This is a genomic window from Paraburkholderia xenovorans LB400 (genome assembly GCF_000013645.1).
Classification (GTDB): Bacteria; Pseudomonadota; Gammaproteobacteria; order Burkholderiales; family Burkholderiaceae; genus Paraburkholderia; species Paraburkholderia xenovorans.
Map to the genome: position 1 here is coordinate 4,469,044 of NC_007951.1, position 426,793 is coordinate 4,895,836.

Below are 426,793 nucleotides of genomic sequence, written 5' to 3' on the forward strand. Positions count from 1 at the left end.
AGTGCGGCGACGAATTCCTTGTAGTGCTTCACACGCGTGAGCGGAGCTTCGTACGCCTCGTGGCGGCGTTCGAACTCGAGAAAACCGGTTGCCTTGCCCATGTGGTTCTCTTCTCTATCTAATCAGGTGGGGTGATCTACACCCACCGCGTGCGACCGATCAACGGCGCCACGCGGCGGGTACGGCTTGGTTGTGACGTCTTTGGCTTAGGGCCGGTCAAGCGGCGAGCACTTCCTTGTTCGCCTTCTTCGCGGCCATTTCGCCCAGCGCGCGCTTGTATTCGGTCGGGAACACCTTCACGAACTGACGGCGCGACGCGTCCCAGTTTTCGAGCAGCGCTTTTGCACGCGGCGAGCCCGTGAACTGGAAGTGACGCTCGATGAGTCCCTTGAGCAGCGCTTCGTCGGTCGTGCCGGTGTGCCACAGGCCCTTGTCGACCGTGCGTTCCTGTTCGGCCTGTTGCAGGACCGGATCGAGCGCGACCATCGACTTGTTGCACTTGCCCGCGAACGTGTTGTCCGGATCGAACACGTAGGCGACGCCACCCGACATGCCGGCCGCGAAGTTACGGCCCGTTTCGCCGAGCACGACCACCGTGCCGCCCGTCATGTATTCGCAGCCGTGGTCGCCCGTGCCTTCGACAACCGCCGTCGCGCCCGAGTTACGCACGCAGAAACGCTCGCCCGCCACGCCGCGGAAGAACGCTTCGCCTTCGATCGCGCCATACATCACCGTATTGCCGCAGATGATGTTCTCTTCCGACTTGCCGCGGAAATCGTTGGTCGGACGGATGATGATGCGGCCGCCCGACAGGCCCTTGCCGACGTAGTCGTTACCGTCGCCGACCAGATCCAGCGTGACGCCCTTCGCGAGGAACGCGCCGAAGCTCTGACCCGCGGTGCCCTTCAGCTGGATGTGAATTGTGTCGTCGGGCAGGCCGTCGTGGCCGTACTTCTTCGCGATCGTGCCGGACAGCATGGCGCCGACCGTACGGTTCACGTTACGCACCGGCTGGATGAACGAGACGTGCTCGCCCTTCTCGATCGCGGCCTTCGCCTTCTCGATCAGCGTGTGGTCGAGTGCCTTGTCCAGACCGTGGTCCTGCACGTCGACATGCTTGCGCGCCACTTCAGCCGACACTTGCGGCAGATAGAACACGCGCGAGAAGTCGAGACCCTTCGCCTTCCAGTGCTCGATGCCCTTCTTCGTGTCGAGCAGTTCGGCGTGGCCGATCAGGTCCTCGAACTTGCGGATGCCCAGTTGCGCCATGATTTCGCGGGCTTCTTCCGCAACGAAGAAGAAGAAGTTCACGACGTGTTCCGGCTGGCCCTGGAACTTCGCGCGCAGCACCGGATCTTGCGTCGCGACGCCGACCGGGCAGGTGTTCAGGTGGCACTTGCGCATCATGATGCAGCCTTCGACCACGAGCGGCGCCGTCGCGAAACCGAACTCGTCCGCGCCGAGCAGCGCGCCGATCACGACGTCGCGGCCGGTCTTCATCTGACCGTCGGCCTGCACGCGGATACGGCCGCGCAACTGGTTCAGCACCAGCGTTTGCTGCGTTTCGGCCAGACCCAGTTCCCACGGCGTGCCGGCATGCTTCACCGACGACAGCGGCGACGCGCCCGTGCCGCCATCATGGCCGGCGATCACGACGTGATCGGCCTTGGCCTTCGCAACACCCGCGGCAACCGTACCGACGCCCGATTCCGACACCAGCTTCACCGAGACGCTGGCTGCCGAGTTGGCGTTCTTCAGGTCGTGAATCAGCTGCGCCAGATCTTCGATCGAGTAGATGTCATGGTGCGGCGGCGGCGAAATCAGCCCGACGCCCGGCACCGAGTAACGCAGCTTGCCGATGTATTCCGACACCTTGTGGCCCGGCAACTGACCGCCTTCGCCCGGTTTCGCGCCTTGCGCCATCTTGATCTGGATCTGATCAGCGGAGGCGAGGTATTCCGCCGTCACGCCGAAACGGCCCGACGCCACCTGCTTGATCTTCGAGCGCAGCGAATCGCCATCCTTCAGCGGAATGTCGACGATCACTTCGTCGCCGATCACGGACTTCATCGTGTCGCCGTTCCTGATCGGAATGCCGCGCAATTCGTTGCGGTAACGGTTCACGTCCTCGCCGCCTTCGCCCGTGTTCGACTTGCCGCCGATCCGGTTCATGGCGATAGCCAGCGTGGCGTGCGCTTCCGTGCTGATCGAGCCGAGCGACATCGCGCCGGTGGCGAAACGCTTGACGATTTCCTTCGCCGGTTCGACTTCGTCGAGCGGGATGGCCCTGGTCGGATCGAACTTGAATTCGAACAGGCCGCGGAACGTCATGTGACGCCTGGTCTGATCGTTGATCAGATGCGCGTATTCCTTGTACGTCTGGTACGAGTTGCTGCGTGCCGAGTGCTGCAGCTTGGCGATCGCATCCGGCGTCCACATGTGTTCTTCGCCGCGCACGCGGTACGCGTATTCACCGCCGGCGTCGAGCATGTTGGCGAGGACCGGGTTGTCGCCGAACGCGTCGCGATGCAGACGGATCGCTTCTTCCGCCACGTCGAACAGGCCGATGCCGCCCACCTTCGACGATGTGCCCTTGAAGTACTTCTGCACCAGATCTTCAGCAAGGCCAACGGCTTCGAAAATCTGCGCGCCCGTGTACGACATGTAGGTCGAAATGCCCATCTTGGACATGACCTTCTGCAGACCCTTGCCGACCGCCTTGGTGAAGTTGTAGACCGCCTTCTCCGGCGACAGGTCACCCTTCAGGCCCGCTGCGAGCTGACCGAGCGTTTCCATTGCGAGGTATGGGTGCACGGCTTCCGCGCCGTAGCCCGCGAGCAGCGCGAAGTGGTGCGTTTCACGCGCCGAGCCGGTTTCGACGACCAGACCCGTGCTCGTGCGCAGACCTTGCTGCACGAGGTGCGTGTGGATCGCGGCAGTGGCCAGCAGCGCCGGAATTGCGACGTTGTCGCGGTCGGTCTTGCGGTCCGACACGATCAGCATGTTGTAGCCGGACTTCACCGCATCCACGGCTTCCGCGCACAGCGAGGCAAGGCGCGCTTCGATGCCTTCCTTGCCCCATGCCACCGGATAGCAGATGTTCAGTTCATACGAACTGAACTTGCCGCCCGTGTACTGATCGATCGCGCGGATCTTTGCGATGTCCTTGAAGTCGAGCACCGGCTGCGACACTTCGAGGCGCATCGGCGGGTTGATGTTGTTCGTGTCGAGCAGGTTCGGTTTCGGACCGACGAACGACACCAGCGACATCACCATGTTTTCACGGATCGGGTCGATCGGCGGGTTCGTCACTTGCGCGAACAGCTGCTTGAAGTAGTGATACAGCGTCTTGTTCTTGTTGGACATGACCGCCAGCGGCGAGTCGTTGCCCATCGAGCCGACCGCTTCTTCGCCGGCTTGCGCCATTGGTGCCATCAGGAACTTGAGGTCTTCCTGCGTGTAGCCGAACGCCTGCTGGCGATCGAGCAAAGCAGCGGCTTCGCGGCGTTCCGTGGCCACGTCTTCGGCCTTCGCCTCGATTTCGTCGAGCTTGATACGCACGGCGTCGATCCAACTCTTGTACGGCTTGGCGTTCGCGAGGTTGTCCTTCAGTTCCTTGTCGTCGATGATGCGGCCGTGCTCCATGTCGATCAGGAACATCTTGCCCGGCTGCAGACGCCACTTCTTGACGATCTTCGACTCGGGGATAGGCAGCGTGCCGGCTTCCGACGCCATGATGACGAGGTCGTCGTCCGTGACGATGTAGCGCGCCGGACGCAGGCCGTTACGGTCGAGCGTGGCGCCGATCTGACGGCCGTCGGTAAAGGCGATTGCAGCGGGGCCGTCCCACGGCTCCATCATCGCGGCGTGGTACTCGTAGAACGCGCGGCGGTTGTCGTCCATCAGCGTGTGCTGCTCCCAGGCTTCCGGGATCATCATCATCATGGCGTGGACGAGCGGGTAGCCGGCCATTACCAGCAGTTCGAGACAGTTGTCGAACGACGCTGTATCGGATTGGCCCGGATAGATGAGCGGCCAGAGCTTCGGCAGATCGTCGCCGAGCACGTGCGACGCGATGGCGCCGGTACGGGCGTTCAGCCAGTTGACGTTGCCCTTCACCGTGTTGATTTCGCCGTTGTGGGCGATCATGCGGTACGGGTGAGCCAGCTCCCATGCCGGAAACGTGTTGGTCGAGAAGCGTTGATGCACCAGCGCCAGTGCCGACACCGTGCGCTCGTCCTGCAGGTCGCGGTAATACACGCCAACCTGGCCGGCGAGCAGCAGCCCCTTGTAGACAACCGTGCGCGCCGAGCACGACGGCACGAAGTATTCCTTGCCGTGTTTGAGCTTGAGCGCCTGGATGCGGTGGCTCGCGGTCTTGCGGATCACGTACAGCTTCCGCTCGAGCGCGTCCGTCACCATGATGTCCTTGCCGCGGCCGATGAAGATCTGGCGGATCAGCGGCTCGCTCGCCTTGACGGTGGGCGAAATCGGCATGGTGTGGTCGACCGGCACGTCGCGCCAGCCGAGCACCACCTGGCCTTCGGCCTTCACCGTGCGCTCCAGCTCCTGTTCACAGGCGAGACGCGACGCGTGCTCCTTCGGCAGGAAGACCATGCCGACGCCGTATTCGCCGTGCGGCGGCAGTACCACGCCCTGCTTCGCCATTTCCTCACGGTAGAAGCCGTCCGGAATCTGGATCAGGATGCCCGCGCCGTCGCCCATCAGCGGATCGGCGCCGACGGCGCCCCGGTGGTCGAGGTTCTCGAGAATCTTCAGACCCTGCTCGATGATCTCGTGGCTTTTCTTGCCCTTGATGTGAGCGACAAAGCCGACGCCGCAGGCGTCGTGCTCGTTTTGCGGGTCGTACAGACCTTGCGCGGCGGGAACCGGGTGGATCGGTTGCTGGTGGTCGTTCATGGGGACACCGTCTGTGAGGGGCCGGACAGGCCGTTAAACCATTTTTCTATTGCCGCAGTGCGATTCGTAACCGCGTTCGCAACACGACGGCGCGCTCAACGCTCGATGCTACCCGTGTCAAAAAGCGCCGGAATTCGGAATATACGCGACGAATCAATGGAATAGCAAATAAAACGTGATGATTGAACCCCAATTATCATGTTGGTGCATCGCAGCCAGTTTTTATTGGTGCCACATCAATATCGTGCAAAAGAAAACGGCATGCGAAGATGCCGTTCCGATGCAGCCCTTTGATGCGAAACGCTTTATTGCTGCTGCGGCGTCTCGCGCACCTTGCGCGGCCGCCCGCGCGGCAGCGGCGATACCCGCCGGTTGGCGGCCCGCGCCGCCCATTCGCGGTACGTGTCGCTGCCCAGAACCCAGCCCTTCAGCGTGGCCTGCTGAAGCTGGCTGGCTTCGCGTTCGTCGAGCGGTTGCTCGCACAGTTCACGGTACGCGCGCTGCCGTTCGAACGGCGTATTGCCGAGCGACCAGTACAGCGGGTGATCGGTGATCAGGCTGTCGAGCGTCAGCCCGATGTGATGGCGATAGCTCGACCAGCGGTAATCCTCCGGCGCGCTCACGAGCCCGGCACGCACCGGACACATCTCGACAACGCGGCTCGCCAGCAGGAAGTAGCGCTCGCCTTCGATCACCGTGGCGCGATAGCGGCCTTCCCACAAGGTGCCGCGGCGCGCGTAGCGCCGGTTGAAGTGCGCCACATAGCGGCGCCCCACCGCCTGCATCGCCTTCGGCAGACTCGACTCCTCGGTCGGCGTGACGAGCAGTTGCACCGCGCCCGGCATCAACGCATAGGCGTGGATCGATAAGTGATGGTCGCGTGAAGCCGCTTTTAGACAATCGATGAAGAGCTCGTAGTCCTGATCGTCGACGAATGCGGGTTGCTGATCAAGGCCGCGGAGGATGACGTGCTGCGGCTGGTCAGGGACATAGAGACGTGCAAGCCGTGCCATGCTGGAGTATCCAATAGTCGCGTTGGTACATACCCGAAGGTCCGAAGAACCGCATCCGCGCAAGGTTCGGCGCGGCGCGGCAGAGCCAGAAACCGCGCGGAGCTTAGGGAGAAAGCTCTAACCGCCGCGTATGGTTTGTTTCAAACGTTCTCGTCATAATGAGCGGGCCTTTTCTGGAGGAGCACATATGAAATTAAAACAGGCCGTAACGGGGATCGCGGCGCTAGCCTGCATGACAACGGCAGCTCACGCGCAATCGGCCGGAAGCTTTTACGTCACGACAGGCTGGTTCCATCTCGCACCTCAATCGAACAGTGAACCGTTGAAGGTGACAAGCATTGGCGGCAGCCCGACCAACATCACAGAAGCCAACACAGGCGCATCACTCAGTTCAGCCGACACCATTGGCATCACCGCCGGCTACTTCGTTACTGACCACATCGCGGCCGAACTCGTGGTCGGCTACCCGCCTTCATTCGACCTGGAGGGCTCGGGCAGCCTCGCCCAATTCGGCAAGCTGGGCCAGGCGAAACAGTGGAGCCCGACTCTGCTGTTCAAGTACTACTTCAACGCACCGACCGCTGCTTTCCGTCCGTATCTCGGCGTTGGCGTGAGCCGTATCTGGTTCACCGACGAAAAGATCACCAACAGCGCATTCGAGGCAAACGTTCTGCATGGTCCGACCAGCGTCACTACGGATAGTTCGTGGGAGCCGGTGTTTAATGCCGGCTTCACTTACGCCTTCAACCAGCACTGGTTCGCGGGCTTTTCGGTGTCGTACCTGCCGCTCAGCACGACCGCCAAGCTGAGCACTGCTGCGAACACACCGGTCGGCACGCTGAACGTGCAATCACAAACGAAGATCAAGCTGAACCCGATCGTTACGTACGTCAACATCGGTTACCGTTTCTAACCCTTCGGAAAATTAGGGGTCGTTAGGTAGGGTAGTCGAATTTTCGTGGCTTGGACAACGCCGTCATATATCCCATGACGGCGTTTTCACTTTTATGTGCGCCTGGCAAGGCCGCGGCTGGCGCGTCTGGAAGAAACGCGGAGCACAAGCGTAGGCATTTGTAAATTTGACCCGCAAATGCATCGGCTGGTGCAATATCTGCTGACGAATGCGCGGCCGCGCCACGGCGCGTGGGGGCTGCGGAGTTTGGCACCAAAGTTGCGTCCGCAGGGTGTTTCCCGCGTCGCGGCGTGAGCCTGCGTCTTCGCAACAATGCATGACAACGCGGGACCCTTTCACCTCATCGACGGAGCGACCATGACTGCACTTCCGAATACGCGAGACGCCCTCGGCGAATCGTGGACCAGCACCAGCCGCCGTGCGCGGCGTATCGCTCGCCACAGCCGCCATGCGGCCGAAGATATCGCAGGCGAACTGCGCACGCTAATGTCGGAACTCGAATCCACATTGGCGGACGGCACCCAGGCTGACGCGGTGGCGCTGCGCAGCAAACTTCGCAAGCAACTCGAAGTGGCGCGCGCCCGCTTGAACGACACGCGCGAAGCCGTGCGCGAACGCGCCGAAGTCGCGATCTCCGACGCCGACGACTACGTCCACGAAAATCCGTGGCAGACAATCGCGATCGTCGGCGGCGTGGCATTGATTGCCGGCGCGCTGTTCGCCTCGCGGCTGCGTTAAAGCACGAGGCGGAGGGCGACAGGCAGGGCCGCCTCAGCAGGGCGGCTCGCACGTCGGTTCAGCGGCATACCGCCGCAGACGGATGCCGGGTCGAGATTGTGCGGGGTCGGAGGGGTCGGAGGCGCCGGCGCGCGCAGCCTCGGGCCGTGCTGCTCAGTTGTCGTCGATCACGAACAACCGCTGGTATTCCTTCACCGCATACCGATCCGTCATTCCCGCGATGTAGTGGGCAATGAGGCGCGGCTGCTGCAATGCGTCGGTTGACTGATAGCCCGGCGGCAATAACCGCGGGTCGTCCGTGAACGCGTCGAACAGGCCGGCGACGACGCGGCGCGCCTTGTTGGCCATGCGCATCACGCGGTAATGGCGATACAGGTTCTTGAACAGAAAGCGCTTGAGCGCGGCCGCCTGCGCGGCGATCGTTTCGCTGTGCGCGACGAGCGCGGGCGCCGCGCGCACGGCGTCGAGCGACGTCGGCGTGTGCCGGTCGAGATTCAGCTTGGTCGTATCGATCAGATCGACGATCAGCGTATTGATGATGCGGCGCACCGTCTCGTGAATGAGCCTGCGCCCTTCGATCTGCGGAAAGTCGCTGCGCGCCGCCTCGTAGTGCACCTGCCATAACTCCACTTCCGCGAGTTGCTCCACCGTGAGCAGGCCCGAGCGCAAGCCGTCGTCGACATCGTGGTTGTTGTAGGCGATCTCGTCGGCAACGTTCGCGATCTGCGCCTCGATGGACGGCTGCCGCCCTTCCAGAAAGCGCTCGCCCAGCGCGCCGAGTCGCCGGGCGTTCTCGCGTGAGCAATGCTTGAGAATCCCTTCGCGCGTTTCGAAGCAGAGGTTCAGGCCGTTGAACGCGCCGTAGTGTTCTTCCAGATCGTCGACTACCGCCAGGCTCTGCAGATTGTGCTCGAAACCGCCATGCTCGCGCATGCATTCGTTGAGCGCGTCCTGACCCGCGTGGCCGAAAGGTGTGTGGCCCAGATCATGGGCGAGCGAAATGGCCTCGACGAGATCCTCGTTCACACGCAGATTGCGCGCGACCGAACGCGCGATCTGCGCGACTTCCAGGCTGTGAGTCAGACGCGTGCGAAACAGGTCGCCTTCGTGATTCACGAACACCTGCGTTTTATATTCGAGCCGGCGGAATGCCGTCGAATGAACGATACGGTCGCGGTCCCGCTGGAATTCGGTGCGCGCGCTGGGAGCGGCTTCCGGAAAGCGGCGGCCGCGTGACTGCGCGGAATGCGCGGCGTACGGCGCGAGGTGAGCTTCGAGTGCTTCCTGCGTCGGCACGCCGGTTTTGGCCGCGCCTGCCGCCGGGTCATGCTTTACAACGTCGCTGCGCCTGTCAGTCACCGGGTTCTCCGAAACATGGGCGGCGCCTCGTGACGCGGGGTGCGTGATGCGTTGCTGGATGCCTCGCCAGATTCAGACGGCAGCGGCCAGCGTGGCGTGCACCTCGGCATCGGGCGCCTGGGTGATCAGCGTCTCACCGAAACGCTTCAGCAGAATGAATTTGATCGCGCCGGCTTCCGCCTTCTTGTCGACCCGCATGAGTTCGACATAGCGCGAGTCGCCGAGCGCGGGCGCCCGGGTCGGCAAATGGGCGGCGACGATCACGTCGACCAGACGCTTGCGCGCGGCTTCGTCGAGATAACCCATGCGCACGGACAGATCCGCCGCCATCACCATGCCGCAGCCGACCGCCTCGCCATGCAGCCACTCGCCGTAGCCGAGACCGGCTTCGATCGCATGGCCGAAGGTGTGGCCGAAATTGAGGATGGCGCGAAGTCCGCCTTCACGCTCGTCCTGCGCAACCACCGACGCCTTGATCTCGCACGACCGCTTGACCGCCTCGGCGAGTGCGGCGGGCTCGCAGCGATTCAATGCCTCGATATTGGCTTCGATCCAGTTGAAGAAACCCGCGTCGGCAATGGCGCCGGTCTTGATCACTTCGGCGACGCCCGCCGCCAGTTCACGCGCCGGCAGCGTATGCAGCGCGCCGATATCGGCAATCACGGCCTGCGGCTGGTAGAACGCACCGATCATGTTCTTGCCGAGCGGGTGATTGATGCCCGTCTTGCCGCCCACCGATGAATCCACCTGCGACAGCAACGTGGTCGGCACCTGGATGAAGGGCACGCCACGCATATAGCAGGCCGCCGCAAAACCCGTCATGTCGCCGATCACGCCGCCGCCCAGGGCGATCAGCGTGGTCTTGCGATCGGCCCGCGCACCGAGCAGCGCGTCGAAAATCAGGTTCAGGGTTTCGAGGTTCTTGTACGCCTCGCCATCCGGCAACACGACCGTGGACACCTGCTTGCCGAGCGGCGCCAGCACGGCGCGCAGCTTGTCGCCGTACAGCGGGTCGACAGTGGTATTGGTAACGATGGTGACCGAACTGCCGGCGATATGCGGCGCGAACAACGCGGTCTGGCCGATCAGATCGGCACCGATATGGATGGGGTAGGCGCGTTCGCCCAGTTCGACATTGACGGTAATCATACGGTCCATTATGACGCAGGAAGTTTGGCGACGCCGGCCATCTCGAGCTGCATCAGAACCATGTTGACGAGTCCGTTGACCGAAGGCCGGCCAGTTTCGATCACGAAATGCGCGCACTCCCGATATAACGGGTCGCGCACTTCGTAGAGGGCTTCGAGACGCGCTTTGGGGTCTTCGGTCTGCAAAAGCGGGCGATTCTTGTCGCGGCGGGTGCGCAGCCACAGGTCGTGCGGATTGGCGCGCAAATAAATCACGACTCCGCGATTTCGCAGCGCCTCGCGGTTTTCCGGCCGCAGCACCGCGCCGCCGCCGGTCGCGAGCACGATATTTTCGCGCGCGGTGAGCTCGGAAATCACGTTCGCCTCGCGCTCGCGAAAGCCCGCTTCACCCTCCAGCTCGAAGATCACAGGGATGCGCGCGCCCGTGCGTGCCTCGATTTCATGGTCGGAATCGAAGAAGGGACGATCGAGACGGCGCGCAATGGCCCGGCCCACGGTGGTTTTTCCTGCCCCCATGAGCCCTACAAAAAATACATTGGCGTGTGCGTCCCGCGCTTGCAACGGTGTCCTCTGGCTAATCCGGTATGGTTCGTGCCGCAGCTTACTGGCAAAGCGGCTGCCTTGTCGAGCCTGCGCGCCGCCCGTGAGCGCCGCCAGCCCTGTCGCTTCGCGCCCGGCGCCCCAATGGGAATCGCCGGGTGGGCGCGCTGTAAAGCGGAAAACTTAGGGCCGCCCTGCGTTTTTCCCGGCAGAGGCAGGAGCGTGCCCTAATTTGTCTGAACGACGCGCGGCGTGATGAACACGGCCAGCTCGCTGCGCCGGTCGCGATGAGCCCGATGGCGGAAAAGCGCGCCCAAAACCGGTATTTTGCCCAGGAGCGGCACCTGCGTCACATCGTCCCGGTCGTCGGTCGCGTAAATGCCGCCGATCGACACCGTACCACCATCCTCGACTTCGACGCGCGTTTGCACGTGTTTGGTGTTGATCGCAGGCCCAGCGTCGGTCTGTTCGCCGACGCTGTCTTTGGCGACGTCGAGGTCCAGCACCACACGGCCGTCCGGCATGATTTGCGGCTCGACCTCCAGTTTGAGCGTGGCGCGCCGAAACTGCACGCCCGATACGCCCTGCCCCACTTTCGCCTGATACGGCAGTTCGGTGCCCTGCTCGACCACCGCCTTCATCCGGTCCGCCGTGACCACGCGCGGGCTCGAAACGATTTCGCCGCGCCCCTGTGCTTCGAGCGCGCTCAGCTCGATGTTCAGCAAGCGCGTCGCGCCGGCGGCGAATAACGTCAGACCGGCGGTCGCCGCATCGAAACCGGCGATCGGGCGGGCCGACAGATCGTAGGCGGCGTCGGTCAAACCTTTCGCGCTGCCGTCGGCGTTGCTGGTCGCCATCGAGAGCTTCACGCCGAGATTGCGCGAAAAACCGTGTTCGCCCTCGACGATACGCGCTTCGATCAATACCTGGCGCGTCGGCCGGTCAACCGAGGTGAGCAGCGCCGCAATCTGCGCGAGGCGCGCTTCCAGATCGGTCACGAACAGCAGATTGGTGCGCGGATCGGCGGTCGCGGCACCACGTTTGGACAGGACGCGCTGGGCGCCCGAACCGGTCAGCAGGCGCCTGACGTCCTCCGCATGCGCGTAGTGCAGTTCGAACGTGCGGCTGGCGAGCGGCTCGAGATCGGCGGCCCGGGCGTGCGCTTCGAAGCGCTGCCGCTCGCGCGCAGCCAGATCCGCAATCGGCGCGACCCAGATCACGTTGCCGTGCCGCTCCATCGCGAGGCCGTTGACGTCGAGCAGGGTGTCGAAGGCGGTGCGCCACGGCACCTTGTCGAGCCGTAGCGAGACTGCACCGCGCACTCTCTCGCTCGCAACGATGTTCAGCCCCGTGAACCTGGCAAACGCATTGAGCACGGCGCCGAGTTCGGCACGCTGAAAATTCAGCGAGAGCGGTTTGTCGTCGGGGGCGAGGCCGGCATCGGCGGCACTGAGCGGCGCGCCGCTCAGACGCGCGAGCGGCGGCAGCGGCACCGGCGGACCTTCGAGCGCGCTGCTGCCGGCGGCATTGTCGCGCGCCGCTGCGGCAGATTGCCTGCGTAGCGGCGCGGAGCCGTCAGCGGCGGTGGCGGCGTTGACGTCGGTGGCAGGCCCGTCCGCGGCGGCATCGGCGGCCGTCGCACTGGCAGGCGATGCGTCTGGATCGTCTGCGGAATCCTGACGAAACGGATTGGGCACGTCGGCGGTAACTTCGCGTGGCAGCGATGGCGCGCTGTACGGAGGATCGGCTGGCATAACCGCACCGTCGAGCGGCATCCCGGCAGGCAACGGCGGCAACGGTGGAGTCGACGCGCTCGCACCCCCGACAGCCAGCGCCGCGCTGACACACAGAGCGAGACATATTTTCAGTCCGGGCGATACACCTGCGCCGACGCCCAACAATCCAACCGGAAATGGCTTCGCGAGTCTCATCACGAAGTCTCCGTCAGCGCCAGCATGCGCGTCGCGCTGCCCTTCGCGAGCGTAATGCCGAACGCGTCCAGCCTCGTGACACGTTCCACGCCGATCTGCTGTCCGGGCTCCACGGCCGTGACGCCATCAGGCGTATCGAGCAACGCCAGCCCACGCGTGCGATCACGCAGCAATCCCACCAGCCGCAGTTGCGAAACATCGGGCGAGTCACCTGCTGCCTGCACCTGAGGCTGCGAAAACGGATCGAAGAAAACGACGTTTTCTTCGTCATCCGAATCGAGGCTGTCTTCGGCGAAGGCCTCCGCGGAAGCTGCCGATGGCGCCGGCCGCAGCGCATTGAATACGCGCAGCGTGGCGCTGACCGACAGTGCGGCGGCATCCCGCTTGACGGTCACATCCACAGGCACCATCAGCACCGGCAGGTCCGACAACCCGCGCAGAAACGCCATCAAGTGGACGAAATCCGTGCGCGCCGTGAGTTGCAGCGAACGCATGCTGTCAGCGCCCGCGCCGCCAGCAACGCCGGGTTCCACCGCCAGCAACTCGACGCTATTCTGCGCGGCCAGTTCGGAGACGAGACGCAGGTCTTCGGCAATGCTCCACGGTCCAGATGAACGTGCGATCGGAGCGGCACCCTGCCTCCCGTCGAGCTCGCGGCGCAGCACGGGCAATTGCGCAAGCGCGCGCCTTGCGTTCGCGAGACGCAGGCTGGTGGCCTCCAACGCCATGCGGCTCGCTTCGACGCCACCCAGGTCGGCGACAACCCAGCCATGTGCGCCAAGGCCGAACACCAATGCGGCGATCAGCAGCGCCACCACCCACCGCCGACGCCGGCTCCATGCATGGAGCGGCAAACGCACGTGTTTCACCCAATAAGAAAGCGACAGTTGCTCGCTTGCCGCACCGCCAGATTCGACAAACGTCGTACTCATTTCGTACCTCCTGATTGTTCGGACTTCACGGGACGCGGTGCCGCGGACGCGGCCGCGCGAGCCGCTTTCTGCACGGGCTCGTTCCATCGCAGATGCGCGCCGAATTCGATCGGACCAGTCATGCTTGCCTGCGCGGCCGCAGCCGCAGCGCCGCGTGAAGACGCGCTATGCAGGTCACTCATCTCCGCCCCTTTCACGCCATGAATCGCACTGAGGCGTTTGAGCCACTCGGCCGAAGCGATATGGCCGCGCGAGCTCGCCAGCAATTCGGTCTCGTCTTCACGGTGACGCAGCTGCCGCAACACCACGCCGTCGCCCGGTTCGAAACTGAGCGCATCGAGCAGATCGCGTAAATGCGCAAGCGGTTCGGACAAGCTCTTTGCGCGCGCCGCGTTCTGGCGTTGTTCGTCTCGCGCCCGCAGCAATGCCGCGTGCTCCGCGAGCGGCGCAGACAATTGCTTGAGCGATTGTTCGATCGACGCGCGCCGCGCATCGAGCAGCGCCCTTTCGACTGCCTGCCAGCCGGCCAATGCGAGCACCGCGATGCCACCGGCGCACACCGCTGCAATCCATTCGAGCATGCGCCGCCGACGCGCGAGCCGCGCGTTGCGTTGCCGGTAAGGCAGCAGATTGAAACCGCCGAGCCAGGACCGCGCGAAACGCGTGCCGCCGCCGCGTATTGGCGTCCTCGTGTTCGAGGCCTCCGCGTGCAACAGACCGCCCGTCATTCGAGCACCCCGCGCAACGCAAGCCCGAATGCCACCGCACCGGACGGCTCGTGCAACAGCGGATCGGTCAACGCCCGTTCGAGACCACCGAGCGCCGCGCATTCGAACGGCAGCACCGTGCAGCCCAACACGTCCGCGATATCCGCAATGGTGAAACCCACGCCGTCGAGCAGATCGACCTCGCCGCTCAACAACGCACAATCGAGCTCCGGGCCGTGCGCCAGGTCGCGCAATGCGTCGGCGAGATCGGTGTGTTCGGGCGCCGGGTAGCGCATTTCTCTGGCTATGCCGTCGTCGACGATCCGCCAGCCATATACGCCGTCCATGCCGATCCACAACGCGACATAGGGCTCGTGCGGATCGAGCTCGTAGCTCGCCGTGTAGCGCATGGCGCGTAACGCCGCGTGCGGCTCACCGTCGATGGCGGTAAGCGAGATGCCGGCAATCGCCGCGCATTCGATTCGCGCTTCGAGATGTTGCCGCGCGGTGGCGGCAATGGTTACGGAGCGGACTGGCGAAGGCGCTTCGTCGACATACCAGTCCACGGCGAGCGCATGCCTTTCCAGCCCGGCAATGCGCTCGACTTCGCTCATCACCGCCGGCTCCAGTTCAGCCAGCTGATGCCCGCCGTCCTGCGCGCAACCGCTCTGCGCGGCAAGCCGCGCGAGCGGCACCGTAGCGGTCAGGGTGGCCGACGCGGGCAGCGCCATCGCGCAGCGCAGGGCGCGTGTGGCGCACGCGTGCGGCAGTCCGGCAAACGCGTCGCGCAACGCACGCGCCACCGCATGCCGGTCGGCGATCTCGGCGCCGGCCATTGCACCCGCGACAAGCGGCACGGTGCTCACGTATTCGATATGCAGCGCGGCAGGCGGACGCGCCCGCTGACTGAGCACGATCAGACGCACGGCCTGCGGACCGACGTCGATCCCTGCAGCGAAACGCTGCGCACCGGGTTGCACTGCCTGAAGCCAGGATCTTTTCAACGCCATGACGCCCTCCCTCTAACTCACGCGACGAACCATTCGAACGCGAGTGATGAGGAAGAATTGTGCGCAGCCGCGCCGCCGCGCGACACTCAGCCAAACGGCTAACGTTGAGCAACGCACGTCCTGTGCGCCATCAAAGCGACTACAGTGAAGTCATTCCCGCGCGGCGCGCAGACTTGTGAAGAAGTGTCAGTAAGCATGCCGAAAGCTGAAAAGCCAGGCGGCTATAATCGCGGGACTGTTTTTTGGTGCCTATATGCAATCCACGTCTCCTACGTCCCCGCCGCCCGCGCCGCAGAAGCGCAAACGCCCGTTGTGGCTGAAGCTCATCATCGGCTTCGTGGGTCTCATCGTCGCAGGCATTCTGTGCGTGCTGCTGGTGCTCGGTTATGCGCTCGTCGTCGCCACGCCCAATCTGCCGTCGCTCGATGCATTGACCGATTACCGGCCCAAGGTGCCGCTGCGCATCTATACGGCCGACCACGTGCTGATCGGCGAGTTCGGCGAGGAACGGCGCGACATCGTCCACATTCAGGACGTGCCCGATAGTCTGAAGAAGGCCATCCTCGCCATTGAAGACGCGCGCTTCTACGACCACGGCGGCGTCGACCTCACCGGCATTGCGCGCGCGGGTATCGTCGCGCTGACCAATGGCCACGCCACGCAGGGCGCGAGCACGATCACCATGCAGGTGGCGCGCAACTTCTTCCTCTCCAGCGAGAAGACTTACACGCGCAAGATCTACGAGATGCTGCTCGCCTACAAGATCGAATCGAAGCTGTCGAAAGATCAGATTCTCGAGGTGTACATGAATCAGATCTATCTCGGTCAACGCGCGTACGGATTCGCAAGCGCGGCGCGCGTTTACTTCGGCAAAGACCTGAAGGATCTGACGCTGGCCGAGTCCGCCATGCTGGCCGGACTGCCCAAGGCGCCGTCCGCCTATAACCCGGTGGTCAACCCGAAGCGCGCAAAGGTGCGCCAGGAGTACATCCTGCAGCGCATGTACGAGTTGCACTACATCACCCAGGAACAATACGACGAAGCGAGCAAGCAGCCGCTGGTGGTCAAGGGCGCGGGCAAGGAGTTCAGCGTGCACGCGGAATACGTCGCGGAAATGGTGCGTCAGATGATGTACGCGCAATATCGCGAGGAAGCCTATACGCGCGGCCTGAACGTGGTGACCACGATCGATTCGGCCGACCAGGACGTCGCTTACCGGGCGCTGCGCAAAGGTCTGACGGACTACGAACGGCGCCACGGTTATCGCGGTCCGGAGGCGTTCATCGATTTGCCGTCCGACGCCGACGACCGCGAACAGGCCATCGACGACGCGCTGCTCGAACACCCGGACAACGGCGAAATCATTGCCGCCGTGGTCACCGCGGCGAGTCCGAAGCAGGTGCAGGCCGCTTTCATCGACGGCAATGTCGCGACGATCCAGGGCGACGGCTTGCGCTTCGCGCAGTTCGCGCTCGGTCCGCGCGCTCAGCCGAATCAACGTGTGCGGCCCGGCGCGATCATCCGGCTCGTCAAGAACGACGACGGCGACTGGTCGATCACGCAATTGCCGCAAGTGGAAGGCGCGTTCGTTTCGGTGATTCCGCAAGATGGCGCGATCCGTGCGCTGGTCGGCGGTTTCGACTTCAACAAGAACAAGTTCAATCACGTGACTCAGGCGTGGCGTCAGCCGGGTTCGAGCTTCAAGCCGTTCATCTATTCGGCGTCGCTCGAAAAGGGACTCGGGCCGGCAACCGTCATCAACGACGCGCCGCTCTTTTTCAGCGCGGCTGAAACCGGCGGCCAGGCGTGGGAGCCGAAGAACTATGGCGGCGGCTTCGACGGCCCGATGACCATGCGCACGGCGTTGCAGCGCTCAAAAAACCTGGTGTCGATTCGCATCCTGAACCAGATCGGCACGAAGTACGCGCAGCAGTACATCACGCGCTTCGGCTTCGACGCGGATCGTCACCCGGCTTATCTGCCAATGGCGCTGGGCGCCGGTCTCGTCACACCGTTGCAGATGGCGGGCGCGTACTCGGTGTTCGCCAACGGCGGCTATCGGATCAACCCGTATCTGATCGCCGAAGTTACCGACCAGCGCGGCATCGTGGTTGCGCACGCGCAGCCGCTGGTGGCGGCGCAAAGCGCGCCGCACGCAATCGAACCGCGTAATGCGTACGTGATGAACAGCCTGCTGCAAAGCGTGGCGCAACGCGGCACGGGCGCCAAGACCAATGTCCTCAAGCGCACCGATCTCGCCGGCAAGACGGGCACGACCAATGATTCGCGCGACGCGTGGTTCGCCGGTTATCAGCACACGCTCACGGCCATCGCGTGGATCGGCTACGACAATCCGCGCAGCCTCGGCGACAAGGAAACCGGCGGCGGTCTGTCATTGCCCGTGTGGGTCGAATACATGGGGCGCGCGCTCAAGGGTGTGCCGGAGTACAAGATGCCGATGCCCGACGGCCTGACCGAACTCGGCTCGGAGTTGTACTTCGACGACTTCACGCCGGGGCACGGTTTCGTCGCCACGGTCGGCATCAGTCAGGCGGCGCTGGATGCCGAGGCGAGCGGCGCGTCGGCGGCCGCGCCCGAGCAGGTCGGCGAACAGGAGAAGCAGGACATCATGAACCTGTTCCGCGGCCACTGACGCCACCGCTCGAAGTCCCTTCAGAAAGCAGAATGGCCGCGCTGAATGCGCGGCCATTCTGCCTGTGCAGTCGGGATGATCGGGATCGCGGGAGCCGCGTTTGCGGCGCTCCTCCAGACTGCGCGTTTTACGCTTCGAAGTGAACCGGCTCGCCGGCTTGCTGCGTCGCGTACTCCGACAGCGCGGCGAAAAACTCCGTGCCGCTGCGCGTGTCACGCCACTCGCCATCGACGAAACGGAAGTGGAAACCGCCCGCTTTCGCGGCAATCCAGATCTCGCTCATGGGCGGCTGGAGGTTGACGATAATCTTCGAGCGATTCTCGAATTCGAGGGTCAGGACGTTGCCGCTGCGCTCGAGTTCGATGTCGGCATCCGTGTCGTCCAGCGCGCGTTCGATGGCGGCTAGCGCGGCTTCCGCGCGGGTCAGGTATTCACTATCGGACATGCTAAACTCCATCGATTATTTATTCAGGGACAGTCATGCGAGTCGTATCTCGGATGCGCGCGGCGGCGCCCGGCCGCGCGATTGTAGCGGTTTTGGCCATTCTCGCAGGTTGTGCACTTGCCGGCTGCGGACAACGCGGTTCGCTCTATTTGCCCACCGTGCCGCCGCTACCGGCCAAGCCGACCGATCGCACGCAAACCCCGCCGGACGTCGCGCCATCCGCCCCGGCAACCTCCACCGACATGGGCACCGTTCCGGATACCTCGGGCACGCCGCTTTCGTTGGCGCCGGAAAACGAACTCGCCACGCCGCCTGCATCCGCTACGTCGGCTCCGCTGCCGGCTTCCGCTGCCACACCCGTTCAATAAGACTTTCGCATGACTCGATCCGCATTTGACTACGTCGACGGCGTGCTGCATGCCGAAGGCGTATCCGCCGTTTCCCTCGCCGAGCAGTTCGGCACGCCGCTGTACGTGTATTCGCGCGCCGCGCTCACCGCGGCGTGGAACGCTTACGCCGGCGCTTGTGCCGGCCGCCGCGCAAGCGTGCACGTCGCCGTCAAGGCCAATAGCAACCTCGCGGTGCTGAATGTGTTCGCGCGCCTCGGCGCCGGCTTCGACATCGTGTCCGGCGGCGAACTGGCACGCGTGCTGGCCGCTGGCGGCAAAGCGGAAAACACGGTGTTTTCCGGCGTCGGCAAGAACGCGAACGAAATGCGCGAGGCGCTCGCCGCCGGCGTGAAATGCTTCAACGTCGAATCGATTCCCGAGCTCGACCGCCTGAATGCGGTCGCGGCGGAAATGGGCAAGAAGGCGCCCGTCTCGCTGCGCGTGAATCCCGACGTCGACGCAAAGACGCATCCGTATATCTCCACCGGCCTCAAGTCGAACAAGTTCGGCGTCGCATTCGAAGACGCGCGCGCCACGTATCAGGCGGCCGCGGGCATGGCGAATCTCGAAGTGGTGGGTATCGACTGCCATATCGGCTCGCAGATCACCGAAGCCGCCCCGTATCTGGACGCGGTCGACAAGGTGCTGGAACTGGTCGAACAGATCGAGCAGGACGGCCTGAAGATTCGCCACATCGACGTAGGCGGCGGCCTCGGCATCACGTACGACGACGAAACGCCGCCGGAGATCGGCGAGTTCGTGCGCACCGTGCTCGATCGCATCGAAGCGCGCGGTCACGGCCATCGTGAAGTGTATTTCGAGCCGGGCCGCTCGCTGGTCGGCAATGCAGGCGTGCTGCTTACGCGCGTCGAATTTCTGAAGCCGGGCGCGGAAAAGAATTTCGCCATCGTCGACGCGGCCATGAACGATCTCGCGCGCCCCGCCATGTATGAGGCGTATCACGCAATCGATCCCGTCGTGAAGCGCGACGTGCCGGCCCACGTGTACGACGTGGTCGGTCCGGTTTGCGAGAGCGGCGACTGGCTCGGCCGCGAACGCCTGCTGGCGGTGGAACCGGGCGATCTGCTGGCAATCCGCTCGGCCGGCGCGTACGGCTTCGTGATGAGCTCCAACTACAACACCCGTCCGCGTGCGGCCGAGGTGATGGTTGATGGTACACAAGTGCATGTGGCACGCGCCCGCGAAGAGGTCAGGCAACTGTTTGTGGGCGAAACGATTTTGCCAGCGTAACCTGCAATAGTGACGCGAACGTAAAAAAGGCGATGCCACTGCGGCATCGCCTTTTTCTGTTTACGCGAGATGTTTCGACGCCGGTCAATGCGCCTTCGACATCCGGTCACGCAACCACACGACCAATCGCCAGCCAAGCAACGCCACCATGATCGCGCCGTAAATCTTCGGCAAGATCAGATCATGCTTGCCCGCCTTCATCCACCAGAAGTGCAGGATCGCGAGCGCGCCGATCGCATAGATGGACCGATGCAGCATCTGCCAGCGGCGCCCGAGCTTGCGCACCATCGCACGCGGCGACGTCGCGGCCAATGCGATCAGCAACACGAACGCCGCGAAGCCCACCGTGATGAACGGCCGCTTGCCGATGTCCTTGACGATCTCGGCGACGTCGAACCACTTGTCGAACCACAGGTACGTGGTGAAATGCAGCGTAGCGTAAAAGAACGCATAGAGACCGAGCATGCGGCGAAAGCGCACGAACGCGGCGACGCCGGTGAGCCGGCGCAACGGTGTCACCGCCAGCGTGATGCAGAGAAAGACGAGTGTCCACAGACCTGTCGAGCGCGTAATGAACTCGATGGGATTCGCGCCGAGCCGGTCGGTCAAGCCAAATAGCACGATGCGCGCGAGCGGATACCACGCCGCGATAAACACCGCGATCTTGACCGGCACGATCCAGCGCGCGCCGGCTGCGGGCCGCCTCGCCGCCGCCGATGACGCGGGCGGCTGCGCGCGCGACGCTGGGCGCGCGGCCTGAGCAGGCGGCTGAACAGCGGGCTGAACGGGCTGAGCAGCAGGTTGCGTATCGGAAGCCATGATCGCGCCGCCTAGAAATTCTTCTTCAGGTCCATGCCCTGATAAAGCGACGCGACCTGGTCGCCGTAGCCGTTGAACATCAACGTCTTGCGCTTGGGTGTGAAGAAACCGTCCTCGCCGATACGCCGCTCGGTCGCCTGACTCCAGCGCGGATGGTCGACATTCGGATTCACGTTCGAATAAAACCCATATTCGTTAGACGCGTACGTGTTCCAGCTGGTCGGCGGCTGCTTGTCGAGGAAGCGGATCTTCACCAGCGACTTCGCGCTCTTGAAACCATACTTCCACGGCACCACCACGCGCACCGGCGCGCCGTTCTGATTGGGCAGCACCTGACCATAGAGGCCCATTGTCAGCAAGGTCAGCGGATTCATCGCTTCGTCCATGCGCAGACCTTCGGAATACGGCCAGTCGAGTACGGGCGTCGAGAGTCCGGGCATTTGCGACGGATCGGCCAGCGTGATGAATTGCACGTATCTGGCGTTGCCTGTCGGCTGAACGCGCTTGATCAGCTCCGAGAGCGGCACGCCGATCCACGGAATCACCATCGACCAGCCTTCCACGCAGCGCATCCTGTACACGCGCTCCTCGAGCGGCGCGAGCTTGAGCAATTCGTCGATGTCGTAGACTTTCGGATTCCTGATCTCGCCCTCGACGCTCACCTTCCACGGATGCGGCCGCAGCGTCCCGGCGTTGCGCGCAGGATCGGCCTTGTCGGTGCCGAATTCGTAGTAGTTGTTATACGTCGTGATGTCCTTGTACGGCGTGATCTTGTCGAGCGCAACGAATCGGGTATTGGTCTTCGCCGCCAGCTTCTGCGCCTTCGGGTCCGGCGACGCGTAAGCCGCCAGCGCCTCGCCGTTCACACCGACCAGACTGCCGAGCGCCACCGCGCCGGCCGCCTGCAACACGCGCCGCCGGTTCTGAAAAACACGCTGCGGCGTGATTTCGCTGCGCGCAATGTCGTCGCCGCTGAGTTGAATTCTGTCGCTACGCTTGATCCACATAGTGGTACTCCTTGCCGGCCCATCGGTCCATACAGCTTGAAAGGCCATATTGATGATCGCTCGCCCAGGCGTTTGTCACAGTCATCCATAGGTACTGTGAGAGCGAACACTCTGGATGCAGCAATATTCCATCGGCCACAAAAAAACCGCCGGTGCGAAGCACACGGCGGTTTTGCATCGGTTCAGAGCGGCAGATCTTTCTTACAGCTTGCCGTAGCTATGCAGGCCCGACAGGAACATGTTGACGCCGAGGAACGCGAAGGTCGTGACCAGCAGCCCGGTCAACGCCCACCACGCCGCCACCGCGCCGCGCAGCCCCTTCATCAGACGCATATGCAGCCAGGCCGCATAGTTCAGCCAGACGATCAGCGCCCACGTTTCCTTCGGGTCCCAGCTCCAGTAGCCGCCCCAGGCTTCAGCGGCCCACAGCGCGCCGAGAATCGTCGCGATCGTGAAGAACGCAAAACCGACGGCGATGGATTTGTACATCACGTCGTCGAGCACTTCGAGCGCCGGCAGGCGGTCGGCCAGCACGCCACGCTCTTTGGCCAGATACGCGACGCCCACCATAGCCGACAGCGCGAAGCTGCCATAACCGATGAAGTTGGCCGGCACGTGAATCTTCATCCACCAGCTTTGCAGCGCCGGAACGAGCGGCTGGATCTGCTGCGCGTCGCGCGCCACCGAGTACCACATCAGGAAGCCGACCGCGGCGCTGATGACCAGCAGCACGAACGCGCCGAGCGCGCGAGTGTTGTAGTGCTGCTCGTAGTACAGATAGAACAGCGCGGTGATCAGGCTGAACAGCACGAACACTTCGTACAGGTTCGAGATGGGAATATGGCCGACGTCCGCGCCGATCAGGTACGACTCGTACCAGCGCACCATCAGGCCGACAAAGCCCATCAGCACCGCCGCCCACGTCATCTTCGAGCCGATCGCCGCGCCGGTCGGCGAGCGCGACAGCAGGCCGATCCAGTAGAACACGGTGGCGAACACGAAGAGCGCGCTCATCCACAGGATCGCGGACTGGCTCGACAGGAAATACTTCAGGAAGAATGCGTTATCCGCGCGGCTGAGGTCGCCGTGGTAGATCTGGATGGCCAGCAGCGACAGCGCCGTGATCCCCACCATCAGCGGACGCACCGGTTTCCAGCGCCAGCCGAGCACCATGAACACCGGCACCGCGCACACCAGCACCAGCTTGTCGTAGTAGTTCATGAACGGGTGATAGCGCGACAGCGCAAACCCGGCGCCCGCGACCATCGCGACGGCAAACAGCCAGTCGACAACGCCGAGCCGTTTCAGGAACGGCCGCTCGTCGTACTGCGCGACGTTGGGCACTTCACCGGCGGGCGCTTTCCTGGGCCGCGAGGGTGAAGAAGAGGATGAGGAAACCTGAGTCAAGTCCATGATCTTACCGGGTCGAATCGTGTGAGCTTGCGGACGGCGCGCCGGCGTTGCCGGATTTGGCGGAGGCGCTGGCGGCGTCGGATGCTTCAGCCAGTTTGGCGCCCAGCGCGGCGCCCACGGCGTCGCGTGTCTGGACGAACTCTTTCTCGAAGTCGAGCGTTTTACGCGCGCTCGACATCGCCATCACGACATTTGTGCCGTGGTCGGTATCTTTAAGCCAGAACCAGAGGCGCCGTTCGCGGACGTAGAACATCGAAAAGATGCCTAACACGAGGAGCAGGCTGCCAAGATACACGACTTTTTTGCCCGGCGCGCGCGTCAGCTGAAATACCGAGGCTTGCACCTGCTTGAAGGAGTCGAGTTGCAGGTAGACCGGCGATCCATACAGAAAGCTGTCGGATATCGCATTGATCGAGCTCTGGATGAAGCGGCTGGCGTCCGCATTGGGCGTTGCCTCGGGCTCGCCGAGCTGCTGGCGGGACAGTTGGTATAGATCCCACGTGGAGCCTTCGAGCATGCGCAGCAGCAGGCCGGCGGCCTTTTCCTGTTCGCCCTTCGGCACCGAATGGTCGATAAAACCGGCGATGGCCTGGAAGCCGCCGACCGCCTGGCCGTTCGGCATCTTGATCCCGTTATCCGCGCCCGCAAAAAGGGTCAGCACGCGCAGCGCGCTTTCTTCGAGATGCTGTTGCAGTTCGGCATTCGCGCCGGGCACCGAGCGCAGCGCGAAACGGTGAGCGGCCGAGGCGCGCATGGCCGGATCCTCGAGCGTGGCGCGCAGATTCATCCACTCCTTGACCGTGCCGCCGCTGTCGGCCGGAATGCGCAGGTAGCGGAACGGATCGTCCGGATTCATGCGCATGCCGGCGAGGAACATCTTTTCGCCGGACACGTCGACCGGCAGCATGTAATTGTTGTATTCGCGCGCCTGGCCGTCCTTGTCGCGCACCTTGTATTGCACCGACGGGCCGACGTTGTGCAGATCGAGCGGCTTCGAGGTTTTCGCGCCGGAGCCGAGGCGCTCGTCGAACGCTTCTTTCAGCGTGCGGTGCGCCGCGACGCCGCGGGCGTCGGTCTGGCCGCTGCCGTTCTGGATGTTTTCGACGTTGATCGCGCGGAAATCGGTGAATTCCACCGTCTGGCCATCGGCAAGCGGCGTGGCCGAGCTCAACGGCGCATTGCCGCCGATCGTGCCGCCGAACGGCGCGGTCTTCGCGCTGGCGCCGCTCATCGGGTAGGCCGTCATCTGCATTTGCGAGCCGCCGTCCTGGAAGCTCGATTGATAGATCGACACGCCGTCGTAAGTGAACGGCTTGTTCACTTCGACGCGAGCCGGCACGCGCGCGCCGGTCTTGTGATCCACCACGACGATGTCGCTCGCGAACAGCTTCGGCATGCCCGTCGAGTAGTAATCGACGATGAACTTGTTCAGCTCGATCGAAAACGGCAGGTCCTGGATCAGCGAGCCGTCCGGCTGGTTCAGGATCGCCGTGGAAACGTGCTGCCCTTCCGGCACCCACGCGTAGCCGCGGAACGTCGGGTTCGATTGCGACAGACGATGTTCCGGCGGAATGTCATTGATCACCGTGTTGGCGCGGATCGGCGACTTGTCGAACAGCCACATTTGCAGCTTGATCGGCAGATTGCTGTCGAGCAGACCGCCGAGGCAGATCACCACGATCGCCAGGTGAGCCGAAATGTAGCCGAACCTGGTCAGCGCGCCGCGTTTGGCGGCGATCAAGGTCGCGCCGTCGGACTCACGTGTGACGAACTTGTAGCCGAGCCTGGCCGAGAGTCTGGCGAGCACGGCCGAGGTCTGCGCGCGCGTGCCCTGCACCGCGAACTCGCCTTTGTGATGGAACGCGCGCAGGCTGCCTTCGCGGACCTTGTCTTTCCAGCTCTTCGCGTCGGCGACCATTTTCGGCGCATTACGGATCACGCAGAGCGACACCGACACCATCAGGAAGCCGAGGATCAGCATGAACCACCACGAGCTGTACACCGTGTACAGGCTGAGCGAGCGGAAGATGTCCGCCCAGAACGGGCCAAACTGATTGACGTAGTTGGGGTACGGATCGTCCTGCGTAAGGACGGTGCCGATGATGCTGGCGATCGACAGAATCACGAGCAACGAAATGGCAAAACGCATCGAACTCAAGACTTCGATGACGCTGCGCGTAATGCGATTGCCCGACTTCGACTGCAAACCCGACGTGGTGACGCTCATTCATGCTCCGACTGAACAGCAAAAAAGGGTGAAGGGCTGTCGCAGGCACGACGCCCCCACCCTTTTCTTGTTTTGTACCGGCCTCGCCGGACCGGTTGCACTTGCGTGCGGACTCGCAAGAAAGCCGGGCCGCCCAGATTTTCTCCCCCTCGGGGAGCCCAGCGCGAAGCGCCAGGTTCGGGGGCCCTCTATCCTAATGCAAGCCCGCGATGTAATCGGCTACAGCCTTGATCTCACTGTCCGACAGACGCGTGGCAATTGCATGCATCGCCTCGTTATTGTTACGTGCGCCGGGACCTTGCGTGAACGCGGTCAACTGCGCCACCGTATATTCCGCCCACTGCCCCGACAGGCGCGGGTACTGCGACGGGATCCCCTGACCGGTCGGCCCGTGGCAGCTTGCGCAGGCCGGCACGCCCTTGTCGGCAATGCCGCCGCGATAAATCTTCTGGCCAAGCGGAACGGTGTCTTTGTTGTGCGCGTAACCGGGCTTCGGGGTCTGCGCGGCGAAATAAGCGGCGACATTGACCATATCCTGATCGGACAGCGCCGCAGCCATGCCCGCCATGATCGCATTGTTGCGCGCCGGCTGCCTGGCGCCCGGCTCGGTCTTGAAATCCTTGAGCTGCTTGACGAGATACTCAGGGTGTTGGCCGGCCAGTTTCGGATACGCACCGCCGGCGCTGTTGCCGTCTGCGCCGTGACACGATGCGCACACCTGCACCGCGATTGCCTGCCCCCGATTGACGTCCGGCTTTACCGGATCTGCTGCTCGTGCCTGAATTGCCAAACCTGAAAGACCTGCCGCTACATGAAGCACCATCAGAGTCTTGCTCAGTCGATTCATTCGCACACCCTGTCTCGTCTTGTGGGATTTTTAGAGAGCCCCTAAACCTGCCGACTTGCGCCAGGCCCGGCGTTTCTTGAAGGTTTTGCAAAATACGACGGCGACCGAGTGACCGCCGGGAGCCGCCAAGGCACGCGGGCTGGCCCCCTCAGGTTTTCAGTAAACCATCGTATTGTACAATAACTCGCTAATCGCTAAGACGCCAGTCGGGCTTGACCCGTCCCCACTCCGGGTTCCCCGGCGTCTCGAATCCTGGCCTGATCATGTCCTTCCTGCTTCACCAATCCCGCTTTTTCACGACCGTCAATCACTTGCAAGATCTGCCGGCCACTTCGCAACCCGAGATCTGCTTTGCGGGACGCTCGAACGCGGGCAAGTCGACGGCTATCAATATTCTGTGCAATCAGAAGCGGCTGGCCTTCGCCAGCAAGACGCCAGGACGCACGCAGCACATCAATTACTTTTCGGTGGGCAACGCGGACGAGCCGACCGCGCATCTGGTCGATCTGCCGGGCTACGGTTACGCGGAAGTGCCCGGCGCGGCCAAGGCGCATTGGGAAGCGCTGCTGTCCGCCTATCTGCAGTCACGCTCGCAATTGCGCGGCATGATCCTGATGATGGACTCGCGCCGCCCGCTGACGGATCTGGATCGCCGCATGATCGAGTGGTTCGTGCCGACCGGCAAGCCGATCCACACGCTACTCACGAAGTGCGACAAATTGACGCGCCAGGAAAGCGTGAATGCGTTGCGCGCGACGCAGAAGGGTCTGGCTGAATATCGCGCCGCCGGCTATCGCGGGGAATTGACCGCTCAACTGTTCTCGGCGCTCAAGCGCATCGGGATCGACGAAGCGCACGCGCTGATCGAAAGCTGGCTGATCCCCGAGGCGAAGGGCGAAACCGACACGCCTCAGTAAGCGAGGCAGGCGCCGTCACGTAGCAAAAACGCCATTTTCGGCCGCCCATAAAAAAACCCGCCGCTTTAACGGCGGGTCAAACAGCCTAATCGAAAAAACGACAGGCACCCGCTCAGGGAGGAGAAGCGGGGAGGTCAGCGCAAGGCGCCTTGCTCGATCGGTATGATATACCATTGTCTCGAAAAGTTTCCGGCAGCGGAGGCAGGCGCTACTTGTCCACTCCACACATCCACGTTTCTTCGGTTCGTCTATGAGCTTCTATCCGCACTACCGTCCGCGCCGCATGCGCCGCGACGACTTCTCGCGCCGCCTGATGCGGGAAAACATCCTCACCACCAACGATCTGATTTATCCCGTCTTTATCGTCGAAGGCACCAACGTGCGACAAGCCGTTCCGTCGATGCCGGGTGTCGAACGTGTGTCGGTGGATCTGCTGATGGGCGTGGCCGAGCAGTGCGTCGAACTGGGCGTGCCCGTGCTGTCGCTGTTCCCGGCCATCGAGCCTTCACTGAAAACGCCCGACGGCCGCGAAGCGACCAACCCGGCCGGCCTGATTCCGCGCGCGGTTCGCGAACTGAAAAAGAACTTCCCCGAGTTGGGCGTGCTCACCGATGTCGCGCTGGACCCGTACACGAGCCACGGCCAGGACGGCGTGCTCGACGAAGCCGGTTACGTCATCAACGACGAGACAGTCGAGATCCTGGTCGAACAGGCTCGTGCTCAGGCTGAAGCGGGCGTCGATATCGTCGCGCCTTCGGACATGATGGACGGCCGCATCGGCGCAATCCGCGAGATGCTCGAGAGCGAGGATCATGTGCACACCCGCATCATGGCTTATGCCGCCAAATTCGCGTCGGCGTTTTACGGCCCGTTCCGCGACGCCGTAGGCTCCGCCACGAACCTCGGCAAGAGCAACAAGATGACCTACCAGATGGACCCGGCCAATTCGAATGAAGCGCTGCGCGAAGTGCAGGCGGACATCAACGAAGGCGCGGACATGGTGATGGTCAAGCCGGGCATGCCGTATCTGGATATCGTGCGCCGCGTGAAGGATGAGTTTCAGTTCCCGACGTACGTGTACCAGGTGAGCGGCGAGTACGCCATGTTGAAGGCGGCCGCACAGAACGGCTGGCTCGATCACGATAAAGCGATGATGGAGTCGCTGCTGGCGTTCAAGCGGGCCGGCGCGGACGGTGTGCTGACCTATTTCGCATTGGATGCCGCGCGGATTTTGCGCTCGCAGAAGTAACCCGGCGCGCCGCCTTTCGAGGCGGCTCAGGCGTTGGAATGGACGGAGGCCGACTTGTTTGTCGTGCCTCCGTTTTTTATTTGGCACTCGCGCCGGCGCGTGCCGCGAAATGTTGTTTGTTCAGTTGCGGTCAGGCGTCGTTTGACCGCGGGTGGCGCTCGACATTCATCAGCTTCGGACACTAGGCGCGGACGATAGAGGACACTCGTCCTCAGTTAGGCCCCGGTCCCACGCGCCCGATCCAGGCTGCGCAAGAATTTATCCGCCGACTCATATCCCACCACACGCAGCACTTCCTTGCCACCCTGATCGAAGAATATGATCCCCGGCGGCCCGAACAGGCTGAAGCGTTTAAGCAGCGTTTGATCGTCGGCGTTGTTTGCGGTGACGTCGGCGCGCAACAGATTCATCTGCTTCAATTTCGCCTGCACGCGCGGGTCGCTGAAGGTGAACTTCTCCATCTCTTTGCAACTGACGCACCAGTCGGCGTAAAAATCGAGCATAGCGGGCTGTGCAGCCGTTTTGACGGCCTCGTCGAGTTCAGTCGATGAGCGCACCGGGACAAACGTCAGAGCGCTCTGCGACGCGCCGTCAGGCTTATTCGACGCGTTCGCCACACCTGCCACACCCGCCTCCCCGCCGCGCGCCGCCAGAACGGCGAGCGGGCGCAGAGGATCGGATGAGCCCGCAGCCAGCCCGACCAACAGGACTGCGGCCCAGACCGCGAGCGCGGCGCCGATGCCGCGGCCCAGCCGGCGCCAAACGGAAGCCTGCGCGACGGGCGCCGAGAACAAGCCGAGCGAGGCTGCGGCGATCAGCAACCAGAGGGCGCTCAGAAGCATGGTCGCAGTTGCGCCGAGCACCGGCCAGACGATCCACAGCGCCGCCGCGAGCAGCACCACACCGAAGAACACCTTGACACCGTCCATCCACGCGCCGGCGCGCGGCAACAGCGTGCCCGCGCCAAGACCGAGAATGAGCAGCGGCACGCCCAAGCCCAGTCCCATTGAAAATAGCGCTGCGCCGCCGAGCACGGCGTCGCCCGTATGCGCAATGAACGCCAGCACCGCGAACAGCGGCGCGGTCATGCAGGCGCCGACCACCAGCGCGGACAGCGCGCCCATTAGGGCAACGGCCGCAAACTTGCCGCCGGAGCGCCCCGCCGACGCGCGCGAAACGCCGTCCTGCCAGCGCTGCGGAAGCGCGATGTCGAGGCCGGCAATCAGGGTCAGCGCGAAAACCGTCAGCAGCACGCCAAAGGCACCGAGCACCCACGGATTTTGCAACCACGCGCCGAGACTTTGTCCGATCAGCGCAGCGGCAATGCCAAGCGCCGTGTACACGAGCGCCATGCCGATCACATAGGCGGCTGACAACGCGAATCCGCGGGCACGCGTCACTCTCGCGCCCTCCCCGATGATGATTGCCGAGAGAATAGGAATCATCGGATACGAACATGGAAGCAGACTGAGCACGGCGCCGGCGACGAAATAAAGTCCGACGATCGCAAAGAAGCCCCCGCCTTGCAGCAGCGACTGCGCGTAGTCTGCGCTGGTGGCGCGCTCATACCATGAGCTGCCCGCGACAGCCGATTGTTCCGATTGTTGCGCAACACCGGCGCCGGCGGCTTCTGGACTGCCGGCTGCCTGCAGAGCCGCGCCGCTTACGTGGTACACGCGCTCCATCGGCGGATAGCAGATGCCGGCATCCGCACAGCCTTGCGATGTCACCGCAAGATCGAAGGGTCCGGCCGCCTGCTTAACGGGAATGCGGATCGTCAACTCGTTCCGATACGTCTCGACGTTCTTGTTGAAGGTCTGATCAAACTTGACGTGGCCGGCCGGTAGTTGCGGCTCGCCGATCGTCGTCGTGCCGTTGCGCGTCGCGAAGGCGAAGCGCTCCCGGTACATGTAGTAGCCATCCGCAATCTTGTAGGTCACGTCGACTTCGCCGGGTTTCTCCGTCGCGCTGAATTTGAAAGCGACCGCGGGATCAAGGAAGTCGTCCGCAGCGCGAGCCGAGGTGCCGAACTGGGCGAAGATAAGGCAACCGAACAGGAAGAACAGAGCACGCAGCGCCCTGCGCGCACGCCGGTCGATACCGTTAAACATGGAGGGGACGTTGGGTTTCAGCAGTGATCCACTGGCCGTACGCGGCAGATGCCGTCGCTTGCCAGGAGAGGATCTCCGGCGTGTCGTAAGGATGGTGCGCCTGAATGTACTGCTCGAGCTCGAGCGCGCGTGCCGCGCTGGTCTTGAACAGCAACTGGATTTCCTGCGCCGTTTCGATTGTGCCTTGCCAGTGATAGCTGGACTGCACGGCACCCAGCTGGGTGACACAGGCGCATAGCTGCGTGGCCAGGGCATCCGTAGCGAGCTTCTGAGCCACGGCCACATCCGGCACCGTCGTCAGAATCAAGGTCACATTCAAACTCACAGATGGCTCCGGCAAGGCACGATTCAGTTGCCGATATCGTATCACCTAGCCTTGCCCTACCGCAGACAGCTCCACGGCAACTGTGCGGCATATGGCCGCCACGGCGGCGCCGCCGTGATGCGTTCTGGCGCTACAAACAAAAAAGCTTACTCAGCTTCTTGCACTTCGACTTCTTCAACTTCCGGACGGTCGAGCAGTTCAACCAGTGCCATCGGAGCGTTGTCGCCGACGCGGAAGCCGAACTTCAGGACGCGCAGGTAGCCGCCCGGACGGGTAGCGTAACGCGGGCCCAGAACTTCGAACAGCTTCGTGACCGAGTCACGATCGCGCAGGCGGTTGAACGCCAGACGACGATTTGCCAGCGACGGCTTCTTGCCGAGCGTGATCAGCGGCTCGACAACTTTACGGAGTTCTTTTGCTTTCGGCAGCGTGGTCTTGATGACTTCGTGCTCGATCAGCGAGTTGGACATATTACGGAGCATTGCCAGACGGTGGCTGCTCGTGCGGTTCAGTTTCCGCAAACCATGACGGTGACGCATGTTAATTCCTTCGATTCAAAGTTTTGGTCCAGCTCTTCTATCGCGCTCAATTCACCCGAAGGTGTGAGTGCACGGGCCGGTAGTGAAAAAAGACAAGACGCGGATTTTAAAGGAAAATCCGCGTCTTTGCCAGTGCAGCGGCGGGTTCTGTCCCGGGACTGCTTGTCGATTACTTGTCCAACCCAGCCGGCGGCCAGTTCTCGAGTTTCATGCCGAGCGTCAAACCACGCGACGCCAGTACTTCCTTGATTTCGTTCAGTGACTTGCGGCCCAGATTCGGCGTCTTGAGCAGCTCGTTTTCCGTGCGCTGGATCAGGTCGCCGATGTAGTAAATGTTCTCGGCCTTCAGGCAGTTCGCGGAACGAACCGTCAGTTCGAGATCATCAACCGGACGCAGCAGGATCGGATCGATCTGCGGCGCACGCGACGGCGCTTCAGCCGTTGCTTCGGTGCCTTCCAGAGCAGCGAAGACCGACAGTTGATCGACCAGAATGCGCGCCGACTGACGGATCGCTTCTTCCGGCGAAATCACACCGTTGGTTTCGATGTTCATCACGAGCTTGTCGAGGTCGGTACGCTGTTCGACGCGAGCGCTTTCAACGGCGTAGCTCACGCGGCGAACCGGCGAGAACGACGCATCCAGCACGATACGGCCGATGATCTTGGCCGACTCTTCGCCATAACGACGCACATTGCCCGGCACATAGCCGCGGCCCTTCTCCACCTTGATCTGCACGTCGAGCTTGCCGCCCTTCGACAGATGCGCGATCACGTGATCCGGGTTGATCACTTCGCAATCGTGTGCGAGTTCGATGTCGCCAGCGGTGACAACGCCTTCGCCTTCCTTGCGCAGCGTAACCGTCACTTCGTCACGGTTATGCAGCTTGAACACCACGCCCTTCAGGTTCAACAACAGGTTGACCACATCCTCTTGCACACCGTCGAGCGTCGAATACTCATGCACGACGCCTGCGATCGTCACTTCGGTCGGCGCGTAGCCGATCATCGACGACAGCAGTACGCGCCGGAGCGCGTTACCCAAGGTGTGGCCGTAACCGCGTTCAAACGGTTCCATGACCACTTTCGCGTGGCTCTCACCAAGCGATTCAACTGCGATGATCTTGGGCTTCAACAAACTGGTTTGCATAGGTTTTCCTTTTCAATACCCTCGGCTCGTTACACCGATAAGGCTGACCGGTAACAACCTGAAAATAAACAGCCGAGACGCCTCCTTGCTTAGCGCAATCGAGGTGCCCCGGCCGTTAATCCGATTACCGCGAATACAATTCGACGATCAGGCTTTCGTTGATATCGCCAGCGATGTCGCTGCGTTCCGGCTTCTGCTTGAACGTACCTTCGAACTTCTTCGAATCGACAGCAACCCAGCTCGGCAGACCACCTTGCTCAGCCAGCGACAGCGCTTCGAGAATACGCGCTTGCTTCTTCTTCTGTTCGCGGACTGCGACGACGTCACCGGCCTTCACTTGCATCGACGGGATGTTCGACACGACGCCGTTCACCATGATCGCCTTGTGGCTCACCAGCTGACGTGCCTCAGCGCGCGTCGAACCGAAACCCATGCGATACACGACGTTATCCAGACGCGATTCGAGCAATTGCAGCAGGTTTTCACCCGTGTTGCCCTTCAGGCGGTCGGCTTCAGCGAAGTAACGACGGAATTGGCGCTCGAGAACACCGTAGATACGCTTCACTTTTTGCTTTTCGCGCAACTGCGTGCCGTAGTCGGACGTGCGTGCACCCGAGGTGCGGCCATGCTGGCCAGGCTTGCTGTCAAGCTTGCACTTGTCAGCCAGCGAACGACGGGCGCTCTTCAGGAAGAGGTCAGTGCCTTCACGGCGGGACAGCTTGGCCTTAGGGCCGATATAACGTGCCACGTTGGTTCCTTCAATGATTAATCACGCGAATGCGTCCACTCGCGCTAGTCCGAACCCTTTGGGTCGAACGGTGGGCTTAGTCAATTCAATAGCGCAAGCAGCCTGCCGCCGCGCAAGGCGGCAACAGGCGCTAGCAAAACAAGCGTCTTAGATACGACGACGCTTCGGCGGACGGCAGCCGTTGTGCGGAACCGGAGTCACGTCGGAGATCGCGGTGATCTTGATACCAAGACCATGCAACGCGCGCACCGCCGACTCACGGCCTGGACCGGGGCCCTTGATCCGCACTTCGAGGTTCTTCACGCCGTATTCCATCGCCACGCGGCCTGCCGATTCGGCTGCCACCTGAGCTGCAAACGGGGTCGATTTACGCGAACCCTTGAAGCCCTGACCACCCGACGTTGCCCAAGCAAGTGCATTGCCTTGACGATCAGTGATCGTGATGATGGTGTTATTGAACGACGCGTGAACGTGAACCACGCCCTCGGCGACGTTCTTCTTGACCTTCTTGCGAACGCGTTGCGCCGCGGAGTTGTTCGAAGCCTTAGCCATTACGTTTTCCTGTAACTGTCAGTTCCGCTTACTTCTTCAGCGATTGCGCTGCACGACGCGGACCCTTGCGCGTACGGGCATTCGTACGCGTACGTTGGCCGCGCAGGGGCAAGCCCTTACGATGCCGAACGCCACGGTAGCAGCCGAGATCCATCAGGCGCTTGATGTTCATCGTCGTTTCACGGCGCAGATCGCCTTCAACGATGAACTTGCCGACTTCTTCACGCAGCTTTTCGAGGTCTGCGTCGTTCAGGTCTTTGACCTTCTTCGAAAATGCCACACCAGCAGCGACGCAAATGTCGCGCGAGCGCGTGCGGCCGATACCGTAAATAGCCGTCAGGCCGATTTCGGTATGCTGGTGATTCGGGATGTTAACCCCTGCGATACGAGCCATTGTTTTTCCTCAAACAAAAAGCGCAAGCAAAAGCGCGGCGTTCAGCCTTGACGCTGTTTGTGGCGCGGATCAGAGCTGCAAATCACGCGCACAACGCCTTTGCGCTTGATGATCTTGCAATTGCGGCAAATGCGTTTAACCGATGCCATCACTTTCATGATATTACCCTTTTTTCAAATCACTTCGCCCGGAACACGATCCGCGCACGCGACAGATCGTAAGGCGTCAATTCAACCGTCACCTTGTCGCCCGGCAAGATCCGGATGTAATGCATCCGCATCTTCCCAGATATGTGTCCCAATACGACATGGCCGTTTTCCAGCTTCACCCTGAAGGTAGCATTAGGCAGGTTTTCGATGACTTCACCCTGCATCTGGATAACATCGTCTTTGGCCATAAGTCCTTTCAACGCATCGGGACGCCGCCGCCTTTGAAATTAGCTTTCTTCAGCAGCGATTCATACTGTTGCGACATAACGTACGACTGCACCTGTGCCATGAAATCCATTGTGACGACGACAATGATCAGCAGCGACGTTCCACCAAAATAAAACGGTACGTTCCAGCGCAGCACCAGAAACTCGGGCAGCAGACAAACAAACACGATGTAGATCGCACCGGCCAGCGTCAAACGCGTCAGGATGCGGTCGATGTATCGCGCCGTTTGATCGCCCGGGCGAATACCTGGGACGAAAGCGCCACTCTTTTTCAGGTTGTCGGCCGTCTCTCTGCTGTTGAACACCAGCGCGGTGTAGAAGAAGCAGAAGAAAACGATCGCCAACGCGTACAGCAACACGTACACGGGTTGACCGGGCTTAAGGGCTTCGGCTACGTTGTGCAACGTGTCTGCGAACCAACCGGTACGCGATCCCGAACTAAACCAGTTCAGGATGGTTGCCGGGAAGAGAATGATCGACGACGCAAAGATCGGCGGAATCACGCCCGACATGTTCAACTTCAACGGCAGATGCGAAGACTGTCCACCGTAAATCTTGTTACCGACTTGCCGCTTCGCGTAGTTCACAAGAATCTTGCGCTGGCCGCGTTCGATGAACACCACCAGATACGTCACAGCAGCAATCAGTGCGACGACGATAATCGCGGATATCGGGCTCATCGAGCCGGTTTGCACCAGCGAAACAAGTCCGCCAATCGCATTCGGGAAACCCGCTGCAATCCCGCCGAAAATAATGATCGAAATACCGTTACCAAGCCCACGCTCCGTGATCTGCTCACCCAGCCACATCAGGAACATCGTGCCGGTCACCAGCGTCACGACCGTCGTCAACCGAAAAACCATCCCCGGATCAATCACCAGGCCCGGCTGATTTTCCAACGCGACGGCAATGCCGAACGCCTGGAACGTCGCCAACAGGACCGTAAAGATACGCGTGTACTGCGTGATCTTGCGCTGCCCCGCCTGCCCTTCTTTTTTAAGCGCTTCGAGCTGCGGCGAGACAATTGCCAGCAACTGCATGATGATCGACGCCGAAATATACGGCATGATCCCCAGCGCGAAAATCGTGAACCGCGAAAGTGCGCCACCCGAAAACATGTTGAACATGCCAAGGATGCCGCCCGACTGGCTTTGGAACAACTTTGCCAGCTGGTCCGGGTCGATACCCGGCACCGGAATATGCGCGCCGATGCGATAGACGATCAACGCCAGCAGCAGGAACACTGCACGCCGACGCAGATCGCCGAACTTCGCCGCGCTGCGACCGGGTTTTGCGAGACTCGGGCTGTTAGCCAAGTACCTTCTCCGATGCAAATGCTAGTGACGGCAAATAACTTGCGCGTTACTCGGCAAAAGAGCCGCCAGCTGCTTCAATAGCAGCGCGCGCACCCTTCGTCGCACCCAGACCCTTCACAACGACCTTGCGCTTCAGCTCGCCCGTCGCGATGATCTTGGCGCTCTTGATCAGCTCGCCGACCAGGCCGGCTTGCTTCAGAGCCAGCAGATCGATTTCGTCGACCGGCAGCTTTTCCAGATCCGAGAGACGCACTTCACCAACGAATTCCTTCGTCAGCGACGTAAAGCCGCGCTTCGGCAGGCGACGTTGCAGCGGCATTTGACCGCCTTCGAAGCCGACCTTGTGAAAGCCGCCCGAACGCGACTTCTGACCCTTGTGACCACGGCCAGCGGTCTTGCCGAGGCCGGAGCCGATGCCGCGACCAACGCGACGCTTTGCGTGCTTCGCGCCTTCAGCCGGCTTCAGGTTATTCAATTCCATTATCAACTCCTTGAGTCCTGGTCAGCCGCTTAGCTGATGACCTTAACGAGGTACGAAACCTTGTTGATCATGCCGCGCACGGCCGGCGTGTCCTGCAACTCGCTAACCGAGTTGAGTCGGCGCAGACCCAAGCCACGCACCGTCGCACGGTGCGTTTCACGGGTGCCGATCAGGCTCTTGACGAGCTGGACCTTGACAGTTTTATCAGACATGGTGTCCACCTTAGCCCAGAATATCTTCGACGGACTTGCCGCGCTTCGCCGCGATGTCACCCGGCGTGGACTGCTTGCGCAGACCATCGAGCGTTGCACGAACGAGGTTGTACGGGTTCGTCGAACCGTGGCTCTTAGCAACCACGTTTTGCACGCCCATCACGTCGAACACTGCGCGCATCGGGCCGCCAGCGATCACGCCCGTACCATCCTTCGCCGGAGCGAGGAGGACTGCAGATGCGCCATGCTTACCATGCACTTCGTGTTGCAACGTGCCGTTCTTCAGCGGCACCTTGAACATGTTGCGGCGAGCTTGTTCCATTGCCTTCTGAACAGCAACCGGAACTTCCTTCGCTTTGCCCTTGCCCATGCCGATGCGGCCATCACCGTCGCCAACCACGGTCAGTGCGGCAAAACCGAGAATCCGGCCGCCCTTCACAACCTTGGTAACGCGGTTGACCGAAATCATCTTTTCGCGCAGGCCGTCGTCGCGTTCGTCAGCCTGAACTTTCGCTTGCATCTTTGCCATGACGAATTCTTCCCTTAGAACTTGAGTCCGGCTTCGCGCGCCGCATCAGCCAGCGCTTTCACGCGGCCGTGGTAACGGAAACCGGAACGGTCGAAGGCGACGGATTCGATGCCGGCAGCCTTAGCCTTTTCTGCGATGCGCTTACCAATCAGCGTAGCAGCAGCGACATTGCCGCCCTTGCCCGTCTGATCAGCCAGTTGCGCACGCACTTCGGCCTCGAGCGTCGACGCGCTGGCGAGCACCTTGGTGCCGCACGGCGAGAACACTTGCGCATAGATGTGCGTGTTCGTGCGATGCACGGCGAGACGCGCGACCTGCAGCTCAGCGATCTTGATACGCGTCTGACGAGCGCGGCGCAGGCGAGATTGAGTCTTATCCATGATTGCGCACCCTTACTTCTTCTTCGTTTCTTTGAGGATCACAACCTCATTGGCGTAACGCACACCCTTGCCCTTGTAGGGCTCCGGCGGGCGATAGCCGCGCACTTCTGCAGCGACCTGGCCAACTTGTTGCTTGTTGATCCCCTTGATCACGATTTCGGTTTGCGTCGGGGTTTCAGCCTTGATGCCTTCCGGCATCTGGTGCACCACGGGGTGCGAGAAACCCAGCGACAGGTTCAGCTTGTCGCCTTGCGCTTGTGCGCGGTAACCAACGCCAACCAGCGTCAGCTTGCGCTCGAAACCCTTCGTCACGCCGTTCACCATGTTCGCAACCAGTGCGCGCATCGTGCCCGACATCGCATTCGCTTCGCGGCTTTCGTCAACCGGCTCGAACTTCAGCGTGCCGTTGTCGTTCACCACCTTCACGAGGCTGTTGGCAGCCTGCGAAATCGTACCCAGCGGGCCCTTGACGGTAATGCGTTCGTCGCTCAGGGCCACTTCTGCGCCTTGCAGCGCGACAGGGCTTTTACCTACTCGAGACATGTTTCTCTCCTTTCGGCCTTAAGCGACGTAGCAGATGACTTCGCCGCCAACGCCCGTTGCACGCGCCTTGCGGTCCGTCATCACGCCCTTCGGCGTCGACACGATTGCCACGCCGAGGCCATTCATGACCACGGGGATGTCGTTACGGCCGCGGTACACACGCAGACCAGGCTTCGAGACGCGTTCAATGCGTTCGATAACCGGACGGCCAGCGTAGTACTTCAACACGATGTTCAATTCAGACTTCGCACCTTCGGACTTCACTGCGAAATCATCGATATAACCTTCGTCCTTCAGGACCTGCGCAATCGCAACCTTGACTTTCGACGAGGGCATAGTCACCGAGACTTTCTCAACCATCTGCGCATTGCGGATGCGAGTCAGCATATCGGCGATAGGATCACTCATGCTCATTTACGTTTCTCCTATTACCAGCTCGCCTTGGTCAGGCCAGGGATCTCGCCGCGGAACGCGATTTCGCGAATCTTGTTACGCGCCAGCCCGAATTTACGGAACGTGCCACGCGGGCGACCGGTAATTGCACAACGGTTGCGCTTACGGGTCGGATTAGAGTTACGCGGCAGTTGTTGCAATTCCAGACGTGCTGCGTAATGCTCTTCGTCCGACTTGCTCATATCGCCGATAATCGCTTTCAGCTCTGCACGCTTGGGAGCGTACTTAGCGGCCAGGCGAGCACGCTTCTTTTCACGTTCGATCAGTGCCAGTTTAGCCACGGTAACCTCAGTTTCTGAACGGGAACTTGAAGCTGGCGAGCAGAGCCTTTGCTTCGTCGTCGGTCTTCGCAGTCGTCGTGATGCTGATGTTCAGCCCACGCAGCGCGTCGATCTTGTCGTAGTCGATTTCGGGGAAAATGATCTGCTCTTTCACACCGATGTTGTAGTTGCCGCGACCGTCGAACGCACGACCCGACACGCCACGGAAGTCACGCACCCGGGGGAGCGCGACCGTCACGAAACGGTCCAGAAATTCGTACATTGCCTGACCACGCAACGTGACCATTGCACCGATCGGATAGCCTTGACGGATCTTGAAGCCAGCGATTGCCTTGCGTGCCTTCGTGATCACCGGCTTCTGGCCTGCGATCTTCGTCAGGTCGCCAACGGCGTTTTCGATGATCTTCTTGTCAGCGACCGCTTCGCCAAGACCCATATTAAGGGTGATCTTGGTGATGCGCGGCACTTCCATCACGGACTTGTAACCGAACTTCTCGATGAGGCCGGGTACAACCTTTTCTTTGTAAAACTCTTGCAAACGAGCCATTTTTTTACTCCGCAGCGTCAGGCGCTCAGCTCGGCACCGGTCGTTTTAAGGAAACGGATTTTCTTGTCTCCCTCGACCTTGATGCCTACACGCGACGCCTTGCCATTCGCGTCGACCAATGCGACGTTCGAAATTTGCAGCGGCATCGTCTTGGCTTCCACACCGCCCGTCGTACCCTTCATCGGATTCGGCTTGACGTGCTTCTTGACGAGGTTGATACCCTCGACAATCACTTTGCCTTCGCCAACGGACAGCACGACGCCGCGCTTGCCTTTATCTTTGCCGGTGATGACGATAACTTCGTCACCTTTGCGAATCTTGTTCATCGCGACTCCTTACAGCACTTCAGGTGCCAACGAAACGATCTTCATGAATCGTTCGCTGCGCAACTCGCGCGTGACAGGCCCGAAAATACGGGTGCCAATAGGTTCGAGCTTGGCATTCAACAACACAGCGGCGTTGCCATCGAACTTGATCAGCGAGCCGTCCTGACGGCGCACGCCCTTGGCGGTACGAACCACCACGGCGTTATAAATTTCGCCTTTCTTCACGCGCCCGCGCGGCGTTGCTTCTTTGACGGTCACCTTGATGATGTCGCCAATGCTGGCATAACGACGCTTCGAGCCGCCGAGCACCTTGATGCACATGACTTCACGTGCACCCGTGTTGTCGGCCACTTCAAGCCGAGTTTCGGTCTGGATCATGGTTTATCTTTCCCAACTTAATCCGGTCACACCACCATGGCGCACCCGGTCAGTCTTGGTCCCGTCAGCCAATCGGCTGCTTGGGTTAGAACAGCAGCGACGGCAAACGAAACCCGCCATCGCAATGCGGTGAATCCTTCGGAACAGGCTGGCGCCCGAACCGCTTCCCCCACCAACTTCGCCCGCGACGGGGCTCCCATAAAAGAGGGAAGACCGAGATTATAACAAATAATCTCGGTCTTGCAAGCGAAACTTACTGCGATTTCAATTACTTCTACAACTTTGCGGCGTCAGATGACGCGAGCAGCCTCGACCAGGCGAGCCACAACCCAAGCTTTCGTCTTCGAAATCGGACGCGTTTCCTGGATTTCAACGAGGTCGCCCTCGTTGTACGTGTTCGCATCGTCATGCGCGTGGTACTTCTTCGAACGCACAACGTATTTGCCGTAGATCGGGTGCTTCACGCGGTGCTCAACCAGCACGGTGACCGTCTTGTCCATCTTGTTGCTGACGACCTTGCCGACCAGCGTCCGCTTAAGCGAGGTTTTTACGCTATCGTTCATTTCTGGTTCGCCTTCTCAGTCAGGACGGTCCGCACACGTGCGATGTCGCGACGAACCTTCTTCAGCTGGCTCGTGTTCGTGAGCTGCTGGGTCGCGAGTTGCATGCGCAGGCCGAATTGCGCCTTCAACAGGTCCGACAGCTCCTTGTTGAGCGCGGCCTGATCTTTCTGGTGAAGTTCGGAAGCCTTCATCATTTGCTCCTTAGGCGCCGAGCTGACGCACGATAAACGTCGTCTTGAGCGGCAGCTTAGCTGCAGCCAGACGGAACGCTTCGCGTGCCAGCTCTTCGGTTACGCCGTCCATTTCGTACAGCATCTTGCCCGGTTGAATCTCTGCGACGTAGTACTCAGGGTTACCCTTACCGTTACCCATCCGTACTTCAGCCGGCTTGTGCGAGATCGGCTTGTCCGGGAAGATGCGGATCCAGATGCGGCCACCACGCTTGATGTGACGCGTCATTGCACGACGTGCCGCTTCAATCTGGCGCGCGGTCAAGCGACCACGACCGATAGCCTTCAGGCCGAACTCACCGAACGACACCGCGTTGCCGCGGGTAGCGATACCGGTGTTACGACCCTTCTGCTCTTTGCGATACTTTCTGCGTTTCGGTTGCAGCATCGTTATTCTCCAGTCTTCCCGCCGTCGCCGGCACCGCCAGCACGACGAGGAGCGCCACGGCGAGCACCTGCCGGGCCACCACCTTCACCATCGCGACGCGGACGACGATCGCCACCCGGACGTGCGTTGCGGCGCGGACGCTTTTCTTCGGCGACTTCTTCAACCACCGGTGCGTCGTTGCGGCCGAGCGTGTCGCCCTTGTAGACCCACACCTTCACGCCGATGATGCCGTACGTCGTCTTTGCTTCCGACGTTGCGTAGTCGATATCAGCACGCAGCGTATGAAGCGGCACGCGACCTTCGCGATACCATTCCGTACGGGCGATTTCGATACCGTTCAGGCGGCCAGCGCTCATGATCTTGATGCCCTGAGCACCCAGACGCATTGCGTTTTGCATCGCACGTTTCATTGCGCGGCGGAACATGATCCGGCGCTCGAGCTGCTGCGTGATCGAATCCGCGATCAGTTGCGCGTCGGTTTCCGGCTTGCGGATTTCTTCGATGTTGACGTGGACCGGAACGCCCATGCGGCGTTGCAGTTCCGACTTCAGCAGCTCGATATCTTCGCCCTTCTTACCGATGACCACACCCGGACGCGAACTATAAATCGTGATGCGCGCGTTTTTCGCCGGACGCTCGATAACGACACGACCAACCGAAGCGTTCTTCAGCTTCTTCTTCAGGTATTCACGAACACCGATGTCTTCCTGCAACATCGCCGCGAAATTGTTGTTGTTCGCGTACCAACGCGACGCCCAATTGCGGCTGACGGCCAAACGGAAGCCAGTCGGATGAATTTTCTGTCCCATCGTATGACCCCTTAATTCCCGACCGTCACAGTGATGTGACAGGATTGCTTCTCGATGCGGTTACCGCGGCCTTTAGCGCGCGCGGTAAAACGCTTGAGCGACGCAGCCTTGTCGATGTAGATGCTCGTGATCTTGAGCTCATCGATATCGGCGCCTTCGTTATGCTCCGCATTCGCGATCGCCGACAGCACGACCTTTTTCACGATTCCCGCAGCCTTCTTCGGCGAGAACGTCAGAACGTTCAGCGCCTTGTCGACCGGCAAACCGCGGATCTGGTCAGCCACAAGGCGCGTTTTCTGCGCCGAGATGCGGGCACCGCGATGAATTGCTTTCACTTCCATCATGAGCCCCTTATTTCTTAGCCTTCTTGTCGGCTGCATGACCCTTGAACGTACGGGTCAATGCGAACTCGCCAAGCTTGTGGCCGACCATGTTTTCCGAGATGTACACCGGAACGTGTTGACGGCCGTTATGAACGGCGATCGTCAGACCGATGAAATCCGGGAGGATCGTCGAACGGCGCGACCAGGTTTTGATCGGCTTCTTATCCCGCGAAGCTGCTGCCGCCTCAACTTTCTTCAGCAAATGGGCGTCGCAGAACGGACCTTTTTTTACAGAACGTGCCATTGCCTACTCCTTAACGCTTGTGACGGCGCTGGACGATCATGCTCGTCGTGCGCTTGTTGCTGCGGGTGCGATAACCCTTAGTAGGCGTGCCCCACGGGCTCACCGGATCACGACCTGCAGCCGTCTTGCCTTCACCACCACCGTGCGGGTGATCGACCGGGTTCATTGCAACGCCACGCACCGTCGGGCGGATACCGCGCCAGCGGTTTGCGCCAGCCTTACCGATTTGACGGAGGCTGTGCTCTTCGTTGCCAACTTCACCGATTGTCGCGCGGCACTCAACGTGGACGCGGCGGATTTCACCCGAGCGCAGGCGGACCTGTGCGTAGATACCTTCACGAGCCAGCAGCATCGCCGACGTACCAGCCGAACGCGCCATTTGCGCGCCCTTGCCCGGCAGCATTTCGATGCAGTGGATCGTCGTACCGACCGGGATGTTGCGGATCGGCAGCGTGTTGCCAGCGCGGATCGGCGCTTCCGAACCCGACATCAGTTGCTGGCCGACGGTGACACCCTTCGGAGCAATGATGTAGCGACGTTCGCCGTCTGCGTACAGAACCAGCGCAATGTTCGCGCTACGGTTCGGGTCGTACTCGAGACGTTCGACCTTCGCTGCGATACCGTCCTTATTGCGACGGAAATCGACGACACGATAGTGATGCTTGTGACCACCACCCTTATGACGGGTCGTGATGTGGCCGTTGTTGTTACGGCCGGCGGTCGTGGATTGCGAGTCGAGCAGCGGTGCGAACGGCTTGCCCTTATGCAGATCCTTGTTGACCACCTTGACCATCGCACGGCGACCCGGCGAAGTCGGCTTAACTTTAACGATTGCCATGATTACTTGGCCTCCGCTTCAAAGTTGATTTCCTGGCCGGGCTTCAGGCAGACGTACGCCTTTTTCACGTCCTTGCGCTTGCCCATGAAGCGGCCAAAGCGCTTGGCTTTGCCCTTCGAGACCAGCACGTTGACGGAATTGACTTCCACCTTGAACAGCAGCTCGACTGCAGCTTTCACTTCCTGCTTCGTGGCATCGGGCGCGACTTCGAACACGACTTGCTCGTTCTTGTCGGCCACCAGCGTCGCCTTTTCGGAGATCACCGGCGCGAGCAGGACCTGCATCAAACGATGATCGTTCTTGCGAATCTCGCTCATGACAGCAACTCCTCGATCTGGGCGACCGCAGCCTTCGTGATCAGGATCTTCTTGAAGTAGATCAGCGACAGCGGGTCGGCGTAACGCGGCTCGACAACTGCCACATGGGCGAGGTTGCGCGACGCGAGGTACAGGTTTTCGTCAACCGTGTCGGTAATCACCAGCACGGAGTCGAGACCCATCGCCTTGAATTTTTCGGCCAGCAGCTTCGTCTTCGGCGCTTCGAGCGTCAGCTCGTCGACCACCGAGATGCGGCCTTCGCGGGCCAGCTGCGAGAAGATCGAACAGAGACCTGCGCGATGCATCTTCTTGTTGACCTTGTGCGAAAAGTTTTCTTCCGGCGAATTCGGGAAGATCCGGCCACCGCCGCGCCACAACGGGCTCGACGACATACCGGCACGGGCGCGGCCCGTACCCTTCTGGCGCCACGGCTTCTTGGTCGTGTGCTTGACTTGCTCACGGTCCTTCTGCGCGCGGTTGCCGCTACGGGCATTCGCTTGATACGCCACCACAACCTGGTGAATCAGGGCTTCGTTGTAATCGCGACCGAACACGACGTCCGACGCGCTAACGCCTGCACCTTCCTGACCATTGGCATTCAGGAGCTTAAGTTCCATTATTTCGCTCCTTTCACGGCACGCGTCTTCACGGCCGGCGTAACGAATACCTTGCCACCCTTCGCACCCGGAACGGCGCCCTTGACCAGCAACAGCTTGCGGTCAGCGTCGATACGAGCGATTTCGAGGTTTTGCACCGTTACCGTGTCGTCACCCATGTGACCGGTCATGCGCTTACCCGGGAAAACACGACCCGGATCCTGCGCCATACCGATCGAACCCGGCACGTTGTGCGAGCGCGAGTTACCGTGCGATGCACGGCCGGATGCGAAGTTGTAACGCTTGATGGTACCGGCGTAGCCCTTACCGATCGACACGCCTTGCACGTCGACCTTCTGGCCTACTTCGAACAGGTCGGGACCGACCACGGTGCCGTTCGACAACTCGGCAGCCTTGGCAGCATCAATCTGGAATTCTTTGAGGATTTCACCGGCTTGAACACCGGCTTTGGCGAGATGACCGGCCAACGGCTTCGTCACACGCGATGCACGGCGCGTACCGAATGCAACCTGTACGGCCGTGTAGCCGTCGGTTTCAACAGTCTTGATCTGCGTCACGCGGTTGTCGGACACGTCCAGCACGGTAACGGGAATCGAATCCCCTTCTGCCGTGAAGATACGGGTCATGCCAACCTTGCGACCTACGAGTCCAAGGCTCATCGTTTTCTCCATTCCCGACTGCGATTGGTCGGGGCTAATTTACAAAATGCCGGTGCCGTTTCGGGCATGCGCTTCGAATGAAGACATGCTGCTGCACACCGACTTTTTTGCGCAAATGCGCGAAAAGCCCACTATTATAGCGAGACTTTTCGTTTTCCGCAAGCAATCAATGACTTAGCGCAGCCCGGTAAGCCAGGCAGCGCTTTGAAGCTTTATTGCAGCTTGATTTCCACGTCCACGCCAGCCGGCAGGTCCAGCTTCATCAGTGCGTCAACGGTCTTGTCCGTCGGATCGACGATGTCCATCAGGCGTTGGTGCGTACGGATTTCGAGCTGATCGCGCGACGTCTTGTTGACGTGCGGCGAACGCAGGATGTCGAAGCGTTGAATGCGGGTCGGCAGCGGAACCGGACCACGAACGATTGCGCCAGTCCGCTTTGCCGTGTCGACGATTTCAGCAGCCGATTGATCGATCAGGCGATAGTCGAAAGCCTTCAGGCGAATGCGGATTTTCTGGTTCTGCATGACAATTCCTTGGAAAAGAGCGAGGCGGTATTGCACCGCCAAACAGTAAAGAACGTAGAGCCGGGCGGCCGCTGAGGGCCGGCGCCCGGCTCCGGGCACCACTTGCAGCAAATACGTCAAGCCGCGATTTTACTCGAGAATCTTGGCAACCACACCTGCGCCGACCGTACGGCCGCCTTCGCGGATTGCGAAACGCAGACCTTCTTCCATCGCGATCGGGTTGATCAGCTTCACCGTGATCGACACGTTGTCGCCCGGCATGACCATTTCCTTGTCCTTCGGCAACTCGATCGAGCCCGTCACGTCCGTCGTACGGAAGTAGAACTGCGGACGATAGTTGTTGAAGAACGGCGTGTGACGGCCACCTTCGTCCTTGCTCAGCACGTACACTTCAGCCGTGAAGTGCGTGTGCGGGTTGATCGAACCCGGCTTGGCCAGCACCTGGCCACGCTCCACGTCTTCACGCTTCGTGCCGCGCAGCAGGATACCCACGTTGTCGCCCGCCTGACCTTGATCGAGCAGCTTGCGGAACATTTCCACGCCCGTGCAGGTCGTCTTCACCGTCGGCTTGATACCGACAATTTCGATTTCCTCGCCGACCTTCACGACGCCGCGCTCAACGCGACCCGTCACCACCGTACCGCGACCCGAGATCGAGAACACGTCTTCCACCGGCATCAGGAACGCACCGTCAACTGCGCGCTCCGGCGTCGGGATGTACGTGTCCAGCGCGTCGGCCAGATTCATGATCGCCACTTCGCCCAGCTCGCCCTTGTCGCCTTCCAGCGCCAGCTTCGCCGAACCCTTGATGATCGGCGTCTCGTCGCCCGGGAAGTCGTACTTCGACAGAAGTTCGCGAACTTCCATCTCGACCAGCTCCAGCAGCTCAGCGTCGTCCACCATGTCGCACTTGTTCAGGAACACGATGATGTACGGCACGCCAACCTGACGCGCCAGCAGGATGTGCTCGCGCGTTTGCGGCATCGGGCCGTCAGCGGCCGAGCACACCAGGATCGCGCCGTCCATCTGCGCTGCGCCCGTGATCATGTTCTTCACATAGTCAGCGTGGCCCGGGCAGTCGACGTGTGCGTAGTGGCGGTTAGCCGTTTCGTACTCGACGTGTGCCGTGTTGATCGTGATACCACGCGCCTTCTCTTCCGGCGCCGCGTCGATCTGGTCGTATGCCTTCGCTTCGCCGCCAAACTTCTGCGTCAGAACCGTCGTGATCGCTGCCGTCAGCGTGGTCTTGCCGTGGTCAACGTGACCGATCGTGCCGACGTTCACGTGCGGCTTGGTCCGTTCGAATTTACCTTTAGCCATGTTTCTCTTCTTTCAAAAAGTTAATCGTTGAATGACTTGCCGCGCGATTACTTCGACTTCGCGTTGATGATCGCTTCGGACACGTTACGCGGTGCTTCGGAGTAGTGCTTGAACTCCATCGTGTACGTTGCACGACCTTGGGTCAGCGAACGCAGCGACGTCGAGTAGCCGAACATTTCCGACAGCGGCACTTCGGCACGAACAATCTTGCCGCCGCCAACCATGTCGTCCATGCCCTGCACGATGCCGCGACGACCCGACAGGTCGCCCATCACGTTGCCCATGTAATCTTCAGGCGTTTCGACTTCCACTGCCATCATCGGTTCGAGGATGACCGGTTGAGCCTTGCGCATTGCTTCCTTGAACGCCATCGAGCCGGCCATGCGGAACGCATTTTCGTTCGAGTCAACGTCGTGGTACGAACCGAACGTCAGGTGAACCTTGACGTCGACGACCGGGAAGCCCGCCAGCACGCCTGCCTTCAGCGTTTCCTGGATACCCTTGTCCACCGCCGGGATGTATTCGCGCGGAATCACACCGCCCTTGATCTCGTCGAGGAACTCGTAGCCCTTGCCTTGTTCGTTCGGCTCGAGCGTAATAACCGCGTGACCGTACTGGCCGCGACCACCCGACTGCTTGACGAACTTGCCGTCAACGTCTTCCGCCTTGCCGCGAATCGTTTCGCGATAAGCAACCTGCGGCTTGCCGACGGTCGCTTCCACGCCGAATTCGCGCTTCATACGGTCAACCAGAATTTCCAGGTGGAGCTCGCCCATGCCCGAAATAATGGTTTGGCCCGATTCTTCGTCCGTTTGAACGCGGAACGAGGGATCTTCCTGTGCCAGACGGTTCAGCGCCAGACCCATCTTTTCCTGGTCAGGCTTCGTCTTCGGCTCAACAGCCTGCGAAATCACCGGCTCCGGGAAAATCATGCGTTCGAGCACGATCGGGCTTTGCGGATCGCACAGCGTGTCACCGGTCGTTGCGTCTTTCAGGCCGACTGCAGCAGCGATGTCGCCTGCGCGGACTTCCTTGATTTCTTCGCGCTGGTTCGCGTGCATCTGCAGAATACGACCCAGACGTTCCTTCTTGTCTTTGGTCGCGTTCAGCACGGTGTCGCCCGAATTCACGACGCCCGAGTACACGCGGAAGAAGATCAGCTGGCCGACGAACGGGTCGGTCATGATCTTGAATGCCAGTGCCGAGAACTTTTCGTCGTCGGCAGCGCGGCGCTCGCCCTTTTCACCGTTTTCCAGCTCGCCGGTAACCGGCGGGATGTCGATCGGCGACGGCAGGAAGTCGAGCACGGCGTCCAGCATGCGTTGCACGCCCTTGTTCTTGAACGCGGTACCGCACAGCATGGGCTGGATTTCGCAAGCAATCGTACGGTCGCGCAGACCCTTGACGATTTCCGCTTCCGTCAGTTCGCCCTCTTCGAGGTACTTGTTCATCAGGTCTTCGCTCGACTCAGCAGCCGCTTCGACCATCTTTTCGCGCCACTCGTTGCACGAGTCGACCAGTTCAGCCGGAATTTCTTCGTACGAGAACTTCGTGCCTTGGGACGCTTCGTCCCAAATGATCGCCTTCATCTTCAGCAGATCGACGACGCCCGTGAAGTTTTCTTCCGCGCCGATAGGCACCACGACCGGAACCGGGTTCGCCTTCAGACGCAGCTTGAGCTGGTCGTAAACCTTGAAGAAGTTCGCGCCGGTACGGTCCATCTTGTTGATGAACGCGAGACGGGGAACCTTGTACTTGTTAGCCTGACGCCACACGGTTTCCGACTGGGGCTGAACGCCGCCCACAGCGCAGTACACCATGCACGCGCCGTCGAGCACGCGCATCGAGCGCTCAACTTCAATCGTGAAGTCGACGTGACCCGGGGTGTCGATGATGTTGATGCGGTGCTCAGCGCGGTCGCCGGCCATGCCTTTCCAGAACGCCGTGGTAGCAGCGGACGTGATCGTGATACCGCGTTCCTGCTCCTGCTCCATCCAGTCCATGGTGGCAGCGCCGTCGTGAACTTCACCAATCTTGTGGTTCACGCCGGTGTAGAACAGGATGCGCTCGGTCGTCGTCGTTTTGCCGGCGTCGATGTGAGCGCTAATACCGATGTTACGGTAGCGCTCGATAGGTGTCTTGCGAGCCACTTTGATCCTCTATTGGGATGACGCGATGCGAGAAAATACCCATCGCGCTGTAACACAAACGGGCGAGGCGCTTTGTAAGCGCACCCGCCCGGAATTTCTTTCCGTTTTTTCTGCTAAACCCGGGGTGGGGAAGCTTAGAAACGGAAGTGCGAGAACGCCTTGTTGGCTTCTGCCATCCGGTGAACTTCGTCGCGCTTCTTCATTGCGCCGCCACGGCCTTCGGCCGCTTCGGAGAGTTCACCTGCCAGACGCAGGGCCATCGACTTCTCGCTGCGCTTCTTCGCGGCCTCACGCAGCCAACGCATCGCCAATGCCATACGACGCGACGGGCGCACTTCGACCGGAACCTGATAGTTCGCACCACCAACGCGGCGGCTCTTCACTTCGACCACCGGCTTGACGTTGTTGAGCGCTACCGTAAACACTTCCAGCGGGTCCTTGCCACCCTTGGTCTGGATCTGTTCGAAAGCGCCGTACACGATACGCTCGGCAACCGACTTCTTGCCCGAGAGCATCAGCACGTTCATGAACTTAGCTACATCAACGTTACCGAATTTCGGATCCGGCAACACTTCCCGCTTGGGGACTTCGCGACGACGCGGCATGTTTCTTCCTTTAACTTTTCAGTTGGAGCTAACTTTTAGCCCCGCGGCCACCAACTAACCCGATTCATCCCTAACGACTTACCAGCCTGGTCGGGTGACCACTTACTCGACAGCACCGGCGATTCCGGCACCACCGCTATTACCGCCTTTGCAGGCGACCTGAAACTACTGACCGGCTAATTGGTTGCCAGCTTATTTACCAGCTTTTGCACGCTTCGCACCGTACTTCGAGCGAGCCTGCTTACGATCCTTGACGCCCTGGGTATCCAGCGAGCCACGAACCATGTGGTAACGCACACCCGGCAAGTCCTTGACACGACCGCCGCGAATCAGCACGACCGAGTGTTCCTGCAGATTGTGGCCTTCACCACCGATGTAAGAAATCACTTCGAAGCCGTTCGTCAGACGAACCTTGGCAACCTTACGCAGTGCCGAGTTAGGCTTCTTCGGCGTCGTGGTGTACACACGGGTGCACACGCCGCGACGCTGGGGGCAGTCCTGCAAAGCCGGGCTCTTGCTCTTCGTCGTTTCCGACGCGCGGCCTTTGCGAACCAGTTGATTGATGGTTGGCATTGTTTATTCCTGAAATTGAACAAAATCGACGCATCTGTTTCCGGGCAAAGCAGAAACGATTGCGCATCGAACTTCCGGACCGGTAGTCGGCGCACGAATAGACTTCGCGCGCAGGCATTCCAAGAACCGGAACCTAGCATAATATTCCGAAATTACTAAGGGAGTCAACAGGTTGCGATGTTTCGTACCCCTGCCGACCTGGCCAGGCGCTCGCTGAGCGCTTAGTCGGCGGCGACGACTTCCAGCAATTCGTCGCCGAAGCGGTCGAGCTTGCGTGCGCCCATGCCCGGAATGCCACGCAAATCTTCGATGGAATCGGGACCGTTACGGGCGATTTCCGCCAGCGTCGCGTCGTGGAAGATCACATACGCCGGCACGCCGTCGCTCTTCGCCGTTTCGGTGCGCCACGCACGCAGGCGTTCCCAGCGGGCGCGTTCACGTGGTCCCATGCCGATTGTCGGGTCGGCGCGTTCACTGGTGCGGCCGGACGATTGACGTGTACGCGTCGGCTTCACGTACCGGCGCATCGTGACGTTCTGCTCGCCCTTTAGCACGGGTTTGCTCGTCTCGGTCAGGACCAGCGAGCCGAACCCCTCATGATCGACCGTCAGATAGCCGAACGCGACGAGTTGGCGAAATATCGCGCGCCACTCGGGTTCGCCTAGCGCCGAACCGATACCGAACGTGGTCAGTTTCTCATGACCACGCTGCAGGATTTTCTCGTTGCTGTTGCCGCGCAGGATGTCGATCAGATGTCCCGCGCCGAAATGAAAACCGCTCGCCCGCTGCGCGCGGAACACGCACGACAGCGCCATCTGCGCCTCACGCGTAGCATCCCACGTGTCCGGCGGTTCAAGACAGTTGTCGCAGTTGCCACATGGCTTGCTCGATTCGCCGAAATACGCCAGCAACCGCACCCGCCGGCAGGTTGCCGCTTCGCACAGACCGAGCAGCGCGTCCAGCTTGCCGGTCTGCACGCGCTTGTGCGCGTCGTCGGCGTCGGACTCGTCGATCATCTTGCGTTGCTGCACGACGTCGCCGAGGCCGTAGGCCATCCACGCATTCGCCGGCATGCCGTCGCGGCCCGCGCGCCCCGTTTCCTGGTAATAGCCTTCGACGCTCTTCGGCAAGTCGAGGTGAGCGACAAAACGCACGTCCGGCTTGTCGATGCCCATGCCAAATGCAATCGTCGCGCACATCACGATGCCTTCCTCGCGCTGAAACATCTCCTGATGCTTCTGACGGATCTCGAAGTCCATGCCGGCGTGATACGGCAGCGCACGCATCCCTTTTTCTTTCAGCCACTCCGCGGTCTCTTCGACCTTGCGGCGCGACAGGCAATAGACAACGCCGGCGTCGGTCGTGCCGTCCGGCTTCGAATGTTCCGCGCGGATAAAGTCCAGCAACTGCGTACGCGCGTTGTCCTTTTCAACGATGCGATAGCGGATGTTCGGCCGGTCGAAGCTCGACACGAAAATGCGCGCGTCGTCCAGCGCGAGCCGGTGGATGATCTCGTCCCGCGTGATTGCATCGGCGGTGGCCGTCAGCGCGATTCGAGGCACGTTCGGAAACCGCTCGTGCAGCACCGACAACTGGATGTATTCCGGCCGGAAATCATGTCCCCATTGCGACACACAATGAGCCTCGTCGATGGCGAACAAGCCGATGCGGGTACGTTCCAGCAATTCCTGGAAACGGGGCGTCATCAACCGTTCCGGCGCCACGTAGAGGAGATCGATATCGCCTTCGCGCAATGCACGCTCGGTCGCCATCGCCTCGGCGCTCGACAGCGTCGAATTCAGGTACGCCGCGCGCACGCCCACCTCTGTAAGCGCGGCCACCTGATCCTGCATCAGCGCGATCAGCGGAGACACGACGATGCCTGTGCCGAAGCCGCGCTCGCGGCGCACCAGCGACGGAATCTGATAACACAAGGATTTGCCGCCGCCCGTCGGCATCAGCACGAGACAATCGCCGCCGCCGGCGACGTGCTCGACAATTTCGCCCTGCTGTCCTCTGAACGCGGGGTAACCGAAGACTTCGTTGAGGATTTCGAGCGGACGGGACATGGATTTGAGAGAAGCAGCGTGATGCCGGTGACACGAATTTTACCAACGCATTCGTGCTGCGCCCGCGCTTTCCTGCAACGTTAGCCTTTCGGCCTAACAAAGCAGGGGGTAAGCGCGTAAAAAGAAAGCGCATAAAAAAAGCCGCTCAGTCGAAACTGAGCGGCTTCGCTGGCTGGTGAGCCGAGGCGGCTTGTGCCGCCTCGGCCACTGACCTGAGCTTACTCGCCTGAGTGCTGCTGTTCGGCGGCCGGAGTTTCCGGCGTACCGAATTCGAACGACTCTTCCGCTGCGATCTGATCGAAACGCTCGCGGTCGGACAGTTCCTTGCTCTTGCGTGCCTTGTGGAACGCGAGACCCGTACCGGCCGGAATCAGACGGCCGACGATCACGTTTTCCTTCAGACCACGCAGGTCGTCGCGCTTGCCCATGATCGCCGCTTCGGTCAGCACGCGCGTCGTTTCCTGGAACGACGCCGCCGAGATGAACGAATCGGTCGACAACGAGGCCTTCGTGATACCGAGCAGCACGTTTTCGTACGTTGCCGGACGCTTGTCTTCCGCGATCATACGGTCGTTCTCGTCGAGCATATCCGACCGCTCGACCTGTTCGCCCGGGATGAAACGCGTATCGCCGTTGTCCGTAATCTGCACGCGGCGCAGCATCTGACGAACAATCACTTCAATGTGCTTGTCGTTGATCTTCACGCCTTGCAGACGGTACACGTCCTGCACTTCGTCCACGATGTAACGCGACAGCGCTTCGACGCCCTGCAAACGCAGAATGTCGTGCGGATCCGCCGGCCCGTCGACGATCATTTCGCCCTTGTTGACGACCTGACCATCGTGCACCAGAACCTGCTTTTCCTTCGCGATCAGGAACTCGTGCTGGTTGCCCTCGAGGTCCGTGATAACGAGACGCTGCTTGCCCTTCGTGTCCTTACCGAACGACGTCGTACCCGTGACTTCCGCCAGGATACCTGCGTCCTTCGGCGAACGTGCTTCGAACAGTTCCGCCACACGCGGCAGACCGCCGGTAATGTCACGCGTCTTCTGCGATTCAGTCGGGATCCGTGCGAGCACTTCACCGACCTGCACTTGCTGACCATCCTTCACGGTGATCAGAGCGCCGACCTGGAAGCCGATCTGCACCGAGTGCTCGGTGTTCGGGATCTTGACTTCTTCGCCGTTCGCATCGAGCAGCTTGACCTGCGGACGCACCGTCTTCGACGCTTGCGAACCACGACGCTTCACGTCGATCACGACCAGCGTGGACAGACCCGTCACGTCGTCGATCTGCTTGGCAACCGTCACGCCTTCTTCGACGTTTTCGAACTTCACCGTACCACCGTACTCGGTGATGATCGGACGCGTCATCGGGTCCCACGTGGCCAGTTGCGTGCCGGCCTTGATCTGCGCGCCGTCCAGTTGCAACAGCGTCGCGCCGTACGGCACCTTGTGACGTTCGCGCTCGCGACCGTGGTCGTCGGTGATCATCGCTTCGCCCGAACGCGAGATGACGATCTGCTCGCCCTTCGCGTTGGTGACGTAACGCATGGTTGCGGTGAAACGCACCGTACCGTTCGACTTCGCTTCAACCGACGAAGCCACTGCCGCACGCGATGCCGCACCACCGATGTGGAACGTACGCATCGTAAGCTGCGTGCCCGGTTCACCGATCGACTGAGCAGCGATCACGCCGACTGCTTCACCGACGTTGACCGACGAGCCGCGGCCCAGGTCGCGGCCGTAGCAGGCTGCGCACAGACCGTAACGCGTCTCGCAAGTCAGCGGCGTACGCACGCGCACTTCGTCGATGCCGAGGCGTTCGATTTCTTCGACCGCATCTTCGTCGAGCAACGTGCCCGTTTCGTACAGGGTTTCCTGCGATTCCGGATTGACGACGTCAGCCACCGTCACGCGACCGAGAATACGGTCACGCAGCGCTTCGACGACTTCACCGCCTTCGACCAACGCCTTCATGGCAACGCCGTTGGACGTACCGCAATCGTCCTCGACCACCACCAGATCCTGCGTCACGTCCACGAGACGACGCGTCAGGTAACCCGAGTTCGCCGTCTTCAGTGCCGTATCAGCCAGACCCTTACGTGCGCCGTGGGTCGAGATGAAGTACTGCAACACGTTCAGGCCTTCACGGAAGTTCGCCGTAATCGGCGTCTCGATGATCGAGCCGTCCGGCTTCGCCATCAGGCCACGCATACCGGCCAGCTGACGAATCTGAACCGCGGAACCACGAGCACCCGAGTCCGCCATCATGTAAATCGAGTTGAACGATTCCTGACGCGTTTCGTTGCCGTCGCGATCCGTGACCGGTTCCGTCGACAACTGTTCCATCATCGCCTTGCCGACCGCTTCCGACGTTGCCGACCAGATGTCGACCACGTTGTTGTAGCGCTCTTGCGACGTGACGAGACCCGACATGTACTGACGGTCGTATTCCTTCACCTTCTTCGCGGCGTCGCCAACGATGGTTTCCTTCTGCGGCGGCACGAGCATGTCGTCGACGCAGATCGAGATACCAGCGCGCGTTGCCAGACGGAAACCCGACTGCATCAACTGGTCGGCGAAAATCACCGTTTCACGCAGACCGCACTTGCGGAATGCGGTGTTGATGAGGCGCGAGATTTCCTTCTTCTTCAGCGGCTTGTTGAGCACCGAAAACGGCAGGCCCGGCGGAAGGATTTCCGACAGGATTGCGCGGCCGACGGTGGTCGCGTACAGCGAGATCTTCGGCACGAACGCCGGCGCACCGTCCGACTTGTCTTCGTTATGGACCATTTCCGTGATCCGCACGTTGACGCGCGAGGCCAGCTCGACTTCCTTGTTCTCGTACGCACGCAACGCTTCCGAAACGCCGGTGAACGTCAGACCTTCGCCCTTGGCGTTCACTGCTTCACGGGTCGCGTAGTACAGACCGAGCACGATATCCTGCGACGGCACGATCGACGGATCGCCGTTGGCCGGGAACAGAATGTTGTTCGACGCCAGCATCAACGTACGCGCTTCCATCTGCGCTTCCAGCGACAGCGGCACGTGAACAGCCATCTGGTCACCGTCGAAGTCGGCGTTGAACGCCGCGCAAACGAGCGGATGCAACTGGATAGCCTTACCTTCGATCAGCACCGGCTCGAAAGCCTGAATGCCGAGACGGTGAAGCGTAGGCGCACGGTTCAGCATGACCGGATGTTCACGAATGACTTCTTCGAGAATGTCCCACACCACCGGCGTCTGGTTCTCGACTTCCTTCTTCGCGGCCTTGATGGTGGTAGCGACACCCATCACTTCGAGCTTGTTGAAGATGAACGGCTTGAACAGTTCGAGCGCCATCAGCTTCGGCAGACCGCACTGATGCAGCTTGAGCGTCGGGCCGACCACGATCACCGAACGGCCCGAATAGTCGACGCGCTTACCAAGCAGGTTCTGACGGAAACGACCGCCCTTACCCTTGATCATGTCAGCGAGCGACTTCAGCGGACGCTTGTTCGCGCCGGTCATGGCCTTACCGCGGCGACCGTTGTCGAGCAGCGAATCGACGGCTTCCTGCAGCATCCGCTTTTCGTTGCGGACGATGATTTCAGGCGCCTTCAGTTCGAGCAGACGCTTCAACCGGTTGTTACGGTTGATCACGCGGCGATACAGGTCGTTCAGGTCCGACGTCGCGAAGCGGCCGCCGTCGAGCGGCACCAGCGGACGCAGTTCCGGCGGCAGCACCGGCAGCACTTCGAGCACCATCCAGTCAGGCTTGATGCCCGAACGCTGGAAAGCCTCGAGCACCTTCAGGCGCTTCGCGTACTTCTTGATCTTCGCTTCCGAACCCGTGTTCTTGAGTTCGGTGCGCAGCATCTCGACCTGTTCGTCGATGTTGATCGCGCGCAGCAGCTCGCGCACGCCTTCCGCGCCCATCTCGGCACGGAATTCGTCACCGTATTCTTCGACCTTGTTGTAGTAATCCTCTTCCGTCATGATCTGCCGCGCTTTCAGCGGCGTCATGCCCGGATCGATCACCACGTATGCTTCGAAATACAGCACGCGTTCGATATCGCGCAGCGTCATGTCGAGCACCATGCCCAGACGCGACGGCAGCGACTTCAAAAACCAGATGTGCGCAACCGGCGAGGCCAGTTCGATGTGGCCCATGCGTTCGCGACGCACTTTCGCCAGCGTCACTTCGACGCCGCACTTCTCGCAGATCACGCCACGATGCTTCAGGCGCTTGTACTTACCGCAAAGACATTCGTAGTCTTTGATCGGCCCGAAGATCTTCGCGCAGAACAAACCATCGCGTTCCGGCTTGAACGTCCGGTAGTTGATGGTTTCCGGCTTCTTCACTTCACCGAACGACCACGAACGGATCTTGTCCGGCGAAGCCAGACCGATCTTGATCGCGTCAAAAACTTCAGGCTGTTGGACTTGCTTGAATAGATCGAGCAGAGCTTTCATTGCTTTCTCTCCGTAGTCCGATTAGTTGCGGTCGAGGTCGATATCGATACCGAGCGAGCGGATTTCCTTCACCAACACGTTGAAGGATTCCGGCATGCCGGCGTCGATCACGTGATCGCCCTTGACCAGGTTTTCATAAACCTTGGTCCGGCCTGTCACGTCGTCCGACTTCACCGTCAGCATTTCCTGCAGCACGTACGATGCGCCGTACGCTTCGAGCGCCCACACTTCCATTTCACCGAAACGCTGGCCACCGAATTGCGCCTTACCGCCCAACGGCTGCTGCGTCACGAGCGAGTACGGGCCCGTGGAACGCGCGTGCATCTTGTCGTCGACCAGGTGGTGCAGTTTCAGGTAGTGCATGTAGCCGACCGTCACCGTACGTTCGAACATTTCGCCCGTGCGGCCGTCGTACAGACGCACCTGGTTCTTCGACGGCGTCATGCCGAGGTTCTTCGCGATGTCGTCCGGGAATGCGAGATCCAGCGCGCGCGACATTTCCTCTTCCGTCGCGCCGTCGAACACCGGCGTAGCGAACGGCACGCCTTCGCGCAGGTTCTTCGCCAGTTCGACGATTTCGTCGTCCGTGAAGCTGTCCAGCTCTTCAGCGCGGCCCGACTCGTTGTAGATCTTGGTCAGGAATTCGCGCAGTTCAGCGATCTTGGCCTGACGCTGCAGCATTTCGCCGATACGCCAGCCGAGACCCTTCGCGGCCCAACCCAGATGCACTTCGAGAACCTGACCCACGTTCATCCGCGACGGCACGCCGAGCGGGTTCAGAACGACGTCAGCCGGACGGCCGTCGGCCATGTACGGCATGTCTTCGATCGGAACGATCTTCGATACCACGCCCTTGTTACCGTGACGGCCGGCCATCTTGTCGCCAGGCTGCAGGCGGCGCTTGACTGCCAGGTACACCTTGACCATCTTCAACACGCCCGGCGGCAGTTCGTCGCCTTGCGTGAGTTTCTTGCGCTTTTCTTCGAACGCCAGATCGAACTGGTGACGCTTCTGTTCGATCGAGTCCTTGATCGCTTCGAGCTGTGCCGCTGCTTCTTCGTCCGCGAGGCGGATGTCGAACCAGTGGTAGTGATCCAGATCTTCCAGGTAAGCCTGTTCGATCTTCGTGCCCTTCGCCAGTTTCTTCGGACCGCCGTTCGCGACCTTGCCGGTCAGCATACGTGCGAGACGCTGGAACGCGTCGCCTTCCACGATACGCAGCTGGTCGTTCAGGTCGAGGCGGTAACGCTTCAGTTCATCGTCGATGATCTGTTGCGCGCGCTTGTCGCGCTGAATGCCTTCACGCGTGAACACTTGAACGTCGATCACGGTGCCGCTCATGCCCGACGGCACGCGCAGCGACGTGTCCTTCACGTCCGAAGCCTTCTCACCGAAGATCGCGCGCAGCAGCTTTTCTTCCGGTGTCAGCTGGGTTTCGCCCTTCGGCGTGACCTTGCCGACCAGCACGTCGCCTGCTTCGACTTCAGCGCCGATGTAGACGATGCCCGACTCGTCGAGACGGCCGAGTTGCACTTCAGCCAGGTTCGAGATGTCGCGCGTGATTTCTTCCGGTCCGAGCTTCGTATCGCGAGCCACGACGTTCAGTTCTTCAATGTGGATCGACGTGTAACGGTCGTCGGCAACCACCTTCTCAGAGATCAGGATCGAGTCTTCGAAGTTGTAGCCGTTCCACGGCATGAACGCGACCAGCATGTTCTGGCCGAGAGCCAGTTCGCCGAGGTCGGTGGATGCGCCGTCAGCCAGCACGTCGCCACGCGACACGATGTCGCCGACCTTCACGATCGGGCGCTGGTTGATGTTCGTGTTCTGGTTCGAACGCGTGTACTTGATCAGGTTGTAGATGTCCACGCCGACGTCGCCAGCAACGGCTTCGTCATCGTTCACGCGGATCACCATACGGCCTGCGTCGACGTAGTCCACCACGCCACCGCGGAATGCCTGAACCGTCGTACCCGAGTCGACTGCCACCGTGCGCTCGATACCGGTACCGACCACGGCCTTTTCAGGACGCAGACACGGCACAGCCTGACGCTGCATGTTCGAACCCATCAACGCGCGGTTCGCGTCATCGTGCTCGAGGAACGGAATCAGCGATGCTGCCACCGACACGATCTGCGACGGCGCCACGTCCATGTACTGGATGCGGTCCGGCGTGACCATCAGCGTTTCGCCTGCTTCACGCGACGACACCAGTTCGTCGGTCAGCGAGCCGTCTTCCGCCACCGCCGCGTTCGCCTGAGCGATCACGTAACGGCCTTCTTCGATCGCCGACAGATAGTCGATCTGATCGGTCACCTTGCTGTCCACGACCTTGCGATACGGCGTTTCGAGGAAGCCGTATTCGTTCAGGTGCGCGTACAGAGCGAGCGAGTTGATCAGGCCGATGTTCGGACCTTCCGGCGTTTCAATCGGGCACACGCGACCGTAGTGAGTCGGATGCACGTCACGGACTTCAAAGCCGGCGCGCTCACGCGTCAAACCGCCCGGGCCAAGAGCCGAAACACGGCGCTTGTGGGTGATTTCCGACAGCGGGTTCGTTTGGTCCATGAACTGCGACAGCTGCGACGAACCGAAGAACTCGCGAATCGCCGACGAAATCGGCTTCGAGTTGATCAGATCGTGCGGCATCAGGTTTTCGCTTTCGGCCTGGCCGAGGCGTTCCTTCACAGCACGTTCGACACGCACGAGACCGGCGCGGAACTGGTTTTCGGCCAGTTCGCCGACGCAACGCACACGACGATTGCCCAAGTGGTCGATGTCGTCCACTTCGCCCTTGCCGTTACGCAGCTCGACCAGGATCTTGATCGTGGCGAGGATATCGTCGTCTTGCAGCGTCATCGGACCGACGATTTCGTCGCGGCCGACACGGCGATTGAACTTCATACGACCCACCTTGGACAGGTCGTATGCGTCTTCGCTGTAGAACAGACGGTTGAATAGCGCCTCGACCGCTTCTTCGGTCGGCGGCTCGCCCGGACGCATCATGCGGTAAATTGCAATGCGCGCGGCCATCTTGTCCGCGGTTTCGTCGATACGCAGTGTCGACGAGATGTACGGACCTTGATCCAGATCGTTCGTGTAGAGCGTCTGGATGTCTTTGATCTTCGACTCGCGCAGCTTCTCGAGCACGGTTTCCGTGATTTCGTCGTTCGCGTTAGCGATGACTTCACCCGTGTCGCCGTCGACCACGTTCTTCGCCAGCACGCGGCCGAGCAAATAGTCTTCCGGGACCGAGATGAACTTGGTCTTGGCGTTGTCGAGATCGCGAATGTGCTTGGCGTTGATCCGCTTGTCCTTCTGGACGATCACGTTGCCGTCACGGTCCGTGATGTCGAAACGCGCGACTTCACCACGCAAACGCTCCGGCACGAATTCCATCTGCGCGCCTTCCGGCATCAGCGTGAAATTGTCGAACACGAAGAAGTTTGCGAGGATCTGTTCCGGCGTGAGGCCGATTGCCTTCAGCAGGATCGTGACCGGCATCTTGCGGCGGCGGTCGACGCGGAAGTACAGCACATCCTTCGGGTCGAACTCAAAATCGAGCCACGAACCGCGGTAAGGAATGATACGTGCCGAGAACAGCAGCTTGCCCGAGCTGTGCGTCTTGCCCTTGTCGTGTTCGAAGAACACGCCAGGCGAACGGTGCAGCTGCGAAACGATCACACGTTCCGTGCCGTTGATGACGAACGAACCCGTCGGCGTCATGAGCGGAATTTCGCCCATGTACACTTCCTGTTCCTTCACTTCCTTGACGACCGGCTTGCTCGGGGATTCCTTGTCGAGCAGCACCAGACGCACTTTCGCGCGCAGGGCCGAGCAATAGGTCAAACCGCGCTGCTGACATTCCTTGATGTTGAATGCCGGCGGCGACAGCATGTAGCTGACGAACTCTAGACGAGCGAACCCGTTATGCGAAACAATGGGAAAAACGGAGGTAAACGCAGCTTGCAGGCCTTCCGGCTTGCGTTGCGTGGACGACGTGTCTGCTTGCAGAAACGTGCTGAATGATTCAAGCTGGGTAGCCAGCAGGAAAGGTACTTGGTGAACGATGGGGCGCTTCGCAAAACTCTTGCGAATACGCTTCTTCTCGGTGAAGGAATATTGCATACGATCTCCGAATCACGGCGGGCATTGTTGTCGAGGCAGGATACCTTGATGAGACAACCCGAGTGTTCACCGACTGAGACCCGATGGCCGTCCGATGGCTTGAACGAGCCTAGAAGCTTGGTGGTTGGCCGCTACCAACCGCTGGCTGACGGCAGCGGATGCCTATGTTGCCCGCTACCCGACCAAACTTGCCTTCTGCAGTCGCTTCAGAAGACAAAGAGAAGCGCCGGTCAATGTTGCCGAATGGCGATTTTCTTTGGCCTCTGGGGCATCAGTTATTGCCGAAAAACGTCGACAAAAACGTAGTCCCCACAAAGCACAAAAAGGCCGGCGGTGGAAAACCGCCAGCCTTCGCACAGCGCGCTGAAACTTACTTGATTTCAGCCTTCGCGCCGGCTTCTTCCAGCTTCTTCTTGGCTTCTTCAGCAGCAGCCTTCGGTACCGATTCCTTAACAGGCTTCGGCGCGCCGTCGACCAGGTCCTTCGCTTCTTTCAGGCCGAGACCCGTCAGTTCACGAACAGCCTTAATGACCGAAACCTTGTTCGCGCCGACTTCCGTCAGGTTGACCGTGAATTCGGTTTGCTCTTCAGCAGCAGCGGCAGCACCGCCGCCTGCCGGGCCTGCCACTGCAACAGCAGCTGCCGACACGCCAAACTTTTCTTCGAACGCCTTGACCAGTTCGTTCAGTTCCAGAACCGACATCGAGCTTACTGCCTCGAGGATGTCTTCTTTTGCGATTGCCATTTGAAATACTCCTAAATTGAATTCGGATACAGCCAGCGATCAATCACGCTCGACTGAAGTAGGTTACGCAGCGGTTTCTTCGCCTTGTTTCTTTTCTGCCAGCGCGGCCAGAGCGCGTGCAAAGCCGGAAACAGGTGCTTGCATAACGTACAACAGCTTGGAGAGCAGTTCTTCGCGGCTCGGGATGTTTGCCAGCGCTTGCACGCCAGCCTTGTCCATCACCTTGCCTTCGTAGGAACCAGCCTTGATGATCAACTTGTCATTGGTTTTGCCGAAGTCGTTGACGACCTTGGCAGCAGCAATTGCATCTTCCGAGATGCCGTAGATCAGCGGACCAGTCATCTGCTCTGCCAGCGGAGCAAACGGGGTACCTTCAACAGCGCGACGCGCCAGCGTATTCTTCAACACGCGAAGGTAAACCTGTTGCTCACGCGCTTTCGCGCGCAGCTTGGTCAGATCGCCAACCGCGATTCCACGATACTCAGCCAGAACTACGGTCTGGGCTTTCGCGACTTGCGCGGCAACCTCAGCGACCACAGCCTGCTTGCTTTCTTTGTTGAGTGGCACGGTTAACCTCCAGATTCGATACACGCAGCGTGCGCCTTGTGTACCGCGTTCAATAACGGCGTCCGACCAGTCAGGAGTATTTCGACCGCCCGATATTCGCATTGCGGCGGATATCGACCAGCTTCATCACTACAAAACCTTTTCGGGTTCGCCATCTGCGTTGGCTTTGCATTAAGGACTCGCCTACCCGCTGCGTGTCCGCCAACGGTCTTTGACAACCGGCTGCTCAATGCAAACTGCCATTTCACAACCGCCCAAAGCCCATAAAACCGCCCCGACTTTCGCCGAGACGATAAATTTTCTTACTGTGCAGCCAGCGATGCCTGGTCGACGCGAACGCCAACGCCCATCGTGCTCGACAGTGCAACCTTGCGCAGGTAGACACCCTTGCTCGTTGCCGGCTTCGCCTTTTGCAGCGCGTCGACCAGAGCGTTCAGGTTGCTACGCAGAGCCGTCGGCTCGAACGAAGCGCGGCCGATCGTGGCGTGAATGATACCGGCCTTGTCGACACGAAATTGCACCTGACCAGCCTTTGCGTTCTTCACCGCCGTCGCGACGTCCGGCGTAACCGTACCGACCTTCGGGTTCGGCATCAGGCCGCGCGGACCGAGAATCTGACCGAGCGTACCGACGACGCGCATCGTGTCCGGCGAAGCAATCACGATGTCGAAGTCCAGTTTGCCAGCCTTGACCTGTTCGGCCAGGTCTTCCATGCCAACGACTTCTGCGCCAGCTGCACGAGCCTGCTCAGCCTTTTCGCCTTGTGCGAACACAGCAACACGGACCGACTTACCGGTACCTGCTGGCAGAACGACAGAGCCTCGAACCACTTGGTCCGACTTCTTCGCGTCGATGCCGAGTTGCACTGCGACGTCGATCGACTCGTCGAACTTCGCGCTTGCGCATTCCTTAACGAGCGACAGAGCTTCGTCGATTGCGTACAACTTTTGACGATCGACCTTGGCTGCAAACGCTTGCAGACGTTTCGAAAGCTTAGCCATTTACACGCCCTCCACGGTGATGCCCATCGAGCGGGCGCTACCAGCGATCGTACGAACCGCTGCGTCCAGATCAGCTGCCGTCAGATCGGGCATCTTGGTCTTGGCAATGTCTTCAGCTTGAGCGCGGGTGATCTTACCGACCTTGTCGGTATGCGGCTTGCTCGAACCCTTGTCGATCTTCGCTGCCTTCTTGATCAGAACCGTTGCCGGCGGCGTCTTCAAAACGAACGTGAAGCTCTTGTCCGCGAACGCCGTAATCACAACCGGAATCGGCAGACCTGGTTCCAGTGCTTGGGTCTGCGCGTTGAACGCCTTGCAGAACTCCATGATGTTCAGGCCGCGCTGACCCAGTGCCGGACCGACCGGCGGCGACGGATTGGCTTTACCTGCAGGAATCTGCAGCTTGATAAAGCCGATGATTTTCTTTGCCATGTTGAAAACCTCTTTGGAACACCGCATAAGTACATGCGAATGTTCAGTGAGTAGTAGCGCGCGTTCGCCGAAATTCGGCTAATTACGCTCCTCAACGGCCATTGCGCGGACCGTAAGCGCGAAATACGGAACGCACCGGCTGATGCGCTCCGTAAAATTCTGGATTACAGCTTTTCGACCTGACCGAATTCCAGCTCGACCGGCGTTGCGCGGCCGAAAATTGTAACCGAAACACGGACTCGTGACTTTTCGTAGTTCACTTCTTCGACGCTGCCGTTGAAGTCGGTAAACGGACCGTCCTTTACTCGCACCATCTCGCCTACTTCGAACAGGGTCTTCGGACGCGGCTTTTCCACGCCTTCCTGCATTTGCGACATGATCTTCTCAACTTCGCGCGGAGAAATCGGACTCGGACGATTACGCGCACCACCTACGAAACCGGTCACCTTTGCCGTATTTTTTACGAGGTGCCACGTCTCGTCCGTCATTTCCATCTCAACGAGCACGTAGCCCGGAAAGAAACGACGCTCGGTCACCGATTTGTGACCACCCTTTACCTCGACCACTTCTTCAGTCGGAACGAGGATTTGACCAAACTGGTCTTGCATGCCAGCACGTTCGATGCGCTCCTGAAGCGCCCGTTGCACGCTCTTCTCCATACCGGAGTAGGCGTGCACGACGTACCAACGTTTGCCGCTCGGGGATGCCGGAGTATCGCTCATATCATTTCCAACCCAGAATCACCGAGAAAATCGCCCATTCGATGGATTTGTCGCTAACCCAAAGAAAGATTGCCATGACGAACACGAAGCCGAACACTACGAGCGTTGTTTGGGTAGCCTCTTTGCGAGTCGGCCAAACAACCTTACGCACTTCTTTGTACGAGTCTTTGGCGAAAGCGATGAAACCCTTGCCAGGCGCGGAGAGAAGACCGACTGCAACACCCGCGATCGCACCTACAGCCAAGGCAGCTCCGCGGACGTACCATTCCTGGCCGCTAAGCCAGAAGAACCCCACGAACCCGGCCAAGACCAACAATACGCCCGCGACGAGCATCAGCTTGTCGCCGGATGTATTTACAGTTTCGACGGAAGGATTCGCCATAACACCTTAACGAAGCGCCACATACGGCGCAAGAGTTGGCAGGGGCAGAGGGAATCGAACCCCCAACCTTCGGTTTTGGAGACCGACGCTCTGCCAGTTGAGCTATACCCCTAAACCATTTGGGGTTGACGACACCGCCAACCCCGAAAACTACCGATTAACGAGAACTATCTGGCGTTACTCGAGAATCTTGGCAACCACACCTGCACCGACCGTACGGCCGCCTTCGCGGATTGCGAAACGCAGACCTTCTTCCATCGCGATCGGGTTGATCAGCTTCACCGTGATCGACACGTTGTCGCCCGGCATGACCATTTCCTTGTCCTTCGGCAACTCGATCGAGCCCGTCACGTCCGTCGTACGGAAGTAGAACTGCGGACGATAGTTGTTGAAGAACGGCGTGTGACGGCCACCTTCGTCCTTGCTCAGCACGTACACTTCAGCCGTGAAGTGCGTGTGCGGGTTGATCGAACCCGGCTTGGCCAGCACCTGGCCACGCTCCACGTCTTCACGCTTCGTGCCGCGCAGCAGGATACCCACGTTGTCGCCCGCCTGACCTTGATCGAGCAGCTTGCGGAACATTTCCACGCCCGTGCAGGTCGTCTTCACCGTCGGCTTGATACCGACAATTTCGATTTCCTCGCCGACCTTCACGACGCCGCGCTCAACGCGACCCGTCACCACCGTACCGCGACCCGAGATCGAGAACACGTCTTCCACCGGCATCAGGAACGCACCGTCAACTGCGCGCTCCGGCGTCGGGATGTACGTGTCCAGCGCGTCGGCCAGATTCATGATCGCCACTTCGCCCAGCTCGCCCTTGTCGCCTTCCAGCGCCAGCTTCGCCGAACCCTTGATGATCGGCGTCTCGTCGCCCGGGAAGTCGTACTTCGACAGAAGTTCGCGAACTTCCATCTCGACCAGCTCCAGCAGCTCAGCGTCGTCCACCATGTCGCACTTGTTCAGGAACACGATGATGTACGGCACGCCAACCTGACGCGCCAGCAGGATGTGCTCGCGCGTTTGCGGCATCGGGCCGTCAGCGGCCGAGCACACCAGGATCGCGCCGTCCATCTGCGCTGCGCCCGTGATCATGTTCTTCACATAGTCAGCGTGGCCCGGGCAGTCGACGTGTGCGTAGTGGCGGTTAGCCGTTTCGTACTCGACGTGTGCCGTGTTGATCGTGATACCACGCGCCTTCTCTTCCGGCGCCGCGTCGATCTGGTCGTATGCCTTCGCTTCGCCGCCAAACTTCTGCGTCAGAACCGTCGTGATCGCTGCCGTCAGCGTGGTCTTGCCGTGGTCAACGTGACCGATCGTGCCGACGTTCACGTGCGGCTTGGTCCGCTCAAACTTACCCTTGGCCATTTTCGACTCCTAAGAGGATTTTCCGTACGTTGCGCCGGGCGCAAACAATCACCGAGTACTTCTGGTGCCCATGGGCAGGATCGAACTGCCGACCTCTCCCTTACCAAGGGAGTGCTCTACCACTGAGCCACATGGGCGCTACTTCTGTGTTGCTGGAGCGGGTGAAGGGAATCGAACCCTCGTCGTAAGCTTGGAAGGCTTCTGCTCTACCATTGAGCTACACCCGCAAGAATTCATGGATTCCCAACAACTGCTACAAACTTGCATTCTGGTGGAGGAGGTTGGATTCGAACCAACGTAGGCGTAAGCCAACAGATTTACAGTCTGCCCCCTTTAGCCACTCGGGCACCCCTCCGCAGAGAACTGATGATTATGGGGGAACAACCGCTTGTTGTCAAGGCTCGCTTGACTGTTCCAAACCCAAAGCTCTCACTTATATGATGGTTTGATCGCGTCCGGTAAACGCAGAAACCCCACCTTTGCTGGGGTGGGGTTTCTGATGCTGCTTGGGAGCCTGACGATGACCTACTTTCACACGGGTAATCCGCACTATCATCGGCGTGGAGTCGTTTCACGGTCCTGTTCGGGATGGGAAGGGGTGGGACCGACTCGCTATGATCATCAGGCATGACTGGTTGCCGCGCTGGATCTGGGGCCAGCGCGGCCAATCGGGAAGAAGTAGTTTCTGGTGATGCTCACCAGGGGTGGAGCGTGGGGTTGTGTTGTTTCTGCTGGCACAACACGGATCACTCAACCGTGCGTGTCCTGTTTCCCCCTGTGGGGGCAAGACACACCTGTTATAGGATCAAGCCTTACGGGCAATTAGTATCAGTTAGCTTAACGCATTACTGCGCTTCCACACCTGACCTATCAACGTCCTGGTCTTGAACGACCCTTCAAGGGGCTCGAAGCCCCGGGGATATCTCATCTTAAGGCGAGTTTCCCGCTTAGATGCTTTCAGCGGTTATCTCTTCCGAACATAGCTACCCGGCGATGCCACTGGCGTGACAACCGGTACACCAGAGGTTCGTCCACTCCGGTCCTCTCGTACTAGGAGCAGCCCCCTTCAAATATCCAGCGCCCACGGCAGATAGGGACCAAACTGTCTCACGACGTTTTAAACCCAGCTCACGTACCTCTTTAAATGGCGAACAGCCATACCCTTGGGACCGGCTACAGCCCCAGGATGAGATGAGCCGACATCGAGGTGCCAAACACCGCCGTCGATATGAACTCTTGGGCGGTATCAGCCTGTTATCCCCAGAGTACCTTTTATCCGTTGAGCGATGGCCCTTCCATACAGAACCACCGGATCACTATGACCTGCTTTCGCACCTGCTCGACTTGTCGGTCTCGCAGTTAAGCACGCTTATGCCATTGCACTATCAGCACGATTTCCGACCGTACCTAGCGTACCTTCGTACTCCTCCGTTACACTTTGGGAGGAGACCGCCCCAGTCAAACTGCCTACCATGCACTGTCCCCGGTCCGGATAACGGACCAAGGTTAGAACCTCAAACAGACCAGGGTGGTATTTCAAGGTCGGCTCCACGCAGACTGGCGTCCACGCTTCAAAGCCTCCCACCTATCCTACACAGACCGGTTCAAAGTCCAATGCAAAGCTACAGTAAAGGTTCATGGGGTCTTTCCGTCTAGCCGCGGGGAGATTGCATCATCACAAACACTTCAACTTCGCTGAGTCTCGGGAGGAGACAGTGTGGCCATCGTTACGCCATTCGTGCAGGTCGGAACTTACCCGACAAGGAATTTCGCTACCTTAGGACCGTTATAGTTACGGCCGCCGTTTACCGGGACTTCAATCAGGAGCTTGCACCCCATCATTTAATCTTCCGGCACCGGGCAGGCGTCACACCCTATACGTCCACTTTCGTGTTTGCAGAGTGCTGTGTTTTTATTAAACAGTCGCAGCCACCAGTTTATTGCAACCCCTTCACCCTTCTGGCGCAGGCCAGTCAGGCTACAGGGGCGTACCTTATCCCGAAGTTACGGTACCAATTTGCCGAGTTCCTTCTCCCGAGTTCTCTCAAGCGCCTTAGAATACTCATCTCGCCCACCTGTGTCGGTTTGCGGTACGGTCTTGTTAAACTGAAGCTTAGAGGCTTTTCCTGGAACCACTTCCGATTGCTTCTTCACCGAAGTGAATGGCCTCGCACCCTTGAATCCTGCGCCCGGATTTGCCAAAGCGCCTTCTCCAATGCAAGGACCGGGACTTCCAACACCCGGACAACCTTCCGCGATCCGTCCCCCCATCGCATTTAACAATGGTGCAGGAATATTAACCTGCTTCCCATCAGCTACGCATTTCTGCCTCGCCTTAGGGGCCGACTCACCCTACGCCGATGAACGTTGCGTAGGAAACCTTGGGCTTACGGCGAGGGGGCCTTTCACCCCCTTTATCGCTACTCATGTCAGCATTCGCACTTCCGATACCTCCAGCACACTTTTCAATGCACCTTCGCAGGCTTACGGAACGCTCTCCTACCATGCATATAAATATGCATCCGCAGCTTCGGTATATTGCTTAGCCCCGTTACATCTTCCGCGCAGGACGACTCGATCAGTGAGCTATTACGCTTTCTTTAAAGGATGGCTGCTTCTAAGCCAACCTCCTGACTGTTTTAGCCTTCCCACTTCGTTTCCCACTTAGCAATATTTGGGGACCTTAGCTGGCGGTCTGGGTTGTTTCCCTCTTGACACCGGACGTTAGCACCCGATGTCTGTCTCCCGTGATTGCACTCTTCGGTATTCGGAGTTTGCTATGGCGTAGTAATCCGCAATGGACCCCACAACCATGACAGTGCTCTACCCCCGAAGGTGATACACGAGGCACTACCTAAATAGTTTTCGGAGAGAACCAGCTATTTCCAGGTTTGTTTAGCCTTTCACCCCTATCCACAGCTCATCCCCTAACTTTTCAACGTTAGTGGGTTCGGACCTCCAGTACGTGTTACCGCACCTTCATCCTGGCCATGGATAGATCACCTGGTTTCGGGTCTACACCCAGCGACTGAATCGCCCTGTTCGGACTCGCTTTCGCTACGCCTGCCCTAATCGGTTAAGCTTGCCACTGAATGTAAGTCGCTGACCCATTATACAAAAGGTACGCCGTCACCCTCTTTCAAAGGCTCCGACTGTTTGTATGCATGCGGTTTCAGGATCTGTTTCACTCCCCTCCCGGGGTTCTTTTCGCCTTTCCCTCACGGTACTGGTTCACTATCGGTCGATCACGAGTATTTAGCCTTGGAGGATGGTCCCCCCATCTTCAGACAGGATTTCACGTGTCCCGCCCTACTTCTCGCATACCTAGTTCTTCCATGATGTTTTCGTCTACAGGGCTATCACCTGCTATGGCAGCACTTTCCAGAGCTTTCGACTAACACTACGGATAAAGAATGCAGGCTGGTCCCATTTCGCTCGCCACTACTCTGGGAATCTCGGTTGATTTCTTTTCCTGCGGTTACTTAGATGTTTCAGTTCACCGCGTTCGCTTCACGCAGCCTATGGATTCAGCTACGGATGACCCATACGGGCCGGGTTTCCCCATTCGGATATCGGAGGATCAAAGCTCGTTTGCCAGCTCCCCTCCGCTTTTCGCAGGCTACCGCGTCCTTCATCGCCTGTGATCGCCAAGGCATCCACCACATGCACTTGTTCGCTTGACCCTATAACGGGTGTGTCTCTCGATACACACGCTACAGGTTGAGTATTCGTGTTGCGCCGTATTCCAAAGCAATCTTTCGATCACCTTTTCATACATTGATACAATCACAACCCTGATTCACCTACTCGCACACCCATCTCTAAGTATGCTTTCGTGAATCTCCTTACTACTTCTTCCTGATTGTTAAAGAACGACAGCCGATATCACGGTTGCTATAACCATGTATCACTCTGACTGGCTCAATCGCCAATGCACAACGCTCTGCTTCTCTCGCAGAACGCTACGCATTGAGGATTGGTGGAGGATGACGGGATCGAACCGACGACCCCCTGCTTGCAAAGCAGGTGCTCTCCCAGCTGAGCTAATCCCCCAGTCATGCACACACCAGATCCGCCCTGCCCCCTTCGGGGGTGGGATGCCCGTAAGCGCTAAAGCGCCAACGGTCATCGACATGGTGGGTCTGGATGGATTCGAACCATCGACCCCCGCCTTATCAAGACGGTGCTCTAACCGGCTGAGCTACAGACCCCTGAGTCTGTCTGCGTTTCTGTCTTCAATTTCACAGCCGATAAGCGTGAGCGCTCAACGCTTGACACGTTAGCTCGGGAAAGGAGGTGATCCAGCCGCACCTTCCGATACGGCTACCTTGTTACGACTTCACCCCAGTCATGAATCCTACCGTGGTGACCGTCCTCCTTGCGGTTAGACTAGCCACTTCTGGTAAAACCCACTCCCATGGTGTGACGGGCGGTGTGTACAAGACCCGGGAACGTATTCACCGCGGCATGCTGATCCGCGATTACTAGCGATTCCAGCTTCACGCACCCGAGTTGCAGAGTGCGATCCGGACTACGATCGGTTTTCTGGGATTGGCTCCCCCTCGCGGGTTGGCGACCCTCTGTTCCGACCATTGTATGACGTGTGAAGCCCTACCCATAAGGGCCATGAGGACTTGACGTCATCCCCACCTTCCTCCGGTTTGTCACCGGCAGTCTCCCTGGAGTGCTCTTGCGTAGCAACTAGGGACAAGGGTTGCGCTCGTTGCGGGACTTAACCCAACATCTCACGACACGAGCTGACGACAGCCATGCAGCACCTGTGTTATGGCTCCCTTTCGGGCACATCCACCTCTCAGCAGACTTCCATACATGTCAAGGGTAGGTAAGGTTTTTCGCGTTGCATCGAATTAATCCACATCATCCACCGCTTGTGCGGGTCCCCGTCAATTCCTTTGAGTTTTAATCTTGCGACCGTACTCCCCAGGCGGTCAACTTCACGCGTTAGCTACGTTACCAAGTCAATGAAGACCCGACAACTAGTTGACATCGTTTAGGGCGTGGACTACCAGGGTATCTAATCCTGTTTGCTCCCCACGCTTTCGTGCATGAGCGTCAGTATTGGCCCAGGGGGCTGCCTTCGCCATCGGTATTCCTCCACATCTCTACGCATTTCACTGCTACACGTGGAATTCTACCCCCCTCTGCCATACTCTAGCCCGCCAGTCACAAATGCAGTTCCCAGGTTAAGCCCGGGGATTTCACATCTGTCTTAGCGAACCGCCTGCGCACGCTTTACGCCCAGTAATTCCGATTAACGCTTGCACCCTACGTATTACCGCGGCTGCTGGCACGTAGTTAGCCGGTGCTTATTCTTCCGGTACCGTCATCCCCCCACCGTATTAGGGCAGAGGTTTTCTTTCCGGACAAAAGTGCTTTACAACCCGAAGGCCTTCTTCACACACGCGGCATTGCTGGATCAGGCTTGCGCCCATTGTCCAAAATTCCCCACTGCTGCCTCCCGTAGGAGTCTGGGCCGTGTCTCAGTCCCAGTGTGGCTGGTCGTCCTCTCAGACCAGCTACAGATCGTCGCCTTGGTAGGCCTTTACCCCACCAACCAGCTAATCTGCCATCGGCCGCCCCTGTAGCGCGAGGTCCGAAGATCCCCCGCTTTCCTCCGCAGAGCGTATGCGGTATTAATCCGGCTTTCGCCGGGCTATCCCCCACTACAGGACACGTTCCGATGTATTACTCACCCGTTCGCCACTCGCCACCAGGGTTGCCCCCGTGCTGCCGTTCGACTTGCATGTGTAAGGCATGCCGCCAGCGTTCAATCTGAGCCAGGATCAAACTCTTCAGTTCAAACCTGTTACTGTTTTTCGGGCTCTTCCGAGCCCGGTCGCTCACTCAACGTACTGACGAATGATCCAACCATCTTGCGACAGTCAAACCTTCCTTTCATTACTGTGTGAGACCTGATACTTCCGCTTTACGGCAGATCCCGGAAGATCCGCCCCGCATCGCGCATCAAGCGCCCACACTTATCGGCTGTTAATTTTTAAAGATCGGGTCCGCATTCACCACCAAACCGCCACCGGAGAACCTCAACAACTCACACCACCGGTACCGCTTTGTTCTGCGTCGCTGCATCAGCAGCAGAGAAACGAGATTATGAAGGCTCTTTTTCGTTTCGTCAACAACATTTTTTCGCTTTCGCTTAAAACCTGTTGACGCAACGACCGCTGGTTTCTGCCGCGGCCCTCGTTCGCAAACGAGGAAGCGAATCTTAGGTGAACATCGGTCATATGACAAGGGTTTGACCGAATTCTTTTTTGGCGGCTCAATTACGGGTCGATTTCACCACTGCGTCCACTGGAACCGCACCGGCCATTGCTGCATAGCCGGCGTCGCTGGGATGGATGTCGTCCCCACTATCAAAGCTGCGCCGCAAACGGTCCGGCTGCGCCGGATCACGCAGCGCAGCGTCGAAGTCCACGACGCCGTCGAAGGCATGGCTGGTCCGGATCCACTGGTTGACCGCAAGCCGGATACTCTCTCGCTGCGGCGGAAGCGATGCCGGCGTCAACGTCGCGCCGAACACCTTCACGCCAGCGTGCCGGGCGGTGACGATCACTCGCTGATATCCAGCGATCAGGTCGGCAGCCGTCACCGTGGTGTGCGGAAAGTCACAGTCGAGACCGCCACGCGGCGGCATTGCCGCAAAGTTAATGTCATTGATGCCAATCAGCAGGATCGCCGCCTTGACGCCCGGACGCTTCAGCACGTCGTGCTCGAAGCGCGTTGCAAGCGCGTCGCCGTAGCAGGGGGAGTCGCTCAGCAGGCGGTTGCCGCTAATCCCCAGATTGACGATCGCGGTCGAGCGCTCGCCAGCCGCGGCAAACCGGCGAGCCAGCGCGTCCGGCCAGCGGCGATTCTGGTTCAGACTGGAGCGCATACCGTCCGTGATCGAGTCGCCGATGGCAGCGACTGCGGCAGACGCGGGCGCAGCCTCAACCGAAAGCCCGGTCACCCACACATATTGCGTAAACCGACCGCGAAAAGCGTCCGCAGATGCGTCCGCCGCATGATTGCCCGGCGCGGAAACGTAATTTACCTGGTTCGACACGCGATGCCACGCCACGATACGCTGCTCCGGCCCCATAAACGCGCTTACCGCGTAAGGCGCACCTTCGGCAATGTCGATCGCGACGGGGTCGCTCTCCAACTCCCCGCCCGGCGGAATCGAGATCGCGCTCCTGCCACCGAACGTCACGCGCGCGTCGCCGTTACCGGCCGCCGCCGCGCCGCCCGTCGAGCGTGCGATGCGCAAATCCTCGATGACGAGCGGAGTCTTGCCGTACTGGTTGCTAAGGTGGACTCGCGCCGACCTTGCGGACAGCGTCGGATAAACAATCTGGCGAACCGTGCGCCCCGCGACTTCCGGTGCGCGATAGAGCGGCGGCAGGTCCGCCCGCTGGGGAATGGGTTGCAGCGCCGTGGCCCATGCGGTGACCCAATGTGCCGGGGCGTCGGCGGCGAAAACGGTCGGGGAAACGGCAAACTGGACAAACAGTGCCGCGCCGCATGCGGCAGCCAGGGTGCGAATGCTCATTCGGGAAGTTGGTTCGAGGCGAAACGTGCATTGTGCCCGATCGCCGCGGCCGTCGCGGGTGGGCGCGACAGCGTTTCGCCCTGGACTCAGGCCGCTTGCGCGCCGGTCATCTTCAACGCGAGCGCTTCAGCAACTTCGATCCCGTCGATAGCCGCTGAGTAGATTCCACCGGCATAGCCCGCTCCTTCGCCGGCCGGATACAGACCTTCGACATTCATGCTCTGGTAGTCGTCCCGGCGCCGCACACGAATCGGCGACGACGTTCTCGTTTCGACGCCCGTCAGCACCGCGTCGTGCATCGCAAAACCGGCGATCTTCTTGTCCATCTGCGGCAAAGCTTCGCGAATGGCCTCGATCACATAGTCCGGAAGCGCAGTGCTAAGGTCCGTTGGATGCACGCCGGGCTTATACGACGGCACGACGGAACCCAGCGACGTGGACGGCCGGCCGGCAATGAAATCGCCTACCAGCTGACCCGGCGCCATATAATTGCCGCCGCCGAGTTCGAAAGCCCGCTCTTCCCATTTGCGCTGGAAGGCGATGCCCGCGAGCGGCCCGCCCGGATAATCGTCAGGCGTGATGCCGACCACGATCCCGGCATTGGCATTGCGCTCTGCCCGCGAATACTGGCTCATGCCGTTGGTCACCACCCGGCCCGGCTCGGAAGTCGCCGCCACCACCGTGCCCCCGGGGCACATGCAGAAGCTGTAAACAGTGCGGCCATTGCTGCAGTGATGCACCACCTTATAGTCGGCGGCACCCAACTGCTTGTGGCCGGCAAATTTGCCGAAACGGCTGCGATCGATCAAACCCTGCGGATGTTCGATGCGAAAACCGAGTGAAAACGGCTTCGCCTCGATATAGACGCCGCGGTCGTTCAGCATCTGGAAGGTATCGCGCGCGCTATGTCCGACCGCCAGCACCACGTGATCGCAGCGCAGCGTTTCACCGGTCGAGAGCTTCAACCCGCGCACCTTGCCCTGATCGATCTCGATATCGTCGACGCGGGTTTCGAAGCGCACCTCGCCACCCAGTTCGTGAATGGTCGCGCGCATTTTTTCGACCATGCTGACGAGCCGGAACGTGCCGATATGGGGCCGGCTCAGATACAGAATGTCTTCCGGCGCACCGGCCCGCACGAATTCGTCGAGCACCTTGCGGCCGTAGTGCTTCGGATCCTTGATCTGGCTGTACAGCTTGCCGTCCGAGAAGGTACCAGCGCCGCCTTCGCCGAACTGCACGTTCGACTCGGGATTGAGCACCGACTTGCGCCACAGGCCGAAAGTGTCCTTGGTGCGCTCGCGCACCGCCTTGCCACGTTCCAGGATGATCGGCCGGAAGCCCATTTGCGCAAGGATCAGCCCGGCAAACAGGCCGCACGGCCCCATGCCGATCACGACCGGACGGGGCGCGGTCATCTGCGCCGGCGCTCTCGCGACGAACTTGTAGGCCATGTCGGGCGTGACGCCGCAGTGGGGCACGTCGGCGAGCCGCTTGAGCGCCGCCGCTTCATCCGCAACTTCGACATCGACTATATACGTGAGCTTGATGTCGGCGCGCTTGCGGGCGTCGTGCGCGCGGCGAAACACGGTGTATTGGATAAGCCCGTCCGCGGCCACGCCAAGTTCCGCGAGACGCGCACGCACGGCGGCTTCGAGGGCGCTCTCGGGGTGATCGAGCGGGAGTTTGATTTCGCTGAGACGTAACATGAGTACCGGGGGATGCGGGAAGGCCGCAAATTGCGGCCAATTCGTAATTTTATAGGTTTAGTGTCGGCACGGGGCATCGGCACTGACGAAACGCCTCCGCGACGAAACCGTCCCGGTCCTATCGGCACGATCGACCTATCTCAAAAAATTTATTAACCGACCGGTCGGTTGGTTTATACTGTGCGTACACAGACAACTTCCGCAGAGAGCGTCCCCATGTACACGCAATCCCTGGATATTCCCGGCAACGTTGCCCCGCTCGACGCAGGCGCCAACTCGCCCGAGCAGGCGAAATTCGACGCGGTCATGGCCGCCGACGGCAAGATCGAAGCTCAGGACTGGATGCCGGAGGCCTACCGCAAGACGCTGGTTCGGCAGATTTCGCAGCACGCGCATTCGGAAATCGTCGGCATGCTGCCGGAAGGTAACTGGATCACGCGCGCACCCAGCCTGAAGCGCAAAGCGATTCTGCTCGCCAAGGTTCAGGACGAAGCCGGCCACGGTCTCTATCTATATAGCGCGGTCGAAACGCTCGGCGTGTCGCGCGACCAGTTAATCGCGGCGCTGCATTCGGGCAAAGCCAAATATTCGAGCATCTTCAATTACCCGACGCCTACATGGGCGGACGTCGGCGTGATCGGCTGGCTGGTGGACGGCGCGGCGATCATGAACCAGATTCCGCTGTGCCGTTGCACGTACGGCCCGTATGCGCGCGCCATGATCCGCATCTGCAAGGAAGAGTCGTTCCACCAGCGCCAGGGTTTCGATGCACTCATGGCGATGATGTCCGGCACCGAAGCGCAGCGCGAGCTGGTCCAGCAGGCCGTGGATCGCTGGTGGTGGCCGGTGCTGATGATGTTCGGCCCGAGTGACAAGGATTCGGTCCATAGCAGCCAGTCGTCGAAATGGGGCATCAAACGCATCTCGAACGACGATCTGCGTCAGAAATTCGTCGACGCCACCGTCGACCAGGCCAAGGTGCTCGGCGTCACGCTGCCCGACCCGGACCTGAAGTGGAACGAAGCGCGCGGCCATTACGACTACGGCGACATCGACTGGGAAGAATTCTGGCGTGTGGTGAATGGCGACGGCCCGTGCAACCGCGAGCGCCTTGCCACCCGCGTCAAAGCGCACGACGACGGCGCCTGGGTCCGCGAGGCCGCCCTCGCCCACGCCGAAAAGCAGCGCCAGCGCGCCCAACAGCACGCCGCCTGACCCGCGCGGCATGTCAGACAAAGAATCAGGAGATCTGCAATGAACAAGGAATGGCCGATTTGGGAAGTCTTCGTGCGCAGCAAGCAGGGACTCGACCACAAACACTGCGGCAGCCTGCACGCCGCCGACGCGCCGATGGCGCTGCGCATGGCGCGCGACGTCTACACGCGCCGCCAGGAAGGCGTGAGCATCTGGGTGGTGCCGTCCTCGGCGATCACGGCGTCCGCGCCGGAAGACAAGGCGGAGCTGTTCGAACCGGCTGGCGACAAGATTTACCGCCACCCGACGTTCTACACGCTCCCCGACGAAGTCAACCACATGTAAGCGCAGCCATGAACATCACGCCTCAACATCTGCAATACGTGCTGCGCCTCGCGGATAACGCGCTGATCCTCGGTCAGCGCAATACCGAATGGAGCGGCCACGGTCCGATCCTAGAAGAGGACATCGCGCTGTCGAACATGAGCCTCGACCTGATCGGCCAGGCGCGTCTGCTCTACACGCACGCCGCCTCGCTCGAACAGCAGCTCACCGGCAAAATCCGCACGGAAGACGATTACGCGTATTTTCGCGCCGAGCGCGAATTCGCCAACTACACACTCGCCGAGTTGCCGCATGTCGGCCCGCTGTCGGCCACGGCTAAAGCCGAGAAGGATTACGCGGTCACCATCGTGCGCAATTTTCTCTACTCGACGTTGATGGCTCATCTGTGGACGGCCCTCACGGCGTCCACCGACGAGCAGCTGGCGGCGATCGCGTCGAAGTCGATCAAGGAAACCAGCTATCACGTGCATCACGCACGCGAGTGGCTGATCCGTTTCGGCGACGGCACCGAGGAATCGCATCGCCGCGCGCAAGCCGCGCTGGACTATCTGCTGCCCTACACCCGCGAATTCTTCAGCACGGATGCGGTAGAGGAGACGATTGCGGCAGCCGGCATCGGTCCACTGACCTCGGACCTCGAAACTGCCTGGCTCGACGACGTGCGCGCCGCGCTCGACGAAGCCACCTTGAAGCTGCCCGAACCGGTCAGGCACATCACCACCGGCAAACACGGCGAGCATTCCGAGCACATGGGTTTCGTGCTGGCCGAAATGCAGAGCCTCGCTCGCCAGCATCCCGGCGCCACCTGGTAAGACGACCATGACGACTTCGACTGCCTTTGGCCCGACCGATGCGACCGGCACGACCGACGCCGCGCTCGAACGCGCCTGGGCCGTGCTCGAAACGGTGCCCGATCCGGAGATTCCGGTGGTGTCGATTCGCGAGCTCGGCATTCTGCGCGACGTACGGCGCGCCGCCGACGGCACGCTCGAAGTCGTGATCACGCCGACCTATTCCGGCTGCCCGGCCATGTCGCAGATTGCCGAGGACGTCGCGCATGCGCTCGACGTGGCGGAGCTCAAGCCGTATCGGGTCGCCACCGTGCTCGCGCCCGCCTGGACCACCGACTGGATGACCGCCGACGCGCGCGAAAAGCTGCGCGCCTACGGTATCGCGCCGCCCACGGGCAATTGCGGTTCCGCCGCGCCGGCTCAGGAAAAAGTGATGCGCTTCGTGCCACGGGCGCTGCCCGCGCCGTCGTGTCCACGCTGCGGCTCGGCGCATACCGAGCGTCTTGCGCAATTCGGCTCGACGGCCTGTAAAGCCTTGTACCGCTGCCTCGACTGCCGCGAACCCTTCGACTACTTCAAACCATACTGATATGGCCACCCCGCAATTTCATCCGCTGCGTATCCGCGAAGTGCGGCCCGAAACCGCCGACGCGGTCTCGGTCGCCTTCGAAGTCCCCGCTGAACTGCGCGAACAGTATCGCTTTACGCAAGGTCAGTTCGTCACGCTGAAGACGCACATCGACGGCGAGGAAACGCGCCGTTCGTATTCGATCTGCGTCGGCGTCACCGATTACGATCGCGACGGCGAACTGCGCATTGGCATCAAGCGCGTACGCGGCGGACGCTTCTCGAACTTCGCCTTCGACACGCTGCAGCCCGGCCACACGATCGACGTGATGACGCCGGACGGCCGGTTCTTTACCCACCTGAACGCCGATCAGGGCCAGCAATACCTGGCGTTCTCGGGCGGCTCGGGCATTACGCCGGTGCTGGCCATCATCAAGACGACGCTCGAAGTCGAGCCGCGCAGCACCTTTACGCTCGTGTACGGCAATCGCAGCGTCGATCAGATCATGTTCGCGGAAGAGCTCGAAGACCTGAAGAACCGCTTCATGAACCGCTTCGTGCTCTATCACGTGCTGTCCGACGATCTCCAGGACGTCGAACTGTTCAACGGCGTGCTGGATCAGGAAAAGTGCGCGGCCTTCATCGAGAATCTGCTGCCGGCCGATGCAATCGACGAAGCCTTCATCTGCGGCCCCGCCCCGATGATGGACGCCGCCGAAGCCGCGCTGAAAGCCGCCGGCGTGCCGCCGGAAAAGGTGCACGTGGAGCGCTTCGGTTCGCCGCTGCCGCAAGCGGGCGTGCCGCAGATCGAAATCACCGAGGACACGCCGGCCGCGGACCTCGAAATCGTGCTCGACGGGAAACGCCGCAAGCTGCGCCTGCCGTATCAGGGGGTGAGCGTGCTCGACGTCGGCCTGCGCGCCGGCCTCGCGCTGCCTTACGCGTGCAAAGGCGGCGTCTGCTGCACCTGCCGCGCGAAGGTGCTGGAAGGCGAAGTGAAGATGGAAAAGAACTACACGCTCGAAGAACACGAAATCCGCGACGGTTTCGTGCTGACGTGCCAATGCCATCCGGTCAGCGACCGCGTGGTGGTGAGCTACGACGAACGTTGACCCCGCTTTCAGCAGCTCCGCGATCCGCTTACACTAGGGGCCGCTCATCGACCGGACGCCTGTTCTGGTCGATGAGCGGCCCCTTATGTCGTTAACCGCCCTACGCCACTGCCGATGAGCACGATCCACCTCACCAACGGCGACGTCGCCGCCGAGTCACTGCGCACCGCGCTGCGCGATGCGGGCCGCAGCGATCGCGTGCACGCGCTGCGAGACGATCTCGCGGTCGGCCCGCTGCGCGGCGTCGACGACGCCCCCGACGTGCGCGCGGACTTCTGGGATCGCGTGAGCGCGGACACCCGGCGCGATTTTCTGCGGGAAATCCGCGAGCAGGATGCGGCGCTGGAGAGCATCGTGCGCGCCGAAGTGAACCTGGTGGTCTGGCACGGCGACAGCGCGTCGGATCAGTTGATGCTGCGCCGCGTCTGCTATCACCTGCGCAACAACCCGCAGCGGCTGAACGAAGTGCGTCTGTCGATCCGCGATCTCACGGATCCGGGCGCGTGGGCGCACAGCCGCAAAGACCGGGCGACATCTGTGGGCATGTTCGCGCCGGCCGTGCTGCAGGACCGGCTGGCGGACGCCGCGCCGATTTCCGTGCTGCGCATCAGCCGGCTCGCGCTCGAATGGCAGGAAGTCAAACACGCGAACGGCGAAACGCGGCGCTGGCGCGACAACACGTTCACGAGCGGCAGTTTCGCGGAACTGGACGCGCTGATTCTCGAACACGCCACCGAAGACTGGCAGCCCGCCGCGCGCGTTGCCGCCGCCCTGATGGCCGCCGAATTCGGATTTCTGGTCAGCGACAGCATTGTGCTGTGGCGCATGCGCGAACTGGCCGCAGCCCGGCGCATCAAGCTGCGCGGCGACGCAAACGCATGGCGCACACTGGAACTGTGCGCGGCGTTCGCCCCCTGTCCACACTAATAAAACAGACAACTATGGCCCGTACCCGAGCCCCCGACCACGAAACCCAGCGCGAGCAGATTCTCGAGCTTGCCGCGGCGAAATTCGCCCAGACCAGCTATCCCAGCACCTCGATGGCCGATCTCGCCGCCGCGAGCGGCACGTCGAAAGCACGGCTCTATCACTACTACGCGAGCAAGGAAGCGATCCTGTTCGATCTGCTCGACCGTTACACCAAGCGGCTCATGCTGATCATCGCCGAGGTGGAAGGCGCGAGCCAGCGGCGCGGCTTGTCGGAGCGGGAAACCTTTGCGGAGCTGATCCGTGCGTTTCTGTCGGAATATGAGACATCGCACAGCCGGCACGTCGCGTTGTTAAACGACGTGAAGTACCTTGTCGACGCCCAGCGCGAGGTGATCCTGAACCGCCAGCGCGACGTGGTCGCGGCATTTGCGCGGCAGTTGGCGCGTGCTTATCCGGAGCGCGCCACGCGCGAAAACCAGACCGCGCTCACCATGATGGTGTTCGGCATGATCAACTGGACATTCACCTGGCTGAAGCCGGATGGCCGCCTGGGTTACCGCGAATTCGCCGAGCAGGTGGTCGGCATGGTGGACCACGGGCTGGGTTCGAATCCGGGCTGATTGCGCAGCGCAACAATATTCAGCTGACATATCGATGCGAGATGGTCGATATACAACATCATATCGAGCACGCTCGTTTTATTTATTTATTCATAAAAATCAATAACATAAAAATAGGGCGTCATCTTTTTAGGCATTCTCTTCAGAATTTTGTACGGGTTTTCCCTAGTGATCGGAGCGGGTTTCCGCTAAAATTGCTTTTGCGGTGCACCACGCCGTTCGATTAAAAGGAGAACCCGACCATGAACCTGATTACACCCCGCGCCGCTGAGCCGATCGTCGCGCACGATCGTTCCACGCAGCCAGCCGGTCGTACGCCAGCTCTGGTCCGCGAACTCACTGCCGTCGACCGCGAACGGCTGCTCACCCACTTCCTCGCGCTCGACGAAGACGACCGTCTTCTGCGCTTCGGCCAGATCGTGCCGGACCATGTGATCGAGAACTACGTCCGCGCGATCGATTTCACGCGCGACACCGTGTTCGGCGTCTTCAACAGCCAATTGCAACTGACCGGCGTCGGCCACCTGGCTTATCTGCCTGCTGAAGGCGACAAGCGTACTGCGGAGTTCGGCGTGTCCGTGCTGGAAAGCGTTCGCGGTCAGGGCATCGGCTCGAAGCTGTTTGAACGCGCCGCCATTCGCAGCCGCAATACGCACGTCACCACGCTGTACATGCACTGCCTGTCGCGCAACTCGACCATGATGCACATCGCCAAGAAGGCGGGCATGAAGATCGAATACGCCTATGGCGAGGCAGACGCCTATCTGACGCTGCCGCCGGCGGACCAGTCGAGCATCATCGCCGAAATGCTGCAGGAGCAGGCCGCGGTGTTCGACTACGCGCTCAAGCGCCAAGCACGTCAGGCGTCCAGGCTGTTTGAATCGTTCATGCCGGCGAAGGTTGCGGCTGCAGCCTGATAGCTTCGCGGTTCACAAAAAAGGGCAGTTCACGAGTGAACTGCCCTTTTTTTATCGAGCGCCTGCGCGCGCGGCGGCGCCTCACAAGATCGGCAGCGCCGTCGTCTCCTTGATCTTTTCGAGCGAGAAGCTCGTTTTCACGTCGATCACGGATGGATGGTGCAGCAACTGGTCCTGCACAAAGCGCGAAAAGTGCGCCATATCCTCCACTTGAACACGCAGCAGATAGTCCATCTCGCCGGTCATTGCATGGCACGCCACCACTTCGGGCCACGCCTGAACGGCCGCGCGAAACAGATCGGCGTGGGTCGCGTCGCCACGCGGGCTGAGCGCCGAACCACCGCGTTTTTCCAACCGCACATTCACATACGCGAGCAAGTCGAGCCCGAGCCGCTGCGCGTCGAGCAACGCGACATAGCTGCGGATCACGCCGCTCTCTTCCAGCCGGCGGATACGCCGTAGACACGGACTCGGCGAAAGATTGACGCGCTCGGCGATCTCCTGGTTCGACAGCCGGCCATTCTCCTGCAGGATCGCCAGAATCCGCCTGTCGATGGCATCTATCTCTATATTGGCCATTTTCTGCCGTCCGTTCGGTCTATCGAGCTAGAAAATAGCGTCAGCGTATCGGTACGCGATTAAGTTCGCAAGTTTTCGTCGCAAGCAGGCCTTTACACTTGCGCCATCCAGTCGCGCTTACCCGCCTACCCCGCTCGCGCCACGCGCCGGCCCACATGAGGAGACAGACAATGCAGGTTTCAACCTGGGAAAACCCGCTCGGCACCGACGGTTTCGAGTTCATCGAATACACCGCACCGGATCCGAAGGCGCTCGGCAAGCTGTTCGAACAGATGGGCTTCACCGCGATCGCGCGGCATCGTCATAAGGACGTGACGCTGTATCGCCAGGGGGAAATCAACTTTATCGTCAACGCGGAGCCGGATTCGTTCGCGCAACGCTTCGCGCGTCTGCACGGCCCGTCGATCTGCGCGATCGCTTTCCGCGTTCAGGACGCCGCCAAGGCGTACCAGCAGGCGCTGGAAAAAGGCGCATGGGGCTTCGACAACAAAACCGGCCCGATGGAATTGAACATTCCGGCGATCAAAGGTATTGGCGACTCGCTGATCTATTTCGTCGACCGTTGGCGCGGCAAGAACGGCGCCGAGCCGAACAGCGTCGGCAACATCGACATTTACGACGTCGACTTCGAGCCGATTCCCGGTGCGAACCCGAATCCGGTGGGTCATGGCCTGACCTACATCGACCATCTGACACACAACGTGCATCGCGGCCGCATGCAGGAGTGGGCGGAGTTCTACGAGCGCCTGTTCAATTTCCGCGAAGTGCGCTATTTCGACATTGAAGGCAAAGTGACGGGCGTGAAGTCGAAGGCGATGACCTCGCCATGCGGCAAGATCCGCATTCCGATCAACGAGGAAGGTTCGGACACCGCTGGCCAGATTCAGGAATATCTCGACGCGTACCGCGGCGAAGGCATTCAGCACATTGCGCTCGGCACCAACGACATCTATCGCACGGTGGACGGCTTGCGCGCGGCGAACATCTCGCTGCTCGATACGATCGACACTTACTATGAACTGGTCGATCGCCGCGTGCCGAATCACGGCGAGCCGCTGGACGAGCTGCGCAAGCGCAAGATTCTGATCGACGGCGCGCCCGAAGATCTGCTGCTGCAGATCTTCACCGAAAACCAGATCGGCCCGATTTTCTTCGAGATCATTCAGCGCAAGGGCAATCAGGGCTTTGGCGAAGGCAACTTCAAGGCGCTGTTCGAATCGATCGAGCTGGATCAGATTCGCCGTGGCGTGGTGCAGGACAAAGCCTGACGTTCGTGGCTGCGCGGGATCGGTAGATACCAAATGAAAAGGGCGAGGATCTCACGATCCTCGCCCTTTTCATTTATGCCGTTGTCTCAAGCGGACCCTGGGTGGCCTGGTGGGACGACGGCCAGTTATTCAATCGACGCGCTGCATAAGCCGCGCATCACGAATTCTGATCTTGACCGTCGGCCTTGGTAGATCGCGTGACGCTGCCCAAGGCGATACGTGCGGGCGCGACCTGCGCCGTGCGAGTCACCGCGTTCGACTGCGCCCCCGCGCTGCCCGAGTTCGAGCGCACCGGTGCGCTCATGGCAAAAAATGCGGCCGAAACCATCAGGAAGGCCTGGATGTTTCTCGTGTTCATGCGTACTCCTTTTCTAACTGCCCTGCTGTCGTGAAGCTCCGCCGAATGCGGAGCGTTGCGCGGACATTGCTCGCAGGTGGGGTTTTAGACAGAAATTTCAACTACAGTTCCGCAGATCTGTAGTTTTTACAGCTTGTTACAGGCTCACGAACAGGTGCCTCAGGTTGTCGACGGCAAAACGCTGCACCAGCCGGCCAGTACCGCCACGGCGTCTGTTTTCTGACGATGTGCGGCGGGTTTTCACCAGTGCTACCATCGCTTGAAACACGTCAATATGGCGGCCCCGGCCCTCCGCATTCACAAGATGCCGGGGCTCAAAAAAAGTTTTGGTGATCCCAAACTGGTTGGAGGAGTACACATAATGAATGCCCCGCTAGACGCAGGTCAGCGAGCCTCGCTCGAAGCCGCGTTGTCTTCCGTCACGCTCGACGACAAATACACCCTCGAACGCGGCCGCGCGTACATGAGCGGCATTCAGGCGCTGGTGCGTCTGCCCATGCTGCAGCAGGAACGCGACCGGGCCGCCGGGCTCAATACCGCCGGCTTTATCTCCGGCTACCGTGGTTCGCCGCTGGGCGGGCTCGACCAATCCCTGTGGAAGGCGAAACAGCATCTCGCCGCGCATCAGGTCGTGTTCCAGCCAGGCGTCAACGAAGACCTCGCGGCCACCGCCGTTTGGGGTTCACAACAAGTCAATCTGTACCCGAGCGCCAGATACGACGGCGTGTTCTCGATGTGGTACGGCAAAGGCCCCGGCGTCGACCGTTCCGGCGACGTCTTCAAGCACGGCAACTCGGCCGGCTCGGCGCAACACGGCGGCGTTCTCGTCCTCGCCGGCGACGATCATGCGGCCAAGTCCTCCACGCTCGCCCACCAGTCCGAACACATTTTCAAGGCGTGCGGCTTGCCGGTGCTGTTCCCCTCGAACGTGCAGGAATATCTCGACTTCGGTCTCCACGGCTGGGCGATGAGCCGCTACTCCGGCCTGTGGGTCGCGATGAAGTGCGTGACCGACGTGGTCGAGTCGTCGGCCTCGGTCGATATCGATCCGCACCGCACGAAGATCGTCCTGCCGGACGACTTTGCAATGCCCGAAGGCGGTCTGAATATCCGCTGGCCGGATCCGCCGCTGGTACAGGAAGCGCGTCTGCTCGACTACAAGTGGTATGCCGCGCTCGCCTATGTCCGGGCCAACAAGCTGGACCGCGTCGAAATCGATTCGCCGCATGCGCGCTTCGGCATCATGACCGGCGGCAAGGCGTATCTGGACGTGCGTCAGGCGCTGACCGATCTCGGTCTCGACGACGAAACGTGCTCGCGCATCGGCATCCGGCTCTATAAGGTCGGCTGCGTCTGGCCGCTCGAAGCGCAAGGCGCGCAGGCTTTCGCGCGCGGCCTCGACGAAATTCTGGTGGTCGAGGAAAAGCGCCAGATTCTCGAGTACGCGATCAAGGAGGAGCTGTACAACTGGCCCGACGCGCAGCGCCCGCGCGTGTTCGGCAAGTTCGACGAAAAGGACGGCGCCGGCGGCGAATGGTCGGTGCCGATGGGCAACTGGTTGCTGCCGGCGCATTACGAACTCTCGCCGGCGATCATCGCGAAGGCCATTGCCACACGGCTTGACAAATTCGACCTGCCGTCCGACGTGCGCGCTCGCATCGCCACGCGCATCGCGGTGATCGAAGCGAAGGAAAAGGCGCTGGCACGGCCGCGCGTCGAAGCCGAACGCAAGCCGTGGTTCTGCTCCGGCTGCCCGCACAATACGTCGACCAACGTGCCGGAAGGCTCGCGCGCGATGGCCGGCATCGGCTGCCATTACATGACGGTCTGGATGGACCGCAGCACCAGCACGTTCAGCCAGATGGGCGGCGAAGGCGTCGCGTGGATCGGCCAGGCGCCGTTCACCAACGACAAACACGTATTCGCCAATCTCGGCGACGGCACCTACTTCCACTCGGGGCTGCTCGCGATTCGCGCGGCGATCGCGTCGAAGGCGAACATCACCTACAAGATTCTCTATAACGACGCGGTGGCCATGACGGGCGGCCAGCCGGTCGACGGTGTGCTGACCGTGCCGCAGATCACCCACCAGCTTGCCGCCGAAGGCGCGACGAAGATCGTGATCGTCACCGACGAGCCGGAGAAATACTCGGCGAACGTCGGCCTCGCGCCGGGCATCGACGTCCATCACCGCGACAAGCTCGACGAAGTGCAGCGCCAGCTGCGCGAAGTGTCCGGCACGACGATCCTGATCTACGACCAGACCTGCGCGACGGAGAAGCGCCGTCGCAGGAAACGCGGCGCCTATCCGGATCCGGCGCGCCGCGTCGTGATCAACGAGGCAGTGTGCGAAGGCTGCGGCGATTGCTCGGTGAAGTCCAACTGCCTGTCGGTCGAGCCGCTCGATACCGAGTACGGCACGAAGCGCCAGATCAATCAGTCCACCTGCAACAAGGACTTTTCGTGCGTGAACGGCTTCTGCCCGAGCTTCGTCTCGGTTGAAGGCGGTCAGTTGCGCAAGCCCAAGGCCGCCTCCGGCATTGTCGGCGACGCCATGCCACCGGTGCCGGAACCCGAACTGCCGTCGATGGACAGGCCATACGGTGTGCTGGTGACGGGCGTCGGCGGCACGGGTGTCGTGACGATCGGCGCGCTGCTCGGCATGGCCGCGCACCTGGAGAACAAGGGCGTCACGGTACTCGACGTCACCGGCCTCGCGCAGAAAGGCGGCGCCGTGATGAGCCACGTGCAGATCGCGAAGAATCCGGCCGACATCCACGCGACGCGTATCGCTATGGGTGAAGCCAGTCTGGTGATCGGCTGCGATGCGATCGTGACCGCCAGCGACGAATGCGTCTCGCGCATGCAGGCAGGCCGCACACGCGTCGTGTTGAACACGGCGCATACGCCGACCGCCGAGCTCATCAAGAACCCGAACTGGCGCTTCCCAGGCAGCAGCACGGAAGCCGACGTGCGGGCCGGCGCCGGCGACGAAGGCGTCGATACGGTCGACGCGAATCACTTCGCCGTCGCATTGCTCGGTGATGCGATCTATACGAATCCGTTCGTGCTCGGCTACGCATGGCAACGCGGCTGGGTGCCGCTCACGTATCAGTCGCTGATGCGCGCCATCGAGCTGAATAACGTCCAGGTCGAAAAGAACCGTGCGGCGTTCGAATGGGGCCGCCGTGCGGCGCACGACCTGGCCGCGGTACGCCAGCTCGCGCAATCGCAGGGGCGCGGCGCCGCCGCGGAAGCAATGAGCAGCAAGATCATCTCGCTGCACACGCCGAAAGCGCTCGACACGCTGATCGACAAACGCGCCGCGTATCTGACGGCGTGGCAGAACAGCGCGTATGCCGACCGTTATCGCGCGCTGGTGTCGCAGGTACGTGCGGCGGAGTCGGCGCTCGATTCGATCGACGGCCAGTTGCCGCTGACTGAGGCGGTCGCGAAGAATCTGCACAAGCTGATGGCCTACAAGGACGAATACGAGGTCGCCCGTCTGTACAGCGATCCGGCCTTCATCGAAAAGCTGAAGGCGAATTTCGAAGGCGACTGGAAGCTTCACATTCACCTCGCGCCGCCGACCTTCTCGAAGAAGGATGCCAAAGGCCATCTGGTGAAGAAGAAGTACGGTCCGTGGGTCTTCAGCGCGATGCACGTACTGGCCAGGTTCAAGTTCCTGCGCGGCACCGCGTTCGATGTGTTCGGCAAGACGGAAGAGCGACGTACCGAGCGGGCGTTGATCGTCGAGTATGAAGCGCTGGTGCGTGAGCTGATTGGCGGCCTGACCGTGCAGACGCGTGAGCTGGCCGTAGAGCTCGCGAATCTGCCGGACGGCATTCGCGGTTATGGTCACGTGAAGGAGAACAACCTGAAGGGCGTGCGCGTCAAATGGAACGAGTTGCTGGCGCGGTGGCGTTCGCCGGAGACGGCAAAGGCGCAACACGCAGCGTGATCGTGTTCGCCTGACCGGATGTGATGCATCGGGCGCAAATGGGAAAGGCGGCTGTCCTCGCGGACAGTCGCCTTTTTTGTTTCCGGTTTAGACACGTCATGCATGTGCGCCAGACCGGCGGTACTGCTGGTACTGCTACTTCCTGCAACACAACGAACATTTACGTGGCGAAGCGCAGCGCACGACGACAACAGGGATTGACCAGCCGACTGTTCCGTTGCTGTCAGCATGTGCTGTGCTTCAGGAGTCACTTTACAAACGCATCGCTGCCGATCGAATAGGAACATTCCCAAACACACGAAACGAACTAAGAATTCTTAGGACGAAGACGCCGCCAACCACGAACGCGCCGCAGCCGCGCATACAAAAAACGCCACGGAATCAACTTCCGTGGCGTTCTGGCAGGCTCGTAGCCGGCACCTCGGCGAGGCGCCGCTTCAATCCTCAAGGCATCTGCATTACTTCGCGTTCGCCGGCTTGCGCGCGTTGGCCGAAGCCACCGCCGTCATGTTGATGATCCGGCGCACGGTCGCCGCCGGCGTCAGGATGTGCACCGGCTTTTCCGCGCCCAGCAGGAACGGGCCAACCGTCACGCCTTCGCCGCCGATCATCTTCAGGAGGTTGTACGTGATGTTCGCCGCTTCCACGTTCGGCATGATCAGCAGGTTGGCTTCGCCGCTCAGCGTCGTGCCGGGGAACGCGGCCTTGCGCACCGCTTCCGACAACGCCGCATCGCCGTGCATCTCACCGTCGATCTCGAGCGTTGGCGCGCGCTCGACAATCAGCTTGCGAGCCGCGGCCATACGCTGCGACGACGAAGAAGGCGCGCTGCCGAAGTTCGAGTTCGACAGCAACGCGACCTTCGGCGTGATACCGAACTTCTCGATCTCGCCAGCAGCCAGCATCGTCATGTCGGCCAGTTGCTCGGCGGTGGGCGTCTCGTTCACGTATGTGTCGCAGATGAACAGATTGCGGCCCGGCAGCATCAGCAGGTTCATTGCCGCGAAGTTCTGAACGTTCTCTGCTTTGCCCAGCACCTGTTCGATGAACTTCAGGTGCGTGTGGTACTGGCCGATCATGCCGCAAATCATGCCGTCGGCTTCGCCGAGGCGCACGAGGATCGCGCCGATCAGCGTATTGAACTTGCGCATGGCGGCCTTTGCCACGTCCGGCGTCACGCCTTCGCGCGCGCCGAGCTCGTGATAGGCCTGCCAGGATTGCTGATAGCGCGGATCGTCCTCCGGATCGACAACCTCGAAGTCGTCGCCGCACTTGAGCTTCGAGCCCATCTTTTTCAGACGCATCTCGATCACCGACGGACGGCCAACCAGAATCGGCCTGGCGATCTTTTCCAGCAGCACGAACTGCGCGGCACGCAGCACGCGCTCGTCTTCACCTTCGGCGAACACGATGCGCGCCGGCTCCGACTTCGCCGCGGCGAACACCGGACGCATCACCATGCCGGTGCGATACACCGTGGTGCCGAGTTCTTCGCGGTATGCGTCCATGTCCTTGATCGGACGGGTCGCAACGCCCGAATCCATTGCCGCCTGAGCGACGGCCGGCGCGATCTTGATGATCAGGCGCGGATCGAACGGCTTGGGAATCAGGTACTCGGGACCGAATTCCAGCGAGTGGCCTTCGTAGGCCTTCGCGACTTCGTCGCCCTGATCGGTTTCTTCGGCCAGCTCGGCGATCGCGCGCACGCACGCGAGCTTCATTTCTTCCGTGATGGTGGTGGCGCCCACGTCCAGCGCGCCGCGGAAGATGAACGGGAAGCACAGCACGTTGTTGACCTGGTTCGGGTAGTCCGAACGGCCGGTCGCGATGATGCAGTCCGGACGAACCTTCTTCGCGTCTTCCGGACGGATTTCCGGCTCCGGATTCGCCAGCGCGAGAATCAGCGGCTGGGTGCCCATTTCGGCGACCATCTCCGGCTTCAGCACGCCCGCGCTCGAACAGCCGAGGAACACGTCGGCGCCGCGGATGGCGTCAGCGAGCGTGCGCGCGCCGGTGTTCGCCGCGTAACGTTCCTTCGACGGATCGAGATTGCCGCGGCCTTCGTAGATCACGCCTTTGGAGTCCGTGACCAGAATGTTCTTCTTCGACAGGCCCAGGTTCACCAGCAGATCCAGACACGCGATCGCTGCCGCGCCCGCACCGGAACATACGAGCTTCACTTCGCCGAGCTTCTTGCCGACTACTTTCAGACCATTCAGGATCGCCGCCGACGCGATGATCGCGGTGCCGTGCTGGTCGTCGTGGAAGACTGGAATCTTCATGCGCTCGCGCAGCTTCTTCTCGATGTAGAAGCACTCGGGCGCCTTGATGTCTTCGAGGTTGATGCCGCCGAGCGTGGGCTCGAGCATGGCGATCGCCTCAACGAGCTTGTCCGGATCGGACTCGGAGAGTTCGATGTCGAACACGTCGATGCCGGCGAATTTCTTGAAGAGGCAACCCTTGCCTTCCATGACGGGTTTCGCGGCGAGCGGACCGATGTTGCCGAGACCGAGCACGGCCGTGCCATTGGTGATCACGCCGACCAGGTTGCCGCGCGAGGTGTACTTCTGCGCGTCGAGCGGCTCGTCGTAGATCGCCATACACGCCGCGGCGACGCCCGGCGAGTATGCGAGCGAGAGATCGAGCTGGTTCGACAGCGGCTTGGTGGGGGTGACCGAAATCTTGCCGGGTTTCGGGTTCTGGTGATAGGCGAGAGCGCTTTGCTTAAGTTGTTCGTCCATTTTCTGACCTGCGAGACGTAAGTAATTGAGCCCGGCACACCGCACCATCGGCGTCGCTTACATCTATCGAATGGATAATCGACCGAGGCGGCTTGCGCATGCGCCGGTTGGGCGCGGCGTCGAACCTCACCGGGGGACGGGACGGTGCGGAGTGCTTAGCGGGTCGATTAGTGTACACCCCGAATGCGTCGATGGACTGACTGGTTAACGCGGCTCACCATCGGCGAAACAGCGGCTGGCAATGCTGCAGCGCCGCATGCGCCGCCTGTCATTCGCAGGTCACACGCGGTGCCGGTCGCGCTCATTCGAGTTCGGCGCCGCGTCGTTCGGGAATCAGGAAAAGCGTCGCGAAGATGTCGAGCAAGTAGATCGACGCGAGCACGGCGAGCGCAGCGCCGAACGAGTAGCGCGCGGCCAGCGCGCCCACGGCCACCGGTCCGAAACCGCCCACCGCGCGGCCGACATTGAACAGCACGTTCTGGGCGGTAGCGCGTGCATCGGTCGGATAAAGCTCGGAGATCAGCGCACCGTACCCGCCGATCATTCCATTGACGAACACGCCCATCGCCGCGCCGCCGATCAGGAGCGCCATTGGCGTGCTCAGGTGCGCGTAGACGAAGACCATCACCACCGCGCCCGCCTGGTAGAACAGAAAGGCCGGCTTGCGGCCGAAGCGGTCGGCGGCGATGCCGAACAGCCAGATGCCGCACGCCATGCCGAGAACCGTCGCGGCGGTCCACAGTCCGGATCGGGTCAGCGAATAGCCGAAGGTTGTCGACAGATAGCTCGGCAGCCAGATCATCAGGCCGTAGTAGCCGAAGTTCTGCACCGAACAGAGAATCGCCACGCCGATGCTGGCGCGCGTGGTGCGGCCATCGGCCACCAGCAATTTCAGCGGCAGCTTGCGCATGCCGCGCGCGACGCGCTCCGTAAAGAGCGCCGGCTCCTCGACATGGCGCCGGACAAGGAACGACACCACCGCCGGCAGCAGCCCGAGCGCGAACATGCCGCGCCAGCCGATCAGCGGCAACAACAGCGGCGTCAGCAAGGCCGCCGCCAGCACACCGAGCTGCCATCCCAACCCGACGTACGACGACACGCGTGCTCGCTGCGACGCCGGCCACGCTTCGGCCACCAGCGTCATGCCGATGCCGAACTCGCCGCCGAGCCCGATCCCGGCGATGGTCCGGTAGATCAGCAGGTCCACATAGCCCTGCGCCAGCGCGCACAAGCCGGTGAAGACTGCAAAGATCAGGATCGTCCACGTCAGCATGCGCACGCGGCCGAAATAGTCGCTCAACACGCCGAAGATCAGACCGCCCGCCACCGCGCCGATCAGCGTCCACGTGACGAGCGAACCGCCTTGCGCGGAGCTCAGATGCAGATCGGCGGTAATCACGGGGAGCATGAAGCCGAGGATCAGCAGATCGAAGCCGTCCATTGCGTAACCGAGTACCGAGGCGACCAGCGCGCGGGCGGCGTAGCCATCTTTCGCGGATGCGCGCGTATCGGTGGCGGAAGGAGCGGCGTTCATTGAAAGCATTCCGTAGGTCGAAGGCGCGGCAACGGCAGCAAGCGCCCGGGAAATCGCGTGAGTGTAAAGGCGCCCCCGGCTGCTCACAAGCGAGCCAAAAAGCACGAGCGAATGTGCCCGGCCGGCGTGTCCGTTCAATGGCCGCCAAGCCTGTGAAGCGCGGCCGTCATGCCCATCATTGACCGCCGGCACGCGTCACGGCCTCCTCCGAAGGGCTCATTTCGGGTAAAATGTCGGCCTACGCGCGCAGCAAAACCGGCCTGCACTCCACTGACCGGCAGCGTATTTGCCTGTCAAGGCGCCGCCCAACATGGTGCGGCATACCCCACTTGCTGCGCCACCGGGCCTCGCGCCCGCTTCTCCCCGCTGACACCCAAGGATCCGCCCATGACAGGCTTCGATCGCCAGACGATCTCCGACACGACCGCCAAGATGCTGCTGGAAGTACAGGCAGTGCACTTCAACGCGGAGAAACCGTACATTTTCACGTCCGGCTGGGCGAGCCCGGTTTATATCGACTGCCGCAAGCTGATCTCGTATCCGCGCGTGCGCCGCGGTCTGATGGAAATGGCCGAGACCACGATCCTGCGCGACGTCGGTTATGAACAGATCGACGCGGTCGCCGGTGGTGAAACCGCCGGTATCCCGTTCGCGGCCTGGCTCTCCGATCGCCTGATGGTGCCGATGCAATACGTGCGCAAGAAGCCGAAGGGTTTCGGCCGTAACGCGCAGATCGAAGGCCTGCTGACCGAAGGTCAGCGCGTGCTGCTGGTCGAAGACCTGACCACGGACAGCCGCAGCAAGATCAACTTCATCAACGCGCTGCGCACCGCCGGCGCCACGGTGAACCACTGCTTCGTGCTGTTCCACTACAACATCTTCAAGGAAAGCGTCTCGGTGCTGAAAGACATCGACGTGGATCTGCACGCGCTCGCCACGTGGTGGGACGTGTTGCGCGTCGCGAAGGAAAACAAGTACTTCGACACCAGGACGCTCGACGAAGTGGAAAAATTCCTGCACGCACCGGCTGAATGGTCGGCGGCGCATGGCGGCGCAACCTCGACGCCGCAATAAGCGTCGCCGCCTGACGCGGATCGGATAAAAAAGGGCGCCTGTCTTATCGACAGGCGCCCTTTTTCTATCTTCGCCCTACAAAACGTGCGCGACGTTAAGACACGCCGCCGGTTGCGTCCGTTGAATGCGACGACAGGTTCAGCAAGCCGTTGCTCTGCGCGTACTGGAACAACTCGGAATCCCGCTCGATGCCGAGTTTGCGCATGGCCGTGTTCTTCTGCGTGCTGATCGTTTTGATGCTGCGGTTGAGTTGCTCCGAGATTTCCTTGATCGTCATGCCGGACACGAACAGGCGCACCACTTCCAGCTCACGTTTGGACAACATGACTTCGTCGTTCTTGCCGCCGGCGTTCATGCGCAATGCATCTAGCGACGCCTTGACCGACGGGCTCATGTATTCGAGGTTGCGGCTGACGTGCTGCACCGCGAGCCCGATATGGCTCAGATCGTCCGACTTGTTGACGACCGACGTTACGCCGAGTTCGCTCAGCCGCTTGAGCAACGCGGCGTTCTCGAGCATCGTCAATACGACGATGGGAAGGTTGGGGAAATTGCGGCGTAGATAGCCGATCAGCGGCAAGCCGTCGCCATATTGGCCGCCCGGCATTGCCAGATCCGTGACGAGCACGTCGCAGGCAATGGTTTGCAGCACCTTGATCAATTCGGTTGACTGTCGTGCACGGGCGACCACTTGCAGACCAGGAAACTTGAGCAAAGCCTGCTCGGCGCCGAACAGAATAACCGGATGGTCGTCAGCGACCACGACCCTGACTGGATCTTGCATTGCCCTCCCTTCGGCAGATAAACCACTCTCCAAAACTTCTGACATGCCTTTGTGCTCTAGTACTCAAACGAATGAGGACGCGGCTTGAGTCTCGCGCGGACAATTCCTCCGACTATAGCCGATTCCGGCGCGCAAATTCCACCGGAGTGCGCAACAATGGTGCGTAGCAGAGCTAATGTTAGACTTGATTCGACCTTGAGGCACAAAATAGGGACAATAACTTTCGCGAGTGCAACTGCCTCGCGCCCTCACAGGAGAACCGGCACATGCGCTCGCGTTGCCTGGTTGTTTCGAATGCTTTGCCGTTGCGCCGTTTGCCGTCCCTTCCCTGCGCCATGCTGGGCCTCGCGCTATTGGCAGCGCAAGGGCCGCATGCCTTCGCCGAGGGTGCGTTCGCGTTGACCAGCGCCAGCTTCCACGCGGGCGGCACGGTGGAAGCCGCTCAGGTTTTCAATCAGGGCGACTGCAAGGGCGGTAACCGCTCGCCGCAACTTTCCTGGCACGACGCGCCGCCCGGCACGCGCAGCTTCGCAGTCACCATGTTCGATCAGGATGCGCCGGGCCGCGGATGGTGGCACTGGGCGGTTGCGGGTATTCCGGCTACGGTCGTCAGCTTGCCGGAGAACGCGAGTTCTTCCGGGTTCCTCAGCAAAGTGGGCGCGCTCGAAGCGCGCAACGACTTCGATACCGACGGCTACGGCGGCCCGTGTCCGCCTGCGGGCAAGCCGCATCGCTACATCATCACCGTTTATGCGCTGAGCACCGCCGATCTGCGTCTCGCGCAAGGCCGCCCCGCACTGATGTTCGATCACGAGATCAGCACCGCGACGCTCGGCAGTGCGCGGATGGTGGTCAGTTACGGACGCTAGGCCAGGCTCGTACAACCCAGGCCGTGCGCGAGCCGGAGCCCCGCCTGGCGCACGGCTTGCATCTCCTCGCAGCCGCTTGTCTCCTATTGCCGCCTGCGCGGAAATTCTGTCATCCGTGCACGCTAATGTGCAGTCAGCCGGCGAGCGTCATGCTTGCCGAAGCAGCGCCGCTACAGGTGCGCACCATCGCCGTGCCTGCCCCTTCCTTTTCATCTTGCTGGAGAGTGTTATGTCGAAGATCGTCATCGTTTATCACAGCGGCTACGGCCACACGAAGAAAGTCGCCGAGGCGGTGCTCGCAGGCACCGTCGAAGCCGGTGCGGACGCGAAGCTGCTGCCGGTCGGCGAGATCGACGACGCGGCGTGGGCCGACCTGGCCGCGGCCGACGCCATTATCTTCGGCGCGCCGACATACATGGGCGGCCCTTCCGCCGATTTCAAAAAATTCGCCGATGCGAGCTCGAAACCCTGGTTCGGACAGACGTGGAAGGACAAGATCGCGGCCGGCTTCACCAATTCCGCGACCATGAACGGCGACAAGTTCTCGACGATCCAGTATTTCGTCACGCTGGCCATGCAGCACAGCATGATCTGGGCGGGCACCGGCATGATGCCGTCGAACACCAAGGCGGCGACCCGCAACGACCTGAACTACGTGGGCGGCTTTACCGGGCTGCTCACGCAGTCGCCGGCCGACGCGTCGCCGGAAGAAGCACCGCCCCCCGGCGATCTGGAAACGGCGCGCATGTTCGGCGCACGCGTGGCCGCGGTCACGGCGCGCTGGATCGCCGCGGCCCGCTGAAGCGTGGATTGGAGCGTGGGTTGACGTGCGGGTTGCGGCGAACCGGCCGGCATCGGCGTGCATCCATCGTATAACGGGTCACGCCGATGTCATCTTCGGCGCGCATCGTCGTTTTTTCACCCCTTTTGTACGTCGGGCGCCATCAGGTCTTAAAATAGCGTTCCGGCGCGGCGTAGCGCCCCGTTTCCAGCAAGCCAGTGAGATCGAGATGAGCACGAAAGTTTTTGTCGACGGACAGGAAGGCACGACCGGCCTGAAGATTTTCGAATACCTGTCGCAACGCGCCGACGTTGAGATCCTGCGTATCGAAGAAGCGAAACGCAAAGACCTCGAAGAGCGCCGTCGTCTCATCAACGCGTCGGACGTCACGTTCCTGTGTCTGCCCGACGTCGCCTCGCGCGAGTCCGCCTCGCTGGTCGAGAACGATCGCACCGTGCTGATCGACGCCAGCACCGCGTTCCGCACTTCCGCCGAGTGGGCCTACGGTCTGCCCGAACTGGCGCGCTCGCAACGCGAGCGTCTGCGCACGGCGAAACGCATTGCCGTGCCGGGGTGCCATGCGTCGGCCTTCGTGCTCGCCATGCGTCCGCTGGTCGAAGCCGGCGTGGTGGCGCCCGAGTTCGCCGCGCACGCCTACTCGATTACCGGCTACAGCGGCGGCGGCAAGAAAATGATTGCCGACTACGAAGCAGGCGGCAACGACAGGCTCAAGAGCCCGCGTCCGTACGCGCTCGGTCTCACGCACAAGCATCTGCCGGAAATGGCCGCGCATACCGGCCTGAAGTCGGCGCCGGTCTTCACGCCGATCGTCGGCGACTTCTACAAGGGCCTCGCGGTCACCTCGTTCTTCTCACCGAACCAACTGGCGAAGAAGGCAACGCCGCAAGACGTGCAGGCGCTATTCGCCGAGTACTACGCGGGCGAAGCCTTCGTGCACGTTGCGCCGTTCAACGCGGAAGCGAACCTCGACAGCGGCTTCTTCGACGTGCAGGCGAACAACGACACCAACCGCGTCGACCTGTTCGTGTTCGGCAACGAAGAGCGCTTCGTGACCGTCGCACGGCTGGACAACCTGGGCAAGGGCGCTTCGGGCGCGGCCATCCAGTGCATGAACCTCGCGATCGGCGCCAATGAAGAAAGCGGCCTGAAACGCTGAACAAGCTGGAAAAATGCAGACGGCGGCCTCGCCGTCGAGCGCAGAAAAGCCGGTCCATCAGGACCGGCTTTTCTGTTTTAAAAACCGCCATTCCCAATTCCCCTTTTCCGCGCTTAATCAGTAGTAGCCCGCATTACTTAAAAAATAAAAATGGGACTGCTCTCACAAAGCGCCGGTAATTCATTCCTGATAACGACGTCCACAGCAGAGTTTTCCGCATAGGGAAATTCCTGATTTTTTTGCGAACGGTCGTTCGAAGATGATAGAGCCATTTTGCTGTAAGGCTTGCCTGTCAAGGGAGTGCGGCGAAGCCACAATGCCGTCTTCCAGCCGAAAATTCCTTTTTTGTTTAAAAGGGCCGCCTGCGTCCAGACGGTGCGCGTCCGGCAAAAAACATGTTGTTTGAATCAGTCTTTTTAGACGGCTCATTCAATTGACAGCCATTATCCGCACAGCGAAATTAGCTCGCACAATTACATGAAGGGAGACAGCAGCATGTCGCACGCCATTACTCGAGGCCTGGCGATGGCCATTGCCACGGCCCCATTCCTGATCGCCTGCGGTGGCGGCAAGGCCGACAATCCAGGCCCGGTCAACCCAGCGCAATGTTCAGGCGCGAGCTGCGGCGTGCAAGGTCCGCCACCCTCGGGCGCCGGCGCGGCTGCGTTGTGCCCCGCGACCGCCGACATCGTGAAGAGCACGTTCCTAGGCGGCGCGGGTAGCGGCGAAGTCGTGCAGTTGAACATTGACGCGACGGCGATGACCTACACGCTGAAGTGGCTCAAGTCACCGATCCCGCTGACCAGCGCCGACGTCACGATCACCCGCGAAGGCACCCAGATCACCGGTGCGGTGATTCATCCGCCAACCGGCATGCTGCCGACCGCGGAGCAGACCCGTTGCGCTTTCATTCTCGGCAAAGGCACCGGCACCGCGCCCGCAAACGGCTCCACGTACACGACGCCCGACTTCGTCAACAACCCGAACCCACCGATGATCCTGGTCGGCCAGGGCGTGGCCGGTGGCGGCATTCCGGGCGCAACTGTCGAGTACGACGGACTGACCATCGTTCCCGGCATCATCGATCACGTCGGCGCGGTGCCGAACCGGCACTTCGACTTCTATCCGTTCCTCGGTTTCGCCAGCACGACGACCGACATCACCAGGCTGGCCGGCACCTACAACGGTCTGCTGTACCACCTCGTGCCGTCCGGCTCGTACGCGGCGACGGCCACCAACACGGTCGAAACCTTCGACGCGGCCGGCAACTGCACCGGCTCGAATCCGGCGAACGCGGCCTTCACGCCGAGCACGAGCGGCTGCCTGACCACCGGCACAGCGTGGACCGCCAATGGTGGCGGTTACTTCGACAGCCAGAACGCACCGCAGATCGGCGCGCAGCTCAAGCTGCCGCCGCTGAACCAGCCGAGCGGCGTGTCCGCGCAGGCGCACATGATTCTCGGCCAGATCAATGGCGCGACGGTGCCGCTCGTCATCCGCACGGGTTCCGTGAATCTGGGTACGGCCGCCTTGCTGCACGCCGACGCCAAGGTCGACGACGAGTCCGGCATCGCGATGCTCGCGGCGGCCACGCCGCTTGCATCCGGCGGCTTCGACGGCGGCTACGTAGGTGCCGACTCGAACTTCAGGTACACCGCGGCATTGATCCAGGGCGGCGTCGGCACTTTCATCAACCCGTCGACTTCCGCAGCGGAAGACGGCTTCGGTCTCGGCTACAGCTTGCCGAGCCCGGGACTCGTTGGTGTGCAGCAGGCGAACGGTCAGACCGGCCTCGCGATCGCATCCGGCGGGCTGTACGCCATCGAGATTCAAGGGACCGTGAATGGCGGGGTAGCGCCGACGTCGCAACTCAGCAGCACGGCGTCGAGCGCTCCTTACTTCGGCATTGGCGCGCAAATCAGCAAGTGAGCCACAACGGACCGGCAGTTCGCAGTACGAGACATAAATAAAGCAGGTGGCTGGACTGGGAGCCGGCCACACACAACGAGAAAATTCTGGAGGCGGTATGAAATGGAGAATCCTTTCGGTGCTCGCTCTTGCGGCACCGTTGCTGGGGGCATGTGGTGGCGGCGGCGGCGGTGACGGACCCGTGACGGAAGTGCGTCTGTGCCCGGCGTCGCTGGACTACGGCACGGTATTCACGGGCGGCGGCGGTGACGGCGAACTGGTCAAGCTGCAACTCGACACGACCAGGATGACCTGGCAGATCAATTACATCGAGTCACCGATTCCTGCCACCACCGGTACCGTCGTCCCGACGCGCGCCGGGCAATCAGCCAGCGGCAAGCTTACCCAGGAAACCCTGCTGCCGACCAACAAGCTTAATCAGTGCGCGTTCCGTCTGAACGGCGCGAGTCTCGACCCGAATCGTCCGGCACGGATTTTTGTGGGCGAAGGCGTGGCGGGCGGCACGATTCCGGGCGCGGAAATTTCGTTCGGCGGGATTCTCGGCGTAGGCGCCGTGCCGGACACCAAATTCCCGTACTACCCGTTCATCGGCTTCTCGTCGATTGAAACGAATCTCGCGAATGTGGCCGGCACGTACAACCAGCTCGGCTATCACCAGGTGCCGTCGCAAAACTTCGCGCCGGTCGCGGTCGATTCGAAGATCACGATCAACGCGGACGGCACTTGGACCGAGTGCGACAACTCCGGCATCAACGCTGGCAAATGTCAGCAGCCCGGCGGCAATTTCGCGCAGTCGGCGGACGGCAGCGGCGCGTTCCAGACCAACAACTTCCTCGGCCAGGCAAAGCCCACGCTCGCAACCACTCCGGAAGCGCGCGGCTACATGATCGTCGGCAAGCTGCGTAACCAGTTGGTGCCGATTCTGGTGCGCACCGGCGCGGCGAACTCGTCGGTGACCGTGCCGCAAAACGGCGCGCTCGGCCCGTACGCCGACGACGAATCGGGCATCTCGATCCTGGCGCCGCAAAGCGCGATCGCGGTGAACTCGCAAAACGGTGAGTACATCGGCGTGGATAGCCAGTTCGACTACCGCACCACCGCGCTCGAAGGCGCCGAAGCCACGCTGCTCGATCCGTTCAACGCATCGCAGGCATCGCTTGCGACGGCGCTGAATCTGGACTTCACGCAAGCCGTGCCGGGCGTGGTGACGACGACGCAAGTGGGCGCATCGACCGGCACCACACCGACCGGAAAGATGATCTTCACGGGCGGCGTGTTCGGCTACCTCGATCTGACCAACGCGGCCTCGCCGTACTTCACGATCGGCGCCTTCGTCCAGTAATGGGCGCCGCACGCGCCGCCAGTCCGCAACGTGGCGTTCGCGTTCCGGCTGCCGCGCAGCGTCACCGCGCGGCAGCCGGCGCCCAACGAACATGCAACGCACCGGCGTGGTCACCGACCTGCCGCCGCTTGCCGCGCGCGATCGGCTTCACGCGCGCCTCAGGAGGAACATCATGAAAAGAATCTGTTTCGCGTTACTGGCCGCCTGCCTGTGCGCCAGCGCGCACGCCCAGCATGCGGGCGACAACGTCGCGGTACTCGGCTGGTTTCACGTCATGCCGCAGGACTCGAGCACGCCGCTCACCACCCATGTCGCGCCGACGCCGATCAACACGCCGCTGCGCCTGCCGAGTTCGTTCACGTCGGCCGGTACGAGCCTGTCGACCAAAAGCGCCGATACGGTCGGTCTGGTATTCAGCCATTACCTCACCGATCACATTGCGGTGACGACGGTGGCGGGCGTGCCGCCGGTGTTCAAGATCTATGGGCACGGCGTCATCAAACCGCCGGGACCGGCCGGCGCGCTCGGCCAGCAGGATCTGGGCGATCCGCAGTCCAATCCGATCGTCAAGAGCGTGCGCCAGTGGAGCCCGGCGCTGCTGTTCCAGTACTACTTCAATGCGCCGACGGCGAAATTCCGGCCGTTTGTCGGCGTCGGCGTGTCGTATAACTGGTTCTCCGACATTCAGCTGAGCCCGAACTTCATCCAGTCGACGCAGAACAACCTCGGCGCGGTGCTGGCCGCCGGCGCGGGCAAGCCGGGGCAGACGCAGGTGTCGGCGAAGGCGTCGTCGTCGTGGGCGCCGGTGTTCAATGCGGGGCTCGCGTACAACATCACCGATCACTGGGGCCTCGTGGCATCGGTCACTTACATTCCGCTGAAGACGACCTCGTCGGTCATCATCAAGGCGGCGGACGGCACGGAGCTGGGGGTGTCGAAGGCGGAACTGAAGGCCGATCCGATCATTTCTTTCCTCGCCGTCTCGTACAAGTTCTGAGTTCAGCGCTGACGCAAAAAGCCGGCGGCCCGGTGCAAGGGCCAGCCGGCTTTGTCTTTTCCCGGATGCTGCAAATTCAGGGCAAAAAAAAGCCCGCCTATTTGGGCGGGCTGAATCCATATCAGAGGAGACATGGAGGAGACAAGACAAACTATAGCAAATGCTTTGGTGCGTCGCAACATACAAATTAGGGTTGACCCTCAACGTTGCAAAAACACAACATTTTGCGGAATGTCTTGTCGCCTCCATTAATGAGACGTTGCCGCCGGGGCTAGTGGCGCATCAGCGCCATCATCGCGCCGAATCCGACAAACACGCCGCCCGTCAGCCGATTGAACATCCGCGCGACGCTGCGGCTTTTCAACCTCGCGCCGATACGCGTGCCAAAACCCGCGTACACCAGATACCAGCTCACTTCGATCACGGCGAAAGTAGCGACGAGCACACCGAATTGCGACAGCTTGGGCTGCGCGGCGTCGATGAATTGCGGCAACAGCGCCGCGGCGAACAGAATCGCCTTGGGATTGCTGCTCGCGACGAGAAAGCCGTTGCGGAACAGCGCGAGGCGCGAACGCGCGGGCTTTGCGGCCAGGTCGTCGGCGTTACCGGCGGCGGCTTCGTCGGCCGGCGCGCGCCACGCCTTGACGCCGAGATACACGAGGTAGGCCGCGCCGATCATCCGCAGCGCGTTGAACATGGCCGGCCACGCTTCGAGAAAGACGCCGAGTCCCGCGGCCGATACCGCCAGCATCAGCACCAGCGCCGACAGGCAACCCGCCATAGTCGCGCTGGAGCGGCGCAGGCCGTGCTGGGCGCCGTGCGTCATCACGAGCAGCATGTTCGGACCGGGAATCGCGGAAACGACAAAGACAGTGGCAACGAACAGCCACCAGGTATGCAGACTCATGGGAATCGAGGCGAGTAAGGAAGCGGACGGCTATTATGCCCGCCCGCGCCTGTCAGTGGCGCCTGCCGTCATGGCAGCCCGTCAGTGCCCGCCTCGCAGTGCGCCCGCCGGTCTCTGTCAGGTCCGTGCCTGCCAGCGCCGCCTCCGTACCTCTCCCTACCTCTCAGCGCCCGGCTCGCCGCGCGGCGACCTGCCCCAACACCGCGAAATCCTTCTCACCGTCGCCGTGAGCTACGGCTTCGATCAGGCTGTCGCGCACCACGCTGGCGATCGGCAGCGGCGTGGTCACGGCATCGGCCGCTGCCAGCGCAAGACGGATGTCCTTCAGGCCGAGACGCGCCTTGAACAGCGCCGGCTCGTAGCGCTGCTCCGCGATCAGCTTGCCGTAGCCCGAATAGACCGGCCCCGGAAACAGGCCACTCGTAATGACGTCGAGGAAATCCTGCATGGCCAGACCGTGGCCGGTCACCAGCGTCGCCGCTTCGCCGAGCGTCTCGACCGCCGCACCGAGCATGAAGTTGGCGGCCAGCTTCATGACGTTCGCCTGCTGCGGCAGCGACCCGATCCGCCAGGTCTTCTGGCCGATCGCATCGAAAATCGGCTGAACACGGTCGATCGACTCGGCCGGTCCGCCCGCCACAATAGTCAGCTTGCCCGCCGCCGCGACATCGGGCCGGCCCAACACCGGCGCGGCGACGTAGTGAACGCCGCGCGACGCATGCGCCGTCGCCAGTTCCTCGGCCAGCGCCACCGAAATCGTCGCCATGTTCACGTGAGTGAGTCCGCGCGGAGCATGTTCCAGCAGGGTGGCGGTGATGACTTCGCGCAACGCGCTGTCGTCGGCGAGCATCGAGAACACCGCGTCGCCCGCAAACGCTTCGGCCGGCGTCGCGACGATCCGCGCGCCTGCCTCGACGAGCGGTTGCGCGCGTTCCGGCGAGCGGTTCCACACGCGCACCTGATGCCCGGCTTTCAAAATGTTTGCAACCATCGCGGCACCCATCTCGCCGAGACCGATAAAACCGATGTCCATCTGTCGCTCCGTCTTCTAAAGAACTGGAAGTAAAGCACACCCATGCGACACGTGCAGGACAGCACGCAACGAAACACGGTGCGATACTGCAGCAATGGTGACCGCGACATTCCGCTTCTACGAGGAGCTGAACGATTTTCTCGCCCGCCCACTGCGCCGGCGCGCGTTCACTTACGCCTGTGCGCCGGGCGCCACCGCCAAGCACATGATCGAAGCGCTCGGCGTGCCGCACACTGAAGTCGAACTGATTCTGGTCAATGGCGAGTCGGTCGGTTTCAATCATCCCCTCTCGGACGGCGATCGCCTAGCCGTCTATCCGAAGTTTGAAGCGCTCGACATCCACCCGCTCCTGCGCGTACGCGAGCGGCCGCTGCGCGTGGTGCGTTTCATCGCCGACGCGCATCTGGGCGGCCTCGCGCCGCTCCTGCGGCTCGCCGGCTTCGATACGCTGTACGACAACCACTATCCCGACGCCGATATCGAAGCGCTCGCCGCCGCCCAGCAGCGCATCGTCCTGACACGCGACCGCGAGTTATTGAAACGCCGCAACATCACGCACGGCTGCTACGTGCGCACGCTCAGGCCGCGCGAACAATTGCGCGAAGTGTTTGAGCGGCTCGATCTGGCCGGCAGCGCGCAACCGTTCCGCCTGTGTCTGATGTGCAATGTGCCGCTACGGCGTATTCCCAAGGAAGAAGTCGGCACGCGCGCGCCCGACGGCGTACTGGAAAGGCATGCCCAGTTCGTCACCTGCGACGTGTGCCGCCGCGTGTTCTGGGAAGGTACGCATTGGCAAAGAATGCGCGCGCTGATGGACAGCGTGGCTGCCGCGCCAGACCGCTCCGCGTGAACCTCGCTTGAGGTCCACCTTCGCTCCCGCCGCGCGGCGATACATGCGCGTGAAACTCCGAACGCCGCGCACTCGCGCGGCGTTCGGCGCGGTGCGTACAATGCGGGATTACTTATCTGGCAGAGGCCTTCCGTATGGCGATGAAAAAAACCGACCTTGAAAAGAACAAGGCGCTCAAGCTGAACAATGCAATGAAGCTCTCGACGGCCGAGCGTTTCGGCAAAGCGGCGGCCGCCGAGCCGAAACTCGATCGCCGCGAACAGCGCAAGCTCGATCAGGCACAGGGTCTCGTCGCATTCGCGTGCAAGCTGAACGGCGATCTGGTGACCGAACTGAAAGAGCGGGCCGCGACCCATCCAGAAGGAATGACAGGGCTGCTGAACGAAGTCATCAAGCGAGGCCTTGCGGGCTGAGCGCCGCGCAAACCGCGCCCGGAATGCAAAAAGGCCAGAGCATGAACTCTGGCCTTTCTGCTTGCAACGCCTTCATCCGGTTCGCACTGCACCAGCCGGCTAGCGGCGCGATGCGGTGGACCGGCGAAGCTGGCCCGATGAATCGGGCGACAGCTTAGTTTTGCGCGCCCTTGTCATTCGTGCCGGCTGCCGAAGCGGCTGCCGAAACCGGAGCGCGCTTGCCGTGCGTCTTCAGCTTCTTGATGTGATGCTTCTTCGGCGCGCTTGCTGCAGCAGCCGGTGCTGCGTCCGACGCTTGTGCGAAAGCTTGAACGGAAACCAGCGCGATCGAAGCGGCTGCGAGCGAGACGATAAGTTTTTTCATGTGTTGTTCCCCAAACCTGGACGACTGAGTCAATGTGAATGAATAAGCTGCACGGTGAAGCAGACAGGGCTTGAGGCGCCTTCCCCGCTCCCCGCGGGAGAGTATTACCCAGTGTAGGCGGTTTGTCATGCCCAAAACTCGATATGTATTTTCCGGGAGACAGCTTGCTTTCGAGGGCCTTTCACCCGCTAGTTGTCCCGCACTAGGGCATTCACCTAGACCGCCTCAAACCAGCCTCAAACCAGCCTCAAACCAGATTGCGCAGCAGGCTGGCGTTCTCCAGAAGGGTCGGCAAAACCCGGTGCAGCGCGGCGTTTGCCGACTCCTGTCCGATCGGCATGCTGACGCTAATCGCCGCGACGACCGAACCGTGCCGGTCGCGCAACGGCACCGCCACGCCGCGCACGCCCAACTCCAGTTGCTGATCGGTCACCACGTAGCCATTGCGGCGGATCTCGCCGAGCACGTCGCGCAACTGCTGGATCGTCGAATAGGTGTGCGGCGTGAACACCTTGATCGGGTAGGACGCGAGCCACTGCTCGATGCTCTCCGGCGCCTGGAACGCCAGCAAGACCAGTCCCGCCGACGACAACGGCGCCGGCGCGCGCGAGCCGAGCACGAAGCCGACCGCCATCGCCCGGTTCACGCCGTTGCGCGCCACGTACACCACATCGTGTTCATCGAGGATCGCGACCAGCGCGGTTTCCTGCACCGTTGCGGTAATGCGTTGCAGGAACGGCTGCACGGTGCGCGGCAAGCGCGCCGAATCCAGATACGACTGACCGAGCCGCAAGACACGCGGCGCGAGCCAGAAGAGCTTGCCGTCGGTATCCACATAGCCGAGTTCGCGCAGCGTCAACAAATAGCGCCGCGCCGCCGTGCGCGACAGACCTGCGCGAGCGGCCACCGTGGTCGGCGTCATGCGGGCATGCTCTTCGTCGAATGCTTCGATGATCGCCAGCGCTTTCGCGGCGCCCGCGATCCAGTCTTTCTCGTCCATTGCGTTTGCCTGAAAATCAGCCGGCTCGTCGGACCAGTGGGGCACTGCGCTCGGTGGCCGTCGCGCGATTATCGCGCGTGCCGGGAGCGACGGGCGGCCGTTGATCGATTGGCGCATTCGACGCCGCGCGCATCTGTTCGAGGATGCCGGCACTGCGCGATGTGCGATGTGCGAACGCCAGAGCTGCCGGGCCCACGTATCATGTCTGCGGCCGAGCCGCGACGCGCGGCTCGAGCCGGCGCTAACCGGCCGCGAACACCTTGTGATAATCACCGAACCTGAAAAGATCACCTTTGAAAGCCGAAACCCGCCAACACCTGCGCGCCAATGTGCTGATGCTGATCGCTGCAATGATCTGGGGCTCGGCGTTCGTCGCGCAGCGCCTGAGTCTCGATGCGATCGGACCGTTTCTGTTCACCGGACTGCGCTTCCTGCTCGGCGCGCTCGTCGTGCTGACGCTGATTGTTTGCGTCCGGCGTTCCGCGCCGGCTGAACTGTCGAAGCGCGAATCCGGCGGCGCACGCGAACTGCTGGGCGCGGGCGTGCTGCTCGGCGTGGTGCTGGCCGCCTCGATTTCGCTGCAACAGATCGGCCTGCAATACACGAAGGTCGCCAACGCAGGCTTCATCAGTTCGTTGTACGTGGTAATCGTGCCGTTGCTTGGCGTGCTCTTCAGACATCGCACGGGAATCGGCACGTGGCTCGGTGCGGCGCTCGCCGCCGTCGGTATGTATTTTCTGAGCGTGAACGAGCAGTTTTCGATGCTCTACGGCGACTGGTATCAGCTTGCCGGCGCGCTCGTGATTTCCATCCAGATGATGCTGGTCGGACGCTTCGCGCTGCGCCACGACACGCTCATGCTCGCGCTCGTGCAGTTCGTGACGTGTGGGCTTGCGTGCCTCGTGGTCGGCCTCGCCATTGAACCGTTCAGTCTTGCGGTGATCGCGCGCGCCGCGCCGACTATCGTGTACGGCGGCGCGCTGTCAGTCGGCGTCGCCTATACGATTCAGGTGGTCGCGCAGAAGCATGCGGCGCCATCGCACGCCGCGGTGATCTTCAGTATGGAAGGCGTGTTTGCCGCGCTCGCAGCCTGGCTCGTGCTCGGCGAGACAATGTCGGCGCGCGCGCTATCCGGATGCGCGCTGATGCTGGCGGGTTTGGTCGTGTGTCAGGTGATGCCGGCCTGGCGACGCGGGAATGAACGCCTGCCTCGCGCATCGTCCTGAAGAGGTAGCCATTCGCTGCATGCCACGCCGGAGCGCGCGAAGTCGTTGCGAAGGCGATCGGTGTCGGCAGGTTCGGTGAGTTCGTCGTTGAGTTGCGCGCCCGCGCTTTCACGCCGCTCGCGAATGCTGCGCGAACAGGGCAGGCGTATCGGCAGTAGGCGGAAACACGCACCAGCAGCCGTCGTCGTGACGAAAGAAGAACAGTCCGCGTGAACCCGCCTCAAGCGAGGTCTCGACGCGCACATAACGCCGGCCACCCACGCGGGTGCGGCTGAATTCGGTGACGTGAACCGGCACCGAAGGCTCTGGCGCGAGCCATTTTTCTACCAGAAATCTCAGCGACTGCTCACTCTCAATTCTCATGATCCGCTCCGGGCAGGCTTGTCCTGATGCGCATCGCGCGAGGCTTCGGTGTTGTCGTCGCTGTCTGCAACGTCCGCGTCGTGTTCAGCGGATGCGAGCGTGATAGCCCGGTTTGTGGCTGCCGCCCGCAGCGTGCTGCAATGGGTGGCGTGTCGAATATCCGAAAGAAGACGGACAAGCTGTCGTGCTGTTCTGCGTTTCATTACTCACCCCGCATTGCACCAATAACTTCAGAAAACACTTTAACTCTATGCCTGGATCAGCCGTTGCCCAAATGGTTTTGACTAAATAGCAACAGTTGCGCCTGCAAAAAGAAAGACGCAATCTTTGTACCGTCCGTCTTCAATGTGCGCGTAGGCCGCCCAGCAGTCTGTACGGTGACGAGCGCTTGCCGAAGTTGAAAACATGCCCGGCAAGCATTGAAGAAAGGGCCTGGAGGGCGAGTTATCCACAATTGCCTATGAATAACTTCGGGATAGCGCATGGAACAGCCTGTGTGCGGAATCTTGATAAAGCGGCCCGTCAGGCAAGCCCAATCGAAGTTATCCCGCCTCTGTAGTTTTTCTACAGATGTGTTCCGCAGGGTTATGGCGTCCGCATTACCTTGATATGTCGGCACATTTGGGAGTTATCCACAGAACGGGTTAACCCTTGTTAACTATTACTACTTATGTATACGTATGAAGTAAAAGATATAGGATAAGCCGCGCCTCGCGATGAGATTAAAGGCTGATCGGCACCTGATCGGCCTTCACACCGGGATCTGATATCGGTGAATCACGGCGCCGCGCCCGCTCCACTCGCCGGCGACAAAGACGCCGCCGCGCCGATCGCGTCGGGCATCTCGGGAACGGGTGCGGGAGCCGGCGCAGGCGGCAGCACGCGCGTCTCGATCTGGCTACTCGCGACCGGTTGCGCACGCACCACCGTCTGCAGATAGTGGTCGACAAGGCCGAAGAAACGGTCGTAGAACTTGCCCGACGGAATCGTCTCGCTCGAAATCTTGACCATTGCGTCACTGTTCGAGCGGATCGGCAGCGACAGCGAACCCAGCACGCTCAATCCGACGCTCGCCGAGGTATCGCTTTTCTTCAACGCAAAGCCATTCTGCACGGCGTTGACGTAGACGATGCTGGTGTTGCTCGCCTCTTCCCCCGGCGTACAGACCACATGAAATTCGACCACCACGTGACTATCTCCCGTCGGCTGGAAATTCTTGGTGCCGTCCACGGTGTCGTTGCGTGTCATCGTCGTCAGGTAGCCCTGGCTCAATAGCGCACGACGCGCGGCCTCGCAGGTGTCCGTGGTGCTCGAATTGAAATTGCGTGCATATGGGCTCGCGCCGGTTTCGAACAGTTCCTGCTGGAATTTCAACTGCGGCGGGCTGCTACAGGCGGCAAGGGTCAGCAGGCCGACGAGCGCGGCGGCTGTGGTTCTGGAAAACGAGGTCAACATGGTCGATCGGAAGAGGCGCCACGTAAGCGCGAATGGGAATGCATTGTAGAGCGGTTGCCGCATATGCGTAAAAAACACGCAACGCGCCGCCTTACGGGACGTGACAATGCACCACCTCGGCGCGGCGCCGCGGCGGGAAAAGAAGCCGGGCGAAGCAGGATGTCGCCTAGCGCGACGTAGGAGGAAGTCCCATCGAAGACGCAACCGCGCCATTTTTCCCGGCCGCGCCGACGGCCGGCACGGTGAACGCATCGGCCCAGCTATCCAGCGCAGCGCAACGGTCAGATACCGACTGCGCCGAGCACGCGCCGGCCTGCGCGTCCGCCTGCTGCAACGCGTCTTGCGGCGCGGCGACCGCCGCGAAATCTCCGGCCCGCAAGCTCACCTTCTGCGCATAGGCTTGCGATCCGCCGTAGCTCCTGAGCGCGGCGTTCATGTCGCCGTTGGCCGAGCGCATATAGCCGTACAGGATCGCCGAGCCTACTTCGATGTTCGCGGTCGGCTCAGTGAGATCCTTGACGTTCCTCAGCAGCCCGCGATGCGCACCCGGCACGACCTGCATCAGCCCGGTCGCGCCGTTGGCGCCCCTGGCCTTTTCCTTGAAGCGGGATTCGATCGAGATGATTGCCAGCAGGAGCGCTGGCGGGAGCGAGTATTTCGACGCGGCGGATTGCACTGCGTCCGAAATTTTTTGGGCCTTTTCCTTTGCCAGACCGAATTTGTGCGTCAGATACGCGGACATCCGATCGGTGTTCTCGTCGGCCGCCGCGGTCTGTATCAGGCCGAGCGAAAGCACGATCAGGCAAAGTAACCGGCTCATAGCGGAAGATAGGAAAAGAAAGGGATCCGGCCATTATAGCTCTGCCCCCAAATTACACCCAGAACGGGCGGAAATTCGTCTTAAGAATTGTAGCCGGGCGGGCTCTGTCGCATCTGGATGCGACGGGTTCGGCTTCGTGACGGAATGGTCGTTTAGCTTGGTCGAGGGAGCGGCGACGTGAAGACTTCGAGTACCCGAATACCGAAGCCGACAGACGCAGCGTCGTGTCGCTTCGCTTGCGAATCCACCGATCGGATCCGCCCGGATTTGAGACAATCAAGCCCACCGGCGAATGTCTTCCCGGGACAACCGGGTGCAGGCTCGGCGTTTCCTGCCGATGCCGGCCCATTGAACAAGCGATGCTTCCAGGTATGAGCAAGACCGCATTTATTCCCAGCGTGCCCGCGACGTCGGAGGACGATTTCGACATTTCGGCCACGTCGAAACTCGCCGGCTACAAGCGTTTTTTCGGCGTGCTGAAAGTGGTTCGAACCACGGACGGACGCGTGCTGTTTCCGTTCGACGGTGCGCCCGAACTCGGCCCCTATGCAACCAAGCTGGAAGCGATCGCGGCGGCGCAGGTGTACGGCGAACATATTGTCACCAGCGACCTGGCGCGCCCGGAGTTGTAGGCGCCGGCGCGTAACAGGTTTGAGTTGATTGTTTGCGTTATCGATCGTGATGATCACTTCGGGAGCCGCGAATGACCTGTTCGCGCAAAGTCCGCTCATCGGCCGCGGTGATGTTTGGAGTGGTTGTGCTGGCGAGCGTGCTGACTGCGCGCTGTCAATCCACCTTCGCGCAAGACGCCAATGCTCACGCCGGGCAACGGGCGCTCGCGCGCGCCGAACTGGTTCACGCTCAAGTCCGCGTCGTCGCAATCGATGCAGCCACGAATAGCGTTACGCTGCGCGGTCCGAAGCATCAACAGGTGCTCAGGGCCGCAAAGAGGATTTCGCTCGATCAGTTGGAAGTCGGCGATAGCGTGCGCGCGGAGTTTGTTTCGGCGGCGGCGGTGGAACTGGTGCGGGAGTGAGGGTTGTGTGGTGCAGGCCGTAGGGACAAAAAAACCACCCGCGGGTGGTTTTTTTGACGGCGTGGCATGTGTGCCGCTCAAAAAGAAAGCTTCCGGCACCGTTCCCATTTTACCTCGATTTCCTTGTGGCATAAGGCTCAGCGCCCTTCCACTTTCCGCCGACAGGTAGGTCAACTACCCCCGAAACGAGGACGAAAAGCCGTTTTCGCGCACGACCAAAAAAGTAAGCAAGTAAGCGGCTCACGTGGGCCGTTCGTCCACGCGCGCGTGCACGTGAGGCATGATGGTGATCCGGACTTGGGCTGTCAGGTAGCGGGTGTCGGCGGACTGGCTGGCGTGTGCAGCTTGTCGGCCACGCGCCACGGCAGAAGCTCGTCGATGCGATTGATTTTATGGTCAGCGATGTGAGTTAGCACATAGTCCAGATAGGCGCGCGGATCGATGTCGTTCAGTGCGCAAGTTCCGATCAGCGCGTACATTGCGGCGGCCCGTTCACCGCCGCTGTCGGAACCGGCAAACAGGAAATTCTTCCGACCCAGGCTTACACAACGCAACGCGTTTTCCGCGATGTTATTGTCGATCTCGAGCGTGCCGTCTTCGCAATATAGCGTCAGGGCGCGCCACTGGTTAATCGAGTAGTTGATCGCCTTGGCAGTGTCGGACTTCGACGACAACGTTTCGAGCTTGGCCTTGAGCCACGCTTCATAGGTTTGAAGCAGTGGTCTGGCTTTCTCCTGCCGTATTCGTAGCCGTTCGGCCGCTGGCTTGCCGCGAATGGAGGCCTCGATGTCGTATAGCGCGCCAATGTATTCAAGTGCTTTTTGCGTCGTGTCGGACGGCGTGCGCACGTGGATGTCGTAGAACTTTCTCCTCGCGTGAGCATGACATGCCGCTTCCAGTACGGAGCCACCCAGGAACAGCTCGTCGAAGCCCGCGTAAGCGTCCGCTTGCAGGGTCCCCCTGAAGCCGGCGAGATGAGTCTGAGGGTGGATGCCCTGTCTGTTCGGCGAGTATGCGAACCATACCGCAGCGGGTTGCGTCGACCCCGAGCGACGATCGTCGCGCACATAGACCCATAGCCGACCGGTGCGGGTCTTCCTGTTGCCCGGTGAGAGCACCGGGATCGGCGTGTCGTCCGCATGCAGCTTGGCGGCCGACACCGTATAGCGGCGCAGCGCCTCAATCAGCGGCGCGCACAACGCTTCGCATTGACCGACCCAGCGACCCATGCTGGCCCGGTCGAGCGTCACGCCGTCGCGCGCCGCGATCGCCGATTGCCGATACAACGGCTGGTGGTCTGCGTATTTCGAAACGAGGATATCCGCCAGCAAGCTTGGATGGGCAATGCTTCGCTCGATCGGAAGGCCGGGCATCGGCGGCTGCCTGATGGTGCTGCAGCATGGGCAAACGAATTTGCGCCGGATCGTGCGAACGACTTTGAACGCCGCTGCGACCCGGGCGAGTTGCTCGGACACGTCCTCACCGAGCACCTGCATCTGTTGACCGCAGTCCGGGCAACTCGATTCGGGCTCGAGCACATGATCCTCACGCGCGAGGTGCGCAGCCAGTGCTTGCCTCGAAGCCGCTTCGTCCGTCGTTGCATTGGAGGAGGAAGCGTTTGCGCCTCGAGCTTGTGCACGCTCCACGTCTGCAACGCCGCGTCCGGCGGCCAGATCCTCGAGTTGGGTCTCGAGGGTCTCGATCTGCCGCTGCAACTGTTCGGACTTACGGCCGAACTGCATGCGCCGAAGTTTGTCGATCTGCGCCTTAAGCTGCTCGATCTCGACATCGCGTTCAGCAAGCAGACTACGGGCCTCGACCAGCAAGGCCTTCAACAATTCGACATCGTCTGGAAGATCGGCGCCGTTCGACATACGCCGTAGTTTACGAGTCTGCGGCGCGGTTTACAACATCGATAACGCGGCGGTACGACGGGGCTGTCGCCAATCGATGCCCTCGAGAAGCATCGACAGTTGTGCTGAACTCAGATGGACCTTCCCGCCGTCGGCCTGGGGCCAGATAAAACGGCCCCGCTCAAGCCGCTTCGCGAGAAGCCAGACTCCGTCCTCCGTTGCCCAGAGGATTTTTACGAGGTCGCCTCGGCGGCCCCGGAAGATGTAGACGTTGCCTCCCAGCGGATTCTCTTCAAGCGCCGTTTGTACCTTTGCGGCCAGTCCCTGGAACCCACAGCGCATATCGGTCACGCCTGCAGCGATCCAGATGCGCGTACCAACCGGCAGGGAGATCATGATCGCAGACTGCCCAGCACGGTACGCAGCATGTCAGCGTCGACCAGGCCGTCTACCTTAACCACCGCACGGCCGATGCGGATCTCGATCGTGCCCCCAGGAGACGCCGGCTTCATATCTGGCGCTTGCGGAACCCCCGAAGATGACGCAACGACCTGCGTCAGCGCGTCACTCAGCAGTACGACCGGGAGGAGGCTGGTAGACGGAGCTTGCTGCTCGGCAAGATATCGCCGCCGCCAGGTGTACAACATGTTCGCGTTGATGCCATTCTCACGGGCCAGTCTTGCGACCGAGACGCCCGGCTCACACGCTGCTGCCGCCAGCCGGTCCCGAAGCTCCCGCGGGTAATTCGGACGGCCTGCTCGACTTCCATGCTTCTTCTCTGGAGACTCTGACAAAGTGGTGTCCATCAAATCGGAAATGATGGGCATCACTTTGATGTGTATCGCAGCAACCGCCTACGACGGTGGGGACGAGCCGCTTACGTAAGCAACGAGAACACCTTAGAAAAAGCCGCCAAGCCCCGTCCTGTCGAGGCTTGGCGGCTTGGTCGTCGTCAGCTTTTCTCTGCAGGCCCCCCATCAATCGGTTAAAAATGAGCCTTCGTCGTCGTCATCGGTGACTAGGGTCGGGAATGCCGAACTGATTGCTGGAGCCGGGGCGTCCGAACCCGACTTGTCAAATGCACGTTCAAACTGTTGAACGTCAGCGTGGTCGAGCGCCGCTTTGGCGGTCTGCCTCGTCCCCTTGGCTGGCCCCTTCGCTCTGCCAAGTCGTCTATCGTTCGCTTCTTTGAGAATTTTTTCCTGCGCCGCGGAGACCACCGCAGCTGAGGTGCGCTTGGCGTTGTCAATGGCCTTCTGCGCGTGCGCCAAGGCAGACTGGAAGTTCGCGTTGTTGATGCGATTGATGAAGTCGTGCTGCCACTTGAAGGAATCGGGATAGCCGAGCGTCGTTTGCTCTGTAGCCTGGAGTGCGCGGAGGTTGCCGGCCGGGTCGTCCCACAAGAGATGAAGCGGCGCGTTTGCCACTGAGTACACCGTGATGGCGAATTCCTCGGTTGGCCGCACGATTTTGTGGTGCCTCGCCACCGCTTTCAACAATGGAGACGAGAACTGCCGCTTGTTGAGCGTGACAATCCCGTCCGTAGCGGTCAAGACGAGCCTGTCGTTGAGCTGCCGGAAAATCTTTTCTTCCGGCCAATCTTCCGCAAAGTCACCACCCCGCAGCTGCTTGTTATATGTGTAGATTGCTATGGGAGTCGGTTTAATGTTCTTTTTGACCATGTCCTCCGTCATCAGGTGCTTCACGGGCATCGACGTATTCCGAATGTAGATTGCTGTGAGCAGTGCGGCCATGAACACTTCCAATGGGACGGCCTGCTTTTTCGCGTTCTTCCTTCGCTCACGGTCACGGTCATCATCGCCTTTGGTGTAAGTGGAGCCAAGGATGTTTGATAAAGCCTCCTGGAACCAGTTCATCCCACCCTCGGCATGCCCTTTCGCTTGAGGGTCTCCAGGCCGGGCAAATTTCATATCACCGTTCAGCCTATCTACCGCTGCCATCTGCGTGGCCTCAGACATGCCAGGCCCGCGGTCGACGAAAACTACAGCTGCTTGACCATACGCCATACCCGGAAGCAGATGCGGTACATTCCATCGAATCAGCTCGCGTTCCTTCGGCGTGTAGGCTGAGAACAGACAGCGTCGATAACAGTCGCCATTCTCGTACCCATACGTGACATACCAACCGAGGATAAAGTCGCTCCCGCGGTCAATTGCAAGAAGGACTGTCGGTTTTCCGGCTCCGTCAATGTAAATCTCGTTTTCGCCATATCGAAGAAAATTCTCAGCAATGGTCGCATCGAGGTCCAGCACGTTCAGGTCGCCGTTCGCGAGTAACGTTGCGGAGCCACCAGCCAAGACGCGACGTCCGCCCGGTTCGTTGCTGCGCGTTGCGGCCCTTTCGTCTCTCGCCTTTCTGAGCACCGGCCGACCCAAGTCCTTCATATAACTATCGCGCGGCAGCTTTCGGTTTGCCGGATACGCCCGCATTACCCCGGATGCGTCGCGATTGAACGCCACTTGAATGAGCTTGAAGCGGTCGAGGATGACGCCGAGAGAGTCGTCAGTACGCAGACCTTCCGCGCGGACGAATTTCTGCCATTTAGAATGCAAGGCGGCCGAGCATGTGTGGCGCCGATAACGTGTATCAGGGTCGATGAGTTCCGCATCCGTCGGCCTACCACGAGGTCGCAGATTCCCACCTTCGTCTCTCAGTTCTGGCTTTGGCTCACCTGGTGCTCCTTTGAGCCAGTGGTGAATCATGTTGGCGTAGGGATGTCCGCCGTAGAAGAGGTCGTATTCCAACCAGTTCTCAATTGTTTTCTTCGATGTTTCGAACGCAACGACCGCGTCTTTCACCGCTTCGCTGTATGCTCTCTTTGACCAAATCCAGTCCGGTCCATGTCGCTCGTTGACGTAAGCAATGACATCCCGTTTCACAGCAAGAAGCTCGTCGCACTCAATCTCGCCTTTGCTTTCCGCAACCGTAGCGACCTTCATTTGTATCGGGATGCCGCGCTCTTCCACCCGTGTCAACCGCTTCGCCTCAATCCACTTCAGAGCGTCGCACTTCTTCCATGCCTTCCGGAGGAGAGTTGTCTTCGGCGGACTGTGCAACTTGAGCCCCCCGTCTTTTTGCTGCTTCCCAATCTCCATCACATAGATATGCGTGGGCGAACTAGCTATGTAACGATAGACTGTGCTCGGTCGACCAGCTGTGCTTTTGACTAGGTTTTCGTTGCGAGAGAACTTAATGTCGTCGATTTCCATTTCGGCTCCTTGCAGGGCGAGCGACTCAGGTTGAGCGGGACCGTCGATGGAGAGGCGCAGCAGGCACCCGTCATTTCAGCAGCATCATCGGCTTATCGCGATGCACCTCGTAGAAATGGTTCCATCTCAGGTATCCAAGGAAGTGGGCTATGCCAAAGATTTTGTAGGCGGTACGCTGTTCCCAGCCATGTCGTTTCCCCACCATGGTTAGAACTCTGTTTAGCGTTCCTTTGGCGGTGGTCGCCAACAAAGCACGGGCAAGCTCTGCCGCCGGAAGCACGTAATCTTCGATGTTAATGGTATGCAGCATGTACGACAGGAGACGTCGATGGTTTATATGCTCGACAGGCGTAACGTCGAATTCCGTCATGATTTCATGCGAACAACCCCATGTCGAATTGTCCCTTGCTTCGCGCATATGGCGCGACTCGACGTCTGGCTCATCCAAAAGGGCGGCAGGCTTTCCCGAGACTGCGTGATAGACTCGGAAAGGACAACCCGGAATTTGCAAGGTAAGCATGAAGTCAATGGTCATGATGCTGCTCCTTGGCAGTCGCTTCCCCGACATCAAGTAACGCTCGAACTTCTCAAAGTCCAATGATGGATATTGGGTTCTGATTTCGACAACGAATGGGCACATGTCGAAGAACCGGAGTAGCTTTTCCTCAAGGTGCGAGTGGCACCAAGTACGTCCGCCGGCCTTTCTGCTGAAATATGCCCCGGCTATTCCTAACTTGCTCGCACAAGCTTTTTTCCAACACCGAAACTCTCCAGCGCTGCTGATGCCTTGAGGGTCATGAGGAGGGAGTACGATTGGCCACTTCAGAATAGGTCGTCCGCGAAGCAATCTTAGATGCAAAGCACCTTCGTCCGGCCCGAATATCAGCGTTTCGGTTGACGATGTTTCGAGCGCTGTCCTCTTCGCCTCTGCTCTGGAAAAAGGTAAGAATGAGCAGTCACCGATTGGATTGACCGCTTCAGCCATTGCTTGGCCATCGCGATGCGGTTGCGGCATAGCTTTCCCTCCGATGAACGATAGGTTTTCTCGTCGCAGTAACGAGAACTTGCCTGTATCGAGCGTGCAATTCCACAAAGGATTGGGACCAATCTCTCGTAGTAACTTTCCACCGTATCCTTGCAATTTCTTATTGCATCTCTAACTTCTTTGCTCCCCCGGTCACTTGCTTTTAAAAATAGCCCTTCGAGAAGAAATGATGACGTTATCTTTAGACCGGGAAATTCGGCAAGCAGGAAGGCTCTGCGAGCGTAGACGTGTTCAATCCGCTTTTCGACGTCCACCTTCCACAAAGTCGGCTTGCTCCGCGGAATCGCAGCGCAGAGATATTCCTTGTCAAAGAGTTTCAAAAAAGCAAAAAAACGATTTGTTTTTTTTGACACGGCTAGACTCGTTCGCGTAATGTCTGGCCTCTCCTTCAAAATTTCCCGCAACCACTGACGAGCTTCTTGCTTATAGGAAACACGCTGCTCCTCGGTAAGCTCTAAGAAATGCTCCTTATAGGCTGTCATTGAAAGCGTCTTCATGTAACCCTTCATATACTCTTGGGCTCTAGTCCTAGGTTGCTCTGTTTGGGCTCTAGTCCTAACTTGTTCTGCTTTCATGCACTCCGCGCCGTCAACAGTCGGGGTAGGCTTGCCCAACTGTAGCTCATCAAGGTCTGCTTTCGTTGATTCCTCGTATCCTTGCCAACTGCAAAAAACCGCGTAGGCTGCGCCTATGTTAACCAGTGGCTCGATGGTCGGTATTCCTCCAGAATCCGCGATGAATCTCGCCTGAGCCGCAGGCCCTAAGCGAATTTTTGTCAGATATTCAACGCCTAGTTTGTCGTGCAACATCTCGTTGAAAATCGCGGCGGGAGAATTCCCGCCGACAGCATTTTGGGTACATTGGTCTCTTACTCTTTGTGCGAAGGCGCCGTTCATAGTGCGTGGACGGAATTCTCCGGTGAGCAATTGCTGCACCATTTTCGCGATGGAAAGCTCCGCCTTTAGATGCGTCTTCGAAAGATTTCGTACTGCTCGCAATCGTCCACCACAGTGGCATCGATGACCCGGCTGCCACGGCACACGACTCGTCATGTGATTCTTTGTCTCACATCCAGCACAGAGCGTCAGAAATGTCGATGCATGCGTCGGGCACACATCGATGCCCGGCATCAAAGCTAGCCTATGCCAATAAGCATATCCGTACGTCTTCATGTCTTGCTCGATGCACTCAGAGCACACCTTCAAGCGTCCTTTGAACCTTGGGCTCGACCGAGACCGCCTGTGGAGGTGGACACGAGCGTCTACCAAGTTACGTGCATCTTCCTCGTTCCTAAAAGCGACATCGACAGAAGTTCGAGTATGGTTATCCAAAGTCTCCCTGATAGATGGCAAGGCCATCCAGAAGGCGTCAACAACTGCACTAACATTTTTAGGGCTAAACCAGCTATTCACGTCGCTTCTCATACCCCACAGTGCTCTCACAATTCTTGCATCGGGAGCCGCGCGAGCAGTCGATACTTGATTCAGAAAGCCGATAAAATCTTCTTCCTCGGCGATGTTTCGAATGTAAAGATAGGAACTTTCGGCAGACGATGTCAAACCAACCTCCTTTGTTGGCTCACCCCTTTTGAGCATGCCACCCTAGATAACGATTTACCGTTTCCTTCCGCAGCCGGGCTTTTCTGGCGATGGCCCAGTTGTGCTTGCCGCGACGGCATACCCGTGGGATTGCCCAGCTAACTCGGCGGGCCACGAAAGCTTGCGATGGCTCGCCCTCGCTCGACATTGAGAGTCGAAGTCGACCACGGACGAATGCGTACTCCGACACGCCAAGCTCGCGGCGAATCCGATAAAGGGACTTCCTCAACGGCGGGTGTTCATCCCCGACGCACGCTGACTCAGCAGCGCGCACGGACTCCGAAAAAGTCCGCAACACTGCCTGTGGATGTTGGACGATTCGATGGTAGACCTTCTGCACCTTCAGGCTTCCCGTGTTTTCCCGTAGCCAATCGGGCGCGTTACGATTGAGCCGGGCCCAAGTCGGGGGAACCAGCTTGCGAAGACCGGTTGCAGAGAGTGTCGGATGCTCTGCGCGCGCCAGGAGCCATCGAGCCTTCGCAGCTTCAGTGCGCGCAACCGTCGCTTTCCGACGTGGCAGGATACCGTCCTTCTGAGAAGCGAGAATGCGATAGACCGTGGATATGGATACTTGAAACCTAACTTGGACCGTCTTTGGTAATTCTCCTCGTGCTAACGCATCACCTATGGCCTTCTGCATCGAGGCATCTATGAACTTAGGCCTCCACGATGCATCAATCCCGTACCGCTTGCACAGAGTGCATATCCGATGAGTGGTTAGCGAAAGAGCAGCCGCCGTCTTCGTTACCGTCCCGTGCTTGAGCATAAGGACTCGAAGTTCATCAGCTGATGGTTCGGGCCGTAGCTGGCGTCGCTCTGTTCGCGGTGCACTCTTTTTCATCTCACAGGCACTGGCAAACCACGCGAATAGAATGCACCACACCGGATGCACGGCTCGTGTATCACGTAGAAGGTTGTGCAACGCGTTTTCGACCAGTGGTTCGCTTTGGACCAAGAACTGCAGCCGCAAATCTGAGAATGCACCCGAGAAAAACCTGGTGAATTCAGTCAACAAACTTGAAAGTTGGAGACGTCCGCCGTTGCTAATCCATCCAGCGAGATGAAGCGCTTCGGCAACAGCCTCCTTCCTGAATGCGGAAACTGTAGCAGGAACCTCCATACTTTCGTTGACGCGCTTCGCGAACTCACCACTCATCGACCGTTGATATGGTGTGGGTCGTCCTCGGCATCCTTGGTCGAAGAGAAACATTTGTCCGTTTGCTGGCTTCAAGTCACATCCGTGCATGCCGCAGACATCCACAAATGGTGCTCCGGTTCTGCGATGAACGTACGAGAATCCGTTCATTCTAATTTGAACCTCCTCGCACTCGGGACACGTGAGGTACTCGCGCTCAGACACACTGAACAGAAGTGGTAAGCGCGTCAATCGCACGGGCCCGGGAAGAATTTCAAAGACTCGTTCGAACTGTTGACGATGTTTATCTGGGGGAAGACCACAGCAGTAGTATTCGATAGCAAGATGATTTCGCGCGATGTCCTCAAGGTCGCCGTAGAGATAGCCAACTACCCGATGAAAATTACGAAGCCCGTTCGGCATACTGTCGAGACCGGGCGCACGCTCAAGCAACGATTTGCAGACGACCTCCAATCGACGCCCAGACTCGCTCTGACTCAGCTTGGCGAGATAGTCGTTGACGACCTGACCGACAGGAAATGGCGGCGCCATCAAAGCAAACTTTTCGACCGGTTGCATAGCTAACCTCTTGTGAGTAGCTCCCTGTATTTTTTAGTGTCGAGCAACGACTTGGGAAAGTGGTCGATGTAGTTGAAGAAGTCTTTGTCATCAGCGATGGTCTTCCTTTCCATCGACTCGGTAACCACTTGCCTTGCGGAGAGCTGACGATTTAACCGCCGCCTGGCAATTTTCGCGAGTTCTTCGTACGTTAGTGCGGTAACCAAGTTAGGCTTTTTAATCAACTCGATATGCAAGTCTTCAAAGACTTGGACCAACCAACCCAACCGTCCGAGTGTCAGCTGATACATCCAAAGCGGGAGTTGCGATGGCATCGGCGTTCCAGAAGGAAGCGTCGCAGCTCTCCAGAACCATAAGACCACCGTGTAAAACCGGCTCTTCTTATCAAGGTTTCCTTCTTTATCCAAAGGGGATTGCAACGGACCGAGGCTGAGGGTCTGACCGCTGAAGAAATTCGAAGAATCACTACCTGCCAACTCCACGCAATTCATAAAGGCGGGAGTTCCCGCAAGCATCACCACAATCCCAGACCCATGCTGTAGGCGGACAAGGAGCTTCAATATCTCCTGCGGCTCGCCAGACAAACGATGGAAACTCGCTCCGTCGATGACAAGGATGCCCACATTCACTAGCAAACAAAGGGAGATAACAGCATTGAGAGAATCATTGCCTTCCACCTCGGGAAATACGCCGGTCGGGGTATCAATTCGCCCAATATGCGCCTCGATTTTGTAACGGATTTCTCTGAGTAGACCCGCGCGCGTACCGCATTCAGGATAGGAGATGAACAAGCACGGGATGACGCTCATCAGGCCCGGTTCTTTGCCGGTTCCGTAGAAGCTAAACGCGCCTTCGAAGGCTTGGACGAGGCGCGCCACGTACGCCGACTTTCCGCACAAGGATGGACCTTCGACCGTGAAGAACGCACCCCTGAGAAGTTGCAGCGATGGGGGAAGTGGGTGTAATCGCCCACCCCTGAGCACTTTGTCCAAGCCAAAGAAGAACTCGCGATAGTCCGCGTCTTCGAAATTGCGTCTTGTCATCGAATGACAGACCTTGGCGAACACGGATTCTGTAAAAGTGACTGTTTTTTCGTCGGCGACGAACGACTGCGTGAAGAGAGCCATAGCGTTCAATTTAATGGCGCTCGGCGCGGTCTTGAGCCTCTCTTCATCAGGTACACCGCGGTGAGAGAGCAGTTGCTTTACTTCGTCGGCGGGGCGGATTCGAAGAAGCTCTTGCCATCGTCGCCGAGATGCCTCTCGCAGTTCTGCCACGTTCCTCGTAACCGCAAGGGCCTTCGACGATGACGTGGGGACGTCGATTGCCACATCTTCAACAACGCCCTCCGTAGTTTCTGAACTCATTCTTGCTGTTTCTCCAAATAGCAAGCCATAAGAGGCAAATCGATGGCACGCAATCAAGAATCTGTGAACACGTTATCTCCGCAGACGTTCACAAGGGATTGTGATTCGATATTCTTAGATAACGCATGCATGAAGTGCTCCTGAATTACCGAAGAAATTGGCAACATCAGTCTTGATGGCGCAAGACATCCACAGCCTTCAAAATTTGAAGCGCATGCTTTGTCCCAACGACCGCCCATTAGCAATTTTTCGATGTCAGACGGGCTATTCAAAAACCAGCTGCTCACTCAGTCGGCGTGGCGAATAACAAATCCTTTGCAGGATGGAATTATTGCGAGCGCGCCTAAAAACCGCTTTATTTCATCCCAACCGGGCTGATTGAGCAGGCCGTCGACCACTTAATGTGGAGCGGTAACTGTCGGTAAAGGTCAGCTGACCGAAAATACTGATTGAAGTTTGGGATGACGGCGCTGGCTTGCATCGCGTATGAGGGTCAAGTACGCACTTGATGCACATCGTTCGGCGATGAGGTGATGAAAGCACTCGGACGATTTCGACGACATAGGTCAATTCTCCCACGCGCCCTATGCTGTGCGCGCAGTTCGTTTGAAGACGTCTTCCTGGTGAGAGTCTCATCGCCCATTCAGCGAAAGAACCCTCCCCTTGGGAGACACCCATCGGCAAGACAGAATCCGCTTGCCACCAAACTTTGCGAGTTGACCGACCGCTTAAAGGGCGGTTGCCTCGCGGACCACTACTTCGAATCTGCGCCAAAAACGATTAATACACCGCTTCTGGCTCACCTGTTACTTGGCATTTCCTGCTTGCTCAACATAATAACGACCAAACAAAATTCGTCAATAGAATTTTTTCGAAAATTTTAAATTCCATTTCACGCTATATTATTTTCTTTAGACAATTAAATTCATTTCTCTATTTCACGCTATATTGCAAGCCGGTAATCGCGGGCGGCATTATGGAGTGGATTATCAATTAACAGAATTTATTTCATGCGGTTCAAGCAAATCTCGCAATCGTCTCCAGTCCTCGCTTGTCGCGGCTTCGAGCCCCGAGGAAACAATAATGGCCCGGTCCCGGAATGGCACTGGTACGCAGCGAGCGTCATGTTCCAAAACGACTAGCTGGCCCGCTTGCCTTCGTTCAGCATCTGCAGAAAGCCAGGCGCATCGGCCACATTGCTGTGAAAGCTGGCGACAGCGAATGAGTCGATTACCATGTATCGTGGCACCGACTATGTGAGAGCAGAACAGAGTCGGGAAGAGCTGTAAGAGGGCGCGGAATCCCAATTCAAGAACGAGCCGTGAGTTGAGGACGACATCGGTCTGCCTGTTAAGCGCGAGCAACTCGGCGAGGCGAGCAACGTGCGGACTGTCCTTGAGTATGCGGAATTCACTGCTACGCAGCTGGGACCGCGTTACGCTTCGCGACAGGAGAACACCTTCCACAGCGAGGTAGAGGATGATGCGCGGGGTCATGGGAACCCCCTTTCAAAAGTATGCGTGTGAGCACACGCGCGCCGGCGATATACTCTGTAATGCGCACAGGGCTATCTCCAGCAAGTGGGGCAGGCGCTCGGTTCGGCGATTGTTCTGCTGTTAACCCCTCGGACGAGTGCGAAATATTTCGCACTTGAAGGTTAGTTCGCGATTTTCGAATTTCAAGGACTTTTTCCGATGCGAGGACTCGTCGATGAGTGAAGCCGACACTCCTTGGGCTCGACTTGCATCACGTGTCACGCGCGTAGCGTTGACTCGCAAGGATACGACGTACGGGTCGCTGGTAGAGGCGTTGACGACCGACGGTGAGCCTGGTGGCGATAGGGCAATAGTCTCACGCATCTCCCGTGGGACGCTCAAGCTGAGCCTTTTCCTCCACATTATGTCCGTGACTGGAATCCGTCCGCCTGAACGATGGGCGGACGCGCTTCGTCTCAAGGAGGACTGGGACGTTAAGGCTAGCGCCGTTGCGTCGGCCGAAATGAATCGCCAGCCGTCTGAACTTGCTAACGACTTCACAGCCGGCCTATCGCGGCTGGGGACAATCATGTCGGCGAAGACTCTCGACGTCCAGATTCAAACGGGCACCTTGCAGCTCAGTCTCTTCCTTCAATTGCTGTACTTGTTGAACTCCAACTCGCTTGACCGATTCATTGACCAAGACGACCTTGCTGAGGCTGCCAAAGGCGTATCACGGGTCTAGCTCGGTCACTGCACCGGACGTGGTTGCAGATTTTTCCCCATGTACTAGACTCAATTTGTGCGAAAAATTTCGCACTTTCGATGGCCACAATCAAGTAGAACCATAACGTGGTCTGGCGTTGTCCTGCCTCTATGGGCGGCAAGTTCGCTCCATGGCCCGGCAACCGGAGAGGTCCCCAATGTCCATAAGTGCGTGTGACGCCTGCGTGTAGACCGGTTCGGTCGAATCGGCGACTTTACGTCGAGCGCACATCGACGAGGTGACAACATTGTCAATGCTTCGACAAGTGCATCGAATCTGACACTGCGTGCTTTGAGCTGTTTATTCGACATTGCGTCTCCCTAATGTGCGAGAAGTGGAGGAAGTTATGCCTGTCTGGAGCGTTGCAGGTATCAGCGCCGAGCCAGAATTGTCAATTTCTGAATGGCAAATCCTAGAGACCCAACTTGGCTCTAGGCATTTTGTCGGTATCGACGTGCGTGATTGCACAGGGCGAGTGAGCACAGCCATCCAACAGTTCGACTCGACCGCTCTACGGGGAGTTACTTCATCCGGTCGCGTGTATCAACTGGTCGGCTCCCAAGGGTGCTCATCGAACGGCCAATACATCTGGGAGCGCTGGTGCATCGTCAACGGCATAACTTCATATACCGACGTCACAGCTGATGTGCTCGTGGAGGGAAAGATATGACAACGGCAGCGGAACGCACGAAAGCTGTGGTCGACACGCGCGACTTTCTGCAAATGCTAAGCGCTTCAGAAGAAGTCACAATTCGCGGCTTGGTGCAATCAGTCGCAATTGGCCTTCTCAGGCACTACCCCTTGAACGTTGACTTGGCCGCGTCAGCGAGCGCGCTTCCGGGAGTCTGGGCGCAGCCGACCGTCGAGCGACCTCACGAACTGACAGCGTGCGCTCGCGTCGTTCCGTTGTTCGCGACTCCCACCGACGAATAGCGTATCGAGCGAGGATGACCATGCCGCGCCGTCAAAACAACCCAACAAGTGAACCTTCCTCCCCTGATGCCCACGTGCTGCAGCTTTTGCAGAGCGCTGCGATTGCATTAACCCTGTTCGACCCGGTCGGAGCCCGAGAGCTTTTTAAACTTCCGGATGCCGAAATCGGGCGGCGGTTCAAACGTGCGCTGGTAAGAGTTGCGGGGCTAGCCACGGTGTTGAACATAGAACAACGTTCGATTCGTGAAGAAAGCGCGCAACGGCGGGAGGACCTCCGGTCAAATCAAGGAGAGTCGACGCCGGCACGCCTGATTGCCAACGCAAAACTACTGCACAAGTCTCATTTCTGTGCGGCCATAGGGTTCACCCCCCAAAAGGTCGATAAAGAAGTCGCTGCTCAGCGCATCTTCAGTGTCGACATCGAAGATGAACCGTATTTCCCAGCATTCTTCCTGGTTGAGCAAATGCGCCGAAAGGACCTAGCGAAGGTTGTGCGAACGCTTGGTGATTTGACAGGCTGGAGCAAGTGGAATTTTTTCACAACGCCCAATGGTGCGCTGGATGACCTGACACCGTTGCAAGCACTCTTCTATGGCGACAGGAAGCAAGTGTTGCGCATCGCTGCGGAGTTCGCCAAGCGGTGAGGAATTCCTCGTCGGCAAAGTATGCTGCAGTCAAGCACGGATAGATGCGATGGAAGCAATCTGGCAATTCGCTCTCAAGTTTCCGGCATTACTGGTCGTGCCAGCATGCGGCTTCGTACTCAGCTTGGTTATGCTGCGCATCAAAAAAGCGATTCGTGAACGAAGATTTTTTTGATGCGCACCTACCATAAAACGCGCCCATCGTTCCCTCAAAATCAGCAGAGGTAGAGAAGAACTCGGATAACAATCTTGACCTGGAGATTGCGCTTCGCAAGTTTCATGAAGTGGGCCTATGCCGCAGTGAAACCGCCAGATGTTCTCTATCACGGCACCGCCTGGAACAACTGGACGAGTATCGCCGTTGAAGGGTTGAAGGCTCAAACTAGGCACGCCGTCAATTTGAGCACGGACGTCGACACGGCAACGCGGGTAGGTGCACGACATGGTAGACCATTGGTACTGGTCGTCGATGGCGCGCAGATGCATGCCGACGGGTATGCCTTCTCGCGCTCGGAAAACGGCGTATGGCTTACTGAGCTAGTGCTGGCGGCATACCTCGCTCCGCTTGGGCCACACGAGAACCTGCCGACATCATGAAGGTGTGCGCTCGCGTCAAATCTCTCACAACTCAACGCAGGCAAAGGCGCGAGCTGAATCGTCAGCATGCTGATGAGCTGCTAATCGCTGATGCCATTGCTGGGCTCAACGGTTTGAAGAGCGCACGCGTAAATAACGAGACCGAATTTCGCCGACGGTTTCGATGATGAATGTGCCTAGGCAGCCTGGAGAGTTACCGCATCGCTGCTGCAGCGAGCGTCTTCGATGACCTGCATGAGTGCCTCGCAGGAGAACGGCTTCTGCAGACAGACATCGAAGAGCCGGGCAAAGTCGCCTTGGCTGTCCGCGTCTCCCGTCATCGAGACAAGAAAAGCCCTGGAGCGAATCGGCGTTTCCTTCAGCGACCGTGCGACCACACTGCCTTTGATGTCGGGCAGGTTCTCGTCAAGGAACGTGATTTCAAAAGTGCCGGTACGAAGCAGCGCGAGCGCGGTTTCGCCATCGTAGGCCACAACAGCATGGTGGCCATAGCAGTCCAGCAGGAAAGCGAGACTGTCCGCAACAGACTCATTGTCGTCAACGACGAGCACGTTCATTCAATATTTCCAATTACGAGAAGTTCGCGGCGCTGCCAAGAATTCTTCTTATGTAATATGTATTATTAAATGATTAAATGGCCTAGCCTGTCCGGTCAGATTTACGGACTAATACCTAAGTATAACCACCAATCCCTTCAAGAGTCACTTAAATACGAACGGTCGGCTCAAGGGCTGCGAAGGGTCTCGAAGCCTGGTCGAAGAAAAGCGCTGGGGGGCAGATGACAAGCGCGTGCAGTGTACATGTCTGCGCATTCGCCCACTGAGCTCAGGAAGCACGCGCGAAGTTTGCCGTGGGACCGCGGTTGTTACGACCGCCCGGCGGGCACCCGTCGCGTTCAGTGCAGAGACCCATGACGTGCGCCGCCGCCCCAATAATGGCCACCGCCACCGCCGCCCCAGCCGCCACCGCCACCGCGCCATCGGTACCCGTGGCCAGTCCAGCCGCCTCCCTGCCCGTGGCCCCAATAGCCGTGGCCGCCCCAGCCTCCATGGCCCCAGTGACCATGATGGCCTCCACCGTAACAGCAGCCGCCCCAATAGCCGAAGCTCAGTGACACCGAAGGTCCCCACCACGGCCAGCCGTAGTACGGATACGGGACGGGGTAATACGCAGGCTCGACGAAGACCGGTGCGGCGGTTGCGATATAGGTGTTCGTCGATGCAGTCGCATCGGACGCTGTGCCGGATGCGGCTGCATCGGGCATCGTGAACGGATATGGCTGCGTCACCGCTGTCGGCACGTCATCATATGGAACGTAGCCATAGGGCGCGTAGTAATAGCAACCGGACAAACCTGCGGACAGCGCCACCACCGCAACGGCGCTGCGTGCGCGCGACGCTGCATCAAGCGCTTTCATGACCTGCTCCTTGCTGCGCGACCCGCGTGCCGCGCGCTCTCTTACAACAAGCTTATATCAGCAAGGCCGGTGCCGCCTTCCGTACGCGCCATAACCGCTGCGTCTCCGCACCTGTATTAACTTTGCATGAACAATCTTGCACCGGCGCATGCCGACGTCACGATAGTCCGGTCGAAATTGCCGAACTAGAATTGACGTGGACTGGCGTTTTTCTTACAACGAACCTTCACTCCGCAAGAGGGTGGCATGCCCAGGATGTCAGATTCAGACGCCGTAAATCGGGTCCAACGCGCCGGCACGCTTGTGACCGAGGAATTCGACGCGCGTCGACGCCGGGCTCCGGACTTTGCTGCCGAAAACGAGGCCCTGCATGGTCTCGCCCAGACGCTGAACGCAGCGGATGGCGTGATGCTCCAGACGCTCGTCGACACCGCGCTGAAGTTGTGCAACGCCGGCAGCGCCGGCATCAGCCTGCGCGAGCGTGATGCGAGCCTACCTCATACCTTCCGCTGGGTGGCGCTCTCGGGTCACTGTGCAGACCTCGTCGGACACCTGCTTCCGCCCGATAACAGCCCGGCGGGCGTCACGCTTCAACTGGGCTCGCCCCAGCTGTTTGCATTCCCCAAACGCCAGTTCGATTGCCTTGCCCCCATCACGCACGAGGTCACAGAAGAACTGGTCGTGCCCGTCCCCGGCACGCCCGAGCCCTGGGGCGCGCTCTGGGTCATGTCTTATGATGAGCACCTTCACTTTGACAGCGAACACCGCCGCATCCTGACGAGTCTTGCAAACTTCACGTGTGCCGCCCTGACTATCCGGCAGGCGAAAGCCGACGCAGAAGCGCGCGCTGAGGAAGCGGAAGCCGCGAGGAATGCGCTCGCTGTAGTCGAGGCTCATCAGGTCGACTTCATCGCGACGCTCGGTCACGAACTGCGAAATCCGCTCGGTCCGATTGACAGCGCGCTCGCGGCGGCGCAAAAGTTGGCAGCCGGCAACCCCTCCGTGCTATCGGCGCTGGCGCTCGCCAACAGGCAGGTGCGGCAACTGAAGCGCCTCGTGAGTGACCTGCTTGACGCATCGCGGATACGGCACGGCAAGCTGTCTGTCCGCCACGCCTACGGACTACTCGGCGACATCGTCAAGGACGCGATGGCCGCCGTCACGGACGAGGCAGAGCGACGTCACCAACAGCTACAGGTGACGCTGCCGGAGTACCCGGTGACGGTCTTTGCAGATGCTGCCCGTCTGACCCAGGTCGTCTCAAACCTGCTGTCGAACGCCGTGAAGTACACGCCATCAGGAGGTGAAATCAGGCTACGGGTGGATGCTCCCGACCCGAATACGATACCCGCGCACGATTCGACGCCGAGGGACGCAATCGTCACCTTGCGGGACAACGGCATGGGTATCGCGCCGGGCATGCTACCGCACGTCTTCGACATGTTCGCCCAATCACCGTCCGCGCGAACGCGTTCAGACGGCGGGCTGGGCATTGGCCTGTCGGTCGTCAGATACCTGGTCAACGCCCATAGGGGCGAGATTGCAGTTGTCAGCGAGGGTGAGGGCAACGGTACGGAAGTCACGGTACGGCTGCCTATCGTGTGCAGAAGTCAGCTCGACCACGCGGCGGCGACCACGCACGGCATGTCCCCAGCTCGCATCCTGCTGGTAGACGACAATGCAGATGCCACCGAGGCACTCGCGATGTTGTTGACGCTCGACGGTCATGAGGTCAGACGTGCGCAGTCCGGACCGGAGGCGCTCTCGATAGTCGAGTCGTTCACGCCCGACATTGCACTCATTGACATCAACATGCCCGGCATGGACGGGCATGAACTGGCACGCCGACTGCGCGAGCATGCGCAATGCTCATCGACCCGTCTGGTGGCACTGACCGGTTACGCAGGGACAATGCCGGATTCCACCGCCATTGAGAGCGGATTCGACCACCGTCTCATCAAGCCGCCCTCGCTCGAGGACCTCGCGTATGTCTTGCGTGGTTAGCTTGACCACCAATGCAGGAGCAAGGGCTGCGTGACAGTATACTGTGGCACCGTGACGCGTCGCCCGATTTCGGACCTAAGCGACCACACGTCTTCATCGCATTTGTGAACTCCAAGCTCGCGACCAGGCATGCCAAGCATTGCATCATTGGCCCTGCAATGCATCGGCTGACAATCAGCCAATGATTTCAGCGACGTTGCCCTCGGTGTTTTCAGTGCGCGTGGTCTGCATTGCGGAGCGACGTGCACACCGTTATCACGAACTTGATAGGGCTTCGGCGGCGAAAACCGCATCTTGCCCTCACCGGAAGGCGTCGACCAGGAAACTAGCCTTTCCCGCAGCGCTCGTGCTGCGGCAACACTACTAACCTTCGGATTCCTGAGCGCATTTCCAGCTATTTGGTGAATTTGTTGCGTCTTTAGCCTCTCGGAATTGCAGCGCTCATAAAGCGCGTACTGCGCTAATCCATCCACGCATCGTAGTTGCCAGTTTGCCGGACAACTGCAAGCAACGAATCGCGCCTGCGGTCGTGACAACATCCGTCCTCGACGTCCTTGGTCCGTGAAGGCAGGCCACAGCACATCTGAGTCAGCCAGCACAGCATGAGCCTGACTGCTGCATTGGAGGGCATCTGTTGGTGCCATATGAGCAGTACACACAGCAATCGCCGGGCTTTGGCCTCAGCACCGTCCTGCAGTGCTCGCATTCGTAAAACCACACGCAGGCATCTATGGGCATTGTCTCGTCTTGCTGATGCCCGCACGCCGGGCAAGTGATGATGGAATTCAGCACAACCGCGCTCATCATTGCTCCCTCTCGAGATGAGATGGATAGCCCGCGTCAGCTGTGGCCTTCGTCAATGCGCCGACCGTAGTCTGCTTTGGGTCAAATATCACCTCCGCGCGTTTGGTCGCGAAGTCGACCTTGGCCGTAGCCACGCCCGGTACCTTCTCAATCGCTTTGCGAACCGTAATCGGACACACCGCGCAATCCATGTTTGTGACGTCAAGGGTGACCGTGCGAAGGCCTTCAGCGAAGGCGGTCGACGCTGTCAGCGCCATCGCGAACACTGTAACCAGTTTCTTCATGGCAGAGTCTCAATAGAAGAGCGGCGCATACAGGGGGAACGACATCAGGGCGAGCGCGGCCGGCACAACAACCCAGAAAACGACGCGCTGCCTGTGCCGCATCGATGGCACCAGGCAGGCTTCGCCCTCAGCACATTTCCCAGCCCGGGCGTAGAGCCTGTAGAAGGCCATTGCGAAGAAGGCGATGGACGCCGCAATAAACAGCGGTTGAAATGGCCGCAGCGCGGTCAAACGCGAGCTCCAGGCGCCCCCCACTCCCAGCACCACAAGGAGCAAGGGGCCCGCACAGCAGGCGGATGCGCCAAGCGCGGCAGCCGCTCCCACGAGGAGGGAGCCAGTGGTGGTCCAGCGACGCCGCATGACACTTCCTTTTCCGACTGGTTGAGTCTAGTCTAGGTGCGTACCTGAGTACGGAGTCAAGCACGCCATGCAGGAAATGACCATCGGACAGCTGGCCGAAGCGGCAGAGGTCAATGTCGAGACCGTGCGGTACTACCATCGCCGGGGGTTGCTTCCGCTACCGCCGCGTCCGACCGGTGGCATTCGGCGCTATCCGGCAGATGTGCTGAGGAGACTGCGCTTCATCAAGCGGTCGCAGTCCCTTGGCTTTTCACTGGATGAGGTGGAAGCGTTGCTGTCTCTGCACGACGGTCAGACGTGCAGGGCCGCGCGCGCAATCGCCGAACACAGGCTCACCGATGTGCGCCAGCGCATGCAGGATTTGTCGAGGCTGGAGGCCGCTCTGGCGACCCTGGTGCACCGCTGTTCGAACGTCGAAAGGAAAGATGTCGTGCCCGCTCATCGACACACTCATGGACGGGGATGAGCTGACCCGGTGAACACCATCAGCCCCGGCATACCGGGATAGAGCAACGCCGTGTGACGAGGTTGGTGGCCAGCAGCCTAGCGCGTCATCAAGCCTTTTCTCGCCCTTTTTTGCAAAGGGGCCTTTTTATCGTCCACAGCGTGGCGCGCCGAACGATTCGCGCGCCCTCTATGCGCTACGCTGTTCGACCCGCCATCCTGATTCGGGGGAGTCCGCGGGAGCCCCGCGGCCGCCCGCGTTTCATCGGATGCTCGCGGCAATGCGCATGTGGTCGGTTGCCTTCGGGCAACAAGGCGGGCATGCCCCTGCGACTGCATGCATGTGGAAATCTGATGCTCGAAACGGAGGAAACAATGAGTAATCCACAAAGCGATGCAATGCGCCAGCTGGGCGCACTCATGCATTCTGGCTTTAGGGCCTTCAAGGAGAAACTTGAGGAGCACGACCAGCAGCTTGCCGAGCATGAGGACCGTATCCAGTCACTCGAAGCCGACAGAGCCGGTAAGGACGAGAAAATTGCCCAGCAAGACCAGAAAATTGCCGAGCTGCAGTCGCAGCTCCAGTCGCTGGTCAGGTCGCAGAGCGTGCCGCAGAAATCGGCGACCGCCTATGACCTTGTAGAGAAGCAGGACTACACGCGCACCCAGGCGGCCAGCTTGATGGGGTATTCGACCGGCTACACCGGCAAGCTGGTGAAGATGCACAAGCAGCGTCTCGGCAGGTAGTCTTCGCAGCCGGCCAAGCGGCGCAAGCTGCTCGCGGACGGCCAGCTACTCACTTCCGCCGCCCTCAGGCGGCGCTGTCAATGTCGCGGCAGGCCTTGAGCATCGCGATGCGGCGCAAGCGCTTCTTCAACGTCGACGTAGGCGGAGCTTTGCTCCCGAGATTTACGCGCTGAAGCGAGCGCTTGAGCTGCTTGGTGTCGATACCGCCGAACCCATCCATTTCACGTTTCCCGACCAGCCGCCGCCCCGCAGCTGAGTCAGCCGGGTGACACGCAGCCTCGGCCTGCGGCCCTCAACCGGCAAAGGCGGCCTTCACGAACGCAGTAGCGAGTGCGTTGGCGCGCGTGTAAAAGCCCGGGTCGGCGGGGCCGCCCGTGTTCGCCAGGATGTGCCCGGTAGCGGTGAATACATGCCAGACATAGCCCCTGGCGTCACGAAACACGAACAGCAGGCCATACGCCTGTCCGGCCGTGTCGCTCAGCCCCGCCAGCCAGACGGTCTGCCCTCCAACCACAACCCACTTTGCCGTACCGGCAAGCGCATAACCGCGACCCATCAGTTGGGCAAAGTCCATCCCATACGCGTCAGGCCCCTGCTCGGTCTGGGTCGCGCCGAATACCGCGATGTCGCCCAGCCCGTCGTAGCGCACATAGGTTGAATCCGGCAAGGGTGACTGGGGGCCGGCCGCTTTGCGCCAGTTCGCGCAGCTACGGAGCCTTCTTCACGCTCTCGCACCGGATGCTATTTACTCCGCCGATTCGCCGAAGACGTTTAGTCGCAAGGCCGCAACAGCCCGTGAAGGCAGTGGTGTCGGCGCGAGAGGTCACTTCGGCTATCAGGCTCACCGTTCAGCACCAGTTGATGGGCAGCGCACCCTTCTTCGTCCTCGCGCCCGAACCTTCATTACCCCCGGTCGCGGAACCGGTCGTCGGGGTTTTCCCTCTTGAAATCGCCTTGACAGGGTCAACCGGTCATCAGATTATTTGCCCTTACGAAGAGCAAATGTTCAGTGACATATTTTCCGGGCGGCAACCGATGCTGTGATTGCATTCAGCGGGTGGCGGACTCTTGAGCCGGAAATCGAACTTCTTTCTGCGAGCGACAAAGTGAGTGGGACGTTTCCAGCCCTCGCAAATCTGCAATGTGGCAAACCAGGAGGGCAATGTTATGGCCGGAGAACTGCAGGGCAAGGTCGCTGTTGTAACGGGCGCTGCTTCAGGGATAGGTTTGGCGAGTACCCAGGCGATGTTGACTGCCGGTGCTCGCGTCGTGCTGGTCGACCGCGATGAGGCGGCATTGACGTCAATCTGTGGGGAGCACGGCGACGCAGCTTTTCCTTTAGTCGTGGATTTGCTCGACCCAGCAGCGTGCTCGGCTCTCGTACCCCATGTGCTGGACATCGCCGGGCAAATCGACATCCTGCACGCGAACGCCGGCACTTATGTGGGTGGCGAACTGGTCGAGGCAGACACTGCAGCGATTGACCGAATGCTGAATCTCAACGTCAATGTCGTGATGAAAAACGTTCACGACGTGCTGCCCCACATGATTGCTCGTCGGACGGGTGATATTGTGGTGACCAGCTCCCTGGCGGCTCACTTTCCGACGCCGTGGGAGCCGGTCTATGCTTCGTCCAAGTGGGCGATTAACTGCTTTGTCCAGACCGTGCGGCGTCAGGTTTTCAAACACGGAATCCGCGTCGGTTCTGTATCGCCTGGCCCGGTCATCAGTGCACTGCTTGCCGATTGGCCTGAAGAAAAACTGAAAGAAGCCAAAGAATCCGGGAGCCTGCTCGAGGCTAGTGAGGTGGCGGATGCAATCATGTTCATGTTGACACGGCAACGCGGCCTGACCATCCGCGACGTGGTCTTGATGCCCACCAACTTCGACCTATAGGCGAGCTAGGCAGGCTTCACCTTGGGTATCAGCAATGTTCCTCGGCATTGACCTCGGCACGACCGAATTGAAGGTCCTTTTGCTGTCAAGCGATGGAAGTGTCGTCGGGACCGCTCGTCATTCTTTGGAAATCTCACGGCCGAGGCACCGATGGTCAGAGCAAGACCCAGATGATTGGTGGCGAGCTACGAGAATTGCGCTTTCGACGCTACGCAATAGCCATCCCGATGCGTTTGCTCGCGTGCAGGCCATTGGCATGTCGGGTCAGATGCACGGCGCTGTTCTGCTCGGCGCAAATGACGAACCGTTGCGCTCAGCGATACTTTGGAATGACATGCGCAGCGCCAGCGAATGCGCCGAACTCGAGGCCCGCGCACCGAGACTGCGCGAGATAGCAGGCAACTGCGCGATGCCAGGACTCACTGCGCCGAAGCTTCTATGGCTGGCGCGACACGAGCCGGAGTGCTTCCGACGGGTGTCATGCGTGGTGCTACCGAAAGATTACGTTCGTCTGCGCTTGACCGGCATCAAGCTTACGGACGCGTCTGATGCGTCGGGAACGCTTTGGCTAGATGTTGGACGCCGGCAGTGGTCCGACGAGCTCCTACATGCCTGTGACATGACGCAGATGCAGGTTCCTCGGATTGTGGAAGGTTGCCAGGCAACCGGCGTTGTGCTCGCAAGTGTCGCCAGTGAGCTTGGGTTGTCCCCAAATGTACTGGTTGCAGCGGGCGGAGGCGACACGGCGACAAGCGCGCTCGGCGTCGGCGCGACAGAACCTGGAGAGGGCTTTCTGTCGCTCGGTACGTCGGGTGTCCTTTCCGTCGTCACCGAGCGCTTCCGGCCAAGCCCGGAACTGGGACTGCACGCACTTTGCCACGCAATTCCAGACAGGTGGCACCGAACCAGCGTCGTGCTGTCCGCGGCTAGCTGCATTCGCTGGCTTTGCAAGCTGACTTCGGCTGACGAAACTGCTTTGTTAGCCGAGGTCGAGGGTGTCAGCGCGAGCGGTCGCACTAAAGCGCCATTGTTCCTGCCGTATCTTTCCGGCGAACGGACGCCTCACAATGACCCATATGCTCAGGGCGTGTTCTGCGGTCTTAATCAATCAACGGACCGTGCGACGCTCGCTTATTCCGTTATCGAAGGCGTCACGTTTGCCCTGTCCGATGGCCTCGACGCCTTGCGTACAGATGGTACTCAGGAAACGTTGGTGAACCTTATAGGCGGAGGCGCACGCAGTACGTTCTGGGCACAGTTGCTCGTCGACGTACTCGGGATAGTGTTACGCCGTCCGTTTGACACACATTACATCGCTGCGCTCGGCGCCGCTCGTCTAGGCTGGCTTGCAGCTGGCGGGGACTTCCCCGTTGTCGTCCGTACGCAGTCGCTATCGCAGGAGTTCTTCCCTGACGACGAACGGCGTCAAATACTCTCCGAGCGGTTGGCGTCATACAGATTCCTGTATAGGCAAATGCGACCGCTTTTCCCGAGATGACCTTTGCATCCGCGCGCTCGCTTGCGCGCTTTCGGTTCGCCTCGTTTTGTTAAGTCGTCGTGGGTCCAAGACAGCGCAGCGTTCAACTCTGGAGGCTGTGGAACCACCTTATCGCTCATGCGGGGCGGGATGCGTCAGCAATTGCACGACATCAACTTGGAATCCTGCAGCCAGGCGGAGCAGCGTTCGCAATGTGCATCCGCATTTCCCGGTCTCGAGCAGACTAACGTATGCAGCTTTCATGAGCGTCCGCTCTGCAAGGTCAGCAGCATTCCAGTCCTTCGCGCGTCTTAGCCGCTTGACGTTAAGCGCGACGAGTGTGGGGGCGTCGAGCAAAGACGACGGTATGCTCCCTCGCGACGCGCCGAAAAGCTCGGCAATGGTCATGTCAAAAGCGTTCGCGATGCGTTCTAAAGTCTTCACTGACGGATTAAATTCCGCAGCCTCAATGCTTCGGAGAGACTTCCGGTCGACCTGGGCTTTTTCCGACAGCGCATGAAGCGACAGGTCGAACAGTTCACGTGCGCAGCGAATGCGCTCCGCCAGTCGTCGAGGGATGTCGCTGCATTGCTGGTCGTTCTGTTCACCTGACACGGGTTGTCGTCTCTCTCAAAAACCAATCTTTAATCCCCTACCGCGGCCGGAAGGCTAACACTAAGCTCTGGTCCTGACTCACTTGGAGCAACCATGTCAAAAAAAAGGAACATCGCGAAGACAAACGCGCGCGAAGCCGGAATGGCGAACGGAACACAAAATGATGGTCACCGAACCGTTGCGCAAGTCAAAAATATTCTCGAGTCTGTGCTCCAAGGGGAAAGCTCTCAGGTCATATTGCAGGCCTCGCTTGCTCTAGCCATGAGCGTGTCGGACGACCAACCTTTGTCTGAGGGCCGCGCGCCTGATGCTGGGAACCTTGGGGACTTTGAAGACCAGCATATTTATCGGGCGCTCGTTGAACGCCTGTATCTTCGCGCAGCGATTGAGATGGCCAGGAACCACGAAGACAGAGTGCTGCTTCTGAATCTGCGCCCCTTTGAAGCCGACCCGACCATTTTGATGTTGGCGGTCGAAAGGGGTGAGTGGGCGCTTGTCCGTGAGCTCATCGAACTCGGCGCGGACCCGAGCGAGCCCGGCGGTGACGGCTCCACCGTTTTCCACTCAGCGATTGTTGGGAACAACGAGGGCTATCTTCCAGACGAACTTATCGACGTATTCAAGGCTGCTGGAGCTAGCCCGAATACCCCGGACCGCGATGGCATGACGCCGCTGGACTTCGCCGCCGACATCGAACGGATTGATTGCATCGCCAAACTAATTGAGATTGGCGCCGATGTCAGCGCATCGGGCATCAAACCAGCATTGCTCCCGGCGCTGTTGGCCGAACACGGCTACGGCGACTTGGCCGCTCGACTTGTTTCGACGAAATCAAAAAGCTCGAAGGCCGGACCCGCGGGGAAACGCAGCAGGACTGGCAGCGAGGTGAAAGATGCGAAGCGAGCGCGGAAGAACGGGAAGTAACGCATAGCGTGTGCGGCAGAGTCTGCCGCTGCGCACTAGCCGTGGCTGTCGACCCATGCGCGACACCACGAGAGCCCTGTAAATTCCGCTTCGTCATCAGAATCGAACGCACCAAGGACGCCGGACGCGTCTACGACCTTATTGTCTCGCATGACTGTGCCGCTTCCTGCGAACCGTTCCGGTTGCAGGATGTCTTCCTGCTGCAGGATGGAATGACCCCACAGCGTATATCCACGATATTTCTCAGTTTGCATCTGTCGACCTCTGGAGGTCCTCCACACTGCTTCCCATCAATATTTGCCGCGACACGAGCGGCCCCACAAGTATCTACCGTTTGAGGCGCTGAGTGTCGATTCCAGCCATCTTCAATGTAGCGTCAATCATTTTCAACTCCTGACCGAAATCAAGCGCCCATTCCTCACCGTCACACCGTACGGTCATGCCGTTGTGCAATGAAATGAGATAGCGCGCCTTGTACAGGGCATCGACAAGCTTCGACTCTCGCTCAGCTTCTCGTACCCAGTCGTCCGCTCTCATGATGGAATCTCCTTCGGATGTAGCATGCGCGCCCGCAACCTGCAATCAGGCGAATGCATCCCTTGTGACTCTAGTCTCGATTTCGAACGGCGCGACCGCGCGGCGTGGCCGACCACGGGGGCTCAGGAGCGCGGACCCTGGCAGCACATTCACGGTCAGGTCGCCTTCGAACTTTGGCCCCTTGCGTTTGATGATGTCGACGCTCACGCCTTCTTCGGCGGGACGCACGGCGACTCGAAGTTCAGCCGGAGATGCATCTGATGCCGAGAGAATGGGTCGAAATACGAAAAAAAGTGACGTGCTCGACCGAGCGGCCAATAGCAAACGCCGGAGCGAATCTGCGCGCACATGCGTCTGCCAGAGCAAAACCGCGCCGCAGGTGCTCGCCTTCAGAATCTGCTCCGCCGACCAAAGCTGGTCGTTCGAACGCTTCGCACGTAACAGGAGAACCTGTTCAGCCGGAATGCCGGAATACGCGAGACCCTGAACGCACGGGTCGCATGGCGGCTCAACCAAGACCACTGGCGCTTTCAGTGACGCCAGTGCCGGGGCGAGTAGCCGCATCTCTCCTGAACCCGGTGCCTGCGCCAAGACTTCGGTGAGCGCTCCAATGGGCCACCCTCCGCCAGGCAGCTCGTGCGACAAGACCGGGTACCCCGTATCGACCGTCGACACGCGGCCGCGCGCGAGCTGCGATGCGCGCCAAAGCGCCGGATGAATCGACTCCGGTAATGGGGTGCGAACAGTATCCATGGCCAACCAAACTACTGTATGGATATACAGTATAGCCTGGTTTTTCGCGGGTATCATGGCGCGAGAGGAGGCCCCAATGTGTACAAGCTATGAAGCGAATCCGAACGACGCTTGGGACGTGTTCAGCCTGTTTCCTGTTCCGGACTTCGAGTACCGGCCTGAGATTTACAAGGACTATTACGCTCCCATCCTTCAACGCAATGCAGATGAGTTTGCGACGGTGCCGGCCTCATTTGGTATCGTGCCGCGACGGCACATTCCACCCGGCGTGAAGGTCTTCGACACGATGAATGCCCGCTCCGAGTCCGTTGGCGACAAGCGAAGCTTCAGCGGCGCTTGGAAGAACCTGCAACTTTGCCTCATTCCGTGCCGCGCGTTTTTTGAGCCGAACTATGAAACCGGTAAGCCGATACGCTGGAAGATTGGCATGGCCAACGGCGGAGCCTTGGCTATCGCAGGCCTCTGGCGTTCGTGGAAGGAAGTCGACGGTTCGCAAACTCTTGCGTTCACGATGCTGACCGTCAATTCAGATGAGCATCCGCTGATGAAGCGCTTTCACAAGCCTGGAGACGAAAAGCGTTCGGTCGTGATTGTGCCGCCGACGGAGTATTCGGACTGGCTGTCGTGTAAAACGACAGACGAGGCGCGTTCGTTTCTAAATCTATTCCCGGTCGAAGCGATGCATGCTGAACCGTTCCCATTGCCACCGCGGAAGCCGAAGTCAGTTGCGGACAACGGTGACCAGCCGCCATTGCTTTGACATCCGGAATCACGTCGCACAGGTCCCTCGATATGAAGTCGATGGCGTCATGCGCGCGCTTGCATCAGCAACAGTCGGTCTGGTCGGGGTGGCTGCGGCGGGCGGAGCGGGAGTGTGTCCGGCCGCAGGCGATGGCGAGACAGAGGATTTCATTGGGAGCAACCTCTGCGGCCATGCGCGTGAGCTTGGTTTGCTGGCAAAGGAGTGGCCGGGGGACTATCCGGCCGGGACGGTGGGATGCCCAATCGGCGGCTAGGCAGAGATGGCTAGAGATAAAATCTACCGCGCCCCATACGTTTGGACGCCTCGGGGTGATGTACAAGCACGCCAGGGAGCACATGTGGCAATCAAGATAGAATCGCTCCCAATTTCTTGATGGCAAGATGCCGGGCGTTATGCCTGGATATACACCTGACTATGACCGGACGAACCAGTTCTGATGCTTGACGACATCAAAAAGACCCTCTGGGCAACCGCCGACAAGCAGCGCGCCAATATGGACGCTGCCGAGTACAAACACATCGTGCTCGGCCTCATTTTCCTCAAGTACATCTCCGACACTTTCGCCGGCCGCCGCGCCGAACTAACCCGGCGCTTCGCCGACGAGAACGACGAGTACTTCCTGCGCGAATGCGACGACGAGTTGCTGGCCGAAGAGTTGGAGGACCGTGACTACTACCGCGAGGTCAACGTGTTCTGGGTGCCCGAAACGGCGCGTTGGGAGAGCCTGCGCAGCGCGGCCAAGCAGACCGACATCGGCAAGCGTATCGACGAGGCGCTGGCGGAAATCGAAGCCGAGAATCCCAAGCTCAAGGGCATCCTGGACAAGCGCTATGCCCGCTCGCAGTTGCCCGACGGCAAACTGGGCGAGCTGGTCGACCTGATTTCGACTATCGGCTTTGGCGAGGACGCCAGCCACGCGCGCGATGTGCTCGGCCAGGTGTACGAATACTTCCTCGGCCAGTTCGCCAGTGCCGAAGGCAAGAAGGGCGGGCAGTTCTACACACCAGCCTCTATCGTGAAGACACTGGTTGCGGTGCTGGCGCCCCATCACGGCAAAGTCTATGACCCTTGCTGCGGCTCCGGTGGCATGTTCGTGCAGTCCGAGAAATTCATCGAAGCACACGGAGGCAAGCTGGGTGATGTATCCATCTACGGGCAGGAATCCAACCCCACCACCTGGCGGCTGGCGGCAATGAACCTCGCCATCCGGGGTATCGACTACAACCTCGGGCGCGAACCGGCCGACACTTTTGTGCGCAACCAGCATCCGGACCTGCGCGCCGACTTCGTGCTGGCCAACCCACCCTTCAACGTCAGCGACTGGTGGCACGGCAGCCTGGAAGGCGACCCGCGTTGGGTTTATGGCACGCCACCGCAGGGCAACGCCAACTACGCGTGGCTGCAGCACATGCTGTATCACCTCAAACCCAATGGCCGCGCCGGTATCGTGCTGGCCAACGGCTCGATGAGTTCCAGCCAGAACTCAGAGGGCGACATCCGCCGTGCCATGGTCGACGCCGATGTGGTCGAGGTCATGGTGGCCCTGCCAGGCCAGCTCTTCTTTAACACTCAGATTCCGGCCTGTCTTTGGTTCCTCGCGAAGCAAAAAACCACGCGGAAGGGCGAAGTGTTGTTCATCGACGCACGCAAGCTCGGCAGCATGATTAGCCGTGTGCAGACGGAACTGACCGACGAAATTATCGAGCGCATTGCCAATACGGTCGCCGCTTGGCGCGGCGAGGCGATTGATGGTGTCGGCGAATACGCGGACGTTCCCGGCTACTGCCGCAGCGTGAAGCTAGCCGAGATTGCCGAGCACGGCCATGTTCTGACGCCGGGGCGCTATGTCGGCGCCGAGAAAGTCGAGGACGACGACGAAGCCTTTGTCGAGAAAATGCAGAAGCTCACGGAAATGCTGGGCGAGCAAATGGCGAAGGGGGCGGAACTGGACCAGTTGATTCGGCAGAAGCTGGGGGGGATGGGGTATGAGTTCTGAGTGGACACATGTTCGACTTGGCGAGCTTGCCGAAGTCAAGCACGGCTGGGCATTTAAGAGTGACTATTTTAAGGCTGATGACGAGGCGGCAGGTTTGCCAATCGTTGTTGCTATAGGCAACTTCCAGTATACGGGTGGCTTCCGCTTCGAGTCGACGCAAATAAAGCGTTACACAGGAGAGTTCCCATCGGAATACATACTCCAGCCCGGAGAGATTCTATTGGTGATGACTTGTCAAACCGCGGGTGGCGAGATTCTCGGAATTCCGGCGCGCGTTCCTGATAATGGTCGCGTCTACCTGCATAACCAACGCCTTGGGAAGGTTGTACTCAAGAGCGGCAGGGTCTGCTCTGACTTCCTGTACTGGCTCTTTCTTTACCCCCCCTTCAATAGACACTTAGTCAACTCAGCGACAGGAACCAAGATTCTTCACACGGCCCCCAGTCGCATTGAGTCATTTGAGTTCAAATTGCCCTCGGTTGCGGAACAACGGGAAATCGCAGAGGCGCTTGACGCGATTGACGACCGCATTTCCCTCCTCCGCGAAACCAACGTCACCCTAGAAGCCATCGCCCAGGCCATGTTCAAGTCCTGGTTTGTAGATTTCGAACCCGTCCGCGCCAAGCAGGAGGGGCGCGCGCCTGAGGGCATGGACGAAGCCACCGCTGCGCTGTTTCCGGATGGGTTTGAGGAGTCGGAGTTGGGGTTGGTGCCGAGGGCGTGGAGGGCGCGCTCGCTGGACTCGTTTGCCGACTATCTCAATGGCCTGGCGCTTCAGAAGTTTCCTGCCGAAAGCGAGGATGAGTATCTTCCCGTCATCAAGATTGCCCAGCTACGCGCCGGCAATACGCAAAACGCTGACCGCGCGAGCACAAAGCTCAAGGCTGAGTACATAGTCCGGGACGGCGATGTACTGTTTTCTTGGTCAGGTTCGCTGGAAGTCGAGCTATGGTGTGGAGGCGAAGGTGCACTGAACCAGCATCTCTTCAAGGTCACCTCAAGCGAGGTCCCTAAGTGGTTCTATTACTTGGCTACCCGTCACCACTTGCCGGAATTCAGGGAGATTGCCGCACACAAAGCAACGACGATGGGGCACATCCAGCGGAAGCACCTCACGGAAGCGAAAATCGCTGTGCCTCCGCCGGAGGTTCTGACACGACTGACGGAGTTTGTTGCGCCCCTGATTGAGCTACGTATCGAAAACGCCGTGCGTATTCGAAGCTTGGGTGAGCTTCGCGACAGTCTGCTCCCTCGTTTGATTTCAGGACAACTCCATCTCTCCGAAGCCGAAACGCTCGTCGCCTGACAACGACCATGACCGAAGACCAACTCGAACAGGAAACGCTGGACTGGTTGGCCGACGTTGGCTACCGCTGCCTCTTCGGCCCCGACCTCGCGCCGGATGGTGCCAACCCCGAGCGGGCCGACTACCGCCACGTGCTATTGGTCGAACGGCTGCGCGGCGCGGTTGCACGGCTTAACCCCGGCATCCCGCCTGCGACGCGGGAGGATGCGTTGCAGCAGGTGCGGGACCTGGGCATTCCGGCGCTCCTGTCGGCCAACCGGCACTTTCACCAGTTGCTGGTCGGCGGGGTGCCGGTCGAGTACCAGAAGGACGGCGAGTTGCGCGGTGACTTCGTGCGCCTCGTCGACTGGGCCGACCCGGCGGCCAACGAGTGGCTGGCGGTCAACCAGTTCGCCATCAAGGGCCCGCAGCATGCACGGCGTCCCGACGTGATGCTGTTCGTCAATGGCGTGCCGCTGGTACTGCTGGAGCTGAAGAACCCCGCCGACCAGAACGCCGACATCTGGAAGGCTTATGACCAAATACAGACCTACAAGGCGCAGATTCCGGACGTCTTCCAGTACAACGAAGTCCTGGTGATTTCGGATGGGTCGCAGGCGCGCATGGGTTCGCTGTCAGCCGATGCGGAGCGCTTCATGCAGTGGCGCACCATCGACGGCGCCACGCTTGACCCGCTTGGTCAGTTTAACGAACTGGAAACATTGATTCGCGGCGTGCTTGCGCCGACTTACCTGCTCGACTACCTACGCTTCTTCGTGCTGTTCGAGGATGACGGCACATTGGTCAAGAAGATTGCCGGCTACCATCAGTTCCACGCGGTGTGCGCGGCTATCCAACAGGTGGTGACGGCATCGCGCCCGGGTGCCAGCCACAAGGGTGGAGTGGTCTGGCACACACAGGGCAGCGGCAAGAGCATCACCATGACCTGCTTCGCAGCCCGCGTTATGCAGGAAGCGGCGATGGAAAACCCGACCATAGTCGTCATCACCGACCGAAACGACCTTGACGGACAACTGTTCGGCGTTTTTTCGCTGGCACAGGACCTGTTGCGCGAGCAGCCTGTGCAGGCCGGCACCCGCCAGGATTTGCGCGCGAAGCTCGCTAACCGGCCCTCCGGCGGCATAGTGTTTGCCACCATCCAGAAGTTCATGCCCGGCGAGGACGAAGACACGTACCCGGTGCTTTCGGACCGAAACAACATCGTGGTCATCGCCGATGAGGCGCACCGCACCCAGTATGGCTTCGAGGCACAACTGAGGGGCAAACCGGGCCAGGAAAAGTATCAGGTCGGCTATGCGCAGCACCTGCGCGACGCACTCCCCAATGCCACCTTCGTAGCCTTTACCGGCACGCCGGTATCGAGCGAGGACCGTGACACGCGCGCCGTATTCGGGGAGTACATCCACGTCTACGACATGCAGCAGGCCAAAGAGGACGGCGCCACGGTCGCCATTTATTTCGAGTCGCGCCTGGCCAAGCTGTCGCTCAAGGCCGAGGACCTGCCGCATATCGACGCCGAAGTGGACGAACTGGCCGAGGACGAAGAGGAAAGCCAGCAGGCCAAACTCAAGAGCCGCTGGGCCGCGCTAGAAAAGGTAGTCGGCGCGGAACCACGCGTGGCAGCCGTGGCAGCCGACCTCGTCGCACACTTCGAGGAACGCAACAAGGCACAGAACGGCAAGGCCATGGTGGTGGCGATGAGCCGCGAGATTTGCGTTCACCTTTACGACGAAATCATCAAGCTTCGCCCCGACTGGCACGACCCGGACCCGGAGAAAGGCGCCGTCAAAATCGTCATGACCGGCTCGGCCAGCGACAAGGCGCTGCTGCGACCGCATATATACAGCGGCCAGGTCAAGAAGCGGCTCGAAAAGCGCTTTAAGGACCCGGCCGACCCACTGCGCATGGTCATCGTCCGCGACATGTGGCTTACGGGCTTCGACGCGCCATGTGTACACACGTTGTACGTGGACAAGCCCATGAAAGGCCACAACCTGATGCAGGCGATTGCTCGGGTGAACCGCGTCTTCAAGGACAAGCAGGGTGGACTGGTCGTTGACTACATCGGAATCGCCAACGAATTGAAGAGCGCGTTGAAGGAATACACGGCCAGCAATGGACGTGGACGTCCAACGGTCGACGCCGCCGAAGCGTATTCCGTGCTCGAGGAAAAGCTCGATGTGCTGCGCGGCATGCTTCATGGCTACGACTACAGCGGTTTTCTGACCGGCGGCCACAAATGCCTCGCCGGCGCGGCCAACCACGTATTGGGATTGAAGGACGGCAAGAAGCGTTTTGCGGATACGGCGCTCGCCATGAGCAAGGCCTTTACGCTGTGCTGCACGCTCGATGAGGCCAAGCTCGTGCGCGAGGAAGTGGCCTTCATGCAGGCCGTGAAGGTCATTCTCACCAAGCGCGAACTGAGCGACAAGAAGAAGACCAACGAGGAGCGTGAACTCGCCATCCGGCAAATCATCAGCTCGGCAGTTGTGTCCGAGAAAGTGGTGGATGTCTTCGAGGCGGTCGGGCTCGAAAAGCCGAACATCGGTATTCTCGACGAAGCCTTCCTCGCGGAAGTCCGGAATCTGCCCGAACGCAACCTTGCTGTGGAACTGCTAGAGCGGCTTCTTGAAGGCGAAATCAAAAGCCGTTTCGCAAGCAATGTAGTGCAGGAAAAGAAGTTCTCTGAGATGCTCGCCAACGTCGTGACGCGTTACCAGAACCGGGCGATTGAAACAGCCCAGGTCATTGAAGAGCTCATCGATATGGCCAAGAAGTTCCGCGCAGCCGCGACCCGCGGCGAGGAGCTGGGCTTGACGGAAGATGAAATCCGTTTTTACGACGCGCTCGCCAATAACGAGTCAGCCGTCCGCGAGCTGACCGACGAGACGCTCAAGAAGATTGCACACGAACTCACCGAAAACCTGCGTCAGAACATCACAGTGGACTGGTCGGAGCGGGAGAGCGTGCGAGCCAGACTGCGGCTGATGGTCAAGCGTATCCTCCGTAAATACAAGTACCCGCCGGACCAACAGGACGGCGCGGTGGAGCTGGTTTTGCAGCAGGCACAGGCGCTCGGGGAGGCATGGAGCTAGCCAAGTCTCGACATTTCCCGAAGCGCTCCAACGTCGCTTCGAGTCTGTGATTTCACGACGTCACCGACAATCCGGCACTCCAGAGCGGTATATTACCCACGGCATCATAGTCGTCGACGTGTTCTACGAGAACGTGAGCAAAGCGAAGGCAGAAGGGAGGACGCTGGCCGATGGAGAGAAGGACGAGAACCTAGTCATCGAGTTCCGCCCGGAGGATGGAGAGCCGATGTTCGTGGCTTGCCTCTGGTCCCGCTGGACTGCGCCCGGGCAGCCAAATCTGTTGTCGTCGCGGCAATCACCGACGAGCCGCCTCCGGAGGTCGCTGCGGCGGGTCATGACCGATGCATCATTCCCATCAAGCCCGAGAACGTCGAGGCTTGGTTACATCCCGACCCAAAGGACCTTGCCTCGCTCTACGCAATCCTCGACGACAGGCACCGCCCCTTCTATGAACACCGCCTGGCAGCGTAGACGCGGCAACTCCGTACTCCTTCTGGTTTAACTTATTGTGTTCGAGCATTCGCGATGGCCCAAACAAAAAAGCCCGCTGAAGGCAGGCCTCTTTAAATCACTAGGCAGCGCTTAGGCCGCCGCGTCCTTCAACTTCTTCAGCGCGCGCACCTTCAGCCGCACTGTTGCCGGCTTGGCACCAAACCAGCGTTCCTCGCCCGTGAATCCGTGCGGCACATCAATTAGATGAAGCTCCGAGCGTTCAATGCGTCACGCATTAAACGTGGTACTGCCACTAAAGATGAATATCCGAATTGCCGATATATACCGTGTCGGATTTCCCGACTGTATAGGAGAGAATAACCGAATGAATGTAAAAAAAGTGCTGTTAGTACCCGTATTTGTGTTGGTCGCAAGCTTGACCGCTTGTGGCGACAAGCAGGCCTCACCTGCACAGGAAGCTGCGGTCGCTTCCTCTGCGGCAACTGCTGCGTCTCCTGATGCGTCTTCTTTGCCTACTCCGAATCAAGTCGATGCTGCTGCTCAGCAACCGGCGGAAGCGCAATCGGCACAGCCGGCCAGCTCAAGTTCAGATGGGTTAATGCGAGTACATTTCGACCAAATTTTTACTATTGACTCTAACGGTATGCTGTCGCCGAAGGTCCCGGTTGAAATCAACGGTACCACTATGACGCCCGGTGTTTCATTTGGCGGAGGTGTCCAATTTGGAGGGGTCGCGCTGAGTCAAGCGGTTGGACATGACCTCGGCGTGAAGCGCCTTGACAATGGTTTCATTCAGCTCGTGCAATATTACGACTGAGCGCTGGAAGACCTCGCAAGGTATCTTGGCCGCTAAAGTCATTGTCATATGAACTTCGCCCAGTTTCCAAGGGGGCACGGCGGAATATCGTACTAGCGTGGCGACACTCGCCAGTCGAGTGTCGAGGAGGGTTGGGCTGCGGGCGCAACCCTCCTTGTGCGGCTTATTGAATTGGCTTTTCGCGGCCCGTTCTCGGAGAAGGGGTTTTCTTGCCTTCACGCGACGTCGACTTCTTGTCCGGCTTCATCAGCGTTTCACAAGCGAGAATCAACTTGTCGGCGTAGGAGAAGGCAGCCGCCCGTACTGATGCCTTCGAGAAGAACGCTATCCAAGTGACGAGCATAATCAACGCGAACAGCAATGACATCCATTCACCGGCGGAGAATAGCGTTTCGATTTCCTTCGCTTCGCGAACGCGCGCAACGAAAGGCGCGAAACCATGGCGCAGGCAGACCCAGAGGAACGTCAACGCAGACACAGCGATGCCGAAACCCCGCAAACCATACGCGTTGCGACGAAACCCGTAGGTGATGTTGTCGTTCAGAAGAAGCCGAAACTTCTTTTCGTCACGAGTTGCACCTCGCAGCCATTTCGTCGCCGACGCATATACCGCGTCTGCTTTCTCAGAATTTTGCTTCTCCGCAGCAGGCGTCGGAAACTTTGTGCTGATTTTTTCCGCAAGAAAGCTGTGGTATCGCGCTTTCGACACGGCGTCGACAGTCGAGTCCGCGTGACGAAGCAACTGGGTGCTCGGCGCACCACCCCAGCTTTTCCACAGTTCCGGCTCTCGAGCAACTCCGAGGCTTCGGGCGAAATCTGCAAGTAAAAACGGCAAGCCGCATCCGCTGGCGAGCGTGACGATTGTGCCCAACGTTCCTAATGCATCGTGATAGAGCGCGACGATTGCGACGAGAGCGGGCAAGAGCATGAGCAACGCCGGTTTCAGCCGCGCGTTGCGGTCATACCGGTCGCCGAAGGCAGAGACCATACTCGTCAGAGCACCTACCAGACTTGTTGACTCGGTCATTGCTCAACCTCATCGTAGAACGGCACGTAGGTGAGCGGCCCATAGCCTGCCCGGTCAGGCATGTTGCGACGATGCCAAATGCTATTTCCCTTGGTCTGCGCAACCCTGAAGCCCCGGCGATTGAACGCATTCGTGACAACGCGCTTCGGATGGCTCGGAGCTTTCGCAGCGGCGGAAACAAATGCGACGCGGTCCGGACTTTCAGGACGAAAGAGCAACGGCTCACCGAACACGAGATTGAGGGTCTCGGAGGATACGTTGTGCCGTCCTCCGTGATGCGGAATCTGGGCAAAAGTGACCTGCGTGGGCAGGTGGATTCCCATGCGCGCAGCATAGTCTGCAGACGCGCGGAGCGTATCGACACCGGCGTCTCCGGTCAGCAAAAAACCCCGTCCTCCGTACGATGCAAAAAGGACAGCGCTGCTTTCGTTTTCTGCCGACGTGGTGACCGTGTCGGGCAGATACTCCTTGTCCCAGACGTCAGCAAGATACCCGATTGCTCCTTTCACCGCGTCAGCAATCGAATCCATCACGGTGGCAGCCTTCAGCAACTCAGGAGACTTTTCGAACGCAGGAATCAGCTCGTGGATGTAACGTTCGCGTTCCGGCGACAGCACCGTGAAAATGCCAATCTTGGAACCCGCAAACGGCTCACGCACCGTGATTCCCATACTTTCGGCCATCTCCTCAAGCGCAAATGCCGCAGCCATCTTCCTCTGCAGACGTTCCGCGAGACTGTCGTCGGTGATGCGCTTATCCCGGAAGTAGTGGCGAATGTGGCTGCTGTAGTTCCACGGCTGGTGCATCCAGAGCTCACCGACCTTCAGGTTTTCGAGGACATAGAGAAGACCGCCGGCGTGGTCGTTGTCCGGATGGGAGTTGACAACATAGTCGACGTAATCCGCTCCGAAATGCGTTTTGACGTGATTCACCAGTGCTTGGCCGTAGTCCTTGGTCCCGCCGTCATACAGCATGACCCTAGAGCGCCCATCTTCCACCCAACGAATCGCGATGGCGTCGCCACTATGTTCGCCCTCGCCCACTGGCAGAAAATCAATCTCGATACCGGTTGTCATCTTTCGTTCTCTCCTCGTTGTTTTTCAGCCGACGCCGTGCTGGCCCTGCAGGCGCGGGTTCGCCGCATTTTGAGATGCGGTGCGGTAATTTCAACTGGTCGAACGAAATAAATCGGAAGTTTTTACAATATGAGAGAAAATGTCATATTGTGATATTTGCGTTACAGATGTCGCCCGTCGTTGCGGCCTTTCTGTTGGTCAAAGCGCGGTCGGCGCGCCGCGCTACAGTGCAGAGTGATGCACCGGCGAATAGCGAAGTCGCGGATAGAGGGAGGACGGCGGTGGAAATTATTGTCGAGACGTATGTGCCGCATGGTGAAGCGTCGTCGGCGGAATTACGGGTGCGGCCGCTACCCGGGCAGGGACTCGACCCGCGCCTGAACGTCGCGTGCAGTCGCTCTATGCGGAAGCAATATCCAATCGGCTCCTTGCTCCGACTGACCGTCAAGATTACTTATCGTGAAGGCACACCATACCTTCATGCTTCTAATGCGTCGCCGGTAGAGCGTGTGAGCATCGACGAAGCAAAGCGATTCATTTCGGTCATGTTCGGCCCAAGGCCGACCGAAACGTCCTCTGATGAACACAACAACGATGGAACGAGCGACCTATGAAGGCTACGTGCTTTGGGAACGCGCAACTGAACAACAGGAGGAAATCCAGAAAAGAGGCGACGAATGGGCCGCCCGTGAGCGGATTTTATGAAGTATCATCGCTTTGCGTGAATGTAAAAGTAAAATTTTCTTGAGAGGCTGGTTTGGCGGTCTACGTGGATAACGCTCGAATTGCGTGGCGTGGACGCCAGTGGTGTCATTTGGTTGCCGATTCGCTCGACGAACTACACCGATTCGCGAAATCTCTAGGGTTAAAGCGCGGCTGGTTCCAGGCAAAAGCGTCATTACCGCATTACGACATTACTGTTGAAGTCAGAGACCTCGCGCTGAGTCGAGGGGCGGTGCAGGCTGACCGACGGATGCTCGTATTGCGTGGCCGCCAACTGAAATTTGAACTTCAAGAATCGCTCTTAAAGGCAGACTCTCAGCTTCGGCTGTTTGACTGATATTCAGGTTTTCGTCGTCTCAACTTTTGCGGTTCCGCCAGCGATAGGCCACGCCGGGCGCGCCGTCTTTGCCATGTATCTGACTGCAGAAACAATCGACGACCTGCTCCGGAAAGTCTATGGTCGCCTGCTGCGAAAGCGCGGCTCTGACGACATCAACCCGACAAAAGGTCCGGCAACCGAGATTAATGGCGCGCTGCTAGTTCTGAAAAAACCACGTGCGCGTCTCAGTCAAAGTGAAAAGAAGAACACCTTGTTTAGCTGCCTGGGTGAATTTCTTTGGTATCTCGCCGGCAGCGATAAACTCGATTTCATCCAATACTATATTAGCCGGTACAAGGACTTTTCCGACGACGGGAAGACCGTTTTTGGCGCTTACGGACCTCGCCTGTTCGGGCCGACAAGCGGCACCGACCAAGTTCAGAACGTCATACAGACACTCCGTGCAAATCAACACTCGCGGCGAGCCGTCATCCAGCTGTTCCACGGAGATGACCTCGCCGCGAACCTCGTGAAGCGGCGCGAAGACCTGCCCTGTACTTGCACGCTGCAGTTCTTCATTCGCAACTATCAGCTCAACGCGATGGTGACGATGCGTTCGAACGATGCCTTCATGGGGCTGCCGCACGATATTTTCGCCTTCACGATGCTGCAAGAGCTCATCGCGCGGTCCTTGGGGGTGGAGGTTGGACAGTACAAGCACGCTGTCGGTAGCCTGCACCTTTATGCCAACAACACGCAAGCAGTCAACGACTACCTTGCCGAAGGCTTCCAGGAAAGCGTTTCCATGCCTCCGATGCCGGCTGGGGACCCGTGGCCGGCGGTCGAGAGACTGTTGAAGGCAGAGAACACTATCAGGCAAGGAAAGCAGCCGAATTTGAACGGGCTGGACCCTTACTGGGCGGACCTTGTGAGACTTCTGCAGGTGTTCCGCTACTCGCGCAACGGCGCACGCCGGGCGAAGCGGGACAAAGTCGAAGACATCAAGAATCAGATGACGACGAACGTCTACGACGTCCACATCCTGAAGCGCCAACTCCGCGCTCCAGTAGCAGCACAACCGGAAGAACAACTGCTGTTCGATACCGCAGAACTCGACGCCCAACAACCGGCGAGCAGTGACTCGAATCAGCGGTAGGCAAGTACACGTATCCAGACTAAGGACCGCAGCGCATGACAAAGAATCCACTGCTCGCGAACCCGGAACTCGCGAAAGAGCTGGACAAGAAGCTCAGAGACTATCGCGTCAACGGAAAAGCCCTTGCCGGGATTCCGTCCGCGGCCGAGCGCGAAGCGTTGGTCGCGCAAATGGTAGATAGCGTCGCACGCATCGAATTCGTAAAGAGAATCGCAGAGCGCCCTATCTCACCGAAGCGGCTCGACCCGAAGGAGGTCAAGATGTTTGACCCCCTGCGGGCCGCGATTCAGCACATGCGCGACGGCAACGTCGATGAAGCGTTCTGGCTAGTGTTTCTGTTCGTTCACTGCGGCAAGCACGCCACGAAAGGCTATGGGCTACTTCGAATGGTCTATGGTGCGTTCCAGGATAAGTTCGTCTGGACATGGCAACGTTTCAACCAAAACCCCAACTTTTCAGTGTGGTTGGGGCAGCACATCGACGCCATCAAACAACAGCGTCGAGAGTTCCCATTCGGCAACCATCGGAAATACGAGAGTCTCGACCAACTCGATGCCGTGCTGACCAGCTACGTTGACTGGATTGCGTCAAACAACTCACACGAGCAGTTCATCGCGGCGGCGAAGGCGCAGGTCGGAGACGACCCTAAAGTCCTGTTCGACCACCTGTATAAAAGCATGGATGCAGTGCAGCGTTTTGGCCGGACCGCCAAGTTCGATTTTCTGACAATGGTAGGGAAAATCGGATTGGTAGACATTGAGCCGCCGTCCGCGTACATGGTGCACGCGACAGGTCCTGTTCGTGGGGCGCGCCTACTCTTCACCGGTACGGTAGACAACAATTCCATTTCAAAGCGGAAGCTCGACGAGCTATCGTTCGACCTGGATAACACCTTGGGAGTGGGTATGCAGGTGATTGAGGATTCGCTCTGCAACTGGCAAAAGAAACCTGCGGAATACTTGCAGTTTCGCGGTTAATCGCCGTTCCACTTGTACCGATTTTTTAGGCTGTTGTAGTTCCGCTGACTGACAAGTCCACGGAACTGCATTTGCCCAACGATGATGCCGTACGACACCCCAGCGTCGCGCGCGAGCCGCATGATGCCCTTGAGCGACCTCGAAGCAGCAGGTAAACGCGCCTGAAGTCCTGGCGGAATAAGTTGCTCCGTCGCGAACTTATTTGCCTCATCCTCTTGAGGAGACATTGGGCCGTCCGAAGTCTCGAGAATCAGCAAATCGGCGTCCCAATGTAGGACTAAATGCCCGGCCTCGTGGAAGAAGGAAAACCAAAACTGGTCATCGCTCAGATAGCGGACAGACAAAAGCAACACGGCCTTATCAGGCCCACCGAAAAAGGTGGCGCCACTCGCCCGGCATCCCTTAGGCGCTTTCACGACAACAACAGCTACTCCCGCTTCAGCACAAATACGCTGAAGCTTCGGCAAAAATTCCGACGGGTTAGGTATGGTCGTGAGCGCGCGGATTTGAGACAACTGCTCCGCGAATAGAGAGGGGTTCCACGGTTTGCATTTAATCTTATCAGCCTCCAGCTCGCCAAGACGAAGCCACGCCGCAGTAGCCACCTCGTCTTCAGCAAAGGTCTCGCTGGTACGAAAAGCTGCCGCGCCTTTCACATCTGAATACGTGCGCAGCCATGCATCCAGATTTGGCACATCAAAGAAAGCAAGGCAACGTCGGAGCTTTTCTCGTTTGTCATTGGTCGGCTCAACCCAACCAAGCTCTTGCATCTGCTTCAGAGGAAGGCTTTTCAACCAAGCCTGGTAATCGTCATTATCTGGGTCGACGCCATCGGTCAGTTGGGCGAGCTGCTCCCGATATTGCTCCTCTCTGCATAACCAGAAACCAGCCGATGCTCCAAGCTCTGCCTCCAGACGCTCGGCAATTTGCACCGTGAGCGCGCGTCTTCCCTCGAGGAGGCTTCCGAAATCGTCATCGGACATATCGACCGAACGCGCCAAGTGCGTCGATGCAACGCCCCGCGACTTCATCAAATCGCTGATGGTTCGCCCTGGCGGAATCGCCCACATGGGCGCGAATTCTGCTTCAGCTCTCATTGGCATGCTCGATAGATAAGATTTTCATGCGGGTCACTTGCCCCCAGTCCAACGCTCCCGGGTGACCAGGAGGAGGACGATTGTTGGCCTCCGCAACCAGACAGTAACCGCCGTCGATTGGAATGGCAATCCGGTCATGCGCCGTCCTGTCGAATTTGCCGAATCCCCATTCGACAAACTTGAGCGGGGAATCGGCTGCGCGCAGGTCGGCTAGCCGGCGATGAATCGCCGGTCCTGCGACTTCCCCGTACTTGAGCTTCGCCGAGCGCGGGCTCTCGCAGACCTTGCGGAGATTCTCGTTTTTGAACGCCAGTTTTATGGGCATCGTATGAACTATGCCGGCGGCCGAGAAGCTGGCCCGCCTACGTACGCCTTTACGGAGCGCGTCATCGCTTCTTTAGGGATTGCGCAGAACTCTGCGGACTGCTCGCCACAAAGCAGACTGTTCTGCAGCACGCTTCAATCGCCAGATTTTATCAACAACGGAGGAAAGAACTACGTGCCTTGATGTCTCTTCATTGCCAAGTATCGCCCAGCTTGCTGTCGAAACGTCGAAGCGATTGGGACCGCAACGAGAAGTCGGGCCGTATGGTAAGCGCAGCATGGCCGGCTCCGAAACCTGATTCCGACGCTGCGGCACTCGAGGGAGTGCCGCCGACCGGTTCACATGCGCAGCAGCCCTACGAGGTCCTTCAAAGTGCGAGCCTCATCTGCAGGCTGGACGCGTCGCGGGGCATCGTCGAGAACGTGGTGATTGCGGCGCCCTCTATGTTGCCTATGAGGGTATACAGGCCAACGGCGTGCGGCCGCCCGCACTCGGACAACTGGTGCACGTAAGAGGTGTTAATACGGTATCCCTCCTTGCGCAGCTCAACAATCCGCGCTCGCGGGTCGACGATGTCGAGAAACCGCATCGCCTCGAGCGTCGTTACCCCTCCGCGAACCCTCATTGCCTCAAGCAGGCGTGCACGCTGGTGCGCGGCGGTGTTATCCGGCCAGTTGTCGATGATGGGGCTGAAGGACAGGAAATTGTGCATTCGAAGCAGTAGTAGTTGAGACAATGCGTATTGTTCGCCTCCCGCCTCGAAACACCGCTACCGAAATACCCCGCAATTTGACCGGAAAATCATCCGGCCGAAATAGGGCAGATTTTGACGCCTATTTCGGCCGCCTCATTCCTGTGGAAAGTCCGGCTCTATTTCGGCTTCATGGCGAAGCATGTGCATGAAATTGACGGCCGAGATTGATGTGGTCTCGTCCGGAATACGCTTCGCGAGCGCCAGCATCATTTCAAATATCTCGCTGGTCGTCTGCGGCTCCCGAGTCTGAGGGGGCGCCTTCGGCGGGATGCTGGCGCGGTTCAGCAGCAAGTGCGCAGCGTTTTCGCTTTCAGCAACTTGGCGGCGGTTCTTCTCGGCGTGCCGTTTGATGGCGTCCCGCTCGTCGTCGGTCAATATTTTCCGGACAGTACGGTCGTCCGTGTCTTCCCATACCCGAGCAGCGACCGTGGCAATGAACCTGCCCGGAAAGTCGTCGCACATTCCGTAGAGCGCGCGAGCAAGATGCAATATGAAGATGCGCCGCTCGCTGAATGCCGGACGCCCCGCCGACCGACGTTCGACCGTCGATGCAGCGTCCCGAAGGTTCTTCAACGGACCGCGAAAGCTCTTCTCCAATTCCGACGGCACCCAAGACGAGCTTTCAGCCGAAAGCTCGGACTCAAAGGCGGCAGCTTTCTTCATCAGCCCGCGAACTGCAGCAGTTGTGGGCAGTGGCTCGGAAGGCTCGCGTTCGAAGCAGGCCACGTACGCGTGCGCGATTTGGGAAACTGCAGCCACCTTCAGCACAGTTCCTTTGCCGAAGACGGACTGCTTGAAAAAGCTCCGCACGCTGGGATAGGCCAGAAAGCCCTTGAATCAGTCAGAGTCCGCGCGCGCGGCTTGGTCCAGACGCAAGAAGTAACAAGCTTCGCTATAGGTCTCGGCCAGCCTCTCGTTCGTTTCCAAAATGGTCATGTGATTGGCTGTTTTGGCTTCGAATTCGATGTGGAACTAATTATGGATGCGCGTTCGAGGCTGCTTTCATTCGAACGGGAGCGCACACCATAACCTTTCAATTCAATGACACTCAGGCACGAAAAAATGGATTTTTCGAGAGGGTGGGACTCAGTCATCGAATTGCAACAAGCGACAGGCAAACGAAGAAGCCTTTCGGCCTTATCCACAAAGGCTGAGCGAGGGGTTGAGCCCCCCTCGCAAAAAGCTTCCGACCACTACTTCCGGAAGCTTTCTATTTGGGCGGGACAGCATGGTGGCGTTAAGCCCCCCTCACTCCACCGTCACAGACTTCGCCAGATTCCGCGGCTTATCCACATCCGTACCGCGCGCACACGCCGTGTGATACGCCAGCAACTGCAGCGGCACCACATGCAAGATCGGCGACAACAGGCCGTAATGCTCCGGCATCCGGATCACATGCAAACCTTCGTCGTTGACGATCTTCGTATCCGCGTCGGCGAACACATACAGCTGACCGCCGCGCGCGCGCACTTCCTGAATATTCGACTTCAGCTTTTCCAGCAGCGCGTCGTTCGGCGCCACCGTCACCACCGGCATGGCTTCGGTCACGAGCGCGAGCGGCCCATGCTTCAACTCGCCGGCCGGATAAGCCTCGGCGTGGATATACGAGATCTCCTTGAGCTTGAGCGCGCCCTCGAGTGCGATCGGATAATGCAAGCCGCGCCCGAGAAACAGCGCATGCTCCTTGCGCGAAAACTCTTCCGACCACGCAATGATCTGCGGCTCCAGCGCCAGCACGCTATTCAATGCCGCCGGCAAGTGACGCAGTTGCTTCAGATACTCCCCTTCCTGCTCTTCGCTCACACGCCCGCGCAACTTGCCCAGCGTTGCCGCCAACACGAACAGCCCAACCAGCTGCGTCGTGAACGCCTTGGTCGATGCCACACCGATCTCGCGGCCCGCGTGCGTCAGGAACGCCAGCTCGGTCTGGCGCACCATCGCGCTCGTACCGACGTTGCAGATTGCCAGCGTATGCTTGTGACCGAGCTCCTGTGCATGCTTGAGCGCCGCCAGCGTGTCCGCCGTTTCGCCCGATTGGGAGATCACGACGACCAGCGACTTCGGATTCGGCACCGACTCGCGGTAACGATACTCGCTGGCAATTTCCACCTGCGTGGGAATCTTCGCGATCGATTCGAGCCAGTATTTCGCGGTCAGCCCCGAGTAATAGCTCGTGCCGCACGCCAGAATCAGCAGGCTGTCGATCTCCGCGAACACCTTGCCCGCGCCCTCGCCGAATAACGACGGGTCGAACGAATCCGCTTGCGGAATCGTGTCCGTGATCGCGCGCGGCTGTTCGAAGATTTCCTTCTGCATGAAGTGACGATACGGGCCGAGTTCGACCGCGCCGCCATACGCCGCCACCTGGCGCACTTCGCGCTGCGCCTCGTAGCCGTCGCGATCGGCGATGCGCACGCCCTCGAGCGTCAGTTCGCAGACGTCGCCTTCTTCGAGGAAGATGAACCGTTCGGTGCTGCCCGCGAGCGCCAACGCGTCCGAGGCAAGGAAGTTCTCGCCCTCGCCGAGCCCGACCACCAGCGGCGAACCCTGCCGCGCGCCGACCACCGTATGCGGCTGGTCTTTATGCAACACGGCGATCGCATACGCGCCGTGCAGTTGCCCGACCGCTTCGCGCACCGCCGCGAACAGATCGCCGTGATACAGGCTGTGAATCAGATGCGCGATAACCTCTGTGTCGGTCTGCGAAACAAACGTGTAACCCTTGCCGCGCAGCATGTCGCGCAGCGTCTCGTAGTTCTCGATGATGCCGTTGTGTACCAACGCGAGTGCGTCTTTCGAGAAGATCGGGTGGGCGTTGTCCGTGACCGGCGCGCCGTGCGTGGCCCAGCGCGTATGCGCGATACCCGTGATGCCTTCAAGATGGCTCTCGCGCACCTGCTCGTCGAGATCGGCCACACGCGCGACGCTGCGCGCACGGCGCGGACCGTCGCTGCCGAGCACGGCCACGCCGCACGAATCGTAGCCGCGATACTCGAGGCGACGCAGTCCTTCGATCAGGACGGGGACGATATTACGTTGCGCTACCGCGCCGACAATGCCACACATGGATCATTCCTTTTTCAGTGCTAGTGCCGGGTTTCAAGGAGCGCGCCTCGGGCGCGCGTCGTACCCATCAGCTCTTCTTTTTGGTCGGGCGCACGTAGCCCGTTCTGCTAGTTTGCGTCTTGTCGTTCAGGACCAGTGCATCAGCTTCGACGTCCTTCCAGACCGTGGTGCCCGCCGCGATCGTGGCGCCGCGCTTCACACGCACCGGCGCGACCAGTTGCGTGTCCGAACCGACGAACACGTCGTCTTCGATAATCGTGCGGAATTTGTTCGCGCCATCGTAATTGCAGGTGATGGTGCCCGCGCCGATGTTCACCCGCGCGCCGATATCCGCGTCGCCGATATACGTGAGGTGATTCGCCTTCGAACCGTGACCGAGCACCGCGTTCTTCACCTCGACGAAGTTGCCGACATGCGACTCGTCGTGCAGCGAAGCACCGGGGCGCAAGCGCGCATACGGTCCGAGCACGACATTCGCGCCGACCTCGGCGCCTTCGATATGGGTGAACGCGTCGACGCGCGTACCGGCGCCGATGTTCGCATTGCGGATCACGCAGTTCGGCCCGACGGTGACGTTGTCGGCCAGCGTGACACGGCCTTCGAATACGCAGTTCACGTCGATCGAGACATCGCGGCCGCATTCGAGCGTGCCGCGCACGTCCAGACGCGCCGGATCGGCGAGTGTCACGCCCGCGACCAGCAACGCGTCAGCCACGTTGCGCTGATGAATCCGCTCCAGTTCGGCAAGCTGCTGCTTGCTGTTCACGCCGAGCGTTTCCCATTCGTGGTCCGGTTGCGTGGTGACGACTTCGAGGCCAGCCTCGATCGCCATTTCCACCGCGTCGGTCAGATAGAACTCGCCTTGCGCATTGTCGTTCTTCAGCGCGGCGAGCCAGTCGCCCAGACGTTCGGTCGGCGCGACGATGATGCCGGTGTTGATCTCGGCGATCGCGAGCTGCTCGGGCGTAGCGTCTTTCTGCTCGACGATGCGCGCCACCTTGCCATGCGCATCGCGCACGATGCGCCCGTAACCGCTCGGATCAGCCAGCGTGACGGTGAGCACGCCGTAGCCGCCCTGCCCCGCGCGATCGGTCAACGCCTGCAGCGTGCCGGCACGCGTAAGCGGCACGTCGCCGTAAAGCACCAGCGTGGGCGCGGACGGATCGAGCAGCGGCAACGCCTGCTGCACCGCGTGGCCCGTGCCGAGCTGCTGCTCCTGCACGGCGAACTGCACGTCCGGCGCCGCCACGGCTTTGCGCACGGCTTCGGCGCCGTGGCCGATCACTACCACGAGATGCGTGGGCTTGAGCGTGCGAGCCGTGTCGATGACGTGAGCGAGGAGCGGCCGACCGGCCAGGGGATGCAGCACTTTGGGAAGCGCGGACCGCATGCGCTTGCCGGTGCCTGCCGCCAAAATCACAATGTTCATGGCACCGCAAATAGACGAGTTTGGAGCCGACGATTCTAACACGCACCCTCTAGCAGAAAAGGCCGCTTGAGCGGCCTCGTTGCAAACTGGAATGCGCGGAGACGCCCGTGCCACGGGCGTTTTGGTCAAAGATCGTCAAACTGGACGATTGCAATCGATTTCGCTCCGTCAAGCGTCGTGCTATTACCGCTGTCGGTCGAACACGGCTCTTCGTCGAATGCAATATCGCCTTGCGGATCGGCCTCGCCGGTCGCCCGCAGGCCAGCGAATGGAAACAGCTTGTGATCCATCAAATGCGAGGGCACGACATTCGCCAACGCATTGAACATATTTTCAATGCGGCCCGGGAAGCGTTTCTCCCAGTCGCGGACCAGTGCCTTCATTTCCGCGCGCTTGAGATTCGGCTGGCTGCCGCACAGGTTGCACGGAATGATCGGGAATTCGCGCAGCTCGGCGTACTTCTCCAGATCGGTTTCCTTCACGTAGGCAAGCGGGCGGATCACGATATTCTTGCCGTCGTCGGATTGCAGCTTGGGCGGCATGCCCTTCAGCTTGCCGCCGTAGAACATGTTCAGCAGCAGCGTTTGCAGAATGTCGTCGCGATGATGGCCGAGCGCGATCTTGGTCGCGCCCAGTTCACCCGCCACGCGGTACAGAATGCCGCGCCGCAGCCGCGAGCACAGCGAGCAGGTGGTCTTGCCTTCCGGCACCAGCCGCTTGACGATGCTGTACGTATCCTGATTCTCGATGTGAAACGGAATGTCGAGCTGCTTCAGGTACTCGGGCAGCACGTGCTCGGGAAAGCCCGGCTGCTTCTGGTCGAGATTGACGGCGACGATGTCGAAGTTGATCGGCGCGCGCTCGCGCAGCCGCATCAGGATTTCGAGCATCGCATAGCTGTCCTTGCCGCCGGACAGGCAGACCATCACCTTGTCGCCGTCCTCGATCATGTTGAAGTCGACGATCGCCTCGCCGACCTGGCGCGCGAGCCGCTTGAACAGCTTGTTGTTCTCGTACGCTTCCTTCTGTTCGCGGCGCGTGAGCGGCGATCTGGCGCGCGCGTGGACTGGCGTCGCCTCGCCTGTACCGGCGGGCGCGGCGGCAGTGGCGCCGTTCAGGATTTCCGGAGCATTCATGGCTCAATCCTCCTTGATACGGAAGACCTCGACGCCCACCGCGTCGCAGTCGGGATAAACGTCCGGCTTTTCCGTCGACACACGCGCCGCCCGCACTTGCGGATGTTCGAGCATGGTCTTGACGAGATCGTCGCAGAGCGTTTCCTGCAGGTGGATATGGCCTTGCTCGACGCGGCGCGAGATGGTGGAGCGCATGAAGTCGTAGTCGACCACTTCGTTCAGCTTGTCGTGGACCGGCGTGGACAGCGCGAGCGGCACGAACAGTTCGACGTTGATCACGACGCGCTGTTCGCCGCGCTTTTCGAAGTCGTGCACGCCAATGTTGATGTGCACTTCGTAATTGCGCAGAAAAAGCCGGCGGCAATCGGCGAGCCGGGGATGCGAAAGAGCGGCAAACATGTTCGTTCCAGTCGAAAAAAGCGTGCGGAGCACGCAAAGGGGCGCGTCAAACGACGGCGGCCGCCAGCGTGGCGGCTGGCCGCACGCTTTAAGCGCCCGTCAAAAACATAACGTCGCGCGGCAGCGGCACGAGGTGCTGCCCGCCGTCGACCACCAGCGTCGTTCCGGTCACGCCCGCTGCGTCCGCGAGATACAGCGCGGCGGCGACAATATCCTCGGCCCGCGACGCGCGGCCCAAAGGCGTAGTACGGTGAGCGGCTTCAAAACCCTCCGGCGTCTGATCGCCGGATTGCATCGTCAAACCGGGCGCGAGCCCGACCACGCGCACTTTCGGCGCCAGCGCCTGGGCGAGCGCAACCGTGGCTGTCTGCAACGCCGCCTTGGTGAGCGTGTACGACAGGTAGTCCGGGTTCATGTTGTACAGCTTCTGGTCCAGCACGTTGATCACCACGCTGCGCAGGCTTTCGTCGGTGCGCGCGGCCTCCGGCGTCAACTCGTACAGGCCGCGCGCCAGCACCAGCGGCGCGCCGAGATTCATCGCGGTCAGCTTCAGCAGCAGCTCGTAACCGACGGTGCACGCCGTGTCCTCCTCGAAGCGCGACGCATTGTTGACGATACACGACGGCAGGCCCAAGGCCTCGATACACGCCGGCAAAAGCCGTTGGACTTGCGCCTCGTCGGCCAATTCGGCGTGCAGCGCGACCGCCCGGCGACCCAGAGCGGTGATTTCAGCGACCAGTTCGTCGGCTTGCGCCCCCGAGGCGCCGTAATGAACGGCCACGTCCCAGCCACGCGCGGCAAAACCGAGCGCGAGCGAGCGCCCGATACGGCGGGCGGCGCCGGTAATCAGCACGACACGCGGCGTGTCAGGCGCGCGGGCGGCGGCGGTGTCCAGAGAGGCGGTCATTTACAATGCGGGGATGAATCCGAAAGCTCACCAACCCGACAGTTTACCTGCTCCCGGCCCGAGCGCGCTGGCGCAGTCCGAAGCGCTGGTCGCGCAGATCCGTGCGGAGCTCGAAGCCGCCGGCGGCTGGCTGCCGTTTGACCGCTACATGGAACGTGCGCTGTATGCGCCGGGGCTGGGTTATTACAGCGGCGGCGCCCGCAAATTCGGTCTGCGCGGCGACGACGGCAGCGACTTCGTCACCGCGCCGGAACTGTCGCCGCTGTTCGCCGCGACGCTGGCGCGCCCGATTGCGGAAGCCTTGCAGGCGAGCGGCACGCGCAACGTGATGGAATTCGGTGCCGGCACCGGCAAACTCGCGGCCGGCCTGCTGCATGCGCTCGACGCGTCGGGTGCGGAATTCGACAGCTACTCGATCGTGGATCTGTCAGGCGAACTCCGCGAGCGCCAAAGCGAGACGATCGGAGCCGCGGTGCCGGCGCTCGCCGCCAAAGTGCGCTGGCTGGACGCGTTGCCGGAGCGGTTCGAAGGTGTGGTGATCGGCAACGAGGTGCTGGACGCCATGCCAGTGCGGCTGTTTGCTTTCACCGGCGGCGCCTGGCACGAGCGCGGCGTGGTATGGCGCGACGAGGCGTTCGCGTTCGACGGCCAGCCCGTGTCCGCCGCGGCGGACCTCGCGCTGCTGTCGGAAATCGAAACAGCCGGCGAAGACTACGTGACGGAGACGCACGAAGCCGCCCGCGCATTTACGCGCACCATCTGCACGATGCTCGTACGCGGCGCGGCCTTTTTCATCGATTACGGTTTTCCGCGTCACGAGTATTACCACGCGCAGCGCGCGCAAGGCACGTTGATGTGCCATTACCGGCACCGTGCGCACGTCGATCCGTTCCTCTACCCCGGCTTGCAGGACATCACCGCACACGTTGAATTCACCGGCATCGCCGAAGCCGGCGTCGAGACGGGCGCGGATCTGCTGGGCTTTACGTCGCAAGCGCGGTTTCTGCTCAATGCGGGAATCACCGAGGCGCTGGCCGAGATCGATCCCGCGGACCCCAAACAGTATCTGCCCGCGGCGAATGCGGTGCAGAAGCTGTTGTCGGAAGCGGAGATGGGTGAACTGTTCAAGGTGATTGCCTTCTCGCGCGGCCTGGACGACACGCTGCAAGCGTTCACGAGCGGCGACCGGTCGCATACGCTGTGAATTTCCGCATCAGGAACCGACGATGATCCGCTGGCTGTTGACTACGTTTATCGCCGTGGCGGTGTTGTCGTCGTGCTGGCCGTGGCTCAGAAAAATCGGCATCGGCCGCATGCCGGGCGACGTAACCTTGCGCCTCTTTGGGCGCGAGTACCCGTTTCCGTTCATGTCGACGCTGGTGTTGTCGATGGTGTTGTCGCTTGTGGCCAGACTGCTCTAGGTTCGGCTGCCTTTGGCGGCGGCGGCAATGGCGTGGACTCCACGCTCGCCGCCGCTCCCGCAACCTGAAGGTCTTAGCCGAGCACTGCTTCGACAGCCCGGACCCGCTCCTGATGCACGGCGTCCTTGATGCCGGCCGGCGCGTCGGCGAGCCGTTTGGCCACGGCGCCGGCGTCCACGCCGCGCGCCGCGACGAGCGCCACCCTCAACCGCTCGGCCTGCGGATAGTCCCGCATCTCGAACCCCAGCCGCCCACGCGCGTCGGCTTCACAAGCCTGCAAGGCTTCAGCAAAGCGCGCAGGTTTGCGGATCGCATCGCAGCGCTCGATCAGCCTCACCAGCGCAGCAGCACCCATTTCCATCACGCGATGAATGTTGCCGTGCTCGCGCGCAACCAGCAGCGCGAGATCGCGGCAATCATTCGGCACCCGGAGCCGCTCGCATAGGGGCTTCAGCAGATCCACGCTGCGCCCTTCGTGGCCGATATGCCGCGGCAGCACGTCTTCGGGTGTGGTCGCCTTGCCGAGGTCATGCGTCAGCGCCGCAAACCGGACCGGCAATGTATAACCCTGCTGCGCGGCATGATCGACCACCATCATCACGTGCACGCCGGTGTCCACTTCGGGGTGATAGTCGGCGCGCTGCGGCACGCCGAACAGCGCGTCGATTTCCGGCAGAATCCGCGCCAGCGCACCGCACTCGCGCAGCACGCCGAACATGCGCGACGGCTTCCTTTCCATCAGACCACGCGACACTTCCTGCCACACGCGTTCGGCCACCAGCGCGTCCACTTCGCCGTCGGCCACCATCTTGCGCATGAGCGCCAGTGTCTCCGGCGCGACGGTGAAGTCCACAAAACGGGCCGCAAACCGGGCGATCCGTAAAATCCGCACGGGGTCTTCGAGAAACGCGTCACTGACGTGGCGAAACAGGCGCGCCTGCAAATCACCCTGGCCGTTGAACGGGTCGATCACCGGGCCGGTCAACTCGCCGTCCGGACGCACTTCGCGCGCCATGGCGTTGATGGTCAGATCGCGGCGCGCGAGGTCTTCTTCCAGCGTGACATCCGGCGCATAGAAAAACTGGAAACCGTGATAGCCGGCCGCCGTCTTGCGCTCAGTGCGGGCGAGCGCGTACTCCTCATGAGTCTGCGGATGCAGGAACACCGGAAAATCCTTGCCCACCGGACGGTAGCCTTGCGCCACCATCTGCTCCGGCGTGGCGCCGACAACCACGTAATCACGATCCTGCACCGGTACGCCCAGTAACTCGTCGCGGATCGCGCCGCCTACTGCATAGATGTTCATGGGCATACGTCTTGATAAGCGATCGCATACGTTTCGCTCAGCGCGTCGTCGATCCACGCTTGCACCGCCGGCAGTTCCGTCACGCGCTGCACGTAAGCTCCAGACACGTCCGAGAGCGCCGGCTGCCAGGTCCGGAAGCGCATCACGACCGGCGCGTACATCGCATCGGCAATGCTGAATTCGCCGAACAGAAACGGGCCGCCATAAGTGTCCAGACAGTCGCGCCAGATCGCCTCGATCCGCGCGATGTCCGCCAGCGCGCCTGGCGTGGCGTTCTTGCCGGGGAACGACGCGCGAATGTTCATCCACATGTTCGAGCGCAACGCGCCGAAACCCGAGTGCATTTCCGCGCTCACACTGCGCGCGTGGCTACGCGCCGCCGCATCGCGCGGCCACAGCGCATGTTGAGGGAAACGCTCAGCCAGTGTTTCGGCAATCGCCAGCGAATCCCACGTGGGTTGACCGTCGTCGCCGATCAGACACGGGATCTTGCCCGGACCCGACGGCGCGAGCGCGAGCACTTTCGAATTGGTGTCCGGCTGATTCAGATGGATCAGCACCTCCTCGAACGGAATGTCGAAATGTTTGAACAGCAGCCACGGACGCATCGACCATGACGAGTAATTCTTGTCGCCTATAAGCAGCTTCATGCTTTGAATAAGAAATGAGAAGAAAAAAATCAGCGCCCCGCACTCGCGCGAAACGTATCGAAACGCGAACGTGTCGACGCGCCGGTCAGATAGATCGGCGCGATCGTTTCGATGCTGGCCGGCTCGATGCCGAGTTCAGGCGCAAGCGGTCCGCTCAGCACGTTGTCGACTTTCATCGAATCGAGATTGTCGCGCGAGATCACCGGCTCGCCGGGCGCCATTTCGAAAGTCAACGCCTGCAGGCGTGCGAACGCCTCCGGCAAACGGATGATGCGCGCATGCTTGCCGATCACGTCGCCGCAATACTTGACGAGATCTTCGAGCGCATAGACCGTCGGACCGCCCAGTTCATAGGTGCGGCCGCCGGCGGCATCGAGATCGAGCACGTTGACGATCGCCTTCGCCACATCGCCCACATACACCGGCTGGAATTTCGCATCCGGCATGGCGAGCGGAATCACCGGAAACATCCGTTGCAGGAATGCGAACTTGTTGAGGAATTGATCTTCCGGGCCGAACACCACCGACGGCCGGAAAATCGTCCATGCGAGATTGGCCGCGTGCACGGCCTTCTCGCCGTCGCCCTTCGAGCGCGTATACATGCTCGGGCCGTTCGGGTCGGCACCCAGCGCGCTGACATGCAGCAGCCGGTGCACGCCCTTGCCTTCGCACGCGGCCACGATTTTCGTCGGCAACTCCACGTGCATTCGCGCGAACTCCGGACCATATGGCGTGCCGCGTTTGCCGTGCAGCGTGGCCACGAGATTGATCACGCAATCGGCGCCCTCGACAAAGCGCGCGAGTTGAACCGGATCGAACACGTCCGCTTCGATCACGTCGATGGGCAGGAGGGTGAGATGGCGGGCGTTGTAGCGCCGCCGGGTGGCGATGCGCACATCTTTGCCCGCTTCGACGAGGGCATTGACGAGATGGCTGCCGATAAAACCGGAACCGCCGATGATCGCAATGGCTTTGTGTCGCATTTTCGACTCCCTGGTGGAAGCCGCGGCAACGGCTGGCGTGGCGCGCCGCCGCCCGGAACGGGACGGCGGCGGCACGGCGCGCTTACGGTGCGATGTAACCCAGACGCGCCTTCAGCGATTGCGGACGGCCTTCGAACAATGCCGCGTAATAGACCGTGTTGGACAACACATTCTTAACGTAGTCGCGCGTTTCCTGGAACGGAATCGCCTCGGCGAAGATCGCGCCTTCCACCGGACGCTGCAAGGATTGCCGCCAGCTGCGCGGACGGCCGGGCCCTGCGTTATAGCCCGCGGTGGCCAGCACGGCGGACCCGTCGAACTGATTGTAGATCATCGACAGATAGTTCGTGCCGAGCAGGATGTTGGTGTTGATGTCGTTCATCTGTTCGCGCGAGATTGGACCCAGGCCGATTTTCTTGGCGACCAGTTGCGCGGTGCCCGGCATCAACTGCATCAAACCGCTCGCGCCGACCTCGGAGCGCGCATTCATGATGAAGCGCGACTCCTGGCGAATCAGGCCATAGGCCCATTCCACGTCGAGCCCGTTCGACTGCGAATCGCGCTCGACGATATCCTTGAACGGCGACAGATAACGCAGCGAGAAATCGTGCTCGGTCTTCGTGCGATCCGCCGTGTTGACAGTGCGGTCATACAGCTGGATACGGCGTGCGTATTCGGCGGCGGCGAGCAGTTGCCGGTCGCTCATGTTGCGCAGCGGCCAGTTCCATTCGCGATTGCCTTCGAGCCGCAGATTCAGCGCATAGAAGCGCTGCGCCAGATCGAAGCCGGGCGTATTGCCGGCCTGTTGCACTTCGGCGTCGCTCACCGTGGTTTTCGGCGGGACCGTGATCTTCTGGCCCAGTTCTTCCGCGGCCAGTTGGCCGTAGAAGTTGTAGCCCCGCGAAATCGATTCGAATTCCTGGGTGGCGGTGGTCGTTTCGCCGGCCTGCTTGAGCGCGCGAGCGTGCCAATACACCCACGACGGCTGATTGCGCAGCGCCGCCGGCATCTGTTCGATCGACCAGCGCACCATCGTCCAGTCGCCCGCGAGCAAGGCGGTGCGGGTGCGCCATTCATACGCGGGATTCGACAGCGGCGCGTTCACCGACAGGCGATACCAGTCCACCGCGCCCGGCATCTGCCTGGCCGCTGCCTGATACGCAATCGTGCCCCAGCCGATGGCGCGCTCCGGCGAACTCAGCGACGGCGCCACCGAGGCGAACGTGGCCGCGGCCATAGCCGGGTCGTTGCGCGCCATGCGCGTGATGGCCAGCAACGCGAGTTGATGCGACTGCGTATCCGGTCCGACGCCACGCGCGAGCAGCAACGGCGGCGTGGTGGTGGCCTGATTGAACAGCACCGGGTCGGGCGGCTGGTTGCTGAGCGCGTCGACGAGCTTCGCGCCCGTGTTGGTGTAGTTCTGTTCGTAGGCGAGGCGGATCTGTTGCCACACGTCGGCGGAGCTGAACTGCTGGTTGATGGCGAGCGCGTTGATCAGATCCACGCAGCCGTCGCCGTACCATTTCGGATCGACGAGCAGCGCGCGAGCCGCGTCGGCCACGTTCTCGCCGCGCGAGGCGCGCGATTCGAGCGCGTAGCACTTCACCTGCGTGTCGTCGTTCAGCACGAAACGGGCGTATTGCTGATCGAAATTGCGCCAGTCATGACGAGCGCCGAGCACCGTGAGGTAGTCGTTGCGCAGGCGGTCGGCGATCGCCTGGCCGTCGTACTTCTGCAGGAAGCTCAGCACCGGTGCGTCCGGCGCGTCGACCCGCGCGTGCCCGCCGGAATCGAACAGTTGCGGCTTGATCTGGAAGTACTCCAGATACGAAGGCGCCGGATAGCTCGGGATCATGCTGGCCAACTGCGCGGCGCGCGCCGCGTCGTTACTGCGGGCGGCCTCGCGCAGTTGAACGAAGATCTGGTCGTCGTTCGTGAGTTGCGAAAGAGGAAGGGGCTTGACGGCGGAGGCCGTGCTGCACGCGACGAGCGCCGCGGCGGCAAGCGCCAGACCGGCCGCGCGATATACTCGGTAAAGGCGTTTTGACATCGTTGTTTCTGGAGCGCGAATTGAACCCAAGCATAGCATGCAACCCTGCCGCGGAATCGAAAAAGGCGCTGCGTAAAATGCTATTGGAAGCAAGGCTGCAAGCGGCTTCCGAGCCCGCGCGCAACACCGCGCTCGCACGGCACCTGCTCGATGCGTTGAAGCAGTACGGCGTGAACAGCGTGGGATTCTACTGGCCGCTCGCCGGCGAATTCGACGCCCGCGCCGCGATCTCGATCTGGCTTGCGGCGAACACGCAGCGTGAAGCGAGTTTGCCGGTGGTCAAGGAGCGCGGCGTGCCGCTCGAATTTCATGCGTGGGCGCCCGATACGCCGATGAAGATCGGTCATCACAGGATCACCGTGCCGGCTTCCGGGCGGATCGTGATTCCCGAACTGCTGTTCGTGCCGTGCGTCGGTTTCGACGCCAACGGCTACCGGCTCGGTTACGGCGGTGGCTATTACGATCGCACGCTGGCAGCGTGGCCGGGCGCGACAAAGCCCATCACCGTGGGTATCGCGTACGAAGCGTGCCGCACGCCCGCATTGGAGCGCGAAGCCCACGACATTCCGCTCGACCTGATCGTCACCGAGGCGGCGCTTTATCCGCGCCCGGTGGATTAAACGTTGGGTGAGCGCGGCACAAGCGGCCGCCCCGCCGCCGCGCAAACCGCGCAAACCGCGCTGCGTTATAACGACGCGGCCGCCCGCGCGGCCGTGTCGTAGAGACCGGACGCGTTGCGCATCAGTTGCGCCGCTTCGCCGATCTGCTCGTTGGTCAGGCCGCTTTCCTTGAGCGTCGAAATCAGACAGCTCTCGCGCACCTCGCGATATTTCAGACAGAGTTCGCGGCCGGCCTCGGTCGCGGAGAAGAACACTTCCTTGCCGGTCTTTTCGCTTTTTACATACCCTCTAGCTACGAGCTTCTTCAACGCGTACGTGGCGACGTGCGTGTCTTCGATGTTCAGCACGAAGCAGATGTCCGCCAGCTTCTTGCGGCGCTCGCGGTGGCTGACGTGATGCAGCAGCGAGACCTCGATGGCGGTCATGTCCTTGTCGCCGGCCGCCGACATGCAGCGCACCATCCATCGGTTGAATGCGTTGCCTGCCATGATGAGCGCGTACTCGAGTTCTGACAGTTCCGCGCTGGTCTCGGACACGAGATGTTCCGAGGAGACGATCTTGGTGGGATGGCGCGACATGGCGAGGATTCTCGAGAGGCAATTGGGGAAGGTGTCGGGAGTGTACGACGAGCGCCCGATCCAGGGGAGCCTGGCAAAAACGCTTATTGATAAATTGTTGATATTTTATTGATAATGTACGCTTCAATCGTCGCCTGCCCGATGCCGATAACCGGTCAAAGGGTGCGCCGTGCCCGAATCCTCCCACTCGACCTGGGCTGTTAACCCATGAGCCAACCAAGAATCTTTCCGCTCGGCGATACCGCGCTAGTCTGCGAAGCGCCGCCGCCCGCCACGCTGGAATGCCAGCGTCGGGTGTGGGCGGCCGCCGAAGCCGCGCGCGAATGGCCGCATGTGCTGGAAGTGGTGCCGGGCATGAACAACCTCACCCTCGTTTTCGACCCGCTCGAAGCCGACCGCGACGCCCTGGTGAGTCACCTGCAGGCGGCCTGGAATGCGGTGAGCGACGCGCCCGCGCCAGGCCGCGAAGTCGAGATTCCGGTGCAGTACGGCGGCGAGTTCGGCCCTGATCTGCACGAGGTCGCCAATCACACGGGCTTGAGCGTGCGCGAGGTCGTCGAACGTCATTCGAAGGGCGACTACGTGGTGTTCTTCCTCGGCTTCCAGCCGGGCTTCGCCTATATGGGCGGACTCGAAGCCGCGCTGCACACGCCGCGCCGCGCGTCGCCGCGGCTCGAAGTGCCGGCCGGATCCGTCGGCATCGGCGGCGAGCAGACCGGCATCTATCCGGCCACCTCGCCCGGCGGCTGGCAGTTGATCGGCCGCACCGAGTTGCCGCTGTTCGACCCGGCGCGCCGGCCGCCCACGCTGCTGCAGCCGGGCGACCTGGTGCGCTTCACCATCGCGGGGATACACGCATGATCGATGTGATTCGCGCGGGTCTGCTGACCACCATTCAGGATCTCGGCCGCCACGGCTATCGGCATCTGGGGGTCGCAATGGGCGGCGCGCTCGATCGTCTGTCGCTCGAAGTGGGCAACCGGCTGGTCGGCAACCGCCCCGATGCGGCGGGACTCGAAATCACCTTCGGTCCGACCGTGCTGCGCTTTCTACGCGCCACGCGGGTGGCGATCACCGGCACCGAATTCGGCGCGACGCTCGACGGCAAGCCGGTCTACTCGTGGTGGAGCCTGCCGGTACAGGCGGGCCAGGAACTGGTGCTGAACGCAGCCAAACGCGGCATGCGCGGTTATGTGTGCGTGGCGGGCGGCGTCGACGTCCTGCCGATGCTCGGCTCGCGCAGCACCGATCTCGCCGGCCATTTCGGCGGACTCGGCGGCCGCGCGCTGCGCGACGGCGACCGTTTGCCGGTCGGCGCGCCGCCGCAACGCGGCCATGCCGGCTTTGCGCCCGAGGCGCCGGAGTTCGGCGTGAAGGCGCCCGCCTGGTGCAAGTTCGTGCTGGTTCACGAGCCGCTGCGGCGTGGCCGCCATCCGTCGGGCGTGCCGTGGGCGGTGCCGATCCGTGTGCTGCGCGGACCGGAATACGAGAGCTTCACCGACGAAGCCCACGAATCGTTCTGGTCCGACGAATGGCTCGTCACGCCGAACAGCAACCGCATGGGCTACCGCCTTGCGGGCGCCGGTCTCAAACGCACCCGCAAAACCGATCTGCTGTCGCACGCGGTCTTGCCCGGCACGATTCAGGTGCCGCCGAACGGCCAGCCGATCGTGCTGATGAGCGACGCGCAGACCACCGGCGGCTACCCGAAGATCGGCGCGGTGATCCAGGCCGACCTCTGGAAGCTCGCGCAGGTGCGCCTGAACGCATCCGTCCGCTTTATCCCGACGACGCTCTACGAGGCGCGCCAGGCTCTACTCGAAGAACGCACGTATTTGCGGCAGATCGACGCTGCGATCGCGATGCATGAAGAACGCTGCGCGCGCCAGTCGGCCGTCGCGGCGCTGTGATACTGAGGCAGAGGAACATCATGGAAATCGATTTGAACGCCGATCTGGGCGAAGGCTGCGGGTCCGACGAGGCGCTGCTCGATCTGGTCAGCTCGGCGAATATTGCGTGCGGCTGGCATGCGGGCGGCGCCAATGCGATGCGCGACTGCGTGCGCTGGGCGGTGCAGAAAGGCGTGTCGATCGGCGCGCATCCGAGCTTCAACGATCCGGAAAATTTCGGCCGCAAGGAAATGGATCTGCCGGCCAACGACATCTACGCGGGCGTGCTGTATCAACTCGGCGCGCTGTCCGCGATCGCCCAGGCCGAGGGCGGCCGCGTCGCGCACGTCAAGCCGCACGGTGCGCTCTATAACCAGGCCGCGCGCGACAGCAGGATCGCCGACGCGATCGTTTCGGCGGTGCACGATTTCGACCCGTCGGTGGCGGTGTTCGCGCTGGCCAACAGTGGACTCGTGACGGCGGCGCGCAACGTGGGTCTCATCGCCGTCGAAGAAGTTTTCGCTGATCGCGGCTATCGCGCGGACGGCTCGCTGGTGCCGCGCAAAGAACCCGGCGCGCTGCTCGACGACGAAGACAAGGTGCTGGCGCGCACGCTCTCGATGATTCGCGAGCAGCGCGTACAGGCCGTGGACGGTCAATGGGTGCCGCTGAACGCACAGACCATCTGCCTGCATGGCGACGGCCCGCATGCGCTGGCGTTCGCGCGGCGCATCCGCGGCGCGCTCCAGGACGCCGGCATCGAAGTCCACGCGGCCGGCGCCGCCCGCGCCTGAGCGCCGGCCCCGGCACAAGCCGGACGCATTCATCCGGGCACGAGCCGGACAGCGCGATTCAACCCCTGCGCACCTGGTCAACGCCCCGCCTGACGCGGGGCGTTGACCAGGTGCAGGACGCATTGCAGTACCCGCAGTCGATCAGCAGGTGCAGGTGTAGTTCGAAGCAGACGCGGCCATCAAGAGCCGTGGCAACAAGACGGCGCCCGGACCCTCGGGAGCCGTCCCACGTTAGCCGCCACAAGCGGCAAGGTTGAAACCCTGTTTGGAGATCCAGATGCAGACAACAGTCAGTCTATGGCCGCTCATTGGCGTGGCCGTCATCATCGTCGGCTTTTTATTGCGGTTCAATCCGATGCTGATCGTGGCGGTCGCCGCGATTATCACCGGCCTCGCCGCGCACTTCCCGCCTGAAAAGATTCTTGCCGAGATCGGCACGGGCTTCATCAAGACGCGCAATATCCCGTTGATCATTCTGCTGCCGCTTGCCGTCATCGGTCTGCTCGAACGGCATGGCCTGCGTGAACGGGCGCAAGCGTGGATCGGCGGCATCAAGGCCGCGACCGCCGGGCGTCTCCTGATCGTCTATCTGCTGGTGCGGGAACTGACCGCGGCGGTCGGCCTGACCGGACTCGGCGGCCATCCGCAGATGGTGCGTCCGCTGATCGCGCCGATGGCCGAAGGCGCGACCGAAACGCGCTTCGGCAAGATCAGCGACGCGGTGCGTTTCAAATTGCGCGCCTTCTCCGCGGCGACCGACAACGTGGGCCTGTTCTTCGGCGAGGACATCTTCGTCGCGTTCGGCGCGATCGTGCTGATGACCACCTTCCTGAAGGAAGCGGGGATCATCGTCGAGCCGATTCACGTGGCGGTGTGGGGCATTCCGACCGCTATCTGCGCGTTCATCGTTCACGGCTTCCGCCTGTATCTGCTCGATCGCAAACTCGAACGCGAGCTGCGGGGCAACGCCGTGGCGGGCAGCCCCGCTGTTTCGTCGACGCAAACCGCCGCAGGAGACAAAGCATGACGCTCACGATCACCTATCTGTTCTGGCTGCTGGGCGTGGTGCTGCTCGTCGTCGGCGGCATGATCGTCACGGACAGGGATCATCCGCGCCGTTTCACCGCGGGCGGTTTCTGGATTCTCTACGCACTGATCTTCCTGATCGGCGACAAGCTGCCGCTTTCGGTGGTCGGCGTGCTCGTCATCGTGATGGCGCTGATCGCGGGCTTTGGCGGCGTGACCGCGGGCAAGCCGAAAGTGCTGTCGCTCGAAGCGCGCATGGCGAGCGCCGCGCGCCTTCGCAACAAGCTGTTCGTGCCCGCGCTGACGATTCCGGTCGTCACCGTGATCATCACGCTCTCGGCGAGTCATCTGGTGTTCGGCGGCATGCCGTTGATCGAGAAGGCCAATGTCACGCTGATCGGATTCGGCATCGGCTGCGTGATCGCGCTCGCGATTGCCTGCGTGATGACGCGCGACACCGTCGGCCAGTCCATGAAGGAAGCGCGCCGGCTGGTCGATGCCTTGTCGTGGGCCGCGGTCCTGCCGCAGATGCTCGGCATGCTCGGGCTCGTGTTCTCGGACGCCGGCGTCGGCAAGGCCGTCGCGCACGTGACCACGGCTTATATCAGCCTCGACTATCGCTTCATCGCGGTGGCCGTGTACTGCATCGGCATGGCGCTCTTCACGATGGTGATGGGCAATGGCTTCGCCGCATTCCCGGTGATGACGGGCGGTGTCGGCGTACCGATTCTGGTAGGCGTGTTTCACGGCAATCCGGCGGTGATGGTCGCGATCGGCATGTTCAGCGGCTACTGCGGCACGCTGATGACGCCGATGGCCGCGAACTTCAACATGGTGCCGGCCGCACTGCTGGAATTGCCCGACAAGAATGCGGTGATCAAAGTGCAGATACCGACGGCGCTCACCTTGCTGGTCGTGAACATCTTCCTGTTGAATTTCCTGATGTTCCTGTAGGACTCTTACTTTCGCAATCGATAAACGCTGACGTATCGCAGGATCTCTCTGCGATACGTTAGTGAAACGGACACACTGCACGACAGGGACGCCACCGAATTAGGAAGCGTCCGATCGTCGGGAATTGGATGGCGAGCCTACGATGCTGAATCGTCTCCCATCCACACGCGCCGGTACGCGCTGCGCGCACCGCCGACGCTCTCCCGCAGGTTTCCATGGAACATCAATCCCAGCCTGAGCGCACGCACGCCGCCCCGCCGCACACCGCCTATCTCACCGCATTGATCGACGCCGCGCTCGAAGCGCACCAGGCCGGTCGGCTCGACGCCGCCGAATCGTTTTACCGCGAGGCGCTCACGCTCGACAGCGCCCATACGGGCGCACTGCACTACTTCGGCGTGCTGCATTATCAGCGCGGCGCTCACGACATCGCCGCCAGCCTGATGAGCCGCGCGCTCAAACTCGATCGTCACGATGCCGCCTGCTGGAGCAACCGCGGGCTCGTGGCCGCCGCGCTCGGCCATCTCGACGAAGCAATGATCTGCTACGACCAGGCACTGCAACTCCAGCCCGATTTCGCCGACGCGCACAACAACTTCGGCGCCGCGTTACAAGCGCAAGGCGCGTTGCCGGAAGCGGTCGAACACTACCGCCTGGCGCTGGCTTCCAACCCCATGCTGCTCGACGCGCATCTGAACCTGGGCACGGCGCTGAACAAGCTCGCGCGTTTCGACGAAGCGCTGGCGTGCTATCGCCATGTTCTGTCGCTCGATCCCGCCTCGGCGGAGGCGCACTTCAGCGCGGGTAATACCTACCAGGCGCGCGGCGACCACGGCGCGGCGATCGCCAGCTTCGAGCAGGCCGTGGCACTGCGTGCGGATTACGCGGAGGCGCACGTCAACCTGGGCAGCCTGATCGGCAAGCTCGGCGACTATGCGGGCGCCGAATCGCACTACCGGCGCGCGGTCGCGCTCAAACCGGTTCCGACTCATCTCGTGTGTCTGGGCGGATCGCTCGGTGCGCAAGGGCGCCTCGACGAAGAAGAAGGCTTCTATCGCCAGGCGCTCGCGCTCGACCCGCACCATGCGGACGCCCATCAGAATCTGGCGTGGCTGTTGCTCAAGCGCGGCGACTACAAACAGGGCTGGGCGGAATTCGCGCTGCGCTGGCGCAAGACCGACTACGAAGCGATCGCGGTGCCGGGCGTGCCGGAGTGGCGTGGCGAGCCGCTCGAAGGGCGCCGTCTGCTGCTGGTCGGCGAGCAGGGTTTTGGCGACCACTTCCAGTTTCTGCGCTTTGCAAGCGTGCTCGCCCAACGCGGCGCAACCGTCGACCTCTGCGTGCGCGAACCGCTGTTGCCTTTGGTCGAACGCGTGGCGGGTGTGCGTCGCGCGTATAGCGGCAAGCCCGATGGCGAATACGATTTCTGGGTGCCGATGATGAGCATCCCATCCTGCCTCGGCCTGGAGCTTTCCACCATTCCCGCGGACGTGCCCTATCTGTCCGCCGACAAGGCAAAGATCAAGGCATGGCGCAAGCGGCTCGGCGCGGCCGACAAATCGGCGCGCAAGGTGGGGCTCGTCTGGGCCGGCAGCCCGACATTCGGCAACGACCGTTACCGGTCGATCCCGCTGTCCGACCTGAGCGCGCTCCGCGGCTTAAAGAACGTGGCCTGGTACGCGCTGCAAAAAGGCCCGGCGCATGCGCAACTGGCCGCTGCGCCGCCGGCTTTCAGCGCACACGATTTCACCGCCGGGCTGAACGATTTCGAAGACACGGCGGCGTTGATCATGAATCTCGATCTGGTGATCGCGGTGGACACCGGCGTTGCGCATCTGGCGGGGGCGTTGGGCAAGCCAGTATGGTTACTGTTGCCCGCCAATTCCGACTGGCGCTGGCTGGAAGCGCGCAGCGACTCGCCGTGGTATCCAGGAATGAGGCTGTTCCGGCAGGCGGTGTTAGGGGATTGGGTGCCGGTGGTTGACGAAGTGGCCAAGGCACTGCACGACGGCGCCCATTGAATGCGACACGCTGCGTTGAGGCCCGACACCACTGCGCAGCGTCGCTCGCCTCTGCTGATAGCGGCACACAGCTTTTTCGCGACGGCTCAAGGGCGCGCGATCAGGGCCACGCGATTAAGGCCGCGACCAGGGACACGACTCAAGGACGCCGGCGCTGATGTGCCAGCATATAGGCGCGCAACAATTTGTTGATCCGCGTCTGATAGCCTTGACCTTGCTCCTTGAACCAGTTCAACACGTCCGCATCCAGACGCATTGTCACGGCCTGCTTTGGAGGAACATGCAGTTCGGCGCGCTCAAAAAACTCGTCGCCCAACTCAGGTACGTCGCTCTTATCGATTTGCGCATCGTCCGTTCTGGCGAGTCGCTTCCAATCCGTTCCCGATGTTTTGCCCATCATTTCACCTCTGCTCGCTTGCCTCGATTGCCACCCTTCCGTCAATTCCAGATGCGCTGCTTGTAATGTCCGAGTTCGTGCCTGGTTGCCTTGCGGGCCGAAATGATCCGGATCACATCCGCACTGCGCTCCACGTACACCACCACGCCCACGACAGCCGCCATCCAGCCCAATGCGATCCACCGGTCCTCGCCGTAATCTTCCCGCGTGTCTAGTGCCGTAAGTACGGGATGATTGAACACGTCGATGGCATCCTGAAAGTCGATGCCGTGTTTGCGGATATTGATTTGATTTTTGGCTTCGTCCCACTCGAACTGCACGCGCCACCTGTATTGACGTTTGTACATACATCATAGCATGCAAAGGCACCTATGGCAGCGTGTTCCGCGAGCAGTTTGCGGCACACGTCAGCGTCGGACTGGCGCCCCGGATAACGGTTCCGGTCATGGCCGAACGGCCTATCCCGCGTAGGACGCCTGGGTCCCTGCGTATGTTTCGTCCTGGATTCCGATCAGTGTCATCCCGCCTCGACCACGAACCCGCGCTGCCGCAAAAGCTCCAGCACGCCTTTGGGGCCACCCAGATGCAGCGCGCCGATCGCCACGAATACCGGCTTGTTCGGCGCGGCGATCAGCAGCATTCGCGAAACGAAGCGCCGGTTGCGGTCATAGACGATCTTGTTATCGATCGAATCGGAAATACGTTTGTCGCGCGCGAGCTTCTCGGATTTCGCGGCCTGCCAGGCGGCGATCGCATCCGCATCGCCCACGCGCCACAGTCGATGCAAGGTCCGCACGTCCTCGACGTTTTGCGCAGGCGTCTGCACCAGATCCTGCGCCAGCATCTCCCGCTGCTGCGCGAGCGTCAGCCCCGTGAACGCGCGCATCTGCTGCGGCAAGGTTTCGAGACCGACAATCTTGCCGCGCGTGCGGATGTACACGTTCTGTAACTGCGCTTCGGAGCCGTACTCGGTTTGCAGGCCGGCACTCAGGGAGTCGTAGGTTTCGACCAGCAGCGAAGCGAGCCACGGCCGCATTTTCTTGATCGCGTCCAGTGCCGCCGGGTTACCGCGTAACCGTAAGGCCAGCTTGTGCCACAAAGGCTCGGGCAGCAAACCTGGCAGACAGTCGCGCCGGCAAACGCCGTACTTCGAGACATCGTCTTGCGAAACCAGCAGTTCGTCGGGTGAGAGTTCGAGCGCCAGCGTCGGCGAGGCAGCCAGTGCGCCGAGGATTGGTGCGCGAAACGGCTGATTGGCGGGGTAGTCGGCGGGATCGCCCACGTGCAGCGTGCCCAGAACATAGATGGTGGTCGTGCCGCGTGTCGCGACATAGAACGGCATGCGCGCCGGTTGCGCGCGCACCGGGCCGCTCGCCGTGGTGCCCGGTGAGGCGGGCGGCGGATTGAAACCCGGCAGGCTCGCGCGCGGTGGCGCCGGCATGTTGGGCACCGGCAGCGCCGGACGCCCCGCCTGCGAGGGCGCGTTGGCAGCCGCGCCAGCGGCATGCGCAACGCCGAGCGCCGCCGTGCACAGATGAAATACAGAACAAACGCCGAGGAGCGCGGCACCGGTCAGTGCACGCGCCCTCCAGCGCCGCGCGAAAGCAGCGCCAGGGTCGCCATCACGCAAGCGGCGCGTAGCACGACGCGCCGCCAACCCATCAGGCATCCACGTCCCCCACCTCCTCGGCGCGGTGACACGACACCTGGCGGCCATCCACTTCACGCAGCTTCGGTTCTTCGCTGCGGCAGCGGTCGATCACGTACGGGCAGCGCTGATGAAACGTGCAACCCGACGGCGGATTCAGCGGCGACGGCATTTCACCCTGCAATTTGATCTTGATGCTGCGATCCGCTTCGAAGATGGAAGGCGTAGCCGACATCAGCGCGCGCGTGTACGGATGACGCGGCTTCGAGAAAATCCGCGTCTTGTCGCCGAGCTCCGCCACGCCGCCGAAGTACATCACCATCACATCGTCGGCGATATGCTCCACCACCGAGAGGTTGTGCGAGATGAACACGTAGCTGGTCTTGAACTGCTCCTGCAGATCCATGAACAGATTGAGAATCTGCGCCTGGATCGACACGTCGAGCGCCGACACGGGTTCATCCGCGACCACGATCTGCGGATCGAGAATCATTGCGCGCGCAATCGCCACGCGCTGCCGCTGGCCGCCGGAGAACATATGCGGATAGCGCTTCGCGTGTTCCGGACGCAGTCCGACGGTGCGCATCATCTGCGCGATCCGTTCGGCGCGCTCGGTCGCGCTCAGCTGCGTGTTGATCGCGAGCGGCTCGCCGAGCGTCTGCTCGACGGTCTTGCGCGGATTGAGCGAGGCAAACGGGTTCTGGAACACCATCTGCACGCGCCGCCGCAGCGCCGCGATCTTCGCGTGATCGGCGCCGGCCACGTCTTCACCGTCGATCAGCAGGCGGCCCGCGCTGGGCGGTTCGATCATGGTGAGTTGACGCGCGAGCGTCGATTTGCCGCAGCCGGATTCACCGACCACCGCCAGGGTCTTGCCGCGTTCGAGCGCGAACGAGACGCCATTGAGCGCCTTCACCGTGCCGGATGCGAACATGCCGCGCTTGACCGTGTAGTAGCGCGCGAGCTTGTCGGCCACCAGCACGTGATCGCCCGCATGGTCCGACTGGCGGCGCGTTTCGGGTACTGCGTTCATCGTGCGCCTCCATGCGTGTGAACATTGGCGTCGCCGCTCAGGTTCAGGGGTTTGATGCAGCGCACGCGCGCCACTTCGGCGTGACCTTGCATCGGCGCGAGCGCGGGCCGCGCCTTCGTGCAATCGTCGACCACGTACTTGCAGCGCGGTGCGAAGAGACAGCCCCTAGGGCGGTCATCTCGGCCCGGCACCATGCCCGGCAGTGCCGCGAGCCGCACGGCGCCGACATTGTGCTCGGGAATCGCCGCCAGCAACGCTTCCGTGTACGGATGATGCGGCGCGGCGAAAATGTCCGGTACCTTGTTCGTTTCGATCACTTCGCCAGCGTACATGACCGCGACGCGTTGCGCGACTTCCGACACCACCGCCAGATCGTGCGAGATCAGCACGAGCGCCATGCCGCGTTCCTTCTGCAGCTTGATCAGCAGTTCCATGATCTGGGCCTGGATCGTCACGTCGAGCGCGGTGGTCGGCTCGTCGGCGATCAGCAACTTCGGATTGCAGGCAATCGCCATTGCGATCATCACGCGCTGGTTCATGCCGCCGGACATCTGATGCGGAAACGAACTGATACGGCTTTTCGCATCCGGAATGCCGACCTGGTCGAGCAGTTCCAGAGCGCGCTTGTCCAGCGCGCTGCCGCGCAGGCCTTCGTGCAGCTTCAGCACTTCCTTGATCTGATAGCCGACCGTGTAGCTGGGGTTCAGACTGGTGAGCGCGTCCTGGAACACCATCGCGATGTCTTTGCCGACGATCTTGCGGCGTTCCTTCGCCGATGCCTTCAGCAGGTTCGTGCCGTTGAAGGTGATTTCGTCGGCCGTCACTTTGCCGGGCGCGTCGATCAGGCCCATCAGCGCCATCATCGTCACGCTCTTACCCGAGCCCGATTCGCCGACTACGCCGACCACTTCGCCCGGCGCGATATCGAGGCTGATCCGGTCGACGGCGGGCAGTCCGTTGAAGTCCACCGCGAGATTGCGGATGGTTAATAAGCTGGTCATTACGCCATCCTTTTCAGTTTCGGGTCGAGTGCGTCGCGCAGCCCGTCGCCGAGCAGATTGATTGCGAGCACCGAGATCAGGATGGACAGACCCGGCATGGTAACGATCCACCAAGCGCTGTCGATGTAGTCGCGCGCCGAAGCCAGCATCGCGCCCCACTCCGCCGAAGGCGGTTGCACGCCGAGGCCGAGAAAGCCGAGCGCCGCGGCGTCGAGAATCGCCGACGAAAAGCCCAGCGTAGCCTGCACGATCAGCGGCGCGGTGCAGTTCGGCAGCACTTGCGAGAACATCAGACGCAAGGTGCTCGCACCCGCCACACGCGAAGCCGTTACGTACTCCTTCTGCAACTCGCCTTGCGCCGACGCGCGCGTCAAACGCACATAGCCCGGCAGCGCGACGATCGCGATGGCGAGCATGGTATTGACGAGACCCGGCCCGATGATCGCCACCACCGCCACGGCGAGCAGCAGCGACGGCAGCGCGAGCAGCACGTCCATGATGCGCATGATCGGCGTGTCGGCCCACTTCTCGAAGAATGCCGCGATCAGCCCGAGCACGATGCCCGGAATCAGCGCGAGCACCACCGAGACGAAACCGATCCAGAACGACAGCCGTGCACCGTACATCAGACGCGAGAGGATGTCGCGGCCCGCTTCGTCGGTGCCGAGAATGAACTTCCAGTTGCCGCCGTCGAGCCATGCGGGCGGAATCTTCACGAAGTCGCGGTATTGCTCGATCGGGCTGTGCGGCGCGATCAACGGCGCGAAGATCGCGACGAAGATCAACACCAGTACGACGATGCCGGCGCCGACCGCGCCACGGTTACGCGAGAAATTCGCCCAGAATTCACGGGCGGCGATAGCGCGGCCGCTTGGGGGCGTGACCGACTGGGGGACTGTGTTTTGTATGTCTGCCATGATCGTGATTACCTCGTATGGCGGATGCGCGGGTTGAGCACGCCGTACAGCAGATCGACGACGAGGTTCACGACAATGACCAGCGTGGCGATCATCAGGATACCGCCCTGCACCACCGGATAGTCGCGCCGGCCGATCGCGTCGATCAGCCACTTGCCGATACCCGGCCACGAAAACAGCGTCTCGGTCAGCACCGCGCCCGCGAGCAGCGTGCCGACCTGCAGACCGATCACGGTCACCACCGGAATCAGCGCATTGCGCAACGCATGCACGACGATCACGCGTCCCGGCGACAGGCCCTTCGCGCGCGCGGTGCGGATGTAGTCCTCGCGCAGCACTTCGAGCATCGACGAACGCGTCATGCGCGCGACGACCGCCAGCGGAATCGTGCCGAGCACGATGGCCGGCAGGATCAGATGGCTCAGCGCGGATCTGAACGCGCCTTCGTCGGTCGACATCATCGCGTCGATCAGCATGAAGCCGGTCACGTGCGGAATGTCGTATTCGACCGCGATGCGGCCGGACACCGGCGTCCAGCCGAGCTTCACGGAAAACACCATGATGAGGATCAAGCCCCACCAGAAGATCGGCATCGAGTAGCCGGTGAGCGCCGTGCCCATCACGCCGTGATCGACCACGGTGCCGCGCCTCAAGGCCGCGAACACGCCCGCCGGCAACCCGACGATCAATGCGAACAGCATCGCGCAGATCGACAGTTCGACGGTAGCGGGAAAGCGTGCGAGGAATTCGCCCATCACGCTGGTGTTGGTGATGATCGAGGTGCCGAGGTCGCCGTGCAGCGCGCGCCCGATGTAGTGGACGTACTGCATGGGCAGGGATTCGTCGAGCCCGAGCCGGTGCATCGCCACGGCGTGCATGGCGGGATCGACGCCGCGCTCGCCCATCATCACTTCGATGGGGTCGCCCGGTATCAGGTGAATCAGCGCGAACGCGAGGATCGTGATGCCGATGAAGGTCGGAATCACCATGCCGACGCGGCGCAAAACAAAGCGGAACATGGTTTTGTCCCTATGGTCTTGATGAACAAAAAACGCAACCGGCGACGAGGGCTTGTGACCCCGGTCGCCGGACCATTTCGACCAGTTTTCTAACCGTGCGAAAAGCGTACTGCGCGAATTTTACGACTTGCCTGATGGGTTACTTGACGCTGACGCCGTCAAAGCGCGCATAGCCTAGCGGTTCGATGCGCATGTCCACCACCTTCTTGCTGACAGGCTGGTACACCGTGGAGTGAGCGATCGGCGAGAACGGCAGTTGCTGCGCGAAGATCTGCTGCGCCTGCATGTAAGCCGTGGTGCGCGCGCCCTGGTCGGACGTGACGCGGCCCTTCTGGATCAGGTCGTCGAACGGCTTGTAGCACCACTTCGAGAAGTTGTTGCCGTTCACCGCTTCGCAGCCGAGCAGCGTGCCGAGCCAGTTGTCCGGATCGCCGTTGTCGCCGGTCCAGCCGATCAGCATCGTGTCGTCCTCACCTGCGTGAGCGCGCTTGATGTACTCGCCCCATTCATACGTGACGATCTTCGCCTTCACGCCGATCCTGGCCCAGTCGGCCTGGATCATTTCCGCCATCAGGCGGGCGTTCGGGTTGTACGCGCGCTGCACCGGCATCGCCCAGAGGGTGATGTCGAAGCCGTTCGGATAGCCCGCTTTCGCCAGCAAGGCCTTGGCCTTGTCCGCATCGTAAGACGCGCCCTTCAGGTTCTTGTCGTACGACCATTGGGTCGGCGGCATCGGGTTCGTGGCCGCCTGGCCCGCGCCCTGGTACACCGACTCGATGATCGCCTTCTTGTTGATCGCCATGTCGAGCGCCTGACGCACTTCGACCTTGTCGACCGGCTTGTGCGTCACGTTGTACGCGAGGTAGCCGAGATTGAAGCCCGGTTGCGACGGCATGGCGATGTTCGCTTCGGCCTTCAGCGGCGCGATGTCGGCCGGACGCGGATAGCTCATCACCTGGCATTCGTCGCGCTTGATCTTCTGCACGCGCACGCCGGCGTCCGGCGTGATCGAGAAGATCAGCTTGGAGATCTTCACCGTGTTCGGCTTCCAGTAATCCGGATTGCCGTCGAAGCGGATCGTCGCGTCTTTCGTGTAGCTGCGGAAAATGAACGGGCCCGTGCCGACCGGGAACTGGTTGATGTCGGCCGCCTTGCCGGCCTTCAGCAACTGGTCGCCGTATTCGCCCGAGAGGATCGACGCGTATTCCATCGCCAGATTCTGGATGAACGGCGCGTTGACTTCCTTCAGCGTGAACTTGACCGTGTACGGATCGACCTTTTCGACGCTGGTGATCAGCTTGTCGAGGCCCATGTCCGTGAAGTACGGGAACTGGACCGGGTAAGCCTTATGGAAGGCCGAGTTCGGGTCCAGCATGCGCTGGAACGTGAACACGACGTCGTCCGCATTGAATTCGCGCGTCGGCTTGAAGAACGACGTGGTCTGGAACTTCACGCCATGACGCAGGTGGAACGTGTAGGTTTTGCCGTCCGCCGAGACTTCCCACTTTTCGGCGAGGCCCGGTTCGACCTTGGTGCCGCCGCGTTCGAATTCGACGAGGCGGTTGTAGACGGTGAACGTATTAGCCGTGAAATCGGTGCCCGTGGTGTATTGGGCAGGATCGAAACCCGCAGGACTGCCTTCTGAGCAGTAAACCAGGGTTTTATTCGGAATCTCGGCGCGCGCGACACTTGCGCCCACCATCGATGCCGCTGCAGCTGCGACGAGCGTCGTGACACGCGCGGCGCGCAACAGATTGTTTTGCTTCATGTTTCCTCCAGGTTCGTGGCCGGCTCCCGCCGGCGTAGCGCGATATTACTTGAGCTTGGCTTGCAGCAACAAGCAGAGGAAATTGTATGTCGATCGGAGTTACCGCTTTAGCGGTTACTCCGATCCCATGCACGGCGGTCGACCGGAGTTACCGCTTTAGCGGTTACTCCGGTCCCATGCACGGCGGTCGACCGGAGTTACCGCTTTAGCGGTTACTCCGATCCCATGCAGAGCGGTCGATCGGAGTTACCGCTTTAGCGGTTACTCCGGTCCCATGCACGGCGGTCGATCGGAGTTACCGCTTTAGCCGTTACTCCGATCCCATGCAGCGCAGACGATCGGAAACCATCGTGCATAAGCGCGGCCGCACGCCGGCATTGCCGGGAGCGTGCGGCCGCAGAGGGGTGCCGCAGCAAAAAAACGGCCCGCCGAGGTTATTTCAGCCCCACATTCATGAATTGCGTCGGGCCGAACGGGTCGATCTTGAAGCCCGTCACGTTCTTGCTGATCGGCTGATAGACCGTGGAGTGGGCGATCGGCGTAAATGGAACCTGATCTTTGAATATTTCCTGAGCTTCCGTGTAAGCCTTGGTGCGCTCAGCCAGGTCAGTGGTGCCGCGGCCCTTTCTGATCAAGTCGTCGTAAGGTTTGTAGCACCATTTGGAAAAGTTACTGCCATTGACCGCGTCGCAACCCAGCAATACGCCGAGCCAGTTATCCGGGTCGCCGTAATCGCCGGTCCAGCCGATCAGCATCGCTTCATGTTCGCCGGCATGGCCGCGGCGAATGTATTCGCCCCATTCGTAAGTGGCGATCTTCACCTTGACGCCGATCTTCGCCCAATCGGATTGCAGCATTTCCGCCATCAGACGCGCGTTCGGGTTATATGGCCGTTGAACCGGCATGGCCCACAGCGTCAGATCGAAGCCATCGGGATAACCCGCCTGTTTCAGCAGCGCCTTGGCTTTTTCCGTGTCGTAGGGCGCGTCTTTCAGATTCTTGTCATAGCCCCACTGGGTCGGCGGCATGGGGTTCGTGGCAGCCTGGCCCGCCCCCTGATACACCGAGTCGATAATCGCTTTCTTATTGATCGACATATCGAGCGCACGGCGCACCAGCACATTGTCGAGCGGCTTCTTAGTGGTGTTGTAGGCGATATAGCCGAGGTTGAAACCCACCTGGTTCGGCATGGCCAGCGATGCATCGGCTTTGACCGCCGGAATATCGGCGGGACGCGGATACGCCATCACCTGGCATTCGCCGCGCTTGAGTTTTTGCAGACGCACGGCCGGATCGACGGTAATCGCGAATATCAGCTTGCTGACTTTGACGACACCCGGCTTCCAGTAATCGGGATTGCCGTCGAAGCGAATCGTGTCGTCTTTCGTATAGCTGCGAAAAATGAACGGACCAGTGCCGACCGGATATTGATTGATATCCGACGCTTTACCCGCTTTCAATAACTGGTCGCCATATTCCGCCGAGAGGATCGATGCGAACGGCATCGCGATCTGTTGCAAAAACGGCGCATCGACTTCCTTCAGCGTGAAACGCACCGTGTACGGATCGAGTTTTTCGATCTTCGCAATGTTCTTGGCGAGCCCGAGATCGGTGAAATACGGGAACGGTACGGCGTATGCCTTGCGGAACGGCTGATCCGGATCGAGCATCCGCTGATAGGTGAAGACGACGTCGTCCGCGTTGAATTCGCGCGTCGGCTTGAAAAACGAGGTGGTCTGGAATTTCACACCGTGGCGCAAATGAAACGTATAGGTCAGCCCGTCGGGCGACACATCCCACTTTTCGGCGAGACTCGGTTCGATATCCGTGCTGCCGTGCGCGAACTCGATCAGGCGGTTGTAGACCGTGTACGAGCCCGCGCTGAATTCGACGCTGGTGGTGTACTGCGCGCTGTCGAAGCCCGCCGGACTGCCTTCAGAGCAGAACACGAGGGTCTTGTCGGGCAGCGTGGCCGCATCGGCTGCGGCGGGCGCAAGGCTCGCAGTCAGCACGGCACAGGCGCTCAGCGCTGGAAGGCAGGTTTGGCGAACTGCAAACAGCAACTTGGATACCGTCATCACGTTCTCCGCACAGCAGCCACGTCAGCTGCGCTTCGATCATAGACAGCACAAAAATCGGGTTCAATGCGGGCTTACACGCCGCAAGGTTTGCGCGTGACTGGAGGTCTGTTGCATTGCAGCAACGATCGCAGCGGTCACGCGAGCGCCGGATTCGTTTGGCTGACGCGGGCGTGGCGTTCGGGTGGCATCCGCGTGGCAGCCTGTACGCTATTCGCGGTGCAAAAAAAACCGCGCGACTGTTTCTCAGCCGCGCGGTTTCGTCTCGACAGACCGATTCGAGCTTAAACGTTCAACCGTTCGCAGATCGCCTTGGTCGCCGCTGCGCCGTTTAGCGTGTAGAAGTGCAGGCCCGGCACCTTCGCATCGATCAGACGCCTGCACAGGTCCGTCACCACATCCAGCCCGAACGCGCGAATTGACTCGCGATCGTCGCCGAAGCTTTCCAGCCGGCGCGCGATCCAGCGTGGCACTTCAGCGCCGCACATCTCCGAGAAACGCATCAGCTGCGAGAAGTTCGTGATCGGCATGATGCCCGGCACGATCGGCACGTCCACGCCGAGCTTTCTCGCGTCGTCGACGAAACGGAAATACGCGTCTGCATTGAAGAAGTACTGTGTGATCGCCGAATTGGCGCCGGCCTTCACCTTGCGGGCGAAGTTTTCCAGATCCTGACGCGGCGAGCGCGACTGCGGGTGGTATTCCGGATAGCCGGCCACCTCGATGCAGAACCAGTCGCCGAATTCGGCGCGGATAAAGCTCACCAGTTCCGACGCATAGCGCAGCTCGCCGACTTCGCCCATGCCGGACGGCAGATCGCCGCGCAGCGCGACGATATGGCGGATGCCATGTGCGCGGTACTCGTTGAGAATGGCGCGCAGGCTCTCTTTCGACGAGCCGATGCACGACACGTGCGGCGCCGCTTCGAGCCCTTCCTTCGCCATATCGACGACGGTGTCGAGCGTGCCCTGTTGCGTCGAGCCGCCGGCGCCGAACGTGACGGACACGAACTTGGGCTTGAGCGTGGCGAGCTGGGCGCGCGTGGCGCGCAGCTTGTCCACGCCTTCCTGCGTTTTCGGCGGGAAGAATTCGAATGAAAGTTCGATCGGGTTCATGATTCTTTAGTCAATCGTCGGTCAACCGAGACTGCGGTTGCCGAAAATAAGCGCGGACAGCAGCCACGAAACGATGCTGTACAGAATCGAGCCGAAGAACGCCGACCAGAATCCCGACACCTCGAAGCCCTTCAGCAGCGACGCGGCCAGCCAGAAGCACAGCGCATTGACCACCAGAATGAAGAGTCCGAGCGTGAAAATGGTCACGGGCAGCGTCAGCAGGATCAGCACCGGCCGCAGGATCGTGTTGATCAACCCGAGCACCACCGCGACGATCAACGCGGTGCCGAAACTGCGGATATGGATCGACGGAACGAGGTAGGTGATGATCAGGAGCGCAAGCGCGTTGATCAGCCAGGTCAGCAGCACGGTCATGTAGAGCTCCTTGTGGGCAGGATGTCCGATAGCGGGAAAAAGCGCGTACAGAACGGGCGGAGGCGGTCATGGCGAACAAAGCGGCGCATGATGCGCCGCCCTGTCGTCAAACTGTCATGCTGCTCAACCGCTCGCGGCGCGCTTAATAGCGGTAGTGGTTCGGCTTGAACGGGCCGTTCTTGTCGACGCCGATGTAGCCGGCCTGCTCGTCCGACAGCACGGTCAGGTTCGCGCCGATGCGCGCCAGATGCAGGCGTGCGACCTTTTCGTCCAGATGCTTCGGCAGCACGTACACCTTGTTCTCGTACTTGTTGCCTTGCGTGAACAGTTCGATCTGCGCGAGCGTCTGGTTCGTGAACGAGTTCGACATCACGAACGACGGGTGGCCCGTCGCGCAACCCAGATTCACGAGGCGGCCTTCAGCCAGCAGGATCACGCGCTTGCCGTCCGGGAAAATGATGTGGTCGACTTGCGGCTTGATGTTGTCCCACTGGTACTGACGGGTCGACGCAACGTCGATTTCCGAGTCGAAGTGACCGATGTTGCAGACAATCGCGTTGTGACGCATCGCCTTCATGTGGTCGTGGCCGATCACGTGGTAGTTGCCGGTCGCCGTCACGAAGATGTCGGCCTTGTCCGCCGCGTATTCCATCGTCACGACGCGGTAGCCTTCCATCGCCGCCTGCAATGCGCAGATCGGATCGATTTCGGTGACCCACACGGTGGCGCCCAAACCGCGCAGCGATTGCGCGCAGCCCTTGCCCACGTCGCCGTAACCGGCGACCACGGCGATCTTGCCCGCGATCATCACGTCGGTCGCGCGCTTGATGCCGTCGACCAGCGACTCACGGCAGCCATACAGGTTGTCGAACTTCGACTTGGTGACCGAGTCGTTGACGTTGATCGCAGGGAACGGCAGGCGGCCTTCTTTTTCCATCTGATACAGACGGTGCACGCCGGTCGTGGTTTCTTCGGTCACGCCCTTGATGTGCGCAAGGCGCGTGGAGTACCACGTCGGGTCGGCGTCCAGATGGCGCTCGATCGACTTGTACAGCGCGACTTCTTCCTCGTTGGTCGGCTTCGAGATCACCGAACGGTCTTTCTCGGCCTTCGAGCCGAGGATCAGCAGCAACGTGGCGTCGCCGCCGTCGTCGAGGATCATGTTGGCGAACTCGCCGTTCGGCCATTCGAAAATGCGGTGCGAGAACTCCCAGTATTCGTCGAGCGATTCGCCCTTGAATGCGAACACCGGCGTGCCGGCCTTGGCGATTGCCGCGGCGGCATGATCCTGGGTCGAGAAGATGTTGCACGAGGCCCAGCGCACGTCGGCGCCGAGCGCCGTCAGCGTCTCGATCAGCACGCCGGTCTGGATCGTCATGTGCAGCGAACCTGCGATGCGCGCGCCCTTCAGCGGCTGCTGCACCTTGTACTCTTCACGCGTTTGCACGAGGCCGGGCATTTCCGTCTCGGCGATGTTCAGTTCCTTGCGGCCCCAGTCGGCAAGCGACATGTCGGCAACAATGAAATCCTGGGAATTTTTGGAATCGATAACTGCGGCGTTCATCACGCCCTCCTTTCTAAGAAATTGACTAGAAATTTGACGTGAGCGCGGTTCGATGCGGTGGATGGGAAAGCGCTATGCGCATCCGGGCCCTCCGATTGAAGCCTTCGAGCCTGGCGGGCAGCCGGCGAATATGCTGATTCGCGGTACCCGTCGCAACGCTCCTCGAAGACGAACGGCGATTGTAGCAAATCGAGATGGCTTCGGGGCGCGGTTCGGGTTCGTATTTGCCGGCCTGCGAGTATGAGGAGAACCGGCGCGGCCTGCTCCGATGCGGCCGCCGCCCAGGCTTATGGAAGACTCCCTGGCGCGGCCGGTGCGTTTTGTGCCGGAACCTGAACCATCACTTTTGCCGCGCGCAATTGCGCGATCCCCGCACGCGCCATATCGAGGAACTGCCGGGAGAAGCGAAACGCATCGGCTGTATCGTCGGGGTCGGCGGCCTGCAGGCCGAGCGCGATGCGAAAGTAGCGCTCCGCGTGGATGCCTGCGTGGTAATGCATGCGCACGCGCTTCGCATCTTCCAGGCGCGGATTGCCGAAGATGTCGCGCAGCGCCCAGGAAAACGCGCCGTCCTCGCCGCCAATGCGGCGGAACGCGTCGTCCATCGGAAAGCCGCCGAGCGCGAGAAAAGCCGTACGGCGAATCAGCAGGCTGCTCGGCACGGTGTTGCTGAGCGTTGCCGCATGCGCGGCGAAGTCGGGATGAGCGGTGAGCTCGCGGGGAAAATCCGTGTACTCGACGTCGAGCCGCACGGACACTTCGTCGGGATGTTGCGCGAGGAACGCGCTCGCCGCGCCGAGGGCGCCGGGCAGGTATTCGTCGTCGGCGTCGAGAAAGGCGAGCAGGTCGTGCGACGCGTGCATCGCAGCCCAGTTGCGCGCACGCGCCGCGCCGCCGTTGTATGGCATTCGCAGCAGACACACGCGCGAATCGAGGCTGCCGCACTGCGCCGCGATGTCCGCGGAGGCGTCGGACGAACCGTCGTCCACCACGATGATCTGCGCGGCCTCCGGCTGGATCCGGCAGCTTTGCAAAGCACGGACGAGCGTCGCCGCGCCGTTGTAGCAGGGAATGATGATCGAAATGGGCGTCATGAATGAACGGGCGCGCGGGGCGGGTCAACGGTGAAGAACCGACGATGTTATTCCGCTTGCCGCCAGGCGCATCTTGAAATGGGTGGGGCGCTTTCGGCGAGGAAGCAAGTCCAGCATCCGCGCCGGCAATGCCATCAACTCGCGCGCAGCGAAAGCCAGCGGAGTCCGCACCGCAGCTTGCGCCGCGATATAAATAAGGTGACTTACAATTGCCCGGATCATTCCAATCTGGAATTCTGGAGCCTGAGATCGTGGAACTACGTGCGCTGCGGTATTTCGTCGAAGTGGTGCGTCAGCAGAGTTTCACCGTTGCCGCCGAGCAGATGTTCGTCACGCAGCCGACCATCAGCAAAATGGTCAAGTCGCTGGAGGACGAAATCGGCTCTCCGCTGTTATTGCGCGACGGGCGGCAGATGGTGCTGACCGATGCCGGCCGGATCGTCTACCAGCGCGGCCAGGACGTGTTGGCCGCGCACGCGCAATTGCAGGCTGAACTGAACGACCTCGACACGCTCGGCCGCGGTCAACTCACCATCGGCATTCCGCCGATGGGCGGCTCCCTCTTCACGCCGGCGATCGCCGCGTTCCGCCAGCGTTATCCGAAAATCGAACTCAAACTGTTCGAGCAGGGTTCGCGCGCCATCGAAGCGGCGCTGATCAACGGCGAACTGGAGCTGGGCGGCGTGCTGCAACCCGTCGACCCGGAAAATATCGAGGTATTGCCCGTGACGCGCCAACTCCTGTGGCTCGTCGCGCGCACCGGCTCGAACTGGGACGATCTGCACGAGGTGCCGCTCGCGCAACTCGCCAATGAACCGTTCGTGTTCTATGGCGAAAGTCTCGCGCTCAATGACGTGGTGTTGAACGCGTGCCGTACCGCTGGTTTCGCGCCGACCATTGTGGGGCGCAGCGGGCATTGGGATTTCATGGCGGCGCTGGTGCTGGCCGGTGTCGGCATCGCCTTGTTGCCGGCGCCGTACTGCCGGCGGCTCGACCCCGCGAAGTTCACCTGCCGGCCGGTGATCGAGCCGGAAATTCCGTGGGAAATGGCGATCGGCTGGCGCCGCAATGGTTATCTGTCGCACGCTGCGCGCGCATGGCTCGACGTGGCTCGCGAAGCATTACCCGGCCAGGCCGGCGACGACTTCATGCTGGCGCCGGGCATTGGCGTGGCCGGTATCACAACGCCGTTCCCGGTCCCGCCCGCCAAATGACGAATGCCCCCGGCAAACGCCGGGGGCACGTCTTGCATGGCTTATCGAAGCTGCAATTACTGCTGCGCGACGAACTCGATGCGGCGATTGGCAAAGCGACCGCTCGCCGTGTCGTTGCTCGCAACCGGACGCGCGTCCCCGTAACCTTGCGCGATCAGCGAATCAGCCGGCACGCCGGTCCTGACGAGGTAGGCGCGCACCGCTTCGGCACGCTGCTTCGACAGTTGCAGATTGGCTGCTTCGCCACCCACGTTGTCCGAATAGCCGGCCACTTCGAGCCGGGCCGTCTTGCCGTTGCCCGCGCAGGCGTTCAGCACGTGCGCCGACTGGTTCAGATCTTCCACCGCCGAAGCCGGTACACGCGCGCTCGCGCTCGCGAAGTTGATCACCTGCAGGTTCAGCACCTTGACCACGTCCGCCACCGCGCATGAGCTGTCCGCCCCAAGCAGGCCCTTGACCGCGCTGCGGAAATTCTCGGTAGCATCGGCAACGGCATGCGCGACGTCGAACGAACCGATCTGATACGACGCGCCGAACAGCGACTTCAGTTTGTCGAGCCAGCCGAGTTTCTTGTCCGCCGCGGTGCCGCTGAGCTCGATGTGCGTGCCGTCCACTTTCACTTCCGCGCCGGGCAGCGACATCAGCGGCAGCAGGCCGTCGAGATGGAGCAGCCAGTCGGCCGGCTTCGTGGCCGGATCGACCGTGATGTTCGGCACGAAGTTGTATTGCCCGAGGCGCCTGGTCAGCTCTTCGATCAGTTGCGTCTTTTCGGCTTCACTGCCGACCGTGGCGGTGACCGTCGGCTTGCCGGCGGCGTCCACCGTAAAGCTGAGCTGGCTGTCTTTGGTCGGCGCGGGCGCGGCGGCGGCCGGCTGTACGGCGCTCGCCGCACTCGCGGAGGCCGCGGCGCTGGCTGCGGGCGCGGACGCCGCCACCTCGCTCGCGGCTACTGCTGCGTCCGAAGCGCGGACCGGCGCAGAGGCGGGCTGCGCGGCGACGGCTCCCGCGGAACTGCCTTGTCCGGCAGCGCGATTGGCGTTTTGCTCGCTCTGGCAGCTACGCAGAAACAGAAAAGCCAGCAGCGCTGCAAGAGCCGCGAGCAGCCACCAGAGCCACTTGTGCGAACGGCGCTCTTCGCGCATCACGGCGTCCGCCGGCACGTGGATCTTCGACAAGGCCTCGGCCACCGGCGTGGACGCGGGTGTCGGGTGGTCGATATGCGCCGAAACGGCCTTCAACTGCGACAGAATGTTGGCGGAGAACGCGCCGAGCCCGCTCAGTCCGAGCGCGGTCATCAAACGGTCGTTCAGGTAAGGCGCAATGACCGGCAATTGATGGCCGAGCAGCGTCGGCAATTGCCCGGCGTTGCCCTGCCCTTCGAGAAAATGCCGCTTGAGCAGGCCCAGCAAGGTCGCACCGGCAATGCCCGTCATGGCATGGGTGGCATGAGCCGGCACGCCGGTCTGCACGGCGACTTCATCGCTCAGCCCGTCGACGCCGCGGTCCAGCGCGCGCTCGAGCAGATGCCGCCCGGCAATTTCCAGCCGGCTTACGCCACCCGTGCTGCCGAGCAGTTGCGGCAGCTGTTCGCCAATATGACTGTTGACCTCCGGCGAGAGAATCGTGCCGAACAGCGAACGCGCGCCGTCGAGCGTCGCGCCCTTCTGCATCAGGCTGGCGACGAGCGCCGGAGCCACGGTCGCCAACACCTTGCGTGTCGCCTCCGACGGGAGCCCGAAGCGCTCCGCCAGTTGGCGCACGACACTGTCCGTCAATGCGGACTGAATCAATTGAATCGTATTGATGCTCATCGCTTCGCTTCCTTGAGTTCCCGAACGCGCCACCTGACCCGCTCTTTTTCGCGGCGCGATTATAGGTTTCGGGGAATCTCATAAACGAAGCGGCACAATTTATGACGAATTGACCGACGTTCGGCCAAGTTGTCTCATATTTGCCGGACAAATCTGCAATGCTGGCGAAGCTCAAACGGCATTCGTCGCCGTGCGGGTTCCGTGGTTCGGTGCCGCTGCCGGCTCCGCCGACGCGCCGCGCCACGCCGCCGCGATCAGCTCGGCGGCCCGCTCGCCGATCATCACCGTCGGCGAATTGGTGTTACCGCCGATCAGCGTCGGCATCACCGAAGCATCCACGATCCGCAGCCCCGTGACGCCCCGCACCCGCAGTTGCGGATCGACCACCGAGCGCACGTCGCCCCCCATCCGGCACGTTGCCACCGGGTGGTAGATCGTGTCGGCATGCTCGGCAATGGTCCGGCGCAACTCCGCCTCCGACTGGCCGGGATGCGTGTACAACTCGCGGCCGCCGTGCAGCGCGAGCGAAGGCGCATCGAGGATGCGCCGCGCCATCTGCGCGCCTTCCACCAGCAGGTCGAGATCGCGCGAGTCGCTGAAAAAGCGCGGATCGATCACGGGCGCGGTGCGCGCATCGGCACTCGCCAGCGTCACGGTGCCACGGCTATGCGGTCGCAAAACGCACACGTGCAGCGAATAACCGTGGCCCCAATGCATGTGGCGGTTGTGGTCGTCGACGATCGCCGCGCAGAAGTGCAACTGCAGATCCGGCCGCTCGAGCGTCGGGCTGCTCTTCAGAAAACCGCCCGCTTCGGCGACATTGCTCGACAGCATGCCGCGCCCGTGGCGCATGAAAGTAACGAACTGCGGCAGCATCCGCGCAATGCCGCGAATCGAAAAGCCGGTCGGCTCGATCGACGAAACCCGTTTGTTGATCGTGAAATCGACGTGGTCGATCAGGTTCTGCCCGACCTCCGGCGCGTCGTGCAGCACCGGAATGCCGAACGAGCGCAAGTGCGCCGCCGGCCCGATGCCCGAGCACATCAGCAGTTGCGGCGAATTGAACGCGCCCGCGGCGAGCACCACCTCGGCGCGCGCTTCGAGCGTTTCCCGGCGGCCGCCGCGCACGATCTCCACGCCGCTCGCGCGCTTGCCTTTGAAGGCCACGCGCAGCACCGTCGCGTCGGCGATCGTGTGCAGATTGGGGCGCGCGCGGTCGTAGATATAGGCGCGCGCCACGCTGCAACGGCGCCCGTCGCGCTGCGTCACCTGATAGAAGCCGATCCCTTCCTGCTCCGCACCGTTGAAGTCGCTATTCGGCTTGTAGCCGGCTTCCATCGCCGCCTGCACGAAACGGCGCGAAAACGGATTCTGATAGCGCAGATCGGAGACGGTGAGCGGGCCGCTATCGCCATGCCAGGCGTCGGCACCGCGTTCGTTGCCTTCGGCGCGGCGAAAGTACGGCAGCACCTCCGCCCACGACCAGCCTTCGCAACCCAGTTCAGCCCATTCGTCGTAATCGAGCGGATGGCCGCGCGTGTAGATCATCGCGTTGATCGCGCTCGATCCGCCGAAGCCACGTCCGCGCGGCTGATACCCTTGCCGCCCGCCGAGTCCCGGCTGCGGCGTGGTCAGATATCCGTAGTTGGTTTTGAGCTTGTGCGGCACCACGGCCGCCACGCCGACCGGCATGTTGACGAACAGATTGCGGTCCGTGTGCGGCCCGGCTTCGATCAGCGCAATCGTCGCGTCCGGGCAGTTGTCCGCGAGACGGCTCGCCAGCGAACAGCCACCCGAGCCTGCGCCGACGATGATGTAGTCGTATTGCATCCGCTCCTCCTTGTGGGCCGCGTTGTTCGCGAACCCTGTCTCCGTATGTTTTCCGGCATTGTAGGGAGCGTTCGGATACCGCGGCGGGTTCGTGCCAGAGCGAATCCTCTAAACGGAAGTGCCGCCGCGACCCTATGATGAAAGACGCGCATACGCCCGCCGGGCGGCCGCGCGCGGCATTCAAACACGGCGCCGCAGGCGTCGTCCTCTTAGTGCGCGGCGCGACATGCAGCGCTCAAACAGCGCACCGTCGAGCGACGCCGGCGAGCATGCGTTGAACGGAGACAGCAGATGGAACGGCACAGCTTCGGCCAGACTCACGAGGTGACCAATCAGGTCCCGCCGCTCGCGGACTACAACCTCTTTTCCAGCGATGCCGCATTGACCGCCGCGCTCGAACGCGACGGCGCGGCGTGGCATCGCGACGCGCTGCTGCGGCACGGCGCGGCGCTCACGACACCCGAAACACTGGCGCTCGCCGAACTGGCCAACCGCCATACACCGGAACTGTTCACGCACAGCCCGCGCGGCGAACGCATCGACGCGCTGGAGTTTCATCCTTCGTGGCACACGCTGCTCTCGCTGCTGCGCCGCGAAGGTCTGCACGCGCTGCCGTTTTCCGACCCGCAACGCGGCGCGATGGTGGCGCGTTGCGCCGGTTACTTCCTGCATGCGCAAATCGAATCCGGTTCGCTCTGCCCGCTGACGATGACCTTCGCGAGCATCCCCGTATTGCAACGCGAGCCCGCGCTATTCGCCAGGCTGCGCGACAAACTCTACGCGCGCGAACACGATCCGCGCGACGTACCGCTCACGCACAAAAACTCCGCGATGATCGGCATGGGCATGACCGAGAAGCAAGGCGGCTCCGACGTGCGCAGCAATCAGACCCGCGCCTATGCCACCGCCGGCAGCGGCCGCGGCGCCGCCTATCGGCTGGTCGGCCATAAGTGGTTCTTTTCCGCGCCGCAGTGCGACGCCCATCTCGTGCTCGGCCGCACCGACGATCACGAGGGCCTCTCGTGCTTCTTCGTGCCGCGCTTCGCGCCGGACGGCAGCAAGAATGCCGTGCAGATCCAGCGCCTGAAAGACAAGCTCGGCAATCGCTCGAATGCAAGCAGCGAAGTCGAATTTCTCGACGCGTTCGGCATCATGATCGGCGACGAAGGACGCGGCGTGCCGACCATCATCGAAATGGCGAATTACACGCGGCTCGATTGTGTGATCGGCAGCGCGGCCTTGATGCGCGCCGCGCTCGTGCAGGCCATTCACCATGCGCGTCATCGCAGCGCATTCGGCCGCCATCTCGCCGATCAGCCGCTGATGCGCAACGTGCTCGCCGATCTCGCTCTGGAATCGGAAGCGGCGACGGTGCTGTTCATGCGTCTCGCACGCGCTTTCGAAGAATCCGCCGACGCCGCCTCCACCTCGCTCGCCGAACGCGCGTGGCGGCGCATCGTCACACCTGCGGCGAAGTACTGGGTCTGCAAGCGCGCATTGGAATTCACCGGCGAGGCGATGGAAGTCTGGGGCGGCAACGGTTACGTCGAAACCGGTCCGATGGCGCGCTTCTATCGTGAAGCGCCCGTGAACTCGATCTGGGAAGGTTCCGGCAACGTGATGTGCCTCGACGTGCTGCGCGCGATGGAACGCGAGCCGGATGCGGCGCGGGCCCTGTTCGCCGCGTGGCAGAGGGAAGCCCAGGCGCACCCGGCATTGAGCGCCGCACTGGGCAAGCTCGCCGCCGCGTTTAACGGACCGGCTGAGCATCGCGAAGCCTCGGCACGGCGGATCGCGCAGCAGGTCGTGCTGATCGCGCAAGCCACGTTGCTGCTCGAACATGCGCCGGCCGAAGTCGCCGAGGCATTCATTGCCACGCGTCTTGCCGACGGCTGCGGCGAGAGCGGCCGGGTGTACGGCACGCTGCCGGCCACGTTCGATCACGCGGCGATCGTCGAAAGAGCTTTTCCTGCCTGACGTTCAGCACGCTTCTGTTGCACCGTGAAGCAGCGTCAGTACATCCAATAAAAGCGCGACATCACGCGCAACGATATCCATTAGGGAGTGGACACATGAAGAACGATCTGCCGGAAGTAGCCGCGCTCGAAGCACTGCTGCGCGATCAGCGCCATGCTTATCTGCGCGCGCCGTATCCGTCATGGGAGACCCGCGCCGCGCACCTGAAAGCGCTGCGCAAAGTCATGCTCGACAATCGCGACGCCCTCGCCGACGCGATGAACGTCGACTTCGGCAATCGCGCGAAACAGGAAGTGCTGCTCGCCGAATTCCTGCTGGTGAAGGAGGAGATCGACGCCGCGCTTCGGCACGGCAAGCGCTGGATGAAATCGCAGCGCCGCAGCACCAGCAAATGGCTGCTGCCGGCGCGCGCCAAAGTCGTGCCGCAGCCGCTCGGCGTGGTCGGCATCATCGTGCCGTGGAATTATCCGGTGCTGCTCGCCGTCGGGCCCCTGATCAGCGCGTTGACCGCGGGCAATCGGGCGATCATCAAGATGTCCGAACTGACGCCGCGCACTTCGGCATTGTTCGAGCAGTTGATCGGCCAGACCTTCGCGCGCGATCACGTCGCGGTGGTGAACGGCGACGCCGCGCTCGCCGCCGCGTTCAGCGCGCAGCCCTTCGACCATCTGCTGTTCACCGGCTCGACCAGGGTCGGCCACGAAGTGATGCGCGCCGCCGCCGAGCATCTGACGCCGGTCACGCTCGAACTGGGCGGCAAGTCGCCGGCCATCATCGGCGCGCATGCGCGCTTCGACAACGCGGTGGACAACCTCGTCGCCGGCAAGACGCTCAATGCGGGGCAGACCTGCGTCGCGCCGGACTACGTGCTGGTGCCGCGCGGCAAGGAGCAGGCGTTCGTCGAGCGGGCGCGCGCACGGATGGCGAGGATGTACCCGAACTTCGCCAACAACCCCGATTACACGACGATCATCTCGGCGCGTCACTTCGCGCGCCTCGAACGTCTCGCCGACGAAGCCCAGGCCGCCGGCGCGCAACTGCACCCGCTCACCGACAGTTCGCCCGATGCGGCAAGCCGCCGCTTTCCGCTGATCGCCGTCACGAATGCGCCGGACGCGTGCGCGCTGATGCAGGAGGAAATCTTCGGCCCGCTGCTGCCGATCGTCCCCTACGACACGCTCGACGACGCGATCGCGTGGATCAACGCTCGTCCCCGCCCGCTCGCGCTGTATCTGTATGCCGACGACGCCGCCACCATCGGGCGCGTGACGCACGAAACCATCGCCGGGGGCATGGCGGTCAACGAGACGCTGATGCATCTGGCGTGCGAAAGCCTGCCGTTCGGCGGAGTCGGGGCGAGCGGAATGGGCGCATATCACGGCTACGAAGGCTTCGTGACATTCTCGAAGATGAAGCCGGTGCTGACGCAGGCGCGTCTGAACGCGCGCGGGTGGATATCGCCGCCGTACGGCAAACGGGTGAATGCGCTGCTGAAGCTGATGATGCGGTTCTGATGCCTGGTTCTAACACCTGGGTCTAACATTCAACGCGCCGCGGTGCCGCCTTCCACCTCGGTCGCCACTACGTCGATGACGTCCTGCGCGGCCGCGTTCGCGCCTTGCGGCGGCTCGTTCTCCGCGCCGCTTTCCAGCCGATGCAGCCACGCGAGCAACTCCGCGACCGCCTGATAAAGCTGCGGCGGAATCCGCGCGTCGAGATCCACCTGCATCAGCAGGGAGACCATTTCGGGCGCCTCGTGCACATACAGTCCGGCTTCCTTGGCCCGCTGCACGATCATTTCGGCCAGCATCCCGTAGCCTTTGGCGATCACGCGCGGCGCGGGATCGCCGCTTTGGGCGTCGTAGACGAGCGCAGCCGCGCTGCGGCGATTCCTGCGGCTCATGACATGTCCCAATCGAAATCGTCCGGCGCCGCGGCTTCGGCGCGAGGTATGCGTGCCGCGCGCCGCACGGTCGTGGTCCTGTCAGCGGCCGTCGTGCCCGGACTCGCCGCCGAAGCCGACTTCGCATACGCCGATGTCGCCGCCTGAGCGGCGGCCGCCGCGCCCGCTGCGTTGGCGCCGGTGGCCGGCGCGCCGCCGCCGATCTCGCGGATCGTCAAGCCATTCAACTCGATACCCGCCGCCGCGAGCCGCTGACGGAAGCTCTCGCCCTGCATGGCAAGGCGCGCGGCACCGCCCGGACTGGCCTGCACCCGCGCGACGAGTCGTGTGCCGGTCAGCGTCAATTCCGCGTCGACGGTGCCGAGCGTCGGCAGCGACAGCGTCAGGCGCGTGCGCCACGGCTGGTCGTCCTCGCTCGCCGTGCCGCCGCCGCTGCGGTCCCATTCGTCGCCTTCCTGTTCGATGGTCCAGTCGAGCCTCGCGCCCGGCCACGCTTCGCCGGTCCAGCGGAACTGTCCGGTTGCGAGCAGATCGAGCTGCTGGCGCACGAGGGGCACGGTCGCGGGATGAACCGCGGCCGCCATCGACTGCGAATTCTGCGACGAACCGCCGTCGGCCGGTTGCGCCGCCGCGCTGTGCAGGCCGGCATGCGCGGGCTGGGCGTTCAGGTCGGACAGGGAACTGGCCAGCACTTCGCCGGCCATGAAACGGGCGGCCTGCGCAGTCTGGATCGACGGCATGGGGCGGCCGACGGCGTCAGCCGCGCCGTTCGGTGGGCCATTGGGCGAGCCATTCGGCGCGGCGCCCGAGCCCTGCCGGCCCGGACCGCTAGCGGAGGAAGACGCCTCGCCGGCGTCGTTCGCCCAGTCGAGCGGCAATTGCGCGGCGGCGGCCACCAGCCTGTTCTGCGCCTCGGCGGCGAGCGACGCGGGCGAACGCTGGCCCGCCAGCCATTGCGCGAGATGGGCTTCGTAGAACAGACCACTGTCGCCGACGGTCTGTTCGAGCGCGGCCGCGAGCGCCGCGACCGGCACCTGGGCCGCGGCCACATTGGCGGTGGCCGCGCTCACGCCGGTGGCGGCGGCATTCGGATTGGCGCTTGAAGCGGCGGCAGCCGTCGCGCCGAACAGCGGCAACGCATCGACTTCGACATCGAGCGCCGGTGCGGCTGGCCAGATCGGCGTCTGCCCGAACACCGCGGGCGTGGCCTCGCCGCCCGAGCGCAGAATCGCGGTGAGCGTGAGCGCGACGGCGGACAGCGCGGTTTGCGCGGAAGGCTGCGGCGCGGGCGTCTCGATGAGCGCCGGCATAGTCGGCGCGGTTTCGACGCCCGCCGTGCCGGCTTGCGACGCTGCCGCACTGCCGGGCGCGATATTGAGCAGACTGTCGATCCGGCTCGCGAGCACCGAAGCGACGGCCGTGTCGATTCCGTTCATGCCGATTCCTTGGTCACATTGGCGGCGGCGCGCTCAAATCAAGTCAGTGAGCCGGATGGATAGAGGCGCAGGCGGCGCTAGCGCGCAAAACTCAGCGCGCCCCGTACAGCTCCTTGAGCACGTGAGTCGGCCGGCCGGCGAACAGCGCCGACAGACCGGCCATGCGCGGATTCGCCAGATCGCGGATCGCGGCGTCGTCGGCAAGGATCTGGCGGATCAGCGCGTATTTGCGCAGACGCTCCGCCTCGTCGAGCTTCACGCCGGTTTCGGCGTCTCGCAACGCCTCCACCAGATGCCGGTACTCCTCTTGCAGGTGGACGAGATCGTTCCACAGTGCGCGCCGGGCAGCCGTCAGCATGCGGCAGGAAATCGCTGCAATCGCCTCGTAACGGGCGAAGTATTCTGCGTTCGATGTCATCTCATGCTTTCCGCGGCCGGCTGAGCTGCCATCCGCGCGATCTCCGGGGCAATCCCGATCCATGCTTCCTCGAGTGTCGCCAGAAGGCCGTCCACCTCGACCAGCATCGCCTCGCTCTGTTTTATATTGGCTTCGAGCAGCCGGCGCGACATATAGCTATATAGCGCATTCAACCGCTCTGCAATCTCGCCGCCCGCCTCGAGGTTGAGCGACTGCTGCAGCCCGCTTTCGACGATCTGGATCGCCTTGCCGATCGCTTCTCCACGAGCCGGCACGTTGCCTTGCTGCAGGTGCATGCGGGCCTGCGCGATGGCCTGCCGGGCGCCCTGATACAACATCACGATCAGACGATGCGGACTCGCGCCCATCACCCCTGTCTCGACGCCGACGCGTGCGTACGCATTGGCTCCAGAGTGTCCTGGGGAAAACATCGGCGCTCCTCCTCTCTTGCACTGCGGTTGGTCGTGGCTCCTGATCCGGGCACGTTGCCGCGCCCCGATTTCTGCCTGTACCTGGTTATCGGATAGGCAGCGCGAAAGCTTTAGGCCGGTGTAAGGAGGATTAAGGGGCCAATTGACGCGGCCCACGAAGGCCGCACGGCATGCACGCGTTCGGGCGGGCGGGTGAGCCTTGCCGCCCGGGTCGCGTTCACACCGACATCTGCATGATGTCGTTATAGGCGGACACGAGCTTGTTGCGCACCTGCAGGCCGAACTGGAAGCCCACGTTGGCCTTCTGCATGTCGACCATCACGTCGTTCAGCGACACGTTCGACGCGCCGAGTTCGAACGCCTGCGATTCACCGATCGCCTTGGTCTGATCGCCGCTGATCTTGTCGAGCGATGCTTTGAGCGCGGAGGCAAAGCCGGTGGGCGTTGCCGCGCCGGACGTATCGGCGACGGCCGTGCTGCCGCCGGCCGCTTGCGCCGCCATCGACTGCATCTGTTGCAGCGCCGACGAGAGCGCGTTCACGGGGAAAGTCATGTTTTCTCCAGGGAATGACGACCGGCATGCCGGAACCGTACCGATCTGGACGAAAGCATAGCAGCGGGTCATACGGGAAAGCCCCGAAACTAGGGGGAAAACCCGGCTCTATTCAAGCAATCGGGTTGAGCCGCGCTGCGGATAATTTCAAGGGTGAAAGTCTCTGTCCGTGCGCCCGCCGACCCTCGGTGCGGTGAGCGGCAGAACGCAAAAGGCATCCCGGAGAAACCCGACGCATGGATTCGTCAGCCAACTCTTTGATCAACCCCGACGCCCGCATGGGCCTCGCCGGCGCGCAGCCTGGCGCCGGTGCGGCCGGCGCCGGCCAGGCCGGCGGCGCGGACCTGGGTGGCCTGTCGGGCGGTCTCGGCGGCAATTTCGGTCAGCGCCTGTCAGGCCTCGCGCAAATGCGCGGCAACCCGCGCGCCCCGTTGATTTTCGCAGTCGCGCTGCTGGTCGCCGTGGTGGCGGGCCTGTTCCTGTGGTCGCGGGCGCCGGACTACAAGGTGCTCTACAGCAATCTGTCGGACCGCGACGGCGGCGCCATCATCACCGCGTTGCAGGCGGCCAACATTCCCTACAAGTTCTCCGACGCGGGCGGGGCGATCCTCGTGCCGGCCGAGCAGGTGCATGAAATGCGGCTGCGCCTCGCGTCGCAGGGGTTGCCCAAGAGCGGCTCGGTCGGCTTCGAACTGATGGACAACCAGAAGTTCGGCATCAGCCAGTTCGCCGAGCAGATCAACTATCAGCGCGCACTGGAAGGCGAACTGGAGCGCACGGTCGAATCGATTTCGTCGGTGAAATCGGCCCGCGTGCATCTGGCGATTCCGAAGCCCTCCGTATTCGTGCGCGACAAGGAAGCGCCGTCCGCCTCCGTGCTGGTCAACCTTTACCCGGGCCGCGCGCTCGACGAAGGCCAGGTGCTGGCGATCACGCATATGGTCTCCTCGGCGGTGCCGGATATGCCGGTGAAGGGCGTGACCATTCTCGACCAGGACGGCAATCTGCTCACGCAGCCGTCCACCGGCAGCGGCCTCGACGCTTCGCAACTGAAATACCGCCAGCAGATCGAGCGCAGCACCCAGCAGCGCATCGACGCGATCCTCGCGCCGCTGTTCGGCTCGGGCAACGCGCATTCGCAAGTGAGCGCCGACATCGACTTCTCGCGCAGCGAGCAGACCTCGGAAAACTACGGCCCGAACGGCAACCCACAACAGGCGGCGATCCGCAGCCAGCAGTCGAGCAGCGCCACCGAAATGTCGCAAGGCGGCGCCTCGGGCGTGCCGGGCGCGCTGTCGAACCAGCCGCCGCAGCCGGCTTCGGCGCCGATCAACGCGCCGACCGGCGCGAGCGGCGTGACGACCACGCCGGTCAGCGACCGCAAGGATTCGACCACCAACTACGAACTCGACAAGACCGTACGGCACCTCGAACGGCCGATGGGCGGCATCAAGCGTCTGTCGGTGGCGGTGGTGGTGAATTACCTGCGGGTGGTCGACGCCAAGGGTCATGCCACCATGCAGCCGGTCACCGCCGACAAGCTCGCGCAGGTCAATCAGCTGGTCAAGGACGCGATGGGCTTCGATGCCGCGCGCGGCGACTCGGTCAACGTGGTCAACAGTCCGTTCACCACCGACCTCGACCCGAACGCCGACCTGCCGTGGTGGCGCACGCCGGACATGATCGCGCTCGCCAGGCAGGTCGCCACTTACCTCGGCATCGGCGCGGTCGCCCTGTTCCTTTACTTCGTGATGGTGAAGCCGGCGCTGCGCCGCGCCTTCCCGCCGCCGGAGCCGGTGGTCGCCGGGGCGCTGCCGTCGCCGGACGAGCCGATCCTGCTGGATGGCATTCCCGCCGCCGAGCGCGCGGGCGCGGGCGGAAGTTCGGTCGCCGAACTGGAATCCGACAGCGAACTGCTCGCGCTCGAAAACTCCAAGCACAAATATGAGCGGAACCTGGAATTCGCGCGCAACATCGCGCGCCAGGATCCGAAGATCGTCGCAACCGTCGTGAAAAATTGGGTGTCCGATGAGCGCTGAAGGCGTAATGAAGAGCGCGCTCCTGCTGATGTCGATTGGCGAGGAAGAAGCCGCGCAGGTGTTCAAGTTCCTCGGGCCGCGCGAAGTCCAGAAGATCGGCGTCGCGATGGCCGCACTGAAGAGCGTGACCCGCGAGCAGGTCGACGAAGTCCTGCAGGAGTTCGTGCGCGAGGCCGAGCAGCACACCGGCATGTCGCTCGATTCGAGCGAGTACATCCGCTCGGTGCTGACCAAGGCGCTCGGCGACGACAAGGCCGGCGCGATCATCGACCGGATTCTGCAGGGCAGCGATACCAGCGGTATCGAAGGCCTGAAGTGGATGGATTCCGCGGCGGTCGCCGAACTCATCAAGAACGAGCATCCGCAGATCATCGCCACCATCCTCGTTCACCTGGACCGCGATCAGGCGTCGGAAATCGTCGCCTGCTTCACGGAGCGGCTGCGCAACGACGTGCTGCTGCGCATCGCCACGCTCGACGGCATCCAGCCGGCCGCGCTGCGCGAACTCGACGACGTGCTGACGGGCCTCCTGTCCGGCAGCGACAACCTCAAGCGCAGCCCGATGGGCGGCATCCGCACGGCGGCCGAAATTCTCAACTTCATGTCGAGCAATCATGAAGAAGGCGTGATCGAGAACGTTCGCCAGTACGACGCGGAACTTGCGCAGAAGATCATTGATCAGATGTTTGTGTTCGAGAACCTGCTCGATCTGGAAGACCGCGCGATCCAGCTGCTGCTGAAGGAAGTCGAGTCCGAAGCGTTGATCATCTCGCTAAAGGGCGCGCCGCCCGCGCTGCGCCAGAAGTTCCTGTCGAACATGTCGCAGCGTGCCGCCGAACTGCTCGCCGAAGATCTGGACGCGCGCGGTCCGGTGCGCGTCTCCGAAGTCGAGACGCAGCAGCGCCGCATCCTGCAGATCGTGCGCAACCTGGCCGAAGGCGGCCAGATCGTTCTAGGCGGCAAGGCCGAAGATGCATATGTCTGATTCGAACTCCACGGCGAAGGAAAGCCTCTCGGCCTACCAGCGCTGGGAGATGGCCTCGTTCGATCCGGCGCCTCCGGCACCGCCCGAACCCGAAGTCGACGACGGCGCATTCGAGGCCGAACTCGAACGTCTGCGCGAGGCCGCGCATGCACAGGGCATCGCCTCCGGTCATGTGGCCGGTCAGGCGCTCGGCTATCAGGCCGGCTACGAGCAAGGTCATGCGCAGGGTTTCGAGCAAGGCCAGAGCGAAGCGCGTGAAGAAGCGGCGCGGCTCGCCGCCCTGGCCGAAACCTTCAAGGCGGCGCTCGAGGGCGCCCAGGGCGCGATCTCCGAAACGCTGGTCGCACTGGCGCTCGACATCGCGCAACAGGTGGTGCGTCAGCACGTGCAGCACGACCCGACCGCGCTGATCGCCGCCGCGCGCGAGGTGCTGGCGAGCGAGCCCACGCTGGTCGGCGCGCCCGCACTGATCGTGAGTCCCGCCGATCTGCCGGTGGTCGAAGCCTATCTGATGGAAGAACTGCAAACGCGCGGCTGGACCGTGCGCACCGATCCGGCGGTGGAGCGCGGCGGCTGCCGCGCCCAGGCCGGCACCGGCGAAGTGGACGCCGGCATCGATACGCGCTGGGAGCGCGTGGCCGCCGCACTCGGCAAGGTGAGCACATGGTGAAGCCGACGCTCGAAGAGATTCGCGCCAGCGATCTGACGCCGCTCGAACGCGAGCTGGCATTGGCGTCGTTCGGCGCCGAGGCGCTGGCCGACGTTCCGGATGCGGTAATGCCCGCTGCGGCCGCCGTCGCGGCCATCGACGCCGCGCTGCGCGATTCCGCGCATACCCATCCGGCGGAGGGCGTCGCCGCGATCCGCGACGCCGCTGCTTCGAGCCCGGCTTCCGCCGCCTCCGCCCACGCCATCCACGCGCCTTACGACCCCGCGCTCGACAGCAACCCGTACATGCAAGCCTGGCGGGGCCGCCTCGACGCATTGCGCGCCCGCAACGCGATCGCCAGGCCGATGCGCGCGTGCGGGCGTCTCACCCGCGCCGCCGGTCTGGTGCTCGAAGCGGTCGGCCTGCGCCTCTCGGTGGGCGCCGAAGTGATGATCGAACTGCCGCAAGGCAGTTCGCTGCCGATGGCCGAGGCCGAAGTGGTCGGCTTCTCCGGCGACAAACTGTTTCTGATGCCGACCACCGAAGTGATGGGCCTGCTGCCCGGCGCACGCGTGTTTCCGCTCGAAAGCGCGCCGATCGCCGATCCGATGGCGGGCGCCAAGCGCCTGCCGGTCGGCTGGGAATTGCTCGGCCGCGTGCTGGATGCGTCCGGCCGTCCGCTCGACGGACTCGGTCCTCTCGGCGCGCATGCCGACGCGCCGCTGTCCGCACCGGTCATCAATCCGCTGAACCGCGAACCGATTCACAAGGTGCTCGACGTCGGCGTGCGCGCGATCAACGCGCTGCTGACCGTTGGCCGCGGCCAGCGCATGGGCCTGTTCGCCGGTTCGGGCGTGGGTAAATCGGTGCTGCTCGGCACGATGGCGCGCTACACCAGCGCCGAAGTGATCGTGATCGGCCTGATCGGCGAGCGCGGCCGTGAAGTGAAGGAATTCATCGAGCAGATTCTCGGCGAGGAAGGTCTGGCGCGCTCCGTGGTGATCGCCGCTCCCGCCGACGTCTCGCCGCTTCTGCGGATGCAGGCTGCGTCGTATTCGACGTCGCTTGCCGAATATTTCCGCGACCAGGGCAAGCACGTGCTGTTGCTAATGGATTCGCTGACCCGTTACGCGATGGCGCAGCGCGAGATTGCGCTGGCCGTGGGCGAGCCGCCCGCCACCAAGGGCTATCCGCCTTCGGTGTTCGCCAAGCTGCCGGCGCTCGTCGAGCGGACCGGCAACGGCCCGGCGGGCGGCGGCTCGATCACCGCGTTCTACACCGTGCTGACCGAGGGCGACGACCAGCAGGACCCGATCGCCGACTCCGCGCGGGCGATTCTGGACGGCCACATCGTGCTGTCGCGCTCGCTGGCCGAAGCCGGCCACTATCCGGCCATCGACATCGAAGCGTCGATTAGCCGCGCAATGACCGCGTTGATCGACGATAACCATCTCGAGAAGACGCGTATGTTCAAGCAGATGCTGTCGCGCTATCAGCGCAATCGCGATCTGATCAACGTCGGCGCGTATTCGAGCGGGCGCGATGCGCTGCTCGACCGTGCCATCGCGCTGTATCCGCGGATGGAAGCATTTTTGCAGCAAGGTTTTCGCGAGTGCGCGAACTTTGAACCGAGTCTCGAAATGCTGGACGCGCTGTTTGCCCAAGGAGGCTGACGATGGCGAAACACTTCCCGATCAAGACACTCATCGGCCTGGCTCAGGACGATGTGGACGCCGCGGCGCAACGTCTGGGCCGCGCGCAGCGCGAGCGCAACGACGTGCAATCGCAACTCGATGCTCTCGTGCAGTATCGCGACGAATATCACGCGCGCTTCACGGCATCCGCCCAGACGGGCATGCCCGCGGGCAACATGCGCAACTTCCAGGCATTCATCGACACGCTCGACGCCGCCATCGAACAGCAGCGCAACCTGCTGGCGACGGCCACCGCGCGCGTCGAGGCCGCGAAACCGGACTGGCAGCGTCAGAAGCAGAAGCTCGGTTCGTATGAAGTGCTGCAGGCGCGCGGCGAAGCCGCCGAAGCCAGGACCACGGCGCGGCGCGATCAGCGCGACGCCGACGAACACGCGGCCCGGATTCTGAGAACGCGCACCGAAGGCGCATGAATTGCACGAGGCGCATGACGCGCATGAGCGCCGCCCCGATTGACTGAACACCCCGTTTGACGGATTGACAGGATTCCCTATGTCGCTTCTCTCACAGATCGGCTCGCTGCTCGGCTCTGCCGGCAGCACGTCCACTAGCGCGGCTATGGCTGCTGCGGCGAACGCCAAACCGTTCTCGCAAACGCTGCAGCAAAGCATCGATCAGCAGAACAGCGCGGCTGCGCAGAGCGCGAGCCAGCAGCAGCCGTCGCCGTCTTCGTCGAGCGTGCACGACGCGCCGCCGCCGCCCGATCCCGCCACGAAAAGCGCGGACGACGCGAGCAGCAGCAAGGACACCAGCAAGCCGGCGAGTTCGGCTGCGTCCACGCCTTCGCAGAGCAACACCCAGGCTTCGACCGACAAGACCAGCGCCACGCCGCCGAAGCCCGCCAACACGACAAGCCAGACCGACGCCGGCACTGCGGCGGCAGCCGCCGCCGCACAGGCGCAGGCACAAGCTCAAGCCGACGCGAACAACGCCGCCACACCAACCGCCGCCGACCCGGCCGCGGCCTTGACCGACGCCGCGACCGCGTTGCCCGGCACCGGCACGGACGGTACGACCGGCGGCGCCTCGGGCAAAAAGACCGCCGCCACCGATCCGAAGTCGTTGCAGGACGCATTGCAGGCAGCGCTGGCCGCATTGGCAAACGGCCAGGGCGCAGTTCCGGCACAAGCGATGGCAAGCGGCGCCGCCAACGCCGCGACTTCGGCAAACGGCCTGACCGGCGCCCATGATGAGCTGAACGGAACCTCTGACGGCAAGACGCTTGCGGGCGGACTATTCGGCGACGGCAAGGGCTCGACCGCATCGAGGAGCAGCCTGACGGCTGCCGCGACGACCGTAGCCGACCCATCGGCCGCGGCAAAAGCGGCGGCGGACGCACTGACGGCGACGGCTGCCGGCGGCGCATCGGCGGCCGATCAGGCGTCCTTCAAGAGCGCGGCCGACGCGGCGACGGCGGCACTGGCTGCCACACAGGCTGCGGCCGGCGCCGCGAGCACGACGGCCGCCATGCAGACCACGGGCAATGCCGGTGCGGCGGAGACGGCGAACGCCTTGTCACCGCAGGTCGGCACGACCGACTGGGAGGACGCATTGAGTCAGAAGGTGGTGTTCCTGTCGAACGCGCATTCACAGAGTGCCGAGCTGACCTTGAACCCGAAGGATCTGGGACCGTTACAGGTTGTGTTGCAGGTTGCCGATAACCATGCACATGCGTTGTTTGTTTCGCAGCATCAATCCGTGCGCGAAGCCGTCGAAGCGGCGTTACCGAAGTTGCGGGAAGCAATGGAATCGAACGGCATCGGACTGGGGAGCGCGAGCGTCAGCGACGGCTTTGCCCGCCAGGGCAGCCAACAGCAGAACGCCGACTCCGGCCGATCCGGGGCCCGTTCGAGCGGCGCGAGCGGATCGTTCGGCGGCGGCGGCACAGACCCGATCGACACGACGGCGAGCGTCCCGACAAGACGCACGATAGGCCTGGTCGACACATTCGCGTGACGGGAAGCAAAGAGCACCAACATTCCCGGCCTCAAAAGCATGACGGCAAATGATTCAGGCGATTCGTGATTGGCGCCCCCACCGGGCGCCAATTTCCATCTAGCGAAGAGAAAGTACCGCAACGGCGCGCGAAGCGCCGCCGGAAGTATGACGGCTTTGTCACCGGGTCCGAGAATGCGAGAACCCGGATTCCAGATGATCCACTACCGGGTCTGCGCGAGGGTCCCGCTTAAGTGCTGGCGGTGTAAAGCGGCTTTCTTTGCCTACTTTCTTTGCCGCGGCAAAGAAAGTAGGTGCCGCCCCGCACAGGGGCAACGCTAATAGACCACAAGCAAATCAAGAAAAGGCCAAAACCCAAACAGCAAAACCAAAACAAAAACCAAAAACCAAAAACAAGAGATAACCCGCAATAACCCTTCTTTTCGACCCATCGCGCCGCAGGCAAATAAACAACAATCACCCTCACCAGCACTAAAGGCAAGCAAAGCAAACCTCATGGCAACCACGACCGCAAACCAGCAAGCCGCGCCCGCTTCCCCGGGCCCCTTGAAGCGCATCATCCTGATCGTGCTGATCGCGATCCTTGCCGCGGGCGCAGCCGGCGCGGGTGTGTGGTTCTTCATGTCCAAGCGCGCCCCCGCAGCCGGCTCGGCGGCAACCGCCGGCGCGCCGGCGCCGCTCCCCGCGCCGCTGTTCTTCCCGCTCGAATCGATGACCGTCAACCTGCAATCCGACGACGGCCAGCAGCACTTCCTGCGCATCGGCCTGACGCTCAAACTCAACGACGCAAAGACCCAGCAGGAACTCAGTGAACACATGCCCGAAGTGCGCAGCCGCATCCTGCTCGCATTGTCGAACAAGCACCCTGAAGAGCTCGCGCCGCTCGAAGGCAAGCGCGCGCTCGCCACGGAACTTCAGACGCTGATCGAACAGCCGACCGACAAGGGCGCCGCGCCGATCCATGTCCAGGACGTGCTGTTCACCGAATTCGTCGTGCAGTGACGCCGGTCGTGACGTTGTTCAGCGCTGTCATCATTAACCGCCACGGGACGCACGAGGAATAAGGAATGGGCCACGAAGAGTTCATGTCCCAGGAGGAGGTCGATGCTCTCCTCAAGGGCGTAACCGGCGAAACAGACTCGGAAGCCGAGCAAAGCGACCGTGCGGGCGTACGGCCCTACAACATCGCGACGCAGGAACGCATTGTCCGCGGCCGGATGCCCGGCCTCGAAATCATCAACGACCGTTTCGCGCGTCTGTTGCGCGTCGGTATCTTCAACTTCATGCGGCGCTCGGCGGAAATCTCCGTTGGTCCGGTGAAGGTGCAGAAGTACAGCGAATTCACCCGCAACCTGCCGATCCCGACCAACCTGAACCTGGTCCACGTGAAGCCGTTGCGCGGCACCTCGCTATTCGTGTTCGATCCGAATCTGGTGTTCTTCGTGGTCGACAACCTGTTCGGCGGCGACGGGCGTTTCCACACCCGCGTGGAAGGCCGCGATTTCACGCAGACCGAGCAGCGCATCATCAACAAGCTGCTCAACCTGGTGTTCGACAACTACACGGCGTCGTGGAAGAGCGTGCGGCCGTTGCAGTTCGAATACGTGCGCTCGGAAATGCACACGCAATTCGCCAACGTGGCGACGCCCAACGAGATCGTGATCGTCACGCAGTTTTCGATCGAGTTCGGCACGACCGGCGGCACGCTGCACATCTGCATGCCGTACTCGATGATCGAACCGATCCGCGACATTCTCTCGTCGCCGATCCAGGGCGAGGCGCTCGAAGTCGACCGCCGCTGGGTCCGCGTGCTGTCGCAACAGGTGCAGGCAGCGGAAGTGGAACTGACCGCCGACCTCGCGAAGGTGCCGGTCACGTTCGAACAGATCCTGAACATGCGCAAAGGCGATGTTCTGCCGATCAACATTCCCGAACACATCACGGCGAAAGTCGACGGCGTGCCGGTAATGGAGTGCGGCTACGGAATTTTCAATGGTCAGTACGCGTTGCGGGTCCAGAAGATGATCAGCGCAGCCGACACGATGAAGGAAGGTGGATATGAGTGACCTGAACGCAAAACCCGAGGCTGAACTGGCCGCCGGCGAGCCGCAACCGGCCGCCGACGCAGCCGCTGCCGAAGACGACGCGGCGATGGCGGACTGGGCCAGCGCGCTGGCCGAGCAGAACGACAATTCGGAAGTCAGCGCGGCCACGGCCGGCGTGTTCCAGCCGTTGTCGAAAGTCGAGCCGACCTCGACGCGCAACGACATCGACATGATCCTGGACATTCCGGTTCAGATGACCGTCGAACTCGGCCGCACCAAGATCGCGATCCGCAACCTGCTGCAACTCGCCCAGGGCTCGGTGGTGGAACTGGACGGCATGGCGGGCGAGCCGATGGACGTGCTGGTCAACGGCTGTCTGATCGCGCAGGGTGAAGTGGTGGTGGTGAACGACAAGTTCGGTATCCGCCTGACCGACATCATCACGCCGTCCGAACGCATCCGGAAACTCAATCGATGAAACGCGTTGCCGGTCGCGCCGCGTCGCGCACTGTTCCGACTTGCGCCGCACTGGCTGCGAACGTCGCGGCGATGGTATCCGCCCCGGCGTCGTTCTTCCTGCTGCTCACACCGTCGGCCGCTCACGCGGCGGATATGAACGCGGTCAACAATGCCGCGAAAATCGCCTCGGGCGTCGGTGCGGGAACTGCGGTTCCGGCGCTCAGCGTCGGCGCGGTATTGCAGACCATTGTCGGCCTGCTGGTGGTGATCGGTCTGGTGTTCGGTTGTGCATGGCTCGCTCGCCGCCTCGGCCTGCAGCCGGCGAATCGCGGCGGCCTCGTGAAAACCATCGGCGGCGCCTCGCTCGGCGGCAAGGAGCGGGTCGCGGTAGTCGAGATCGGCGATACGTGGCTGGTACTCGGCGCGGCGCCCGGCAATGTCCGTCTGCTTCACACCATGCCGGCAGGTTCGGCCGCCGTTGATCCACTCAGTGCCACACAGGTAGGTACACCCGGCACACCCGGTGTGTCAGGCGCGGGCGCTGCACTGCCGGGCACCTTCGGCCAGCGTTTTCGCGATGCCTTGAAAGGCGAAGTGGGTAAACGTTTCAACGGGCAAGGCGGCGGGGTTCGGTAATGCAGTTCAGTCTTCCACCGGCGCGTCACGCGCAATCCGCTCGTATGTCCGGCATCGCCCCGACGAAAGTGATCTCCACAGTCGTACGCGCGCTGCGCCGCGTCGCACCCGTTGCGTTGCCGGCGCTGATGCTCGCGCTGCCGACGCTGTCGTTCGCTCAGGCGGCCGGTTTGCCCGCCTTCAACACGAGCCCCGGTCCGAACGGCGGCACGACGTATTCGCTGAGCGTGCAGACCATGCTGCTGCTCACGATGCTGTCGTTCCTGCCGGCAATGGTGCTGATGATGACGAGTTTCACGCGCATCATCATCGTGCTCTCACTGCTGCGCCAGGCGCTCGGCACGACCACCACGCCGCCTAACCAGGTGCTGGTCGGGCTCGCGCTGTTCCTCACGCTGTTCGTCATGTCGCCGGTGCTCGACAAGGCCTACACCGACGGCTACAAGCCGTTCTCCGACGGCACGATCCCGATGGAGACCGCCGTCAATCGCGGTCTCGCGCCGTTCAAGACGTTCATGCTGCGCCAGACCCGCGAAAGCGACCTCGCGCTGTTCGCCCGCATCTCGCACGCCGCGCCGATGCAAGGTCCCGAAGACGTGCCGCTGTCGCTGCTGGTGCCCTCGTTCGTGACGAGCGAACTGAAAACCGGCTTCCAGATCGGCTTTACGATTTTCATCCCGTTCCTGATCATCGATATGGTGGTGGCGAGCGTGCTGATGTCGATGGGTATGATGATGGTGTCGCCCGCGACCATTTCGCTGCCGTTCAAGCTGATGCTGTTCGTGCTGGTCGACGGCTGGCAGTTGCTGCTCGGCTCGCTGGCACAGAGCTTCGTTTAACCGCGCTTTCTGGCGGCGTTTTTTAACCGCGTTTTTCTAACGGCGCCCTTCACGCTTCGGGTCCCAACGCCATGAATCAAGAATCCGTCATGACGCTCGCGCACCAGGCCATGTACGTCGGCCTGCTGCTCGCCGCGCCGCTGCTGCTGGTCGCGCTGGTGGTCGGTCTGGTGGTGAGCCTGTTCCAGGCCGCCACGCAGATCAACGAAAGCACGCTGTCGTTCATCCCGAAGCTGCTGGCGATTGCCGTTACGATGGTGATCGCCGGCCCGTGGATGCTGACGACCATGCTCGACTATCTGCGCCAGACGCTCACCAACATTCCGACGCTCGTCAACTGAGCGCCGCACCGGTTCTCCCGTTCGTTTTCCCGCCGCGATGTTTTCCGTCACCTACGCGCAACTGAACGCCTGGCTCACCGCGTTCCTGTGGCCGTTCGTGCGCATTCTCGCGCTGGTCGCCACCGCGCCGGTGCTCGGCAACCGCTCGCTGCCGATCCGCGTGAAGATCGGCCTCGCGGCCTTCGTCACGATCATCGTCGCGCCTACGCTCGGCGCACTGCCGCAATTCACGGTATTTTCCGCCGAGGGCGTGTGGATCATCGTCAACCAGTTCCTGATCGGCATTGCGCTCGGTATGACCATGCAGATCGTGTTTCAGGCGATCAGTGCGACCGGCGACTTCGTCGGTCTCGGCATGGGGCTCGGCTTTGCGACTTTCTTCGATTCGCAGGCAAGCAGTTCGAGCCAGGTGCTGTCGAGCTATATGAACACCATCGCCATGCTGGTGTTTCTGGTGATCGACGGCCATTTGCAGATGATCAGCGCGCTGCTCGCCACGTTCCAGTCGGTGCCGGTCTCGGCGAACATTCTCGGCGCGCCCGGCTGGCGCACGCTGGCGAACTTCGGCGGCACGGTATTTTCAGCGGGACTGCTGCTGTCGCTGCCGGTGGTGGTCGCGCTCCTCATCACCAACCTCGCGCTCGGCATTCTGAATCGGGCCGCGCCGCAGATCGGCGTGTTCCAGATCGGCTTTCCGCTCACCATACTGATCGGCATGCTGCTTCTGCAGTTGATGACCCCGAACATGATTCCGTTCTTCATGCGGCTGTTTGATGTTGGGATTGATCAGATGGGGCGGGTGGCGGCGGGATTCAGGTAACACGCTCCGGCGAGCCACGAGGCACCGGTCGCGAAGATGCGGTTGCCTGCTCGACGCCATAGGCATCCGCAACAATCAGTCTCGACACAGACTGGCAAAACCGGAAGATCAAATCAATGACGCAACAACCGGTAGTTTCGGCTGAACTCGAAACATTTATCCGCAAGGAAATTGGATTGGCCGACGAAGTTGAAATAAAACCCTCCGACTCTCTGGTGGATGAATTTGGCATAACCGGCGACCATGCGGACAAGTTCATGGAAGCTTATTCCACCCGGTTCGACGTCCGGCCCGGCGACTTTGATTTCAACCGCTATTTTGAAATGGAAGGATTGAGTTTTTGGCCATTTTCCATCTTTACAAATTGGCTCCATCGGAGATGGGGCGTAAAAAAATACGAGGAGCGGGAGCCACTTACGATCGCGATGCTTCAACATGCGATCGACCTTGGCGAATGGGACAGTCAGCGCTTAAGTGAATCGAGCGATCCGGCGAAATGATCAGGACGACCGGCGCACGCTGGCGAGTTCGAGAACCAGCCTCGACTGCGCAATGCAGCGCACGCAAAAACAAGAAGGGCGGCCCCGGCTCACACCGGCTCCGCCCTTCTCCGTTTTCAGACGACTCGTGCTATCAGTTCAGGTACTGGAACAGCGAGATGTTCTGAATCTTCGCGAACGCCTGCTGCGCCGCTTGCAATGCGGCCTGCGTCATCGTGTACTTGCCGATCGTCTTGACCATGTCGGTCTGCGTCAGGTCCGCGAGGTTGCTCGAGGTCTGCAGCGTGTTGGTTTGCGTGACCGTCTGCAATGCCTGCACTTCCTGCTCGCGGCCACCCACGGCCGCTTGCGCCGTCACGACGTTGTTCATCGTGTTTTCGAGCTGGGCCATGCTGGTGGTCAGCGCACTCTGGAAGCTGGCCGTCGAGGCGCCGCCCGACACCGGCGTTTGCAGCGTGGTGATCAACTGGCTCAGATTGGCGAACACGTCCATGCTGCCTTGCGTGGCCGGTGTCACCGTGAAGCTGTCGCCGGCATTCGGCGCACCGGTGATCGTCACCGACTGGCCGCCGAGCGTGATGGCCGAGCCGGCGGTGAACGCCTGCGGCGCGCTCGTGGTCACCGCGCCGGTAGCCGGATCGGTCTGGCTCACGGTGTAGGTGGTCGCCGACGAAAAGTTGATCGAGTACTTGTCGGCGTTGGTCGGATCGGTCGGGTTGTTCAGGCTCACCGAACTGATCACGCCCGTGCCGGTATTACCGGTCGTCGCGGCCGGCACGGCGCTCGTGCCGATCGGCGCCACGCTGCCAAAGATCGAAATGCCGTTGTCGCCGGTCTGCACGACGTGCGAGTCGGTGATCTGCACGGCGGGCGTGCCGGTGTCGCCGGAATAGGTCACGACGCCGGCCGAATTCGTGGTGTATGGCTGCGCGCTGCTTTGATAACCGGCGAACAGGTAGTTGCCCTGCGGATCGGTCGAATTGGCGAGCGTCATCAGCTGGCTGCGCAAGCTTTGCAACTGCGTCGCGATCGAACCGCGGTCGCCGTCGTTCAGTGACCCGTCGCCGGCGCGCAGCACCAGCGTGTGAATGGTCTGCAGCACGGTGTTGACGCTGCCGAGCGTGGTGTCTTCCTGTTGCAGCGAGGCGAGCGCCGTGCCCTGATTGGTGGTGTATTGCGACAGGGTCGTCGCCGTCGAGCTCAGCTGCACGGCCTGTGCCGCGCCGAGCGGATTGTCCGACGGCGTGGAGAGGCTCACGCCGCTCGAAATCTCGGCATACAACTGCGACAGTTGAGCTTGCTGATCGCTCATCGTCGCAACGTTCATGTTGAAGTACTGCGTGCTGGAGATGCGCATTGTCAACGCCTCACTGGAAGATGCCGAGTATCGTCTGGAACAGGGTCTGCGCGGTCTGGATGACCTTGCTGTTCGCCTGATACAGTTGCTGATACTGAAGCAGGTTGGCTGCTTCTTCGTTGATGTTCACGCCCGAAACCGACTGCTGCGCGGTGGTGATCTGCGTCACCAGCGAACTCTGCGCCGTGCTCGAGGTCTGGATCTGGTTGGTCTGGTTGCCGATATTGTTGACGTAGTTCGCATACGCGCCCGTCAGCGTGACCGTCCCGCCCGACATCGCTTTCGCGGTGGACAAATTCGACAATGCCAGCGCGTTGCGACCGTCGTTGGTCGCGCCGGTGTTCGGGCCGATGGTGAACTTGTCGCCGGCAGCCGGTGCGTTGCTGATCGTCACCGACACATTGTTCATCTGGCCGGCGGTCGCGTTGTTGATCGTGAGCGTGGCGCCGGTCGCCGACGAATACGGCACCACCGTCGCCGCGCTGGCGATCGTGTACGTGGTGGGAGGCGTACCGGCCACGGTCACCGTCGAACCGGCCGGGAAGCCGGACAGGCCCGTGCCGTCGTACGACAGCGTGGTGGTCGAGTTCGGCATGGTGTAGCCGGCCGTCACCGTGCCCTGCGTAATCGTGGCGGTGCCGGTGTTGCTCGCGGCAGCGGCGGCCAGCACGGGTGCGGCGGCGGCGATCGCCGATGCGTCGGTGGTGGCGGTCGCGAAACTGTTCAGCGCGCCGCGCGTCGGCTCGACTGTGAACGAATCGCCGGCGTTCATCGTGCCGGTGGTCGAGAAATTCAGGCCGTTGATCGGCTGGCTCAGGTTAGTTGCCGAACCCACCACGGTGCCCGTCGAATTGTCGGTCAGCGTGTAGGTGGTGCCGTTGTAGGCCAGCGTGTAGTCGCCGGTGGTCGGCTGCGTGGCGTCCGCGAACGACACGTTCAGCGACGCGTTGCCGGTGTTCTGTGTGTTCGCGTAGACGGTCGGGCCGCCCACCGAGAACAGCGCGCCGCCCTTGGCGCCGGCGAGCGTGATACCGAGCCCGTTCTGCGCGTTGACCTGCGCGGAGAAGCTCACGGCGATCGCGCCGAGTTGCGCCTCGCCCGGATCGAGCGTCTGGCTGCGGAACGCAAGCAGGCCGCCGAGCGTGCCGCCGTCGATCTTGCTGTCGGGCAGGTTCTGCGGCGTCGCCGCCGGGTTCGCGCCGGCCTGGCCGAGATACTGCACGGACAGTTCACTGGTGTCGCCGGTGGAAGGCGCGGTGCCCAGGTTGTAGCTGTTGGTGGACGACACGAGCGGCTGGCCATTGCTCATGAACACACTGTAGCTGCCGTTGCTGTTGACGACGTTCACGCCGATCAACTGCGACAGGTTGGACACGGCGAGATCGCGCTGGTCCAGCAACTGGTTCGGCGGCTGCCCTTGCGTGCTGGCCTGGGCGATCTGTCCGTTCAGTTGCGCGATCTGCTGCGAGTAGCTGTTAATCTGCGAAACGGTGTTGGTGAGTTGCGTGTTGACGCTCTGGCGCAGCGCGTCGTATTGCTGACCCGCGGCGTTGATCTGGTTCACCAGCGTCTGCGCGCCGCTCATCGCGGTCTGGCGCGTCGCGAGGCTCGATGCGTTGTTCGAGACGTTCTGCAAGCCGGTGAAATAGCTGGTGATCGCGCTCGCAATCCCGGCAGTCGGGCTGCCGATCAGATTGTTCAGTTGCGAGATCAGCGTGTTGTACGTCGACAGCGAACTGCTGGACGACTGCGCGTTGTTCAGCTCAGTGGTCAGATACTGGCTGTACTGGCGCGTCACGGTCGTGGTCGAGACCCCTTGCGGCAGATAGCCCGAACCCGTGTACTGGCCGCCGCTTTCCGCATATACCGGCGTTTCGATGGTGTAGCCGGGCGTCGACGCGTTGCTGATGTTCTGGCCGGTCGTCGTGAGTCCCCACTGGGCTGCGTTCAGTCCACTGAGGCCGAGATTGATGAGATTGGACATGCGCCATCCTGAAGGGCGACACCGTACACATGCCGCCGCGTTACTTGAACATTCTGTTTAACGGCCTCAACAGGGAAAAATTGAGGTCATTCCGATGTGTGTTCGACGTTTGTTTCAACGCCTGTTTCAACGTTGACGAGGCTAGCCTGCCGGGCTTGTCACGCGTCGCGCATGAAGGTGAGGACGGTGCGGAAAACAGGTGGTGAGGCAGTGGTGACGAAGCGGCAAGCGAACGGTGCGCGAGCAGGCACACTCGCGCGCCGCTGATCCAGTATTTTCCAGTCAGCGCACCAGCGAACGGCGCTTCATTTCGAGCTGCGTAATCAGACGTTGCAGCGTGTTTTCCGCACTGCCCGGCAGCGTCAGGAAGCGGAAGCCGAGTTGATAACGCTGCGTGCCGTTGGGCAGCGCGGTGGAACGATGCGACACGAGCTGCAGATCGAGCGAGAGCCGGCCGAGCGCGCCGAGCGCCAGCTCGCAATCCATCAGGCGCGTGCCCATCGGCAATTCGGCCACGCGTTCGTCGGTGGTGCGCATGCCGACGCCGCCCAGCGAAAGGTCGTGCACTTCGAAGCGGAACGTGTCGCCTTCGGGCAGAAGGCCGGTGCACATGTACGGGTCGAGAATCGGCGCATCGACACGGAAATACTCGCGGCGCTGCACGTAGAACAGCACCTCGGGGAAGTCGGCCTCGAATGCGGGCAGTCCTTCGAAACGGGTTTCGCGCGGCGTGCTGGTGGCGAATTCGACGCGCACGCCGTCCGGCTGTGCGTGGAACTGGCAGCGCGGCGCGCTGAGCAGGCCTTTGTTCTGATGGGACAGTGCGCCCCAATCGAACGTGAAGGTGCGCCCGCGCACGTCGACGTCGAGCAGACGGGTCACGAGTTGTCCGCCCGCGTACTGAACGGTGAGGAAATCGCCGCGATTGACGAGATTGCGCAACTGAACGCCGATCTCCAGCGGATTGCGACGGCCAAAATCGTTGCCGCTTTCGTCGGTCGGTGCGTGCGGCTGGCCGGGCGTGTCGGTCTGGCCGTTCGACTGGTTAGTATCCATGGGCTTGCCGGTATGCTTGTTCTTGCGGGCGCGTGCCAGGGCTCCTGCCGGGGCTTTCGCGCGGTCTTCATCGAAGCCGCGGCACGCGCGTCAAACCGGACATTACAACGCTTTTCCGGTATTGGGTCTAACTGATTAGCGGCAGCGTCCGGATAAAATTTAGGGGCCTGCGATGAATTATTTCCGCAAACGGTGAAAACCGCATTATGCCTCTCGCGGGTGGGCCGGCCGCCCACGGCAGCCGGCCTCGTCCGTCTTTTTATGCACCTGGCCCCGTCGCGTGCATGGTTTTATTCGATTGAATGAGCGGATGGTTCGAACGGCGCGACGGCCGCTCAGCCCATCTCTCAGCCCATCTTCTGCATGATGGACATCAGTTTTTTCGCGTAATGCGGATCGGTGGCGTAGCCGGCGCGCTGCATGCCGTTGGCAAAACCGTTCACGTCGTGTGCCGAATTGATCACCTGCGCATAGCGCGGATTGCCCTTGAGCAGGCTCGCATAGTCGGTCATGGCTTCCTGATACGAGTCGTACGCACGGAATTTTTCGACGGTGCGCTGCGGCTTGCCGTTCACATATTCAGTCGTGACCGTCGACACAGTCTTGCCGGTCCAGTCTTTGGTCGCCTTGATGCCGAACACATTGTGGCTGGTCGAACCGTCCGTCTTCCGGATCTCGCTCTTGCCCCAGCCCGATTCGAGCGCGGCCTGACCGATGATGAAGCGCGCCGGTATGCCGGTCGCCGCGCTCGCGGCCTGGGCCGGCCCGGCGAGCTTGTCCACGAAAGCGTCGACCTTCGGTGAGCTGCCGTCGCCCTTGAGCGGCGGAGTGAGCGCGCTGTTGGCCGAATAGCCCCTGCCGATCGCCAACTGGCCGTTGGCCTGGGCATTGCCGTACGCTCTCGCGAGCGCGTTCAGCGCCGCCGTCTGGCCTTCGTCGCCGCCGCTGCCGCCGCCCAACGCGTTGGCCATGCCGGCCAATCCACCCGCGGCGCCCGCACCGCCGCCCACCTGCATGCCCTGATTGCGCATCAACTGCTTGAGCATGGCGTCCGCCACGCCAATCCCCTTTTGCGAAAGCTGCTGCGACAACTGCTGATCCATCATCGACGTGAAGGTGGCGCTGTCGTGCGAATCGAACGGACCGTCCTGCGGGGTCGCGTCGCGCATGCTCTTCAGCATCATCTGCGTGAATACCGCGTCGAACTGTTGCGCGGCCATCTTCATGCCGGCTTGCGGGGATGCCTTGGCCTGCGCGCTCAGCTTCGCGAAGCCCTGCACGTCGAGCGCGAAGCGCTGGGTCAGGTCGTTCGCCGAAGCGGCGGAATTGGTCGTATCCGAATTCATCCTGTGTCTTCCCTAGATGATTTCCAGGTCGGCGCGCAGAGCGCCCGCCGCTTTCATCGCCTGCAGGATCGACATCAGATCCGCGGGCGTCGCACCCAATGCGTTGAGCGCCTTCACCACTTCGGCGAGATTGGCGCCGGCAGTCACCAGCTTCAGTGCGCCGTTGTCCTGCTTCATCTGGATCTGCGACTGCTTGGCGACCACCGTCTGGCCGTTCGAGAACGCGCCCGGCTGGCTCACCACCGGCTGCGTATTGATCACAACCGAAAGATTGCCGTGCGCCACCGCGCAGTTCTGCAGCGTGACCATCTGATTCATCACGATCGAGCCGGTGCGCGCGTTCAGGATCACCTTCGCGGCGGCTTGCGCCGGCTTGACGTCGAGGTTCTGCAATTGCGCCATGAAGGCGACCTGCTGTTCCGGATCGCTCGGCGCGCGCAGCTGGATCGTGCGGCCGTCGAGCGCGGTCGCCGTGCCGCTGCCGAACGCGTTGTTCACCGCGGCCACCACGCGCTGCGTGGTGTCGTAGTCCATGTCGTTCAGATCGAGTTGCATCGTGCCGGCCTGCGACACCGAAGTCGGCACCGCGCGCTCGACGATCGCGCCGCCGGCAATGCGCCCCGCGGCCAGCGTGTTCACCTGCACCTTGCTGCCGTTCGCGCTGGCGCCCGCGCCGCCGACGGCGAGATTGCCCTGGCCGAGCGCATACACCTGGCCGTCGGCGCCCTTCAGCGGCGTGAGTAGCAGCGTGCCGCCGCGCAGGCTCTTGGCATTGCCGAGCGAGGACACCGTCACGTCGATCGCCTCGCCCGGACGCGCGAACGGCGGCAACACCGCCGTCACCATCACCGCCGCGACGTTCTTCAACTGGATGTTCGACAGCGACGACTGCTGGTTGGTCGAGCCCGCCGCCTGGTTGTTGATCGAGATGCCGAGGTTCGCCAGCATGTTGGCGAGCGTCTGCGTGGTGAACAGCGTCTGCGTGGTCTGGTCGCCCGTGCCGTCGAGACCGACGACGAGGCCGTAGCCGATCAGCGGGTTGTCGCGCACGCCCTGAATCTGCACGAGATCCTTCAGACGCTCGGCGTGCGCGGGCGTCGCCACCGGCAACGCCGCGCAGGCGAGCACGAGTAGCGCCACCGCGCGGCCGAGCTGAACGACTCGCGCGAAGCGGTTGAGGCGGCCGGAGCGAAAGAAGACGGTACGCATGATCACCACGGCGACACGTTGAGGAAGAAGCGCTGCAACCAGCCCATATTCTCGGCTTCGTTGAGATAACCCTTCGCGGAATATTCGATCTTCGCGTCGGCCACCTGGGTCGAGTAGACGGCGTTCAGATTGGAGATCGTGTTCGGATTCACCACGCCGGAGAAGCGCACGAACTCATCGCCCTGATTGATCAGCATCTGCTTTTCGCCGCTCACCATCAGGTTGCCGTTCGGCAGCACGCCCGTCACCGTCACGGTGATCGTGCCGTTGAACGTATTCGACGCGTTCGCGCCGCCGGTGCCGCTGAATACATTGGCGCCCGTGGCGCTCAGATTGGTCTTGCCGAACAGGCCGCCAAGGAAGCCCGCCGTCGGCACGTTGAAGTTGGTGTTGCCCGAGCGGTTCGCGTTGGCGCCCGACGACTTGGTTGCGTTAACGTTTTCCTGAATCACGATGGTCAGGATGTCGCCGACATTGCGCGGGCGCTGGTCTTCGAACAACGGCCGGCCTGCGTAACCGGGGTTGAAGATCGAGCCCGGCGACTGCGCCTGCGGCGGCATCGGCGGCAGCGCCGTCATCGGCTGCTGCGTGATCGGCTGCTTGGGCACGAGGCCGCAGCCACCCAGGGCCGCGAGCAGCGTGAGCTGCACGAGCGCCTGCGCGGTGCGCGAATGAACCGGATTGCGAGTGAGGTGCGACATCATCATTACTGCCTTTCGAGAAAACGCCGGGCCACCCCAAGTTTTCTCGCCCGCCCTTGGAGGGCCTGGCGCGAAGCAGCAGGGTGGGGGGCGCTATTCATTGCCAGTCCCTTGAGCCTTAAACCTGCATCTGGCTCAGGGTCTGCAGCATCTGGTCGGAAGTCGTCACGGCCTTGCTGTTGATTTCGTAAGCGCGTTGCGTCTGGATCATGTTCACCAGTTCCTGCACCACGTTCACGTTTGATGCTTCCACGTAGCCCTGATTCAACGTACCCGCGCCATTCAGGCCCGGCTGCGCGACGTTCGGCGCGCCCGACGAAGCGGTCTCCGCGAACAGGTTTTCACCCTTCGCATCGAGGCCGGCCGGGTTGATGAAAGTGGCGATCTGCATCGAGCCGAGCTGCTGGCTGTTGGTCGAACCGGCAACGGTGATCGACACCACGCCGTCGCTGCCGATGGTGAGCGAGGTCGCGTTGTTCGGGATCGTGATGGCCGGAATCACCTGGTAGCCGCTCGATGTCACGAGCTGGCCTTGCGCGTTGGTCTGGAACGAGCCGTCGCGGGTATAGGCAGTCGTGCCGTCGGGCATCTGCACCTGGAAAAAACCCTGGCCGTTGATCGCAACGTCTTTCGAGTTGCCGGTCTGCTGCAGGTTGCCCTGCGTGTACAGACGTTCGGTGGCGACCTGCTGCACGCCGGTGCCGAGCTGGATGCCGGACGGCAGTTCGGTGTTCTGCGTCGAATTCGCGCCCGGCTGGCGGATGGTCTGATACAGCAGATCCTCGAACACGGCGCGCGAGCCCTTGAAACCGTTGGTGCTGACGTTCGCGAGGTTGTTCGAGATCACGTCCATCTGCGCCTGCTGCGCATTCATGCCGGTTGCGGCGATGTAGAGTGAGCGATTCACTATTCTTCTCCAAGGCGCCTGAGCGCCCGTTAGCTGAAGCTGAGCAGCTGGTTGGCGGACTGGTCGTTCTTGTCGGCGCTTTCCAGCAGCTTGGTCTGCATCTGGAACTGGCGCGCGTTGGTGATCATCGAGACCATCGCGCTCACCGGATTCACGTTGCTGCCCTCCAGCGACGCCGGCGCCAGCGTGACGGTCGGATCGGCATCGGCAGGGTTGCCGTCGCCGGTACGAAAGAGGCCGTCGTCGCCGCGCGTCATGGTTTGCGGATCCGGATTCACCAGCTTCAGCTGATCGACCGTCACCACCGCGGTGGGCGGATCGCCCGGCGTCAGCGCGGACACCGTGCCGTCCTTGCCGATGGTGATCTCCGCGCCCGGCGGCACCGAGACCGGCCCGCCGTTGCCGAGCACCACCTGATTGGTGGCGTTCACCAGTTGACCGTTTTCGTCGATATGCAGATTGCCGGCGCGCGTGTAAGCCTCGCCGCCGTCAGCGGTTTGCACCGCGAGCCAGCCCGGCCCCTGGATCGCCACGTCGAGCGGGTTGCCCGTCTGCTGGATCGGCCCGGGCGTGTAGTCCGCGCCCGGCGTCGACGACAGCACGAAGGTGCGGGTGGTGTTGTCGTTGATCGAACTGCCGTCGCCGAACGACATCGGCACGGCACGGAAAGTCGCCAGTTGCGCGCGAAAACCGGTGGTCGATGCGTTGGCCAGGTTGTTCGCGACGATAGCCTGCTGTTCGAGCGCCTGCGTGCTGCCCGACATCGCGGTGTAGATCAGCCGATCCATGATGGGTGGGTCCCGGTCGCTTACAGGTTGATCAGGGTCTGGTCGACGGTCTGCTGGGTCTTGATCGTCTGCGCGTTCGCCTGATAGTTGCGCTGCGCGGTGATCAGATCCACCAGTTCGCTCGTCAGATCGACGTTCGAGTTTTCCACCGCGCCGCCTTGCAGCACGCCGTGGTTGGTCGAGCCCGGTGCCGAAATCTGCGCGACGCCGGATTGCGAGGTCTGCTGGAATTCGTTGTTGCCGAGGTTCACGAGACCGTTCTGGTTCGAGAAGTTCGCCAGCACGATCTGGCCGAGCGCTGCGGTTTGCTGGTTCGAATAGTTGCCGGTCAGCGTGCCGTCGGCACCGATCGTGAAGCTCGTCAGCGTGCCGGCTGCGTAGCCGTCGGGCTGCAGCGAGTTCACGCCGTCCTTGCCGCCGTACTGCGTCGTGCCGGCGATGTTCAGCGTCAGATTCTGCGGCGTCGAAGAACCGTCGGTGGTCGGAATCTGGAAGTTGTAGGCGAACGGCGTGGTGGTCGCGGTGCCGGATGCGTCCGTCGTGCCGAGCAGCGTGCCCGACGAGTTGAAGTTGGCGTGGCCGATCAGTTGCGCCGTGCCCGTCGACGTGCCGGCATACACGTTCCACGTGCCGGCCGAGGTCTTGGCGAAGTACATGTTGACCGTCTGCGAGCCGCCGAGCGAGTCGTAGACCGTGGTGCTGGTCGAGTAGTTGTACGTCGACGAGCTGTTCTGGTTGAACGCCACGGGCGTCGGCGCGATCGCGACGCTGTCGCCGGTAGCCGGCGTGCCGTTGAACGTGATGGTCTGGCCATTGCCCAGCGAGATCGCCGTGCCCGCCGTGTACGTCGCGGAGGCGGATGTCGTGCCGAGCGTGGTGTCGGTGACCGTGTAGGTCGTCGGGCTCGTGAAGTTGACGGTGTAGCTGTCGTTGTTCGTACCCGAAGCCGTGTTCGTGATGGTCGCGCCGGGCGTCGTGAGCGTGCTGCCCGTGACGAGCGTCGGCGTCACGGCCGGCGTGCCGAGCATCAGCGGATCCTGCGCATTCAGGTTCAGGCCGGCGACGATCTTGGTGGTCGCCTGCGGCGCGATGTTTGCGGTCGGCACGGTGAGCGGCACGGTTTGCGCGGTGTTGATGATGCCCGAGCTGTTCGCGGCGTAGCCCATCAGTTGCAGACCTTGCGCGTTGGTGATGAAGCCGTTCTTGTCGAGCTGGAACACGCCGTTGCGCGAGTACACCAGCGAGCCGTTGTTCGACAGCTGGAAGAAACCATTGCCGTTGATCGCGACATCGAGCGCCTGGTTGGTGCTCGTGATCGTGCCTTGCGAGAACTGCTGCTGCACGTCGGCAAGCTTGGTGCCGATGCCGATCTGGTTGCCCACCGCCGTCGCCACCGAATTGGCGTACATGTCGGCGAACTGCGCGGCGCCGCTCTTGAAGCCAACCGTGTTCGCGTTGGCAATGTTGTTGCCGATCACATCGAGATCGCTCGACGATGCCGACAAACCGCTCAAACCTTGTTGGTAACCCATGACGGTCTCCGTATCTGGAAAGTCGTGACTGACTGAATCTGAATCAGAGGATGGCGGCGACGCTGGTCAAGCCGACCGTCGAGCCGTTCGACAGCACGAGGCCCGGCGTGCCGTTGGCCTGCATGACGACGCTTTGCACCGTTGCGCCCGTGAGCGTGGTGGCCGTGGCCTGCTGACCGTTGATCGTGCCGACCGCGCTGATCGTGTACGTGCCGTCGGGCAGCGCGTTGCCGGCCGAATCGGTCGGCGTCCAGCCCACCGGAATCGTGCCCGCCGACTGCTTGCCGAGGTCGAGCGTGCTGACGATCTGGCCCGACGAGTTCTTCACCACCACCTGCAGGTCGCCCACCGGGTTGGCGAGCTGCACGCCGAACGCGCCGGCCTTGCCGCTCGCGACCGAAACCGAACTGCCCGGCGCCAGCACGGTCGAGCCGATCAGCAGCGCGGCCTGCGACTGCTGGCCCGCCGACATCTGCGTGGCGAGCGAGGTGAGCGTCGTGTTCAGCTGACTGATGCCCGAGACCGTGTTGATCTGCGCCAGCTGCGAGGTCATCTGCGAGCTGTCCATCGGATTGGTCGGATCCTGGTTCTTCAACTGTGCGACGAGCAGTTGCAGGAAGGTGTTCTGCAGATCGGTCGCCGACGTGCCCGAAGTGCTGCCCGTCGAGCTGGTGGAGCTCGAGGCACTGTTCGTACCGTTCATCGTATCGAGCAGCGTTTGCGACACATTCGTGCCGTTGCTGCCGATGGTGGTGTTGGTGGTCAAGGAGCTCTCCTCAGGTTCCGATCGTGAGCGTTTTCAGCATCAGGGTCTTGGCGGTGTTCAAGGTCTCCACGTTGGCCTGATACGAGCGCGAGGCCGAGATCATGTTGACCATCTCCTGTACCGGATCGACGTTCGGCAGCGTGACGTAGCCGTCCGCATTCGCGGCCGGATTGCCGGGGTCGTACGCGGTCTTCATCGGCGTCGGGTCGTCGACCACGCCGGTGACCTGCACGCCGCCGACCTGCTGGCCGGAAGCCGTGCGCGCGCCGCCCAGCGGGCTGACCGCGAACACGACCTGCTTGGCCTTGTACGGCTGGCCGTCCGGGCCAGTCGTGCTGTCCGCGTTGGCGAGATTCGACGCCGTCACGTTGAGCCGTTGCGACTGCGCGGACATTGCGGAGCCCGCGACACCAAAAATGTTCATTAAAGATGGCATGTTTTCCTGACTTCTCCTGTGTCGGCCGGAGTTAGCGCTTCAGCGCCTACTCCGGTCCCGTGCAACGCGGTTGCACGGGTTGAGCCGGCTTCACGTTAATCCCGTAGCGATTGTTCCTGCGTACTGCCGAGTCTGTCGCCGTGGCTTCTTACGAGCCCGACTGGATCGCCGACAGCATCGTTTTGATCTGGCTGGACAACACCGTCATGCCCGATTCGAAGTGCAAGGTGTTGTCCGCGAACTGCACCCGCTCTGTGTCGATGTCGACCGTGTTGCCGTCGAGCGCGGGTTGCGTCGGCACGCGGTATTGCAGATTGCCGTAGTCGTCGGGCGCACCGCCGGTCGGCGTCAGCGTCGACTTGCCGGCCATGTGGCCCGGCGCGGTCGACACCATCGACATACCGCCCGTCACGCCCGCGGGCTGCGTCATGGCCAGCGTCGAGCTGTTCGACGCAGCGGTGCCGGCGCTGCCGCCGGCCTTCTTCAGCGCGCCGGCGAGCGACGAGGCGAAGTCGACGTCGCGCGCCTTGTACCCGGGGGTATCGGCATTGGCGATATTCGACGACAGCAGCTCCTGCCGGTAAGCGCGCACATCGAGCGCTTGACGGCCAAAGGCGAATTCGGCATCGAGTTTGTCCAGCATAAGAATCTCCGGAGAAGGTTCCCGAGGCTTCCCATGCGCGCCTCGCATGAAGACTGCGCCAGGCGGGAAGACCTTTTTGCATGAGGTGCATCTTATGGGCCGAACGCAAGCGGCAATCGGACGAATAACCGGGAAAGGGGGCTTCTATTCAACGTTTGCGCAAAGGGGGCGCTCACTAGAATGCAAGGCGTACCGATGCATTCGATGGAGAAACACGATGGACCAGCCCACCTTCGAGCCGACGCACCGCGCAAACCGCGCGGCCGCGCATCGCGTGGGCGCGGGCGCTCATGCCGCACGGCGCACTTCGCGCGGGGCTTCGCGCCTCGTGACCCGGCTCGTCGTGAGTCTGACGGTGTGGGTCGCCGGCGGCATCGTGCTGCTGCCGGCCAGCAGCCAGGCTCAGGAAGCCGGCGGTCCGATCGTGATTCCCGGTCCCGGAGAAAAGAATCCGGCCGCGCTCGCCGATCTGGCCGAGCACATGCAGGCCGCGCCCGCGAAGCGCGCCGGCTCCGCCGCCACGCTGGCGGCCGCCACCGCGCAATCGCTGACACCGGGCCAGACGGCGCGCGACGCCGATCCGTTCACGCGTGCCGCCAATGCGAACGGCTCGATCGTCATTCCGGGCGCGGGCGAACCGCCGGCCGCGCCGCAAATGATCCGCACCAACTTCAAGCCCGACGCCAACGGGGTCGTGACGATTCCCGCGCCGGGCAGCGCCAGTCCGAAGGACGGTGTCGCGAGAGTCAACGTCGTGCCGGCTTCGCGCCAGGTCGTGCCGGTCGTGGTCACGCCCGCGCCGCAGCTCAGCGGCGCACGGCAAGTCGCGGGCGTCCAGCCGGTGGCCGCCAACGCACCGCTCGCCGCTGTCGCGGGGGCATCCGCGACCGCAGGCTTCGACAGCCTCGCTTCACGCGGTGAGCCGCCGCAGTTTGGTGCGAACGGCAAGCCGGTTGCGACCAGGGCGGTTGCCGCTCCGGCTGCGGCCGCTGCGCCCGCGCCGGCCACGATTGCCGGCGCGTCGGCGGCGCGGCCCGTCGCACCCGCGGTCGCGCAGCAGAACCTGCGTCCCGCGGCGGTTGCGCAAGCCGCACCGCTGCCCGGCCAGCAAGATCCCGAGGCAATCCGCAGCGCCGCGCTCGCGTTTCTTCAGCAACAATCCGCCGGCTTGCCCGGCAAGGTGGACATCACCGTGGCGGCGGCATTTCCGCGCGGTCTCAGCGCCTGCACGACGCTCGAACCGTTCATGCCGAGCGGCGCGCGCCTGTGGGGCCGCATGACCGTCGGCGTGCGCTGCGCGGGCGAGCGTCCGTGGACGATCTATCTGCAGGCGCGCATCTCGCTGCGCGCCACCTACTATCTGGCCGCGCGCGCGATGGCGCCGGGCGAAGTGCTCACCGCAGCCGACCTCGTCGCACGCGACGGCGATCTGACCGGCTTGCCGCAGGCCATCGTCACGGACCCCTCGCAGGCGGTCGGCTCGGTCACGCTCACGCGTGTCGCCGGCGGCATGCCGCTGCGCCGTGACATGCTGAAGAGCGCGTCGGCGGTGTCGATCGGACAGACGGTGCGAGTCGTGGCGGCGGGCCAGGGGTTCGCGATCTCGGCGGAAGGCAGCGCGATGAACAACGCGTCGCCGGGCCAGCAGGTGCGGGTCAAGACGGCCAACGGCCAGATCATTTCCGGCATCGTGAAAGACGGCTCGACCGTGGAGATCCAGCTGTGAATCGCCGCGGCGCGCGCGCCACGGCGCGGATCATGCGCCCAGCCTGCCCGACGCCCGCTCGGGCCGCCGCGCAAGGCGTAGCGAATGAAACCGCCGGCGGGGTCGCCAAGGGGCCGGATTGGCCTGAAAGACAAGGCAAAACCTGGAGCGATTGCGCTAAAGTTTTGATCACCGATTGCCGTTATCAGGATCAAATCGTTCAGGAAGCCAATCGTGAAAGTCGATTCCACAACCAATTCGAATCTGCCGACGTTGAAAGACGCCCTGTCCCGCTCGCAACCAGGCGACGCGACGACCGCGAACAGCAACGCGCAGACTGCGGGCACGAGCTCGCCGACCACCACCAGCGGTTCGGGCGACGCCAGCGTCAGCCTGTCGGGCCTGTCGCAGCATCTGCGCAGCCTCGCGGCGTCCGGCTCGGCCGACATCGACACGGCGCATGTCGAGTCGATCAAGCAGGCCATCAAGGACGGCTCGCTGAAGATCGATTCCGGCAAGATCGCCGACGGCGTGCTGAACACGGCGCGCGAACTGTTGCAAAGCAAAACCTCGTCGACCGGCAACTGATCGACGCATCGAATTACGGTGAAGTGCCGGGCGGCATTCGACCAACCCGGCTCGCCCATCATGCGCGAGCCGTCGTGTTCAGCGAGTTGTTGAGATGAAAGACGCCCTGCTTGCCACCCTCATCGAAGAATATTCGGCCGTCGAGGCATTTGCCTCGATTCTGACGCTCGAGACCAAGGCGCTGACCGCCTTGTCGCCGCTGGAACTACTGCCGCCGATCATCGAGCAGAAAACCGGATTGATCGGTGAACTCGCCAGGCTCGAAGCCACGCGCGACGGGCTGCTCGCCGAGCTGGGCTTCCCGGCCGGGTGGCCCGGCATGGAGCTCGCGGCCAGCACCGACGCACGCATCGCTGAACAATGGTCGCTGCTGCAAAAAGCCGCCGAACGCGCGCGGCGCAGCAATACGAGCAACGGTGAACTGATCCGCGTGCGGATGGACTACAACCAGCGGGCGCTGACGGCGCTGCAGGTGGCCGTGCCGCAAAAGGCCGGTTTTTATGGTCCGGATGGCCGGATTCCGGCGCGTCCCGCCGTGTAAAGATTGTCACTGGACCTGCGCGGCCTGATGCGCGGTCTGATACACATGGTGAATTGAAAGGGGTTCGTCTTTTGACGAGCCCTTTTTTCTTTCAGCTCCCTCAGTTCGAGCAAACCTCACTCCTACTCCTGCACGTTAGCCATCCGGCCAGGTGGCGCGGATTGGCCAGCCGCGTTGAAATCACGGCTTCCCCTTACTGAACACTCCGACGTCCCGAGCTTTTTTCCAGAAGTCTCCGGACGAGCATCGGCGGAGTGCTACCCACTAGCGAGGTTGTGTAGTCGTGTGTATGATTCGAGGAGTGCAGCATGAAAAGCGCCGAGGTTATGAAACTCATTCAAGCGGCTGGCTGGCGGCTGATCCGCATATCGGGAAGCCACCATCATTTCCGTCACGCGGCAAGAGCCGGTCTCGTGACCATCCCGCATCCGAACAAAGACCTTCCTCCCGGCACGTTGAACAGCATCTTGAAACAGGCGGGACTGAAATGAAAAACCTGACTTTTCCGATCGCGATTGAACCGGGCAATGCGGATCACGCGTTCGGCGTGATCGTGCCCGACATCCCGGGTTGTTACGCAGCAGGCGATACGCTGGAAGAGGCCTACGCAAACGCGAAAGAAGCCATTGAAGCGCATCTTGATCTGCTGCTCGACGAAGGCTTGCCGGTCCCTGCGCGACTCTCGCTGGAGGAGCATCGGCGCAATCCCGACTATGCGGATTTCACGTGGGGGCTTGTCGCCACCCGGAATATTCCCGCCTTGAAGAAGGCGGTGCGTATCAATATCTCGTTGCCCGAAGCGTTGGTTCAGGAAATCGACACTTACGCCCAGGCGCGCGGCATGTCGCGCTCGGCGTTTCTGGCGCTGGCCGCGGAACATGAAATGGCCGGTGCATGAAACGGGCGGGGTTCAGGCCGCCGCTAGAACGTCGATTTGCTTTCGCGTTGAAACACCGGATCCGCGCTTCAGGTCGCCTCGGCGTTCGCCCAGGCCATCTCGCGCAAGCGCGTGCGCAAACGGGCCACGGCCTGGCTGTGCAACTGGCACACCCGCGACTCGCTGACTTCCATCACCGCGCCGATTTCGCGCAGGTTCATGCCGCGTTCGTAGTACAGCGACATCAGCAGCTTCTCGCGCTCCGGCAGGCGATCAATCGCCTCCACCAGCGCCGAGCGCAGGCTGTCGTCGAGGAGCGCCGACAGCGGGTCCGAATGATCGACGCAGTAGCGGTCGAGGAACGGCTCGTCGTCCGCCGAACGGTCGAAGTCTTCGTAATAGATCAGTTGACTGCCGTGCAGATCCTGCAACATCGACTGATACTCGTCGAGCGGCATTTGCAGATGCTCGGCAATCTCCGTTTCGCTCGCCGAACGGCCCAGATTCTGCTCCACCTTGTGCACCGCCGTTTCCACTTCGCGCGAGGTGCGCCGCAAGCTGCGCGGCAACCAGTCGTTGCTGCGCAATTCGTCGAGCATCGCGCCGCGAATCCGCTGGCTCGCGTAGGTCTCGAACTGCGCGCCCTGGTCTTCCTTGTAGCGGCTTGCCGCGTCCAGCAGTCCGATCATGCCGGCCTGGATCAGATCGTCGAGATCGACGCTCGCCGGCATCTTGGCAACGAGCTGCAAGCCGAGGCGACGCACGAGCGGTGCGTACTTCGTCAGAACGTCGGCTTGGGAGATCTTTCCCTGAGCGTTATACATCGTGCTCCCCTTGTCCTTGTGCCGCCCTTCAGGCGTGCTGCGCAGACGGTTGGTCGGCGTGTTGCGCCGCTGTAACTGTCGCGGGCGCCATCCACGGCGTTTGCGACGACATCGCTGACCGCATCGGCCAGTACTGCAATTCGGCGGCGAGATGCCGGAAGTCGCGCGCAGCCGGTGTCGACGGAAACGCATCGACGACACAACGCGACAACTCCAGGGCTCGCGCCATCCGCGCATCGGCGGCAATGCAACCGGCGTCTTCCAGCGCCACCGTCAGGTAGCGCCCGGCCACGCCGGCCAGGTTGGCAAACGCGATATGCGCGTCGTTCACGCTCTGCACGTAGTTCACCAGCACGCGGAACTGCGCGATCGCATGTCCGTAGTGCAGGCGCTTCATGCACGCGTACGCGTCCGTGATCGCCTGCGCGGCCATGCGCGTGACGATCATCACGTCGTGCGCCTGCTGCGCGAGCGCGGACAGGTGGCCTTGCGGATCCAGTTGCGCGTCGATCAGCACGACGTCGGCGGAACCGCGCAACACCACGCCGAATTCCGCGGCCGTGTGACCTTCGCGGCTCAGGCGCGAGGCGGCCAGCACCGAAATGCCGAGCGCGTGCCGCGCGGCGGCGTCGTCGAGCGTCATCTCGCCGCGCATCACGGCGGCGAAATTGCCCGCGCCGCGCACGCCGCCGAGCATCGCGCTCACCGACTTCTCGCCCAGGCACTCGTCGATCACCAGCACGTCCTTGCCCTGCTGCGCCAGCGCGGCGGCAAGATTCACCACCGTCGTCGTACAGCCGGCGCCGAGCGAGCCGCCCGTCACCGCAATCACGCGTGAGCCGCTGCGAGCCAGCATCCGCCGCAGTCCTTCTGCCTGATCGGAAATGAGCTTATCCAAAGCGGACCTCGTGCAGTTCGGCCGTGGAACGCGCGGACAATGCGGACAGCAATCCCGGAATGTCGTCGTCGTGCGGCACGAACGGCGAGTTGTCGCGCGGTATGCAGAAGGTGCTCTTGATCAGGAATTTGCGGGTCGCGACGTACAGGTTCTCCGGCACCTTCTGACCGGTCGACACGTAATGCACCGGCAGCTTGTAGCGGATTACCGTATCGAGCACGCCGCCCAGATTGGTGGCTTCGTCGAGCTTGGTCAGAATGCAGCCGGCGAGCGGCTGCTGGTCCGGCGCGCGCTGATAGGCCTGCACGACTTCGTTGAGCGTGTCGCCGTGGCTCGTTGCGTTGAGCAGCAACAGGCGCTGCACCGGTTGACCGGCGTGGCACAGCATTGCGATCTGGTCGGAGACGAGGCGGTCGCGCTGGCTCATGCCGATCGTGTCGATCAGCACGATGTGCTTGTTGCGCAGTTCGGAGAGCGCGAGTTGCAGATCGGCGCCGTCTTTCACCGCATGCACCGACACGCCGAGAATCTTGCCGAAGATGCGCAGTTGTTCGTGGCCGCCGATCCGGTAGCTGTCGGTGGTGAGCAGCGCGACCTTGCTGGCGCCGAAGCGCATCACGCAGCGCGCGGCCAGCTTGGCGGTAGTCGTCGTCTTGCCGACGCCTGTCGGGCCCATCAGCGCGAATACGCCGCCGCGCTCCATCAGCGCGTCTTCGTCTTCCATCACCGGCAGATTCGATTCGAGTACCGAGCGGACCCAATCCATGCCGCCTTCCATGCTCTCGACGTCGTCGGGCAGGTTGTCGACCACCATCTGCACGAGCTGTGCGGAGAAACCGGCGGCGAACAGATGCTTGGTGAGCGCGGCGCGCGCCGGGTTGCGACGCTGGCGCTCGCCCCACAGCAGGCCGGCGAAGTGTTCTTCCATCATCCCGCGCATCGACGACAGTTCGCTCATCACGGTGTCGTTGACGACCTGCTCCATGCGCGCCTTGATCGCTTCGGCGACCGAGGCGGGCGTGCGGGCGTCGTCGTTCGAGGACAGCGGCAGTGCGTTTTTCTGCGCGGCGCGGCGTGCGGCGGCTTGCGCGCCTTCGCGCGCCCAGTCGGGTGTGTCGACGGCTTGCGGCGCGGCGGCCTTGCCGGGCTCGACGGCCGCGCCGAGGCCCTTGGCCATCGCGGCGGCCGGCGTCATCGCGGCGGGGCGCGCACTGTATGCGCCCTGTTGCTGTTGCTCGGCGGCAATGCGGCGCGCGTGGTCGATCAGCCAGGGGTTCGATTCGGCCATCGTGCGCGGCGTCTGCGCGTCGGAGGTCGGCGCGAGAGATGCGGCCGGCACGCCCGCGGCTTTGAGCAGATCGGCACGGATGTCTTCGGTGAGACGCGACGCCGCGGCACGGGCACTCGGCCGATCGAGGCCGGCCGGTTGCGACGGCGCCGCCGCGGCTGCCTTGACCGGCGCGGCGGGAGACGCTTTGGACGTGCCGGGCAGCGCGGCCTTCGGCGCGCTCGCGCCCGGCTTCATGACGGCGGCCGGTGTGTCGCTCACGTCGTCGTCGGCGTGGCTGGAATTGGCGTTGGAATTGCTGCTGGTATTGAACGCGCCGTTGCCCTGATTCTCCACACCGGCTTCCGGGCTTGCGCCGAACACCGACGAGAACACATCGGGCATGCCGCTCGCATACGGGTTCGTCTGCATCGGCGTTGCGGCCGGCAAGGCGCGCGGTGCGGCAAGCGCCGGCTGTCCACCCGTGACATTCATCGACCCAGCCTGCGGTGCGCCGGCGCTTGCGCGCGGGACTTTCGGCGTGATGGCGGCGAGGTCGCTGTCGGCCAGCGCGACGATCTCGACGCTGCCGTCGTCCATCGTGCGATTGGAGAGCACGACGGCATCCGCGCCCAACGCTTCGCGCACGAGACGCAGCGCATCACGACTGGTAGCGCCGACAAATTTACGAATGTTCAAGCTGGACCCCCGATGAGGTAAACGGACTAACGGACCGGCAACATACCGCTTCCCATTGAGATCATTATTGCGAAACCCGTCGAGTCACGATCGATGGATAAAGACCGTTAAAGGTGGGCAATTCGGGCGATGGAAACGTGTGCGGATTCGCACGCGCGCAGGTTTGAAACACGCTCCGCGGCGGCGTCCAATGGCGCTTTCGCGGACGCAGCCTGTACTGCGCCGTGCGCTTGCGGCATGAAAAGTCAGGCGCCGAAATGAAAACCGGCGCCCGATGAGCGCCGGCGACAGACAGGGGCCGGAAGTGAAACCGGCCGCCAGGAACCCGGCGCGCTAGCCGTGCGCACCGATCAGATTCACCACCTTGATATTGCGCGTGTCGGGCACTTCCGCGTACGACAGCACCTTCAGCTGCGGCAGGCTGCGGCGCAGGAAACGCGCGAGCATCGGCCGCAATGCGTGCTGCACCAGCAGCACGGGCGCGAGCCCGAGATTCTGCTGACGCGTCATCGCCTTCTGGGTTTCGTTCAGCAACGTATGCGCGAGACCCGGTTCGAGACCCGGATTGGAACCGGTCGAAAGCGCCTGCGAGAGCACCCGTTCGAGATTAGAGTCGAGGCCCATCACCTGCATGTCGCCGGTGCCCGGGAACCACTGCTGCGTGATCGCGCGACCCAGCGCGAGGCGCACGGCGGCGGTGAGGTCGTGCGCGTCGGTGATCTTGGGTGCGTGTTCGGAGAGCGCTTCGAGAATCGTGCGCATGTCGCGGATCGGCACGCCTTCTTCCAGCAGGTTTTGCAGTACCTTTTGCAGCGTGGTGAGCGGCAACGACTTCGGCACCAGATCGTCGACGAGCGAAGGCGTGTCCTTCTGCATCCGCTCGAGCAGTGCCTGCACCTCGCGGCGGCCGAGCAGTTCCGACGCATGCGTGACCACGAGGTGATTCAGGTGCGTGGCTACCACGGTGCTCGAATCGACCACCGTGTAGCCGTACACCTGCGCCTGTTCACGCAGGTTCGTATCGATCCAGATGGCCGGCAAGCCGAACGCGGGATCCTGTGTCGGCGTACCGGGCAGCGCGGCGGAAACCTGGCCCGGATTGATCGCCAGCCACTGGCCCGGATACGCTTCGCCGACGCCCACTTCCACGCCTTTGAGCGCGATACGGTAGCCGTTCGGCCGCAGTTCGAGGTTGTCGCGGATATGAATGACCGGCGGCAGAAAGCCGATTTCCTGCGCGAACTTCTTGCGAATGCTCTTGATCCGCTTGAGCAGTTCGCCGTCCGAGTTCTTGTCGACGAGCGGAATCAGCCGGTAGCCGACTTCGAGGCCGAGCGTGTCGATCATCGTCACGTCGTCCCAGCTCGCTTCGGTGTTTTCGACCGGCGCCATCGCGGCCGGCGCGACATCGACCAGCGCCGTGGTGTTCTTGCGATCCTCGGCGCGCTTTTTCATGGTGCGGCCAAGCTGGATCAGCCCGCCGCCGAGAACCAGAAACGCGAAATGCGGCATGCCCGGAATCAGGCCCATCAGCACGAGAATGCAGCCGGTGATTACCAGCACGCGCGGATTCGTGAACAACTGGCCGGTAAGCTGCGTGCCGATGTCTTCGTTGGTCGCGACCCGCGAGACGATCACGCCGGCCGCCGTCGAAATCACCAGCGAAGGAATCTGCGCAACGAGCCCGTCACCGATGGTCAGCAGCGTGTAGTTCTTGCCCGCGGACGCGAAGTCCATGCCGTGCTGGACCATCCCGACGATCAGGCCGCCCACGATGTTGATCACCATGATCAGCAGACCGGCGATCGCATCGCCGCGCACGAACTTGCTCGCGCCGTCCATCGAGCCGTAGAACTCGGCCTCCTGCGAGACCTCGGAGCGGCGCTTGCGGGCCTGTTCCTCGTTGATGAGGCCGGCGTTCAGATCGGCGTCGATCGCCATCTGCTTGCCGGGCATCGCGTCGAGCGTGAAGCGCGCGGACACTTCCGCGATCCGCCCCGCGCCCTTGGTGATCACCATGAAGTTGATCACCATCAGGATGATGAAGACGACGATACCGACCGCGAAGTTGCCGCCCACGAGAAAGTGGCCGAACGACTCGATCACCTGCCCCGCCGCATCCGGGCCGGTGTGCCCTTCGAGCAGCACGACCCGCGTGGACGCCACGTTCAGCGAGAGACGCAGCAAGGTCGAGAACAGCAGCACGCTCGGGAACGCGGCGAAGTCGAGCGGCTTCATCGTGTACATGCTGACGAGCAGCACCATCACGGACAGCGCGATGTTGAAGGTGAACAGCAGATCCAGCAGGAACGGCGGCAACGGCAGAATCATCATGCCGAGGATCATGCAGATCAGCACCGGCCCGGCGAGGGCGCGCAAATTGGTGCCGCTCAAGGCATCCGGCCGTCGAGCGAGGAAACCGGCGCGAGCGTTCATGCGGAGGCTCCTGAAGCGTCGTTATCGGGGTTCATGGCGGGATTGAGCGTGTCGGCGGCTTCCTGATCGGCTTCGTCGTCCGATATGCCGCCCTTGTCGAGTTCGGCGGGCACGTCGAGCTCGGTCGGCGCCATCGGCACGGCGCCGCCTTCGGTCTTGAAGCGCCGCAACTGGTACACCCAGGCGAGCACTTCGGCGACCGCGCCATAGAGCGGGCCCGGAATCTCGCGGTTCAGTTCGACGTTGTGATACAGCGCCCGCGCGAGCGGCGGCGCTTCCAGCAACGGCACGTTGTTTTCGGCGGCGATCTCGCGAATCCGCGCGGCCACCAGGTTTACGCCCTTGGCGACGACCTTCGGCGCGCGCATCTCGCCGTCGGTGTATTGCAGCGCCACCGCAAAGTGCGTCGGGTTGGTCACCACCACGTCGGCCTTGGGCACGTTGGTCATCATGCGGCGGCGGGCAATCGCACGCTGCTGCTGACGAATCCGGCCTTTGACATGCGGATCGCCTTCGCTTTCGCGGTGTTCGCGCTTCACTTCTTCCTTCGACATGCGCAGTTTCTTGTGGAACTGCCACAGTTGATACGGCACATCCAGCGCGGCGACGACGAACATGCCCGCCACCGTCATGCCGCAGCACACGGCGATCAGATGCACGGTGTTGGCGAGCGCGAGTTGCAGCGGCTGGGTCGCCAGCGCGAGGATTTCTTCACGGCGATTCCAGATCGCCGTACCGCCGATCACGCCCACCACCAGCGTCTTGACGAGCGACAAGCCGAGCTGGATCGGTCCGTTGATCGAAAACATCTTGCCGAGGCCGGCGATCGGATTGAGGCGGTCGAACTTCGGTTCGAGGCCTTTTGACGACAACTGCCAGCCGCCCAGCGCCATCGGCGCGAACAGCGCGGCCGCGCCGGTGAAGGCGAGAATCGGCAGCAGCGCGTAAAGCCCTTCGCGGCTCGCCACGCCCGCGCCGATCAGCATGCGGCGGGTTTCGAAAGCACCGGCATGATCGAACGTGAAGGCCGCGCGCAGCATGCCCTGCAAGTGTTCGCCGATGCTGCCCGACATCCCCCACACGCCAAAGAACCCCGCCGCCAGCAGCGCAAACGTGGACAGCTCCCGCGAACGCACGATCTGCCCTTCCTCGCGCGCCTTCTGCAGGCGCCGGGGCGTGGCTGATTCGGTTTTTTCGAGGTCGCTTTCCTCTGCCACAAACGCTCTCCAGTCGGCTGAGGCACGGCGCCTCTTTCCAGTGAGAGCGATTATTCCCGCTCGACGCAAGCACCGATCGGCGGATAAGGGCGGAGAAAGGGGGGTATTTCGAGGGATGAAAGCGCGGGAAAACCGGCGGGTCAGCCTTGCTGGTGGCGCGGGGCGGCGCAGGAAGGCCGCTTCGGCCGAGCCTCGGCGACCGCTCACGCTCGGTCTCGGTCTCGGTCTCGGTCTCGGTCTCGGTCTCGGTCTCGGTCTCGATCTCGGTCTCGATCTCGGTCTCGGCCGATGCGGCGATGCGAGGTCGGCCCCGGCTCCACGCAGTCACGCGCGGACGCCGGAGCGGCCTCCCCCTTCAGTGCCGCGCCTCGATCAGAAGGCCACGTAAGGCGCCTGTCCGCCGTTTGCGGTCTGATCGAAGCCGTAGTACACGTGCCGGCCGTAGAAGAACGGCAGGCCGAGGTCAAAGCTGCCGCTGCCGCCGATCTGTCCGGCGAGATCATTGAACGCATAGTTGCCGCCGTTGCCGAACAGCGTCGCCGCACTCAGGATGCCGATGCTGGCGGTTGTCTGGTTATTGTTCGATCCGACCAGCGTCACCGACCGGGTTTGCGCGGACGACGGGCAGTAAAAGCCCGCGAAGTTGCTGCCGCACAGCGTGATGGAGTTATCGGTAAAGAAGTAGCCGTTCGAGCCCGAATCGAGGAACGCCTGCACCGTCGTGCCGTTGAACACGCTGCTGTTCAGATCGCCGAAGGTGTCGGTGGTAAAGATCTGGACCCCGGTGAGCGCATTGTTCGACTGCGTGCCGATGCCGAACACCAATGTGCCGGTGGCGGACGGCGCGCCGGTATTCGGCACCGGCGGCATCTGCACGATCACGCCGTTGTTGTCGGCCGGGAAATTGACGACCGGATTGGCCACCTGCTGGGCGAGCGGCACCGGCGTGCGGGTACAGGAGACGCCGCCCGGACACGCGAAGTAGTTGCTGTAATTCATGGCGGTTGCCGCGTTCGCGCAGGTGCCACCGCAATCCGTGGGCGACGTGCCGATGCCGAGAATGCCGTTGGCGCCGAGATCGCTGACCGTGTTCTGCGCCGAGCCGCTGCCGCAACCGCGTGTGGGCACCGTGCTGGCGTCCTTGTCGCCGATGATCTGCAGCGGAATCGCCGCCGTCGTTCTTTCACTGCCTATCGCGATGGTCGCGGTGCGCACCGTGCCCCACGTGAAGCCGTCCGCGAAAGTCGCGCATTCGGCGAGTTGCGCGCCGCTGCCGCTGACAGTGCTGACAGGCAACGCACCGAGCACCGAGGCGTTCAAAACCGACCCGACCACGCGCAACCCGAACGAGCCGGTATCGACCTGGATGTTGTCGATCGTCTGGCAATTCGAGTTCGAGCCGGGCGCGCAGACGGTCACGCTGACCGTCGGAATGTTGACGACCCCGCCCACGCCCTGGCCGACCGTGATCGGCACAGTATTGGCCGCGGTCGCGGCGATCGGCTGCTGGGTCGGGCTGGCCGGCAGCGAGCCGCCGTTCAGCGTGGCCGACGAATCGTTGGAACTGCCGCCACCACCGCCGCACGCAACGAGTGCCGAGAGCAGCGCCACAGCCGCGACGGCCTGCATCCAACCCTTGAGCTTCACAGCAATATGCCTGGTTCGCATGTTTCGCCCTCGCGATTACTGGATGTCGGAACCGCTGACGCCGGCGGGCAGCGCCGGGGGCAACCACGCCTGGCCGCTGAACGCGCCCATATGGCCGCCGGAGCGCACCACGAGGCCGCTCTGATCGACCGCAACGGGGCCACGGCCGCCGCCGCGCGCCGCGCGGGCGGCCTTCACGCCGGCCACGTACTGCGGGAAATAGCTGCCGAGCAGATCGTTCAGGTCCGGCATTTGCGGGCCGCGCCACGCAATGCCGAACACGGAACCGTCCGCGGCGAGATATTCGCGGACCACGGTGCCGTTGCCGAGCGCCGTCTCGCGCACGGTATAGGACGAGGAAGCAGAAACGGAGGAAGCCGCGCCGGACGCGGAGCGCATTACGGCCTGCGCCGGGTTGGCGGCGGTGCTACCGGGCTGGATGGTACGGGAAGAAACGGCCGCGTCCGAAGGCGGCGTCATGGGGGCGCCGCCCAGTCCCGCACGAGCGGACTGCACGACAATTAACGAGCAGGGCAAAGCAAGCGCCGTAACGATCCCGGCGCGGCGTACAAGACTCCACATGACGAAGCTCCTCCCGAGCTGCCGCTCGGCTCGCAAGCGCGCGAACCGGCTGCATTTATGCAGATCATACGGCACTGCGGCGGTCACACTCTGGAAACGTTCCCCATCGTGCCACCGGCCGGAGGCTGCTTCCTCCGGAGCGCCGTGCCGCTGCTTGAGCTCGTAGTATGCCTGTGGTTTGTGTCGGTAGGCAGCAAGCACGCGCGGGGGGCGCGTGCTTGCCAGGCGTACGGCTTACGTCGCGCGCGCGGGCCGGCGGCCCGCGACGTGCCGTTACGCCGCTGCGCGGCCGGCAGATCAGAAACCGAGGCTTGCCAGCAGATCGTCGACTTGCGACTGGTCCTGCACCACATCCGTCTTGCCTTCCGGATTGATCTGCGGACCGTTCAGCAGATGTTCGGGGCTGCCGGTCGGCGAGACTTCGGCCGCCAGCGCCGCCGCGTTCGCCGCGAACTGTTCGCGCCGTTCGAGCGCGATGTTCTCGACCAGCACGCCGAGCAGCTGCTGCTCGATCAGGTACACGACGTCCGTGATCTTCTTGATGACCTGGCCCGTCAGATCCTGGAAGTCCTGCGCGAGCATGATCTCCATGAGCTGCGCATTGGTCGCGCCTGCCGCCTCCGGCACGCCGCGCAGAAAGGTTCGCGTGTCGTTCATCAACGCACGCACTTCCTCGCGCTCGATCGGCGCCGCATACCACTGCTCCCAACGCGCATCGAGTTTGCCCGCGTCGTCCTTCAACTGCTCCTGGAGCGGCTTGGCGACGTCGATCGCGGACAGCACGCGCTCGGCGGCCTGTTCGGTCATATCCGCGATATATTTCAGACGGTCGCGAGCATCGGGCACGGCTTCCGCCGCACGCTCGACATGCTTGTCGAGCCCGAGCTCGCGCATCGAGTCGCGCAGCGTGCGCGTCAGTTGTCCAATGCGGGCGAGGATGCGGTCGGACGCGAAGTCCCCGCTCTCGTGCACCGCTTCGGCGCCTTGCGCGTTGGTCGGCAGATTCACATCAGCTCCCGGCTTTGGCCATCTTCTCGAGAATCTTGTTGAGCTTCTCGTCGAGCGTCGCAGCCGTGAACGGCTTGACGACATAACCGCTCGCACCGGCCTGGGCCGCCGCGATGATGTTTTCCTTCTTCGACTCGGCGGTCACCATCAACACCGGCAGGTGCGTCAGATTGGCGTCGGCGCGAATTTCCTTGAGCATGGCCAGACCGTCCAGGTTCGGCATGTTCCAGTCGGAAATCACGAAATCGTACGTGCCCCCGCGCAGACGCGCGAGACCGGCCTGACCGTCTTCGGCTTCGTCGACATTCGAGTAGCCGAGTTCTTTGAGCAGGTTGCGAACGATCCGGCGCATCGTCGGAAAGTCGTCAACAACCAGAATCTTCATTCCCTTATCCATTTCATTCCCTTTGCTTTATCCACGGTGCGGCGCCCGACCGTCTGAAACCGGCGCCTCAAATCCTGCTGGCGCGCATCATACCCGCTGAACGCGATCGCCCATCGACGACAGACGCGCCATCACGCGCCGGCTCATTTCCGGCAACGATGCGATCTCGTCGGCCGCGCCGAGCGCAATCGCTTCACGCGGCATGCCGAACACGATACAGCTCGCTTCGTCCTGCGCAAGGGTGTATGCCCCTGCTTTCTTCATGTCCAGCAATCCGGCGGCGCCGTCGCGCCCCATCCCGGTCAGGATCACCCCAACCGCGTTCTTGCCCGCATGCTGCGCGGCCGAACGGAACAGCACATCCACGGACGGACGATGCCGGTTCACCGGCGGTTCGTCCGAAAGGTGAGCAATATAGTTCGCGCCACTGCGGGCAAGCAACAGGTGAGCGTGGCCAGGCGCGATATAGGCATGCCCGGGCAGCACGCGTTCGCCGTGCTCTGCCTCTTTAACGGTAATCCGGCACAAACCATTGAGGCGTTGCGCAAAAGATTTTGTGAAGCCCGGCGGCATATGCTGCGCGATCAGCACCGCGGGCGCATCCGGCGGCAGCGGCACCAGCACTTCGCGGATCGCTTCCGTGCCGCCCGTCGACGCGCCGACGATAATCAGCTTCTCGGTACTGAGCAGCGGATTATTGAACAGCGGCGCCGCGCCGACCGGCGCATGCGCGGCATGAGCGGCCGCGTGCTGCACCGGCGCGCTCTGGCGCACGCGCGCGCGGGCCGCCGCGCGAATCTTGTCGGCGAGCTTTTCCGAATAGTCGAGCATGCCGTCGCGAATGCCGACCTTCGGCTTGGTGACGAAGTCGACCGCGCCGAGTTCCAGCGCGCGCAGCGTGATTTCGTTGCCGCGCTCGGTCAGCGACGACACCATCACCACGGGCATCGGCCGCAGGCGCATCAGCTTCTCGAGGAAGTCGAGGCCGTCCATGCGCGGCATTTCGACGTCGAGCGTCAGCACGTCCGGATTGTGCTGCTTGATGAGTTCGCGCGCGACCAGCGGGTCGGGTGCGGTCGCCACCACCGTCATGTCCGGCTGGCCGTTGATGATTTCCGTCATCAGGCTGCGGATCAGCGCCGAATCGTCGACGCACAGTACCTTGATCTTTTGCACAGCGCTCACGCCTCCTCTGTAGTTCTGGCGTTGTTTGAATTAATCGGGCGCGAGCCGGCGCCGAACAGCTCGACCTTCGGGCGGGCGGCGGCGGGCGTCGAGAACAGCTCGACCCTGGCTTTCGACGCGGCCGGCGACGAAAACAATTCCACCCGTTTGCGCGCCGCGGCGAGCCGCTCGGCACGCGCCTGCGCGTTTTGCCGCATCAGCGCCTGCTCGCGCTCGGCCACGCCCGCTTCCTGCTGCAGGCGCAACTTCTTCACCATTACCTGGCCGGTGCGCGGCATGAAAGCCACCTTGCGCGGGTGCGAACCCTGCAAATCCTCTGCGACGATGCGGATCTTCTCGAGCGCCAGATAGCGGCGCACGAACTCCGAATTGCGGTCGCCGATGTTCATCGTCGTCATGCCGGCGAGTACCGCGCCGCCGCCGAACACCTTGGCTTCGAAGCGCTCGCGCCGGCCGCCGGCCTTGATGAGCTCGTTGATCAGCACTTCCATCGCGTACGCGCCGTAGCGCATCGAATCCGACGCGGCCTGGCCGACATCCGCGCCGTCGTCGGGCAACATGAAGTGATTCATGCCGCCGATACCGGCCGTGCGATCCTGAATGCAGGCCGCCACGCAGGAACCGAGCACGGTGACCAGCACCATGTCCTCGCTGGTGGTGTAGAACTCGTTGGGCAGCAGTTTCACGCCGGGGCGCTGGAAGTGGTTGTCGTAATACAGATTGGTGGCGATCGGCAGGGCGCTGCTCATACCGTCACCCCATTCGTCGTGTTGCGCGCCGCGGTTGCCGTCGCGCGCGCCGGCGCACGCACGCCGGCCGCGTCACGCGACAATTCGTAGACGGTCTGGCCGCGCAGCCTGAACGCCTGCGTGACGTAGGTGAAGTTTTCCGAGTGACCGGCGAACAGCAGGCCGCCCGACTTCATCAACGGCTCGAAGCGCGCGAGCACTTGCGCTTGCGTCGGCTTGTCGAAATAGATCATCACGTTGCGGCAGAAGATCGCGTCGAATTGCGCGCGCAACTGGTAATCGCGGTCGGTCAGGTTCAGCTGCTGGAAGCGCACCAGCGCGCGCACTTCCGGGCGCACCTTGACCATGCCGGCATGCGCGCCCGTGCCCTTCAGGAAGAAGCGCCTGAGCCGCTCGGGCGAAAGGTGCTTCACCTGATCGAACTGGTACATGCCGGCTTCGGCCTTGGCCAGCACCTGGGTGTCGATGTCGGTGGCGAGCACGGTGGCCTGGCGCGCGCCGCTCTCGCCGAGCGCTTCGATCAGTGTCATTGCGATCGAGTACGGCTCTTCACCGGTCGAAGCCGCCGAGCACCATACCGAAACCGGCTGCGCGCGGCGCGGCACGAATTCGGCAAGAATCGGAAAGTGATGCGCCTCGCGGAAAAACGCCGTCAGATTGGTGGTCAGCGCATTGGTGAACGCTTCCCACTCGGCCGGATCGTTTTCCGCTTCCAGCAGGTCGAGATACTGCTTGAACGTGTCGAGGCCGCGCGCACGCAGACGGCGCGCCAGACGGCTGTACGCCATGTCGCGCTTGTGATCCGACAGCGAAATGCCCGCGCTGCGGTGAATCAGTTCGCGAATGCGGGCAAAATCCGCCGACGTGAATTCGAAGTCCCTTCCCTGTTCGCCGGTTCTAACCGGGTCCGCCCGATCTGGACGTTGCTGTGCGCGCGTTGCCATCATGAAAATTCCCGCCTGCGATACGAGCCATCCCGCTTTCCGCCCAGGCAATCTCGCCGGGAAGAAGGGATTGTGTTCGCGGGGTCGCGCCTGCCCGCGAGTTCTGCCGGCATGCAGTCGGCCCGCGACACGCCAATAAAGCGTGCTTCGATGATTCGCCCGTCATGGAGCGAGATGCCGAATGACTGCATGTCTTTTGTGCCACTTCCTAGAATGTTTCCCAGTCCGTATCCGGGCCCGCCGTGGCCGCGCTTGCCGCGGCCGGACGTGCTGCGGATTCGGATGCCGCGCGGGCCGTCTTCGGCTTGAGCGCCGGTTCGACGCGCGCAGCGCCTGCATCGTGATTGCCCGACGCCTGCGCTGTGCTGGTTGCCGCCGTGCCTGCGGCCGGATGCACCGCGCCATTCGCGGACGCAGGCGGCACGGCTTTGCCAGCGGGCTTGCTCTTGCCGCCGCTCGCGCGAGGCTGCGCCGCTTGAGGGCGTACCGCAGCGCTGCTGCGCACCGGGCCGCCGGCCACTTTCCAGCCGTTCACCACCGCCTGCAGTTGGCGCGTCTGATCTTCGAGCGATGCCGCCGCAGCCGCCGCCTGTTCGACGAGCGCCGCGTTCTGCTGCGTGACTTCGTCCATCTGCACCACCGCGCGATTCACCTGCTCGATGCCGCCTGACTGTTCCTCGGACGCCGCGCTGATTTCGCCCATGATGTCGGTCACCCGGCGCACGGCCTGCACGATCTCGTCCATCGTGGTGCCCGCGCGGCCGACCAGCGCCGAGCCGCTTTGCACCTTGTCGACCGAGTCGCCGATCAGTTCCTTGATTTCCTTCGCGGCACTGGCGCTGCGCTGCGCGAGGCTGCGCACTTCGCCGGCCACCACGGCGAAGCCGCGGCCCTGTTCGCCGGCCCGTGCGGCTTCCACCGCCGCGTTCAGCGCGAGAATATTGGTCTGGAAGGCAATGCCCTCTATCACGCCGATGATGTCGACGACCTTGTTCGAACTGGTCGCGATGTCCTGCATGGTCGTGACGACCTGGCTCACCACGTCGCCGCCGCGCGTGGCGATGTCGGATGCGTTGACGGCCAGCTGGCTCGCCTGGCGCGCGTTCTCGGCGTTCTGCCGCACGGTGCCGGTCAACTGCTCCATGCTCGACGCGGTTTCCTGCAGCGAGGCGGCCTGCTGCTCGGTGCGCTGCGAGAGATCCGTGTTGCCCATCGCGATTTCGCGCGCGCCGGTGTCGATCGATTCGGTGCTGCTGAGAACCGCCTTCACCATCGTCGACATGCTTTCCTGCATGCGCTTGATACCGGTGAAAAGGCGCCCGATTTCATTGCGGCTGAATACCTGGATCGTCTCGGACAGATCGCCCGCGGCAATGCGCTCGAAGCAAGCCGTCGCGTCGGCGAGCGGCTGCACGATCAGGCCGCGCAGCGCGAAGCGGATGCCCACCACCAGCAGCAGCGCGAGCGCCGTGACGGCGATGATCAGCATCGTCATCAGCGAGATGTTCGATTGCGCGCTCGCCTGCTGCTCAACGGCGCCCTGCTGCAATTCCTTGATGACCGTCGACGCCGCGCCGTCATAGGCAATGAACATCGGGCTGATCTTCGTATCGGCGACCGCGTGATAGGCGGCCATGTCGTTCGCGTTGAGCGCGGCGAACTCCGGGTCGACGCCTTCACGCATCATGGTCGTACGCCTGGCAAGCACGTCGTCGAGGGCCGCCTTGTCGACACCGGGCTTCGGTGCGTCGAGATAGAGCTGCCAGCTCTGGTTGCCCTTTGTCAGCAGTTCCTGCGCGCGGTCGATCGCTTTCTTCGCTTCGTCCGCGTTGCCCGTGGCGGAGAGCGTGTTGAAACGGTCCACCGCGAGACGCGAACGCAGCAGGTACGACGAGGCATCGTCGAGTGCATGAATGGCGACCAGGTCGCCCCTTGCGATGCGGTCGAGCGACTGGCTCGCGCCATTCAGCGCGGTCAGTCCGAGCACGCCGACCACCACGGTCAGCGCGACCAGAATGATCCCCACCATCGTCAACGACGTGCGAATCGACCACCTGCTCAGCATTTCGATGCTCCCTATCCCAATCGTTCGTAAAGGCTGCCGCCGTTAGACGCCGAGCGTTTCGATCAGCGCCATTTCGCGGCTGGTCATGAGCTTCTCGATGTCCATCAGGATCAGCATGCGGCCGTCCACCGTGCCCAGCCCCGTGAGGTACTCGGTCGTCAGCGTGGCGCCGAATTCGGGCGCCGGCATGATCTGGTCGGTGGCGAGCGTCAGCACGTCGGACACGCCGTCCACCACCATCCCGACCACGCGATGCGCGACGTTCAGGATGATCACCACCGTCTGGTGGTCGTACTCGACACGGCCCAGATGGAACTTGATGCGCATGTCGACGATCGGCACGATGATGCCGCGCAGATTGATCACGCCCTTGATGAACTCGGGCGCATTGGCGATCCGCGTCACGTTGTCGTAGCCGCGGATTTCCTGCACCTTGAGGATGTCGATGCCGTACTCTTCGGCGCCGAGCGTAAAGACCAGGAATTCCTGACCGCCGGCGTCGGCCTGCTGCACGTCGCGGCGGCCATTCGTACCGCTCGCGTTCGCGACGCTCGAATTGATGGATTGGACTTCTGCCACGTTAGCCCCCAAACGGTTGGGATGAAATAAGTTGAGTAAGTGTTACGGCGAGTTCGGCGGACATCATGCGAGGCTCATCGCGCCATGCGCGTTGCGCGTTTCGCGGTTCAGCGCCGCCACGTCGACGATCAGCGCCACGCTGCCGTCGCCGAGAATGGTCGCGGCGGAAATGCCGTGCACCTTGCGGTAATTCGTTTCCAGATTCTTCACGACCACCTGCTGCTGGCCCACCAGTTCGTCGATCAGCATCGCAAAGCGGCGCCCCTCGGTTTGCATGATGGTGACGATGCCCTGGGTGGGTTCCTGCTTCGCGTCTTCGACGTTGAACACTTCGTGCAGCGCCACGAGCGGCAGATATTCACCGCGCACCCGCACCACGCGCTCACCGTTGGCCACCGTATAGATGTCCTCGGCTTGCGGCTGCAGCGACTCCATCACGAAGTTCAGCGGCAGAATGAAGATCTCGTTGCCAACCTTGACCGACATGCCGTCGAGAATCGCCAGCGTGAGCGGCAGCACGATGCGCGTGGTGCTGCCCTTGCCGGCGTGCGAGGTGATTTCCACGTGACCACCCATCGACTGGATGTTCCGCTTCACCACGTCCATGCCGACGCCGCGGCCCGACACGTCCGTGACCTGTTCCGCCGTCGAGAAGCCCGGCAGGAAGATCAGGTTCCAGACTTCTTCGTCGGTCATGGTCTCGCTGACCTGCATGCCCTGCTTGGCCGCCTTCGCGAGAATCTTGTCGCGGCGCAGGCCCGCGCCGTCGTCGCTCACTTCAATGACGATGTTGCCGCCGTGATGCGCCGCCGACAGCACCAGCTGCCCGGTCGAATCCTTGCCCGCCGCGCGCCGCGCTTCCACGGTTTCGATGCCGTGGTCGAGACTGTTGCGCACGAGGTGAGTCAACGGGTCGATGATCCGTTCAATGAGGCTCTTGTCGAGTTCGGTCGCCTGACCGAAGGTGACGAGCTCCACTTCCTTGCCGAGTTTCGCCGCCAGATCGCGCACGAGGCGCGGGAAGCGGCTGAACACGTAATCCATCGGCATCATGCGGATCGACATCACCGCTTCCTGCAGATCGCGCGCGTTGCGCTCGAGCTGCGCCATGCCGTTGAAGAGCCGGTCGTGCAGCGCCGGGTCGAACGTGCTGGTGGTTTCCGCGAGCATGGCTTGCGTAATCACCAGTTCGCCGACCAGGTTGATCAGCTGATCGACCTTTTCGACGCCGACGCGAATCGAGCTGCCTTCCGCACCGCCAGCCGCCGCGGCCGGACGTGCCTTACGGTCATGCTCGGCGGGTGCGGCCGCGCCGGCCTGAGCCGGCGCCGGTGCGCTTGCCGCCGCGGCCTGCGCCGCGGGTTGAGCCGCGGCGGGCGCAGACGCGGCCGGCGCGTCCAACAAACCGTGCGCGGCCGTTGAAGCGGGCGCAGCGGTGCCGGCCGCCTGTGCCGGCGATGCTGCGGGTCCCGCCTGACTGGCCGGTACTGCGTGCGCCGGGGACGAATCGGCAGCCTCGGGCGTTCCAGGTTCGCCTTGCTGCGTCTCGTCCGCCGGTGCGGTGCCGCGGCCGATCACGATCTGACTTTCGTCGATCACGAAACAGCACACGGCGATGATGTCGTCGGAGGTCACATCGGTCGCGAGCCACAGCGTCAGATCGCCACCGCTCTTGACCTGCCCGACAATGTTGCCCAGGTTGCCGAGCTCTTCGGCCAGCAGTTCCTGGTCCTTCTCACCAACGCCCCGTAGCGTAATTTTCAGATGGGGACCGGCGTTGTCGTCGTTGCCGCCGACACCGCCGGCTCCCGTGGCTTTCCCGGTCTGTGCCGGTTCCCCGTCAGTCCATTCACCCGCCGCCTGCACCGCCTGTTCGACGACGTGCTCCGGCGGCGTACCGCCCTGACCCGGCTGGGTTGCCGCCGGCGCCGCGCTCGCGGCAACGGGCGCCGCAGCCGGCGCGGCACCGTCGCCGTTTTCCGCGTGCAGCCGTTCGAGCTTCGCGCAGATCGCCTTCGCGGTGGCCGCGTCCGGCTCGGCGCTCGCGCGGTAGTCGGCCAGCTGGCCGGACAACACGTCCTTGGTTTCGAGGAACGTGTCGATCATGTCCTTGCGCAGCACGAGTTCGTTATTGCGCGCGCGATCGAGCAGCGATTCGAGAATGTGGGTGGTTTCCGTCAGCGCGGTAAAGCCGAACGTGGCCGCGCCGCCCTTGATCGAATGCGCCGCGCGGAAAATGGCTGCGAGGTCTTCGGGGTCCGGGTGCGCAATATCCAGATTGAGCAGCAACTGCTCCATCTGCGCGAGCAGTTCGTCCGCTTCGTCGAAAAACGTCTGATAGAACTGAGTGATGTCGAGTGTCATGCCTGGGTCACCGCGAGAGTTCCTGTCTTGGCGTGGGCTACCGAGCCGCCGCGTCGAGAGCTTCTACAACTTGATCTAAGGGTGGTGCTTACGCGTGGTCCGGCTCGGCTAGCGCCGCCACCAGTTCGGTCAGCATGTCGGGGTCGAGCGGCTTTTCGATCCAGCCGGTCGCGCCCGCAGCCCGCGCCGCTTCCTTGAACGGCTCGCCCGATTCCGTCGTGAGGACGAGGATGGGCGTGGCCTGGTAAGCCGGGTTGTTGCGCAGCGCGGCGATCAGATCGAGGCCGGTCTTGCCCGGCATGTACTGGTCGGTCAGCACGAGGTCGAACGACATGGCGAGCGCGTTTTCGAGCCCTTCGTTGCCGTCCGCCGCGAGCGTCACCTCATAGCCGGCCGTCGTCAGCGTGGCGGCGAGAATCTGCCGCATCGATGCCGAATCGTCGATTGCCAGGATGTGCCTGATCATCAAAACCTCGCTGCACGTGCGCTGTGGATCGCCCTGCCGCGCGCGCCGGCAGGGCGCGTGAACGGGCGGGCGATCGTTGTCTCTGTTACTGGGCCGCCGACGCTGCCGCCGGCACCTTCGGTGCAGCCGTTGCCGGCTGCGCAAGCTTTTGCAGCAACGGCCTGGAGCCGGCTGCGTCGTCCGACAAGGTAGTCGTGGTGGAGTCGTCGTGGTCGAGCGCCTCCTCCGACTTCTTGTTCAACACGATGATGCTGATGCGGCGGTTCTCCGGGTCCATCGGGTCCGCCTTGTTCAGGTTCTGCGTCGACGCGAGGCCGAGCACGCGCATGACCTTCGCTTCATCCATGCCGCCGGCGATCAGTTCGCGGCGCGACGCATTGGCGCGGTCCGCGGACAGTTCCCAGTTGCTGTAGCCTTTCTCGCCGCCCGCGTACTGCGCGGCGTCGGTGTGGCCCTGCACGATGATGCGGTTCGGCACGTCGTTCAGCGTGTGGCCGATTTCGCGCAGGATGTCGCGCATGTACGGTTCCACCTGGTCTTTCGCGGTCGCGAACATGGGCCGCTTCTGCGAGTCGACGATTTCGATGCGCAGGCCGGTCAGCGTCGAATCGATGCGGATCTGCTGCTTGAACTGGCGCAGCACCGGATTCGCTTCGATCGCGGCCATCAGCTTGACCTGCAGATCGTGCAGGCGGACCTGCTCGCGGCGCTCAAGTTCGCCCTGCAACTGCTTCACCGAGTCTTCGTTGTTGTGCGAGACGCTGCGCTCCGAGCGGTTGTTCGAACCGTCGGTGGAGCGCGTCACGCCCTGCGCGTCGGTCGAGATATCGCGGCCGCCGCCCTTCAGAATGCTCGAGTCCTCGGCGCTGCGGTCACCGCCCCACAGCGTGATCTTCAGCGGCTGGTTGAAGTAATCGGCAATGCCCTTCAACTGCACCGTGGACGCCGAACTCAGCAGCCACATCAGCAGGAAGAACGCCATCATCGCGGTCATGAAGTCCGCATAGGCGAGCTTCCACGCGCCGCCGTGGTGGCTGGCTTTCTTCGGCGCGGCGCGCTTGACGACAATGGCGCGGTCTTTATCCTTGTTCATCGGATCGGTTCCCGGCGCCCTTTACTTGGCCTTGACGCGGCGCACGTGCTCTTCCAGCTCGGCGAACGACGGGCGTTCGGTCGAGAAGAGCACCTTGCGGCCGAACTCGACGGCAATCGCCGGCGCGTAACCGTTCAGGCTGGCCAGAATCGTCACCTTGATGCACTGGAACATCTTGGTCGACTCGGTCACGCGCTGTTCCGCGACGCTCGCGAGCGGCCCGATCAGCCCGTACGAAAGCAGAATCCCGAGGAAGGTGCCGACCAGCGCCTGGGCGATCATCTCGCCGAGCACCGCGGGCGGCTTGTCGGCGGAGGCCATCGTATGCACCACGCCCATCACCGCGGCCACGATACCGAATGCCGGCATCGCGTCGCCGACCTTGTTCAGCGCGTGCGCGGGCGCCTCGCCTTCCTGGTGATGCGTCTCGATCTCCTCGTCCATCAGGCTTTCGATCTCGAACGCGTTCATGTTGCCGCCCACCATCAGACGCAGGTAGTCGGTCAGGAATTCGATGATGTGCTTGTCGGCGAGAATCTTCGGGTACTGGGTGAAGATCGGACTCTTCGACGGATCGTCGATATCCGCTTCCAGCGTCAGCGTGCCTTCCTTGCGCGCCTTGGCCAGCAGGACGTAGAGGAGCGCCATCAACTCCATGTACACGTCCTTGTTGTACTTTGCGCCCTTGAACAGGGTCGGAATGACGCGCAGCGTCGCCTTGATCGTCTTCATTCCGTTACCGAGAATGAACGCGCCGATGCCCGCGCCCACGATCATCAGCACTTCAACGGGCTGCAGGAGCGCGCCGAGATGGCCGCCTTCCAGCGCATAACCGCCGAAAACGGACAAAAGCGTCACGAGTGTTCCCACGAAAATCAGCACTGCCGAGCCCTCACAAAGAAGCGACGGTGACCGTCGTTAATCAGGTTTACGGCAACAAAGCGGAAAACTTTGGCGGAAATGTGGCGCGTCGCGCCGGTGTAAACCAGAGGCCGAAACAGCCGGCCCCGGCGGGACCGGGCGTCGTGCGGGCGGGCTGGAAGGCCCGCCGCATGGGGGGCGGATGGCGGACCGCGCAGGCGGGCCGCCTTGTGGGTCAAGCTTCCAGGGCGGCGAGGCTCTCGCGGGCGCGGGCGTCGGCGAATTTCTTTGTCTTACCGGCGCGCGAGGGCGGCTGGCACAGTCCGCAGACGAACGCGTGCTGGGGATCGTGCGCATGCGCGACAAAATGTCCTCCGCAACGGCAGCAGGCGGTCATTTGCAGCATCCCGGAGTCGAAAAAGCGCACCAGCGTCCAGGCGCGCGTGAGACTGAGCACGGGCTCGTCGTCGTGCAACTGGACATGTTCCAGATAGAGGCGATAGCTCTTCACGATCGACTGGATCGTCAGGCAACCGCCGTGGCCGGCCATGAAACGGTAGATGTTGTAGAACAGCGACGAGTGAAAGTTCGGCTGCCAGGTCATGAACCAGTCAGTCGAAAACGGCAGCATGCCCTTGGGTGGCGACACCCCTTTCAGTTCCTTGTACAGCTTGATGAGCCGGTCGCGCGACAGGCTGGTTTCAGCCTCCAGCAACTGCAAACGCGCGCCAAGTTCGATCAGTTCGATGGCCAGGGTGATCTCCCTGACTTCGAGCACAACACTTTTATAGGCCATCCGTTAGCGTTTCCCCTGTCCTGATTGCCTGGCTTTGGTTACAACGTGCCATCAGCCGAGTTGCTCGACTGGCTGGCTTGCCATCAGGATCGCGGAATGCGCCTGTGCCACGGCGCCGGATTTGCCCTTGTCCGCCAGAGCGGACAGCACGGCATGGTCGTCGAAACGGAAACGGCACAACACCTGATTGGACGCTGCCAGCTTGACGGTCTGCGCCAACGACAGATTGGCGAGCACATCGGCTAACTGGTCCGAAATCCCCATGCGAAACATGCCCATCGGCTTGTCTTCGCGCAGCAGTCGCTGTGCGAGCAGGAGATAAGACAGGTTAACTTCTCTGATCTCATTGAGCATATCGCTTGTCGCGCTCATGATTCCCCCGGGGTGTATCTGGCTGGTCAGGCCGTTGCGGAAACGTTTGCTCGGACGCGCGCGCTTAAACCGCACGAATCGGCTCGTTTCTGGTCTTGCGAGCATTGTGTCGAAAGGGGGCACGGACGAAAATCGGACAGACACCCAGCCTCGTTGACGGATTAATCCGTCATTCGTGTAGGAATTTTTCCTACAAGCATGGGCTGGAGCGGGGGCCAAACGGAAACGGCTGAAGCGCAATCTGGAAGTCTATGCGCCCTGAATATTACCGATAATGAGGCGGGAGGTCGGCCGAAGAGTGAGTCTGAAGAACTCGAACTTCGCACCGTTATAGCGGTGAGAAAGAATTATAAGACGTTTTCACTTCTGCGTAACGCGCGCCCTGTAGGGAACACGCTCTGACGTCCGGGTCTGCGGCTTGCTAATGGATTGTGCTGCGTTCGAATAAAATGGACAGTTTTCGCGCCCTGGGTATCGGGATCGCCTTCCAGATGACCTGTAACGCTGCATGTTTCGCGCTGTAACAACATTAAGCGTTTGAAAAATAACTCGAATTCGCCCGGCCGATCCCGATAATGAAGCTAAGGGATTACCCGATGCAGGTTCGGAGCACCCCCGGGCGGCGGCTTACCGCGCCCAACCGTCCGTCAGGCATTCGCTCCTCGCTCGACTCGAGCGCCGCTGTGCGATGCCGTTCAGTTCAGGAGAAAACGCATGCGAATCGCACAAATTGCGCCGTTGTATGAAGCTGTCCCGCCGAAACTCTACGGTGGCACCGAACGTGTCGTATCGTATCTGACCGAAGCGTTGGTCGATCTCGGCCACGACGTCACGCTGTTCGCGAGCGGCGATTCGGCCACCTCCGCGAACCTCGACGCCTGCTGGCCACGTGCGCTGCGCCTCGACCCAACGATCCGCGACGCGCTGGCGCCGCACGTCCTGATGATGGAGAAGGTGCGCAAGGTCGCGCATGAGTTCGACGTGCTGCACTTTCACCTCGACTACATGCCGTTCCCGCTTTTCAGCACGATGGACACGCCGTTCGTGACGACGCTGCACGGTCGGCTCGACCTGCCGGAACTGCAACCGGTGTTCGACGCGTTCTCCGATGTTCCCGTCGTCTCGATTTCCGATTCGCAGCGTGCGCCGCTGCCGCAGGCGAACTGGCTCAACACGATTTACCACGGCCTGCCGGAGCAGCTATTGACGCCGCAAACGCACAGGAAGCCGGAATACCTGGCGTTCCTCGGCCGTATCTGTCCGGAGAAGCGCGTCGATACAGCCATCAAGATCGCTGCACAAAGCGGTCTGCCGCTGAAGATCGCCGCCAAGGTGGACAAGGTCGACCAGGAATACTTCAAGCGCGAGATCGAGCCGCTGCTGTCGCAGGCGCATGTGGAATTCGTCGGCGAGATCAATGAGGCGCAGAAGCCCGAATTTCTTTCGGGCGCCAAGGCGCTGCTGTTCCCGATCGACTGGTCGGAGCCGTTTGGCCTCGTGATGATCGAGTCGATGGCTTGCGGCACGCCGGTGATCGCATTCAACCGCGGTTCGGTACCGGAAGTGATCGACCACGGCGTGACGGGTTACATCGTCGAGGACGTGCAAGGCGCAGTCGCCGCGCTACAGCGCCTGGACGAACTGTCGCGCACCGAAATCCGTGCCCAGTTCGAACGCCGCTTCAGCTCGAAGACTATGGCGCAGAATTATGTGGACGGCTACTCGACGCTGATCGAAGCTACGCGCCGGCCGGTACTGCGCCAGGTGGCGGTGGGCTAAAAAACGTTGCATCCGGATGTTGCATTCGAGCGACGGTGGCAAATTTTCGGCCAGTCGCTTGAACACCGGAAGCCACAGCGCGCAGTATTTCCGATTCGCAGGTCGCCAGCCAGTCGTTGCTTCGTGTGAATCGTTTGCGCGAACGGTAAATTCAGGTTATCCCGCTTCTTGTCGAAAAAGGCCGCCCCTCAAAGGCGGCTTTTTTAATACAGGTATGGATGCGCTTCCATAGAAGATTGGCACTCGGCAAATAAAGACCGAGTGCCAATAAACCTTCAGTTGGCTTTCGTGACGACCGGCAATCGCCTCAAGCGCCTCAAGCCGCGCCAATCAGAAAGCGCTCGCGATTCTTGCCGACGATCCACTTGGGCGGTTTGCCGCGCCCGCTCCATGTATTTCCCGATTTGGGGTCCTGGTATTTCGCCGGCAGCGGCGCCTTCTTGGGCGGGCGCCCGCGCTTGGCGGCGACGGCAAAGCCGAGGTCCTGAGCCGTCAGACCGTATTCAGCGATCTTCTGGCGGATGTCAGCGATCACGTTGTCGATTTCCGTACGCCGCGCTTCTTCTGCTTGTGCCTGCAATTTGGCGATCTGTGCCTTGAGGTCTGCATATTGAGACATTCCGGTTCTCCCCTTTTCTAGAACTCATTCGCTCGCAGACTAACTGTAATTATAAAAATTCGCAATGGACAACAATACCGATTTAGCAAGATATCCTCAGATAATTATTAACACGGATGAATTGTTAAACAACCTCTTTATCTCGCAATAATAGGTAAACCCGACACGGCATTGACAATTCTTGACAGCGGATTTGGCGACCTTTCCCTAGAATTGCGCGCTGAAGGCATGGCGTCCTGACTTAGCCGTGCGTGCTAGCGGAAGCATCATCTTTTTAGGATTACCAATCATGCAGTTGTCAAAACGCCTTGCCGCCGAGTTGTTCGGCACCTTCTGGCTCGTCCTCGGGGGCTGCGGCAGCGCCGTCCTCGCCGCCAGTTTCGACGGGCCGGTCCACGGTCTGGGCATCGGGTTCGTGGGCGTAGCGCTCGCCTTCGGCCTGACTGTCCTGACAATGGCTTATGCGATCGGCCATATTTCCGGCTGCCATCTGAATCCCGCGGTGAGCGTCGGCCTGACCGTCGCCGGCCGCTTCCCGGCGCGCGATCTGCTGCCGTACATCGTCGCGCAGGTGATCGGCGCGGTGCTCGGTGCATTCGTGCTGTCGCTCATCGCAACGGGCAAGCCGGGCTTCGACCTCGTTGCCAGCGGTTTCGCGAGCAATGGCTACGGCGAACGCTCGCCGGGTCATTACTCGCTCGCCGCGGCATTCATTTGCGAAGTGGTGATGACCGGCTTCTTCCTCTTCGTCATTCTCGGCGCGACCGACAAGCGCGCGCCGGCCGGCTTTGCACCGATCGCCATCGGCCTGTGCCTCACGCTGATTCACCTGATCTCGATCCCGGTGACCAACACGTCGGTCAACCCGGCACGTTCCACGGGCCCGGCACTATTCGTCGGCGGCGCGGCGGTGGATCAGTTGTGGCTGTTCTGGCTTGCACCGATTCTCGGCGCAGTGATCGCGGGCGTGCTGTATCCGGCCCTCGCCGAAAGCCGCGACAGCAATTCACAGAAGCTGGCGCTCGACTAATAACGAGCGCGGGCATTCGGAACGGGCGCTACGGCGCCCGTTCTGTTTGTGCCGGAGCGAGTGCGTCGGACACGTTTTGATAACGGCTACATTTGGCCGGCGAAATAACGCCCGCCCGCAATGGCCGCCGCCGGGCAGCGCGGTATCGCCGTGCCAACGGCGCGCTCAAGCACCGCTGCTAGAATCGTGCGACCTCCCAAGCTCGCACAGGTGTCACCTATGAAGCGTTTCCGCGGATTTCTGCATGGCGTCGCACTCTCCATCGGCGGCCTGTGCGCGGGTCTGTCGGCGCTACCTGCCGCGCATGCGGCTGGCACCGAGGTCGAAACGCTCGTGTTCGTGCGGCACGGCGAGAAACCGGCCCAAGGCTACGGCCAGCTCAACTGCCAGGGGCTCAACCGCGCTCTGGCCTTGCCGGCGGTAATTGCTGCCAAGTTCGGCAAGCCGGACGCGATCTATGCACCCGATCCCGGCCAGCAGAAAGACGACAGCGGCAAGCCCTATTACTACATCCGGCCACTTGCGACCATCGAACCGACCGCCATCCAGTTCCAGATGCCGGTGCAAACGCCCTATGGTTTCGCTCAGATCGATCAACTCGGCAGCGCACTCGTCAATCCGGCCAATCGCAACAAGCTGATCGTCGTGGCCTGGGAGCACAAGCTGATCGTGAAACTGTTGCGGCAGATGCTGAGCGCGCATGGCGGCAATGCAGCCGATGTACCGAAGTGGGAGAGCGACGATTTCGACAGTATCTATATTGTTCGCCTCAACTGGGAAAACGGTACCGCGCGCGCCAGCTTCAAACATGACCGGCAGGGACTGGACGGACGCGCAACCGATTGCCCTTGCGCGGCGCTGCCGGGTGCATCGTCGGCGGCTGCGGCGGCATCTTCCGGGAATGCGGCAGATTAATCCGGCAATACAGATGTAAGCCGCAATTACGCTCGCCGCCGGCTGATTGGAATAAAGCATGGCGCCTAGAGGGCTTCGGAGCGGCTCAAGTGGCCGCGCATCCTTGCACAGCCTGGCTTTGAGAGGGCAGCGGCTCGCACGGGACGCACCCGGATGCCGCCGCCCGCGCCTTTCAATTCCCGCGACGATGCTTGCAGTCCGTAACATCTCGTCGCAGCACCCACCGGCCGGAATGCGTAGATTGGTCTTGTGCGACACACATACGTCGCCTCACAGGAGAACAAACATGAAACGCATCGTCACTCACTTGCTGGTTGCCGCAGGACTCGCAGCGGGCGCATGCGGTGTCGCGCAAGCGCATACGGATCTGAACATCGGTTTGTCGCTCGGCGCACCGGTTTATGCCCGACCGGCTCCGGTCTATGCCGCGCCGCAGCCGGTGTACTACGGCAATGGCGGCTGGGGCCGCGGTTACGACCACGGTGACTACTACCGTGGCGACCATCGGCATGATCGCGGCTGGAATCACAATGATCGTGGCTGGGGTCACGATGATCGCGGCGAGCGCCGTGGCGGATGGCACGGCTGATCGTCCTGATGCGGCCGGCGGCGGCCAATGAGGTGTCTTGCCGCTGCCGCTCAACCGGCGATCTGCCACACGGTCGATAGCAACCGGAAACCCGGAAAGGCTCGCACGAAAAATGGCCCGCGTTCATGAAAACGGACGCGGGCCGTTTCCATTTTCCGTCAGGACATCAATTCGTCGTCGAGCGAGAAAAGCTTGCGCAGATGGTGCGCAACGCCCGCTTCGAAGTTGTTGCCAATGCGCGGCACGTTCGGCAGACGTGTCATGAGATCGGGATTGGCGTTGTTCATCATGAACGGATGTCCAGCCGTCTCCAGCAGATCGATATCGTTCATGTTGTCGCCGAACGCCACGCAGTGCGAGGCATCGACGCCGACGCGCTCAAGCACGATCTGCAACGCCCGTCCCTTCGATACATTCGCCGTCATCACTTCCAGGCAGTCCGGCAGCGAATAGGTCACGTAAAGCGCGTCGCCGAATTGGCGTGCGAGATTCGCCGCGACCTGCGCGAGATCGGCCGGCTCGCCAATATAGAGCGCCTTCGCGATGTCGGCACCGTCATGTTTCGGCAGATCGGTCACCTCATAGGTGAACCCGGAGTCCTGGTGAAACTTCAGCAGATCCGGCGCGTCGCGGTCGATCAGCCAGGCCTGATCGGCGAACAGGTTGACGATCACACGGCCATGCGCGCCGGCAATTTCCGGCTGCACCAGCCGTTGCACGATGGCAGGAGGCAGATCGTCGGCGTGGATCACCGTGTTGTCCGGCGCGTGGATGCGCGCGCCATTCGACGTGATCAGATACGGGCTGATGCCCAGCACGTCGCGGATGCCGGCGACGTCGCAATAATGGCGGCCCGTAGCAATCACGAAGTGCAGGCCGTCGCTCTCGAGTTTGCGCACGGTGGCGACCGTGAATGGGTCCACCTGGTGATCGGCATTGAGCAGCGTACCGTCGAGGTCCGTGGCGATAACTTTGTACATAGTGTGAGCAGTCGGGCAACATCGAAGCGAGCATTTTACCGGCGTCGGCCGGGTTCACTGGAAACGCACCAGCCATTTCCTGCAATTCTCAGCCGGGAGCGCGCCACGACGTGCCGTTATCAGCCGCCGAGACGAACCGCCTCGCGCTGCGCCAGTTGCAATCCACCGTGTGCCGAGTCGGCCAGCGGCTCGCGCAACCGCGCCTGATAGATGTGCGGCACGTACTCGCGCAACGGCGCGCCGAGCCCGCCGCACAGCGCAATCGGCAAGCTCGCCGAAGGGTCCAGCGCGGCGATCATCTTGCCCACTTCGGCACCGGCCTCGCCGAGCAAACGCGCCGCGAACGGATGCGAGCGGTGGGCGATGACGATCGGCGCAAGTCTCGCATAAGCGGTCTGATTGGCTTCGCAAAGCCAGACGACGAGGCTGTCACGGTCATGTGCGCCGGTATGGGCGAGCAGCGCTTGCGCGAGATCGTCGTTGGCGCCGCGCCCGTCGAGTGCATGTTGCGCATGCACGATGGCCCGCAGCCCGAGCCACGCGCCGCTCGCTTCGTCGCCCGACGGATAGCCGTAGCCGCTGACCATACGGCATTCGCCGTCGCCATCCAGTACGGCCGCCACGCTGCCGGTGCCAAGCGCGACGATCACGCCAGGCGCGCCAGCGTGCGCGCCCAGCAAGGTGGTATAGGCGTCGCTTTCCACGGCGAGCCCGGCTAGCGCGGGTGCCTGGGTGCGAAACGCTGTCAACCAGTCGCGATTATTGACGCCGGCGAGTCCGCAGCCGAGCACGCAGCGCGACCAGTCGAGCGCCACGCCGGCGCGTGCGAATGCTTCGCCGCAGCCGGCCGCAATGGCCTGCCACGCACGTTCGACACCGAGCCCCAAACCCGAGGGCCCGCTTGCCGCCTGCGCCAGTTCACGGCCCTGTGCGTCGCCGAGCACGACGCGCGTGCCGCTGCCGCCGCCGTCGATGCCGATCAGAAAGAAGTCTTTGTTCATGGAATCGAATGAGTTCCGTGGATGAATAACGCGTAGCGTGGCAGGTCAGTTTCAATCCGGCAATCGGCCGAACGGCTAACTTGCAGTACACATGGCTTCGGCTATGCTGGCGGGCGACATCACAACGCAGGAGCGCGACAGTGACACAGCGATGCAACTGGGTATCGAGCGAAGCGCTCGCACACTACCACGACACCGAATGGGGCGTGCCCTCGCGCGACGACCAGCATCTGTTCGAGATGCTGGTGCTGGAAGGCGCTCAGGCGGGTTTGTCGTGGTCGACGATTCTCAACAAACGGGCCGGCTATCGGCGCGCTTTCGCCGACTTCGATATCGACAAGGTTGCGCGCTTCACGCCGAAACACGTTGATGCGCTGGTGAAGGACGAAAGTATCGTGCGCCATCGCGGCAAGATCGAAGCGGCCATTACCAACGCTCGCGCAGTCCAGCAGATTCAGGCCGAGCACGGCTCGCTTGCCAATTTCGTCTGGTCGTTCGTCGATCAGACGCCGATCCAGAACGATTGGACTTCGTACAAGCAGGCTCCTGCGTCGACCGACATTTCGGACGCGCTCAGCAAGGGGCTGAAACGCTATGGTTGCAAGTTCGTCGGCTCGACCATCTGCTACGCGTTCATGCAGGCAGTGGGCATGGTCAACGACCACGAGGCGAGCTGCGCGTGCCGCGCACGATGCGCGGCGCTTGGCAAGAAAGGACGTAATCGTAAAGCGGGCTGAAGCAGCGGCGGCCGCGCTTATCGCGGTTATTGCGGCGGCTGCCCGGTGGGCAACTTCATCAGGCCTCGCGACTACATAACCGCGATTGAGATATTCCGGTGCGCTACTTGGGCAAAACGGCTGCCGCGATGCCGGCATATATGAGCGTCGGCGTGTCCACCCTGAAAAAAGCAAAGACGTGCACAAAAAGCAAAACGGCGATGTGGCTTCTTTCGAAGCTCACACCGCCATTCGGCCGTGCGGAAAAAGCGTGCTTAGTGCAGCTTCTTCGGCAGCATCTGGCTGCGCAGGCGCTTGTGCAGGCGCTTCACAGCAGCAGCCTTCTTGCGCTTACGTGCCGTGGTCGGCTTTTCGTACGATTGGCGCTCACGCAGTTCAGCGATCAGGCCATTCTTTTCGATTGCGCGACGAAAGCGGCGAATCGCCACTTCGAACGGCTCGTTTTCTTTCAGAAGAATCGTCGTCATGTAATTCCTAACTCAATCACTTGATAGGGGTAAATTGCGTGGCGGCATACCGCTCACGCGCCGGCCCTCCGGTCGTTCCAATTCATGGCCAGTAACAGGCAAACGCGGGTAGAACCCAGCCAAACCACGATTGAAACGAGAGGCAAAGCGGCCACGGAGGCCGGAAAAGAGAGGTGGGGAGTTCACCGCGCAACGCGGACAGACATGATGCAAAAGCCGCGTCTGCTGCCGTTTCGCCGACCTTTCATCAACGGAAAAGCGTTGACGAAACAGGCAAAGATCTCAATTCACTCCCGATGATATCAGGAAACTCTCCATCCTACCAGGGGTTTAGCGATTGCGCCAGGCCGTTTGCGCTCAGGCGCTAGCTTCGTCCAGTTCGCGGATATCGGCGCCCGTCAGCATTAAATGTACGGCGGCCGCGAGGCTTTCGAGCTGGTCGACCGACGTTGCGCTAGCAATCGGGGCCGTAACACTGGACCGTGCGATCAGCCATGCCAGGGCGACCGTGGCCGGCGTACTGCCGTGCGCGTCGGCGACCCGGTCCAACGCGGCGAGAATCCGCAAACCGCGTTCGTTCAGGTACTTTTCGACGCGGCTACCGCGCGCCTTGTTGGCGAGATCCGCTTTCGAGCGGTATTTACCGGACAGAAAGCCGCTCGCAAGACTGTAATACACCACTACGCCGAGCTGATTGGCGAGCGCCACCGGTTCGATGTCGCGCTCATATTCCGCGCGGTCATACAGATTGTATTCCGGCTGCAACAGCTGATATTCAGGTAGTCCGTGCTGACGGGACACCGCGAGCGCTTCCTCGACACGCGCGCCACTGTAGTTCGACGCGCCGATCACCCGCACCTTGCCCGCCTCGATCAGTTTCTGATACGCGCCGAGCGTTTCGGCAAGCGGCGTTCCGGTGTCGTCGTCGTGGGAAAAGTAGACGTCGATGTAATCGGTCTGCAAGCGCCGCAATGAATCATCGAGAGCCGCCTGAATGTTCGCGGCCGACAGCCCCTTGCGCTGCGGAAGCTTCGAGACTTTGGTCGCGAGCACGATCTTGTCGCGTTTGCCGCTCCGGCGGAGCCATTTGCCGATGATGGTTTCCGACTCTCCGCCCTGGTTGCCCGGCACCCATGCGGAATAGACATCGGCAGTATCGATAAAGTCGAGACCGGCATCGACAAACGCATCCAGAATCGAAAACGAGGTGGCTTCATCGGCGGTCCAGCCGAAAACATTGCCGCCGAACATAAGCGGCGCGACCTGTAATTGCGAACGCCCAATCCTGCGCTTTTGCATGATTTCTCCAGGGTTTGTCACAAGAGAAAAAGAGAATACGCCGTCTTTTCAATACCTGCAGTGGGTCTGCGGAGCAAGGGTTCCAGCGCCGCACAGCGCCTCCCGGCCTGGAAAACAATTGGGTCGCTATTGCACAAAGTTCCTCAAGTTTTTTTAAGAGGCGCCGTCAACCTTCACTGAGGCGGCCAGCAATGAACGAGTGCTTCCGCCGATGCCAACGTGGCGTATTGGGCTCAAGGCTTATTTAGGAGATTTTCCATGCTCGGAATCAATAGCAACATCAACTCGCTGGTTGCACAGCAAAACCTTAATGGCTCGCAAAGCGCCCTTTCGCAAGCCATCACCCGCCTGTCGTCGGGCAAGCGCATCAACAGCGCGGCTGACGATGCAGCAGGCCTGGCAATCTCGACGCGTATGCAAACGCAGATCAACGGCCTGAATCAGGGCGTGTCGAATGCGAACGACGGCGTGTCGATGATTCAAACCGCATCGAGCGCACTGTCCTCGCTGACCTCCAGCCTGCAACGTATCCGCCAGCTGGCGGTGCAAGCATCGACCGGTTCGCTGTCGGCGAGCGACCAGGCCGCGCTGCAGAAGGAAGTTTCGGCGCAGATCGCTGAAGTGAACCGTATCGCATCGCAAACGACGTACAACGGCACGAACATTCTGGACGGCTCGGCAGGCAGCGTGACGTTCCAGGTCGGCGCCAACGTCGGTCAGACGATCAGCCTGGACCTGAGCCAATCGATGTCGGCAGCGAAGATCGGCGGCGGCCTGGTGCAAACGGGTCAAACGGTCGGCACGATCGCGGTCAGCCTGGATGCAACGGGCGCATACACGAGCACCGGCGCGACGATCACGTCGATCAACGTTCTGTCGGACGGCCAAGGCGGCTACACCTTCACGGACCAGAACAACCAGGCCATCACCTCGGGCGTCGCCAACGCAATCTTCAGCGCGGGCACGGGCGCGGGTACCGGCACGGCGGTCACCAACCTGACGATCAGCTCGACAGCTCTGCCGACGACCGGCGCGGCTTCCTCCGCCGCCGTCGCATCGGTTGCGCAGATCAACGCGATCAACAACCCGCCGACGGTGTCGGGCCTCGACATCAGCACGGTCACCGGCGCGAACGAAGCAATGGTCTCGATCGACAATGCGCTGCAGACCGTGAATACACTGCAAGCTGCACTGGGCGCCGCGCAAAACCGCTTCACCGCAATCTCGACGTCGCAGCAAGCTGAATCGACCGACCTGTCGTCGGCACAATCGCAAATCACGGACGCCAACTTCGCACAGGAAACGGCGAACCTGAGCAAGGCGCAAGTGCTGCAACAAGCTGGTATCTCGGTGTTGGCGCAAGCTAACTCGAATCCGCAGCAAGTTCTGAAGCTCCTGCAGTAAGCGCTGACGCAGTAACGGCGATGCGCCGCGCGCAAGCGGGGCGCATCGCCGGGTTTCAAGCGACGGGAGGCACGCCTCCCGCTGTGCATTTCCATCACGTAGTGATGTAGCATCGCGCACCACCTGATACAGATTCCTAGACGCCTGGAGCCTCTGCATGTCCTCGATCTCAACCTCGTCTTCTACAGCAAGCGCCAACGCCGCGCTGCAGTCGGCTGCCCAATCGATCATCAGCGGCTCGACGGGCAATTCGTCGATGGACGTGTCGACGCTCGTCACGGCGCTCGTGAACGCGAAGACCGCCGGACAAACCGCGGCTCTGGCGGCACAGCAAACCACCGACAACACCACGCTGTCCGCGTACGGCGCACTGAGCTCGGCGCTCGGCGCGCTGCAGTCGGGCATCACGAATCTCGCCAACGGCAACACGCTGGCAACGTTCGCGGCGACCGCGAGCGGCACCGGGCTGACGGCGACCGCCGGCGTCGGCGCCGTGGCCGGCAGTTATTCGATCGCCGTGACGCAGATCGCCAGCTCGCAAGCCTTGTCGTCGGCAGCCTTCGGCGCCACGACGGCGCTAGGCACCGGCACGCTGTCGATCTCGATGAACGGCAAGTCGATGGATATCAACGTCGACAGCACCAACAATACGCTCTCGGGCATCGCGTCGGCGATCAACGCGAGCAGCAGCAACCCGGGCGTCACGGCCACCATCGTGACCGGCACGGACGGCGCCCACCTCGTGCTGCGCGCGGCGAACACGGGGGCGGCCAACGTCATCAACGTCTCGACCAGCAACGTCACGAGCGATACCGGCCTGTCGAGCCTCGGCGTGACGTCGACGGCCAGCACCACGGGCGGCCAGTCGTCGATCTCGTCGGCTAATTCGAGCAGCGCGTGGACGCAAAGCGGCTACGCGCAAGACGCGGAGTTCACGATCGGCGGAATCGCGGGCAGCAGTTCCAGCAACGCGGTGACGGGCGCCATTTCAGGCGTGACGATCAACCTGACGGCGGCGGCCGTGGGCACGCCCGCTGGCACCCCGCAGACGCTGACCATCGCGCCGGACACCACGTCGCAGAACACCGCGATCAACAATTTCGTGAGCCTGTACAACACCGTCGTGACGACGATGTCCACGCTCACCTCGTTCAGTTCCGGCTCGACGTCGCAAGGTCCGCTGCTGGGCGATTCCACGCTGCAGACGATCAAGAACACGCTCGCCAATATCATCGGCGGCGCGGTTGGGTCGGGCAGCACGGGCGCCACCCTGGCGGCGATCGGCATCACGCTGAAGGACGATCCGGCGGACGGCACGCTGGTGGTCGACAACAACGCGCTCAACACGGCGCTGACGAGCAGCCCGGCCACGGTCGCCTCGCTGTTCAATTCGACCAATGGCATTGCCGAGCAGTTGAACGCCAGCATCACCACCTTCACGCAGACCGGCGGCATCATCGACACGCGCAATACCGCGCTGAACGCCGACCTGAAGAGCATCGCCACACAGCAAACCGCGCTCGCCGACTACACGACACAACTGACGAACCAGTATCAGGCGCAGTTCACCGCGCTGAACACGTTGATGGCGACCATGAACAACAATTCGCAATACCTGACCGCGCTGTTCGGCGGCACCAACAGCGCAGGCGCGCTGGCCACGAACAAGAGCTAAGCCATGAACGCGCACAACATGACCCAGACGGAACTGGTCGAACGCGTGTTGTCCATCACGCGGGAAATCGAACAGGCGGCCTCGCTCGCGGACTGGCCGGAAGCGGCCCGTTTGACCGAAACGCGCTCGCCGCTGCTGATGTCGCTCACCGCCGCGCAGGAACCGGCCGCGCTGGAGATGATCCGCCAGATCCAGGCAATCGACGCAGCGCTGCTCGCCGACGCCGAAGTCACCCAGAACGAATTGCATATCGAGTTCGAAGCGGCGATCGGACGCACCCGGGCCGCCGGGGAATATCAGCGGATGGCCCGCCTGTAAGAATCATCCGAAGCGCCGCCGGCCCAAGCGGCATCCGTCCCAAAGAAGCCGGCCCTGCCGGCCGACCCAACAATAAGAACTACGTGCCGAAGTGAGGCGCGCTCGTTCCCTCGGCCCGCCTCGTGCGGGCTTTTTTCTTGCCTTCCGGCTCTCCGCCCCCTTCCTCCATACGCTAAACAGGCGGCTTTTTTACCGTCATCTCCGCGCATCGGAAAGACCGGCCTGGTCGCACAATTTCCTCCATAGAACATTTTGCGCCGAGACCATGACTCTCCTGTACGAGCAGCAGCCTGCCGAACCCCTGACGCCCGAACAACAACTCGAGCAGGACATCGCACTCGTGTTGCAGACGGCGCTCGACCATCACCACAAGGGCGAATTCGAGGACGCGCAGGCGCTATATCGGGCCATCCTCGACGCGAATCCGAAACACGCCGACGTGCTGTACAACCTCGGCGTACTGCTCGGCCAGACCGACCGTACGGCCCAGGCCCTGCCGCTCTTCGAGCAGTGCCTGGGGCTGCATCCCCACAACGGCCAATACTGGGCCGCCTACATCAGCGCGCTGATCGACGCCGGGGAAACCGCCGCGGCGTGGCTGGCGCTCGAAATGGGTCAGAAGCAGGGCTTGAAGGGGCCGGCGGTCGACGGTTTGATCGTGCGCATGGCCAACCCCGGCAAAGTCATCCATACCGTGCCGGTCGCGACGCTGAAGCCGCAAGCTCAGCCTGCCGCTGCAACAGACACGCCGGCGGCTGCGGAACGCACGCGGACCACCATCGCATCGGGCCGCCGGGTCAGCCAGCAGGAAACCAATCGCTATACGGCGCTCTACAACAAAGGCCATGTCGTCGAGGCGGTGAAACTCGCGCGTTCCCTGACCCAGCGCTTTCCCGCCGACGGTAACTCGTGGCGCTGGCTCGGCATCGCGCTACACCGTCTGGGCCGCTATGACGAAGCGCTCGTCCCGCTGCGCAAGGCTGCTGAACTGGTCCCCGAGGAACTCGAAAGCCGCACGGTGCTGGCCGATACGCTGCGCCTGAAAGGCTTGCACGCGGAAACCGAGCAGGAGTGCCGCGCGGTTCTGGCGATCAATCCGGACTACGCCGAAGCGCAGCGGATCTTCGGCATGTCGCTGGTTCATCAGGGCCGCGTGGCCGAGGGTCTGGCCGCCGTACGACGGGCGGTCGAACTCGCGCCGAACAATGCCTCGATGTACAGCACGCTGGGTGTCCTGCTGCTCGATCTCGGCTTCGTGGCGGAAGCGGAAAAGGAATTCCGCACCGCGCTGGAAAAGGATCCTAAAGACCACATCGCGGCCAACAACTTTCTGTTCACGTTGTGGCACAACCCCGAGACCGATCACGCCACGCTGTTCGCCGAACACACCAATTTCGCACGCCAGCACGAAGACCCGGTGCGCGCGCAATGGCCGCGTCACGTGAACAAACGCTCGCCGGATCGCAAGCTGAAAATCGGCCTCGTTTCGGGCGACCTGTTCCGCCACGCCGTCGCCTCGTACCTGCTGCCGATCATGGAACATCTGGCGAAGGATCCGAGTCTGTCCCTGCATGTGTACAGCAACCACATTGCCGAAGACGACTACACGCAGATGCTGCGCGACTGCGCCGATGAATGGCAGCAGATCACCGGCATGCCGGACGCACAACTGGCCAGCAAGATCCGCGATGAACGCATCGACATTCTGTTCGATCTGTCTGGCCACACCGGCCGCAACCGGCTGCTGACGTTCGCGCGCAAACCCGCGCCGATTCAGGTGACCTGGCTGGGTTATCCGGGCACCACCGGCCTGAGCGCAATGGACTATTACCTGGTGGACAAGTACGGCGTGCCGTTCGGGCCGGCGGAAAAACTGTTCTCCGAAAAAATCGTTCATCTACCGTCGAGCGCGACGTTCCTGCCGGAAAAGAGTGCGCCGCCGGTCAATATTCTGCCGGCCATGCATAACGGCTACATCACGTTCGGCAGCTTCAACCGGCTGAACAAACTGCGCCGTGACGTGATTGCCCTGTGGGCCGAATTGCTGCGCGCGCAGCCGACCGCCAGGATGTTGCTCGGCGCAATCGCCACCGACGAAGACGAACAGTTGCTGATCGACTGGTTCGCCGGAGAAGGCATCGAACGCGGGCGTTTGATGTTCCGCCGCCGTTCGAGCATTCCGGTCTACCTGCAGCAGCATTTCCACGTCGATATCTGCCTGGACACGTTCCCGTACACGGGTTCGACCACGGTGCTGAACTCGCTGTGGATGGGCGTTCCCACGCTGACCATCGCCGGCGATACGCTGGCGAGCCGCGCCGGCACCACCTGGATGTCGCATGTCGGGCTCGAGGAATTCGTCGCCGCGAACAAGGAAGAGTTCGTTGCGCGCGGTGTGGCTTTGGCGTCCGACATTCCCGCGCTCGCCGCCATCCGCACCGGCCTGCGCGAACGCTGTGCCGCGTCGGCGGCGTTCCACCCCGAAGTGGTCGCGGCAGGTGTCTCGCGCGCGCTGCGGATCATGTGGCAGCGCTGGTGCGCCGGCGAGCCGGCCGCGGCGTTCGAAGTTTCGATGGAAGACATAAACGGCGCCGCCCATGAAGCGCCCGTGCTGTCCGATAAAGGGGAATCCAAGTGAACGCAGCTTTGCCGCTTCGCGCTATCGAGTCACCTGTCGACGAGCGCATCTACGTTACCCAGCCGCACCTCGCGCCGCTCGAAGAGTTCATCCCTTATCTTCAGCAGATCTGGGACAGCAAGGTGCTGACCAACGGCGGCCCGTTTCACCAGCAGTTCGAACAGGCGTTGTGCAAGTACCTCGGCGTGCGCCATCTCGCGCTGTTCACGAACGGCACGCTGGCGCTGCTCACCGCGTTACAGGCGCTGCGTGTGACGGGCGAGGTGATCACGACACCCTATTCGTTCGTGGCAACCGCGCACTCGCTGGTGTGGAACGGCATCAAGCCGGTGTTCGCCGATGTCGACCCGGACACGCTCAATCTCGATCCGGCCAGGATCGAGGCGGCCATCACCCCGCAGACCACCGCGATCATGCCGGTGCACTGTTACGGCAAGCCGTGCGACGTCGATGCCATCCAGAAGATCGCCGACAACTACAATCTGAAAGTGATCTACGACGCGGCCCATGCGTTCGGCGTCCAGACCGACACCGGCAGCGTGCTCGAACACGGCGATCTCGCGGTGCTGAGTTTTCACGCTACCAAGGTGTTCAACACCTTCGAAGGTGGCGCGATCATCTGCCAGGACGCGAAGACCAAGCAGCGCATCGACCATCTGAAGAACTTCGGTTTCGTCGATGAAGTGACGGTGGTGGCATCCGGCATCAACGGCAAGATGAGCGAGATCAATGCCGCGTTCGGCTTGCTGCAACTGCAGCACATCGACGAAGCACTGGCCCGGCGCGCGCAGATCGATGCAATCTATCGCGAGCGGCTGCGCGACATTCCCGGCATCCGTTGCATGCAGAAAGCCGGCGAGAAAGTGGCAAACCACTCGTACTTCCCGATCCTGGTCGGTCCGGATTTCCCGATCAGCCGCGACGCGCTGTACCAGAAGTTCCGCGACCACGATATCTACACGCGGCGCTACTTCTATCCGCTGATTTCGGACTTCCCGATCTATCGTGGTCTGCCGTCCGCACGCCGTGAAAACCTGCCGATCGCGCATGCTGCCGCGCAACAGGTGCTATGCCTGCCGATTTTCCCGGCGCTGACCGACGGCATGCTCGACCGCATCATCGGACTTATCGCGGATTGCTGACCATGACGTCCTCTGTTCGATCCGACCGGGTGCAGGCACGCATTCTCGATATCGCCGGATTCCTGCCCGAGCAGGTCCTGACGAACGAGCAGCTGGCGGCGCTCTATCCGGAATGGCCGGCGGACAAGATTCTGGCCAAGACAGGCATTCAGCAACGGCATATCGCCGCGGCCGGGCAGACCGCGGCGGACCTGGCTTATGAAGCGGCGCGCAACCTCTTTGCCCAAGGCTCGGTGAATGCGCAGGACGTCGACTTCGTCATTCTGTGCACTCAGGCGCCCGACTATGTGTTGCCCACCTCGGCCTGCCTGTTGCAGGACCGGCTCGGCATTTCGACTCACGCCGGCGCGCTCGACGTCAATCTCGGCTGCTCCGGCTATGTGTATGGACTTTCGCTCGCCAGGGGGCTGGTGGAAACCGGCGCCGCGCGCTGCGTGCTGTTGCTGACCGCCGACACTTATTCGAAGTACGTACACCCCCTCGACAAGAGCGTTCGCACCCTGTTCGGCGACGGTGCCACGGCGACGGCAATCACGGCCTCCACGAACGGCGACGCGTCGATCGGCCCCTTCGTATTCGGCACGGACGGCCGCGGCGCGCAGAACCTGATCGTCAAGGCAGGGCTGTTCCGCGAGCCGAAGAACGCACAAAGCGCGCTCGAAACCCAGGATGCGTCCGGCAACGTGCGCACCGACGAACACCTGTACATGAACGGCGCCGAAGTCATGGCATTCTCGCTTGCCGAAGTGCCCAAAGCGGCGACATCGCTGCTCGAAAAAGCCGGCATGGACCGCGAGGAAATCGACTTCTTCGTGCTGCATCAGGCGAACCGTTTCATGCTCGAGGCACTGCGCAAGAAAATGAAGGTCCCGGAAGCGAAGTTTCCGATCCTGATGGAGCAATGCGGCAACACCGTTTCGTCGACGGTTCCGCTCGCATTGAAGCAGATGAAAGACGACGGCCTGCTCCAGCATGGCAGTCGATTGATGTTGTTGGGCTTTGGTGTCGGCTACTCATGGGCCGGCTGCCTCGTGACTTACTAGCAGGAGTGGACATGGAAAACTTTTACGAAGGAATGGCCGAAATCTTTGAAATCGATGCAAGCCTGATTACGCGGGAACTCGATCTGCACGAGCACAACTGGGACTCGCTTGCCGTCGTGTCGACCATCGCTCTCGTCGACGACTGCTTCAACGTGATGCTAAGCGGCCAGGCGTTGAACAACTGCAATACCATCGCCGACATCGAAGCGCTGATCAGCACGGCGAAAAAAGCAGCCTAAGGAGTTGGACATGAGTTCGCCGGACTTCAGCGCGGGACGCGAGTTACGCACGCAAGGCGCCCGCATCGCAGGCGTCGTGTCGTGCGTGCCCTCGAAACAGGTGGATAACGACTACTTCGTCGAGAGGTTCGACGCATCCGCCGTCCGCGATGTGGTCAAGATGATCGGTGTCAACCGGCGCCGCTGGGCAGACGCGCAGACGAGCGCCGGTGATCTGTGCCGCAAGGCCGGCGAGAAGCTGCTTGCCGGACTCGGCTGGCAGGCGGACTCGATCGACGCGCTCATTTTCGTGTCTCAAACGCCGAACTACCGCTTGCCCGCCACGGCGTTCGTATTGCAGGCGGAGCTCGATCTGCCGGCATCGTGTCTCGCGCTGGACATCAATCTCGGCTGCTCTGGCTATCCGCAGGCGCTGTGGCTCGGCATGAACCTGATCCAGACGGGCGCGGCAAAGCGCGTGCTGCTGGCGGTGGGCGACACGATCAGCAAGATGATCGACCCGACCGACCGCTCGACCTCGCTGCTGTTCGGCGACGCCGGCACGATGACGGCGCTGGAGACCTCGAACGGCGATGCGGCCGCCCACTTCATCATCGGTGCGGACGGCAAGGGCGCGCGCAATCTGATCGTGCCGTCGGGCGGCTTCAAGCCGTATGACGCCGCGGCCGACGAGCGCATGGCCGGCAAGTCGCCGGAATGCCTGTTCATGGACGGTGGCGAGATTTTCAATTTCACGCTGAACGCGGTGCCGAAGCTGGTCTCACGCACGCTCGACATTGCCGGCCGCGACAAGGACTCGTACGACGCGTTCCTGTTCCATCAGGCCAATCTGTTCATGCTCAAGCATCTGGCCAAAAAGGCTGGCTTGCCGGCCGAACGCGTGCCGGTCAATATCGGCGAGTACGGCAACACGAGCTGCGCGTCGATTCCTCTATTGATCACCACCGAACTGAAAGACCGCCTGAAGGAAGAGACGCTGCAACTAGGCATGTTTGGCTTCGGCGTCGGATATTCGTGGGCATCGGCGGCACTTGCGGTCGGACCGCTCAACATCGTGGACACGATCGAGACATGACACTCTTCGCTGACAACTGCCTCGCCGGCGGCCGCTATCTCGTGACCGGCGCGTCGTCGGGTATCGGCCAGGCGAGCGCGCAACTGATTGCCCGCCTGGGCGGACATGTGATTGCCGCCGGGCGCGACGAGGCCCGCCTTCAGGCAACGCTCGCCGGGCTCCACGGCAGCGGCCACGCAGCCGCTGCGGCGTCGCTCGTCGACGCCGATCAGACCGCCGAATGGGTAAGCCATCTCGCCGAGACGCACGGTGCCTTTGCCGGCGTGTTTCATGCGGCGGGCGTCGAGTTGATTCGCCCCGCGAAGCTGACCAGGCAGGAACAACTGGATCAGGTGTTCGGCAGCAGCCTGTATGCCGCGTTCGGAATTGCCCGCGCCGGCAGCAAGAAGAATGTCATCGTGGACGGCGGCTCGCTTGTCTTCATGTCGTCAGTAGCCGGCTCGACGGGCCAGGCAGGCATGACCGCTTACTCCGCCGCCAAGGCCGCCGTCGACGGTCTGGTCCGCTCGCTGGCCTGTGAAATGGCGCCGCGCAAGATTCGCGTCAATTCGATCGCGGCCGGCGCGGTCCACACCGCCATGCATGACCGGCTCACGGGCGGCAGCCCGGATGAAGCACTCGCCGCTTACGAGAAGAGCCACCTGCTCGGCTTCGGCGAAGCCGACGATGTCGCACAATCCGCACTGTTTCTGCTGAGCGGAGCGAGCCGCTGGATCACCGGCACGACGCTGGTCGTCGACGGCGGATACAAGGTTCGATGATGGTGAAGCGACTGATCGTGGCCGGCTGCGGAGCCTTCGCGCGCGAGTTGATCAACTGGGCGCAAGATGCAGCCGATGCGGGGCGCGGCCCAGCCATCAGCGCTTTTCTCGACGCCAACCCGGCCGCGCTGCAAGACTATCCATACCAGCTCGAATGGCAGGGCGATATCGACGACTACCGCCCGCGGGATGGCGACGCCGTGCTCGTCGCTATCGGCGACCCAGCGGGCAAACATGCTGTGGTGGCGCGTCTGCGCGAACGCGGCGCCGTGTTCGCGACGCTCGTGCATCCGAGCGCCGTCGTCGCCCGCTCTGCCGTGCTGGGCGAAGGCGTCATGGTGTGTCCTCAAGCGGTTATATCGGCTGACGCGCATGTCGGCGACTTCGTTGCGATCAACGTGCTGTCCAGCGTCGGCCATGACGTCAAGCTCGGCGCCTACTCGACGCTCAGCTCGCACGTGGATCTGACCGGCTACGTGCAAACCGGCGACGGAGTATTTTTCGGCAGCGGCGCGAAAATACTGCCCAAGCTGAAGATCGGCGCACGAGCGAAAATCGGCGCCGGCGCGATCGTGATGCGCTCAGTCGCCGAAGACGCCGTGATCTATGCCGCGCCGGCGAGGAAGCTCTGAAATGACCCTCGATCGCCTTTTGTTCGAACAGTACTGGCATCTCGGCTGTCATCGCCGCGAACTTGCCAACGACGGCGACTTCGTCAAATTCGACGGGGTGTTGGGCGAAGTCGTATTGTTCAACGACAACGGCGAGATCGTTGCATTCGACAATACCTGTCCGCATCGCGGCGCGCGAATCTATAGCGATGCGCACGGCAACCGGCCGGCGACATGCAGCTATCACGGCTGGACGTATAAGCACGGCACGATCATCGTGCCGGAAAAAGAGCGCTTCAAATCGTGCGAGCTCGACCGCGCACGCTTCAACACATTCCAGGTCGACTGGTGCGGCGATTTCGTGTTCTTTGCAATCAAACCGCGCTCGGGCCTGTATGAACAGTTGGGCAGGACCGCGGAGCTTCTGGAGAACATTTCGTTCAACGTCGACCAACGGCTCGACCTGAACCGTTACAACTACGAGTGCTATTGGCCGCTCGCCGTCGAGAACGCACTCGAGCCGTATCACATCGCCGCGGTGCACTCGGAAACGCTCGCCACGCTGGAACTGGGCGATGGAGAAAACGTGTTCGACGAGATGAACTCGATCTGGTACGCGCCACTCGGCAACACACGCCTCGCCAATCAGTTAGCTCGTCTGCGCAAACTGTTCAACATCGACTATCAGTACGGGGGATATATGAGCATTTATATCTTCCCGTTCACGATGATTTCTTCGACATACGGCTACTCGTATTCGCTGCAAAATTTCTTCCCCGCTGCGCAAGGTCAGGGCTTGACGCACTTCACGAGCCGCCTGTACGCATCGAACACGCTGAATGACAACGCCGCGCGCATGCTCGACACGTTTTTCGAATCGACGGTGCGAATGAACCGCAAGGTGTTCGAGGAAGATCACGAAATCTGCAAATTGCTACCGAAAGAAAGCTGGTCGACGAACGCGCTCCGCTTTCCTTCGGACGCGGAAGTGAAGATCGACCACTTCAGGCAATCGTGCCGCGCCGTCGGCGAGACGAGCGAGGCCGTGTTGCACCAGATCCAGACGTCGATCGACGAAGCCACTTCGCTGCAGGCGACCAGCACCGTCGATTGAAGCCGGCACCCTTGCGTAACCCGCCCGATCCGACCGGGAAGGAACGGCTGTGCGGCGAATGGCAGACGGATACCGTCTATTCGCAGGCCAACTATATTCGCTACTTCGTCAATTCGCGCGTGTTGTAGCTCATCAAATATGAGAAGAGCGTGCCAAAGCGGGTAAGGTGCACGCTCGGCGTGCCGCGTTACTGAAAAGTCGCATTGACCGACAGTTGCACCGCATTGCCCTTCGGCCGGTTGCTGGTGTTGAATTCGTTGACCCACCGCAGCGAAGCCGATACGGGCGTTTTCTGGATCTTGCCCGACCACGTGACCATCGGCCCGAGGCCGACGGAATGGCCCTGACTGCCTCCGACGACGTCCGCGATGCCACCGCTGTCTTTGCCGATCTGCTGGATGTAGCCACCCACCACGCCGACACCCCAGCCGTTGCTGAAGCGCTTGAGCGCAAGCAGATCGAGCACGCTGACCGGCGCGTTGTGATAATGGGTGTCGTTATTGGGCGTGTAGAACTCGAGGCCATAGTTCAACGACAACTCGATGTTCTCTTTCGGCAGCAGTTTCGTATAGGCGATTGTCGGCGTGAAGGTCCACGTGTTCTGCCCGGCATTGGCGAGCCGGTTAGGGTTATACGCGCCGGTCGGCGCGTAGATCTGCACACTCAGCGCGATATGGTCGGTTTTGGTCAGGTGATAGCCGGCGATAACCGGCGTGAAGAAGAAATCGGCGAACTGCGTGCCGTGGTCGTTCGGCAAACGGCCATGAAATGACGAAATGTCCGTGTACTGGACTGGCACGCCGAACGAGGACGCGAAGTTCCAGCCGCCCACGGTAATGCCCCACGTCTTGATTGCCGCGAGGATGGTGTATTCGGCTGCTGCGTCGACGCCGGCCGTGACCTGACCGGCGATCGGAATCGACTTGCTCGCGCCCAGCGAGCCTTCGTAATAGATTGTGGCGGCGGTCACGATCCAGTCGCTGGTGGGCGGCACGATGCCGCCATAGGGCGTCACCTGCATACCTGTGATTGGCCGGCCAATGCCGCCTTCAGTCGCCCACGCTGTTTGGAAGAGACTGACGCCGGCAGCGGCCAGAAGTGCGCCCTTGCACAGTTGGGCGACAAGCCGCCTCGTTGGGAATAAACAGTTAGGTTGACTCATAATCGTCCTCATCAAATAGAAGTTCGGCATTCTCACTCCGGCCGAACTACATCTGGACCGTCTGCGTCGCAAAGCCGCACGCGTGCAGGCGCACGCCCTTGTTTGTCGCACGGTTGGCGGCAGCGCCCTGTTGTCATCGAGTATTGCCTGCTTAATAGGACCGTGGGCGCGCAAGGACAGGAAGAACTTTTCATTAGCCGGCGCCTGCAACCAATTGGCAAACTTTTGTCTTCACGGAAGCCTCGTGTGTTGCACGTAGGACGCGAGCAAACCGTCTGAATTGAACTGCGGGTCTTTGATCTTCTTGCGTAGCGCGTAGCGGTTCTGTAGGCGGAGTGAAAAAAAGTGACGTGCGTTATACACCTATACACCGTTAGTGACCGGGGCCCCTGGCAAGCGCCGTAGCCGATCTTTAGCGTAGCTCACAGTGTAGCGCCGCTGCCATCAAGAAATTGCCCCAATGTGTCGGTGTCCGAATAAAAACACTGTGCCTCGTTCGCGTTGTTGACAGTGACATTCGACTTCGCTATTGCCGTTCGTGTGTAGCAGTCGTTGATCGGATCTCGTCCACGGATGTTCTTATTGGCGAGCGCCTGCTTTTGCCTGATGCGAATTTGTCTAAAAGTGATGTTGGCGTTCGCATCTCCGATTTAAATCGAATTCATTTTGCGCGCTTGTTCATGCCGCCCGGTGACCATGTACGGGTGGACGACGGACCACGCGGAAGAGGCGTGCTATGTCACTTGAACAATCGGGAAAGGCGGCGCAGCGGTGTACGGGACTTGCATGAGCGCTCCTTGAAAACGAGAAACGCCGCATCAAACGAAGCATGCGGAAAGTGGACGATTCACCACGCTGGCATCGTTGGGAATACTAGCAATGTTTCCCGGCTTTATAGAGATAAATTTGTAACGCGGCCGAGGCGCCGCGCTCGAGCTGCGCGTCGTCCGGCCTCCTGAAATATTCAATTGGTATTTGTGCTGGCGGCACACGCTCCGCCGCTGTCCGCAAAAAATTCTGCAAAGGCTGCAATAAGCGCCTTGCGCCCATTAGACTGGCGCTCGTTCAAGGTTCGATCCACCGCTTTCGATGAGGCTTTCATGATTCACACGCTGTACCGGTATTGCATTGCCTTTACCGTCGTATTTCTCAGCGCCTGCTCCGTTACGCCGCGCCAGGACGCAAGCGAGTCGCAGGCAGGCGCGTCGGCGGCCGCGACATTGGCATCGTGGAACGACACCAGGACCAAACGCTCGATCGTCGATTTCGTCACGCTCGTGACCACGCCCGAATCCAGGGACTTCATCCCGAGCGCCGACCGCATCGCCGTGTTCGACAACGACGGCACGCTGTGGCCGGAGCAACCCGTGCGGGTACAACTGGTGTTCGCGCTGCAACGCGTGAAGACAGTGGCCGGACGGCATCCGGAGTGGAAGCGCCAGGAACCGTTCCGCTCGATCCTCAAAGGCAATCTCAGGAGTGTGGCGGCAAGCGGCGACGCCGGCTCCTTGCGGGTGTTGGCCGCGGCGCACGTGGGCATGACGAGCGAGCAGTTCGCCGCGCTCGCGCACGAATGGTTCGACTCCGCGAGCGACCCGCGTTTCAACCGGCTTTATGCCGATCTCGCATATCAGCCCATGCTCGAATTGCTCGCCTACCTGCGCGCGAATGGCTTCAAAACCTATCTGGTGACGGGCGGAGATGTCGAGTTCGTCCGCGAGGTGGCGCAGCGCATGTATGGCATTCCGCCCGAGCAGGTGATAGGCAGCACCGTCAGGTACCGGTATAGCCAGACCAACGACGCGATTTCGCTGACGCGCCTCGCGCAGGTCGACACGCTGGTCGATGGCGCGGCCAAACCGCTTGCCATCGATCGCGTGATCGGCAGGCGTCCGGTGATCGCGTTCGGCAACGCGGATGGCGACGCGCCGATGCTCGAATGGACTTCGGCCGGCGACGGCCCGCGCCTTGCCGCGCTCGTGCATCACACGGACGCGGAACGCGAATACCAGTACGACCACGCGTCGCAGAGCGGCAAGCTCGACAAAGGTCTGGACGAGGCCGCGGTAAAAGGCTGGCTGATCGTCGACATGAAGGATGACTGGAAGACGGTTTTCAAACCAGCCAACACGACAGCGCCGGGTGCAACGGGCGCAACGGGTGCAACGGTCAAGTGAGCGAGAAGCGCAGAAGGTCTGCCAGTGGGCTGCCTTCTGCGATCGTTCCGCTTGCCGCCAGGCGGCTCGTTGAGCGGCGCGTCTAGCGAGTCAGCGTAATGACCAGATAGGTCGCATACAGCACGCCGCAAACCAGCAGCGCCCACACCGGCACACCGCGCGCGCGCACATTGATCCGCAGCCAGGCCGCGGCAGCGAGCGTGATCACGATGCCGGTCACCACTTCGATACGCGGCGTCCACGGCGTCAGCAGAATGCCGATCGCGGGCAGCAAGGTGCCCTGGAACACCATCGCACCGGTGATGTTGCCGAACGCCAGCGTATCCTTGCCGCGGCGAATCCACAGAATGCTGTTGACCTTCTCCGGCAGTTCGGTGGCGATCGGTATGATCAGCAGCGAGAGCAGCAGCGGCGAGATACCGAGCGCCTGCGACACGCCGCGAACACCGTGGATGAAGCCCTCCGCGCCCCACACCAGCAGTGCCACGGCGAGCGCCAGTTGCGCCACGATCGTCACGAGGTTGGTCGGCACGCCGAGACGCGAGATCAGCATCTTGCCCGGCGCTTCGGTGCCGTGACCGGCATCGACCAATTGATTCGATGCCCGGAAGGTCATCACCACATACGTGACGTATACGCCGACCAGCGCCGCGCTGAAGAGGGCACGCACGAGCATCTGCTCGTGCGGCACGTACATTGCCGCCGCGGCCAGTACGAACGCGCACAGGAAGTAGTTGAGGTCGCGCGTAAAGCCCGTGCGTTCCGGCGCGACCCAGCCGCTCGCGCCGCGCGAACCGAGGATCGCGAGTGTCATGAGGAAGGTGGAGAGCGTGGAGAGCATCAGCGGCGCGCCGAGAATCGCGCCCACGCCGATCTCCTGATTGACCGCGCTATCGGTCGTGCCGCCGGCGATTGCCAGCAGCGGCACGAGGGTCTCGGGCAAAGCGGTGCCGACCGCGGCGAATAACGAGCCCGTCACGCCCTCGGAAATCCTGAGACGCTCGCCCAGGTGTTCGAGTGCGTTGGTGAAGAGTTCGGCGGCCACCAGAATGACCACCAGCATGACGGCGAGTTCGAGCAGGAGACCGGTCATACGCTGCTCCCCGCAAGCACGGAAAGGTGGCGGCGTGGCAGACGGCGAGCGGGGAAGACTGGCAGGGCACAACGATGTATCACGAGGCAACTCCACGGTCGGACGTAGACGACAAACCAATGACGCACCGCCGCCCGTCCGACCAGAACGAGGCAGTGCGTCAATGGTCTCGCCAAACCGACACGGCCGAACGCGCCATGACCTGCAAGGCCAAGTATGTTGACGCGTTCTCCTTCAAACGATGAAGGAAGGCTACTCCCCAGTGACCGGGGGATTCTAACGGCATGGGACGCTTTCAACAACCTTGGCAGGGTGAAATAGCGGCGGGGCGGCGGGGGCCTTGGAAACTCGCCGCCCCGCCGCTAATCGGGCAGATCAATTGAAGTGATACTGCAGACCGATTGTGAAACTGTTATTTGTTCTTTTGGTGCCGTCGTGGTTGCTGGTGTCAGTTGTCCATTCGCCTACGGCGCTTATGTGTCTGGCAAATTTATATTCGACGCCCAGGCCCCAATGGAAGCGCGTGTCTGGATCGTCTCCGGTGAATCCGATGCGGACATAAGGCAATACCTGATTGAACGGCATGCCGAATTTTGCATCGATTCCGCCGTCCTTACAGGTTGTCGAGCCGTGATGTAAATCGGCAAAGGCCTCGGCGCCCACCACGAACCGGTTGACGTCGAAGTTATATCCGGCCGTGAAGCCGGGGAAAACTGTAGTGTGCGATGCTTTGCTGATGACACCGGAAGCGTTGGAGCTATTCACACCTACCTTGAAGCCGAGATATGGGCCGGCAAACTGGCTTGCGCCCATGAGAGGCGGCACTGATTGCGCGTGCACAAGGTTGGACAGCATCATGACTGATGCAGTTAAAATCAATCGGATTGTTTTGTACATGACCTGCAAATAAAACACTGGCGTGCGGATGGTTTCGCGAAAGCCTTTTTATTAATTGGGGAAGCGATTGCTGAAATGCCGCTCCGGGAATGTCCACGCTTCGTGAAATTTGCATGGTGCACGCATGCTAATTAAGGGGACAGACTGGAACAATTGGAAATTTCTGCAGATAAACGTTTACACGTCTGATTCTGAATTGATGCACGGGAATTTACAGATTTTCTTTGGATAGTTCTGTTTAGGGGGGAGATCGGAGAGGGCGTGTCAGGGGATTGTGGAGACGCGCGCGGCGCTTCGTGATGTCGCAAGAGCGTGAAAGAACAAAAGGGCTCGGCGCATACGGCGCTGTAGAGTTCACCACTTCATGTCGCGTCTGGACAATCCGCTCTTGTCGCCAATGAGGGGTGCGCGCAGCTTGGGGTGATGAAGTAAGCGTCAAGACAGCCTGTCCATGTCGCCATTGTATGCAGACACTTAACAATTCGATGGTCGAGCCCTTTTTCTATCGGCTGGACCTTCGACTGGTGCGTGAGCGCGCCTTGTTGCTACTGTCGCAACATTGACTCCCTGCTACCAAGCGCTCAATCCGCGAGCATTACCCACTCGAGTGCTCCGGCCGGATAGTCCTGCGGCTCCCTTACCGCCAGTTCCTCGACAGCACACCCCGCCGCATCAACCACCTCAGCGGATTCATATCCGCCCGACGCGGGACGCATTGTCTCCAAGACCGCTGCGACGCATTCCAGCCGGTCGAGCGCTCGTCGCAGCCGTTCGCTCATGACCTCAGTCAGCCCAAGCTCCCTGCTCACAAGCTCGACATCGACCGCCGTGTCTGCCAACAGAACGTCCATGAGTTCGTGTCCCCCGCGCGGACGCTCGCCAGTGAATCGAAGGTTTCGCCATTTTCTATATAGGCAACCCTTCTATACACGGCTGAAAACGATGATGGCATAAATCTCGAATACTGTATATACATACAGTATTCGTGTTACTTCTGCGAGAGCCCTTCCAGCAACTCTACGGTTCTTCTGGCGTTGTCCAGTGCACCTTCTAGCCCTGCCTCGGTATGTGGGTGGTCACTTACATATTCTGCAAGACGCTTGAGGCAGTGGTTGATGAGGTGCGTAGGCGCCCCGAGCTTCTCCGACTCATATCGAGAAAGCGTCGATTTGTTGACGCCGGTCAACGCGGCGAATTCAGCTTGAGTGCTTTCGCCTCGCGCCCACCGCAGAAGCTCACCTTGACTTCGAGGTGGAAACATTCGGTTTAAAATGCTTTAGTAGCAATTGGATTGCTATAATAGCAACATTCCGCCGTTCGAAGTCTATACTTCGTTTCAAGACTTTTGAGGTTCTAATGGCCCGTTCTGACCAAGTGAAAGCACTACTGCGCGCATATGCTGGTGACAACCACGAGCATTTCTACGCGGTTGCTATGCAGATGGCCGCGGACGAGGCTCATCGTGGCCACACAAAGTTGGCGGCAGAGTTGCGCGACCTCGTCGACGCCGCCAAGGCAGGCAGAAAGCCTGGGCTGTCCTCAGTTCAAAGCAAGGGCGTGCAGCGCCCGACTCCGCTGGCTCAACCGAAGGGCGAGCTTTCGGAACTGCTGACAGTGCAGTATCCGCAAGAGCATCTGCACCAGATGGTCCTGTCGGAGGCGGTCCGCGGAAAACTGAACCGCGTCCTTCGGGAGCAACGCCACCACGAGCAGCTGCACAGCCACGGCCTGAGCCCTCGTCGAAAGTTGCTTTTGGTCGGCCCACCCGGTACCGGTAAGACAATGACCGCCGCCGCCTTGGCCGGCGAGCTCCGTTTGCCGCTCTTCACGGCGCGGTTCGACAGCCTCATCACCAAGTTCATGGGTGAGAGCGCGTCAAAGCTGCGCTTGGTATTCGAAGCTCTAAAGTCGACCCGCGGTGTCTATTTCTTCGATGAGTTCGATTCGCTCGGGCTCCAGCGCGGCAGTCAGCACGACGTCGCCGAGATGCGCCGCACATTGAACATGTTCTTGCAGCTCATCGAACAGGATGCGTCGGATAGCCTTCTGATTGCAGCGACGAACCATGGGAAAGACCTCGACACAGCGCTTTTCCGACGATTCGACGACGTCATTAAGTACGAGGCCCCTGACGAGCACCAGATTGAAACGCTGCTGAGAAACAGCTTAGGCATCTTCGGAACGTCGGACATCGACTATCGCCGTCTCGCCCATATCGGCAAGGGTGAGTCGCACGCAGACATCGTCAAGGCGTGTCTCGACGCATTGAAAGACGCGATTATGGAAGGCCAGAAAACGGTAAGTGAAGCGAGCGTCATCCGGCATTTGGAAGAGCGCGCACAGGGCCACAACATACATCCGTAAAAACAACATCCCGGATGAGTTAATCGGGAAATCTTGCGTTAGACTCTCAGGCGAATAAAACTATATGAAGAGCCTGAGAGAATGGCGGACGAACTTAAAAGTCACCTGTCCATTGAAGGATTCGTGACGTCGCTTGAATTTCGCTCACCCTTGTCCGTGCAGCGCGAGAATGCGCCGCAGAGGGACCGAGGAGCACACGGCCAGCGCCTGTTGGCTCAGCTTGAAGAGATTTCCGGCACCATCGTCGAACTCGAGGAGACTCGTGAAGCCTTGGGATTACCCGAGCGACGCGGCCTGTCCATCGCCGTCGAGTTCAGCCCGCGCGGCTCATTCGATTATGGAAAGGTCGAATGGAAGTCTGCTGGCATTGAACTGCTGACGGTGCTTGCTCACCCGAACTCAGACGTCGCCGTATTGCACGTTCCGGATGGCAAGCTGTCCGCGTTCGTAAAACGCGTTACGGAATACCTACAGAAAGACAATCGCAACGGGACAGCTCCCCAGCACGCGGCTCTCGTAAATGCGATTGATAACATCCGCCGCGCCGCCTTCACAGAGTTGTGGACGGATGCGGCAGACCCGCCTGTGGACGACGAACCGCACTGGTTCCAGGTTTGGCTGCGGCACACGGCCGGTGCACTCGCCGACGTTGTAGCCGAGTTTAGAGATGAGGCCTCGAAGGTCGGCATCAATGTCGAACAGGGTTTCGTTCGATTTCCCGGTCGCGTGGTCGTTGCAGCGCATGCGACTCGCGCTGCAATCGAACGGGGCGCTGCCCTGCTCGACCTTATCGCCGAAATCCGATTCGTCGAGCCGAACGCAGAGTTCTTCCTCAGTGACATAACCCCAGCGGAACAGGCAGATTGGGTCAAAAACCTTCTCGGGCGAATCGCGTTCACCACCGACGAGGGCGCACCGCATATTTGCATCCTCGATACCGGCGTGAACCACGGGCATCCGCTCCTGGCGCCAGCTCTCGATGAAGCGGACCTTCACACCCACAATCCCGACTGGCAGAAGCATGACCATGCTGGCCATGGCAGCGAGATGGCGGGCATCGCCCTTTTTGGTGACCTGACCGCAGCCTTGCATACGGGCGATGAACTTGAAATCCCGCATCGCCTTGAATCCGTAAAGATTTTGCCGCCCGACGGCGAAACGCCGCCCCGCCTCTGGGGCTCCGTGACTTCGGAATCCGTAGCGCGGGTTGAGGTCGATGCTCCTGACAGGTTGCGGGTCTTCGCGATGATGACGACGTCGGTTGGCCACCTCCTCGGCGCTCCCTCTGAATGGTCCGCGACGGTCGACCAACTGGCGTTTGGTCGCTCACCTATTGATGTAAGTGGGTCGGCGGAAGGGGAAGACGAAGCTGAGACTCGCGTACCTCGACTCTTCGTGCTCTCTGCCGGCAATGTCCAGTGGACCGAGTGGGGCGCGTATCCGGATGTCAACGCGTTGAGCCCCGTCCAAAATCCTGGTCAAGCGTGGAACGCGCTCACTGTCGGTGCAGCAACGTCGTTGACCGATATCGATGCAAAAAAGCATGCAACGCTCGAGGCAATTGCCAAACCCGGTATGCTTTCACCTGCCTCGACCACCTCGGTGCTGTGGAGCAACACGCCTTGGCCATTCAAGCCGGACGTCGTCGCTGAAGGTGGAAATGGGTCGCTCGACGGCGGCGTCCACGCGACGGTAGGCCCGGAGTCACTTCGCCTGTTGACGACTTCGAGCACCCCAGCAGAAAACCTTTTTGCCGACACAGGCGACACCAGCGCTGCGGCGGCAGAGGTTGCGCGGATTTGCGCACACCTCCGCGCAAAGTATCCGCAATACTGGCCGGAAACGATTCGGGCTCTCGTCGCACACGGTGCCGAGCACACGAAAGGCATGCATGCAACGCTTCCTCACGAGCCCAAGAAACTCGACAAGGATAAGCTTCTCCGGACCTTCGGATACGGGCTGGTTAGCCCGGTCCAGTCCGAATATTCGACTGCGCACCGGCCGACGCTCGTGGTTCAGCGGCAGTTCAATCCGTACTACCGCAAGCCGGGCGGCTCAATTGTGCTGGGCAAGATGCAACTGCACGACTTGCCTTGGCCAGTCGAGGAGCTATTGCAACTGGGCGAGGCTCAAGTCGAACTGCGCATCACGCTCTCCTACTTTGTAGAGCCGAACCCAAGTTCGCGTGGCTGGCTCAGCAAGTTCCGCTACCAGTCCTATGCGCTGCGCTTCGCCGTCAAAGGCGCAACCGAAGACGCGAACCAGTTCAGAGCCCGTATCAACAGGCTTGAGCGGTTGCAGATTGAAGATAGCGGATTCGGCGACCCCGATGTTGTCCAGTGGAAGTATGGCGCACAGTTGCGGGCGCGTGGCTCAATGCATTCGGACGTCTGGGTAGGAACGGCGGCGCAACTAGCAACGAAATCGCAGATTGCAGTGTTTCCTGTCGGCGGCTGGTGGAAAGACTGGAAGGAAGCACGTCAGTGGGATAGCGAAGCTCGCTACGCGCTCGTGGTCTCGTTGAAAGTCGCCGATAACATCGAGACGGACATCTATACCCCTATCGCGACCATCGTCGCACCGGAGACCGTCATCGATATTGATGTGGACGACGGGGACGGCGATTTTTAGTAGCAGCAGTCTGTTGAACGCATGCGCGGGCTGGAGGTGATTGGACGATGGTGTTCCTGCGCGCACGAGAGGCCACGGGACAGCTCTCATCACTTCATATCTTTAAGAACCAGAACCATGACAGACCACGAATACTCGATACTTGACCACGACCGGGGTCAGATTTTTCAGTACATCGGAACGGGAATAACAGTTTTGGCTGCCCTGTACACGGCCGGCTGGGGGCTAGCCGGCCAGGTGGTGACAAAGCTGTTTCCTTCAATCTGGGGTGGCATTCCCAAGACCCTAGACACAGCGCTCGCGTTTACGGTGCTTTATTTTGGGTTCAATCGCTGGTTCTGGCGCAACTGGGTATGCCGAAAGCTGTTCCACTTCCACGATATAAGCGGCGAGTGGAATGTCGCCGGGACCACGCTCGGCCCAGCAGAAACGCTGCAACCGGACGGTGCGGCGCGACCATGGGCGGGCAGAATAAAAATCAACCAGCAGTGGACCAAGATAGGCGTGCGGCTTGAAACGTCATCGTCCGAATCGTTTAGCAAATCAGCGGCCGTCCAAGATGTCGATGGACACGCGGTGCTCATGTATTCGTACACGAACGACCCGTCGGCGCGTGCGAGGACCAACGATGGCTTGGAGGCGCATCGGGGTTACTGCGAATTAAAATTCGCCGCGGACGGACGAAGCGCGACGGGATTCTATTTCAACAACATGGGTCGCGTCACGTACGGCGAAATGCGTCTGACCAAAGCGAACTGATAAAGATGAATACCAAATACACTAACAAACTGGACAAGCTTCGAGCTCGTCGCACGCCTCGCACAAAGAGCGCGAGTCTGTCGGCCGGCATTGCGATGGACTCAGCGGACCTGCGGCCCGCACTTGAGTCATTTGAGGAGAAGGGAAAGGGAGACGCGACTCGATACGCGCTGGGCTGTATGGCAGAAGTGCCTCCCCAGTACACCGCGATTTCACTTCGTGACGGCAATCGTATTGCTGACCAATTAACTGGCCAGAGCGAGTTCAAGGTAATAACGCGCCTGCAGGGCTCCGTTCCTTTGAATATACATATCTATGCGTCATCCGATGTAGACCTGTTAGTGCTCGCCGACTGGTTCGTGAATGTCAAGCTGCCCGTAGTGCCGCCCAGCACGTACGACTTCGCCAACGGCCCAGCGTCGTCCTTCGATGAGTTAGTGAAGCTTCGTAGCTTCTGCGAACGGTTCCTCCCGACGAAATACCCCGCTGCGGATGTTGACACCTCCGGCGCTAAATCTATCGCTGTATCAGGCGGGTCCCTTGCCCGCAAGGTTGATGTGGTCCCGTCGTATTGGGTCGACACAGTCGAGTATCAGCAAAGCAAGCTCGAGATTCATCGCGATGTGGCGATTCTCGACAAGGTGAAAAAAGAGACCGTGGTCAACAGACCGTTCATGCATATGGGGTTGATTGACGTTAAGGACACCTCGTCCAACGGTCACGCCAAACGCGCCATTCGGCTCCTCAAGTGCTTGAGCAGAGATGCCGACGTTGACATCGCCCTAAGCAGCTTTGACATCGCGGGACTCATATATCACATGCCCAATGCGGAGCTGTCCGTGAATCCGTTCTTCCCCCTCCAGCTGCTCGACCGGGTGGACCTCTACTTACGACGTCTCGAGTCGAACTACCAATATGCGACCTCGCTGCAGACGCCAGACGGTACCCGTGCAGTCCTCGACTCCTCCGAAAAATTCTTCGCTGTCGCCATGCTGCGGCAAGAATTGACGGAGGCCATCGACAATGTTGCGGGTGAATACAACGACACCCTGCCGTTCATCTTTGACCGCAGCCGTGCGCTGGAAGCCGCGCGAAAGACCTTGAACGAAACTCTCATTTATTAAAGATAGCGAGTAGGCAAGCACAGCCGAGACCGCGTTTGCCGCAAACAAACAAAACGAGGAATGATGGAGCCTATATTCGGTCAAAACGGAAAAGTGGTCGCATGGCGCAATGGAACTAACATCCACGCTTTGGACGGGAAACATATGGCCGTCTTGAATGGCGGCAGTCTTTATGGCCACAGGGGACAGCATCTTGGTCGCGTTGCCGGTGGGCTCTTTCGGGACCATGCTGGTGCGGTCGTAGCATTTGAAGCAGGAGCGAAAGGAGGCCCCGTTCTTCCCATCGCCTCTATCCCGCCTATCCCTCCAATCCCGGCGATTCCCCCGGTTCCGGCAATACCTTCGATACCGCCGATAGCGCCGATTCCATCTTTGAAATGGAGTGCGATGAACTGGCAAGGCTATCTCAATCAGTAAAGCCTTCCAGCAACCTCATGTCACGCTTGTCGCAAGCAAGCACAAAACCCACCAGACAAAGCGATAACCTGTGGAAACACTAGATGAACGTAAGCGCGAAATTTTCCCCACTGGGCGGCGACAATTATCTTGGCCGGTCGTTGACGATTGCTTTGGCCGGTGGTGAGGAGTCGTAGGCGGCGAAGCCGCCGGAGACGACGAGCCACCGGCAGCGCTGTGTCGGCGGGGCTTTAGGATTGGGCTGATCGAAGCTTAAAGAAGAAGCGGTCAGCTCATGTCTGGAACCCGCATTACCGACCAACAGGTTTGTCTCTACATGAACAAGCGCAAATGTCATTCGCAGGAAGTCGCCGCCGCCAAGACCGGCATCAGCGTGCGTACGGCGCGACGCATCGAGCGCGATGCCACGCTGCCGTCCCAGAAGCCACGTCAATCATGGCGGACCCGCCCTGATCCCTTCGTCGACGTTTGGGACAGCGAAGTCGTACCGTGGCTGCGCAACGCGCCCAACCTGATGGGCATCACGATCTTGCGCAAGCTGCAGGATGATCATCCGGATCGTTATCCCGATAGCATGCGTCGCACACTGGAGCGACGTATTCGTCAGTGGCGGGCACTCGAAGGGCCTAATCTGGAGGTGTTCTTCCCCCAGGAGCATCAACCCGGCGTGCGCGGACTGTCGGACTTCACCGATATGAGCAAGCTCTGCGTGACGATTGGCGGTGCGCCATTCGGCCACCGGTTGTATCACTTCGTGCTGGCGTTCTCGCGCTGGGAGTACGCGAATGTGATTGAAGGCGGCGAGAGTTTCGAAGCTCTCGCGGCCGGACTGCAGAACGCGCTGTGGCAGGCAGGTGGCTGCCCGCGCGAACATCGCTCTGACAGTCTGTCGGCCGCCTTCAAGAACCTGACCGAACAGCAGGACTTCACGACGCGTTACGCGGCGCTGCTCGATCACTACGGCATGGAGGGTACGCGCAACAATCGCGGTCTCGGTCACGAGAACGGCAGCGTGGAATCCTCGCATCGATATCTGAAGGAAGCGGTCGACCAGGCCCTGATGCTGCGCGGCCATCGCGACTTCGCGGACCGGGTGGCCTACGATGAATTCATCCGTGAGGTGGTGATGCGCCGAAACCGGCGCAACGCTGCGGCGTTTCGCATTGAGCGTGCACAGTTGCAGGATTTGCCTGAACGCCGCACCACTGACTTCGCCGAGGAAGAGGCGCTCGTGACCCGTTGCAGCACTTTCACCGTGCGGGGCATCCTGTACAGCGCGCCGTCGCGCCTGATCGGCCATCGCCTCAAGGTGCGTCTCTACGGAGACCGGCTCGACTGCTATCTGTCAGGCGCACTGGTGCACAGTACGCCGCGAGGCTCCCGTGCAGCCGACAACCGCCACGCGCTTGATTACCGACACTTCATTGACTCACTCAGGCGCAAGCCGCAGGCGTTCAAGGGGCTTGCGTTTCGTGATGCCCTGTTTCCTCGCGAAGCCTATCGCCGGACCTGGGAGCAGCTCGAGGGGAAACTGTCGCAACGTCTGGCCTGCAAGAGCATGGTGGGCCTGCTAGAACTCGCGGGGCACCACGGTGTTGAAGCGGTGCTGGCCGAACGGCTTGAAGCGTTGCTTGCAGCCGGTGAGCTGCCCGATCTGAAGCAGTTGCGCGACGAGTTCGCGCCGCGTCAGGCCTTGTGTCCCGAAGTGGTGGTCGACATGCCACCCGTGGCGATCTATGACGAACTGCTCGACCAGGTGGCAGCATGAACGCTCCCGCCCATGACAACGGCCGTCTGGCCCTGATGCTCAACGAGCTGCGTTTGCCGACCATCGGCAGGTTGTGGCCCGAGTTCGCGGAACGATCTGACAAGGAAGGCTGGCCGGCCACCCGGCTACTCGGCGCATTGCTCGAGCACGAACTGGCTGAACGAGCTAAACGACGTATCGAGCGCCACCGAACCGAGTCACATCTGGACCCGACAAAGACACTTGCGACCTTCGACTTCGGCATGGTGCCCATGGTCTCGAAGGCGCATGTCACTGCGTTGGCAACCGGAGAATCCTGGCTGGAGAAAGGCGCCACGATTCTCCTGTTCGGGCCGCCTGGCGCCGGCAAGAGTCATCTGGGATCAGCCATCGGACACGCGTTGATCGACGCTGGCTACCGGGTGCTGTTCACGCGCACCAGTGAACTCGTCCAGAAGCTGCAGGCTGCACGCCAGAGCCTGCAATTGCCATCCGCGCTTGCGAAGCTCGATCGCTTCGATCTCATCATTCTGGATGACCTGTCGTACGCGCGCAAGGACCAGGCCGAAACCAGTGTGCTGTTCGAACTGATTGCCGAGAGGTATGAGCGCAAAAGTCTTTTAATAACGGCCAATCAGCCGTTCTCTGGCTGGAATGATGTGTTCCCCGACCCCGGTATGACGGTCGCAGCCATCGACCGGCTCGTCCATCACTCGACGATCTTCGAGCTGAACGTCGAAAGCTATCGCCGTCGTAAGGCCAGCGACAAACAGAGCGCTCGCCGGCGACAATTACCCGACGACAATTACGAGGGAGGCGCGACAATTATGAATTAGCCAGCGACAACTAAACCCGTCGACCGGCCAAGATAGTTGTCGCTGACCGGCCGTGCTGCTTGACGCCGTCTATTCCCCACCTAGCTTTTGAGTCCAGCAAGATCCACGATTGCGTCCGCAACTCACAACTTGCGGACGCAATTTATGACCCAGGATGACCTTTCATTTTTGCCCCTGCGGGTGACCCGCGTTGGCGTGGGTGGCAAGCGCAGCTTCGATCCTCTAGGCAAGCGGCGGCTGGTCGAGGCCTGCGAGCAGCCCGGTGCGTCATTGTCCGGTCTGGCGTTGAAGGCCGGGGTGAACGCCAATCAACTGCGTAAATGGGTTCGGCTGCATCGGCAGGCGCAAACGCGCATGAGCAACGACGGCATGGCCGCTTCACCGTCGGCGTTCGTGCCGGTCGTCGCCATCGCCGATACGGCGCCGGCGCCTGCGTCGATGCATTCTGTGCGCATGCAGCCAGAACAGCGGTCATCGCATCTGTCTTCGCGCTCACCAGCGTCAGCATGGCTGTCGGCCCAGTTGCCCAATGGCGTAAAGCTTGAGCTCGAATGCTCGGAACGCGACGCCGCGCTCGTGAGCGCCATGATCGCGGCACTGGGACGGCGCTGATGTTTCGCTTCGAAGCTGATTTGAAGGTGTTCCTGCACCGCGAGCCAATCGACTTCCGGGCAGGCATCAACAGTCTGGTGACGCTGGTCGAGCAATCCATGCAACTGGACCCGTTTGCGCGTGCCGTGTACGCCTTCCACAACCGCAGACGCAACCGGATCAAGCTGCTACTTTACGAGCGCAACGGTTTCTGGCTGATGTTGCGGCGTCTGGAAGAAGATCACTTCATCTGGCCGCGTCGGCAACAGGCGGTGATCGAACTGACGACCGAGCAGCTACGCTGGCTGCTCGAGGGTATCGACATCGAGGCAATGTGCCGTCATCCGGCGCGGCGGTACCGCCACGCCAGCTAATGACCGGCCTGCCGGCCAGCAACGCGCGCGAGGGACTGTTACAAATCTCCGTAAACCTGTAGCGCGCGGCATTCGACTATCCTGGGAGCATGAATGAAGACGACTTCTCCCGATTGCCGCCCGCCGCCCAGGCCTATATCCGTGAACTGGAGTCACGCAACCAGCAGCTGGGCGAACGTATTGCCCAACTAGAGGAGCAGTTCCGCCTGGCGCAGAGCCAACGTTTCGCCCCGAGCAGTGAGAGGCTACGCGATCGTGTGTTCGACGAGGCTGAGCAGATCGCTGCGACCGAAGCGCATGACGCGGACGTCGCTGCCGACACCTTCACACTGCCCGATACTGGCCTGCCCGATGCGCCGCAACCGCCACGGCGCAGTCCTGGGCGCAAACCGCTACCGGCCCATCTGCCACGTCAGCGCATCGAATACGACCTGCCTGATGACCAGAAGATATGTCCGTGCTGCGCACACGAGCTTCACCGTATGGGTGAAGAGATCAGCGAACAGCTGCATATCGAGGCGAAGGCCTCGGTGCTGCAGCATGTACGTTTCAAGTACGCGTGCCGGCACTGCGAGCGCCACGCCGAACGCACGCCGGTGATCACCTCACCGATGCCGGCGCAGCCATTGCCGGGCAGCAACGCGAGTGCGGCGATGATCGCCACCGTGACTGCCGGCAAGTATGTCGACGGAACACCGCTATACCGGATGGCCAACGCATTGGGGCGCGCCGACATTGAAGTTGGACGCGGCACACTGGCCAACTGGATCATCCGGCCCGCCGAGCTGCACTATAGCCGGCTCTATGAGGCTCTACACAGGACACTGCTGTCGCAACCGCTGATTCACGGTGACGAGACAACGGTGCAGGTACTCAAGGAACCCGGCCGTGCTGCGCAGAGCACCTCGTATATGTGGACATATCGCAGTGCCGACGGCAGCACGCAGCCGGTTGTGCTGTTCGACTACCAGCCGGGGCGCGGGCAGGAATATCCTCAAGCGTTCCTCGCGGGCTATCAAGGCCTGCTGATGACGGATGGCTATGCCGCCTGGCGCACACTCGAAGGCCCCACGCACTTCGGCTGCCTGGCTCACGCCCGTCGCGCCTTCGTTGAAGCGCTCAAGGGCATGAAGAAACCCGGTGGCCGTGCCGCGCAGGCGCTGGAATACTTCAAGGCGCTGTATCAGGTCGAAACGCTCACCAAAGCCGATCTGCCCGAAGGCGAGACGCGCGCTGACTACACATACCGCCTGCGTCAGCAACACAGCGTGCCACTACTCGAAGCATTCAGAAAGTGGCTGGACGACCAGGCACCGCAAGTCCTGCCAGAAAGTCTGCTGGGCAAGGCAATCTCATACACGCGAAACCAGTGGACGTATCTGTGTCGCTACGTGAGCGACGGGCTGGCCCCCATCGACAATAACGTCATCGAGCGAGACATCCGTCCATTCTGTACCGGCAGAAATTCATGGCTGTTCAGTGACACGGTTGCCGGCGCGAAGGCAAGCGCCATGATCTACAGTCTTATGCTGACCTGCAGGGCTTGCAACGTCGAACCCTACGCCTACCTCGTGCACGTACTCACCGAACTACCGAAGCGCGAACCGGATGCTGACGTGACCGACCTCTTGCCGTTCCACCTTGCAAAACTGACCACCGCCGCTCGTTGAGCTTGATCTGGTCGCCTTGCCGATCGATGCGCCGCCGCCTGGCACGTCAACCTCCATGCACCCCTATGAACTCGGTGTGCTAGATCGCGCGCTTACGCATAAAGCTCCTTCGTGGCAAACTTCAAGAAGGGTGCGGGGCTGCAGTTGCCTTCGACGAATGCGTCAGGGTGGTGATGTACGTCATCAAGAAGATGAGCCGCCATGCGGGCCATGCACGACTGCTCATAAGTTGCTGGCGGGGCCATTTGCCCCGCCAGGCTGCTTCCTACCAGGCGCGATACGCCTGGTAGGAAGAATGGGCGTCCCCCTCCCATACCGGAGGAGCCAACTTCAACAAGAAGCACATTATGGACGGGGCACGCCATCACGCAATCTAGGGACCACAGCAGACGGTTGTATTTCGGTCTCTTGTTGCTTTCATCGTCGCTATAGCAGAGCGGGCAATAACGTTCCTTCTGAGAAAGTAGCTTCCAACTGGGCACGATGTCACGCAGTGGAAGCAATGTCCTCAAGTGAAGGTCATTGCGGAGGGTGAGTTGAGACAACGCCTTTACCCATCTCTCAGCGTGCTCCGTTACTCCGTTCATGGAGCGCTCGTAACAGGAGTCCGCGACATGTCTTTGGCCCCTAGTTGACGTATCGCTACCTATCAACGGCGCAACGCAGCGCAGTGCCAGCGTCCATGGACGCATCAGGTGGAGCTCAGCCAATCGGCGAAAGTAGCTAGCCAGGTCTTCGAAGCTGTCACCGCTCACCCCCAAAGGCGCGAGACCTAAAAATGCTGAACCGCCCCGGAAATGAATTGACCCCCGAGAGTTGGACGTTGAAGCGTTAATTTTTTCCCGCTCGCATTCGATATTCCACGGGACTCAGTCCACCAAGTTTCGATTTGATGCGATGCCGGTTGTAGTAATCGATGTAGCCCTTCAGGCCTACCCTTAGGGCGTCGACGTCTTCGAAGTCCGTGAGATGGAAGTACTCGGCCTTCAGAGTGCCAAAGAAGCTCTCCATGGCCGCGTTATCGAAGCAATTTCCTTTTCTCGACATACTTTGCTTCATTCCGTAGCGCGCCAGTGCCGCTCGGTACGGTTGCATGCGATAGTGCCAACCCTGGTCTGAATGAAGCATCGGTGTAGCCGCATTCCCGCATTCCCGCATTTCTTGACAGCTTTCCTGAGCATGCCCATGACCATTGGGAAGTCGGGGCGATGGCTCGACTCGTAGGCAACAATTTCCCCATTGTAGAGGTCCATGACCGGAGAAAGGTACAGCTTTTTCCCCGCGACCCGGAACTCGGTCACATCGGTGACCCACTTCTCGTTTGGGCTCGATGCGGTGAATTCACGATTGAGCAGGTTCGGAGCGGCCTCGCCGACCTCGCCCTGGTATGACCGGAACTTCTTCCGGCGCACCCTCGACCTGATTCCCAATTCGTTCATGAGGCGCTGCACCTTCTTGTGATTGACTAGCTCGCCATCACTGCGGATAGTTAAGGTGATGCGACGATAGCCATACAAGCCGCGATGTGCAGCATAGACAGCCTGAATCTTCGCCTTGAGTCCACGATGCCGGTCTGGGGCGGCCAACGTCTTGGCCCGATAGTAGTACGTACTGCGTGGCAACCCCGCAGCCCGGAGAAGGTCGGCCAAGGGGAATTCCTGCCTCAGTTCAAGCACTATTTTGGCTCTTTCTGCCGCGCCAACTTCTTTGCTAGAACCAAGGCATTGAATTTTTTTAGGTACGCGACCTCCGCGCGTAACTGCTGATTCTCACGAAGCAGTTGGTCTGACTCCTCAGATCGCGGAGCTTCTAACGACTGGTTCGAGGTCTTTTTCTTTGCTGGCACCGAAACATCCTGTCCCGACGGGTGCATGCCCTTTAGCGAACGGAGCTCTCCCCGTGCTTTCTGTTGTTGCCACATCGTGATGCTGTGCGGATTGCCGATATTGTAAATGGCAGCCAGCTCTCGACAGGAAAGGTTCTCAGCCACGCCCCGGTGCACCACCTCAAGCTTGAACTCAAGGGTGTAAGCGCCACGCTGGCGGATGAGCCCAGCGTTACCATGGTGACGATATGCCGCGACCCATCGCCTCACCATGCTTTCAGCAATACCGAACTTCGCCGCAAGGAGCTTATAGCCCCCTTTGCCAGCGAGATACTCGCGAACCACCTTCCCCTTAAACTTTACATCGAATTTCCTCACGGAGCCTCCAAGGTTGTGTCCAACTCTCGGGGGTCAATTCAAATCCGGGGCGGTTCAGAACGAGTAAGGCTCATGCACTCGCTCCAACCTGCGCCCCTCTCGGAGGAACGCGAGCGCCTTACGCACTTGGTCGTCCTGGATAACAGGCATGTGATTGCAACTGAATCCTCGCTCCCCACTCTGCAGCAGCGTGCCAAACGATTCACCGAGGGTGATGTTACGCGTGACATGGCCAGACCAACTACGGCTAGTGATGTCGACATAGCCCTGCTTGAAGAAGCCGAGTACGGAAACGAATCGATAAAGTCGAGAAAGTGCTTCATCAATGTCCTCGCGGGCGGCTGGCGTACTGACGCTCGGCGCGATGCGTCGCTCACCCTCTTGCCTGACTCCGTGGAGCAGGTATTCAGAGCCGTCATATTGAACCCAGACGTCATCAACGGGCCACGCTATGGACGAGGCAACGCCGACTGTTAGCCAGCCAACCCGGTCAGCAGCCTTCGCTAACGCATCGGCTCCGAAGAGATGGGGGACGTACGGTGTCTTCATGAATTGGAATGATGCGCCCCCGCTTCCTCCCAGTCGCAATCATTGACCCCGGTCGACCAAGGTTGTGCTGCCATGTAGACTGACCGGCAGGCGTCTACCGCGCAACGGGCAGCATGTCACCACACACTGAAGCGAGGCATTGATGGAGAAGAACCTGCTCTTCAAGTACGTCAACGTTTCCACGCTGAAGCGGATACTTGGAGGGTCCATCCGCCTAACCCAGCCTGGGGTGTTGATTTGCGCCGCGAACTGACCCACTTTTTGCATCTAGAATTGACCCACCCCTGATGCTCAGAAACATCATTCTGGTGCGTCGATTTCCTCCTCTTTTTGTCGTTTGGGTGAGCTTTTACGGGTTGCAGCCCGCGAAGCGGGCTGCCCCGCCGTGCTGTTTTTAAAGCGCCAGGAATCGTTGCCTGTTTCCACTATATGGCAGTGGTGTGTGAGTCGGTCAAGCAGCGCGGTCGTCATCTTTGCGTCGCCGAACACGTTCGACCATTCAGTAAAGCTCAGATTGGTCGTAACAAGAACGCTCGTGCGCTCGTAAAGTTTCGAGAGCAGATGGAACAGTAGTGCCCCTCCGGTTTGCGTAAACGGGAGATAGCCCAGCTCGTCCAGAACAATGGCATCGACATACATCAGGCGATTTGCCAGTTGCCCGGGTTTGCCGGCTGCCTTCTCCGCTTCGAGCTGGTTTACGAGTTCAACCGTCGTAAAGAACCGCACCCGCTTTGCATGATTCTGTATTGCGTCAATACCGATGGACGTCGCAAGGTGCGTCTTTCCCGTTCCAGGTCCACCGATGAACACTACGTTCTGCGCGGACTCGCAGAAGCGGACCGTGTGGAGTTCTCGCACAAGAGTTTCATCGACGCTCGCCTGCTGGAAGTCGAAGCCGGCAAGGTCACGGTGCGCGGGGAAACGCGCGGCGGCCATCTGATAGTTGATTGACCTGACCTGTCGTTCAGCCGTTTCCGCTTTGAGAAGCATCTGCATGAATTTCTCCGGTTCAAAGTCGCTGTGTCGCGCCTGTGCTACCAGTTCGGGCCACGCTTGCGCCATTCCGTGAAGCTTCAGCGACTTGAGAAGTGCGGCAGTTTCATTCGACATGACCGTCCTCCTGGTCGCGCGTAACGCGCAGTCGTTCATAACGGTAGACGTCTGCAAGCGGTTCGACCTTGAGCGTGATTGCTGTTCTCACCCCGTCACCCGAATGGACCGACTGGCTCTTCAGTCGGGCAAGGATGTTCAGGACATGGTCTCCGCTCGGACGTCCGGACTCGAGCGCGAGTTCGACGGCAACCAGCACGGCCTCCAGGCCATGAACGGGAGTGGCCGCCAGAACCTGGACCATTACGCGGTCGCCACCGGTCTGCCTCAGCAGGTGTCTCTGCAGGCGAAGCATCGGCTCTGGCATCGTCAGGAACGGCGCGCCGTTCCGCAACGCACCGGGCTTGCGCTCCACCAGAGCGATGTAGTGCCTCCAGTCGTAGAAGGTTTGGTAACGGTCGAAGCTGCGGGGATGGCGGGCAATTTCGACGCCGTCGGCTACGAGGCTGATGTAGGTCGGATAGCTACGCAGGCTCACGATGTGATGTGCATACTCCGTCGGCACGCTATAACGGTTCCGGTCGAGATGTACCAGACTCGTCGGCGAGACGCGCACGGGCTTCTCAATGTAGCCGTCGAACGGCTTCGGAACCTGCATCAGCCGGGGGCGCTCATCCGCCAGGGCGTCTTCTACACTGAGCTCAGGCCATTGCGGATGTCTCAATTGTTTCCAGGCCTGTTGACAGCGTTCGGCCAGCCATATGTTCAGGACCTCAAGCGATTCCCACCGGATACCAATTGCGTCGTGCCATATCTGTCGGCGCCGGTCCTGAACATTCTTCTCAACGATGCCTTTCTCCCAGCCGGCTGCTCGGTTGCAGAACTCAGGCTCGAACAGGTAGTGACCGCACATCGCATGGAAGCGCGCATTGATAGCTCGCTCCTTACCCGGACCAACCTTGTCGACGGCAGTCTTCATATTGTCGTAGATGCCGCGCCGGGGAATGCCGCCTAACGCGACGAATGCCCGTGCGTGGGCGTCGAACAGCATCTCGTGGCTTTGGGTCGGATAAGCCACAAGCCAGAAGGCACGACTCGCGGCGAGCTTCATGTGTGCGACCTCTACACGTCGCCTGAGGCCACCAATAAAAACATACTCGCAGCTCCAGTCGAACTGGAACGCTTCACCGTATTCAAAGGCAAGAGGTATGAAGGCGCCACGTTGCGCCCCGGAATCGCGCTCTTTCTTCCAGTTGCGCACAAAGGCCGACACGCGGTCGTAGCTGCCGTCGTAGCCAGCCGCCCGTAAATCTTCATACATCTGAGTAGCGGAGCGCCGTTCCCGTCTTGTACGCCTTGTATCGGCGACCAGCCACAGTCGCAGTTGCTCCGACCATGGGTCGACGACGCTGTTGCTGACGCGTCTGGCGAACTTCGGCTCGCTCGCCGACGGCTCGCGCAACCATCGTCGAATCGTATTTCTCGAAAGCCCAGTCTGTCTAGCAATGTCCCGAAGAGGGACGCCGTCGCGGAAATGCATCCGCCGAATCTTGGCCAACATGCTCACGGTTATCACTCCGTTCTCCTGCTTGGCGTCCAAGCAGGAAGTTGAACATGTGGGTCAATTTTCGATGCAAATTTCTAGCGGAAGTGGGTCAGTTTTATGCGCCCATCAACACACATAGCGCTTGAACTGTTGCGCATCGGGCCTGCCCAGACTCGTCGACGGTGTTTGCTCGCCTGCTTGGTGCTACCCGCTGCGATGCGCCGAAGCCTCGGGAGTACGTTTTCCGATAGTTACTGCATTGGTCAGGATGATGTGAGCCGCCGTGCGTCGGCTACGCGTTGACCGGAACACCTGCGACCTTCGCGAAGATTTCCGCGAACTTGTCGGTCGCTGGCACCGACGCAGTCCAGTAAGTAGTCCAGCGGATGCCCTTCAGATTTCGAATGAGTGCAGCGATATCCTCTCTTGGCACATCGAGCATGTACAGCTTTCTCAGCGTTTCCTCGCGCGGCCGCTTGCCCGCGGCCAATGGACCGGCCCTAAGCAGATAGACCTTGCTCGCGTCGTCGAAATACTCCGGGCAATGCGTTCTGATGTTGACCCTATGCTCTCTGACAACAGCTATCTTCATTTCGAGCGGAATTGAAGCTGGAATGATGCTATTCAGCTTCGCAAGTAAGTCGCGAAGCACGAAAGCTGGGCCAGCCGTTGATTCCCCGAGCCCCAGCTCTTCCCGAACCTTCTGCTCATCATCGTCTGTCAAGCGTACCTTGAAATCACCCGCATTTTTGTGATTTCCGAGGAGCTTGCACCGTATCATCCGTTGCGAGCGAGCAGTATGAATAGCTCGAGCTGTCCCCAAACAATCTTGCCCGACGAATCAGTTTTCATGAACAGCAGGAAGGCGAACTTGCCGACGCCATCCGTAAGCGTGAAGGCAATGGAAGGCTCGTGCCGCTTGACCGCCTCGAGAAATGCGGGGTGTAGCCCGGTAAAATTGAATTCAGTTGCCAACTTTTTTCCTCTTGGCTTGCGCGTGGTTTATCAACATTGGCGCTTAGACGCTGTTGCGAAATTAAGTTTTGGGTCTGTTAACTTTTCCGGCTTGGTGTTAACTTTCTGTCTTGTTTTGCCTGACAGGAAGCGATGCCTAAAGAACTGATAGACGACGAATTGTGGTTACTCATCGAACCACTGCTGCCTGCGCGAGCACCACGCAATCGCCAGTTTGCGGGCCGCAAACCGAAACCCGACCGAGCGGTGCTGACCGGCATCGTGTTTGTGCTGCGCTCAGGCATTGCGTGGAACCTTCTGCCGCAAGAAATGGGATGTGGTTCAGGCACAGCTTGCTGGCGACGGCTCGTCGCGTGGCAAAAGGCAGGTGTCTGGCAACACATTCACGAAGCGTTGCTCGCCGAACTGCGTCGCCGTGGCGAAATCGATTTCTCGCGTGCGCTCGTCGACAGCTCATCGATTCGCGCCGTGCTGGCGGGAAAAAAACCGGCCCGAATCCCACGGACCGGCGCAAGCTCGGCAGCAAACACCACCTCATCGTCGACGCGCAAGGCATCCCGCTCGCGGTCATCCTGAGCGCGGCGAACCGGCACGACATTACCCAGCTTGATGCGCTGGTCGATGCCATTCCGCGCATCCGGGGCAAGCGGGGTCGTCCCTTGCACAAGCCGCGAATCGTTCAGGGCGACCGGGGCTACAGTTCCGAACCCCATCGGCAACGCTTGCGTGAGCGAGGCATCACGCCACTACTCGCAAAAGTCGGCGCGCCGCATGGCAGTGGGCTCGGCAAAACACGTTGGCCAGTCGAGCGTTCGATTGCGTGGCTTCACTCGTTTCGACGGCTCAAGATTCGTTACGAACGCTATGCGCATGTTCACGAAGCATTCCTGTCTTTGGCTTGCGCCTTAATTTGCTGGACGCGCCTAAAGCCTCTGTTTAACTAATTTCGCAACAGCTTCTTAGTCGGAAGTTTGCGCGAGGTTGCCGGTCATCACTGGCGCGGGACCGGGTTCGGGCGGCTCTCATCACCGGGCTTCGCACCAGCGAAGCGCGCCTTGCTTCAGCCAGAAATGTGAGCGGCAGCCGACTCTGTGCGGTCAACGGACGGAGTCAGGCTCGGAGGGTGTCTGCTTTCTTGCGTGAGAGCCCACCGCGGACGTTGCCCTTCAATCATCGGCAACTGGATGCTATCCCCCCCGTATCCACATGGACAGCGGAGGGCAGCTAGCCAGTAATGGCCGTTCTCGCCGACCACAATTGCGAAGCATACTGCAAGCGAAGTTGTGGACAAAACCGTCTAGTTGCGCCCCGCCGTGTAGATGTCGGTTGCAGACGCTAGCGCGGTCGACCCTTGGACCCTCGTAGAAAGGGGCAGCTTACGAGGGAGCTATCTGTGCCTGCGCCCGAGTTATCGCTTCCTGAATCGACTGTTTCGCCCATGGCGGCGAAAGTGCGTCAGAAATTTCAGCGAAGTAAGTGTCGTTCCCATCGAACTTTGCATCGGGCAGAGTCCACGCATGGTCCCTCGAGCGCTCATAAACCACAAGGCCTTCAGGACAGAGCCTTAGCGAGAACTGACAGTCCCGCCGGGACTCCTCGTCAAAGGGCGCTAGGAATTGGCCTTCTGGCTCCAACACTTGCTGCGCAAGAAAACGCAAATTTCGACGCAGACGGAACATGGCGTCAGTCACCTTGCCGGGCGTTGATGCACTTGTGACCCCGCGTCCCGGCGAGGAGTAGGCCTTTCCACCAATGATTAGTGGCGCTTCAATTCCAGATTTCCGGAGCATCTTGCGGTCATTGTCGTCAAACTGACGTTCAGGAATCAGCGTCCCCCTCAGTCGGTAGGGCTCAACAACAACCGGCCAGTTTCTAGCCACCACTCGAATCAAGTCTTCGCGTGCAAACAACAACGGGTCGCCTGAGTGCGGAAGAACGTCGATAAAAAGCGCTGCGTCTGCAAAGAACATCGCAAACAGCAGGTAGTTGCTTCGAGACGAAAAGTATTGGTCGGTAGATGCTTCTCCCAGATGCAAGTGATGGATGCCCCAGTCCGCCCACAGCAAGTCGGTTCTTTCGCTCCGATTCTTGCCGCTGGAATCAAACCGAAGAAGTCCCTTGCCCTGGAACGGGTTGATGTCATCGCCATTTCGAATGGCCTGTTCAATTGAACGAAGGGCCTTGACTGTGGGCTCATCAAGCGACTTCGGAAAGTTATCCGATGCATAGATTTGGCGTGGACGAGGGTCGATTGTCCGCAGCCGGAAATCCATCCACCGAAGCAACGGAGTTTGCAGGCCGGCGACGGCTAGGCTGTGCTTCAATCCGAATCCGGTGATAAGTTCCGTGGCAATCTCGTCAACATTCTTCAGAAACTCACCTGTCAGTTCATCTGTAAGCGCGCGATCTAGCACACCGAGTTCATAGGGGTGCACGGAGGTTGACGTGCCAGGCGGCGGCGCATCGATCGGCAAGGCGACCAGATCAAGCTCAACGAGCGGCGGTGGTCAGTTTTGCAAGGTGGAACGGCAAGAGGTCGGTCACGTCAGCATCCGGTTCGCGCTTCGGTAGTTCGGTGAGTACGTGCACGAGGTAGGCGTAGGGTTCGACGTTGCAAGCCCTGCAGGTCAGCATAAGACTGTAGATCATGGCGCTTGCCTTCGCGCCGGCAACCGTGTCACTGAACAGCCATGAATTTCTGCCGGTACAGAATGGACGGATGTCTCGCTCGATGACGTTATTGTCGATGGGGGCCAGCCCGTCGCTCACGTAGCGACACAGATACGTCCACTGGTTTCGCGTGTATGAGATTGCCTTGCCCAGCAGACTTTCTGGCAGGACTTGCGGTGCCTGGTCGTCCAGCCACTTTCTGAATGCTTCGAGTAGTGGCACGCTGTGTTGCTGACGCAGGCGGTATGTGTAGTCAGCGCGCGTCTCGCCTTCGGGCAGATCGGCTTTGGTGAGCGTTTCGACCTGATACAGCGCCTTGAAGTATTCCAGCGCCTGCGCGGCACGGCCACCGGGTTTCTTCATGCCCTTGAGCGCTTCAACGAAGGCGCGACGGGCGTGAGCCAGGCAGCCGAAGTGCGTGGGGCCTTCGAGTGTGCGCCAGGCGGCATAGCCATCCGTCATCAGCAGGCCTTGATAGCCCGCGAGGAACGCTTGAGGATATTCCTGCCCGCGCCCCGGCTGGTAGTCGAACAGCACAACCGGCTGCGTGCTGCCGTCGGCACTGCGATATGTCCACATATACGAGGTGCTCTGCGCAGCACGGCCGGGTTCCTTGAGTACCTGCACCGTTGTCTCGTCACCGTGAATCAGCGGTTGCGACAGCAGTGTCCTGTGTAGAGCCTCATAGAGCCGGCTATAGTGCAGCTCGGCGGGCCGGATGATCCAGTTGGCCAGTGTGCCGCGTCCAACTTCAATGTCGGCGCGCCCCAATGCGTTGGCCATCCGGTATAGCGGTGTTCCGTCGACATACTTGCCGGCAGTCACGGTGGCGATCATCGCCGCACTCGCGTTGCTGCCCGGCAATGGCTGCGCCGGCATCGGTGAGGTGATCACCGGCGTGCGTTCGGCGTGGCGCTCGCAGTGCCGGCACGCGTACTTGAAACGTACATGCTGCAGCACCGAGGCCTTCGCCTCGATATGCAGCTGTTCGCTGATCTCTTCACCCATACGGTGAAGCTCGTGTGCGCAGCACGGACATATCTTCTGGTCATCAGGCAGGTCGTATTCGATGCGCTGACGTGGCAGATGGGCCGGTAGCGGTTTGCGCCCAGGACTGCGCCGTGGCGGTTGCGGCGCATCGGGCAGGCCAGTATCGGGCAGTGTGAAGGTGTCGGCAGCGACGTCCGCGTCATGCGCTTCGGTCGCAGCGATCTGCTCAGCCTCGTCGAACACACGATCGCGTAGCCTCTCACTGCTCGGGGCGAAACGTTGGCTCTGCGCCAGGCGGAACTGCTCCTCTAGTTGGGCAATACGTTCGCCCAGCTGCTGGTTGCGTGACTCCAGTTCACGGATATAGGCCTGGGCGGCGGGCGGCAATCGGGAGAAGTCGTCTTCATTCATGCTCCCAGGATAGTCGAATGCCGCGCGCTACAGGTTTACGGAGATTTGTAACAGTCCCTCGCGCGCGTTGCTGGCCGGCAGGCCGGTCATTAGCTGGCGTGGCGGTACCGCCGCGCCGGATGACGGCACATTGCCTCGATGTCGATACCCTCGAGCAGCCAGCGTAGCTGCTCGGTCGTCAGTTCGATCACCGCCTGTTGCCGACGCGGCCAGATGAAGTGATCTTCTTCCAGACGCCGCAACATCAGCCAGAAACCGTTGCGCTCGTAAAGTAGCAGCTTGATCCGGTTGCGTCTGCGGTTGTGGAAGGCGTACACGGCACGCGCAAACGGGTCCAGTTGCATGGATTGCTCGACCAGCGTCACCAGACTGTTGATGCCTGCCCGGAAGTCGATTGGCTCGCGGTGCAGGAACACCTTCAAATCAGCTTCGAAGCGAAACATCAGCGCCGTCCCAGTGCCGCGATCATGGCGCTCACGAGCGCGGCGTCGCGTTCCGAGCATTCGAGCTCAAGCTTTACGCCATTGGGCAACTGGGCCGACAGCCATGCTGACGCTGGTGAGCGCGAAGACAGATGCGATGACCGCTGTTCTGGCTGCATGCGCACAGAATGCATCGACGCAGGCGCCGGCGCCGTATCGGCGATGGCGACGACCGGCACGAACGCCGACGGTGAAGCGGCCATGCCGTCGTTGCTCATGCGCGTTTGCGCCTGCCGATGCAGCCGAACCCATTTACGCAGTTGATTGGCGTTCACCCCGGCCTTCAACGCCAGACCGGACAATGACGCACCGGGCTGCTCGCAGGCCTCGACCAGCCGCCGCTTGCCTAGAGGATCGAAGCTGCGCTTGCCACCCACGCCAACGCGGGTCACCCGCAGGGGCAAAAATGAAAGGTCATCCTGGGTCATAAATTGCGTCCGCAAGTTGTGAGTTGCGGACGCAATCGTGGATCTTGCTGGACTCAAAAGCTAGGTGGGGAAAATTTCGCGCTTACCTTTATGCCGACGTCGCCATCAACTTTGCCCAACACCTCGGCGTCGGCAAAGGTGCCTTGTCTGGTTGGATGAGCGGCGATGTGAAACCGAGCCTACCGCGTCTCGTGCAAATAGCATATTGCTGCGGCTGCGCGGTGTCGGACGTCATCCTTGGAAACACGGTGATGCTGAGGCGCGTGCCCCTTTCGTCACCATTAGGTGCTTTATCCCCTAAGGAACGCGACGGCTTCAAGAAAGGTAAGGAGTCGCTGCTGGCTGAACTGGACGCTATTGTTGAATCTGGCGCGGCGTCCAACGCGAAGGAAGCCGCCGACCAATTGCGAGTCTCAGAAAAGTACCTCAGGCGGCTGGCACCGACTCAGTCGGCGGTGCTTGTTCAGCGTGGAGCGGAAAGCCGGCAGACACAGACACTCAGTCGCCGTGAATTCCGCTTCGATGCTTTCAATCAGTCGTTCTCCACCTTGGCCGCACAAAGAGGCTTCTTGCCATCACGGCGCGCTGTTTTCGCGGACGCATTCGAGCGAACTGGTATCCGTTTTCGCTTCAACGAGGGGCAGGATTTTCTGCGTAGGGCTCGTGCGCTCGTCGAGAATCAAATGTCTCGGAAAATTTCGCCTCGCAGAGCACCCTAAATTCGGTTGGGCGAGGCATAGCATGGCGCAATCGGACGCCATGGGTCCGCGCCTCTGGAGGCTGCGTCCGGGTCTGAAAGGGGAAACCGATGTGGACTAAGACGAAGGAACAATCCGCGTTCGGACTTTCAGCGCTCGAAAAACAATCAGCTCGTGTCGTAAACGACAATAAGAGGTGAACTGGACAGCGCAAGCCCTTGTTCAAAATCCACTCTTTTTGGTGCGCCCGGCTGGGATCGAACCAGCAACCCCTGCCTTCGGAGGGCAGTACTCTATCCATTGAGCTACGGGCGCTTCACCACGAAAGCGCGGCAACCAGAACGGATGCGACGCCAAAGCGAGAGACCGAAAGAATACCCGGTTTCGGCCACACCGTCCACCGGACGGCCTGAATGACAGCACGCGGCGCCTTCCGGCCGCTCCTCGCGATGCGGGTAAACGCCTGCTGAACACCTCGCCGCGCCCCTCGCCGCCGTCGAAATCTTGCGTCTATAATCGTCCGTGGCTGATTAAAGAACAAGAAGTTGCCGTCACGCTGTACCGCTCACATTCCCACGGAGACGAGACAAGCATGAGCGAAGCACCACACGGAGCCCCGATCAAAACCCCAGCACAGCTCATCGCCGCGGTCATCGCCGGGTTTGCTGTTCCGATCATCATCATCGTTCTGCTGGCGGTCTACGTCGATAACTCGACGCGCACCGGCGCCGGCACCGACTCTCTCTCCGAAGCCGAGGTCACCGCCCGCATCAAGCCGTTCGCCCAGGTCGACATTCGCGACGCCAATGCGCCGCGCGTCTACAAGACCGGCGAAGAAGTCTACAAGGCCGTTTGCTCCGCGTGTCACGCGTCGGGCGCCGCGGGCGCGCCGAAATTCACCAATACCGCCGACTGGGCACCGCGCATCGCGCAGGGCTTCGACACGCTGCTGCACACGGCGCTCACCGGCAAGGGCGCAATGCCGCCGCGCGGCGGCACCAGCCCGGACGACTACAGCGACTTCGAAATCGCCCGCGCGGTCACCTACATGGCGAACAATTCCGGCGCGAGCTTCCCGCAACCGGCTGAGCCGGCTGCGGGCGCCGCAGCGGCATCCGGTGCGGCCGCAGCCGCAGCGACCGGCGCTTCGGACGCGGGCGCGGCCCAGGCCGCCGCAGCTATGGCCGCAATGGCCAGCGTGCCGCAAGCGGCAGCGCCGGCAGCCGGCGGCACGCAAAGCGCGGATGCCTCGCAAGCCGGCAAGGCGCTGTATCAGCAAGTCTGCCAGGCCTGTCATGCCGCCGGCGTGCTGAACGCACCGAAGTTCGGCGACAAGGACGCCTGGGCGCCGCGTCTGAAAGACCCCATCGACACGGTCTACAACTACGCGCTGCACGGCAAGGGCGCCATGCCCCCGAAGGGCGGCTCGAATGCCTCCGACGCGGACGTGAAGGCCGCCGTCGACTACATGGTCAGCGCAGTGAAGTAAAACGAACCGTGGCGTGAGCCACGTCGCAAAAAATCCCTGCCCGCGGAAACGCGGAGCAGGGATTTTTTTATCGACCGTAGATGGGCGCTATAGCCAGATCAGCGGCTTCACCGCTCAAGGCTTCTGCAACAGCGCCTTCAAACTCGCGAGCCGGTCTTTCGGCGACATCGGCGCTTCTTCAGGCGTCGGCGGCGGAGCGTCGTCGAGCAGCATTTCGGGAATGAAGCGCGACGGCTCGCACACCACCGTTTCGCGCGCGCGTTTGCGCTTCTTGCACCAGTTCAGATGCAAACTGCGCTGGGCACGCGTGATCGCCACATACATGAGCCGGCGCTCTTCTTCGATGCGCGCGTCGTCGATCGGCTCGTCGTCGGGACCGCCGCGATGCGGCATGATGCCTTCTTCCACTCCGACCAGAAACACGTGCGGATACTCGAGCCCCTTCGACGCGTGCACCGTCGAGAGCCGCACCGCGTCGGGATCTTCCTCGCGGCCTTCGAGCATCGACATCAGCGCGACGGTCTGGATCAGACCCAGCAGACTTTTGCCGGTGTCGCCGAGACCATCGGCGGTGTCGTAGCCGGTGGCTTCGTTCGCCGCGGCGCCCGTCGGCTCAGCCTTGGTGCCTTTGCGTTTCAACCACTCCATGAACTCCAGCACGTTCTGCCACTTGGACTGCGCCTGACGTTCGTCGAACGCGTCGTACAGGTAGGCTTCGTAGTGGATGGCGTCCATCAGTTCGTCGAGCAGCGTGCCGGCGGCGTCTTTCTCGGCGCGATCGGTGAGGCGCTGCATGAAGTCGCAGAACACGCGCATGGGTTCGATCTGCCGCGGCGACAGGCGCGCCTCGATGCCGCCCATATACACGGCTTCGAACAGCGACACCTTGGCCTGACCCGCGAACGAGCCGAGCGCCTCGAGCGTCGTATTGCCGACGCCGCGGCGCGGCGTGGTGATCGCGCGGATGAACGCGGGGTCGTCGTTCGCGTTGGCGATCAGGCGCAGATAGGCGCAGATGTCCTTGATTTCGGCCTTGTCGAAGAACGACTGGCCGCCGGACAGCACATACGGAATCCGCTCACGCCGCAGCACCTGTTCGAAGATGCGCGCCTGGAAATTGCCGCGATAGAGGATCGCGTAGTCGCGGAAATTCGCGCGCCGCTCGAACTTGTGCGCCGACAGACGAAACACCACGGACTCCGCCTCGTGTTCTTCGTCGTTGCAGGGCGTGACGGTGATCGTGTCGCCCATGCCGTGTTCGGACCACAGCTTCTTTTCGAACAGCTTCGGATTGTTCGCGATCACATTGTTCGCGGCGGTCAGAATGCGCACCGTCGAGCGGTAGTTCTGCTCCAGCTTGATCAGATGCAGCTTCGGAAAGTCCTTGCTGAGCTGCCCGAGATTTTCGAGCGTCGCGCCGCGCCAGCCGTAAATGGCCTGATCGTCGTCGCCCACCGCCGTGAACGCAGCGCGCTTGCCGGCCAGCAGTTTCACCAGTTCGTACTGGCAGGCGTTGGTGTCCTGATACTCGTCGATCAGCAGATAGCGCAGCTTGTTCTGCCAGCGGTCGCGCACCTGCTCGTTCTTCGCGAAGAGCTCGGCGGGCAGGCGGATCAGATCGTCGAAATCCACCGCCTGGTACGCGTGCAGCGTGGCCACGTAATTGCGGTAGACGATCGCGGCCTGATGCTCGTCCTCGTTCGCCGCAATCGCAATCGCCTGCTCGGGCATGATCATGCCATTCTTCCACAGCGAGATGATCGACTGGATCTTGCGGATGAAACCCTTGTCCGTCGAGCCGACCTGCTCCTGGATCATGCCGAAGCAGTCGTCCGAATCCATGATCGAGAACTGCGGCTTCAGGCCGACGTGTTCCGCCTCCTGCCGCAGAATCTGCACGCCGAGCGAGTGGAAGGTGCACACCGTCAACTGGTTGACGGGCACTTTGCGGCCTTCCTTGCCTGGCGTGGTGAGCGTCTTGCCTTCCAGCAGCTTGCCCACGCGCTCGCGCATTTCCAGCGCGGCCTTGTTCGTGAACGTGACGGCGGCGATGTGGCGCGGCTCGAAGCCCTTGGCCTCGATCAGGTGCGCGATTTTCTGCGTGATCACGCGCGTCTTGCCGCTGCCTGCGCCGGCGAGCACGAGACACGGACCGTCGAGATAACGGACCGCTTCATTTTGAGCGGGGTTCAGGCCTGCGGACATCGTCTGTGGATGGGTGATGCGGTTAAAGCGGCGGTTGAGGGCGCGGCGGCGCGAAACGCCGGCCGAAGGCCCGGGGGCATGCTGCGCGGCGCCGGCTGCCGGAACAGGCGCCCCGCGCGGTGCGCGGGGCGTGCCGGCCCGCTGTGCAATCGCGCGAGAGGAGCGATGTTAACACGGATGCGCGCCACCGTTGCCCGCGTCCCACGACGCTCACCCGGACCTCGACGACCCTGCCGGTCCGCCTCCCGGACATGCCACAATTGCAGTGTTGCGCGCCGCCGCCGCGGTGGCAAAGCGGCGCGCCGTTTTTTGCAGGAAGACAAGCATGTCCGCATCGCTGAAGATTGGATTGATGGGTTACGGTTTCGCCGGCGCGACCTTTCACGCGCCGGTAATCGCGCACTGCGGCCGCGCGAGCGTCGCGGCCATCGCCACGAGCCAGCCCGGGCGCGCGCTCGCCGACTATCCGCATACCAAGGTAGTGGCCGACCTCGACGCATTGCTGGCCCTCGACGAAATCGACTGCATCGTGATCGCCACGCCGAACGACACGCACTTCGAACTGGCGCGCCGCACGCTGGAAGCGGGCAAGCACGTGGTGGTCGACAAACCGGTCACGCTGAATGCCGCCGACGCGCGCACGCTCGCCAACATCGCGCTCGCCCGCGGCAAGCTCTTCATGCCGTTTCACAACCGTCGCTGGGACGGTGATTTTCTGACCGTGCGCGATCTGCTCGCGAGCGGCGAATTGGGACGGATCACGCAATACGAATCACATTTCGACCGTTTCCGGCCGGAGGTGCGGCAGCGCTGGCGCGAGGAAGCGTCGCGCGGCGGCGGCTTGCTGCTGGACCTCGGGCCGCATCTGGCCGACCAGGCGTTGGCGCTGTTCGGCACGCCGCAGAGCGTGCTGGCCACGGTGCGCACACATCGCGACGAGGCCAGCGCGCCGGACTACGTGCATATCCAGCTCGGCTACGGCGAGTTCGAAGTCGTGTTGCACGCCAGCGCGTTGACCGCCCTGGTCGCGCCGCGGTTCACGATTCACGGCACGCGCGGCAGCTACATGAAATACGGGCTCGACACACAGGAAGATCAGTTGAAGGCCGGCCTGCGGCCCGGCGACGAAGGCTTCGGCGCCGGCAATGCGGCAGGCGTGCTGCGCGTGCTGGAAGGCAATCAGGAAGTGGAGCGCGAGTTGCCGACGCGTAACGGAGATTACGTGGGCTTCTATATCGCCGTGGCCGACGCCATCCAGAACGGCGTGAAGTTCCCGGTCAGCGCGCAGGATGCCGTCGACGTAATGACAATTATCGAGCTCGCCGCCCGCAGTTCGGAAGAAGGCGTCCGGCTGCCGTTTGAACGGGTTCGCTGACCCGCTTGCCTGCGTGCCGGTACGGCTTGCGTACCTAAAACAGTACTCGCCGCCCGCGCCGCGCAGGCCGCAATCTAACAAGCCCGAAAGGAATCTAACAAGCCCGAAAGGAACATAACGTTACAAATAAGGCCGCGCTCCCGGTCAGCGTGGTCCGGCAGTCAGCCGTTGCTTTCCGAGTAACAACACAAACGACAACGACTTCCGGAGAGTTCATGCCCCGTTCCATCCGCGCGCTTGCCGCGTGCGCCCTGCTCAGTTCCCTCGCCGCCTGCGTGGTGGCGCCTCAACCCGCGCCGGCCCCGCGCCCCAATCCGCAACAGATCGCGGATCAGCGCCTGCATCAGGTCGACGGCCGCATCGATAATCTCGGCCGCCGTATCGATAACCGCGTGAATCAGGGTTATTACCCGCCCCCGCAAGGCGGCGCGCTGCATCATCGCCTTGACGTGATCCGTCAGGAAGCGCACGACATGGCCGCGCAACACGGCGGCGGCCTGTCCAGCGAAGAACAGCGCGTGCTGAATCAGGAACTGGACAACGCGGCACACGCCATCGGCGAATAAGGCGAACGGGTTTGGCAGTCCCAGCGGGCGGTGCGCAGATAGCGCGCCGCCCGTCGACGCTTGCCGCCACGGCTATCCGCGCGCACGGAGCTACTTCACCGTGCGGGTTTTCAGGGAAGCGAAGACCTGCATGTATTCTGAACGGCCGGTGGCGACCGCCGCCATTTTCAGCGCATCCAGCATGATCAGCTGCTCGCCGATCCGGTCGGCTCCCGGATAATTCAGCGGCAAACACATGGGGTTGAAAGACTTCACGCGCCACTGTGGTTCGGTCGCCAGAATCAGGGAAAGAAGCCGCTCGATCACAAAAACCTTGACGGCCGTTGGGCCGCTGCTGTGGTTGGTCGTCTGGTTGAGCGCCTGGGCGAAAGGCGTATTGCTCTGTTCCGCGATCTGGAAGATCCGTTCGGCCTTGCTGAGCCAGTGCCGCCAGAATGGCGGCTTAGCCAGAAAATAATTGCAGAACACGGTGTTGGTCGAATCCATCACGAGCGTATCGAGGTCGATGCCCGGTACGAGCAGCCGCGCACTCTCCACGAACGCTGGCCACACTTCCGAGTGGGAGTCGGCGCCCTGCAGGAAGATGTTCGGAAATAACGCAGCGGCATCGAAAAACGGCGAGAAGGTCACGATGTCGGGCGCGGCGTCGGCGGAATCGTTCAGAAACTGATGGACGTCTGCTGCCATGAGTCCCGTTTTCGATCGGAATTTCGGCGACAGGAAGCCGTAATACGTGTCACTGTCCAACGGCTCGTCGATCAGATAATTTCTGATCGGCCAGTACTCGCACCAGTCCGGCCGCCGATTGGAGTTATTCAGTGGAATGAACCCGGCGTCGAGATTTCTGCGGGTCTGTTCTGAATAAAAAATTTGATATATGCGGGCTTTCTGCATCGTTACGAGACAATTCTGATGGCGAGATCAGTTTAGCGAAGCACCTACCGCAATCGTCTCGGCCAATTCTGAAATAGCGATGCGGGTTATTTGACAAGGACTAAGGGCTCGCGTACATTCGCCGTACGCGTCGGGAGAGCGTGCTGGCCGCAGAAAACCGTAGGCCGCGCCGCCGAAGGGGCACACCCGCAAACTCTCAGGCAAAAGGACCGACCGCGTCGAAAAACCCGCGTTGAGGCAACATCAAGGCACCGGTTTTTCGCACTCTGGAGAGCGGCAGTAGCCGTCTGCATCGTTCAATCGAGCAGATTGGCAGGCTGCCCACCGAAGGGGCGCGCGTTTCACCGTGGCGGACTCACGTTCTCACGGCAACGCAATCTCTCAGGTATCGAGGACAGAGGGGCCATGCAACGCATCGCTCGCAGCCGTCAGGCCGCGAGGCGTAGCGCCGCATGGCCTTTTTTGTTTCGCGAGATGCCCGAGGCCCCATGACCGAACTCAAACACACCCCGCTCAACGCCACCCACCGTGCGCTCAATGCCCGCATGGTCGATTTCGGCGGCTGGGACATGCCCGTCAACTACGGCTCGCAGATCGACGAACATCGCGCCGTGCGCACCGACGCCGGCATGTTCGACGTCTCGCACATGTGCGTGGTCGATTTCACCGGCGAGCGCGTACGCGCCTTCTTCGAATATGCGCTGGCCAATAACGTCGCCAAGCTGCAAACGCCCGGCCGCGCGCTGTACTCCTGCCTGCTGAACCCGAACGGCGGCGTGATCGACGACCTGATCGTTTATTACTTCGGCGAAGATCACTTCCGCGTGGTCGTCAACGCCGGCACCGCCGACAAGGACATCGCCTGGTTCGGCCAGCTCAACGCCGAAGGCGGCTTCGGCCTGACCATCACGCCGCGCCGAGACTACGCGATCGTCGCCGTGCAAGGCCCGAACGCTCGCGAAAAAGTCTGGCAAACCGTGCCGGCTACGCGCGCCGCCACCGAGGCGTTGAAGCCGTTCAACGCCGCCCGTATCGCAGACACGCCGTTCGGCGAATTGACCGTTGCCCGCACCGGCTACACCGGCGAAGACGGCTTCGAAATCATCGTGCCGGCGGATCACGTGGAAGCGCTGTGGAACGCGCTGCGCGCGCAAGGTGTGCGCCCGGCCGGCCTCGGCGCGCGCGACACGTTGCGCCTCGAAGCCGGCATGAACCTGTACGGCCAGGACATGGACGACAATGTCTCGCCGCTCGACGCCGGCCTCGCCTGGACAGTCGACCTCACCTCGCCGCGCGACTTCGTCGGCAAGAGCAAGCTGGAGGCGGGCGGTTCCCAAGCCGCGTTCGTCGGCCTGATCCTGCTGAAGGAAAACGGCAAGGCGGCAGGCGTGCTGCGTGCTCATCAGAAAGTCGTCACACCGCAAGGCGAAGGCGAAATCACCAGCGGCACTTTTTCCCCGACCATGCAGGAATCGATCGCCTTTGCGCGCGTGCCGAAAGGCGTGCAGCCGGGCGACACCGTTCACGTTCAGATTCGTGACAAAAACGTTCCCGCAAGCGTGGTAAAACTGCCGTTCGTGCGCAATGGCAAAGTGCTCGCGGTTTAAGCAAACCGGCGCGTGCGTAGTCCACTTTAAGTTATCCCCGAATCACACCGCATAGGAGCATCCGATGAGCATCCCGGCCGATCTGAAATACACCGAATCGCACGAGTGGGTCCGCACCGAAGCGGACGGCACACTGACGGTCGGCATCACCGACCACGCGCAGGAAGCGCTCGGCGATATCGTCTTCTTCGAAGTCCAGGAACTGGGCAAGACCGTGAGCGCGGGCGACACCGTCGCCGTGATCGAATCGGTCAAGGCCGCTTCCGATATCTACGCGCCGGTTTCGGGCGAGATCATCGAAGCGAACAGCGCCGTGGCCGATACGCCTGATCTGGTCAACAGCACACCGTACGAAAGCTGGCTCTTCAAGATCAAGCCGGCCGCGGACGCCGCGCTGGACCGTCTGATCGACGCCGACGCATACAGCAAGTCGATCGGCGCCTGATTCACCATTCGTTAAAGTCAAACCGTCAGGTGCGGCGGCCGTCAGGCATGGCGCGCCGCACCGCCAGGAACACCCATGAAGCTCGAACACCCGGATCGTCTGATGAACCGCACTCCTCTCTCGCTCGCCGCGCTCGAAGTGCATGACGCCTTCGCCGAACGGCACATCGGCCCGGATTCGGCCGACCAGCAAGCGATGCTCGAAGCCCTCGGCTTCGCGTCGCGCGCCGCGCTGATCGACGCCGTCATTCCGAAGACGATCCGCCGCACCGAACCGCTGCCGCTCGGCCCCTTCGCGCAACCGAAAAGCGAAGCCGAAGCGCTCGCCACGCTGCGCGAGCTCGCGGACAGGAACCAGGTGTTCCGCTCGTACATCGGCCAGGGCTATTACAACGCGCACACGCCGACGGTGATCCTGCGTAACGTGCTGGAAAATCCGGCGTGGTACACCGCGTACACGCCGTACCAGCCAGAAATTTCGCAAGGCCGTCTGGAAGCGCTACTGAACTTCCAGCAGATGATCGTCGACCTGACGGGTCTGGCGATCTCGAATGCGTCGCTGCTCGACGAAGCCACGGCCGCGGCCGAGGCGATGACGCTGCTGCAACGCATCGGCAAGCCGAAGTCGAACGTGTTCTATGTGGCCGACGACGTGCTGCCGCAAACCATCGAAGTGGTGAAGACGCGCGCCACGCCGGTGGGCATTGAAGTGAAAGTGGGCCCGGCTGCGGACGCGGCGAACGCGAACGCGTTCGGCGTACTGCTGCAATACCCGGGCGTGAACGGCGACGTGCGCGACTACCGCGCCCTGGCCGAAGCGATCCACGCCGCGGGCGGCCACGTGGTGGTCGCCGCCGACCTGCTCGCGCTGACCGTCCTCACGCCGCCGGGCGAATGGGGCGCGGACGTGGCCGTCGGCAACACGCAGCGCTTCGGCGTGCCGGTCGGCTTCGGCGGCCCGCATGCGGCTTACCTCGCCGTGCGCGACGAATTCAAGCGCCAGATGCCGGGCCGCCTCGTCGGCGTGACCGTCGACGCGCAAGGCAACCCCGCGCTGCGTCTCGCGCTGCAAACGCGCGAACAGCATATCCGCCGCGAGAAGGCCACCTCGAACGTATGTACCGCGCAAGCATTGCTCGCGATCATGGCCAGCATGTACGCCGTGTATCACGGCCCGCACGGCCTGAAAACGATCGCGCTGCGCGTGAACCGGATCGCCGCGCTGCTGGCAGAAGGTGCGAAGCAACTCGGCTACACGCTCGTCAACGAAACGTTCTTCGACACGCTCACATTCGAAACCGGCGCGCGCACGCAAGCGCTGCATGACGCCGCGCTTGCGAAGCGCATCAACCTGCGCCGCGTGAGCGACACGCAAGTGGGCCTGTCGGTCGACGAAACCACCACGCGCCGCGATCTGGCCGATCTGCTCGAAGTGTTCGCACAAGCCGCGGGCGCCAAAATCGTGCCGCAAGTGGACGCGCTCGACTCGACCATCGCCGCATCGGATACGGCATCGGTGCCGCCCGCGCTCGAGCGCACCAGCGCGTATCTCACGCACCACGTATTCAACCGCCATCATTCGGAAACGGAAATGCTGCGCTATCTGCGCAGCCTGTCGGACAAAGACCTCGCGCTCGACCGCTCGATGATCCCGCTCGGCTCGTGCACGATGAAGCTGAACGCGACCTCGGAAATGCTGCCGGTCACGTGGCCTGAATTCGGCCAGATCCATCCGTTCGCGCCGGCCGAGCAAACCGTCGGCTATCGCGAAATGATCGATCAGCTCGAAGCGATGCTGGTCGCGGCCACCGGCTACGCTGCCGTGTCGCTGCAACCGAATGCCGGCTCGCAAGGCGAGTACGCGGGCCTGTTGATCATTCACGCGTATCACGCGTCGCGTGGCGAAGCGCATCGCAATGTCTGCCTGATTCCCGCTTCGGCGCACGGCACGAACCCGGCCTCGGCACACATGGCCGGCATGCAGGTGATCGTGGTGGCGTGCGACGCGCAAGGCAACGTCGATATCGAAGACCTGAAGAAAAAGGCCGAACAGCACGCCGACAAACTCGCGGCGATCATGATCACGTATCCTTCCACGCACGGCGTGTTCGAGCAGAACGTGCGCGAAATCTGCGAGATCGTGCATGCGCACGGCGGTCAGGTCTACGTGGACGGCGCGAACATGAACGCGATGGTCGGCCTCACTGCGCCGGGCCAGTTCGGCGGCGACGTGTCGCACCTGAATCTGCACAAGACGTTCTGCATTCCGCACGGCGGCGGCGGACCGGGCGTCGGTCCGGTCGCGGTCGGCGCGCATCTCGCGCAGTTCCTGCCGAATCAGATCTCGTCGGGCTACGAACGCGCGCCGAACGGTATCGGCGCCGTGTCGGGCGCACCGTACGGCTCGGCGTCTATCCTGCCGATCTCGTGGATGTATATCGCGATGATGGGCGCGAAGAACCTCACCGCCGCGACCGAAACCGCGATCCTCAACGCGAACTACGTCGCGAAGAAACTCGCGCCGCACTATCCGGTGCTGTATTCGGGCCCGGGCGGACTGGTCGCGCACGAGTGCATTCTCGACCTGCGCCCGATCAAGGAAACCAGCGGCATTACCGTCGACGACGTCGCCAAGCGTCTCGCCGACTACGGCTTCCATGCGCCGACCATGAGCTTCCCGGTGCCGGGCACGCTGATGGTCGAGCCGACCGAATCGGAATCGAAGGAAGAACTCGACCGTTTCATCGAAGCGATGATCGCGATCCGCGAGGAAATCCGCGCAGTCGAAGAAGGCCGCTCGGACCGCGAGGACAATCCGCTGAAGCATGCACCGCATACGGCGGCGGTGGTCATCGCGAATGACTGGAAGCATGCGTATGCGCGCGAAACCGCGGCGTATCCGCTGCCCACGCTGATCGCGAAAAAATACTGGCCGCCGGTCGGCCGCGCGGACAACGTGTACGGCGACCGCAATCTGTTCTGCTCCTGCGTGCCGATCGCCGATTACGAGTAAGCGCGATCGCCGCCGCGCATCGCCCGCTGTCTCGAAAAGAGGCGGCAAGGCGGTGCGCGGTTCTCTCCTGAGTTCTCTGTCGCTCCTGGCCGCAAACGGCTAACATCACACACCGAATCAGCCTAACGAGGAGTTTCGCATGGCGCGAAAGGTGCGATTGATGCAAAGCCCGACCGGAGCAAGGCGGGCCCGGACGTGGCGACAGGCCTGCACACTGATGTTGGCTGGCGCGGCCGTGCTGCTGCCGCTGCGGCAAGCGCAGGCCGCAATGAATTTTTGTGCGGCGCCCGCACTGCAAACCAGCGAACGCACGAACGCCGATCCCGGCGTGAAAGCACTGGTCAGCAACGTGCAGGCCCATCTGAACGATCAGCCGCATGCGCTGGCGAAACTGCATACCGAAGGCACGCTGCCGCACGAAGGCATTTACGACCAGAGCGTGGAAGCAGAGAAAGATCTCGATCTGTTGCGCGACGCCGCGCTCGCCTGGCGCGCCACCAGCGACGACCGGTATCTCAAGCTCGTCGACCGCCTGCTGTTCGCGTGGGTCACTACGTATCAACCGAGCTTCAATCCGATCGACGAAACCCGTTTCGAAGGGCTGATTCTCGCGTACGACATGACCGCGAGCGCGTTGCCGGTGAAAACGCGCAATGCGTCGATGGCGTTCCTCACCAAACTCGCGAACGGCTACATCGGCCAGATCGACGCGCAGCCGCGGCCGCTCAAAGGCACGTTCAGAAACAACTGGCAGAGCCATCGGGTCAAACTGATCGCGATGGCCGCGTTCACGCTCGATAACCGCAAGATGATCACCGCGGCGCAGCGCCTGTTCGTCGAGCATATCGGCGACAACATCGAGCCGGATGGTTCGACTATCGATTTCAGCGAGCGCGACGCGCTGCATTACGTCACCTACGATCTGCAGCCGCTCGTGACAGCCGCGCTCGCCGCGCGCCGCCATAACCGCAACTGGCTGCCGGAGAAAGGCACGGACGGCGCCTCGCTGGAAGCCGCGCTGAACTGGCTGGCGCCGTACGCAGCCGGCAACAAGACCCACGAAGAATTCGTGCATTCGAGCGTTCCGTTCGACGCAAAACGTCGCGAGGCTGGCTTGCCCGGCTATTCGGGTCAGTGGGACCCGAAGAACGCGACGGAACTGTTTCATCTGGCGGCGCGCCTCGACGGGCGCTATACGCCGATCGCGCTGCAGCTCGCACCCACGCCGCCTGCCTGGCTCGCCGTGTGTTTGCCGCTGCCGGCGCGATGAACCAACTATCTATAAGCAGGGAGCAGTAAATGGCAGTCAGCGTGTTCGACCTCTTCAAAATCGGCATTGGTCCGTCCAGTTCGCATACGGTCGGGCCGATGCGCGCGGCGCTGATGTTCGCTCAAGGGCTCGAACGCGATGGGCTGCTCACTGCGACCGCATCGGTGAAGGTGGAGCTGTATGGCTCGCTCGGCGCGACGGGCAAGGGGCACGGTACCGATCGCGGTGTGATGCTTGGCCTGATGGGCGACGCACCCGACACCGTGAATCCGGACACGATCGCCGAGCGGCTGGAAGGCGTGCGCGTGTCCCGCAAGCTGGCGCTGCTCGGCGCGCATGACGTGCCATTCGTGCAGAAAGATCAGATTGCGTTCTATCGTCAGGCGCTGCCCGAGCATCCGAACGGTCTCAAGCTGCGCGCTTACGACGCGCAGGGTGAGACATTGCGCGAGTCGACCTATCTGTCGGTGGGCGGCGGTTTCGTGGTGACGGCGGGCGCGCCGAACACGAAGGTGCTGAGCGCCGTCGATCAATTGCCGCACTCGTTTCGCAGCGGCAACGAGTTGCTTGCGCTGTGCGAATCGACCGACAAGAGCATCGCCCAGTTGATGTGGGAAAACGAGCGCGTCTGGCACACGGAAGAAGAAACGCGCTCCGGCCTGCTGAAAATCTGGGACGTGATGCAATCGTGTGTCGCACGCGGTTGCGGCATCAACAATCCGGACGCCGACGGCAACCTGCCCGGCCCGTTCCAGGTGAAGCGCCGTGCGCCGCAGTTGTATCGCGCGCTGTCGGGCAATCCTGAACTGGCGCTGCGCGATCCGCTTTCAATGGTCGACTGGATCAATCTCTACGCGATCGCCGTCAACGAAGAAAACGCCGCCGGCGGCCGCGTGGTCACGGCGCCGACCAACGGCGCGGCCGGCATCATCCCGGCAGTGCTGCATTACTACACGCGCTTCATGCCGGGCTCGAATCAGCAGGGCGTGATCGACTTCCTGATGACCGCTGCGGCCATCGGCATTCTGTACAAGCTGAACGCGTCGATCTCCGGTGCCGAAGTGGGCTGCCAGGGTGAAGTGGGCGTTGCCTGTTCGATGGCGGCGGGCGCGCTCGCCGCTGTCATGGGCGGCACGCCGCGGCAGGTCGAGAACGCTGCGGAAATCGGCATGGAACACAACCTCGGTCTGACGTGCGACCCGGTCGGCGGCATGGTGCAGATTCCGTGCATCGAGCGCAATGCGATGGCGTCGGTGAAGGCGGTCAATGCGGCGCGCATGGCCTTGCGCGGCGATGGCAGCCACTACGTGTCGCTCGATTCGGTGATCAAGACCATGCGCGAAACCGGCGCGGATATGAAGACCAAGTACAAGGAAACGTCGCGCGGCGGGTTGGCGGTGAATATCGTGGAGTGTTGAGTTGTGCGCTGTGGGCTTTATGACCGATGACGACGCGGGCTATGAGGCCCGCGTTTTTATTTGCGCGCCGCGTTATGCGCGAGCGCCACGGTTGCGCCGCGCCGTGACAGCGCGGGCGCTGCCGGCGTAAGCTGTCGGAGCGCCCCATCGGCCAGCGTCCGGTCGAGGCTTGCATTCTCACATCGCACTCATGCACTGCCTGGAGGCTTCATCGCAATGTCGCAGCCGAATGCTCCCGTTTCTGTTTCCGGCTCCGCCGCCGCTCAAACCACCGGCGCGCGTCTCGTCGTCGATGCTTTGCTGACGCACGGTGTCGAGCGTGTTTTCTGTGTGCCGGGCGAAAGTTTTCTCGCCGTGCTCGATTCGCTGCACGATGAAACCGAACGCATCCAGACCATCGTTTGTCGTCATGAAGCGGCTGCGGCGAATATGGCGGAAGCCGTCGGCAAATTGACCGGCCGGCCAGGCGTGGCGATCGTCACACGCGGACCGGGTGCCACGCATGCGTCGATCGGCGTACACACCGCGTTTCAGGATTCCACGCCGATGATTTTGCTGATCGGCCAATGCGCACGCGAGCATCTCGACCGCGAGGCTTTCCAGGAAATCGACTACCGGCGCATGTTCGGTCAGATGGCGAAGTGGGTCGCGCAGATCGACGATCCCAAACGCATTCCCGAATATCTGAGCCACGCGTTTCACACGGCGACATCCGGACGGCCTGGACCCGTCGTGCTGTCGTTGCCGGAAGACGTGTTGAGCGACGCGTGCAACGCCGTGGCCGGCGCGCCCGCGTATCAGCGCGTCGCGGCGTCGCCTTCGACGGCGCAGATCGAGAAGTTGCGCGGGTTGCTCGAAGGCGCGCAACGGCCAATGGTGATCGCGGGCGGCAGCGGCTGGACGCCTGCTGCGTGCGCGGACTTTCAACGCTTCGTCGAGAACTGGCAACTGCCGGTTGGCCTCGCGTTCCGCTTTCAGGACACGCTCGACAACGAGCATCCGAACTATGCCGGCGACGTCGGCCTTGGTATCAATCCGGCGCTGACGCAACGTATCCGCGAAGCCGACCTGTTGCTCGCAATCGGGCCTCGCCTGGGCGAAGCGACCACCAACGGCTATACGCTGCTCGACATCCCGAAAACGAAGCAGACGCTCGTGCATGTGCATCAAGGCGCGGAGGAATTGGGACGCGTGTATGCGGCGGATCTGCCGATCGTCTCCGGTATGCCAGAACTGGCGGCAATGCTTGCGGAGTTGGAGCCTTCGTCCGAGCAACTTGCCTGGTCTGGGGCCGCGAGCGAGGCGCATCGCGCGTATCTCGACTGGCGCAAACCGCGTCGCATTCCGGGCGACGTGCAGATGGGCGAAGTGATCCAGCAGTTGCGCGCGCACCTACCGGATGACGCGATTCTCACCAACGGCGCGGGTAATTATGCGACGTGGCTGCATCGGCACTTCTCCTATCGCCATTACCGTTCGCAACTCGCGCCGACGAGCGGCGCGATGGGTTATGGCGTGCCGGCGGCGATCGCGGCGAAGTCGATGTATCCGCAACGCGCGGTCGTGGCGCTGGCCGGCGACGGCTGCTTCATGATGTCTGCGCAAGAACTCGCGACGGCGATGCAGTACGACCTGCACGTGCTATTCATCGTGCTGAATAACAGCCAGTTCGGGACGATCCGGATGCATCAGGAGCGGCATTATCCGGACCGCGTGCACGGCACCGGACTCACGAATCCGGACTTCGCGGCGTTCGCGCGTTCGTTCGGCGCGCATGGTGAGACGGTGGAGCGGACCGAGGATTTTCTGCCTGCGCTGAAGCGTTCGATCGAGGCGAAGCGTGCGGCGGTGATCGAGATCCGCATGCCGCAGGAAGCGAGCACGCCGGGGGCGACGCTGGAACAGATTCGCGAGCAGGGGAGGAAGATGCGCGGGGAGTAAACGGGTCGTCGTGTGATTGCCAGATGTAGTGAGGCGGCAAACAAAAAGCCCTGCGGTTAGAGAACCGCAGGGCTTTTTTGCGCCGGACGCCACGTCATATCATCACGCGACAACCGCATACTCGAGCAGAAAACCTGATTACTTTCCACCCACGCTTTGCAGCGTCGTCCACTTGCCGTCGACAACCTTGTACAGCGTGATGCCGCCGTTCTTCAGATCACCCTTGCTGTCGTACGCGAGATTCGCGGACGTCACTGCCGGCATCGAGGTCTTCGCGAGCATCGGCAGGTACTTGGCCGGATCGGTCGAGTTCGCCTTCTTCATTGCGTCGAACATGGCCATTGCGCCGTCGTAAGCGTACGGCGAGTACGTTTGCACGTCTTCGTTGAAACGCTTCTTGTACTTCGCGACATAGTCCTTGCCGCCCGGCATTTCTTCCAGCGGCAGGCCGGCGAGCGATGCCACCGTACCGTTCGCCGCGTCACCCGCGATCTGGATGAACGTCGGCGTGTGGACCATTTCGCCGCCCATCAGCGGCGCCTTGATGCCCAGTGCCTTCATCTGCTTGACCATCGGTGCCGCTTGCGAATCCGCGCCGCCGTAATAGATCAGGTCCGGTTGAACAGCCTTCAGCTTGGTCAGGATCGACTTGAAGTCGACTGCCTTGTCGTTCGTGTATTCACGATCGACGATCTGGCCGCCCGCCGCCTTCGCCGCCTTTTCGAACTGATCGGCCAAACCCTGGCCGTAGGCCGTGCGGTCGTCGACGATCACGATCTTCTTCATGCCCAGGGTCTTCACCGCGAACGTGCCGGCAACCGAACCTTGCTGCGTGTCGGACGTCATCATACGGAACGTGGTCTTGAAACCTTGTTGCGTGTATTCCGGCGCCGTCGCCATTGCGATTTCGGGGATGCCCGCGTTCGCGTAAATGCGCGAAGCCGGGATCGTGGTGCCTGAGTTGAAGTGGCCGAGCATGCCCTTGATGCCGTCATCCACCAGCTTTTGCGCAACGGTCGTGCCGGTGCGCGGGTCGGCCTGGTCGTCGGCCGAATCCAGCACGAAGCGAACCTGCTTGCCGCCGATCACCGGCTTGGTCGCGTTCATGTCTTCCACTGCCAGCGTGATGCCGTTCTGGAAGTCCTTGCCGTAGTGCGCCTGCGCGCCAGTCATCGGGCCGGCAAAGCCGATTTTCACATCTTCCGCCGATTGAGCATTGGCCGTCCCCGCCAGCGACATCGCTGCAACCAGTGCAGCGCCTGCCAGCTGTTTCATCTTGTGTTGCATAGCTTCTCCTTGGTACCAGGTGTGGATGGAGCGGTTTCGGGGTCGCCGTACCGCTTCCGTTTTTTTGAGTGATCAGAGAGGTTCGCTCAACCGATCGTCATCAAATTCGCATTACCGCCTGCAGCTGCCGTATTGACGCTGACCGAGCGTTCCGTCAACAGACGCTCGAGCGCGTAGTCCTCGTCGCCGCTTTCCAGCGCGCGTGCCGCGACGCCCTGTACCGACACGATCGGGCCTGGACGCTTCGCGACTTCCTTCACCAGCGCCAGCAGTTCGTCGCTATCGCCTTCGAACAGCACGGCGTCGAACGGCGTATCGGCACTCTTCTTCACGCTTGCGTGCGACTTCAGCGAGGCGGGCAACTGCGACACCAATTGTTCCCCAGCCGCGCCTTCGAACAACGCGCGATTTCCCGTAGCCAGCGCCGCGGCAAACTGCACGCGCGCACCGCTCGCCGTCGACGCGATACACAGCACCGTGCCGCGCGCGCCCAGCGTGTACGTGTTGCGCTCGCCGGTCGGTCCCGACAATACCGCCGTGGCGCCCGCCGGCACATGCGACAGATAGCCGTCGCAGCGCGCGGCCAGTTGCGGCTCGCGTTCGGTAATCAGCCAGTCGCGGTAAGCCGTCAATACAGCGGACGGATTGTCGCCGTTTTCGGCCGCGCGCGGAACATCCACGACCAAAGCCCGCGCAAGCGACTTCGGCAAACCGGCCGGACGCGTGGCGAGGAGCCGCTGCAGATAGAGCGCGCCGCCCGCTTTCGGACCCGTGCCCGACAAACCTTCGCCACCGAACGGCTGCACGCCGACCACAGCGCCGATCACGTTCCGGTTCACGTAGATGTTGCCCACGTGCGCGCGGCTGATCACATGCGCGATCGTTTCGTCGATACGCGTATGGATGCCGAGCGTCAGGCCATAGCCGGTCGCGCGGATCTGCTCCAGCAGTTTGTCCAGCTGGCTGCGGCGGTAGCGCACCACGTGCAGCACCGGGCCGAACACTTCACGCTTCAGTTCGTCGATGCTGTCGAGTTCGATCAACGTCGGCGGCACGAAGGTGCCTTGCGCGCAACCGTCCGGCATCGGCAGCTGCTCGACCTTGCGGCCCTTCTCGCGCATCGCCGCGACGTGCGCGTCGATACCGCGCTTCGCGTCGAGGTCGATCACCGGGCCGACGTCGACCGACAGACGGTCCGGATTGCCCACGGCCAGTTCGCGCATCGCGCCGGTCAGCATTTCCAGCGTGCGGTCCGCGACATCGTCCTGCAGACAAAGAACGCGCAGCGCGGAACACCGTTGACCGGCGGAGTCGAACGACGATTGCAGCACGTCCGCCACCACCTGTTCGGCAAGCGCCGACGAGTCGACGATCATCGCGTTCTGGCCGCCCGTTTCGGCGATCAGCGGAATCGGCTTGCCATCCGGATCGAGTCGGCTCGACAGCGTCTTGTTGATGAGGCGTGCGACTTCGGTCGAGCCGGTGAACATCACCGCGCGGGTGCGCGGATCGGCCACCAATGCGGCGCCGACCGTTTCACCGTTGCCCGGCAGCAGTTGCACCGCGCCCGCCGGCACGCCGGCTTCGCGTAGAATGCGCACGGCTTGCGCGGCGATCAGCGGCGTCTGTTCGGCCGGCTTCGCGAGCACGGTGTTGCCGGCGGCGAGCGCCGCGGCCACCTGGCCCATGAAAATCGCCAGCGGGAAATTCCACGGGCTGATACAGACCACCGGGCCGAGCGGACGATGCGTGTCGTTGGAGAACTCCTCGCGAATCTGCGTGGAGTAGTAACGCAGGAAGTCGATCGCTTCGCGAATTTCCGCGACGGCGTTGGCCAGCGACTTGCCGGCTTCACGCACCACGAGGCCCATCAGCGTATGCATCTGCGCTTCGAGCAGATCGGCGGCACGCGCGAGGCAATCGGCGCGCGCATCGACCGGCGTGGCTTGCCAGATCGGCGCGGCGGCCACCGCGTGCGCCAAAGCGGCGCTCACGTGCTCCGGCGTCGTTTCCACGACCGTGCCGACGAGGTCGCGATGATCGGCCGGATTGCGCACGTCGCGCGCGAGGCCCACGGCGATCTCGTTGTCTTCGAGCATCGGCGCGGCGCGCCACGGATGATGCGCGCTCGCCAGCAACGCCGACGACAGCGACGCCAGGCGATGCTCGTTCGACAGGTCGAGACCCATCGAGTTGAGGCGTTCCGAACCGTACAGATTGCGCGGCAGCGGAATCTTCGCGTGCGGCGCGCCGAGCGGGACGATCTTCGAGGCTTCATCGACCGGATCGGCGATCAGGTCCTTGATCGCGACGGTTTCATCGGCAATACGATTCACGAACGACGTGTTCGCGCCGTTTTCCAGCAGACGGCGCACGAGATAGGCAAGCAGCGTTTCATGCGTGCCGACCGGCGCGTACACCCGGCACGGACGGTTCAGCTTGTCGCGGCCGGTGACTTCTTCGTACAGCGGTTCGCCCATGCCGTGCAGGCACTGGAACTCGTACTGGCCGGGGTAATAGTTGTTGCCCGCGAGGTGATAGATCGCCGACAGCGTGTGCGCGTTGTGCGTGGCGAATTGCGGGTAGACCGCGTCGGGCGCGCTGAGCAGTTTCTTCGCGCAGGCGAGATACGACACGTCTGTGTAGATCTTGCGCGTGTAGACCGGATAGCCTTCGAGGCCGTCCACTTGCGCGCGCTTGATTTCGGTGTCCCAGTACGCGCCCTTCACGAGGCGCACCATGATGCGGTGACGGCTGCGGCGCGCCAGATCGATCAGGTATTCGATCACGAACGGGCAGCGCTTCTGATACGCCTGCACCACGAAGCCGATGCCGTTCCAGCCGGCCAGCTCCGGATCGAAGCACAGCGCTTCGAGCAGATCGAGCGAGATTTCGAGGCGGTCGGCTTCTTCCGCGTCGATGTTCAGGCCGATGTCGTAGCGGCGCGCGAGGATTGCCAGCGAGCGCACGCGCGGCAGCAGTTCGCTCATGGTGCGTTCCTGCTGCGAACGCGAGTAGCGTGCGTGCAGCGCGGAGAGCTTGATCGAAATGCCCGGGCCTTCGTAGATGCCACGGCCGCCGGCAGCCTTGCCGATCGCGTGGATCGCCTGTTCGTACGACGCGTAGTAGCGCTGCGCGTCGGCTTCGGTGGTGGCCGCTTCGCCGAGCATGTCGTACGAGTAGCGGAAGCCGCGGGCTTCGTACTTGCGGCTGTTGGCGAGCGCCTCGGAGATGTTCTCACCCGTGACGAACTGCTCGCCCATCAGGCGCATTGCCATATCCACGCCCTTGCGGATCAGCGGCTCGCCGCCCTTGCCGATCAGACGCGTGAGCGCCGACGAGAGGCTCGTCTCGCTGTTGGTCGTCACCAGCTTGCCGGTGATCATCAAGCCCCAGGTCGCGGCGTTGACGAACATCGACGGCGCCTGGCCCATGTGCGATTTCCAGTCGCCCTTGCTGATCTTGTCGCGGATCAGCGCGTCGCGCGTGGCGCGGTCGGGAATGCGCAGCAGCGCTTCGGCGAGACACATCAGCGCCACGCCTTCCTGGCTCGACAGCGAGAACTCGTGGATCAGACCTTCGACGCCACCGCCCTTGCTCTTCGTGCGCAGCGTTTCGACGAGCTTGCCGGCCATCGTCTGCACGTCGCCCGCGAGGTTGGCCGGCAAACGCGCCTGACCGAGCAGGAACGGCAAACACTCCGGCTCAGGACGACGGTAAGCGGCCGTGATCGCGGCGCGCAGCACCGATTGCGGTTGCACGTTTTGCGCGAAATCGAGGAACGGGTGCGACCCACCGTCTTCCTCGTGTTCGACCGCGGCGCCCTCGGTCAGATCGGCCGAGCCCGCCACACCCGACAGCTCGGGCGGCAATTGACCGTGCTCGATCTTTTCGAGGTACGCGAAGATGGCCTGCTTGATGAGCCAGTGCGGAGTGCGTTCGAGACGGGTAGCGGCATCTTTCAGCCGGGAACGCAAGAGGTCGTCGACCTTGACGCCAAGGGTGGTGCTAGCCATGTTTCCTTCTTCGGATACCAGACAGATACGCTGGCAAAAGACTAAAAGTTGGGCGAATCGTACGCCTCCCAATAAAAAGGTGCAACCATGTCGGATGCATGGTTGCACCCTGCCCGAAGCCTTGCGCGACGGGGGTTTGCGCGTTATCGCGCTGCACGGGGAGACGGTGGTTGCGATCAGTACTTTCCCTGGCGTGATTCTTTTTGCATTTACCCTTATCAGAACGGGTCAGCGCGCCGTTATACGGAACATAGTGGCGCGCGGCCTCCCTGGCACGCACAAAAAGCACGGTACGGGGTTTTAGAGGACAGGCGAAATGGAAAAATGGCTGGTGGTATTAGGCATCTGGGCGATGTGCGCGACTTGCGCGGTGCTGTTCATCCGCGGCGCGACGAGTGGCCCCGGCCGGCGTGAGCCCGTCAAGGAACGCACGCCGGCGGCGTCGCGCGCATCGGCGGGCGACGCGCGGACTGCTTTGAACGATTGAATGGCGGTGTCCGGCGTGTCGTGCCGGCGTGAGCGACGCCGGTCTTCGGTTGACTCGCTCCAGTTGACCCTCCAGCGGGAAGACGCGCGCGAAGCCCGGCTTGAAGCCGCGGCGACGCACAGGCAAACGTCAGTGCCGAAGGATCGGCTCGAACTGCGGGCAGGCGTCGCCCGGTGAAACGAGCTGGTCGTGCAGCCGGCAGAGCCGGCTGTCCGCCACGCTCGCGCCAAATGCCGAACCGAATATCGCGAGGCCAGGAATGCTCTGCTCCAACGAATCCCGACTCTCGGCGCGATACCGGCAGCCTGCGCAGCACGGCGCGCACGCTGCCTCGCGTGCGTCGGCCGTACTGGCAGTGCGGCGCGCGCCGCTTGTCACGAGCCCTGCCCCAAGCTATTCCAGTACGGTGCGAACACGTGCGCGGACAGCGCGTAGCCGATGGCGATATTGACCACCACGCCCGCCGTAAAGGCGAGGAACGGCTTCAGGCCGGTGGCGGTCAGCGAGCGCAGGCGCGTAGTCAGTCCGATGCTCAGGAAACAGAACGTGAACGCCCAGGTGCGCAACGCGGTGATCGGCGCGACGAATTCAGGCGTCACGACCTTGCGGTAATCGGCCAGCGAATAATGGCTGGCAACCCACGTCACCAGCGCCGACGCAATCACAAAACCGATCACGAACTTCGGAAAGCGCGCCCAGATCTCGCCGGCGTTGGGCTTCGCCTTGACGCCGCTGTCTTGCGATTCCCAGCGCGTCGTCGCGACGATCGCAAGCACAAACGCCCAGATGCCGATCCAGATATCGCGGCCGACCACTTTCATCAGCGTGAACGCCTGCAGCGACGCCTCCGGCGCCCCCGCGATCGCGCTGCCGGCCTGTTTCGCGAAGTCGCCATAAGCTTGCGCGGCCGCGATGCCGGCTGCGTCGGCGAATTCTGACGTGCCGATCCATGCGCCGGCGACCGCGGTCGACAGTCCGAGCGAACGGGACGCGAACGGTAGCACGAAGATCATCACGATCGCCCACAGCACGACCAGCGTAATCGCCACTGACGCCTGTTCGCGCTTGGCCCGCACCGCACCGGCAATCGCGATCGCCGCCGAGACGCCGCACACCGCGCCGCCGACACCGAGCACGGCGGCGAAACGCCGATCGAGGCCGAACGCCTTGGCGGCAAAAAAGATCACGAAGAATGTGACGAGCGAAACGATGGTCGCCTGCCCGACCGCCACCGGTCCCGCCCACACCAGCAGCGTGAACGGCAACGTCGCGCCGAGCAGCACGATACCGACCTTGATATAGAACTCGACGCGCAAGCCCGCCGAAAACCATTCGGGCAGCGTGAACACGTTCGAAATCAGCAGACCGAGCGCCAGCGCGACGAGCGGCGGTTCGAGGTTGTACTTCGACGCATTGACCCACGCGCCCAGTGTGAAAATCAGCGCCGACGCGACGAACAGGATCAGGAACGATCCGAGGAAAGCACCGACCCGTTGCTTGAGCGCAGCGAGGCTCACGCCGAACAGCAGCGCGAACACGACAAACAGCGCAACATAGTTCGGCAAATGCTTGCCGGCGTCCTGCGCGGCCTGCCCGACGCCCGACCATCTGGCCGGCGCCACCGCCAGCCACTTGATGCTGCTGCCCGACGCGAACAGCGCCCACGCTATCACGACCACCAGCAGGCCGACCCACACCGCCCACCAGTCTTCGGTCGAAAAAAGTCCGCCGCCGTGCGTGCTTTGCCGGTTGGCCGGCGCGGCGCCGGTTGGCAGCGTTTGATTGGTATCGCTCATCGCCATGCCCCGAGAGAGTTGAAGTACGTCGGCGCCGGAATGTTGGAGTTTTGCCCGAATGTGCGCCGATTCGGCGAAATATAGGCGAGCGGCGTCGCAAAACGAAACGACCATTCGCTCTATGAATATGACTCAAAGAAGTAACGGCTTCGCCGGTCGGGCGACCTGCCTCAGATGTCGAGCGGATCGACTTCCAGATTCCAGCGCAGCACGCCCTTCATGCCGCGCAACAGCGGCTGCCAGGCACGCAAAGTTGCGTGCAACGCGCCGCGCGATGCACTCTCGATCAGCAACTGGGCGCGGTGCACGTGCATCACCTTGACGATGGTGAGCGGCACGGCGTCGTAAACGGTCACGCGTTCGGCGGCAGGAATGCCGGCCAGGCCGGCCGCCGCCTGCTGCAGAAACGCGAGCGCGGCCTCGAGCGTGCGGCCTTCGGCCCGCAACAAGGCCTGATACACGAACGGCGGCAAGTGCGCATCGCGCCGCTCGGCCAGCGTGGAGTTGGCGAAGCCGACATAGTCGTGGCGCGCCAGCGCGTGGTAGAGCGCGTGGCGCGGATAGCGCGTTTGCACCAGCACTTCGCCGGGCAAACCCGCGCGGCCTGCCCGGCCGCTTACTTGCATCAATTGCGCGAAAAGCCGCTCGCTCGCGCGGAAGTCGTGGGAAAAGAGCGCGGTGTCGGCGTTCAGCACGCCGACCAGCGACACGCGCTGGAAGTCGTGGCCCTTGGCGATCATCTGCGTGCCGACGAGGATGTCGACCTCGCCCGCGTGAACGTCGGAGAACAGCGCCTGTGCGCTGCCCTTGCGGCGCGTGCTGTCGGCGTCGATACGCAATACCCGCGCGCCGGGCACCGCGCTCGCCAGCGTTTCTTCGACGCGTTGCGTGCCGCGGCCCATCGGCGCGATGTCGACGTTGCCGCACTCCGGGCACGAGCGCGGAATGCGTGCTTCCCACCCGCAGTGATGGCAGCGTAGCGCGCGCTCGGGCTTATGCAGCACCACGTAGGCGCTGCAACGCGGACAACCGGCGACCCAGCCGCAGGCGTCGCAGGCAAGCTGCGGCGCGTAACCGCGACGGTTCAGGAACACGAGGCTTTGCTCGCCGCGTTCGAGCCGCGCCTTCAATGCGGCGATCAACGGCCCCGACAACCCTTCCACGGACGCCCGGCCGCGCCGCCGCTCTTCTTCCAGATCGATCAGTCTGACGGTGGGCAATACGGCGTCGGCAACCGCCCGGCGCGACAGGGTGAGCCGCTTGTAGCGCCCCTGATCGGCTTGCCACCAGCTTTCCAGCGACGGTGTGGCCGAGCCGAGCACAACCGGCAATCCGAGCTGCTTGGCGCGATAGATGGCCAGATCGCGCGCCGAATAGCGCAAGCCTTCCTGCTGCTTGTAGGCCGGGTCGTGCTCCTCGTCGACGACGATGATCGCGAGCTTCGGCAGCGAGGCAAGCACCGCCAGGCGGGTGCCGAGTACGATGCGGGCCCGCCCTGTGTGAGCGGCGAACCAGCTGCGGGCGCGCTCGCCTTCCGCGAGACCGCTGTGCAGCGTGACGATCGACGCGCCTTCGAGCGCGGCGAAACGCGCGCGGAAAGCCGCTTCGAACTGCGGCGTCAGATTGATTTCAGGCACGAGGACGAGCGCCTGAGCGTCGGGCCTGGCGGCCAGGATTTCCGCGAGTGCGCGCAGATAGACCTCGGTCTTGCCGCTGCCCGTCACGCCGTGCAGCAGAAATGGCGCAAAACCGTTGGCGTCGCGAATGGCTTCGACAGCCGCCGCCTGCTCGTCGGTGAGCGTGGGCAGCGTCGGCATGGGCGCCGGTGCGTCGGGCGAGGCCGGAGCGGCAAGCTCGGCGGCGGCTTCGATGAGCTCCAGCGCCACCCAGCCTTCCGCCTGCCATGCATCGAGCGTCGTGATCGCCTTGGGGTGCAGCGCGCGAACCTCGGCGGCCACCAGGAACTCGGTCTCGGCCAACGCTTGCGCCAGCTTGCGCAACGCGCTCGCGCGAGCCGGCAGTGCGTCGGGTAGTGCCGTTCGGCCTGTGGGCGTGAGGCTGTAACGCTCCTGCGGCGCAAACAGCCGCGACCACCGCGAAGCATCGCGCAGCGCTTGCGGCAAAGCCGGCAACGCCACTTCGCCGAGGCCACGCTGATAGTAATCCGCCGCGAAAGCGGCCAACCTCAACCATTCCGACGATACCGGCGGACACGCGGTGCACACGCTATTGATCGCGCGAAGGCGATCAGGCGGCACGTCACTGTGAGCGGTCACTTCGCAGATAAGCCCAACCACGTGGCGCTTACCAAACGGCACGCTGACCAGCATGCCCGGCGCCACCCGCTCAGGCGTGTCGCACCGATAGTCGAACAAGGTCGGCAGCGGATGATCCAGCGCGACGCGGACGAACACGTCACTCACGCGTCGACGGAAATCAGCACGACGCGCGCGACGCCACGCCGCTTCGTGGTGTGCGCCGAGCAGACGGCACAGCGCCCGAAGTTAAAGTAAAACTTCAATTTCGGCGCTAAGTTTTGGATTCCGCTGAACAATTGCAATCGGCCCGCGTGCCTGTGGATAACTTTGTTGAGAACTTTGCCCGGAAGGCCCGGGAACCGCGCCGCAGCGGCCTTCTGTGGGGTTCCGCACATTCTGCACCGATCCGCTCAAACCCTTGCCAGACAAGGCTTGGATCAAATGCGCCCGCAGTGTGCAAGGGCTACGATGCGACTAAAGCTTCTACCGCGCCGCAGCGTGATGAATGTGCATAAGTCAAGTCTTGACTTTCTCAGGACCGCCATCTGACGGCCCGTTGACTGCATATTTTCCCTTAGACCGAGAGCCCAGTTCGCTGCGTCGCAACAAAAATGGTAACGATTACGGCCTCATGCCGGTGCATGTGCGCCGCTGCGAATTGCCCGGCTATGACGATGCACTTCGTCCACCAGTTCGGCGACGTGCTCCGGCGGCGTGAACTGCGAAATGCCGTGGCCGAGGTTGAACACATGGCCCGGATGGTTACCGAAACTGTCCAGTACGGCGCGCGCTTCCATGCGGATCGCAGCCGGCGGGGCAAACAGGACCGACGGATCGATATTGCCTTGCAGCGCCACCTTGCCGCCCACGCGCTCCCGGGCCTTGCTCAGGTTCACGGTCCAGTCGAGGCCGACCGCATCCACGCCGGTTTCGGCGATCTCGTCGAGCCACAGGCCGCCGCCTTTGGTGAAAGTGATCACCGGCACTTTTTCGCCGTCATGGTCGCGCTTTAGCTGACTCACCACCTGCTGGATGTAGTGCAACGAAAAGCGTTGATAGACGCCGTCCGCCAGCGCCCCACCCCATGTGTCGAAAATCATCACAGCTTGCGCGCCGGCTTCGATCTGCGCGTTCAGGTAGGCCGCAACCGCGCGCGCGTTGACGTCGAGAATGCGATGCATGAGGTCCGGACGCGCATACAACATCGACTTGACCGTGCGGAAGTCCGCCGAACCGCCGCCTTCGACCATGTAGCACGCGAGCGTCCACGGACTGCCCGAAAAACCGATCAGCGGCACGCGCTGGCGGCCCTGCGCGTCGGTAAGCGCGGTGCGAATTTCGCGCACGGCGTCGGTCACGTAGCGCAGCGTGGCGTCGATGTCCGGCACCGCGAGGCGCGCGACGTCGTCTTCCGTGCGCACCGGGCGCGCGAATTTGGGGCCCTCGCCAGTCACGAACTCGAGGCCCAGACCCATTGCGTCGGGCACGGTCAGGATGTCGGAGAACAGGATCGCGGCGTCGAGCGGATAGCGCTCCAGCGGTTGCAGCGTGACTTCCGTTGCGAACGCCGGGTTTTTTGCCAGACCCAGGAAGCTGCCCGCGCGAGCGCGCGTGGCGTTGTATTCCGGCAGGTAGCGGCCAGCTTGCCGCATCAGCCAGATCGGCGTGTAGTCGGTCGGCTGGCGCAGCAGCGCGCGCAGGAAAGTATCGTTCAGAAGTTTATGGGCCACGTTGCGTACGACTCAGGGCAAAGGGGCATTTTACCGGACCAGGCTCGCCGCATCGTGCCCGATGCGGCCAATAACTCTTGCGTGCTTTGCTCAAGGCGGCTTTTTCGCGGGCTGGCAGCCGCGACTCACCTGGCTGAACGGCCAATGTTCAAGCCCGGATTGCCGAGCTATCATCCGGCTGGCTTACCACACAATTACATACAACCAAGGAGACTCGATGAACAAGGCGACACTCGCGCTGCTCGGCGTACTGACCGGTGTTTTGATGCATGCAGGCGCGGCCTCGGCCCAGAGCGCCGGCACGGCGGCGGCGCCCTCGCGGCTCGACGAAATCATCGCGCGCGGCACGTTGCGCGCCTGCACGACCGGCGATTACAAACCGTACTCGTTCTACAAGTCAGACGGCCAGTTCGAAGGCATTGATATCGACATGACGGAGTCGCTCGCCAAATCGCTCGGCGTCAAGACGGAGTACATCAAGACCTCGTGGTCGAACCTGATGAACGACTTCGTCGCCAGATGCGACGTCGGCGTAGGCGGCGTATCGCCGACCCTCGAACGGCAGAAGCGCGCGTTTTTCACGCAGGCGTACATGATCGACGGCAAGACGCCGATCGTTCGATGCGACGACGTCAGCAAATACCAGACGGTGGCGCAGATCGACCAGCCCGCAACTCGGGTAATCGTCAATCCGGGCGGCACCAACGAGCGGTTCGCGAAGCAGTACTTCCCGCACGCCAACCTGACCGTCTATCCCGACAACGTGACCGTTTTCAAGCAGATTCTTGCCGGCAAGGCCGACGTCATGGTCACGGACGCATCGGAAACGCTGCTGCAGCAAAAGCTGAATCCAGGCCTTTGCTCGGTGCATCCGGACAAGCCCTTCCAATATGGAGAAAAGGCCTGGCTGCTGCCACGCGGCGACGTGGTGTTTCAGCAGTATGTCGACCAGTGGCTGCACCTCGCGCGCGCAACCGGCGAATATCAAGCCATTTCGGACAAGTGGCTGAAATAGCATAGTGGTCTTTCCGCCCGCCCTTTTCCCGTTCTTTCCGGCAGACGAGGGTGGTCGGAAAATGCCGAAGAATTTCGCTCACGCGCGGAATCATGTAACGGCACGGCGCCCGTCCGGGTAAAACAGATCAATTGTGCCGGGCGGAGCGTCATGGAATGCGCCCCTTTTTTGCGGCCGACGCGCATACGGCGAATGTTGCGACGCAACCCGGCGGCCTCTTTTGAACCGTCCAAATTTATTGAGTACGAACGAACACCTGTAACGCGGGCGATTCATCACCGAAACGATGACCTTGCAACCATTTCATGCGGAATCGACTTAATGGACTACGCCGCAATATGCATCGCGAATAGCATCAATCATGCGTATGAAATTGCGGGTGAGTCATCGGTAAATATTACGTTTTAAACGATTCTTTTTGGCAATATATCCTGCAGCGCCTTATCTGGCGGGCGTTACAACCTGAAACACTTTGTTACCGCGCTCCCAGGTTAATTCGCCCACAATGCCCTCAACGGTTTCAACACGGATGTGGCTGGGTGCGTGGTGTGAGCGGATACGATGCACTTGCCGGTCGGCGTATGCCGAAGCCCTGTGAAGGGGCATCCCTGCTGGGGCCGTAGTCGGCGCAGGGTCGCCGTCTCAGTCGGTTCCTTCTTTGGTCTCCTCGCGCTAACCCCGTAGCGTGTGGTTTTTAGCGGGCTCCAGGCCCGCTTTTTTTTCGCCCCGCCAAACGTTTGCGCGGCGCAGTAGCGCGCCTTTTGCAGTAAGTTCACAGTTTTTCGCGACTTACGCGCAGCAAACACTCTGATTTCTGTTCTTCAACGGCAGGTCCGCCGCGCGGTCAACCGGCGTGCGAACCTGCGGTCGAACTTCATCACGCCGTCTTGTCCTGCCGCAACTTCAATTCGCTGATCATCCGCTCGCGCATGATGAACTTCTGCACCTTTCCGGTTACCGTCATGGGCAGTTCGTCGACAAAACGGATGTACTTCGGCACCTTGTAGTGCGCAATCTGCCCTTGGCAGAACTGCTGGATCTCTTCAGCGGTTGCCTGCTCGCCCGCGCGCAATACGACCCACGCGCAAACCTCTTCGCCGTACTTCGAGTCGGGCACGCCGAACACCTGCACGCTCTGGATTTTCGGGTGGCGGAACAGAAATTCCTCGATTTCGCGCGGATAGATATTCTCGCCGCCGCGAATCAGCATGTCCTTCAGACGCCCGACGATGTTGCAGTAGCCTTCGGCATCGAGCGTCGCCAGATCGCCGGTGTGCATCCAGCCGTCGACAATGCTTTCGCGTGTCTTCGCCTCATCGTCCCAATAGCCTTGCATCACCGAATAGCCGCGCGTGCACAGCTCGCCGGTTTCGCCCACTGGCACAATGTTGCCAAGGGGATCGACGATTTTCACTTCCAGATGCGGCTGGATGCGCCCGACCGTGGTTGTGCGCTTGTCGAGTGGATCGGTGGTCGAACTCTGGAACGAGACCGGGCTGGTTTCCGTCATGCCATAGGCGATGGTGATCTCGCCCAGATGCATTCGGGAGACGACCTTCTTCATGGTCTCGATCGGGCATGGCGAGCCCGCCATGATGCCGGTGCGCAGGCGCGATAAATCGTACGTGGCGAAGTCCGGGTGATCGAGTTCGGCGATGAACATGGTCGGCACCCCGTGCAGCGCGGTGCACTGCTCTTCCGCGACTGCGGCCAGGCTTGCGGCCGGGTCGAATCCTTCGCCTGGAAACACCATGTTGGCGCCAACCGACACGCACGCCAGCACCGATAACACCATGCCGAAGCAGTGATACAACGGCACGGGGATGCACAAGCCGTCCTGCTCGGTCAGCCGCATCGCCATCGCGATGTAGCGCGCGTTATTGACCACGTTGCGATGGGTCAGCGTCGCCCCCTTCGGATTGCCTGTGGTACCGCTGGTGAACTGGATGTTGATCGGGTCGCGGCACGAGAGCGTGGCGCCGATGGCGTCGAGCGTCGGCACGTCCAGCGACGCGCGGCCTTCCTCGATCACGTCGGAAAAGCTCAACATGCCCGGCGTTTCCGTATCGCACATGCGAATCACGTAGCGCAATTCGGGCAGCCTCGATGCGTGCAGCTCGCCCGGCGCTTGCGTGGCCAGCTCGGGTGCGAGTTCCTGCAACATCTCCAGGTACATGGATGTCTTGAAACGCTCGGCGGCAATGATCGCCTTGCAACCAACCTTGTTCAAGGCGTACTCGAGTTCCGCGAGCCGGTACGCCGGGTTGATATTGACCAGCACGGCGCCGATGCGCGCGGTCGCAAACTGGGTGAGCAACCATTCCACGCGATTCGGCGACCAGATGCCGACGCGGTCGCCCTTCTCGATGCCGAGTGCGAGCAGGCCGGCCGCCAACACGTCGACTTCTTCCACGAACTCCTGCCATGTCCAGCGAATGCGCTGCTCACGAAACACCACTGCTGGACGATCCGGAAAACGCTCCGCCGTATCACGCAGAAACTGGCCGATGGTCGCTTCGCTCAACGGAATGTCGGTCGGCCCGCGGACGTACGACAGCCCGTCTTTGGGTTCGATGAGTGCACCTTCGCCTGACACATGCGTTGTCATGGTGTTGTCTCCGTGAACTGAGCGGAAGCTCTTATTGAAATGAATTTGAAACCGATTGTGCCACCGGCATGTGCCGGTCAGGCATCAAGTCTTACCCGCAGCGCATTTCCTGACATTGAGGCGTGGCGCCATCGGCTCGAGAACACGATTCTGCTCACCTTTCCGTAAACGTCAAGTGAAGGTCAAAAAAAAGCAGCCGGGAAGGCTGCTTTCTCTCTGATACGTATTGCTTAATGCTGGCCGCGCAGCTTACGCAGACGCTGGATCGCAGCGAGCTGAGCCGTCGCGTACGCCAGTTCCGCTTGCGCGGTTGCGTATTCAAGGTTCGAACCCGTGTTCTGCAGCGCTTCTTCCGCACGCTTGCGTGCATCTTCGGCCTTGGCTTCGTCGAGATCCTTACCGCGGATCGCGGTGTCGGCGAGTACCGTCACGGCGCCCGGCTGGACTTCGAGAATGCCGCCGGCGACGAAGACAAACTCTTCTTCACCGTTTTCAGCTTCGATGCGCACCGCACCCGGACGGATCCGCGTGATGAGCGGCGTGTGGCCCGGCAGAATGCCGAGTTCACCTGCTTCGCCCGGCAGCGCGACGAACTTCGCCTGGCCCGAGAAGATCTGCTCTTCCGCGCTGACGACGTCTACTTTAATGGTTGCCATATCGACTCCTGTGGCGATGAGCGTAATAAGAGGCGCCGGTTTTGCCCAATACTATCCGTTGGGTAGTATTGAGCGCGAGCGGCGCCCGCTTCGTTACACCCTACCTTTACTGGATCTTCTTGGCCTTTTCGAAGGCTTCGTCGATCGTGCCGACCATGTAGAACGCCTGTTCCGGCAGGTGGTCGCACTCGCCTTCCACGATCATCTTGAAGCCACGAATCGTTTCCTTCAGCGGCACGTACTTGCCCGGCGAGCCCGTGAACACTTCAGCGACGTGGAACGGCTGCGACAGGAAACGCTGGATCTTACGAGCACGCGCCACGGCGAGCTTGTCTTCCGGCGCCAGTTCGTCCATGCCCAGAATCGCGATAATGTCGCGCAGTTCCTTGTAGCGCTGCAGCGTTTGCTGCACGCCGCGCGTGATCGAGTAATGCTCTTCGCCAATCACGTTCGGGTCGATCTGACGCGAGGTCGAATCGAGCGGGTCGACTGCCGGGTAGATACCCAGCGAAGCGATGTCACGCGACAACACGACGGTTGCGTCCAGGTGGCCGAAAGTCGTAGCCGGCGACGGGTCGGTCAAGTCATCCGCAGGGACGTACACGGCCTGAACCGACGTGATCGAGCCGGTCTTGGTCGACGTAATACGCTCTTGCAGCTTACCCATTTCTTCAGCCAACGTAGGCTGATAACCCACTGCCGACGGCATACGGCCGAGCAGTGCCGACACTTCCGTGCCTGCCAGCGTGAAACGGTAGATGTTGTCGACGAAGAACAGCACGTCGAGACCTTCGTCACGGAAGTGCTCAGCCATCGTCAGACCGGTCAGCGCGACGCGCAGACGGTTGCCCGGCGGCTCGTTCATCTGGCCGTACACCAGCGCGACCTTGTCGAGAACGTTCGAGTCCTTCATTTCGTGATAGAAGTCGTTCCCTTCACGGGTACGCTCGCCAACACCGGCGAACACGGAGTAACCACCGTGTTCCTTCGCGATGTTGTTGATCAGTTCCATCATGTTCACGGTCTTGCCCACGCCGGCGCCACCGAACAGGCCAACCTTACCGCCCTTCGCGAACGGGCAGATCAGGTCGATAACCTTGATGCCGGTTTCGAGCAGTTCCGTCGACGGCGACAGTTCGTCGAACGCCGGAGCCTTCTGGTGAATGCCGCGAACCACGTCCGAGTTGATCGGGCCGGCTTCGTCGATCGGGCGACCCAGCACGTCCATGATCCGGCCGAGGGTTGGCTTGCCGACCGGCACGCTGATCGGCTTGCCGGTGTTCTTCACCGTCGTACCGCGGCGCAGACCGTCTGATGCACCCAGACAGATGGTGCGGACAACGCCGTCGCCCAGCTGCTGCTGGACTTCGAGCGTCAGTTCCGAACCTTCGAGAATGAGCGCGTCGTAAATCTTCGGCATGTGGTCACGCGGGAATTCCACGTCGATCACCGCGCCGATGCACTGTACGATCTTGCCTTCTACCAAAGCAGTAGTACTCATCGCTTTTCCTTTAGATACTCAATTCTTCACTCGCGCAAAGGCGCAGTTTCGATGGGTGCGCCGCGAAGGCGCACACGAAGCGGCGTGCCGACCGTCAAGGTCAGACCGCCGCCGCGCCACCGACGATTTCCGACAGTTCTTTCGTGATCGCGGCCTGACGGCTCTTGTTGTACACGAGCTGCAATTCGTTGATCACCGTCTTCGCGTTGTCCGAAGCGGCCTTCATTGCGACCATCCGTGCCGACTGCTCCGATGCCATGTTTTCCGCGACGGCCTGGTAGACCAGCGCTTCGACATAACGCACCAGCAGTTCGTCCACCACTGCCTGCGCATCCGGCTCGTAGATGTAGTCCCACTGCGTGCTCGGCGTCGTGCCGTCTTCTTCCTTGCGCTCGAACTGGTCTGCCGACAGCGGCAGCAGTTGCTCGATCACCGGCTCCTGCTTCATCGTATTGACGAAGCGCGTGTACGCCAGGTACACCGCCGAAACCTTGCCTTCCGAGTACAGGTCGAGCTGCACCTTCACCGCGCCGATCAGCTTTTCCAGATGCGGCGTATCGCCCAGATGCACGACGTTCGACACCACCTTGGCACGCAGACGGTTCAGGAAACCCAGACCCTTGGTGCCGATCGCGGTTGCTTCGATCGTCTTGCCCTGACCTTCCAGTTCCTTGAACTTCTGCAGCGACGCACGCAGCACATTGGTGTTCATGCCGCCGCACAGACCTTTATCGGTCGTGACGAGGATGATGCCGGCCGTCTTCGCGCCTTCGTTCGACACCATGAACGGGTGACGATACTCCGGGTTCGCACGGCTCATGTGTGCAGCGATATCGCGGACCTTGTCGGCATACGGGCGAGCAGCGCGCATGCGCTCCTGAGCGCGGCGCATCTTCGATGCGGCCACCATCTCCATCGCTTTCGTGATCTTGCGCGTGTTTTGCACGCTCTTGATCTTGCCGCGAATTTCCTTCATTCCAGCCATTGCTTGCTCCTTTGTCGGCCCGGGTTACCGCTTTCGCGGTAACTCGGGTCCCATGCAAAGCTATTGAAGCAGCGCGGGTTCAGTTGCCTGTGGGCCGCGCTGCTTCAAGGTCCGTTTATGCCTTGTAGGTCACTCGCGGATCAATAAGCGCCGGACTTCTTGAAGTCTTTGAGCGCCGTGTGCAACAGGGCTTCGTCGTCCTTCGAGAGTTCCTTGGTGTCTTCGATGCGCTTGATCAGGTCAGCGTGTTTCGACTTCAGGTAGTCGCGCAGGCCCTTTTCGAACGGCAGCACTTGCGCAACTTCCAGATCGTCGAGGTAACCGTTGTTCGCTGCGAACAGCGCGACAGCCAGCTCCCACACTTGCAGCGGCTGATATTGCGGCTGCTTCAGCAGTTCCGTCACGCGGCGGCCGCGTTCCAGCTGCTTGCGGGTTGCTTCGTCGAGGTCCGAGGCGAACTGCGCGAATGCAGCCAGTTCACGGTACTGCGCGAGGTCGGTACGGATACCGCCCGACAGCTTCTTCACAACCTTCGTCTGAGCCGCACCACCGACGCGCGACACCGACACGCCAGCGTTAATTGCCGGGCGGATACCTGCGTTGAAGAGGTCGGTTTCCAGGAAGATCTGGCCGTCGGTAATCGAGATCACGTTCGTCGGAACGAAGGCGGTCACGTCGCCGGCTTGCGTTTCAATGACCGGCAGTGCCGTCAGCGAACCGCTCTTGCCCTTCACTTCACCATTCGTGAACTTCTCGACGTAGTCTTCCGACACGCGAGCAGCGCGTTCCAACAGCCGCGAGTGCAGATAGAACACGTCGCCCGGGTACGCTTCACGGCCCGGCGGACGGCGCAGCAGCAGCGAGATCTGACGGTACGCCCAAGCCTGCTTGGTCAAGTCGTCGTAAACGATCAGCGCGTCCTGACCGCGGTCGCGGAAGTATTCACCCATCGTGCAACCTGCATACGGCGCCAGGTACTGCATGGCAGCCGATTCCGAAGCCGAAGCGGCCACGACGATCGTGTATTCCAGCGCGCCGGTTTCTTCCAGCTTGCGCACCACGTTCATGATCGACGAAGCCTTCTGGCCGATCGCGACGTAGATACAGAAGAGGTTCTTGCCCTTCTGGTTGATGATCGTGTCGACTGCGACCGCGGTCTTGCCGCACTGGCGGTCGCCGATGATCAGCTCACGCTGGCCACGGCCAACCGGCACCATCGCGTCGATCGACTTCAGACCGGTTTGGACCGGTTCCGAAACCGACTTACGCCAGATCACGCCCGGAGCAATCTTTTCGATTGCGTCGGTCTTCTTCGCGTTGATCGGGCCCTTGCCGTCGATCGGGTTGCCGAGTGCGTCGACCACGCGGCCGAGCAGTTCCGGGCCCACCGGCACTTCCAGAATGCGGCCGGTCGTCTTGACGACGTCGCCTTCCGAAATGTGTTCGTACTCACCCAGAATCACGGCGCCGACCGAGTCGCGCTCGAGGTTCAGTGCGAGACCGAAGGTGTTGCCCGGAAATTCGAGCATTTCGCCCTGCATCACTTCCGACAGGCCGTGAATACGCACGATACCGTCGGTCACGGAGATCACAGTGCCCTGGTTGCGAACGTCTGCGCTCGCTTCAAGGCCCTGGATCCGGCTCTTGATCAGCTCGCTGATCTCAGAGGGATTGAGTTGCATTATTCGCTCCTGATAGTCAATTCTGTTGCGTGCCAGCCGCTTCAGCGCCTTAGGCGCTTCAGGCCGTCAGAGCCGTCTGCATGCTGGCAAGCCGCGCGCGGACCGAGGTATCGAGCACTTCGTCGCCGACCGTTACGCGCACGCCGCCGATCAACGACGAGTCGACTTCAACCGTCGGCTTCAGCTTGCGTTTGAACTTACGTTCGAGACTTGCGACGAGGTCATTCAACTGTGCGCCTTCGAGCGGGAATGCGCTGACAATCAGCACATCGGCCGCCCCTTCGCGGGCGTTCTTCAACTCTTCGAACTGCACGGCGATTTCCGGCAGCAAGGGCAGGCGATGGTTGTCCACCAGCATTTGCACCAGATTCTTCGCTTGCGCGTTGTCCTTGAGCGGCGACTTGACCGCGGTGAGCAGCAGTTCGCTGACCTGGGCGCGGCTTACTTTCGGGCTCGAGGCGATCGACAGCACTTCGGGCAGACGCGCAACCTGTGCCAGCTCCTGCACGAGCGTGGACCAGGCGGCGATGTCACCAGCTTCGGCCACGCCAAACAGCGCTTCTGCGTACGGACGGGCGATGGTTGCAAGTTCGGCCATGATCAGAGCTCGGCTTTCAGTTGATTCAGCAGGTCAGCGTGAGCTGCCTGGTCGACTTCGCGCTTCAGGATCTGTTCAGCGCCCTTCACAGCGAGTGCGGCGACTTCGCCGCGCAGCGTTTCGCGCGCTTTCACGACTTGCTGTTCCGCGTCTGCCTTCGCTTGCGCGATGATGCGAGCGGCTTCAGCCTGTGCTTGAGCCTTGATTTCGTCAGCGACTGCCACAGCGCGCTTTTCTGCGTCAGCAACACGTTGCTGACCGTCGTTGCGTGCCTGAGCGAGTTCCTGGTCGACGCGCTTGTGAGCGGCTTCGAGTTCTGCCTTGCCCTTTTCAGCAGCCGACAAACCGTCAGCAATCTTCTTCGAGCGCTCGTCGAGGGCGTTGATCAGCGGCGGCCACACGAACTTCATCGTGAACCACGCGAGGATCAGGAACACGACCATTTGCGCAAACAGGGTTGCGTTGAGATTCACGGTGTTTCCTTAAACGTTGCTAGTTCGGAAAGTGAAACGGCAAGGCGCTCATCGATTCTGTATTCGATCAGCGCCCGAGTGCCCGTTCCGCCCTGCGCCCTCACTAGTTATAGCTCAGGCGCAAACTTCCGAGGAACCTCAGCCTGCCAGCTTCGACAGCAGCGGGTTCGCGAACGCAAACAGCATTGCCACACCAACGCCAATCAGGAACGCCGCATCGATCAGACCAGCCAGCAGGAACATCTTGGTTTGCAGCGGGTTCATCAGTTCAGGCTGACGTGCACATGCTTCGATGTACTTGCCGCCCATCAGGCCGATACCGATACAGGCGCCGATTGCACCCAGGCCGATGATGATGCCGATACCGATGGCGGTCAGACCCTGGATGTTGGCGATGAAAGCTTGCATGATCACTCCTTTGTGAAAAGTCTTTTAGAACTGGTTGGAACTGGGATTTAAAAAACTACGATTCTTTTTGCCGACGGCGCAGTTTAGTGCGTGTCGTGTGCCTGGCCGATGTACACCAGCGTCAGCATCATGAAAATGAACGCCTGCAGCAGAACGATCAGGATGTGGAAAATTGCCCACACGCTGCCGGCGATCACGTGGCCGATGAAGCCAAGCACCGTCGTGTCCGCGCCGAAGCTCCAGATGCTGCCGAGCAGGGCAATCAGCAGGAACAACAGTTCGCCCGCGTACATGTTGCCGAACAGCCGCATGCCGAGCGAGACCGTCTTCGCGACGAACTCGATGATGTTCAGTGCAAGGTTCGGGATCCACAAGAGCGGATGCGCGCCGAACGGAGCGGACAGCAGTTCATGCACGAAGCCGCCGGCGCCCTTGATCTTGAAGTTGTAGTAAATCATCAGCGCGAACACGCCGAGTGCGATGCCGAGCGTACCGTTCAGGTCGGCGGTCGGCACGATGCGGTGGTGCGGGATGACTTCGGACAGACCCAGCCAGCCAATCACGTGGCCCGGCAGGTCGACAGGGATAAAGTCGAGCGAGTTCATCAGCGCGACCCAGACGAACACGGTCAGGGCCAGCGGTGCGATGAAGGTACGCGAGCCGTGGATCATCGACTTCGATTGATCCTCGACCATTTCGACCAGCATTTCGATCGCGCACTGGAAACGGCCCGGCACGCCGGACGTTGCCTTGCGAGCAGCGAGATGCAGGATGAAGATCGTGGCCAGACCGCAAACGATCGACCAGAAAAGGGTGTCCAGATTCCACACGTGAATGTCGAAAATCGACGTCTGGTGCGCGGTGGAAAAGTTCTGCAAGTGGTGCGCGATGTACTCGGACGGATCCATTGCGCGCGTGCCTTCGCTAGCTGCCATATCGTTAAAGCCACCCAAATTGTCGAAAATCGTCTTAGGCCGCTCCCGCTGCAATTCTGTATTGCGGGAACACGCCGGGTGCGGACCGTGTCATATCCGCACACCTGTTGCCGGCGCTGTGCGCCAGCCTGAATTCTTTGCTGCTACTTTTTTGCTGCCACTTTTGTGCTGCTACCTTAGCGCCATGCCAAGGCAATCCAGTACGTCTTGAGCGCGATGAGGTAAGTCACGAGCAGCGGAACCCAACGTACGTCGTGATACCAGAAGGCGATGGCTACAAACATCGCGATCGTTGTCCCCATTTTGAGCGCTTCGCCGATCATCCAGCTCATGACTGTTTCAGCGCCGCTCAGCGTTCTAAGCCGTGCCGCGAACAACGCGCCCGGCACCCAGCAGATCGCTCCCCCCAGGAACGCGGACAGCGCAGCAGCGCCCGGCGGCTTGTAAAACAGCCACCACACCAGCGTAGCACCCAGGGACAAGGCCATTTGCGCCGCCACGACCTTGAAAGGCGTAACGCGCGATGGACGGCTCACGTCGGGACCAAACAGCTTCTCAGCTTCAGCCCGCGTGAGCGGAACGATATTGTTATCTTGCTGCTCGACATCCCACGCTTCGTCAGGTGCCGCTTGCTGACCGGTGGACGCAACGGAAGCTTTGCGTTCAGCGCGGTGTTCGTCGTGCCCATTCTTCGGCGCTTGATTCGACGTTTTGACCGCCATCGCAGTGTTCCGAAAGTCTTGTTCCAGCCCGCGAGCTTACGTTGCGCTTACGGGGTTCCCGTGCAATTAAATCCGGGCGATTGTAAGCGATAGTTGCAGGCAATTCAAGACTTTAGGCCGTTCAATAACCAGCGTGAAAAGCCTCTTCACGATGCGGGAGCAACCGTCTGGCGAGACGAAAGACGTCAAATGTAAGGCTGTAGGGGTGCACCAAAACATGCGGTTTGGATGGAGTGAGTTCGCGCCCGTCGACAGGTCGTTTTAACGTCGCAGCAGACGTCTCGAAAATGCAACAAACGTCTATTTTTGCCTGCGCGAGTGGACATAACGGCCGGTGCCGGGTAAGCGGCGATCGGTGTGCTCTGATCGACAGTCTCGCGCATGACTTCGACAAGGGAGAACGGCGTAAAGGACGTCGGTCGCACCGAATGAGTGCGCTTGAGAAGGACAGCTTCTGCTTTCACATTGCGCGTCAGGCCGCACCCTGCTTTGTGAACCTGTCTTATCGCGCGGACACAGCGAACTGGACGCTGGACGCTTTGCAAGCCAGATGCGATTCAGACGGGAGATGCGCCGTATTGGACCTCAGGCGTCGACGGATAGATATTTCAGCGATCCTGATTATGTGCGGTGGAGTTTATTTAGGAATCCATCAAATATCGATCGCTGATTTGTTCCTGAATCTTTTACAGGCGACGCTATGTGCGTTTGCTGGCCCCGCCTCGACTACGAAAGCGGCACCACAACGCCTACTGTCCAGCACACCCATAGCGCGCCAACAGCTTGCGATCTGCACAGAGCCTCATCGCAAGACTTTGACACCGCTCACATTCACCGCGCCAGTCAGGCAGTGGCGTTGCCGCGCAATCGCACCAGAATGCCTTCCAGTGCGTCCAGATCGCCGAAGTCGACCAGCACCTGCCCGCGCCCACGTCGGCCGAGTTTGATCTTGACCGTCGCCGCCAGCAAGTCCGACAACTCTTCTTCGAGTCGTCGCGTATCGCGGCCACCGTCCGGATTCGCACGCGCCTTCACCGCTGGCACTGTCCTGGTCGTTGTCGTTACCAGTTTTTCGGTTTCGCGCACCGACATGCGTTTGTTGACGACCTGGTTGGCCAGCGTGATCTGTGTCGCGGCATCGACCGCCAGCAGCGCGCGCGCATGCCCCATGTCGAGATCGCCGGCCAGCAGCATGGTCTGTACAGGCGACGCCAGATTGAGCAGGCGCAACAGATTCGATACCGCGGACCGCGAACGGCCGACCGATTCCGCAGCCTGCTCGTGCGTGAAATTGAATTCGTCGAGCAAGCGCTGGATGCCTTGTGCTTCTTCCAGCGGATTCAGATCTTCGCGCTGAATGTTCTCGATCAGCGCCATCGCGGCGGCGGCCTGGTCCGGTACGTTCTTCACCAGCACCGGCACTTCGTCGAGGCCAGCAAGACGTGCCGCGCGAAAACGCCGCTCGCCGGCAATGATCTCGTACTTGTCCGCGGACACGGGGCGCACGAGAATCGGCTGCATCAACCCCTGCGCACGAATGCTGGCCGCCAGCTCCTGCAACGCGCCTTCGTCCATACGCGTGCGCGGCTGGTATTTGCCCGCCTGCAACTTGCTGAGCGGCAGCACGTGCGGCGCGCCCTCGATCGCCACAGCCTCGGTAATGTCGGCACTGCCGCCCAGCAATGCCTCCAGACCGCGCCCCAATCCCTTCTTTCTCGCTACTGCGTTCATCGTGCTTCCTCGATCCGCTTAGGATGCCTGGGGCGCGTCATTCAATGCGCGCACCCGCTCAATCATTTCCGCGCCGAACTGCACGTATGCCTGCGCGCCGCGTGACGCCCTGTCGAATACCACGCCCGGCAAACCATAGCTGGGCGCCTCGGCAAGACGTACGTTACGCGGAATCACGACGTCGAACACCTTGTCGCCAAAATGCTCTTTCAGTTGATCCGAGACTTGCTGTTGCAACGTAATGCGCGGATCGAACATCACGCGCAGCAGGCCGATTACTTTCAGATCCCGATTCAGGTTGGCGTGCACCTGTTTGATCGTATTGACCAGGTCCGACAGACCTTCTAGCGCGAAGTACTCGCACTGCATCGGAATCACAACGCCGTGTGCAGCGCACAGGCCATTGAGCGTCAGCAGCGACAAAGCCGGCGGACAGTCGATCAGCACAAAATCGTATTCGTTTTCGACTGCCGAGAGCGCGACCTTCAATTGACGCTCGCGGTTCTGCACGCTGACCAGTTCGACCTCGGCGCCCGCGAGTTCGCGGTTCGCCGGCAGCACGTCATAACCGACGGCCTCCGGCCGCACTCGCGCATCGGCCACCGCGACGCCGTCCACCAGCACTTCGTAGACGGTGTTGGTGCACGCAGCCTTATCGATCCCACTGCCCATCGTGGCGTTGCCCTGCGGGTCCAGATCGATGAGAAGGACTCGCTGTCCCTGCGCTGCCAGGCTCGCGGCCAGATTGACTGCGGTCGTCGTCTTGCCGACGCCGCCCTTCTGGTTCGCAACGCAGAAGATTTTTGCCATCGTTGGTGTGTCCCTTTTGCTGCCTGGATGAAGTGAAAATCGTGTGTGATACCGGATGCGGCTGTGAGCAGTCTGCGCCAGGCGCTAGCCGCCGGCATCCACCACAACCTTGATCAGGTGCCGTTCTGCGTCGAGCGACGGCACATTCAGTCGAATGACCTGTTCCACGTGGGCGCCCGCCGGTAAACGCTCGATCTCGCCGTCTGGGCGTACGCCTTTCATGGCCCAGATCGCACCCTGCTCCGCAACCAGATGACGGGCCAGTGTAACGAAATCGGCGAGTTCTGCGAATGCACGCGAGACAATTACGTCGAACTTCGCCGGTACTTCGGCGCCCGGCTGCAAACTCTCGACCCGACCGGTTACCACCGAGAGATTCGCGAGCCCTAGCTCGGCCTTTCCCTGAGCCTGAAAGGCTGTCTTTTTATGAACGATGTCGTTCACGGTAACGGTCCATTCGGGCAGAACAATCGCCAGCACGATGCCCGGCAGACCACCGCCGGAACCGACGTCGAGTACCGAGGACGGCCCAAGCGGCGCGAGATGCGGCACGATCGAAAGCGAATCCAGAATGTGTTGAATCAGCATCTGCCGTGGATCGCGAATTGCCGTCAGGTTGTAGACGGCATTCCACTTCGCCAGCAACGCAACGTAGTCAAGCAGCTTGCCGAGTTGCGCATCGCTCAGGGCGAGGCCGAGTTCGCGAACACCGTCCGCCAGCAGTGGCTCCAACGCCTCCCTGCCGCTTCCCTTCTGGCTTACCGTCATTGCGTCACCGGCGCGCTGTCGGTGCCCGACTCGGCGGGCTTCGTCGGGCGACGACCCAAGCCGCGCTTCAGATGGACCATCAGCAAGGAAATGGCCGCCGGCGTAATACCCGAAATACGCGACGCCTGGCCGATGGTTTCGGGGCGAAACTGCGTCAATTTTTGCCGTGCTTCGAACGAGAGCCCTCTGACTTCCGCGTAATCCAGCCCTTCGGGCAGACGCGTACTTTCGTGCGCCTCATTTCGCTCGATTTCACCCGCCTGGCGGTCGATGTAGCCCTGATATTTGATGCCAATCTCGATCTGTTCCTTGATCTGCGCGAGCAGCACGTCGTCTTCGGCCAAGGTTTCAGGCGCGGCGCACGCGCCGGCACGCAACGCGCAAACGCCGTCGTACGACACACCCGGGCGGCGCAGCAGATCCGCCAGACTATATTCGTGATCGATTGGCTTGCCGAGCAGCGCTGTGGCCTCGTCGGCGGATAACGTCTTAGGATTGACCCATGTCGTGCGAAGCCGCTCTGTTTCACGTGAAACAGCGTCGCGCTTACGGCTGAAGGCATCCCAGCGAACGTCGTCGACCACACCCAACTCACGGCCAATCTCGGTGAGACGCATATCCGCATTGTCTTCGCGCAGACTCAGACGATATTCGGCACGGCTCGTGAACATCCGATACGGTTCAGACACGCCGCGCGTCACCAAATCGTCGACCAAGACGCCAAGGTAAGCCTGATCGCGGCGCGGGCACCATGCTTCCTTGCCCTGCACATACAGGCCCGCGTTGATGCCGGCCAGCAGACCCTGCGCTGCTGCCTCTTCATAGCCGGTCGTGCCGTTGATCTGGCCGGCAAAAAAGAGCCCACTGATAACCTTGGTTTCGAGCGAAGCCTTCAACCCACGCGGATCGAAGTAGTCGTATTCGATCGCATAGCCCGGTCTCAGGATGTGCGCATGCTCCAAACCTCGCATCGAGCGGACCAGTTCCAGTTGAACGTCGAACGGCAGACTCGTGGAGATTCCATTCGGATAGAACTCGTTCGTGGTCAGCCCTTCTGGCTCGAGGAAGATCTGATGTGACTCCTTTGAAGCGAATCGGTGAATCTTGTCCTCGATCGATGGGCAATAGCGTGGCCCCACCCCCTCGATCACCCCGGTGTACATAGGCGAACGGTCCAGTCCGCCACGGATGATGTCGTGCGTCCGCGCGTTCGTGTGCGTAACCCAGCACGGCACCTGCCGCGGATGCTGCTCGACGCGCCCGAGGAACGAGAACACCGGCACCGGATCCAGATCGCCCGGCTGCTCTTCGAGTTGCGAAAAATCGATCGTGCGGCCATCGATACGCGGCGGCGTCCCCGTCTTGAGACGGCCTTGCGGCAACTTCAATTCCTTCAGACGCGCCGACAACGAAACCGCCGCCGGATCACCGGCGCGGCCGCCGGTATAGTTGTTCAACCCCACGTGAATTTTGCCGTCGAGGAACGTGCCTGCCGTCAAAACCACGGCGCGCCCGCGGAAACGAATTCCCACCTGCGTCACAGCGCCGACGACGCGGTCGCCCTCCACCATCAGATCGTCAACCGCTTGCTGGAACAGCCACAGGTTTGGCTGATTTTCGAGCCGGTGCCGGATAGCCTGCTTGTACAGCAGACGGTCAGCCTGAGCGCGCGTTGCACGTACAGCCGGGCCTTTCGACGAATTCAGGATGCGGAACTGGATGCCGCCCTCGTCCGTCGCGGCCGCCATTGCGCCGCCGAGCGCGTCGACTTCCTTGACCAGATGGCCTTTGCCAATGCCGCCAATCGACGGATTGCAGCTCATCTGGCCGAGGGTTTCGATGTTGTGGGTCAGCAGGAGCGTCGTATTGCCCATGCGAGCTGAAGCCAACGCGGCTTCCGTGCCGGCATGACCGCCGCCGACGACGATTACGTCAAATTCTGTGGGAAAGAGCATCGCGGATCTCACGCCAGGTCATCGCGTGAGCCTTTCAAAGGAAATGTATGGGCGAATTATAACGGGTTCGGTTTAGGCCCGAATTTCGTCCGAATGGCCAACCCATAAAAAAACGGTGTGTTTCACGTGAAACACACCGCTTGAACAACGGAAATCAGCGAGACGGGCGAACGTTATGCCACTTTTTTCGCCAAGCCGAGATACGTTTCGATCACGCGCGGATTCTGCGCCAGTTCCGCTGCCGGGCCTTCCAGCGCCAGTTCGCCGGTTTCCAACACGTAGCCATAATCGGAGATCTGGAGCGCGGCCCGCGCGTTCTGCTCGATCAGCAACGTGGCCACGCCGGTCTGCCGCAGCGCGCTAATGATGTGGAAGATTTCTTTCACGATCAACGGCGCAAGACCGAGACTCGGCTCGTCCAGCATCAGCAGATCCGGCTTGCCCATCAATGCCCGACCCACCGCGAGCATCTGGCGCTCGCCACCGGATAACGTTCCGGCGGCCTGCTTGCGGCGCTCCTTCAAGCGGGGGAACAACGTGAAAACCGGCTCGAGCTGGTCGAGAAAGTTGCGCTCCCCTGCCCGCTTGCGCCGATATGCACCGAGAACGAGGTTGTCCTCGACCGTCATCGACGCAAACAGCTCCCGTTTTTCCGGCACCAGACACATGCCGCGCGCAACACGCTTTTCGACCGGCACAGCGCTGACATCTTCGCCCTGATACAAAACAGCGCCCTTCGCGTGGCCCGTGGTCGGCAACGCACCCATGATCGCGTTCAACAGCGTGGACTTGCCTGCGCCGTTCGGGCCGATCACCGAAACGATCTGCCCCGCCCGCACCTTGATCGCCGCGCCGTGCAGCGCCTCGACCTTGCCATAGCGGACCGACAGACCGTCCACGTCGAGAATCGGACCAGCAGCATTCATCGTGTTCTCCATCACTCCACCCCACCGAGATAAGCTTCCAGCACAGCCGGGTCCTGCTGTACGTCTTGCGGCAGACCTTCTGCAATCCGGGTCCCGAACTCCATAACCACCAGCCGATCAGTGAGGTTCATCACGAAATCCATATCGTGCTCCACCAGCAGCACACTCATGCCTTCCGCCTTCAGGCGACGCAACAGGTCGGCAAGCTGAAGCTTTTCCTGATAGCGCAGGCCGGCGGCCGGCTCATCCAGCAACAAAAGCGTCGGGTCACAGCACAGCGCGCGAGCAATTTCCAGAATTCGCTGCTGCCCCAAGGCGAGACTGCCGGCTTCGTCGTACATATGCTGCTCGAGGCCGACGCGGCGAATCTGACGAGCCGCTTCAGCCATCAAGCGCGCTTCTTCCGCGCCGTTCAGGCGCACCACACTGCGCCAAACGCCAGCCTGACCGCGCAGATGCGCGCCGATCGCGACATTCTCGAGCACCGTCATGCCCGGCAGCAGCTTGACGTGCTGGAAGGTGCGGCCGATTCCGCGCTTGACGATTTCACGTGAAGTCAGCGAATCGATGCGTTCGCCCCGGAATGTGATCTCGCCGCTAGTCGCTTGCAACACGCCCGTGACCAGATTGAAGGTCGTCGACTTGCCGGCGCCGTTCGGCCCGATCAGACCGATGATCTGCCCGGCCTTCACCTCGAAGCTGACGTCGTTCACTGCAACCAGACCGCCGAACTGCTTGCGCGCCTTGTTCACGGTGAGCAGGTTTTCGCCAGCCGTCGGCTTGCTGCGCTGCGGCAACGGTTCGGCATGATCGGCAAGATGGGCGCGCGGACCCTTCGGGAAAAACCGCGCCACGAACGGCCATACGCCCTGACGAGCGTACTGCAGCAGCAGCACCATCAGGACGCCGAACACGATCACTTCGAAATTGCCGTTCTCACCGAGCAGCTTGGGCAGCAACGTTTGCAGATAGTCCTGCAGAACCGTCAGAATCGCCGCACCGAGCACCGCGCCCCAGACGTGCGATACCCCGCCCACCACGGCCATGAACAGAAACTCGATGCCGTGATTCAGTCCGAACGGCGTCGGGTTCACCGCGCGTTGCAGGTGCGCGTACAGAAAGCCCGAGATCGAAGCCAGCACGGCCGCGTAGACAAAGATCACCACCCGCATCCACGCGGTATTCACACCCATCGCTTCGGCCATCATGCCGCCGCCGCGCAGCGCGCGGATCGCCCGCCCCGGCCGGCTATTAAGCAGATTCTGAACAGAAATCACCGCGCCGAGCACGACCACCCAGATCAGGTAATAGATATGGCGGCCGGACTCCAGGTTGATGCCAAAAACATTCAGCACCGGGATTCCGTTGATGCCGTCGTATTTGCCGAGCATTTCCAGATTGCCGAACAGGTAGAACAGCGCGAGCCCCCAGGCGATCGTACCGAGCGGCAGAAAGTGCCCGGACAGACGCATCGTCACCAGCCCGAGCATCAACGCGATCAACGCCGTCACCACCACGCCCACGATCAGCGCGAACCACGGCGAGATGCCGTATTGCGTGGTCAGATATGCGGTCGCATAAGCGCCGATGCCGACAAACGCGGCCTGGCCGAAGCTCGTCATGCCGCCGATGCCGGTCAGGAGCACCAGCCCGATCGCCACGATCGAATACAGGCCGATGTAGTTGAGCAGCGTCACCCAGTACTCAGGCACGTGAATCGGTTGCGGCAACACCGGCAGCGCGAACAGCACCACGAGGAACAACCAGAAGAACTTGTTTTGCATGATCCTTTTCATCGCATCACTCCTCGTCCTCTTCGGTGTGCGGGCTGGCAAGACTGCGCCAGAGCAGCACCGGGATGATCAGCGTGAATACGATCACTTCCTTGTAAGCGCTCGCCCAGAACGACGAATACGATTCCAGCAGGCCCACCAGGATCGAGCCCGCGGCCGCCAGCGGATAGCTGACGAGGCCGCCGATAATGGCCCCCACGAAGCCCTTCAAACCGATCAGGAAGCCCGAGTCGTAGTAGATGGTGGTCAAGGGTGCGACGAGGATCCCGCACAGCGCACCGAGGCCCGCAGCCAGCGTGAACGCGAGGCGCCCCGCTTGCGTCGTGCCGATGCCGACGAGCCGCGCGCCGAGCCGGTTCACCGACGTCGCGCGCAATGCCTTGCCGGAGATCGAGCGGTCGAAATACAGGTAAAGCGCGCCGATCAGCACGACCGCTGTGCCGACGACCCACAAGCTCTGCCCGGAGATCGACAGGCTGCCGAGGTTGAAGGTCGCGTCGGAAAACGCGGTGGTGCGCGAACCTTCGGCACCGAACATGACGAGACCCAAGCCGACCATTGCGAAGTGCACTGCCACCGCCACGATCAGCAGCAGCAGCGTGGTTGCCTCCGCGATCGGTTCATAAGCAAGCCGGTACACATACGGCCCCATCGGAATCACGATCAGCAGCGTCAACGCGATCTGCGCGATCATCGGCAGCGGCTGCATGAAAACGCCCTGTGTGAGCGCGTAGACCGCGATTGGAAACAGCAGGTATTTGCCGACCAGCATGACCAGCGTGCGAGCCGCATGCCGGCGCCGCTCGGGATGCCGCACCAGCCCCGCTATCTCGACGACGAAACAGGCTGCGCCCATCGCCATCAGCAACCAGCAGGTGGCCGGAAATTTCTGTGTCTGCAGTGCGGCGAGCGTCAGCGCGCCGTACGAAACAAACTCCCCCTGCGGGATGAAGATCACCCGCGTCACGGAGAACACCAGCACCAGCGCGAGCGCGAGCAGCGCATAGATCGCGCCGGTGGTGATGCCGTCCTGCGCGAGGATCGCCGCAATTGATAGATCCATACTTCCTCGTCCTGAAGCGTCGAAATCGAAACCGGGAAACAGTCGGAACGGCAGAACCAGCGGCCGTCCATCGACCCGCAATATCAGAAAAGGCGACCGCCGCGCCGGAACACGGCGCGGCGGTCGATGCCATTGTCATCGAACAGAATGGCAATGCGGCGTCACATGCCGCACGTTGCGCGAGAGGCGCGTACCGCTTTTGTATTTAGTCGTTCTGCAGCTTCCACTTGCCGTCGACGATCTGCACGATCACGCGTGCGCGCTTGTCGAGGCCGTTGTGGTCGGTCGGCGTGGTATTCATGATGCCGTGCGAGACCGGCAGCTCCTTGATGTTCTCAAGTGCGCCGCGCAGTGCCACGCGAAATGCTTCGGTACCCGGCTGCGCCGTCTTCAGCGCGACGGGAATCGCCGCTTGCAGCATCTGGCCGGCATCCCACGCGTGGCCGCCGAACGTCGCCACCGAGCCTGCGCCATACGCTTTCTCATACGCCGCCTTATAGGCCTCCGACGACTTCTTCACCGGATTCGATGCCTGCAACTGGTCCGCCACGAGGATCGGACCGGCCGGCAGGAATTCGCCTTCGCAGTCCTTGCCGCACACGCGCAGGAAGTCGTTATTGGCGACGCCGTGCGTCTGGTAGACCTTGCCCTTGTAGCCGCGCTCCTTGAGCGTCTTGGCCGGCAGAGCCGACGGCGTGCCCGCGCCCGCGATCAGCACGGCGTCGGGATTGGCGCCCATCGTCTTCAACACCTGACCCGTCACCGACGCGTCGGTGCGGTTAAAGCGCTCGTTGGAGACGATCTTCAGGTTGTGCGCGGCGGCCGCGGCGGTGAAGACGTTGTTCCAGCCGTCCCCGTACGCATCCGCGAAGCCGATGAAGCCCACCGTCTTCACGCCGTGATGCTCCATATAGTCGGCGATAGCGTCCGCCATCAGGCTGTCGTTTTGCGGCGGTTTGAAGGCCCATGCGCGCTTCGCGTCCATCGGCGAAATGATCGCCGCCGACGCCGCCAGCGAGATCACCGGCGTCTTGCCTTCGGCAGCGGCGTCGAGCATGGCGAGCGAATTCGGCGTAACGGTCGAACCGATGATCGCGTCGACGTGATCTTCGTCGATCAGCTTGCGCGTGTTTTGCACGGCTTTGCCGGTGTCCGATGCGTCGTCGAGAATGATGTACTGCACGGTCTTGCCGCCGATCTCTTTCGGCAGCAGCGCAATCGTGTTCTTTTCAGGAATCCCGAGCGATGCAGCCGGCCCCGTCGTGGAAAGCGTGACGCCGATTTTCACCTGCGCGAATGCCGCGCCCGCGCCGCACATCAACGCCACGGCAATGCCGGTGCGTACCCATTGCTTTGTCTTTTTCATTGCAAGTCTCCGAACGCTTTGAAGCGCGTATCTGTAATCGGCTCACGGGCCGGGTGTCTGAATCTAGTTATAGGGTTCTGGCGTGCCAAGCATGGTTTTCCCTGCTCAGCGCGAATGCCTTTGCTGCCTGGGTGCCACCTTCCTGCTGCTTACTACGACTGCAAACTGCTGCGATATCCTGCAAACAAAACACTAATATGTTAGTAGTATTGCGTTCCGCGCGATCGACGGTCAATAGACCGCCACCCAAATGCGGGTTTGTCCTGAAGCCGCGGAACCACACTTCTTCACGCGATGCGGACAATAAAAAAGACGCGTCAACTGCACGCGTCTTTTTTAATGGGGATCCGTATCGCTTCGCCTTCGCTCAGTCGCCGGACAACTTCCACTTGCCGCCGACAATCTCCACCATGACGCGCGCCCGCTGGTCGAGACCGGAATGGTCGTTCGCGCTCATGTTGAAGATGCCGTGCGACGCGGGCATGTCTTTGGTGTTTTCCAGCGCTGCACGCAGCGCCTCGCGGAACGCGGGCGTGCCCGGCTGGCCCTTCTTCAGCGCCAGCGGAATCGCGCGTTGCAGCAGCAGGCCCGCGTCCCACGCATGCCCGCCGAAGGTCGACACCGAGCCGACACCGTAAGCGGTTTCATACGCACGCTTATAGGCGAGCGCGCTCTTTTTCACCGGACTCGAATCGGGCAGTTGATCGGCAACGAGCAGCGGGCCGGCCGGCAGATAAGTCCCTTCGCAATCCTTGCCGCACACGCGCAGGAAATCGTTATTGGCGACGCCGTGCGTCTGATAGTACTTGCCCTTGTAGCCGCGCTCCTTGAGCGTTTTCTGCGGCAGCGCAGCCGGTGTGCCCGCGCCCGCGATCAGCACCGCATCCGGATTCCGCGACATGACTTTCAGCACCTGGCCGGTCACCGACGCGTCGTTACGCGCGAAGCGTTCGTTCGCGACGATCCTGATCTTCGCGAGGTCCGCGGCCTTGCTGAATTCCTTGAACCAGCTCTCGCCGTAAGCGTCCGAGAAGCCGATAAAGGCGACCGTTTTCACGCCGTGATTCGACATATGCTGCGCGATCGCGGTGGCCATGAGAATGTCGTTCTGCGGCGTCTTGAAGACCCACGCGCGCTTCGCATCCATCGGTTCGACGATGCTCGCCGCAGCGGCCATCGAGATCATGGGCGTGGTGGTTTCGGCGGCGACATCGATCATGGCCAGCGAGTTCGGCACCACGGTCGAGCCGATCAGCGCATCCACGTGATCTTCGCTGGTGAGCTTGCGCGTGTTCTTGACGGCCTGAGTCGAGTCGGTGGCGTCGTCGAGCATGATGTACTCGATTTTCTGGCCTGCCACTTCTTTAGGCAGCAGCGCAATCGTGTTCTTTTCCGGTATACCGAGCGACGCGGCAGGACCCGTTGCCGACACGGTCACGCCGATTTTCACGTCCGCGAAAGCATGGCTGCTCCATGCCGCGGTGACTCCAGTGGCGACCAGTGCCGCGCTGATCCAACGCAATGCCGACTTCATTCCGCTCCTCTGTCTACCCCGTTATTTCATTCGAATCTAAATCCACGGATTTAAATCCCGACCCAGTGGTCGGCGAATGGGGAGTTTAGCGGACGGAAGCCACGCGCTGCAAGCGTTTTGCAGGGTTTTGCGGTGCGACATAGCGACCGCTTCGGCGAATAAAAAAGGGCCACCGAATTAGCCCGGAAATTCGAATGGCGAATAACCGGAAGCGCAAATAAAAAGCGCTGTTGGATATCAATCCAACAGCGCTTTCGTCTGGGCACTGAGTGCCTCATTGTCTCCTCGTTCTCCACCTGCAAAATTCGTGGTGCATCAGAACTGCATGAAGATTAAATGAGCACCCGCTCTACTACAACTAGCAATTACCCTAGTGGTGCACTGCGGCACTCAATTGGGGCACGTTTGCGCGGACCTGGTCCAGCCTGCCGGGGCGCCTCGGCGAAGCCGCACGACGCCGCGCTCCGGCCTCACCGCATCAAGGCCGCCACACTATATCGGACGCCGAAGCAATTGCATATTTCACGGCGCGTCAGGCCCGCAACGGCCGCACTCGCGCGACGATCTCGCCGACAATGCCGCGCCTGAACGCCAGCACGCACGCAATGAAGATGATGCCGGTCACGATGGTCACCGATTCCCCCAGCGAGCGGAACCACTCCACGCCCGTCGACGACGCGAGCGCCGCGCCGAAATCGCCCAGCCGGTCCTCGAGCGCGACGATCAACGCCGCGCCGAGCAACGGTCCGAACAGCGTGCCCATGCCGCCGACGAGCGTCATCAGGATCACGAGGCCCGACATGGTCCAGTACGCGTCGCTCAATGTTTCGAACCCTTGCACCAGCACCTTGAGCGACCCCGCGAGACCCGCGATTCCCGCCGACAGAATGAAGGCGAGCAGCTTGAAGCGATCCGTATCGTAGCCGAGCGACACCGCCCGCGGTTCGTTCTCCTTGATCGCCACCAGCACCTGTCCGAACGGCGAATGCACGATCCGCACGATCAGCAGGAAAGCCAGCACCATCACGGCGAGCACGACGAAGTACAACGCCACGTCGGACGAGAGATCCAGCACGCCGAACAGCTTGCCGCGCGGCACGCCTTGCAGACCGTCCTCTCCATGCGTGAACGGCGCCTGCAGGAATACGAAGTAGACCATTTGCGCGAGCGCCAGCGTGACCATCGCAAAGTAGATGCCCTGGCGGCGAATCGCGAAGATGCCCACAATCAGCCCGAGCAAGGTGGCCGCCGCCGTGCCGGCGAGCACGCCGAGCTCCGGCGAGAAGCCGAGCGTCTGCATCGCGTAGCCCGTGACATAGCCCGCCGAGGCGAGAAACATGGCGTGGCCGAACGACAGCAATCCGGTATAGCCGATCAGCAGATTGAACGCCGCCGCGAACAACGCGAAGCACATCACCTTCATCACGAAGAGCGGATAGATGCCGAGCACGGGCACCGCGAGAAGCACGATCAGCAGCAGACCGTAGAGCACTTTTCTCTGCATCATTTTTCCTTGCCGAAGAGACCCGCCGGGCGCACCAGCAACACGAGCGCCATGATCACGAAGACGACGGTCGCCGACGCTTCCGGGTAAAACACGCGCGTCAGCCCCTCGATCACGCCGAGCATCAAGCCGGTGAGAATCGAGCCCATGATCGACCCCATGCCGCCGATCACGACCACCGCGAACACGGTGATGATCATCGGCTGCCCCATCAGCGGCGAGACCTGGATCACCGGAGCGGCGAGCACACCGGCAAATGCCGCCAGCGCGACGCCGAAGCCGTATGTGAGCGTGATCATCAGCGGCACGTTGATGCCGAACGCTTCGACCAGCTTCGGGTTTTCCGTGCCGGCGCGCAGATATGCGCCAAGACGCGTCTTCTCGATCACGAACCACGTCGCGAAGCACACCACCAGCGAGGCCACCACGACCCACGCGCGATAGTTCGGCAGGAACATGAAGCCGAGATTGGTCGCGCCCGAAAGCGCCGACGGCACGTCGTACGGCTGGCCAGAGGAACCGTAGATGGAACGGAACACGCCCTCCACCACCAGCGTGAGTCCGAAGGTCAGCAACAGGCCATACAGATGGTCGAGCTTGTAGAGCCAGCGCAGCATCGAGCGTTCGATCGCCATGCCGAACAGCCCCACGATCAACGGCGCCAGCACGAGCATCACCCAGTACGGCAAGCCGAAATACGACAGCCCCATCCACGCGAGCATCGCGCCGAGCATGAACAACGCACCGTGCGCAAAGTTGATCACATTGAGCAAGCCGAAGATCACCGCCAGCCCGAGACTCAGAATTGCGTAGAACGAGCCGTTCACGAGCCCCAGCAACAGCTGGCTGAGCATCGCCGGTAGCGGAACGCCAAAGATTTCCATTGAAGCCTTAACCCATCGCCAAGGTGAGATCGGTCACGCACGATCCGGCCGGCGCGCGATCAGCGGCAGCGACGCCAATCGCGCGCGGCATGTGAACCGGTTTGCCGTCGACCTGTGTACCAACGCGACACTACGTATCGCACGCCAGTAGCAGCAGACAGACGGCCGTCTGGTTACCAACCAGCGCTTATTTCCACAACGCGCAGCGCGTTTCCGCCTTGGTCGTGAACGCCTGCTCGCCAGGGATAGTCGCGGTGATCTTGTAGTAGTCCCACGGCTCCCTGGATTCGGCCGGCGTCTTCACCTGCATCAGGTACATGTCGTGGATCATGCTGCCGTCCTGACGGATGTAGCCCTTCGCGTAGAAGTCGTCGATCTTCGTCTTCTTCAGTTGCGCCATCACCTTGTCGGAGTCGGTCGAACCCACCGCCTTCACCGCGTTCAGATAGGTCATGGTCGCCGAATAGTCGGCCGCCTGCAGGCTCGACGGCATCTTCTTCATCTTGTCGAAGTAGCGCTCCGCCCACTTGCGAGTCGTGGCGTCCTTGTTCCAGTACCAGCTGTCCGTCAGCACGAGACCCTGGGTGGTTTCGAGGCCCAGGCTGTGGATGTCGTCGATGAACACCAGCAGCGCGGCGAGCTTCATCGTCTTGGTGATGCCGAATTCCTTGGCCGCCTTGATCGAGTTGATCGTGTCGCCGCCCGCGTTCGCGAGGCCCAGAATCTGCGCCTTCGAGGCCTGCGCCTGCAACAGGAACGAAGAGAAGTCCGACGCCGACAGCGGATGGCGCACCGCGCCGAGCACCTGGCCGCCGTTCGCCTTCACCACGTCCGCCGTGTTCTTCTCGAGCGCCTTGCCGAACGCGTAGTCGGCCGTGAGGAAGTACCAGGTCTTGCCGCCCTGCTTCGTCACCGCCGAGCCCGTGCCCTTGGCCAGCGCCGTGGTGTCGTACGCATAGTGGACCGTGTACGGCGTGCATTGCTCGTTAGTGAGCGTGTCGGCGCCCGCGCCGATGCTGATATACACCTTCTTCTTTTCGCCGGCCACGGTGTTCATCGACAAACCCGTTGCCGAGTTCGTGCCGCCGATCAGCATATCCACCCCGTCGCGATCGAACCACTCGCGTGCGCGCGAGGCCGCGATGTCCGCCTTGTTCTGGTGATCGGCGTAGACCACGGTGATCGGCTTGCCGTTGACCTTGCCGCCAAAGTCCGCCACTGCCATGCGGATCGCTTCGAGGCCGCCCTGGCCGTCGATATCCGCATACAGACCCGACATGTCGGTGATGAAACCGATCTTCACCGAGTCGTCAGCCGCTTGCGCGCTGCCCATCGTCAAGGCGGCGCCGGCGGCGACCGCGAAACAAAGTGTGGCAAGCCGCGCGAGGGGGTTCTTTTTCATTCCTGTCTCCTGGTTTCTTCGCTTGTGGTTATCAGAGGCATTCGGGCGGTTTTTTATACGCCCAAAAGATCGTGCAGGATCGGCATCTTGGTTTCGAGCTCACTCGCCCCGAAGTGCTCGACAATTGCGCCGTGCTCCATCACGTAGAAGCGATCGGCAAGCGGCGCGGCAAAGCGAAAATTCTGCTCGACCATCACCACGGTATAGCCGCGCGCCTTGAGCGTCATGATCATGCGTGCCAACGCCTGAACGATGACAGGCGCGAGCCCTTCCGAGATTTCGTCGAGCAGCAGCAGGCTCGCGCCGGTGCGCAGAATCCGCGCCACCGCGAGCATCTGCTGTTCGCCGCCCGAGAGCCGCGTACCCTGGCTCATGCGGCGTTCATGCAGATTCGGAAACATCGAATAGATTTCTTCGAGCGACATCATGTGCGCCTTGTCCCCGACGGGCGGCGGCAACAGCAGATTTTCCTCGCATGAGAGGCTCGAAAAAATACCGCGCTCTTCCGGACAGTAACCAATGCCGCAATGCGCGATGCGATGCGTGGGCAGATTGACGGTTTCGCGCCCGCCAATGCGGATCGAGCCGGTGCGCCGTCCGGTCAGGCCCATGATGGCGCGCAGCGTGGTGGTCCGCCCCGCGCCGTTGCGGCCCAGCAGCGTGACGACTTCGCCGCGGTTCACCGTCAGATCGACGCCATGCAGAATGTGGGATTCGCCGTACCACGCCTGCAATCCCTTGATGTCCAGCGCGGCAGCGGCGCCGTCCGTACCGCTCACTTCGAGGCTTTCACGCTCGGCAATCGTATTCATGCGTGGGCTCCGGCGAGCGCCGCGTCGGCGCTGCCCATATAGGCTTGCATCACGAGCGGATTCTTCGACACTTCGGCGTAACTGCCTTCGGCGAGCACTTCGCCTCGTTGCAGCACGGTAATCGTGTCGGAAATGCCGGCGATCACATTCATGTTGTGCTCGACCATCAGGATGGTGCGGCCGCTCGATACTTTCTTGATCAGCGCCGTCACGCGATCGACGTCTTCATGGCCCATGCCTTGCGTCGGCTCGTCGAGCAGCATGAGTTCCGGCTCCATCGCGAGCGTCGTGGCAATTTCCAGCGCGCGCTTGCGGCCGTAGGAAAGCTCGACCGTCAATACATCGGCGAAATCGGTCAAACCGACCTGCGTGAGCAGATCCATTGCGCGATCATCGAGCTGGCGCAGCGTGCGCTCGCTTTTCCAGAAATGGAATGCCGTGCCCAGTTGCCGCTGCAGGCCGATGCGCACATTCTGCAATGCCGTCAGATGCGGAAAGACAGCGGAAATCTGGAATGAGCGGATGATGCCGCGCCGTGCGATCTGCGCCGGCCGCTCGCTCGTGATGTCGATACCGTTGAAAACGATCTGACCCGCAGTGGGTTCCAGAAATTTGGTGAGCAGATTGAAGCAGGTAGTCTTGCCCGCCCCATTAGGGCCGATCAGCGCATGGATCGAGCCACGGCGCACGCGCAGGTTCACACCGTTCACGGCGATAAAGCCTTTGAACTCACGGGTGAGGCCGCGCGTTTCGAGAATCGTATCGCCGAGAATCATGTTCCCTTCCATACGGAGTAAGGCGAAGCATTACGATCTTCCGCGCGAACCACCGCGCGACTTTTTTATGACGGCGGCACCCCGTGCGCGCTCGTTGGCGTGCTGCACCAATCCGGACGGTAATCCTTGGGGCAGCACGCAGCATGGCTGCCATTGTCGCGCCAATGATGCAGCGCATTCATTGGGATTTGCACTTAGTGGATGATGCCCGTCCCGAACGCGGCCGCGCGCACGAGATGCCCGCCGCGCAGGGCGGGCGAGTATCTCATGCGAGTCGCATGTCAGCTGTCACACTGCGAATGCTGAAGGCGCCGGGCTGGTTTGCGCCACGGAACTGGCGGCCACGCGCGCACGGCGATCCTCGCGGATCATGTCGCTGGCGCGCTCCGCGATCATCAGCGTGGGCGAATTGGTATTGCCCGAGGTGATGGTCGGCATGACGGATGCATCGACCACGCGCAGTCCGTCAACACCGATAACCCGTAGCCGGTTGTCGACCACCGCGCCGGGGTCGTCGGTCGTGCCCATGCGGCAGGTGCCGACCGGATGGAAGATGGTCGTGCCGACCGCGCCGGCAGCCTGCTGCAACTCCTCTTCCGTCTGGTACTGAGTGCCGGGCAAAATCTCTTGCGGACGATAGCGTGCAAGCGCCGGCGCCGCGGCAATGCGCCGCGTGAGACGCAGTGCGTTGGCGGCGACGTGCCGGTCGTAATCGGTGGAGAGATAGTTCGGCGCGATCAACGGCGGCGCTGAAGCATTGGCCGATTCGATGTGAATGCTGCCGCGCGAAGTGGGCCGCAACTGGCACACCGACGCGGTGAACGCATTGAACCGATGCAGCGGTTCGCCGAAGCGATCGAGCGAGAGCGGCTGGACGTGATATTCGAGGTCGGGCCGCGTGAGCGAGCGATCGTTCGGATCGGACCTGGCAAACGCACCAAGTTGCGACGGCGACATCGACATGGGGCCGCTTTGGAACAGCGCGTACTGCAGGCCGATCATCAGCTTGCCCCACCAATGCGCGGACGCGGTGTTGAGCGTGCGTACGCCGTCGACCTTATAAGCCATCCGCAATTGCAAATGGTCTTGTAGATTCTCTCCGACGCCACGCAGATCGTTGACGACCTCGATGCCCAGGTTCTGCAGACGCGCGCCATTGCCGATGCCGGACAATTCGAGCAATTGCGGCGAGTTGACGGCCCCCGAGCTCAGGATCACTTCGCAGCGAGCCTTGGCCAGATAGTCCGTGTCGTTGCCGCGATATTCGACGCCCGTGCAACGGCGTCCTTCGAAGACGACGCGCTGCGTGTGCGCGCCGGTGATGACCGTGAGATTCGGACGCTTGAGTGCGGGACGCAAGAATGCCTTCGACGCGTTCCAGCGAATGCCGCGTTTCTGATTGACGTCGAAGTAGCCGACGCCGGTGTTGTCGCCACGGTTGAAGTCGTCGGTTGCGGGAATGCCGGCCTCTTGCGCCGCACGCGAAAACTCTTCGAGAATTTTCCATTTCAACCGCTGTTTCTCGACGCGCCAAGGGCCGCCCGCGCCATGAGATTCGCTCGCGCCGGCGTAATGATCTTCGCTACGCCTGAAGACGGGCAGCACTGAGTTCCAGGACCAGGATGAGTCGTTGGTGACTCGCGCCCATTCATCGTAGTCTTCGCGCTGACCACGCATGTAGATCATGCCGTTGATGGACGAACTGCCGCCCAATACGCGTCCGCGTGGATACGAAAGCGCGCGGCCATTGAGCCCGGCTTCGGCCTGGGTTTTGTAAAGCCAGTCCGTGCGCGGATTGCCGATGCAATAGAGGTAGCCGACCGGCACGTGAATCCAGTGGTAATCGTCCTTGCCGCCGGCTTCGAGCAGCAACACCTGCACGTCCGGATCTTCGCTCAGGCGATTGGCCAGCACACATCCCGCCGTCCCCGCGCCCACGATGATGTAGTCGAACTCGCCTTCGAGCCGCCGGGCAGTCTCGGGCGTGGTGTCGGTATAGCTCATTGTTCAGTCTCCTAAGCTTTTTTCGCCGATGGGTTACATGGTCGCCATGCAGCCACGGCGCTGGGCTTTGATTGTGTTTTCTGCCTTCTTTGCGCGCGTTCGTCGTCTGTTGCGCTGCTGCGTCACACTACCTGGCCACCGGCATAGTGAACTCGGCGCCCTTGGCGATGCTGTCGGGCCAGCGCTGCATGATGCTCTTGTAGCGGGTGTAGAACCGCACGCCCTCTTCGCCATACGCGTGATGGTCGCCGAAGAGGGACTTCTTCCAGCCGCCAAACGAATGCCACGCCATCGGCACGGGAATCGGTACGTTGATGCCTACCATGCCGATCTGGATCTGCCGCGAGAATGCGCGAGCGACGCCGCCATCGGACGTAAATAGCGACACGCCGTTGGCAAACTCATTCGCGTTGATGAGCTCCACCGCCGAAGCAAAATCCGGCACGCGTACGACACAGAGCACGGGCCCGAAAATCTCTTCGCGATAAATCTTCATGTCGGTCGAGACATTGTCGAACAAGGTGCCGCCGAGAAAGAAACCCTTCTCGTGACCGCTGACCTGATGTCCTCGCCCATCGACAACCAGCGTCGCGCCCGCCGCGACGCCGGAATCGATATAGCCCACCACTTTCTCACGATGCACCGCCGTGACCAACGGCCCCATCTCGGCGTCCGACTCCATGCCGTTGAGAATCTTCAGGCTCTTCACGCGCGGTGTGAGCCGCTCGACCAGTTCATCGGCGATATGCCCGACGGCGACGGCCACCGAAATCGCCATGCAACGTTCGCCCGCGGAGCCGTAGGCCGCGCCGATCAACGCGTCTACCGCCTGATCGAGATTCGCGTCGGGCATCACCACCAGATGATTCTTCGCACCGCCCAAAGCCTGCACACGCTTGCCGTGCTTCGTGCCTTCCGTGTAGATATATTCGGCGATCGGCGTCGAACCGACGAACGACAACGCGCTGACGTCCGGATGCACGAGCAGCGCATCGACCGCGACCTTGTCGCCATGCACGACGTTGAAAACGCCATCCGGCAAGCCGGCCTCCTTCAACAATTCGGCAAGCCGGTTCGAACAGGACGGATCACGCTCCGACGGCTTCAGCACGAATGTATTGCCGCACGCAATCGCGACCGGGAACATCCAGCACGGCACCATCATCGGAAAATTGAACGGCGTAATGCCGGCCACCACGCCGAGCGGCTGACGCAGGTTCCAGTTGTCGATGCCGCCGCCGATCTGATCGGTGAAGTCGGTCTTCAGCAGATTCGGAATGCCGCATGCGAATTCGACGATTTCGATGCCGCGCATCACTTCGCCCTTCGCGTCCGAAAACACCTTGCCGTGCTCACGCGTGATCAGTTCCGCGAGTTCGTCGTGGTGTCGATCGAGCAGTTCCTTGAACCTGAACAGAACGCGCGCCCGCTTGATCGGCGCGGTTTCGCTCCATGCGGCAAACGCGTCTTTGGCAGCAGCGACGGCCGCATCCACTTCCGCGACGCTCGCGAGCGGCACGCGTGCGCTTACGCTGCCTTGCGCAGGATTGAAGACGTCGCCGAAGCGGCCGCTCGTGCCTTCGACAGTCTTGCCGTTGATGAAATGGGTCAGCGCGCTTGCGCTCTTCGTGCTGCGCACGGCTTCGTCCTGATATGTCTCGCTCATGTTGTCCTCTTTCCTGAGAAGTCTTCCGCCCCTGCGCCCACGGCTCGATCAAGGCGTGCTGAAGGTGAAGCGTACGGCGCTTCGGGTCGACAAATCCAATGAGTAATGCTCAACTGCGTCATAAGGCGCGCTAATATCAGGGCATGGATCTCACTCTGCTCCGGGCGTTCGTCACCGTGGCACGCGAGGGCAACCTCACGCGTGCCGCCGTGCAGCTTCACCTGACCCAACCCGCCGTCAGCCTGCAAATCAAGCATTTGCAGGAGACGCTCGGCGTGACCCTGTTCACGCGGACTTCGCACGGGCTCTCGCTCACGCGCGACGGCCAGGCGCTGCTGCCGCATGCCGAACGCGCGCTCGGCGCGGCGAGCGACGTGCAGCGGGCCGCACAATCGCTGCGCCACGAAGTGCGCGGACGATTGCGGATCGGCACGATCCTCGACCCGGCGTTTCTGCGCCTCGGCGGTTTTCTGAAGCAACTGGTGGAAACCTGGCCGCGCATCGAAACGGCTTTGCGTCACGGCATGTCGGGCTGGGTGCTGGACCAGGTTCGCGCGGGTGAACTGGATGTCGGCTACTACATCGGCCTTCCGTCCGAAGACGAACCGCGCGAGGGCCCCGCTTTTCATGCCGTCACGCTCACTCAGTTCCAGTACCGCGTGCTGGCGCCGGCGGGCTGGAAAGACCGCGTCAAAGGCGCGCGCGACTGGCGTGCGCTCGCCGCCCTGCCGTGGATCTGGACGCCGCCCGCGTCGGCGCATCACCGCTTGTTGTCGCGCTGCTTCGACGAGGCCGGGGTCAAGCCCATCAAGGTGGCGGAAGTGGATCAGGAGCCGTCGATGCTCGACCTGGTCAAATCCGGCGTGGGTCTCACGCTCGCACGCGACGCCACCGCGATCGCCGAAGCGCATGCGCACGCGCTGACTATCGTCGAAGGCGTGACGGTGCCGACCCAGCTCAGCTTCATCACGCTCGCGCAGCGCAAGGAGGAACCGGCGATTGCGGCGGCGCTGAAGTTGATCGAGCAGCAATGGGCGACTTGAGCGGCACGCGAACGGTTGCCGGGTGAAGCTCGACATGCCGTCGGCGTTAAAGAGCGCCAGGCGAGCGATATGAGCCATCCTCATAATGTCTGCAAACTACTGCGATCCTCCTGGTGGTCGCCTTGCGCAGCGCCTTCGCTGGCTCCCGTCGATCAGCACGATCGCTCACCGCGTCCATCTGCCCCGCATCTGAAACCACACCGTCACGCAGTTTTTGTTAGATTGAGGGTTCGCGCTCACGCGCCGGCTCCGCATCGTTTTCCATTCCGCCTGACTTTGTCCTTCCCGGCAGCTTCGCCCCGGCAACACCGGAAGCCGCCGACCACGCCATCCTTCGACAGGAGCCTGACATGGCACGCAACATTGAAATCAAAGCCCGCGCCCAGCATTTCGAGCAACTGCGCGAACGCGCGGCGCAGCTCGCGCCGGACGCGCCGCTAATCTTCCGCCAGCAGGACTTTTTCTACGACGTGCCGCGCGGCCGCCTGAAGCTGCGCCAGTTCGACGACGGCACGCCGGCCGAGCTGATCTTCTACCAGCGCGACGACCGCGACGGCCCGAAAGCGTCCTATTACACGCGCAGCCCGGTGACCAACCCGGAAGCCATGCACGCGCTGCTTGCCACCGCGCTGACCACGCGCGGCATCGTCACCAAGGAGCGGCATGTGTATCTGACCGGGCGCACGCGAATCCATCTGGACCGGGTGGATGGTCTCGGCGACTTCGTCGAACTCGAAGTCGTGCTTGCCCAGGACGACGACGAAGAAGACGGCCACGCCGAAGCGCATGCCATGTTCGCCACGCTCGGCGTACCGGAATCGGATCTGGTGGCGGTGGCCTATGTTGATCTGCTGAGTCCCGATAGCGAGCCGAAACAGGTGGCGTAGGACCTGGGCGCGGTGCGTCGCGTGGCGAACTCCGCGCGGGCGGCGCTGCCCTCATGCCGCCGCTGCATCAAGCGGCGGCTGTGCCCGGCGACAAGTGGCCAAGCGGCAGCGGCCCGTTGCGCTTGAAGGTGGTGAGCACGATATTCGAACGCACGCTATCCACGCCCGGCACACGCATCAGCTTCTTCATCACGAACGTCGACAGATAATTCAGATCGGGCGCGACGATGCGCAGCAGATAGTCGGCGTCGCCCACCACGGCATGACATTCGAGCACTTCTGGCAGCACGTCGATCTGTTGCTGGAATTGCTCGATGATCGAATCGCCGTGGTGCTTCAATTTCAGACTGGTGAACGCAGTCACGCCGAGCCCGAGCTTTTCCGGCCGCAACACGACGCGATAGCCGTCCACCACGCCCATCTGTTCGAGACGCTGCAAGCGCCGTCCAATCTGCGACGGCGACAGCGGGACCTGCTCGGCCAGTTGCTGATGGGTTGCCCGGCCGAAGCGCTGAAGCACCTCCAGCAGTGCAAGATCGAAGTGATCCAGTTCTAACATGTCGAATTTCCGCATTGAATAGCCATTTGATGCACGATTATTGCATAATCATGCGCTCAAACGCCGTCTTTGCGTCCTTTCCGCATACGCGACGCTCTACACTTGCATCACCGATTCACACTTGCCGTCATCGTAGAGCGCGCATCATCATGCCCACCGCCAATACCGCCAGACTGAAAGAGCAATTCGACGCCGGACTCGAAACCCGCGCCGATTTCACCATCGACCAACCAACCGAACGCTACGGCACGGTCGACCACGCGGTATGGCAGCAGCTCTATGCGCGCCAGACAGCGCTGCTCAAAGGGCGCGTCTGTGACGAGTTTCTCGCGGGAGTCGAACGCATCGGCATGCCGGCCGACCGCGTGCCCTCCTTCGACGAGATCAATGCGAAGCTCACGCCCGCCACCGGCTGGCAGATAGTCGCCGTGCCCGGACTCGTGCCGGACCAGGTGTTCTTCGAGCATCTGGCGAATCGCCGCTTTCCCGTCACATGGTGGATGCGCCGGCCGGATCAACTCGATTACTTGCAGGAGCCGGATTGTTTTCATGATCTGTTCGGCCACGTGCCGCTGCTGATCAACCCGGTTTTCGCCGACTACATGCACGCGTATGGCCGCGCCGCGCTCGCCGCCAACGACGCCGGTGCGCTGCCGCTGCTCGCGCGGCTCTACTGGTACACCGTGGAGTTCGGCCTGATCCGCGACGCGGCGAGTCCGAACGGCGTGAAGATCTATGGCGCGGGAATCGTGTCGAGCAAGGGCGAAACGCTCTACAGCCAGCAAAGCGCCGCGCCGAACCGCCTTGGCTTCGACCTCGAACGCGTGATGCGCACGCGCTACCGTATCGATACGTTCCAGAAGACTTACTTCGTGATCGACGACTTCGCGCAGTTGTTCAACGTGACGCAAACCGATTTCACGCCGCTGCTGGCAAGGCTGGCAGCCGAACCCGCATTCGCGGCCGGCGACGTCCTCGAACACGATCGCGTGATGACACGCGGCTCGCGCGAAGGCTGGCTGGCAGACGGCGATATCTGACGGGCGCGCCGGGCAGGCCCGCAGCGGGCGGGCTGCATCCGTGAAAAAATAGCGGACGGGCACGCCGGCCGGCGTGCCCGTTTAGATCCAGCGAGGTAGCACCATGATTCACAAACTGACTTCAGAAGAACGCGCCACCCAGATCGCCGCGCTGCATGGCTGGCAAGCCGCGACGGGCCGCGACGCGATCCAGCGCCAGTTCAAATTCGCCGACTTCAACGAGGCCTTCGGCTTCATGACGCGCGTCGCGATCAAGGCGCAGGAAATGGATCACCATCCGGAATGGTTCAACGTGTACGACAAGGTGGAAATCACGCTTTCCACCCATGAGGCCAATGGCGTAACCGAACGGGACATCAGACTGGCCGCGTTTATCGACAGTATTACGGCGTAATACAAACGGCCAGGTGCGATTCAGGCGTGTTTATGGCCGAACATTGAATAATCGGGCTGCGATGAAAGGACATTGCAGGTAATCCCTGTGCAAACCTTCAGTTCTACAGGCTATTCTTAAGGTGCACGTAAGATTGCCACGCAAGCTTCGCAATCCCGTCCAAACGATCCGGTGATAGCGTGTGCTGACGCTGTACAATCATCAGCGCATACGGCTTGGAGAGCGCGCTTGCCTCCTTGCACAGAACGAGTTCGTCGCCGCTCGAAGGTGAGCGGGCGCGCCAGAAGTTGATTGCGGCTTCCAGTTCGTGAATGCTTATCTCGGACATGACTTCGTGATCGCTCTCAAGAAAACGCCGGGCCTTCTCAGCGTTTTCCTGCCCTTGCGGGGGATTGGTGCGATGCGACAGGTCTGGGGCGCTAAGTACGCGCTTCGAGGCCGCTCGTTGCCTGCTTCGTGGCCGGCTCGCGTCAGTTCGGTACGGCCACGCCGCACGCTGCCTGTGCAGCAGGCGCCCCGGCGAACCGCTTGCCCAAACGCCTAACCCATTGTACTTGAGCGAAATCCATGCGACTCCTTCTGATCGAAGATGACCGCCCCATCGCACGCGGCATCCAAAGCAGTCTCGAACAAGCCGGCTTCACCGTCGACATGGTCCACGACGGCATTTTCGCCGAACAGGCCCTGACGCAAAATCGCCATGAACTGGTGATCCTCGATCTGGGCCTGCCCGGCATCGACGGCATGACGCTGCTCTCGCGCTTCCGTCAGAGCAATCGTCACACGCCGGTGATCATCCTCACCGCGCGCGACGAGCTGAACGACCGCGTGCAAGGCCTGAATTCCGGCGCCGACGACTACATGCTGAAGCCGTTCGAACCCACCGAACTCGAAGCGCGCATTCGCGCGGTGATGCGCCGCAGCGGTCCGCACGGCGACATGCCGCGTCCTGAAGTGTCGCTGGGCGGTGTGCGCCTGTCCGGCGTCGATCGCCGCATTTTCAACGACGACAAGCCGCTCGAACTCTCGCCGCGTGAATTCGCGGTGCTCGAAATGCTGCTGCTGCGTCATGGCCGCGTGGTCAGCAAGGCGCAACTGCAAGACCATCTGACGCATTTCGGCGGCGATCTCGGCGACACCGCGATCGAAGTCTACGTGCACCGGGTCCGTAAAAAACTGGAAAGCTGCCGTGTCGAGATCGTCACGGTGCGTGGCTTCGGTTATCTGTTGCAGGAAATCCGCCAGGCCGCATAATCGTCATGAAGGCCGCGAATCCCATCGCGGCCTGACGGCGCCGGGCCGGCGCCGCGCACTCGTTGCGCAAGTCGCCGGCATCCGGCGAAACTTTGTGGTGCTTGCGCCGTCGTCCTGCGGTGCTCGCGCCGCTGCCTTTTTCCCGCGCGTTCGATCATGCCCCAGCTGGCCGCCAATAGTCTGCGCCGCACGCTGCTGCGGCGCCTCGCCGCTCCCCTTTCGCTGCTCGCGCTGATGAGCGGCCTGATCGCTTACTGGCTGGCGTGGCAGTACACGCAGCACGTGGTCGACCGTTCGCTCGCCGATCTCGCCACCGCGATCTCCAAACAGATCCAGATTGCCGGCCCGAACGCCAAAGTCACCGTGCCGCCGCTCGCGCAAGCCATGTTCTCGGACCCGGTGGAGCACCTCGTCTACCGGATCAGCAATGGCGAAACCGAAATTGCCGGCGATCACAATCTTCCGCTGCAAGGCACGAGCGTGCGGCGCATGCATTACGCGTACGTCTTCGAAACGCAGCATCAGGGCGTGACGGTGCGCGTGGCGCAGGTGCGGGTCGATCAGCCGACCGGCAATCCGATCGTCGTCGAAGTTGGCCAGCCGGTGCACCACCGGTTTCGTATCGCCGCCGAATTTCTGGTCGCGATCATGATGCCGTTGCTGTTGCTGCTGCTGGCGGGTTGGGTGATCGTGTGGCGCGTGGTCAATCAGCAGCTCAATCCGCTGACCGATCTCGCGGACTCGCTGAACCGGCAAACCCACACGTCGCTCGAACCGGTCGATGAAACCTACGTACCGGTTGAAATCCGGCCGCTGACCGGCGCGCTGAACGCGCTGCTCGGACGTCTGAAAACGGCGCTCGACGGCCAGCGCAAATTTATCGCCGACGCCGCGCACCAGCTGCGCACCCCGCTCACCGCTGTCAAGCTGCATGCGGAACAGGCGGCCGTCGCGCGCGACCCGCAACAGACGCTGGCCGCGGTGCGTGAGCTACGCGCCGCAGCCGACCGCGCCGTGCGGCTGTCGAATCAACTGCTTTCGCTCGCGCGCGCCGAGCCGGGTGAACAGGCGGCCCGCTTCGTCAACGTCGACATGGCCGCGCTCGCGTTCGACACCGGCGCGGAATGGGTGCCGCGTGCGTTGACGTTCCACGTCGACCTCGGTTTCCAGCGTCTGGACGACCCGAGCAACGGCCATCCTTTGATGGCGCGCGGCAATCCCGTGCTGCTGCACGAAGTGATCGCCAATCTGCTGGATAACGCGCTCAAGTATGTGCCGCCGTCGCGCTTCGATGGTGGCCGCATTACGGTGACAGTGTCGCAAACGGTGATCGACGAGCTGCGCATGGCGGAGATCGTCGTTGAAGACAACGGGCCGGGCGTGCCGCGCAATCAGCAAGCCGATCTCTTCAAACGGTTTTTCCGCGGCGACGGCCAGACGGATGCGGGCGTGGATAGCGGCGCCGGTCTCGGCCTCGCTATCGTTCACGACATCATGGTGCTGCATCACGGCAGCGTGCATTACGAAGACGCACCGGAAGGCGGCGCACGTTTCATCGTGCGTATTCCGCTCGTATCGGTCAGTGTGCTGAGCGAGGTGGAAGCCGAACCACGCCGGCCGGTAAAAAAATCGGCGCACTCGGCGCCGATGGATATCTGACAGTTCAGATAATCGACAGGCTGCCTCGCGCGTTCGCCAACGCGAGCGACGCAGGCAGCCCGCGTCTCATTTCTTCTTCGCTTTCTTCACCGTTGTCCCGGCCTTCTTCGCCGACTTCCCGGACTTGCCCGCGCCCTTCTCCTTCTCCGGCGGCGCCAGCATCGTGCCGCGGCACTTGCGCGCGCCGCAACGGCATTCATATTCCTTCTTGAGCTTATTGGTTTGCCGCGCGTCGATCACGAGGCCGTAGTCGTAAAAGACTTCTTCGCCCTCGGCGATATCGCGCAACGCGTGCACATACACGTGACCGTCGATTTCTTCGGCTTCGCAGTTCGGCGCGCAGGAATGGTTGATCCAGCGCGCGCTATTGCCGTTCACTTTGCCGTCGATCACCTTGCCGCTGTCGAGTGCGAAATAGAACGTGTGATTCGGCTCCGCCGGATTGTGCGGATGACGGCGCAACGCTTCTTTCCAGGAGATCCGCTCGCCCTTGTATTCGATCAGCCGCTCGCCGGCCGCAATCGGTTCGACGGCGAACACGCCTTTGCCGTGCACACCCGAACGGCGCACGGCGATCCTGCGTGAACTCATTGAATGAATCCTTGTGAAAAACTTGGGGTGAAGATCGGCAGCCGTCGCAAATGCCCGCGTCTGACGCGCCGCTTTTTCTGACGCGCATAGCAAACGCGGCGCCTTGCGAGCGCCGCGTCGACCTGCGACGCTCATGCGCCACAACCGGCATCGTACACGCTCAAGACGGCTTCGTTCAACCGTCAAAAAGACGCGCGCGCAGCACGGGCCGCCAATTTCACCGTTGTCCGAACGAAATGTCGCCGAACAGTGCCTTTTGCTCGCGCGGTTGCGAGCGCCAGTATTGCGGCGGCGCTTCGACCGTCGCGCCAAGTTGCGCCGCGGCATGCCACGGCCAGCGCGGGTTGTACAGCAACGCGCGGGCCAGCGCGATCAGATCGGCTTCGCCGGCCTCGATCAGTTGCTCGGCGTGCAACGGGTCGGTGATCAGGCCCACGCCGATGGTGGTGAGGCCGGTGGCTTCTTTGACCGCCTTTGCGAACGGAATCTGATAACCCGGTTCAAGCGGAATCTTCTGCAATGGCGAGACGCCGCCGGACGATACGTCGATCCAGTCGCAGCCGCGCTTTTTCAACTCCTGCGCGAACGCGATCGTATCTGCGAGCGTCCAGCCGCCTTCCACCCAGTCGGTTGCCGACACACGTACGCCGACGGGTTTGTCGGCGGGAAATGCGGCACGCACGATGTCGAAGATCTCAAGCGGAAAGCGCATGCGGTTTTCGAGCGAGCCGCCGTATTCGTCGTCGCGTTGATTGGCGATCGGCGAGAGGAACTGATGCAGCAGATAGCCATGTGCCGCGTGCACCTCCAGTCCGTCGATGCCGAGCCGCGCGGCACGCCGCGCCGAAGCCGCGAATGCTTCGCGGATGCGCGCCAGCGCGGGTACGTCGAGCGCCAGGGGCGGCTCTTCACCGGCTTTGTGCGGCAACGCGGACGGTGCATGCGGCAGCCATCCGCCCTGCGATACTGGAATCAGCTGTCCGCCTTCCCAAGGCACATGGCTCGACGCCTTGCGCCCGGCGTGCGACAACTGCATCGTGACCTTGATGTGCGAATGCTTGCGGATAGCGGCGAGCACCGGTTCGAGCGCGGCTTCGGTGACGTCGTCCCACAGGCCGAGATCGCCGGGAGTGATACGTCCGTCCGGCTCGACCGCGGTTGCCTCGATGCACAGCATGCCCGCACCGGATAACGCCATGCTGCCGAGATGGATCATGTGCCACGCCGTTGCCTCGCCGCGATCCGCGGAATACTGGCACATGGGCGACACGACGATACGGTTGGGAAGCGTCACGCTGCGCAGCGTGAGCGGAGAAAAAAGCGCGCTCATGGATCAGGCCCAGTAAAAACCCAAGAGCGATCGAGCATAGCACCGCAAATGATTTACTGCAGGCACGCGCCTTTCAGGCTTTCGCCTCGACCTGATCGAGCCATTCACCGAACATCCGGCGCGCGGCGGCTTCGAGCGCGGGACCGAATTGCGCGGTCTCGGCCCGCAACCGGCGCGCGTCGATACCGTGGCCGGCAAGCTCACCGGCGTTGCCGATCAGCCAGGGTTCGAAGCGGTCGGTGCGGATCTCCGGATGGCACTGCAGACCGAGCACATGGCCGCCCCAGGCGAACGCCTGGTTTTCGCATGCCGGCGTCGACGCGAGACGCGTGGCATTGTCAGGCAGATCGAAGGTGTCGCCATGCCAGTGCAGCATGGAGGTCTGCGCGCCGTCCAGATGGCGCACCGGCGAAGCGCGGCCGGCGTCGGTCAGCGTGAGCGGCGTCCAACCGAGTTCGGTGCGGCCGGCGGGATAGACGCGGGCACCGAGCGCGCGTGCGATCAACTGGGCGCCAAGGCAGATGCCGAGTGTCGGCAAACCAGCCGCGATACGCTTCTCGATCATGGACAGTAGCGGCACGAGCGTCGGGTAAAGCGCGTCGTCGGTTGCGCTGATCGGGCCGCCCAACACCACCATCAACGAGGCGGCAACGGGGTTCGGCGCCTCGATGCGGGCAAAGCCGACGTCGAGATAGCGGACCGGACGCCCGCGCTCGCCGAGCACCAGCTCAAGACTGCCCAGATCCTCGAAGTGCACGTGGCGAATGGCCAGAACTTCGTGATTCATCGGCCTGTCCCACCTTCAGGTTGACTAAAGACTTGCCGCCACGCGGCACCGGCCGGCTGACAGGCGGCATGTGCCGTCCGCCGGAACCGGCCCGGCAGTGTAGCGGATTGTCCCGGAAGAAACCGCCTTATTGGGCGAAGATCTTCCAGGTCTTCTTCTGGGTGGCAACGTCGGCCGTCTCATACACCGAGCAATCCAGGCGCAGATCCGTATCCGACATCTTCAGATCGAGCAACGCGCAATGATGCGGCGTCTTCTTCGGGTTCCTGCTCGGCTCGAAGTGCGTGCAGCTCAGACACATGCGATGCGGCGGAATCGTGCCTTGCGCTTCCAGCTGGTGAACGGTCTTGAGCAGCGTGCGATAGAACACGGCCTGTTCCTCGTCACGCAGCGTGCCGACCGCCTTGGCCAGAAAGTCCGGCCACTGTGCAGCGCGCTTCGCAGCCGTGCGGCCGCGTGCCGTCAGGCGGACCGCGAGGGCGCGGCCGTCGTCGAGGGCACGGCGCTTTTCGACCAGTCCCTTGGTCTCGAGCGTGCTGACTGCGTCGCTGGTCGTCGCGGCGGTGAGCGCCGTTTCACGCGCAATTTCGCCGAGACGCATCGGGCCTTTGCGCTGCATCAACAAAACCAGAATTTCGCCCTGAGTCGGTGTCAGGCCAGCGCCTTCCGCCCATTCCCAAGCCTGGCTCCGCATTGCCGTGCTCAATCGCAATAGGCTGTGGGTCACCCGCCCGGTCGCCTGTTCTCCGTATACGCCTTCGCTCATAATCTTCGATTGGTTTATTTACAGCTTTCGTACGATGCCGGCGAACCGTTCACCGACCGCGCCCGTAGCCTGTGTGGGGTAGCCTCGCCCAACTGCGGACAAGACGGTTTTCAACTATCTCAAAAATTTACCGCCTTGCAAGGCAAAGCAGCGAAAACGACATTCTATGCGAGAGCGGCGAATCGTACAGCTAACTTATCCAAAGCAGGCTGTGGATAACCACGGGAAAACGCCGGGACAGCTTGTGTGCCGATTCTTGATAAGCGTCGAGGCCGGCCTCACCGCCCCGAAGTTGTCCTCGTATACCGGCCTCGACGCACCCACGACCAGCCCGGTTATGGTTTACGCAGCGCATTGACTTTGCAGGGAATTATTCAGTTGTCCACAGGCCGGGGCAATGCTTGTTAACTACTACTACGTCTGTATACGTCAACTTTATAAAAACCTTGGACACGCCGAGCTGGAATTTAATTTATTGAAAAAAACCCGCTCGAGGCGGGTTTTCTTACGATTTGCCGCGAACAATCCTGTTTCCGGCTAGGCGCGCCACTCCAGACATTGTTGCCTGACGGCTTCGTGCAAGGACTTTTCCCGTTCGACGACGCCGCGCAGCCACGTCGCGTCATTGACCTGACTGCGTGCAATCGCACCGATTTCGGCCAGCGCATTGCCCGAACCCAACGCTTCGGCGTGCGGAGCGATCCGGTCGAGCGTTTCGAGAATGTCTTCGGAAATCGTCTTGCGTTCGCCCGTTTGCGGATTGATGCAGGTGCCGGCGAGACCAAAGCGGCATGCTTCGAAACGATTGAAGGTGTAGACGAGGTAGTCGTCTTCCTTCGGCGAGATAGGCTTGTCGAGCAGCAGATGCCGGGCAAGCGTCTGGATGTAGCAGGCAATCGCCGCCGCGCGATCCACCGACAGCGGCGTGTCCATCACGCGCACTTCGATCGTGCCGAAACCGGGCTTCGGCCGGATGTCCCAGTAAAAATCCTTCATGCTGTTGACCACGCCGGTGTGGACCATCTTCGAGAAATATTCCTCGAAACTGTCCCACGTCAACACGAATGGCGCCCGGCCCGACAACGGAAACGCGAACACGGAATTCAGTCGTGCCGAATGAAAGCCGGTATCGACACCCTGCACGAACGGCGACGAGGCGGACAACGCGATGAAGTGCGGAATGAAGCGCGACATGGAATGCAGCAGATAGAGCGCGCTGTTCGGATCTGGACAGCCGATATGCACGTGCTGGCCGAACACCGTGAATTGCTTGGCGAGATAGCCGTACAACTCGGAGAGGTACTGAAAGCGCGGCGTATCGACGATCTGCCGCTCGCTCCATTGCTGGAACGCATGCGTGCCGCCGCCGCACAGGCCGACGTTCAGGTGATCCGCCGCGGAAACCAGCGTATCGCGAATCTTGCGCAAGTCGGCGACGGCCTGCTCATGCGTCGTGCAGATGCCGGTCGACAGCTCGATCATGCTTTCGGTGATTTCCGGCGTGATGTTGCCGGGGATCTTTTCGTCCTTGATGAGGCGCAGCAGATCCGAGCCGGCTTTGGTCAGATCATAGTCGTGCGTGTTGACGATCTGCATCTCGAGTTCGACACCGAATGTGAACGGTTTCGAATCGATGAAGGGTTCGAGTGACATGGCGTCCCCTAGGTCAGTTCGGCCGGATGCGGGTCCGTGTGCGGGCCACATGCCCGGCCGTTTTTGAATCGGATACAGGTTGATAAAGCGTCTTGAGTATCGGGCTTCGAGCCTCTGGCCTCAGGCAATGCACTGCGCTGACCGGCCCGAGCCTACGCTTACTCTTCGCGCCGTTCGGCCACCATCGCGAGACTGCGATAGACGAGCCACGGCCCGAGAATCTGCAGCACGAAAATCGAACACATCACGATGGCCCGCAGTTGCGGATCGAAGTTCGGATACAGGTTGTAGGTATCGTCGACCAGCAGATACGCGAGCGCCGACATTGGCGATAACGACAAACCGAGCGCTATGCCCTGCTTCCAGTTCAAACCGCTTGGCCTCGCGAACGCCAGCACGCCGACCAGTTTCGCAACGAGGCGCGCAACAATCAGACCCAGCGCGGCGACACCGCCTAGCGCGATGTCTTTCCATTCGAACGAAGTCAGCGTCAGCACGAACAGAATCACGGTCAACAACCAGCCTGCGGTGCCGAAATGCTGCGGCCACAATTGCGGACGCGCTTCATGATTCTTCACGATGATGCCGGCGGCGAGCAGCGCCAGAATGGTCGACAGCTTGAACAGATGCGCCACCGCGATGGCCAGCAGCACCAGCCCGAACAGCGCGACAAACGAATGCTCGTCCTGCATGTTCAAACGCCGATAAAAGAACGTGCAGGTACGCGCGAGCAGGTACGCAAGCACGAGCGAGCCGACCAGCAGATAAAGCGGCTGCAAGATGGTTGCGAATACGTTGCCGTAGACCTCCTGGTGCAGCCAGCTCGACACGAGCTTTTCGATCACCACCGCATACATGCTGTTCAGCGCCGTCAAGGTCAGCAAACGCTGCGTGACCTGGCCTTCCGCGCGCAATTCGGTTTTGAGCTGAATCACCATCGCCGGCGAAGTCGCCATCGCGATTGCGGCGAGCACGGTCGCCACCATCAGCGGCACGTTCAGAAACAGCAAAACCGGCAAAACCAGCGCGAATGTCAGCGTGGCTTCGGCCACGCTCGACAGAATCAGCCACGGATTGCGACGGATCCAGCGCAAATCGAGCCGGCTACCGAGTTCGAACAGCAGCAAACCGAGCGCGACGTCGAGCAAGGGCCGCGCGGCGCTCGCGGAATCCGCATCGATTACACCCGAACCAGCCGCGCCGGCAACGAGGCCAATGACCGCATACCCGGAAATGCGCGGCAAACGCCACGCGCGATAGCAAAGCTCACCGCACAGACCTGCTGCGAGCAATGCGAGACCAGCCCAAAAAATGGCGTCGGGTGAAAGCGGCCAGGCTGGAAAAAATGAAAACGCCGAATTCATCGTAATGGGTTCTCCTTTGCAGCAACGGCAGACGACACGAACCGGCGCAAACACCGGCGAGCGGGTGGACGCACGAAGCGCTCACTGTCGCGATCGCTTCGCATGGCCAGCGTTGCGAGTTTTCAACGATCGGATGATCTGAATGCGCCGCGGCCGCAGAGAGCCTGACGCATTCGGGTGTGGCCGTAGCAACCGGCACGGTGAAAGAACGCCGTCGACTTTGAATCAGATTCTGATTGAGCGGCACCGTTCCGTTTGCTGCGTGTGCCGCTGTAGAGGCAAGACACGACGCGGAAAAGAACGGCGATTGTGCCATAGCTTTTTCAGCCTCGATCGAAAAGACACGAACATGCTGGCAAAACGGTAAAAACGTACGTTATCTCGTCGGCATGAGGAAAAAGCGACCGTTTTAGGCCTGAAATCGACCGCGTGCGCGGCTAGTCTGAAGATGGCAGATGTGTTTTTCGGGACATGGCAGAGGGAAGTTTTTGCGCGGATAGCGGGGCGCGAGCTATGCCGATGAGCGCCATTCCAGCCACGGCCTTTCTGTTTACAGGTTTACCGTATGTATACGTAGTAACAGTTAACAAGGTGCCTCGGTTTCTGTGGATAACTCCTGTTTACCGAAACGAATCATCGGTTTGCCGGCCGCATAACCGGATGCACAGCATGTGCGGGAGCGGCGGGTATACAAGAGGAACTTTTTGCGATTTCCGGCGGCGGCGGAGTTACCCCGTTTACGTCCACAACGGTTCCACATGAGTTGCGCGGGTAAACGGCGCGGTTATCCACAAGTGTCGGTGGATAACCGGGTCAGGCAAGGATGCCCGGCGGCCCGCGTTAACACGTGTCAACTCACCGTCCCCTGGCGCAATGCCCGCAACAGGAAGCGCGCGGGATCGATGTCTTCAGCCAGATCCCGTTCGAGCGGCCACGGTTCGCCTTCCAGTTGCGAGGCGATCAGTTCCGCGCCGAGCGCAGCCCACACCAGGCCACGCGAACCGTAGGCAAACGCGCCGTACAGGCCGTCTGTGCGCGGCAGATCGAGCGGCCATGCGCCGCGCAGACGCTGGGCGTCGCGCGCTGCCACGGTTTCGTCGGCGAGCTGGCCGATCATCGGCATGCGGTCGCTGGTGACGCAACGGAACGCGACACGTCCAGCCAACGCCGCCGGATCGGCGCGATCGACGATGCCCGCAAACGCCGGCAACATCTGCGCGACGCGCGCCAGGTTTTCCAGATGGCCATCCGTGCGAAGCGAGGTGTCGGGGTCGTCGAGTTCATAGGTGGCGCCGGTCAGCGTGGCGCCGTTGGCAAGCGGTACGGCGTAGCCTTCGCCGATCACCGGCAACTCGAGCGGCGGCCGCACCGTGCCGGCCGGCAATAACGTGAGCTGGCCGCGAATGCTGCGAGTCGGCGCGTATTGCAAACCGGCGATGCGCGCGGCATCGTGAGCACTCGCAACGATCACCACCGGCGCACGCGCGACAACCTGACCCGCGGTGTCGAAGACGATCCACTGACCACCCGCCCGCTCGATCCGCGCGACGTCCACCCCGAAGCGGCGTTCGAGCAACGGACCTGCCGCGGCGCACTGCGCGGCGCAGAGCGATGCAGGATCGATCCAGCCGCCGTACGGAAAGAACCAGCCGCCGTGCGCGAGCGGCATGCCGGCCAGCCGTTGAGCTTCGTCTGCCGGGACGGAGGTCACGTACTCCGATGGATAGCTTGCCGCGGCGATCGCCTGGCTGATCGACAAGGCTTCCTCGTCATCCGCGGCAATCTGCAACAGGCCCTTGCTGCCGCGCGATGGTCCGTAGCCGAGCCGTTCGAGCGCGGCCCAATGCCTGAGCGAATACAGGAAACCGGTCCGCGTGACGCGCGAGGCGACGCTGTCGTCACGGGAAATCATGGGATGGAACACGCCGGCCGGATTGCCGGACGCTTCCTGAGCAACGGCTGCATGCCGTTCGAGCGACGTGACGCGCCAGCCGCGCGCGGCCAGCCGCTCGATCACCGCGCAGCCGGCGAGGCCCGTGCCGATCACCACGGCATGCCGTTCGTCGACCACGAGCGGCGCGGGTGGCTCATGACGGCGCACGCGCCAGCGCGGCGCGAAGCGGCCGACCAGCATCGCGCGTTTCCAGCCGAAGCCGTCCACCTTGCGGTATTCAAAACCACACTGCGTCAACGCGCGCTTGATGTCGCCGGCACTGCTGTAGGTGGCGAACGTGGCACCCTCGCCGGCCAGCCGCGCGAGCGCCTTGAAGATCGCGGAAGTCCAGAGTTCGGGATTCCTGGCCGGCGCGAAGCCGTCGAGGTAGAACGCATCGGCGCGCAGCCTCAAGGCCGGCACGCTGTCCTGCGCGTCGGCAAAAACGAGCGTGAGTACGACGCGCCCTTCCTCGAATTCAAGCCGATGCGTGCCGGGGACGAGCATCGGCCAGGCATCCGCGAGCGCTTGCGCCAAGGCTGCGATCTCCGGATCGGAAATCGTCGCCGCATACACTTTGCGTAAATCGTCGACGGTAAACGGATGCTTCTCAGTCGAGACGAAATGGAGCCGCTCGCAGCGTGAGGAATCGGCGCGCCACGCGGCCCAGGTCACCAGAAAGTTGATGCCCATGCCGAAGCCGGTTTCGACTACCGTGAAAACGCGACGCTCCTGCCACCGCTCGGGCAGCGCATTGCCGCGCAGGAAAACGTAGTGAGCCTGTTCGAGACCGCCCACGGCGCTGTGATAGATGTCGTCGTAGAGCGGCGAAAAAGGCGTGCCGTTGGCGCGAAAAGCGAGGACGGCGGGGATCAGCGGATCAGTCATGCACGAGGGAAAATAAGGCTCGGAAAAATGCCCCCGGAACCTGTCGCCTGGCGCCAAGGCCTCCAAGGGTGTGAGAAAACTTGAGGCGGCCCGGCGTTTTTTCCCGCGCAGGTGAACATTACCGCCCGCGCCTCGCTCGCCGGACGGCGAAAATGACCCGCCGAACGTTGGCAAAAACCAACGCCAGGCCCCGTCCGTACTGGGTTTGAGCCCTCGGTTGGAGGTCGCCGGGAGCAAAAACGGCGGTTTCGTTGCAATATCCGCCGCGCAACCGCGTAATTCTTCGAAACCCTTGTCCTGATTGGGTTTGCGCTGCGCTATCATAGCAAGCGCCGCGAAGGGAGCGGCAGCACGGCCGGCGGACGGTTATCTGTCCGGCGCTATTGGTCCGGAGGGGATCCGGAGCCGGAGCTGCTCGACGGCGCGGCCCGCGCACGTATAATCGGCGCGTTCGCGCTGTTCGTGTCAACCTAAACTCAGAAAGGAACCTTAATGAACAAACAGGAACTGATCGACGCCGTCGCAGGACAGACGGGCGCCAGCAAGGCTCAAACCGGTGAAACGCTGGACACGTTGCTTGAAGTGATCAAGAAGTCTGTGTCGAAGGGTGACGCGGTCCAGTTGATCGGCTTCGGCAGCTTCGGTTCGGGCAAGCGGGCAGCACGTACGGGGCGTAACCCCAAGACCGGCGAAACTATCAAGATCCCGGCCGCCAAGACCGTCAAATTCACGGCTGGTAAGGCGTTCAAAGACGCAGTCAACAAGCGCTAAGCAGACTACTGCCAGGCAGTTGACACCCGCCAACGGCGGGTTTTTTTTGGCCTGCGCGTTCGCGCTGCGCAGTGGGCAAGGGATAGCGGCGGCGAGCGTCGCGGCTATCCCGGCGGCAGGCAAAGGCCGTTCAGTCGTGGCGATGCACGATCTCGCCGTGGCCGTGACCATCGTGATCATGGTCATGATGGTCGTGGTCGTGATCATCTTCGTCGAAGTCCCAGGCCGGGAACGGATCGGCGAACTTCGCCCATGCTTGCGGTCCCTGTGCGTATTCCTCATCGGTCAACAGGCAGGCGTCGAACTTCGCGGTCCACACGGCCGGGTCGATGCCGATACCGATCATGACCAGTTCCTGGCGACGGTCGCCAATGCTCAGATCGTCCGGGTCGCCGTACCAGTCCGCGGCGATTTCGGCGGCCAGCTCGTCGTCGCCGTCGGGCCATTCGCTGCGATCCTGAGCGGCCCACCACATGCCCGCCGGGCCGTGCCGGCAAGCCCCGCCCGCCTGCGAGAGCGAACCGGCGATATCGTTACGCGTGGCCAGCCAGAAGAAGCCTTTGCTGCGCAGAACGCCCTTCCACTCCTGATGCAGCAGCGCCCACAGGCGTTCCGGGTGAAACGGCCGGCGCGCCCGGTAAATGAAATTGCCGATGCCGAATTCGTCCGCCTCGCCGTGATGGGCGTGACCGTGCTCGTGGCCGTGCTCATGATTGAGCGACGCCAGCCAGCCCGGCGCGCTCGATGCCTCGTCGAAATCGAAGCGGCCGGTGTTCAGCACCTGCGCGAGCGGCACCTCGCCGAAACGGGCGACCACCTGCACGGCGCGCGGGTTGATCCGGCCGAGAATGCGCTGCAGGCGCGTGAGTTCATCTGCGCCGACCAGGTCGGCCTTGTTCACCACCAGCACGTCGCAGAACTCGATCTGTTCGATCAGCAACTCCACGAGCGTGCGGTCGTCTTCTTCGCTCGCCGCGATGCCGCGCTCGGCGAGCGCGTCGGCCGAACCATAGTCGCGCAGGAAGTTGAATGCATCGACCACGGTCACCATCGTATCGAGTCGCGCGACGTCGGACAGCGACGCACCTTCGTCGTCGACGAAGGTGAAGGTTTCGGCGATCGGCATGGGTTCGGCCACGCCGGTCGACTCGATCAGGATCGCGTCGAAGCGCTGCTGGGCCGCGAGACGCTTGATCTCGACCCGCAAATCGTCACGCAACGTGCAGCAGATGCAGCCGTTCGACAACTCGACGAGTTGCTCCTCGATGTGAGAAAGCGCGGCTGCGTCGCGCACGAGCGTTGCGTCGATATTGACGGCGGCCAGATCGTTGACGATCACGGCCACGCGCAAACCGGCGCGATTCGCGAGAATGTGATTCAGGAGCGTGGTCTTGCCGGCGCCCAGAAAACCGGAGAGCACGGTGACGGGCAATAGCGGCTGGTTCATCGCAGTACGGAAAAGCTAGTGGATTGGAAGGCGTGCCGGGCTTGGGGCCGCATGACTGCGTGACCCGAATGATGTTCGGGGCGCGACGGCAGCACGAAGCCGCATTGTGCATCAAAACGGGCCGTGGCCGCGCAATGGGCCAGACCAACCGGCCGGATCAGCGCGCTGCCGGCATCAGATTCCACTTGCGCAGGATCGCGACGATCTGCTGCGCGTACTTGTCCCGCAGTGCCGGGGTTTCGGAATGATATGCGCCGATGGCCTGCCAGGTGTTGCCGTACTTGTTCATCTGGCGGCGCAGATGCCATGCCGCGATATAGACGTTCTTGCACGGCTCCATGAGCGTGCCTTGCGAGATGCCGTACTGGGCGAGCGTGGGCAGATGGACGGAATTGATCTGCATGACGCCGTAGTCGATCGAGCCGTTGGCGTTCTTATGTTGCGCATCGGGCCGATTATGTGACTCCTGCCACGCAATTGCGCGCAGAATCAGGGGGTTGACCTTCTGATACCTCGCGGCTTCGTCAAAGCAGTCGGCGCGTGCCGACCCTGCTGCGATCAGCACGGCAAGTCCTGCGGCCACGGTAACGAAGGGATGTTTCATCGGTCAAGACCACTAAGTAATGCGCAAGAGTAAGGTTCGGTAAGGGATCGCGTCGGCCATACTTCAGCCGCTGACGGCCGCCGGGCCACGCTGGCGGGGCATTTGTCGGACATCGGGGAAAACCCGCGCCGGCAACCCGCAACCAGGGACTCGATCGGCTCGTATCATACCGGCAGGCAGACCTCCGTCAAGTTGGCTAACCGACATAAGCACGCAGAAAATGCTGCATTTTCTTGCGCATCACAGAACATCTCATTAGCTTTCAGTTACTTGACAAAGAGGGGCGATCTTTAGAGGAATCGCACGGCGCAGTTTGTTTTGTGACAAATCCGACATGAAAAACTGTTACTGTTCATTTTTTTCGGACATCGGGCGGTGGGCAGCGGGGGCGATGATCGTCCGCGAGGCCGGCCTGCAGATCGACAGGGCGGCGGCCTGCTCCCATGTCCGCACTGCATGACCGTCGGCGGCTACGGCTGTCGGCATCAATACCCTATTCCATGAGAAGAAATCGTATGGCTTTGCGTCGCGTCGCAACGGCGCTGCTGGTGGCTGGCTTGATCACCGCGCAGACAGCACAGGCACAGGTGACACTCAACTTCGTCAACGCCGACATCGATCAGGTAGCCAAGGCGATCGGCGCGGCAACCGGCAAAACGATCATCGTCGACCCGCGCGTGAAGGGTCAGTTGAATCTCGTGTCGGAAAATGCGGTGCCTGAAGATCAGGCGCTGAAGACCTTGCAGTCCGCACTGCGCATGCAGGGCTTCGCGCTGGTGCAGGATCACGGCGTGCTGAAAGTCGTGCCCGAGGCCGATGCCAAGCTGCAAGGCGTGCCGACCTATGTCGGCAACACGCCTACCGCGCGTGGCGACCAGGTGGTCACGCAGGTGTTCGTGCTGAAGAACGAGTCGGCCAACAATCTGCTGCCGGTGCTGCGCCCGCTGATCTCGCCGAACAATACCGTGGCGGCCTACCCTGCCAACAACACCATCGTAGTCACCGACTACGCCGACAACGTGCGGCGCATTGCGCAGATCATCGCGGGGGTGGATACGGCGGCGGGCCAGTCGGTGTCAGTGGTGCAGCTGAAGAACGCGAATGCGATCGACATCGCCACGCAACTCTCCAAGATGCTCGATCCGGGCTCGATCGGCAGCACCGACGCGACGCTGAAGGTTTCGATCACAGCCGATCCGCGCACCAACTCGCTGCTGATCCGCGCTTCCAACGGCGCGCGCCTCGCGGCGGCGAAGCAACTGGCGAAGGAACTCGATACGCCCACCACGATGCCCGGCAACATCCACGTGGTGCCGCTGCGTAACGCGGACGCGACGAGACTCGCCAAAACCTTGCGTGGTATGTTCGGCAAAGGCGGCGATACGGGCTCGTCGGCGAGTTCGAACGACGCCAATTCGTTCAACCAGAATGGCGGCGGCGGTGGGTTGGGCGGCAACAATTCGACGGGCACGTCGGGTACGCCGCCGTTGCCTTCGGGTGGTCTGGGCAGCAGTTCGATGGCGTCGCCGATGGGCGGCGGCGGTGGCTACGGCGCGGGCGGCGGTTCCAATTCCGGCGGCCTGCTAGGCAACGACAAGGACAAGGGCGACGACAATCAGGCGGGCGGCATGATCCAGGCGGATGCCGCGACCAACTCGCTGATCGTCACGGCGGCCGAGCCGGTGTACCGCAACCTGCGGGCGGTGATCGACCAGCTCGACGCACGGCGCGCGCAGGTCTATCTCGAGGCGTTGATCGTCGAGTTGAACTCGAACACGAGCGGCAACCTCGGTATTCAGTGGCAGGTCGCGAACAATTCGATTTTCGCCGGCACCAATCTGCAGACCGGCAGCAGCAACAGCATCGTCAATCTGACGGCGGGCGCCATCGCGGCCGGGGCAGCCGGTGCGGCCACCGGTGGTCTCGCTAGCGCGATCGGCACCCAGGGTCTCCAGCAGGGCCTCAATATCGGCTGGATTCACAACATTTTCGGTGTGCAGGGACTCGGTGCGCTGCTGCAGGCGCTGTCGCAGACCGCCGACGCGAACGTGCTGTCCACGCCTAACCTGATTACGCTCGACAACGAGGAAGCCAAGATCGTCGTCGGTACCAACGTGCCGATCCAGACGGGCTCGTATTCGAACCTCACGAGCTCGACCGCGACCTCGGCGTTCAATACGTACGATCGCGTGGACGTGGGCCTGACGCTGCACGTCAAGCCGCAGATCACCGACGGCGGCATTCTCAAGCTGCAGCTCTACACGGAAGACTCGGCGATCGTGACCGGCACGACCAACGCCACCACCAACCCGGCGGGCCCGGAATTCACCAAGCGTTCGATCCAGTCGACAGTGCTCGCCGATAACGGCGAGATCATCGTGCTGGGCGGCCTGATGCAGGACAACTACCAGGTCAGCAACAGCAAGGTGCCGTTGCTCGGCGACATTCCGTGGATCGGCCAGCTGTTCCGCTCGGAACAGAAGACCCGCAACAAGACCAATCTGATGGTGTTCCTGCGCCCGGTGATCATCAGCGATCGCGGTACCGCTCAGGCTGTGACGTCGAATCGTTATGACTACATTCAGGGCGTACAGGGTGCGTACAGGCAGGACAACAACCTGATCAAGGACAATGACGATCCGGTGGTTCCTCCCATGCCGCTCGGCCCGAGCCAGGGTGCTTCGCCCGAGATGAACCTGTTCGATCTCGACAAGATGCGCCGTCAGCAATTGGCGCCGCCGCCGGCTAACGGCGGTGCGGTCACGAACGGCGCCGCGGCCACTACCGGCACTCCCCTGCAGAGCAGCCCTGCCACCGTCGGGCCTGCCGTGCAGACCAGCCCGATTACTGTGTCGCCGTCCACCGCGTCGCCCGGAGTGCGACCGTGAGTACGCCGTCCACGCCGCCGTCAGCGTCCGCGTCGCCGGCCGCAACGCGAACCGGTGCCGCGGCACAAGGCGCGGCGATTCCGTTCGCGGGTGCGACGGAGCATGTTGGGCGCGAGGCGCCTTCGGCGATCGCCGCGCGGCTCGTGCCCTACGGCTTTGCGCGCGCCGGCCAGATTCTGGTCGCGCATCAGCATGCGGACAGTCTCGAAGTCTGGATCAGCGAACGCACGAGCGACGCCGCGCTTTCCGAAGTGGCGCGCAACTTCGGCGCCGTGTCGATCGTCCGTCTGCCCGCCGACGAACTCGCACAGGCGATCAACCAGGCGTACGCGCGCCAGGACGGCAGTGCTGCGCAAGTGGTTGGCGAAGTGGAAGGCGAAGTCGATCTCTCGCGGCTCATGCAGGACATTCCTGAAGTGGAAGATCTGCTGGAGTCGGAAGACGACGCGCCGATCATCCGCATGATCAACGCGTTGCTCACGCAAGCGGCGCGCGAGCAGGCGTCGGATATTCATATCGAGCCGTTCGAGACTTCTTCCGTGGTGCGCTTTCGCGTGGACGGCACGCTGCGCGACGTGGTGCGCCCGAAGAAAGCGCTGCACGGCGCGCTGATCTCGCGGATCAAGATCATGGCGCAACTCGACATTGCCGAAAAGCGTTTGCCGCAGGACGGCCGCATCACGCTGCGCGTGGGCGGCCGCCCGGTCGACGTCCGCGTCTCGACGCTGCCGACCGGCCACGGCGAACGCGCGGTGCTGCGTCTGCTGGAGAAGGACGCGTCGCGCCTGAATCTCGAAGCGCTCGGCATGGCGTCCGACACGCTCGTCAAGTTCGACAAGCTGATCGGCCGGCCGCACGGCATCGTGCTGGTGACCGGCCCGACCGGTTCGGGTAAAACGACCACGCTGTATGCGGCGATGTCGCGGCTCGAAACGGCGACCACGAACATCATGACGGTCGAAGACCCGATCGAATACGACCTGTCCGGCATCGGCCAGACGCAGGTCAACGAGCGGATCGGCATGACCTTCGCGCGGGCGCTGCGCTCGATTCTGCGGCAGGATCCGGACGTCATCATGATCGGTGAAATCCGCGACCTGGAGACCGCGCAGATCGCGGTGCAGGCTTCGCTGACGGGTCACCTCGTGCTCGCCACGCTGCATACCAACGACGCGGCCTCCGCCGTGACACGTCTGACCGACATGGGCGTGGAGCCGTATCTGCTGGCCTCGTCGCTGCTCGGCGTGCTGGCGCAGCGGCTCGTGCGGCGGCTGTGTCCGGTGTGCCGCGAAGAGCGCGTTGAAGAAGACGGCAGCGTGCGCTGGCATCCGGTCGGTTGCGAGCGCTGCGGGCACTCTGGTTATGCGGGACGTCGCGGCGTCTACGAACTGCTGCTGATCGACGACCACATCCGCACGCTGGTTCACCGCAACGCGGCCGATGCGGAAATCCTCGCGGCCGGCCGCGAGCAAGGCATGCGTACGCTGCGCGAGGATGCGGATCGCTGGCTCGCCTCCGGGCTGACGTCGCTCGAAGAAGTGATCCGCGTGACGGGCGGAGCATAAGCGCATGCCGGCATTTCGTTTCGAAGCGATCGACGCGGCGGGCAAGGCGCAAAAAGGCGTGCTCGACGCGGACAGCGCGCGCGGCGCGCGGACCAATCTGCGTTCGCAGGGACTGACGCCGCTCATTGTCGAACCGGCGGCTACGCGCACGCGCGGCGAGCGCAATCAGCGTCTGTCGCTGGGGCGGCGTTTGTCGCAACGCGAGCAGGCGATCCTGACGCGCCAGCTCGCCAGCCTGCTGATCGCGGGCCTGCCGCTTGACGAAGCGCTCTCGGTGCTGACCGAGCAATCGGAGCGCGACTACATTCGCGAACTGATGGCGTCGATCCGCGCGGAAGTGCTCGGCGGCCATTCGCTCGCCAATGCGCTGACGCAGCATCCGAAAGACTTTCCCGAGATCTACCGCGCGCTGGTCGCGGCCGGCGAACATACCGGCAAGCTCGGTCTGGTGCTGTCGCGGCTCGCCGACTATATCGAGCAACGCAACGCGCTGAAGCAGAAGATCGTGCTTGCGTTCACGTATCCGGCGATCGTCACGCTCATCGCCTTCGGCATCGTCACGTTTCTGTTGAGCTATGTGGTGCCGCAGGTGGTGAACGTGTTCGCCAGTACCAAGCAGCAACTGCCCTTCCTCACCATCATGATGATGGCGCTGTCCGGGTTCGTGCGGAACTGGTGGTGGGCGATGCTGATCGGCGTGGTCGTGCTGGTGTATCTGGTGCGCTCGATTCTGAAGCAGCCCGGCCCGCGCCTCGCTTTCGACCGCTGGCTGCTCACTGCCCCGCTGCTCGGCAAACTCGTACGCGGCTACAACACCGTGCGCTTTGCGAGCACGCTCGGCATTCTGACCGCGGCGGGCGTGCCGATTCTGCGCGCGCTGCAAGCCGCCGCCGAAACGCTCAGCAATAACGCCATGCGCGAGAACATCGACGACGCCATCGTGCGCGTTCGCGAGGGCACGTCGTTGTCGCGCGCGCTCGGCAATACGAAGACGTTTCCGCCCGTGCTGGTCCACCTGATCCGTTCGGGCGAAGCGACCGGCGACGTGACCACGATGCTCGACCGCGCGGCCGACGGCGAAGCGCGCGAGCTGGAGCGTCGCACGATGTTCCTGACGAGTCTGCTGGAGCCGTTGCTGATTCTGGCGATGGGTGGCGTGGTGCTGGTGATCGTGCTGGCGGTGATGCTGCCGATCATCGAATTGAACAACCTGGTGCAGTAAGGCCGGGAAAGAAAACTGGATTGCGCGTGACCGGCGTCGCGTGTCGGTGCGGCGAGCGCGCAATCAGTCGGAGCGAAGCTGCTGTTCGGCGCCTGGCCCGGCGCCTTGTTTCAGCGCACGTAGATCGTGGGACCGGCGGGGTTGGCGGGCAGGAACACTTCGGAGTGCGCGCCATTGCGGTCGATGATGATCGAGCGGGCACGGACCTCGGAGAGTTTGGCGCCTTGCATCAGCGCGCTGCCGAGCGACACCGCATGCGGTGGTTCGCCGCCGACGCTGACGATAGCCGCGGCGCCTTCCCGCAACGCGAGGATGCCGAACAGCCGCACGTCCTGGTTGGCGCTGCGCGTGAGCTGGCCGCCGAACAGCGTGGCGGCCTGGTCGGTCGAGACCTGCGCATGCGCGGCAGCCGCGGGCAACGGCGCACCGGACATCGTGCTGAGCGTGATGACCCAATAGGTCAGCGTCGCGCAGAACACGGCGAACAGCGCGAGCGACAGAAGGCGGATTTGGATGGCGTTCATGCGCATCATTGTACGGACTATTGTGAAAATTGCGTTGGGTTGAAGCGCTTCTCTAGCCCGGTGCTTCGAGCCAGTTCCCCGGGAGGGCGAGCAAACCCGGAGCGGGCCGGCGGTTTCTGACGACCCTTCAACTCCATGACATTAAAATGACCGGCCGGGCGTGTTCAATGGCACCTGATTGCGGAATGTGAATCCCGCCCAGTCGAAAATTTCATCTGAAAAGAGGTAGCAAGCTATGCAACTGTCGAGCACTCGCCGTCATGAAATCGCGGGGCCCCGTGGCCGCCGTCAGCGCGGTTTCACACTGATCGAAATCATGGTCGTGATCGCGATTCTGGGCATTCTGGCCGCGTTGATCGTGCCGAAGATCATGAGCCGTCCCGATGAAGCGCGGCGTGTGGCCGCCAAGCAGGACATCGGCACGGTCATGCAGGCGCTCAAGCTCTATCGTCTCGACAACGGCCGTTATCCGACCCAGGAGCAGGGCTTGCGCGCGCTGATCGAAAAGCCGAGCACGGACCCGGTGCCGAACAACTGGAAAGACGGCGGTTATCTGGAACGTCTGCCGAACGATCCGTGGGGCAACGCGTATCAGTATCTGAATCCGGGCGTGCACGGCGAGATCGACGTGTTCAGTTACGGCGCGGACGGCAAGGCGGGCGGCGAAGGCAACGATGCCGACGTCGGCTCGTGGCAGTAGGCCATCAATGATTCTCCTGCGCGCGGCAGCCTGCACCGCGCGCGTTCCTCGATGCAGCGTGGTTCGATTTTGAGTTGATCGTTCGTGGCCGGCACTATGCGATTGTCCGCTTGCAAGTCCCGTGTGGACACGCCGTGTATGGCTTCGTTGCCGCGCGCGGCGTGTGCCGGCGCGCGTCGTCATGGGGTGCGCCGCTCACGTGATGCGAGCGCGCACGGCGGCCGCAAACGCGCGGCGGGTTTCACGCTGCTGGAAATGCTGGTGGTGCTGGTGATTGCGGGCCTGCTGGTGTCCCTGACCGCGCTGACGATCACGCGCAATCCGCGCACCGACCTCAACGAGGAAGCGCAGCGTCTCGCGTTGTTGTTCGAGTCGGCCGGCGACGAAGCACAGGTGCGCGCGCGGCCGATCGCCTGGCAACCGGTCGAAGGCGGCTTCCGTTTCGATCTGCGTACCGAAGACGGCTGGCGTCCGCTGCGTGACGATCTGCTCGGGCCGCGTCGCTGGGAAGGTGGCGTGACGGGAGTGAGCATCAACTATCCCGGTTCGGATACGCAACCCAGCCGGATCGTATTCGGTACCGAGGCGATCGACGTGCCGGTGCAGATCACGCTGTTTTCGGCAACCGGGAGCGCGACGATCGTCGGCACCGGCAATGGCCGCTACGAGGTGCATTGAGATGCGTCGTTGCAGGAGCATGGCGGCTCGCGAAACGGTTCATGGCGCGCAGCGCGGTTTTACGATGATCGAAGTGCTGGTCGCGCTGGCGATCATCGCGGTGGCGCTGGCGGCATCGTTGCGCGCGGTGGGCAGTCTCGCGAGTGGCGAGGCCGATCTGCATCGCCGGTTGCTGGCGGGCTGGAGCGCGGACAACACGCTGGCGCAATTGCATCTCGCGCATGCGTGGCCGAACGTGGGTTCGACGAGCTTCGACTGTTCGCAGGGCAATTTGCAGTTGATCTGTACCGAGCATGTGACGGCAACGCCGAATCCGGTGTTTCGTCGTGTGGAAGTGATGGTGACGATGCCGGGCGGGTCCGGCAATCTGGCCCAGATGGTGACGGTGGTGGCGAATGAAAACAACCGTTCGCTCTGAGCGCCGCCGCCCATTCGGCGCTAGGGGCGCGCGCGGATTCACGCTGATCGAATTGCTCGTGGCGATTGCGATTCTGGCGGTGATTGCCGTGCTGTCGTGGCGCGGACTCGACCAGATCATTCGCGGCCGGCAGACCATCACGAACGCGATGGAAGACGAGCGCGTGTTCGCGCAGCTGTTCGACCAGATGCGGATCGACGCGCGCCAGGCCGCATCGGACGACGAGTCCGGGCAGGCGGCCGTGTCGGTATCCGCCAGCGTGTTGCAGATCGTGCGGCAGATCAACTTGCCGGGTGCGGCGCCGCGTTTGCAGGTGGTGCGGTATCGGGTATCCGGTGGGCGGGTGATTCGGTATGCTTCGCCGCCGTTGGGGAATATGGGCGAGTTGCGGCGGGCGCTGCGCGGTGGTGAAGGAGAAGGATGGAGTAGCGTGCCCCTGATGGGTGGGGTCGGGGCGATTTCGGCGCAGGTGTATGTGCCGAAGGTGGGTTGGACTACGCAGATGAGCGATGTGCAGAGTGCGATTACGGAGGCGGACAATAATCTCAAAGTACCCCAGTTGGGGAGTGCGCCGCTGCCGCGTTCGGTGACGGGGTTGCAGGTGAGTGTTGGGGCGACTTCTTTGGCTCGGCCTGTTACGCGGGTTTTTCTCGTCGGAGAGTGAAATGATGGGTTTTGTTTTGTCTCCGTCTGGGTGGGGGGGTGTTGGCCTTTCCTTGTGTTCTTTGTGGTTTATTAGGGTTGCCCCTGTGCGGGGCGGCACTCACTTTCTTTGCCGCCGCAAAGAAAGTAAGCAAAGAAAGCGGCTTCACACCGCCAGCGTACAAGCGGGTCCCCCGCGCAGCCACGGTAGTGGCGCGATAAACGAACGATCCCTCGCTCAGCTCACTTCAGTGACCAGGCAGTCATCCGTTCCGGCGGCGCTGCGCGCGCCGAGCGGTACACACGAAAACCACCGGCGTCTTGCCGCGCGTCGCAATACCTCAGACCATCGCAGACCGGCGTCTCGCCGAGGCGAAGCCGGCGGCACCCGCGAGGCAAGGAGTCCCCAATGGTGTTCGAGGGATGCCGTTCCGGCGAGCACGCAGTGCGAGGCGGGAGGTATGACGGCTTTGTCACTGGCGGCGAGTGTGCGAGGAGACCGATTCCAGATGTGCCACTACCGTGACTGTGCGGGGGCCCCGCTTAGCATTGGCGGTGTAAAGCGGCTTTCTTTGCCTACTTTCTTTGCCGCGGCAAAGAAAGTAGGTGCCGCCCCGCACAGGGGCAACCCTAATAAACCACAAAGAACACAAGGAAAGGCCAACACCCCCCGAATCCAGACAACCCAAAAAACCCGGAAAACCGAGAAAGGCGTAGCAATCATCAGCGCCCTACTAGTAGTCGCCCTATCAGCAATCCTCGTCTCCGGCATGCTCTGGCGCCAACAAGTCCAGATCCGCCGAATCGAAAACCAACGCCTCCTATCCCAAGCCCAATGGGTCGCCCGCGGCGCCCTCGACTGGACGCGCCTGATTCTCCGCTCGGAGGGCGACACCTCAGCCGGCATCACCTACCTGGGCGGCCTATGGGGCGTCCCCATCGCCAAAACCCGGTTATCCGATTTCCTCGGCCAGATCGGCGAAGTGAGAGCCGAACAAGGCGCGGCAACCTATCTATCGGGTTCAATCGAAGACGCCCAGGCGAAATTCAACCTCCGCAATCTGGTCGACAGCCCGGCACCCGGCGTTATGCAACTGGACATGAACCAGGTCGGCGCCTACCAGCGCCTGCTCGTTTCGCTCGGCCTGAACAGCCAGTTGGCAAAAACCACGGCAGTCCAGGTCCGCGCGAGCCTCGCGCAATCGGCAACCCGTTTCCAGACCGTCACGTCGACCAACGGCACGACCGCGGCCCCGCAGGTTCAAGGCGGCGCCACCGGCGGCAGCTTCACCGACAAACCCGGCATCGAGGACAGCAACGACAGCGCGGCGAACGCGCCGCTGCAATTGATCAACATCGACTCGCTGCTCGACATTCCGGGCTACACGCCCGAAATGGTCGCGCGCCTGCGGCCGTTCGTCACCGTGCTGCCGACCGTCTCGGCGGTCAACGTCAATACGGCCTCCGCCGAAGTGATCGCCGCAGTCGTGCCGGGAATGAGCGTGTCGGCGGCGCAAGCGTTCGTCGCGCGGCGGCAGACCGTGTTTTTCCGGAACGCCGGCGACGTGCAGCTCGCGCTGCAAGCCGCCGGCGTGCAATCGATCTCGATCGACCCGAGCGAACTCGACGTCAACTCGAATTACTTTCTGATCCACGGCCGCGTGCAGCACGAACGCGCCGAGGTGGACCGCACGACCCTCGTCTATCGCGACGCATTGACTCACACTACGCGTATCGTGCGAGTAGAAGACCAACTATGAATAACGCCTTTCCCAGAGAGAGTGGCCTTTGAGCACGCTGATCGTTCTATTGCCGCCGCGTGATCCGGCGGTGCCGTCGCAGGAATGGCAACTGCCGGAGTTGCCGTTCGTGCTGCTCGACAAGTCGGGGCGCACCCAGCGCGCTGGCCGTTCGGCGCTCGCGCTGCTGCCGCGCGCCTCGGTCGCCATCCTGATGGTCGCCGCGCGCGACCTGCTGATGATGCCCGCCACGCTGCCGCCGCTACGCGGCCCGCGGCTGCGTCAGGCGCTGCCCAATATCGTCGAGGATCAACTGATCCAGGATCCGCAGACCTGCCACATTGCGGTCGATCCGAAACCGCTCGCGGGCGGCCGGCAGTTGCTGGCGATCATCGACCGCGGCTGGTTCCGTTTTATCTGCGAATCGTTCGCCAATGCCGGTCACCGCAGCTTGCGCGCAGTGCCGGTGACACGCTGCCTGCCGCAGGCGGCAGCGCTCGACATCAACGCGGCCGCCGAAGTCGAGGAAATGGTGAGCGCCGGTGAACCGGTTCTCGCAGGCGCCGCCGGCGTGGCGACGTCGCTGCCGGGCGTCGCGCCGGTGGTGGCGCCCGGCCTTGCGTCCGTGGTGCCGATGGTGGCCGCGGTGCTCGGCGCCGTGGTGCAGACCGCGCCCGCCATGCTGCTCGAAGGCGCGGTGGAAGGCGCCGCGGGCAACGGTGTGCCGCGCGTCGAACTGGCGATCGCGCGCGGCGTGCAAGGCGAAGGGCTGGCGGTGCCGGCCAGCGCCGTGAACGCGACGCTCGGCGCGCTCGCGGGCGCAGTGCCGGTCTCGCTGTACATGCTCACCGAAGTGCCCGGCAACGAGCCGAGCCTCGCCGCGAATAGTCCGGCGCGGCTCGCGGCGCATATCCACGGCGCCAGTCCGTTGCCGTTCGAGCAGCTCGCGCGGCGCGCGCTGGAGTGCCGCTTCGACCTGTGCCAGTTCGAATTTGCTTCGCAGCCGTGGCGGCTCGACCGCGCAACCCTGCGGCGACTGCGCCTGCCGGTGTGGCTCGCGGTCGGTGCGCTGGTGGTGGCGATCGTCGGCGCGAACGTGCAGTGGCTGCTGCTCGCGCGCCAACGCGACGCCATCAACACGCAGATGACCGAACTGCTGCTCAATACCTTCCCCAAAACGACCGTCGTGCTGGATGCGCCTGACCAGATGGCGCGCCAGTTGCAGCAGTTGCGCGTCGCGGCGGGCGAACTGTCGCCGGACGATTTCCTGGCGCTGGCCGACGGCCTCGCCCGCTCGCTGGCGCCGGTGCCGGTCAACGGCATTGCCGCGCTCGACTATCACGACCGTAGGCTCGACGTGACCTTCAAGCCGGAGGTGAAGCTCGATCCCGACTTCTCGAAGCGCCTTGGCCGCAACGGACTGAGTGGCGCGATCGACAGCAATACCGGCAAGTGGACCATCAGGAACGGACAATGAAAGCTGAACTCGCTCAAACATGGGCCGGATTCTGGGACCAGCGCACCGAGCGCGAAAAAACCCTGCTGGCGTGGGGCGGCGGCGTGCTCTCCGTGGTGATCGCGTGGTCGGTGCTGTGGTCGCCCGCGCAGGAAGGACGCGCGCATCTGCGTGAGTCGCTGCCCACGTTGCAGCGGCAACTGGCGCAGATGACCGCGCAGGCGAACGAAGCGCGGCAACTCTCGGCGGCGGCTCAGGGCGTGGCACCCACCGGCGCCGCGCTGAAAGACGCCCTCACCGCTTCGCTCAACGATCATGGCCTCGCGGCCACGCAGATTCAGGTGATCGGCAACGCCGTGCAGATCCAGTTGAAGAACGCGTCGTTCCCGGCGTGGACGACCTGGGTCGACGACGTGCGCAAGCAGTTCAAGGTTCAGGTCCTGGAGGCGCACGCCACGGCGCTCAAGGAAGACGGCCAGGTGGATCTGACGGCGTCGCTGCAGCCGTCCACCGCGAAATGAAAATAACCGCGACCGTGCCGTCACAGGATCTCGCATGACTTACTGGATGCGGCGCCTGCGCGTCGCGCTTCCCTGGCTGGTGGTCGCGCTGCTGTCCGCCGCCGCCGTGATGCTGGCGATGCTGCCGGCCGCCTGGATCACGCCGCAGTTCGCCAGACAGACACGCGGGCACGTCAACCTCGTCAATCCGGCCGGTTCGCTGTGGCACGGCTCGGCCACGCTGATGCTGGCCGCGGGCTCCGATATGAGCGCCGCGACGCTGCTGCCTGGCCGGATCGAATGGCACACGGCTTTCTGGCCGCTCTTCGCCGGCCGTGTACGCATGACCATGCGGCACAGCGAGGCGATGCCGGAGCCGATCACGGTCGACGCCACGCCGCGCAGCGCGACGGTCACGCCGGGCACGATCGCCGTGCCGGCTTCACTGCTGAGCGGCCTCGGCGCGCCGTTCAATACGCTCGATCTGCAGGGCAATGTGCAGCTGTCCTGGTCGGACTGGCGCAGCTTCAACCGCGAGGCGTTCGGACAACTGAGCGTCACGCTGACCGACGTCAGCTCGCGCGTCTCGATGGTCAAGCCGCTCGGCTCGTACCGGGTGGTGTTTCAGGCGCAGGGCGAGTCGTCCACGCTCGATCTGAGCACCACCAAGGGGCCGTTGATGCTGACCGGCAACGGCACGGTGTCGGCGGCGTCGACGTCGTTTCGCGGGACGGCCAGCGCCGCGCCGGAGGCACGCGACAATCTTGCGGGATTGCTGAATCTGTTGGGGCGGCCGAGCGGACCGGACACGGTGGCGTTGACCTTCGTGCACTGAGGCGGATGGCGGGGCACTGCCGCGCGGGGTGGTCGGGCGTCGGCCTCGATGTCGTTATCGTGCGCGGGCTGGCGCTGCGCGCGATAAGCACCCGGGAACTGCTCAAACTGCTAGAGCCTTGAGGCGTCGATGCAAAAAAGAGGCATGACCGTGGAGAAAGCGGTCGTGCCTCTTTTGCGTTACGCCGACGGCCGGCGCTTCTATTCGTTGTGCATCTGCGAAGGCGGCGTCGCCCCGTTTTGCGCGACCGGCGCAGCCGCTGATGCCGGCAGCGGCGCTGGCGCGGCCACATCGCCCGTTTCGCGATTCATCTGCGACGCGTCCCAGCCGCCGCCCAGCGCCTTCACCAGACCTACCGACGACACCATCCGCTGCCCGGCGATGTTCTCCAGTTTCTGCTCAGCCGTGAAGGCGGTGGTTTGCGCGGTTAGCACGTTGACGTAGCCGACCGTGCCCGCCTTGTACTCGTTCGTGACGATGGCCAGCGCCTGACGCGCCGAATCCACCGCTTGCCGCTGCACGACGATTTCCTGCTCGAGGATGCGCTGTGATGCGAGATTGTCCTCGACGTCCTGGAATGCGGCCAGCACCGTTTGACGGTAGCTCGCGACGTCGCCGTCGTAGGCGGCTCGGGCGGCGTCGGTCTGGGCCTGGCGCAGACCGGCGTCGAAGAGCGTTGCGGCGAGTTGCGGGCCGAGCGTCCAGAAGCGCGACGGCGCGGTCAGCAATTGCGAGAACACTGAATTTTCGAAGCCGCCGGAAGCGGACAGGGTCAGCGACGGGAAAAAAGCGGCGATGGCTACGCCGATCTGTTCGTTAGCCGCGGCGGCCTTGCGTTCCGCCGACGCGATGTCCGGCCGCCGTTCGAGCAGCGCCGACGGCATTTGCGCCGGCACGGCGGGCGGCGTGGCCGTTAGCGGCATCGGCGGAATCGAGAAGGTGGAGGCGGGTTCGCCGACCAGTACGGCGATCGCGTGCTCGTCCTGGGCGCGCTGGACGCCGTTGTCGATCGCGGCTGCCTGGGCCGACTGCAATTGCGTTTGCGCCTGGATCACGTCGGAGCGCGCGGCGACGCCGGCCGCGTACTGGTTCTGCGTGAGTTGCAGCGAGCGTTGGTAAGCCGCGACGGTGTCGTCGAGTAATTTCTGAGTCGAATCGAGCGCGCGCAGCGAGAAATAGGTCTGGGCAAGCGTGGCTTGCGCCGACAGCCGCGCGTTCGCGAGGTCCGCCGCGGCGCTTTGCTGGCCGGCCTTCTGCGAGTTGACCGAGCGGGTGACCGAACCCCACAGGTCCGGCTCCCAGCTTGCGTCGAGTTGTACGTTGAAACTATTGCTGATGCCGGAGCGGCTCGTCGTGGCAGTCGAGCTGCGACTCGACGACGAGCCGTTGCCGGAACGCGTGGCGCCCGCCGATGCGCCGATGGTGGGGAAATACGCTGCACGCGCTTCGCCAACCAGCGCGCGCGCCTGACGGTACGCGGCGGCGAACTGGGCGACGGTCTGGTTCGCGGTGTTCAGCCGGTCTTCCAGCGCGTTGAGTTGCGGATCTTCGTAAATGGTCCACCAGTCGCCTCGATCGTGCTGATCGGCCGGCTCGGCGACTTTCCAGCCGGGGGCAGCTTCCTTGTATGACGCCGGGATCGTGGCCGCGGGCCGCTTGTAGTCGGGGCCGACCACGCAGGCGGACAGCAGGCCGGCGAGAGCCGCTGCGACAGCAATAGTCAGGGCGCGTGGCGCAAGCGTCCGCGCGCGCGAGATTCGATCAGACTGCATGCAATGAATTCCTTCTGACGCCGCGGCGCAGCCGATGGCGGCACGCCGGACGAGATCCTGGTCTGCGGGAATGTTAGCGTATGAGCCCGCTGGGCGCGGGAAACTGAAAGGGTAATGCGAGGAAGGCGGCAGGTGTGTTACTGAGGATGTCGCGAAGGTTACGCGCTGTTACCGGGCTGGCCTTTACACGCGTGATTCGGTCGACTTGGCTTGCCGCCGCAGTTTGCCCGCCGCAGCCCGGCAAGGCGCATCGCCGCGCGCCTGACAGGCGCCGACAGGACCGACGTGCTTTTGCGCAACGGCGGTGTTGACGGTGGGAAGCGGCGCGGCCGTCAATTCGACTTTCGCGGCTTTCGCCTTCTCGACACTCTTCCGTGCCCGCCGATGCTCGGCCCACGCCAGCGCCGCCACGCCCACCGATCCGCCAGGCAGCACGAACAGCACGGCGAACAGCGCGAGTTTCCACCAGCGGTGCGGCCCCTTGAAGGTGCTCAGTGCGGAATCGGTCAGGGAGCGGCTCAGGCCGCCAAGCGTGTTTTTGAGGTACAGCATCGGGAAAATCCTTTTCGCACGTCGGCTCGCGGCGTGCAGGCAATCGGTCAGAACATGGTCTCGGGTGGCGCGGTCGCGCGTAACTCGTTGCCTGTAATAATATTGACTATGCAATCAAATTTCAAGATACTTTGCTCTGCGCGCCTCGGCTGTGTTGTTTTTCTGCTGTTCGCACTACGTGAAATCAGGTTTGACTTGTCTGCTTAGGCAGCTAAAATCCGTTCTGCTCGACGATATTGCCGATACACGATGACCGACGGTCCCTACAAGGCGGACGAGATTCACCTCGAATCGAGTCTTGGCTACTACCTGACGAAAGCTCGAAATGTGCTGGTCGAGCGGACAGACCGTGCCGTCAAGCCGCTCGGGCTGACCACGCAGCAGATCGGCGTGATCCTTATGCTGTCGTCGCGGCGTGCGAGTACGCCGTTCGAACTGTCGCGCGCCATGTCGTATGACAGCGGGTCGATGACGCGTCTGCTCGATCGCCTTGAAAAGAAAGGCTTTGTCGTGCGCACGCGCAGCGAGACCGATCGGCGGATGGTGAAACTGGAGTTGACGCCGCAAGGCCACGAAGCCGCACGCCAACTGCCCGGTCTGGGCGCGGCGGTACTGAACGAGCAGTTGCGGGGGTTTTCCGCCGCCGACCACGCCACCTTGATCGACCTGCTCGGCCGTTTCATTGCGAACGGCATCGACGCGGGAGCAAGCGCCGGGTGTGGCTTGGGGCCGCAACAGGAATCGCAGGACGAATCACCCGAAGACTCGCCGCCGGAACACGGCGAACGCTAACCAGGCGCGCTTTTCGAGAGCGTCATTGTTTGATGATGTCTGTCTGGGCAGAGAGTGATCCGGCATGTAAGTGCGCCGTGTGAAGCGCGCGATAAAGATGCCGCGACAAGCTTTCCCGGCTGAGGAGAAAAATCTATGGACGCCACGGCTTCCGCCGCTGCCCTGCCCGCCGCCGAACCCGCTCCGCTCAAAGGCGGCGCGTTGGCGCTGCTCACGGTCGGGCTCGCGCTCGGCACCTTCATGGAGGTGCTCGACACGTCGATTGCGAACGTCGCGGTGCCGACTATTTCCGGCAGCCTCGGCGTGGCGACCAGTCAGGGCACGTGGGTGATCTCGTCGTATTCTGTCGCTTCGGCGATCGCGGTGCCGCTGACGGGCTGGCTCGCGCGGCGCGTCGGCGAAGTGAAGCTCTTTACGCTGTCCGTGCTGCTTTTCACGATCGCTTCGGCGCTGTGCGGTTTCGCGCACAACTTCGAGTCGCTGATTGCGTTCCGGCTGGTTCAGGGGCTCGTTTCCGGGCCGATGGTGCCGCTCTCGCAAACCATTCTGATGCGCTCGTATCCGCCCGAAAAGCGCGGACTCGCGCTGGGTCTATGGGCGATGACGGTGATTTGCGCGCCCATCTTCGGGCCCGTGATGGGCGGCTATATCACCGACAACTACACGTGGCCGTGGATTTTCTACATCAACGTGCCGATCGGCGTGTTTTCGGCGGTATGCGCGTTTCTGCTGCTGCGTGGCCGTGAGACGAAGACTACGCAACAGCGCATCGACGCCGTCGGTCTCGCGCTGCTCGTGATCGGCGTGTCGTGCCTGCAAATGATGCTCGACCTCGGCAAGGATCGCGACTGGTTCAATTCGACATTTATCGTTGCTCTTGCGGTGATCGCGGTGGTGTCGCTTGCCTTCATGCTGGTGTGGGAGATGACGGAGAAAGAGCCCGTTGTCGATCTCTCGCTGTTCAAGGATCGCAACTTCGCGCTCGGTGTGCTGATCATCTCGTTCGGGTTCATGGCCTTCTTCGGCTCGGTCGTGATTTTCCCGCTCTGGCTGCAGACGGTGATGGGTTATACGGCCGGGCTGGCGGGTCTGGCGACGGCGCCGGTCGGGCTGCTCGCGCTGTTTCTGTCGCCGATGATCGGCAAGAACATGCACCGGTTGAACCTTCGCGTGGTGGCGAGTTTTGCGTTCATCGTGTTCGCGTTCGTGTCGTTCTGGAATTCCACGTTCACGCTCGACGTGCCGTTCAATCACGTGATCTGGCCACGGCTCGTGCAAGGAATCGGCGTGGCCTGCTTCTTCGTGCCGATGACCACCATCACGCTCTCCAGCGTGTCGGATGAAAGGCTGGCGAGCGCGTCAGGCCTGTCCAATTTCTTCCGGACCTTGTCGGGCGCGATTGGCACGGCGATCAGTACGACGTACTGGGAAAACGACACGATCTACCATCACGCGATGCTGACCGATTCGGTCAACGTCTATGCTCCGAACACCAATGCTTATACCAACGCACTGGCCGGCATCGGACTGTCTGGCGACAGCATCACCGCGCAGTTGAATCAGGTAGTGACGGCGCAGGCTTATATGATGGCCACCAATGATTTCTTCCGCATTTCGTGTGCGGCGTTTCTCGTGCTTGCGGTGCTGGTCTGGATCACCAAGCCGCGCAAGGGCGCCGGGCCTTCAATGGGCCATTGAAGTTCGAAAGGACGCGCTGAGCGAACGCGCGTCTTTCCGCTTTCTCTATTGCGTCACGGCTTCGCCGTTCGTTGCCGGATTCGATTGCCCCTGCAAAGCATCCGGATGCGGGGCCGAGGGCGCCGAGGGCTTGACGCCACTCTGCGGCGCGCCGGCCGCGACGCCGCGCACGTATTGCTTGAAGTCGGCGCCGGCTTCCCACGGGTTTGGCTTGCAGCCCGTCGAGCCATCGCAATGTGCGGCAAAACCGATAGTCGCGGTGCCGTCGGGATTCGCCGCGCGCGTGATCTGATACGCCAACGCGCGCTTGCCGCCATCGGGGCCGGCGGTCTGGATCAGCGTGTCGGTCGAGGATTCGATCTTGTACTTCGAATGGCTCGTCACCCACGTTTGCGCCCGTTGCCACCAGACATCGCATTCCGTTTTGTTTGAACATGTCAACGGCGTCGTGGCGATCTGCATGACGTCCGGATCGACCTGCCCTTGCGTCGAACACCCCGCCGCCGCTACGCACAGCATGGCCAACAGACTTTTTTTCATCGCGTCGAATCCTCCCTCTGTGGTGCGCGTCGTTTGAGTTTGGACCGCCGCAGCGCTGCGGTGTTTCATCTGGATCAGAGAATCGTCAGAACGCGTGGAGAATTTGCCGATGGTGTTCGACACTCGGTGGCGCATTGCGTAGACGTTACCTGCGCAGAAAAAAGCGGCCTTTCCGACCGCCTGTTTCTCTTCTCACTTCACCCACGCCTTACCCACGCGCGCGTTGTTCAGACGCTGAACCGGTTCAACGTGTACGCGCGATAAGCCGCGACGAATGCGTCGAACGAACCGACTTCTTCCCGTTCGAGTTTCGCCTGTTCAGCCAGCGACTGTGCAGCGAGATCGGTGAATACCTTGGTCTGCTCCGCGTCCAGCGGACGCGCGCGAAAATACGCGGCGTGCGCTTCGCTTTGCGCAAGGCCGAAGGCGAGGAAACTCTGCTGCTTCTCGCGCATGGTCTGCAGCACGCGCGCCGACGGTGTCAGCGATACATCGGCCAGCTTCGCGCGTTGAACGGCGACAGCGCGTGCATGCGCGTCGCCGCCGTGCAAAGCGTCGAGCGTGGCCGCAGCCGCGTCGATCTTGACGAGCAGTTCGTTCGCCCAATCCGCCATCGCGACCGGCTGGCCGTCGCGTGTCAGTTCGAGGCCGGGCTTGCGCCCTTCCATCGTCACGCGGGCGAAGTTGTGATTGGCTTCGGCATAGGCATCAGGCGGCAGCAGCGCGCTGTCGTCGAGCGCGCAGACCAGCAGATAGGCGTCGAGAAAGCGCGACGTTTCAAGCGAAATGCCGGTCGGTTCGAACGGATCGATATCCATGCAGCGCACTTCCACGTATTGCACGCCGCGCGCTGCCAGTGCATGCAGCGGACGCTCGCCCGGATACGTAATGCGCTTCGGGCGGATCGTCGAGTAAAACTCGTTTTCGATCTGCAGCACGTTCGTGTTGATCTGTACCCACTCGCCATCGCGCTGTGTGCCGATTGCCTCGTACGCGGGGTATGGCTGGCTCACGGCTTTCGCCAGCGCGTCGAGATAACCTGGCAGCGTGTCGTAATCCGCGTGCAGCGCGGCTTGCGCCGTGGTGTTCGAATAGCCGAGGTCGCTCATGCGCAGGCTGGTCGCGTACGGCCGGTAGAGCGTGTCGGCGTCGAACGTATCGAGCGAATGTTTGCGCTCGCGCAAGAAACGGCGATCCAGCGCCGGCGAAGCACCGAACAGATACATCAACAGCCAGTTGGTGCGGCGGAAATTGCGGATCAGCGCGAGGTAGCGGTCGGACTGGAAGTCGACGGCGTTCGCGGTGGATTGCTGATCGGCATGCAGCCGCCGCCATACTTCTTCGTTCAGCGAATAGTTGTAGTGGATGCCGGCAATGCACTGCATGGTGCGTCCGTAACGGAGCGCGAGACCAATGCGGTAGACGTACTTCAGTTTGCCGATATTCGAACTGCCGTAGTGCGCGATCGGAATACCCTCGTCGGTACCGGGCAGCAGGCCGGGCATGGAGTTGTTCCACAGAATCTCGTCGCCGAGTTCCGCATAGACAAAACGATGCAGCGTGTCGAGCTTCTCGAGCGTCAGCGCGACGTCGTGCTCGGCCGGCGTGATCAATTCGAGCAGCGCTTCGGAATAGTCCGTGGTTAGCGACGGATGCGTGAGAGCCGAACCGAGCGCGCGTGGATGCGGCGTCAAGGCGAGCTTGCCCTCGTGCGTCACGCGCAGGCTTTCCTTTTCGATGCCGCGCAGGCCACGAATCAGCGCATCGCGCTGCGGGCCTGTGGTCAGCACGGACAGGCGGTGCGAGAACGCGTCGGTCGTGCGGGAAGATGTCGTGTTTGGCATTGATGCGAGTCGGGCGTTGTCGGGCCGCCATGTGCCGCAGCACAGCGCGGTTGACAACGTTCGGCGGAATTTTCAGTAGCGGGCACTTTAACATCTCGCCACGACCGCTGCTTGAGGTCGTTCCCGCGGCCCATCCGGGCACTCCGGGCCGCCTCTTTGCCCGCCAATCCGCGTCGTTTTTCGGCCAGTCGGTCGGCTGTGCGCCCTATCACTGTAGCGGTCATGCACCATGCGCGCGAGCCGCTTTTGTCCTCACCCGGCGCCAGGCTTCAGCCGCCACGCGCGGCGCCGGCACGGTCCGCCACTTCGTTCCACAGATGCATCGCCGCGTACGCCCGCCACGGCCGCCACGTATCGGTGCGGGTACGTTGCTGCGTGGGCCGCACGAGCGACGGGTCGCGCGCGCAGATCGACTGCATCAGCACGAGGTCCCATGCGGGCCACGCGTCGGCGTCGCGCCATGCGCGCATCGCGACGTACTCGACGGTCCAGGGGCCGATGCCGGGCAGCGCGAGCAATGCGGCGCGCAGGCTGTCCGCGTCGGCCGTGCTGCTGTCGAGCGGCACGTCGCCGGTGGCGACCGCGTGTGCGAAGCCCTGCAACGCCGCCACTCGTTTACCCGGCATGCCGATCTGCGCGAGATCCACGGCGGCCAGCGCGGCGGGCGTCGGAAAGCGCCAGGCGGTGTTCTCATGCGGATGCCCCTCGATGCGCCCGCCGGCGCGCTGCACGAGCCTGCCGATGATGGTGGTCGCCGCCTTCACGCTGACCTGCTGCCCGACGATTGCGCGCACCACCAGTTCGAAGCCCGACCACGCGCCCGGCACACGCAGGCCGGGCACCGCTTCGACGAGCGGCGCGAGCCACGGATCAGCGGCGAGTTCGGCGCCGATCTTTTTCGGGTCGGCATGCAGATCGAACATCTTTGCAATCGGCGCGGCGAGCGCATCGGCGTGACGGCTCACGGGCCCTTCAATGCTGGCGACAAGGCAGCGCTTGCGCGAATGCAGACGCACACTGAGTGTGCCGCTGTGGCCGGCCCATTCGATCGCGCGACGGTACGCGCCGTCTTCCACCGCTTCGACGCCCGGCGTCGCGCGTCCGCCGAAGAAACGCAGCAGGCGCGGCCAGTCGAAGGGTGGTTTGAACGGCAATTCCAGAGTAGCGACTTCGTCAAGCGTGCTCACGCGGCGTGGTCCAGTTTGGTGGTGGTGGTTTCGTTGCCGTTGCCGTTGCCGTTGCCGACGCCGGCATCGGCATCGGCAAGGACGCGTTCGTCGCGCGTGATCGGGCCGCGCGAAAAAACGCCGGCATGCTGTGCCTCGTTGTCGAGCAGCGCAGCCTTGCGCGGCAGCCCCCAGCGATATCCCGCCAGCGCCCCGCCCTTTGCCACCACGCGATGACACGGAATCGCCAGTGCCACCGGGTTCGTCGCGCACGCGCTGGCTACCGCGCGCACGGCACGCGGCGTGCCCACCGCTTCGGCGATCTGCGAATAGCTGCGCGTCTCGCCGTAGGGGATGCGCCGCAACGCCTCCCAGACACGCTGCCGGAATGCCGTCGCCGCGATATCGAGCGGTAGATCGAAGTTCTGGCGGGTGCCCCGCAGATAGGCGTCGATTTGCGCGATGAACGGCGCGAGGTGGACGGTATCTTCCAACAGGTCGGCGTTGGCAAATTCGCTGCGCAGGTCGTCGGCGAGCGTGGCGGTGTCGTCGCCGAAACCGATCTTGCAGATGCCCCTCTCCGTGGCCGCGACGAGCACGAAGCCGAGCGGCGTCGACGCGCTCGCGTAGCGCACGGTAAGCCCCGCGCCCTTGCGGCGATACGCGGACGGCGCCATGCCGAGCTCGGCCGGCGCGCTGTCGTACATTCGCGACGGCGAGCCGAAGCCCGCGTCGAGCGTGGCGCGAGTGACGTCCGAGCCGCACTGGAGTGCGTCGCGCAGCGCGGCGCCCCGTTGCGCGGCCTGATATTGACGCGGCGACACGCCCACCACGCGCTTGAACAGACGCTGCAGGTGAAACGGGCTGACGTGCACGGCGTCGCTCAACTGGGCGAGCGTGAGGCGTTGTTGCCGGTCGGCGTCGAGCGCGGCACATGCGCGGTTCACGATTTCCAGCTCGCGCGGCAGACCGCCGGGCTGGCAGCGCTTGCAATCGCGAAAGCCCGCAGCGCGCGCGGCGGCGGCGTCGGTGAAGAACGCGACGTTCTCGCGGCGCGGCTGGCGCGACGCGCACGACGGCCGGCAGAACACGCCGGTCGTTTTGACGCCATAGAAGAACGCGCCGTCGGCTTGCGGCTCGCGGCGTGTGACGGCTTCCCAGCGCTCGTCGTCGGAAGTCCAACTGGCGGTGCCGGAGGCGGTTTCGGAAGGCTTGCGGTTCATGATGGTCCCGGAAAGGCGGTGTCGATGCTCACCAATGTAGGCCGCATGCCGACACACTACGCCCCGGTTCTTGCTCTGTCATTGCGCTTGTTCACTGCTTGTCCGTAGCCACTTCGTAGCTTCTTCGTAGCGCCCGAAGCCCCGCCAGGCGCCCGTTTTGCCGCAAACTGCGACAATTTTGCACGATATCGGGTTTTCCCTTAAAAACTTATTGCGTCGCACCAACCCCATGTGTATATTAGTACTTGTCTCCTCCATGTCTCCTCCTGATATGGATTCAGCCCGCTCCACATAGAGCGGGCTTTTTTTCGCCTGTATCTGTCTGATCCGGCCCTCGCTCACAGCGCCGCCCTTTCTTCTACACTGGCTATTCATCCCTTCTTCGAACCAGCCAAGGGGCGTTCGACATGAAAATCCACATTCGAGAGATCGATCACGTCGTCATTCGGGCGACAAACGTCGAGGCGATGGCGCGTTTTTATTGCGACGTGCTCGGCTGCAGCGTGGAGAAGGAGCAGCGCGATCTCGGCCTGATGCAACTGCGCGCGGGGCGCTCGCTGATCGATCTGTTGCAGGCGGGCGCCAAACTCGACCACGCCGGAAACGGCGTGCCGGGCACGGGGCGCAACATGGATCACCTCTGTTTGCGCATCGAACCGTTCGACGCCGAGGCGCTCAAGACGCAGCTGGCCGAGTGTGGCGCGCAGTTGGGCGAACTGGGACTGCGCTATGGCGCGGACGGCTATGGACTGTCGCTGTATCTGTTCGACCCGGAAGGCAACATGGTCGAACTCAAGGGGCCGCCGGAAGCGGCGCGCGTGACGTCGCTTTAGGGCGCTTCACGCGTCCAGGCGTCGAGAAGCGTCGAAAAGCGGCAAGTGTCAGGCGTTGGCGGGCGCCTTCAGCACGGTCCATTCGATTTTCACCGCATCGGCTTCGGCACTACCGAGCCAGGCTTCGCCGTCCTGCACCGTGCATTGCAGCCGCATGGTCCGTTCGGCCAGCGAGCCGAGCGCCGTGGCGACGTCTTCGCCCAGCGTCCACACCGTCACGTTGCGCATGCGTTCCACCTTGCTGCGCACGCCCTGCCACCAGATGTCCGACGCGCGGCCGCCGTAGGCGATCACGATCACCTCGTTCGAGCGGCCGCTTGCCTTGGCGATGCGCCGTTCGTCTGGCTGGCCGACTTCGATCCAGGTTTCGATCGCGCCGGTGAGATCCTTTTCCCACAGGTCCGGTTCGTCCACGTCCGACAGACCTTTGCAGAATTCGAGCCGTTCCCGCGCGAACAGCGCGAACGCGGCGACGCGGACCATCATCCGTTCATCGGTTTCCGAGGGATGGCGGGCGATCGTCAGCGAATGGTCGGCGTAGTAGTGCCGGTCCATGTTGGCGATCTGCAGTTCCGCTTTGTAAATCGTAGATTTGAGAGCCATGCCGTTGCTAAACCAGACGCTCGCTCCACCGGAGCGAACTGAAAAAGAATCGTCGACGGCGCGTTGCCGTTTTCCGTGTTTGCTGTACATCGCCTGTTCCCCCGCGCCGTCAGCCGGCTGCCATTGCCAGGGAAGAAGCATTTATCGCGCCACTGACGGCCCGGAAGCCGCGCCGTAGACCCACCGGCGGCTTCCCGCAAGGCTTCGAGCACTACCAGGGCTGCGCGCGAAAGTAAGTGCGGCTGGCGCGTGATGATACCGAATGTATCCATCCTGTACGCTAAATCGATCGGACAGTCGCTTCAGAACGCGTACTGTTGGTACTGACGCGTCACTTCGGCAGGTGAAACCGGCAACATGTTGCTTTGCAGCCGCGAGCTCGAAAGCGCCGGAAAACTGCCGGTTATTCACTACCTTTCAAGGCAAGTCCGGCTCGATCGGCGAAAACATCGGATCGAAGCGATGGCGCCAGACGCTGCCAGTGGCTACAAAACCCACCTGGCGCTGACGATTTCGCGCGTCGTCCAATCTGTCTTATTTTCAAGATGATGCGGGTAGCGCACTTTTACGCCCGCGGTTACCTCCCGCTCCACATGTTTGCCAACAGGAGATTTCATGGCTGACTCCAACCAGACCCGGAAGCCGCTGCGTAGCCAGGCGTGGTTCGGCCTCCAGGGCCGCGACGGTTTTCTGCATCGGTCGTGGATGAAAAACCAGGGCATTCCCCACGACGAATTCGACGGGCGCCCGGTGATCGGCATCTGTAATACGTGGTCCGAACTGACGCCGTGCAACGCGCATTTTCGCGAACTCGCGGAGTACGTGAAAAAAGGCGTGCATGAAGCGGGCGGCCTGCCGCTCGAGTTTCCCGTGATGTCGCTCGGCGAGACCAACTTGCGGCCCACGGCGATGCTGTTTCGCAACCTCGCCTCGATGGACGTCGAGGAGTCGATTCGCGGCAATCCTATGGACGGCGTGATCCTCCTCGTCGGCTGCGACAAGACCACGCCCGCGCTGCTGATGGGCGCGGCTTCGTGCAACCTGCCCTCGCTCACCGTCTCCGGCGGGCCGATGCTCAACGGACGGTTTCGCGGCAAGAATATCGGCTCAGGCACCGGAGTCTGGCAGATGTCCGAAGAAGTGCGCGCCGGTACGATGACGCAGGAAGAATTCACCGAAGCCGAGTCGTGCATGAACCGCTCGCGCGGTCACTGCATGACGATGGGCACGGCGTCGACAATGGCCTCGATGGTCGAATCGCTCGGCATGGGCTTGCCGCATAACGCCGCGATTCCCGCCGTCGATGCGCGCCGCCAGGTGCTCGCGCATCTCGCGGGCCGGCGGATCGTCGACATGGTCCGCGAGGATCTGACAATGGACCGGATTCTCACGCGCGAGGCATTCGAGAACGCGATCCGCACCAATGCGGCGATCGGCGGCTCGACCAATGCCGTCGTTCATCTGATTGCGCTGGCGAGGCGCATTGGCGTGGAGTTGTCGCTGGAGGATTGGGAGCTGGGGTCGAACGTGCCGTGTCTCGTGAATCTGCAACCGTCGGGCGAATATCTGATGGAGGATTTTTACTACGCGGGCGGTCTGCCCGCGGTGTTGAAGCAGCTCGGCGAGCAAGGCCTGCTGCATCGCGACGCGCTGACGGTGAACGGCAAGACGATCTGGGACAACGTACGCCACGCGCCGAATCACGACGAGAAGGTCATCACGACGTTCGCCGAGCCGTTCAAGCCGAAGGCCGGAATCGCGGTGCTTAAGGGCAACCTGGCGCCGGATGGCGCGGTGATCAAACCGTCGGCGGCAACCGCGCAGTTGCTCAGACATCGCGGCCGCGCGGTGGTGTTCGAGAACGTCGAGGAACTGCATGCGAAGATCGACGACGAGTCGCTGGACATCGACGAGCATTGCATCATGGTGCTCAAGGGCGCGGGGCCGAAGGGTTATCCGGGCTTTGCGGAAGTCGGCAATATGCCGTTGCCGAAAAAGGTGCTGCAAAAGGGCATTACGGACATGGTGCGCATTTCCGACGGCCGCATGAGCGGGACGGCCTACGGCACGGTGGTGCTGCATGTGTCGCCGGAAGCGGCTGCGGGCGGCCCGCTCGCTTTCGTGCAGACCGGCGACATGATCGAGCTGGACGTCGACGCACGCCGCCTGCATCTGGACGTCACCGACGAAGAACTCGCGCGCCGGCGTGCCGCATGGCAGGCGCCCGAGGCGCCCAAACGCGGCTACTACAAGCTCTATGTCGAGCACGTGTTGCAAGCGGATCAGGGCGCGGATCTGGACTTTCTGGTGGGATCGAGCGGTGCGCCGGTGCCGCGCGATTCTCACTGACGGGCACGACCGCGCGCGCCATGAGCCAGCGGTCGTTTCCTGCACCTGCCAATCAAGCGCACTTCCGATGCGGATGGACACCGTCCGCATCGGCTTTTTTCTGTCCGTTTCAAGGCGACGAAAAAACGCACGCAAATAAAAAACGGCCAGGCATTTCATGCCCAGCCGATTTTTAACTCACAGGTTCACCGCCTCCGGCTTTTTAAAGTCAGAGGATCGACGCATGCCGAACCGGAATCATATTCCGGGCAATGCCGGAATATGGGCGTTCAGCTTATTGCTTGATGAATCGATCGTTCGCCCAAAGACCTTGCGTGTCGCTATTGCCGGAATTCACGAATTCGACGTCGTGTCCGACCACGCGCACAACGCGGAAGCTTGAGTTTTCTGGCGTCGAAACACACTGGTATCCGGAGAAGAATTCCTGCATTTTTTGCTGTTCACCGGCTTGCGCATGCTGGTCGGCGGCGTCGAGTTTATCCTTCGACAGGCAGCCATACCCATTGGCCTTGAACTGGATGGTTTGCTGCGGCTTGATCACGACGTCTTGCGCCTGAACTGTCGCGGCAGCCAATCCCGCAATGGCGAAAACAAGGGCGATTCGCGTTTTCATATTTTCCTCCGGTGCGGGTGGATACTCAGGTTAGCTATGTATTTAACTTTAACGTTGAACCCGCACCTTGCACTTTAGGAGAACGCGAGAGAACGACAAGCACATCTTGTGTGCGGTTGCAACAGCGGCTAATTGTCGCACCAGCGTTTGCGCCGGGTTATCTGTTGAGCGGTGACTTGATCAAGTGTCCTTGCGATCGATAATCCGCAAATGGGTGACGCGCGCCGCTTTAACCAGTAAAGCTTTGCGACGCGTATTCGCGTAAACGAGGGGCGTCAATTAAGCGATTTACTACATTTATTGTGGGCAGTTGGTGCGTTGCACACAAAGTCATTCAGCTGGCTAAACAGGAATGACAAAATAACGGTGTATTTGCAGAAGATAAACAGTGCCAGGTACCACGAGCGGTGCGTGCGGGGTTTGTTTGGTGAGGGCGCTGCGCAGTCGCACGCTCAATAGACTTGCTGATTCACCTTGAAGAATTCCTCCTGGAACATGCACATGCGCAGAGCGTTGTGATAGCTGCCGTTGCCGAAAAACTCTTCGATCAGCTCGGCTTCGTGCCGGAAGCCGCACTTCTCATAGACGTGAATGGCCGCTGTATTCGCCTTGTCGACGATCAGATAGACCTTGCGCAGGTTCAGCACTGAAAACGCATAGTCGGTTGCTAGTTGCGTGGCGAGGGTTGCATAGCCGCGGCCTTGTGCATGAGGCGCGATGATGATCTGAAACTCGCCTCGCCGGTGAATGTAGTCGAGCTCGATCAATTCGACGACCCCGACGGTCTGCCCCTCGTTGTCGATCGCCACGAAGCGTCGCTCGCGCAGGTCATGTACGTGCTGGTCGTAAAGCTGCGTCAGTTCGGAGAAGGTTTCATAGGGCTCCTCGAACCAGTAACGCATGATTTTCGCGTTGTTGTTCACTTCATGGACGAAGCGCAGATCGGTGCGCTCGAGCGGGCGCAACGTGAGTTCGCTGCTGCGTTCGATAGTCATTGGATTCCCCTTGAGAGTTATTGGTCTGAACGCGCATTCCGTGCGTGGGCGCGTTCCAGTTAGTCAGGGCCCGGGGTGGGGAGTTCTTGCAAAGTCCTGCTTCCGCACGCCACTTTTTTGCAACACGCGCCGCGGCATGCGGCTTTGGAGAGTGCCTGGCGTCGTGTTGCCGCAGGCGCGCGATCGCGCGTGATCGCGCGATTGCGAGCGCCGCGGCACGGTATGGGTACGCCCGGTGCTCTACAATGAAATCATGCTCTTGCGACCGGAGGCCACCGTGATCGAGCACTTGATATTGGGCGTTTTTCTGGTCATTCCGCTGCTCATCGTGGCGTTTCTTTTCTCCGACGAATTGTGGCAGGAACACCGGCATCTTCACGAAATGCGACCCGCGCGTGTCAAGCCGCGGCGTATCGACTGGCGGCATCCGCTGCGCCGCTCGCGGCATCGCCTTTGAAGCGCGCCGCGCCTGCCTGCCGATCAATACGCCCGCGTGCTACGCCGCGCGATTTCTTCCCACCGTACGGCGCGTGACCGCGCGTCGTGCATGGCGCGTCACGCACCCGGCACCCGGTCAGTGAGCGCGCCAATGTGAGCGAATGCGCTTGGCGAGTGCTTCGAGCGTATCCGCGTCGGCGACGTCGCGCGCGTGCATGCGCAGCGGCTGGCCTTCCCAGCGCGGAATCACGTGAAAATGCACATGCGGCACGGTTTGTCCCGCGGCGGCGCCGTTGAATTGGCCAATGAACACGCCGTCCGGGCGCAACGCCGCGCGCACCGCGATTGCGAGCTTTTGCGTCATGCGTATGCATGCCACTAGGGAAGCATCCGACAGCTCGAAAATCTCTGCTACCGGTTCCTTCGGCACCACTAGCAGATGGCCGTCGGCTTGCGGCATGAGATCCATGAAGGCGAGGGCGGCATCGGTTTCGGCCACTTTGATGCAGGGTAATTCGCCGCGCAGAATCCTCGCGAAGGGATTGCTGTCGTCGTAGTTCATCGCGTTCCTCTCATGGTGGAAGGTCATATCGGATGTTGCTGCGGTTCCCCGTATTGTCCATCACCTGTGTTACATCACGCGCGCGGCGCGTTTGATCGCCTGCGGCGGCTGGCCGAACGCGCGCAGAAACGCGCGGCGCATCCGTTCTGTATCCACGAAGCCGGTTTCCGCCGCCACCACTTCCATAGAGTGGCGGCCCGCTTCCAGCATGGCGCGCGCGGCTTCTACGCGCAATGCCTCGATGGCTTTGGCTGGGGATTGGCGGGTTTCGTCGCGAAAGGCGCGGCTGAACTGGCGCGGACTGAGATGCGCGACGTCGGCGAGTTGTTCGACCGTCAACGGCTCGCGCAGATGGCTTTTGGCGTACGAGAGCGCGTTCTGGATGCGATCGGATTTCGGCTCCAGTTCCAGCATGGCCGAGAACTGCGACTGGCCGCCAGCCCGGCGGTGATAGACCACGAGCTTCCTGGCGATAGCGCGCGAAACTTCCACGCCGAGATCGTTTTCGACGAGCGCGAGACACAGGTCGATGCAGGCGGTCATGCCGGCCGATGTCCACACCGAACCGTCGACGATAAAAATGCGGTCTTCGTCCACGCGCGCCTGCGGGAAGCGCCGTTGCAGATCGCGCGCGTGGATCCAGTGGGTCGTGGCGTGGCGGCCGTCGAGAATCCCGGCTTCCGCCAGCACGAACGCGCCGGTGCAGATGCTGGCGGTACGCCGCGAGGCGGCGAGGGCGTCGTTCAGAAACGCCAGCAATCCCGACGACGACGGCGCGATCTGCATCGCGCCGGTGACCACCACGGTGTCGTACGCCGGATCGCTGAACGGCCGGGTGGCGATCTCGACGCCGGCCGAGCTGCGCACCATTCCGCCATGCTCGGAAATGACTTCCACTTCGTACTCCGGCTGGCCGGCCTCCAGGTTCGCCAGTTCGAACACCGAGATCGCCACCATATCGAGAATCTGGAAGCCGGGGAAAACCACCACGCCGATATGTCTCATCGCGATGTCCTAAAACGAGGTAAATACGACATTTGAGACGAAAGAGTACGCGCCTACACTTGCCTCGTCAACACCGCAATGTCCACGCAAACCGCGCGGCAGCGGAGGTTTCCGGGTTTTCCCATTCATCGGACGGGCAGCGGCGCAACCCGCCGCGCCCACTAGGAGAGAGTTAAATGGCAACGCAAGCAGGCAAAGGAACGGCATTGGTGACGGGGGCGTCGTCGGGTATCGGCGCAGTGTATGCAGACCGCCTCGCGCGGCGCGGCTACGACCTGATTCTCGTGGCGCGCGATGCAGAACGGCTGAACGGTCTGGCTGGGCGTCTGTCGAGCGAAACCGGCCTCCACGTCGAAACGATCGCGGCGGACCTCACCGTCAAAGCCGATGTGCGCCGCATCGAGGAACGGCTGCGCGCGGACCGCAGCATCACGATGCTGGTCAACAACGCAGGCGTCGGCGCGACCGCCTCACTGATCGACTCGGACGTGGACGCGCTCGAAAAGATGATCGACCTGAACGTGACGGCGCTGACGCGTCTGACAGCGGCCGTCGTGCCGGCTTTGGTGGAGCGCGGCAACGGCATCGTGATCAATATTTCGTCGATCGTCGCGTTGTCGCCGGAACTGTTGAACGGCACGTATAGCGGCACCAAGGCCTACGTGCTGAACCTGACGCAATCGCTGCATCACGAAGTGAGCGGCAAGGGCGTGCAGCTGCAGGCGGTGCTGCCGGGCGCGACCAGCACGGCATTCTGGGGCCGCGCGGGCTTGCCGGTCGAGCATCTGCCGTCGGAGATCGTGATGACCGCCGAAGACATGGTGGACGCCGCGCTCGCCGGCCTCGATCAGGGCGAACTGGTGACGATTCCGTCGTTGCCGGACGCGGCAGACTGGGACCGTTTGAACAGCGCGCGCCAGCAGTTGCAGCCGAACCTGTCGCACAAGCTGCCGGCCGCGCGCTATACGCACGTCGCGGCAACGGCGTAACGACTGCTTTCGGCGCATCAAAGGCAGACAGGCAGCTCACAAAGGGCAGCGGCAACTGGACGCTGCCCTTTGTGGCTCTCAGCGCCAGTCAGTCGACACGTCGTCGGGATCGACCAGCGTCAGTCCCGACGACGGCAGCGGCAGCGCCGTCTTGTAACGCACCTGCTTGAGCGCGAAGCTCGAGCGGATATTGGAGATGCCCGGAATCTTGGTCAGATGATCGACGATAAAGCGCTCCAGCGTCTGCATATCCGGCATGACCACGCGCAGCAGATAGTCGGCGTCGCCCGTCATCAGATAGCACTCCATCACTTCCGGGCGCTCCGAAATCGCCTGTTCGAAGCGCTGCAGCGCGTCTTCCACCTGCTTTTCCAGGCTCACCTGAATGAACACGTTGATGCGCAGCCCGAGCGGCTCCGGATTCAGCAGCGTGACCTGCTGCTTGAACAGGCCGAGCTTTTCGAGCGCCCGCACGCGGTTAAAACACGGCGTGGCCGACAGGTTCACCGAACGCGCCAGATCCGAATTGGTGATGCGCGCGTTCTGCTGCAACTGGCTCAGGATGCCGATGTCGATACGGTCAAGCCGTCTGGGTGGCGTGGTCATAGATGAAATATTCCGTGTCACCGGCGAATTCAGGAACAAATAGCCTATCGCAGTGCAGGAACACAAGCAAATGAGACGCTCATTTTGCGACCACATGGTTACCATTGACTCATTCGATCTTGAACCGAACGTGTCGATGCGGGAGTGGCGCCATGACGGATTTATCCAGCGGTAGCAAGCAATTGCGGTTTTTGAACACCCATCGTGTCGACACGACGGAGCAGGCGGATACCGATCCGCAGGAAACCGCCGAGTGGCTGCAAGCGCTCGACGGCGTGGTCGCGCATGTTGGCCGCGACCGCGCGCAGTTTCTGTTCGACAAGCTCGCGAGCCATGCGCTCTCGCTCGGCGTGGAATCGGCGCGCACCAGCGTGACGCCGTATCAGAACACCATCCCGTTCGAGCAACAGCCGCGCTATCCGGGCAATCTCGAACTCGAAGAACGGCTCGCCGCCGCGCTGCGCTGGAATGCGCTCGCGATGGTGGTGCGCGCGAACAAGGCTTACGGCGAACTCGGCGGCCATATTGCGAGTTACGCGTCCGCGGCGGACCTGTTCGAGGTCGGTTTCAACCATTTCTTCCGCGCCACTGCGCCGGGCGGCGAGGAGGGCACGGGCGACCTCGTCTACTTCCAGCCGCACTCGTCGCCGGGCGTCTACGCGCGGGCTTATCTCGAAGGCTTTCTCTCCGAAGAAAACCTGCAGTACTACCGGCGCGAGATCGGCGGACCGGGCTTGTGCTCGTATCCGCATCCGTGGCTGATGCCGGACTTCTGGCAATTTCCCACCGGCTCGATGGGCATCGGGCCGATCAATGCGATTTATCAAGCGCGCTTCATGCGGTATCTCGCCAATCGCGGCCTCGTGCAAACGGAAGGCCGCAAAGTGTGGGGCTTTTTCGGCGACGGCGAAATGGATGAGCCGGAATCGACCGGCGCGCTTTCACTGGCCGCGCGCGAAGGGCTCGACAATCTGGTGTTTGTGATCAACTGCAATTTGCAGCGCCTCGACGGCCCGGTGCGCAGCAACGGCCGCATCATCGACGAACTGGAAGCGCACTTTATCGGCGCCGGCTGGAATGTGATCAAGGTGATCTGGGGTTCGGACTGGGACGCGCTGTTCTCGCGCGACCGCACCGGCGCTTTGCTGCGCGCTTTCGCGCATACCGTGGACGGTCAGTTCCAGACCTTCTCGGCGAACGACGGCGCCTACAACCGCGAACGCTTCTTCGGCCAGAACCCGGAGCTTGCCGCGCTCGCCGCGCAACTGAGTGACGACGACATCGACCGTTTGCGCCGTGGCGGCCACGACGTGCGCAAACTGCACGCGGCGTACGCGAACGCGCTCGCGCACCACGGTCAGCCGACGGTGATTCTCGCGAAGACGATGAAGGGCTTCGGCATGGGCACCTCGGGCCAGGGCCGCATGACCACGCATCAGCAGAAGAAACTCGACTTCGACGACCTCAAGGCGTTTCGCGACCGCTTCCGCCTGCCGCTGACGGACGAGGACGTGGAACAGGTGAAGTTTTACAAACCAGCAGAAGACAGCCCGGAAATGCAATACCTGCATGCGCGCCGGGCAGCTCTCGGAGGCTATCTGCCCAGAAGGCGGAGAGTTGCATCGAAGGGGCTGATCGTCCCGCCGGTGTCCTCCTGGGGGCAATTCGCGCTGGAATCGAACGGCCGCGAGATGTCCACGACGATGGCGCTGGTCCGCATGCTGACCGCACTGCTCAAGGATCAGGAAGTCGGTCCGCGCGTGGTGCCGATCGTCGCCGACGAAGCACGTACCTTCGGCATGGCGAACATGTTCCGCCAGGTCGGCATCTATTCGCCGCTCGGGCAGTTGTACGAGCCGGAAGATCTCGGCTCGATGCTGTACTACCGCGAGGACACGAAAGGCCAGATTCTCGAAGAGGGCATTTCGGAAGCGGGCGCGGTGTCGTCGTGGATCGCGGCGGCAACGTCGTACAGTGTGCACGATCTGCCGATGCTGCCGTTCTACATCTACTACTCGATGTTCGGTTTCCAGCGCATCGGCGATCTGATCTGGGCGGCGGCGGATCAGCGGGCGCGCGGCTTCCTGATCGGTGCAACCTCCGGCAAAACAACGCTTGGCGGCGAGGGCTTGCAGCATCAGGACGGCACGAGCCATCTGGCGGCATCGACGATTCCGAACTGCCGCGCGTACGACCCGGCGTTCGCGTATGAGGTTGCCGCGATCGTCGACGAAGGCATGCGCGAGATGGTCGAGCAGCAGCGCGACGTGTTCTATTACGTCACGGTGATGAACGAGAATTACGCGCAGCCGTCGGTGCCGGGCGACAGCCCGGAGGCGCTGCGCGAAGGGATTCTCAAGGGCATCTATCCGCTCGCCGCGCAAGCGCAGGAGAGCACGCAAGCCAGGGTGCAATTGCTCGGCGCTGGTGCGATTCTCGGTGAAGTGATCGCGGCCCGGCAGATGTTGAAGGACGATTGGCAGATCGATGCCGCCGTGTGGAGCGTGACCAGTTTCACCGAGTTGCAGCGTGACGGAATGGCGGCGGAGCGGCTCGCGCGTCTCGGCGAGGAAACCGGCACGCCGTATGTCACGCGAGCGCTCGAAGCATCGCAAGGTCCGATCATCGCCGCCACGGACTATGTTCGCGCCGTGCCCGAACTGATTCGCGCGTACGTGCCGCGCCGCTACGTGACGCTCGGCACCGACGGCTTCGGCCGCAGTGACACGCGCCAGGCGTTGCGCGAGTTCTTCGAAGTCGACCGCAAGGCGATTGTGATCGCCGCCCTCAAAGCGCTGGCGGACGAGGGCGCGATCGGGGCAACCGTGCTCGCCGAAGCGCGCCGCAAGTATCTCGGCGCCGCAGCAGTCGGTGCCGCTTCCTGGCAACGTTAGAAAGCGGCTGCAGAATGGTCAGTCGCTCACCGCGACCCGGCTCTTGCCGTCCCGTTTGGCGCGATACAGGCCGACATCGGCGGCTTCGATCGGCTTCGTCACCGGCTCGGTGACGGACGGCGCGAGCACCGCCGACTGGCCGGCCACTTCGTTCATGATGCGCGGCAGATCGCGCGAGGTCGCGCGCCTTACTTGTGGCTTTACCTCAAGCCGGTGTTGTCGGCGTCGTCTGTGTTGGGATCGATGGGTCGGCAAGCTTTACGGGGCGCCAAATTTATCTGGCGAGTCATGAGGCGAATTTCACATTGATCGGGGGAATGAATCAGTCGAACGGAGGGACCAGGCGATCTTCATGGCGGCCGGCGCTTTGCGCATTACACGAGTAATGGCCGGTTACCACTTGCTGCATCTATTTCCGCGCGCGCCGGCCACAATCGGTTCCATGCCTGAACGGCGGGGAGTCAAACATGAAAAAGATCGCAGTGGCGTTGTTGATGGTGGGAAGTCTGAGCGTAGCCGGGCAAGCGTCGGCGCACGGTAACGGCGGGGACGTGGTGGGCGCGCTGATTGGTGGCGCCGTGCTGGGAGCGGTGGTGACCTCCGCGCTGAATCCGGCGCCCGTGGTGGCTTACCAGCAGCCCGTGTATGCGCAGCCGGCGTATCAACCCGCTCCGGTCTATGCGCAGGCGCCGCCGGGATATTGCTATGACCAGTATCAACGTGCGTATGTCGCATGCGGTGCGCCGCCGCCGGCGCAATACGGATATCCGCAGCCTCAACCGGGTTGGTAATCTGATAGCGGAGCACGTGGCTGTTGCGCGTGCACAAAATGAAAGGCCGTCGCCTTGCGCGACGGCCTTTCATTTCATGCGTCGTTCAGTGCCGGTGATGCAGCCACTCCGCATAGTGCGTATCGAGCCAGCGCTCGCGTCTTTGCGGCCTCGTCTTCTGGTGGTAGTGGGACGCGGCCCAGATAGCGACGCCGACCAGCAGCATGACGGCAGGCCCCAGCAAATAAGCCATCAGCGATTCAGACATGGGAGCCTCCGTATGGGGTTGCGTGCAACCTTCAGTTTAGGCGATCAAACGCGAGAGAAAAGGACCGCGTGAATCGATGCCGACGCGTGCTTGCATGGCGTCCGGGTTTTCGCTTTTTGAAACCTGATGAGAAATCGGATTCTGTCTTTGCGGCAAAGAGTTAGGATCGATCCAAGGTGATTCGTGTACCAAAGAATCGTCTTGGTGCCACGGCTGGCGGAATAGAACGACGCATGCCCGTCAGCGCTAGCGGGTCATGCGCTGCGGGTGTCCTTGATCTGCGCATCGACGAAATCCGCCCAACGCTGCATGATCCGACGTTGATCCGCAGCCTTTTCCGCATTCGTGCTTTGCCTGAGACGTTCGGGCACTTCTTCGGCACCGCGGTCGGTCGCCTCTGCGTGCGCCGTCATCTCGCGCAAGTGCGCCGTTGCGGTGCGCCGGAAGTCATGCAGAACGAAATGCTCCACGTCGAGGCCGAGCGCCTTGACGGCCTGGTTCAATGTGCTTTTGGCGATGGGCCGGTCGTCGCCTCTGACGCTCGGGAATACGAAGTTTCGGCTGGCCCTGGTCTCGTGAAGCTCGCGCAGCATGGAAACTGCCTGAAGCGAAAGAGGCACGCGCTGATCGCGGTCTTTCTTCAGGCGCGCGGCGGGTATTGTCCACAGCGCTTTGTCCAGATCGAATTCGGCCCACGTCGATTCGACCAGGTCCGATTTCCGCACCATCGTCAACACCAACAGATGCAGCGCCAATTTCAGCGGCCGGCGAATGCTCGACGCGTCGATCGACCGGAACATGGCGCCGATTTCGTCGCCCGAGAGCACGCGGGTGCGGCTGTCGAAAGTGGCGATGGAGCGCGCCGGAACGACTTCGGCCGGATTGCCGGCCGCGAGTTGCCGGGCAATCAGGTACTCGTAGAGACGCTTGACCACATTGCGCGTGTGCAGCGCCATTTTCGGCGAACCGCGGCTTTTGATTCTGTCGCATATCGCCACGATGTCGGCGGCGGTAACGGCTTTGACCGGCATGTGGCCGATGGCGGGCAGCACGTCCTTTTCGAGCGCGCGCCGCGTGGTGCGGCGATATTCCTCCGACTTGCCCGCCATTTCCGTCGCGAGATAAAGCTCGGCTGCTTCGCGCAGCACGTCGGCTTTGCTTTCCGCGCCGCGATCGCGCCGCGCGGTGGCGACCGGCGAAATACCTCGCGCGACCATCTCCGCATACTTTTGCGCCTTGGCCCGCGCGACGCGCAAAGAGATCATCCGGTAGTCGCCAATGGTGGCGAGCGGCTGACGTTTGCCGTCCAGCGAATAGCGGAAACGCCAGACCTTGGTGCCGGTCGTCATGACTTCGATGACGAGGCCGTTGCCGTCGGCGACGCAATAACGGGCGGCGCGCGGTTCGAGCGCGCGGATCTGGGCTTCGGTGAGGGGGACGGCTAATCGGGGCATGCTCGGATCGTTGAAACGCGGACAGCGGCGATTTTAAACCTATGCCCACTGTGTACCAAAGATTTAGCGGTTTTTGGGTCAACGAAGCGAGATTTCATATGGATGAGGACGGTCGCCGAATCCCTCGTGAAAGCCTGAAATATAACCTTTATGAGGTGGAGGCCGAGCCTCGTTCACTTGCCGATACAGAACCTGCTGAAAATCACTCCGAGCAGGTCATCCGAACTGAATTCGCCCGTGATGGAATTCAGCTGGTCCTGCGCGAGCCGAAGCTCTTCAGCGAATAGGTCCAGCGCCTGGGAGTTCTGATCGGCGTGCGCGGCTGCGGTGGCGAGATGTTCTTCGGCGGCGCGTAGTGCAATCAGATGCCGTTCGCGCGCCAGGTACACGCTTTCCGCGCCTGCTTGCCAGCCGGCGATCCGCAGCAACTCTTCGCGCAACAGCGCTACGCCGTCGCCCTGTTTCGCCGAGAGCCGCACTTCGCTCAGATCCAGGTCTGCGTCGAGTGCTCGCGTTGCCGGCGCAAGGCCGGTCAGGTCCGTCTTGTTCAGCACGCGCACCACCGGCACGCCGGCCGGAAAGCGCCCGGCGATCGCCTCGTCTTCGACCGTCATGCCGGTGCGCGCATCGAGCAGATGCAGTACGACATCCGCGCGTTCGATCTCGTTCCAGGTGCGCGCAATGCCGATTTTTTCGACTTCGTCCTCGGTATCGCGCAGGCCGGCGGTATCGATCACGTGTAGCGGAATGCCTTCGATCTGGATCGTCTGCGCGACCTTGTCCCGCGTGGTGCCGGCGATCGGCGTGACGATCGCCAGTTCCGCGCCCGCCAGCGCATTCAGCAGCGACGATTTGCCGACGTTGGGCTGCCCGGCCAGCACCACCGAGAGGCCCTCGCGCAACAACGCGCCTTGCCGCGCCTCGCTCAGCACGTGCCCGAGGCGCTCGCGAATCCGCGCGAGCTTGCCGCGGGCGTCGGCGGCTTCGAGGAAGTCGATCTCCTCCTCGGGAAAGTCGAGCGTCGCTTCGACGAGCATGCGCAGCGTGATCACGTCTTCGACCAACGCGTGAATGTCGCGCGAAAATGCGCCGTCGAGCGAGCGGCCCGCCGAGCGCGCGGCGGCCTCGGTGCTGGCCTCGATCAGATCGGCGACCGCTTCGGCTTGCGCCAGATCCAGCTTGTCGTTGAGGAAGGCGCGGCGCGTGAACTCGCCCGGTTCGGCCAGACGTAGACCGAAGGCGCGGCCGGCGTCGATGCAACGCTGCAGCACGAGTTGCAGCACGACCGGACCGCCGTGGCCCTGCAGTTCGAGCACGTGTTCGCCCGTATAGGAGTGTGGCGCCGGGAAGTACAGCGCGATGCCACGGTCGAGCGCATCGCCGCTGGCGTCGAGGAACGGAACGTAGCTGGCGCGGCGGGCGGCGAGTGTCTGACCGGTGAGCGCTTGCATCAGCGGCTGGGCCGCCGCCTCACCCGCTCGGCCGAACGAAATCCGCACCACGCCGATACCTCCCCGGCCGGGCGCGGTGGCGATGGCGACGATGGGATCGGAATCGGTGGTGAGCATGGAAGCGTGGGCAAAAACGGTGAGGAGGGCAGGGTGCTGGCGGTCAACGCGGCGCGAGGCATTGTAACGCGGCGGTGTGTGAAGGCTGACAGGCGGCGCGGCGGAGCCGCCGCTTTGGTGACCCGGCGCCGATTTCGGATTTATCTCGCAAAAGCTAAATTGTGCTGCGTTTTTTGAGAATAATTAAGACTGCACGAGATAGCTAAATCCCTATCAGACTGTAAAAAAAGGGAAAAAACGCACAATTTTTAAAATCGCGGCGCATCACGGCTGGCGCTGGTCAAAGCTAAAAAATATATTAATTTCGATACTTCCTAGCCTGATTGGTTGAGAACCCACGGCTCGGGCGCTTGCACAATCCGATGCATGACGACCAAACAATTGAAAGCCGCGTTTGCCGAACGACTCAGCCGCTCGATGAAGCGGCTCAATATTCCCAACGGGGCCGAGCTCTGTAGAAAATTCAATCTCCTCCACACCGGCGCGGACGTGACGGATCAGGCCATATACAAATGGCTCGACGGAACGACAATGCCACGTCAGGCCAACCTGCGCACGTTAGCCAGATTGCTGGACGTGGATAAGCATTGGCTGGCTTACGGACTGTCGCGGGATACGAAGGCAAAGCCCCTCGCGCCCGGCGAGAGCTATCCGCTTTCGGCCGAGACGATCGAGTGGGTGCCGAAAAAGGGCGCGTTGATATTGACGATAAACCTGGAGGACCGCGCCGGGTTCCAGGAGGTGACCGTCCGCGTTGCCAGCCAGAATGACGAAGAAAGTTAGCGAGCGTGCGGCTTGCAGGCCTTTTGATCGTCAATGCTTTTGGCGCTCAACGGCCTGCCGCCCGCTGGCCTCGGAACTGTCAGATCGTGTTTACCTGACATTGGGCAACTGTGCCGCCTGATGGACTGTCTGCCTGCTGTTTCAACAGACAAGTCGGATTTATCTCAACCAAGCTAGGATTGCTACCGCTTGTCCTGCGAAAAAATAGGACGCCGCCCGACTTCATGGCTACTGCAGGTCCAGCATACAGCGAAAAACAACAAAAAATGACAACTTCGGCCCGCGCTTTGTTCGGCGGCGCCTGCAAGCTAAATGTATCTCAAATAGGCTATAAGTAAGCTTGGCTGGTTGTCAACTGGTTGAACGTTGAATTGCACAATCCGGCCCATGCCGACCAACAAAGAAAAAGCCGCCTTCGCCAAACGGCTGAAGGACCTGCTAGAGCCGCTGAAAATTCGCGGCGGGACCAAGCTCGCCGAGCAATTCAATCTTCGCTACCGGGGCGAGCGTGAGGTTACGCCGCAAACCGCTCACAAGTGGCTAGCCGGTACGACGATTCCAAAGCCCGACAAATTGCGTACGTTAGCCGAATGGCTGAACGTCAAAGAGCATTGGCTTCATTACGGACCGCCACCGGGCACGAACGCGAGGCCGTTGGCGCGCGGCGAGAAATATCCGCCGTCGCCGGAAACGATCGAACTCGCTTCGAAGATCCAGTCGCTGACGCCGAAAGACCGCTTCCTGGTCGAGGAGATGATCGTGCGCTTCTACGGCGAGGATGCGGAAGAAGAGTAACGGCGGCCTCGCCGAGGCGATGGTTTCGGCTGTAACCATAAAAAATGCCGCCCGGTGCAAACCGGGCGGCATTTTCTTGGGCTGCTGCGTGAGCCAGCGTCGGCTTGCATCGGCCTGCGAGCGGGCGTTGCCGCCCGCCTTAGGCCAGATATCAGGCCGCTTTGGTTTTCGCCTGCCCCATCATCCGCGTGATGTAGTACTGCTGGGCGATCGAGAGCACGTTGTTCACGACGTAGTACAGCACCAGGCCGGCCGGGAAGAAGAAGAACATGACCGAGAACGCGATCGGCATGAACATCATCATCTTGGCTTGAACCGGGTCCGGCGGCGTCGGGTTCAGTTTGGTCTGCAGGAACATGGAAACGGCCATCAGCACCGGCAGGATGAAGAACGGATCCTGTTGCGACAGATCGTGAATCCACAGGATCCACGGCGCGCCGCGCATTTCCACCGACGACAGCAGCACCCAGTACAGCGAAATGAACACCGGAATCTGGATCACGACCGGCAGACAGCCGCCGAACGGATTGACCTTTTCGGTCTTGTACAGCTCCATCAGCGCCGAGTTCATCTTCTGCGGATCGCCCTTGAAGCGTTCGCGCAGCGCCTGCATGCGCGGCGTGATCGCCTTCATGCGCGCCATCGACTTGTAGCTCGCAGCGGACAGCGGGAAGAACACGGCCTTGATCAGCAGCGTGAGCAGCACGATCGACCAGCCCCAGTTGCCGACATAGCTGTGGATCTTCTCGAGCAGCCAGAACAGCGGCTTCGCGATGATCGTCACCCAGCCGTAGTCCTTCACCAGTTCCAGACCCGGCGCGATGCCTTCGAGCATGCGCTCTTCTTCCGGACCCGCGAACAGACGCGCGGATACGTCGACGGTTTGGCCCGGCGCGATGGTCGGCACCGGCTCCTTCACGCCGACGCGATACAGCGCCGGATCGATCTTCTCGACGTAAATATCGCGCTTCGCACCTTGCTGCGGAATCCAGGCCGACGCGAAGTAATGCTGGACCATCGCAATCCAGCCGTTGTCGGCCGAAGTCGCGTAGTCCTGCTTGTTCTTGTCGATGTCGCCGAACGTCATCTTCTGGAAGTGATGCTGGTCAGTGTAGACAGCCGGCCCGATGAACGTGTGCGAGAAGCGCGGCGTTTCCACCGGCTGATCGTCACGTACCAGTTCCATATAGACCGACGGGCTCACCGGCGTGGTGCCGACGTTCTGGATCTTCGTGTCGACGCCGATCACATAGCTGCCACGCGTGAACGTGTAGGTCTTGATGACCTTCACGCCACCCTTCACCGGCGACTCGAAGCTGATCTGGAACGACTTTTCGTCGCCCGTCAGATCGTGCGGCTGGTTCGGCAACGGCGTGTAGATGTCGTTGTGATTCGGGAAGTCGCCGCCGAGCAGGCCCGTGCGCGCCAGGTACGTGTGGTTCGCGGTGCGGTCGAACAGCGTGATGACGAGGTCGGGCTGCTTGCCGTCGCCTTGCTTGACGAGCGACAGCTTCGACAGCGTGCCGCCGCGAGTGTCGATTTCGCCGCTATAGACGTCGGTGTTGAACTTGATCAGTTGCGATTGCGTGGCCGCCGGCGCGTTGCCCGGTGCGGCTGCGTTCGTGGCCGGCAGATCGGCGGGCTGGGTTCCCGGCGTCGTGGTTCCCGGTGCGGCGCTACCGACGGTCCTGGTCGGCGTGGCGCTCGGGAAGAACATCGACGGGCGTCCGTGGTCGCGTTGCCAGTTGTCGAACAGCATGACCGCTGACATGAAAAAGATGACCCATAGGACGGTGCGTTTGATATCCATGCGTTGTCTCAGTGTCGATGGAACGGCGCGTCAGCGCTTTTCAGAAGTGGGAGGCGGGACGAGATCGATGCCGCCCGCGGAAAACGGGTGGCAGCGGCAAATACGCCTGGCGGCGAGATAAGTCCCGCGCGCGGCGCCATGATACTGGATTGCTTCGCGCGCGTAATCAGAGCAGGAAGGGTAAAAACGGCACCGGTTGCCGAGCATTGGGCTCACGGCAACCTTGTAGAAACGCAGTAAAGCGATGAGTACCGTTTGCATGGCTGGTGCGGCCGGACGGCGCCGCGCAACGTGGAGTACCGGGCGAGGCCCGCGCAGCACGGCCGCCGGAGCGGCCTGAACTGCAAAGCGGGCGGTCACTTGAGCGTCATTCCGTCTTGGGCGCTTCCGCGGGCGGCGCCTCGCGACGGGTCACTTCGCGCGCTGCCTTGTCGAGCAGCGCCTCGATTTCGCTGCGGCACAACGCCCTCAACGGCGGCGACGAAGCGCTCGGCAAAGCTTTCTTGTCGAAGCGCGTGTGCAAACGCAGCAGCACATCCCAACCGCCGAATTCCGCGCGACGCAGCCGGAAGGCTTCACGCGCGATTCGACGCACCAGATTACGCGTGGCCGCACGCGGCGCGTACTTCTTGCCGATCACGAGGCCTAAGCGAGCTTCGTTGCCGGTGGGCCGGCCGTACACCACGAAGTGCGCGGTACGGCGCCACGGGCGCAAACGAAAAACGGATGAAAATTCATCCGTTTTCAGCAGCCTTGCGGCTTTGGGGAAGGCGGCTTGCGCTCGCAACGGAACCGAGCCCTGTTGCTGCGCCCCAGCCGTTCCCGCGTTACCGCTGGCTTCGCTTGGCACACACAGTGCGCGCAATCCGCTCGCCTGCCTTAGATGGCGAGGCGCTTGCGGCCCTTCGCGCGACGTGCGTTGATGACCTTGCGGCCACCGGCGGTCTTCATGCGAACGCGAAAGCCGTGGGTGCGCTTGCGACGGGTAACGGAAGGTTGGTAAGTACGTTTCATGTTGCTCTCACTTGATCGAAAAATAACCGCGCGATCATCGCTGAAAGCGCAATGGCCGGAGGTTTACTGAATTGGTTTTCGCGGAACCCGCTATTTAAACCGGTTTTTCGTTGACCGTCAATAGTTTAGCCTGATTCGACCGTGCCCCGCGAGGAGTTCGACGGCTGATCCGTCCCTGTGGATAACTCCCTTACGGGTCCG

Annotated in this window: 400 protein-coding genes, 7 tRNA genes, 3 rRNA genes, 5 pseudogenes and 4 riboswitches (1 of these 419 cut by a window edge); of the genes and pseudogenes, 152 read left to right on the plus strand and 263 right to left on the minus strand. The window is 61.8% G+C overall.

Translation table 11 applies throughout. From position 1 onward, the window contains the following. The 3 genes from BXE_RS20065 to BXE_RS20075 all read right to left on the minus strand — a co-directional run. On the minus strand, positions 1-101 hold the beginning of the coding sequence (locus BXE_RS20065; RefSeq protein ID WP_011490025.1) for a glutamate synthase subunit beta. The gene continues 1,369 nt to the left of window position 1, outside the view; only the first 101 of its 1,470 coding nucleotides appear in the window; its start codon is at positions 99-101; its stop codon lies off the left edge, out of view. A 115-nt stretch (positions 102-216) separates the two neighbouring features. Then, complete coding sequence (locus BXE_RS20070) at positions 217-4,920, minus strand: glutamate synthase-related protein (RefSeq protein ID WP_011490026.1); 4,704 nt, start codon at positions 4,918-4,920, stop codon at positions 217-219. A 305-nt stretch (positions 4,921-5,225) separates the two neighbouring features. After that, positions 5,226-5,933 (minus strand): transposase, encoded by a 708-nt coding sequence (locus BXE_RS20075; RefSeq protein WP_007180173.1) that lies wholly within the window; start codon positions 5,931-5,933, stop codon positions 5,226-5,228. 187 nt (positions 5,934-6,120) lie between these two features. Between BXE_RS20075 and BXE_RS20080 the strand changes: the two genes are divergently transcribed. Next, positions 6,121-6,846 (plus strand): OmpW/AlkL family protein, encoded by a 726-nt coding sequence (locus tag BXE_RS20080; RefSeq protein ID WP_011490027.1) that lies wholly within the window; start codon positions 6,121-6,123, stop codon positions 6,844-6,846. A gap of 357 nt (positions 6,847-7,203) precedes the next feature. Further along, a complete protein-coding gene (locus BXE_RS20085; RefSeq protein WP_007180171.1) occupies positions 7,204-7,584 on the plus strand; it encodes a DUF883 family protein in 381 nt (126 codons plus the stop codon). A gap of 153 nt (positions 7,585-7,737) precedes the next feature. Here BXE_RS20085 and BXE_RS20090 read toward each other — a convergent pair whose 3' ends face one another. From BXE_RS20090 to pilM, 7 genes are all read right to left on the minus strand, one after another. Then, complete coding sequence (locus BXE_RS20090) at positions 7,738-8,943, minus strand: deoxyguanosinetriphosphate triphosphohydrolase (RefSeq protein WP_011490028.1); 1,206 nt, start codon at positions 8,941-8,943, stop codon at positions 7,738-7,740. A gap of 72 nt (positions 8,944-9,015) precedes the next feature. Then, positions 9,016-10,101, minus strand: coding sequence for a 3-dehydroquinate synthase (gene aroB, locus BXE_RS20095; protein ID WP_011490029.1), 1,086 nt, complete (start codon positions 10,099-10,101; stop codon positions 9,016-9,018). Then, positions 10,101-10,652: a shikimate kinase gene (locus tag BXE_RS20100; protein ID WP_011490030.1), complete on the minus strand. Its 552-nt coding sequence runs from the start codon at positions 10,650-10,652 to the stop codon at positions 10,101-10,103. The genes aroB and BXE_RS20100 overlap by 1 nt, the downstream gene beginning before the upstream one ends. A gap of 206 nt (positions 10,653-10,858) precedes the next feature. Then, complete coding sequence (locus BXE_RS20105; protein WP_081435544.1) at positions 10,859-12,565, minus strand: type IV pilus secretin PilQ; 1,707 nt, start codon at positions 12,563-12,565, stop codon at positions 10,859-10,861. Then, on the minus strand, positions 12,562-13,494 hold the full coding sequence (locus tag BXE_RS20110) for a hypothetical protein (RefSeq protein WP_038457265.1): 933 nt from the start codon (positions 13,492-13,494) through the stop codon (positions 12,562-12,564). Before BXE_RS20110 ends, BXE_RS20105 begins: the two co-directional genes overlap by 4 nt. Next, positions 13,491-14,222, minus strand: coding sequence for a hypothetical protein (locus tag BXE_RS20115; RefSeq protein ID WP_011490033.1), 732 nt, complete (start codon positions 14,220-14,222; stop codon positions 13,491-13,493). The genes BXE_RS20110 and BXE_RS20115 overlap by 4 nt, the downstream gene beginning before the upstream one ends. After that, a complete protein-coding gene (gene pilM / locus BXE_RS20120) occupies positions 14,219-15,211 on the minus strand; it encodes a type IV pilus biogenesis protein PilM (RefSeq protein WP_011490034.1) in 993 nt (330 codons plus the stop codon). Before pilM ends, BXE_RS20115 begins: the two co-directional genes overlap by 4 nt. Positions 15,212-15,464: 253 nt before the next feature. Between pilM and BXE_RS20125 the strand changes: the two genes are divergently transcribed. Next, positions 15,465-17,864 carry a penicillin-binding protein 1A gene (locus BXE_RS20125; protein WP_011490035.1) on the plus strand — a complete coding sequence of 800 codons (2,400 nt, stop codon included), beginning with the start codon at positions 15,465-15,467 and terminating at the stop codon, positions 17,862-17,864. 127 nt (positions 17,865-17,991) lie between these two features. On the opposite strand, the gene cyaY is transcribed toward BXE_RS20125, so the two are convergent. Beyond that, on the minus strand, positions 17,992-18,309 hold the full coding sequence (gene cyaY / locus BXE_RS20130; RefSeq protein ID WP_011490036.1) for an iron donor protein CyaY: 318 nt from the start codon (positions 18,307-18,309) through the stop codon (positions 17,992-17,994). A gap of 35 nt (positions 18,310-18,344) precedes the next feature. On the opposite strand from cyaY, the gene lptM reads away from it, so the two are divergent. Beyond that, positions 18,345-18,677: an LPS translocon maturation chaperone LptM gene (lptM, locus tag BXE_RS20135; RefSeq protein ID WP_011490037.1), complete on the plus strand. Its 333-nt coding sequence runs from the start codon at positions 18,345-18,347 to the stop codon at positions 18,675-18,677. A gap of 9 nt (positions 18,678-18,686) precedes the next feature. Next, positions 18,687-19,949, plus strand: a complete 1,263-nt coding sequence (lysA, locus tag BXE_RS20140; protein ID WP_011490038.1) for a diaminopimelate decarboxylase — start codon at positions 18,687-18,689, stop codon at positions 19,947-19,949. A gap of 84 nt (positions 19,950-20,033) precedes the next feature. Here lysA and msrQ read toward each other — a convergent pair whose 3' ends face one another. From msrQ to BXE_RS20165, 5 genes are all read right to left on the minus strand, one after another. Further along, positions 20,034-20,768, minus strand: a complete 735-nt coding sequence (gene msrQ, locus BXE_RS20145) for a protein-methionine-sulfoxide reductase heme-binding subunit MsrQ (RefSeq protein WP_011490039.1) — start codon at positions 20,766-20,768, stop codon at positions 20,034-20,036. A gap of 11 nt (positions 20,769-20,779) precedes the next feature. Beyond that, the gene (gene msrP / locus BXE_RS20150) at positions 20,780-21,775 is read right to left on the minus strand and encodes a protein-methionine-sulfoxide reductase catalytic subunit MsrP (RefSeq protein ID WP_011490040.1); all 996 of its coding nucleotides are present in this window, start codon (positions 21,773-21,775) and stop codon (positions 20,780-20,782) included. A 201-nt stretch (positions 21,776-21,976) separates the two neighbouring features. After that, positions 21,977-23,188: a c-type cytochrome biogenesis protein CcsB gene (gene ccsB, locus BXE_RS20155; RefSeq protein WP_011490041.1), complete on the minus strand. Its 1,212-nt coding sequence runs from the start codon at positions 23,186-23,188 to the stop codon at positions 21,977-21,979. Between the two features lie 4 nt (positions 23,189-23,192). Beyond that, positions 23,193-25,415 carry a cytochrome c biogenesis protein ResB gene (locus tag BXE_RS20160; protein WP_011490042.1) on the minus strand — a complete coding sequence of 741 codons (2,223 nt, stop codon included), beginning with the start codon at positions 25,413-25,415 and terminating at the stop codon, positions 23,193-23,195. A gap of 193 nt (positions 25,416-25,608) precedes the next feature. Beyond that, positions 25,609-26,262 carry a c-type cytochrome gene (locus BXE_RS20165; RefSeq protein ID WP_011490043.1) on the minus strand — a complete coding sequence of 218 codons (654 nt, stop codon included), beginning with the start codon at positions 26,260-26,262 and terminating at the stop codon, positions 25,609-25,611. Positions 26,263-26,525: 263 nt separating this feature from the next. Here BXE_RS20165 and yihA point away from each other — a divergent pair, with 263 nt between their 5' ends. Next, positions 26,526-27,179, plus strand: a complete 654-nt coding sequence (gene yihA / locus BXE_RS20170) for a ribosome biogenesis GTP-binding protein YihA/YsxC (RefSeq protein WP_011490044.1) — start codon at positions 26,526-26,528, stop codon at positions 27,177-27,179. Between the two features lie 250 nt (positions 27,180-27,429). After that, positions 27,430-28,428 carry a porphobilinogen synthase gene (gene hemB / locus BXE_RS20175; protein ID WP_011490045.1) on the plus strand — a complete coding sequence of 333 codons (999 nt, stop codon included), beginning with the start codon at positions 27,430-27,432 and terminating at the stop codon, positions 28,426-28,428. 215 nt (positions 28,429-28,643) lie between these two features. Here hemB and dsbD read toward each other — a convergent pair whose 3' ends face one another. The 38 genes from dsbD to rpoB form a co-directional block, all read right to left on the minus strand. Further along, positions 28,644-30,539: a protein-disulfide reductase DsbD gene (gene dsbD / locus BXE_RS20180; protein ID WP_011490046.1), complete on the minus strand. Its 1,896-nt coding sequence runs from the start codon at positions 30,537-30,539 to the stop codon at positions 28,644-28,646. Next, complete coding sequence (gene cutA / locus BXE_RS20185; protein WP_038457262.1) at positions 30,532-30,864, minus strand: divalent-cation tolerance protein CutA; 333 nt, start codon at positions 30,862-30,864, stop codon at positions 30,532-30,534. The genes dsbD and cutA overlap by 8 nt, the downstream gene beginning before the upstream one ends. A gap of 146 nt (positions 30,865-31,010) precedes the next feature. Further along, complete coding sequence (gene rplQ, locus BXE_RS20190) at positions 31,011-31,403, minus strand: 50S ribosomal protein L17 (protein WP_006052227.1); 393 nt, start codon at positions 31,401-31,403, stop codon at positions 31,011-31,013. Positions 31,404-31,572: 169 nt separating this feature from the next. Beyond that, positions 31,573-32,550, minus strand: a complete 978-nt coding sequence (locus BXE_RS20195) for a DNA-directed RNA polymerase subunit alpha (RefSeq protein ID WP_006052226.1) — start codon at positions 32,548-32,550, stop codon at positions 31,573-31,575. A 124-nt stretch (positions 32,551-32,674) separates the two neighbouring features. Continuing rightward, positions 32,675-33,298 (minus strand): 30S ribosomal protein S4, encoded by a 624-nt coding sequence (gene rpsD, locus BXE_RS20200; protein ID WP_011490048.1) that lies wholly within the window; start codon positions 33,296-33,298, stop codon positions 32,675-32,677. A 147-nt stretch (positions 33,299-33,445) separates the two neighbouring features. Beyond that, complete coding sequence (gene rpsK, locus BXE_RS20205; RefSeq protein ID WP_006052224.1) at positions 33,446-33,850, minus strand: 30S ribosomal protein S11; 405 nt, start codon at positions 33,848-33,850, stop codon at positions 33,446-33,448. Positions 33,851-33,878: 28 nt separating this feature from the next. Beyond that, entirely contained in the window at positions 33,879-34,244 is a 366-nt protein-coding gene (rpsM, locus tag BXE_RS20210; protein ID WP_006052223.1) for a 30S ribosomal protein S13, read from the minus strand. Positions 34,245-34,285: 41 nt separating this feature from the next. Continuing rightward, complete coding sequence (gene rpmJ / locus BXE_RS20215) at positions 34,286-34,402, minus strand: 50S ribosomal protein L36 (protein ID WP_004199844.1); 117 nt, start codon at positions 34,400-34,402, stop codon at positions 34,286-34,288. 20 nt (positions 34,403-34,422) lie between these two features. Further along, entirely contained in the window at positions 34,423-34,641 is a 219-nt protein-coding gene (infA, locus tag BXE_RS20220) for a translation initiation factor IF-1 (RefSeq protein ID WP_004521905.1), read from the minus strand. An 8-nt stretch (positions 34,642-34,649) separates the two neighbouring features. Beyond that, entirely contained in the window at positions 34,650-35,996 is a 1,347-nt protein-coding gene (secY, locus tag BXE_RS20225) for a preprotein translocase subunit SecY (protein WP_011490049.1), read from the minus strand. 46 nt (positions 35,997-36,042) lie between these two features. After that, positions 36,043-36,477: a 50S ribosomal protein L15 gene (rplO, locus tag BXE_RS20230; protein WP_011490050.1), complete on the minus strand. Its 435-nt coding sequence runs from the start codon at positions 36,475-36,477 to the stop codon at positions 36,043-36,045. A 29-nt stretch (positions 36,478-36,506) separates the two neighbouring features. After that, positions 36,507-36,689: a 50S ribosomal protein L30 gene (rpmD, locus tag BXE_RS20235; RefSeq protein WP_007180126.1), complete on the minus strand. Its 183-nt coding sequence runs from the start codon at positions 36,687-36,689 to the stop codon at positions 36,507-36,509. A 10-nt stretch (positions 36,690-36,699) separates the two neighbouring features. Continuing rightward, positions 36,700-37,218 (minus strand): 30S ribosomal protein S5, encoded by a 519-nt coding sequence (rpsE, locus tag BXE_RS20240; protein WP_007180127.1) that lies wholly within the window; start codon positions 37,216-37,218, stop codon positions 36,700-36,702. 14 nt (positions 37,219-37,232) lie between these two features. Then, complete coding sequence (rplR, locus tag BXE_RS20245; protein ID WP_006052218.1) at positions 37,233-37,598, minus strand: 50S ribosomal protein L18; 366 nt, start codon at positions 37,596-37,598, stop codon at positions 37,233-37,235. A gap of 12 nt (positions 37,599-37,610) precedes the next feature. Further along, the gene (rplF, locus tag BXE_RS20250; RefSeq protein ID WP_011490051.1) at positions 37,611-38,141 is read right to left on the minus strand and encodes a 50S ribosomal protein L6; all 531 of its coding nucleotides are present in this window, start codon (positions 38,139-38,141) and stop codon (positions 37,611-37,613) included. A gap of 18 nt (positions 38,142-38,159) precedes the next feature. Further along, positions 38,160-38,555: a 30S ribosomal protein S8 gene (gene rpsH / locus BXE_RS20255; protein WP_006052216.1), complete on the minus strand. Its 396-nt coding sequence runs from the start codon at positions 38,553-38,555 to the stop codon at positions 38,160-38,162. Between the two features lie 14 nt (positions 38,556-38,569). Then, complete coding sequence (gene rpsN, locus BXE_RS20260; RefSeq protein WP_006052215.1) at positions 38,570-38,875, minus strand: 30S ribosomal protein S14; 306 nt, start codon at positions 38,873-38,875, stop codon at positions 38,570-38,572. A 7-nt stretch (positions 38,876-38,882) separates the two neighbouring features. Then, positions 38,883-39,422 (minus strand): 50S ribosomal protein L5, encoded by a 540-nt coding sequence (gene rplE, locus BXE_RS20265; RefSeq protein ID WP_006052214.1) that lies wholly within the window; start codon positions 39,420-39,422, stop codon positions 38,883-38,885. Positions 39,423-39,439: 17 nt separating this feature from the next. After that, entirely contained in the window at positions 39,440-39,748 is a 309-nt protein-coding gene (rplX, locus tag BXE_RS20270; RefSeq protein WP_011490052.1) for a 50S ribosomal protein L24, read from the minus strand. Positions 39,749-39,757: 9 nt separating this feature from the next. Next, positions 39,758-40,126 (minus strand): 50S ribosomal protein L14, encoded by a 369-nt coding sequence (rplN, locus tag BXE_RS20275; RefSeq protein WP_006052212.1) that lies wholly within the window; start codon positions 40,124-40,126, stop codon positions 39,758-39,760. A gap of 290 nt (positions 40,127-40,416) precedes the next feature. Next, positions 40,417-40,689, minus strand: a complete 273-nt coding sequence (gene rpsQ / locus BXE_RS20280; protein ID WP_007180129.1) for a 30S ribosomal protein S17 — start codon at positions 40,687-40,689, stop codon at positions 40,417-40,419. Beyond that, a complete protein-coding gene (gene rpmC / locus BXE_RS20285; protein ID WP_007180130.1) occupies positions 40,686-40,880 on the minus strand; it encodes a 50S ribosomal protein L29 in 195 nt (64 codons plus the stop codon). The genes rpsQ and rpmC overlap by 4 nt, the downstream gene beginning before the upstream one ends. A 10-nt stretch (positions 40,881-40,890) precedes the next feature. After that, positions 40,891-41,307 carry a 50S ribosomal protein L16 gene (rplP, locus tag BXE_RS20290; protein WP_007180131.1) on the minus strand — a complete coding sequence of 139 codons (417 nt, stop codon included), beginning with the start codon at positions 41,305-41,307 and terminating at the stop codon, positions 40,891-40,893. Positions 41,308-41,309: 2 nt separating this feature from the next. Beyond that, positions 41,310-42,116, minus strand: a complete 807-nt coding sequence (rpsC, locus tag BXE_RS20295; protein WP_011490053.1) for a 30S ribosomal protein S3 — start codon at positions 42,114-42,116, stop codon at positions 41,310-41,312. An 11-nt stretch (positions 42,117-42,127) separates the two neighbouring features. Then, entirely contained in the window at positions 42,128-42,460 is a 333-nt protein-coding gene (gene rplV / locus BXE_RS20300) for a 50S ribosomal protein L22 (protein ID WP_007180133.1), read from the minus strand. A gap of 7 nt (positions 42,461-42,467) precedes the next feature. Further along, positions 42,468-42,743 (minus strand): 30S ribosomal protein S19, encoded by a 276-nt coding sequence (gene rpsS, locus BXE_RS20305; RefSeq protein WP_004199273.1) that lies wholly within the window; start codon positions 42,741-42,743, stop codon positions 42,468-42,470. Positions 42,744-42,753: 10 nt separating this feature from the next. Then, on the minus strand, positions 42,754-43,581 hold the full coding sequence (gene rplB, locus BXE_RS20310) for a 50S ribosomal protein L2 (protein ID WP_011490055.1): 828 nt from the start codon (positions 43,579-43,581) through the stop codon (positions 42,754-42,756). Positions 43,582-43,583: 2 nt separating this feature from the next. Next, positions 43,584-43,898 (minus strand): 50S ribosomal protein L23, encoded by a 315-nt coding sequence (gene rplW / locus BXE_RS20315; RefSeq protein WP_007180135.1) that lies wholly within the window; start codon positions 43,896-43,898, stop codon positions 43,584-43,586. After that, the gene (rplD, locus tag BXE_RS20320; RefSeq protein ID WP_007180136.1) at positions 43,895-44,515 is read right to left on the minus strand and encodes a 50S ribosomal protein L4; all 621 of its coding nucleotides are present in this window, start codon (positions 44,513-44,515) and stop codon (positions 43,895-43,897) included. Before rplD ends, rplW begins: the two co-directional genes overlap by 4 nt. Further along, positions 44,515-45,174 carry a 50S ribosomal protein L3 gene (gene rplC, locus BXE_RS20325; protein ID WP_007180137.1) on the minus strand — a complete coding sequence of 220 codons (660 nt, stop codon included), beginning with the start codon at positions 45,172-45,174 and terminating at the stop codon, positions 44,515-44,517. Before rplC ends, rplD begins: the two co-directional genes overlap by 1 nt. A 212-nt stretch (positions 45,175-45,386) precedes the next feature. Next, entirely contained in the window at positions 45,387-45,698 is a 312-nt protein-coding gene (gene rpsJ / locus BXE_RS20330; protein WP_006998489.1) for a 30S ribosomal protein S10, read from the minus strand. A 129-nt stretch (positions 45,699-45,827) separates the two neighbouring features. Then, positions 45,828-47,018, minus strand: coding sequence for an elongation factor Tu (gene tuf / locus BXE_RS20335; RefSeq protein ID WP_007180138.1), 1,191 nt, complete (start codon positions 47,016-47,018; stop codon positions 45,828-45,830). Between the two features lie 47 nt (positions 47,019-47,065). Beyond that, on the minus strand, positions 47,066-49,168 hold the full coding sequence (gene fusA, locus BXE_RS20340) for an elongation factor G (RefSeq protein WP_011490056.1): 2,103 nt from the start codon (positions 49,166-49,168) through the stop codon (positions 47,066-47,068). 134 nt (positions 49,169-49,302) lie between these two features. Next, the gene (rpsG, locus tag BXE_RS20345; protein WP_006053291.1) at positions 49,303-49,773 is read right to left on the minus strand and encodes a 30S ribosomal protein S7; all 471 of its coding nucleotides are present in this window, start codon (positions 49,771-49,773) and stop codon (positions 49,303-49,305) included. Positions 49,774-49,965: 192 nt separating this feature from the next. Continuing rightward, positions 49,966-50,346 carry a 30S ribosomal protein S12 gene (gene rpsL / locus BXE_RS20350; protein ID WP_006998493.1) on the minus strand — a complete coding sequence of 127 codons (381 nt, stop codon included), beginning with the start codon at positions 50,344-50,346 and terminating at the stop codon, positions 49,966-49,968. Between the two features lie 221 nt (positions 50,347-50,567). Further along, positions 50,568-52,415, minus strand: a complete 1,848-nt coding sequence (gene recQ, locus BXE_RS20355) for a DNA helicase RecQ (RefSeq protein ID WP_011490057.1) — start codon at positions 52,413-52,415, stop codon at positions 50,568-50,570. Positions 52,416-52,633: 218 nt separating this feature from the next. Beyond that, positions 52,634-56,872: a DNA-directed RNA polymerase subunit beta' gene (gene rpoC, locus BXE_RS20360; protein ID WP_011490058.1), complete on the minus strand. Its 4,239-nt coding sequence runs from the start codon at positions 56,870-56,872 to the stop codon at positions 52,634-52,636. A gap of 21 nt (positions 56,873-56,893) precedes the next feature. Then, a complete protein-coding gene (gene rpoB, locus BXE_RS20365; RefSeq protein WP_011490059.1) occupies positions 56,894-61,000 on the minus strand; it encodes a DNA-directed RNA polymerase subunit beta in 4,107 nt (1,368 codons plus the stop codon). A 124-nt stretch (positions 61,001-61,124) separates the two neighbouring features. Here rpoB and BXE_RS45930 point away from each other — a divergent pair, with 124 nt between their 5' ends. Next, positions 61,125-61,367 carry a hypothetical protein gene (locus BXE_RS45930; protein ID WP_148222961.1) on the plus strand — a complete coding sequence of 81 codons (243 nt, stop codon included), beginning with the start codon at positions 61,125-61,127 and terminating at the stop codon, positions 61,365-61,367. Positions 61,368-61,370: 3 nt separating this feature from the next. On the opposite strand, the gene rplL is transcribed toward BXE_RS45930, so the two are convergent. The 18 genes from rplL to BXE_RS20455 all read right to left on the minus strand — a co-directional run bounded on the left by rplL (position 61,371) and on the right by BXE_RS20455 (position 75,496). Next, positions 61,371-61,745 carry a 50S ribosomal protein L7/L12 gene (gene rplL / locus BXE_RS20370; protein ID WP_011490060.1) on the minus strand — a complete coding sequence of 125 codons (375 nt, stop codon included), beginning with the start codon at positions 61,743-61,745 and terminating at the stop codon, positions 61,371-61,373. 63 nt (positions 61,746-61,808) lie between these two features. Then, positions 61,809-62,312 (minus strand): 50S ribosomal protein L10, encoded by a 504-nt coding sequence (rplJ, locus tag BXE_RS20375; RefSeq protein ID WP_007180144.1) that lies wholly within the window; start codon positions 62,310-62,312, stop codon positions 61,809-61,811. 302 nt (positions 62,313-62,614) lie between these two features. Beyond that, entirely contained in the window at positions 62,615-63,313 is a 699-nt protein-coding gene (gene rplA, locus BXE_RS20380) for a 50S ribosomal protein L1 (RefSeq protein ID WP_011490061.1), read from the minus strand. After that, positions 63,314-63,745, minus strand: a complete 432-nt coding sequence (rplK, locus tag BXE_RS20385; protein WP_007180146.1) for a 50S ribosomal protein L11 — start codon at positions 63,743-63,745, stop codon at positions 63,314-63,316. A gap of 164 nt (positions 63,746-63,909) precedes the next feature. Beyond that, positions 63,910-64,467 carry a transcription termination/antitermination protein NusG gene (nusG, locus tag BXE_RS20390; protein ID WP_007180147.1) on the minus strand — a complete coding sequence of 186 codons (558 nt, stop codon included), beginning with the start codon at positions 64,465-64,467 and terminating at the stop codon, positions 63,910-63,912. Position 64,468: 1 nt separating this feature from the next. Then, the gene (secE, locus tag BXE_RS20395) at positions 64,469-64,849 is read right to left on the minus strand and encodes a preprotein translocase subunit SecE (protein WP_011490062.1); all 381 of its coding nucleotides are present in this window, start codon (positions 64,847-64,849) and stop codon (positions 64,469-64,471) included. A 36-nt stretch (positions 64,850-64,885) separates the two neighbouring features. After that, positions 64,886-64,961 (minus strand) — tRNA-Trp (locus BXE_RS20400). Positions 64,962-65,026: 65 nt separating this feature from the next. Beyond that, positions 65,027-66,217, minus strand: a complete 1,191-nt coding sequence (gene tuf, locus BXE_RS20405) for an elongation factor Tu (RefSeq protein ID WP_007180138.1) — start codon at positions 66,215-66,217, stop codon at positions 65,027-65,029. A 62-nt stretch (positions 66,218-66,279) separates the two neighbouring features. Then, positions 66,280-66,354, minus strand: a tRNA-Thr gene (locus tag BXE_RS20410). Positions 66,355-66,370: 16 nt separating this feature from the next. Continuing rightward, positions 66,371-66,444: transfer RNA gene (locus BXE_RS20415), tRNA-Gly, on the minus strand. Between the two features lie 42 nt (positions 66,445-66,486). After that, a tRNA-Tyr gene (locus BXE_RS20420) sits at positions 66,487-66,572 on the minus strand. A gap of 157 nt (positions 66,573-66,729) precedes the next feature. Next, positions 66,730-66,843, minus strand: a 5S ribosomal RNA gene (rrf, locus tag BXE_RS20425). A 175-nt stretch (positions 66,844-67,018) separates the two neighbouring features. After that, positions 67,019-69,900: ribosomal RNA gene (locus BXE_RS20430) — 23S ribosomal RNA — on the minus strand. A 294-nt stretch (positions 69,901-70,194) separates the two neighbouring features. Continuing rightward, positions 70,195-70,270, minus strand: a tRNA-Ala gene (locus tag BXE_RS20435). Between the two features lie 81 nt (positions 70,271-70,351). After that, positions 70,352-70,428, minus strand: a tRNA-Ile gene (locus BXE_RS20440). A 78-nt stretch (positions 70,429-70,506) separates the two neighbouring features. Further along, positions 70,507-72,037: ribosomal RNA gene (locus tag BXE_RS20445) — 16S ribosomal RNA — on the minus strand. The 16S, 23S and 5S rRNA genes sit together here with 5 tRNA genes alongside, the layout of an rRNA operon. 478 nt (positions 72,038-72,515) lie before the next feature. Then, positions 72,516-73,787, minus strand: a complete 1,272-nt coding sequence (locus BXE_RS20450; RefSeq protein ID WP_011490064.1) for an SGNH/GDSL hydrolase family protein — start codon at positions 73,785-73,787, stop codon at positions 72,516-72,518. Positions 73,788-73,873: 86 nt separating this feature from the next. Then, complete coding sequence (locus tag BXE_RS20455) at positions 73,874-75,496, minus strand: NAD(P)/FAD-dependent oxidoreductase (RefSeq protein WP_011490065.1); 1,623 nt, start codon at positions 75,494-75,496, stop codon at positions 73,874-73,876. Between the two features lie 216 nt (positions 75,497-75,712). On the opposite strand from BXE_RS20455, the gene paaA reads away from it, so the two are divergent. The 8 genes from paaA (at position 75,713) to BXE_RS20495 (ending at position 81,972) form a co-directional block, all read left to right on the plus strand. Then, positions 75,713-76,711 (plus strand): 1,2-phenylacetyl-CoA epoxidase subunit PaaA, encoded by a 999-nt coding sequence (gene paaA, locus BXE_RS20460; RefSeq protein WP_011490066.1) that lies wholly within the window; start codon positions 75,713-75,715, stop codon positions 76,709-76,711. A gap of 39 nt (positions 76,712-76,750) precedes the next feature. Beyond that, the gene (gene paaB, locus BXE_RS20465; protein ID WP_007179854.1) at positions 76,751-77,035 is read left to right on the plus strand and encodes a 1,2-phenylacetyl-CoA epoxidase subunit PaaB; all 285 of its coding nucleotides are present in this window, start codon (positions 76,751-76,753) and stop codon (positions 77,033-77,035) included. A gap of 8 nt (positions 77,036-77,043) precedes the next feature. Further along, positions 77,044-77,847, plus strand: a complete 804-nt coding sequence (gene paaC / locus BXE_RS20470) for a 1,2-phenylacetyl-CoA epoxidase subunit PaaC (protein WP_011490067.1) — start codon at positions 77,044-77,046, stop codon at positions 77,845-77,847. A gap of 7 nt (positions 77,848-77,854) precedes the next feature. Beyond that, complete coding sequence (gene paaD, locus BXE_RS20475; protein ID WP_011490068.1) at positions 77,855-78,415, plus strand: 1,2-phenylacetyl-CoA epoxidase subunit PaaD; 561 nt, start codon at positions 77,855-77,857, stop codon at positions 78,413-78,415. 1 nt (position 78,416) lies between these two features. Then, positions 78,417-79,505, plus strand: a complete 1,089-nt coding sequence (gene paaE / locus BXE_RS20480) for a 1,2-phenylacetyl-CoA epoxidase subunit PaaE (protein WP_011490069.1) — start codon at positions 78,417-78,419, stop codon at positions 79,503-79,505. A 114-nt stretch (positions 79,506-79,619) separates the two neighbouring features. After that, the gene (locus tag BXE_RS20485; RefSeq protein ID WP_011490070.1) at positions 79,620-80,432 is read left to right on the plus strand and encodes a DUF1835 domain-containing protein; all 813 of its coding nucleotides are present in this window, start codon (positions 79,620-79,622) and stop codon (positions 80,430-80,432) included. A 14-nt stretch (positions 80,433-80,446) separates the two neighbouring features. Then, entirely contained in the window at positions 80,447-81,055 is a 609-nt protein-coding gene (locus BXE_RS20490) for a TetR/AcrR family transcriptional regulator (RefSeq protein WP_011490071.1), read from the plus strand. A 242-nt stretch (positions 81,056-81,297) separates the two neighbouring features. After that, positions 81,298-81,972 carry a GNAT family N-acetyltransferase gene (locus tag BXE_RS20495; RefSeq protein ID WP_011490072.1) on the plus strand — a complete coding sequence of 225 codons (675 nt, stop codon included), beginning with the start codon at positions 81,298-81,300 and terminating at the stop codon, positions 81,970-81,972. A gap of 81 nt (positions 81,973-82,053) precedes the next feature. Here the strand turns inward: BXE_RS20495 and BXE_RS20500 are convergent, their stop codons facing one another. Next, positions 82,054-82,551 carry an Lrp/AsnC family transcriptional regulator gene (locus BXE_RS20500; protein ID WP_011490073.1) on the minus strand — a complete coding sequence of 166 codons (498 nt, stop codon included), beginning with the start codon at positions 82,549-82,551 and terminating at the stop codon, positions 82,054-82,056. Positions 82,552-82,721: 170 nt separating this feature from the next. Between BXE_RS20500 and hppD the strand changes: the two genes are divergently transcribed. Continuing rightward, positions 82,722-83,819 (plus strand): 4-hydroxyphenylpyruvate dioxygenase, encoded by a 1,098-nt coding sequence (gene hppD, locus BXE_RS20505; RefSeq protein ID WP_011490074.1) that lies wholly within the window; start codon positions 82,722-82,724, stop codon positions 83,817-83,819. 157 nt (positions 83,820-83,976) lie between these two features. On the opposite strand, the gene BXE_RS20510 is transcribed toward hppD, so the two are convergent. Further along, positions 83,977-84,177, minus strand: coding sequence for a hypothetical protein (locus BXE_RS20510; RefSeq protein ID WP_038457246.1), 201 nt, complete (start codon positions 84,175-84,177; stop codon positions 83,977-83,979). 361 nt (positions 84,178-84,538) lie between these two features. Here BXE_RS20510 and BXE_RS20515 point away from each other — a divergent pair, with 361 nt between their 5' ends. Continuing rightward, positions 84,539-88,138 (plus strand): indolepyruvate ferredoxin oxidoreductase family protein, encoded by a 3,600-nt coding sequence (locus tag BXE_RS20515; protein ID WP_011490075.1) that lies wholly within the window; start codon positions 84,539-84,541, stop codon positions 88,136-88,138. A 458-nt stretch (positions 88,139-88,596) separates the two neighbouring features. On the opposite strand, the gene BXE_RS20520 is transcribed toward BXE_RS20515, so the two are convergent. Together BXE_RS20520 and BXE_RS20525 are read right to left on the minus strand one after the other, a co-directional pair. Continuing rightward, positions 88,597-90,879, minus strand: coding sequence for an NADP-dependent malic enzyme (locus tag BXE_RS20520; protein WP_011490077.1), 2,283 nt, complete (start codon positions 90,877-90,879; stop codon positions 88,597-88,599). A 301-nt stretch (positions 90,880-91,180) separates the two neighbouring features. Then, positions 91,181-92,413 (minus strand): MFS transporter, encoded by a 1,233-nt coding sequence (locus BXE_RS20525; protein WP_011490078.1) that lies wholly within the window; start codon positions 92,411-92,413, stop codon positions 91,181-91,183. 387 nt (positions 92,414-92,800) lie between these two features. Here BXE_RS20525 and BXE_RS20530 point away from each other — a divergent pair, with 387 nt between their 5' ends. Beyond that, positions 92,801-93,487, plus strand: coding sequence for an orotate phosphoribosyltransferase (locus BXE_RS20530; protein WP_011490079.1), 687 nt, complete (start codon positions 92,801-92,803; stop codon positions 93,485-93,487). 94 nt (positions 93,488-93,581) lie between these two features. Here BXE_RS20530 and BXE_RS20535 read toward each other — a convergent pair whose 3' ends face one another. Further along, positions 93,582-94,271, minus strand: coding sequence for a response regulator (locus BXE_RS20535; RefSeq protein ID WP_011490080.1), 690 nt, complete (start codon positions 94,269-94,271; stop codon positions 93,582-93,584). Between the two features lie 266 nt (positions 94,272-94,537). On the opposite strand from BXE_RS20535, the gene BXE_RS20540 reads away from it, so the two are divergent. The 6 genes from BXE_RS20540 to BXE_RS20565 all read left to right on the plus strand — a co-directional run bounded on the left by BXE_RS20540 (position 94,538) and on the right by BXE_RS20565 (position 101,366). Next, positions 94,538-95,140 carry a YbhB/YbcL family Raf kinase inhibitor-like protein gene (locus BXE_RS20540; RefSeq protein ID WP_011490081.1) on the plus strand — a complete coding sequence of 201 codons (603 nt, stop codon included), beginning with the start codon at positions 94,538-94,540 and terminating at the stop codon, positions 95,138-95,140. 229 nt (positions 95,141-95,369) lie between these two features. Then, positions 95,370-95,942: a flavodoxin family protein gene (locus tag BXE_RS20545; RefSeq protein WP_011490082.1), complete on the plus strand. Its 573-nt coding sequence runs from the start codon at positions 95,370-95,372 to the stop codon at positions 95,940-95,942. A gap of 208 nt (positions 95,943-96,150) precedes the next feature. Beyond that, positions 96,151-97,098 (plus strand): N-acetyl-gamma-glutamyl-phosphate reductase, encoded by a 948-nt coding sequence (gene argC, locus BXE_RS20550; RefSeq protein ID WP_011490083.1) that lies wholly within the window; start codon positions 96,151-96,153, stop codon positions 97,096-97,098. 495 nt (positions 97,099-97,593) lie between these two features. Next, entirely contained in the window at positions 97,594-99,027 is a 1,434-nt protein-coding gene (locus BXE_RS20555) for a DUF2957 domain-containing protein (RefSeq protein ID WP_011490085.1), read from the plus strand. Positions 99,028-99,124: 97 nt separating this feature from the next. Beyond that, positions 99,125-100,369, plus strand: coding sequence for a DUF2957 domain-containing protein (locus BXE_RS20560; protein ID WP_011490086.1), 1,245 nt, complete (start codon positions 99,125-99,127; stop codon positions 100,367-100,369). Between the two features lie 172 nt (positions 100,370-100,541). After that, positions 100,542-101,366 carry an OmpW/AlkL family protein gene (locus BXE_RS20565; protein ID WP_011490087.1) on the plus strand — a complete coding sequence of 275 codons (825 nt, stop codon included), beginning with the start codon at positions 100,542-100,544 and terminating at the stop codon, positions 101,364-101,366. Between the two features lie 271 nt (positions 101,367-101,637). Here the strand turns inward: BXE_RS20565 and BXE_RS20570 are convergent, their stop codons facing one another. Next, positions 101,638-102,273, minus strand: coding sequence for a LysE family translocator (locus tag BXE_RS20570; protein ID WP_011490088.1), 636 nt, complete (start codon positions 102,271-102,273; stop codon positions 101,638-101,640). Positions 102,274-102,436: 163 nt separating this feature from the next. Beyond that, positions 102,437-103,306, minus strand: a complete 870-nt coding sequence (locus BXE_RS20575; protein WP_011490089.1) for an NAD(P)-dependent oxidoreductase — start codon at positions 103,304-103,306, stop codon at positions 102,437-102,439. Between the two features lie 94 nt (positions 103,307-103,400). Here BXE_RS20575 and BXE_RS20580 point away from each other — a divergent pair, with 94 nt between their 5' ends. Beyond that, the gene (locus BXE_RS20580) at positions 103,401-104,156 is read left to right on the plus strand and encodes a Mut7-C RNAse domain-containing protein (RefSeq protein WP_011490090.1); all 756 of its coding nucleotides are present in this window, start codon (positions 103,401-103,403) and stop codon (positions 104,154-104,156) included. Between the two features lie 134 nt (positions 104,157-104,290). After that, positions 104,291-104,569, plus strand: a complete 279-nt coding sequence (locus tag BXE_RS20585) for a hypothetical protein (protein WP_007179879.1) — start codon at positions 104,291-104,293, stop codon at positions 104,567-104,569. Between the two features lie 154 nt (positions 104,570-104,723). Here the strand turns inward: BXE_RS20585 and BXE_RS20590 are convergent, their stop codons facing one another. Together BXE_RS20590 and BXE_RS20595 are read right to left on the minus strand one after the other, a co-directional pair. Continuing rightward, positions 104,724-104,933 (minus strand): hypothetical protein, encoded by a 210-nt coding sequence (locus BXE_RS20590; protein WP_038457243.1) that lies wholly within the window; start codon positions 104,931-104,933, stop codon positions 104,724-104,726. A gap of 247 nt (positions 104,934-105,180) precedes the next feature. Continuing rightward, positions 105,181-105,933 (minus strand): IclR family transcriptional regulator domain-containing protein, encoded by a 753-nt coding sequence (locus BXE_RS20595; protein ID WP_011490092.1) that lies wholly within the window; start codon positions 105,931-105,933, stop codon positions 105,181-105,183. Between the two features lie 293 nt (positions 105,934-106,226). On the opposite strand from BXE_RS20595, the gene BXE_RS20600 reads away from it, so the two are divergent. After that, positions 106,227-107,159, plus strand: a complete 933-nt coding sequence (locus tag BXE_RS20600; protein WP_011490093.1) for a DMT family transporter — start codon at positions 106,227-106,229, stop codon at positions 107,157-107,159. A gap of 108 nt (positions 107,160-107,267) precedes the next feature. On the opposite strand, the gene BXE_RS20605 is transcribed toward BXE_RS20600, so the two are convergent. From BXE_RS20605 to BXE_RS20615, 3 genes are all read right to left on the minus strand, one after another. Then, a complete protein-coding gene (locus BXE_RS20605; protein WP_038457239.1) occupies positions 107,268-107,522 on the minus strand; it encodes a hypothetical protein in 255 nt (84 codons plus the stop codon). A 777-nt stretch (positions 107,523-108,299) separates the two neighbouring features. Further along, the gene (locus BXE_RS20610) at positions 108,300-108,977 is read right to left on the minus strand and encodes a DUF2242 domain-containing protein (RefSeq protein WP_011490096.1); all 678 of its coding nucleotides are present in this window, start codon (positions 108,975-108,977) and stop codon (positions 108,300-108,302) included. A 166-nt stretch (positions 108,978-109,143) separates the two neighbouring features. Further along, positions 109,144-109,797: a transglycosylase SLT domain-containing protein gene (locus tag BXE_RS20615; RefSeq protein WP_011490097.1), complete on the minus strand. Its 654-nt coding sequence runs from the start codon at positions 109,795-109,797 to the stop codon at positions 109,144-109,146. A 371-nt stretch (positions 109,798-110,168) separates the two neighbouring features. Here BXE_RS20615 and BXE_RS20620 point away from each other — a divergent pair, with 371 nt between their 5' ends. Both BXE_RS20620 and BXE_RS20625 read left to right on the plus strand, forming a co-directional pair. Next, positions 110,169-110,429, plus strand: coding sequence for a DUF6723 family protein (locus BXE_RS20620; protein WP_007179885.1), 261 nt, complete (start codon positions 110,169-110,171; stop codon positions 110,427-110,429). Between the two features lie 71 nt (positions 110,430-110,500). Further along, positions 110,501-110,833, plus strand: a complete 333-nt coding sequence (locus BXE_RS20625) for a hypothetical protein (protein ID WP_011490099.1) — start codon at positions 110,501-110,503, stop codon at positions 110,831-110,833. 305 nt (positions 110,834-111,138) lie between these two features. Here the strand turns inward: BXE_RS20625 and tnpC (BXE_RS20630) are convergent, their stop codons facing one another. The 8 genes from tnpC (BXE_RS20630) to BXE_RS20665 form a co-directional block, all read right to left on the minus strand. After that, positions 111,139-112,707 carry an IS66 family transposase gene (gene tnpC / locus BXE_RS20630; protein WP_011490100.1) on the minus strand — a complete coding sequence of 523 codons (1,569 nt, stop codon included), beginning with the start codon at positions 112,705-112,707 and terminating at the stop codon, positions 111,139-111,141. 30 nt (positions 112,708-112,737) lie between these two features. Then, positions 112,738-113,082, minus strand: coding sequence for an IS66 family insertion sequence element accessory protein TnpB (tnpB, locus tag BXE_RS20635; RefSeq protein ID WP_011490101.1), 345 nt, complete (start codon positions 113,080-113,082; stop codon positions 112,738-112,740). Beyond that, positions 113,079-113,513: an IS66-like element accessory protein TnpA gene (gene tnpA / locus BXE_RS20640; protein ID WP_095211913.1), complete on the minus strand. Its 435-nt coding sequence runs from the start codon at positions 113,511-113,513 to the stop codon at positions 113,079-113,081. The genes tnpB (BXE_RS20635) and tnpA (BXE_RS20640) overlap by 4 nt, the downstream gene beginning before the upstream one ends. A 150-nt stretch (positions 113,514-113,663) precedes the next feature. Then, the gene (locus tag BXE_RS20645; protein WP_011490103.1) at positions 113,664-115,916 is read right to left on the minus strand and encodes a hypothetical protein; all 2,253 of its coding nucleotides are present in this window, start codon (positions 115,914-115,916) and stop codon (positions 113,664-113,666) included. Between the two features lie 70 nt (positions 115,917-115,986). Continuing rightward, complete coding sequence (locus BXE_RS20650; protein ID WP_148222963.1) at positions 115,987-116,451, minus strand: hypothetical protein; 465 nt, start codon at positions 116,449-116,451, stop codon at positions 115,987-115,989. Between the two features lie 347 nt (positions 116,452-116,798). Beyond that, entirely contained in the window at positions 116,799-118,133 is a 1,335-nt protein-coding gene (locus BXE_RS20655) for a hypothetical protein (RefSeq protein ID WP_148222964.1), read from the minus strand. A gap of 406 nt (positions 118,134-118,539) precedes the next feature. Next, entirely contained in the window at positions 118,540-120,273 is a 1,734-nt protein-coding gene (locus BXE_RS44435; RefSeq protein ID WP_081435546.1) for a TnsD family Tn7-like transposition protein, read from the minus strand. A gap of 2 nt (positions 120,274-120,275) precedes the next feature. After that, positions 120,276-121,640, minus strand: coding sequence for a hypothetical protein (locus BXE_RS20665; protein ID WP_038457229.1), 1,365 nt, complete (start codon positions 121,638-121,640; stop codon positions 120,276-120,278). Between the two features lie 1,710 nt (positions 121,641-123,350). On the opposite strand from BXE_RS20665, the gene BXE_RS20675 reads away from it, so the two are divergent. The 5 genes from BXE_RS20675 (at position 123,351) to BXE_RS20690 (ending at position 126,055) form a co-directional block, all read left to right on the plus strand. Continuing rightward, complete coding sequence (locus tag BXE_RS20675; protein ID WP_148222965.1) at positions 123,351-123,860, plus strand: DUF6471 domain-containing protein; 510 nt, start codon at positions 123,351-123,353, stop codon at positions 123,858-123,860. A gap of 744 nt (positions 123,861-124,604) precedes the next feature. Beyond that, positions 124,605-124,814: a hypothetical protein gene (locus tag BXE_RS48055; protein WP_322787462.1), complete on the plus strand. Its 210-nt coding sequence runs from the start codon at positions 124,605-124,607 to the stop codon at positions 124,812-124,814. Between the two features lie 14 nt (positions 124,815-124,828). Next, positions 124,829-125,458 (plus strand): hypothetical protein, encoded by a 630-nt coding sequence (locus BXE_RS20685; protein ID WP_011490114.1) that lies wholly within the window; start codon positions 124,829-124,831, stop codon positions 125,456-125,458. A 49-nt stretch (positions 125,459-125,507) separates the two neighbouring features. Beyond that, complete coding sequence (locus BXE_RS47900; RefSeq protein ID WP_267886343.1) at positions 125,508-125,633, plus strand: hypothetical protein; 126 nt, start codon at positions 125,508-125,510, stop codon at positions 125,631-125,633. A gap of 74 nt (positions 125,634-125,707) precedes the next feature. After that, the gene (locus BXE_RS20690) at positions 125,708-126,055 is read left to right on the plus strand and encodes an RNA 2'-phosphotransferase (protein ID WP_199577076.1); all 348 of its coding nucleotides are present in this window, start codon (positions 125,708-125,710) and stop codon (positions 126,053-126,055) included. 176 nt (positions 126,056-126,231) lie between these two features. Here the strand turns inward: BXE_RS20690 and BXE_RS20695 are convergent, their stop codons facing one another. Beyond that, on the minus strand, positions 126,232-126,612 hold the full coding sequence (locus BXE_RS20695; protein ID WP_011490115.1) for a response regulator: 381 nt from the start codon (positions 126,610-126,612) through the stop codon (positions 126,232-126,234). 338 nt (positions 126,613-126,950) lie between these two features. Further along, positions 126,951-127,472 (minus strand): hypothetical protein, encoded by a 522-nt coding sequence (locus BXE_RS20700; RefSeq protein WP_011490116.1) that lies wholly within the window; start codon positions 127,470-127,472, stop codon positions 126,951-126,953. 303 nt (positions 127,473-127,775) lie between these two features. Between BXE_RS20700 and BXE_RS20705 the strand changes: the two genes are divergently transcribed. Then, entirely contained in the window at positions 127,776-129,476 is a 1,701-nt protein-coding gene (locus tag BXE_RS20705; RefSeq protein ID WP_233518760.1) for an ATP-binding protein, read from the plus strand. Positions 129,477-130,064: 588 nt separating this feature from the next. Here the strand turns inward: BXE_RS20705 and BXE_RS47280 are convergent. Genes BXE_RS47280 through BXE_RS20715 form a run of 3 tightly spaced genes read right to left on the minus strand, consistent with a single transcriptional unit; the run spans position 130,065 to position 130,924 of the window. Then, entirely contained in the window at positions 130,065-130,280 is a 216-nt protein-coding gene (locus BXE_RS47280) for a GDCCVxC domain-containing (seleno)protein (RefSeq protein ID WP_081435564.1), read from the minus strand. Continuing rightward, the gene (gene merP, locus BXE_RS20710; RefSeq protein ID WP_011490119.1) at positions 130,280-130,564 is read right to left on the minus strand and encodes a mercury resistance system periplasmic binding protein MerP; all 285 of its coding nucleotides are present in this window, start codon (positions 130,562-130,564) and stop codon (positions 130,280-130,282) included. Before merP ends, BXE_RS47280 begins: the two co-directional genes overlap by 1 nt. A gap of 9 nt (positions 130,565-130,573) precedes the next feature. After that, positions 130,574-130,924: a mercuric transporter MerT family protein gene (locus tag BXE_RS20715; RefSeq protein ID WP_011490120.1), complete on the minus strand. Its 351-nt coding sequence runs from the start codon at positions 130,922-130,924 to the stop codon at positions 130,574-130,576. Between the two features lie 67 nt (positions 130,925-130,991). Here BXE_RS20715 and merR point away from each other — a divergent pair. Both merR and BXE_RS20725 read left to right on the plus strand, forming a co-directional pair. After that, positions 130,992-131,403: pseudogene (gene merR, locus BXE_RS20720) on the plus strand (Hg(II)-responsive transcriptional regulator). 319 nt (positions 131,404-131,722) lie between these two features. After that, positions 131,723-132,115: a hypothetical protein gene (locus BXE_RS20725; RefSeq protein WP_038457220.1), complete on the plus strand. Its 393-nt coding sequence runs from the start codon at positions 131,723-131,725 to the stop codon at positions 132,113-132,115. Positions 132,116-132,179: 64 nt separating this feature from the next. On the opposite strand, the gene BXE_RS46610 is transcribed toward BXE_RS20725, so the two are convergent. Further along, positions 132,180-132,335 (minus strand): hypothetical protein, encoded by a 156-nt coding sequence (locus tag BXE_RS46610; protein WP_158340937.1) that lies wholly within the window; start codon positions 132,333-132,335, stop codon positions 132,180-132,182. 72 nt (positions 132,336-132,407) lie between these two features. Continuing rightward, complete coding sequence (locus BXE_RS20730) at positions 132,408-132,782, minus strand: hypothetical protein (protein ID WP_038457217.1); 375 nt, start codon at positions 132,780-132,782, stop codon at positions 132,408-132,410. 500 nt (positions 132,783-133,282) lie between these two features. Here BXE_RS20730 and BXE_RS20740 point away from each other — a divergent pair, with 500 nt between their 5' ends. Both BXE_RS20740 and xylB read left to right on the plus strand, forming a co-directional pair. Further along, positions 133,283-134,011 carry an SDR family oxidoreductase gene (locus tag BXE_RS20740; protein WP_011490125.1) on the plus strand — a complete coding sequence of 243 codons (729 nt, stop codon included), beginning with the start codon at positions 133,283-133,285 and terminating at the stop codon, positions 134,009-134,011. A gap of 34 nt (positions 134,012-134,045) precedes the next feature. Next, the gene (gene xylB / locus BXE_RS20745) at positions 134,046-135,509 is read left to right on the plus strand and encodes a xylulokinase (RefSeq protein ID WP_011490126.1); all 1,464 of its coding nucleotides are present in this window, start codon (positions 134,046-134,048) and stop codon (positions 135,507-135,509) included. Positions 135,510-135,617: 108 nt separating this feature from the next. Here the strand turns inward: xylB and BXE_RS43405 are convergent, their stop codons facing one another. After that, on the minus strand, positions 135,618-136,103 hold the full coding sequence (locus tag BXE_RS43405) for a helix-turn-helix domain-containing protein (protein ID WP_011490127.1): 486 nt from the start codon (positions 136,101-136,103) through the stop codon (positions 135,618-135,620). 93 nt (positions 136,104-136,196) lie between these two features. On the opposite strand from BXE_RS43405, the gene BXE_RS20755 reads away from it, so the two are divergent. After that, on the plus strand, positions 136,197-137,027 hold the full coding sequence (locus BXE_RS20755; protein ID WP_011490128.1) for an ankyrin repeat domain-containing protein: 831 nt from the start codon (positions 136,197-136,199) through the stop codon (positions 137,025-137,027). Between the two features lie 35 nt (positions 137,028-137,062). Here the strand turns inward: BXE_RS20755 and BXE_RS47285 are convergent, their stop codons facing one another. The 3 genes from BXE_RS47285 to imuA form a co-directional block, all read right to left on the minus strand. Continuing rightward, the gene (locus BXE_RS47285) at positions 137,063-137,281 is read right to left on the minus strand and encodes a hypothetical protein (RefSeq protein ID WP_038457214.1); all 219 of its coding nucleotides are present in this window, start codon (positions 137,279-137,281) and stop codon (positions 137,063-137,065) included. 73 nt (positions 137,282-137,354) lie between these two features. Next, entirely contained in the window at positions 137,355-137,564 is a 210-nt protein-coding gene (locus BXE_RS20765; protein ID WP_038457212.1) for a hypothetical protein, read from the minus strand. Positions 137,565-137,609: 45 nt separating this feature from the next. Beyond that, positions 137,610-138,317, minus strand: coding sequence for a translesion DNA synthesis-associated protein ImuA (gene imuA / locus BXE_RS20770; protein WP_011490131.1), 708 nt, complete (start codon positions 138,315-138,317; stop codon positions 137,610-137,612). 76 nt (positions 138,318-138,393) lie between these two features. Between imuA and BXE_RS20775 the strand changes: the two genes are divergently transcribed. From BXE_RS20775 to BXE_RS47290, 5 genes and pseudogenes are all read left to right on the plus strand, one after another. Further along, positions 138,394-139,077 carry an SOS response-associated peptidase gene (locus BXE_RS20775; protein ID WP_011490132.1) on the plus strand — a complete coding sequence of 228 codons (684 nt, stop codon included), beginning with the start codon at positions 138,394-138,396 and terminating at the stop codon, positions 139,075-139,077. 439 nt (positions 139,078-139,516) lie between these two features. After that, on the plus strand, positions 139,517-141,076 hold the full coding sequence (locus BXE_RS20780; protein ID WP_011490134.1) for a type I restriction-modification system subunit M: 1,560 nt from the start codon (positions 139,517-139,519) through the stop codon (positions 141,074-141,076). After that, a complete protein-coding gene (locus tag BXE_RS20785) occupies positions 141,066-142,382 on the plus strand; it encodes a restriction endonuclease subunit S (protein WP_011490135.1) in 1,317 nt (438 codons plus the stop codon). The genes BXE_RS20780 and BXE_RS20785 overlap by 11 nt, the downstream gene beginning before the upstream one ends. 8 nt (positions 142,383-142,390) lie before the next feature. Beyond that, positions 142,391-145,477 carry a type I restriction endonuclease subunit R gene (locus tag BXE_RS20790; RefSeq protein WP_011490136.1) on the plus strand — a complete coding sequence of 1,029 codons (3,087 nt, stop codon included), beginning with the start codon at positions 142,391-142,393 and terminating at the stop codon, positions 145,475-145,477. Positions 145,478-145,574: 97 nt separating this feature from the next. Further along, positions 145,575-145,948, plus strand: a pseudogene (locus BXE_RS47290) (SOS response-associated peptidase family protein); the annotation flags it as partial. Between the two features lie 111 nt (positions 145,949-146,059). On the opposite strand, the pseudogene BXE_RS47295 reads toward BXE_RS47290, so the two are convergent. Then, a pseudogene (locus BXE_RS47295) lies at positions 146,060-146,152 on the minus strand (DNA-binding protein); the annotation flags it as partial. Positions 146,153-146,192: 40 nt separating this feature from the next. Between BXE_RS47295 and BXE_RS44450 the strand changes: the two are divergent. Beyond that, positions 146,193-146,747 carry a hypothetical protein gene (locus BXE_RS44450; protein ID WP_011490138.1) on the plus strand — a complete coding sequence of 185 codons (555 nt, stop codon included), beginning with the start codon at positions 146,193-146,195 and terminating at the stop codon, positions 146,745-146,747. A 163-nt stretch (positions 146,748-146,910) separates the two neighbouring features. On the opposite strand, the gene BXE_RS20800 is transcribed toward BXE_RS44450, so the two are convergent. Then, positions 146,911-147,774: a hypothetical protein gene (locus BXE_RS20800; protein ID WP_011490139.1), complete on the minus strand. Its 864-nt coding sequence runs from the start codon at positions 147,772-147,774 to the stop codon at positions 146,911-146,913. Beyond that, complete coding sequence (locus BXE_RS20805; RefSeq protein WP_011490140.1) at positions 147,771-148,850, minus strand: ComEC/Rec2 family competence protein; 1,080 nt, start codon at positions 148,848-148,850, stop codon at positions 147,771-147,773. The genes BXE_RS20800 and BXE_RS20805 overlap by 4 nt, the downstream gene beginning before the upstream one ends. Before the next feature lie 281 nt (positions 148,851-149,131). On the opposite strand from BXE_RS20805, the gene BXE_RS45945 reads away from it, so the two are divergent. The 4 genes from BXE_RS45945 (at position 149,132) to BXE_RS20815 (ending at position 152,025) form a co-directional block, all read left to right on the plus strand. After that, positions 149,132-149,464, plus strand: a complete 333-nt coding sequence (locus BXE_RS45945) for a hypothetical protein (RefSeq protein WP_148222968.1) — start codon at positions 149,132-149,134, stop codon at positions 149,462-149,464. Positions 149,465-149,619: 155 nt separating this feature from the next. Next, positions 149,620-149,910, plus strand: coding sequence for a DUF4031 domain-containing protein (locus BXE_RS44455; RefSeq protein ID WP_233518855.1), 291 nt, complete (start codon positions 149,620-149,622; stop codon positions 149,908-149,910). Next, positions 149,903-151,048, plus strand: a complete 1,146-nt coding sequence (locus BXE_RS20810) for a thymidylate synthase (RefSeq protein ID WP_233518759.1) — start codon at positions 149,903-149,905, stop codon at positions 151,046-151,048. Before BXE_RS44455 ends, BXE_RS20810 begins: the two co-directional genes overlap by 8 nt. A gap of 35 nt (positions 151,049-151,083) precedes the next feature. Beyond that, positions 151,084-152,025 carry a hypothetical protein gene (locus BXE_RS20815; RefSeq protein WP_011490144.1) on the plus strand — a complete coding sequence of 314 codons (942 nt, stop codon included), beginning with the start codon at positions 151,084-151,086 and terminating at the stop codon, positions 152,023-152,025. On the opposite strand, the gene BXE_RS20820 is transcribed toward BXE_RS20815, so the two are convergent. From BXE_RS20820 to BXE_RS20860, 9 genes are all read right to left on the minus strand, one after another. Further along, positions 152,022-153,122 (minus strand): ImmA/IrrE family metallo-endopeptidase, encoded by a 1,101-nt coding sequence (locus tag BXE_RS20820; protein WP_148222969.1) that lies wholly within the window; start codon positions 153,120-153,122, stop codon positions 152,022-152,024. The genes BXE_RS20815 and BXE_RS20820 overlap by 4 nt on opposite strands. Continuing rightward, positions 153,112-153,447 carry a hypothetical protein gene (locus BXE_RS20825; RefSeq protein ID WP_011490146.1) on the minus strand — a complete coding sequence of 112 codons (336 nt, stop codon included), beginning with the start codon at positions 153,445-153,447 and terminating at the stop codon, positions 153,112-153,114. Before BXE_RS20825 ends, BXE_RS20820 begins: the two co-directional genes overlap by 11 nt. A 367-nt stretch (positions 153,448-153,814) precedes the next feature. Further along, positions 153,815-154,159 (minus strand): helix-turn-helix domain-containing protein, encoded by a 345-nt coding sequence (locus BXE_RS20830; protein ID WP_038457209.1) that lies wholly within the window; start codon positions 154,157-154,159, stop codon positions 153,815-153,817. Between the two features lie 135 nt (positions 154,160-154,294). Beyond that, positions 154,295-155,011 carry a hypothetical protein gene (locus tag BXE_RS20835; protein WP_011490148.1) on the minus strand — a complete coding sequence of 239 codons (717 nt, stop codon included), beginning with the start codon at positions 155,009-155,011 and terminating at the stop codon, positions 154,295-154,297. 438 nt (positions 155,012-155,449) lie between these two features. After that, positions 155,450-157,267 (minus strand): glutamine--fructose-6-phosphate transaminase (isomerizing), encoded by a 1,818-nt coding sequence (glmS, locus tag BXE_RS20840; RefSeq protein WP_011490149.1) that lies wholly within the window; start codon positions 157,265-157,267, stop codon positions 155,450-155,452. 67 nt (positions 157,268-157,334) lie between these two features. Further along, positions 157,335-158,696, minus strand: a complete 1,362-nt coding sequence (glmU, locus tag BXE_RS20845) for a bifunctional UDP-N-acetylglucosamine diphosphorylase/glucosamine-1-phosphate N-acetyltransferase GlmU (RefSeq protein WP_038457206.1) — start codon at positions 158,694-158,696, stop codon at positions 157,335-157,337. Between the two features lie 125 nt (positions 158,697-158,821). After that, positions 158,822-159,832 carry a tRNA 2-thiocytidine(32) synthetase TtcA gene (ttcA, locus tag BXE_RS20850; RefSeq protein WP_011490151.1) on the minus strand — a complete coding sequence of 337 codons (1,011 nt, stop codon included), beginning with the start codon at positions 159,830-159,832 and terminating at the stop codon, positions 158,822-158,824. Positions 159,833-159,835: 3 nt separating this feature from the next. Next, positions 159,836-160,231: a dihydroneopterin aldolase gene (locus tag BXE_RS20855; protein ID WP_007179890.1), complete on the minus strand. Its 396-nt coding sequence runs from the start codon at positions 160,229-160,231 to the stop codon at positions 159,836-159,838. Positions 160,232-160,319: 88 nt separating this feature from the next. After that, on the minus strand, positions 160,320-161,138 hold the full coding sequence (locus BXE_RS20860; protein ID WP_011490152.1) for an SDR family oxidoreductase: 819 nt from the start codon (positions 161,136-161,138) through the stop codon (positions 160,320-160,322). 13 nt (positions 161,139-161,151) lie between these two features. Here BXE_RS20860 and BXE_RS20865 point away from each other — a divergent pair, with 13 nt between their 5' ends. Together BXE_RS20865 and BXE_RS20870 are read left to right on the plus strand one after the other, a co-directional pair. After that, on the plus strand, positions 161,152-162,342 hold the full coding sequence (locus BXE_RS20865) for a class I SAM-dependent methyltransferase (protein WP_011490153.1): 1,191 nt from the start codon (positions 161,152-161,154) through the stop codon (positions 162,340-162,342). 22 nt (positions 162,343-162,364) lie between these two features. After that, positions 162,365-162,559, plus strand: coding sequence for a DUF2905 domain-containing protein (locus tag BXE_RS20870; protein ID WP_011490154.1), 195 nt, complete (start codon positions 162,365-162,367; stop codon positions 162,557-162,559). 73 nt (positions 162,560-162,632) lie between these two features. Here the strand turns inward: BXE_RS20870 and BXE_RS20875 are convergent, their stop codons facing one another. The 4 genes from BXE_RS20875 to BXE_RS20890 all read right to left on the minus strand — a co-directional run bounded on the left by BXE_RS20875 (position 162,633) and on the right by BXE_RS20890 (position 167,548). Further along, on the minus strand, positions 162,633-163,865 hold the full coding sequence (locus tag BXE_RS20875; RefSeq protein ID WP_011490155.1) for a multifunctional CCA addition/repair protein: 1,233 nt from the start codon (positions 163,863-163,865) through the stop codon (positions 162,633-162,635). Next, positions 163,862-164,515: a glutathione S-transferase family protein gene (locus BXE_RS20880; protein WP_011490156.1), complete on the minus strand. Its 654-nt coding sequence runs from the start codon at positions 164,513-164,515 to the stop codon at positions 163,862-163,864. Before BXE_RS20880 ends, BXE_RS20875 begins: the two co-directional genes overlap by 4 nt. A gap of 29 nt (positions 164,516-164,544) precedes the next feature. After that, complete coding sequence (locus BXE_RS20885; RefSeq protein ID WP_011490157.1) at positions 164,545-165,498, minus strand: complex I NDUFA9 subunit family protein; 954 nt, start codon at positions 165,496-165,498, stop codon at positions 164,545-164,547. Between the two features lie 82 nt (positions 165,499-165,580). Next, a complete protein-coding gene (locus BXE_RS20890) occupies positions 165,581-167,548 on the minus strand; it encodes a lytic transglycosylase domain-containing protein (protein WP_011490158.1) in 1,968 nt (655 codons plus the stop codon). A 77-nt stretch (positions 167,549-167,625) separates the two neighbouring features. Here BXE_RS20890 and BXE_RS20895 point away from each other — a divergent pair, with 77 nt between their 5' ends. Then, on the plus strand, positions 167,626-168,168 hold the full coding sequence (locus BXE_RS20895; RefSeq protein ID WP_011490159.1) for a 5-formyltetrahydrofolate cyclo-ligase: 543 nt from the start codon (positions 167,626-167,628) through the stop codon (positions 168,166-168,168). 65 nt (positions 168,169-168,233) lie between these two features. Here the strand turns inward: BXE_RS20895 and BXE_RS20900 are convergent, their stop codons facing one another. After that, a complete protein-coding gene (locus BXE_RS20900; RefSeq protein WP_007179899.1) occupies positions 168,234-168,746 on the minus strand; it encodes a winged helix DNA-binding protein in 513 nt (170 codons plus the stop codon). 207 nt (positions 168,747-168,953) lie between these two features. On the opposite strand from BXE_RS20900, the gene pxpB reads away from it, so the two are divergent. The 6 genes from pxpB (at position 168,954) to BXE_RS20930 (ending at position 175,430) form a co-directional block, all read left to right on the plus strand. After that, entirely contained in the window at positions 168,954-169,607 is a 654-nt protein-coding gene (gene pxpB, locus BXE_RS20905; RefSeq protein ID WP_007179900.1) for a 5-oxoprolinase subunit PxpB, read from the plus strand. Next, positions 169,604-170,656, plus strand: a complete 1,053-nt coding sequence (locus BXE_RS20910) for a biotin-dependent carboxyltransferase family protein (protein WP_011490160.1) — start codon at positions 169,604-169,606, stop codon at positions 170,654-170,656. Before pxpB ends, BXE_RS20910 begins: the two co-directional genes overlap by 4 nt. Before the next feature lie 20 nt (positions 170,657-170,676). Next, positions 170,677-171,429: a 5-oxoprolinase subunit PxpA gene (gene pxpA / locus BXE_RS20915; RefSeq protein WP_011490161.1), complete on the plus strand. Its 753-nt coding sequence runs from the start codon at positions 170,677-170,679 to the stop codon at positions 171,427-171,429. A 277-nt stretch (positions 171,430-171,706) separates the two neighbouring features. Further along, positions 171,707-172,456, plus strand: coding sequence for a DUF969 domain-containing protein (locus tag BXE_RS20920; RefSeq protein WP_011490162.1), 750 nt, complete (start codon positions 171,707-171,709; stop codon positions 172,454-172,456). Then, positions 172,453-173,409 carry a DUF979 domain-containing protein gene (locus BXE_RS20925; RefSeq protein WP_011490163.1) on the plus strand — a complete coding sequence of 319 codons (957 nt, stop codon included), beginning with the start codon at positions 172,453-172,455 and terminating at the stop codon, positions 173,407-173,409. Before BXE_RS20920 ends, BXE_RS20925 begins: the two co-directional genes overlap by 4 nt. 215 nt (positions 173,410-173,624) lie before the next feature. Further along, positions 173,625-175,430, plus strand: a complete 1,806-nt coding sequence (locus tag BXE_RS20930; RefSeq protein WP_011490164.1) for a tetratricopeptide repeat protein — start codon at positions 173,625-173,627, stop codon at positions 175,428-175,430. A gap of 139 nt (positions 175,431-175,569) precedes the next feature. Here the strand turns inward: BXE_RS20930 and BXE_RS20935 are convergent, their stop codons facing one another. The 13 genes from BXE_RS20935 to BXE_RS20995 form a co-directional block, all read right to left on the minus strand. After that, positions 175,570-175,830: a BrnA antitoxin family protein gene (locus BXE_RS20935; protein WP_233518758.1), complete on the minus strand. Its 261-nt coding sequence runs from the start codon at positions 175,828-175,830 to the stop codon at positions 175,570-175,572. Positions 175,831-175,868: 38 nt separating this feature from the next. Beyond that, positions 175,869-176,174, minus strand: a complete 306-nt coding sequence (locus BXE_RS20940; RefSeq protein WP_011490166.1) for a BrnT family toxin — start codon at positions 176,172-176,174, stop codon at positions 175,869-175,871. Positions 176,175-176,344: 170 nt separating this feature from the next. Further along, the gene (locus tag BXE_RS20945) at positions 176,345-177,496 is read right to left on the minus strand and encodes a TraB/GumN family protein (RefSeq protein WP_011490167.1); all 1,152 of its coding nucleotides are present in this window, start codon (positions 177,494-177,496) and stop codon (positions 176,345-176,347) included. Continuing rightward, positions 177,489-178,508 carry a peptide ABC transporter ATP-binding protein gene (locus BXE_RS20950; protein WP_011490168.1) on the minus strand — a complete coding sequence of 340 codons (1,020 nt, stop codon included), beginning with the start codon at positions 178,506-178,508 and terminating at the stop codon, positions 177,489-177,491. The genes BXE_RS20945 and BXE_RS20950 overlap by 8 nt, the downstream gene beginning before the upstream one ends. Continuing rightward, positions 178,505-179,509 (minus strand): ABC transporter ATP-binding protein, encoded by a 1,005-nt coding sequence (locus BXE_RS20955; RefSeq protein WP_011490169.1) that lies wholly within the window; start codon positions 179,507-179,509, stop codon positions 178,505-178,507. Before BXE_RS20955 ends, BXE_RS20950 begins: the two co-directional genes overlap by 4 nt. Then, positions 179,509-180,426 carry an ABC transporter permease subunit gene (locus BXE_RS20960; RefSeq protein ID WP_011490170.1) on the minus strand — a complete coding sequence of 306 codons (918 nt, stop codon included), beginning with the start codon at positions 180,424-180,426 and terminating at the stop codon, positions 179,509-179,511. Before BXE_RS20960 ends, BXE_RS20955 begins: the two co-directional genes overlap by 1 nt. Before the next feature lie 8 nt (positions 180,427-180,434). Continuing rightward, positions 180,435-181,445: an ABC transporter permease subunit gene (locus tag BXE_RS20965; RefSeq protein WP_011490171.1), complete on the minus strand. Its 1,011-nt coding sequence runs from the start codon at positions 181,443-181,445 to the stop codon at positions 180,435-180,437. Between the two features lie 139 nt (positions 181,446-181,584). After that, a complete protein-coding gene (locus tag BXE_RS20970; RefSeq protein ID WP_011490172.1) occupies positions 181,585-183,213 on the minus strand; it encodes an ABC transporter substrate-binding protein in 1,629 nt (542 codons plus the stop codon). Positions 183,214-183,647: 434 nt separating this feature from the next. Next, complete coding sequence (locus tag BXE_RS20975) at positions 183,648-185,291, minus strand: ABC transporter substrate-binding protein (protein ID WP_011490173.1); 1,644 nt, start codon at positions 185,289-185,291, stop codon at positions 183,648-183,650. A 284-nt stretch (positions 185,292-185,575) separates the two neighbouring features. Next, positions 185,576-186,406 (minus strand): methylenetetrahydrofolate reductase [NAD(P)H], encoded by an 831-nt coding sequence (metF, locus tag BXE_RS20980; protein ID WP_011490174.1) that lies wholly within the window; start codon positions 186,404-186,406, stop codon positions 185,576-185,578. Between the two features lie 21 nt (positions 186,407-186,427). After that, positions 186,428-186,781, minus strand: a complete 354-nt coding sequence (locus BXE_RS20985) for a phage holin family protein (RefSeq protein ID WP_007179914.1) — start codon at positions 186,779-186,781, stop codon at positions 186,428-186,430. Between the two features lie 142 nt (positions 186,782-186,923). Continuing rightward, a complete protein-coding gene (ahcY, locus tag BXE_RS20990; RefSeq protein ID WP_011490175.1) occupies positions 186,924-188,345 on the minus strand; it encodes an adenosylhomocysteinase in 1,422 nt (473 codons plus the stop codon). A 33-nt stretch (positions 188,346-188,378) separates the two neighbouring features. Continuing rightward, positions 188,379-188,515, minus strand: a riboswitch (S-adenosyl-L-homocysteine riboswitch). Between the two features lie 117 nt (positions 188,516-188,632). Continuing rightward, complete coding sequence (locus BXE_RS20995) at positions 188,633-189,439, minus strand: glycosyltransferase family 2 protein (RefSeq protein ID WP_011490176.1); 807 nt, start codon at positions 189,437-189,439, stop codon at positions 188,633-188,635. Between the two features lie 251 nt (positions 189,440-189,690). Here BXE_RS20995 and BXE_RS21000 point away from each other — a divergent pair, with 251 nt between their 5' ends. Next, complete coding sequence (locus tag BXE_RS21000) at positions 189,691-190,653, plus strand: LysR family transcriptional regulator (protein WP_038457199.1); 963 nt, start codon at positions 189,691-189,693, stop codon at positions 190,651-190,653. A 56-nt stretch (positions 190,654-190,709) separates the two neighbouring features. On the opposite strand, the gene BXE_RS21005 is transcribed toward BXE_RS21000, so the two are convergent. Then, positions 190,710-192,464, minus strand: a complete 1,755-nt coding sequence (locus BXE_RS21005) for an OmpA family protein (protein ID WP_011490178.1) — start codon at positions 192,462-192,464, stop codon at positions 190,710-190,712. 171 nt (positions 192,465-192,635) lie between these two features. Further along, entirely contained in the window at positions 192,636-194,294 is a 1,659-nt protein-coding gene (locus BXE_RS21010; protein WP_011490179.1) for a GMC family oxidoreductase, read from the minus strand. A gap of 291 nt (positions 194,295-194,585) precedes the next feature. Here BXE_RS21010 and BXE_RS21015 point away from each other — a divergent pair, with 291 nt between their 5' ends. Both BXE_RS21015 and BXE_RS21020 read left to right on the plus strand, forming a co-directional pair. Beyond that, positions 194,586-196,271, plus strand: coding sequence for an isovaleryl-CoA dehydrogenase (locus BXE_RS21015; protein WP_011490180.1), 1,686 nt, complete (start codon positions 194,586-194,588; stop codon positions 196,269-196,271). 95 nt (positions 196,272-196,366) lie between these two features. Continuing rightward, the gene (locus tag BXE_RS21020; RefSeq protein WP_011490181.1) at positions 196,367-197,785 is read left to right on the plus strand and encodes a coniferyl aldehyde dehydrogenase; all 1,419 of its coding nucleotides are present in this window, start codon (positions 196,367-196,369) and stop codon (positions 197,783-197,785) included. Between the two features lie 29 nt (positions 197,786-197,814). On the opposite strand, the gene BXE_RS21025 is transcribed toward BXE_RS21020, so the two are convergent. The 5 genes from BXE_RS21025 to fliE all read right to left on the minus strand — a co-directional run bounded on the left by BXE_RS21025 (position 197,815) and on the right by fliE (position 201,012). Beyond that, positions 197,815-198,174 carry an EscU/YscU/HrcU family type III secretion system export apparatus switch protein gene (locus BXE_RS21025; RefSeq protein ID WP_011490182.1) on the minus strand — a complete coding sequence of 120 codons (360 nt, stop codon included), beginning with the start codon at positions 198,172-198,174 and terminating at the stop codon, positions 197,815-197,817. Further along, positions 198,171-199,610 carry a flagellar hook-length control protein FliK gene (locus BXE_RS21030; RefSeq protein WP_011490183.1) on the minus strand — a complete coding sequence of 480 codons (1,440 nt, stop codon included), beginning with the start codon at positions 199,608-199,610 and terminating at the stop codon, positions 198,171-198,173. Before BXE_RS21030 ends, BXE_RS21025 begins: the two co-directional genes overlap by 4 nt. 91 nt (positions 199,611-199,701) lie before the next feature. Beyond that, the gene (locus BXE_RS21035; RefSeq protein ID WP_007179924.1) at positions 199,702-200,028 is read right to left on the minus strand and encodes a flagellar protein FliT; all 327 of its coding nucleotides are present in this window, start codon (positions 200,026-200,028) and stop codon (positions 199,702-199,704) included. After that, entirely contained in the window at positions 200,025-200,459 is a 435-nt protein-coding gene (gene fliS, locus BXE_RS21040) for a flagellar export chaperone FliS (protein WP_007179925.1), read from the minus strand. Before fliS ends, BXE_RS21035 begins: the two co-directional genes overlap by 4 nt. A 217-nt stretch (positions 200,460-200,676) precedes the next feature. Further along, positions 200,677-201,012, minus strand: a complete 336-nt coding sequence (gene fliE / locus BXE_RS21045) for a flagellar hook-basal body complex protein FliE (RefSeq protein ID WP_038457194.1) — start codon at positions 201,010-201,012, stop codon at positions 200,677-200,679. Between the two features lie 236 nt (positions 201,013-201,248). On the opposite strand from fliE, the gene fliF reads away from it, so the two are divergent. The 14 genes from fliF (at position 201,249) to BXE_RS21115 (ending at position 213,993) form a co-directional block, all read left to right on the plus strand. After that, complete coding sequence (fliF, locus tag BXE_RS21050; RefSeq protein ID WP_011490185.1) at positions 201,249-203,051, plus strand: flagellar basal-body MS-ring/collar protein FliF; 1,803 nt, start codon at positions 201,249-201,251, stop codon at positions 203,049-203,051. After that, entirely contained in the window at positions 203,041-204,036 is a 996-nt protein-coding gene (fliG, locus tag BXE_RS21055) for a flagellar motor switch protein FliG (protein WP_011490186.1), read from the plus strand. Before fliF ends, fliG begins: the two co-directional genes overlap by 11 nt. Then, positions 204,023-204,706, plus strand: a complete 684-nt coding sequence (fliH, locus tag BXE_RS21060; protein WP_011490187.1) for a flagellar assembly protein FliH — start codon at positions 204,023-204,025, stop codon at positions 204,704-204,706. The genes fliG and fliH overlap by 14 nt, the downstream gene beginning before the upstream one ends. Next, on the plus strand, positions 204,700-206,358 hold the full coding sequence (gene fliI / locus BXE_RS21065) for a flagellar protein export ATPase FliI (RefSeq protein WP_011490188.1): 1,659 nt from the start codon (positions 204,700-204,702) through the stop codon (positions 206,356-206,358). The genes fliH and fliI overlap by 7 nt, the downstream gene beginning before the upstream one ends. A gap of 2 nt (positions 206,359-206,360) precedes the next feature. Next, on the plus strand, positions 206,361-206,810 hold the full coding sequence (gene fliJ / locus BXE_RS21070) for a flagellar export protein FliJ (protein WP_011490189.1): 450 nt from the start codon (positions 206,361-206,363) through the stop codon (positions 206,808-206,810). A gap of 79 nt (positions 206,811-206,889) precedes the next feature. Continuing rightward, positions 206,890-208,353, plus strand: a complete 1,464-nt coding sequence (locus BXE_RS21075; RefSeq protein WP_011490190.1) for a flagellar hook-length control protein FliK — start codon at positions 206,890-206,892, stop codon at positions 208,351-208,353. Between the two features lie 495 nt (positions 208,354-208,848). After that, complete coding sequence (fliL, locus tag BXE_RS21080) at positions 208,849-209,355, plus strand: flagellar basal body-associated protein FliL (protein ID WP_011490192.1); 507 nt, start codon at positions 208,849-208,851, stop codon at positions 209,353-209,355. 65 nt (positions 209,356-209,420) lie between these two features. Beyond that, on the plus strand, positions 209,421-210,419 hold the full coding sequence (gene fliM / locus BXE_RS21085; protein WP_007179934.1) for a flagellar motor switch protein FliM: 999 nt from the start codon (positions 209,421-209,423) through the stop codon (positions 210,417-210,419). Further along, positions 210,412-210,876 (plus strand): flagellar motor switch protein FliN, encoded by a 465-nt coding sequence (gene fliN / locus BXE_RS21090; protein WP_011490193.1) that lies wholly within the window; start codon positions 210,412-210,414, stop codon positions 210,874-210,876. Before fliM ends, fliN begins: the two co-directional genes overlap by 8 nt. Then, positions 210,873-211,493 carry a flagellar biosynthetic protein FliO gene (gene fliO, locus BXE_RS21095; RefSeq protein WP_011490194.1) on the plus strand — a complete coding sequence of 207 codons (621 nt, stop codon included), beginning with the start codon at positions 210,873-210,875 and terminating at the stop codon, positions 211,491-211,493. The genes fliN and fliO overlap by 4 nt, the downstream gene beginning before the upstream one ends. Continuing rightward, the gene (fliP, locus tag BXE_RS21100) at positions 211,493-212,332 is read left to right on the plus strand and encodes a flagellar type III secretion system pore protein FliP (protein ID WP_011490195.1); all 840 of its coding nucleotides are present in this window, start codon (positions 211,493-211,495) and stop codon (positions 212,330-212,332) included. The genes fliO and fliP overlap by 1 nt, the downstream gene beginning before the upstream one ends. A gap of 71 nt (positions 212,333-212,403) precedes the next feature. Continuing rightward, positions 212,404-212,673, plus strand: coding sequence for a flagellar biosynthesis protein FliQ (fliQ, locus tag BXE_RS21105; protein ID WP_011490196.1), 270 nt, complete (start codon positions 212,404-212,406; stop codon positions 212,671-212,673). Between the two features lie 37 nt (positions 212,674-212,710). Then, on the plus strand, positions 212,711-213,493 hold the full coding sequence (gene fliR / locus BXE_RS21110; RefSeq protein WP_011490197.1) for a flagellar biosynthetic protein FliR: 783 nt from the start codon (positions 212,711-212,713) through the stop codon (positions 213,491-213,493). A 116-nt stretch (positions 213,494-213,609) separates the two neighbouring features. Continuing rightward, complete coding sequence (locus BXE_RS21115) at positions 213,610-213,993, plus strand: DUF1493 family protein (RefSeq protein WP_038457189.1); 384 nt, start codon at positions 213,610-213,612, stop codon at positions 213,991-213,993. 133 nt (positions 213,994-214,126) lie between these two features. Here the strand turns inward: BXE_RS21115 and flgL are convergent, their stop codons facing one another. From flgL to flgB, 12 genes are all read right to left on the minus strand, one after another. After that, positions 214,127-215,350: a flagellar hook-associated protein FlgL gene (flgL, locus tag BXE_RS21120; protein ID WP_011490199.1), complete on the minus strand. Its 1,224-nt coding sequence runs from the start codon at positions 215,348-215,350 to the stop codon at positions 214,127-214,129. A 10-nt stretch (positions 215,351-215,360) separates the two neighbouring features. Then, entirely contained in the window at positions 215,361-217,334 is a 1,974-nt protein-coding gene (gene flgK, locus BXE_RS21125; RefSeq protein WP_011490200.1) for a flagellar hook-associated protein FlgK, read from the minus strand. A gap of 282 nt (positions 217,335-217,616) precedes the next feature. After that, a complete protein-coding gene (locus BXE_RS21130) occupies positions 217,617-218,390 on the minus strand; it encodes a flagellar brake protein (protein WP_011490201.1) in 774 nt (257 codons plus the stop codon). A 347-nt stretch (positions 218,391-218,737) separates the two neighbouring features. After that, complete coding sequence (gene flgJ / locus BXE_RS21135) at positions 218,738-219,736, minus strand: flagellar assembly peptidoglycan hydrolase FlgJ (RefSeq protein ID WP_011490202.1); 999 nt, start codon at positions 219,734-219,736, stop codon at positions 218,738-218,740. Positions 219,737-219,748: 12 nt separating this feature from the next. Continuing rightward, positions 219,749-220,945: a flagellar basal body P-ring protein FlgI gene (locus BXE_RS21140; protein ID WP_011490203.1), complete on the minus strand. Its 1,197-nt coding sequence runs from the start codon at positions 220,943-220,945 to the stop codon at positions 219,749-219,751. A 2-nt stretch (positions 220,946-220,947) separates the two neighbouring features. Further along, positions 220,948-221,646 (minus strand): flagellar basal body L-ring protein FlgH, encoded by a 699-nt coding sequence (flgH, locus tag BXE_RS21145; RefSeq protein ID WP_038458465.1) that lies wholly within the window; start codon positions 221,644-221,646, stop codon positions 220,948-220,950. Positions 221,647-221,764: 118 nt separating this feature from the next. After that, positions 221,765-222,553: a flagellar basal-body rod protein FlgG gene (gene flgG, locus BXE_RS21150; protein WP_011490205.1), complete on the minus strand. Its 789-nt coding sequence runs from the start codon at positions 222,551-222,553 to the stop codon at positions 221,765-221,767. A gap of 29 nt (positions 222,554-222,582) precedes the next feature. Next, a complete protein-coding gene (gene flgF, locus BXE_RS21155) occupies positions 222,583-223,341 on the minus strand; it encodes a flagellar basal-body rod protein FlgF (RefSeq protein ID WP_011490206.1) in 759 nt (252 codons plus the stop codon). A 20-nt stretch (positions 223,342-223,361) separates the two neighbouring features. Continuing rightward, positions 223,362-224,873, minus strand: coding sequence for a flagellar hook protein FlgE (locus tag BXE_RS21160; RefSeq protein WP_011490207.1), 1,512 nt, complete (start codon positions 224,871-224,873; stop codon positions 223,362-223,364). Between the two features lie 43 nt (positions 224,874-224,916). Next, positions 224,917-225,639: a flagellar hook assembly protein FlgD gene (locus tag BXE_RS21165; RefSeq protein WP_011490208.1), complete on the minus strand. Its 723-nt coding sequence runs from the start codon at positions 225,637-225,639 to the stop codon at positions 224,917-224,919. A 10-nt stretch (positions 225,640-225,649) separates the two neighbouring features. Continuing rightward, positions 225,650-226,075, minus strand: a complete 426-nt coding sequence (gene flgC / locus BXE_RS21170; protein WP_007179953.1) for a flagellar basal body rod protein FlgC — start codon at positions 226,073-226,075, stop codon at positions 225,650-225,652. 148 nt (positions 226,076-226,223) lie between these two features. Then, a complete protein-coding gene (gene flgB, locus BXE_RS21175) occupies positions 226,224-226,718 on the minus strand; it encodes a flagellar basal body rod protein FlgB (RefSeq protein ID WP_011490209.1) in 495 nt (164 codons plus the stop codon). Between the two features lie 217 nt (positions 226,719-226,935). On the opposite strand from flgB, the gene flgA reads away from it, so the two are divergent. The 5 genes from flgA to BXE_RS21200 all read left to right on the plus strand — a co-directional run bounded on the left by flgA (position 226,936) and on the right by BXE_RS21200 (position 230,450). Then, positions 226,936-228,444, plus strand: a complete 1,509-nt coding sequence (gene flgA, locus BXE_RS21180) for a flagellar basal body P-ring formation chaperone FlgA (RefSeq protein WP_011490210.1) — start codon at positions 226,936-226,938, stop codon at positions 228,442-228,444. Positions 228,445-228,657: 213 nt separating this feature from the next. Beyond that, on the plus strand, positions 228,658-229,011 hold the full coding sequence (gene flgM, locus BXE_RS21185; protein WP_011490211.1) for a flagellar biosynthesis anti-sigma factor FlgM: 354 nt from the start codon (positions 228,658-228,660) through the stop codon (positions 229,009-229,011). 94 nt (positions 229,012-229,105) lie between these two features. Then, positions 229,106-229,552, plus strand: a complete 447-nt coding sequence (locus BXE_RS21190; protein ID WP_011490212.1) for a flagella synthesis protein FlgN — start codon at positions 229,106-229,108, stop codon at positions 229,550-229,552. 308 nt (positions 229,553-229,860) lie between these two features. Next, positions 229,861-230,043, plus strand: a complete 183-nt coding sequence (locus BXE_RS21195; protein WP_007179958.1) for a type II toxin-antitoxin system HicA family toxin — start codon at positions 229,861-229,863, stop codon at positions 230,041-230,043. After that, on the plus strand, positions 230,040-230,450 hold the full coding sequence (locus tag BXE_RS21200) for a type II toxin-antitoxin system HicB family antitoxin (RefSeq protein ID WP_011490213.1): 411 nt from the start codon (positions 230,040-230,042) through the stop codon (positions 230,448-230,450). The genes BXE_RS21195 and BXE_RS21200 overlap by 4 nt, the downstream gene beginning before the upstream one ends. A 68-nt stretch (positions 230,451-230,518) precedes the next feature. Here the strand turns inward: BXE_RS21200 and BXE_RS21205 are convergent, their stop codons facing one another. The 5 genes from BXE_RS21205 to flhB all read right to left on the minus strand — a co-directional run bounded on the left by BXE_RS21205 (position 230,519) and on the right by flhB (position 237,770). After that, positions 230,519-231,253: an RNA polymerase sigma factor FliA gene (locus tag BXE_RS21205; RefSeq protein ID WP_007179960.1), complete on the minus strand. Its 735-nt coding sequence runs from the start codon at positions 231,251-231,253 to the stop codon at positions 230,519-230,521. Between the two features lie 28 nt (positions 231,254-231,281). Then, positions 231,282-232,151: an AAA family ATPase gene (locus tag BXE_RS21210; RefSeq protein WP_038457172.1), complete on the minus strand. Its 870-nt coding sequence runs from the start codon at positions 232,149-232,151 to the stop codon at positions 231,282-231,284. Continuing rightward, the gene (flhF, locus tag BXE_RS21215; RefSeq protein WP_011490215.1) at positions 232,144-234,117 is read right to left on the minus strand and encodes a flagellar biosynthesis protein FlhF; all 1,974 of its coding nucleotides are present in this window, start codon (positions 234,115-234,117) and stop codon (positions 232,144-232,146) included. Before flhF ends, BXE_RS21210 begins: the two co-directional genes overlap by 8 nt. A gap of 333 nt (positions 234,118-234,450) precedes the next feature. After that, positions 234,451-236,553 (minus strand): flagellar biosynthesis protein FlhA, encoded by a 2,103-nt coding sequence (gene flhA / locus BXE_RS21220; protein WP_011490216.1) that lies wholly within the window; start codon positions 236,551-236,553, stop codon positions 234,451-234,453. Then, a complete protein-coding gene (gene flhB, locus BXE_RS21225) occupies positions 236,550-237,770 on the minus strand; it encodes a flagellar biosynthesis protein FlhB (protein ID WP_011490217.1) in 1,221 nt (406 codons plus the stop codon). The genes flhA and flhB overlap by 4 nt, the downstream gene beginning before the upstream one ends. Before the next feature lie 115 nt (positions 237,771-237,885). Between flhB and BXE_RS46915 the strand changes: the two genes are divergently transcribed. Further along, positions 237,886-238,158: a hypothetical protein gene (locus BXE_RS46915; RefSeq protein ID WP_011490218.1), complete on the plus strand. Its 273-nt coding sequence runs from the start codon at positions 237,886-237,888 to the stop codon at positions 238,156-238,158. Here BXE_RS46915 and BXE_RS21230 read toward each other — a convergent pair. From BXE_RS21230 to flhD, 15 genes are all read right to left on the minus strand, one after another. Beyond that, positions 238,143-239,438, minus strand: a complete 1,296-nt coding sequence (locus BXE_RS21230; RefSeq protein WP_011490219.1) for a DUF3443 domain-containing protein — start codon at positions 239,436-239,438, stop codon at positions 238,143-238,145. The two genes, BXE_RS46915 and BXE_RS21230, sit on opposite strands and share 16 nt — an antisense overlap. Positions 239,439-239,453: 15 nt before the next feature. After that, positions 239,454-239,999, minus strand: coding sequence for a DUF2844 domain-containing protein (locus BXE_RS21235; protein WP_011490220.1), 546 nt, complete (start codon positions 239,997-239,999; stop codon positions 239,454-239,456). A gap of 297 nt (positions 240,000-240,296) precedes the next feature. Next, positions 240,297-241,007, minus strand: a complete 711-nt coding sequence (gene cheZ, locus BXE_RS21240) for a protein phosphatase CheZ (RefSeq protein ID WP_011490221.1) — start codon at positions 241,005-241,007, stop codon at positions 240,297-240,299. A gap of 1 nt (position 241,008) precedes the next feature. After that, complete coding sequence (gene cheY / locus BXE_RS21245) at positions 241,009-241,404, minus strand: chemotaxis response regulator CheY (RefSeq protein ID WP_007179968.1); 396 nt, start codon at positions 241,402-241,404, stop codon at positions 241,009-241,011. Positions 241,405-241,479: 75 nt separating this feature from the next. Continuing rightward, complete coding sequence (locus BXE_RS21250) at positions 241,480-242,568, minus strand: protein-glutamate methylesterase/protein-glutamine glutaminase (protein WP_011490222.1); 1,089 nt, start codon at positions 242,566-242,568, stop codon at positions 241,480-241,482. 5 nt (positions 242,569-242,573) lie between these two features. Next, on the minus strand, positions 242,574-243,326 hold the full coding sequence (gene cheD, locus BXE_RS21255) for a chemoreceptor glutamine deamidase CheD (RefSeq protein ID WP_011490223.1): 753 nt from the start codon (positions 243,324-243,326) through the stop codon (positions 242,574-242,576). Then, positions 243,323-244,273 (minus strand): CheR family methyltransferase, encoded by a 951-nt coding sequence (locus BXE_RS21260; RefSeq protein ID WP_011490224.1) that lies wholly within the window; start codon positions 244,271-244,273, stop codon positions 243,323-243,325. Before BXE_RS21260 ends, cheD begins: the two co-directional genes overlap by 4 nt. A gap of 205 nt (positions 244,274-244,478) precedes the next feature. Further along, on the minus strand, positions 244,479-246,335 hold the full coding sequence (locus BXE_RS21265) for a methyl-accepting chemotaxis protein (RefSeq protein ID WP_011490225.1): 1,857 nt from the start codon (positions 246,333-246,335) through the stop codon (positions 244,479-244,481). A gap of 42 nt (positions 246,336-246,377) precedes the next feature. After that, positions 246,378-246,914 (minus strand): chemotaxis protein CheW, encoded by a 537-nt coding sequence (locus tag BXE_RS21270; protein ID WP_007179973.1) that lies wholly within the window; start codon positions 246,912-246,914, stop codon positions 246,378-246,380. A 63-nt stretch (positions 246,915-246,977) separates the two neighbouring features. After that, positions 246,978-249,278, minus strand: coding sequence for a chemotaxis protein CheA (gene cheA / locus BXE_RS21275; RefSeq protein ID WP_011490226.1), 2,301 nt, complete (start codon positions 249,276-249,278; stop codon positions 246,978-246,980). A gap of 88 nt (positions 249,279-249,366) precedes the next feature. Further along, positions 249,367-249,744 carry a response regulator gene (locus BXE_RS21280; RefSeq protein ID WP_007179975.1) on the minus strand — a complete coding sequence of 126 codons (378 nt, stop codon included), beginning with the start codon at positions 249,742-249,744 and terminating at the stop codon, positions 249,367-249,369. A gap of 85 nt (positions 249,745-249,829) precedes the next feature. Continuing rightward, complete coding sequence (motB, locus tag BXE_RS21285) at positions 249,830-250,837, minus strand: flagellar motor protein MotB (RefSeq protein WP_011490227.1); 1,008 nt, start codon at positions 250,835-250,837, stop codon at positions 249,830-249,832. Between the two features lie 21 nt (positions 250,838-250,858). Next, a complete protein-coding gene (motA, locus tag BXE_RS21290; protein ID WP_007179977.1) occupies positions 250,859-251,719 on the minus strand; it encodes a flagellar motor stator protein MotA in 861 nt (286 codons plus the stop codon). A 214-nt stretch (positions 251,720-251,933) separates the two neighbouring features. Beyond that, positions 251,934-252,494: a flagellar transcriptional regulator FlhC gene (gene flhC, locus BXE_RS21295; protein ID WP_011490228.1), complete on the minus strand. Its 561-nt coding sequence runs from the start codon at positions 252,492-252,494 to the stop codon at positions 251,934-251,936. Between the two features lie 51 nt (positions 252,495-252,545). Then, a complete protein-coding gene (flhD, locus tag BXE_RS21300; protein ID WP_007179979.1) occupies positions 252,546-252,866 on the minus strand; it encodes a flagellar transcriptional regulator FlhD in 321 nt (106 codons plus the stop codon). Between the two features lie 714 nt (positions 252,867-253,580). On the opposite strand from flhD, the gene BXE_RS21305 reads away from it, so the two are divergent. Continuing rightward, positions 253,581-254,645 carry a glycosyltransferase family 4 protein gene (locus BXE_RS21305; protein WP_011490229.1) on the plus strand — a complete coding sequence of 355 codons (1,065 nt, stop codon included), beginning with the start codon at positions 253,581-253,583 and terminating at the stop codon, positions 254,643-254,645. A 316-nt stretch (positions 254,646-254,961) separates the two neighbouring features. On the opposite strand, the gene BXE_RS21310 is transcribed toward BXE_RS21305, so the two are convergent. Then, entirely contained in the window at positions 254,962-255,264 is a 303-nt protein-coding gene (locus BXE_RS21310) for an H-NS family nucleoid-associated regulatory protein (RefSeq protein WP_011490230.1), read from the minus strand. A 289-nt stretch (positions 255,265-255,553) separates the two neighbouring features. Between BXE_RS21310 and aqpZ the strand changes: the two genes are divergently transcribed. The 3 genes from aqpZ (at position 255,554) to BXE_RS21325 (ending at position 257,798) form a co-directional block, all read left to right on the plus strand. Continuing rightward, complete coding sequence (aqpZ, locus tag BXE_RS21315; protein ID WP_011490231.1) at positions 255,554-256,294, plus strand: aquaporin Z; 741 nt, start codon at positions 255,554-255,556, stop codon at positions 256,292-256,294. A 219-nt stretch (positions 256,295-256,513) separates the two neighbouring features. Continuing rightward, the gene (locus BXE_RS21320; protein WP_011490232.1) at positions 256,514-257,209 is read left to right on the plus strand and encodes a hypothetical protein; all 696 of its coding nucleotides are present in this window, start codon (positions 256,514-256,516) and stop codon (positions 257,207-257,209) included. Positions 257,210-257,495: 286 nt separating this feature from the next. Further along, positions 257,496-257,798 carry a PXPV repeat protein gene (locus BXE_RS21325; protein WP_011490233.1) on the plus strand — a complete coding sequence of 101 codons (303 nt, stop codon included), beginning with the start codon at positions 257,496-257,498 and terminating at the stop codon, positions 257,796-257,798. A 158-nt stretch (positions 257,799-257,956) separates the two neighbouring features. Here the strand turns inward: BXE_RS21325 and BXE_RS21330 are convergent, their stop codons facing one another. Both BXE_RS21330 and BXE_RS21335 read right to left on the minus strand, forming a co-directional pair. After that, positions 257,957-258,778 (minus strand): Cof-type HAD-IIB family hydrolase, encoded by an 822-nt coding sequence (locus tag BXE_RS21330; protein ID WP_011490234.1) that lies wholly within the window; start codon positions 258,776-258,778, stop codon positions 257,957-257,959. Between the two features lie 119 nt (positions 258,779-258,897). Beyond that, a complete protein-coding gene (locus tag BXE_RS21335; protein WP_011490235.1) occupies positions 258,898-259,779 on the minus strand; it encodes a BadF/BadG/BcrA/BcrD ATPase family protein in 882 nt (293 codons plus the stop codon). Positions 259,780-259,919: 140 nt separating this feature from the next. Between BXE_RS21335 and BXE_RS21340 the strand changes: the two genes are divergently transcribed. Beyond that, complete coding sequence (locus BXE_RS21340; protein ID WP_011490236.1) at positions 259,920-260,516, plus strand: DNA-3-methyladenine glycosylase I; 597 nt, start codon at positions 259,920-259,922, stop codon at positions 260,514-260,516. Positions 260,517-260,770: 254 nt separating this feature from the next. Here BXE_RS21340 and rpsU read toward each other — a convergent pair whose 3' ends face one another. After that, positions 260,771-260,983, minus strand: coding sequence for a 30S ribosomal protein S21 (rpsU, locus tag BXE_RS21345; RefSeq protein ID WP_006050883.1), 213 nt, complete (start codon positions 260,981-260,983; stop codon positions 260,771-260,773). A 357-nt stretch (positions 260,984-261,340) separates the two neighbouring features. After that, the gene (locus BXE_RS21350) at positions 261,341-262,282 is read right to left on the minus strand and encodes an aldo/keto reductase (RefSeq protein ID WP_011490237.1); all 942 of its coding nucleotides are present in this window, start codon (positions 262,280-262,282) and stop codon (positions 261,341-261,343) included. Between the two features lie 258 nt (positions 262,283-262,540). Here BXE_RS21350 and BXE_RS21355 point away from each other — a divergent pair, with 258 nt between their 5' ends. The 12 genes from BXE_RS21355 to BXE_RS47905 all read left to right on the plus strand — a co-directional run bounded on the left by BXE_RS21355 (position 262,541) and on the right by BXE_RS47905 (position 274,430). Continuing rightward, positions 262,541-263,686 carry a flagellin gene (locus BXE_RS21355; protein ID WP_011490238.1) on the plus strand — a complete coding sequence of 382 codons (1,146 nt, stop codon included), beginning with the start codon at positions 262,541-262,543 and terminating at the stop codon, positions 263,684-263,686. 157 nt (positions 263,687-263,843) lie between these two features. Next, positions 263,844-265,361 (plus strand): flagellar filament capping protein FliD, encoded by a 1,518-nt coding sequence (gene fliD / locus BXE_RS21360; RefSeq protein ID WP_011490239.1) that lies wholly within the window; start codon positions 263,844-263,846, stop codon positions 265,359-265,361. Between the two features lie 3 nt (positions 265,362-265,364). Then, a complete protein-coding gene (locus tag BXE_RS21365; RefSeq protein ID WP_011490240.1) occupies positions 265,365-265,679 on the plus strand; it encodes a flagellar protein FliT in 315 nt (104 codons plus the stop codon). Positions 265,680-265,944: 265 nt separating this feature from the next. Beyond that, positions 265,945-268,317, plus strand: coding sequence for a tetratricopeptide repeat protein (locus BXE_RS21370; protein WP_011490241.1), 2,373 nt, complete (start codon positions 265,945-265,947; stop codon positions 268,315-268,317). Beyond that, entirely contained in the window at positions 268,314-269,459 is a 1,146-nt protein-coding gene (gene vioA / locus BXE_RS21375; RefSeq protein ID WP_011490242.1) for a dTDP-4-amino-4,6-dideoxy-D-glucose aminotransferase VioA, read from the plus strand. Before BXE_RS21370 ends, vioA begins: the two co-directional genes overlap by 4 nt. Before the next feature lie 2 nt (positions 269,460-269,461). Further along, positions 269,462-270,502, plus strand: a complete 1,041-nt coding sequence (locus BXE_RS21380; protein WP_011490243.1) for a ketoacyl-ACP synthase III — start codon at positions 269,462-269,464, stop codon at positions 270,500-270,502. 11 nt (positions 270,503-270,513) lie between these two features. Continuing rightward, positions 270,514-270,741 (plus strand): acyl carrier protein, encoded by a 228-nt coding sequence (locus BXE_RS21385; RefSeq protein ID WP_038457170.1) that lies wholly within the window; start codon positions 270,514-270,516, stop codon positions 270,739-270,741. A gap of 10 nt (positions 270,742-270,751) precedes the next feature. After that, positions 270,752-271,816, plus strand: a complete 1,065-nt coding sequence (locus BXE_RS21390; RefSeq protein WP_011490245.1) for a ketoacyl-ACP synthase III — start codon at positions 270,752-270,754, stop codon at positions 271,814-271,816. Then, positions 271,813-272,577 carry an SDR family NAD(P)-dependent oxidoreductase gene (locus BXE_RS21395; RefSeq protein WP_011490246.1) on the plus strand — a complete coding sequence of 255 codons (765 nt, stop codon included), beginning with the start codon at positions 271,813-271,815 and terminating at the stop codon, positions 272,575-272,577. Before BXE_RS21390 ends, BXE_RS21395 begins: the two co-directional genes overlap by 4 nt. Next, the gene (locus BXE_RS21400) at positions 272,577-273,209 is read left to right on the plus strand and encodes an acetyltransferase (protein ID WP_011490247.1); all 633 of its coding nucleotides are present in this window, start codon (positions 272,577-272,579) and stop codon (positions 273,207-273,209) included. Before BXE_RS21395 ends, BXE_RS21400 begins: the two co-directional genes overlap by 1 nt. A gap of 1 nt (position 273,210) precedes the next feature. Further along, the gene (locus BXE_RS21405) at positions 273,211-274,302 is read left to right on the plus strand and encodes an aromatic ring-hydroxylating oxygenase subunit alpha (RefSeq protein ID WP_011490248.1); all 1,092 of its coding nucleotides are present in this window, start codon (positions 273,211-273,213) and stop codon (positions 274,300-274,302) included. Beyond that, positions 274,299-274,430 (plus strand): hypothetical protein, encoded by a 132-nt coding sequence (locus BXE_RS47905; RefSeq protein WP_267886342.1) that lies wholly within the window; start codon positions 274,299-274,301, stop codon positions 274,428-274,430. Before BXE_RS21405 ends, BXE_RS47905 begins: the two co-directional genes overlap by 4 nt. 59 nt (positions 274,431-274,489) lie before the next feature. Here BXE_RS47905 and BXE_RS21410 read toward each other — a convergent pair whose 3' ends face one another. Together BXE_RS21410 and BXE_RS46620 are read right to left on the minus strand one after the other, a co-directional pair. Further along, positions 274,490-275,323, minus strand: a complete 834-nt coding sequence (locus BXE_RS21410; protein WP_233518757.1) for a SphA family protein — start codon at positions 275,321-275,323, stop codon at positions 274,490-274,492. Positions 275,324-276,428: 1,105 nt separating this feature from the next. Next, entirely contained in the window at positions 276,429-276,566 is a 138-nt protein-coding gene (locus BXE_RS46620) for a hypothetical protein (RefSeq protein WP_158340936.1), read from the minus strand. Here BXE_RS46620 and BXE_RS21415 point away from each other — a divergent pair. Further along, positions 276,565-277,641 carry an HAD family hydrolase gene (locus BXE_RS21415; RefSeq protein ID WP_011490251.1) on the plus strand — a complete coding sequence of 359 codons (1,077 nt, stop codon included), beginning with the start codon at positions 276,565-276,567 and terminating at the stop codon, positions 277,639-277,641. The genes BXE_RS46620 and BXE_RS21415 overlap by 2 nt on opposite strands. An 82-nt stretch (positions 277,642-277,723) precedes the next feature. On the opposite strand, the gene BXE_RS21420 is transcribed toward BXE_RS21415, so the two are convergent. The 4 genes from BXE_RS21420 to BXE_RS44460 all read right to left on the minus strand — a co-directional run bounded on the left by BXE_RS21420 (position 277,724) and on the right by BXE_RS44460 (position 280,892). Then, positions 277,724-278,734, minus strand: coding sequence for a sodium:calcium antiporter (locus BXE_RS21420; RefSeq protein WP_011490252.1), 1,011 nt, complete (start codon positions 278,732-278,734; stop codon positions 277,724-277,726). A 100-nt stretch (positions 278,735-278,834) separates the two neighbouring features. Further along, positions 278,835-279,007: riboswitch (yybP-ykoY riboswitch) on the minus strand. A gap of 102 nt (positions 279,008-279,109) precedes the next feature. Then, a complete protein-coding gene (locus BXE_RS21430) occupies positions 279,110-279,631 on the minus strand; it encodes an outer membrane protein (RefSeq protein WP_011490253.1) in 522 nt (173 codons plus the stop codon). Positions 279,632-280,212: 581 nt separating this feature from the next. Beyond that, entirely contained in the window at positions 280,213-280,482 is a 270-nt protein-coding gene (locus tag BXE_RS21435; RefSeq protein WP_038457166.1) for a hypothetical protein, read from the minus strand. A 137-nt stretch (positions 280,483-280,619) separates the two neighbouring features. Further along, positions 280,620-280,892: a helix-turn-helix domain-containing protein gene (locus BXE_RS44460; RefSeq protein ID WP_011490254.1), complete on the minus strand. Its 273-nt coding sequence runs from the start codon at positions 280,890-280,892 to the stop codon at positions 280,620-280,622. A gap of 95 nt (positions 280,893-280,987) precedes the next feature. On the opposite strand from BXE_RS44460, the gene BXE_RS21440 reads away from it, so the two are divergent. From BXE_RS21440 to tnpC (BXE_RS21480), 10 genes are all read left to right on the plus strand, one after another. Continuing rightward, positions 280,988-281,995 carry an AAA family ATPase gene (locus BXE_RS21440; protein ID WP_011490255.1) on the plus strand — a complete coding sequence of 336 codons (1,008 nt, stop codon included), beginning with the start codon at positions 280,988-280,990 and terminating at the stop codon, positions 281,993-281,995. 81 nt (positions 281,996-282,076) lie between these two features. Then, the gene (locus tag BXE_RS21445; protein WP_011490256.1) at positions 282,077-284,626 is read left to right on the plus strand and encodes a S8 family peptidase; all 2,550 of its coding nucleotides are present in this window, start codon (positions 282,077-282,079) and stop codon (positions 284,624-284,626) included. A 117-nt stretch (positions 284,627-284,743) separates the two neighbouring features. Further along, positions 284,744-285,385: a hypothetical protein gene (locus tag BXE_RS21450; protein WP_038457164.1), complete on the plus strand. Its 642-nt coding sequence runs from the start codon at positions 284,744-284,746 to the stop codon at positions 285,383-285,385. 5 nt (positions 285,386-285,390) lie between these two features. Next, entirely contained in the window at positions 285,391-286,509 is a 1,119-nt protein-coding gene (locus tag BXE_RS21455) for a hypothetical protein (protein WP_011490258.1), read from the plus strand. A gap of 63 nt (positions 286,510-286,572) precedes the next feature. After that, the gene (locus BXE_RS48210; RefSeq protein WP_407668623.1) at positions 286,573-286,926 is read left to right on the plus strand and encodes a 4-fold beta flower protein; all 354 of its coding nucleotides are present in this window, start codon (positions 286,573-286,575) and stop codon (positions 286,924-286,926) included. A 274-nt stretch (positions 286,927-287,200) separates the two neighbouring features. After that, complete coding sequence (istA, locus tag BXE_RS21460) at positions 287,201-288,694, plus strand: IS21 family transposase (protein ID WP_011487988.1); 1,494 nt, start codon at positions 287,201-287,203, stop codon at positions 288,692-288,694. Further along, positions 288,691-289,509, plus strand: coding sequence for an IS21-like element helper ATPase IstB (istB, locus tag BXE_RS21465; protein WP_011487989.1), 819 nt, complete (start codon positions 288,691-288,693; stop codon positions 289,507-289,509). The genes istA (BXE_RS21460) and istB (BXE_RS21465) overlap by 4 nt, the downstream gene beginning before the upstream one ends. A 144-nt stretch (positions 289,510-289,653) precedes the next feature. Further along, positions 289,654-290,121: an IS66-like element accessory protein TnpA gene (gene tnpA / locus BXE_RS21470; protein WP_011490266.1), complete on the plus strand. Its 468-nt coding sequence runs from the start codon at positions 289,654-289,656 to the stop codon at positions 290,119-290,121. Continuing rightward, a complete protein-coding gene (gene tnpB, locus BXE_RS21475; RefSeq protein WP_011487048.1) occupies positions 290,121-290,474 on the plus strand; it encodes an IS66 family insertion sequence element accessory protein TnpB in 354 nt (117 codons plus the stop codon). Before tnpA (BXE_RS21470) ends, tnpB (BXE_RS21475) begins: the two co-directional genes overlap by 1 nt. Before the next feature lie 89 nt (positions 290,475-290,563). After that, positions 290,564-292,144 (plus strand): IS66 family transposase, encoded by a 1,581-nt coding sequence (gene tnpC, locus BXE_RS21480; protein WP_011487049.1) that lies wholly within the window; start codon positions 290,564-290,566, stop codon positions 292,142-292,144. Between the two features lie 92 nt (positions 292,145-292,236). Here the strand turns inward: tnpC (BXE_RS21480) and BXE_RS21485 are convergent, their stop codons facing one another. From BXE_RS21485 to BXE_RS21520, 7 genes and pseudogenes are all read right to left on the minus strand, one after another. Continuing rightward, positions 292,237-292,899 (minus strand): TniQ family protein, encoded by a 663-nt coding sequence (locus BXE_RS21485; protein WP_081435548.1) that lies wholly within the window; start codon positions 292,897-292,899, stop codon positions 292,237-292,239. 76 nt (positions 292,900-292,975) lie between these two features. Further along, a pseudogene (locus BXE_RS45265) lies at positions 292,976-294,347 on the minus strand (IS3 family transposase). 54 nt (positions 294,348-294,401) lie between these two features. Beyond that, entirely contained in the window at positions 294,402-294,896 is a 495-nt protein-coding gene (locus tag BXE_RS21500) for a hypothetical protein (protein WP_038457162.1), read from the minus strand. A 300-nt stretch (positions 294,897-295,196) separates the two neighbouring features. Continuing rightward, positions 295,197-296,006 (minus strand): IS21-like element helper ATPase IstB, encoded by an 810-nt coding sequence (gene istB, locus BXE_RS21505; protein WP_011486406.1) that lies wholly within the window; start codon positions 296,004-296,006, stop codon positions 295,197-295,199. Next, complete coding sequence (gene istA, locus BXE_RS21510) at positions 295,996-297,513, minus strand: IS21 family transposase (protein ID WP_038458439.1); 1,518 nt, start codon at positions 297,511-297,513, stop codon at positions 295,996-295,998. The genes istB (BXE_RS21505) and istA (BXE_RS21510) overlap by 11 nt, the downstream gene beginning before the upstream one ends. 271 nt (positions 297,514-297,784) lie before the next feature. Continuing rightward, positions 297,785-298,216 carry a hypothetical protein gene (locus tag BXE_RS21515; RefSeq protein WP_148222971.1) on the minus strand — a complete coding sequence of 144 codons (432 nt, stop codon included), beginning with the start codon at positions 298,214-298,216 and terminating at the stop codon, positions 297,785-297,787. 53 nt (positions 298,217-298,269) lie between these two features. Next, positions 298,270-298,467: a hypothetical protein gene (locus BXE_RS21520; protein ID WP_038457158.1), complete on the minus strand. Its 198-nt coding sequence runs from the start codon at positions 298,465-298,467 to the stop codon at positions 298,270-298,272. Between the two features lie 132 nt (positions 298,468-298,599). On the opposite strand from BXE_RS21520, the gene BXE_RS44465 reads away from it, so the two are divergent. Continuing rightward, a protein-coding gene (locus tag BXE_RS44465; RefSeq protein ID WP_407668610.1) for an IS5 family transposase occupies positions 298,600-299,411 on the plus strand; the annotation gives its coding sequence in 2 pieces (ribosomal slippage) (positions 298,600-298,936 and positions 298,936-299,411; 813 coding nt in all). 81 nt (positions 299,412-299,492) lie between these two features. Here BXE_RS44465 and BXE_RS48215 read toward each other — a convergent pair. From BXE_RS48215 to tnpA (BXE_RS21545), 6 genes and pseudogenes are all read right to left on the minus strand, one after another. After that, positions 299,493-299,537 (minus strand): annotated as a pseudogene (locus tag BXE_RS48215) (hypothetical protein); the annotation flags it as partial. Then, entirely contained in the window at positions 299,528-299,722 is a 195-nt protein-coding gene (locus BXE_RS48220) for a DUF6527 family protein (protein ID WP_407668625.1), read from the minus strand. The pseudogene BXE_RS48215 and the gene BXE_RS48220, both read right to left, overlap by 10 nt. A 121-nt stretch (positions 299,723-299,843) precedes the next feature. After that, complete coding sequence (locus BXE_RS21530; protein WP_193352952.1) at positions 299,844-300,902, minus strand: hypothetical protein; 1,059 nt, start codon at positions 300,900-300,902, stop codon at positions 299,844-299,846. A gap of 55 nt (positions 300,903-300,957) precedes the next feature. Beyond that, positions 300,958-302,538, minus strand: coding sequence for an IS66 family transposase (gene tnpC, locus BXE_RS21535; RefSeq protein ID WP_011487049.1), 1,581 nt, complete (start codon positions 302,536-302,538; stop codon positions 300,958-300,960). An 89-nt stretch (positions 302,539-302,627) separates the two neighbouring features. Continuing rightward, entirely contained in the window at positions 302,628-302,981 is a 354-nt protein-coding gene (tnpB, locus tag BXE_RS21540; protein WP_011487048.1) for an IS66 family insertion sequence element accessory protein TnpB, read from the minus strand. Further along, positions 302,981-303,448 (minus strand): IS66-like element accessory protein TnpA, encoded by a 468-nt coding sequence (tnpA, locus tag BXE_RS21545; RefSeq protein WP_011490266.1) that lies wholly within the window; start codon positions 303,446-303,448, stop codon positions 302,981-302,983. Before tnpA (BXE_RS21545) ends, tnpB (BXE_RS21540) begins: the two co-directional genes overlap by 1 nt. Positions 303,449-303,492: 44 nt before the next feature. On the opposite strand from tnpA (BXE_RS21545), the gene BXE_RS21550 reads away from it, so the two are divergent. Continuing rightward, positions 303,493-304,167, plus strand: coding sequence for a helix-turn-helix transcriptional regulator (locus BXE_RS21550; RefSeq protein WP_148222972.1), 675 nt, complete (start codon positions 303,493-303,495; stop codon positions 304,165-304,167). Positions 304,168-304,385: 218 nt separating this feature from the next. Here the strand turns inward: BXE_RS21550 and BXE_RS21555 are convergent. After that, positions 304,386-304,461, minus strand: a tRNA-Arg gene (locus BXE_RS21555). Positions 304,462-304,738: 277 nt separating this feature from the next. Between BXE_RS21555 and BXE_RS21560 the strand changes: the two genes are divergently transcribed. Next, a complete protein-coding gene (locus BXE_RS21560; protein WP_011490268.1) occupies positions 304,739-305,635 on the plus strand; it encodes a c-type cytochrome in 897 nt (298 codons plus the stop codon). 114 nt (positions 305,636-305,749) lie between these two features. Here the strand turns inward: BXE_RS21560 and BXE_RS21565 are convergent, their stop codons facing one another. Next, positions 305,750-307,840: a UvrD-helicase domain-containing protein gene (locus tag BXE_RS21565; protein WP_011490269.1), complete on the minus strand. Its 2,091-nt coding sequence runs from the start codon at positions 307,838-307,840 to the stop codon at positions 305,750-305,752. Between the two features lie 325 nt (positions 307,841-308,165). Here BXE_RS21565 and BXE_RS21570 point away from each other — a divergent pair, with 325 nt between their 5' ends. Then, positions 308,166-309,215, plus strand: a complete 1,050-nt coding sequence (locus BXE_RS21570) for an oxidoreductase (RefSeq protein ID WP_011490270.1) — start codon at positions 308,166-308,168, stop codon at positions 309,213-309,215. Between the two features lie 215 nt (positions 309,216-309,430). Then, positions 309,431-309,781 (plus strand): hypothetical protein, encoded by a 351-nt coding sequence (locus tag BXE_RS21575; protein WP_011490271.1) that lies wholly within the window; start codon positions 309,431-309,433, stop codon positions 309,779-309,781. Positions 309,782-309,871: 90 nt separating this feature from the next. Here BXE_RS21575 and BXE_RS21580 read toward each other — a convergent pair whose 3' ends face one another. Further along, a complete protein-coding gene (locus BXE_RS21580; RefSeq protein WP_011490272.1) occupies positions 309,872-310,675 on the minus strand; it encodes a hypothetical protein in 804 nt (267 codons plus the stop codon). 121 nt (positions 310,676-310,796) lie between these two features. Continuing rightward, positions 310,797-310,898: riboswitch (glycine riboswitch) on the plus strand. A 33-nt stretch (positions 310,899-310,931) separates the two neighbouring features. After that, positions 310,932-311,083: riboswitch (glycine riboswitch) on the plus strand. An 80-nt stretch (positions 311,084-311,163) separates the two neighbouring features. Here BXE_RS21580 and gcvT point away from each other — a divergent pair. The 6 genes from gcvT (at position 311,164) to BXE_RS21610 (ending at position 320,368) form a co-directional block, all read left to right on the plus strand. Further along, positions 311,164-312,282: a glycine cleavage system aminomethyltransferase GcvT gene (gcvT, locus tag BXE_RS21585; protein WP_038457156.1), complete on the plus strand. Its 1,119-nt coding sequence runs from the start codon at positions 311,164-311,166 to the stop codon at positions 312,280-312,282. Positions 312,283-312,346: 64 nt separating this feature from the next. Beyond that, positions 312,347-312,727: a glycine cleavage system protein GcvH gene (gcvH, locus tag BXE_RS21590; RefSeq protein ID WP_011490274.1), complete on the plus strand. Its 381-nt coding sequence runs from the start codon at positions 312,347-312,349 to the stop codon at positions 312,725-312,727. A 75-nt stretch (positions 312,728-312,802) separates the two neighbouring features. Next, a complete protein-coding gene (gene gcvP / locus BXE_RS21595; RefSeq protein ID WP_011490275.1) occupies positions 312,803-315,739 on the plus strand; it encodes an aminomethyl-transferring glycine dehydrogenase in 2,937 nt (978 codons plus the stop codon). A gap of 139 nt (positions 315,740-315,878) precedes the next feature. Further along, entirely contained in the window at positions 315,879-317,009 is a 1,131-nt protein-coding gene (locus BXE_RS21600; protein WP_011490276.1) for an alginate lyase family protein, read from the plus strand. A 29-nt stretch (positions 317,010-317,038) separates the two neighbouring features. Further along, a complete protein-coding gene (locus BXE_RS21605; RefSeq protein WP_011490277.1) occupies positions 317,039-318,427 on the plus strand; it encodes an L-serine ammonia-lyase in 1,389 nt (462 codons plus the stop codon). Positions 318,428-318,643: 216 nt separating this feature from the next. Then, the gene (locus BXE_RS21610) at positions 318,644-320,368 is read left to right on the plus strand and encodes a thiamine pyrophosphate-binding protein (protein ID WP_011490278.1); all 1,725 of its coding nucleotides are present in this window, start codon (positions 318,644-318,646) and stop codon (positions 320,366-320,368) included. A 138-nt stretch (positions 320,369-320,506) separates the two neighbouring features. Here the strand turns inward: BXE_RS21610 and BXE_RS21615 are convergent, their stop codons facing one another. Next, the gene (locus BXE_RS21615; protein ID WP_011490279.1) at positions 320,507-321,655 is read right to left on the minus strand and encodes a branched-chain amino acid ABC transporter substrate-binding protein; all 1,149 of its coding nucleotides are present in this window, start codon (positions 321,653-321,655) and stop codon (positions 320,507-320,509) included. 86 nt (positions 321,656-321,741) lie between these two features. Continuing rightward, entirely contained in the window at positions 321,742-325,671 is a 3,930-nt protein-coding gene (gene putA / locus BXE_RS21620) for a trifunctional transcriptional regulator/proline dehydrogenase/L-glutamate gamma-semialdehyde dehydrogenase (RefSeq protein ID WP_011490280.1), read from the minus strand. Positions 325,672-325,987: 316 nt separating this feature from the next. Here putA and BXE_RS46625 point away from each other — a divergent pair, with 316 nt between their 5' ends. Beyond that, the gene (locus BXE_RS46625; protein ID WP_165187250.1) at positions 325,988-326,158 is read left to right on the plus strand and encodes a hypothetical protein; all 171 of its coding nucleotides are present in this window, start codon (positions 325,988-325,990) and stop codon (positions 326,156-326,158) included. A gap of 374 nt (positions 326,159-326,532) precedes the next feature. Here BXE_RS46625 and BXE_RS21635 read toward each other — a convergent pair whose 3' ends face one another. The 3 genes from BXE_RS21635 to hemE form a co-directional block, all read right to left on the minus strand. After that, complete coding sequence (locus BXE_RS21635; RefSeq protein ID WP_011490283.1) at positions 326,533-327,954, minus strand: YeiH family protein; 1,422 nt, start codon at positions 327,952-327,954, stop codon at positions 326,533-326,535. A 170-nt stretch (positions 327,955-328,124) separates the two neighbouring features. Continuing rightward, positions 328,125-330,377: a primosomal protein N' gene (locus BXE_RS21640; protein ID WP_193352953.1), complete on the minus strand. Its 2,253-nt coding sequence runs from the start codon at positions 330,375-330,377 to the stop codon at positions 328,125-328,127. A gap of 464 nt (positions 330,378-330,841) precedes the next feature. Then, positions 330,842-331,942, minus strand: coding sequence for a uroporphyrinogen decarboxylase (gene hemE / locus BXE_RS21650; RefSeq protein ID WP_011490285.1), 1,101 nt, complete (start codon positions 331,940-331,942; stop codon positions 330,842-330,844). 217 nt (positions 331,943-332,159) lie between these two features. On the opposite strand from hemE, the gene BXE_RS21655 reads away from it, so the two are divergent. Then, a complete protein-coding gene (locus BXE_RS21655; RefSeq protein ID WP_011490286.1) occupies positions 332,160-332,957 on the plus strand; it encodes a transporter substrate-binding domain-containing protein in 798 nt (265 codons plus the stop codon). A gap of 877 nt (positions 332,958-333,834) precedes the next feature. Here the strand turns inward: BXE_RS21655 and BXE_RS21660 are convergent. The 26 genes from BXE_RS21660 to BXE_RS21785 form a co-directional block, all read right to left on the minus strand. Then, a complete protein-coding gene (locus BXE_RS21660) occupies positions 333,835-335,565 on the minus strand; it encodes an AMP-binding protein (protein ID WP_011490287.1) in 1,731 nt (576 codons plus the stop codon). 230 nt (positions 335,566-335,795) lie between these two features. Then, on the minus strand, positions 335,796-336,221 hold the full coding sequence (locus BXE_RS21665; RefSeq protein WP_011490288.1) for a F0F1 ATP synthase subunit epsilon: 426 nt from the start codon (positions 336,219-336,221) through the stop codon (positions 335,796-335,798). A gap of 106 nt (positions 336,222-336,327) precedes the next feature. Further along, positions 336,328-337,722 (minus strand): F0F1 ATP synthase subunit beta, encoded by a 1,395-nt coding sequence (gene atpD, locus BXE_RS21670; protein ID WP_011490289.1) that lies wholly within the window; start codon positions 337,720-337,722, stop codon positions 336,328-336,330. Between the two features lie 100 nt (positions 337,723-337,822). Then, positions 337,823-338,707 carry a F0F1 ATP synthase subunit gamma gene (gene atpG, locus BXE_RS21675; RefSeq protein ID WP_011490290.1) on the minus strand — a complete coding sequence of 295 codons (885 nt, stop codon included), beginning with the start codon at positions 338,705-338,707 and terminating at the stop codon, positions 337,823-337,825. A gap of 140 nt (positions 338,708-338,847) precedes the next feature. After that, positions 338,848-340,389 (minus strand): F0F1 ATP synthase subunit alpha, encoded by a 1,542-nt coding sequence (atpA, locus tag BXE_RS21680; protein ID WP_011490291.1) that lies wholly within the window; start codon positions 340,387-340,389, stop codon positions 338,848-338,850. A 58-nt stretch (positions 340,390-340,447) separates the two neighbouring features. Then, positions 340,448-340,987 (minus strand): F0F1 ATP synthase subunit delta, encoded by a 540-nt coding sequence (locus BXE_RS21685; protein ID WP_007180031.1) that lies wholly within the window; start codon positions 340,985-340,987, stop codon positions 340,448-340,450. A 2-nt stretch (positions 340,988-340,989) separates the two neighbouring features. Next, entirely contained in the window at positions 340,990-341,460 is a 471-nt protein-coding gene (locus tag BXE_RS21690) for a F0F1 ATP synthase subunit B (protein ID WP_007180032.1), read from the minus strand. A 138-nt stretch (positions 341,461-341,598) separates the two neighbouring features. Continuing rightward, positions 341,599-341,868, minus strand: a complete 270-nt coding sequence (gene atpE / locus BXE_RS21695; protein ID WP_007180033.1) for a F0F1 ATP synthase subunit C — start codon at positions 341,866-341,868, stop codon at positions 341,599-341,601. Between the two features lie 83 nt (positions 341,869-341,951). Continuing rightward, positions 341,952-342,803, minus strand: coding sequence for a F0F1 ATP synthase subunit A (gene atpB, locus BXE_RS21700; protein ID WP_011490292.1), 852 nt, complete (start codon positions 342,801-342,803; stop codon positions 341,952-341,954). A 176-nt stretch (positions 342,804-342,979) separates the two neighbouring features. Beyond that, positions 342,980-343,525 carry an ATP synthase subunit I gene (locus BXE_RS21705; protein ID WP_011490293.1) on the minus strand — a complete coding sequence of 182 codons (546 nt, stop codon included), beginning with the start codon at positions 343,523-343,525 and terminating at the stop codon, positions 342,980-342,982. 843 nt (positions 343,526-344,368) lie between these two features. Then, entirely contained in the window at positions 344,369-345,256 is an 888-nt protein-coding gene (locus BXE_RS21710) for a ParB/RepB/Spo0J family partition protein (RefSeq protein ID WP_011490295.1), read from the minus strand. An 18-nt stretch (positions 345,257-345,274) separates the two neighbouring features. Continuing rightward, positions 345,275-346,066, minus strand: coding sequence for a ParA family protein (locus tag BXE_RS21715; protein ID WP_011490296.1), 792 nt, complete (start codon positions 346,064-346,066; stop codon positions 345,275-345,277). An 84-nt stretch (positions 346,067-346,150) separates the two neighbouring features. Beyond that, entirely contained in the window at positions 346,151-346,834 is a 684-nt protein-coding gene (gene rsmG, locus BXE_RS21720) for a 16S rRNA (guanine(527)-N(7))-methyltransferase RsmG (protein WP_011490297.1), read from the minus strand. Next, the gene (mnmG, locus tag BXE_RS21725) at positions 346,831-348,789 is read right to left on the minus strand and encodes a tRNA uridine-5-carboxymethylaminomethyl(34) synthesis enzyme MnmG (RefSeq protein WP_011490298.1); all 1,959 of its coding nucleotides are present in this window, start codon (positions 348,787-348,789) and stop codon (positions 346,831-346,833) included. The genes rsmG and mnmG overlap by 4 nt, the downstream gene beginning before the upstream one ends. 173 nt (positions 348,790-348,962) lie before the next feature. Further along, positions 348,963-349,715 (minus strand): ABC transporter ATP-binding protein, encoded by a 753-nt coding sequence (locus BXE_RS21730; RefSeq protein WP_171910996.1) that lies wholly within the window; start codon positions 349,713-349,715, stop codon positions 348,963-348,965. An 11-nt stretch (positions 349,716-349,726) separates the two neighbouring features. Further along, on the minus strand, positions 349,727-351,511 hold the full coding sequence (locus BXE_RS21735) for a branched-chain amino acid ABC transporter ATP-binding protein/permease (RefSeq protein ID WP_011490300.1): 1,785 nt from the start codon (positions 351,509-351,511) through the stop codon (positions 349,727-349,729). Positions 351,512-351,515: 4 nt separating this feature from the next. Next, entirely contained in the window at positions 351,516-352,571 is a 1,056-nt protein-coding gene (locus BXE_RS21740) for a branched-chain amino acid ABC transporter permease (protein WP_011490301.1), read from the minus strand. A gap of 205 nt (positions 352,572-352,776) precedes the next feature. Next, positions 352,777-353,937, minus strand: a complete 1,161-nt coding sequence (locus BXE_RS21745; RefSeq protein ID WP_011490302.1) for an ABC transporter substrate-binding protein — start codon at positions 353,935-353,937, stop codon at positions 352,777-352,779. Positions 353,938-354,304: 367 nt separating this feature from the next. Further along, positions 354,305-355,471, minus strand: coding sequence for an ABC transporter substrate-binding protein (locus BXE_RS21750; protein WP_011490303.1), 1,167 nt, complete (start codon positions 355,469-355,471; stop codon positions 354,305-354,307). A gap of 532 nt (positions 355,472-356,003) precedes the next feature. Next, positions 356,004-356,975, minus strand: a complete 972-nt coding sequence (locus BXE_RS21755) for a branched-chain amino acid ABC transporter permease (protein ID WP_011490305.1) — start codon at positions 356,973-356,975, stop codon at positions 356,004-356,006. Next, positions 356,975-357,859, minus strand: coding sequence for a branched-chain amino acid ABC transporter permease (locus tag BXE_RS21760; RefSeq protein ID WP_011490306.1), 885 nt, complete (start codon positions 357,857-357,859; stop codon positions 356,975-356,977). The genes BXE_RS21755 and BXE_RS21760 overlap by 1 nt, the downstream gene beginning before the upstream one ends. Positions 357,860-358,046: 187 nt before the next feature. Next, on the minus strand, positions 358,047-359,261 hold the full coding sequence (locus tag BXE_RS21765) for an ABC transporter substrate-binding protein (protein ID WP_011490307.1): 1,215 nt from the start codon (positions 359,259-359,261) through the stop codon (positions 358,047-358,049). A 53-nt stretch (positions 359,262-359,314) separates the two neighbouring features. Further along, positions 359,315-360,073, minus strand: a complete 759-nt coding sequence (locus BXE_RS21770) for an ABC transporter ATP-binding protein (protein WP_011490308.1) — start codon at positions 360,071-360,073, stop codon at positions 359,315-359,317. Next, complete coding sequence (locus tag BXE_RS21775) at positions 360,070-360,849, minus strand: ABC transporter ATP-binding protein (RefSeq protein WP_038457148.1); 780 nt, start codon at positions 360,847-360,849, stop codon at positions 360,070-360,072. Before BXE_RS21775 ends, BXE_RS21770 begins: the two co-directional genes overlap by 4 nt. A 288-nt stretch (positions 360,850-361,137) precedes the next feature. Next, positions 361,138-362,853 carry a GMC family oxidoreductase gene (locus BXE_RS21780; protein WP_011490310.1) on the minus strand — a complete coding sequence of 572 codons (1,716 nt, stop codon included), beginning with the start codon at positions 362,851-362,853 and terminating at the stop codon, positions 361,138-361,140. Positions 362,854-362,980: 127 nt separating this feature from the next. Then, the gene (locus BXE_RS21785) at positions 362,981-364,519 is read right to left on the minus strand and encodes a CoA-acylating methylmalonate-semialdehyde dehydrogenase (RefSeq protein ID WP_011490311.1); all 1,539 of its coding nucleotides are present in this window, start codon (positions 364,517-364,519) and stop codon (positions 362,981-362,983) included. 143 nt (positions 364,520-364,662) lie between these two features. On the opposite strand from BXE_RS21785, the gene BXE_RS21790 reads away from it, so the two are divergent. Both BXE_RS21790 and BXE_RS21795 read left to right on the plus strand, forming a co-directional pair. Continuing rightward, positions 364,663-365,562 (plus strand): LysR family transcriptional regulator, encoded by a 900-nt coding sequence (locus BXE_RS21790; protein ID WP_011490312.1) that lies wholly within the window; start codon positions 364,663-364,665, stop codon positions 365,560-365,562. A 350-nt stretch (positions 365,563-365,912) separates the two neighbouring features. Beyond that, positions 365,913-366,449, plus strand: coding sequence for a class IV adenylate cyclase (locus BXE_RS21795; RefSeq protein ID WP_011490313.1), 537 nt, complete (start codon positions 365,913-365,915; stop codon positions 366,447-366,449). A 67-nt stretch (positions 366,450-366,516) separates the two neighbouring features. Here the strand turns inward: BXE_RS21795 and BXE_RS21800 are convergent, their stop codons facing one another. Next, complete coding sequence (locus tag BXE_RS21800) at positions 366,517-367,008, minus strand: Lrp/AsnC family transcriptional regulator (RefSeq protein ID WP_007180054.1); 492 nt, start codon at positions 367,006-367,008, stop codon at positions 366,517-366,519. A 149-nt stretch (positions 367,009-367,157) separates the two neighbouring features. Between BXE_RS21800 and phhA the strand changes: the two genes are divergently transcribed. Beyond that, complete coding sequence (gene phhA, locus BXE_RS21805) at positions 367,158-368,048, plus strand: phenylalanine 4-monooxygenase (protein ID WP_038457144.1); 891 nt, start codon at positions 367,158-367,160, stop codon at positions 368,046-368,048. 103 nt (positions 368,049-368,151) lie between these two features. Beyond that, complete coding sequence (locus BXE_RS21810) at positions 368,152-368,442, plus strand: 4a-hydroxytetrahydrobiopterin dehydratase (RefSeq protein WP_007180056.1); 291 nt, start codon at positions 368,152-368,154, stop codon at positions 368,440-368,442. Positions 368,443-368,545: 103 nt separating this feature from the next. Here BXE_RS21810 and BXE_RS21815 read toward each other — a convergent pair whose 3' ends face one another. Next, entirely contained in the window at positions 368,546-368,770 is a 225-nt protein-coding gene (locus tag BXE_RS21815; protein ID WP_011490316.1) for a DUF3717 domain-containing protein, read from the minus strand. Between the two features lie 239 nt (positions 368,771-369,009). On the opposite strand from BXE_RS21815, the gene BXE_RS21820 reads away from it, so the two are divergent. After that, positions 369,010-369,696, plus strand: a complete 687-nt coding sequence (locus BXE_RS21820; protein ID WP_007180058.1) for a response regulator — start codon at positions 369,010-369,012, stop codon at positions 369,694-369,696. Between the two features lie 156 nt (positions 369,697-369,852). Next, positions 369,853-371,355, plus strand: coding sequence for a sensor histidine kinase (locus BXE_RS21825; protein WP_011490317.1), 1,503 nt, complete (start codon positions 369,853-369,855; stop codon positions 371,353-371,355). Between the two features lie 66 nt (positions 371,356-371,421). On the opposite strand, the gene BXE_RS21830 is transcribed toward BXE_RS21825, so the two are convergent. The 7 genes from BXE_RS21830 to mnmC form a co-directional block, all read right to left on the minus strand. Further along, positions 371,422-371,946, minus strand: a complete 525-nt coding sequence (locus tag BXE_RS21830) for an SET domain-containing protein (RefSeq protein ID WP_011490318.1) — start codon at positions 371,944-371,946, stop codon at positions 371,422-371,424. A gap of 217 nt (positions 371,947-372,163) precedes the next feature. Then, on the minus strand, positions 372,164-373,276 hold the full coding sequence (locus BXE_RS21835) for an NADH:flavin oxidoreductase/NADH oxidase (RefSeq protein WP_011490319.1): 1,113 nt from the start codon (positions 373,274-373,276) through the stop codon (positions 372,164-372,166). 73 nt (positions 373,277-373,349) lie between these two features. After that, a complete protein-coding gene (locus tag BXE_RS21840; protein WP_011490320.1) occupies positions 373,350-374,063 on the minus strand; it encodes a glutamine amidotransferase in 714 nt (237 codons plus the stop codon). 127 nt (positions 374,064-374,190) lie between these two features. Further along, the gene (locus tag BXE_RS21845) at positions 374,191-374,829 is read right to left on the minus strand and encodes a MarR family winged helix-turn-helix transcriptional regulator (RefSeq protein WP_011490321.1); all 639 of its coding nucleotides are present in this window, start codon (positions 374,827-374,829) and stop codon (positions 374,191-374,193) included. Positions 374,830-375,366: 537 nt separating this feature from the next. Next, entirely contained in the window at positions 375,367-376,482 is a 1,116-nt protein-coding gene (locus tag BXE_RS21850; RefSeq protein ID WP_011490322.1) for a YbdK family carboxylate-amine ligase, read from the minus strand. A gap of 158 nt (positions 376,483-376,640) precedes the next feature. Beyond that, the gene (locus BXE_RS21855) at positions 376,641-377,846 is read right to left on the minus strand and encodes a cation:proton antiporter (protein WP_011490323.1); all 1,206 of its coding nucleotides are present in this window, start codon (positions 377,844-377,846) and stop codon (positions 376,641-376,643) included. An 850-nt stretch (positions 377,847-378,696) separates the two neighbouring features. Next, complete coding sequence (gene mnmC / locus BXE_RS21860) at positions 378,697-380,667, minus strand: bifunctional tRNA (5-methylaminomethyl-2-thiouridine)(34)-methyltransferase MnmD/FAD-dependent 5-carboxymethylaminomethyl-2-thiouridine(34) oxidoreductase MnmC (protein ID WP_011490324.1); 1,971 nt, start codon at positions 380,665-380,667, stop codon at positions 378,697-378,699. Positions 380,668-381,159: 492 nt separating this feature from the next. On the opposite strand from mnmC, the gene BXE_RS21865 reads away from it, so the two are divergent. Further along, complete coding sequence (locus BXE_RS21865; protein ID WP_006050811.1) at positions 381,160-381,438, plus strand: HU family DNA-binding protein; 279 nt, start codon at positions 381,160-381,162, stop codon at positions 381,436-381,438. A 130-nt stretch (positions 381,439-381,568) separates the two neighbouring features. Here the strand turns inward: BXE_RS21865 and BXE_RS21870 are convergent, their stop codons facing one another. Beyond that, positions 381,569-382,885, minus strand: a complete 1,317-nt coding sequence (locus BXE_RS21870; protein WP_011490325.1) for a GTP-binding protein — start codon at positions 382,883-382,885, stop codon at positions 381,569-381,571. 157 nt (positions 382,886-383,042) lie between these two features. After that, a complete protein-coding gene (locus BXE_RS21875; RefSeq protein WP_011490326.1) occupies positions 383,043-383,489 on the minus strand; it encodes a lytic transglycosylase domain-containing protein in 447 nt (148 codons plus the stop codon). A 515-nt stretch (positions 383,490-384,004) separates the two neighbouring features. Here BXE_RS21875 and gspD point away from each other — a divergent pair. Genes gspD through gspF form a run of 3 tightly spaced genes read left to right on the plus strand, consistent with a single transcriptional unit; the run spans position 384,005 to position 389,164 of the window. Further along, positions 384,005-386,377, plus strand: a complete 2,373-nt coding sequence (gspD, locus tag BXE_RS21880) for a type II secretion system secretin GspD (protein ID WP_038457139.1) — start codon at positions 384,005-384,007, stop codon at positions 386,375-386,377. Next, complete coding sequence (gene gspE / locus BXE_RS21885; RefSeq protein WP_011490328.1) at positions 386,374-387,942, plus strand: type II secretion system ATPase GspE; 1,569 nt, start codon at positions 386,374-386,376, stop codon at positions 387,940-387,942. Before gspD ends, gspE begins: the two co-directional genes overlap by 4 nt. Positions 387,943-387,946: 4 nt before the next feature. Further along, entirely contained in the window at positions 387,947-389,164 is a 1,218-nt protein-coding gene (gspF, locus tag BXE_RS21890) for a type II secretion system inner membrane protein GspF (protein ID WP_011490329.1), read from the plus strand. 110 nt (positions 389,165-389,274) lie between these two features. Here the strand turns inward: gspF and BXE_RS21895 are convergent, their stop codons facing one another. Beyond that, positions 389,275-389,688, minus strand: a complete 414-nt coding sequence (locus BXE_RS21895) for a type II secretion system protein N (RefSeq protein WP_035518470.1) — start codon at positions 389,686-389,688, stop codon at positions 389,275-389,277. 235 nt (positions 389,689-389,923) lie between these two features. On the opposite strand from BXE_RS21895, the gene gspG reads away from it, so the two are divergent. The 8 genes from gspG (at position 389,924) to BXE_RS21935 (ending at position 396,656) form a co-directional block, all read left to right on the plus strand. Then, positions 389,924-390,388 (plus strand): type II secretion system major pseudopilin GspG, encoded by a 465-nt coding sequence (gspG, locus tag BXE_RS21900; protein ID WP_011490330.1) that lies wholly within the window; start codon positions 389,924-389,926, stop codon positions 390,386-390,388. 138 nt (positions 390,389-390,526) lie between these two features. Beyond that, entirely contained in the window at positions 390,527-391,066 is a 540-nt protein-coding gene (locus BXE_RS21905; protein ID WP_095211914.1) for a GspH/FimT family pseudopilin, read from the plus strand. Between the two features lies 1 nt (position 391,067). Further along, positions 391,068-391,484 carry a type II secretion system minor pseudopilin GspI gene (gene gspI, locus BXE_RS21910; protein ID WP_011490332.1) on the plus strand — a complete coding sequence of 139 codons (417 nt, stop codon included), beginning with the start codon at positions 391,068-391,070 and terminating at the stop codon, positions 391,482-391,484. Then, complete coding sequence (locus tag BXE_RS21915) at positions 391,462-392,148, plus strand: PulJ/GspJ family protein (protein WP_038457136.1); 687 nt, start codon at positions 391,462-391,464, stop codon at positions 392,146-392,148. The genes gspI and BXE_RS21915 overlap by 23 nt, the downstream gene beginning before the upstream one ends. A gap of 439 nt (positions 392,149-392,587) precedes the next feature. Then, positions 392,588-393,886 (plus strand): type II secretion system minor pseudopilin GspK, encoded by a 1,299-nt coding sequence (gene gspK, locus BXE_RS21920; protein ID WP_193352954.1) that lies wholly within the window; start codon positions 392,588-392,590, stop codon positions 393,884-393,886. Positions 393,887-393,914: 28 nt separating this feature from the next. Next, positions 393,915-395,342, plus strand: coding sequence for a type II secretion system protein GspL (gspL, locus tag BXE_RS21925; protein WP_011490335.1), 1,428 nt, complete (start codon positions 393,915-393,917; stop codon positions 395,340-395,342). Then, a complete protein-coding gene (locus BXE_RS21930; protein WP_011490336.1) occupies positions 395,339-395,842 on the plus strand; it encodes a type II secretion system protein M in 504 nt (167 codons plus the stop codon). Before gspL ends, BXE_RS21930 begins: the two co-directional genes overlap by 4 nt. A gap of 34 nt (positions 395,843-395,876) precedes the next feature. Continuing rightward, the gene (locus BXE_RS21935; protein ID WP_011490337.1) at positions 395,877-396,656 is read left to right on the plus strand and encodes a type II secretion system protein N; all 780 of its coding nucleotides are present in this window, start codon (positions 395,877-395,879) and stop codon (positions 396,654-396,656) included. A gap of 200 nt (positions 396,657-396,856) precedes the next feature. Here the strand turns inward: BXE_RS21935 and BXE_RS21940 are convergent, their stop codons facing one another. Both BXE_RS21940 and BXE_RS21945 read right to left on the minus strand, forming a co-directional pair. After that, positions 396,857-398,428: an efflux transporter outer membrane subunit gene (locus BXE_RS21940; RefSeq protein ID WP_011490338.1), complete on the minus strand. Its 1,572-nt coding sequence runs from the start codon at positions 398,426-398,428 to the stop codon at positions 396,857-396,859. Positions 398,429-398,611: 183 nt separating this feature from the next. Then, positions 398,612-398,980, minus strand: coding sequence for a hypothetical protein (locus BXE_RS21945; protein ID WP_011490339.1), 369 nt, complete (start codon positions 398,978-398,980; stop codon positions 398,612-398,614). Between the two features lie 249 nt (positions 398,981-399,229). Here BXE_RS21945 and BXE_RS21950 point away from each other — a divergent pair, with 249 nt between their 5' ends. Continuing rightward, a complete protein-coding gene (locus BXE_RS21950; protein WP_011490340.1) occupies positions 399,230-399,772 on the plus strand; it encodes a MarR family winged helix-turn-helix transcriptional regulator in 543 nt (180 codons plus the stop codon). Positions 399,773-399,907: 135 nt separating this feature from the next. After that, on the plus strand, positions 399,908-401,470 hold the full coding sequence (locus BXE_RS21955) for a DHA2 family efflux MFS transporter permease subunit (RefSeq protein WP_011490341.1): 1,563 nt from the start codon (positions 399,908-399,910) through the stop codon (positions 401,468-401,470). A gap of 45 nt (positions 401,471-401,515) precedes the next feature. Here BXE_RS21955 and BXE_RS21960 read toward each other — a convergent pair whose 3' ends face one another. The 4 genes from BXE_RS21960 to ada form a co-directional block, all read right to left on the minus strand. Then, the gene (locus BXE_RS21960; RefSeq protein WP_038458447.1) at positions 401,516-402,010 is read right to left on the minus strand and encodes a hypothetical protein; all 495 of its coding nucleotides are present in this window, start codon (positions 402,008-402,010) and stop codon (positions 401,516-401,518) included. A 227-nt stretch (positions 402,011-402,237) separates the two neighbouring features. Then, positions 402,238-403,854, minus strand: a complete 1,617-nt coding sequence (gene gshA, locus BXE_RS21965; protein WP_011490343.1) for a glutamate--cysteine ligase — start codon at positions 403,852-403,854, stop codon at positions 402,238-402,240. Between the two features lie 269 nt (positions 403,855-404,123). After that, positions 404,124-405,041, minus strand: coding sequence for a DNA-3-methyladenine glycosylase family protein (locus BXE_RS21970; RefSeq protein ID WP_038457134.1), 918 nt, complete (start codon positions 405,039-405,041; stop codon positions 404,124-404,126). Then, positions 405,038-406,243, minus strand: a complete 1,206-nt coding sequence (gene ada / locus BXE_RS21975; protein WP_011490344.1) for a bifunctional DNA-binding transcriptional regulator/O6-methylguanine-DNA methyltransferase Ada — start codon at positions 406,241-406,243, stop codon at positions 405,038-405,040. Before ada ends, BXE_RS21970 begins: the two co-directional genes overlap by 4 nt. 407 nt (positions 406,244-406,650) lie before the next feature. Between ada and BXE_RS21980 the strand changes: the two genes are divergently transcribed. Then, positions 406,651-407,076, plus strand: a complete 426-nt coding sequence (locus tag BXE_RS21980) for a VOC family protein (RefSeq protein WP_011490345.1) — start codon at positions 406,651-406,653, stop codon at positions 407,074-407,076. A gap of 48 nt (positions 407,077-407,124) precedes the next feature. On the opposite strand, the gene BXE_RS21985 is transcribed toward BXE_RS21980, so the two are convergent. Both BXE_RS21985 and BXE_RS47910 read right to left on the minus strand, forming a co-directional pair. Then, positions 407,125-407,679, minus strand: coding sequence for a YaeQ family protein (locus BXE_RS21985; RefSeq protein ID WP_011490346.1), 555 nt, complete (start codon positions 407,677-407,679; stop codon positions 407,125-407,127). Between the two features lie 485 nt (positions 407,680-408,164). Next, positions 408,165-408,296 carry a hypothetical protein gene (locus BXE_RS47910; RefSeq protein WP_267886373.1) on the minus strand — a complete coding sequence of 44 codons (132 nt, stop codon included), beginning with the start codon at positions 408,294-408,296 and terminating at the stop codon, positions 408,165-408,167. Here BXE_RS47910 and BXE_RS21990 point away from each other — a divergent pair. Beyond that, complete coding sequence (locus tag BXE_RS21990; protein ID WP_011490347.1) at positions 408,295-410,028, plus strand: IlvD/Edd family dehydratase; 1,734 nt, start codon at positions 408,295-408,297, stop codon at positions 410,026-410,028. The genes BXE_RS47910 and BXE_RS21990 overlap by 2 nt on opposite strands. A gap of 274 nt (positions 410,029-410,302) precedes the next feature. On the opposite strand, the gene sap1 is transcribed toward BXE_RS21990, so the two are convergent. Both sap1 and speG read right to left on the minus strand, forming a co-directional pair. Then, entirely contained in the window at positions 410,303-410,641 is a 339-nt protein-coding gene (sap1, locus tag BXE_RS21995) for a surface attachment protein Sap1 (RefSeq protein WP_007180093.1), read from the minus strand. Positions 410,642-411,093: 452 nt separating this feature from the next. Beyond that, complete coding sequence (gene speG, locus BXE_RS22000) at positions 411,094-411,636, minus strand: spermidine N1-acetyltransferase (RefSeq protein ID WP_011490348.1); 543 nt, start codon at positions 411,634-411,636, stop codon at positions 411,094-411,096. A gap of 253 nt (positions 411,637-411,889) precedes the next feature. On the opposite strand from speG, the gene BXE_RS22005 reads away from it, so the two are divergent. Next, entirely contained in the window at positions 411,890-412,093 is a 204-nt protein-coding gene (locus BXE_RS22005; RefSeq protein WP_216668582.1) for a hypothetical protein, read from the plus strand. A 117-nt stretch (positions 412,094-412,210) separates the two neighbouring features. On the opposite strand, the gene BXE_RS22010 is transcribed toward BXE_RS22005, so the two are convergent. Both BXE_RS22010 and BXE_RS22015 read right to left on the minus strand, forming a co-directional pair. Then, positions 412,211-412,636, minus strand: coding sequence for an HIT family protein (locus BXE_RS22010; protein WP_011490349.1), 426 nt, complete (start codon positions 412,634-412,636; stop codon positions 412,211-412,213). Between the two features lie 69 nt (positions 412,637-412,705). Beyond that, positions 412,706-413,641 (minus strand): GlxA family transcriptional regulator, encoded by a 936-nt coding sequence (locus tag BXE_RS22015; protein ID WP_011490350.1) that lies wholly within the window; start codon positions 413,639-413,641, stop codon positions 412,706-412,708. A gap of 176 nt (positions 413,642-413,817) precedes the next feature. On the opposite strand from BXE_RS22015, the gene BXE_RS22020 reads away from it, so the two are divergent. Then, complete coding sequence (locus BXE_RS22020) at positions 413,818-414,630, plus strand: SDR family NAD(P)-dependent oxidoreductase (protein WP_011490351.1); 813 nt, start codon at positions 413,818-413,820, stop codon at positions 414,628-414,630. Positions 414,631-414,708: 78 nt separating this feature from the next. On the opposite strand, the gene BXE_RS22025 is transcribed toward BXE_RS22020, so the two are convergent. Then, complete coding sequence (locus tag BXE_RS22025; RefSeq protein ID WP_007180099.1) at positions 414,709-415,236, minus strand: Lrp/AsnC family transcriptional regulator; 528 nt, start codon at positions 415,234-415,236, stop codon at positions 414,709-414,711. A 152-nt stretch (positions 415,237-415,388) separates the two neighbouring features. On the opposite strand from BXE_RS22025, the gene mdeB reads away from it, so the two are divergent. After that, positions 415,389-418,130 carry an alpha-ketoglutarate dehydrogenase gene (gene mdeB / locus BXE_RS22030; RefSeq protein WP_011490352.1) on the plus strand — a complete coding sequence of 914 codons (2,742 nt, stop codon included), beginning with the start codon at positions 415,389-415,391 and terminating at the stop codon, positions 418,128-418,130. An 18-nt stretch (positions 418,131-418,148) separates the two neighbouring features. Here the strand turns inward: mdeB and BXE_RS45465 are convergent, their stop codons facing one another. Next, entirely contained in the window at positions 418,149-418,286 is a 138-nt protein-coding gene (locus BXE_RS45465; protein ID WP_193352955.1) for a hypothetical protein, read from the minus strand. A gap of 311 nt (positions 418,287-418,597) precedes the next feature. On the opposite strand from BXE_RS45465, the gene BXE_RS22035 reads away from it, so the two are divergent. After that, a complete protein-coding gene (locus BXE_RS22035) occupies positions 418,598-418,921 on the plus strand; it encodes a hypothetical protein (protein WP_011490353.1) in 324 nt (107 codons plus the stop codon). 85 nt (positions 418,922-419,006) lie between these two features. On the opposite strand, the gene BXE_RS46630 is transcribed toward BXE_RS22035, so the two are convergent. The 3 genes from BXE_RS46630 to mnmE form a co-directional block, all read right to left on the minus strand. Beyond that, on the minus strand, positions 419,007-419,168 hold the full coding sequence (locus BXE_RS46630; RefSeq protein WP_007180109.1) for a hypothetical protein: 162 nt from the start codon (positions 419,166-419,168) through the stop codon (positions 419,007-419,009). A 254-nt stretch (positions 419,169-419,422) separates the two neighbouring features. Next, a complete protein-coding gene (locus tag BXE_RS22040; RefSeq protein WP_011490354.1) occupies positions 419,423-420,622 on the minus strand; it encodes a tyrosine-type recombinase/integrase in 1,200 nt (399 codons plus the stop codon). Positions 420,623-420,795: 173 nt separating this feature from the next. Next, positions 420,796-422,190, minus strand: a complete 1,395-nt coding sequence (gene mnmE, locus BXE_RS22045) for a tRNA uridine-5-carboxymethylaminomethyl(34) synthesis GTPase MnmE (RefSeq protein WP_011490355.1) — start codon at positions 422,188-422,190, stop codon at positions 420,796-420,798. A gap of 366 nt (positions 422,191-422,556) precedes the next feature. On the opposite strand from mnmE, the gene BXE_RS22050 reads away from it, so the two are divergent. Together BXE_RS22050 and BXE_RS22055 are read left to right on the plus strand one after the other, a co-directional pair. Further along, positions 422,557-422,973: a transcriptional regulator gene (locus BXE_RS22050; RefSeq protein ID WP_011490356.1), complete on the plus strand. Its 417-nt coding sequence runs from the start codon at positions 422,557-422,559 to the stop codon at positions 422,971-422,973. A gap of 387 nt (positions 422,974-423,360) precedes the next feature. After that, positions 423,361-423,768 (plus strand): transcriptional regulator, encoded by a 408-nt coding sequence (locus BXE_RS22055; protein WP_007180113.1) that lies wholly within the window; start codon positions 423,361-423,363, stop codon positions 423,766-423,768. A 151-nt stretch (positions 423,769-423,919) separates the two neighbouring features. Here BXE_RS22055 and yidC read toward each other — a convergent pair whose 3' ends face one another. The 4 genes from yidC to rpmH all read right to left on the minus strand — a co-directional run bounded on the left by yidC (position 423,920) and on the right by rpmH (position 426,592). Continuing rightward, complete coding sequence (yidC, locus tag BXE_RS22060; protein WP_011490357.1) at positions 423,920-425,578, minus strand: membrane protein insertase YidC; 1,659 nt, start codon at positions 425,576-425,578, stop codon at positions 423,920-423,922. A 30-nt stretch (positions 425,579-425,608) separates the two neighbouring features. Beyond that, on the minus strand, positions 425,609-425,839 hold the full coding sequence (gene yidD, locus BXE_RS44480) for a membrane protein insertion efficiency factor YidD (RefSeq protein WP_007180115.1): 231 nt from the start codon (positions 425,837-425,839) through the stop codon (positions 425,609-425,611). Between the two features lie 106 nt (positions 425,840-425,945). Next, the gene (locus BXE_RS22065) at positions 425,946-426,443 is read right to left on the minus strand and encodes a ribonuclease P protein component (RefSeq protein ID WP_193352956.1); all 498 of its coding nucleotides are present in this window, start codon (positions 426,441-426,443) and stop codon (positions 425,946-425,948) included. 14 nt (positions 426,444-426,457) lie between these two features. After that, positions 426,458-426,592: a 50S ribosomal protein L34 gene (gene rpmH / locus BXE_RS22070; protein ID WP_004198824.1), complete on the minus strand. Its 135-nt coding sequence runs from the start codon at positions 426,590-426,592 to the stop codon at positions 426,458-426,460. Positions 426,593-426,793 lie beyond the last annotated feature (201 nt).

What these genes read in the sequence shown, in the direction of transcription:
- BXE_RS48055 (WP_322787462.1), top strand. Translation starts at nt 124,605, where the DNA reads ATGCTAAGCGCTTCAGAAGAAGTCACAATTCGCGGCTTGGTGCAATCA.
- BXE_RS21430 (WP_011490253.1), bottom strand. Translation starts at nt 279,631, where the DNA reads ATGTACAAAACAATCCGATTGATTTTAACTGCATCAGTCATGATGCTG.
- BXE_RS20645 (WP_011490103.1), bottom strand. Translation starts at nt 115,916, where the DNA reads ATGGAAATCGACGACATTAAGTTCTCTCGCAACGAAAACCTAGTCAAA.
- BXE_RS47285 (WP_038457214.1), bottom strand. Translation starts at nt 137,281, where the DNA reads ATGCAAACTGAGAAATATCGTGGATATACGCTGTGGGGTCATTCCATC.
- flgF (WP_011490206.1), bottom strand. Translation starts at nt 223,341, where the DNA reads ATGGATCGGCTGATCTACACCGCGATGTCGGGCAGCACGCAGGCGCTC.
- tnpC (WP_011487049.1), top strand. Translation starts at nt 290,564, where the DNA reads ATGAATGAAGACGACTTCTCCCGATTGCCGCCCGCCGCCCAGGCCTAT.
- BXE_RS21020 (WP_011490181.1), top strand. Translation starts at nt 196,367, where the DNA reads ATGAAGAACGATCTGCCGGAAGTAGCCGCGCTCGAAGCACTGCTGCGC.
- fliG (WP_011490186.1), top strand. Translation starts at nt 203,041, where the DNA reads ATGAGCGCTGAAGGCGTAATGAAGAGCGCGCTCCTGCTGATGTCGATT.
- xylB (WP_011490126.1), top strand. Translation starts at nt 134,046, where the DNA reads ATGTTCCTCGGCATTGACCTCGGCACGACCGAATTGAAGGTCCTTTTG.
- flgB (WP_011490209.1), bottom strand. Translation starts at nt 226,718, where the DNA reads ATGCTGGACAAACTCGATGCCGAATTCGCCTTTGGCCGTCAAGCGCTC.
- nusG (WP_007180147.1), bottom strand. Translation starts at nt 64,467, where the DNA reads ATGAGCGATACTCCGGCATCCCCGAGCGGCAAACGTTGGTACGTCGTG.
- BXE_RS44435 (WP_081435546.1), bottom strand. Translation starts at nt 120,273, where the DNA reads ATGCAACCGGTCGAAAAGTTTGCTTTGATGGCGCCGCCATTTCCTGTC.
- recQ (WP_011490057.1), bottom strand. Translation starts at nt 52,415, where the DNA reads ATGTCCCGTCCGCTCGAAATCCTCAACGAAGTCTTCGGTTACCCCGCG.
- yidD (WP_007180115.1), bottom strand. Translation starts at nt 425,839, where the DNA reads ATGCAAACGGTACTCATCGCTTTACTGCGTTTCTACAAGGTTGCCGTG.
- BXE_RS20875 (WP_011490155.1), bottom strand. Translation starts at nt 163,865, where the DNA reads ATGAACATCTATGCAGTAGGCGGCGCGATCCGCGACGAGTTACTGGGC.
- tnpB (WP_011490101.1), bottom strand. Translation starts at nt 113,082, where the DNA reads ATGATCTCCCTGCCGGTTGGTACGCGCATCTGGATCGCTGCAGGCGTG.
- BXE_RS21820 (WP_007180058.1), top strand. Translation starts at nt 369,010, where the DNA reads ATGCGACTCCTTCTGATCGAAGATGACCGCCCCATCGCACGCGGCATC.
- BXE_RS20910 (WP_011490160.1), top strand. Translation starts at nt 169,604, where the DNA reads ATGATCGATGTGATTCGCGCGGGTCTGCTGACCACCATTCAGGATCTC.
- speG (WP_011490348.1), bottom strand. Translation starts at nt 411,636, where the DNA reads ATGACTATCGAACGCAGCAGCGAACTCACGTTGCGCCCGCTCGAGCGC.
- flgH (WP_038458465.1), bottom strand. Translation starts at nt 221,646, where the DNA reads ATGTCGCACCTCACTCGCAATCCGGTTCATTCGCGCACCGCGCAGGCG.
- BXE_RS20765 (WP_038457212.1), bottom strand. Translation starts at nt 137,564, where the DNA reads ATGAGAGCGGACGACTGGGTACGAGAAGCTGAGCGAGAGTCGAAGCTT.
- fliP (WP_011490195.1), top strand. Translation starts at nt 211,493, where the DNA reads ATGCAGTTCAGTCTTCCACCGGCGCGTCACGCGCAATCCGCTCGTATG.
- lysA (WP_011490038.1), top strand. Translation starts at nt 18,687, where the DNA reads ATGACTCGATCCGCATTTGACTACGTCGACGGCGTGCTGCATGCCGAA.
- BXE_RS21735 (WP_011490300.1), bottom strand. Translation starts at nt 351,511, where the DNA reads ATGAAAAGGATCATGCAAAACAAGTTCTTCTGGTTGTTCCTCGTGGTG.
- BXE_RS21365 (WP_011490240.1), top strand. Translation starts at nt 265,365, where the DNA reads ATGAACGCGCACAACATGACCCAGACGGAACTGGTCGAACGCGTGTTG.
- tnpC (WP_011490100.1), bottom strand. Translation starts at nt 112,707, where the DNA reads ATGTCGAACGGCGCCGATCTTCCAGACGATGTCGAATTGTTGAAGGCC.
- mnmG (WP_011490298.1), bottom strand. Translation starts at nt 348,789, where the DNA reads ATGCTCTTTCCCACAGAATTTGACGTAATCGTCGTCGGCGGCGGTCAT.
- BXE_RS21905 (WP_095211914.1), top strand. Translation starts at nt 390,527, where the DNA reads ATGGCTTCGTTGCCGCGCGCGGCGTGTGCCGGCGCGCGTCGTCATGGG.
- cheD (WP_011490223.1), bottom strand. Translation starts at nt 243,326, where the DNA reads ATGAGCAGCGCCCTGCCGATCGCCACCAATCTGTATTACGACAACCAC.
- rplE (WP_006052214.1), bottom strand. Translation starts at nt 39,422, where the DNA reads ATGGCTCGTTTGCAAGAGTTTTACAAAGAAAAGGTTGTACCCGGCCTC.
- BXE_RS21795 (WP_011490313.1), top strand. Translation starts at nt 365,913, where the DNA reads ATGGCACGCAACATTGAAATCAAAGCCCGCGCCCAGCATTTCGAGCAA.
- rplB (WP_011490055.1), bottom strand. Translation starts at nt 43,581, where the DNA reads ATGGCAATCGTTAAAGTTAAGCCGACTTCGCCGGGTCGCCGTGCGATG.
- rpmJ (WP_004199844.1), bottom strand. Translation starts at nt 34,402, where the DNA reads ATGAAAGTGATGGCATCGGTTAAACGCATTTGCCGCAATTGCAAGATC.
- BXE_RS21790 (WP_011490312.1), top strand. Translation starts at nt 364,663, where the DNA reads ATGGATCTCACTCTGCTCCGGGCGTTCGTCACCGTGGCACGCGAGGGC.
- BXE_RS21760 (WP_011490306.1), bottom strand. Translation starts at nt 357,859, where the DNA reads ATGGAAATCTTTGGCGTTCCGCTACCGGCGATGCTCAGCCAGCTGTTG.
- rplD (WP_007180136.1), bottom strand. Translation starts at nt 44,515, where the DNA reads ATGGAACTTAAGCTCCTGAATGCCAATGGTCAGGAAGGTGCAGGCGTT.
- fliO (WP_011490194.1), top strand. Translation starts at nt 210,873, where the DNA reads ATGAAACGCGTTGCCGGTCGCGCCGCGTCGCGCACTGTTCCGACTTGC.
- glmS (WP_011490149.1), bottom strand. Translation starts at nt 157,267, where the DNA reads ATGTGTGGCATTGTCGGCGCGGTAGCGCAACGTAATATCGTCCCCGTC.
- BXE_RS20985 (WP_007179914.1), bottom strand. Translation starts at nt 186,781, where the DNA reads ATGACCGTGCTGCTGACCTGGCTGATCAACGCGCTTGCGCTCCTGATC.
- flhA (WP_011490216.1), bottom strand. Translation starts at nt 236,553, where the DNA reads ATGAACGCTCGCGCCGGTTTCCTCGCTCGACGGCCGGATGCCTTGAGC.
- mdeB (WP_011490352.1), top strand. Translation starts at nt 415,389, where the DNA reads ATGACGGATTTATCCAGCGGTAGCAAGCAATTGCGGTTTTTGAACACC.
- BXE_RS20830 (WP_038457209.1), bottom strand. Translation starts at nt 154,159, where the DNA reads ATGCACAATTTCCTGTCCTTCAGCCCCATCATCGACAACTGGCCGGAT.
- BXE_RS20085 (WP_007180171.1), top strand. Translation starts at nt 7,204, where the DNA reads ATGACTGCACTTCCGAATACGCGAGACGCCCTCGGCGAATCGTGGACC.
- BXE_RS44450 (WP_011490138.1), top strand. Translation starts at nt 146,193, where the DNA reads ATGCGTCACGCATTAAACGTGGTACTGCCACTAAAGATGAATATCCGA.
- BXE_RS22020 (WP_011490351.1), top strand. Translation starts at nt 413,818, where the DNA reads ATGGCAACGCAAGCAGGCAAAGGAACGGCATTGGTGACGGGGGCGTCG.
- BXE_RS21830 (WP_011490318.1), bottom strand. Translation starts at nt 371,946, where the DNA reads ATGAGTTCACGCAGGATCGCCGTGCGCCGTTCGGGTGTGCACGGCAAA.
- flgA (WP_011490210.1), top strand. Translation starts at nt 226,936, where the DNA reads ATGGACCAGCCCACCTTCGAGCCGACGCACCGCGCAAACCGCGCGGCC.
- gspD (WP_038457139.1), top strand. Translation starts at nt 384,005, where the DNA reads ATGGCTTTGCGTCGCGTCGCAACGGCGCTGCTGGTGGCTGGCTTGATC.
- paaD (WP_011490068.1), top strand. Translation starts at nt 77,855, where the DNA reads ATGACGACTTCGACTGCCTTTGGCCCGACCGATGCGACCGGCACGACC.
- BXE_RS20110 (WP_038457265.1), bottom strand. Translation starts at nt 13,494, where the DNA reads ATGAGTACGACGTTTGTCGAATCTGGCGGTGCGGCAAGCGAGCAACTG.
- BXE_RS21380 (WP_011490243.1), top strand. Translation starts at nt 269,462, where the DNA reads ATGACGTCCTCTGTTCGATCCGACCGGGTGCAGGCACGCATTCTCGAT.
- rplR (WP_006052218.1), bottom strand. Translation starts at nt 37,598, where the DNA reads ATGGATAAGACTCAATCTCGCCTGCGCCGCGCTCGTCAGACGCGTATC.
- BXE_RS20115 (WP_011490033.1), bottom strand. Translation starts at nt 14,222, where the DNA reads ATGACGGGCGGTCTGTTGCACGCGGAGGCCTCGAACACGAGGACGCCA.
- BXE_RS47280 (WP_081435564.1), bottom strand. Translation starts at nt 130,280, where the DNA reads ATGAGCGCGGTTGTGCTGAATTCCATCATCACTTGCCCGGCGTGCGGG.
- paaC (WP_011490067.1), top strand. Translation starts at nt 77,044, where the DNA reads ATGAACATCACGCCTCAACATCTGCAATACGTGCTGCGCCTCGCGGAT.
- fliI (WP_011490188.1), top strand. Translation starts at nt 204,700, where the DNA reads ATGGTGAAGCCGACGCTCGAAGAGATTCGCGCCAGCGATCTGACGCCG.
- BXE_RS20725 (WP_038457220.1), top strand. Translation starts at nt 131,723, where the DNA reads ATGCTCGAAACGGAGGAAACAATGAGTAATCCACAAAGCGATGCAATG.
- fliN (WP_011490193.1), top strand. Translation starts at nt 210,412, where the DNA reads ATGAGTGACCTGAACGCAAAACCCGAGGCTGAACTGGCCGCCGGCGAG.
- BXE_RS21955 (WP_011490341.1), top strand. Translation starts at nt 399,908, where the DNA reads ATGGACGCCACGGCTTCCGCCGCTGCCCTGCCCGCCGCCGAACCCGCT.
- rpoC (WP_011490058.1), bottom strand. Translation starts at nt 56,872, where the DNA reads ATGAAAGCTCTGCTCGATCTATTCAAGCAAGTCCAACAGCCTGAAGTT.
- BXE_RS20900 (WP_007179899.1), bottom strand. Translation starts at nt 168,746, where the DNA reads ATGTCGCGCCATCCCACCAAGATCGTCTCCTCGGAACATCTCGTGTCC.
- BXE_RS20870 (WP_011490154.1), top strand. Translation starts at nt 162,365, where the DNA reads ATGATCCGCTGGCTGTTGACTACGTTTATCGCCGTGGCGGTGTTGTCG.
- BXE_RS20520 (WP_011490077.1), bottom strand. Translation starts at nt 90,879, where the DNA reads ATGGACGAACAACTTAAGCAAAGCGCTCTCGCCTATCACCAGAACCCG.
- gspI (WP_011490332.1), top strand. Translation starts at nt 391,068, where the DNA reads ATGCGTCGTTGCAGGAGCATGGCGGCTCGCGAAACGGTTCATGGCGCG.
- BXE_RS21780 (WP_011490310.1), bottom strand. Translation starts at nt 362,853, where the DNA reads ATGAGCTATACCGACACCACGCCCGAGACTGCCCGGCGGCTCGAAGGC.
- BXE_RS21420 (WP_011490252.1), bottom strand. Translation starts at nt 278,734, where the DNA reads ATGACCGGTCTCCTGCTCGAACTCGCCGTCATGCTGGTGGTCATTCTG.
- BXE_RS20715 (WP_011490120.1), bottom strand. Translation starts at nt 130,924, where the DNA reads ATGCGGCGTCGCTGGACCACCACTGGCTCCCTCCTCGTGGGAGCGGCT.
- BXE_RS20565 (WP_011490087.1), top strand. Translation starts at nt 100,542, where the DNA reads ATGAAAAGAATCTGTTTCGCGTTACTGGCCGCCTGCCTGTGCGCCAGC.
- BXE_RS21575 (WP_011490271.1), top strand. Translation starts at nt 309,431, where the DNA reads ATGCCCCGTTCCATCCGCGCGCTTGCCGCGTGCGCCCTGCTCAGTTCC.
- BXE_RS20895 (WP_011490159.1), top strand. Translation starts at nt 167,626, where the DNA reads ATGCTATTGGAAGCAAGGCTGCAAGCGGCTTCCGAGCCCGCGCGCAAC.
- BXE_RS21435 (WP_038457166.1), bottom strand. Translation starts at nt 280,482, where the DNA reads ATGGACGTTCTGTTGGCAGACACGGCGGTCGATGTCGAGCTTGTGAGC.
- argC (WP_011490083.1), top strand. Translation starts at nt 96,151, where the DNA reads ATGAGCACGAAAGTTTTTGTCGACGGACAGGAAGGCACGACCGGCCTG.
- rpsH (WP_006052216.1), bottom strand. Translation starts at nt 38,555, where the DNA reads ATGAGCATGAGTGATCCTATCGCCGATATGCTGACTCGCATCCGCAAT.
- tnpA (WP_095211913.1), bottom strand. Translation starts at nt 113,513, where the DNA reads ATGCCCATCATTTCCGATTTGATGGACACCACTTTGTCAGAGTCTCCA.
- BXE_RS20820 (WP_148222969.1), bottom strand. Translation starts at nt 153,122, where the DNA reads ATGAGAGCTGAAGCAGAATTCGCGCCCATGTGGGCGATTCCGCCAGGG.
- BXE_RS20930 (WP_011490164.1), top strand. Translation starts at nt 173,625, where the DNA reads ATGGAACATCAATCCCAGCCTGAGCGCACGCACGCCGCCCCGCCGCAC.
- BXE_RS21750 (WP_011490303.1), bottom strand. Translation starts at nt 355,471, where the DNA reads ATGAAGTCGGCATTGCGTTGGATCAGCGCGGCACTGGTCGCCACTGGA.
- rpsC (WP_011490053.1), bottom strand. Translation starts at nt 42,116, where the DNA reads ATGGGACAGAAAATTCATCCGACTGGCTTCCGTTTGGCCGTCAGCCGC.
- BXE_RS21265 (WP_011490225.1), bottom strand. Translation starts at nt 246,335, where the DNA reads ATGCTGAGCAGGTGGTCGATTCGCACGTCGTTGACGATGGTGGGGATC.
- infA (WP_004521905.1), bottom strand. Translation starts at nt 34,641, where the DNA reads ATGGCCAAAGACGATGTTATCCAGATGCAGGGTGAAGTCATCGAAAAC.
- BXE_RS20450 (WP_011490064.1), bottom strand. Translation starts at nt 73,787, where the DNA reads ATGAGCATTCGCACCCTGGCTGCCGCATGCGGCGCGGCACTGTTTGTC.
- BXE_RS20790 (WP_011490136.1), top strand. Translation starts at nt 142,391, where the DNA reads ATGACCGAAGACCAACTCGAACAGGAAACGCTGGACTGGTTGGCCGAC.
- rpsK (WP_006052224.1), bottom strand. Translation starts at nt 33,850, where the DNA reads ATGGCTAAGGCTTCGAACAACTCCGCGGCGCAACGCGTTCGCAAGAAG.
- BXE_RS20615 (WP_011490097.1), bottom strand. Translation starts at nt 109,797, where the DNA reads ATGAGCCGGTTACTTTGCCTGATCGTGCTTTCGCTCGGCCTGATACAG.
- BXE_RS20740 (WP_011490125.1), top strand. Translation starts at nt 133,283, where the DNA reads ATGGCCGGAGAACTGCAGGGCAAGGTCGCTGTTGTAACGGGCGCTGCT.
- BXE_RS21230 (WP_011490219.1), bottom strand. Translation starts at nt 239,438, where the DNA reads ATGCGAACCAGGCATATTGCTGTGAAGCTCAAGGGTTGGATGCAGGCC.
- BXE_RS20805 (WP_011490140.1), bottom strand. Translation starts at nt 148,850, where the DNA reads ATGACAACCGGTATCGAGATTGATTTTCTGCCAGTGGGCGAGGGCGAA.
- aqpZ (WP_011490231.1), top strand. Translation starts at nt 255,554, where the DNA reads ATGCAGTTGTCAAAACGCCTTGCCGCCGAGTTGTTCGGCACCTTCTGG.
- pxpB (WP_007179900.1), top strand. Translation starts at nt 168,954, where the DNA reads ATGAGCCAACCAAGAATCTTTCCGCTCGGCGATACCGCGCTAGTCTGC.
- flgJ (WP_011490202.1), bottom strand. Translation starts at nt 219,736, where the DNA reads ATGAATTCGGATACGACCAATTCCGCCGCTTCGGCGAACGACCTGACC.
- atpB (WP_011490292.1), bottom strand. Translation starts at nt 342,803, where the DNA reads ATGGCAGCTAGCGAAGGCACGCGCGCAATGGATCCGTCCGAGTACATC.
- BXE_RS47910 (WP_267886373.1), bottom strand. Translation starts at nt 408,296, where the DNA reads ATGAAATCTCCTGTTGGCAAACATGTGGAGCGGGAGGTAACCGCGGGC.
- BXE_RS20620 (WP_007179885.1), top strand. Translation starts at nt 110,169, where the DNA reads ATGAGCAAGACCGCATTTATTCCCAGCGTGCCCGCGACGTCGGAGGAC.
- BXE_RS20995 (WP_011490176.1), bottom strand. Translation starts at nt 189,439, where the DNA reads ATGACGCCCATTTCGATCATCATTCCCTGCTACAACGGCGCGGCGACG.
- BXE_RS21615 (WP_011490279.1), bottom strand. Translation starts at nt 321,655, where the DNA reads ATGCAACACAAGATGAAACAGCTGGCAGGCGCTGCACTGGTTGCAGCG.
- rpsS (WP_004199273.1), bottom strand. Translation starts at nt 42,743, where the DNA reads ATGGCACGTTCTGTAAAAAAAGGTCCGTTCTGCGACGCCCATTTGCTG.
- BXE_RS44460 (WP_011490254.1), bottom strand. Translation starts at nt 280,892, where the DNA reads ATGTTTCCACCTCGAAGTCAAGGTGAGCTTCTGCGGTGGGCGCGAGGC.
- tnpC (WP_011487049.1), bottom strand. Translation starts at nt 302,538, where the DNA reads ATGAATGAAGACGACTTCTCCCGATTGCCGCCCGCCGCCCAGGCCTAT.
- BXE_RS20580 (WP_011490090.1), top strand. Translation starts at nt 103,401, where the DNA reads ATGGTGACCGCGACATTCCGCTTCTACGAGGAGCTGAACGATTTTCTC.
- BXE_RS21685 (WP_007180031.1), bottom strand. Translation starts at nt 340,987, where the DNA reads ATGGCCGAACTTGCAACCATCGCCCGTCCGTACGCAGAAGCGCTGTTT.
- BXE_RS21320 (WP_011490232.1), top strand. Translation starts at nt 256,514, where the DNA reads ATGAAGCGTTTCCGCGGATTTCTGCATGGCGTCGCACTCTCCATCGGC.
- BXE_RS21655 (WP_011490286.1), top strand. Translation starts at nt 332,160, where the DNA reads ATGAACAAGGCGACACTCGCGCTGCTCGGCGTACTGACCGGTGTTTTG.
- BXE_RS21580 (WP_011490272.1), bottom strand. Translation starts at nt 310,675, where the DNA reads ATGCAGAAAGCCCGCATATATCAAATTTTTTATTCAGAACAGACCCGC.
- BXE_RS21825 (WP_011490317.1), top strand. Translation starts at nt 369,853, where the DNA reads ATGCCCCAGCTGGCCGCCAATAGTCTGCGCCGCACGCTGCTGCGGCGC.
- flhC (WP_011490228.1), bottom strand. Translation starts at nt 252,494, where the DNA reads ATGGCCTATAAAAGTGTTGTGCTCGAAGTCAGGGAGATCACCCTGGCC.
- BXE_RS20125 (WP_011490035.1), top strand. Translation starts at nt 15,465, where the DNA reads ATGCAATCCACGTCTCCTACGTCCCCGCCGCCCGCGCCGCAGAAGCGC.
- paaE (WP_011490069.1), top strand. Translation starts at nt 78,417, where the DNA reads ATGGCCACCCCGCAATTTCATCCGCTGCGTATCCGCGAAGTGCGGCCC.
- rsmG (WP_011490297.1), bottom strand. Translation starts at nt 346,834, where the DNA reads ATGACGGTAAGCCAGAAGGGAAGCGGCAGGGAGGCGTTGGAGCCACTG.
- BXE_RS21030 (WP_011490183.1), bottom strand. Translation starts at nt 199,610, where the DNA reads ATGAACGGAATCGACACGGCCGTCGCTTCGGTGCTCGCGAGCCGGATC.
- BXE_RS21195 (WP_007179958.1), top strand. Translation starts at nt 229,861, where the DNA reads ATGAAAAGCGCCGAGGTTATGAAACTCATTCAAGCGGCTGGCTGGCGG.
- rplK (WP_007180146.1), bottom strand. Translation starts at nt 63,745, where the DNA reads ATGGCAAAGAAAATCATCGGCTTTATCAAGCTGCAGATTCCTGCAGGT.
- metF (WP_011490174.1), bottom strand. Translation starts at nt 186,406, where the DNA reads ATGAACCCGATCGAACTTTCATTCGAATTCTTCCCGCCGAAAACGCAG.
- BXE_RS21845 (WP_011490321.1), bottom strand. Translation starts at nt 374,829, where the DNA reads ATGAGCGAAGGCGTATACGGAGAACAGGCGACCGGGCGGGTGACCCAC.
- BXE_RS21990 (WP_011490347.1), top strand. Translation starts at nt 408,295, where the DNA reads ATGGCTGACTCCAACCAGACCCGGAAGCCGCTGCGTAGCCAGGCGTGG.
- BXE_RS21570 (WP_011490270.1), top strand. Translation starts at nt 308,166, where the DNA reads ATGTCCGCATCGCTGAAGATTGGATTGATGGGTTACGGTTTCGCCGGC.
- atpD (WP_011490289.1), bottom strand. Translation starts at nt 337,722, where the DNA reads ATGAGTACTACTGCTTTGGTAGAAGGCAAGATCGTACAGTGCATCGGC.
- BXE_RS21130 (WP_011490201.1), bottom strand. Translation starts at nt 218,390, where the DNA reads ATGGATACTAACCAGTCGAACGGCCAGACCGACACGCCCGGCCAGCCG.
- rpsL (WP_006998493.1), bottom strand. Translation starts at nt 50,346, where the DNA reads ATGCCAACCATCAATCAACTGGTTCGCAAAGGCCGCGCGTCGGAAACG.
- rpsQ (WP_007180129.1), bottom strand. Translation starts at nt 40,689, where the DNA reads ATGAACGATAGCGTAAAAACCTCGCTTAAGCGGACGCTGGTCGGCAAG.
- rpsJ (WP_006998489.1), bottom strand. Translation starts at nt 45,698, where the DNA reads ATGCAGAACCAGAAAATCCGCATTCGCCTGAAGGCTTTCGACTATCGC.
- BXE_RS20780 (WP_011490134.1), top strand. Translation starts at nt 139,517, where the DNA reads ATGCTTGACGACATCAAAAAGACCCTCTGGGCAACCGCCGACAAGCAG.
- msrQ (WP_011490039.1), bottom strand. Translation starts at nt 20,768, where the DNA reads ATGGCTTCCGATACGCAACCTGCTGCTCAGCCCGTTCAGCCCGCTGTT.
- BXE_RS20935 (WP_233518758.1), bottom strand. Translation starts at nt 175,830, where the DNA reads ATGATGGGCAAAACATCGGGAACGGATTGGAAGCGACTCGCCAGAACG.
- msrP (WP_011490040.1), bottom strand. Translation starts at nt 21,775, where the DNA reads ATGTGGATCAAGCGTAGCGACAGAATTCAACTCAGCGGCGACGACATT.
- BXE_RS20695 (WP_011490115.1), bottom strand. Translation starts at nt 126,612, where the DNA reads ATGAACGTGCTCGTCGTTGACGACAATGAGTCTGTTGCGGACAGTCTC.
- BXE_RS20655 (WP_148222964.1), bottom strand. Translation starts at nt 118,133, where the DNA reads ATGAAGACGTACGGATATGCTTATTGGCATAGGCTAGCTTTGATGCCG.
- BXE_RS20595 (WP_011490092.1), bottom strand. Translation starts at nt 105,933, where the DNA reads ATGGACGAGAAAGACTGGATCGCGGGCGCCGCGAAAGCGCTGGCGATC.
- BXE_RS20495 (WP_011490072.1), top strand. Translation starts at nt 81,298, where the DNA reads ATGAACCTGATTACACCCCGCGCCGCTGAGCCGATCGTCGCGCACGAT.
- hppD (WP_011490074.1), top strand. Translation starts at nt 82,722, where the DNA reads ATGCAGGTTTCAACCTGGGAAAACCCGCTCGGCACCGACGGTTTCGAG.
- BXE_RS22005 (WP_216668582.1), top strand. Translation starts at nt 411,890, where the DNA reads ATGCTCTTGCGACCGGAGGCCACCGTGATCGAGCACTTGATATTGGGC.
- BXE_RS21330 (WP_011490234.1), bottom strand. Translation starts at nt 258,778, where the DNA reads ATGTACAAAGTTATCGCCACGGACCTCGACGGTACGCTGCTCAATGCC.
- BXE_RS20925 (WP_011490163.1), top strand. Translation starts at nt 172,453, where the DNA reads ATGACGCTCACGATCACCTATCTGTTCTGGCTGCTGGGCGTGGTGCTG.
- BXE_RS21875 (WP_011490326.1), bottom strand. Translation starts at nt 383,489, where the DNA reads ATGAAACATCCCTTCGTTACCGTGGCCGCAGGACTTGCCGTGCTGATC.
- BXE_RS21710 (WP_011490295.1), bottom strand. Translation starts at nt 345,256, where the DNA reads ATGAACGCAGTAGCGAGAAAGAAGGGATTGGGGCGCGGTCTGGAGGCA.
- BXE_RS21415 (WP_011490251.1), top strand. Translation starts at nt 276,565, where the DNA reads ATGATTCACACGCTGTACCGGTATTGCATTGCCTTTACCGTCGTATTT.
- BXE_RS20650 (WP_148222963.1), bottom strand. Translation starts at nt 116,451, where the DNA reads ATGACCATTGACTTCATGCTTACCTTGCAAATTCCGGGTTGTCCTTTC.
- BXE_RS21855 (WP_011490323.1), bottom strand. Translation starts at nt 377,846, where the DNA reads ATGAATTCGGCGTTTTCATTTTTTCCAGCCTGGCCGCTTTCACCCGAC.
- BXE_RS20485 (WP_011490070.1), top strand. Translation starts at nt 79,620, where the DNA reads ATGAGCACGATCCACCTCACCAACGGCGACGTCGCCGCCGAGTCACTG.
- mnmC (WP_011490324.1), bottom strand. Translation starts at nt 380,667, where the DNA reads ATGACTGATCCGCTGATCCCCGCCGTCCTCGCTTTTCGCGCCAACGGC.
- BXE_RS20950 (WP_011490168.1), bottom strand. Translation starts at nt 178,508, where the DNA reads ATGAACGCAGTACCCGAAACGCGCCGCCAGTCGGACCATGCGGGCGAT.
- BXE_RS20860 (WP_011490152.1), bottom strand. Translation starts at nt 161,138, where the DNA reads ATGACCGCCTCTCTGGACACCGCCGCCGCCCGCGCGCCTGACACGCCG.
- BXE_RS21800 (WP_007180054.1), bottom strand. Translation starts at nt 367,008, where the DNA reads ATGTTAGAACTGGATCACTTCGATCTTGCACTGCTGGAGGTGCTTCAG.
- BXE_RS21410 (WP_233518757.1), bottom strand. Translation starts at nt 275,323, where the DNA reads ATGCAGGTGACGCCCTATGGCGGCATCGTGCCGCCCACCAGCGACTGG.
- istA (WP_011487988.1), top strand. Translation starts at nt 287,201, where the DNA reads ATGTCTGGAACCCGCATTACCGACCAACAGGTTTGTCTCTACATGAAC.
- rpmH (WP_004198824.1), bottom strand. Translation starts at nt 426,592, where the DNA reads ATGAAACGTACTTACCAACCTTCCGTTACCCGTCGCAAGCGCACCCAC.
- aroB (WP_011490029.1), bottom strand. Translation starts at nt 10,101, where the DNA reads ATGGACCGTATGATTACCGTCAATGTCGAACTGGGCGAACGCGCCTAC.
- BXE_RS21600 (WP_011490276.1), top strand. Translation starts at nt 315,879, where the DNA reads ATGGCGCGAAAGGTGCGATTGATGCAAAGCCCGACCGGAGCAAGGCGG.
- tnpB (WP_011487048.1), bottom strand. Translation starts at nt 302,981, where the DNA reads ATGTTTCGCTTCGAAGCTGATTTGAAGGTGTTCCTGCACCGCGAGCCA.
- BXE_RS21960 (WP_038458447.1), bottom strand. Translation starts at nt 402,010, where the DNA reads ATGAAAAAAAGTCTGTTGGCCATGCTGTGCGTAGCGGCGGCGGGGTGT.
- fliF (WP_011490185.1), top strand. Translation starts at nt 201,249, where the DNA reads ATGGATTCGTCAGCCAACTCTTTGATCAACCCCGACGCCCGCATGGGC.
- BXE_RS21400 (WP_011490247.1), top strand. Translation starts at nt 272,577, where the DNA reads ATGGTGAAGCGACTGATCGTGGCCGGCTGCGGAGCCTTCGCGCGCGAG.
- rplX (WP_011490052.1), bottom strand. Translation starts at nt 39,748, where the DNA reads ATGAACAAGATTCGCAAAGGTGACGAAGTTATCGTCATCACCGGCAAA.
- BXE_RS21810 (WP_007180056.1), top strand. Translation starts at nt 368,152, where the DNA reads ATGATTCACAAACTGACTTCAGAAGAACGCGCCACCCAGATCGCCGCG.
- BXE_RS20855 (WP_007179890.1), bottom strand. Translation starts at nt 160,231, where the DNA reads ATGTTTGCCGCTCTTTCGCATCCCCGGCTCGCCGATTGCCGCCGGCTT.
- BXE_RS20965 (WP_011490171.1), bottom strand. Translation starts at nt 181,445, where the DNA reads ATGTTCCGCTTTGTTTTGCGCCGCGTCGGCATGGTGATTCCGACCTTC.
- BXE_RS21865 (WP_006050811.1), top strand. Translation starts at nt 381,160, where the DNA reads ATGAACAAACAGGAACTGATCGACGCCGTCGCAGGACAGACGGGCGCC.
- BXE_RS20535 (WP_011490080.1), bottom strand. Translation starts at nt 94,271, where the DNA reads ATGCAAGATCCAGTCAGGGTCGTGGTCGCTGACGACCATCCGGTTATT.
- BXE_RS21775 (WP_038457148.1), bottom strand. Translation starts at nt 360,849, where the DNA reads ATGATTCTCGGCGATACGATTCTCGAAACGCGCGGCCTCACCCGTGAG.
- gcvT (WP_038457156.1), top strand. Translation starts at nt 311,164, where the DNA reads ATGACCGAACTCAAACACACCCCGCTCAACGCCACCCACCGTGCGCTC.
- BXE_RS21610 (WP_011490278.1), top strand. Translation starts at nt 318,644, where the DNA reads ATGTCGCAGCCGAATGCTCCCGTTTCTGTTTCCGGCTCCGCCGCCGCT.
- BXE_RS20075 (WP_007180173.1), bottom strand. Translation starts at nt 5,933, where the DNA reads ATGGCACGGCTTGCACGTCTCTATGTCCCTGACCAGCCGCAGCACGTC.
- cheY (WP_007179968.1), bottom strand. Translation starts at nt 241,404, where the DNA reads ATGGATAAGGGAATGAAGATTCTGGTTGTTGACGACTTTCCGACGATG.
- BXE_RS21985 (WP_011490346.1), bottom strand. Translation starts at nt 407,679, where the DNA reads ATGGCTCTCAAATCTACGATTTACAAAGCGGAACTGCAGATCGCCAAC.
- gcvP (WP_011490275.1), top strand. Translation starts at nt 312,803, where the DNA reads ATGAAGCTCGAACACCCGGATCGTCTGATGAACCGCACTCCTCTCTCG.
- istB (WP_011486406.1), bottom strand. Translation starts at nt 296,006, where the DNA reads ATGTCGAATGAAACTGCCGCACTTCTCAAGTCGCTGAAGCTTCACGGA.
- BXE_RS20160 (WP_011490042.1), bottom strand. Translation starts at nt 25,415, where the DNA reads ATGAGCGTCACCACGTCGGGTTTGCAGTCGAAGTCGGGCAATCGCATT.
- BXE_RS21325 (WP_011490233.1), top strand. Translation starts at nt 257,496, where the DNA reads ATGAAACGCATCGTCACTCACTTGCTGGTTGCCGCAGGACTCGCAGCG.
- BXE_RS21385 (WP_038457170.1), top strand. Translation starts at nt 270,514, where the DNA reads ATGGAAAACTTTTACGAAGGAATGGCCGAAATCTTTGAAATCGATGCA.
- merP (WP_011490119.1), bottom strand. Translation starts at nt 130,564, where the DNA reads ATGAAGAAACTGGTTACAGTGTTCGCGATGGCGCTGACAGCGTCGACC.
- BXE_RS21745 (WP_011490302.1), bottom strand. Translation starts at nt 353,937, where the DNA reads ATGAAAAAGACAAAGCAATGGGTACGCACCGGCATTGCCGTGGCGTTG.
- gspG (WP_011490330.1), top strand. Translation starts at nt 389,924, where the DNA reads ATGCAACTGTCGAGCACTCGCCGTCATGAAATCGCGGGGCCCCGTGGC.
- BXE_RS20070 (WP_011490026.1), bottom strand. Translation starts at nt 4,920, where the DNA reads ATGAACGACCACCAGCAACCGATCCACCCGGTTCCCGCCGCGCAAGGT.
- BXE_RS21755 (WP_011490305.1), bottom strand. Translation starts at nt 356,975, where the DNA reads ATGCAGAGAAAAGTGCTCTACGGTCTGCTGCTGATCGTGCTTCTCGCG.
- BXE_RS20510 (WP_038457246.1), bottom strand. Translation starts at nt 84,177, where the DNA reads ATGAACACGAGAAACATCCAGGCCTTCCTGATGGTTTCGGCCGCATTT.
- BXE_RS20775 (WP_011490132.1), top strand. Translation starts at nt 138,394, where the DNA reads ATGTGTACAAGCTATGAAGCGAATCCGAACGACGCTTGGGACGTGTTC.
- BXE_RS20605 (WP_038457239.1), bottom strand. Translation starts at nt 107,522, where the DNA reads ATGAGAATTGAGAGTGAGCAGTCGCTGAGATTTCTGGTAGAAAAATGG.
- tuf (WP_007180138.1), bottom strand. Translation starts at nt 66,217, where the DNA reads ATGGCCAAGGGTAAGTTTGAGCGGACCAAGCCGCACGTGAACGTCGGC.
- BXE_RS20920 (WP_011490162.1), top strand. Translation starts at nt 171,707, where the DNA reads ATGCAGACAACAGTCAGTCTATGGCCGCTCATTGGCGTGGCCGTCATC.
- BXE_RS21500 (WP_038457162.1), bottom strand. Translation starts at nt 294,896, where the DNA reads ATGAAGACACCGTACGTCCCCCATCTCTTCGGAGCCGATGCGTTAGCG.
- BXE_RS20560 (WP_011490086.1), top strand. Translation starts at nt 99,125, where the DNA reads ATGAAATGGAGAATCCTTTCGGTGCTCGCTCTTGCGGCACCGTTGCTG.
- BXE_RS46915 (WP_011490218.1), top strand. Translation starts at nt 237,886, where the DNA reads ATGAAAGCGCGGGAAAACCGGCGGGTCAGCCTTGCTGGTGGCGCGGGG.
- BXE_RS21390 (WP_011490245.1), top strand. Translation starts at nt 270,752, where the DNA reads ATGAGTTCGCCGGACTTCAGCGCGGGACGCGAGTTACGCACGCAAGGC.
- BXE_RS21205 (WP_007179960.1), bottom strand. Translation starts at nt 231,253, where the DNA reads ATGTATAACGCTCAGGGAAAGATCTCCCAAGCCGACGTTCTGACGAAG.
- BXE_RS21715 (WP_011490296.1), bottom strand. Translation starts at nt 346,066, where the DNA reads ATGGCAAAAATCTTCTGCGTTGCGAACCAGAAGGGCGGCGTCGGCAAG.
- BXE_RS20685 (WP_011490114.1), top strand. Translation starts at nt 124,829, where the DNA reads ATGACCATGCCGCGCCGTCAAAACAACCCAACAAGTGAACCTTCCTCC.
- BXE_RS20455 (WP_011490065.1), bottom strand. Translation starts at nt 75,496, where the DNA reads ATGTTACGTCTCAGCGAAATCAAACTCCCGCTCGATCACCCCGAGAGC.
- BXE_RS21140 (WP_011490203.1), bottom strand. Translation starts at nt 220,945, where the DNA reads ATGCGTACCGTCTTCTTTCGCTCCGGCCGCCTCAACCGCTTCGCGCGA.
- BXE_RS20865 (WP_011490153.1), top strand. Translation starts at nt 161,152, where the DNA reads ATGAATCCGAAAGCTCACCAACCCGACAGTTTACCTGCTCCCGGCCCG.
- secE (WP_011490062.1), bottom strand. Translation starts at nt 64,849, where the DNA reads ATGGCGAATCCTTCCGTCGAAACTGTAAATACATCCGGCGACAAGCTG.
- BXE_RS21305 (WP_011490229.1), top strand. Translation starts at nt 253,581, where the DNA reads ATGCGAATCGCACAAATTGCGCCGTTGTATGAAGCTGTCCCGCCGAAA.
- BXE_RS21835 (WP_011490319.1), bottom strand. Translation starts at nt 373,276, where the DNA reads ATGAGCGCGCTTTTTTCTCCGCTCACGCTGCGCAGCGTGACGCTTCCC.
- BXE_RS21310 (WP_011490230.1), bottom strand. Translation starts at nt 255,264, where the DNA reads ATGTCTCAATATGCAGACCTCAAGGCACAGATCGCCAAATTGCAGGCA.
- BXE_RS21335 (WP_011490235.1), bottom strand. Translation starts at nt 259,779, where the DNA reads ATGAACAAAGACTTCTTTCTGATCGGCATCGACGGCGGCGGCAGCGGC.
- BXE_RS21740 (WP_011490301.1), bottom strand. Translation starts at nt 352,571, where the DNA reads ATGGATCTATCAATTGCGGCGATCCTCGCGCAGGACGGCATCACCACC.
- fliD (WP_011490239.1), top strand. Translation starts at nt 263,844, where the DNA reads ATGTCCTCGATCTCAACCTCGTCTTCTACAGCAAGCGCCAACGCCGCG.
- BXE_RS20945 (WP_011490167.1), bottom strand. Translation starts at nt 177,496, where the DNA reads ATGCCTGATGGGTTGGCGGCGCGTCGTGCTACGCGCCGCTTGCGTGAT.
- rplV (WP_007180133.1), bottom strand. Translation starts at nt 42,460, where the DNA reads ATGATGGAAGTGAAAGCAATTCATCGCGGTGCCCGCATCTCGGCGCAG.
- BXE_RS20800 (WP_011490139.1), bottom strand. Translation starts at nt 147,774, where the DNA reads ATGACCGAGTCAACAAGTCTGGTAGGTGCTCTGACGAGTATGGTCTCT.
- BXE_RS21160 (WP_011490207.1), bottom strand. Translation starts at nt 224,873, where the DNA reads ATGGGTTACCAACAAGGTTTGAGCGGTTTGTCGGCATCGTCGAGCGAT.
- ccsB (WP_011490041.1), bottom strand. Translation starts at nt 23,188, where the DNA reads ATGGACTTGACTCAGGTTTCCTCATCCTCTTCTTCACCCTCGCGGCCC.
- rpsE (WP_007180127.1), bottom strand. Translation starts at nt 37,218, where the DNA reads ATGGCAAAGATGCAAGCGAAAGTTCAGGCTGACGAACGCGACGACGGC.
- BXE_RS21950 (WP_011490340.1), top strand. Translation starts at nt 399,230, where the DNA reads ATGACCGACGGTCCCTACAAGGCGGACGAGATTCACCTCGAATCGAGT.
- rpmD (WP_007180126.1), bottom strand. Translation starts at nt 36,689, where the DNA reads ATGTCTGATAAAACTGTCAAGGTCCAGCTCGTCAAGAGCCTGATCGGC.
- BXE_RS21770 (WP_011490308.1), bottom strand. Translation starts at nt 360,073, where the DNA reads ATGAATACGATTGCCGAGCGTGAAAGCCTCGAAGTGAGCGGTACGGAC.
- BXE_RS21765 (WP_011490307.1), bottom strand. Translation starts at nt 359,261, where the DNA reads ATGAAAAAGAACCCCCTCGCGCGGCTTGCCACACTTTGTTTCGCGGTC.
- rpmC (WP_007180130.1), bottom strand. Translation starts at nt 40,880, where the DNA reads ATGAAGGCTTCCGAACTTCACCAGAAAGATCAGGCCGCGCTCAACAAG.
- BXE_RS21980 (WP_011490345.1), top strand. Translation starts at nt 406,651, where the DNA reads ATGAAAATCCACATTCGAGAGATCGATCACGTCGTCATTCGGGCGACA.
- BXE_RS21560 (WP_011490268.1), top strand. Translation starts at nt 304,739, where the DNA reads ATGAGCGAAGCACCACACGGAGCCCCGATCAAAACCCCAGCACAGCTC.
- BXE_RS20960 (WP_011490170.1), bottom strand. Translation starts at nt 180,426, where the DNA reads ATGGCAGACATACAAAACACAGTCCCCCAGTCGGTCACGCCCCCAAGC.
- BXE_RS22055 (WP_007180113.1), top strand. Translation starts at nt 423,361, where the DNA reads ATGCCGACCAACAAAGAAAAAGCCGCCTTCGCCAAACGGCTGAAGGAC.
- BXE_RS20825 (WP_011490146.1), bottom strand. Translation starts at nt 153,447, where the DNA reads ATGCCCATAAAACTGGCGTTCAAAAACGAGAATCTCCGCAAGGTCTGC.
- rplP (WP_007180131.1), bottom strand. Translation starts at nt 41,307, where the DNA reads ATGCTGCAACCGAAACGCAGAAAGTATCGCAAAGAGCAGAAGGGTCGT.
- BXE_RS21940 (WP_011490338.1), bottom strand. Translation starts at nt 398,428, where the DNA reads ATGCAGTCTGATCGAATCTCGCGCGCGCGGACGCTTGCGCCACGCGCC.
- fliH (WP_011490187.1), top strand. Translation starts at nt 204,023, where the DNA reads ATGCATATGTCTGATTCGAACTCCACGGCGAAGGAAAGCCTCTCGGCC.
- tnpA (WP_011490266.1), top strand. Translation starts at nt 289,654, where the DNA reads ATGACCCAGGATGACCTTTCATTTTTGCCCCTGCGGGTGACCCGCGTT.
- BXE_RS20555 (WP_011490085.1), top strand. Translation starts at nt 97,594, where the DNA reads ATGTCGCACGCCATTACTCGAGGCCTGGCGATGGCCATTGCCACGGCC.
- putA (WP_011490280.1), bottom strand. Translation starts at nt 325,671, where the DNA reads ATGGCTAGCACCACCCTTGGCGTCAAGGTCGACGACCTCTTGCGTTCC.
- BXE_RS21660 (WP_011490287.1), bottom strand. Translation starts at nt 335,565, where the DNA reads ATGACAACGCATGTGTCAGGCGAAGGTGCACTCATCGAACCCAAAGAC.
- BXE_RS21445 (WP_011490256.1), top strand. Translation starts at nt 282,077, where the DNA reads ATGGCGGACGAACTTAAAAGTCACCTGTCCATTGAAGGATTCGTGACG.
- tnpB (WP_011487048.1), top strand. Translation starts at nt 290,121, where the DNA reads ATGTTTCGCTTCGAAGCTGATTTGAAGGTGTTCCTGCACCGCGAGCCA.
- fliJ (WP_011490189.1), top strand. Translation starts at nt 206,361, where the DNA reads ATGGCGAAACACTTCCCGATCAAGACACTCATCGGCCTGGCTCAGGAC.
- BXE_RS20525 (WP_011490078.1), bottom strand. Translation starts at nt 92,413, where the DNA reads ATGAACGCCGCTCCTTCCGCCACCGATACGCGCGCATCCGCGAAAGAT.
- BXE_RS20165 (WP_011490043.1), bottom strand. Translation starts at nt 26,262, where the DNA reads ATGAATCGACTGAGCAAGACTCTGATGGTGCTTCATGTAGCGGCAGGT.
- imuA (WP_011490131.1), bottom strand. Translation starts at nt 138,317, where the DNA reads ATGGATACTGTTCGCACCCCATTACCGGAGTCGATTCATCCGGCGCTT.
- BXE_RS20610 (WP_011490096.1), bottom strand. Translation starts at nt 108,977, where the DNA reads ATGTTGACCTCGTTTTCCAGAACCACAGCCGCCGCGCTCGTCGGCCTG.
- paaA (WP_011490066.1), top strand. Translation starts at nt 75,713, where the DNA reads ATGTACACGCAATCCCTGGATATTCCCGGCAACGTTGCCCCGCTCGAC.
- BXE_RS21280 (WP_007179975.1), bottom strand. Translation starts at nt 249,744, where the DNA reads ATGATCAGGCACATCCTGGCAATCGACGATTCGGCATCGATGCGGCAG.
- BXE_RS20570 (WP_011490088.1), bottom strand. Translation starts at nt 102,273, where the DNA reads ATGAGTCTGCATACCTGGTGGCTGTTCGTTGCCACTGTCTTTGTCGTT.
- atpG (WP_011490290.1), bottom strand. Translation starts at nt 338,707, where the DNA reads ATGGCTGGAATGAAGGAAATTCGCGGCAAGATCAAGAGCGTGCAAAAC.
- rplQ (WP_006052227.1), bottom strand. Translation starts at nt 31,403, where the DNA reads ATGCGTCACCGTCATGGTTTGCGGAAACTGAACCGCACGAGCAGCCAC.
- rpoB (WP_011490059.1), bottom strand. Translation starts at nt 61,000, where the DNA reads ATGCAATATTCCTTCACCGAGAAGAAGCGTATTCGCAAGAGTTTTGCG.
- BXE_RS21935 (WP_011490337.1), top strand. Translation starts at nt 395,877, where the DNA reads ATGACTTACTGGATGCGGCGCCTGCGCGTCGCGCTTCCCTGGCTGGTG.
- BXE_RS21450 (WP_038457164.1), top strand. Translation starts at nt 284,744, where the DNA reads ATGACAGACCACGAATACTCGATACTTGACCACGACCGGGGTCAGATT.
- BXE_RS21370 (WP_011490241.1), top strand. Translation starts at nt 265,945, where the DNA reads ATGACTCTCCTGTACGAGCAGCAGCCTGCCGAACCCCTGACGCCCGAA.
- paaB (WP_007179854.1), top strand. Translation starts at nt 76,751, where the DNA reads ATGAACAAGGAATGGCCGATTTGGGAAGTCTTCGTGCGCAGCAAGCAG.
- tnpA (WP_011490266.1), bottom strand. Translation starts at nt 303,448, where the DNA reads ATGACCCAGGATGACCTTTCATTTTTGCCCCTGCGGGTGACCCGCGTT.
- BXE_RS20490 (WP_011490071.1), top strand. Translation starts at nt 80,447, where the DNA reads ATGGCCCGTACCCGAGCCCCCGACCACGAAACCCAGCGCGAGCAGATT.
- gshA (WP_011490343.1), bottom strand. Translation starts at nt 403,854, where the DNA reads ATGCCAAACACGACATCTTCCCGCACGACCGACGCGTTCTCGCACCGC.
- BXE_RS21190 (WP_011490212.1), top strand. Translation starts at nt 229,106, where the DNA reads ATGAAAGACGCCCTGCTTGCCACCCTCATCGAAGAATATTCGGCCGTC.
- BXE_RS20970 (WP_011490172.1), bottom strand. Translation starts at nt 183,213, where the DNA reads ATGAAGCAAAACAATCTGTTGCGCGCCGCGCGTGTCACGACGCTCGTC.
- BXE_RS21200 (WP_011490213.1), top strand. Translation starts at nt 230,040, where the DNA reads ATGAAAAACCTGACTTTTCCGATCGCGATTGAACCGGGCAATGCGGAT.
- BXE_RS21605 (WP_011490277.1), top strand. Translation starts at nt 317,039, where the DNA reads ATGGCAGTCAGCGTGTTCGACCTCTTCAAAATCGGCATTGGTCCGTCC.
- atpA (WP_011490291.1), bottom strand. Translation starts at nt 340,389, where the DNA reads ATGCAACTCAATCCCTCTGAGATCAGCGAGCTGATCAAGAGCCGGATC.
- BXE_RS20975 (WP_011490173.1), bottom strand. Translation starts at nt 185,291, where the DNA reads ATGACGGTATCCAAGTTGCTGTTTGCAGTTCGCCAAACCTGCCTTCCA.
- rpsU (WP_006050883.1), bottom strand. Translation starts at nt 260,983, where the DNA reads ATGACGACGATTCTTCTGAAAGAAAACGAGCCGTTCGAAGTGGCGATT.
- cheA (WP_011490226.1), bottom strand. Translation starts at nt 249,278, where the DNA reads ATGACACTCGACATCACTCAGTTCTATCAGACGTTTTTCGACGAAGCG.
- mnmE (WP_011490355.1), bottom strand. Translation starts at nt 422,190, where the DNA reads ATGCTCACCACCGATTCCGATCCCATCGTCGCCATCGCCACCGCGCCC.
- BXE_RS20675 (WP_148222965.1), top strand. Translation starts at nt 123,351, where the DNA reads ATGAGTGAAGCCGACACTCCTTGGGCTCGACTTGCATCACGTGTCACG.
- BXE_RS20530 (WP_011490079.1), top strand. Translation starts at nt 92,801, where the DNA reads ATGACAGGCTTCGATCGCCAGACGATCTCCGACACGACCGCCAAGATG.
- rplC (WP_007180137.1), bottom strand. Translation starts at nt 45,174, where the DNA reads ATGAGCCTTGGACTCGTAGGTCGCAAGGTTGGCATGACCCGTATCTTC.
- BXE_RS21705 (WP_011490293.1), bottom strand. Translation starts at nt 343,525, where the DNA reads ATGGCGGTCAAAACGTCGAATCAAGCGCCGAAGAATGGGCACGACGAA.
- flgK (WP_011490200.1), bottom strand. Translation starts at nt 217,334, where the DNA reads ATGTCCAATCTCATCAATCTCGGCCTCAGTGGACTGAACGCAGCCCAG.
- BXE_RS20540 (WP_011490081.1), top strand. Translation starts at nt 94,538, where the DNA reads ATGCGCTCGCGTTGCCTGGTTGTTTCGAATGCTTTGCCGTTGCGCCGT.
- BXE_RS21930 (WP_011490336.1), top strand. Translation starts at nt 395,339, where the DNA reads ATGAAAGCTGAACTCGCTCAAACATGGGCCGGATTCTGGGACCAGCGC.
- flhD (WP_007179979.1), bottom strand. Translation starts at nt 252,866, where the DNA reads ATGAGCGCGACAAGCGATATGCTCAATGAGATCAGAGAAGTTAACCTG.
- yihA (WP_011490044.1), top strand. Translation starts at nt 26,526, where the DNA reads ATGTCCTTCCTGCTTCACCAATCCCGCTTTTTCACGACCGTCAATCAC.
- BXE_RS22040 (WP_011490354.1), bottom strand. Translation starts at nt 420,622, where the DNA reads ATGCCCCGATTAGCCGTCCCCCTCACCGAAGCCCAGATCCGCGCGCTC.
- BXE_RS21945 (WP_011490339.1), bottom strand. Translation starts at nt 398,980, where the DNA reads ATGCTGTACCTCAAAAACACGCTTGGCGGCCTGAGCCGCTCCCTGACC.
- BXE_RS20545 (WP_011490082.1), top strand. Translation starts at nt 95,370, where the DNA reads ATGTCGAAGATCGTCATCGTTTATCACAGCGGCTACGGCCACACGAAG.
- BXE_RS20755 (WP_011490128.1), top strand. Translation starts at nt 136,197, where the DNA reads ATGTCAAAAAAAAGGAACATCGCGAAGACAAACGCGCGCGAAGCCGGA.
- rpsM (WP_006052223.1), bottom strand. Translation starts at nt 34,244, where the DNA reads ATGGCTCGTATCGCAGGGGTTAACATCCCGAATCACCAGCATACCGAA.
- flgC (WP_007179953.1), bottom strand. Translation starts at nt 226,075, where the DNA reads ATGCCATCTTTAATGAACATTTTTGGTGTCGCGGGCTCCGCAATGTCC.
- hemB (WP_011490045.1), top strand. Translation starts at nt 27,430, where the DNA reads ATGAGCTTCTATCCGCACTACCGTCCGCGCCGCATGCGCCGCGACGAC.
- BXE_RS21405 (WP_011490248.1), top strand. Translation starts at nt 273,211, where the DNA reads ATGACCCTCGATCGCCTTTTGTTCGAACAGTACTGGCATCTCGGCTGT.
- motB (WP_011490227.1), bottom strand. Translation starts at nt 250,837, where the DNA reads ATGAACAAGGATAAAGACCGCGCCATTGTCGTCAAGCGCGCCGCGCCG.
- BXE_RS22025 (WP_007180099.1), bottom strand. Translation starts at nt 415,236, where the DNA reads ATGACCACGCCACCCAGACGGCTTGACCGTATCGACATCGGCATCCTG.
- yidC (WP_011490357.1), bottom strand. Translation starts at nt 425,578, where the DNA reads ATGGATATCAAACGCACCGTCCTATGGGTCATCTTTTTCATGTCAGCG.
- BXE_RS21005 (WP_011490178.1), bottom strand. Translation starts at nt 192,464, where the DNA reads ATGAGCATCAATACGATTCAATTGATTCAGTCCGCATTGACGGACAGT.
- BXE_RS20080 (WP_011490027.1), top strand. Translation starts at nt 6,121, where the DNA reads ATGAAATTAAAACAGGCCGTAACGGGGATCGCGGCGCTAGCCTGCATG.
- BXE_RS21440 (WP_011490255.1), top strand. Translation starts at nt 280,988, where the DNA reads ATGGCCCGTTCTGACCAAGTGAAAGCACTACTGCGCGCATATGCTGGT.
- BXE_RS20195 (WP_006052226.1), bottom strand. Translation starts at nt 32,550, where the DNA reads ATGCAAACCAGTTTGTTGAAGCCCAAGATCATCGCAGTTGAATCGCTT.
- BXE_RS46610 (WP_158340937.1), bottom strand. Translation starts at nt 132,335, where the DNA reads ATGGATGGGTTCGGCGGTATCGACACCAAGCAGCTCAAGCGCTCGCTT.
- BXE_RS46620 (WP_158340936.1), bottom strand. Translation starts at nt 276,566, where the DNA reads ATGAAAGCCTCATCGAAAGCGGTGGATCGAACCTTGAACGAGCGCCAG.
- BXE_RS20500 (WP_011490073.1), bottom strand. Translation starts at nt 82,551, where the DNA reads ATGGCCAATATAGAGATAGATGCCATCGACAGGCGGATTCTGGCGATC.
- BXE_RS20940 (WP_011490166.1), bottom strand. Translation starts at nt 176,174, where the DNA reads ATGTACAAACGTCAATACAGGTGGCGCGTGCAGTTCGAGTGGGACGAA.
- dsbD (WP_011490046.1), bottom strand. Translation starts at nt 30,539, where the DNA reads ATGTTTAACGGTATCGACCGGCGTGCGCGCAGGGCGCTGCGTGCTCTG.
- cyaY (WP_011490036.1), bottom strand. Translation starts at nt 18,309, where the DNA reads ATGTCCGATAGTGAATACCTGACCCGCGCGGAAGCCGCGCTAGCCGCC.
- BXE_RS21850 (WP_011490322.1), bottom strand. Translation starts at nt 376,482, where the DNA reads ATGTCACTCGAACCCTTCATCGATTCGAAACCGTTCACATTCGGTGTC.
- phhA (WP_038457144.1), top strand. Translation starts at nt 367,158, where the DNA reads ATGCCCACCGCCAATACCGCCAGACTGAAAGAGCAATTCGACGCCGGA.
- fliL (WP_011490192.1), top strand. Translation starts at nt 208,849, where the DNA reads ATGGCAACCACGACCGCAAACCAGCAAGCCGCGCCCGCTTCCCCGGGC.
- BXE_RS21870 (WP_011490325.1), bottom strand. Translation starts at nt 382,885, where the DNA reads ATGAACCAGCCGCTATTGCCCGTCACCGTGCTCTCCGGTTTTCTGGGC.
- rpsG (WP_006053291.1), bottom strand. Translation starts at nt 49,773, where the DNA reads ATGCCGCGTCGTCGCGAAGTCCCCAAGCGGGAAGTGTTGCCGGATCCG.
- BXE_RS21395 (WP_011490246.1), top strand. Translation starts at nt 271,813, where the DNA reads ATGACACTCTTCGCTGACAACTGCCTCGCCGGCGGCCGCTATCTCGTG.
- BXE_RS20785 (WP_011490135.1), top strand. Translation starts at nt 141,066, where the DNA reads ATGAGTTCTGAGTGGACACATGTTCGACTTGGCGAGCTTGCCGAAGTC.
- flgL (WP_011490199.1), bottom strand. Translation starts at nt 215,350, where the DNA reads ATGCGCATCTCCAGCACGCAGTACTTCAACATGAACGTTGCGACGATG.
- BXE_RS21025 (WP_011490182.1), bottom strand. Translation starts at nt 198,174, where the DNA reads ATGAGCCGCAGGAATCGCCGCAGCGCGGCTGCGCTCGTCTACGACGCC.
- gspF (WP_011490329.1), top strand. Translation starts at nt 387,947, where the DNA reads ATGCCGGCATTTCGTTTCGAAGCGATCGACGCGGCGGGCAAGGCGCAA.
- BXE_RS20515 (WP_011490075.1), top strand. Translation starts at nt 84,539, where the DNA reads ATGAATGCCCCGCTAGACGCAGGTCAGCGAGCCTCGCTCGAAGCCGCG.
- BXE_RS20700 (WP_011490116.1), bottom strand. Translation starts at nt 127,472, where the DNA reads ATGAAAGCGCTTGATGCAGCGTCGCGCGCACGCAGCGCCGTTGCGGTG.
- BXE_RS21075 (WP_011490190.1), top strand. Translation starts at nt 206,890, where the DNA reads ATGTCGCTTCTCTCACAGATCGGCTCGCTGCTCGGCTCTGCCGGCAGC.
- gspK (WP_193352954.1), top strand. Translation starts at nt 392,588, where the DNA reads ATGACGGCTTTGTCACTGGCGGCGAGTGTGCGAGGAGACCGATTCCAG.
- BXE_RS21915 (WP_038457136.1), top strand. Translation starts at nt 391,462, where the DNA reads ATGAAAACAACCGTTCGCTCTGAGCGCCGCCGCCCATTCGGCGCTAGG.
- BXE_RS21035 (WP_007179924.1), bottom strand. Translation starts at nt 200,028, where the DNA reads ATGACATCGAACGCAGAATACTTCGCCCGTTACGAGGCGATTGCAGCG.
- BXE_RS21115 (WP_038457189.1), top strand. Translation starts at nt 213,610, where the DNA reads ATGACGCAACAACCGGTAGTTTCGGCTGAACTCGAAACATTTATCCGC.
- BXE_RS21350 (WP_011490237.1), bottom strand. Translation starts at nt 262,282, where the DNA reads ATGCAAAAGCGCAGGATTGGGCGTTCGCAATTACAGGTCGCGCCGCTT.
- rplA (WP_011490061.1), bottom strand. Translation starts at nt 63,313, where the DNA reads ATGGCTAAGCTTTCGAAACGTCTGCAAGCGTTTGCAGCCAAGGTCGAT.
- fliE (WP_038457194.1), bottom strand. Translation starts at nt 201,012, where the DNA reads ATGACTTTCCCCGTGAACGCGCTCTCGTCGGCGCTGCAACAGATGCAG.
- ttcA (WP_011490151.1), bottom strand. Translation starts at nt 159,832, where the DNA reads ATGAATGCTCCGGAAATCCTGAACGGCGCCACTGCCGCCGCGCCCGCC.
- BXE_RS22015 (WP_011490350.1), bottom strand. Translation starts at nt 413,641, where the DNA reads ATGAGACATATCGGCGTGGTGGTTTTCCCCGGCTTCCAGATTCTCGAT.
- BXE_RS21455 (WP_011490258.1), top strand. Translation starts at nt 285,391, where the DNA reads ATGAATACCAAATACACTAACAAACTGGACAAGCTTCGAGCTCGTCGC.
- fliS (WP_007179925.1), bottom strand. Translation starts at nt 200,459, where the DNA reads ATGTTTTCCCCAGGACACTCTGGAGCCAATGCGTACGCACGCGTCGGC.
- BXE_RS20665 (WP_038457229.1), bottom strand. Translation starts at nt 121,640, where the DNA reads ATGAGTTCAGAAACTACGGAGGGCGTTGTTGAAGATGTGGCAATCGAC.
- BXE_RS22010 (WP_011490349.1), bottom strand. Translation starts at nt 412,636, where the DNA reads ATGAACTACGACGACAGCAATCCCTTCGCGAGGATTCTGCGCGGCGAA.
- BXE_RS21635 (WP_011490283.1), bottom strand. Translation starts at nt 327,954, where the DNA reads ATGAGCGATACCAATCAAACGCTGCCAACCGGCGCCGCGCCGGCCAAC.
- tuf (WP_007180138.1), bottom strand. Translation starts at nt 47,018, where the DNA reads ATGGCTAAAGGTAAATTCGAACGGACCAAGCCGCACGTGAACGTCGGC.
- BXE_RS46625 (WP_165187250.1), top strand. Translation starts at nt 325,988, where the DNA reads ATGGAAAAATGGCTGGTGGTATTAGGCATCTGGGCGATGTGCGCGACT.
- sap1 (WP_007180093.1), bottom strand. Translation starts at nt 410,641, where the DNA reads ATGAAAACGCGAATCGCCCTTGTTTTCGCCATTGCGGGATTGGCTGCC.
- rplL (WP_011490060.1), bottom strand. Translation starts at nt 61,745, where the DNA reads ATGGCAATCGCAAAAGAAGACATCCTCGAGGCAGTAAGCTCGATGTCG.
- BXE_RS20590 (WP_038457243.1), bottom strand. Translation starts at nt 104,933, where the DNA reads ATGAAAAAACTTATCGTCTCGCTCGCAGCCGCTTCGATCGCGCTGGTT.
- BXE_RS21665 (WP_011490288.1), bottom strand. Translation starts at nt 336,221, where the DNA reads ATGGCAACCATTAAAGTAGACGTCGTCAGCGCGGAAGAGCAGATCTTC.
- fliQ (WP_011490196.1), top strand. Translation starts at nt 212,404, where the DNA reads ATGAATCAAGAATCCGTCATGACGCTCGCGCACCAGGCCATGTACGTC.
- BXE_RS20885 (WP_011490157.1), bottom strand. Translation starts at nt 165,498, where the DNA reads ATGCGACACAAAGCCATTGCGATCATCGGCGGTTCCGGTTTTATCGGC.
- BXE_RS20815 (WP_011490144.1), top strand. Translation starts at nt 151,084, where the DNA reads ATGACAAAGAATCCACTGCTCGCGAACCCGGAACTCGCGAAAGAGCTG.
- rplF (WP_011490051.1), bottom strand. Translation starts at nt 38,141, where the DNA reads ATGTCTCGAGTAGGTAAAAGCCCTGTCGCGCTGCAAGGCGCAGAAGTG.
- BXE_RS21015 (WP_011490180.1), top strand. Translation starts at nt 194,586, where the DNA reads ATGGAACGGCACAGCTTCGGCCAGACTCACGAGGTGACCAATCAGGTC.
- BXE_RS22035 (WP_011490353.1), top strand. Translation starts at nt 418,598, where the DNA reads ATGAAAAAGATCGCAGTGGCGTTGTTGATGGTGGGAAGTCTGAGCGTA.
- rplW (WP_007180135.1), bottom strand. Translation starts at nt 43,898, where the DNA reads ATGAGCGAGATTCGCAAGAACGATCATCGTTTGATGCAGGTCCTGCTC.
- BXE_RS45465 (WP_193352955.1), bottom strand. Translation starts at nt 418,286, where the DNA reads ATGAACGAAGTGGCCGGCCAGTCGGCGGTGCTCGCGCCGTCCGTCACC.
- BXE_RS22050 (WP_011490356.1), top strand. Translation starts at nt 422,557, where the DNA reads ATGACGACCAAACAATTGAAAGCCGCGTTTGCCGAACGACTCAGCCGC.
- BXE_RS21010 (WP_011490179.1), bottom strand. Translation starts at nt 194,294, where the DNA reads ATGCAATACGACTACATCATCGTCGGCGCAGGCTCGGGTGGCTGTTCG.
- BXE_RS20880 (WP_011490156.1), bottom strand. Translation starts at nt 164,515, where the DNA reads ATGAAGCTGCTTATAGGCGACAAGAATTACTCGTCATGGTCGATGCGT.
- glmU (WP_038457206.1), bottom strand. Translation starts at nt 158,696, where the DNA reads ATGAACATTGTGATTTTGGCGGCAGGCACCGGCAAGCGCATGCGGTCC.
- BXE_RS20575 (WP_011490089.1), bottom strand. Translation starts at nt 103,306, where the DNA reads ATGGACATCGGTTTTATCGGTCTCGGCGAGATGGGTGCCGCGATGGTT.
- BXE_RS20955 (WP_011490169.1), bottom strand. Translation starts at nt 179,509, where the DNA reads ATGACCAGCTTATTAACCATCCGCAATCTCGCGGTGGACTTCAACGGA.
- BXE_RS20625 (WP_011490099.1), top strand. Translation starts at nt 110,501, where the DNA reads ATGACCTGTTCGCGCAAAGTCCGCTCATCGGCCGCGGTGATGTTTGGA.
- BXE_RS21895 (WP_035518470.1), bottom strand. Translation starts at nt 389,688, where the DNA reads ATGAACGCCATCCAAATCCGCCTTCTGTCGCTCGCGCTGTTCGCCGTG.
- atpE (WP_007180033.1), bottom strand. Translation starts at nt 341,868, where the DNA reads ATGCAAGCTTTCATCGCCAACATCCAGGGTCTGACCGCCATCGGTATC.
- rplO (WP_011490050.1), bottom strand. Translation starts at nt 36,477, where the DNA reads ATGGAATTGAATAACCTGAAGCCGGCTGAAGGCGCGAAGCACGCAAAG.
- BXE_RS21730 (WP_171910996.1), bottom strand. Translation starts at nt 349,715, where the DNA reads ATGAATGCTGCTGGTCCGATTCTCGACGTGGACGGTCTGTCGGTCCGC.
- pilM (WP_011490034.1), bottom strand. Translation starts at nt 15,211, where the DNA reads ATGGCGTTGAAAAGATCCTGGCTTCAGGCAGTGCAACCCGGTGCGCAG.
- istB (WP_011487989.1), top strand. Translation starts at nt 288,691, where the DNA reads ATGAACGCTCCCGCCCATGACAACGGCCGTCTGGCCCTGATGCTCAAC.
- gcvH (WP_011490274.1), top strand. Translation starts at nt 312,347, where the DNA reads ATGAGCATCCCGGCCGATCTGAAATACACCGAATCGCACGAGTGGGTC.
- BXE_RS21235 (WP_011490220.1), bottom strand. Translation starts at nt 239,999, where the DNA reads ATGTGGAGTCTTGTACGCCGCGCCGGGATCGTTACGGCGCTTGCTTTG.
- BXE_RS21260 (WP_011490224.1), bottom strand. Translation starts at nt 244,273, where the DNA reads ATGATGGCAACGCGCGCACAGCAACGTCCAGATCGGGCGGACCCGGTT.
- BXE_RS21840 (WP_011490320.1), bottom strand. Translation starts at nt 374,063, where the DNA reads ATGAATCACGAAGTTCTGGCCATTCGCCACGTGCACTTCGAGGATCTG.
- fliM (WP_007179934.1), top strand. Translation starts at nt 209,421, where the DNA reads ATGGGCCACGAAGAGTTCATGTCCCAGGAGGAGGTCGATGCTCTCCTC.
- lptM (WP_011490037.1), top strand. Translation starts at nt 18,345, where the DNA reads ATGCGAGTCGTATCTCGGATGCGCGCGGCGGCGCCCGGCCGCGCGATT.
- BXE_RS21815 (WP_011490316.1), bottom strand. Translation starts at nt 368,770, where the DNA reads ATGTCCGAGATAAGCATTCACGAACTGGAAGCCGCAATCAACTTCTGG.
- BXE_RS20890 (WP_011490158.1), bottom strand. Translation starts at nt 167,548, where the DNA reads ATGTCAAAACGCCTTTACCGAGTATATCGCGCGGCCGGTCTGGCGCTT.
- BXE_RS21565 (WP_011490269.1), bottom strand. Translation starts at nt 307,840, where the DNA reads ATGTCCGCAGGCCTGAACCCCGCTCAAAATGAAGCGGTCCGTTATCTC.
- BXE_RS47900 (WP_267886343.1), top strand. Translation starts at nt 125,508, where the DNA reads ATGGAAGCAATCTGGCAATTCGCTCTCAAGTTTCCGGCATTACTGGTC.
- BXE_RS20585 (WP_007179879.1), top strand. Translation starts at nt 104,291, where the DNA reads ATGGCGATGAAAAAAACCGACCTTGAAAAGAACAAGGCGCTCAAGCTG.
- pxpA (WP_011490161.1), top strand. Translation starts at nt 170,677, where the DNA reads ATGGAAATCGATTTGAACGCCGATCTGGGCGAAGGCTGCGGGTCCGAC.
- rplN (WP_006052212.1), bottom strand. Translation starts at nt 40,126, where the DNA reads ATGATCCAGACCGAAACTCGGCTTGAAGTGGCCGACAACACGGGTGCA.
- ada (WP_011490344.1), bottom strand. Translation starts at nt 406,243, where the DNA reads ATGAACCGCAAGCCTTCCGAAACCGCCTCCGGCACCGCCAGTTGGACT.
- fliR (WP_011490197.1), top strand. Translation starts at nt 212,711, where the DNA reads ATGTTTTCCGTCACCTACGCGCAACTGAACGCCTGGCTCACCGCGTTC.
- BXE_RS21785 (WP_011490311.1), bottom strand. Translation starts at nt 364,519, where the DNA reads ATGAGCGAGACATATCAGGACGAAGCCGTGCGCAGCACGAAGAGCGCA.
- BXE_RS48210 (WP_407668623.1), top strand. Translation starts at nt 286,573, where the DNA reads ATGGAGCCTATATTCGGTCAAAACGGAAAAGTGGTCGCATGGCGCAAT.
- BXE_RS21355 (WP_011490238.1), top strand. Translation starts at nt 262,541, where the DNA reads ATGCTCGGAATCAATAGCAACATCAACTCGCTGGTTGCACAGCAAAAC.
- BXE_RS46630 (WP_007180109.1), bottom strand. Translation starts at nt 419,168, where the DNA reads ATGTCTGAATCGCTGATGGCTTATTTGCTGGGGCCTGCCGTCATGCTG.
- ahcY (WP_011490175.1), bottom strand. Translation starts at nt 188,345, where the DNA reads ATGAACGCCGCAGTTATCGATTCCAAAAATTCCCAGGATTTCATTGTT.